Genomic DNA, 461,373 nt, shown 5'->3' with positions numbered 1-461,373 from the left:
GCTGTACCAAAGATGCCGATGGCAATGTAATTGAAATACAATGTACGTATGATCCGTTAACAAAATCTGGCATGGACACAGAAGAAAGCAAGCGTAAAGTAAAAGGCACTTTGCATTGGGTTTCTGCCAAACATGCTGTTAAAGCAGAGGTAAGGGCTTATGATAGGTTGTTTTTAGATGAAGCACCAGACAGCCATAAAGACAAAGATTTTATGGAGTTTATAAATCCGAATTCTTTAGAAGTAATTACTGCTTTTGTAGAACCTAGTTTACAAACAGCAACCATCGGAGAGCGTTTTCAGTTTCAAAGAATGGGTTATTTTAACGTAGATGATGATGCTACTAAAGCACATTTGGTTTTTAATAAAATTGTAGGATTAAGAGATAGTTGGAGCGCTAAAAAGTAATTATAATTTAGCGTCTAAATGCTAGACATTATAAAATTCAGTTTTCTATTATTTCTCGTTAACACTCGAAATGACAAATCCGAATAAAACACAAACCTGTGTCACTTCGACGTTAGGAGAAGTCGCATAACAGTAAGTAATAGAACTAACTTTATGTGATGTATCTAAAAGTTAGAAATGACAAACTGAATGAAATGTCAGCTCGAATGTAATCGAGAACCAAAAACAAACAATTATGAAAAAAATACTTTTACTTGCCGTTTTTACAATTGCTTTTGCTTGTAATACGAAAAAAGAAACAACCCAAGTTGCGGCAATTTCTTGCGGACAATGTAATTTTAATTTAGACTCTGAAAAAGGCTGTAGTTTGGCTGTTAAAATTAATGACAAAGCCTATTTTGTTGATGGTTTTTCTATTGATGATTTTGGGGATGCTCATGATGAAACTACCGGTTTTTGTAGCGTAATTAGAAACGGAGAAATTACAGGGTATATAGAAAACGAGCGTTTTATTGCGAGTCATCTAAAATTAGTTGACTGAATTCAATTTCTAATTTTAGAACGTCTTAAAAATCCGAAGTAAAATTCATTTACTTCGGATCTTTAAGTTAAATAGTTACTGCATTTTCAAAAACAGCATTGAAAATAGTAGTTTTCTTAATCTAAATGATATTTTGTATCTTCACTATTAAAACATAGTACTTAATGAAAACATTAGATAAAGTTTTAAAAGGCTTAATGTCTCGCTATCAAGAAAGGGTGCCAGACGTTCTAAAAATAACAACCGCTTTGGTAGAAAACAACATTATTTCTAAGCAAGAAGATATAGAAAATGATCACATTGCTTTTAGAACAATGGGCGTTGCTAATTTAGGGATTGCTTCTTTCGAAAAAATATTTCTACATTATGGCTATACCAAAGAAGATGCTTACTTTTTTAAAACAAAAAAGCTTAATGCACATTGGTACAAACCACCAAATGACAAATACCCTAGAATCTTTATAAGCGAATTACAGGTTACTAGCTTTTCTGAGGAGATTCAAAAAATAATAAAATCTTACACAGATGAAGTAACTTTAGATCCTGTAGACAGTCTAAATTTAGACAATGCAGACGAAGTAGATCGTTATTTACATGCTGCTTTGTGGCGCATACCAACTTTAGAAGACTATAGCAAATTAATGGAGGTTAGCGAATATGCTGCGTGGGTTATTTACAATAGGTATTATTTAAATCACTACACAATTACCGTAAATAGCTTGCCAAAAGGTTATAATACGTTAGCAGAATTTAATATGTTTTTAAACAATATTGATGTAAAATTAAGTGATGCTGGTGGTTACATTAAAACAAGTAGAGATGGTTTATTGTTGCAAAGTGCTACCATTTCTCAGTTATGTAATGCTGAATTTGCAGAGGGAATTACCAAAAAAATTGCAGGTAGTTATGTAGAATTTGCTGAAAGAAAAATTTTACCTGAATTCAGACATTTACCCGAAAATAAAATTGAAAGAAAACACAGAAGAGAGGGTTTTGAAACTGCAAACGCAGATAAAATTTTTGAAAGTACCTTTACAAGTCAAACAAATAAAAAAGGTTCTGATTAAAAATAGATTCAACACTTTATACACCAAGAAAAAAATCCGAAGTAAAAGAATTACTTCGGATTTTTTTGTGACTAATTTTTGTCACTCTATTATTACAAAACAAGAATAAATTTCTAATGCTTGATGATTTTTTTTGTGAAAGAAACGTTATCTGTTTGAACTTTTAAAAAGTAAATTCCTTTAGAAAGAACAGTAGTATTAATAAAATTTGGGATACTGTTTTCTGAAAACAACTTTTTACCATCAATAGAAAAAAGACTAATACTTTTAATTTCTATACTTGCATCCATTGAAACAAACAACTTATCGCCAACAGGGTTCGGAAAAATAGAAAGCATTTTTTCTAAAATAACATCTTCATTTGAGAGCGTATCATTTGTAACAAGAACAATTATTGTCATTTCTGAAACATTACCTGCTTGGTCTGTTGCTTTAAAAATTATTTGATTTTCTCCTAAATCTGCTTCAGTAAACAGTGTTTTAGAAAGAGATAAGCTACTCAAATTATAGGTATCAAAAGAGCCTGTATCTACTAAATCTATTGTTAAGTTTGCAACACCATCAGTATTTAAATTAAGTATAATAAAATCATTAACCGATAAAACGGGCGGTTCTGAATCTATAAAATAAGACTGTATTTTTTGATTTATCACCTTATTTTGTGCAAGATCTGTAATGTCTGTATCTGACGATAGTTCTATAAAAAAAATAGGTGTTTGTTGGCTATCAACTAAAGGCACAACATCTATTAGTACTCTTTCTGGCCCAATAAAAGTAACCATCTCTATCTTAAATTTTGAGGTATCTCTTCCTGTTAGTACAAAATCTGTGGCATCTACATTAATAACCTCTTCGCTAAAAACTATCTCAAAAAAAGAATGTATAGCATTTATTCCTGCATACACTTCTTTTAGAATTGGCTGTTTTTTATCAAAATAAAAAAACAAACTGTTAGACTGTAAATTTGTTTTATTGTTTGCATCTAATACACTTCCCCTTTTTAGTTGAAAAGAGAAGTCCCCTTCAACTAAAGGGATAACAGTTACGATATAATTTTGATTGTCAATCTTTTCTAAATCGATTACAATAGCATTGTCTACCTTAAAATCTTCTTCAGTAAAATCGGTAATGGGTTTAGAAAATGCTACAGACGCTTTTACAGGTAACGAAGAAATATGTTGCGCTCTGGTGGTATTTAAAGCTACTGAGGTGGTAAAATTTTCATCAATTACAAAAACATTTATACGGTATTCCTTTAAAACCGACTCACTCTCAGATAACACTGTGTAAGTTACAGGTTCAGAAAAATCTATCTCAGAAACTCCTGAAACTTGTCTCTCTTTTCTATAAAAAACTTTTTCGTTATTAGAAGTTGTAAAAGTTGGTGTTAGATTTGTAATACTTGTTCCTGGTGGTAAAATAAAATCAAAAGTAGTATCTGAATTCGTTATTAACTGTGGGGTAACTCCTTTAAAATTAAAGTCTACTATATTAATAAACTCATTTAAATAGGTGTTTGAAATGCCATAAGATTGAAAAAGACTCCCTTTTTGTGCATTTATTTGAAAATCAGTTGTATTTACAGCGTCTACAATAGTGCTTGTATTGCTATTATAAATCTTAAAAGTTAAGGTTTCATTGTTCGTATTGGCATATGCTGTAAGATATGCAACATATTTATCTGAAGCTGCAACATAGGTTAGGTTTGCAGTACCTCTAATCTGTCCGTCTACAAAAGCCGCTACTTTATCTGTTGTGTTATTTAAAACGATGCCATCTACATTTAAAAAAGCAGTAAAAGTCATGTTAAATTGAAAATCTGACGGATTTACAGACCAATTAGGATCTTGTGCTTTTAATGAATGTGCCCAAAAAAAGCAACAACAGATGTACAAAAGAAAATGTTGTTTTTTAATCATTATTGCTGATAATTGTATTGGTTCTTAAAATATTTCCTGCATAATCCATAACCATACCCAAATCCTGAATTTCTAAAAAAAATCTCCCAGTGAAAGATGGTGTACCAGAAAGTAAAACCTTATAACTTACATTTGAAATAGGCTCTATGTAGATCGTATTAAAAACACCAGGGTTAATTACTTCTGGAATAAAACCATCAACAGCTTCACTAAATGTAACCGTAAACTCTAACTGATTGGCATTGGTTAACTCTGCCAAAGGCGAAACTCTTTCTATAGAGGTGATGTAGGGTTGGTCTGTATCAAAAATAAGATAGAGTTGCGTTGCCGTTGGGTTGGGTTCATTGTCTAAAGATTGCAATGTGTTTTCTGGCAATGTTATAGAATACTCACCTTGCTCAATTGCTACAAGACTGATTTTATAAGTTAAATTATCTTGTTTTTCTATAGATTGAATGACCGCATTTTCTGTGTTAAAATGACTTTTATCTACTGCAGACACTCTTTTAGTTACTTGCAAAAGAACCTCTAACGGATTTTGATTTGAATAGACAGCTCGCTCTGATGTCAAAATCGCCTCAAAAGTTGTAGCAAAAGGCTGTTTTTGCACATTAACAACATAACTATTTAGGGTGGCTTCGTCTTCTGAAAGTACTTCGAAAACAATGGGTTCTAAATAGTTTTGTTTGGTTACATTTGGCAACTGTTTCTTTCTATCTACAAAAATATTGGCTCCGGTACTTATTGTAAAATTTGCTGCCAATTCTGAAAGAGCAGTTGTTGTGGGAACCATAATCTGTACAGTATCATTTTGAATTACATTACTAATTTCTGTAACGTCTTTTAAATCAAAAGAGCTAAGTAATGCCTGTGAACTTAATTTGGGTGCTGCCAAACTAATTGACTGAAAAACAGTGCCAAGATTAGTGTCAATTCCAAAAGGTATTGTTCTGTCTATGCCAACAATAACATCATTGGCACTATCATACACTTTAAAGGAAATTGTTTCATTGTTTTTGTTTGCAAATACAGTTAAATAGGCCACATATTTCTGCAAACTTTCTACATAGCTTACACTACCTACACCGCGTACCTCACCATCTATAAAGGCAGCAACCTTATCTTCTGCAGAAGATAAGGTAGTGCCATTAATAGTTAAAAACGTAGTAAGTGTCATGCTAAATTGATATTCAGCGGCAGTTACACTCCAACTAGGTGTTTGTGCGTAAAAAGAGATTCCGCAAAACCAAAACACAACTACGTATAGACCTCTTTTCATCAATTTACTTTTTTATCATTTTTTTCAGCATTGTTTTTCCGGTATTTGTTGTCAATCGAACCAAGTAAATACCACTCGCAAAATCTGAGGTAGTTACTACTGTTTTATTGATTCCTAATACCTTCTTTTTATACACTGAAATTCCGATAGTATTATAAATTTCAATACTAGAAAGCTTTTCATTTTCAGCAGAAACATCTATCGTAATTTGATTTGTAAACGGATTTGGATATATACTTGCTTCGTTAAAAACAGCAGTATCTACAGACAATCCTTTTAAAGATAACACATATGGTTCTGTAAAATTACCAACTACTTTATCGCCTAAAAATGGCAAAGCATCCACTAATTTCACTTTTTCAGAACCATCAGAAAGCTCAAAATACAAAGGTTCTGTCTGGTCTCCAAAAACAGTAATAAAACTATATTTTTTACCTGCTATTTCTTCAATTTCTGCAATACCTCTTAGTATATTGTTTGCGTCAAATACAGAAATATTTGTAAAATCTTGATCCGCAACTACCTCTGCAACTATACTCATGGTAGCACTGTAGTTTCTAAAATACTCCTGCTGTGGGCCTTGCGTGTTAGCCGACTGATTTGTGCTTACTTCTCTCCTTTGCGCTATGGTAGCATCTGGATATTTAAATACCTGTGTCTTTCCAGATTTTATCATGTATCCTTTACCAGACTCTAAATAGTCTAAAGACCCTCGCCAACCAGAATTTTGGTCGTAAATAGCAAAGTTGAATTGATCTTTAATTACATCTCCATCACTTGTATCATAAAAAGCCAAGGCTTCTTGCAAGCTAATGTTTCTATGTATTGGATAAGACAACCAATTCCAACCAGCAGCGATATCTACAGTATAGGTTTTAGGATCTACCTCTTCACCTACAACTCGCAAATTGTTCTCTTTTGCCAACTTTATTTTGTACATATTGTCTACAGACAACATTGTTAAATTACCATTCCATTGACCATCTTCATAATTTGCAAATGTTAATTGAGATTTAATAGCATCTTTTTCAGATAGATCTAAATTTGAAAGTGTAGTTGCTAACGAAGCAAATTTGGTGTCCTTTGCATAAAAAGAAAGCCAAGACCAACCTTTATTTAAGGTTATATTTTGCTCTGTTACACTAGAGTTTGAAAACACCTCTGGATTGCTACTGGTACCTAAAACAGTATTCTGCATAAAATCTATCATTGTCTCTGAACCAATAAACGCATTGATAATTTTCCCATTTACAGCATCCCATAACTTAAAGGTAACCTTATCGTTAAATGCATTCTCGTTATATATGGTTAAATATGCAAAATAAGAATCATAAAATGCATCGTATTCTAAATACGCTTCTCCTTTTGCTACATCGTTTACAAAAGCACCCACTTTTGTATAGGTGTCTCTAGAAAAATCGCCATCTATTTTTATTTTACCAATAATATTCATGCTGTAATCATAATCTCTTGGGTTTACAGACCAGTCTGGTGCATCTGTTAACACACGCAACTCAAAAGACAATCTATCATTATAACCAGAAGCTGTTTCTAAGAAAATATCTGCTGTATAACTACCCATCGCCAAGTTTTCATCTACCGTAAATGTTACTTGTTTGTTGGTATTTGCACTAACACTTCCACTAGTAAAAGAAGGCGTTATCCAAGTTGGCAAGCCACTTATAGTAAACGGCTGATTGCTGCCACCTATATTTACAATATCCATAGTAAACTGATATGGGTCACCAACATTTTTCTGTGCAACAATTTCTTTAGTCTGTGCTTCGGTAAACCAAGCTATTTCTTGTCTGTTTACCAAGGCTGTCCAGGTTACCGGAGACAATTGTTTGTTAAAAAATACATCCGTTAAACCTTCTACAGTAAAATTAAGAATCTCTCCTTCAAACAAACTCCACTCTTCGTCGGTTAAATCTGGCTGAATAATCATTTCATCGCCGTTAATAACTACGGTATTTGAAATATTTGTGAACTTTAGTGGTGGTTTTATAGCTGGAGAATCGTCTACATATAGCTGCGTAGTAACTTCTTTTATTACTGCATATGTACTACCTATCGTTAAATTTCTATCGGCATGATAATATCTAGGTCCATTGGTGGTATTCGTCTCTTCTTTATTAAAGTCTAAATACAATAACAACCCTGGAGTGGTTTTGTCTAACTCAAAATAACGATCTCTTGCAATTTGTGTTTGCGTTCTTGCTGTGTTCCAAAAACGAATTTCATCTAACTTTCCTGTAAAGTAATTAGAAGCAACATCTGGAATAGATTGCTGATTTAATTTTGCGCCTACTAGAATTTTACTTCCTGTAAAACCTCCTATTTTACTTGCACTTATTGCGTTTACTTGGTTCGCATTAACATAAGTAGTTAAAAAACCTCCTCTTTTTAAAGAGACTGCAATATGAGACCACGTATTTGCTGTTAATGGATCTATCGTTAAAGGATATACTGCTCCTTCAGTATGCAATTCTAATTGTCCATTAATGGTATACTCAAAAGACCATTTATTTCTAAAAGTGTTGGTCATTACACTATCAGAATCATCTCCTACACCATTAGAAAAAATAGTTCCAACTGAATTTAAGTCTGGTTTTATCCAAAAAGACAAAGAAATATCCTCTAGATGAGTAGGCTGAATAAAACCAACATTTTCTAAACTTAAATATCCGTTATCTTTAAATTCATAGCCATTTCCTTTTGGCTTAATATCCCAATTTAAATTAACCAATGCATTTCTTCTTTTGGCTTTGTCTAAACCAGTAACTCCGTTCCCTTCATCTAACTTCCAATAACCTTTTAAATTTAATTCTCTACCTGTTAACGTTAAATCTTTTGCTACCGTTGCTTTTGCAGGGGTAAACGTCTGAGACCACAAACGAATGTCGTGAATGTTACCCGATACACCTTGATCGCCAATAAAAATGGAAGCGCTGGTATTGATATCTAGTTTTTCTGACAAAACTTTTTCTACTAAAATTTCTCCATTTTCGAAAATAAATAATTTTGGCGTGTTCGAGTTTTCATATACAAAAGAATAGAAATTGTACTGGGTACTGTTTATTTTTTTGTTATTTGTTTGTGTGGCTACCGTTTGTTCTCCTATAGAAAAAGTAACAAAATCGTTATCAACAGCTATCTGAATCCCGTCTTCTTGTTGCACCAAAATCCCTTTACTAGTGGCTACATTTTGGTGCCAAAATTGTAAAGTAAACGACTGATTGTTGATGCGTTGGTTTGGCAATTCTATTTGATTTCCAGTACCATCTAGCCTTACAGATACGCTATGGTCTATTTCTTGTTGGTTTTTTAAACCAGTTACAGAAATAGAAGAAGTTATACGTTTTAAAATGTCTTCATTAAATCGTAAAGTAATGTCTTCTCCAACATCTAAAATACCGTCTGTTGGATTTGGTGTACCAAATACTACAGGAGGGTTTAAATTAATGGTACCAGAAACTACTGCAGAAGTATTTATAATATTGTTTGTACAATAAGAAACCGCTCTAAACTCATAGTTACCATCTGGTATTTCATCATTTACAATATCCCAATTGTAAGTAATTTCAGCGTCTGATTCATTTATTAAAATTACATCACTGCTCTGAGAATTAGTATCGGTATTGTAAGATGCAAGTTTAATCCAATTAGAAGAACTTGCATTCCTGTATTGCAATTCTATCTTTTGAAACCCTGTAAAATCTGTACTAAAATCTGTAAAGGTTATTGGTAAAGAATTGGTAGTTTGCTCTAAAGTTCCAAACCCAGTATAAGCTTCATTTATGTTAAACACCCAATTTTCTTCTGGCGAAGCAATTGTAACATTAGAACATGACTTTTTAAACTTTGCAGAAATATCTAAAAAATTATCTCGTTTTTCATCTGCAATAGCACATGGACTATATAAGTACAAACGGATATTTTCATAGTCGTATATACTTGAACTAGACGTTTTAGATATTTCTACAGGAAACTCAATAGTTTCATTAAATGGTAAAAAAACGTTTACACCATTTGTTTCAAGATTTATTTCTGCTCCGTTTAATGAAGTAGGATCATAATCTAAAACAAATTCTAAGTCACTTTGCGTTTGGCTTGTATTTTTTAAAAGTATCGTAAACACTGCACTATCATCTTCAGGTACATTTGTTATTAATTGCTTTTCTACACTAAAATCAGCTTTGTAAACATCGTTAGTGGCAACAGAAAGTATTTCTCCTCCTTCTCCAATTTCGTTTGCATTGTACCCTTCTTCTTCATAAAAAAGAGATGTAGTTTCTCCTTCGTAAGGACAAGAAGTTGCCCCCCCTTTTGTAATAAAAACAGGCCCATTACCATCAAACATATTTAGGATATCTACACTTAAAAAATTGTTTCTGTTATCATCTTTTAATGTGTAAGATATAGTGGTACTATTATCTATTGTGTTTAAATTTATGTCTGATTCGTATGTTTTTTTCACAATCACCTTACGGTCACTACGACCAGCATTGTTAACAAAAATTCCATTATCTTTTACAGCTGTGTCAGTAAAATCTTTGGTATATTCAAATGATTTATCTACAATTGTAATTGTTTCTAAAGATGTGGTAAACTCTCCTAAACCTGCATCAAATGAACGATTAGAATCAAAATTTTCTGATACTAAATCTCTCAATACATCAATAGCTAATAAATCATCAACACTTAGTGTATCACTAGCAAATGAATTCTGTACATAATCAGTAATTTTTGACAATACCATTTCTCGGTATTGTTCGCTTTTATCTTTTGCTTCAAACTTTGTTTTTTCATTATCTTGAATAATTTTTTTCCAAAGTTCTGCCTGCTCTCTATAACTATCGGCAGTTACAAAAATTTTTGTTAGATCTGGATCAGGTTCTTCCACGTAGTTGTTTGCTAAGTTTTCCAATTCAGGTATCAACGTTTCCAAAATATATTTTTGAGAATATGTAAAAAATGTACCTGTAGGTTGTTCTCCTATTAACATATTTTCTCTGGTACTAATATATAAGGTTTTAGTTTCACCTTCAGTGTCTTTTGAATCTACCGTTATATATGGAATTTCAGAACCGTCATTATTTTTTAAAGGTGCATCTGTAATATGAACATTATTTATTGAACCAAAGAATAAATTTTTTGCATTTCCTATATACAAGTCACCATCAGCTCCTACAAAATTAGGATCATCACTTGTTGAAATGGTTTTTGTGAAAGTATATGAGTTTAAAAAAGTGTTTTTGTTAATTTGTTTTGTTTCTGAGACTATACCTTCATCCTCAGTTTTAACTGTTCTAACCTCTAAACCTATACTAAGAATAGGAGTACCAATACTGGTTGATGCTGTTGGTGCGGTTGAAGTAAAAGTAGCTTTTTCAACAGATTTAGACTTTAAATCTTCTGATTGACTTACAAAACTAATTGTTGTTCCTTCTTCTATAGAAGCAAAACTATTAGAGCCTGGTGGATCTCTTAAAATAATATCTGGTATTTCTGGAGCTGAAGTAACAAATGATGCTTCACCAGAACCTGATCCCCCTATTATAATACCTTCATCTTTAAAATCATTGCTGTTTAATATTCCTAAAGGATTTTGACCATCAATTACATATTGTACAGTCATGCTCTTTTTAAAGTCTTCTTCTCTAGATACATTGGCTTCTCCTGCTATAAAAGAATAGGTGTATTTTTTACCATTCTCTGATAAGCTTATGGTGCTATTATCTCTAAGCTCTAATTGATTGGTAATATTAAATTTCCCTTCCGTAAAAAACTCTTTGGTAACCACACCATTTCCGTCATCTTTATTTACATAATTTTGTGATACTTCAAACTCCATATTATACTCATTATTTTGATTATAAATAGGAACTTCTAGTGCACTTACATCATAATATTCTCCACCTACTTCTAGCTCCGTTTCGAACTCTTGCTTTAACAGCGTTAAGGTTACAGGAGAATCATATCGAAAACTTTTTTGATAATGGTAAGGTTCAGAAATTAGAATAGTACCATCTTTTGTTGTAAATTGTGTAACTTCTTCTTCTGGAACCTCTCTTAAATCTAACGTTTCTATTACATTTATAATTTCATTATCTAAATCGCGATTAGACGTTATTTTTAAGTCGCTAGGCTTAATAGAAAATTTATAAGGGATTAATGAGACTTTAAACTCTCCTGTTTTTTCGTTTGTTGTAAACTTAAAATCCAAATCGCTAGACTCGACAGCTCCTTTAAGAATTATAGATGCTACTCCTATATTGTTTACAGAAGAAATGGTCTCTTCATTTTGAGTTTCTAAGCCTTCAAAATTGGTATGTGTTTTTTTATCATTAAACCCAAAACCAATCGGTTTGTCAAACTCTCTTTTACCACCTACTACTCTTCCAACAAGAGTTACTCTGGTTTCGTCTACAAAATACCTGCGTTCTATTTGGTCTTCAAAAAACTCAAAAGTACCTGTTTCTGGAAAACGACCATTGTGGGTAAACACATGCCCGTCTTTTTTTACTTCAATTTTATGATTCCCAATAGGTACTTGTATGTTAAAGTTACCTTCGCTATCTGTTACAACAGGCTGATTATCTGCATCAAACACAATGCTTCCATCTATATATACATTAGCCTCAGACAACCCTATAACTGGGTATTTTTTAAATACACCCTCTTTATACATATCGCTTGAAGCGTCTTTACTACCCCCTTCATAATAGTACTCTCCCTTGTTATAAATTGCACCATCAGCATCTATATAAGAATTGTAACTATGGTCTCTTAAACCTGTTACAACTTCATCTGTAGTACTTTCAAAAACATTTCGCACATCATACAATGCCTTACCTCTAAAGGCAAAAGAAGAGATGTCTGTAAAATCTATTTTATTAACTACAGGCGCATCTTTTCCTAAAAATAAGGTTTGTGTTGCTGGGTTAAACTCATGTACTCCTAAAGAAGGTGTTATTTCAAAACTCTCTCCATTTCCTGAATAAGAGATAGAAGCAATGGTATAGTTTCCATTTTTATCGGTTACCCCAAAAATACCCAATTGGTCTCTTCTGGGCTTGGTAGTACTAAATGAAAAAGCACCTAAATTCTCACGAATTTTAACATGGTTTTCGTTAAATGTAAACCCTTTTTTAGACAAGTCGTATAAAAAATCACCATATCCCTCGTCTCCTCTTAAATAAATCTTAAGGTTGTTTTCTCCTCCACTTAAATAACGTCTATAATCTCTTCTAATATCTAATGCTGTTAATGCTTTGTCCCAAAAACGCACTTCATCTAAATACGTGGCTTTGTTACATTGTAAACACAAATCGAAAATTTGTACCTTTTCTGAAGTTTCTACAGTATAATCTGTAAATAAAGCATCGGTTAATGTAGGCTGACTAATACCTTCTGAAACCACAGCTCCCTCTAAACCAGCACTAGTTATAGGCCTACCATTTATATAAATGGTGGGTGTTTTATTGTTTTCTAAAGCTATAGAAAAATGAACAAAATCTTCTTCAGAAATACTTGCAATACTTTTATATACATCCTTCCCAAAAGGATCTATTGCTCCTGTAGGATAAGCATTGTTTAAGGTAAAGCCTGCAAATTTAGTATTGTTTTTTGTTAAGTGTACTTTTAGGGTGTTTTCTGAGGTAAGTGTAGCACCCACACTAAACGTATTTGTAGCTGTTGTTTGGTAGGTAAATACCGTAGACAGGGTATCTGAAACACTTAAATTTACCCAGCCTTGTAAGGTAGTATTTACAGCACTAAAATTGGTACGCATAATATCTGTACCTGCACTAGCTCCTTTAAAATACATACTTTTAGAGGTACTACTATCATTATTAGCACCTACGTTTTCTGCAAATAATGTTACGTCTTTAACGGGGTTGCCTCCTTTAAAACTTACATTACCGGTTACAATAGCAGTTGGGTTTCTAAACCCAATGCCTCGTGCAAAATTTAAAAATTCTTTTGCTTCACCATCTATGGCAATACCGTCTGCAAAAATTCGGTACTCATATAAGGTACTTGCTTCTATTTGTTGGTCTTCGTATTCAAAAACATCTTTAGCAAGGGTTGCTATAAGCTGTTCTGGAGTACTTGCCCCTAGTTCTTTTCTGTAAATTTTAATTGTATTAATAGCATCTTTATTCGCAGCTATTTCCCAACTAAGTTTAATCATATCTGCATAAAAACCCTTAGAAATAAATACCTGGTTTTCTACAAATGTATTCGACTTGTAGAGTATAGAATATGGAAATAAAATACTTGCGTTTGTACCTGAGTCTAAAACTCTATTAAAAAGTAAGGGACTACCTACCTGAAAATTTAATTTTAAATTTACAGTTGTATTGTCATCTTTTGTAATTTCTTCTTTTTGAGCGGTTCCTGCCCCAACAAAAAGCTGATTTTTACTTTGTTGGTTTTGTGCATAAAAGACAACCCCCCAAAGACTAAACAGACAGTATAGTATTTTTCTCATAATCTAAATTTTAAGAAGGGTTATAGTTTTATAATGTAGTTTACTACAGCTGTCCAAGGGCGGTTTTCTTTACCACCAACACCTTTGGTATTCCCTTTGATTGTGTGTTTATGATTACCATCAGTAGAAGTTGTATAACCACCACCATTAGGACTATTAGAATCAGGATAATAGTTAAGATATATATCGTTACTAGTTCCAAGTCGATAACCAAGAGCATATATTGATATCTTATGATTATGCTCACCAGCCTCATCTGTTTCTAAATCTAATTCATGCAAATGCGAAGCAATACCTTGCCCTTGGTAATCACCAATTGTACCTACTTCTATTTTTTCTTCCGGTATGTTTGCACCAACACCTTCTCCTTTTAAGAAACGCCCACGTAAATCTGGTAATGTATTTCCTATTACTAATTTTAAGGCATCGTACAAAACCCCTTCATTAGAAATATCTGTACCATCACATTTTACCCAACCTGCTGGTATGGCATCATCATTACCCATAAACGCCACTACAGTTCCAGGAGGTACACCATTTTGCGCTTTTTTTGCAAAATGTGCATACGGTACGTACTGTAATTTTTGGTCGTATACTACTATTTCTTGGCTATCAAAATTAACACGAACCTGTAACTTAAGGTCTGCCTGACTAAAATCTATATTTGTAAAAACTGTGTTGTCTTGTGCTCTACCATTACTAACTACATGAGAAAACAACCCATAGGTATCTGTTCTTATATTCTGTGTTTCTTTGTATAATATGTCACTATCAGAATTAACAATAAAGAAATAAAATGTAAGCTCAGTATTTGAAATAGCAGAGTTTGTATTATCTCTTGCAATACCTTGCACAGCAATACCTTGTGCAAAAGCAACAGTAGCAAACATACATAGAACGAATGTTGTATAAATTTTTCTCATGATTTTTAATTTTTAATTTGTTGTTGTAATTAAGTTGTTATTTATAAATTTTAATTTGTAGTTATTAGTCGCACCAAATACCAGCTGTATGAGTGCAACAGTTGTTGTAATTTGTTGAGTAAAAAAAGTTTTAGATAAAAATAATGGTGCTTTACTTACAGAAAAGTAAGTGTATAGCATACCAAGTAGTAACAAAACACATACGAAAAGCCCATAGCTAAAAAAGCTATAAGTATTTATTATTAAGAAGGCACAAAAAAGAATTGTTTTGTGAATTTTCATTTTTGGGGGAATTATCTTACACAAAACTATACGACGAAGTTTACAATTAAACTATAATTTGTACTTTTGTTGTGTCAAAATCGCATTTTGGAACAAAGTTTTTCTAAAAATTAGATAAAAACACACTTTTATGAACCCCCACAAATTAGTTTTTATATAAAAAAACCCCATATGATTTTTGATTTGTTGTATTTTATAAATATTATACTTTCTCTTTTGGTGGGTTTTTACTTATGTACAAAACTAAAACCGAAGCATTTTAAACTGCATATTTTATCGTTGGCGTTGTATTTAATAGTAAATGCTATTTGCTTTAGTTTTTATTTACTTATAAAGTATGAATTTATTCTAAAGATTCCTTACTTATACAAAACCGCAGCACCACTTACCTATTTAATTGCTCCAGCAGCCTATTTTCATGTTTGGTTTCTTGTACATAAAACAAGTAATTTAAAATGGTGGCACAGTTTGCACTTGGCACCTTTTGTAGTGTTTTTAGTAAGTTATATCCCTTTTTATTTTGATGATATTGCTACCAAAACAAGCTATGTAAAACGTATCATAGAAGATTTTAATTTAACCCATACAGACAATATTGGTTTAATACCAGAAGCATTTAATAGTTTGGGCAGAATTTTGCATCCTATCTTTTACCTTATATTACAATGGATATTATTAAAATCTAAAAACGCTAAATTGCTGAAAGAAAAGGAAAAAACCTTGTATACTTGGGCATACCATTTTGTAAGAATACAAACCTTTTTATTTGCTAGTTTGTTAGCAACCGTAGCAACCTCTTTTTTAATTTTTCCAGAATTAGAAGACACTATATTTAGTGATATTTCGCTATTGCTTACAGTAATTTTCTTTTTCGTGCTAAGTTTTTACCTTTTTTGGAATCAGAAAGTATTGCAAAAACTAAAATATTTTTTACCACAAGCAGATCTTTCCGAAGAAACCAAAGCGTTGTTTTCTATTGAAGATATTACAGAGATTGCCTACCAGAAAAAGTTATTTCTTGTCGAAAAAAGCAATTCAAACGACATTGCAGAGTACTTTGAAATTTCTAAAAGTGATCTTTCTAAGATTATCAACACAAAATACGCTAGTTTTAACGCTTGGATAAACCAACTTAAAATAGACCAAAGCATTGCATTGATTCAAAAAAACTTTTTGACAGATTTTTCTGTAGAAGCTTTGGCAAAAGAATGTGGTTTTAACTCTAGAAATACGTTTTACAGAGCATTTAAAACTGCAACAGGCACTACACCTAAAGAGTTTATTGCAAATTCTAAAAAAGTATAACTCGCTTTTTACTGCTGCCAATTTTAGCAATCAAACACAAAATTTAGCCAAATAAAAGAATCTACGGTGCAGGATTAGGAATTGCAGCATGAACTGCTTCTATCTCCTTTAATGTATCTTCAGACAAATTGATGTTTATAGAATTGATGTTTTCTTTTAACTGACTCATTTTTGTAGCACCAATAATATTGCTAGTAACAAATGGCAACTGATTGATAAATGCCAAGGACAACTCGGTTAAAGTGATGCCATTTTTTTGTGCAATTTTGTTGTATTTCTTTACCGCTTCTATAGAGCCATCGCCCATATAACGTGCAATAAAACGTGGAAATAAGTTTCCTCTAGAACCTTCTGGCGAGTTGCCATCTAAATATTTACCAGACAAAACACCTTGTGCTAAAGGAGAATAGGCTAACAAACCAATATCTTCTCTTAAAGAAACTTCACTCATGCCATATTCATAGGCTCTGTGAATCATTGAATATGAATTCTGAATTGTTACGGGTCTTGCAAAATTATTAGCTTCAGCAGCTTGCAAATATTTCATAGTTCCCCAAGGAGTTTCGTTAGACAAACCAATGGCTTTTATGGTACCTGCTTTTACATATGCATTTAACGTTTCTAAAATTTCAAAATGATTTTCCGCCTCTTTAGTTGCTGTTTTAAAAGGATACTCTCTTGTACCAAAACAATTTACACCTCTACTTGGCCAGTGAATTTGATACAAATCTAAATAATCGGTTTGCAATCTTTTTAAACTACCTTCTACCGCATTTTTAATGTTCTCTTTGGTAAAACCACCCGTTCTTATGTGTTTGGTGTAATCGCCACCGCCCGCAATTTTACTAGCTAAAACTACTTTTTCTCTATTGCCTGTTTTTGCAAACCAGTTGCCAATAATACGTTCTGTATCTGCGTAGGTTTCTGGGGTTGCCGGTACCGGATACAACTCTGCGGTATCCCAAAAATTAACTCCTTGTGCCAAGGCATAATCCATTTGTTCAAAAGCTTCTTCTTGGGTGTTTTGGTTTCCCCAAGTCATGGTTCCTAAGCAAATTTTAGAGACTTTAATTTCTGTAGTTGGTAAAGTAGTATATTTCATATTTTAATGGGTAACTGCGTAATTATTAAATTGTGTAATTGTCTAAAAACTTTCTGCTAAATTAAAAACTAAAAATCTATTTTAAGAATTTGAACTGAGTTTTAATATAAATTTCACTTTTATATGTATGAAGATGCTACAAATTAAAAAAACGTGTAGTTTAAAACTACACGTTTTTTTGACTTTTTTTAAATTATGGATGGTCTAAGAATTTAATTCTAAGAAACTTAGACAATAAAACAATTACACTTATTTTAAAATAGCATCTATACCTGGCAATGTTTTTCCTTCTAACATTTCTAGCATTGCGCCACCACCTGTAGATACATAACTAACTTTGTTTGCAAAACCAAATTGTTTTACTGCGGCAACAGAATCGCCACCACCAACTAAAGAAAAAGCACCATTTTTAGTTGCTTTATCTATAGAATGCCCCAAGGCAATCGTTCCGGCTGCAAAAGATTCCATTTCAAAAACACCCAAAGGTCCGTTCCATAAAATAGTTTTACATTGGTTTACAACCGCATCAAAGTTTTCTCTAGATTTTGGACCCGCATCAACTCCTTCCCAACCATCAGGAATGGCATTAATATCGCAAATTTGTGTATTGGCGTCATTTGAAAAATCATCCGCTGCAACTACATCAACAGGAATGTGAACTTGCACTCCTTTTGCTGCCGCTTGTTTTAAAATTTCTAAAGCCAATTCTTGCTTGTCATCTTCACAAATAGAATTTCCAATCTTACCTCCTTGTGCTTTGATAAACGTAAAACTCATACCACCACCTATAATTAAATGGTCTACTTTGTCTAAAATATTTTCGATAACCGTTATTTTAGACGATACTTTTGCGCCTCCTAAAATTGCCAATACTGGCTTTTCAGAGGTATTTAAAACCTTATCTATGCTTTCTATTTCTCTTGCTAATAAATTACCAAAACACTTGTTTTCTTCAAAAAACTGTGCAATAATAGTTGTTGATGCATGTGCTCTGTGAGCTGTACCAAAAGCATCGTTTACATAAATATCTCCAAATTTAGAAAGCTGTTCTGCAAACGCAACATCTCCTTTTGTTTCTTCTTTATAGTATCTTAAATTTTCTAACAATAAAATTTCACCCGGTTGTAAAGCCGCAACTGCTGCAGTTGCTTTGCTACCAATACAGTCTTCTACAAAGTGAACTTTACATCCCATAATATCTGTTACAGATTTTACAATATGTTTTAAAGAAAATGCTTCTTGAAAACCGTCTGGGCGACCTAAATGTGACATTAAAACACAACTACCTCCTTGCTCTAAAATGTCTATTATGGTAGCTTTTGCTGCTTGAATTCTTGTAATATCTGTTACTTCAAACGCATCGTTTAAAGGCACATTAAAATCTACACGAATAATTGCTTTTTTATTTTCGAAATTAAAATCTTTTAGTGTTTTCATTTTTGGTCTATCTATTTTTAACAAAAATACCGAAATCTTTAGGTTTTAAAAAACACAAGCTCTAAAAGTTAAGTTAACGTTTGCGTAGACATAAAATTTAAAAAACACATCATAAAAGTACCTCTCTAATTTTGATGCCATTTCTTAATGAATTTCTGACAAACAAATTTTATATTTGCTCATGCTTTTCAACCAAATTATAGGTCAAGAACACATAAAAAGCCATTTGCAGGTTTCTGCAGAAAATGGCAGAATACCGCATGCACAACTTTTTGTTGGCAAAGAAGGTTCTGGCACTTTACCTATGGCAATAGCATATGCACAGTTTTTATTGTGTAATTTTTCTGATAATGCTGATGCCTGCAACCTAAAGTGTAATAATTTGCAGCATCCAGATTTGCATTTTGCTTTTCCGGTTACTACAAATGACAGCGTTAAAAAACACGCAGTAAGTAATCTTTTTTTAGAAGATTTTAGAACCTTTATAGCCAAACAACCTTATGGCAATTTGTTTAATTGGTTGCAACATATTGGCGTAGAAAACAAACAAGGAATTATAGGTGTTGATGAGGCAGAAGCGATTGTAAAAAAATTAAGACTTAAAAGTTACGAAGGTGGTTTTAAGGTGATGATTATTTGGATGGCAGAAAAAATGAATATTGCTGCTGCCAACAAACTATTAAAGTTACTAGAAGAGCCGCCAGAAAAAACGGTTTTTATCTTGGTAACTGAAGATGAAGAGCAGATAATTAACACCATTAAATCTCGATGTCAGGCATTGCATTTTCCTGCTTTGTCAGAAAGTGACATTGCAGAAGCACTGCTTAAAAATGAAAGTTGTAGTAAAAATGAAGCTGCTAAAATTGCACATCAAGCAGAAGGAAACTTTAATAAAGCGGTTCATTTATTAAACAATGATTCTTCGGATATCGTTTTTGAGCAATGGTTTATTACCTGGATAAGAACTGCCTTTAAAGCCAAAGGAAACGCAGCTGTTGTTCAAGAGTTAATTTCTTGGTCAGACACAATTGCAAAAACAGGCCGCGAAACTCAAAAAAGATTTTTAGCTTATTGTTTGCAATTTTTTAGACAAGCATTGTTGCTAAATTACAAAAGCGAAAACTTAGTTTTTATAGAGAGTAAAACCGGCTTCGATATTTCTAAATTTGCCCCATTTGTGCATGGCGAAAATATTTTAGAGATCGAAAAAGAGTTAAACGATGCGATGTATCATATTGAAAGAAATGGAAATGCTAAGATTATTTTATTAGATCTCTCAATGAAATTAACACGTTTATTACACAAAAAAGAACAACCAGTCTAAAATAGAATTTCTCTGTTAATCAACTATTTTAAATTGATCTCTATCCTCTAAAAATTTAAATTTAGCTCTACAGTTCAATAAATTTTCTTTTGATAAAGTGGCTTCTAAAAAGCCTACTTCTTCTTTTAAACTAGCAACCTCTAATCCTAATGGATCTAAAACTTGAGACTGACCAGAATAATTATGTTGATTGCCGTCTTGCCCTACTCGATTAACACCAATTACATAAGACATATTTTCGATAGCTCTCGCTTTAAGAAGTGTTTGCCATGCATCTATTCTAACTGCTGGCCAATTAGCAACATAAATTAATACATCATAATTTTCTGTATTTCTAGACCAAACAGGAAAACGAAGATCATAACAAATTAACGGGCAAATTTTAAATCCCTTGTAATTAATAATTTGTTTAGTTTTACCAGCAGTATAATACTTATCTTCTGTTGCTAAAGAAAAAGAATGTCTTTTATCGTAGATAATAGGCGCACTATTGGGTGCTATAAATACAAAACGATTGTAAAATTTATCATGCTCTTCAATTACCAAACTACCACAAATTGCAAGCTGCTTTTTAGTTGCCAATTTCTGCACCCATGCAACAGTAATTCCGTTCATTTTTTCAGCTACATTTTTAGGCTGAAGTGTAAACCCAGAGGTAAACATTTCGGGTAAAATAACCAAAGAAGTCTTTTCGGGCAACTTGTTTATTTCGTCTTCAAAATAGCTTCTGTTTTTTTCTGCGTTTTCCCAAATCAAGTTTGCTTGAATGGCAACAATATTTAATTCATTTTGCATATTTACTTCTAAAAATTAAAAAAATGACACCTCAAAAATAGGATAAAATTTGTAATTTGGTTTTAGCAAAAAAACAGTTATTTTAAATGAATAACCAGTAGTTATGTAAGCTGCTAAAAACACAAAATTACCTATGCAATCTTTTATTTCAGAAACATTAGACACCATTATAAAAAACACTACTTCTTATAATAATGTGTTAATTGTATTACCCTCGCAAAGAGCAACTGTTTTTGTTAAACAGGTTTTTAAAGAAAAAATTGATGCCGGTTTTTTGCCAGAAATTATAAATATAGAGCAATTTATCAATCGTGTTTCTGGGATTGAAAAAGCAGATAGTATTCAATTACTTTTCCATTTTTACACCGTATATAAAAAAATAGAAACTACACCGGTTTCTTTTGATGTATTTGCTTCTTGGGCGTTTACAGTATTGCAAGATTTTAATGAAATAGATCAACATTTAATAGATGCAAAAGATATTTTTAACTATTTAAGAGATATTCAAAGGTTAAAAAAATGGTCTGTAAAAGGGAATTTTACAGAAACAGAATTAATAAAAGATCATTACTCGTTTTTAGAAAAATTAACTGTTTATTATGCCGAATTTTATGCACTACTGTCAGAAAAGAAAATAGGCTACCAAGGGCTTATTTATAGAGAAGCTTGTAATGAAATTGAAAAGTATTTAGATAGAAACAACCATAGAGAAATTATTTTCATAGGATTTAACGCTCTTAACAAAGCCGAAGAGTTTTTGTTTCAAAAGGTGTTAGAAAAAGAAAAATCTTCTATTTATTGGGACATAGATTCCGCCTTTTTTAATGAAAAACATCAAGCAGGAAAATTTATTAGAAAATACAAAGAGAACTGGAAATACTATGAAAAAAATGAGCTAAAAACGATTGGTGATACTTTCTCTAAAGAAAAAAATATCGAAGTAATTGGAGCATCAAAAAACACAACACAAGTAAAATATGCAGGAGAAATACTAGAAAAAATTGTCGATTTTAAAAATACTGCACTAGTGTTAGCAGATGAAACATTATTGCCAATTACCTTAAATTCTTTGCCTAAAAATATAGAAGCTATTAATATTACAATGGGGTATCCGTTAAAAGATATTCCGACAACAAACTTAATTCTAGCCATCTTTCAGCTTTTTGTTTCTCAAAATAAATTACAAAAAACAGCCATAAATAAATTTTATTATAAAGACGTTTTACGGTTTTTAAAACACCAATCTATTCGCAAGTTTTTGCCAGAAATAAATAGTTTTTCTGATAGTATTGCCAAACAAAACAACACGTTTATTAGTCAAAATCAGATAGAAGAATTAGTAAAAACCTTGCCTAATAAAAATGCAAAAGTGATTGCTAATATATTTTCTCCTTATCAATCTGTAAAAGAATTTATTACTAGAATACTAGACTTAATAGACCTTTTAAAAGAAGAGGTTAGCGAGTTAGAGAAAGAATATTTATTTAGATATTACACAGCTTTTACCCAACTAAAATCTTTAGAAGAAACCTATCATTATTTTGCAGACTTAAAAACACTTACGCTGTTTTTTAAGCAATTAATCGGGTCTGAAAGTCTTTCTTTTCAGGGAGAACCTCTAAAAGGATTGCAATTAATGGGCATGTTAGAAACTCGGGTTTTAGATTTCGAAAATATAATTTTACTATCTACCAATGAAGGTGTTTTACCTGCTAATAGCCAACAAAACTCTTTCATCCCTTTTGATGTAAAAATTGAATTCGGCTTACCAACATTTAGAGAAAAGGATGCTATTTTTTCGTACCACTTTTTTAGACTACTTCAGCGTGCAAAAAATATTTTTATCATTTATAATACAGAGCATGATGTTTTTGGTAGTGGCGAAAAAAGTCGTTTTGTAACGCAGTTAGAAATGATGCAGAAAACAATTACACACAAAACAATAACACCAAAAGTAACGGCACAAAAAATAGCGCTAAAAGAAATTAAAAAAGAGGCTAGTGTCTTAGAAAAACTAAAAGAATTGGCTGCAAAAGGCATTTCTCCGTCTGCATTAACCAATTATCTATACAACCCAATCTCTTTTTACAAACAAAAAGTTTTAAAACTTAAAGAGTTCGATGATGTAGAAGAAACCGTAGCTTATAACACCCTTGGTACTGTTGTTCACGAAACTTTAGATGAATTATACACACCTTTTATCGGGAGCCTTATAACTACCGATACCATTATTGGCATGCAAAAAAATGCCAAAGAGATCGTAACCAAACATTTTAAAAAAGAATTTAAAAATGGTGATATTTCTACAGGTAGAAATCGCTTAATCTATGAAGTTGCCAACCGATTTGTTACTAATTTTTTAATTCAAGAAAAAGAATTGGTAAAAAACAACGAATTAAAAATAATTGCTACTGAAGAAAATTTAGCTGCTCAAATAACCATAGATGGCATAGATTTTCCTATTAAAATACATGGCCAAGTAGATCGTGTAGATCAATTAAACGGTGTTTTAAGAATAATAGATTACAAAACAGGCATGGTTAAAAGTGCCGAATTAAAAATTAAAGATTTTACCGAATTAAGGGCTAAAGAGCAACACAAAGCAATACAAGTTTTACTTTACGCTTACCTATACACAAAAAGTAAAAAACAGGATTTTAACCAACCAATAGAAGCCGGTATTTATTCTTTTAAAAACCTAAATAATAAATTTTTATCGGTTAGTTTTGGTGCTACCGCAAAAACATCAGAAACCATCATAACAGAAAATCATTTAGATGAATTTATGATACAAATTAAAGAGTATATTAAAGAAATATACGCTCTTAATAAAGACTTTTTAGAGCCAGCAGAATTAAAATACTAACTATTTACCTTTTAAGATTAACAAAGGTATTGAAGCATAAAATTCATGTTTTAAAATAGTATTCTTTTCCCATAATTTTTTAAAGAACCCTCTTTTACGTCTGAATACGCATAACATATCTGGGTTATTTAATTTAAAATGTTCTAATACTCCCTGAAAAGTAGTTGCATTTTCTGTGGTTGTAAATGTCGTTTGTAAGGCAGATAAACCACTGTCTAAAACCAAATCTTTTTCTGTAAAATCTGCAGTTTTTACTAACAAACCATTTACTTGAGAATTAAATGTAGACACCATAAACTTTAACGGACTTAAGGCTGTTTTACTCTTTACTACCCCAGATTTATAAGCTAATAAAATAGAATTAATAGAAGAAAAAACATAATTTTCTGGCACCGTTAAAATTGGCAAATTCGTCTTTTTTACAAGGCTACCAGCGGTACTACCTAAAAACACTTCCTCTTTCATAGAGTTGCTTTTAGCGCCAACAATAATCAAATCGATGCCAATTTCGGTATCAATAGCCTCAACACTTTCTACGACAGAGCCTTTCGATGAAATTAATTTTATATCTACATTTTTTCTTTGCACAGCACCAACCATCGTTCTTAAATATAAATTTGTTTCACGCTCAATAATAGCGGTAACATTTTTCATAACGCCGGCTTTAGAAGTTGCTTTAAATGCTCTAAAAACTAAAATATTTGCATTTATTTCGGCTGCAAAATCAATCGCATATTGCAAAGTTTGTTGCGCTGTCTCTGTAGATCCGATTGGTACTAAAATATTTTTCATAGTTGTAAAATTTAATATTGCTAAGTTACATATTTTTTTTGTGCGTTACCACAAGGGTCAGGCTTTCCGTTTCAAGTCCTCGTTCCTGCGTCACTGTGGGCTTTTTTCTACAATCCTTAACGCAAATCTTAGTACCTTTACAGACTAGTAATGACAAAAGAACTCCGTTTTAAAAACATTAATAAGTTAGCAATTCCGGCTTTAATAGCAGGTATTGCAGAACCCTTATTATCTATCACAGATACTGCAATAATAGGCAATATTTCTACAAATGCAACAGAAAGTTTAGCCGCAGTGGGTATTGTTGGTGCTTTTATATCGATGTTAATTTGGGTATTTGGGCAGGTAAGAAGTGCCATTTCTTCAATAATTTCTCAGTATGTTGGCGCTAATCAACTAGAAAAAGTAAAAACATTACCCGCACAAGCCATTGCTATTATTATTTTAGGCAGCTTATTTGTTGTGGGCATTTCTTATCCTTTTGCAAAAGAAATATTTGAATTTTATAATGCCTCAGACACTGTTTTAGAATACTGTATAGACTATTTTAAAATTCGCATTTTTGGATTTCCTTTTTCGTTATTTGTATTTGCAATTTTTGGGGTTTTTAGAGGTTTACAAAACACCTATTACCCAATGATAATTGCCTTAACGGGTGCGGTATTAAATATTATTCTTGATATTGTTTTTGTCTATGGTATCGAAAATTATTTGCCTGCAATGAATATTAAAGGGGCTGCTTATGCAAGTGTTATTGCACAAGTAATAATGGCGATAATGGCGCTTATACTCTTACTTAAAAAAACAACAATCTCTTTAAACATCAGTTTTAAAATCCACAAAGAAATTCCGAGATTACTAAACATGATTGGCAATCTATTTATAAGAACTCTTGCCTTAAATACCGCTTTGTATTTTGCTACGTCATACGCTACTGGCTATGGTAAAGAGTATATTGCAGCTTACACAATTGGTATTAATATTTGGCTACTTGGTGCTTTTATGATCGATGGCTACTCGAGTGTTGGTAATATTTTATCGGGTAAATTTTTAGGTGCAAAAGACTACAAATCACTCATAAAATTAAGTGCAATTTTATTTAAATACGGATTGGCTGTAGGAACAATAATGGCTTTAATAGGGTTTCTTTTTTATAATTCTATCGGGCTACTATTTACCAAAGACATTGCTGTTTTAAAACATTTTTACGCGGTCTTTTGGATTGTCTTAATAAGCCAACCCATTAGTGCAATTACCTTTATTTTTGATGGTATGTTTAAAGGTATGGGCGAAATGAAATACCTAAGAAACCTATTGTTATTAGCCACTTCTTTTGTTTTTTTACCAACGCTTTTTATTTTCGATTACTACAACTTTAAACTCACCGCTATCTGGATCGCTTTTACCGTTTGGATACTTGCCAGAGGCTTACCACTTGTAATTAAATTTCGAAACAAATTTTTACCCCTTGCAAAAGTATAATCAACAGAAAGAATTGGTTTAAAAATCTTATTTTTACTAAAATTATAAATTTTATGACTACAACAAGAGAACAAGGTAGTTTATATACACACATAGAAAACAACATTGCAACCATAGAATTTGGTCATCCGGCAAGTAATAGTTTTCCTAGTCAATTACTACAAAGACTAGAAAAAGAGCTTTTATTGGTTGGCAAAAACAACAACGTACATGTAATTGTTTTAAAATCTGAAGGTGAAAAAGCCTTCTGTGCTGGTGCTTCTTTTGATGAATTGGTTGCTATTGATAATTTAGTAGACGGAAAAGCCTTTTTTTTAGGGTTTGCAAACGTACTAAATGCCATGAGAACCTGTGGTAAATTAATTATAGGCAGCGTACAAGGCAAAGCAGTTGGCGGTGGTGTTGGTTTAATTGCTGGTTGCGATTATGCATTGGCTACAGAGCATGCCGCTGTTAAACTATCTGAGTTTACAATTGGTATTGGCCCTTTTGTAATAGAGCCAGCAGTTAGTAGAAAAATTAGTATTGCAGCAACATCAGAATTAACTTTAGACGCCACTAATTGGAAAAATGCCTACTGGGCAAAAGAAAAAGGGCTGTATGCAAAAGTATTTGAAACTCAAAAAGAGCTAGAAAAAGAAGTTGAATTACTATCAGAAAAACTAGCTTCTTACAATATTAATGCACTCACTGAAATGAAAAAAGCATTGTGGATTGGTACAGAAAACTGGGACACATTGTTGGCTGAAAGAGCAGAAGTTTCTGGCAACCTTGTACTGTCTGACTTTACAAAACAAGCCTTATCAAAATTTAAAAAATAATCCGCTAAATTCACTTTAAAATGAAAATTATTTCAACAAATATTGGCGAACGAAAAGAAATTTTGTGGAAAGGAAAAAAAGACACAACGGGCATCTTTAAATTTTCTGTTTCAGAACCTATCTTTTTAGATTCTGAAGGAGTTAGAGGAGACGCTATTTGCGATAAAAAACATCATGGTGGCATATTACAAGCTATTTACGGTTACTCTTTAAAACATTACGAATACTTTAAAAAAATGCACCCAAACACCAAATTTGAAATGGGAATGTTTGGAGAAAATTTAACAATTGATGATTTAGACGAAACTAAAATACACCAAGGAGACACTTTTAAAGTAGGAAATGCAATACTAGAAGCAACAGTGCAACGAAACCCTTGCTATAAGCTTGGTGTACGTTTTAATGATATTAAAATTGTAAAACAATTCTGGAACACCACCTTTTGTGGCATCTATTTTAAGGTGATAAAAACAGGTTTTGTAAAAACAGGTGATACCTTAGAGCAACTAAAAAGCTGTACAGAAAACCCTACCATTGCAGACTTATATATTACTGAAAGAAATGCTAAACAAGTATAAAAAAATCCTTTAGTTAAACTAAAGGATTTTTTTTGCTATTTATGCTGGTAAAAGCCACTTAAACTTAAAGTCTGTCGTTGGCACCACAATTCTTTCTGTTATTCGATACATTCTATCTGGCAACTTCATTAACCAATCTCTTGCTTTTTCTGCCTCAGGGCTAAGGTTTGTAATTTTATCAATTTCCCACATGGCATTTAGTTTCTTTACAATATCTACATAATCGAAACCTGTATATACACCTATTCTTTGTGCTACTGCAGAAAAATCCTCAAAAGCAGAGCCTTTAGCACCAAAAGATTCTCTTAAATGCAAGGCAGGCATTACAATTTTATATTTCATCATATGCTGAAAAGCCAGCATCATTTCACTAGGATCAATTTTAAAAATCTCTTTTACAAAATGAGCATATGCTTGGTGATGACGCATTTCATCTCCTGCAATAATTTTAGACATTTTAGCCAATGCTTTGTGCCCTTTTTTACGTGCAATTTTAGCTACATTGTTATGAGAGATATACGTAGCTAATTCTTGAAAACTAGTATATACAAAGTTCTTGTATGGATCTGTAGAGGTACCTATATCGAACCCATCGGCTATTAAATGTTGGGTAGATATTTCTACCTCACGCATATTTACTCTACCAGACAAGTACAAGTATTTGTTTAAAACATCGCCATGTCTGTTTTCTTCTGCGGTCCAGGTTCTTACCCATTTTGCCCAACTATTGTCTGGGTCTTGAGATACACCGTCTAAATCTAACAACCAAGATTCGTAGGTTGGTAAAGCCTCTTCGGTGATAGTATCGCCTACTAAAACCACCCAAAAATCGTCATGTAATTCTTTAGACAATTCTCTAATTTCTTCTACTTCTGTAATAAAAGAGTCTTTTTGCGAATTGGGTAAAAAATCTGTTGGCTGCCAAATTTTTTCTGTGGGTATTAAATAGGTATCCATAAAGTGTTGCATCCTTTTTTCTAGGGTTTGCATTACTTCTATTCTTATATTTTTTATTACTGACATAATTTTATAATATATGTTCTTTAATTACTGTTTCTGTTTTTTCTAACAATTCATCAAAAGGCAATGAGTCTATTTTTATTGGCTCGTGAACTGTAATTGTAATTGGGCTACCCAAACCTAATGGAAATTTACCGTATTTAAAAACTTTCCAAGAATTATTGATTGTTAATGGCACAATATATCCGTGTTTGTTATATTTTGTAATTACCTTTAAACCGTTGGTGGCAAATTTTTTAGGAGCACCATTTCTGCTTCTAGTACCTTCTGGAAAAATAATTGCCCCCCATTTTTTTTCTTTAATTCTTCTAGAAAAATCTACTAAAGCGGCAATGGCTTGTTTAGGATCTTTTCTGTTGATAAGCGCTGCACCACCATGTCTTAGGTTAAAAGATACACTTGGTATGCCTTTGCCCAATTCTATTTTAGAAACAAATTTAGGATAATACTTTCTAAAAAACCAAGCAATTGGCGGTATATCAAACGTAGATTGATGGTTAGACACAAATACAACAGAAGTATTTTCTGGTATTTGATGCTTATTAATTACACGAATTGTAATGCCTAATATTAGCATCGATTTTACCAAGAAAAAGTTTAAAAGACTCACTACTTTACCTTGTACTTCTTGTCCGAATAAATGCAATGTAACCCATTGTAATGGATGAAATAAGACTAAAAAGAAAAAGAATACAAATATAAATACTGGTGATAGTAGGTAACTTACTATTTTCATTGAATGTTGTTATAAAAATTACACTTACAAATGTTTGTTCTTAAAACCAGTTACTCCAAGGTATTCTAGAAAGAATTAATAGCAATGCTAAACCATAAAAAACAGCAAAAGTTTTAAACTTATCTGTATCTGTTGTTTTCTTTTTATGTTTAGACCAACCTATCGTTATTAATACAATAGCAAGTATCATTACTGTTGGATGTTCTACTGCTAAAAGCCTAGCCGTACTTTCTTTCATAACCGCACTTGCATCTGCTTTTAAAGCTTTATACCAAGGCGACATAAAATACCAAGCCAACCCAATTAACAATTGAATGTGAGAAACTATCAAGGTAAACAAACCAAGTCTTAAATCTTTGTCTGTAAATTTCTTTTTTTGAGCAAGACTAATTATAGCATTTGCAACGGTAAAAATTAAAATGACAAGTACTAAGTATGCCCAGTATGAGTGAATGTTTTTCATTTTTAAATTATTTTGTTTCTGTTGTAAAGTTAATCATTTTAAATAAAAAACCACCTCTAATGAGGTGGTTTTAGATATTTAGTAAAGTAAATACTACTTATTGCTTTACATATTCTGATCCTTCTTTAATAACTGCTAAAGACCAAATGCCTGCTGCACCATTATAGATGTTATAAGTAACAATATATTTTTGTCCTTCAGCATCGTTAGGGAAATTGTTTAGTAAAATTGTATTTATTTTTTCTAAACGTACAGACTCTTCTTGTTCTGCTTTACCATCTCTAACATCAAAGTTACCATAGTTACCGTTACCAACTAATGTATAATCTGCACTAGTTAATGTGTATTTAATAGTGTTATCTGGTACCCAAGTTGTTCCATCATGACCAAACTTAATAGTTTCGTTTATTACTGTTGGAATAGCATTCCAAACTGAACCATCATAAACATAGTTGACATTTTCAGTACTTAAAGAACCACTATATAAATCGAATTGTACCGCAACAAAATCGCTTTCTGCAGCAAATTGATATAATGTCTTTAAATAAATTCCAATTTTATAAATTGCTTCATCTTCATTACTGAAATTAGGATAGCTTTGCCCCATTAAGTTGTACTCAGCTTGCGTGAAAGTAATTGGTGCATCCCAAGTTCCAGTATAAGTAAATCTTGTAGTTTTAGAAATTACTGTAGCTTCAACTAAAACATAACCTGAACCATCAAATTCTAAAAGCATGTTTAAAGTAGTATTTGTACCATTATAAATAGCATAAGTTACAAAGTATTGATCTCCTGTTGCAGTAGATGGGAAGTTGTTTAATAAAATAGTTTCTATTTTAGTTCTTCTTGCTTCTACTGTTTCTTCGTCTTTACCTTCTCTTACATCAAAATTATTATATTGCCCATTACCAACAGATGCGAAATCTGCCTCAGTTAAGGTATAACCATTTATTAAAACATATTCGTTAGAAGCGTTTAATTGAACAAGCATATCTCTAGTAGATGCAGATCCATCATAAACCGCATATGTTACTAAATATTGTTGCCCTACAGCTGTATCAGGAAAATTATTAAGTAAAATAGTTTCAATTTTAGCTCTTCTAGACTCTATAGTTTCTTCGTCTCTTCCAGATCTAATATCAAAGTTATCATACTGTCCGTTACCAACTAAATCAAAATCAGTGTCTGTTAATGTATATTCAATTTGAGGAGCTAATGTGTTGTATGTTAAATCTACAACACTTCCATTAGGTTCAGAAGAAAATTTAGAGCCTAAAAAAGAATTAAAATCGCCACTTGTGTTTAAACTAGTTAAATTTAAAGCTGCATAATCATCATCAGTTAATGTATATGATTCAAAATTAATTGGACTATATAATTTAAAAGTAACCGTTGCTAAAGAACCTAATCCCCATGCTTGGTACTTACTAGATAAAAAACCTGGTATCATAGATTTAGCATCATCTAGATTACTAAAGTTTCCATAGCTTAAATCTAAAGATTCATAATCTTCATCTGTTAATGTATAAACAGCTTCTCCAGAAATTACGCTTTCTTTAGCGTCTAATTCTGCATAAATATCTTCCATTGGGTTACAAGATGTAAACAACAAAGAAAGAATTGCGAAAGAATAAAATATTTTTTTCATTTTTAAAATTTTTTAAAATTTAATTTTTAAGTCTAAACTAAAAGTTCTACCGAAACCAAACCAAACTAATGGGTCTGCGGCATCTAAAGCATCTGCTATGTATTCTGTGTCTAATAAGTTATTTACACGAACAGTAACAGTAGTATCAAAATCACCTAAGTTAAAACCATGACGTAAACTTGCGTCTACAGTACTATAATTAGGTACTTTATATGGATTCCCTTTTCTTACAGCTGGTGTAGATGGGTCGAAATCTGCTCTATCTAAAATGTTAATTTGAGAATATAGGTCTGCAAAATAGTTATAATCTACTGTAATTGAAGATCTGTCCCAGAATTTATATAGCATCCCTAAAGCTGCTGTTGTTTGTGCAGCATCAGATACTTTTAAACCATCTACTAATAAATCTAAGGTACCTCTTTGAACTTGATTTTCATCAAAAATAGCAACGTCTATTAAATCGTTATCATTTGTCCAATCTCCTAAAGATAACATCCCTGAAAAGTTTAATTTATCTGAAGCTTTATAAGTAAAGTCGAATTCAACACCTTGGTGTAAAGCATTTACACCTAATAAGTTTGCTGTAAAATCTTCTGAACCTGTAATCGTTGGGTCTGCATTAATTCTTCTAGAGAAACTTCTGTCATCCCACTGTGTTCTGTATAGGTTAATGTTAGCTGCAAATTTTTCGCCTCTAATGCCATATCCTAACTCCATACTAAAAATCTTTTCGTTTTCAGCGTCAGCATTAACAGTTGTATTGTTAAATCCTTGAAATACTGCATCAAAAATAGCTGGTCTTTCAAAGTAACCAATATTAGCAAATACATTTTGTACATCGTCTAATCTATAGTTAGCACCCCCTTTAATACTGTAACCGTTTAAGTTTACTTTATCTGTAGTTGCTAAATCTCTACCAGCTTCTGTACTTAAATCATACTGAAAGTAATCTACTCTTTGGTAAGAAGTTCTTTGTACTGAAGTAGAAATAAAAGCATCAAAATTTTCTGTCCCATATTCTACTTGACCAAAGAAACCTAACCAACCAACGTTACCGTCGTTGTGGTACCCCATTTTATCACCTACTTGTAATGCATTACTTGTTCTGTTAATGTTGTTACCAACACCTCTACTATTTACATCTAAGTAATAATCACCACCTAATAAATCTGTAACTTCTCTGTAATGTCTACCTACATAAGTTCTCCAGTCTACACCAGCAATTAAGTTTAAGTTATCTGATAATTCTGTTTTAAATGTAGATAAAACACCATACCATTCGTGGTCGTTTCTTGAAGCTCTTAAAATTGCTTCAGAACCTAAAGCTCCGTTTGCTCTGTTAATAGCAACAATATTATCTAAATCTACTGGCTGATCTGCACCACCAATTCTTTGGTTAAATAAGTCTGTGTTAGACCCTGCAGTACCACCACCACCACCTGAACCGTAAGAAGCGTATACAGCAGTTGATAAAGAAGTTACATCATTAATAGTCCAATAATGGTTTAAAGATGATTGTGATTTATGATAAAAGTTATCCTCTATATGAGTTACTTGTCCATTTTTGTAACCCCAATCTGGGTTAAAACGAATACCTGACTGTGCTTTTCTAATAGTTTCTACAGTACTTCTGTTTTGTCTTTGACCATGTCTTTGTGGTGCTCCAAAAGTTGTAAAAGATAATTTATGGTTATCGTTAAGTTCTTTTGTTAAATTAACAAAGTAGTTGTAACCATTAAACTGTGTTCCGTCTACATAACCTTCTCCAGATATTTTTGCAAAAGATACTGTTGCAGCCATTCCGTTATCCATTAAACCAGTAGATAATGTAAATCCGTATTTTTGAAAACCATCGTTACCAGTAGAAGCAATAATATTACCACCTTTTTGGATGTCTGAAGTTTTAGATAAAATATTAATGGTACCACCAATAGAAGGTACAGCAACTTTAGATGCTCCTAAACCTCTTTGAACTTGCATAGCAGAAGTTACATCAGATAAACCAGCCCAGTTAGACCAGTACACTCTTCCGTTTTCCATATCATTAACTGGTACTCCGTTAATCATAACCGCAACGTTTTCTGAGTTAAAACCACGCATATTGATACGTCCGTCTCCAAAACCACCACCAGACTTGGTAGCATATACACCAGGTGTAGATTTTAAGATTTCTGGAAATTCTTGTGATCCTAATTTTCTTTCAATGTCTGCTGCTTTAATTGTAGAAACAGCTACAGGTGTTTTTCTGTCAATTGCAAAAGAAGTTGCAGTTACTACAATCTCGTCTAAAGTTGCATCTTCGGTTAACTGAATAGCACCTAAAGTTGCTTTTGAAGAAGAAAAAGAAACTTCTTTCGATTTAAAACCGATAAAAGAAACTACAATTTTACCAGCATTGTCTGCTGACGTTAATGCAAATTTTCCATCAAAATCTGTTGATGTTCCGTTTGTTGTTCCTTTAACAACAACACTTGCTCCTGGTAATGGTTGGTTTGTTTCATCGACAACCGTACCTGTAATTTTAGTTTGTCCTAAAACTGTAGCCGATACAAAAAGTACTGCTACAAATAATAAGTTTTTAAAATTTTTCATTGTTTAAATTTAGTTTATGAATGTTTTGCAAAATTCCCTTTTTTGGTTGTTTCTAATGTTAACTTAATGTTAAGTTTTAACAAAATATTAAGTTTTTAGACCTCTTAAAATTAATAATAAACTACTGAAATAGAGTATTTTAAATAAAAAAAAGCCTGTTAAAAAAAACAGGCTTTTGTAAAAAAATAGTTATTGTATGTTTACGATGTTACTGCCTCTATTAATTTTTCAATAATTTATTTGCCAATTCTTTTCCTAATTCTACCCCAAATTGGTCATAACTATAAATATTCCATAAAATTCCTTGTGCAAAAATTTTATGCTCATAAAGTGCTATCAACTTCCCTAAAGAACGGGGTGTTAATTTATCGAAAAGCAAGGCATTGCTTGGTCTGTTTCCTTCAAAAACTTTAAATGGTAAAAGAGTTTCTATTTTAGCTTCATCACCAGAAAATTTCAACTCTAAATGCACCTCTTCTTTTGTTTTACCAAAAGCCAAAGCATCCATTTGAGCAGAATAGTTGGCCATTAATTTTTTATGATGGTCTGTTAAACCGTATAAAGATTCTTTGTAGCCAATAAAATCTGCAGGTATCAATTTTGTACCTTGGTGTACTAATTGCATAAAAGCATGCTGCATGTTTGTACCTGTACTACCCCAAACAATTGTACCTGTTTGATAGTCTACTTTATTACCATTTCTATCCACACTTTTTCCGTTACTTTCCATAATTGCTTGCTGCAAATAATCTGGTAACTTTGATAGATACTGCGTAAATGGTAAAACAGCTTCTGTTTCTGCGCCGTAAAAATTATTATACCAAACGCTAATTAATGCTAAAATTACGGGTATGTTGTTCTCAAAATCTTCATTCTTAAAATGCAAATCCATTTCCTCTGCACCATCTAATAACGCTCTATAATTGTCATATCCGATAGATAAACTTATAGACAAACCTACTGCAGACCATAAAGAAAAACGACCCCCAACCCAGTTCCACATTGTAAACACATTGTTTTTATCGATCCCAAAATCTACCACAGCTTTTAAGTTGGTAGAAACTGCAACAAAGTGTTTTGGAATATCGAAAATAGTAGCCGATTTTAAAAACCAATTCTTAATGGTTTCTGCATTTGTAATGGTTTCTTGAGTGGTAAATGTTTTAGAAACAATGACAAATAAAGTTGTCTCTGGATTTAAATTTTTAATAACTTCAGACACATGATCTCCATCTATATTAGATACAAAATGAGTGTTTAAATGATTTTTATAGTATTTTAAAGCTGTTACCACCATATCTGGCCCAAGATCAGAACCACCAATACCAATATTAACAACATCGGTAATTGTTTTGCCAGTGTATCCCTTCCATTTTCCAGAAATCACTTTGTTAGAAAAACTTTTCATTTTTCTAAGTGATGTTTGTACTTGAGGTTTTACATTTTTACCATTTACCAAAACTGGTTCTTCAGAAGTACTTCTTAAAGCAGTATGTAACACCTCTCTACCTTCTGTAGCATTAATAACGGCACCAGAAAACTGCTTATGAATAGCATCTTTTAAATCTATTTCATTCGCCAAGTCTAATAACAAACCTAGTGTTTCTTTAGAAATTCTATTTTTAGAAAAATCTACAAATAAATCTTCAAACTGAATCGAAAAATCTTCTTTTCGATTGGCTTCTTTGTCTAGGTTTTTAATATTTAAATCCTTAGCCTCATTAAAATGTTTTGTTAATGCTCCCCAAGCATTTGTTGTTGTCGGATTTATATTTTTTAATGCCATTTGATTACTTTTAATCTGTGTTTTTAATTATTTCCTGATCTAAAACCGGTAAAGTTTCATTTTCTAATTCGTACTTTAAAGGAGCTATAAATGCTAAGTAAGCTGGTTTTATACTTTTCTTTAAAGGTTCTGCTTCTGGTAATTTCGTTTTCGGACTTAAAGGATCTACTTCTCGTCCATTTTTCCAAAAGCGATAACAAACATGATTTCCAGAACTACTGCCTGTATTACCTACATAGCCAATAACATCTCCTTGTTTTACAAAATCGCCAACTTTTACCTTTCTTTTGCTCATGTGCAAATATTTTGTAGTATATATTGCATTATGTCTTACAGCTACATAATTCCCGTTTCCTCTTTTTCTTGTAGATTCGGTAACAGTTCCATTTGCGGTAGCCATAATTGGTGTTCCATTTCTTGCAGCAAAATCGGTACCTCTGTGAGCTTTTACACGGTAACCATAGTGTGCAATTCTTCTTTTTAAATTATATCTTGATGATATTCTGTACTGAAATTTTATGGGTGATTTTAAAAACTGACTACGCAACATATTTCCGTTTTCGTCATAATATTCAGGAATCCCACTAATGCTATCTGCAACAAAACGAAAAGCATATAAATTAGTGCCATTATGATTAAATACTGCCGATTTTACATCGCCATAACCCGCAAAAACAGTATCGTTTATAAACTTTTCTTCGTACATAAACTTAAAAGAATCTCCTTTTTGAAGTTTGTAGAAATCAAGTGTCCATGCGTAAATATCGGCAATTGTATAGGTTAGATTAGGTGATAAATGCAAACTATCCATAGAAACAGAAAGGCTCGAATTAATAACCCCTTTCACAGACTTTAAAACTGTCTTTATTTTCTTCTGAAAAGGTTTTGCAACTATTACAGAATCTTTAAAGTCGATAATTGTAGCGTTAATTTTATCGTGTTTATATATAAAAACCTGTGCTTTTTCGGTAGAGTCTTTACTTGCTAAAATAGTGTAAGGCTTACCAGCTCTAACACGCCTAACATCAAAAACTTCTTTTATTGAAGATGCAATTTTATTTATTTTAGGATAATAAACATGATGCCTATCTAAAATAACACCAAAACTTTCTCCTTTTCTGATAGTATCTTGTATTACTTTATAATCATCAATTTTATAACCAAATCTAAGTTCTGGTTGTATAATTTTAACTTCTTGGGTGGTTGCTACTTCTTCTTTTTTACAAGAATAAAAGCTGACAAATAAAAGTAAAAGGAGGAAACTATTTTTCAAAAGAAAGGGTTGTTAATTATTACGGTCAAAAGTACAAATAAAAAACACTTTTTTTTACATGAATCTGTTGTAAGTTCGAAAAGGGTTTCGCTACAGGTAAAGAATAGCTTTATTTTTATTAGAAAAAAGAGCTTGTAAGAAATCGATAAGTTATTTTATTTAGCCTTTAAAAGGGCTAACCAGTCCTCTGTACGCCTCTAACTCTGCTCTTAATGAGCCTACAGATAAATCAGCTTTAATTTTTACAGGTATTTTATTTGCATCATCTGTAATCCAAAGAGTTACACTTTCTTGTGCTTTAAAAACCCTACCAGATTGAACCAAAGGTCTAAAAATCAGGGTTTTTACTTTACCAAACTTTGTTTTAAGAGTTTCTTTTCCTAAAAAACGAAGTTTAAAAGGATAAACCTGAGAATCCATAAACATATCAATGGCTATTTCTTCTCCTTTTTGCATATTTTTTACGTTCTTATTCCTTAAATAATAAAAAGAAGAAAGCATGTCTTGTACATTCGAAAAAGCTATTGAAGTATCTTTTTGCTTTGTAAAATCTTGCACATATGCCTTGTTAGACTTGTAATTAAAAGTGGTAATTCTATATTTTTTATAACCACCCTCATCAATTTTTCTTTTAAATAAATAAGGCTTTATAAACTCTTTATCAAAATAAGACTCATACGTGTCATCTACCTCAAAAAACCATTTAATCATTCCAGAAGTATAACCTGTGCCTTTGGTGTAATAGACTTTTTTTCCGTTTAACTCTTTTTCTGAAACTTCTAGAATTGCTGTTCCCGCTCTAAGAAAACCAGAATAACTCATTTTATACTTTAAAAATTCACCAGCTTTAAATGCTTGCACTTTTTCTTGTCCGAAAACAGAAATAGCGCTTGCTAAAAATAGAATTATTAAAATATACTTTTTCATCAGAAACCAAACTTATAAAAAAGTATTGACAAATACTGTTCCAGAAAAGAAATAATTCTCATTCTGAAGATATTAAAGTAGAATTTGTAGATTCCTTGGCGCTTTGCAATGATGTTTAGAAAGTTATTTTTTATTGTAAAAAATTAGAAACAAGAAACTAGAATCTAGAGACAAAGTAAAGCCTTATAATCTATAGAACCCTGTTACTTCGACGAAGGAGAAGTCTCATTACAGTGAGTAATCAACAACCAACTTTATGAGATTTCTCTCAAAAGTTCGAAATGACAATTAAATCGTTAAAGAAAAAAACTAAAAAGTTCCCCAATTCTTTAACTCCTCTTCAGACCATAAATACGGATAAAAAATTCTTCTTTGGTATTTTGGATGCATGTATTTACGCCAATTGCTTCCACCGGTTGCTTTTAAGTCTGAATCACTACCTCCTATATATTTAGCCGCTGCATTATAATGAGCTAATACCCATTTTACGTTTACGGTATAATCGTAATGACGCATAGCTTTTATTAAGTCTTTATTTTGCTGCACTTCTTTTGGCAACTGTTTAAACTTTAAAGACAAGTTGATGTCATTATAATCTTCCATAAAATCGATAAACTCTCCCAAATATTTTTTCTCAAAGAGGTTTAACAATGTCGATTTTTGCCCAGTCGTGTAATTTTTACCTGCTGCTTGCCAATACAAATGGTCGTAGGCATTTTTAAATGAAGAATTTCTGTCAATTTTATCTCTATAACGCACATCAATCAAATTAATTAATTCTGTAGAAGCAAACTCAATTTTTCGGTATTGTGCACTCTGAAAGCCACTTGCAGGCGTTAGTGTATTTCTAAATTTTAAATATTGTTCTTTTTCCATACCGTCTGCCATTACATTAAAAGAACTGCAAAGCATGTCAAAATACCTACTAATTCTATCTAAATGCATGGCAAATTTATCTGCCGAAATTTCAATCGATTTGGCCACCTGATCTATTTCCCACAACACCATTTTAAACAACAATTCATTCACCTGATGATACATAATAAATACCATTTCATCTGGCTGTGTGGTTCTTGGTATTTGCAAACCTAAAAGAGCATCTGTTTGAATATAATCCCAATATGTAATTGGTGTGCTATGCAACAAACCCTCTAACATAGCATCTACAGGAACGCCTAATTTATCGTATTTCTTCTCTATTGCTTTTAATATTTCTTCTCTATTCATTATTGCTGATTGTTAAACAAATATAAAATAGTTTTATAGAAAAGACCTCACAGGTTTTAAAAACCTGTGAGGTCTAGAAATATTTATACTGTAAACTTCTACTTAAAAACTGTTTAGCAATTACAACGTTCCTCTTTTTTCTTGTTCTCTTTCTATAGATTCAAACAAGGCTTTAAAATTTCCTGCGCCAAAACCTTTAGCTCCCATTCTTTGAATGATTTCAAAAAACAACGTAGGTCTATCTTCTACTGGTTTGGTAAAAATTTGCAACAAATAACCTTCTTCATCAGCATCAATCATAATACCTAAACTTTTTAGTTTTTCGATATCTTCATTTAATTCGTGGCTAAATTCTTCTAATCTTCCAGGTACAGCTCTATAATATTCCTCTGGTGGCGTCGATAAAAACTCTACGCCATTGGCTCTTAATTGAGATACTGTTTTTAAAATATCGTCTGTTGCAACTGCAATATGTTGCACTCCTGCACCTTCATAAAAATCTAAATATTCTTCTATCTGAGAACGTTTTGCTGCTTTTGCAGGCTCGTTAATTGGGAATTTTATTCGTCCGTTTCCATTAGACATTACCTTACTCATTAAAGCAGAATATTCGGTATGAATTTGCTTGTCATCAAACGATAAAAAGTTTTCGAACCCCATGACATCTTCGTACCATTTTACCCAAACATCCATCTGATTCCAACCCACATTACCCACCATATGATCTATATATTTTAGGCCTGCTGCTGGCGGATTGTAATCTGATTCCCATTTTTGAAAGCCTGGTAAAAAGGCTCCGTTGTAGTTTTTACGCTCTACAAATAAGTGTACTGTTTCGCCATAAGTATAAATTCCTGCTCTTACCACTTCGCCATGTTCGTCTTTTTCAACGGTTGGCTCCATGTAAGATTTTGCGCCTCTCGAGGTGGTTTCTTCATACGCTTTTCTGGCATCTTCTACCCAAAGTGCAACCACTTTTACACCATCGCCATGTTTTACAATATGATCATTAATTGGCGATTTACTATTTAGCGGCGTTGTTAGCATCAACTTTATTTTATCTTGTGTTAATACATAACTTACCGAGTCTTTTGCACCGGTTTCTAAGCCACGATATGCATGTGATTGAAACCCAAAAGCTGTTTTGTAAAAATGTGCTGCCTGTTTTGCATTACCTACGTAAAATTCTACGTAATCTGTTCCTAAAAGCGGTAAGAAATCTTGTGCGCCTTCAAATATTTTTTCTAAACCGTAGTTTACTGATTTTATTTCTTTTTTACTCATATTTTGTTATTTTGAAGATAGAAAATAGAGACAAGAAAAAAGATTTTTAGAGTTTATTTTAAAAGCCCATTATCATCTTTTAGAATTCTTGAATCTTTAACTCAATCTTTGTTCGTTGTATTTTTAATTTAGACCTCTCAGGTTTTAAAAACCTATGAGGCCTTTTAGTTTGTAAATTATAACTTCCATTTAATGTTGACCCTTATTTTCAAACAAGTTTAGCCCTGATTGAAACGGCATCCTTTTTAATTATCAGTTCGAGTGAATTTGCTTTTTTAGCAAATTTGTATCGAGAACTCAATTAAAAAGATATAGTGGAAAGCAGGAAATAGCTTCTAATAATTATTCTTTTTACCACATCATTTTTACGTCTGTGTGTTCTACTCCTTTGAAGGATTTATAGGTGGAAGCCAACTTTTATAATAGTCTTCATCGGCTATTTTTATGGCTTCTTCTGTAACCTGTAACGGTTTAAAAGTGTCTACCATAACCGCCAACTCTTCTGTTACGGTTTCTCCTATACTGCGCTCTGTTGCACCTGGGTGTGGCCCGTGTGGAATTCCTGCTGGATGCAAAGAAATATGCCCTGCTTCAATATCGTTTCTGCTCATAAAATCGCCATCTACATAGTATAAAACCTCGTCGGAATCGATATTGCTATGGTTGTAAGGTGCCGGAATTGAGTTTGGATGATAATCATACAAACGTGGCACAAAACTACAGATTACAAAGGCATTGGTTTCAAAGGTTTGATGAACTGGTGGCGGCTGATGTATGCGCCCTGTAATAGGCTCAAAATCGTGAATAGAAAATGCATACGGAAAATTATATCCGTCGTAACCCACTACATCAAAAGGGTGAGAAGCGTAGGTCATTTCTATAATTTCGCCTTGCTTTTTTACTTTGATTAAAAAATCGCCCAACTCATTATACGTTTCTAATTCTTGAGGACGTCTTAAATCTCGTTCACAAAAGGGCGAATGTTCTAACAATTGTCCAAACCAATTTCTATAACGTTTTGGTGTGTAAACTGGCGAATAACTCTCTACTATAAAAAGACGATTATTCTCATCATCGAAATCTAATTTGTAAATAATACCACGCGGAATTACCAAATAATCTCCATATTTAAAGTCGATATTTCCTAAATGTGTTCTTAATTTTCCGGTTCCTTTATGAATAAAAATAACTTCGTCTGCGTCTGTATTTTTATAAAAATAGTCTTGTGTAGCTTGTTTTGGTGCTGCTAAAATAATGTTACAATCAGCATTGGTAAGCACAATTTTTCTACTTTCTAAATAATCGTTTTCTGGTGGTACTTGAAAACCACGAAAGCGATACGACTGAATATTGTTTGCCTTGGCTATTTTTGGTTTTACAGAATACTGCTTGCCAATTTTTTTAACCATGGTAGGCCTATGTTCATGATAAGAATTGGTAGACATGCCATCGAAACCAATGGTACCAAAGAGTTGTTCGTAATATAAACTTCCGTCTTTTTTACGAAATTGGGTGTGTCTTTTAGGTGGAATTTTTCCTAATTTGTGATAGAAAGGCATATTTTGTTATTAAATGATTAAAAAATTAAATGATTGAAAATTCATTTAACTTGTGTCATTCTGGGTTGCGCTTTATCAAAAATTTTAAGTGAATTAATAAATCTGTAAACATACTAGAACGTTTTAAGATTGTTCTCTACAAATATACAGAAAACTAAAGGATAATTATCTCTTTAAAAAAAAGACCCTTCTGAATTTAAACAGAAGGGTTTGTAAAATATGTTAAAAGTAACAATGATATTGATTACTCAATCTTTTTAATTACTGCTTTTGGCGCTTCTTTTCTGGTACCATCAAAACCATCTACACCACCAACAGTGGTATATTTCATTACATACTTTTTATCTGGAAAAATACGTTTGTAAGCGCTTTGGCACATTAACGTTGCTTCGTGAAAACCACAAAGAATTAACTTTAATTTACCAGGATAAGTGTTTACATCGCCAATGGCATAAATACCCGGAATGTTGGTTTGATAATCTAACGCATTATTTACCTTAATCGCATTTTTTTCTATTTCTAATCCCCAATTTGCAATAGGACCTAGTTTAGGAGACAAGCCAAAAAGCGGAATAAAGTGATCGGTTTCTATGGTAAAAGGCGCCTCTCCGTTTTGCACAACCGAAACACCTGTTACTTTTTCTGTACCAACAATTCCTTTTACTTCTGCTGGTGTAATAAGCTTTAACTTACCTGCATCTTTTAATTCTTGTACTTTATCTACCGAATCTAAAGCGCCTCTAAATTCGTTTCTTCTATGAATTAAGGTTACAGATGCTGCAACGTCTGTTAAAAATATAGACCAATCTAAAGCAGAGTCTCCGCCACCAGAAATTACTACTTTTTTATTTCTGTAAAATTCTGGATCACGAATAATATACTCTACCCCTTTGTCTTCAAAATCTACAATATTAGGAATTGGTGGTTTTCTAGGTTCGAAAGAGCCTAAACCACCCGCAATTGCAACTACTTTTGCATGGTGTTTTGTGCCTTTATTAGTTGTTACAATAAAAGTTTCGTCTTCTTGTTTTTCTATGGTATCTGCGCGTTCACCTAAAGTAAATCCTGGCTCAAATTGTTTAATTTGCTCTAATAATTTATCGGTTAAATCGCCCGCAAGAATTTCTGGATATGCAGGAATATCATAAATTGGTTTCTTCGGATAAATCTCAGAACATTGTCCGCCTGGTTGCGGTAATGCATCAATTAAATGGCAGCGTAATTTTAACAATCCTGCTTCGAAAACAGTAAATAAACCTGTGGGTCCGGCCCCAATAATAAGTATGTCTGTTTTTATCATTTTGATAAAAATTTTAGATTTTGATGAGTGCGTTAAGGATTGAAACGACATCCTTTTTTGTATTTCTCAAAAAAGATATAGTGCAAAGCCTGACCAAGCTTTTTTGCTTGGGAACGCCCAAAAATATATTTTTTATAGTTTTTAAAACCTGATTTTTATCAGTTTAAGCAACATTTATAACTTCTACAATGTGTGGCGCATACTTTTTTATGGTAGCCTCTACACCATTTTTTAAAGTCATTTGATTGACAGAACAACCCGTACAAGCACCTTCTAATTGTACTTTTACAATGGTGTCTTCTATGGATAAAAGTTTGATGTTTCCGCCATCGTTCATTAAAAAAGGACGAATTTCTTCTAATGCTTTTTCTACATTATTTAATGTTTCTTGTGCTGTCATATGCTTTATTTTTTCACGGAGCTACAACCACTCATTGTTGTAATTCTAACAACTTCTGTTGGTGGTAAGTTTTCGTTTCTTTTTATTAATTGCGCCACCATTTCTTTGGTAATCTCGTTAAAAGATTTCTCTAAAACAGTGCCGTTTTGTAAGGCTACAGGATGCCCAACATCTCCGGCTTCACGAATACTTTGTACCAAAGGAATTTCGCCTAAAAACTGAGTATTGATATCTGCTGCCAAGTTTTTTGCACCATCTTGACCAAAAATATAATATTTGTTATCTGGCAACTCTGCTGGTGTAAAGTAAGCCATATTTTCGATGATTCCTAAAACGGGTACTTTAATACTGTCTTGTTGAAACATAGCAACTCCTTTTTTTGCATCTGCCAAGGCAATATTTTGTGGTGTAGAAACCACTACCGCACCATTAATTGGTAAAGCTTGTACAATAGATAAGTGCACATCTCCTGTTCCTGGAGGTAAATCGATTAACAAGAAATCGAGCTCGCCCCAAGCTGCATCAAAAATTAATTGATTTAATGCTTTAGAAGCCATGGGACCTCTCCAAATTACTGCCTGGTCTGGATTTGTAAAAAACCCTAAAGACAATAATTTTACTCCGTAATTTTCTACAGGCTTCATTTTAGATCGCCCATCTACATTTACAGAAAGTGGTTTTTCTTTTTCGACATCGAACATGATGTGCTGTGATGGACCATAAATATCTGCGTCTAAAACACCTACAGAAAAGCCCATTTTTGCTAATGAAATTGCCGTATTTGCTGTTATGGTAGATTTACCAACACCACCTTTACCTGATGCAATGGCAATGATGTTTTTAATGTTTGGTATTTCTTTTCCTCGAATTAAATTCGGGTTTTCTTTAACAGCAGGCTTTTCTACTTTTACATTTATTTTTACCTGAATATCCTCTTTTACATTCGCCTTGATAGCATCAGAAATGGCTGTCTCTATCTTCTTTTTTGCCTGTAAAGTTGGGTTGCTTATCGTTACATCTACAATAACCTCGTCGCCGAAAGTTACTACGTTTGTTACATTTTTATTTTCTACCAAACTTTTACCTTCTCCTGGAGCAGTAATTGTTTCTAATGCTTTGTAAATATCTTGTTTTGTAAAACTCACGTCTTATTTTTATTTAATCTTGATTGCAAAGATACGGCTAAGTGTTCAGAAAATAAAGCGAGTAGATGACGATTTTCTATACTTTGATAAATGTAAATTATAGTATTTGCTGTATTTATTTAGACAGCTCTTCACTCGGGTTCCAGAATATTTTATCAAAATTCTGAATTTGGTTTTCAACAACAACAATCCCCTCGTTTTCTAACAACTGTTGCATTAAGTTAGTGCCATCAAAATGATGTTTTCCTGTTAACAATCCTTTTCTGTTAACTACTCTATGTGCAGGTACTTCTTCTTGTTGATTGTGAGAGTTGTTCATTGCCCAACCCACCATTCTTGCCGAACGTGCAGCACCTAAAAAAGTGGCAATTGCGCCGTAACTAGTTACCCTACCTAAAGGAATTAAACGGGCTACTTGGTATACTTTTTCAAAAAAATTGTCGGATTCTTTCACTTTCACGAAGTTAAGATACTATTTATTGTACAAAACTTTTTGGATGCTGAAATAAATTTAGAATGACTATCGCTAATACTTTAGTCGAAACTTAATATAAGTAATTGCTTTATCGACTTCTAAATATTGTTTTTCGTAAAAGGTTTGGGTTGCTGTTACCTCTTCTGGTGCACCTTCATTTTTATAAACTGTGTGGTTGGCATATAAAACCTCGTGCCCTTCTCCATGCAACAACCCTAAGGTATAACCATGCATAAACTCTGAGTCTGTTTTAAGATTTACAATGCCTTCTTGGTTTAAAATATGATGGTATTTTTTAAGAAAGTTCGCATTAGTCATTCGATGCTTTGTACGCTGAAATTTTATCTGCGGATCTGGAAAAGTAATCCAGATTTCTGAAACTTCATTTTCTGCAAAAATAAAATCTACTAGTTCAATTTGCGTTCTTACAAAGGCAACATTTGGTAAATTTTCTTCGATAGCCGTTTTAGCGCCTCTCCAGAAACGAGCGCCTTTTATATCGATACCAATAAAATTTTTATCGGGATTTTTTTGAGCAAGTGCAATGGTATACTCTCCTTTACCACAACCTAACTCTACTACAATAGGGTTGCTATTACCAAAAAAAGAATGCCATGCGCCTTTGTGAGAAAAGTTGGTAATTACTTCTTCTCGAGTAGGCTGAATGACATTTTTAAATGTTTCGTTTTCTTTAAAACGCTTCAGTTTATTTTTGCTTCCCAAAGTATCTTTTTATGCTTTATCTTCTTTCCCTTCGTTCTTAAACTTAACAGATTGACCCATCCAATAAGCAAAAAGCACTAATAAAACAGCTAAAAACATCCAGTTTATTGCGTTTGAAGACCACCAATTGAAATCGCCTTTTCTTAACCAATCAAAAGGAATGAATAATAAATCTGTAAATAAACTACCAATCCATCTAAAAATATTGCTTGCTATCATAACTTAATTATCTTTACACTGCAAAAATAACAAAAGAAACAATGCTAGCCAATTTTTTAGAGAAATCTAAGCCAATCAATTTTACAATCTACTTCGGATTGTTTTTTTGCTGTTTTTTAATCGTTATTTTTTCTAGTCTTTTCGACCATCAAACCTCTTGGCCTAATGTGTTTAAGAGTGTTTTTTTATTCTTTTTGTTTGTAGCTATTTTTTTCTTTTATCATTTTGTTGTCTCAAAAAACAAGCTAACTTTAGATAATTCGTTTGGTTTTTTTCTATTTACTTTGGCCTTAATATTATTTTTGCCAAATTTAATAGCTGTTAAAACACTTTTTTTACTGCTAACTCATTTATTTTTTTTAAGAAAAATATACAGTTTAAAATCTTCTAAAAAGGTTATTAAAAAACTTTTTGATAGTGGTTTTTGGCTTGGTATGTTGTGTTTAATAGCCCCTAATTCTATTCTTTTTGTAGCACTGCTTTATACTGCTATTTTATTACATCAAAAAATAACGTTTCATACCTTAATTACCCCCGTTATTGGTTTTATTTCTCCACTAATTATTTATGGTACTTACTTGTTTTGGCAACAAGAAAGTTTTAGTTATACTTTTTTTGAAACCGTTAATTTCGAAGGTTTTAACAACATGTATTTTTACAGTAAAGGATATCATTTATGGTTAACAACAACTATTTTACTGCTAACTTTTGGATGCCTTATTATTAAAACTCCTAAAGCACTATCTGTAAACAACTCTTTTAAAATGAGCTGGTTGCTACTAATTGTAAATTTAGTTGTCGCAATACTATTTGCTTTAACGGAAGTTGAAAAAAATGGTTCGGAAATAGTATTTTTAACCATCCCTGCAACAATCATTATTGCAAATGGTTTAGAAGTTTTTAAGAATAGAATTATTAAAAATATTTTATTTAGCCTTTTATTGGTGGGAACTTTTATAACTTTCTTCTGGCTATAACTTAGTGCCAAAAGCCAAATCACCAGCATCACCAATACCCGGTATAATATATCCTTTTTTATCTAGTGTATCATCTATGGCTGCTACCCACAAATGAGTGTTTTCTGGAAAATGATTTTTTATAAATTCGATTCCTTCTTTGGCCGCTATAACAGCAACTATATGAATCTCTTTCGGAATTCCTTGTTCTTTGATGGCATTATATACTGCCACTAAACTTTGACCCGTTGCCAGCATAGGATCTGCCAAAAGCATTGTTTTGTTTTCTATGGATGGTGTTGCAAAATACTCTACAATAATTTCAAAATCATCAGCTGCTTTTAAGGGTTTTCTGTAAGCAGAAATAAAAGCATTTTCTGCAGCATCAAAATAATTTAACAACCCTTGGTGTAATGGTAAACCCGCTCTTAAAATAGAGCATAAAACCACCTCGTTTTGTAGTAATTGCATTTTTTTTACACCCAAAGGTGTCGTTACCTCTTGGTATTTATACAACAAATCTTTACTAAGTTCGTACCCAATTACCTCTCCAATTCTTTCTATATTTCTTCTAAAACGTAAAGAATCTTTTTGAATTTTTGGGTCTCTAATCTCAGCGATAAAAGTATTTAAAACTGAAGGTTGCTGAGTAAGATTATGTATTTTCATCTTCTTTAAGTTATTACAACAAATGTAGTGTAATTGGATAAAAATTGTATATTGGCACTACAAAAAAAATCGAATTATTAACAAAAACAATTAAAAAATGGGGATTTTTTCATTCATTAAAAACGCTGGTGCATCTGTATTCGGCATCGGTAAAACAACAGAAGAAGAAAATGCAGAGAAATCTGGTCAATTAAGAGACGCTATTGCATCTCATCAACTAGAAGTAGCAGATTTATCTATAGAAGTAGATGATGATGCTGTAAAAATTTGGGGAGAAGCAACAGATTTAGCAACAAAAGAAAAAGTAGTTCTTGTTGCTGGTAACACAAACGGTGTTGCATCTGTAGAAGACAATATGTCTGTAAAAGAAGTTGCTGTAGTAGAAGAGGCTTTAATGGCTCAATTTCATACAGTTGCTAAAGGAGACACTTTAGGTAAAATAGCAAAAGAATACTATGGTAACGCAATGAAGTACCCAGTAATTTTTGAGGCAAACAAACCAATGTTGTCTCATCCTGATAAAATTTATCCTGGTCAAGTATTAAGAATACCACCATTGGTAGACTAATTAAAAAACAATCAACCAAATTTAAAAAGGGTTTCAATGTATTTTGAAGCCCTTTTTTTACATCTTATTTTAAAATTTATGTGCAACTTTGCACTACAAATACTAATTAAAAAATAGCATGAACAAAAGAATAGTAGCCTTAATAGCTGTTTGCATTGCAACACTAATTTATGGTGTAAACTATACCATAGCAAAAGAGGTAATGCCTATGTATTTAAAACCGTATGCGTTTATTTTGGTAAGAGTAATCGGTGCTACTGTTATTTTTTGGACAATTGGCTTATTCATCAAAGCTAAAAAAATAGAAAAGCAAGATTACAAGAAAATATTTTTAGCCTCTGTTTTTGGTATTGCAATAAATATGTTGGCTTTTTTTAAAGGGCTTAGCTTAACAACGCCAATTAGCGCCTCTGTAATGATGGTTACTTCGCCAATTATGGTGCTTGTGTTTTCTAGTATTTTAATTAAAAAATCTATTGGTAAATTAAGAATTTTAGGAATTTTTATTGGTCTTATTGGGGCTATTTTACTAATTACTTATGGCAAATCTATTACAGAAAACGCCACCAATACTGGCTTTGGAAACTTTTTGGTATTTATTAATGCCGCTTCTTATGGCCTGTATTTAGTACTGGCTAAAAGTTTAATTGCAAAATACCACCCAATTGTATTTGTAAAATGGCTATATCTCTTTGGTCTTATCTTTGTGGTGCCTTTTGGATATCAAGAAATAAGTGAAGTTGTTTGGCAAGAAATACCCAATACTATTTATTGGAACATTGGCTTTGTTGTAATTTTTACTTCTTGTGTAACGTATCTTTTTAATCTGTATGGTTTATCTAAACTAAAACCAACAACTGTAAGTGTTTTTATTTATTTACAACCCGTAATTGCCACGGTATTTGCGCTTATTGTTGGTAGCGATTCTTTAAGTTTGATAAAAATTGGAGCAACACTACTTATCTTTTGTGGCGTTTATTTGGTTACAAAACAACCTAAAAAACAAACACAAACAACCTAAAAAACCTGTTTTATTCAAAATAACAACTATTTAAAGGGGTAATGGCAGGCTTTCTTTGATTTGAAACTTACATTTAATCAATAAAAACTATCTTTGCAATTCATCTAAAAATGTTTCTTTTATGATTCAATCTATGACAGGTTACGGCAAAGCGGTATTACAATTACCGACTAAAAAAGTAACGATTGAAATAAAATCTTTAAATAGTAAAAATCTAGATTTAAATGTTCGTATTCCTTCTTACTACAAAGAAAAGGAACTAGCCGTTCGAAAAAAACTAGCTAAAGCTTTGGTTCGGGGTAAGGTAGATTTTTCAATTTTTGTAGAAATGACTGCAGATGAAACCTCTACAAGCATTAACAAAGGGGTTGTTAACGAATACATGCAACAACTAAGAAACGTTGTTCAAACCGGCGCTTCTAGTGATGTAGAACTGTTAAAAATGGCAATAAAAATGCCAGATGCGTTAAAAACCGCTCGCGAAGAATTAGATGAAAACGAATGGTTGCTTATTGATAAAAACATCGATACTGCCATTGTAGAAATTGTACAATACAGAAAAGATGAAGCCGCTTCTCTTGAGGTTGATTTTAAAGAAAGAGTTGCTAACATTAGTCGTTACTTAGAAGAAGTAAAAGCCCTAGACGGCGATAGAATTGAAAACGTAAAAACACGTTTAAAGAAAGCTATTGACGATTTAAAAGTAGATACAGACAACAATAGATTTGAGCAAGAATTGATCTATTATCTAGAAAAACTAGATATTAATGAAGAAAAAGTTCGCTTGGCAAATCATTTAGATTATTTTCTAAAAACACTTGCCTCTGAAGACTCTAATGGTAAAAAACTAGGATTTATTATTCAAGAAATTGGCCGTGAGATAAACACAACTGGTTCTAAAGCAAATTTTGCACCGATGCAAAAAGCCGTTATTCAAATGAAAAACGAATTAGAACAAATTAAAGAACAAATATTAAATGTGCTTTAAAATACTTTAAAGCAAGCTGAACTTTTTCAGTTTCTAAATAAAATTAGTTATTAATAAGATGCTGAAAAAGGTTCAGCATAACAAAATTAATTATGAAAGATAATTTTGTAGGTAAATTATTTGTTTTTTCTGCTCCTTCTGGCTCCGGAAAAACAACCATCGTTCGTCATTTATTAAATCAAGAAAAATTTAACTTAGCATTCTCTATTTCTGCTACTTCTAGAGCACCAAGAGGTTTTGAAAAAGAGGGTGAAGATTATTATTTTATTGATTTAAAAGAATTTAAGAATAAAATTAAAGGTGATGAATTTTTAGAGTGGGAAGAAGTTTATAGAGACAATTTTTATGGCACCCTAAAAAGTGAAATAGAACGTATTTGGGCACTAAAAAAACATGTTATTTTTGATATTGATGTGGTAGGCGGACTAAGAATAAAAAAGAAATACCCAGACAAAACACTCTCTGTTTTTGTAAAGCCACCAAGTGTAGATGAGCTAAAAATTAGACTAAAAAAACGTTCTACAGAAAGCGAAGACAAAATAAACATGCGCATAGCAAAAGCTTCGGTAGAATTAGCAACAGCGCCTCAATTTGATAAAATTATTAAAAATTACATTTTAGAAGACGCCTTAAAAGAAGCCGAAGAATTGGTGGGGAATTTTTTAGAATTAAAACAGTAAATAGCATAGAGAGAAAAGAAAATAGATGATAGGGTTTGATAAAAATCTCTTTTCTAGGCTCTTTTTTCTAATATCTTAAAAAATGAGTAAAATCGGATTGTATTTTGGCACTTTCAACCCAATTCATATAGGGCATTTAATTATTGCCAATCATATGGTAGAAAATTCTGATTTAGATGAAATTTGGATGGTAGTAACACCGCACAATCCATTTAAAAAGAAAAGTACTTTGTTAGACAATCATCATCGGTTAGAGATGGTTTTTAAAGCTACAGAAAACTACTTAAAAATTAAACCATCAGACGCAGAATTTAAACTACCACAACCTAATTATACTGTGCATACTTTGGCGCATCTTACAGATCGGTATCCAACTAAAGAATTTTGTCTAATTATGGGAGAAGACAATCTAAAAAGCCTGCATAAATGGAAAAACTACGAAACTATTTTAGAACACCACCACATTTACGTGTACCCTAGAATTTCTGAAGGTAAGGTTGCAACTCAGTTTGATGAACACCTAAAAATTCATAAAATAGCAGCGCCAATTATAGAAATTTCATCTACAATGATTAGAAATGGTATCAAAAACAAAAAAAACATAGAACCACTTTTACCAAATCAGGTTTCGAAATATATTGATGAAATGAATTTTTATAAAAAATAAGTGCACTTAAAAATCGTTGTATCTTTGTTAATAATCAAATAATTTTTTGTGAGTAAAAAAGAGAAAAAAAAGGGAAAACTAAAACAAAAACTAACCGACAAATATCGATTAGTTGTTTTAAATGAAGATACTTTTGAAGAACGTTTTTCTTTAAAACTATCTCGATTAAACGTGTTTGTCTTTGGCGGTATCTTTTCTATTTTGCTAATAACAGCAACCATTTTATTAATTGCTTTTACCCCAATTAGAGATTATATACCTGGGCACTCATCTACTGCCTTAAAAATAAAAACTGCAAAACTTAATTTTACAACCGATTCTTTAAAATTAAAAATTGCCTATCTAGAAAACTATACAAAAGCACTATTACCAGTCTTAACTGGCGAAATTAGTGCAGAAGCAATAGACTCTTTAGCGCCAGAACAAAGGCAACAAAATATAGACGAAAACTTATTAAATGCTTCAAAAGAAGATTCTATTTTTAGAGAAAAAGTAGAAAGCGAAACACTTTTTTCTTTACAAAAAAAGCAACCAACTAATGTTAGTATCGTCTTTTTTGCTCCTTTAAACGGAACCATTACTCAAAATTTTGAATCAAACTCTAAACATTTTGCAGTAGATATTGCTGCTAAAAAAGGAGACCCTGTAAAAGCTACCGCAGACGGAACTGTAATTTTTTCTGGATGGACCACAGAAACCGGTTATGTAATAATTATAAAACATGCTAAAGAATACCTTTCTGTTTATAAACACAACGGAAATCTTTTAAAAGAACAAGGTGATTTTGTAAAATCTGGCGAGGTAATTGCCACCGTAGGTTCTACCGGAGAATTAACCACCGGAGAGCACTTACATTTCGAGCTCTGGAACGGCGGTTATGCTGTAAATCCTTTAAATTTTATAGACTTTAAATAATGAGTATCAAATCTTTTTTTGCAATTCCGTTTGCCAAAATAGCCACAAAAAAAGTGCTAAAATGGGCAAATAATCCACATAAAACCCAAGATAAAGTTTTTAAAAATTTAATTGCTAAAGGGTGTAAAACTACTTTTGGTAAAGACCATAACTTTGATAGCATTACCAATTATGGCGACTTTAAAAAAAATGTTCCTATTACAGATTATGAAGGCTTAAAACCCTACGTAGACAAAATGGTTGCTGGCGAAAGCAATGTTTTATGGCCTGGCAAACCTTTGTATTACGCAAAAACATCTGGCACAACCTCTGGCGCAAAATACATACCCATTACCAAAGAATCGATGCCAACGCATATTACCGCAGCAAAAAATGCATTGCTTTTTTACATTGTTGAAAAAAATGATGCCAGCTTTGTAAACGGTAAAATGATTTTTTTACAAGGAAGCCCTGTTTTAGAGGACAAAAATGGCGTTAAATTAGGTCGATTAAGTGGTATTGCGGCTCATTATGTACCTAACTATTTACTAAAAAATCGTTTACCAACCTGGAAAACCAATTGTATTGAAGATTGGGATACCAAGGTAAATGCTATTGTAAAAGAAACCGTACATGAAAACATGTCTGTAATTAGTGGCATCCCTTCTTGGGTGCAAATGTATTTCGAAAAGCTAATTGAAAAAACAGGTAAAAGTATTTCTGAGTTGTTCCCGAATTTTAATTTCTTTATTTATGGTGGCGTTAATTTTGATCCATATAAAAATAAATTCGAGAGTTTAATTGGTAAAAAAATAGATTATATAGAGTTGTATCCTGCATCCGAAGGCTTTATTGCTTATCAAGATTCGCAAACCGAAAAAGGAATGCTGTTACAATTAGATTCGGGTATTTTTTACGAATTTATACCTGCCAAAGAGTTTTTTGATGAAAAGCCGACAAGAATTTCATTGAAAGAGGTAAAAGTGGGTGTTAATTATGTAATTATCTTAAATACAACGGCTGGTTTATGGGGTTATAATATTGGCGATACTGTAATGTTTACCAACACAAAACCTTACAGAATTAAAGTAACTGGCAGAATTAAGCATTTTATCTCTGCCTTTGGCGAACACGTAATTGGTAAAGAGGTAGAAAAAGCGTTAAATGATGCCATAAAAGGCACACCAATCAATATTAGCGAATTTACTGTGGCGCCTCAAGTAAATCCAGAAAACGGATTGCCTTATCATGAGTGGTTTATCGAATTTGAAAATGAACCTGATGATATCGATGAGTTTGCCGCTAAAATAGATGCTTCTATGCAAGCACAAAATATTTATTATTTCGATTTAATTGAAGGAAAAGTATTAAAACCGCTGGTTATCTCTAAAGTAAAAAAAGGAGGTTTTCATGCGTATATGAAATCGATTGGTAAGTTTGGCGGTCAAAACAAAATTCCGCAATTGTCTGATAACAGAAAAATTGCAACAGTTTTACAAGAATTTTTAATTGAAAAATAACAAAACACTATGGGAGGAGATTATTTATTTATAGGATTGGCAATAGCATTGGTTATTGTGTACTTTTACAACAAATTTAGAAACAGACGTTAATGAGCACGATAAGAATTACCAAAAAATTTACTTTCGAAACCGGTCATGCATTATATGGCTATGATGGCAAATGCAAAAATGTACACGGCCACTCTTACCAACTATTTGTTACCGTTTCTGGACAGCCAATAAGCGATCAAAAAAATGTAAAATTTGGAATGGTTATAGACTTTGGCGATCTAAAAAAAATTGTAAACGAAGAGATTGTTAATGTTTTTGACCATGCCACCGTATTTAACAAAAACACACCACATGTAGAACTGGCAAAAGAATTATTAGACAGAGGCCATGAAGTTTTACTAGTAGATTACCAACCAACAAGCGAAATGATGGTAATTGATTTTGCAGAGAAAATTAAAAAAAGATTGCCAAAAAACATTGCGCTACATTCCTTAAAATTACAAGAAACTGCTACCAGTTATGCAGAATGGTTTGCTAGCGAAAATAACTAAAATACTATTTTATTAAAAACGTAACGTTTATTTTTATCTCTCTCATACGTTTGTCTAACTGACTGGTTCTAGTTGTAAATATATTGTCTTTAGGGATTTTAAGGGCATCAGAAAGTTCAAATTTTAAGTCTTTTAAAACGCGTTCTCTTCGTTTGTTTATGGTAATATAGTTGTCTTCTTTAAGATCTTCAGACAAAACATCACTTAACTCTTGCAACGGAAAAAAGGTGTTTTCATGCGATATAAAAACTTTTAAAACCGCAGCATTTAAAGGCGATAACTTTAAAGGACTCTTTTTATACCCTACAAAAAGATTGTTTTTATGGTAATATGTTAATTGGTTTTTAGTTTCTTTAACTCTTTTTATCCATTTTATAGTTAAAAATACCAACAAACAAACTAGGCTTAATATACCTAAGTATTTTAATATTTGCGTACCTGTTTCGTCTACATATAATGGGGTTTCGCTCAATAAATTGCCTCTAAAATCTGAATACAATTCACTATTCGCTATGTTTTTATTATTGCTAAAATAAACATAGCTCACTTTATCTGAAGTAGGATGAAAGATGAGTGCCTTAATATTTTTAAAGTTTCTAATTTCAAAGGTTTTTACTGTATTCTTAAAAAGATCAATTTCATAGATTTTAGAAGTAACGTATACAATTGTCTGCTGCCTGGTAAATTGCTGACCAGTAATTTGTGTAGAAGTAAATACAGGTAACTTTGTATTGTATTTTTTTTCTTTAAACCAGGTAAAAGTATTCAAATCTAAGCGCCAAACATAAGGATCTTCAATAGTCTTTTTTTTATTTAATGCATAATTTTCATAAACACCATCTAAAATATATAAGTCCGAACCTTTTTTCACAGAAAAAGACTGATACCTGGGAACAAGTTTAGCAGTATTTTTATAATATTTTAACAACCATTCATTCCCTACAAAATCGTAATAAGTAAGTATATTTTTGTGCGTAAACAAACCATATCCACCCCATAAATAAATGTTTTTATTGTGTACAAAGGGCACGGCTCCATATTGGTTCTGGTGTCTAAAAGATTTGTCAATACGTTTAAACTTTTTATTTGCGTAAGAGATTACTACGCCACAGCCGCTGTCTACCAAATAATTGATACTATCTAATTGAAGTTGATAGTTACCATAATCAATTACCGAAAAATCATTAGGGAATTGTGTTTTAAAATGGTTGTTAAAATCAAACCCAGAAACTGCCATAGAATCATTATAAACCAATACCGGTTCTTTGGTAACTGCATCTTCGAACAGTAAATAGTCATTATTTATGTTAAAATTAGTTTGAGAATGACCAATAAAACAACAAAAAAGCAATATATAAAAAAAGAATGCTTTAGGGGATGTAAAATTCCTCATAATATTTATTAAAAGTCTAATTTATAGCTTTTTAAAATTTTATAACGCTGTAAAAATACACTTTTTTTTTAAGGATAAAAAATATGCGAAATTATGATGTCGTATAATTTTTTGAGAAAATAATAGATTTAAATCTAAATTTGAAAATATTTTAAAATGTATTTCAATGAAAAAATTTGTTTTACTGCTTTTTTTAGAACTTTTTTTGAGTCCTTTTTTTTATGGTCAAATTTTAACCATTAATTCAGGAGCTTCTATTTCTGTTGCTTCTGGTAGCGCTATTACTTTAGACGGATTAGAAATAGCACCTTCTGAGGCTTATGAAATTCTTGGCAACAACAATGTTTATAGATCTGTTACTGCTGTTAGTAACAACAGCAACACCTCTGTGTCTAGGGTTTATAATACGCTAAACTTACTTACTAATTTTAAAGGTACGTTAACCTTTTCTTATTTAGAAGACGAGCTGAATGATATTACTGAAAGTGATCTGGTTTTACAGTTAAAAGGAGAAGATGATCGTTGGGTTTCTTATGCTGCAAATGTAAATGAAACACAAAATACAGTAAGCTACACTTTTAACGAAGCCGTCTCATTTAAATCTGTAACCGCGGGTGCCGCAGACGCTTCACTTAGTATAGAAGACGCAAACACAATAAACCACAATTTTGTAGTATATCCGAATCCTACAGCCAATAAAATATTTATAAAAGCAGATAATTTGCTACAAGCAGAATTATTTGATATAAACGGAAGAAAAGTAGGTAGTACTAAAAATAATCAATTAAACATGAGCCATTTAAGTATAGGTTCATATATTTTAAGAATAAAAACAGAAAAAAAAGCAGTAAAATCTATTAAAATTATCAAGTTATGAAACGTATTTTATTAATATTATTTTTCTTTTCTTTTGTAATTTCAGTTACAAAAGCACAAGAAATACCCTCTAACATTCCTACAGATGGTTTGGTTGCTTATTATCCTTTTAATGGTAATGCCAATGATGAAAGTGGTAATGGAAACAATGGAACTGTTAATGGCAATGTTATTCTTTCAGAGAATAGGAATGGAAATTTAATTTCTGCTTATGATTGGCCAAACAGTAATTCTGGCTTTTCTTCTTCGGCATATATTTCTCTACCTAATTTATCATCTGCTTTTACAAATGGTTTATTTTCAATTTCATTATGGGTGATGAAATACCCAAACCCTACTAATGCAGACCCGAGGATCTTGGGTATTGGTGAGAGTGGACTAATTTTCGATAGGAGTACAAGCAGTATTAAAGTCTATTTAGGATTAGGTTTAGATGTTAAATCTAATCCAGTTGGGGAAAATCAGTGGGCTCACATCGTGTATACGAATAATGGAGAATCTGGTCAATCATTTTTTTATTTGAATGGAAATTTAATCCATCAGAGAACCACAACTCCTAAGTTAGCTATTGTTTCCAATACCAGTAAACCTTGGGAATTAGGTAGGAAATCTACTTCAGCTTTTAATGGTTTTGGTGGTAAACTTGACGACATTGGCATCTGGAACCGAGTATTATCAGAGCAAGAAATCCAGAATCTTTACAATTCGTCATCTACGAATGGTGGTGATATTTTACTAAATGGCACCGTAAGTGCAGAAAATAATCAAATAAAAAATGTTGCAGACCCTACTGATGCTCAAGATGCGGTTACTTTATCTCTTTTGCTAAGTAAAATAGAAGGGTTACAAGATCAAATTGATGCTCTACAAACTCAATCAAACTCTGGAACTTTAACTGATCAAGACGGAAATAGTTATCCATACTTAACTATTAAAGATCAAACTTGGACGGTTAAAAATGCTGAAATAGCTACCTATAGAGATGGCACTCCTATACCACAAGTTACAGACGATACAGAATGGTCTAATCTTACCACAGGTGCTTGGTGTTATTATGACAATGATCCAACCAAAGAGAAATTATACAATTGGTATGCAGTAATGGGGATTCACGATAATGATGAAAATACTCCAAATAAAGAATTTGCACCAGAAGGTTGGCATGTGCCAAGTGATACGGAATGGACAACTTTAGAAGATTATCTAATTGGCAATGGTTATAATTATGATGGTACAACTACTGGTAACAAAATAGCCAAAGCAATGGCGTCTGTAACTGGTTGGAATAACTCAACTACTGAAGGAGCTGTTGGTAATAATCAAAACACTAATAATAGTAGCGGTTTTAATGGTTTACCAATCGGCTACTGTAATAACAATGGTTTGTTCGGAGGTAAAAGTATTGATGCTTACTTTTGGAGTTCTTCTGAGTTCAATTCAGATACAGCGTGGTACAGTCTTCTATTCAATAATAATAGTAATCATATAATAGATCACTACTTTTCTAAAAAATCAGGATTCTCAGTCCGTTTTGTTAGAAATTAACTTTAAAAATTTCAAATGAAAATTATTCTACTATAAAATCAGTAATCAAAAACTAATTCTTACCTGTAGAATAAACAATTTAAACAATAAAAAATCCAGAAACTAAAAAGTTTCTATACAAATTTAGGGGAAAGTTGATCATTGAAAAAGAAAAAATAACGAGCCTTCTATTCATTTAGAGGGCTTTCCCTTTTTATAAAATGAGTGTCTTATTAAAATAAAAAAAGCCACTTATTTATGGCATTCATAATTAAAACTTATCTTTGAAAAAAAAACATATGAAACTATTAAACCCCTTTATTATTTTACTTGTTTCGGTTATAATAACAAGTTGTAGCAGTAGTAATAACAATGATGCTCCGTATGTATTAACTACAGAAAACATTGCGGGTACCTATGAGGTAACTAATTTTAATATTGATACAAAGGTAACCTCTGCAACAGAAGTAGCAGGTGTTTTGGTTCCTTTTCCGGTAGCTACCTCTACTAGTAACGGAGATACTTTTCAAATAGATTTTACACTAAATACAGACGGTACCTTTACAGCTATTGGGCAATACAGAGTTATTACTGTGGTTACCCCTGCTGTTGGTAGTGCCATTACAGATACTACTATTTTATTGATAGATGAAGCTGGTACTTACCAAGTAGATGCAGATACCTATACTTTACAAATTTCGGCTTCTAATGATGGTTTTTTACAAGGTAATTTTACCATTGTAACTTTTAATGAAGACACTGTTATTTTAAAACAAGAGACAGAAGAAGTAATTGATACTGTTACTACCGAAATTGAAACAAATATTAGCTTTGTAAGAAACTAGAGTTGCTCTTGTTACTTTCCGTTAAAAGTGTTCATGGTATTGTTTAGGCCATCGGTGCCAAAAGTAGTTACTACTTTTGCTGCAATTGGTAAACGCTCTATTAATTGGCTGGTTTCTTCTTTAAGCCATTTGCCTAAAACAAAATCTGCTTGTCGTCCTCTAGAATAATTACCACCAACACCAAAACGAAAACGTGCATATTGTTGGGTGTTTAATTTTTCTTGAATGTCTTTTAAACCGTTGTGCCCACCAGCAGATCCTTTTGCTTTTACTCGAATAGAACCAAAATCGATATGTACATCATCGGTAACCACTAGAAGGTTTTCTAAAGCAATGTTTTCTTGTTGTAACCAATATTTTACCGCTTTGCCACTTAAGTTCATGTAAGTACTTGGTTTTAATAAAATAAACGTTTTGCCTTTGTGTCTAAAGGTAGCAATGTCTCCCAATTTTTGAGTTTCAAAACTAGCTTGGTGCTCTTCGGCAAGTGCTTCTAAAATTTGAAAGCCAATATTATGACGTGTATTCTTGTAATCATCGCCAATATTACCCAAACCCACTATTAAAAATTTTTTCATCAATACGTTTTTAGCGTCTCTTTTAGGTGTTATTTTATTTAAAAAAGAGCGTTTTTTAAATCTTCTTCAAAAATAAGAAGAATTAACCAATTACAATTAGCTGTGGTGATACATATAGTTTTGGCATAAAAAAAAGCGTTACAAAACTGTAACGCTTTTTTAATACTATAATAAAATTTATTCTGCAGCAGTTTCTGTTGCAGCTTCTGCAGTTTCTTCTTCTGTTTCTTCTTCTTCGTCTGCTGTTGCGTTACGAGAAGTTCTAACTTGAACAACTACGGTGTTATCTGGGTGCATAAAAGTATAGTCGTCATTAAAAAGAGACGTAACTAATAATTTATTTCCTATTCTTAATTTAGAAATGTCTGCATTAACAAAATCTGGTAGGTTAGCAGGTAATGCTTTTACTTTTAATTTACGGTTTGTAAAACGTAAAGAACCACCGTTTAATACCCCTGGAGAAGTACCAACTAATTTTACAGGTATTTTCATAGTAATTTCTTTATCATCAAATAATTGATAAAAATCTACATGAATAATTTTGTCTGTAACTGGGTGAAACTGAATGTCTTGTAAAATTGCAGGTATTTTTTTTCCATCAACCTCAATACTTGCAGTATAGACGTTTGGAGTGAATACCAAATTTTTAAACGCTTTTTCTTCTGCTGAAAAGTGTATTGGGTTTTCTCCTCCGTATATAACGCAAGGAACCATACCAGCATTACGTAAGGCTTTGGTAGCTACCTTGCCCACGCTTTCTCTTTTTGATCCTTTAATTGTAATTGATTTCATTACTTTTTGTTTAAATTTTGTCCGTTTTTTATGTTGGACAGTTTACATTAAAAATTTTCCACTAATTGAAGTATTGTCTTGCACTTTGTGCATAACATCTGCAAATAATGGCGCGCAAGATACAACTTTTATTTTAGATGTCTCCTTTTTTAACGGAATTGTGTCTGATACAATTAATTCTGTTAACCCAGAGTTTTCTATCTTATCGTATGCGCCACCAGAAAGTATTGGGTGTGTACAGATTGCTCTTACACTTAACGCACCTCTTTCCATCATTAAATCAGCGGCATGTGCTAGCGTACCACCAGTATCTATCATATCATCAACCAAAATAACATTTTTGCCTTTTACATCGCCAATAAGTTCCATATGAGAGATTACATTGGCTTTTTTACGTTGTTTGTAGCAAATTACTACATCAGAATGTAAATGTTTAGAGTAGGCATAAGCTCTTTTAGAACCACCCATATCTGGCGATGCAATGGTTAAGTTTTCTAATTGTAAGCTTTTTATATAAGGCATAAAAATAGTAGACGCAAATAAATGATCTACTGGTTTTTCGAAAAATCCTTGTATTTGATCTGCATGCAAATCCATTGTCATAATTCTGGTAGCCCCTGCAGATTCTAATAATTTTGCTACTAATTTTGCGCCAATTGCAACTCTTGGTTGGTCTTTTCTGTCTTGTCTTGCCCAACCAAAATAAGGCATTACTGCTGTTATATGTCTTGCAGAAGCTCTTTTTGCCGCATCACACATCAATAACATTTCCATTAAATTATCTGCGTTCGGAAACGTAGAACCAATAATAAACACACGTCTTCCTCGGACAGATTCTTCGAAAGCTGGCTGAAACTCGCCATCACTAAAGTAAGTTGTTTTTACTTTTCCTAATGTTGTGTTGTATTCTTTGGCTATGTTTTCTGCTAAAACAGTGCTTTGTCTGCAAGCAAAAAGTTTTGGTGTTAATTGATTTGTAGGCATTTAGTTGTAATTTTTGTTGTGTTGTTGTTTGATGACAAAAGTAGAAATTATTTATTGACTTTGATATTTATTTATAGACTTTAAAATAAAATATTTTAATACATTTGCAACCTACTAAAAAAGTTCAAGAATCAAGAATCAAGAATCAAGAATCAAGAATCAAGAATCAAGAACTGAGAATTGAGATGTAGATATTGCTCGAGTGCCTGCCTGTCGGCAGACAGGGCGGAATTGGTAGACCTGTCTTCCGACAGGCAGGCGCGCTAATACAAGTATATATGTTTTATGTTTATGCCATTTCTAGTAAAGACAAAAATTATATATATGTTGGTTTAACTTCAAATCTAAAAGAAAGATTGAAGAGACATAATGGGTTAAGAGAAAGAACTACAAAGTTTTATGCTCCTTTTAAATTATTATACTCTGAACAAGTAAAAACCAGGATTGAAGCAAGAGTGAGAGAAAAATATTGGAAATCTGGTGTAGGAAAAGAAAAATTACGTTCTTTGCGAGACACTATGTAAATTGCTCGAGTGGCGGAATTGGTAGACGCGCTGGATTCAAAATCCAGTTTTTTCGGAAGTGTGGGTTCGATTCCCACCTCGAGTACTGTAAACCCTTTAAAACCGTTGTTTTTAAAGGGTTTTTTAATTTTTGGGTGGAGAATTAGTCATATCTTATTTATCAATTCGGTTTTAAGCCAGTTAAAGGCTTCTTCTTGATTGTATTCTACCCCTGTTCTTAATAGAGCTTCCATATCTCCTGTGAAGTCTGGATCTTGCTCTTTTTCTTCAATATTTAATAAAAATTCTTTTTGACTTGGTGGTCTGTTTCCTGTAGAAAAAATTGTGTATTCTTTAAAGCATTGTATAATTTGGTCTATGTCTAATTCCATATTTAACCTAGAATAATCTAAATCGAATAAATCTCTTCCTTTACTGCGTTGGTATAAGGCACGTAACTTTGTACCTAATAATTCGTTAATACTATAGGTTTTAATTATAGATTTCCCAGAAAACCATTCGCTTTCTACTTCGAAAGGAAAATCTACCCAATCCAAAACATTAAAATGCTCTTTACAATTAATTTCTAATTTTAAACGCAACCTAATAGCTTCATATTCTGATGTAAAACGATAAGTTGCTTTTGCTCCGTGTCCTTTTACTTGCGTTCTTCTTGGCTCTTCAAAAAAGGTAACAACCTCTTTAATGCGTTCCATTATTGGCTTTATAGGGCCTGGTTTAATTTGAACCAAATCGATATCCTCGGAATATCTTGGAGCTGGGTTTAAATACAACTTATGTAAAGCTGTACCACCTCTAAAAGCTAAGTTTTCACGTAAAAAATCATCAGAAAATATTTCCACCAATGCTCTACTAATTACAAGGTCTTGTTCTACTTGATAAAACTGTTTCCAAGGTGCCTGTTCTTGCCATTTTGCTATGTAAGGCTTCGGAATCATAAATCGCTTTCTAGTTTAATATTTATATCTACTTTCCAATAATTATCTACCGCACCTGCTTTCTGTTTTGATTTTGGGCTTAATAATACCGGAAAGTATTTCGATTTTTTTAAGTGTTGCATTATTGGTTCTAAAATAAATTCCTCTACTCCCAAATCTTCTAATAAAAACCCAAATCTTTGTAAAGTACTTTTATATGGATACCAACTCAATAATTCTTTGATGTCATTTTTAGTGATTTCTTCGGATAACTCTTCCAAAATGGCTAACATTCTATTAATTCCGCCTAACTTATTATGATGATGAATTAAATCGACTGCTGTTAGTGCAGGACTTGAAATTTTAAAAATTCCTGCATCCGATTTTTTTTCTATAATGTTTTTTGATGGCCATTTTGAAGTTGTGAAAAAATAGATATCGTTCCCTTTTTTTGTAATATCTAGCAAGGTTGGTTTTATAGTTACTATATATTCTCTTTGTATTTGCTGATGGCTAGCTCCGTGAAATTTTGCAGCAGAATATAAACCTACATAATAGGGTCTATCTATAAACTTAAATAGTTTATTTACATATAACTCAAGTGGCAACTTTCCAAATTTTGTATACCTTGGAGGAATAATTAAATAAAACCCTTTTCGTAAAGAAATTATCTCTCCCTTTTTAACAAGATAAGATAAGTCTGTAGTTAGTTGTGATTTCTCTTTTTTACTAACAGAGTGCAGTTCTTCTTTTGAAAATGAATATTCTTCAAATGAAAGACGCTCTTTTATGAAATCTGATAAAAACAAATTATAGTAATTTTCCGATAAATTTAGTGAATTTTACTAATAATCTCGCATTTATACTATTTAGTTTTTGATTTTATTTTTATGAAGTTGATTTTAAACCTATTACAATAGATATAAAAATAACTTTTACTGAATTACTTTAAGTATTAACGAGGGAAATTTTTAAAAGTCATTTTTCTTTTTTGAGGTATAGCTGTAAAATTTATATATAGCCCAATCACTCTGGATCTCTTATCTATTTTTTAAAACTCATCTATCTTAAATAATAGTTAATCTTAAAATTTTCAATTTAATACTATCACCTGTAAAATCTTGTGGTATTTTCCATAATTACATTGCCAAAAACATCTTCATAACCTAAGGAAAAATTTCTTTGTATTATAAATCTTTTACAAACCTTAAAAAAATGTATTAAATAGTGAGGAAATAGGTCTATTTAGCGTAAAGTAAACCCTTTAAAAACAGAGTTTTTAAAGGGTTTTTATTATTCTTTTGTCTTACATCAACATAAAAAAATTGCAGACAAAGCACTATAAACAGCAACTCTTTATCTTAAGAGCCATTTAATATATTTTACTTTTTTATTAAGCTTAATTCTTACAAGATAAAAACCAGCGGTAAGATTCTGACTAGGTATTACTACAATACTTCTATTTTCATTACGTGTTTTTATAGGAATTGGTCTGCCTAAAGCAGAAAACAAACTAATCTCCGACGATAAATGTATCGTCTTTAAGAAAAACTTTTCAACACCAATTTCAGCAGGGTTTGGATATAAAATAGCGTCGTTAATTGTTAAAATTACTGGTTTGATAATTTCTATTAAAAACCTATTTTCTACTAATGGAACAACTCCGTTTTCTTTACCATCTTCAACAGTAAAGAAAAAGCTATCTGTAGTTGTTTCAGATTCATCATGAATATATTTTAACCTATCGGCATTGATATCCGCTTGCGTAAATGTGTCATTCAAAAAGAGCTCAACATAGTTTAATTGTAGCTTTCCGTTTATTGGCAACTTGGTAATGGTGTAGATTAATTCTGAATCAGTCGCATCTACATCAGTTGTTTGTAACTCACTACTCGTAATGGTTACAGACACAAATTCGTTCACAGTAATGCCTGTATTTGTGATGATTACTGGCGCTTGATTTACAGGTGTAACCACAATGCTAAAGGTTTGATTTGTAATCGCTGTAACACCATCTTCTTTGCCATCTTCTACACTAAATTCGAAAGCATCTGCAATGGTTTGCGATCCATTATGAAGATAGGTTACAAGATCCGAATCAATATCCGCTTGCGTAAATGTTCCGTTTAAACTAATCGCTGTTCCGCTTAATTGCAGCGTTCCGTTTATTGGCAACTTGGTGATTGTATAGGTTAACTCAGCCGCAGCATCATCTATATCTGTCGTTTGTAAGTTTGATGTAGTAATTGTTGCGCTTGTACCTTCATCTAATATGATACCTGTGTTTGTAATAATTACTGGCGCCTGATTTACAGGTGTAACTGTAATGCTAAACGTTTGATTTGTAATCGCAGTAACACCATCTTCTTTGCCGTCTTCTACACTAAATTCGAAAGCATCTGCAATGGTTTGAGACCCATTATGAAGATAGGTTACAAAATCTGAATCAATATCCGCTTGCGTAAATGTTCCGTTTAAACTAATCGCTGTTCCGCTTAATTGCAGCGTTCCGTTTGTTGGCAACTTGGTAATCGTATAGGTTAATTCAGTCGCAACATCATCTATATCTGTCGTTTGTAAGTTTGATGTAGTAATTGTTTCGCTTGCACCTTCATCTAATGTGATTCCTGTGTTTGTAATAATTACTGGCGCCTGATTTACAGGTGTAACTACAATGCTAAAGGTTTGATTTGTAATCGCAGTAACACCATCTTCTTTACCATCTTCTACACTAAATTCAAAAGCATCTGTAATTGTTTGCGATCCATTATGAAGATACGTTATAAAGTCAGAGTTAATATCCGCTTGCGTAAATGTTCCGTTTAAACTAATCGCTGTTCCGCTTAATTGCAGCGTTCCGTTTGTTGGCAACTTGGTAATCGTATAGGTTAATTCAGTCGCAACATCATCTATATCTGTCGTTTGTAAATTTGATGTAGTAATTGTTGCGCTTGCACCTTCATCTAATATGATACCTGTGTTTGTAATAATTACTGGCGCCTGATTTACAGGTGTAACTGTAATGCTAAACGTTTGATTTGTAATCGCAGTAACACCATCTTCTTTGCCGTCTTCTACACTAAATTCGAAAGCATCTGCAATGGTTTGAGACCCATTATGAAGATAGGTTACAAAATCTGAATCAATATCCGCTTGCGTAAATGTTCCGTTTAAACTAATCGCTGTTCCGCTTAATTGCAGCGTTCCGTTTGTTGGCAACTTGGTAATCGTATAGGTTAATTCAGTCGCAACATCATCTATATCTGTCGTTTGTAAGTTTGATGTAGTAATTGTTTCGCTTGCACCTTCATCTAATGTGATTCCTGTGTTTGTAATAATTACTGGCGCCTGATTTACAGGTGTAACTACAATGCTAAAGGTTTGATTTGTAATCGCTATAACACCATCTTCTTTGCCATCTTCTATACTAAATTCGAAAGTATCTGCAATGGTTTGCGATCCATTATGAAGATAGGTTACAAGATCCGAATCAATATCCGCTTGCGTAAATGTAGCATTCAAAATAATGTCAACACCATTTAATTGCAGCGTTCCGTTTGTTGGCAACTTGGTAATCGTATAGGTTAATTCTGCCGCAGCATCATCTATATCTGTCGTTTCTAAATTTGATGTAGTAATTGTTGCACTTGTACCTTCATCTAATATGATACCTGAATTTGTGATAATTACTGGCGCCTGATTTACAGGTGTAATTGCTAGATTAAAGGTTTGATTTGTAATCGCTGTAACACCATCTTCTTTACCATCTTCTACACTAAAATCGAAAGTATCTGTAATTGTTTGCGATCCATTATGAAGATACGTTACAAGATCTGAATCAATATCCGCTTGCGTAAATGTAGCATTCAAAACAATATCAACACCATTTAATTGCAGCGTTCCGTTTGTTGGCAACTTGGTAATCGTATAGGTTAATTCTGCCGCAGCATCATCTATATCTGTCGTTTCTAAATTTGATGTAGTAATTGTTGCACTTGCACCTTCATCTAATGTGATGCCTGTATTTGTAATAATTACTGGCGCCTGATTAACTGTTATAATATTGAAATTAGTAGTTAAAACTCCTGTATAACCTCCGATACCAGTAATGGTAATGGTTGCAATTCCTGGATTGATATTATTGCTATAACTAAACGTAAAATCTACTCCTTCAACTAAAACGGTATTTTCTTCTTTTACAGTTGGCGTTGGTTTTTGCTCTTGACCTGTAAAAACTAAATCTGGAATGGCTGCGATAGTGATATTTACATCATTTAAATTTTTAGTTCCTAAAGAAAAGAATACATTTTCTGTAAATACCAAGTTGTAATTTGATGCGATAAATGGCGAATTATCATTTAAAGCAAGAGTTCCTTGTAGTATTTTATAACTTCCAATACCGTTTCCAGCTTCTCTAGAAAGTGCTCCTGTAAAACTAGGTTCTTCTCCATTAACCTGCCCATTGTATGCATACGTAAATACAGGATCTGATGAACCAAACTCTTTTTGTTGACCAGAAGTTGGTGTTACCGTAATGGTTCTTTTTGTAACTTCACCATCAGTTCCAGAAATTGTTGCTGCAGCTCCTCCTGATATAAAATAATTATCTGCATCTACGCCTGCAAGCGTTAATCCGGTAATCGTATAATTTTGAGTTCCTACATTTTTATCAGCGTAGTTTCCTGTGTAAACAACAGCTACCAAATCGTTTGTAATCGGTGTAGATAAATTCACCTGTGTATTCAACATCAAAGAACTACCATCATACACTTTTTCTTTTCCGCTGGTAAGCGAAGTAGTCAACTCTTTTGGTGTTACTTCTAAATTTCCTTGCAATAAAATATCATCACTAAAATTAGGACTCGATTGCGAAATATTTGCTGCTTTTACAAGGTAGTTTCCTACTTTTAATTTACCTGAAGTACTGTTTTCTGGGGCATCAACTTCAATTGTAAATTCTGCAGTTCCGGCAGAACCATCTGTTACCGTAATAGTTTCATTATTTATTTGAGCAGAACTTGTTAAATCTACAAGTACAGCACCTGTTGAAGATAAATATTTTGCTGAAGATATTACAAATGATGGTGTTTCTCCGTATGTAACATCCGTTGGCGTTAATGACACTAATAATTTGTCTGCTGGTATAATTGTGTAATCTCCTACAACATAAGAAAGTTCATAATTTTGTGCCGTAATTCCTGTCGCATTTAACACTCCAATATACTCTCCAGATGAATTTTCAGTCGAATTACTTCGAGAGATCGAAAGGTTTGTTAAATCTAAAACTGTTGCGTCTTCACCAAACTGAAAACCAGTAAATCGAACTCCCTGATAAGTTGTTATATCAGAAAAAGTAACAAACTTACTATCATTATTTACAGTAACTTCTAATGGTGCTTTGGTAATTTCAAAAGATACATCTGTAGTAAATGAAATTGTATAATTATCACTTTTAAAAACTCCGTTATCTTTTAAAACTAAGGCTCCTTTTGTAATTAAATAAGTGGCAACATCTTCTCCTTGAACCCTAGTTAATGTGTTTTCAAAACTAGGAGTTTCTCCTGTTATCGCTCCGCTAAATGTATAGGTAAGCTCAGGATCTGATGCTCCATAGGTTTTTTGTAAACCAGCTGAAGGTGAAACAATAATCGTTTCTTGTGTAACCTCTAGCGTACCATCTACATAAGTAATTTCATAATTAGAAGTTACCTCTGCGTTTGATGCATCTTCTATAATCGCACCGCTTGGCTTGTTATATCCAATACCTACATTTTTCTGAGAACCATTTACAGCAACAGTATTTAATGTATGACCTGTAACTAAACTACCTGATGTAATACTAAAATCTGATTTTGTTAATGCAATACCGTCATAAGTTTTATCATCGCTACCTGCTGTTATAGTTAATGGTTTTGCAGTGATATTTGCCGTTAAACTCGGTTGCGTTAAACTGTAGTTGTCTTTATCAGCACCAGCTAAAGTATAACCCGTTGTAGTAATAGTTTTTCCAGTTGCTACATTCGCATCTGCAAATGCAAAACTTGGTGAACCAGCCAAAGTAACAGTATCATCTGTTTCTGTTCCTGATAACTCTGCTGTTCCGGTAACTGATGCGGTTGTGTTTCCGTCATAGATTTTATTTTCACCTGTAATTCCTGTAACCGTTAATGGTTTTACTGTAATATCTGCCGTTAAACTTGGTTGTGTTAAGCTGTAGTTGTCTTTGTCAGCACCAGCTAACGAATAACCCGTTGTAGTGATGGTTTTTCCTGTTTCTACATTCGCATCTGCAAACGTAAAGCTTGGTAAACCAGCTAAAGTAACAACATCATCTGTTTCTATTCCTGATAACTCTGCCGTTCCTGTTGTAGTAGCAGTTGGTGTTCCGTCGTAGATTTTATTATCACCTGTAATTCCTGTTATAGTTAATGGTTTTGCGGTAATATCTGCTAATAAAATAGGTTGCGTTAAACTGTAGTTGTCTTTATCAGCACCAGCTAAAGTATAACCCGTTGTAGTAATGGTTTTTCCTGTTCCTACATTCGCATCTGCAAATGCAAAGCTTGGTGTACCCGCTAAAGTAACAACATCATCTGTTACTATTCCAGATAACTCAGCTGTTCCGGTAACTGATGCGGTTGTTGTTCCGTCGTAGATTTTATTATCACCTGTAATTCCTGTTATAGTTAATGGTTTTGCGGTAATATCTGCTGATAAAATAGGTTGCGTTAAACTATAGTTGTCTTTATCGTCACCTGATAGCATATAACCTGTTGTTGTAATAGCAATATAGGTCCCAACACCTGACTGTGCAAACACATAACTTGCAGTGCCTGATAAAGTAACATCGTCACTTCCTACAACGCCTGTTAAAGAAGCAGTACCTGACGCGGTTGCTGATGTGTTTCCGTCGTAGATTTTATTTTCCCCAATAATTTCGGTAACCGTTAATGGTTTTGCAGTGATATTTGCTGATAAAATAGGTTGCGTTAAACTGTAGTTATCTTTATCAGCACCAGCTAAAGTATAACCCGTTGTAGTGATGGTTTTATCTAAACCTACATTCGCATCGGCAAATGCAAAACTTGGTGTACCCGCTAAAGTAACAACATCATCTGTTTCTATTCCTGATAACTCTGCCGTTCCTGTAACTGATGCGGTTGTGTTTCCGTCGTAGATTTTGTTAGCTCCTGTAATTCCTATAACCGTTAATCCTTTTGCTGTAATATTTGCCGTTAAACTCGGTTGCGTTAAGCTGTAATTGTCTTTGTCGTCACCTATTAACGAATAACCCGTTGAAGCAATCGTTTTGCCTGTTCCTACATTCGCATCTTCAAAAGTAAAACTTGGTGTACCCGCTAAACTAACAGCATCATCTGTTACTACACCTGATAACTCTGCTGTTCCTGTTATAGTAGCGGCTGTGGTTGCATCGTATTCTTTATTATCACCTGTAATTCCGCTAACTGTTAATTCTTTGGCAGTAATATCTGCTAACAAACTTGGCTGTGTTAAGCTGTAGTTGTCTTTGTCGTCACCAGCTAAAGTATAACCAGTTGTAGTGATTGTTTTTCCTGTTCCTACATTCGCATCTGCAAACGTAAAAATTGGTGTGCCTGTTAAAGTAACAACATCAGCTGTTTCTACACCTGATAACTCAGCTGTTCCTGTTATAGTAGCAGCTGTGGTTGCATCGTATTCTTTGTTAACTCCTGTAATTCCGCTAACCGTTAATGGTTTTGCAGTAATATCTGCTAATAAACTCGGCTGTGTTAAGCTGTAATTGTCTTTATCAGCACCTGTTAACGAATAACCTGTAGTAGTGATGGTTTTATCTGAACCTACATTCGCATCTGCAAACGTAAAAATTGGTGAACCAGCCAAAGTAACAGTATCATCTGTTACTAATCCTGATAATTCCGCTGTTCCTGTAACTGATGCTGATGTGTTTCCGTCGTAGATTTTATTTTCCCCTGTAATGCCGGTAACTGTTAATTCTTTGGCTGTAATATCTGCTGATAAAATAGGTTGCGTTAAACTATAGTTGTCTTTGTCGTCACCAGCTAAAGTATAACCCGTTGTAGCAATCGTTGTATCTGTTCCTACATTCGCATCTGCAAACGTAAAAATTGGTGTGCCTGTTAAAGTAACAACATCATCTGTTTCTATTCCTGATAACTCTGCCGTTCCTGTAACTGATGCGGTTGTGTTTCCGTCGTAGATTTTGTTAGCTCCTGTAATTCCTGTAACCGTTAATCCTTTTGCTGTAATATTTGCCGTTAAACTCGGTTGCGTTAAGCTGTAGTTGTCTTTATCAGCACCTGTTAATGAATAACCAGTTGTTGTGATGCTTTTTCCAGTTCCTACATTCGCATCTGCAAACGTAAAACTTGGTGTTCCTGTTAAAGTAACAGCATCATCTGTTACTAAACCTGATAACTCTGCCGTTCCTGTAACTGATGCAGTTGTGTTTCCGTCGTAGATTTTATTTTCACCTGTAATTCCTGTAACCGTTAATGGTTTTGCAGTAATATTTGCGGTTAAAATAGGTTGTGTTAAGCTGTAGTTGTCTTTATCGTCACCTGTTAACGAATAACCTGTAGTAGTGATGGTTTTTCCCGTTCCTACATTCGCATCTGCAAAAGTAAAACTAGGACTACCTCCTAATGATACGTCATCAGACAACAAAACTCCATTTAATGATGCAGTTCCCATTGCAGCAGCAGCTGTGGTTGCATCATATTCTTTATTAGATCCTGTTAAACCACTTATCGTTACTTCTTTTGAGGTAATAACCCCTGTATTTATTGTAAAATTAGCAGGTGCTACATACCCATCTTTATCATCACCAGACAAAGTATACACAACTGTAATTGTTTTTGCGGTTCCAACATTTTCTGAATCGTAATTTGCGGTTGCTGTTACTGTTACTGCATCACCAGTTAATTTACCTGAAACAGTTCCTTTCACTACAGCTACATCTGTTGTACCATTGTATCCTTTACTCAACGTAATTGTAGGGTCTGAAATGGTTAAATTAATAATTGTCGATTTTCTATAAATTGCGTATTTCCCTGATGCTGAAAGGTTAGGAGAAATTGTAGTAAGATTTGAGTTAGCATCAAATGGAAGTCTCGTATTTACTTCACCGCCAACAAAGGTATCAACTCCTGTACTTTCAGTAGATAAACCTGAATACAATAAGGTTCTTGCTCCGGAAGCTATTGTAATAGCTCCATTATCTGTTATTTTTATATTTCCATCGCCTTCTGTATTTAACAAAGCATCCTTGTCTGCAAATAATTTTATAGCATCGCCATTCGTTTTTGTAGAAATAACAGGTTCTTTTACTAAAAGGTCCCCAGATAAAGTAGCTATTTCAATACTACCACTTGTTGTGATTCCATCAGTAGAACTTACACTTCCTATTTCTAAAGCGTTTTTATCAGTATAACTGATAGTATCAACATTGTTTGCAGCTATAGTTGCTATATCATTTAATGCATTATCTAAGGTAACCGCTCCATCTAGTAAGGCCAGATTATCGGCTACCAAATATCCGTCTGTACCGTCTGTAATATTTCCAGAACCGTCTAAAGTGATGGTGCTGTTTGTGGCTTGTAGTTTTTTGTTAATTGTTAAATCACCACCGTAAAATGCAATAGGTCCGTTAATTTCTAAGTCTTCATCGACTTCTATAATATTCAGAGTATTGCTAGCTTTTCCAATATTTAAACCACTTAGAGTTTGGTTGTTCTCATTAAAGTCTATCCAACTAGTTTTTACACTACTAATTTTAAACTCATCTGAATTAGACTGCCAATTAAAGATACCTGTTGAGCTAATTTTAGGGTTGTTCGTTGCCCAAAGATAGTCATCATAATTAAAAGAAATATTACTACTACTAGTTGTAATAGAGCTACCTGCTTTAGATCCAAAATAGGGGTGAACATCAAAGTATAATCCACCATTGCTTTCTGTGCCGTTTAACTGTCCACCATTCAGGCTTATAGGACCAGAACTAGACAGCATTCTTAATTCAGATCTAAATGCAGCCTCCCACTTGTTGCCAGAGCCATTGTATTGGGTTCCTGTGTTTATAGAAATTCCTCCGCCATTTGGAGCTAATAAATAGAGAGGAGAATTGGTTTGTACCCCAATTCCATAATTGCTGTTCTGATTACTTGCGGTTGCTTGTCCGTTTAAAGTGATAGCCTCTGTACTATTGCTGTTACTGCTAATAGTGAGAGGCTTATTTGAATTTAAAGCCACTTGAATACCAGCTGTGTATATAGTATTAGTGGTGTTTTGTGTAATACCGTCTATGAGAATGTTCCCATTGCCACTATTGATATTACCATTGGTTGTAAAACTATAAAAGCCAATACCAGAAGCTCCAAACCCAGTTGTAGACATAGCTGACAGTGAAGATTTTCCTTTTATACTAATATTCCCACCCCCAGAGTTTAAATTTACAATTTTGTCTATTCTAAAGCCCTCATTGTACGCATCATTTGTACCAACCTTTCCTGTAGCATATCCACTTCCTTCTGAATTGCTACCGCCCAAAGTAATATCTCCTCCATTAGAATTAATATTAAGACCATTTCTGAATTGTATGTAGCCATTATTTATGGAGTCATTGTCAGTACTGTCATCTACATTTGATGCTAATAATATATTACCTCCTTCAGAATTAAGATTAAAAGCAGAACCAACTCCAAGGATATGGCCTTTGGCTAATATTTTTATGGCAGCATTTGTCAATGTACTACTTAATGAATTTGATAGTTTAATATCTCCCCCATAAGCAGTAATTGGCCCAGCAATAGTTGTAATGTTTCTAAAGGTAATGTTTGCTGAATTAGTCGTTTTACCTATAGTTAATCCACTTAAATTAGTTGATAAAAAAGTTATTGAAGATAGGTCAAAAGGACTAGTAAAGCTAGCTTCTTGATATGACTTTATAATAACATTTCCTTGAGCTACACCAGTAGTTGTATTACCTATTGGTGTTGCAAAAATGGCAGAGCCATCAAAATTAAGAGTTAATGTTTTAGTAGGCTTTACGTCAATATAGTTCTGATAGGTGGCAAAGGCAAATTTACCAATAGAATTAAAGGTAATATTACCATCAACAAACATTCTAGGATTTCCACCAGTTCTTAAAACATTACCTGAGTAATTACTGGCAGTATTTTTAGCTGTTATAATTAAGTCATTATCAATGTCAATAACGTGGCTCACATTGGACCCATTATATACATTACTAGAACCCAATCTTACTCCATAATTAGCAGCATTAGAAGCTTCACCGTTTAGTGTTAAATCATGGGCAAAAAACTGTGCGTTAGAAACGTAAATCCCATCAAAGTTTCCGGAAGTTTTACCTTTTACAGAAATATTCCCAGCAGTACCTCCTGTTTTTCTGGTATCTAAAACGGTAGTATAAGTACTTCCAGAGCCTAATATAATACCATCCTTAGAAGTTGCTCCATTAGCAAAACCAGTTGGAATAGTAGTTCCTAAACCACCTCCCATAATAATATCTCCTCCATTTGTAGCAAGTGTTTGTCCAGAACTAGATAAATCAATATATCCTAATCCATCATTGTCACTATCTACCCAAAAGATAATATCACCACCATCTGTTGTAATTGACTTAGAAACGGCTTGTGTGATATTTCCTTTTGCTTTTAAGGTCAAATTATTTGCTGTAGTAGAATTAACATCGTCCTCCACACTTATATTACCCGCTTCAATAGTTAAATCTCCTGTAGCCAAATATCCTTCTACAACTGACGAATTTATATTTATTGGGGAAGAGATGGTCGTAATTACGCCACTGCTGTAGCTCCAAGTACTATTTATACTATCACCTCCCGAGGCTACAATAGTAAGATCTCCAGCTCCAGTCTGAAAACGGTAAACAGCATAAGCATTATTATCAGATAACACAGGAGTAATTGCAGAGTTTTCATCAAAACCAAATCTAGTATTAGTTGCACCTCCCACTAAAGTTGTCAAGCCTGTACTAGCTGTTTCTGTACCACTGTAAAGTTTAGCTCTTGCAGTTGCAGGGAATGTTAAAGTTGGAGTCCCGGTAACAATAATATTTCCTCCAGATGCTGAGTTCGCTGCAGAAGATTTGTCAGCATTCAGAATAATGGCATCATCAGAAGTAGAGGATGTATTTAGATTTTGTGATAGGGTTATATTTCCAGTATCAGTTTCCACTAAAATGTTACCGCTAGAGAAAATACCACTTTGCGAACCAACCGTGCCTATTTCTAATGCATTGCTATCTAGGTAACTTATGCTGCCAACAGGAACACTACTGCTACCTGCTGAAAGTGTAGTTATGTTATTTAAATTATTCTGTAGTGTAAATGAACCAGCTCCATTTAAACTCAGATTGCTTGCTGTAAGCGCTGCCGTTTGTGTTGCGACTGCTGTGGTTGTTAAATTTATATTATCATTCGTAGCAGTTAGTGCGGCATTTACCGCAATTGTTCCCCCATAAGCAGTAATTGGCCCTGCAATAGTTGTGTTACCATCAAATGTAATATTTGCTGTGTTAGTTGGTTTACCAAATGTAAAACCACTAACTGATGTTGAAATTATAGTTCCTGAAGTAGGAAAACTGACCGCTTGTGAAAAGCTATCTGAATATGGTTCTACAACTAAAGCACCTGTTGTATTTAGATTTAGGGTACTCAAATTCCAGTTATCTGAAATTAAAGTAATAGCTCCGGTTGTAGCTGGATTACTGGCACTACCAATATTGGTTGTGTTTAAAAAATAAAATCCATTACTTGAATCGGTATTTGGAATTGCTGTTAGCGTAATGTCTCCAGCAGTTGTAATTGTATTTGTACCTGATGACACTAAAATACCGTTTCTACCTGTATATCCGTTTCCTCCCGTACCTCCATTACCAGATTTTCCGATTAAGTTGATGTCGCCAGAAGTTGATTTTATAGTATTGCTACTCCAGATATTAATTCCGTCTGTATGATTCCCGTTATTTGAGGCATTTGAACCACCAACACCATCAAGAGTTATAGAACCTGTTGTGGTAGTTATTTGAGTTCCTAATACGATATCAATTCCTAAACTCATACTTGAGCCATTTACTATTGCATTTTCACCGCCTTTACCTTTTAGTAAAATATTACCAGAACCTGTGTTTAAATTTAATTTAGCTGTTCTAATTCCTCTATTTTGGTATATAGAAGCTAAAGAAGCTGAGTTTCCAATTGCGTAATCGTCTCCAACTGTAATCGCCGTTGCTCCATCAGAAGGCACCCAATTAGAAGTTCCAGAACCACCACCAGCCCAAAATCCACCACCAGAAGTAGAAATGTTTGATGCGCTTGATCCACTAGAACCTAAATAAACACCACCACCATTAGTACCATCAGTATCAGACCATAGCACCACATTACCACCGTTGGTTGTAATTGATGTAGCATCTGGAAGGCTTATTACGTTAGAGGCTTTTAGTAAAATGTCTTTATTTGTTGCTGTACTACTTAAATTTGAGTTTACTAAAATACTTCCCCCGTAAGCATTAATTGGCCCTGCAATAGTTGTGTTTGATCCAAAAGTAATGTCAGCTGTGTTGCTTGGTTTACCAATAGTTAAACCACTTAAATTAGTTGATAAATGAAATTTACTTGAATTAAAAGGGCTTGAAAAAGAAGATCCAGCAGATTCTAGTGTTAGACTGCCCGTTGTGTTGAATTTAGTCGTTGAAGAAAAATTAAAAACATCACTAATTACATTAACATTTGATGATGAACTTGCTATGTTAGGATCGGCAATTTTACTTCCAATAATTGTATAAGGTTTAGATCCACCTGTGGTGATTCCCTTGCTACCTGCATCAATTTTGATTGTTCCGCCTGTGGCTAAAATATCAATATCCGACAAGAAAATTCCATAGCTGGAAGCTGTTGTTATTCCTTTTATAGATATATCCCCACCACCAGTAGCAAGAAGTTGTTTGTTTACATCATAATTAAATACGAGTCCCAAGCTATTGTTAGACCAGGCATCAAGAGTAATTGCATTTCCAGAGGTTTTTGCAGATCGAATAGTTACTCCTGCTGATGTACCGCTAGAGATGTTAAAACCATATTGATCTTCGGATTTAGCGTAAATAGAAACAGAACCAGTGCCACCATCTATAGATACTCCAGAGGACAACATAACACCATTATAATATGTTGATGAGTTATTATCTGAAGATGCATAACCTCTCATTAAGATTTCTCCACCATTAGAGTTTATTGTATTGGTATTAGAATTATTAGATCCAATAACTACACCATGTTCACCTCCAGTTCCATTAGCATAACCGGTAATTAGGTCGGTTCCACCAGAAAGTGTAATGTCTCCACCATTAGAATTTAAATCACTTTGATCTCCAATTTTAATATAACCTCCGTTTGAAGAATCTCTATCGGCCCAAAGCGAAATGTTTCCTCCATTTGTTGTGATGTCTTTTGAAGTTAATGTTGTAATATTTCCGCTTACCTTTAGTAAAATATCAGCATCGCTAGCTCCAGATGTATTAAGCTCTCCGTTAACTGCAATATCATCTCCATAAGCAGTAATTGGCCCTGCAATGGTTGTGTTTTTTCCAAAAGTAACATTTGCTGTGTTAGTTGGTTTTCCAATGGTTAACTCACTAATGGTATTTGATAAATTTGTTGTAGAAGATGGAAATGTAATTGCATTAGAAAAAGTATTTGCAATAGATTGCACTGTTAAACTACCCGTAGTTTCAATATTAGAGGTGTAGATTAAAGATAAATTATCAGCATTTAATACAATATCTCCTGTGGTAGCAGTAGTTCCATCAGTACCTATATAGATAGGAATATTTATCCCTGTTTGTATACCAAAACTATTACTTAGGTTACTTTTTCTTCCAGTTAATGTAATATCTCCCGAAGTTGAATGAATTTTAGAAGAAAAAGTACCTCCACCATCAAAATTAATTCCTGCATCTAGTCTGGCAGTTGCAGCACTTCCGCCTCCTGCTGTTCCGTCAAGTAAAATATTTCCAGAGGCTGTATAGATGCTGTTTTGATTAAAAAAATTAATTCCTGCTCCGTGATTATCTGGTGCTTTGTTAGGACCTCCAATACCATAAATAGATATGTCTCCAGACATATTTGTCTTTATTTCTGTATTTACAACAATATCAATACCAAGATTGTAATCATTTACTTCTGTAATGTATCCTTTTCCTCTAAGAATTATATCTCCTCCAGACGCAGAGCCACCTGCATTAAGAATTGAATTATTTACATAAACACCTCTATACCATCCGTTTCCTGTTTGAGAAGTCCCAGTAGCAAAGCCGCTACCATCAGTACCTCCTCCTAAGGTGATGTTTCCTCCGTTTGTAATGATGTCAGCTTCAACTAAAGCAATCCTTCCAGCATTATTATCGTTACTATTTGCACTCAATAAAACGGAAGCTCCACTAGTTAATAAATTACTATTTAGTCCTAAAATATTGTTTTGTGCAATTAAGTTGATTCCAGCACCTGACATACTGGTGCTTGTAATGTTTGAATTTACATTAACATTTCCACCATAAACCGAAACTGGTCCTGCAATGTTGATTGTAGAAAAAATGTTAACATCTGCTGTGTTAGAGATGGTTCCTATGGTGAAACTAGAAAGAGATGATGATAAATTCCAAGCTGTAAAATCATAATTTGAGTTTGGTTCTATAAATAGTTTTCCAGTTCCGTTGATTGTTTTAGAACTCTGTGTGGCAGCATTATTTTTAAGAATTAAAGAACCGCTTTCAATAGTGCTGTTTCCTGTATAGGTATTACTGCCGCTTAGGGTTGCGGTTCCTGTTCCAGATTTTAAGAGAGAGAGATTTCCAGAAATTATTCCACTTAGGTTATTATTGCTGCTATCGCTCTGAATAGTAATACTGCTAATCCCCGAAATATTTTTTGACCCACTAATATTTCCAGAAGTAGTTTCTAGTTTTAAGATTTTATTGTCTGTGAAATTTTGAGTAGAGAATCTAGTTTCATTAACATCATTAATTTCTGCAGACTCATCATTGTCATCAGAATTTAATGAGTGGCGTAACACTAATGCCCCGCTTCTTTCTGCAGTAAAAGTAATGTCTGCATAAGCGTCGTCCCAACTTGCTTGTCCAAGGTTAGTATCATCACTTGATGTATAATATTGCAGTCCATAATTAGCTTCTGAGACTGAGATTCCATTAGAGAAATTTCTTGTGGCCGCAAAATACGTAGTACTTCCTACTTTTAAGATAAAGTATTCACTGTCCCAAGAGTCCCAAAACCACAACCTCATAGAGTATTCTCTTCCGGCAACTATATTAACCCCGGTATCTCTGTCAGAAAGTCTTGTATTTCCATGATATCTTCCAGACCATGACATTAAATTTGTTGGCTCTGCAATGAGGTGTTTGCTTGCTGTACGCGTTACAGAGCCAGAACCTAAGTTTAGGGAACCGTTATTAGTTTTAAGCGTCATGGTTCCTCCGCTCCCAAGAAGATTAATATTGGTGGCGTTAAAGTTAAGAGACCCTCCTGCTGTATTTAAAACTTGATTACCAGTTTTTTGAAAATATATGTTACTGGCATTTACATTTATATTCCCACCCTCAGTACTTATATCGCCGTCTACGAAAATAGTATCGCCATCTGCTCTTAAGTTAATATTTAGAGGACCTCCATTAGTGGTAATATTATTAAGATAAATATCATTATGAGCCGTTAAAGTTAAGGTTCTTGCGTTGGTTCCGGTGTATGTAAAATTGCTTAGGAAAACAATATTCCCGCTGGCTTGTTGGACCCCTCCTGCATGAGAAGAACTAAACTCAGCAGAAGCTCCACTGCCACTACTAGCGCTAGTTGATATTTCAATATTGGTGGTCTCTAAAGCGGTGTTTAAAGAGGAGAGCTCTGCGCTATTTAAAAAATAACTGTAAGGATCTATGAGCCAGTCTCCCACGGCACCATTATGGGCTGTAGTGTTTATTGTAATGCCTTTCTTGTCTAGTGAGGCTCCCGAGGTTTCAATTTTTCCTCCACGGCCATGATTGCTACCCCCTTTAGAAATTATAGTACCCTGTGCTTTTGTTGTAGCATTTGGGTTTTTAATATTGGTCCATAGAACCACAGTACCGCCGTCTCCATTATTTACAGCACTGCTATTGATTAACGCGCCACTTTCCATTGTCACAGAAGTTGCTTGATAGAGTGTTTTTTTATTTTTTAAGAGCCTATTTTCAAAGCTTGCGCCTCCCTGCCAATCTCCTCCCACAAGAATATTCCCGCCACCTAGCGCCCCTTTTGCCAATAGGGTAGATGTGCTAGAAAGTTCAATTTCTTTGGCTTCAATAAAAATGTTTCCCGCTTTCTCTTTGTTAGAAGATACATTAATACTGCTGTTTAAATAGATTTTCCCTGAGGCTTCATTAGCATTTACGGCCCTTAGATAAACAGTTCCTTCATTGATTTCTACTGCTGCTAAGACATGGATGGCTTTTGAGGCTGTAAGTTGTAATTGGCGCTTGGTTCTTCCTTTTATAGGGGCTTTTATGAGAATAGAACCACCATCTCCTAAAACTAAAACAGATAAATTACTGTAGCCTAATTGACGCTCAATTACGGAGGGGTGAACATTTGCGTCTCCAGTTACGGAAAAAACCTTGTTAGAAATACTCCAGTTTTTGCCTGAAGTGCCTGTTTAACCATTTGCTGAAATTGTTAACGTTTGTGAAAAAGAAGAAATTGTTACAAGAAGCAACAATAGTGTAGCTTTTATTTTCATAGTTGGGGGAATTGATGCAATCTAATTTAACCTAAATGCTTTACTCTTAAAATTCTATGCAAATATAAGGTGTTTTTCACCTAAATAAAAAAGCATTAAATAGCTTTATTTTTGGGTTATTAAAATTAATGAAGTAATTTAGTAAATATTCATTTTAATTAAAAAAACATGAAATCTATTTTTATTGCAATTTTAAGCCTTTCCCTTTTGTATAGCTGTACTGATAAAAAAAAGGAAACAACAACAAACAAACCTGCACAAAAAAAGGTGATAAAAACAACAAAACCTGTAAAAGAACCAGTAGTTATTGTTGATAAAAATGGTGTTGCCAACATAAACCTAACCACCAGCGATGCCATGAAGTTTAATACTAAAAAAATTGTTGTTAAAGCTGGGCAAAAAATAAAACTAACGCTTAGTCATAAGGGTAAGCTAGACAAAAGAGTAATGGGGCATAATTTTGTTCTTTTAAAAAAAGGCACCAAACTATCTTCTTTTGCTTCTAAAGCTGCGGCTGCTAAAAATAACGACTACATACCAGAAGATGATTCTGAAGTTATTGCGCATACAAAAATGATTGGCGGACAAGAAAAAACAACCATTGAATTTGAAGCTCCGGCAACTGGCGAATATGATTTTATTTGTAGTTTTCCGGCACATTTTGCCATGATGAAAGGCAAGTTTATTGTAGAGTAAGTTGCATAATTTACCTCAAAAAAAACCTTCTTATGTATCGTATAAGAAGGTTTTTTTAGTTAAAATAGATTGCTTTATCTATAAAGAATAGGCTTTACCGCCTGTTAATTCTTGCAAATCTCCGCAGTAATAAGCTGTCGGAATTGGGTCGTAAACAAGTACGTTTTCTCCTATTTCTTCGGATGTTTTATAACCGTTTATCGTCATCCATTTTAATTGATTCAAAAACTCTGAATTTGTCATTGTTTTTGCTGTTAAATTTGCTTCTCGCTCTGCATCTACCTCTCCTTTTACAAGCAGGTGTTTGTCTAGTAAAGAGATGTATTGTTCGGTAGTAACCTTATCTATATTAGTAGTTTCGTCTTTCTTTAAAAGATGAATTATTTTACCAAAGGCTTCGCGTGTTAACTTTTGATCTTCGGTACTTAAAACTTCGGCGATGTATTTATCTATAAACTGAGGCACTTTAACCTCAGATGCCGCAGGTGTTGTTGCTGTTTTTGGTAAAATAACATCTACTAAATTTGTAAGCACTACTTTTTCTTCTGAATTTAAATAAGCTGGCACCCAAGTTTCTACATTACTAGTACAACTTTGCAACATACTTAATATGCTTGGTGCTACCAAAGTAAAACCAGCGGCTAATCCTATATTTTTTATTGCTTCTCTACGTTTCATATGTTCAATATTATGCGTTCTTTTTTAGTTCATTTGCCGCATGGTTTGCAGCTCTTGCTGTAAATGCCATGTAGGTTAATGATGGATTCTGACAACCAGAAGAGGTCATAAAAGCACCATCGGTTACATACACATTTTTACAAGCATGTACTTGGTTGTATTCATTTAACACAGACGTTTTAGGGTCTTTACCCATTCTTGCTGTTCCCATTTCATGAATTCCTAATCCCATTGCTTTACCGCCATTGTCATAACCTCTTACATTTTTATACCCTGCAGCCTCAAGCATTTTCTTTGCTTGCTCTTGCATGTCTTTTCGCATTTCAAACTCATTCTCGCCAAAATCTGCATCAAAAGTAATGGTTGGTAAACCCCATTCGTCTTTCTTAGATTCATCCATATACATTCTGTTTTTATGGTCTGGCAAAGTTTCACCAAAGGCTAATAAATTAACATTCCAATCGCCTGGTTTTAAAATAGCTTCTGCTAGTTTTGGTCCGTATTTTAATTCTGCAACCATTTCAGATGTATCACCTCTGCTAGCACCGCCTTGATAACCATACCCTCTTTTAAAGTTTTTTACATCAGTATTACCTCCTAAATTTCTAAATCTTGGTATGTAAATTCCGTTTGGTCTTCTACCTTTTACGTATTTATCATCAAAACCAGGTACCTCTGCTGTGGCTCCAACATGAAAATGATGATCCATAATATTGTGCCCCAACTCGCCACTATCATTTCCTAAACCATTCGGAAAACGGTCTGATTTTGATTGTAATAAAATTGATGCAGAAGCAATTGCAGAGGCACATAAGAAAATTACTTTTGCATTAAAAACATGGCTTTCTTTTGTTTCGGCATCAATAACGCGAACGCCTGTTGCTTGCTTTGTAACGGCATCATAAATTACTTCGTGTACTATAGAATTTGGTCTTAAAGTCATGTTACCAGTTGCATCTGCTGCAGGCAAAGTAGAAGAATTACTACTAAAATAAGCGCCAAACGGACACCCACGCATACATCTATTTCTGTATTGGCAAGTACTTCTGCCCATGCCTTCTTTTGTGCCTTCGGTAATATGTGCAGTTCTTCCGATGGTTAACAATCGGTTGTCATCAAAATTTTCGGCTATTTTACCTTGTAAGTGTTCTTCTACACAATTAAGATTCATTGGCTTTAACAATTTTTGATCTGGCAATTGTTTTAGCCCTAAATTTTGACCACTTACCCCAATATACTCCTCTACTTTATCGTACCAAGGAGCAATATCTTTATAACGAACTGGCCAATCTACAGCAATTCCTTCTTTTTTATTTGCTTCAAAATCAATATCACTTAATCGATAACTTTGTCTACCCCACATTAAAGATCGACCACCAACATGATACCCTCTTATCCAATCGAACCGTTTGTCTTCATTATAAGGATGTTTTACATCATCTACAAAAAAATGTTGATGCGCTTCATTTGTCGTATATCCTGTTCGGTGTTGTTTTGGTTTTCTTGCAATGGTTTCTTGACTTGCTTTTCCTCCATTTGGCAAATCCCATGGGTCTAAATGAGCCGTAGAATAATCTTCTACATGCTTTACCATTCTACCTCTTTCTAAAACAAGTGTTTTTAGGCCATTTTCGCAAAGCTCTTTGGCAGCCCAACCACCAGAAATTCCTGTACCAACTACAATAGCATCATACGTGTTTTCAATATTTTTTGGTGTTTCCATATATGTATAATTGTATTAAAAATTGTCTTTAAAACGTTTAAAGTAAGTAAAGTAATTTAAACAATGTTCTCAAATAGCTGTAAAAATGAGAAATCTTTTACGAAACCGGTTTCGGTAAATGTTTTTAGTATTTCAATAAAAATATGGCAAAACATCACATAAAAAATGATACATTTATTTAAATTTTAATATAAAAATAATGAATTCTACAATGCCTAAAAAAATCGCCTTTTATGTAATTATTTTTCTTTTTAGCGCTATTTCTTGTAAGAATAAGCCTGCACAAAACGAAGAAATAACAACAGCAAAAAATCCGTTTTTTAAACTCTCTCTGGCGCAATGGTCTTTACATAAAACCTTTAATGATGAGGGAGAAGATCCTTTTAAATTTGCTAAAATGGCCAAACAAATGGGGTTTGAAGGAGTAGAATACGTAAACCATATTTATGCAAATCAAATAGAAACTTTGGGGTTTGATGCCGTTATCGATTCTTTAAAAGTAGAAAGTGAAAAACACAGCATTAAAAATGTGTTAATTATGGTTGATGGCGAAGGGGATTTGGCAGACCCAGACGAAGCTGTAAGAAATAAGGCTGTTGAAAATCATAAAAAATGGATTGATGCTGCTAAAAAACTTGGTTGTCATGCAATTCGTGTAAATACCTTTGGCACCAATGATGCCGATATTTGGAAAACCAGTGTTGTAGATGGTCTAAAAAAGTTATCTGCTTACGCCGCTACAAAAAATATAAATGTTTTATGTGAAAATCATGGTTGGTTGTCTTCGGATGTAGAGAAGTTAATGGCAGCAATTAAAGAAGTTAATATGCCAAACTGTGGCACTTTACCCGATTTTGGAAACTGGTGTATAAAACGAAAAGATGGCGCAAAATGGGGAGAATGTGAAGAAGAATACCCTGACAAATACAAAGGGATTGCCTTAATGATGCCTGCTGCAAAAGCTGTAAGTGCTAAGGCTTACGATTTTGATGAGAACGGAGAAGAAACTACCTTAGATTTTTCTAGAATTATGAAAACTGTAAAAAATGCTGGGTATACTGGCTATATCGGCGTAGAATATGAAGGCAAAAGATTATCTGAAAAAGAAGGGATTATAGCTATTAAAGAGTTGCTTTTAAAAAATGCTGAATAAATAGCGATCAAACAAAAAATATAAAAAGATGAAAAAATCAATTCAAATTCAATTGTCATTTATGATGTTTCTCGAGTTCTTTATTTGGGGAGGCTGGTTTGTAACACTAGGATCATTTATGGGGAATAATTTAGGTGCCAACGGCGCAGAAACCGGCATGGCTTACGCTACTCAATCTTGGGGTGCTATTATTGCGCCTTTTATAATTGGTTTAATTGCGGATCGGTTTTTTAATGCTGAAAAAATATTAGGTGTTTTACATCTTTTTGGCGCTATTTTAATGTATCAAATGTCTCAATCGAACGATTTTGCAACATTTTACCCGTATGTTTTAGGTTATATGATTGCTTACATGCCAACACTAGCGTTGGTAAATTCTGTTTCATTTAACCAAATGAACAACCCTGCAAAACAATTTCCTATGGTACGTGTTTGGGGAACAGTTGGTTGGATTTTAGCTGGACTATTAATTAGCTTTGCTTTTAAATGGGATGCCATAGAAAACATAAACGCAGGCATGTTATCGAACACTTTTACCATGGTTGCTATTGCATCATTTGTTTTGGGTGTTTTTAGTTTTACACTTCCTAAAACACCACCAAGTGTTTCTAAAAAAGAAAAAATTAAACTAAAAGATATTTTAGGGCTAGACGCCTTAAAACTATTAAAAGACCGCAACTTCTTAGTATTCTTTATTTCTTCAGTACTAATCTGTATTCCATTGGCCTTTTATTACCAAAATTTAAGTCCGTTTTTAACAGAATACAAGGTAGAAAACTCTACCGCTTGGGCTTCTTTAGGTCAAATTTCTGAAGTTGGTTTTATGTTATTACTTCCGTTCTTCTTTAAAAAATTTGGCTTTAAAAAAACCATTCTTTTTGGTATGTTTGCTTGGGCTGTTCGATACTCATTATTTGCATTTGGCAATACCGGCGATTTATTTTTTATGCTAATTACAGGTATTGCATTGCACGGTATTTGTTATGATTTCTTTTTTGTGTCTGGACAAATTTATACCGACTCTAAAGCTGGCGAAAAAGTAAAAAGTGCTGCACAAGGCTTAATAACACTAGCTACCTACGGTATTGGCATGTTAGTTGGTTTTTGGGTAGCCGGTAAAATAGTTGATAAAAACGTGCTTTTAGACGGCACTCATAATTGGACAGATGTTTGGTTATTTCCTGCCTATTTTGCCATTGGTGTGTTGCTGTTTTTTGCAATTGCATTTAAAAAAGAAACTGTAGAATATAAAGACGCTTAAAAAATGAATTTAAAATTAAGATTGGGTATTTTAGGTGGTGGTGGTAATTCTTTAATAGGAGTCTTACATCGTATTGCTGCTAATATGCATGATAAATACACCATTACTGGCGGAGTATTTGGTACAGATTGGCAAAAAAATATTGATTTTGCAAATAAAATAGGTGTTCATAATAATCGTGTTTATAAAGACTTTGACGCTTTTATTGAAAGAGAATTAAAATTACCTACCACAGAAAGAATACAGGTTGTTGCCATTTTAACTCCTAATTTTTTGCACTTTCCTATGGCAAAAAAACTAATAGAAAATGGTTTTCATGTCATTTGCGAAAAACCAATGACAACTACTTTTAGCGAAGCTAAAATTTTACATAAACTTGTAAAAGATGTAAAAACAATTTTTGCCGTAACCTACACTTACACTGGTTACCCAATGGTAAGACAAATGCGTGAAATGATCTTAAATGGCACAATTGGTAAGGTACAAAAAGTAGATGCACAGTATTACCAAGGGTGGATAAACCCAATCATACATGATAAAAGCAAAAGAAGTACTACTTGGCGCTTAAACCCAGATAAATCTGGAATTAGTTGTTGCATTGGCGACATTGGTACCCATGCTTTTGACATGCTAGAATATGTATCTGGTTTAAAAATTGAAGCAATTCTTGCCGACTTAAACTACCTATACAAAGATAATAAGATGGATATTGATGGCACTGTTTTATTACGATGTACTAACAACGTAAAAGGGGTTATTTGCGCAAGTCAAATTGCAACAGGTGAAGAAAATAGTTTTGTGGTAAAGGTTTATGGCGATAAAGCAGGTTTAAAATGGGAACAAGAAAACCCAAATTACTTATACCTAATGAAAGAAGGAGAACCTTTACAAGTATTAAAACCAGGACATAACTACAATACAGAGCTTTCTTTAAATGGCACTAAACTGCCGCCTGGGCATCCGGAAGGTATTTTTGATGCGATGGGTAATATTTATAATGGCGTTGCAAAAGCAATCAATAAAGAACCTTATAATAAGGGAGAGTTTCCGACAATAATAGACGGAATTAGAGGAATGAATTTTATAGAAAAAACGGTGTCTTCTCATGAAAAAGGAAATGTTTGGGTACCAATTGAAACTCAAGAATAATGATAAAAGGACCTGCTGTATTTTTAGCACAATTTATAGATAAAAAAGCCCCGTTTAACACCTTAGATGGCTTGTGTAAATGGGCATCAGAACTAGGGTACAAAGGCATTCAAATACCTACATTAGACAAGTCGATAATTGATCTAGACATTGCAGCAGAAAGCCAAACTTATTGTGATGAACTAAAAGGTAAAATAAACGCCTACGGATTAGAAATCACAGAATTATCTACACACATACAAGGGCAGTTGGTCGCTGTTCACCCAGCACATGACATCATGTTTGATGTTTTTGTGCCTAAAGAATTAAAAGGCAAACCCAAAGAAAGAACTTTATGGGCGGTAGATCAAATGAAAAAAGCTGCTATTGTTAGCAATCGCCTAGGTTTAAAAGTACATGCTACTTTTTCTGGATCGTTGCTTTGGCCTGTTATGCATCCTTGGCCACAACAACCCAAAGGACTGGTTGAAACGGGTTTTAAAGAACTAGCAAATAGATGGTTGCCAATTTTAAATACCTTTGATGAAAATGGTGTAGATGTTTGTTATGAGGTTCATCCTGTAGAAGATATTCATGATGGCGATACTTTTGAGCGTTTTTTAGCGGCTACCGGTAATCACAAACGTGTAAATATTTTATACGACCCATCTCATTTTGTTTTACAGCAATTAGATTACATCAAATACATAGAACATTATCACCAGTTTATTAAGGCTTTTCATGTAAAGGATGCAGAATTTAATCCTACCGGAAAAAAAGGTGCTTTTGGTGGATATAATGATTGGAAAAACAGAGCAGGACGCTATCGTTCTCCGGGAGATGGACAAGTAGATTTTAAGACAGTTTTTTCTAAACTAACAGAATTTAATTGTGATGTTTGGGCTGTTTTAGAATGGGAATGCGTTGTTAAAAGTCCGGAACAAGGTGCTAAAGAAGGGGTGGCATTTATTAATAATCACATTATAGAAACAACCACTAAAAGGTTTGATGATTTTGCTGGTGGAAATGAAATAAACGAAAAAGAATTGAAAAGAATTTTAGGAATTTAACTTATGAAAAAATACGCACTCACTGCTTTAACAGCTCTTGTAATTGTTGCTTGTCAGCAAAAAAACACGCCAATAACAACTGTAGAAACAGCACCTACAAAACCAGAACAAACCGAAATTTGGGAACCTAAACCACCTGTTGTTTCTGTAGATATGGAAAACAAAATACCTTCGGATGCAATTGTTTTATTTGATGGTACAAACACCCAACAATGGATTTCATCGAAAGACAGTACTGCTGTAAAATGGGTTGTAAATACAGATAAAAGTATGACGGTAAAAGACAAAACTGGCGACATACAAACCAAACAAAATTTTGGTTCTGTACAACTGCATATCGAATGGAAATCATCAGAAGAAATTAGAGCTAATGGTCAAAATAGAAGTAACAGCGGTGTTTTTTTACAAAACAGGTATGAGGTACAAGTGTTAGATAACAATAATAATGACACCTATGTAAATGGGCAAGTTGGCTCAATTTACAAGCAAGCAATTCCGCTAGTAAACGCAGCATCTAAAACGGGCGAATGGAATAGCTATGACATTATTTATCATCAACCAATTTTTGATGCCAAAGGAGAATTAACAAAAAAGGGAACAATCACTGTTTTACACAATGGTGTTTTAATTCAAGACCATGTAACTATAAAAGGTACTACAGAATATATTGGTTGGCCTAAAAATAATGCCCATGGTAAAGGCCCAATAAAGCTACAAGACCACCAAGACAATAGTGGTGTTAGTTATCGAAATATATGGGTAAGAGAGTTGTAAACCTGTTACTGTTTTTTGTTAAATAATTTATTTTGTAGATTCTCTAGAAATTACTTTTGTGTCTATAACAACTGTTTTATAAGGCTCTTTTACGTTGTTTTTATTGTTTATTATTTCTGAATAAAGTAAATCGAATGCTACTTTTCCCATTTGCTGTCCAGGCTGATCGATGGTAGATAAATGTGGCGTTGTAATCTGTGTTAAAAGCCAATTACTAAAACCGATAATAGAAATTTGCTCTGGTACTTGAACATTATTTTCTTTAAAAGTTTCTAAAACACCAATGGCTAATAAATCTGTTACCGCAAAAACGGCATCAACCTCTTTATGGTTTTCAAAAATTGTTAAAGCAGCCTTTTTGCCAGACTCTAAAGAAACATCCTCTGTTTCAATGTCTAAAAGTTTATCATACTCAATATCGTTTAATAAAAGAGCTTTTTTGTAGCCTTTATACCTGTCTATTGTTGTTTGCGATTTTAATTTATTCCTTACAATTGCAATTTTTTTACAACCTATATCAATTAAATGTTGGGTTGCCATTTGTGCTGCTTTTATATCATCAATCACCACTTTATTGCAATCTATAAGTTTCGAAATTTTGTCATACAAAACCAGCGGAACATTATTGCTTAAAAGACTTTTAACATGTTTAAAATTGTTGGTATTATCTGCAAAAGAAAGCAACACCCCATCTACATTTTTTTGCAGCAAAGCATCTAATTGTTTTACCTCATATTCATAATCGTCATTAGATTGCACTACAACAACAGCATAACCGCATTTAGAAGCGGCATTGATAACGCCTAAAATAATGTTAGAAAAAAAATAATGTACAATTTCTGGTACAATTAACCCAATTATTTTAGACTCTTGGCTACGTAAATTTTGTGCAAAAGAATTGGGTGTATAATCTAGCTCTTTGGCTAAATTTAAAACCATGGCTTTAGTTTTCGGGCTAACATCGGCATAATTATTTAAAGCCTTAGATGCGGTCGATTTCGAAATCCCTAAAATTTCTGATATTTTATTTAGTGTAGTTTTAGACATGATTAACACAAAACTAACCTTTTAGATTGTAAAAAAAGAGAAATAAGCAATAATTTACGAAACCGGTTTCGGTAATAAAAAAGCCTTTTTTTAGGGTTAAAAAAAAGGAACTAGAGAATAAAATGATTATTATTGTCTTAATTAAAAGTTAAATTATCTTTAATCTGATAATAAAAGGTGGTTTAAATTTCCAAATTAATAAAACTAATTAATAACAATTATGAGAAGTAAATTTTTTAAAATTTTGCTGGTTTCATGTATCTTTCTTTTAGGAGGTGCAGCATACGCCCAATCGGTAACGGGTGTAGTTTCTGATGCAAATGGTGTATTGCCAGGTGTAAGTATTAACATTAAAGGAACAGATTCAGGTGTAGAAACCGACTTTGACGGAAAGTATGCTATTAAAGCAACCCAAGGAAATGTTTTGGTGTTTAGCTATTTAGGATACAAAACAATTGAAAAAACAGTAGGTTCTGCTACTGTTATTAATGTAACTTTAACAGAAGATGCTACATCTTTAGATGAGATTGTAGTAATTGGTTACGGTACAACTACTGTAAAAGATGCAACAGGTTCTGTTACTTCTGTAACTGCAGAAGACTTTAACGGAGGTGTAATTTCATCACCAGAACAATTAATACAAGGTAAAACTGCCGGTGTACAAATTACACAATCTAGTGGTGCGCCAGGTGCAGGTATTGCTATTCGTATTAGAGGTACTTCTTCTGTTCGTTCTAACAACAATCCTTTATTTGTTGTAGATGGTGTGCCATTATCTGATGGTGGTACTGCTGGTGGAGCAGATATTGGTGGTGGTACTAGTTCGGCTAGTAACCCATTAAGTTTCTTAAACCCAAATGATATTGAAAGCATGAGTGTTTTAAAAGACGCTTCTGCAACTGCTATCTATGGTTCTAGAGGTGCAAATGGTGTGGTTATTATTACTACTAAAACCGGTAAACAAGGTGGCGGTGGTGTTTTCGAATTTAATTCTAACTTAAGCATGTCTTCTGTTGCTAAAGAATTCGATTTACTTGATGGACCAGAATACTTAAGTGCCATTGCTCAATACGGTGGTAATGCATCTGCTTTAGATTTTGGTGCTAACACAAATTGGCAAGATGTGGTTTTTAGAGACGTAGTTTCTACAGACAATACGCTTTCTTATTCTAATAACTACGGAAAAGGGTATGTTAGAGCTTCTATTGGTCATGTAGATCAACAAGGTGTTGTAGAAAACTCTTCTCAAGAAAAAATTACAGGTCGTATAAATGCGTCACATAAGTTTTTTGATGATAAATTAAAGGTAGATTTAAATGCTACTTTGTCTCAAATAAATGACGAGTCGCCATACATTACTAACTCTGCTGGTTCTCAGGGAGATTTATTAGGAGCAACTTATTTTGCAAACCCAACATGGCCTAATGATATTAACTTTACAAGTGGTGATGGTAAATTAAACCCAAGACAACTTTTAGAGTATTACGAAGATTTAAATGAAACAAACAGAGCTTTATTAAACGGTTCTTTAGAGTATGCGATATTAAGCAACTTAAAAGCGAAAGTGAACTTTGGTTACGATAAATCTTCTGGAACAAGAACACAAGTAATATCTCCAGACATTGATGGCTTTAACAACGGTGCTTCTGGTAATGGTAGAGCAGCTTTACAAGATGTAGAGGTACAAAATAATTTAATGGACTTTACTTTAAACTATACCAAAGAATTTGAAAATTCTAATTTAGAGGTATTAGCTGGTTACTCTTTTCAAAGTTTTAAAAACTCTGGAAGAACTGTATTAGGTTTTGGTTTAAACTCTAGTAACTTAGGGCAAATGGCTTCTAATTTAGAGAATGCTGCGAACCAAATAGAAGGTACTATAAACCAACCTTACCAACAGTATGGGTATAGCTCGGCTGGTTTGTTTATCAACCAAGTATTACCAACTATTAATAGTAACATTTCATTAACTGCACCAACAGGTGTGGGTGTAAATTCTGTAACAGGTAATACCTACAATAATACAGATGAGTTGCAATCATTTTTTGGTCGTTTAAACTATAAGTTACACGATAAGTACTTATTTACGTTTACTTTAAGAGCAGATGGTTCTACACGTTTTGGACCAAACAACCAATATGGATATTTCCCTTCTGGTGCATTTGCATGGCAATTACACAAAGAAGATTTTATCCCAGAATCTTTTTCTACACTTAAAATGCGTTTAGGATATGGTATTACAGGTAACCAGGATGGTTTAGGATATGGTAACTTTTTACCAAGACAGCGTTTTAGCGACCCAAGTATTGGTAATGGTGGCGAGGTAAACCCTGCAGGTTTTAGCCAAGTTTCATTTGCAAACCCAGATTTAAAATGGGAAGAAACTGCACAATTCGGTATTGGTTTTGACTATGGATTTTTTAACGATCGTTTAAACGGTTCGGTAGATTTATATCACAAAACAACCTCAGATTTATTATTACAACAAGAATCTGCACAACCAGCGGTTCAGCCATTCGTTTTTTCTAACTTAGATGCAAAAGTGATTAACAAAGGAATCGAATTTGCTGTAAATTACGACATCATTCAAAAAGATGAAATGAACTGGAACTTTGGTTTTAACGTTTCATACAACGAAAATGAAGTACAAGATTTTGATGGTTTAATTCAAACAGGAGAAATTAGTGGTAACGGTTTAACAGGAGCATTTGCTCAGTTATTAGCAGAAGGTCATCCTTTATTTTCTTACTACTTAAGAGAGTTTGGTGGGTTTGATGCTGACGGAGTTTCTATCTATCCAAACGGAGATCAACAAGAATTTGTAGGTAAAAGTGCATTACCAGATGTAACGGTAGGTATTACTACCAGCTTTAACTACAAAAACTGGGACTTTAATGCATTCTTAACAGGGCAATACGGACAATACATCTACAACAATACTGCCAATGCATTTTTTACAGCAGGTATTATTAATGGTGGACAAAACGTAACAAAAGATGTATTAACAAACGGAGAATCTTCTGCAAACGCACCAGATGTATCTACCCGTTTTTTAGAAAAAGGAGATTTCTTAAGATTACAAAATGCCTCAGTTGGGTATAGAGTTAACCTTAAAGAAGGATCTTTATTTAAGAGCTTACGTTTCTCTGTAACAGGACAAAATTTATTTGTAATTACTCCTTATTCTGGATTAGACCCAGAAGTAGATACACCTAAATCTTTGAATAACATTCCTTCAGCAGGAATCGATTATACTAGTTTTCCAAGAGCGAGAACGTTTACATTTGGATTAAACGCAACTTTTTAAAAAATAGAACAATGAAAAACACGATAAAATGGATAACATTATCAGTACTAACTATTTCAATTAGTTGTACCGATTTAGAAATAGAGCAGACAGATTCTTTTTTTAATGAAAACTTGTCTGGTGAATTTGATGGCGTAGATCCTACTGCTTCGTTAGACGGTTTATATGCCGATTTAAGAGGACAGATACAAGGACAAGAGGGTTTATATGCCTTAAACGAAGTAAGTTCAGATGAATTATTAGTACCTACACGTGGAACCGATTGGGGAGATAATGGGGTATGGCGTAATTTACATGACCATAACTGGAATCCTTTACATAGAGATGTAAAGGGAACTTGGAATAGCTTAAACCAAAATGTTTACAGAGCTTCTTTAATTATAGACTCTAGAAGTGGTGGCTCTGCGCAAGAAGTTGCAGAAGCTAAATTTTTAAGAGCTTTTAGTACTTTTTGGTTAGTAGATTTATACGGTCAAGCACCTTTTAGAACTCCAGATGAAGGGCCAGAGGTAAATCCTTCAGTAAAATCAAGAGCAGAAGCTTTAGCATTTGCTGTACAAGATTTAACAGAAGCATTGCCAAACTTACCTTCTGTTGGGCCAAGCGCAACTTTAAACAAGGCTACAAAAGCTTCAGCAAATCACTTATTAGCAAAATTACACTTAAACAAACATATTTATTTAGGAACTACTGCAGATGCTGCAGACATGACTAAAGTTGTAGAGTTTGTAGATGCTATTAAAGCAGATGGTTTTGCATTGGCAAGTGGATATTTTGATATCTTTAAAAATGATGTAGACTCAGAAACTATTTTATTTACAACTTCTGAAGTAGGGCCAAGAATTTGGAATACCCTACACTACAAACAAAACTCGCCAGATAACAACGGTGGTGGATGGAATGGTTTTACAACCTTATCTGAGTTTTATGATACTTTTGAAGGAGATGCTAATATTAACGTACCAGGTTCTGGACAAGAAGAGCGTAGAGGTTTTGTACCTACAGATGGTTCTAACTTAGGTATAGGATATGGTTTTTTAATTGGTCAGCAATATGATCAAGATGGAGTTGCAATGACAGACCGTGTTGGTAATCTGTTAAACTTTAAAAAAGAATTACCTGGACTTTTAGGTAACGACGAAACTACAGGAATTAGAATGATTAAATATCACCCAGAAAATGGTGGTTTTACAGGTCATCAAATAGTATTTAGATATGCAGATGCTCATTTAATGAAAGCAGAAGCAATTATGCGTGGTGGTACAGGTAGCGAAACGGCATTAGCTTTAGTAAATGAATTAAGAGCAATGAGAAATGCGAACGGTAACACGGCTCCTTTAACGGCTTTATCTGAACAAGATATGTTAGATGAAAGAGGACGTGAATTGTATGGAGAATTCTGGAGAAGAAATGACCAAATTCGTTTTGGTAAATTTAGCCAAGCTTGGGAATACAAAACAAATACAGATACTTACAGAGTATTGTTTCCAATACCAGCAACAGCTATTATTTCAAATCCTAACTTAGTACAAAACGAAGGATATTAATATTTTATCTATTTACTTATAGTTCAATTAAAGAGGGTATGCTAAATACCCTCTTTAATTATTTTAAACAGAAAAATTACAACATCAAAAAAGTGCTATTTTAATTGTAATTTTCGTTATAACTTCAAAAAGAATACCTTAAAAAATAAGTGCTATTTAATTATATTTACCCAACAATATATATTTAAAATAGCCACCTTTTTAAAAAACACGTATGCAGTTTCAATTTAAAAATATTATAGTATTCATTTCACTTTGTACATTCTTTTACGCCTGTAAAAATGAACAAACAAAACAAACTGCAACACCAGAAATAACACTGTTTACACTTTTAAAAGCAGAAGACACTGGAATAGATTTTGTCAATAAAATCAAAAATCAAAAAAATTTTAACATCTTTAAATACCGAAACTTTTACAATGGTGGCGGTGTTGCTATAGGCGATATAAATAATGATGGCCTAGCAGATGTATACTTAACAGGCAACATGGTTGCTAACAAATTATACCTAAATAAAGGTAATTTAAAGTTTGAAGACATTTCTAAAAGTGCCGGTATAGAGGGCAACAAACCTTGGTCTACCGGAGTGGTTATGGTAGACATAAACCAAGACGGATTGCTAGATATTTATGTTAGTAACGCCGGTAACATGAAAGGGAATAACCATGATAACGACCTTTTTATTAATAATGGAAATCTAACTTTTACAGAAAAAGCAGCAGAATATAACTTAGCAAAAACAGGCTTTTCTACACACGCTTCTTTTTTCGACTATGATAAAGACGGCGATTTAGACGCTTATATTTTAAACAATAGTAACATACCCGTTAGTAGCCTAGGCTATGCAGAGCAAAGAGATAAAAGGGCGCAAGATTGGGAAAACGTACCTGCTATTTTTAGAGGTGTCGGAGACATGTTGCTAAGAAATGACAATGGTAAATTTGTAGATGTAAGCGAAAAAGCGGGCATTTATGGTAGTTTAATTGGTTTTGGACTGGGTGTTATGGTAACTGATATTAATGGCGATTTATATCCGGATATCTACGTTTCTAACGATTTTTACGAAAGAGACTACTTATATATTAACAACCAAGATGGCACTTTTACTGAAGACATAAAAAATTGGATCTCTCATTTAAGTTTATCTGCAATGGGAGTAGATATTGCAGACATTAATAATGATGGTAATGCAGATATTTTTATTACCGATATGTTGCCAGAAGCAGATGAAAGGGTAAAATCTGTCATGGAGTTTGAAGGCTACAATGTTTTTAAACTAAAACAGAGTAAAGATTTTTCGCAACAATACATTCAAAATACACTGCAACTTAATAATGGTAACAACAGTTTTTCTGAAGTTGCCTATTATAGTGGTGTTGCCAAAACAGATTGGAGCTGGGCTGGCTTACTTTTTGACATGGATAATGATGGCTATCGAGATATTTTTATAACAAACGGTATCAACCATGATTTAACAGACTTAGATTTTGTAGATTTTTTTGCCAATGAAATTATACAAAACATGGCATTAACCGGTAGAAAACAAGCTATAGATTCTATTATAAACAAAATGCCTGTAAAGCCTCAGCCTAACTTTGCATATCAAAATAACAAAGACATTACCTTTAAAAATGCCAACAAAAAATGGGGGTTTGAAACACCAAGCCTTTCTAACGGTGTTGCCTACGGAGATTTAGATAACGATGGTGATTTAGACCTTATTATTAACAACGTTAACATGCAACCTTTTGTTTATGAAAACAATACAGACTCTTTAGCAAGTTATAATTACCTTAAAATTAAGCTAGATGGATTACAGAAAAATAAATTTGGTATTGGTGCATCAATAAAATTATACTACGATAATAAAATTTATGTGCAAGAACAAATGCCTTCTAGAGGGTTTCAATCTTCTATGGACTATGTAATGACAATTGGTCTTGGTAAAGCCGAAAAAATTGATTCTTTACGTGTTATTTGGCCCGATAGTAAAACACAAAAATTAACTGAAATTAGTGTAAATAAAACGGTAACATTAAAACAAAAAGAAGCCACTGAAATTCAAAAAATAGAAAGAAAAGGCACAACGAAAACACTTCTTACAGAAATTCAGAAAAATAAATTTACAAAACATACCGAAAATAGTTATGCAGACTTTGATTATGAAGGGTTGGTTCCTAAAATGTTATCGCAAGAAGGACCTGCATTGGCTGTTGGTGATGTAAATAACGACGGCAATGAAGATTTTTATGTTGGAGGTGCAAAAGGGCAAGCTGGTGTTTTATACCTGAATTTAGGCAATGGAAAAATTATAAAATCGAAACAAGAAGCCTTTTTAAATGATATTCTTTTAGAAGATACAGCTGCTTCTTTATTTGATGCAAATGGCAACGGCTTTTTAGATTTAATGATTGGATCTGGTGGTAATGAAGTTGACCAAGAAGGTTCTTACGCTGCCAGAATATACTTTAACGATGGAAAAGGGAACTTTAAAAAAGGATTGCAAAAAATACCAGCAATCAGAAAAAACATCAGTGTATTGGCTACCAATGATTTTGATAACGATGGTGATATTGATGTATTTGTAGGCGCCAGATCTTTGGTAGGAACGTATGGTGTAAATCCAACACATCAATTCTTAGAGAATAATGGCGATGGTACTTTTGATGATACCTCAGAAAAGGTAGCTTATGAATTAAAAGATGCAGGTATGATTACCAATGCAATTTGGGTAGATATCGATAACGATGCCAAAAAAGATTTAATAACAGTCTCGGAATGGGATACTCCAAAAATATATAAAAATAACGGTCGCAGACTTATCAAACAAAAAACAAGCCTAGATAATTTTTCTGGAATGTGGAATGTTGTTGAAGCCGCAGATTTAGATAATGATGGTGATATAGATTTTATTTTTGGAAATCAAGGAAGCAATACTATGCATAAAACATCTGAAGAAAATCCTTTAAAGATGTGGGTGAACGACTTTGATAACAATGGTACTATAGAGCAAATAATGACCAAACAAAAAGACGGAATTGATTATCCTATTCACATGAAAAAAGAATTGACAGGGCAATTGGTTTCACTTAAAAAACAAAATTTAAAAGCTTCTGAATACGCTAAAAAAGGGATTGATGAACTGTTTGATAAAGAAATATTTGACAAATCTATTGTTAAAAAAACAACGATTTCTGAAACTATAATTGCGGTAAACAACGGTAATAATAATTATACAATTAAAAAACTACCTGCCAACGTACAGTTCTCTTGTATTTGTAGCATCGTTTGTAAAGACATTAATAGCGATGGGCATTTAGATCTAATTATGGCAGGAAATAATTATGAATATAAACCTCAGTTTTCTCGATTAGATGCCAATTACGGCTCTGTTTTACTAGGTGATGGCAAACTAGGTTTTGAGCTGCAAAACTATACTAAAAGTGGCTTTTTTAATAAAAACGAGGTAAAACACCTAAAAGTTATTAAAGATAAAAACGGCAAAAGCTATTTAGTGGCTGCCATTAATAACGAGTTTCCTAAAATATATGCAATCAATGAATAAATATACCTGCCCTTTTCTTGTATGTATCTTTTTGATTATTGGCTGTAATAAGAAAGCAGAGTTGTTGTTTAAAAATCCGCCCTCAACAAAAACAGGTCTTACTTTTAAAAACACAATAACAGAAACAAACGCCCTAAATATTTTAGATTATTTATACCTATATAATGGCGGTGGTGTAGCTTTAGGAGATATTAATAATGACGGATTGGTAGACATTTTTTTATCGGGCAATCAAGTAAAAAATAAATTATACCTAAATAAAGGCAATTTAACCTTTGTAGATATTTCTGAAAAAGCAAACATAAAAGGCAATAGTAGTTGGAACACTGGTGCGGTTATGGGCGATGTAAATGGAGACGGATTGTTAGATATTTATGTATGCGCAGTGGTAGGCATTAATGGTTTTTATGGATATAATGAGCTGTATATTAATAATGGTGATGCTACTTTTACAGAAAAAGCTCAAGAATATAAACTAGATTTCGATTCGTACAGTTCGTCTGCGGCTTTTATTGATTATGACTTAGATGGAGATTTAGACATCTATCTTTTAAACCACGCTATTCATACCCAAGAATCTTTTGGAAAAGCCAATTTAAGAAACAAAAGAAACTATCAAACTGGCGATAAACTTCTTAGAAATGATGGCAAAACGTTTACAGATGTTAGTGAAAGTGCTGGTATTTTTGGCGGAATTAATGGATATGGTTTAGGCATATCGGTTGCAGATTTTAACAAAGATGGATATCCAGATATGTATGTTGGCAACGATTTTCATGAAGATGATTACTATTACATAAACAATAAAAACGGCACTTTTTCTGAACAATTAAAAGAGCATTTTAGCCATACTTCTCGTTTTTCTATGGGCAACGATGTAAGTGATATTAACCAAGATGGGTTGCCAGATCTTATTTCTTTAGACATGCTGCCAGAAGATGAAGTTGTTTTAAAAACCTCTCAGGGTGATGATAATTTTCAGATTCAGAAAATGAAAACACAAAAATTTGGTTATCATTATCAATATACCAGAAACATGTTATTTGTAAATCAGCAAGATGCTGGTTATTTAGAAACGGCTCTTTTAAGCGGTGTGGCAGCAACAGACTGGAGCTGGAGTAGTTTGTTTGCAGATTTTAATCAAGACGGCAAACAAGATTTATTTATTTCGAACGGAATAACAAAAAGACCCAATGACCTCGATTTTATCAACTTTGCTTCTAGCGAACAGATTCAGAAAAAAATAGACAAAACAAAACTTGTAGATCAAGAAGCTTTAGAGATGATGCCTTCTGGTAAAATGCAAAATTATATTTTTAAAGGGGCCGAAAATTTAAGCTTCGAAAACAAATCGAACGATTGGCTTACGGATAAAAAAACAGTCTCTGGCGCTACTGCTATGGCAGATTTAGATAATGATGGCGATTTAGATTTGGTGGTAAATAATAGCAATGAAGAGGTAGGTTTGTACATCAATCAAACCAATAAAAAAGCAAGTTACCTTAAACTAAAGTTTAACCACACTGCACCCAATACTTTTGGTATTGGCACAAAAGTATATGCTTATAATAACGGAAAATTTCAGTTTAAAGAATTGTATACCGTTAGGGGTTTTCAGGCATCTTCAGAACCTATAATTCATTTTGGTTTTGGATTAGAAACTGCAATAGATTCGGTAAAAATTATTTGGCCTAATAAAACAACTCAAACCTTAAAAAAGGTAGTTTTAAACCAGCAACTTACTATTAAACCAGAAAACACAAAACCATTTAACGAAGCTTCTTTAAAAGGAACATCAAAAAAAATATTTACTGCTGTAAAAGGGCAATTGGGCATTAATTTTACACATGAAGAAGATAATTACACCGATTTTAATAGACAAAAATTAATTCCGTACCAAGTGTCAGACCAAGGTCCGGCTATTGCTGTTGGCGATTTGAATAATGACGGAAAAGAAGATTTATTCTTTGGCGGATCTAAATTTAAAAAATCAAAAGTATTTTTTCAGACAGATAGTTTGTATGTAGAAAAAAAGATCGAAGTTTTGGCTAAGGAAGCAAAAAAAGAAGACGTTGTTGCTTTAATTGCAGACTTTAACAACAATGCTAAAAACGACTTATTAATTGGCACTGGTGGGGCAGATTTTTATAATAAAAGCACCCCTTTATTAGATACTTATTTTACACAAGATAGTACTGGTTTTACAAAACAAGAACTCCCAGAATACTTTGAAAATGCAGCGGTCTTAAAAGCGTTTGACTATGATAATGATGGTGATTTAGATATTTTTGCAGGTAATAATGCTGTTTCAAATGATTTTGGCGCCACACCAAACTCGTATCTTTTACAAAACAATAATGGTGTTTTTTCAATTTTAGAAAATCAACCTTTTCAAAATATTGGAATGATAACAGATGCCGTTTGGGAAGATTATAACGGCGATGGTTTTACCGATTTAATTCTTGTTGGCGAGTGGATGGCTCCTAAATTCTTTAAAAATACTAAGGGTACTTTTACAGAAGAAAATAAAGTGGCTTCTAATCTTAAAGGATTATGGCAACAAATAATGCCATTTGATATTGATAATGATGGTGATACCGACTATTTATTGGGTAACTGGGGGTTAAACTCTAAATTTAAAGCAAGTGAATCTTTTCCGTTACGAATGTATTATGCAGATTTTGATGATAACGGAAGCACAGAAACCATTGTTTGTAATGCTAAAAATGGCCAATACTACCCTATTGTTAGTTTTGATGAAATGGCCGGTCAGATTATTAGTTTGAAAAAGAAATTTACCTCTTATAAAAGTTTTGCTGGTAAAACAATAGAAGAAATTTTTGATAAAAAGACCCTTAAAAAAGCACGCATTTTAGAAGTACACAATTTAGCATCTGGGTATTTAAAAAACGATAACAATACGTTTGTTTTTATCCCTTTTAAAAATGAACTACAAATATCGCCAATTACCACTTTATTAAAACATGATTTTGATGGCGACAGCAAGCAAGAAATACTTGCTGCTGGTAATTATTTTGGTGTTAGTCCTTATCATGGTCGGTTCGATTCTTTTCCTGGAGCAATAATTTACAATGAAAAAAGCACAGAATTAGGCAATAAAATTGGCTTAGATTTTCATCAAAAAGCAGTAAAAAAATTAACAATAATTACCTTAAATGGCACTCAATACTTACTAGCAACTATAAATAATGATGCCGCCCAGGTTTATAAAATTAAAAAATGATTAAAAAACAATATTTAGTAGTATCAATACTCTTTATCTTTTTATTTACATCGTGTAAAGAGACGTCTGCACCTATAAAAATTACACCAGATCATTTACACACAACTATAGACAAAGTGGTAGAAATAATGATTCATGATATTTTTTCTCCACCGGTAGCTAGTCGTGTTTTTGCGTATCCGGCAATTGCTGCTTATGAAATTATAGCACAAAATGATACAAGCTACGTGTCTTTAAAAAAACAAATAAAACATTTTAAAGGCATTCCGAAAGCAAATTCCGAAGACCAAATTAACTATCCGCTTGCGGCAATAATTGCGCATATAAATATTAGTAAAAAACTTATTTTTTCTGAAGAGAAACTAACAAAATACAGAGATAGTTTATATACCGTTTGGCAGGCTAAAAATGAAAAAGAGTTTAACCATTCTAAAGCCTATGGTTTGCAAGTTGCCGCTGCCGTAACCAAATGGATGAATGCTGATAATTATGCACAAACGCGAACAATGCCAAAATTTAGAGTAGATGCAAATGATGAAAGCAGGTGGCAACCAACACCACCTTCTTATATGGATGGTTTAGAACCAAACTGGAACAAAATTAGAACGTTTGTATTAGATTCTGCAGCACAATTTAAACCAGTACCTCCTCCGAAATTTTCAATGAATAAAAATAGTGCCTTTTATAAAGAAGTAAAAGAGGTGTATGACATTAGTAATGAAATTTCTAAAAAAGGGGATACTTCTGAAGAAATAGCCATCGCACAATTTTGGGACTGCAATCCGTATGTATCTGTAAACAGAGGGCATTTAATGTTTGCTGTAAAAAAAATAACACCCGGTGCTCATTGGATTGGTATTACTAAAATTGCTGCTAAAAAAGACAGTGCCAATTTTAATAGAACAATTTACGCCTATACAAAAACAGCAATTGCAATGGCAGATGCCTTTATTAGTTGTTGGGATGAGAAGTACAGAAGTAATTTAGTACGTCCAGAAACGGTTATAAAAGCTTATTTTAATAGTGAATGGAAACCGATCTTACAAACACCTCCTTTTCCAGAATATACCAGCGGACATTCTGTTGTATCTGGAGCAGCTGCAACCATATTGACTGAAATATTTGGAGATAATTTTAGTTTTGATGACAATACAGAAGTTGCCTACGGCTTACCTATACGCTCTTTTACCTCTTTTAATGCAGCAGCAGATGAAGCTACAATAAGCAGGATGTATGGAGGTATTCATTACAGATCTGCAGTAGAAATTGGTGTTGGGCAAGGTAGAAAAATTGGTGGTTTGGTAAAAAAACAGTTGGTATTAAAAAAATAGTTACGTGAAAAAAGTAGTTCTTTTTATCGGATTTATAATTGCAGGATTTGTTTTTTGGTCTCTGTGCATAAAACCTTATGATTACTTGGTAAGTTTTAATGTAAAAACGACTCCGGGCACCATCAATCAGTCTTTAAAATTATGGAACTCTGGCTTAAAGGATGCAACAATAGAATTCGAAAAAGAAGCGAATACTTTTAAACATCAGCGCACTTTTAACGATAGTTTACATACTTACAAATGGCAATCAAACCCAATAAATGACTCTATTACCAATGTTAAAATATTTATAACAGACCCAAAAAATGGGTTTAAAAATAGAATCTTAAATCCGTTTTTTAATACAGACTTCGAAAGAAGAACTAAAAAAACAGTGCTGCTTTTTATAGACCATATTAACAAGCATCTTAAAGAAATAAAAATTACCCTTAAAGGAGAAAGCGAAACAAAATCTGTATACTGTGCGTATGTTCCATTAAAAAGTTTGCAAGTAGAAAAAGCAAAAAACATGATGCAATATTACTCGCTTATCAATGGGTTTTTAGCAAAAAACAATGTTGTTTTTAACGGCACTCCGTTTTTACAAGTAACAAACTGGAATCAGCAAACAGACAGTATTTCGTATCATTTTTGCTTTCCTATTACTAAAAAAGATTCGCTACCTGAACATCAAAAAATAAAATACAAACAGTATACAAGTGTAAAAGCATTAAAAGCTGTTTATAATGGTAATTACATTACCTCAGACAGAGCTTGGTATGCCCTTGATGCGTATGCAAAAACAAATAATATAAAAATAAATAAGACTCCTTTAGAAGTTTTTTATAGCAACCCAAATTTTGGTGGTGATGAGCTTCAATGGAAAGCTGAAATATTTATGCCGATTAAAGAATAGGCAATTTTAAAACAAGAATAAGAGAAATTTAAAAAGTATAATGACTAATCAATCATTACAAAAAAGAAATTGGTGGAAAGAAGGGATTGTATATCAAATCTATCCACGAAGCTTTAAAGACACTACCGGCAATGGTATCGGAGATATACGTGGTATAATTAACAAACTAGATTATATTAAAAGTTTAGGTGTTACCATGATTTGGTTAAATCCTATTTATGAATCTCCGAATGATGATAATGGTTACGATATTAGTAACTACAGAGCAATTATGCCAGAATTCGGAACCATGGCAGATTTTGATGAACTTTTAGAAGGTTTACACAAAAGAAAAATAAAATGTGTAATGGATGTTGTTGTAAACCATAGTAGTGATGAGCACGAATGGTTTAAGCAATCTAGAAGCTCTAGAGATAATAAATATAGAGACTATTATCATTGGTGGCCAGCAGAAAAAGGAAAGCCAAACTATCGATGGAGTTTCTTTGATGAAAAAAGTGAAGCTTGGAAGTATGACAAACAAACAGATGCTTATTACCTACACTATTTTTCTCAAAAACAACCCGATTTAAATTGGGAAAACCCAAAGGTTAGGCAAGAGGTATATGAAATTATGAAATTTTGGGCTAACAAAGGCGTTGATGGTTTTCGATTAGATGCTTTTCAATTTGTTAGTAAAGACACTACTTTTCCTGAATTTCCAAAAGGATATGATGATACTGTGGTAAGTGTTATAAAATATCACGGTATGGGGCCAAACATACACAAGTACTTAAAAGAAATGAACAAAGAAGTACTTAGTAAGTATGATGTTTTTGCAGTTTCTGAAGGTGTAGGTAGCTCTTTAGAAGATGCTCATAATATTGTAGATGAAGACAGAGAAGAGTTGCAAATGGCTTATCATTTTGAGAGCACAGATCTTGTAAACTCTCTAGATAAATGTACCCTTGCAGAAATTAAAGAATGCTTTACAAAATGGGATACTTCTTTTGATACTGAAGGATGGTTGGCAATTTATTTAGCTAACCACGACCAATCACGCATGGTTAATAGATTTGGTAGTGATAAACCTGCCTTTAAAGATGCTTCTGCAAAGCTTTTAAACACCTTTATATTAAGCATGAAAGGAACGCCGTATGTGTATTATGGTGATGAATTAGGGATGACTAACAATGGTTTTGAAAAAATAGAAGAATACCAAGATATTGCAGCTATTAACGGATACAAAAGTGCGAAAGCAAAAGGAGAAGATTTAGACGTATACTTAAAAACCATGACTCTTTTATCAAGAGATAATGGTAGAACACCTATGCAATGGGATGCTTCAGAAAACTCAGGATTTTCATCAGAAAAACCATGGTTACCAGTAAATAAAAACCATAAAACCGTTAATGTTGCTACCCAAGAAAAAGAAGAAAACTCTGTGTTAAACCATTTTAAAAAAATGGTTGCATTAAGAAAACAACATCTTACTTTGGTTTATGGTAAATATACCTTGCTCGAAAAAGAACATGCAACTATTTATGCCTACACGCGTGTTTTAGAAGATGTAAAAATGCTTGTCTTATTAAATTTTTCTGAAAAAGAAAGCAGCATTCAAACACCTGAAATAAAAAATATCGACTCGCTATTGATTAACAATTACCATAACATTGTTCTTAAAGATCAAAAAATAACACTAGCACCCTATCAGGCTGTTATCTATTCATTAAAAAAATAAACTATATTTATTATGAAAAAACTATTTTTTAACTTCATTTCAACACTTTTTTTAGCGTCACTTTTGGTTGCTTGTAATGCATCAAAAGGAAAACTAACAGTAGAATCGCCCGATAACAATATTGAAGTAAAATTTGCTGTTTCTAAAGTAGGAGCGCCATTTTATACTGTTCAATTTAAAAACAACACAGTAATTGACACGTCTTTTATTAGTTTTGATTTTAAAGAACTACCATCTTTAAAAGAAGGTTTTAAAGTAATAAATACTACAAGAAATACAGTAAACGAAACATGGCAAATGCCTTGGGGAGAGCAAATAGATGTAGAAAACAACTACAACGAACTTGTGGTGTATTTAGAAGAAGAAACACCTTTAAAAAGACAATTAAACATTCGTTTTAAAATATACAATGATGGGGTTGGTTTTCGATATGAATTTCCAAAGCAAGAAAACATAAAAGAGGTATTAATTACAGATGAAAATACCGAATTTAACTTAACCGAAGATCATACTGTTTGGTGGATTCCTGGTGATTGGGATATTTATGAACACTTATACAGCGAAACAAAATTTTCTGAAATTGATGCTTTATCAAAAGCAAATCACGAAAATTTAGCAGCAACTTATATCCCAGAAAATGCAGTTAATACCCCTGTTACCATGAAAACAAGTACCGGTTTACACCTTAGCTTTCATGAAGCAGATTTAACAAATTATGCTGGTATGACGCTAAAAGTAGACCCATCAACATTAAAAATGACTAGCGAACTGGTAGGATCTGAAAGGATGAAAGGGAAAGCAAAAATAACAGTACCATTTAACACTCCTTGGCGTACCATACAAATTGCAGAAAGTGCTGGTGACTTGATAGAATCTAAAATGATTTTAAATTTAAATGACCCTAATGAGTTAGGTGATGTAGACTATTTTACACCGATGAAATACGTTGGTATTTGGTGGGAAATGCACATTGGAAAATCTACCTGGGACATGGAAGGAAGCCAAGATATGAATACTTGGACACAAGGAAAATCTAGAACATCGCGTCATGGAGCAACTACCGAAAACGCAAAAAAATATATTGATTTTGCCGCAGAAAACGGCATTAAAGGGTTGCTTGTTGAAGGCTGGAATACCGGTTGGGACAAATGGTTAGCAGAAGCAGATGCGAGAGAAGGGTTGTTTGATTTTATGACGCCGTATGCAGATTATAACTTTGAGGAAGTAAAAAATTATGCCAAAGAAAAAGGCATTGAAATAATTATGCATCATGAAACCTCTGCAGCGCCTTTAACCTACGAAAAACAAATGGATGAGGCTTATAATTTTATGAAACAAAACGGTATAAATTCTGTAAAAACAGGATATGTAGGCGAGATAATTCCGAAAGGAGAATACCATCACGGACAATGGATGGTAAACCACTACCATAAAGTTTTAGTAGAAGCAGCTAAAAAGAAAATAGCCATAAATGCGCACGAGCCAATTAAAGCAACCGGTAAAAGAAGAACCTACCCAAATGCAATTGCAAGAGAAGGTTTAAGAGGGCAAGAATTTAATGCATGGGCAACAGACGGTGGTAATCCACCAAATCATATTGCAACCGTTGCTTTTACAAGAATGTTATCTGGGCCAATCGATTTTACACCAGGTGTATTTAATATTAAGTTTGATGACTATAAAAAAGGAAATCAAGTAAATACAACATTAGCACATCAATTGGCATTGTATGTTGTTATTTATAGCCCTTTACAAATGGCCTGTGATTTACCAGAACATTATCTGTTAGATGGCAAAGTACATCCTGCCTTTCAGTTTATTACTGACGTAGGTGTAGATTGGCAACAATCAAAAGTATTAGAAGGTGAAATTGGCGATTTTGTGGTGATTGCACGTCAAGAAAAAGAAACAAATAATTGGTTTGTGGGAGGTGTAACAAATGAAGAGGCTAGAAACTTAACAATTAATTTTGATTTTCTAGAAGAAGGAAAAACGTATACTGCTAAAATGTATAAAGATGCAGAAGATGCGCACTGGGATAACAATCCGCAAGCCTATACCATCGAAAGTAAAACAATAACAGCAGCAAGTAATATCGACTTAAAAATGGCTGCTGGTGGCGGATTTGCTATCAGTATTGTAGAAAATAACTAAACGCTAATTTATTAACAACTCTAAAAACCAACATTCATGATCAAAATAAAAAAACCTCGTTTATCTTTTTGGCAAATTTTTAATATGAATGTTGGCTTTTTAGGCATTCAATATAGTTTTGGCTTACAACAAACCGCTATAAACCCTATTTTTTTATACTTAGGTGCATCAGAAGACATGCTACCAATTCTAAATATTGCTGGGCCTGTTACTGGGTTAATTGTACAACCAATTATTGGCGCCATGTCAGACAAAACTTGGTCTAACCGTTGGGGAAGAAGAAAACCCTACTTTTTAATTGGTGCTATCTTAGGTAGTTTGTGTTTATTTGCGTTCCCTACCAGTCCTGTTTTATGGTTTGCTGTAGGCTTGTTATGGATTTTAGATGTTGGTAACAACATGGCAATGGAACCTTACAGAGCCTTTGTAGGAGATAAATTACCAGAAAACCAATTAAGCCTTGGTTTTCAAATGCAAAGCTTGTTTGTAGGTGCTGGTATTTTATTAGCAAACGGTTCTATTGTACTATTTCAACATTTATTTGGCGCAGAAGCAGCCGAAACTTCTGGAGTAATACCGCAATGGCTATACTACTCTTTTTTTATTGGTGCTTTTTTATCTTTAGTTACCATTTTATGGTCTGTTTTTAAAACACCCGAAATTGCCCCAACTGAAGAAGAATTGTTAGAAATTAACGAAATTAAAAAATTACCAATTACCCAAAAATTTACCAAGCCTTTTTTAGAAATTGTAGAAGCAATTAAAAAAATGCCTTCATTTATGTGGAAAATTGGCGGAGTCTACTTATTTCAATGGTATGCACTTTTTATCTATTGGCAATTTACAACTCCTTTGTTTAAAAAAACAATGGGTTTTAGCACCTCTGAAGCAGCCTCTCAAGCGGCAAAAATGAGTTTAACATACAATATTGTAACCATGGTTGTTGCATTGGCTTTAGTGCCATTAACACTTAGATTTGGTGGTAAAAAAATATACGCATTGAGTCTAGTAGCCACTGCAATCGCTTTATTTTGTATCCCTTTTATAACCGATCCTTTATTGGTGTTAATACCAATGGTTTTGTTTGGTATTGGTTGGGCAGCAATGATGGGCATCCCTTATACAATGGTGTCTAAAGTAGTACCTCAAAACAAAAGAGGTGTTTATATGGGTATTTTAAATATGATGATTGTAATACCTATGTTTATACAAACCATCACTTTTGGATCAATATATAAATACCTATTAGCAGACAATGCAATTAATGCCATGCTTTTTGCTGGAGTGTTTTTTGCAATTGCAGCAATACTAGCAATGCGATTAAATGAAAATAAAGAATAAAACCATGAAAAACAGCGGTATTAAATTTTCGTTATTTCTTAATTATTTTGTTTTTGCTTTTCTATTAAACAGTGTTGGCACTGTAATACTGCAAGTACAGCGTACTTTTAGTGTTACACAATCAGTAGCAAGTGTTTTAGAAGGTTTTAAAGACATTCCTATTGCAATAACATCATTTGTTTTGGCTTCATTTTTACCTAAAATCGGACTTAAAAAATCGATGCTTTTAGGTTTATTAATCGTTACCTTATTTTGCTTTTTAACTCCGTTTTCGAATGATTTCTGGTTTTTTAAACTATTGTTTGCCGCAATAGGGGTTTCGTTTGCATTAATAAAAGTAGCTGTTTTTGCAACAATAGGTTTAATTACTGCTGATGAAAAAGAGCATGGTAGCTTTATGGGAGTTTTAGAAGCTATTTTTATGGCCGGCGTATTAATAGGCAACTTATTATTTAGCTTATTTATTGATGACAATAACCCTAAGTCTACCTTGTGGCTAAATATGTATTGGCTAATGGGAGCCTTAAGTTTTATTGCTTTTTTTGTGTTGTTATTTTCTCCGTTAGATGAAGAAAAAGCAACCATTGAAAAAAGATCTTTTAAAGAAGATTTTAAAGAAATGCTTCTAATTACTTTTAAACCCTTAACACTTATTTTTATAGCTAGTATTTTCTTATATGTTTTAATAGAGCAAAGTTTTCAGAGTTGGTTTCCTACCTTTTATCAAGATATTTTAAAAGCACCCGCAAGCATGGCAATTCAGGCAGGTGCAGTATTAGCCGGCGCCATTATGGTTGGCCGTTTGTTAGGGGGTCTTATCTTAAGAAAAGTAAAATGGATTTACCTATTAAGCGCCTGTTTATCTATTGTGGCTATAATTGTTTTGGTTGCATTGCCACTAACTAAAAACAGTAGTTTAAACTCAGAAATATCGTGGTTAAACGCGCCGTTTGTTGTGTATTTAATGCCACTTATGGGATTGTTTTTAGCGCCAATTTATCCAACATTAAATTCAACAATTTTATCTGCATTGCCTAAGCACATGCATAGTTCTATGTCTGGATTAATTGTAGTATTTTCTGCCTTAGGCGGTACAACAGGCTCTATTATTACTGGTTATGTTTTTGAAACCTATGATGGCACAAGAGCTTTTTACTTTTCGTTAATACCCATTGCTGCTATTTTTACAACCATATGGCTTTTAAATAGCCTTACAAAAAAGCAAAAAGTAGCGTTATGATTTTTAAGTTGAACATAAAAGAAACCTTAAAAAATCTTTTAAAACAAGAAGATACAGATGGTGATAAAAAAATAACCATTGAAGACAAAGGGCCTAAAAAATTTAGCATAACCACCTCTTCAAATAAAGAATACATCGTTTCTGGTACTTATCATTTGTCTAACTTACTACAGGAATTGGTTATTGCCAAGTTTGCTGGTAAAAAAGAAGCTGTCATTCCGTTACATTATATTGAAGAATTACCAACCGATCGTATTTCTAGAATGATAAAAGAATATTATTGGTCTGGTTTAACACGTACGATGGATGCTACTGGTATTAAAAACTTAATTTCAGACACAAAAAACGAGCAACTAACACTTACTAAACTTCCTGTTTACATACCCCAAAATGATGCACTTGCATACTCGTATTACAAAGAGTTAGAAAATAAGTTTCCTATTGAAGTATGTAAATTGCCCGAAAATATATCGGCAGCCTATGTAAAATCTATAAATAACAAACCTGGTATTTTATCATTAAAGCTTACAAAAACACAAGATAAAACAAAGGGCGTACCTTTTGTTGTGCCTGGAGGACGGTTTAATGAAATGTATGGTTGGGATAGTTATTTTGAATCGATTGGCTTAATTATAGACGGTAAAGTTGCCTTAGCAAAGGCAATGGCAGATAATTTTCAATACCAAATAACTCATTATGGTAAAATATTAAATGCCAACCGATCTTATTATTTAACAAGAACACAACCCCCTTTTTATTCAAGTTTAATTCGCGAGGTTTTCGAGATTACCAAAGATATCGATTGGTTAAAATCGCACCTTAAAACCGCCATAAAAGAATATGAAACCGTTTGGATGGTAAAAGGAGAAAGGTTGGTTAAAAACGGTTTAAATAGATACTTAGCAGCAGGTATTGGTGTGCCTCCAGAATGTGAAGCAGGTCATTTTGATGCAATCATTTTGCCTTTTTCATCAGCGTTAAAAATAGCTGTTAATGACTATATTGAACAGTATCAATCCGGAAAAATAAAGAACAAAATACTAGACGAATATTTTATCAACGACCGATCTGTAAGAGAATCTGGGCACGATACTTCTTACCGAATAGATGGCAATTGTACTCATTTAAACTTGGTAGAATTAAATGCTCTTTTGTATAAATACGAAACTGATTTTGCTGCAATAATTGAAACAGAATTTAAAGGTAGTTTTAAGGTTAATAATCAAAATTACACCTCTAATTATTGGATACAAAAGGCCTCTGAAAGAAAAAAACTTGTAAACACCTTTCTGTGGAACGAAAAAGAAGGCATGTACTTCGATTATAACATAGTCACTAAAGAAAAATCTACTTTTATTGCCGCAACTACTTTTATGCCATTATGGTCTAAAATGGCTTCTAAAGAACAAGCAGAAAAGCTAGTAAAAACAGCCATACCTCTTCTAAAAATGGAAGGCGGAATAGCAGGTAGCACAAAAGATAGCAGTGGAAAAATATCAAAAGAAAGACCGCAAAGACAGTGGGATTTTCCTTTTGGATGGGCACCACATCAAATGCTAATTTGGAAAGGGCTACTTGCTTACAATTACCACAAAGAAGCGCAAGAACTTATATACAGATGGTTGTTTATGATTACTAAAAACGCGGTCGATTATAATGGTACCATTCCCGAAAAATATGATGTAGTAGCTTGTACGCATAAAGTTTTTGCCGAATATGGCAATGTTGGTACAGATTTCGAATACATAACGCAAGAAGGTTTTGGTTGGATGAATGCCTCTTATCAATATGGTTTATCTTTAATAAATAAAGAAAATCGGAGCTATTTAGACAAATTGATACCTCCTTCTAAATTATTTTAAATGCAGTTTTTAAGGCGCATCTTTATTATTTTAATTTGTTTCTTATTTTCTTGTGAAGAAAAGACTCTCATAAACCAACCCTTAACTTCTGGGTATCATATAGAAAATAACACTCTTTATTATCAAGAAAATCCACTTCAAGTAATTGGGGCAAATACCCTTCATAGCTTTGGTATTGGTAGTAGCGATTTAAAAAGTTGGCAGTTAGAAATTGCAAGAGAATTTATTGGCAATGTAAAAGAAAATCCCATTATTGGCGCACCTATTTTAGATAGTAATAATAAATATTTACACGCATTACAAAGTATTGTAGATGATAATAGAGCCAACAATTTAATTACAATTTTATGTCCATTTGGTTGGATTGGCACACAAGAAACCTTGTTTACAGGTAAAAAACCTAAAAACACTTTTTGGTGGAACGATTATAAAGAAACCTTAGAAGTTTGGGCACTTCATTTTAAAGACCAAAATGATGTTTGGTTAGAGGTCTGGAATGAACCATATACTTTTGATAGAAGCGATGGATATACAGACGCAACTTGGCAAAACGACATGAACATTTTGTACGATATTATTAGAAACACTGGTAATAAAAACATTGTTGTAATACCCTGTGCAGAACAAGGTCAAGATGAAACTGTATTGCTTAATGTAGGGAGCAATTTTCTGCAAAATAAAAGCAATGTTCTTTTTGATGTTCATGCCTATGAAAAGTGGTTATTAGACACCGATACAAGCATAAAAACCCGTTTACAAAATTTAAAGAAGGCTAATTTACCGGTATTTTTTGGAGAAGTAGCTCCTGTAAACGCTGGTGTTTTAATGAATCCAACTGTTTTTTTAAACGCAAGTTTTCAAGAGGGATTTTCTATCTGTGCTTGGCTTTGGAAATATGACGAAACAGACCAAGATGCCTTATTAACAGCATCAGGATTAGAAAACAATAATAACAATAATAATTGGGGACAGCTTTTTAAAAGTATTGCTACTCAAGAAAGAAAAACATCAAAATAATGCATTCACTTAAAATAATATTATCTAAATACAGCTACTTTTCTGTTGCTTGGGTATTTGCATCTATCAATTTTATTATGGGTACATGGGTGTTATACATCCCATATGTAAAAGAAAAATTAGGTTTAGATGATGCGCAAATTGGTTTTGCACTATTCTGTTTTGCGTTGGGTATTTTAGTGTTTTTACCGCTTATACCGTACCTTTCTAAAAAAGTAGGATTAGGCTATTATACTTTAATTGCGCTCGTGCTTTTTGCGGGTTCTTTTTTGTTTCCGTTGCTAGCAAACACTTATCTATTATTGTGTTTATCTCTTTTTATATCAGGTGTTTTTGTAGGCTCTACAGATGTTGCTATGAATGCTTTGGTATCTGAAATCGAAAAAAGGGACAATCAAAACTTTATGTCGGCAGCTCATGGTTTTTTTAGTTTGGGTGGTGCAATAGGAGCTTTTTTAGGAACTTTTTTACTCAGTTACTTTACCGCACCCGTTTATCATATGCTATGTGTGGTTCTTTTTGTGATAATAACCAACATTCTTTTAGCAAAACATTACTATAAAACTACCGAAAAAACAGTCTCTAAAAAAGAAAACACCTATCATTTTAATGCATTAAAACCTCTTTTTATAATTGCTTTTATTGCATTTGTAATTATGAGTAGCGAAGGCGCCATAGAACATTGGAGTGCTTTATACCTTAAAGAACAAGTGGGTGTTACTTTAGAAAAAAACCTTGGCCTTGGTTTTATTGCTTTTTCTATAATGATGACTATTGGTCGTTTTTTTGGAGACCGGATTAGTGAAAAAATTGGCTCATTAAAAATTATTTTTTATGGCTGTTTAATTTCTAGTATTGGCTATCTATGCATACTTACCAATCTATTTTATAGTACCATTGTAGGCTTCGGAATTGTAGGTTTAGGGCTTTCTGTAATTATCCCAGAATTATTTAGAATTGCAGGTAAAACAACAGGGGTAAAATCGTCTGTAGGCATTTCTTTTGTTTCAGGCGTTGGTTTTGTTGGCTTTTTACTAGGCCCAGTTATATTAGGATATATCTCTTATAACTCGAGTTTAAAAGTTAGTTTTTTATTTTTACTCTCTTTAACGATCATTGTTTTTTGTCTTTTATTGCTAAAAATAGTTAATGTTCGAAACCGGTTTCGTTCTTGATTTAGCTATATTTAAACTTAATTTTTTCCATCGGTAAAATGCTTTAACTACCTTTTACTCGTTCTTTATAAGAACTGCTAACTAAAATTTAAAAAAATGAAAAAACTACACCTTTTTTTACTATTACTATCTTTTACATATCTGCAATCACAAAATTTTTCTGATTCGCCTTGGCATATTGAAGCAGATAAGATAGATGCTAATAATTATTACGGTATTACGGTAGCCAATGGTATGGTAGGTATGGTATCTTCTGCAGAGCCATTAAAAGTAGATGAAGTTATTTTAAATGGTGTTTATGATTATTACCAAAGAGGCAGGGTTAGTAATATTTTAAAAACCTTTAGTCATATGAATATGCATTTAGAGGTTGATGGTGTAAGAATTGATAAAAAAACAATAGAGAAATATAAGCAAACGCTAGACATGAAAAAAGCAACGCTAATTACTACCTTTAATGTTGGTAATAAGCTTTCTGTTGTTCATAAAAATATGTCTTTAAGAAATTTGCCTTTTAGCGCTATGAGTATTGTAGAAATTACCGCTAAAAAAGATGTGGAAATTACTCCTATTAATTATATTACTGCACCAAATCACCTTAAAGACGTTCGTAATTTATACTCAGAAATCGATAGGCCGCATGTTTTAATTCCGCTAATGACATCTTTGGCATTTAGCCCTGGTGATAAAAAAGTGGCAACTTCAACTTCATTTATTTTTCCAGAAAAACATGGAAAGGAACCTCATATAATTCATGAAGATTGGGATTATAATATGCATCTAATGAAATTTAGAAGAAAATTAAAGGCCGGTGAAACATATCGATTTGCTTTGGTAGGTAGCACCATGTCTTCTGTGCATAATAACGACCCATTAAACGAAGTAGAACGGTTAACTATTTTTGCAAAACTAGAAGGAATTGAACGATTAGAAAAAGCACATAACAGTGCTTGGAATACCTTGTGGGAGAGTGATATTGAAATAACAGGAGACCTAAAATCTCAAAGAGCAGTAAGATCTGCACTATACCACTTATATTCTTTTGCCAGAAAAGGCACAGCATATTCACTTTCGCCAATGGGATTGTCTGGGTTAGGCTATAACGGTCACGTGTTTTGGGATACTGAATTATGGATGTATCCTCCGCTTTTAGTATTACAACCAGACATTGCAAAATCTTTATTAGAATATCGTTTCGAGCGTTTAGCAGCTGCTAAAGCAAATGCTTTTGCACATGGTTATGATGGAGTTATGTTTCCTTGGGAATCTGCAGAAGATGGATCAGAAGATACACCTGTTTGGGCATTAACCGGCCCTTTTCAGCAACACATAACAGCTACTGTTGGCTGGGCTTTCTGGAAATATTTTGAAGTAACACAAGACACCGATTGGTTAGAAACACGCGGATATCCTGTGTTAAAAGAAGTTGCAGATTTTTGGGCAAGTAGAGTTGAAAGAAATGGCGAAAATGCTTACGATATAAAAAATGTAATTGGCGCCAATGAATGGGAAGAAAACATAGACAACAATGCTTTTACCAACGGTATGGTTAAAACAGTTTTAGAATACGCTTCTTTAGCCGCAGAAAAATTAAATAAAAAACCAAATGCAGATTGGAGGCATGTAGCAAAAAACATTCCTATTCTTACATTCGAAGATGGTACAACAAAAGAAAACAGTACCTACAACGGTGTAACTATAAAACAAACCGATGTAAACTTATTGGCTTTTCCATTAAAAATTGTTACTAAAAAAGAACATATTTTAAAAGACTTACAATATTACGAACCTAAATTGGCAAAAGACGGCCCAGCAATGGGAAGTGCTATTTTATCTGTATTATACTCTCGAATAGGAAATACCTCGAAAGCTTTTGAGTTATTTGAAAAAAGTTATTACCCGAATGAACTACCTCCTTTTGGGGTATTGGCAGAAACTGCAGGCGGTACAAATCCTTATTTTGCAACAGGTGCAGGCGGAATGTTACAATCTGTTTTATTTGGTTTTGGAGGTTTAGAAATAACCCCAAACGGTATCTCAGAATTAAAGTCGACACTACCAAGAAAATGGAGTTCATTAACTTTAAAGGGTGTTGGGTTGAATCAAAAAACAATACAAAAAAAATAATGTCGAAAATAGCTTGTTTTGGTGAAGTGCTTTGGGATGTTTTTCCTACGCATAAAAAAATTGGTGGCGCACCATTAAATGTAGCACTTAGGCTTCATTCTTTTACCAATAATGTTGCCATAATTAGTAGTGTTGGTAATGATGATGAAGGCTTAGAAATTATCAATTATATAAAAGAACAGGGATTATCGGTAGATTTTATTCAAAAAAATACCGACTACAATACTAGTAATGTAAAGGTGCTTTTAGACGATAAAGGTGCTGCTAGCTACACCATAAAACAACCTTGTGCTTGGGATTATATTGAGAATAATAATGCCATTAAAGAAGTGGTTACTAATTCTGATGCTTTTATTTTTGGAAGCTTAGTAGCAAGAAATAACACCTCTAAAGAAACACTTGTCAACTTATTAAGTAGTGCTAATTTTACTGTTTTTGATGTTAATTTAAGACCGCCACATTACCAATTAAATGTGTTAACCGAGTTTATGCAAAAAGCATCATTTATAAAGTTTAATGATGATGAACTTTTTGAAATTAACCAATCTTTAGGATACAAAAATCAAAGTTTAAAAGAAAACATACAATACATAGCCAAACACACAAATACCAATAAAATTTGTGTTACAAGAGGCGCAAATGGTGCCATTCTTTTTTATGAAAATCAATTTTATGAAAACAATGGCTATGCAATTAAAGTAGCAGACACTGTTGGCTCTGGAGACTCTTTTTTAGCAACATTAATACATCATTTATTAAAAAAAACCAACCCACAAATAGCAATCAACACAGCTTGTGCTGTAGGTGCTTTAGTAGCAAAAAACCAAGGAGCAAACCCTAAAATATCATCAGAAGACATTAAAAAAATAATGACTCTTTAAATACCAATGTTATTGTTTAATAGCAGAAATCAACTCTTTTAAAAATAGGTTTTCGTTAAAATTCTTAAGACCAAAGCGCACAATAACCATGTCTTGGTCGGGTAAAATATAAATTCGTTGCCCTTGATATCCGTCTGCAAAATACATGTTTTTAGGCACGTCTTTAAACTGATTTTCTGTATTTAACCAAAATTGTGCTCCATAAGTTCCGTTAGATGTTGGTGTGGGTGTAGTTACATAGTTTACCCATTGCTTATCAAAAATTTGAGTGCCATTCCAAGAGCCATTGTGCAAGTACAACAAACCAAACTTTGCCCAATCTCTAGCAGTTGCCCAAGCATAAGAAGAGGCAACGTAATTACCACTTAAATCTGCCTCTAAAACCATAGAGTGCATGCCTATTTTATCTATGAGTTGGGCATACCAAAAATCTAAATAAGATTGGTGTGTTTTAAATTGTTTTCTTACAATACCAGACAATAAATTTGAGGTGCCAGAAGAATAATTAAACGATTCGTTTGGCTTACCAATTAAAGGCTTTAACTCTTGTGCCTTGGTCATGTCTCTGTCTAAAAAAAGCATTTTAGTAACGTCAGATATTTTATCATAATTTTCATCCCATTCTAGGCCAGAATTCATTTGTAATAAATTATTAATCGTAATATTTTTTCGGTCATCATTTTGCCAAGACAAAATTGGTGCTTTATCGCTTACTTTTAATTTATTCTGATGCTCTAAAACCCCGAAAACAGTACTTAAAAGACTCTTGGTCATAGACCATCCTAAAATTTTAGACTCTTTGGTAAAACCTTCGTCATATTTTTCTGCAATAATATGGTCTTTGTAAAGCACCAAAACTGCCCTTGATTTATCAACCCCAAAAATAGAAGCAACTGTTTTATTTAATTTTTGATAATCTATATTGTTAAAAACGGAATCTTTGTTTGGTAAGTTTCCGTAAGGGTACGCAACAGAGGTGTAATTTTTAGCTCTATTAGGGCTTAAGTAGCTTGCAGATACATCTGCGTCGTCTGTAATTAAAACGGTTCCTAAACCTGCTCTTTTTACCGCCTTTCTGGTTAACAATCCAAAAGCAGATGAAGTAGCTGTGTTTGATTTTAGATCTACTTTATTTGACGCTAAATTAATCGGAGAAAAGTTATTATCTGTTGTGTCTGTAAAAGAAAGTGTTCTATTGGCTACAAAAACAGATGAAGCTGTGTTTTTTGCCGCGTAACCTGCCAAAAGATCTAGTTTCGAATAATTATAAACTACCGTTATTAAAATAAAAAAGAGTAGTAAAAGTAGAAATCGTTTAAAAATTTTCATTTGATATGTGATTTAATGATGTAAAAATAAGAAAATCATATTCAGTTTATGAAAACTTTAAAATTACATCTATTATCTTTGTAACTAAATGTGATTAGTATGATTAATGTTGATAAAATTCGAGCAGATTTTCCTATTCTAAAAAGACAAGTAAACGGCAAGCCTTTAGTGTATTTTGATAATGCCGCTACCTCTCAAACCCCACAAGTTGTAATTGATAGTATTGTAGATTATTACAGCAATTACAATGCTAATATTCACAGAGGTGTACATACCTTAAGTCAAGAGGCAACAGATAAATACGAAGAAGCACGTTTAAAAATTCAACATCATTTTAACGCAGCACATGCTTATGAAATAATATTAACTGCTGGTACCACACATAGTATTAATATGGTGGCAGCAGGATTTGCAACTCTTTTAAATAAGGGTGATGAAATAATTGTGTCTGCTTTAGAACATCATTCTAACATAGTGCCTTGGCAAATGTTGTGTGAAAAAACAGGGGCTATTTTAAAGGTAATACCAATGTTGATAGATGGTTCTTTAGACATGAAAGTATATGACGAATTGGTTAACGAAAAAACAAAACTTGTCTTTTGCAACCATGTTTCAAATGCTTTAGGTACTGTAAATCCAATAGAAGAAATTATAGAAAAAGCACACCAATTTAACGCAGCTGTTTTAATTGATGGCGCGCAAGCTACACCGCATATAAAACCAGATGTTCAAGCTTTAGATGTAGATTTTTATGTAGCCTCTGCCCATAAATTATGTGGACCAACCGGTGTTGGTTTGTTATATGGTAAACAAGAGTGGTTAGAAAAACTACCACCTTACCAAGGTGGGGGAGAAATGATTGCTACGGTTTCTTTTGAAAAAACAACCTATGCAGGTTTACCTCATAAATTTGAAGCTGGTACACCAAACATTTGTGGAGGTATTGCTTTTGGTGCGGCCTTAGATTATATGAACTCTGTAGGGTTTAACAACATTGCCAAATACGAAGAAGAACTTTTAAATTACGGAACCCAAGAGTTGCTAAAAATAGCAGGTTTAAAAATATACGGAACAACGGCTAAAAAGACAGCGGTTATTTCTTTTAATGTAAATGAAATTCACCCGTATGATATTGGTGCTATTTTAGATAAATTAGGTATTGCAGTAAGAACGGGGCATCATTGTGCACAACCAATCATGGATTTTTATAAAATACCTGGTACCGTTAGAGCTTCTTTTTCTTTTTACAATACAAAAGAAGAAATAGATGTATTGGTAGCTGGTTTAAAAAGAGCTGTACAAATGCTTTCTTAAAGCTCTTTACTATCATAAAACAAAAAAGGTTGAGAATTAAATTCTCAACCTTTTTTATTTACTAAAATGTATTCTCTTATTGTAAAGTAGGAGAATAATTTGTAGGATAGTCTTGTGCTTTAGCCAATCCATTTGTAGCTGTTGTAAAATTAGAACCGTAAGTATTATCAATAGCTTTTAAAAAGCTGTTTGCCATTAACGCATAACCTCTACCTGTTAAATGTACACCATCTAAACTTACTAATCCACCAAAAACTAAACTAGTATCCATAGGTTGGTTGTCAAATGAAATCCCAGTAGTTGAAGCTTCTATTAAAACAGCATTTAAGTCTACTAATGCTAACCCTTTAGCAGAAGCAATAGCAGAAATAGATGCATTATAAGCAGTTGTAGCATTTTTAATTTCCATTTGTTCTTCAGGTAACAAAACATAAGTATCTCCTAATGGAGTTTGTGAACCAACCCCTGTTGGAAGTAAACTAGATGCAGGCAACAAAATTAAATCTTCTGGCGTTGCTTGTCTCATACTTATTAAGCTTGGGTTTATTGCTGTTAAATCAGTTAAGTTTTCATCCATTATAACAATTGCATTTTGACCCACAGAAAAATTTATTGTTCTTTTAGCAATTTCCGCATCGGCCATTTCTTGTGTCATCGGTGTATTTGCTACTAAAAAAGCAAAACCTTGTTTTATCCCTTCGTTATAAGCTGCATAACCTGTATTTAAAGCAGTTACATTTGGCTCTCCTAATGGAACTGCGTTATATGTTACAGTTGTAAAATAAGATAAACTTGTAATATCAGGTAAATTACCTATCGCTCCCTTTGCTCCATTAGCGGTTAACCCATTTACTAATGTATTTAAAGCAAAATCAAAAGTAGCTATGTCTGTAATTACATCAGAACCATCACCTCCGGAAGTTGCATAACCTAACACATCATTACCACCAACTTCAGATAAAGTAAAAAAGGTTGGGTTTTGTTCTTCTGCCAATTCTAAAATAGATTTATTAGGCGAAGTGCCTGTCATTCTAACCGCATAAGGGTTTGCTGCTGCAGGAAAATTAGCCAAACTACCATAACCTGGTGCTATTAAATGAAAGCTTTTTGCCCCAGGTACCCCTAGGTTATTAAAAGGGCCTGTAGGATTATTTAAAGCAAAATCTGTAGTAGACATTGCCGAAGGGTTTAAGTTTTTTAATGGTACTGGTCCTGCACCTCCAAAAACCAATCTCTCTGAAAAAAGACGCTCATTAGTTACAGGGCTAATCACTGAACTTCCTGCAACAATTAAGCCACCAAAATTGTCATTCATTAAAGGTTGCTTAAATTCTGTACCAAACTTTTCTGCTAAGATGTTTGGAAACGAATTTTCTTGCCCAGCAATAAACAAACCATTATCTGTAAAACCTGCTGTAAATGAAGCACCAACAGCAATGTATTTAGAGAAATCTATGTCGTTTTTATTTAAGGCTACTTCTGGCATTGTAGCTCCTTCAATTACATCTAATTCGTTGTTTACATCACAAGATGCAAAACCAACAGATATAAGAAGTGCTGCTATATATTTATAATTTTTCATGAAATATGTTATTATTTATTAGTTATTGATTGTCCAAGATAAGTAATATTGAGAACCTATTGCACCCACACCAGGTGCGCTTAAATACTCTTGACCAGTTAAGTTAGCGCCTCCTAATTTAAAGATAGATTTCATGCTTGGAATAGCATAGTTAATCTGTGCATCTAAGACAGTTCTTGCATTAATAGTACCATCTATAAAAGTAGATTCCCATCTAAACTCATTTTGCCATCTAGCATTAACATTAAAACCAAAGTTTTTAAATAAGTCTGTTTTTCCAAACTGTAATTTAAATTTGTGCTCTGGTGTGTTAAAACCTGCTTCAAAATCTGGGTTAGCAGCTTGGTCAAATTCAAATCTAGATAATGTATAGTTTACACCAACATCAAAACCATTTAAAATTTTTGTGTTTAAACCGATACTTGCCCCATATGAACTAATATCTGCTTTAGAGTTACTATATAATTGAAAAATTTTAACACCTCCTGTTGCATTGTATGGTACAATAACATTTGTATTGGCAATAAAATCTTCATATTGGTTATAATAAACACTTAAGTCGATTGTAAGTCTGTTTGAGTTATATGTATTTACCAAACCTCTATATCCTAATTCAAAAGCAGTTACTTTTTCTGGTTTTACAAAATCTACATCAGCACTCTGCGCACCACCACTAGATACTGTTCTTGCATTTTGATATACATCTCTTCCTGTAATAGTGTATGAGGTACCATTGTCTGTAAAAGTTGTACTAAATCTGTCTAGGTTATCTTCTACACCACCTAATAAAATAGCATTCCCTACGTCTAAACCAATGTACTGGTCTTGTGTTGTTGGGTTTCTAAAACCTGTTTGAAAAGAGGCTCTAAAATTTTGATTTTTATTTTCTCCTCCTGCATAGGCAAAAGAAACTCTTGGAGAAAAATTACCTTCAAAGTTTTGAGCTTTGTCATAACGTATAGAAGCTGTAACTTTTAAACGATCTTCTTCTAAAAAGCTTTTTTGAGCTTGTGTGTAAACACCATATTCATCATAATCAATTGGTCCGTTTACATCTGTAAAAATATTACCAAAAGAGTTTAAAGAATATCTTCTGTAAGAACCCCCTACTTGAATTTCTGCGAAGTCTATAATGTCTTGAAAATTATAATTAGCATCTGCATGATACAATTTTGTTTCGTCTCTAAACTTTGCTCCTGTTATTAAATCTGGATCTGCAGTAATTCTATCAAAAGCCTCTTGAAAACCTGCTGTTCCAGGTATTAAACGGTTCCTATCTGCAAAAGCTCTTGCGGCTTCATGAGAACTAGCAGTAACACCAGGCACTCCACCCAAATATGCCCCTGCATATTCTGAAAACCAATTTTGGTCAGAACTCCAAGCTCTATTTATGTTTAAAGCTGCAAATAAAGTGTTGTAAGAATCTCCAGCATCTTCACTTGTTACATATCCTCTTACAAAGAAGTTTTTTCCTCTTACTTCTAGTTTGTGTTGTTGCATTAAGAAGTTTTTAATGGCATATTTTTGTCCTCCTAAATATTGAGTGTCACCAGTACCTACTTTAGAATTCAAAATAAGCTCTAAACGATCATCTCCGTATGGACGATAATTTAAAGAACCACCAAATTTTATACTTTTAACTCCATAATCCATCAAGTCTCTTTCGTTGTAACCTGTTCTAGAAACACGTCCTATTGCTCCACCAAAGTCATTAGAAGCGACATCTCCGTATACATTAACTCCGTTGTAATTTGGGTCAGATCTATCTCCCGGAATATATTCGTCTCCGTTTGTGTTTCTATAATCTGTTGCATACCAATCTGTACCTTCTAAGATAGATAACGTTGCTTTAGCTGCTAATTTATTTGAAAAAGCATAAGCCATTCTTAAATTAAAATCAGTAAACTCATTGTTACCACCAGCATCTTGACTTGTAACACCTCCTTTTAAAGAAACACTAATTCCTTGATCATCAAATGGGTTTTTACTGGTCATAAACATAATACCGTTAAAGGCATTTGCACCATATAAAGCAGAAGATGCACCAGGTAATAATTCTACTGTTTTTACGTCTAATTCAGACATTCCTAAAAGGTTTCCTAAAGCAAAGTTTAAAGCCGGAGAAGAATTGTCCATACCGTCTACCAGTTGCATAAAACGGGTATTCGAAAATGTTGCAAAACCACGTGTATTTACCGATTTAAATGTTAAACTATTTGTATTTACATCTACACCTTTTAAGTTTTCTAAGCCATCATAAAAAGAAGGCGCCGAAGTATTTTTAATTGCTCTAGAGTCCATTCTTTCTACAGTAACAGGAGACTCCATAATACGTTCTGGAGTTCTAGAAGCAGAAACCACAATTTCATCTAAAGATGTTGCGTTTTCTGTTAAGTTTACCGTTACTTCTTGGTTGTTTTTTGTAATTTCAACCTCTGCAGATTTAAACCCAAGTACAGATACTTCTATTGTAAAAGGGGGGTTATCTGATACATTTAAAATAAAATTACCATCAAAATCTGATGTTGTTCCTACCGCTTTTCTAGCAACTTTAATATTTGCTCCAGGAAGTGTTTCTCCCGTTTTAGCATCTTTAACTGTACCAGTTACAGTAGTTTGAGCCACCATTGCAAGACTGCTAAAAGCGATACATGCAATAAGTAAAATCTTTTTTATCATAATTATAATTATTTGTTAACTTTTATGCAAAGTACAATATTTTTTGAATATTGTATTAATTGCACCTAAATTTTCTCTTTTTGATATTTTAAAAGACTATTAAAATATTAAACAACAAACCTGGTGGTTTATTTAAAGCATTAGATATTGTACCTTTGCAGTCTATAAACAATATTCTTTTTTGAAGACAATTAACAATATTTATAATTTTTCTGGCACAGAAAAAACATACATAACAATCGGTACTTTTGATGGGGTTCATTTTGGGCATCAAAAAATTATTGAAAAACTTGTTTTAGAAGCTAAAATGGCTGGTAAAAAATCGATTTTACTTACCTTTTTTCCGCACCCAAGAATGGTATTGCAAAAAGATAGTAAAATTGCGCTGATAAATACCATAAAAGAACGTGAAACCCTTTTAGCAAAAACAGGATTGGATTATCTAATAATTCACCCTTTTAGCAAAGAGTTTTCTATGATGACTGCCTTAGATTTTATTGAAAATTTATTGGTTAACAAGTTAAATGTTTCAAAATTAATTATTGGTTACGATCATCATTTTGGAAAAAATAGAGAAGGCAACATAAAACAACTTACCGGTTACAGTAAGCAATATAATTTTAATGTTGAAGAAATACCTGCGCAAGATATTGATGAAGTTTCTGTTAGCTCTACCAAAATTAGAGCCGCATTGGCAAGCGGAAACCTAAAAACAGCTAACAATTATTTAGGATATTCGTTTATGATTTCTGGCACTGTTGTAAATGGCAAGCAATTGGGCGGAAAAATTGGTTTTCCTACTGCAAATATTGATGTTAAAGAATCGTATAAATTAATTCCTAAAACGGGAGTTTATGTGGTACAATCACTTATTGGGAATCAGGTTGTTTTTGGAATGATGAATATCGGAAACAGACCTACTGTAGATGGAGATTACCAAACCATTGAGGTACATTTCTTTGATTTTGATAAAAACCTATACCACACACAATTAACTATCGAGTTGATTTATTTTTTACGTGATGAGCATAAATTTGACTCTGTAACCTCTTTAATTGTTCAGCTAAAAAAAGATGAAGAAACTGCGAGAGCTTATCTGCTTGCAAATTTTTAAATCGACTACGCTCGAGGTCACAACTTCCATTCCAACTGTCATTTCGACGATAGGAGAAATCACATAAAGAAACTCCTATTAAAAATCACTGTTATGAGACTTCTCTCTATCGTTCGAAGTGACAACTGTTGTAAGTAAAAAACAAACATTCTGTATTGTCATTTCGAGTGGCAACGAGAAATCTCATAAAGCTGATTTTTTTTGGTCTTGTGTCTATAAGTCTAACATCTAACCTCTTTTCAACTTTTCACTGTTATGAGACTTCTCTCTGAGTTCGAAGTGACAAAGGATTGTATTTTATTCTGTTCTGTCATTTCGAGTGTTAACGAGAAATCTCATAAAGCTAATTTTTTTAGTCTTGTGTCTATAAGTCTAACTTCTAGTTTCTTTTAACCTTTCACTGTTATGTGACTTCTCCTATCGTCGAAGTGACAGGGTTTAAATTGTGTCTTAGCTCTATAATCTATTCTGTTGCTTCTATAGTCTAAACACCAATAAAATTACTTTCTCATTTTTACAAACAAATCCCAAAGAACAACGCCTGTAGTTACAGAAATATTTAAAGAATGTTTGGTGCCTAATTGCGGAATTTCAAGACAAACATCAGCAGCATTTACAACCTCTTGCTGCACTCCTTTTACTTCATTTCCCAATACAATGGCATACTTTTCATCTTTTTTTGGAGAAAAAGTATCTAACTTTGTTGAATTTTCTGCTTGCTCTACAGCTAAAACGTTAATTTTTAAAGCTTTTAACTTATTAACAACAGAAAGAGTGTCTTCAGTATACTCCCAAGCAACAGATTCTGTAGCACCTAGGGCAGTTTTATGAATGTCTTTATTTGGTGGCGTAGCGGTAATGCCACAGAGGTAAATTTTTTCTATTAAAAAAGCATCGCTAGTTCTAAAAACAGAGCCAATATTGTTTAAACTCCTAATATTATCTAACACAACAATAATAGGCGTTTTATCTATTGCTTTAAATTCATCAACCGAAATTCTACCTAACTCGTTATTTTTTAATTTTCTCATTGCTTTCTTAAATAGGGTACAATTTTACCTTTTTAGTTGCTAACATCAAATTAAAAAACAGTGAAATGTAAGAAAATCAGAATTTAAACGACTTCTTTAAAAAATCTGCTACCAATGAAAAAACAAATGTATGTAGTATTCATATTACTAATAACGGTAAGTTCTTGTAAAATTAAAGATGATATTATTAACGATTATGTGACTCCAGAAATTAGAGTTAATACCTCAAAAATACCGTCTAACAATCAGCTTACCATCTCTGAAGAACACCAGTTTGAAGTCCGTTTTTTTAATGATATTGGTATACATGTTACGCAAGCACCAATTACCTGGACTAGCTCTAACAATAATATTATCTCTATCAATAAAGACGGTTTGGCAAAGGCAGTTGCCGCAGGTGAAGCTTCTATTAGCGCTAGTGTGGCTAACGACAATCCTAGTACTGCAAACGAAATAATTACTACTGAAATTGCTACAATAAATGTTGTCAATCATCCCGAATCGCTATCAATTACAAATTTAAAAAACACTTTAGGCAAAGGAGAAACTGTCTTTTTTTTAACCAACTACGTCAATATCTTTGGTGAAGTAGACACAACAACACCACTTGTCTGGGAAAGCACAAATACAACCGTAATAAGCGTTGATCAGAATGGAAAAGTGACTGGTTTAGCAGTAGGAACTTCAGAAATAACTGTAAAAACACAAAACAATAGCATAACTTTTACTTTTCAACTAGAAGTAAAAGAAGCCATCTCAAAAATATTTATAAACAACCTTACTAATAGTCCCATAAAAATTGGAAATAACTATCAATATACTGCTTCTTACTTTGACGAAAACGGGAACTTAAACACTACAAATGAACTAATTTGGACGGTTGACAACCCATCAATTGCCACCATAGACAACAATGGGTTGTTAACTGCTGTTAATGTTGGCAACACAACGTTGACTGTTTCTACTATTGAAAATCAAGAAACATTAAGTTTTGAAGCTGAAATAACGACCGAAAACAACAATTTTTCTATTAAGAATCCGGTTTCTACATTAGGCCTCGGCAACATGCATCAATTTGAAATAGATTTCTTAGGAACCTCTGCTGTTTCCTGGTTTAGTTCAGATGCAAACATTGCTTCTATTGATGAATTTACAGGTCTTTTAACGGCACAAAGTAACGGATCTGTTCGTGTTACAGCACAAACACTTGAAGGCGGTATTATGTTAACCTCATCAACGGAAATTTCAATAAATACACCTCAAAAAACTGGAACTTTAGAAACACTTAGCTACAGCGTGCGTGGTAACGTTACCTTAACTTCTAACAAATTAACAATTGTAGACTTTAACAGCACCGCTCCTGATAGTCATATTTATTTAACCAATGTGCCTAACGGACCTGCAAATGACAGTAGAGATTTACACGTATCTAAAAACGGTAAAATTACCAGCAGCAGTCTTGTTTCTTTAGAGCTTGATGATATTGATATCAACAAATATAAGTATGTAGTAATTACTTGTAGAAGTTTTGGAAACTTTGTAATGGGAAGGGCAGAATTAAATTAAAAAGAATAAAAATGATCAAAAAAAGCACCCTATTTACAATTTGTTTTTTACTAAGTGGTAGTTTGGCTGCACAATGGACGCAAGGCAAAGGCAATGCATACGTTAAGCTTTCGGGCTGGTATTTAAAGTCAGATTCTCACTTTACCAATACCGGTGAAATTGCTGCATTGCCAACAAGAGTTTTCCTAAACACATCGCTGTACGCAGAATACGGACTATCAAAAAAAATAGACCTTGTTACCTACTTTCCTTTTTTTGCAAGAAGCCTGCAAAACAATCAAGTATCTGGAACTAGAGGAACCATATTAGAAGGTGGCGAAGGAGCATCTTTAAAAAGTTTGGGAGACCTAGATATCGGAGTAAAATATGGCATCTATACAAGCAACAATTGGGCAGTTTCAACATCGTTAACATTTGGTATTCCAACGGGTAAAACAGACGGCGGTCATGAAACTGCAGTTTTGCAAAATGGCGATGGAGAATTTAATCAACAAATTAAGGCTGCTATTGGACATTCTTTTCAATTAAAAAAAATGCCAGGATATGCTAAGTCATACGTAGCCTATAACCACAGAACACAAGGTTTTTCTGATGAAGTATCTGTTGGCGCAGAAGTGGGCCTTTATGTGTTAAAACCTCTTCTGCTTACCAGCAAACTAAACCTTTTAAGATCTACCAAAAACGGTACGCTATCAGAATCTACAAACACTACCAGTTTGTTTGCAAATAATATTGAATATACCAATGTTGGGGTACAGATAGCTTATTTTATATCTAAAAACATTGGTGTTTCTTATGAATATACCGCTTTACTAAACGGTAAAATTATTGCAGCAGCGCCAAATCATTCTGTAGGGGTATTTGTTAAACTACATTAGCTCTAATTGTTTTGCTTAAATTTTTGCTTCAAACAAACAACTTTCTTTACTTTAGCATCGTAAACTAATTAGATTCTAAAGTAGTGGCAAAATCAAAAGCTAAAAAAGTAACTCCTTTAATGAAACAATACAATGCTATTAAGGTGAAATACCCTGATGCAATGTTGCTTTTTAGAGTAGGAGATTTTTATGAAACTTTTGGTGAAGACGCTGTAAAAGCAGCCGGTGTTTTAGGCATTACTCTTACAAAACGTGGTGCTGGCAGCGATTCTGAAACGGCTTTGGCGGGTTTTCCGCACCATTCTTTAAATACCTATTTGCCAAAGTTGGTAAAAGCAGGGATGCGTGTTGCTATTTGCGATCAATTAGAAGATCCTAAAATGACTAAAACCATCGTGAAACGTGGAGTTACAGAATTAGTTACTCCTGGAGTTTCTCTAAACGATGAAGTTTTACAAACCAAAACGAACAACTTTTTAGCAGCTGTTCATTTTGATAAAAAACAACTCGGAATTTCATTTCTTGATGTTTCTACTGGCGAATATTTAGTAGCACAAGGAACATCAGAATACATTGATAAATTGTTGCAAAACTTTAATCCGAGTGAAGTTTTAGTCCAAAAACAACACAAACAACAATTTTTAGAACTGTTTGAAAACCGTTATTATACTTTTTATCTAGATGATTGGGTTTTTCAACCAGAATATGCAAACGAAACGTTGCAAAATCATTTTGAAGTAAAAAACTTGAAAGGGTTTGGTGTTGACGCTTTAAATTACGGAATTATTGCCGCTGGTGCAGTATTGTATTATCTTTCGGAAACGCAACACAATCAACTAAAACACATCCAAAAAATTAGTAGAATTGCAGAAGACAATTATGTTTGGATGGATCGTTTTACGGTTCGTAATCTAGAACTCTACAATCCAAATTCTTCAAATGCAGTAACCTTATTAAATGTTATTGACAAAACCATTTCGCCAATGGGCGGACGATTGTTAAAACGATGGTTGGCATTGCCTTTAAAGAATATTGATGAAATTAAAAATCGCCATGAATTGGTAAAGTTTTTTATAGATTCTGATGATTTTTCTCAAACAACTACGTATCAATTAAAACAAATATCAGATTTAGAAAGATTAATTTCTAAGGTGGCAACAGGCAAAGCATCGCCCAAAGAAATGGTAATTTTAAAGGATTCTTTAAAAGCTATTTTACCGATTAAAGAAGCCTCAGAAAAAAGTAAAAACAAAGCCGTTAAAGACCTTGGAAATCAACTACATTCTTGCAAAACTTTAATTGAAAAAATAACTGAAACTTTATTTGATGATGCTCCTGTAAACATCAACAAAGGAAATGCAATTGCTACAGGTGTGCATCAAGAATTAGACGATTTACGTGCCATTTCTACTTCTGGGAAAACGTATTTAGACAACATGCTAAAACGCGAAACCGAAGCCACAGGAATTAGCAGTTTAAAAATAGCTTTTAACAATGTTTTTGGGTATTATATTGAGGTAAGAAACACACACAAAGACAAGGTTCCAGAAGAATGGATTCGAAAACAAACCTTGGTTTCTGCAGAACGCTATATTACAGAAGAACTTAAAGAATACGAAACCAAAATTTTAGGTGCCGAAGAAAAAATTGCCAAATTAGAGCAAGAAATTTTTTCTAAATTATTACAATATGTCATTCAATTTGTACAAATTGTGCAAGAAAATGCTCAAATAATTGCAAAAATAGACTGTTTACACTCTTTTTCTGTTTTAGCAATGGAAAACAATTATGTGCGCCCTGTTATAGATGAAAGCACCGATTTAGAAATTAAAAACGGTCGTCATCCTGTAATAGAAAAACAATTGCCAATAGATCAAACATACATTGCAAACGATGTTGTTTTAAACAGAAATCAGCAACAAATTATAATGATAACCGGCCCAAATATGTCTGGTAAATCGGCTATTTTAAGACAAACAGCGCTCATTGTTTTATTGGCTCAAATGGGAAGTTATGTGCCTGCTCAAAATGCAAAAATTGGTCTTATAGACAAGATTTTTACAAGAGTTGGGGCAAGTGATAATATTTCTATGGGCGAATCTACATTTATGGTAGAAATGAACGAAACAGCTTCTATCTTAAACAACGTTTCTGAGCGTAGTTTAATTTTATTAGATGAAATTGGTAGAGGAACTTCTACATATGACGGAATTTCGATTGCTTGGGCAATTTCTGAGTTTCTGCACGAACACCCAACCAAAGCAAAAACATTGTTTGCTACGCATTATCATGAATTGAATGAAATGACCACCACTTTTGAGCGCATTAAAAACTTTAATGTGTCTGTAAAAGAACTAGAAGACACCATTATTTTCTTGCGTAAATTAGTTGCCGGAGGCTCTAACCACAGTTTTGGTATACATGTTGCAAAATTAGCAGGAATGCCAAATTCGGTAATTCATAAGGCAAATAAAATTTTAACTCAGTTAGAAAAAAACAACAAGAATACAGAGGTTAAAGAGGTTTTAAAACAAGACCAACACGAAGAAATGCAACTCAGTTTTTTTCAATTAGATGACCCTCTTTTAGAAAATATTAGAGAAGAAATTTTGGCAACAAATATTGATACCCTAACCCCTATTGAAGCCTTGATGAAGTTGAATGAAATTAAACGAATGTTGTTAAAAAAATAGCATTTAAAAAGCGTAGCGCACTAACATCCTTTCTTTTTAAGTCTTCAAAATATATTTACAAAAAGGATAGAAATCAATATTATAAAAAGTAATTTATTAAAATATCTCTGTATCTTTGTAGTATGAATACTGTATTCCTTTTTATCAGCGGCCCAGAAATTATGGTGATTATGTTAATTGTAGTCATGTTGTTTGGTGCCGATAAAATTCCTGAAATTGCAAGAGGTTTAGGTAAAGGAATCCGTCAGGTAAAAGACGCGACGAACGATATTAAAAGAGAAATACAAGATAGCTCTGAAAAAATTGATGTTCAAAAAGCCGTTTCTAAGGATGTTTCTAAAGAAATTAATGACGTAAAAGACGTTATTGATGAAGTTACTGGTCCCATCAAAAGAAGCATGTAATATTGTTACTTTACTCTACTAATAGTAAGTCCGTCTCTAATTGGCAATAACACTGTTTCTATCCTAAAATCTTCATTTAACAATTTATTATACTCTAAAAGTACTTTTGTATCTGTGTCTTTTGGGTCTAATTCTTCTACAACTTTACCACTCCAAAGTACATTGTCTGATAAAATAATTCCGCCAGAATTCATTTTATCAATAATTAAATGAAAATAATTAATATAGTTTGATTTGTCTGCATCAATAAAAACCAAGTCGAATTTTTCTTCTATGGTAGGTATAATTTCAATGGCATTACCAACATATTGCTTAATTTGTTTTCTGTAACCAGATTTCTTAAAGTATTTATTTTGAAGGGTTTCTAACTCTTCATTTTTATCTATGGTAGTAATTGTACCGTTAGATGGCAATCCTTCTGCCATACACAATGCAGAATAACCTGTATAAGTACCAATTTCTAAGATTCTTTTAGGTGAAATTAGTTTGGTAATCATTGATAAAACCCTTCCTTGAAAAGCACCACTTAACATTCTTGGGTTTAACACCTTCTGCCAAGTTTCTTTAGTTAATTCTTGTAAAATATTTGGCTCATTTTGAGAGTGATTTACTACGTAAGTATCAATTTTTTCTGGTAAAAAGTGCATGCTTTATAATTGTGTACAAACAAAATTATATAAAAATGTTTGTGAATAGTTATTGTTCAAAAATACAAAAAACGGAATCTATATTTCTATAAATTCCGTTTCAATCTAACAAAAAATCAAAAAATGTGATTTTCAGAAAATCACGAAAAGTTCTTTATATATCGGTCTGTTTTAACTTCTTTTTTAAAATTTCTTTTTCTTCGTTTTGCAAAGTAAACGATTTTCCTTTACAATCTTTAGCTTGATGTTTTAAAATTTTAGACAATGTATTGTTCTGTTTGGTGTACAAAAAACAAACTTTACACTTTATAAAATGAATGTTAAGCGTTAGTTTTTCATAAAATGTAGCTTCTCCGTACTGGTTTTTATCACAGATAGTTGTAGCTTCATCACAAGTAATTTTTAAATTTTTAAACATCTTTTAACTATTAAACCAATTATCCTCCATACATTTTCTTAATTGAGTTCTTGCTCTATGAATTAAGACCCACATATTAGACGCAGAAATTTCTAATTCATTACAAACTTCCTCTGTATCAAAATCTTGTATCGTTTTCATGGTAAAAACCAATCTGTATTTTTCTGGCAATGCCGCTATACAAGAAGCTAATTGTTGTTTTAGTTCTTTATTTTCTATGGATTTTTCTGCTTCATTTTCCCAAGTTTGTGGTACTCTTTCTTCAATCCAATCTCCTTCATTGTCTCCGTCGCTGTAAAAATTCATTCGAACTTCAGCTTGGCCTTTTTTAGAGTTTATTTTTCTGTAATAGTCTATAATTTTTCTCTTTAAGATAGACACCAACCAAGTTCTTTCTGAAGATTTTCCTTCAAAATTCTTAGCCGATTTTAATCCAGCAAAAAATGTGTCTTGTACAATATCTTTTGCTAAATCGCTGTCATTTACACGTACAATTGTATAATTATACAGGTAATCTGCATAATTATCAATCCATTTATCGGTATCTAACACTACTTTAGTTTCCATTATTCTATCAAAAGAAACAAAGATACATCAATTTTACACTTTTTAATAATCGCTAAACTTAGTTTGTTTAAATAATGATAGTCAATAAAATTATTAAGCATTCAAAAAAAGGCTATTGTAAAACAACTCTTATTATCAAGAACTTATTTTAACTGCTTTTTCTTACATTTACAACGATTTTAAAATTAAAATAAATGTCTGTAGCAAAAAAAGAATACAAAAGAGTTACTGTAAAATCTTTGGTAGAAATGAAGGCCAACAAAGAAAAGATTTCGATGTTAACCGCATACGATTTTACCATGGCAAAAATATTAGACAGTGCTGGTATTGATGTTTTATTGGTGGGCGATTCTGCATCGAATGTTATGGCTGGTCATGAGACGACTTTACCAATTACATTAGATCAGATGATTTACCACGCAAGCTCTGTTGTTAGAGCTATAGACCGTTGTTTGGTTGTAGTTGATTTACCTTTTGGAAGCTACCAATCTGACCCAAAAGAAGCCTTGCGATCTGCAATTAGAATTATGAAAGAATCTGGCGGTCATTCTATAAAATTAGAAGGTGGTAAAGAAGTAAAAGAGTCTATAAAACGAATTTTAAATGCCGGAATTCCGGTAATGGGTCATTTGGGTTTAACACCGCAATCTATCTATAAATTTGGTACATATACCGTTAGAGCAAAAGAAGAAGAGGAAGCAGAAAAATTAATGGAAGATGCTTTAATGTTAGAAAGAATTGGTTGTTTTGCGTTGGTTTTAGAAAAAGTACCTGCAAAATTAGCACAAAGAGTTGCAGAAGCAATTAGCATTCCTGTAATTGGTATTGGCGCAGGAAACGGTGTTGATGGCCAAGTGCTTGTAACGCATGATATGATTGGTATGACACACGAGTTTCACCCTCGTTTTTTAAGAAGGTATTTAGACTTATACAAAGAAATGACCGGTGCTTTTGAAAATTATATTTCAGATGTAAAGTCTGGCGATTTCCCTAATGAAAAAGAGCAATATTAAATCGTGTTTTTAAGACAAAATTGATAAATTAAGTAATTTATATTTACGTAACTATATTAATATCAGTGTTTTAATTTTTTTTTAAGTTTACTTTTACTGTAAAAAGCAAACCGTTTAGAGATCAACCAATTAGCAATGAAAATTCTACACTTAGACAGCAACCACCCGCTTTTAATTAGTCAGTTAAAAGAATTAGGTTTTACTAATGATGAAGACTATACCTCTTCAAAAGAAGAAATTGAAGCGAAAATTCATTTATATGACGGAATTATTATTAGAAGTCGTTTTGCAATTGACAAACAATTCTTAGACAAAGGCAAACAATTAAAGTTTATTGGACGAGTAGGTGCAGGGCTAGAAAATATTGATTGCGCTTATGCAGAAAGTAAAAATATTGCTTTAATTGCCGCTCCGGAAGGAAACAGAAACGCTGTTGGGGAACATTCTTTAGGCATGCTTTTATCACTGTTTAACAAACTAAACAAAGCAGACAAAGAGGTTAGAAACGGAAAATGGCTTCGCGAAGAAAACCGCGGAATTGAACTAGACGGAAAAACAGTCGGTTTGATTGGCTACGGAAATATGGGTAAATCTTTCGCTAAAAAATTACGTGGTTTTGATGTTGAAGTGCTTTGTTATGACATAAAAGAAGGTGTTTCTGATGAAAATTGTAAACAAGTTTCATTAAAAGAACTGCAAGAAAAAAGTGATGTTTTAAGTTTGCATACCCCAGAGACAGCACTTACAATAAACATGGTAAATAGCACTTTTATCAATGATTTTAAAAAGAATTTTTGGTTGATAAATACGGCACGCGGCAAATCTGTGGTTACTAAAGATTTGGTTTCAGCACTAAAAATTGGTAAAATTTTAGGTGCTGGTTTGGATGTTTTAGAATACGAAAAAGCCTCTTTTGAAAACTTATTTAAATCTGATAAAACAGACATACAAAAGAACATGCCAGAGGCGTTTGAATATTTAATCAGTTCAGAAAAGGTTTTATTAACACCTCATGTTGCTGGTTGGACGCTTGAGAGTAAAGAAAAATTAGCACAAACCATTGTAGATAAAATTAAAAATACATTTTATTCTTAACCTTTATTTAAGCACATTTTATGAAACTATTTTCTAATTACCCAGCAGAATTATTAACGTTGCTCTTTTTAATTGTCACTTTTTTACAATCTGGTATAGACAAAATTTTAGACTGGAAAGGAAATGTCTCTTTTATAAAGGAACATTTTAAAAACTCTCCTCTAAAAAATAGCGTTCCGTTTTTATTGGTAATTATTTTAGTTGTAGAAATGCTAGCAAGTATTTTAATGATTGTAGGAGTTTATCAATTATACACATCAGAAGTAAAAGAAATGGCAATTTTAGGAATTGAGCTTTCTGCGGTAACTTTAATCTTTTTATTAATAGGGCAACGTTTAGCAAAAGATTATGCAGGTGCGATGTCTTTAACGGTCTATTTTATTGTTACAATACTTGGGCTGTATTTATTAAATAACTAAAATCTATTAAAATTTAAAAAAGCTATAAGTTTAACTTATTAAAAAAGCTCTTAAAACAGACGTTTTAAGAGCTTTTTAGGTTTTGCTAATACAATTCGGTGTTTTTATTTTTTCTTTAAATAAAACAGCTTTTAAAATTGAAATTACTTGTTTTTAAGCACATAAATTAGCGAAGAATACTCAGAAGATTGTCTTGCTTTTAAGTTGGATAAAAATCCTATCCAAAAAGAGTTAAAAACATTCATTTTCCCTTTTTTATATTTTTCACTTAAAAGAGAAACATAATAAGCATCAAATTTCATTGGAAGGGTATTTACAACCGTCATAGAAACCTTTGAAAATAATTTATGAATACTATTTTGAGAGAAATGCCAAAGGTGTCTTGGCACATCAAAAGCAGCCCAAAATTCTTTATAATAAGTTGCATCGTAACTTTTAAAATTAGGCACCGCAATTACCAGTGTTCCGTTTTCTTTTAACAAGCTTTTTAATTTATAAATGTACTCTTCTAAATTTTCTACGTGTTCTAAAACATGCCACAAAGTAATTACATCAAATTTGTTTTCTGTAAAAAAATCAATCTTTTCTTGCAAAAAAACATTTTTTTCTTTGGCAATATTTCTTGCTTCTAAATTAGGTTCTACACCAAACACCTTCCAATTATTTTGGAGACAAGTCGCTAAAAAATCTCCGGTTCCGGCACCAATATCTAATAATGTATTTTGTTCTGAATTGAAAGAATTTATTAGTTGTAGTTTTTTTTGAAGTGTGTAATTTCTTACTTTTTGATATACTTTATCTAACAACGTTTTCTTTGCATCTGTGTGAGATATATACGCTTCGCTTTTGTAATATTTTTCTAAATTTTCAGGAATTGGTGTTGTAACCAACATCTCAAATTCTTGGTTTTTCATCACCTTGTAAGACTCTCCAGAAACCGTAAAATCTTTACAATTTAAAAAAGGCTTTAAGTTGCTATAAAGCTCATTTTTACTATTCATAAATTTATTATTTTTTAGATTGTTCCACGAGGAACATCTTTTTTTAAAGAACCAAATTAACGATAAAAAGTAAATAAATGTTCTGAGATTTATCTACCCATATACACCAACAAAACAGAAATATCACTTGGTGAAACTCCGCTTATTCTACTTGCTTGTGAAATAGAAGTTGGCTGAATTTTACTTAGTTTTTCTCTCGCTTCAAATGACAAAGACTTCACTTTATCATAATTAAATGTAGACGGTATTGTAACGTTTTCTAATCGGTTTAACTTGTCTGCATTGTTCTTTTCTTTTTCGATATATCCAGCATATTTTAAATGAATAACAGCTTGCTCTATCATTTCTTTATCGATAGAATTATCTGTAAGAAAAGCATTTAATTTAGCTATGTTTTTAAAATCAGAAAAGTCTAATTGTGGTCTTGCAGCAATCTTATAGAGTTTCATAGACTGCGTAATTAAAGACAAATTTTTAGCCTCTAAAATAGGATTTATTTCTTCTTGCTTAACACTGGTTTTTTGTAAAAAGTCAATTAACAAATCTGCTTTTTCTTGTTTTTCTATTACTCTATCTAAACGCTCTTTTGATGCCAAACCTAATTTATAAGCCAACGGAGTTAACCTTAAATCTGCATTATCTTGTCTTAAAAGAGTTCTATATTCTGCTCTAGAAGTAAACATTCTGTAAGGCTCTTCTGTACCTTTTGTAATTAAATCATCTATTAATACACCAATGTAAGCTTCGTTTCTTTTTAAGATAAACGGTTCTTTTTCTTGCACTTTTAACGCAGCGTTTACACCCGCCATTAAACCTTGTGCAGCAGCTTCTTCATAACCTGTTGTTCCGTTAATCTGACCAGCAAAAAACAAATTCTTTATCAGCTTTGTTTCTAAAGAATGCGTTAATTGTGTTGGCGGAAAATAATCATATTCAATAGCGTACCCATAACGTAAAAACTTAACGTTTTCAAAACCATCAATTGCACGAATTGCTTTGTCTTGAATATCTTCTGGTAAAGAAGTAGAAAAACCATTTACATACATTTCTACGGTTGTCCAACCTTCTGGCTCAACAAAAACTTGATGTCTTTCTTTGGTTGCAAAACGATCTATTTTATCTTCAACAGAAGGGCAATATCTTGGCCCAGTAGATTTTATTCTACCATTAAACATCGGAGAACGATCAAAGCCCTCGCGCAACAAATCATGCACTTTTTTATTGGTATATGTTAACCAACAAGAGCGTTGTTTTTGTAATGTTGTTGTAAGTGGTAAATAAGAAAATTTTTCTGTGATTTCATCACCTGGCTGTTCAATCATTTTAGAATAATCTAAAGACCTTCCATCTACCCTTGGCGGTGTTCCGGTTTTCATTCTACCAGATTCAAAACCTTTTTCTACCAATGCTTCGGTAATTCCTTTTGAAGCACTTTCTCCTGCTCTACCTCCACCAAAACTTTTATCACCAATATGAATCAATCCATTTAAAAAAGTACCTGCTGTAATGATCACAGTTTTAGATTTTATTTCTAATCCCAATGCTGTTTTTACACCAACAATTGAATCTCCTTCAAACAATAAATCAATTACAGAATCTTGATAAAAATCTACATTTTTAGTTTCTTCTAATAACGTTCTCCAACACTCTGCAAACTGCATTCTATCAGACTGTGCTCTTGGACTCCACATTGCAGGACCCTTAGACTTGTTTAACATCTTAAACTGAATAGCAGTTTTATCTGTTACAATTGCACTATAACCACCTAAGGCGTCAATTTCTCTTACAATCTGCCCTTTAGCGATACCACCCATTGCTGGGTTACAACTCATCTGGGCGATGTTTTGTAAATTCATGGTAATTAATAAGGTGTGCGCACCCATGTTTGCACTTGCAGCAGCAGCTTCACTACCAGCGTGACCACCACCAACTACTATTACATCGTATGTTGTAGAAAATAAACTCATATGTTATTGTTTCACGTGAAACATAATATTTAATTAATTGATTATTAGATATTTAACAACTTTAAAGCATTGTTTTCTGCTTCTGTCATAAGAGATTTATCAGACGGTAATTTATCTTTAAAACCTAAAAAATGTAAAACACCATGTATCATTACACGATGTAACTCATTGTTAAAGCTAGTCTTAAAATCGATTGCATTTTCTTTAATTCGATCTATAGAGATAAAAATATCGCCAGCGATTAAAGATCCCAATGTATTATCAAAACTAATAACATCAGTCAAGGTATCATGTTGTAGAAATTCAACGTTTAATTTATGAAGATACACATCATCACAAAAAATAAAATTGATCTCCCCTAACTTAAAACCTTTGTCTAAAATAGTTGAAGAAATCCATGATTGAAGTTTCTCTTCATAAGATAAACTAAAGGTTGTTTCATAATTAAAAATAATCATAAAAAAAATTTCTACAAAGGTAATCAAAGAGAATGTAAAAACATCGAAACTAAAAAAAACAGTCGCAAAAAAGGAAGAACCAAAAAATGATATAAAATAATTTTAAAATAGTGAAGTAAAAATATCTCTTATAAAAACTATATTTGCAGCATTAAACAGAAAAAAATGGAATCTAACATTCGTGTACGTTTTGCACCTAGCCCAACAGGACCACTTCATATTGGTGGAGTAAGAACAGCATTGTATAATTATTTATTTGCAAAAAAACACAACGGTACTTTTGTGTTGCGTATTGAAGATACAGATCAAAATAGATATGTAGCAAACGCAGAAAAATATATTATTGATGCGTTAGAATGGTGTAATATTCCTTTTGATGAAGGACCAGGAAAAAATGAAAAATTTGGACCTTACAGACAATCTGAACGCAAAGAAATATATAAAGAATATGCAGACAAACTTATTGAAACAGGTTGGGCGTATTATGCTTTTGATACTTCTGAACAATTAGATGCACACAGAAAAGGACATGAGGCTGAAGGAAAAACTTTTATTTACAATTGGCATAATAGAGAGAAAGGGAGTTTGGTTAATTCTTTAGTTTTAAGTAAAGAAGAAGTAGAAAATAAGTTAAAATCTGGTGAGCATTATGTAATTCGTTTTAAGAGTCCGAAAGACGAAACTCTAAACATGACAGATGAGATTAGAGGTAATATAAACATAGACACAAATACTCTAGATGATAAGATACTTTTTAAGGCAGATGGAATGCCAACCTATCATTTAGCAAATATTGTTGATGATCATTTGATGAAAATAAGTCATGTAATAAGAGGTGAAGAATGGTTGCCATCGATGGCGCTACATATTTTATTGTACAAAGCATTTGAATGGGAAGCACCAAAATTTGCGCATTTACCGCTGTTACTTAAACCAGTTGGAAAAGGAAAATTAAGCAAAAGAGATGGAGATAAATTAGGTTTCCCTGTGTTTCCGTTACAATATATAAATGAAGAATCTAAAGAAACATCAAGAGGGTATAAAGAAGATGGATATTTTGCGGATGCTTTTATAAATATGCTTGCTTTTTTAGGTTGGAATCCTGGTACAGAACAAGAAATATTTTCATTAGAAGAATTGATTGAACAATTTGAATTGAAAAGAGTAAGTAAGTCTGGAGCAAAATTTAATGTAGATAAAACAAATTGGTTTCAGCAACAATACATGCAAACCAAAAGCGATAAAGAAATAACAGCATTATTTTTACCTATTTTAAAAGAAAAAGGAATTGCAGTAGAACATCAAGAAGAAAAAATACAGAAGATAGTTGCATTAGTTAAAGAAAGAGCTGTATTTGTGGCAGATTTATGGGATTTAACAGAATACTTTTTTAACAATCCGATTGAATATGATGCAAAAGCAATTAAAAAAAATTGGAAAGAAGGTACTACAGAACTAATGAATAAATTAGTAACAGTATTAAAATCTATAGAAAATTATACCTCAGAAAATACTGAAAAAGAAATTAAAGAGTGGATAACAAATAATGAAATTGGTTTTGGTAAAATAATGCAACCACTAAGAATTAGCTTAGTTGGTAAATTAGCAGGGCCACATTTATTTGATATTATAGAAATAATTGGAAAAGAAAATACAATCGCTAGAATAGAAAATGCCATTCAAAAAAATGAAAATTAATACTAAAATTGTATATTTACTTTCTAACATTTAAAAAAAAAATATGCTACCTATTCTTCCTATTGTATTAATTATAACACTTATTGTTGTTTTTGCTTCATTTTTTATGGTGAAACAACAAACTGCAGCAATTATTGAACGTTTTGGTAAATTTCATAGTATCAGACATTCGGGTTTAAAAGTTAAAATACCGTTTGTAGATAAAATTGCCGGAAAATTAAGTTTAAAAATTCAGCAATTAGATGTAATTATAGAAACTAAAACGTTAGATGATGTTTTTGTAAAATTAAAAGTTTCGGTACAATATAAAGTAATCAAAGAAAAAGTATATGATGCTTTTTACAAATTAGATTATCCGCATGAACAAATAACATCGTATGTTTTTGATGTTGTAAGAGCAGAAGTTCCAAAAATGAAATTAGATGATGTTTTTGTGAAAAAGAATGATATTGCTATTGCAGTTAAAACAGAGTTAAACGATGCAATGCTAGATTATGGTTTTGATATTATTAGAACTTTAGTAACAGATATAGATCCTGATGCACAAGTTAAAATTGCCATGAATAGAATTAATGCTGCGGACAGAGAAAAAACAGCTGCACAATATGAAGGAGATGCACAACGAATTTTAATTGTAGAAAAGGCAAAGGCAGAAGCAGAAAGTAAAAGACTACAAGGGCAAGGTATTGCAGATCAAAGAAGAGAAATTGCTAGAGGTTTAGAAGAATCTGTAGATGTATTAAACAGAGTAGGTATTAATAGCCAAGAAGCCTCTGCTTTAATTGTTGTAACACAACATTATGATACTTTACAGTCTATTGGTAGCGAAACAAATAGCAACTTAATATTGTTACCAAATTCGCCACAAGCAGGTAGCACAATGTTAAATGATATGGTAGCAAGTTTTACTGCAAGCAACCAAATTGGGGAAGCTATGAAAAACACCAAAAAGAAATCATAAATTTAAATTGTTTTAATTTACTTTTTATATAATTGCGTAAAAATTAAAAAAACATGTCTAAAAAAAAATATCTAAATAGCTCTATTATATATAAGCTATTAATAGCTATTTTATCTAGTGTATACTTGTATACATTTTTATATACTTTTAAGCCTTTTTACTTAATATATTTAGATGACAATTATCTAATACCTTATATATTAGTAATAAGTATTATAACGTTTTTAGCAATATCGATTGTAGTATTTACGTTGCCAATCACAATCTCTTTTTTTACTAAAAGGAAAAGGTCTATTTACGAGCAAATACTTGTAATATTAGTGTCATTATTAATAATTAGCATCTTTATTTGGGGGTTTAACTATTATTATTTAGTTGATATTATACCGATACCAGCGTTTGAAACCATCGTTTTATATGCACTTTACTTAAGTTTTATTCCGATTCTATTTTACATTATTATTGATGAAAAGGTTTCTAGAGATGATAGAAATACAATTTCTAAAAAAATAATGGATACCAGTAAGAAAGAAAAAATTACCTTAGAAAAGGATGAACTAATTACTATTGTTAGTGATAATCGAAAAAGTGAGCTTTCTTTTCATATTAAAGATCTAATTTATATAAGTTCTGAAGGAAATTATGCAAGTTTCTTTTTAATTCACAAGCAAACAGAAGTAGAAGAAAAAATACTACGTATTTCGTTAACAGAAATTATGAATGAGATTCAAAATTATAAGACAATTAATAGGTGTCATAAATCTTACATAATAAACTCATTAAATATGCATACTATTTCTGGTAATGAAAGAGGATATTTTTTAAAATCAGACTTTATTAACAAACAAATACCTGTTTCTAGAAGTTTTGATATTGAAAAACTGCGATATTTAATAAATTAAGCTTCCTGTTTAAAATCCTATTGATAATATAGTTCCTATTTATCCCAAAAACAGCAATTTCAGTCCCATAGAGCACAAAAAAACAAAACAAGTATTTATTTGTTATATGTTTGTATCTCTAATAAATTAAATTTTGGGGGATTTTTAATTTATGTAAAAAAAAAGCTCAATCTGTTTTATACAAATTGGGCTTTTATTATTTTTAAAAAGAAAAAAATAAATTACTTTTCTTTATTATTCTCTTCTGGTTCTTCTTTAGAAGCGTTTTTAAACTCTTTAATACCACTTCCTAACCCTTTCATTAATTCTGGTATTTTTCTACCACCAAATAGTAAAAGAATAACCACAACAATCATAATAATTTGTGGACCACCAATCATGCCGAAAAAGATTGCTAAATTGCTCATTTTTAATTATATTTTAGTAGAACAAATATACAAAAAGGAATCTAAAAAATACCTTTAATAAATTAATTACTATTTTGAATAATACCACCTATTACTTTCTTTGTGGTAATATTTTCTGGTTTTCCTTTGTAAAAAATAGAACCTCCAAAACTTACTTTAGCATTTAAAGTACCGCCAGATAAAATTTCTGCTTTTGCACCAGTACCCGCTTTAACATTAGAAATTGCAGTACTTTTTAAATTAAAGCCATGGTAAATACCATATAAATCTGTACGAACATCTTGGTATTCTGTAACACCTGTAAGTTTAATAATACCACCAGAAGTAGCAACTACGTTTAAATTAGTACTTTTAATAGTTAAGTTGATAAAAGCCCTTTCTTGTGCATTAACCGTAATTTGATTTTGATTAAAATCTTTACCTGTTATAGTAGCTCCTTCATTAGCATCTAAAATGTCAATATTTTTATTGTAATATAGGTTAATTAAAACATCACCATCTGCATAGTTATCTGAAGGTTTTACAGAAAATGGAAGTGATAGTTTTAAAATATTATTTACATTCTTAATTTTAACTAAATCAGCTTTTTTACCAGAAATTTCTAACTTTTGATCAGAAGATTTTATCAATACTACTTCAATACCGTTAAAAACTTTTAAGGTAGAAAAATCACCAATATTTTTAGTGATAGATTCTTGACTAACAGTAATATTACAGATACATAAAAGAGAAATAAAAAATAGTTTTTTCATCGTTTTTAATTTTTAAATCAAATATAATACAATAAGCATACCAACATAATGGTTTACAATTCATTTTAGTATAAAAAAATTAATTTTCTATTAAATTAAAATCTAAATGTTTACGTTCTAAATCTGTATTTTTAACTTTAACTTGTACAAGATCTCCTAATTGATACATTGCTTTTGTAGACTGACCAATAATTGCATATTGTTTTTCATCAAAAACATAATAATCACTTTTTATATCTCTAATTCTCACCATTCCCTCACATTTATTTGAGGATATTTCTACATAAATTCCCCATTCTGTTACACCAGTTATTACACCATCAAAAGTTTCATCTTTATGATCTTGCATGTATTTAATTTGCATGTATTTGATAGAAGATCTTTCTGCTTTTGAAGCCAATTCTTCTCTATTAGAAGAATGTTTACATTTTTCTTCATATAAAGCTGGTTTTGGAGTCTCTCCGCCATCTAAATAGTGTTGTAGTAAACGATGTGTCATAACATCAGGATAACGTCTAATAGGCGATGTAAAATGACTATAGTAATTAAAAGCCAAACCATAATGCCCGATATTTTGAGTTGTATAAACGGCTTTAGACATGGTTCTAATGGTTAAAGTTTCTATCATATTAGATTCTGCTTTACCATGTACATCTTTTAGTAATTTATTTAATGATGAAGTTGTACTCTCTTTTGTGTCGGTGTTAATTTGATATCCAAATTTACGAATTAGGTTTTCTAAAGAAGCTAACTTTTCATCATTAGGCTCATCATGAACTCTATAAATAAAAGTTTTATTAGTTGCTTTTCCTTTAGAGAAACCAATAAATTCTGCAACTTTTCTATTCGCTAAAAGCATGAACTCTTCAATCAATTTATTTGCATCTTTAGATTCTTTAAAAAAGACACCAACTGGGTTAGCTTGTTCATCTAAATCGAACTTCACTTCTACTCTATCAAAAGAAATAGCACCCGATTGCATTCTTTTTTTACGAAGTATTTTAGCTAATTCATCTAATTTTAAAGTAGCTTCTACAACTTCTTTAGCAACAGTATATTCTTTACCAGTAATAGAAATATCTATTGGCATTTGATACGGTTGTATGTCATCAGAAAATTGTACGTTTTCTATAATGCTTTGTGCTTCTTCGTAAGCAAAACGTTGGTCTGAATAAGTTACTGTTCTACCAAACCATTCGTTGATAATTTGTGCTTTTTGGTTGATTTCAAACACAGCTGAAAATGTTAACTTTTCTTCGTGTGGTCTTAAAGAACAAACTCCGTTTGATAGCATTTCTGGCAACATTGGTACTACTCTATCTACCAAATAAACAGACGTTGCTCTTTTGTAAGCTTCATCATCTAAATTTGTTTTAGGTTGTAAATAGTGAGATACATCTGCTATGTGAATACCAACTTCGAAATTGCCGTTTTCTAATACTTTAAAAGAAAGGGCATCATCAAAATCTTTGGCGTCTTTTGGGTCGATAGTAAAAGTTAAATCGCCTCTCATATCTCTACGTTTGACAATTTCTTTTGAGGTAATTTCTAAAGGTAAATCTTGCGCTTCTTTTTCTATTTCTGGTTCAAATTCATACGGTAAATCATACTCTAATAAAATAGAATGCATTTCGGTATTGTGATCTCCAGGTTTTCCTAAAACAGTGGTAATAGTACCAAACGGATTTTTAGAATTTTTAGGCCAATCTCTTATAGAAGCTTGAACTTTATCACCATCTTCTGCACCATTTAATTTATTTTCTGAAATAAATATATCTGCATACATTTTCTGATTATCAGCAATTACAAATCCAAAGTTTTTATTCTTACTTTTTTGTAAAACACCAACAAACTCTGTTTTAGAGCGTTCTAAAACTTCTACAACCTCTGCCTCTAACTTTTTACCACTTCTTTTCTTATAAACAAATGCTTTAACAGTATCATTATGTAAGCCTTTTCCTAAATTGTTATTAGGTATAAAAATATCATCTTCATAATCATCAGATATAAAATAACCATTTCCGTTAGAAGTAACGTCTAAAGTACCAATAGTATATTTTTTATCTATGTTAATTGTAAATTTACCTCTTTCTACTTCTGTAATTTTTTTCTCTGCAGCTAAACCAACTAATTTTTTAATAATTTGATTTTTACCATCAGTGTCTGCCACTTTTAATAAAGAGGCAATTTGTTTGTAATTGTAAGACTTTGTGTTGTCTTCATTTAAAATTTTAAAAATATTACGGGTTAAATCTTTAATAACTTTCCCTTTCTTTTTAAATATATTTTTCTTCTTTTTTGTCATTTAAATTTTATATTATTGATAGTAACTGTGTGTTTTTAACACTATTACTAGAGTTTGCAAATTACAATTAATTATCCGCTTTTAATATTAAAAAACAGTTACCAATCTATTTTGTAATTTGGCTTTTAATTTATGATTTCTACTAATAAAATACATGCTAACTCGTGGTTTATAATTGCAAACCCTACCTCTGGAAATCAGAATTTTTCTAAAAAGTGGAAAGAAATTCAGCTAAACTTAAAAAAACAGCATATTGACTATACTTCTGTTTTTACACAATATGCTAAACACGAAATTGAACTGGTGCAAAATGCAATTCAAAAAGGATTTAGAAATATTATTTCTGTTGGTGGAGACGGAACACTACACCATGTAGTTAACGGTATTATGTTGCAAAGATATGTAAAAACTTCTAATATAACTATTGGCGTAATTCCTTTAGGGACTGGTAATGATTGGATAAAACATTACAACATACCAAATTCTATTAAAAAATCAATACATATCATCTTTCAAAAGAAAAGAGTTTTACAAGATATTGGTCTTATAAAAACCTTAAATAATACCCCTACCTATTTTAATAATGTCGCAGGTATTGGTTTTGATGCATATGTTGTTAGTACTTTAAAAAAACTTAAAAAGCTAGGTAAATTATCGTACACAATAGCAGGAATTTATGGAAGTATTTTTTACAAAAAACCAATACTTAAAATTATTATTGATGATAAAGAGATTACCGAAAAAAGCTTGCTAACTATTTTTGGTATTTGTAAATATTCTGGTGGTGGAATGCAATTTACAGAGCAGGTAGATGCTGCAGACGGATTACTAGATATAACTGTTGCTAAAAATTTAAACTTTTTTGATGTTGTTAAAAGCATACATAAATTATACAACGGATCTATTATGCATCATAAAAAAGTAGAAACTTATAAAACTAAAGAAATAACGATAGTACCAAAAACTTTAAAACCTTTTGTACAAGCAGACGGAGAATTGATTGGTACAGGCCCAATTAAAGTTTCAATTATACAAAGAGCAATTCAGTTTTGCATTCCTTAATTTTTTTGACTTATAAACATTCTATATTATAATCATTTTCTTTTATAAAAATTTTAAAAAACTATAATGTTTATAATAGTATGTGAATAGCTACTATAAAAAAAGCACTTTATATTTTTTAATATCAGTTATTAAAAATTACTTACATTTTATAAGATATATAACTTGTTTAAAATCAAGTTTAAGTAACAGTTATTAACAAAAGTTATTCACAGGTATTCACTTATTTTTATGAATAACAAAATAAAATAAAATGTAAACTAACCCCTTTTAATTTGTTTATAAACTATTATTAAAAATCAATAAAAAAACTTGCACAACTAAAAGGTATTCTTGTATTGTAATAATTTTTAAATACACCAAAAAAACTTATTAATTTCTTACTACATTTTCTTAACATTCGTTAAAAAAGATAAAATATTAGTTTTTAATTAGTTATTAAAATTATCTAAAATTTCATTATTTTAAACTGTTCATAACCCTTAGTTTCTGTATTTTTGTTACTCAATACAATAAAAATCAATTTATTATGACAATTGCAATAGGTAATGACCATGCAGGAACGGTTTACAAGTTCGAAATTATAAAATATTTAGAAGAAAAAGGGTTTACCGTATTAAATTTTGGAACCGATACAGATGCTTCTATGGATTATCCAGATGCAATTCATCCAACAGCAACAGCAGTAGAAACCAAAAAAGCGACATTCGGAATTATTCTTTGCGGTTCTGGTAACGGTGCACAAATGACTGCAAACAAACATCAAGGTATTCGTGCAGCTTTGTGTTGGAATAATGAGTTGGTTGCTTTAACAAGACAACATAATAACGCAAATATTTTAACCATTCCGGCTCGTTTTGTGTCTTTACAACAAGCTATCGGTTTTGTAGATATTTTTCTAACTACAGAATTTGAAGGAGGAAGACATCAAAATAGAGTTGATAAAATTTCTTGTGCCGGATAATAACCATGAATTTTATAACAAAATCTTTTTCTGAGTTAACAACCACAGAGTTGTATCAAATTTTACAGTTACGATCTGAAGTTTTTGTAGTAGAACAAGATTGCGTGTATCAGGACATCGATTTTAAAGATCAGAAAGCATTGCATGTTTTAGGGGTTAAAAACGATACAATAATTGGGTATACACGTATTTTTAAACCAGGAGATTATTTTACCAATGCAAGTATTGGTCGGGTTGTAGTTGCTACAGAATTTAGAAAACATGGTTTTGGACACAGTTTAATGAAAGCTTCTATAAAGGCTATAAATAGTCATTTTAAGGTAGAAGAAATTACCATTTCTGCGCAATTATATTTGAAAGACTTTTACGAATCTCATGGGTTTTTTCAAGTTGGTGAAGGGTATTTAGAAGACGGTATTCCGCACATTCGAATGGATCGATTAAAAATTTAACTTCTCCTATTATTTAATTGACAAAGGGTTGTGTTTTATTCTGTTCTGTCATTTCGAGTGTTAACGAGAAATCTCATAAAGCTGCTTTTTCTAGAGTCTAGTCTCTAACATCTAGTCTCTAACATCTAGTCTCTAGATTCTAACATCTAACCTCTTTTTATCTTCTCACTACTATGAGACTTCTCCTATGGTCGAAGTGACAAGGGTTGTTTTTTATGCTGTTCTGTCATTTCGAGTGCTAACGAGAAATCCTATAAAGTTGGTTTTTCTATAGTCTAGTCTCTAATATCTATCCTCTTTTAATTTCTCACTATTATGAGACTTCTCCTATCGTTCGAAGTGACAAAGGGTTGTTTTTCAGTCGGTTATGTCATTTCGAGTGCCAACGAGAAATCTCATAAAGCTGGTTTAGTTTTAGTCTTATTTTTAGAATCTAATCTCTAGTCTCTAACATCTATTCTCTTTTAATTTTCTCACTGTTATGAGAATTCTCCTATCGTTCGAAGTGACAAGGGTTGTGTTTTATTTTGTTTTGTGATTTCTAGTGCTAACGAGAAATCTCATAAAGCTGCTTTTTTTGCAGTCTAGTCTCTAGTTTCTAACATCTAACCTCTTTTTAGCCTCTCACTGTTATGAGACTTCTCCTATCGTCGAAGTGACAAAGGATGTATTTCAGTCAGTTTTGTCATTTCGAGTGTGAACGAGAAATCTCATAAAGCTGGTTTTTCTATAGTCTAGTCTCTAAACTCTAACCTCTATTCTCTTTTAATTTCTCACTGCTATGAGACTTCTCTCTATCGTTCGAAGTGACAAGGGTTGTTTTTCAGTCAGTTTTGTCATTTCGAGTGCTAACGAGAAATCCCATAAAGCTGCTTTTTTTGCAGTCTAGTCTCTAGTTTCTAACATCTATTCTCTTTTAATTTCTCACTGTTCTGAGACTTCTCCTATCGTTCGAAGTGAAAAGGGTTGTGTTTTATTCTGTTCTGTCATTTCGAGTGCTAACGAGAAATCTCATAAAGCTGCTTTTTTTAGAGTCTAGTCTCTAACATCTATTCTCTAGCCTCTTTTTAGTTTCTCACTGCTATGAGACTTCTCCTATAATCGAAGTGACAAAGGGTTGTTTTTCAGTCAGTTTTGTCATTTCGAGTGTGAACGAGAAATCTCATAAAGCTGGTTTTTCTGCAGTCTAATCTCTAGTTTCTAACCTCTATCCTCTTTTCATCTTCTCACTGTTATGAGACTTCTCCTATCGTCGAAGTGACAAGTTGTAATTTTATTTAGCCTCTAACCTCTAATATCTAGTCTCTAACATCTAACCTCTTTTTCTCCTTCTTTTTCAAACTAATTTATCAACTTCTAGCACACCTCCAACTTCTAGATTACCCAATTCAATAGCTCCAATTCTAACACGAACCAAACGCAATGTAGGTAATCCAACAGCAGCCGTCATTTTACGAACCTGTCTAAACTTACCCTCTTTAATTATTATAGATAACCAACTCGTTGGGCCATGTCTTTCGTCTCGTATTTTTTGGCTTCGTAACGGAAAATTAGGATCTTTTATCATCGCTGCTTTTCCTGGTTTTGTTGTGTATTTTTTGCCATTAAAACCAATCTCTACCCCTGTTTTTAGTTGTTCGATTGCGTCATTAGTAACAACTCCATCAACTTGCACATAGTATTCTTTTTCGTATTTATGAGATCTAATTTCAGCAGAAACCTTACCATCTGTGGTTAGTAAAAGCAACCCTTCAGAAGGAACGTCTAAACGACCAATTGCCATGGTTTTTTCAGGAAAGTCATACAAATCACCTAATAATTTTTTCTTTCTTTTAGCCGGATTTACAAACTGAGAAATAACACCCCAAGGTTTGTGAATGATAAAATGACGATGTTTTATAATCAAAATTAAACCACTTTTATTTCAAAGGAAAACGTCTCGGTACCACTAGAAATAGACATATTATCTTCCGAAAATTTTTGATCTGTATAAGAGGTGTATTGCGAAATAGGTTCTATACAAAGCATATTGTCTACTGTTGTCCATAGCATAAAATTATTAAAATTTGTAGTGCTAATTTCTAAAGCATTTCTATCTATATTTTCCAATCTAATATTAGACGTATTTAAAACAGGAAACGCATTATGCCCTGCTTTGTAAATAGCTGCAAGCGTTATTTTTTCTCCGTTTGCAACAAGGGTTTCTTTACCGGTATTAGAAAGTAAAAAAGCAGGATGATACCCCAACATAAAAGGCATGCCTACTGCAGAAGTAATTTTAAAATTGATAGTTAAAATTCTGTCTTTTAATGTAAAGTGTTTTTCGAAGCTAAAATCATACGGCCAAAAAACAAACTCTTCAGAAGATTTTTCTGGAAATTTAGCGTTTTGTAACGGAGTGTTTTTAGCATATGTTTTAGAAAAAATGGCTGTATTTTTATCCGAAGAAAGCAGCACATACTCCATTTCACGTAACAAACCATGCTGATCTAAAATTGCGGTTCCTTGTTTAGTAGTTAACTGAAAATTATTTTTAGAAAGTGGGCCAATTACAGGAAACATTTCGTCATCTGTTTTTCTCCAGCCTTTACTTCCTTTTTGATGCATGTATTCTGTACCGTCTACAATAAATGAAATTAATTCACCTTTTTCTATTTGTACAGAACTCTTTTTATCTTTCAGAGAAATTATCTTTGTCATTTTTTAAATTATAAAAAACAATACTACAAAAATCGACATTAATTTTTAGGAAAATCGACAGACTTTTTTGTAACTTGCTCTACTTTATAAAACAAAATATTAGCAAGGTTTATGGCAGCAGCAGACAAAGAAAAAACAGCAAAATTAAAAGCATTACAACTTACATTAGATAAATTAGACAAAACCTATGGTAAGGGTTCTGTAATGAAATTAGGAGACGTAGTTACCGAAGAAGTAGATGCAATTTCATCGGGTTCTTTAGGGTTAGATTTAGCCTTAGGTGTTGGCGGATATCCAAGAGGTAGGGTCATCGAAATTTACGGGCCAGAATCTTCAGGTAAAACAACATTAACATTACACGCTATTGCAGAGGCGCAAAAATCTGGTGGTATTGCTGCTTTTATTGACGCAGAGCATGCTTTCGATAAATTTTACGCACAAAATTTAGGGGTAGATATCGACAACTTAATTATATCACAACCAGACCACGGAGAACAAGCTTTAGAAATAGCAGAAAACTTAATTCGTTCTGGTGCTATAGATATTGTAGTGGTAGATTCTGTAGCTGCATTAACACCAAAATCTGAAATAGAAGGCGAAATGGGTGACTCTAAAATGGGTTTACACGCCCGTTTAATGTCGCAAGCATTGCGTAAATTAACAGGTACCATTTCTAAAACAAACTGTACGGTAATATTTATCAACCAATTAAGAGAAAAAATTGGGGTAATGTTTGGTAATCCAGAAACCACAACTGGTGGTAACGCTTTAAAGTTTTATGCTTCTGTAAGATTAGACATCAGAAGAAGAACACAAATTAAAGATGGCGATAAAGTAATTGGAAACAGTACCAAAGTAAAAGTGGTAAAAAATAAAGTTGCACCACCGTTTCAAATTGCAGAATTTGATATTATGTACGGACAAGGAATCTCTAAAGTTGGTGAAATTTTAGACATTGGTGTAGAGTTGGGTATTGTAAAGAAAAGTGGTTCTTGGTTTAGCTACGGAGAAACAAAATTAGGCCAAGGTAGAGATGCTGTAAAAGGCTTAATTAAAGACAACCCAGAATTGGCAGAAGAGCTAGAAACAAAAATTAAAGAAGCAATAGATAGCCAAGAGTAAACGATAAGTAACTATTAACGAATAATATATCTTAAAAATTTAAAGAACTATATATTAAAAAAAATAGAAAATAAAAAGTAAATATTAAATAGTTTTTATAAATTTGCAAACAATTTTAGTGTAAGTCATAAAAAAAATTAAGGATACAGTTATTTTTAATCCACTTTTTTTTGTGACTTACACTTTTAACATGTGTCTAACCTTTTTAGGTGTATAGACCTAAAAGTCTAAGCTCCCCCAAAAATTAAAATTATTAACTAAATAAAACTTACTAATGGGGTTTTTTAATTCAAAATTTCAAAAGCTATCTCAAAACAATTACATACAAATTGTTTGTGTTACTTTAACAATTATTTTCTTGTCTTCTTTTGGTGTTAAAAGTGCAACTCTGTTAGAGTTTGTTACCAAAGAAGAAGTTGCTTTTAATAACTTAAGCAAAGACAATACTACAAGCTTAACGGCGGTTACCAAAAACAAACCGACTACCAAAAACCTTGCAAATAAAAACAATGCTACTACAGTTGTTTGTGGTGGTAAGCTACCATCAGATGACTACGATTGTGATGGCATTGCTAATAATGTAGATTTAGATGATGATAATGATGGAATTTTAGATACTGACGAGTGTGTCTCTTTTTCTCATCCTTCAGGAAATAATTCATATTCTTGGATGCAAAGAACAGGTGGCGATGCAACAGGTATTAAAAGTAGCGGACAACTTACTAATTTTAATTGGTCATATTCACCAGGTGGTGTTACTTCAACCGGAACCGTATCTATTGTAAGAACAGGTGCCGGAAGCCATACTGTTTCATCACAAAATTACTCTGCAACCATAAGTGGTGCTGGTTTTACGGCATCAACTTTTACAAATTCTACTACTTTAACTGGTTATGGTAATGTTGGTGGTATTTATCATTTTGCTAGTGATGGTGCAAAACCAAATGATCAGACAGGAGGTCAAAACTCTACTACAATTTACGATTTTAAATATGCTGCTGGTACAGCAGCACCTCAAAACACAAAACTTTTATTATTTGACCCTGGCGCTACCTCAAGTGGTGTTACAGGGCCATTTACCTATGTTTTTAACCCTACCTTAAACGGGCAGCCAGTAGACATGTCTTCTTGGGCAGTAACTATTGAAGATCCTTATACACCATCTGGTTCACCAACGGGTGCTATGTTGCCATCTGGACTTACTTGGAATGCTAATTTAGGTTTAGTAAGACTAGCTAGTTTTCCTATATATGGTACTAATTTTCCTGATGCAGTTGTTATCATAAATACAGGGACAACTATTTTTGATGAATTAAATATCGTTGCAGTAGGTTTAAATAATGATACTTTGGCAATTGGTGTTGGTGCTGATTCACCTGCTGGTACTTTAGCTACTACATTATCTTGTGATACAGATAACGATGGAGTGCCAAATCATTTAGATTTAGATTCTGATGGCGATGGTTGCCCAGATGCAATAGAAGGAGACGGTACTTTTTTATTGTCTAATTTAGTAACAGATAACAGCTTAGATGCAGGTAATACTACCGTTAGTTTTACAGGTGTTTCCGGGGTGTCTGGCGTTCAACAAAACTTAGGTACAACAGTAGATACTTCTTCTAGTAGTGCTACCTATGGGGTGCCAGTTGTAAGCCCAAATGCATCAGCGGTAAAGCAAGCGATTGGCACGAGTTTAAATAAAACCGAAAACAATTGTTTAGATACTGATAGCGATGGTGTGCAAGATTCTATCGATTTAGATGATGACAACGATGGTATTTTAGATGCAGACGAATTATGTGACGAGATATATGACTGTTTAGATAATAATTTTATTGGAGGCGATAGATCTTCAATCGTATCAAATCCATCAACAACTATCCCACTTCAATCAGGCGCTATTGCAAACCTTTTTGATGGTTCAACGGCATCTGCAAATAGAGCAATTTTTACTAATAATTCAAACATTACTAATAAGGTAGTGTATTCTTTTGACTTGTCTTGTAGTATATTATTAACAAGAATTAGACATGATCATGTGGGTGGCACGCCTACTTCTACTTTTTTAACATCAAACTCTCAGGTTGTTTTACAGGGCTGGGACGCAGCAACAAATGCTTGGGTAAATATTTCAGACATTCATACAGCAACAGGAGCAACTATAAATCCATCTGGAGGTGGTGAATTTATAATAGTTACATCTTTACTTTTAACAAATAAATACAGATTATACGGTCTTTCAGGAAGAGTTACAAATACTGCCATAGAAGAAATTTACCTAGATTATTCAACGGATTACAATCTTTATGCAAGTTATTCTACTTGCGACACCGACAATGATGGCATTCTAAACCATTTAGATTTAGATTCTGATGGCGATGGTTGTGCAGATGCTTTAGAAGGAGATGGTTCTTTTTTACTATCAGATTTGGTAAGCTCTACTATAAGTGGTGGTAATACTTCAAACGGAGGTGCTTTTACAGGTCTTGCAGGAGCATCACCAGTAAATCAAAACTTAGGAAACACAGTAGATACTACCTCTGGTAGCGCAACTCTTGGGGTGCCAATTGTTAGCACAGCAACTGCTGCAGTTGCACAAGGTGTGGGTATTAGTGCAGATAAAGACATAGAAAGTTGTACAGATACCGATGGCGATGGTATTACAGATTATAATGATTTAGATGATGACAATGATGGTATTTTAGATACCGATGAGTCTAATAACTTAGCAACTCCTATTGGTGTTTGTGGTGATTTTGATGAATTTTCTGAGCAAGGTTGGTCTACTTTAACCCCAACATCAGGAACGAATTGTTTAGAATGGAGCGCTATACAACCTCCAAGTGTTTCAACTACTTTTGAAATTGTAGCAGGCACAGATGGTTTTGGAGGTAGTAGTACTTATCAAATGGATGTGCTTAGCCCGCAAGGAGGTAATTATGTAGGTATTGCAAGTAATGGAAGTGGTTCAGAAACCTTTGGGGTTCAAACTACAAATTTAGAAGTAGGAGCAACCTATCAAGTTGAATTTTATTGGGCAAACTCTGGAAGGCATTCTACTGAAAGAGATAATGCATTTCCTCAAGTGTATCTACCAGATGGAACATATTTAGATGGTAACAATGGCGTAGCCGTAGCCTATAATAATAATGTATGGTATCATGAAGTACTAACTTTTACTGCAAACCAAGCTTCAGGACCCCTTGGGTTTAGAATTGCTGGAACAGGTGCAAAAGGTTTATCTTTTGATGGTATAAGTGTTTCTAAAGTTGGTAATTCTGTTTTAGATACTGACAACGACGGCATTCCTAACCATTTAGATTTAGATTCTGATGGCGATGGTTGTCCAGATGCCTTAGAAGGAGACGGTGCTTTTTTACTATCAGATTTGGTTACAGATACCAATATAGATGGTGGTAATACTTCAAACGGAGGTGCTTTTACAGGTATTTCAGGGGTGTCTGGTGTACAAACAAATTTAGGTACAACTGTAGATACTGTTTTCGGTAGTGCTACATATGGAGTGCCAATTGTTGGCACAGCAACTGCTGCAGTTGCCCAAGGTGTGGGTATTAGTGCAGATAAAGACATAGAAAGTTGTACAGATACCGATGGCGATGGTGTTACAGATTATAATGATTTAGATGATGACAATGATGGTATTTTAGACACAGACGAATGTTCTGCGTCTCCTGATTTAAGTAATGATATACTAGCAGCGCTAGGAGGTACAGGTATCACTTATGATTCAGCAGATTGGGCGAATGCCAAAGCAATAGCAGAAGCATCAAATAGTTCTATTCTTGAAGATTTTGAATCATTTTCTGGTTCAACAAATCTAGAAACGACACCACTGGCTTTTGGTACAATGAGTATCGCTTCTGCAAATCCGTATATAAATTCCGTTCTTGCTTCTTCATATTTTGGTACTACACCAGTATCAGGTACTAAAGTAGCCGGTATTAGAGTCGAAAATTCAGATCCTTCAGTTGTTGTAACACTTAATTTAAAACACAACACAAACGGATTTGCTATTCGTATTGGTGATGTTCATGATGCCAATTCAGCAACCAGCTTTTTAATAGAGTTTGGTAACGAAACTATATGGGAGACCTTAAATACTTTTGTTGGAGCTAATGCTTCTGGTAATGTTACCAATACCGTAGATAGTCAAACCTTTTCTGCAGGTAATGGCGTAAATAATTTTATAGGATATTACAACCCTTCTGTTAGTTTTAATCAAGTTAGAATTACACAATCAGGAGGTGGAGCTGATAACTTTACTTTAGATGATATTTCTTTTTTTACAACGAATCCTACTTGCGACACCGACAACGACGGTATTCCAAATCAATTAGATTTAGATTCTGATGGCGATGGATGCCCAGATGCTTTAGAAGGAGACGGTGCTTTTTTAGTATCTAATTTGGTAACAGACACCAATATAGACGCTGGTAATACTTCAAACGGAGGTGCTTTTACAGGACTTGCAGGAGCATCACCAGTAAATCAAAACTTAGGAAACACAGTAGATACTACCTCTGGTAGCGCAACTCTTGGTGTGCCAATTGTTGGCACAGCAACTGCTGCAGTAGCACAAGGTATAGGTATTAGTGCAGATAAAACAATTGAAAGCTGTACAGATACGGATGGTGATGATATTCCAGATTACCTAGACATCGATGATGACAACGATGGTATTTTGGATGTGCTTGAGTGCACGGGTGCTGCAAGATCATTCTACTGTGGTGGTTTCGAAAGTAATTCAGAACAAACATGGGCTGTGCTTACAGACGCTACATGTGGTACAACTTATATTAAGCACGAAAACTCGTCTACCCAAACTTTTGAGTTGGTGGTAGGGAATTACTTCAGTACTTTTAATGGTATAAATTCAATGTACTACACTACTCAACCTAGCCCTGCAGGGGGTAATTATGTAGGTATTGCCACAACTGAAGCTTTTGCAATTAAAACAGAACCATTTATTGTAGGAGCAACTTATAGAGTAAAATACTATTGGGCTAATACTGGTCGTCACTCTACCGAAAGAGCAAATTCATATGCCTATGTTATATTACCCGATGGTAGCTTAGTGAATGGAAACAATGGAGTTCAAGTACCTTTTTCTTCATCCAATACAGTTTGGTATGAAGAAGAATTCGAATTTGTTGCCACAGCTGCTTATACAGGTAGACTTGGTTTTAGTTTGTCTTCTGCAGGTTTTGGAGGTGTTGCTATTGATGCAGTAGAACTCGAATTAGTATTTAGTTCATGTGATGTAGATACAGATAACGATGGCATACCAAATAGTCTTGATTTAGACAGTGATGGAGACGGTTGTCCGGATGCAGTAGAGGCAGGTATTTCTCAAACTTTATTAACTACAGGTACTGTAGAAAACGGTTCTGCAGGTGCTGTAACTAGTTCATCAAGTGTAAATAATGCTTTGGTAAGTGGCGACACAGATGCAAATAATAATGGATTATTAGACAGTGTTGAAAACGGAACTACAGGTGAAATAAACTATACTTCAACCTATACAGATTATGCCATAGCAAGTGCATTAAACGTTTGTGCAGATACAGACGGTGATGGTGTAGGTGATTTAGTTGATTTAGATGATGACAATGACGGTATTTTAGATGAAGACGAAACAGACCCGTCGATATCTTGTAATACAGATTGTACTTGGTTTCCTACAAATAGAGGCAGAGACAATATGCTTGCAATAACAGCAAATGGTACACCTACTTCTTTAACCACAAAGTATGGTTTTGATATAGGTTATCCTACCCCTGCAAACTCTATCATAGCTTCTTCTGGCGATGTTAGACTTGGCGAAGGGCTTACAGGAGGTTTATTAGGTAATTCGTCTTTTACTTTTATAACAGTTGATGATTCTCATTTAGATCCTTTTAGAGACAACCATTATTTTGAGTTAGACTTTACAACAAAAAACTTTACAGGAACCTATGCATTACAGGAAATTGCAGGAGGAACAGCCAAAGTGCCTTTTTCAGTATTAATTTCAGAGAACGCTTTTGAAACTTCGTATACTACACTAGGGTGTGAAATGTCTATTTCTGGCAATACACTTTTTAATGTTACTGCCATTCCTTTATTACCAAATAAAACATATACCATCAGAATTTATTTCCACGGTCAGAATACCTCTTCGAGTACCGACTTTGGAGACGATTTTTTCTTTTCAGGGCAAAGAAATTACAGTCAAAGTACTGGGTATAGTTGTACACCAACACCTGTTTCTCTTGGAGATAGAGACACCGACAATGATGGTATTCCAAACCGTTTAGATTTAGATTCTGACGGCGATGGTTGTGCAGATGCTTTAGAAGGAGACGGTGCCTTTTTAGTATCTAATTTAGTAACAGATACCAATATAGACGGTGGTAATACTTCAAACGGAGGTGCTTTTACAGGTCTTTCTGGGGTATCTGGCGTACAAACAAATTTAGGCAAAACAGTAGATACCGACCCAACAAGCGCAACGTATGGTGTGCCAATTGTAAGCCCGGCAACTACAGCCATAACACAAGGTGTTGGTATTTCAACCAATAAAGACATAGAAATTTGTACAGATACTGATGGCGATGGAGTTTTAGATTACCTAGATTTAGATGATGATAATGATGGTATTTTAGATGCAAGTGAGTGTAAAGTTGTCAATTATACACCAGCATTTGTTTCTACCAATGCAGTTTATAATTCATCTAATAACCCAAATAGTACTGTAAATGGTATTATAAATAGATTAAATGGTGCAGGTTCAGACGGTATTAGTTATAATTCTTCTTCTGTAACACAGCCTACATTTGTTTATACAATTACTTTACCAAATGTACGTTTAGGCACTTTTGAGTTATATGCTACTGTGGGTTCTAATAACGCCGAACAGTTAAAAGCTTATGCGTTAACTATAAAAGATGCCTCTAATGCCATTGTATTTAGTGGTAGTGCAGCTTCAGCATCTAATTTTAGTAATGAAACTCCTTTAACTGTTGCAATAAATGAAAATTTTGCTGCGGGTACTTATACGATAGAATTTCAAGATAAAGATACTGCCTACAGTAATAGAGAGTTTAGTGAAATTAGGTTTGTTAATAATTTAGTTTGTGATATAGATACAGATAATGATGGAATACCTAACCTTTTAGACTTAGATTCTGACGGTGATGGTTGCCCAGACGCTATAGAAGGAGACGGTGCTTTTTCTCAAACAGATTTAGTAACCTCTACTATGGATGGAGGAAACACTTCAAACGGAGGTGCTTTTACAGGAGTTACAGGAGTATCACCAGTGCAAGAAAACCTAGGAACAGATGTTGATGAGACTCCTGGTAGTGCTACGTATGGTGTGCCAATTGTAAGCCCAGCAACTACCGCAATAACACAAGGTGTTGGTATTAGTGCAAATAAAAACATAGAAATTTGTACAGATACCGATGGCGATGGTGTTGCAGACTACTATGATATAGATGATGATAATGATGGTATTTTAGATGTTATTGAATGTAATATGCCAACTTCATATGAACTATTGCCACAAGATTTTAGCTTTGCATCAAATGTTACTAACGGAAGCCAAAATGGAACGGAAGATATAAGTTCTAAATGGAATTTACCATCAGGAAGTATAATTGTTACTGTTACGGGACATAATACAAATGTATATGGAAATTCAGTAGTTGGAACTGGGCGTAGTACTAATTACAAATTCTCGGGCACAGTACCAGTGACTATTCAAATAACTCATGGAGATACTATAAGATCAAATGATAAAGATGGTTTTATAGATATAAATTCGGTAGGTTTTACTTTTACAGGAACCCTTAACAACCCAAATTTAACTCAAAATATTACAGGCAATTCTTATAGTATATTAAATAGTTTTTCTTCAGCTATAACTAATGGGTCTCCTTTACAATGGGAATCAAACGATTATGTATCAGATATAACTATTTTTTCAACTTCAAATACAATAGATGCTGTATATAATATACAAGTAAGACCTCAGGATTTTATTAATTGTAGAGATACCGACAACGACGGTATTCCAAACTATTTAGATTTAGACTCTGACGGTGATGGTTGCCCAGATGCAGTAGAAGCGGGTATTCCAACGGCATTAACCGCTGGAAGTGTTACCAACGGAAATGGTACAGATGCCACAGCAAATACCACAAGCACTGTTTCAGAAGCAGTAATAGATGTTACTGCAGACCCAGTTGGGGCTAATGGTTTTGCCAATAGTTTAGAGAGTGGTGCTACAGATTCTGGTACAGTTGCCAATGCATATACCACTACAAACTATACTACTTATGGTACAGACAGTACTAAGAATGGTTGTGGTATTCCAATGATAACGCAGGTATATCAGAGTACAGGGCAACGTTGGATAGAAATTACCAACATCAACAGCAACATTATAGTACCTAATGCTGCTACTCTTGGTTTGTATAAAGATTTAACAGGCAATCAAGACGATGTAGCACCTACAGCATTTTTAACAAATAACACAGAAGTACCAGGCGGTAAAACTATTTTAGTAGCTTCTAGCAATGTTGCTAACAAAGCAATTACAGCTATAGAGATTGTAAATTCTTCGGTTACAGATTTTAATGGTGAAAATGACCAGCTTATTATATCAAGAGGCAATGGAGTTAAATCATACAACGGACGTGTAGATATCATTAAAGACATTGAAGACAAGACTAGTTATGTTCGTATAGACGAAGTGTTAACAGGCAATGCTACTTATACCAGTTCAGAATGGGTTGCCTATGTAGACGATGCCATAACAACCTATACCAATGTAATTGATGCAGCTATAGAAAGACATGTACATGCTCCGTTAATTTCAGAGATATCATCTGCCAACGATCAGGCAAATATAAAGCCAGGTCTGCATAGAGTTTTATTAACCGAAAAAACAGCGAGTGGTTGGTCTAACGGGTTTCCAGACAGATCAAGACATGTGCGTGTAGGAATAGATTACAATCATACTTCAACAGCATTAAATGCTAGAAAGTTAACGGTTCACAATGGTAGTATTCTTAGCATTACCAACCAAGCATTGGTGGTTTCAGATGCTATTGATATTAGCACTGCATCAGATCAGATTCGTTTGGTTAGTTCAGACGATAATAACCAAGCTCAGTTGATACAAACCCATGAAGGAGTTGGTAATATTACCGGAGCCGGAAGATTGTTGGTAGACCAAAACTCAGAAACCGCAAGTGTGTATCGATTTAACTACTTTAGTTCACCAGTAAACAGTATTGGAGCAACTACTTTTACAGTAGCAGATGTTTTAAAAGACGGAACCACGGAATTAGATGCAAGCAGTACCGTAGGCACTCAAGTAGCCAAAGAGATTGATTTTGTAGCTGGTTATGACGGTGAGGATACTGATCCTATTAAAATAGCTAATTATTGGCTTTTTACGCAAGCTGCAGGAGGCAATTGGTCTCAAAAAGGAAGCACAGGAGTGATTGCGCAGACCGATGGTTTTATTATGAAAGGAACCGGAGTTGCCCAAAACTATACCTTTAGTGGAAGTCCGAAAGACGGAACATTAAGCACAAGTATTGGCGCCGAAGAGTTTTATTTAGTAGGAAACCCTTATGCATCATCTTTAAGTGTACAAAAGTTTTTACAAGACAATTTAACTACTTTAACAGCAACGGCTTATTTCTGGCAACATGCAGGCGAAGATGTCGCTTTTGGTACCCAAGGACATAATTATGCAGGGTATATTGGTGGGTATGCTACACGTAACCTTTCAATGGGCTTAGCCGCAGATAATAGAGGTGTTGGTAATGCTGCTTTTGATGTTAACCTAGAAGCAGAAGATGCTACTTTTACAGGAAGTTCTCAGACAATTAATGGAGCTACTGTGGTAGAACTAAATACTACAAACAGTAGTGTTGAGTTTGCAAACCTACCATATGGTGTAGATGTTTTAACCTTACAATACCAATCTGCTAACAACAAGATGATTAAAGTACATGTAAATGGGGTGTTTAAGCAAGATATAGAATTAACAGCAAGCACTGCACAGCCATTTGGTTTGTATAATATCAACCTTTGTTTAGAGGCGGGTAGTACTGTTACACTTATTTCTAATGACAGCAATACTGCTTACATCGATCTTTTAAGATTATATGATGCAGACGGAGACATTAGTTGTTCGCCAAGTTTAGGAACAGGAGTTACTTATAAAGTACCTGGCCCATTTGTACCTATCGGACAAGGCTTCTTTATTGAAGGAGATGCTGGTGGTGCTGTTGAGTTTAACAACAGTCAAAGATCTTTAGTTACAGAAGGCACTACAGCCTCAGTATTCTTTAGAGGACAAGCCAAAACAACAACAGCGAATACAAACACAGAAAATAGCACCTTACCACTTATTAAGTTGGGGATGGATTATCTGAATGCAAACAATACCACGTTGCATCGTCAGCTAGGAGTATCATTCAAAGCCACCAATACATTTGCATTTGACAAAGGGTACGATTCAGAGATTTTTGACATCAACCCAACAGATGTGTATTGGAAGTTTGACAACAACAATAGCAAATACGTGATTGCAGGTGTACAAGGTATTAGCGACGATTTAGAAATACCTTTAGAGATAGTGATTGCTAAAGACCAAAGTACAGTTGTATTTGGTATCGATGAGATACAGCAAATAAGCAATGATGTGTACATACTAGACAAGTTAACAGGGCATACACATCAAATTACCCACAACAGTGCGGCAATTGTTTTAGATGCTGGGGTGTATAGCGATCGTTTTGCAGTAACTTTTAAAGCACAAGCAGCTTTAAGTACCACACAAACAGAGGCAGTAAACAATAGTTTACAAGTATATTACAATACCATAGATGCCATAGAATTGGTAAACAAAGACAATCTAAGCATCCAAAAGGTAAGCTTATACTCTTTAGTTGGCCAAGAAGTTAAAAAATGGAAGGTTACAGAGAATAACACGCAAACAAACAGCAGTTATAAAGTAAGCAACCTTGCTAGTGGCATTTACTTTGTAAAAGTATACACGAAAGACAAACAAACAATCTCTAAAAAGCTACTAATAGATTAGCGAACAACTTAGTGATTAAGAAAAAGAGAACCCCACAAACAAAATGTTTGTGGGGTTTGTTTTTTAAAGTATTTTAGAGGCAACTTAAAAGAATACTTTTTTGATAAAAATTACAGAACAACTTTTTTTAAAAGCAATTAAAAGTACACATACAAAAACGCTTTATACTTTAATGCAAGAGGTGTACGCACTTTCTTACAGTAGCTTTTGGAAAGACAAAGGGCAATGGTATATAGACTCGCAATATGCAAAAGAAGTTGTTTTAAAAGAACTGTTAGAAACCAATGCAGACTACTATTTTATTGTTTTTAACAATGAGGTTGTAGGTGTTTTTAGGTTTGTTTGGGATCAAAAATTGAAAGAAAATTCAGAAGAAAAACAAGTAAAGTTGCATCGGGTTTATATTCATCCGAAAGCACAACACAACGGACTTGGAAAAACGCTTTTAACTTGGTTAGAAGAAAAGGCACAAACACAAGGTTATACACTTATTTGGTTAGACGCAATGAACGAGCAACCACAAGCCTTTCAGTTTTATAAAAAACAAGGGTATAAGCACTATTCTCACACGTTTTTAACCTATGATTTATTACACGATAAGGTTCGAAAAATGAGTCAGTTGTATAAGAAAATTTAAACTCCTGTACTGCCAAAACCACCAGCTCCACGGGCTGTTTCATCTAAAACAGTTACTTCTTGCCAAGTTACACGCTCGTGTTTGGCAATAATTAATTGAGCAACTCTTTCACCATCTTGTATTACAAAATCTGAGTTTGATAGATTTACTAAAATAACCCCAATTTCACCTCTATAATCTGCATCAACTGTTCCCGGAGAATTTAAAACAGTAATTCCGTTTTTAGCAGCCAAACCACTTCTTGGTCTTACCTGAGCCTCAAAACCAACCGGCAATGAAATAAACAAGCCTGTTTTAACAATAGTTCTTTCTAAAGGTTTTAACGTAATAGGTGTTGTAATATTAGCACGCAAATCCATTCCGGCAGCACCTGCAGTTTCGTAACTAGGCGTTGCATGTTTCGATTTGTTAATTATTTGTACATTCATAACACATAAAAAGATTGGGTTACAAATATAATAAATCAAAGAAGCATTCTTGTTAACTTAATACTTTTATTACTTTTGATGACAAAATAGAACAACAGATGAATCAAAATAAAAAAATAGCGGTTTTAGGAGGTGGAAGTTGGGCAACTGCAATTGTTAAAATGTTGTCTGAAAACCTAGAAATAGTTGGTTGGTATATGCGAAATACACAAGCAATTGAGCATATTAAAGAAAATGACCACAACCCAAATTATTTACAATCTGCAGATGTATATGCGCGTCAGTTAGATTTAACCAACGATATAAATTACATTGTTAAAAATTACGAGGTATTAATTTTTGCAATTCCCTCTGCATTTTTAACAAGCGAATTACAAAAATTAACCGCATCTTTAGAAGGCAAAATTATTTTTTCTGCCATTAAAGGGATTGTACCAGAAACAGGTTTAATTATTGGCGAACATTTTAATAGAGAATTTAACATTCCGCTAGAAAACATCGGAGTTATCACTGGGCCTTGCCATGCAGAAGAAGTTGCTATGGAACGCCTGTCTTACCTAACAATAGCCTGTATTAACGAAGAAACTGCCAAGTTTATAGAACAAGCGTTGCAAAGTTGGTATATAAAAACAAAAATTTCTGACGATATTATTGGTACCGAATATGCAGCCATGCTAAAAAATATTTATGCAGTTGCCGCAGGTATTGCACATGGATTAGGCTACGGAGACAATTTTCAGGCCGTTTTAATGAGCAATGCCATTAGAGAGATGAAACGTTTTATAAAAAAAGTGCATAAAATGAAACGCAATATTAACAACTCTGCGTATTTAGGAGATTTATTGGTAACCGGCTATTCGGTATTTAGTAGAAATAGACAATTCGGTAACATGGTAGGTAAAGGATATACGGTAAAATCTGCGCAAATGGAAATGAGTATGATTGCCGAAGGCTATTATGCCACAAAGAGTGCCTATAAAATGAAAACAGAAAACGGAGCCAGAACCCCTATTATAGATACTGTTTACAATGTTTTGTATGCAGGTAAAAATCCAAAAAAAGAATTTAAAAATTTGACAGATAGCTTAGATTAATTGTTTAATTTTGAACATTGATGTAATTTATTAAACATTTAAAATGAAAACGATACAAGAAGTTGTAGAAAGTACCATTAGAAAAACGCCTTTTATAGAAGAAGCATTAAACGAAAAGTTGATCAACGTTTCTTCGTTAGCAAGAATTATTTTACCAGAAGTATCAAGCGCTTTAAAAAAAGAAGTAAAAGTAGGGGCTGTTATGATGGCTATTAACAGGCTTTCGCCAGCAAGTGAATTGCGTATTCGTAAAAACATTAAAAAGCTAGCCTTAGATTTAGGAGACGTAATTGTACGATCTGATTTATGCGACTTTACTTTTAAAAACACCCCTTCTTTATTAAAAGAAATTGCAAAAATTTTAACAAAATCATCAGAAAGTTCTGATTATTTTTTAACCGTTTCTCAAGGTATTTTTGAAACAAATATTGTAACAAGTAAAAATTTACGTCCTTTTGTAAAAGATATTTTCGATCAAGAGACGCTTACACATAGTATGTTAGATTTGGCTTCTATTACCATAAAATTGCCAAAAGAAAACCTAGAACAATCTGGGGTATATTATTTTATTTTAAAACAATTGGCTTGGGCAGCCATTTCTTTACAAGAAATTATTTCTACCACAAATGAAATGACCATTGTTGTAAAAGAAGAAGATATTAACCAAACGTTTGCCATTTTAATGGACATGAAATTAAAATAAACAATGGCAAAACAAGACCCATATGCTGCATTAAGAATTAAAGAGTTCAATATTTTTCTGTTTGTTCGTTTTTTGCTTGTTTTTGGCTGGTCTATGCAGTTTATTGTTATTGAGTGGCAGGTGTATTCAATTACAAAAGATCCGCTTTCATTAGGGATAATTGGTTTAATGGAAATTATACCCGCTTTTTCTATGGCATTATTTGCTGGGCATATTGTAGATCAAAAAGAAAAAAGAAACTTGCTCGCTGTTTGTACTGCTGCTTTTTCAATCATAAGTTTAGGGTTGTTTGTGTTAACTACAGACAGTGTGCTGTTAAATTGGTCTACCAACACCATTTTATATGCTATTTATGCGTTGGTTTTTTTTGGTGGCTTTTTACGTTCTTTCTTCGGACCTACAATTTTTTCTTTAGTAGCGCTACTTGTGCCAAAAAGTATTTATCAAAACGCAGCAACATGGAGCACAAGTACCTGGAAAACAGCAGCGGTTTCTGGGGCACTTTTTGGAGGTCTTTTTATCGGTTGGTTTGGTGTTGATAAAACCCTTTGCCTTGTTTTTGCCTTGGTTTTATGTTCTTTTATCGTTTTATTTAAAATTAAAAAGAAACCTATTTTAAACACTAAAAAAGGCGAACCAATGAAGCAAAGTTTAGCCGCGGGCATTACATTTGTTTTTAATAACAAAATAATATTAGGGGTATTAACTTTAGATATGATTGCCGTTTTATTTGGTGGTACAACCGCTATTTTATCGGTTTTTGCGCAGGACGTTTTAAAAGTAGGCCCCGAAGGCTTTGGTATTTTAAATGCATCTATTTCTATGGGCAGTATAGTAACAATGTTGATAACCACTTACATACCAATTCATAAAAACACCGGAAAAAAAATGTTAATTTCTGTCTTTATTTTTGGGTTAAGCATTATTGCTTTTGGGCTGTCTAGTATTTTTTGGGTTAGTATTTTGGCGCTGTTTATAAGTGGTGCTGCAGATGGTATTTCTATGGTAATTAGGCAAACCATTTTACAACTTAAAACACCAGATGATATGAGAGGTAGGGTTGCATCTGTAAACTCTATGTTTGTAGGTTCTTCTAACGAGTTAGGTGCTTTTGAAAGCGGTTTGGCTGCAAAATTTATGGGTCCAATTATAGCCGTTGTTTTTGGTGGTACTATGACTTTAATTACTGTTGCTGTTACAAGTGTTGTAAACCCTACTTTAACAAAATTAGAGTTAACAGAAGAAACAACAACCCCCGAAATAGAAGGGTAGGTTTGTTTTTACTTCCTACCAAAGTCTGCAGGAATTTCTCCCCAAGCTTTGGTTTCCCATTTTAGAATAGGGTTTTTATAGGTGTTTTCTTTCAGCCATTTTTCGGCTCTTTTTATCAGCTCTAATAAGTCTTTGTTTGCAGCATCAAAATGCATATTGGTTTTGCATTGCTTCTTTTTTACCCAACTCATGGCAATTTTAGAATCAGAATAAATAGGAATGTGTTCTTTGTTTTTACTTTTTAACAAAGCAATGCCGTGTACCAAAGCTAAAAATTCGCCAATGTTATTGGTTCCTTTATCAAACGGGCCTTTTAAAAAAATTTGTTGTTTGTTGTGGGTAAAAACACCTCTATACTCCATTTTACCTGGGTTTCCAGAACAAGCGGCATCAACAGAAATACTTTCTAAATTGGGTTTCCCTATTTTTTCTTTTTCTGCGGATGATAATTTTTTCTTTTTAGTATCTTTTCCTTTATAGTCGTTGTAGTTTCCTTTCGAGGCTATTTCAGCTTCGTCTAAATTGGCAAAAGACTTGTATTGCGCCCCATCAAAACCCTCTATTTGTGCCTTGCAAACTTTCCAAGACGTGAAAACGCCTTTTTTACGTCCGTTCCAAACTACATAAAACTTTTTTTTACTCATTAATATTTAAAATTACATCTTCTATAACCCTCGGAAAGTAGCGTTGTTCTAATACATGTATTTTTTCTGCAATAGTATTGGCAGTATCAGACATTAAAACAGGTGTTTTAGACTGAAAAATAATAGCGCCCTCGTCATAATGTTCATTTACATAGTGAATTGTGATGCCAGTTTCTGTTTCTTTATTTTCTTTAACAGCTTTATGAACATGCATACCATACATTCCTTTACCTCCATATTTAGGCAATAATGCAGGGTGAATATTTAAAATTTTATTCGGAAAAGCAGCAATTATTTGTGGCGGAATTCGCCATAAAAAACCAGCCAAAATAACATAATCGGCTGCTTCTTTTAAGATATTTAAGATGTTTTCTGAAGCTAAAAAGTCGGCTTTTGTAAAATGTAAACAACTTACATTTAATGCTTTACATCTATCAAAAACTTTGGCATGCTCATTGTTACACAACACTTTAGTAACCTTAGCGGTTTTAGTTTGATTGAAAAACTTAATAATGTTGGCGGCATTAGTGCCAGAGCCAGATGCAAAAATAACAATACGTTTCATAACTACATTTCTAAGGTACAAAAAAAAGGATAATTATTAACAATTAGATTATTTTAGGTGAAGATTAAATTATTTTATTTACTTTTAATAATCATTTTTAGGGCAAAAATTAGTTTTAATAACTAAGATTTGTATTTTTGCCCCGATTTAAATTTTAAAAAAACAGAAAATTATGTCAGACATTGCATCAAGAGTAAAAGCTATTATCGTAGACAAATTAGGAGTAGACGATAACGAAGTAACAACAGAAGCTAGCTTCACAAACGATTTAGGAGCAGATTCTTTGGATACTGTTGAGTTAATTATGGAGTTCGAAAAAGAATTCGATATTCAAATTCCAGATGATCAAGCCGAAAACATCGGTACAGTTGGTCAAGCAGTAAGCTATATTGAAGAAGCTAAAAAGTAATTTTATATGCAGTTAAAACGAGTTGTAGTCACTGGACTTGGCGCATTAACGCCGATTGGTAATAATATTGAAGAATATTGGAGCGCATTAGTTAACGGAGTTAGCGGTGCAGCACCCATTACACGTTTTGATGCTGCCAAGTTCAAAACTCGTTTTGCATGTGAATTAAAAAATTTCGAGGTAACCGACTTTATCAATAGAAAAGAAGCTCGAAAAATGGATCCGTTTACGCAATATGCAATGGTTGCTTCAGATGAAGCAATTGCAGATGCAAAAATAGATCTAGAAGAAATTGACAGATTACGCGTAGGTGTAATTTGGGGAGCAGGAATTGGTGGTTTAGAAACGTTTCAAAACGAAGCTATTAATTTTGGTGCCGGAGACGGTACACCAAGGTTCAACCCTTTCTTTATTCCAAAAATGATTGCAGATATTGCTCCAGGAAACATTTCTATAAAAAATGGATTTATGGGGCCAAATTATACTACGGTTTCTGCATGTGCATCTTCTGCAAACGCAATGATAGATGCTTTAAATTATATTCGATTAGGTACTTGTGATGTAATTGTAACTGGTGGTTCTGAAGCTGCAGTTGTAATTTCTGGTGTGGGTGGTTTTAATGCCATGCATGCTTTGTCTACAAGAAACGAAAGTCCAGAAACGGCTTCTAGACCTTTTGATGCAGAACGAGATGGTTTTGTGTTAGGAGAAGGAGCAGGCGCTATTGTTTTAGAAGAATATGAACACGCCAAAGCAAGAGGCGCAAAAATTTATGCAGAGGTAATAGGAGGCGGTATGTCTTCTGATGCTCATCATATGACAGCACCACATCCGGAAGGAATTGGAGTCATGGCAGTGATGAAAAACTGCTTAGAAAACTCGGGAATTAAACCCGAAGATGTAGATCATATAAATACTCACGGTACATCGACACCTTTAGGAGACGTGGCAGAGTTAAAAGCTATTTCTGCTGTTTTTGGAGACCATGCCAAGAACATCAACATCAATTCTACAAAATCGATGACAGGGCATCTTTTAGGTGCGGCAGGGGCTATAGAGTCTATTGCAGCTATTTTAGCAATGAAACATGGTATTGTGCCACCAACCATCAACCATCAAAATGTTGATGAAAACATCAATCCAGATTTAAACTTAACGCTTAATGTTGCTCAAAAGAGAGATATTAAAGTAGCGATGAGTAATACTTTTGGTTTTGGAGGTCATAATGCATGTGTTGCTTTTAAAAAAATAGATGAATAATAGATGAGTTTTATTCGTAAAATTATAAAACCTCTTAACCAAGAGGATGCGCAATTGTATTACGAATTAAAAAAACTTCTTAAATTTTCTCCGAAAAAAATAAATCAATACAAAAAAGCATTTACGCACAGATCTGTGCAAATGCAAGACAACAAAGGAATTCCTATTAATTACGAACGCTTAGAATTTTTAGGCGATTCTGTTTTAGGAGCCGTTATTGCCGCTTATTTGTATCGAAAAGTTCCTACGGGTAGCGAAGGGTATCTTACCCAAATGCGCTCTAAAATTGTAAGTAGAGAGCATTTAAACGAATTGGGTAGAGATTTAAATTTAATTCGTTTTGTAAAAAGCAATGTAGATCAAGCCAATGTGGGCGCTAACATTCACGGTAATATTTTTGAAGCACTTATAGGCGCTATTTTTTTAGATAGAGGCTATGCAGCTTGTCAGAAATTTATTTACAAGAAGGTTATCAATCCCTATGTAGACATCGAAAAGCTAGAAGGTAAAATTACAAGTTACAAAGGCTTAATTATAGAGTGGTGTCAGAAACAAAAGAAAAAATATACTTTTGATTCTTACGAAGATTCTGGCAACGAAAATATTAAACATTTTAGTGTTAAAATTAGTATTGACGGTCAGCAAGTTGCAAAAGGCAGAGCCACTTCTAAGAAAAAAGCAGAAGAGCAAGCGTCTAAAAGAGTATATTATGCTTTTCAGAAAGAGATTACTTTAGGACAACTCTAAAAAAGAGGGTTTTAATTTAAAACTGATACACGATAACGTTTTCGTTAAATTAACATTAATACTCATAAACTAATTTGTAAATTAGCATTCTCATAAAAACTTTTATTAGTTATAATTTATGCAGGTACACGCTTTAGAAATGGATGATTTTTATGAAGAAGAATACTCTTTAATAGGAATCCATTCTACTTTAGAAGATTACAGACTTGCCTACTTATTAAATAAAACCATTAAAACCAGGTTTTATAAAGCAAAAGAAGATTTAGAATTTATAAAACAAGAAAAGAAAATTTCTTTTTCTATTTATAATTATGAAAATATAGATTATGATTTTGATTGGTTTTTGATTGCTAATAGTTGTCGAAAAGAAAATCAGCAAGTTACTAATGAGTTGTTATTAACCTCTGAAACAAAAACATATTTGATTCCAGAGTATAAAAAAGTAGATTTTTTTATAAAAATAACAGGCGATATAAATGCGACATTTGTAGCAAACATTGTACAAAAAACAAAAAGTATTGAGCAGGTTATTACCGCGTATTCAATCGATAAAAATTCACTAAAGTCTAAAGACTTTTTAATATTTTAAACATGAACGATTTTAACAAAACTAAAATAGTTGCCACCCTAGGGCCTGCAACAAATAGTAAAGAAACTTTAACAGAATTAGCCAGAGAAGGCGTTAATGTTTTTAGAATCAACTTTTCTCATGCAGATTATGACAACGTTAAAAAAACCGTAAAAACCATTAGAGATATTAATGAAGAAAACGGATATAACGTTGCTATTTTAGCAGATTTACAAGGCCCAAAATTACGTGTAGGCGTTATGGAAGAAGGTGTTGTCTTAAACGACGGAGACCTATTTACCTTTACTACAGAAAAATGTGTAGGAAACCATAAAAAAGCTTTTATGACGTATCAGCGTTTTCCTAAAGACGTAAAAGTTGGCGAAAACATTATGGTAGACGATGGTAAATTACTATTCGAAGTAGTATCTACAGACAAAGACAAAGAAGTTGTTGTAAAAACAATTGTTGGTGGCCCGTTAAAATCTAAAAAAGGAGTTAACCTACCCAACACCGCAATTTCTTTACCTGCTTTAACAGAAAAAGACAAAGAAGATGCCGTTTTTGCATTAAGCTTAAACATCGATTGGATGGCGCTTTCTTTTGTAAGAACACCAGAAGACTTAAGAATGTTAAGAGATTTAATAGCGCAACATTCAGAGTACAGAGTTCCTGTAATTGCTAAAATAGAAAAGCCAGAAGCAGTAGAAAATATCGATGCCTTAATACCATATTGTGATGGTTTAATGGTAGCTCGTGGAGATTTAGGAGTAGAAATACCAATGCAAGATGTACCTTTAATTCAGAAAAAACTGGTTAGACGTGCAAAATTAGCAAGAATACCTGTAATTATTGCCACTCAAATGATGGAAACAATGATTGACAACTCTGTACCAACTAGGGCAGAGGTAAATGACGTTGCAAACTCTATTATGGATGGCGCAGATGCAGTAATGTTATCTGGTGAAACCTCTGTAGGGAAACACCCTGTTAGAGTTATTCAAAAAATGTCTGAAATTATCAAGGCGGTAGAAAACTCTAAAATGATTAAAGTGCCACACCAAGCACCACATATTAGAACCAACAGATTTATTACAAAATCTATATGCCACCATGCAGCATTAATGGCAAACGACATCGATGCTACAGCAATTGCAACCCTAACCAATAGTGGTTATACAGCATTTCAAATTTCTGCTTGGAGACCACAATCTAAAATACTAGCATTCTCATCAGAAAGAAGAATTTTAGGCAAACTAAACCTACTTTGGGGTGTTAAAGCATTTTATTACGACAAACAATTAAGTACCGATGATACCGTGGTAGATATCAATAAAATTACCAAAGAAAAAGGATATGTACAGCAAGGAGATTTAATGATTAACCTAACATCAATGCCAGTAGAGGCAAAGGGAATGGTAAATACCTTGCGAGTTTCTGAAATAGAATAATCGGTTTTAAAAACCTTTATATAAAGCATTCTGAGTAATCAGGATGCTTTTTTTTTGAAGCTATTTCCTGCTTTCACTACTCGCTTTGCGCAAAAAAGCGCAAGAGCTTAAACAAACCGTTCAATCAGGGCTATACCTATTTGCCAACTTACAAACCTTGCCAAAGATCAAATAATGTAATTGCTATTTATTTTACAAGGCTAGTTTTTTTGTAATCATAATAGCATCATTAGTTACAAAAGGCATCGGCATCATTTCTGTTGTTCTTGGAGCAATATTAAACAGCTTGTGGTCTAATAGATCATAAGAAATTTCATTTAAAACAACGTTAAATTCATAGTCTTTTAAAACACTAAAAGACAGCGTTACTTCTGTATCTTGGTTTGCTAAATGATATACTAAAAAAGAGCCATTGTTTACAGCGTATTTTTTACCCTCATTTACCAACACATCATTTACTTTAAATTGCTCTAATTCTATTGCTTTTTTAGTAGAAAATTCTAACTTATTTATTTTTCTATCAGAAGATATATTGATTTCTAAAAAACGTCTATTGCCCATAACAGTGTCTAAAACAATGGCTACTTCTACGGAATTAATATTTCTAAAATTCGTTTTTTTAGCATAGGTAAAACGAGTGTTGTATTTACTTTTTGTTTTGGCATTTAAAAGACTTTCTTGAGGCTCATTTTCCTTAAAAAATTGTTTAGTATAACTATCTAGCGTGGTATTATAGGTGCCAAAAAAAGCAGTTTTTGTATCAGAATTTTCAACATAAACAATACTATTTGGTTTTCTATTATCTTCAGAAAAACCACTGTTGTAGGTTGCTAATCCAAAGAAAATAATCGCAAACAGGCCAACTGTTTTTTGCATCCAAAAAGTTTTCTTTTGATGAAAAGTAAGTGCCATTAAGCCAAAAATTAACGCTATTAAAATGCCACTCACAAAAAGAATACCCAATCCTAAACCAACCGGAAACATTTTAATTAAGGGCGCAAAAATGTAAAGTGTAGGTATAGAGATAATGGTAAATAATATTCTTTTAGCGCGTTCTTTTAAATTCATAAAAACAGCAATTGCCATTATTGTTAAAGCGGCAAAAACAGGAATAATAAAAAAGCCAGCTCCTTTTAAATAGTTCATAATCAAATAATTTAATACCAACCATATAAAGATGGGTCCAACTAGTAGATCTGTCGTTTTTTCATGCTTATATAAAAGTTTATAAACCTTAAAAACACTCCATAGATTTAAGAAAACAAAAGCAATAATGTATTGGTATCCATTATAGGTAAAACCGTGTAAGATGTCTTTATAAGCCGGATGAACAAGTAAGATAAGTTTCCATAAAACAAAAGAACCAACACCACACGTAAGCATGGCTAAAAGAAAGACAAATAAGCCTTTTAAAATCCCTTTTAAAGAAAGCTTGTCTTTTAAAAACCCAAAGAAAAGGAGCAATATAAAAAGTGCTACAGCAAAAATAAACATTATTAAAACCCAAGAAAAAGGATAGGTTAACAGTTTAATAAACGGGAAATTTACATAGACAAAATCTTCTTCAGAATTTAAATTAGATAAATCTGAGTTAGCAAAATAGTTTACCGTTGTTGTAAAATAATCGGCCTGGTGCACTAGTGTTTCTCTGTCTAAACGCTGGTAAGAATCTTGTGCTGTATGATAATCAAAATGATCGCCAATAAAGGCAAAATTAAATCCGTTAATATTAGCATCTTCTCTAAAAACAGTTAAATCGGTATCGTTGGGTAATTTTTTATAAATGCTATACATTAAAGAATTTGCAGCAGGATAGTTTGGTTTTGCAGCCATAAACTCAGACAGTAACTTGCTGTTTTTACTATTTGTTTCCATTAACATATAACTTGGGCCACCACTTCCTCTTGCTTCAAAGTTTAAAACTAACCCTATTTCTTTTGCCCAATCATGTTCGTTTACAAATGCTTGTGCACCCAATAACCCTAATTCTTCGGCATCAGAAATTAAAATGATAAGATCGTTTTTAGGTTGTTGATTTTTGTGTAAAAAAGCTCTTATACCTTCTAAAATAGTAACTACGCCAGAGCCAGCATCACTTGCGCCTAAAGAGCTGTGTGGGTTAGAGTCATAGTGGGTTAATAATAAAAGTGCTTTTCCGTTTTCACTTCCTTTTATTCTTGCTAAAATATTTTCTGCTGTAGTACCAGCAACCCATTTTTTATTGATTGCGGTTTGGGTTTGAATATGGGTTTCTAAACCCATTTTTTCTAGCTCGCTAACAATATAATTTTGTACAGTTTTATGATTTTTAGAACCACTATAATGTACTTCTTTACTAATATTTTTTAAGTGATGTAATGCGTTTTCTATCGAAAATTCTGTCTCTGATGTTGTTTTTTTGGAATTAAAACTAGGTTTTAAATCAGAAAAACTCCAAAAAATAACACTAATAATAATTATTACAGAAGTAAAAGAAGAAAAGGTTTTCATACATAAAATTTTATTGTATAAATGTATGAAATAAAAAATAACACCTTGATTTTGACTCTACCATAAAAAAGTGTAACTTTAACTCTAACTAAAACAGCTAATTATGGGTATAAAAAGTTTTCAAGGCAAAAGAGATTCGAGTCAAGTTAAAGAAGATTCTCAAATATTAGTGGCAGATTATATGACTCAAAAACTAATCACATTTAAAGAAAATGACACTTTAGATCATGTAATTAATCAATTGATAACGTATAAAATTTCTGGTGGCCCTGTTGTAAATGACAACAATGAGTTAATCGGTATTATTTCTGAAACAGACTGTATCAAACACATTTCTGAAAGTAAGTATTACAACATGCCTTCTGATGTAAATAATACGGTAGGTAAGTACATGGTTACCGATGTAGATACTATTGATAAAAACATGAATATTTTTGATGCTGCGTTTAAATTTATAAGCTCTCACCGAAGAAGATTTCCGGTAGTAGAAAACGGTAAATTAATAGGACAGTTAAGTCAGAAAGATGTTTTAAAAGCAACGATTAAAGTACAAGGAAATACCTGGAAATAGTTTTTATTTTTCTTTTCTGATTAATAAAAAAGTATCATTTTCTAGGGCTAAATACCCTTCATTGTAAATATAAAAATAGGTATTGCCTGTTTTTGTTTTGTAAATAGAAGTAAAAAATTGAAAGTCGAATCCTTTGTCGTATAATTTTGTTCTTGTCACTTTTGTTTTGCCAGAAACGTTTAATTCAGATAAAATTTTGTAATTTTTTCGAAGCCTATTATTGATGTTTCTAATAAGGTTTTTACTGTCTTTATTCACATTATTATTGTAAGAATTTCTACAATAATCTGAGCAAAACTTCTTATCTACTCTACCTTTAACAGGTTCTTTACACTCTAAACAACGTTTTTGTTCCATGATGTAAAGATATGAAAATTATTCGTTTACAAACGACTACAAGTAATTACAACCGAAAGTAATTGTTTTGTAACCGAATAACACTAGATAGGTTTTGCAACTTTGCACCGTCGAAACGAATTGACAAACTAAAAACTTATCTTATGAATACGTTAAGAAACAAAGTACAATTAATTGGTAGATTGGGGCAAGACCCAGAAGTAATTACTTTTAAAGATGGTAACAAAATGGCAAAATTTTCTATGGCTACAGATGATAGTTACAAAGACAAAGAAGGTAATAAAGTAGAGCGTGCGTATTGGCACAATATTGTTGTAAAAGGAGGTTTGGTTACTGTGGTAGAAAACTATCTAAAAAAAGGGCTTGAAATTGCGCTAGAAGGCAAACTAACCAACAGGTCTTATGACACAAAAGAAGGAGAGAAAAGATATTTTACAGAGATATTGGCAAACGAACTTTTAATGTTAGGAAATAAACAATAGTGTTTTAAGAAGCAATTTTAAACAGTTAGTTAAATAAAAAACCACGCAATTTGCGTGGTTTAAATTTTAGATAAAAATTGGTTTTTTTTATAAGTCGAAACCTATTTTAACACCCAATTTTTCAGCTATTATTTTTGTGATACGTTGTTTAACTTCTGGTATTTTTACACTTTCTAAAACAGTATTTGCAAAAGCAAACATTAACAAAGCTTTTCCTTCTTTTTTAGGGATACCACGTTGTTGCATATAAAACAAAGCATCTTCATCTAATTGCCCAATAGTACAACCATGAGAACACTTTACATCATCAGCAAAAATTTCTAATTGTGGCTTTGCGTTTACCGTAGCACGATCGCTTAACAAAACATTGTTATTTTGCTGGTAAGCATTTGTTTTTTGTGCCTCTTTTTCTACAATTACTTTACCGTTAAAAACTGCCGTAGAACGATCATTATAAATTCCTTTATAATCTTGGTGAGATTCGCAGTTTGGTGTAATATGATGCACCAATGTATGATGATCTATGTGCTGCTTGCCTTCACTAATTGTAATTCCTTTTAAAATAGAATCTATATACTCTCCTTTCTGAAAGAAGTTTAAATTATTTCTGGTAATATTTCCTCCAAAAGAAAAAGTATGCACAGAAACAACACTTTTAGATTGCTGCTCTGCATAGGTGTTGTCTACTAAAGAAGCCGTAACCTTATCATCTTGAATTTTATAATAGTCTACCGTGGCAGCGGTATCTGCAAATATCTCGGTAACCGAATTTGTTAACACAGCATTGTCTGTTAAACTTTGGTGACGCTCTATAATTTGTACATGCGCATTTTCGCCAACAACAACTAAATTTCTAGGCTGTACCATAGTTGCAGTTTGTGCACCTGTAGTAAAGTTAATAATTTGAATTGGTTTTTTAACTTCCGTATTTTTCGGAATGTTTATATAAGCACCTTCCGTTGCAAACGCAGTATTTAAAGATGTTAAGTTGTCTTGTTTTGCAATTTTGTTAAAATACTTCTCTATAACAGGTTTGTATTTCTGGCTTGTTAATGCAGAAGACATTAAGCAAACATCATACTGGTCGTGTGTAGTTTGCGATAAGAATGAGCTGTATTTACCATTGATAAAAATTACTTTATAGGTATCTATTTCATGAATAAAGTACTTTTTTACATCTGCCAATTCGATGGCTTCTACCTCATCAGGAAATAAACTATAATCTTGCTTTAAAACCGAGTTTAATGAGGTGTATTTCCAAGCTTCTAATTTTTTAGAAGGAAAACCAACTTTTTCGAAATTTTGAAATGCTTTAGATCTAATTTCGTGTACATCAGAATTTACATCTACGTTGTCTTCAAAAGCGATATATGATGATAATAATTTGTCTTGTAATTCCATTTTCTTTTAGTTTTAAAGTTGAAAGTTTTTAAAGTTTTTAAAGTTTTGTTTTTACAATACTTTAATACTTCTCCAACTTTTAAACTTTTTTACTTTTAAACTTTTTAATTATACCAACTCTTGCTTAATCCAATCGTATCCTTTTGCTTCTAACTCTAAAGCCAAAGAAGCATCGCCTGTTTTTACAATTTTACCATCGTGTAAAACATGTACAAAATCTGGCACTATATAATCTAACAAACGTTGGTAATGGGTAATTACAATTACTGCGTTGTCTTTAGATTTTAATTTGTTAACTCCGTTTGCAACAATTCTTAAAGCATCAATATCCAATCCAGAATCTGTTTCATCTAAAATGGCTAATTTTGGTTCTAGCATTGCCATTTGAAAGATTTCGTTACGCTTTTTTTCTCCTCCAGAAAAGCCTTCATTTAAAGAACGAGATAAAAATTTACGATCTATTTCTAACAATTCAGATTTTTCACGAATCATTTTTAACATGTCTTTAGCAGGCATGTCTTCTAAACCTTTTGCTTTACGAGTTTCGTTAATAGCCGTTTTTATAAAGTTTGTTACAGAAACTCCAGGAATTTCTACCGGATATTGAAATGATAAAAACACCCCATTGTGTGCTCTTTCTTCAGGAGCTAATTCGCTAATATCTTCGTTATTTAGTTCGATAGAACCACCTGTAACTTCATATTCTTCTTTACCAGCAATAACGTTTGCTAAGGTGCTTTTACCGGCACCATTTGGCCCCATAATTGCGTGTACTTCACCCGCTTTTACCTCTATATTCAATCCTTTTAAGATTGCTTTTCCGTTAATTTCTGCTTTTAAGTTTTCTATTTTTAACATGATAATTTTGTGTAATCGTGTAAATGTTTATTTGTGTACTTGTATTTCTAATCTATATTATCTAAACGCTTCAACATTTAAATAATCAAACGGTTAAAATTCTATGAATTTTAACCTACTGATCCTTCTAAAGAAATTTCTAATAATTTTTGTGCTTCCACAGCAAATTCCATTGGTAATTTATTTAAAACCTCTTTGCTAAATCCGTTTACAATTAATGCAATTGCTTTTTCGGTATCTATACCACGTTGGTTGCAATAAAACAATTGGTCTTCACCAATTTTACTGGTGGTTGCTTCGTGTTCTATTTGTGCCGATTTGTTTTTGGTTTCGATATACGGAAATGTATGCGCGCCGCATTCATTCCCCATTAAAAGAGAATCACATTGCGAAAAATTACGTGCATTTTCTGCTCGGCTGTTTATTTGTACCAAACCTCTGTATGAGTTTTGAGATTTACCAGCAGAAATACCTTTTGAAATAATAGTTGACCTTGTGTTTTTACCCAAGTGTATCATTTTTGTTCCTGTATCTGCTTGCTGATGGTTGTTGGTTACTGCAATCGAGTAAAATTCACCCACAGAATTGTTTCCTTTCAATACACAAGAAGGATATTTCCAGGTTACTGCAGAACCTGTTTCTACCTGAGTCCAAGAAATTTTTGCGTTGTTTTCGCACAAACCTCTTTTGGTTACAAAATTATAGACACCACCTTTTCCTTCTTTGTTACCAGGATACCAGTTTTGTACTGTAGAATATTTAATTTCAGCATCATCCATTGCAATTAATTCTACAACGGCAGCGTGTAATTGATTTTCATCTCTACTTGGTGCAGTACAGCCCTCTAAGTAAGAAACATAACTTCCTTTGTCTGCAACTACTAAAGTTCTTTCAAATTGTCCTGTTCCGCCTTCATTAATTCTGAAGTAGGTAGACAATTCCATTGGACATTTTACTCCTTTCGGAATGTAACAGAAAGATCCATCAGAAAATACTGCCGAGTTTAAAGCCGCATAAAAGTTATCTGTTGTTGGCACAACTGTTCCTAAATATTTACGCACTAACTCTGGATGCTCTTGTATTGCTTCGGAAATTGGCATAAAAATAATACCCTTTTCACCTAATGTTTTTTTGAAAGTAGTTGCTACAGAAACAGAGTCCATAACAATATCTACTGCTACATTGGCTAACTTTTTTTGTTCGTCTAAAGAAATACCCAAACGCTTAAAAGTGTCTAATAATTCTGGATCTACTTCGTCTAAAGAGTTTAGTTTCGGTTTCTTTTTAGGTGCAGAATAGTAGGCAATATCTTGAAATTTTGGTTTTTCGTAATGTACATTAGCCCATTCTGGCTCTTCCATTTTTTCCCAAATTCTAAAAGCTTCTAAACGCCAATCTGTCATCCATTGTGGTTCGTTTTTCTTTTTAGAAATGGCTCTAACAACATCTTCATTTAATCCAACAGGAAATGTATCACTTTCTATATCAGTATAAAACCCGTATTTGTATTCTTGAGTTTTTAATTCTTCTTCTAATTGTTCTTCAGTATATTTACTCATAAAACTAGTTTATAATGTTAAAAAGTTGAAGGTTTATAAAGTTGAATGTAGGTATTTTAACAGCCCACTAATCAATTTTGAAACTTCATTAACTTTTAACTTTAGTTCTTCAAACTTCTTGTTACTTAAATATTTTATATCAAAAGCCAAATACAATTGAGAACGAACCTCGCCTGCAGATGCTTTTGCAATGTACAAAAATCGTATAAATTCTTTTTGTGTTTGTCTCTCAAATCCTTCAGCAATATTTGATGAAATTGATACCGAGGCTCTTCTTATTTGGTCTTTTAAACCATAATCTTTAGAAAACAAATCATTAGAATTTGTTACATTATAAATAGCAGCATTTAATTCTCTAGCTTTTTGCCATGAAAGGATTTCTTCAAAAGAGTTAAACTTTGCCATTTAATTACTTTTATTTTCACTTTTCTAACTTTAAACTTTTTTTACTTTTACAAACTAAAACTTTCTCCACAACCGCAAGTTCTATTTGCGTTTGGATTGTTAAAAACAAAACCTTTTCCGTTTAAACCACCCGAATACTCTAAAGTAGTGCCAACTAAGTATAAAAAACTTTTTTTATCAACGATTAGTCTAACATCGTTTTCTTCAAAAATTTTATCGTCTTCACTTTTTTTATTATCAAAAGTTAAATCATAAGATAGGCCAGAACAGCCACCACTTTTTACCCCAACTCTTACATAATCTGTTGTTGCATTAAAGCCGTCGTCGGTCATTAACTCGATTACTTTTTTCTTTGCAGTATCTGAAACTTTTATCATAATTTTAAATAGATTAAATCTAAATAGACTGCAAATATACAATATAAGTATAAAAAAAAGAACATATTTGATTGCGAAACCTAATAAAACAATTGGTTTTATCGATTGCTTTTAAAAGAGGATGTTTTTAGCGGGTTCGATACAAAAAGCCGCTATTGTTTATTTTGCTCTAACGCTAAAACTTTTAAAATCATTTTATCGTCTTGATGGAGTGTTTTATAAAAGCCAACATCTCCAAAAAGTACATTAGCAATACTAGTCTTTAAGTATTTTTGTAAGCCACCATTGGTTTTAGCGTTTCTTTTTTCTGATGTATTAAGCGTCTTAAGAAAACTATTTAATATTTTTTTGTTTGTATCAAAATCAGCGATATAACTATCTATGGTCCATTTTTCTAATTCTTTTCTGTGCGTATCTACATAATTAAAAGCAAAATCATTAATTGCATTAAAGTAAAAGTTAGGCAAGTAAGCGCTAGTATCAATAGGAACAAATACGTCAGGAATAATTCCACCACCACCGTATACTATTTTTCCTTTAGGTGTTCTAAATTGTAAAGAATCTGCCACTTTTATACTGTCTTTGTTTAGCAATTCTCCGTTGGAAATTCTATTTTCAAATTCCTTATAATAATCAGAATTTCCATTTTTGTCGTATGGTTTCTGAATAGAGCGGCCTGTTGGTGTAAAATATCGAGCGGTTGTTAAACGAACTGCAGAACCATCGCCTAGAGCCATTTCTATTTGAACGAGTCCTTTACCAAAAGACCTTCGTCCTACAATAGTTCCTTTATCGTTGTCTTGTAAAGCACCAGCAACAATTTCTGATGCAGAAGCCGAATTTTCATCAATTAAAACATACAAACCTCCTTTTTCGAAGCTTCCTTTAGAGGTAGCATAAGATTTGTCTATGTTGTCTTTATTGTTTTTAGTGTAAACAATTAACTTGTCTTCCTCTAAAAATTCGTCAATAATACTATTTGCAACATCTATAAAACCACCGCCATTACCTCTTAAATCAATAATTAAATTGGTCATGCCTTTAGCAATAAGGTCTTTTAAAGCTGTTTTAAAAGCGCTGTAAGTGTTTCTGGCAAAACGGTCTAGTTTAATATAGCCTAAAGAGTCGTTAATCATATAAGATAAGTCGACGCTTTTTATGGTAACGTTTCCTCTAGTTACCTCAACAGTAAAAAGAGAATCTTTGCTTTTACGATATATTTGAAGCGCTACTTTTGTACCAGGTTTTCCTTTAAGGAATTTTGGCACATTACCACTTATTAAGTTTTTGTTGTATAAAGTATCATTATTAGCCATTAAAATTCGGTCACCAGCTTTAATACCTGCCTTAATACTTGGGCCTCCTTTTATGGGTTGTATTACAGTTATAGAATCTTTTATCATTCTAAACTGCACACCAATTCCAACAAACTTCCCTTGCATACTTTCTTGAACCGCTTGTAAGTTTTCTTTAGGAATGTATACCGAATGTGGGTCTAGTTTGCCTAAAATTTGGGTAATAGCACCATCTAATATACGTTTTGTATTTACAGTGTCTACATATTCGTTTTCTATAAAATGAATTAGTTTTTTTAGCTTTTTTTCTTGAGAAGATTCTTGCTGTAAAGAAAACAAATTAGCCTTGCCATTATTGATAAAAAAACCTAAAAATAACCCAAAGATTACGGCAAAAGATAAGTAGATCGGAAGGTTGTTTTTATGAATCATAAGGTAAATGCATAATTTCTACACCTGCTTTTTCTAAAAAATTAATTCCAGTAGTATCTCTATAAGAATTTGCATATACAACACGTTTTATACCTGCTTGATGTATTAATTTACTACACTGGTTACAAGGCGATAATGTAATATATAAAGTAGCATTATTTGCAGATTGGGTAGATGCAGCAACTTTTAAAATGGCATTTGCTTCGGCGTGTAAAACCTCCCATTTTGTAAGGCCATCTTCATCTTCACAGCAGTTGTCAAATCCAGAAGGTGTTCCGTTAAACCCATCAGAAATAATCATTCTGTCTTTTACAATTAAAGCGCCTACTTGCTTGCGTTTACAATGAGATAACTTGCCCCATTCTTTAGCCATTTTTAAATAGGCTTTATCGTATTTTAATTGTTTTTTTTCTGTCATTAGAACTAAAATAATATTATTTACACCAACAGTTTAAATCAAAAAAATAGCTAGCATTACAAATTTACAAAGATTTTTTTTGGCGTTCCCTTTTAGGTCGGGCTTTTTGTGTCAATCTTTTTTAGGCCAAAGAGTATAATTTATTATTTATGACTTTTAAAATTAATTAACTTTAAGGTAGCCTAAAAAAGGATTTCTACGTCAATCCCTAACGCAGGTAGTTTTCTTATAATAGCATAGTTTAGTTTGTATTACCAAAAGACTCTTTCTAGAATCATTTTAATAGCAAACCCCATTACTATTGAAGACCAAACTAACACCCAATCTCTTTTGGTAACTTTAAAAAAGTTAATTACAATGGTATTTATAAGCAAGATGGCAACCACAATAACAATTTGCGCAACTTCTATTCCAATTGCAAACTCTAGCAATGGTAAAGCTTTGTATTGTTCATTACCGATCATCATTTTAAAATAACTAGAGAAACCCAACCCATGAATAAAACCAAAGAATACAGCAAACATTAAGTTTAAATTTCCTTTTGAATTGTTCTTGTTTTTAGAGGTTAGTATGTTTACAAGCCCTGTGATTAAAATAGTAACAGGAATTAAAAATTCTACTAAATCGCCATTTACAGAAATAACTTTATAAGCAGACAACGCAAGGGTAATAGAGTGCCCAATTGTAAACAAAGTAACCAGCCACAAGGCTTTTTTCCATTGATTGAAGTTAAAGACTAAAGCTAAAACAATTAAAAATAAGATATGATCGTAAGCGGTAAAGTCTAACACATGGTTTAGACCCATTTTGTAGTAAAGTGTAAATTCGTTCATCTTTAAGAAAATAAAGGAGTCAAAGATATAAAAACCAAAATAGCTTTTTTTATTTTAAGCTAATACTTGTTAAATATACGCTTTTATTTAAAAAAAGCGCTATTTGTTTAAAAAATAAAAACCCTACAATTTGTAGGGTTTTTTGTTATAATGGTTATTAAAGACCTATTTAATAATTAGTTTTTTACTGTAACTATATTCTTGGTTGTTAATTTTTAAAACATAAATACCACTACTAAGGTTTTGTGTATTTATTGTATATGGTTTTTGTAAATCTATATTTTTATGATATACTTTTTTACCACTAATATCAAAAATAGTAATTACAGAGTTATTAAGATTGTTTTTTAAAGAGATTGTAATTGAAGAACTTGCTGGGTTTGGGTATACGTTAACAGTATCTAAAAATGGATTTTTATCAACACTTAACGCACAGCTTACTTCTGAAGTTGGTGGCATGTCAAAAGCTTCTACTTGATCGGTAAAAGAATTGTCAGATCCAGAGCTGGCACTGTAACCTAAACCTCTTCTTGCAAAAACTTGCCAAATTAAGCATTTATTTGCTCCGCCGTTTAGTGTTTCATCAGCTGCAATAATAGCGTCTCTAGCACCTACAAATCCAGAACCACAAGGAGTTAATTTTAGCCCCTCTATAACTAGTTCCATTGTTTTATTGTTTCCGCCGGTGCCACTATACATATCAGCATCAAAACCATATTCATCAATCATTTTCCATTGTAAATCCCATAACATGGTTGCCCATATAGAACCAACACCATGAACAGATACACCACCGTCTGCCAGTGCTTGGTCTTTTACGTCATCTAGAGTAAATGTGTTTACAGACATATCTGTTGTGTAAGGAAACCTTCTAATACCATTTCCTGTTATTTCTTGCTCTTGAGCAAAGGTACCTACACCTCTTAAAGTTGTTTCTGTGTCGGTAGATTTCATGGTAATTGCGATTCCAAAATAATCAGACCAACCTTCACCTAATTGTTCTGCATTAGACATACAGTTTACGTTTGCACCACCACCAATAAGTCTGTTAGAGATACCGTGTCCGTATTCGTGAGCTACAATTCCATTATCAAAACTACCATCAATTCCATAGTTTATTAAAGTAGTATTAATTGTTTCAGTTTCCATAGCTGTAATTATAGCCTCTCCTAATTCTTGAGTTACCGATACAGCAGGAATATTGATTGTAGTTGTTAAACCACCCATAGAAATTAGACCAGGCTCGTTGTTTACCATAATAACCCCAATTGCACCTAAGCCTTGTGCTAATTGAATTTTATCTGTAAAATTACAATTACCTCTTCTAATTACAGCAATATTACCGGCCAATCCTGGAGATAAACCTAAAGCACAACCTTCTGATGGATTTGCAGAACCGTCATTCATTAATGCTAAGTTACCAGTAACTGGGTTGTCTTCTAATGGGGCACCTGTTGGGTTTCCGTCGGGCTCACCATCATCAGTAAAGTTAGCATCTATTGCAGAGTGTTTGCCCGCTAAACTACCAGAGTTAATAGTTATTAATTTACCTGAATCCCAAATAAACATTTGCATTCTTGGGTTTTGACCGTCTGCAGGTGTTGCAAAATTTGCGTTATTTCTACCACTTGCATCTTGGCCATCAGCAATTACATGATCTCCTTCATCACCACCATTATTATAATTATTTGTTTGAAAATTTCCAGCTGCTTCATCAAAACCATATTGATACCAAATATCGTGCATTACATTACTCATGTAAAAAAGGTTTGTTAAAGAAGCATCTCTATAAGTGTCTGGAGTTTTATCTACAAAATCTACAGGAAAATTAAAATTTAAGCTTGCGCCACCATCAGGCGAGTAACCAGAGGTGCCGTTACTACCATCATCATCTAATTGAACATATACATTATTACCTCTAGTAATTGTATGCTCGGCTCCGGCAACACCATCTGTATCATGCCATCCAAAAGGAGAAGCAGTTGCGTTTTCTGGAGCAGATAAAGAACTTCTATCACCATGACTAGGACTTTCTACAGGTAAAGCAAATACATTATAGGTTTTGCTTTCTAATATTTCTTTTGCACTTTTTTGTGGAATTGCAGTGTTGTTAGAGGTTTTACTATTAGATTTTTTATGATTGTGAAGACCCGTTTTAAGATCAAAATTACAGTTTACACCCCAATCGTTTTTTTCTAGTATTTTTCCTGAAACAGCATCTACTCTTACGTTCCACCAATGAATACCGTCTAATTGATTCACATTTAATTTCCAAGCCAGTTTTAAAGAACCGTCTTTTAAAGTTTGGTAAACCAACTCTACAGGAATCTTTTCTTGAGAAATTCCGCTATTAGAGAAAATAAATTTGTGTGTATTTTTTTCTTCTAAAAGTTCTATATTGCTTGGGTTACCAAGTTTTAGTTGATTTGAAGTTTGCTCGATTGCTTTTTTAGCACTTAAAACAGGTGTTGTTGTATTTGCTTTAGCAGCAATGTTTTTTACAAAAGAAGCAGCACCAAAAACCACTTTACCTTCTTTGATACTTATGTTAGATACACCATTAAACACCGGAATACCTTTGTATAGTTGTTGAATGTATACGTGGGTTACACCAGATTGTTTAGAGTAAACTTCATTGGTTACTTTCCATTCTAAAACATCTGAAGAAGTTAAGTTAAATTTCCCGATATTTTCTGATAAATAGTTGTTTATAATATCTTTATTTTGCTGACCAAAAGAAAGAATAGAGGTAAGAGTAAAAGCAATTAAAAAGAAAAAATTCTTAGGCTTTAAGAGTAATTTTGTAATCATATAGTTGTATTTTAATAAAAGTGAGTACACAAATCTAATTAATAAAATTCGGTATTAAATAATATTTCCTGTTAATTTTTTATGTACGCGAATTGCATAACTGTCTGACATTCTAGAAACATAACTACATATTTGCATTATTCTGTCGTACAAATTACTTGTTTCTGTTTGATATTCTTCTGGTAGCAAATTTAGTACCAAGGTATCAAAATTAGAAGAATTTCCGTTGTATTTGTTGTTTAAAGCACTTACAAAAACATGTAAAAGGTCTGCTATAATTCGGTAGCCAGCAACCTCTTTTTCTACAACTTCTTTGCTTTTATAAATTTTATCGATACTTATTTTAATAATGTCATTAATTTGCGCTTCGTAATGGCATTTTTCTAACAAAGACTTATCAAAACTACCGTTTAGCAGTGCTTCTTCGTTTGCTAAGAAAATATCTACCGCTTCATTTATTAAAACACCAATTGCCAATGCGCGTAAGTAACTAATTCTGTCTGTTCTGTGTTTTAGTGAGTGGTATTTTTTACTATCAATAGTATCTTTTACCAACTTAATCATGTATTCTAAAGCAAATTCTTCTTCTATCAACCCAAGATTTATTCCATCTTCAAAATCGATAATTGTATAACAGATATCATCTGCAGCTTCTACTAAATAAGCTAGTGGGTGTCTGTAAAAAGAAATATTGGTGTCTGATTTTTGTTTCATTCCTAAGGTAGATACCACATCTAAAAAAGCTGTTTTTTCAGATTGAAAAAAACCATATTTCTTGTCAGCTATATGAGCTGTTGGTTTTTTTGGCAAACTTTCTTTTGGATATTTTAAAAACGCACCCAAAGTTGCATAACTAAGTCGTAACCCTCCTAAAATACCTTCTCTAGATTCTGTAAGAATTTTAAATCCGTTTGCATTTCCTTCAAAATCGATAAGATCTTGGTATTGTTTTTCAGATAGTTGCTCTTTATATTTAATGCCTTTACCGGTTTTAAAATATTCGCCAATGGCTTTTTCTCCAGAATGCCCAAAAGGCGGATTACCAATATCGTGCATTACAGAGGCAGCAGCTACAATAGCGCCAAAGTCGTTAAAAGTATACCCCAAATCTACTAATTCTGGGTGTCTTTCTAGCAGCACTTTACCAACTCTTCTACCCAATGTTCTACCCACCACAGAAACCTCTAAACTATGCGTTAAACGTGTATGAACAAAGTCTGTTTCTGATAAAGGAATAACCTGGGTTTTATCTTGCAAGCTTCTAAATGCCGATGAAAATATGATTCTATCAAAATCTACATCAAAGCCTAAACGTGTTTCGTCTTGCGAAGCCCTTAGTCTTTTTTCGGTATCGCCAAATCGTTTTAAAGAGAGCAGTTGTTGCCAGTTCATAAATTTATCTGTTTAGTAAATGGGGGTTTGTTAAAATAAAAATTATAGGGTAAGTAGGTTTATTTTTCTACGTTTAAAACTTCAAGAATTACACGTTCTAACTCTGCTTTTGGCAAGGCACCATTTGCCATTTGTGGCGCCCCTTCTGAAGGGCAAAACAACATAGAAGGTATGCTTCTAATTGCAAAAGCTGCAGCAAGTTCTTGTTCTGCTTCCGTATCAATTTTATAAATATCTATTTTACCTGCATACTCTTCAGATAATTGTTCTAAAACGGGTGCTAAAGATTTACAAGGCCCACACCAATCTGCATAAAAATCTATAATTGCGGGTTTTTCACCTTCAAATTTCCACTCTTTATTATCTTCAAAATTAAATACTTTTTTTAAAAAGCTTTCTTTTGTTAAGTTTTCTGTCATATCTCTGTTCTTTTCTATTTTGTAAAAATAGTCGTTTTTATGTATTGTGAATTACAAAACAGCGATAATCTGAAACAAAAACCCTAAAAATATTTTTATTATTAGTAAATTTGAGACCATTCGAAAACAGCACGATCTTATGAAAAAAACAATTCTTTTAACTTTATTAGCAAGTACAATTTTTATTTCTTGTGATGATAATAGCAAACAAAAACACCTTAAATTGAAATACCCAGTTACCACAAAAAAACCAGTAATAGACACCTTATTTGGTACTCAAGTAGTAGACAATTATCGTTGGTTAGAAGATGATAGAAGTAAAGAAACAGAAGCTTGGGTTAAGGCAGAGAATAAAGCTACGTTCAGTTATTTAGATCAAATTCCTTACAGAGCCCAATTAAAAAATAGGTTGGCATCTTTATGGAATTATGAGAAAGTAGGAACCCCGTTTACAGAAGGCAATGCTACTTATTTTTATAAAAATGATGGCTTGCAAAACCAATATGTTGTGTATCGAAAAATAGAAAATAACGAACCGACTGTTTTTTTAGACCCAAACAAATTTTCTGAAGATGGTACTACGTCTTTAAGTTCTTTAAGCTTTTCTAAAGACGGTAAAACAGTTGCTTATGCTATTTCTGAAGGAGGTTCTGACTGGCGTAAAGTAATTGTAATGGATGTTGCATCAAAAAAAATAAAAGAAGACACTTTGGTTGATGTTAAGTTTTCAGGAATTTCTTGGTACAAAAACGAAGGGTTTTATTACTCTAGTTATGATAAACCCAAAGGAAGTGAGTTGTCTGCAAAAACAGACCAACACAAACTATACTATCATCAATTAGGTACTTCTCAACAACAAGACGTTGTTATCTATGGAGAAAAATCATCAGAAAAACACCGATATGTAGGCGGTTCTGTAACCGAAGACAATCGTTATTTAATAATTTCTGCTTCTACTTCTACCTCGGGTAATAAGTTGTTTATAAAAGATTTATCAAACAAAAACGCACCGTTAAAAACAATTATTAATAATTTTGATAGCGATACTTATGTAGTAAAAAATAAAGGTCAAAAATTATACTTAGTAACCAATTTAAAGGCACCTAATAAAAAAGTTGTAACCGTAGATGCAGCAAATCCAACGCCAGAAAACTGGCAAGATTTTATATCAGAAACTACAAACGTACTAAGTTTAAGTTCGGGCGCTGGCTATTTCTTTGCAGAATATATGGTAGATGCTGTTTCTAAAGTGTTACAGTACAATTATGATGGCAAATTAGTAAGAGAAGTTGCATTACCTGGAGTAGGTTCGGCAGGTGGTTTTAATGGAAAAGAAGACGCTAAAGAGCTCTATTTTTCATTTACAAATTACAGCACACCAAACTCTTCTTATGTATTAAATCCTAAAGAAGGTACTTATACATCTTATTGGAAACCAGATGTAGATTTTAACTCTGAAGCTTATACTAGTAAACAAGTTTTTTATACATCAAAAGATGGCACAAAAGTACCCATGATTATTACACATAAAAAAGGAGTCGTTTTAAACGGTAAAAATCCTACTATTTTATACGGTTACGGTGGATTTAATGTAAGTTTAACTCCTTCATTTAGTATTGCAAACGCAGTTTGGATGGAGCAAGGAGGCATTTATGCAGTCCCTAATTTAAGAGGAGGTGGCGAATACGGTAAAAAATGGCATGATGCTGGTACACAGCTAAAAAAACAAAATGTTTTTGACGATTTTATTGCCGCAGCAGAATACCTAATTTCAGAAAAATATACTTCCTCAAATTTTCTTGCCATTCGTGGTGGTTCTAACGGAGGTTTGTTAGTTGGTGCAACTCTAACACAAAGACCAGATTTAATGAAAGTTGCGTTACCAGCAGTAGGTGTTTTAGACATGTTGCGTTATCATACTTTTACTGCTGGCGCAGGATGGGCTTATGATTATGGTACTGCAGAACAAAGCAAAGAAATGTTTGAGTATTTAAAGGGTTATTCGCCAGTACACAACGTAAAACAAGGCGTAAAATACCCAGCAACATTAGTAACAACTGGCGATCATGATGATAGGGTTGTACCTGCACATAGTTTTAAATTTGCGGCAGAATTGCAAGAAAAGCAGTCTGGTAATAATCCAACGTTAATAAGAATAGAAACCAATGCAGGGCATGGTGCAGGAACACCGGTGGCAAAAACCATAGAGCAGTATGCAGATATTTTTGGCTTTACCTTATTTAATATGGGTTTTAATAAATTACCAAATCCGCCAAAAGCAACTATAAAGTTATAATCTATTTTAGATTTTTTTCTAGATAAAAAGAGCGTAATTATAAATTGTGCTCTTTTTGTTTACTTTAATTAATAATATAAAACTACTATTTTAAAAATAGAATTATCAAAAGTAAAGACCTCTTAACACAAAAACCTTGTGTATTTTTTCTTTGAGCGTTACCACAAGGGTCGCGCTTTCCACACTCGCTTCCCGAAGAAAATTCGGGAGAGCTCAAACAAATGCTACAATCGCTAACGCAGCATACTTGCGAGCTTTTAGCAAGTAAAAATGAAATAGAAAGCTTATTTTTGTAGCATGCTAAAAGTAACGAACATTTCTTTTTCTTACACGACTAACAAACCTGTTTTAGACGGGTTTAATTTTTCTGTAAATAAAGGAGAACATCTTTGTGTTATGGGAGAAAGTGGTTGTGGAAAATCGACTCTTTTAAAAGCAATATACGGGTTATTAGATCTAGATGCGGGTGCTGTATTTTGGAATAACACTCAAATTTTTGGCCCAGAAAAGCACCTAGTTCCTGGGTTCGAAAATTTTAAATATGTAGCGCAAGATTTCGATTTAATGCCTTATACATCTGTAGCAGAAAACATTCAGAAATTTTTATCACGTTTTTACCCTCAAGAAAGTAAAAAAAGAACCGAAGAACTTTTAGAGGTTATACAAATGACAGCTTTTGCAAATACAAAGGTGGTGCATTTAAGTGGAGGTCAAAAACAACGAGTAGCCATCGCAAGAGCCTTGGCAAAAGAACCTCAATTACTATTATTAGATGAACCTTTTGGGCAAATAGATAACTTTAAAAAAAACGGGTTAAGAAGAAATTTATTTCAATACTTAAAAGAAAAAAACATTGCTTGCATTGTTGCTACTCATGATAAAAATGATGCGCTTTCTTTTGCAGACAAGCTCATCATTATTAAAAACAATAAGGTATTAGAAAATAGTACACCAAAAGAAATTTACACTAATCCTAAAGAAAAATATAGTGCAGCTTTATTTGATGATGTAAACGAAATTACCATCAATAATAAGTTGGTTTTATTGTATCCGCATCAACTAAAAATTCTCGAAAACACTGCACAAGAAATTACTACCAATTATCTAAAAGCGATTGTTACAAACAACTATTTTAAAGGTTCTTATTGGTTAATAGAAGTGCTTTTAAACAATCAAAAAGTGTTTTTAAATCATCCGACTGATATTGCTTTAAACACCGAGATTTTTATTAAAATTCAGTAAGTTTTTTAGTCTATTTTAAAACTACCTGTTGCGTTCTCAATTTTAATCGTATAATTTCCTTTTGGCAGGTAATATTTATTGTTGTTAGCTTGTTTAATAAGCGTGTCTTTATTTTCTTTTTGGTAATTTTTTAATCCTTTTTTAGAAAAAGAAACATCATATAAAATACTATTAAATCCCTTGTCTATAGACACATTAAAAGAACTTACTGTAATCTGATTCGTTAAAATACTAATTGTTACTTCTATGGTTTGGTTTGAATATAACGGAATTGTTATTCCTGGTGTGTTTACTGCAGACCATTTGCTCCAAGAACGACCCCAATAGCTACTTTTTTTAATGGAATCTACGTTAAAGATTGTCAATGTATTTTGCTTGTTATTGCCGTTTGCAAATTCTTGAAGAGCAGCAATATTTGCTGTATATAAGCTTCTACCATGAGTGGCAATAATTAAATGTTTTGCAGTTGGCTGAATCACTAAATCGTGTACCGCAACGTTGGGTAAATTGTTGCTAAAAGCTTCCCAATTAGTCCCTTTATTAAAAGAAACATACACCCCATTGTCTGTACCTAAATATAATAGATTTTCATTGTCTGGGTCTTCTTTTATTACGTTTATTGCAGAAACAGGAAGGTTGCTACTAATATTTTGCCATGTTTGCCCATAATCATCAGAGCGATACACATAGGGTGTAAAATCATCAAAACGATATCCGTTTAATGTTACATAAACTCGTTTTTTTTTAAATTTAGAAGCAATTACTCTAGATGCCCATAAGTTTTGAGGTAAGTTTTTAGAAATTGTTGTCCAGGTAGCTCCACTATTTTTTGTTACGTTTACCAATCCATCATCAGAACCAACGTAAATCAACCCAAACTGCAATGCACTTTCAGAAATTGAAGTTAAAGTTCCGTAGGCAACATTTCCTTTTTTGCCGCCGTTTGTTAAATCGTTAGAAATGGTTTCCCAGGTATCTCCTTTATCTAAAGAACGGTGTAATTTGTTACTACCTAAATACAAAATATCTTGGTTATGTAAAGATAAATGAATAGGTGTTTGCCAGTTAAAACGATACGGTGTTTCTCCTAAAGTATGTTTAGGTTGTATGTATTTTTGCCTTTCAGAAGCTCTATCAATACGGTAATAATTTCCAAATTGATAGCCAGTATAAACAATATTTGGGTTTCTATTGTCTACTTGTACCTGCATACCGTCTCCGCCCATAATAGACTTGTAGGGGTTTTCTCCAGTTTGTTTCCAACGTTTATCCATTTTAGCATTGTGGTTAGCAACCCAAACCCCATTGTCTTGCAACCCGCCATAAACTTTGTAATTTTTTTGATTGTCTGCATATACAGAGTAAAACTGACCCACGGCTGGGTCGTTAAGTTTTATCCAATTTTCGCCATCGTCATAAGACAAGTTTAAACCCCCGTCGTTTCCGTTTAAAATATGTCCGCTTTTCTTTGGATTTACCCATAGCGCTTGATGATCTGAGTGCACATTTTCTTTGCTTATAGAAGTAAAGTTTTTACCTCCGTCTTTCGATTTTATAATGGGTACTCCTAAAACATAAATTTTATTTTCATCTTGTGTATCTACTCTAATTTCGCCAAAATAATAACCATAAGAGCTGTATACGCCATCTAAGTAATCTTGATGTGTTTTCTGCCAATTTTTACCTCCGTTTGTTGTTTTAAAAACTTCTGCACCAATAACTTGTGTGTCGAATAACATCGAGTTAGCATCTTCTAGGTAACTTGCTAAATCTGTTGGTTTTACTGTGCCAACACGTACCATTTGCTTTACATTTTCTGCTCGATATTTTTCTTGAAAACCGTTGTTTTTTAAAAATGAGTTTAATTTTTTATCAGATAAATTTAAAAAATCATTTGTAGAAATTGATTTAAAATCATCTTTAGTTAAGGCATCAGAAAGAACTTTATCGATTTTTTTAGGTCTTCTAAATTGACTATCATGCAACGCGTAAACTGTATTTTCATTAAAAACAGCCAACCCTATTCTACCAACTCCGCTACCAATAGGAAAACCACTTTTATCAGAAATTTTTGCCCAAGAAGTTCCTGCATCAGTACTTTTGTAAATTGCAGAATTGTTTCCGTCACCATCAAAATTCCAAGCTTTACGTTCTCTTTCCCAAGAAGCAGCATACATTATATTAAAATTTTCTGGAGCAACAGCTACATCAATAACTCCTGTGTCGTTATTTATGAATAAAGATTTTGTCCAAGTTTTTCCTCCATCGGTAGTTTTAAAAACACCTCTTTCTGCGTTTGAAGAATATAAGTGTCCTATAACTCCAACAACCACATCATCTCCGTTATTTGGGTTTATTAGTATTCTACTTACATGATGAGAGTCAAACAAACCAACATTTACCCAAGTTTTTCCTTTGTCTGTAGATTTTAACATTCCGATTCCTGCATACGAAGAACGTGATGAGTTTTTTTCACCTGTTCCTACCCAAATGGTTCCTGTGTTCCAATCGACAGCAATATCGCCTACATTTTGTGTTGCAGAATTGTCTAAAACTGGTGTAAACGTAGTTCCGTTATTATTGGTGTACCACAATCCGCCAGAGGCATAACCTACATAAAATTCTGTTGGGTTTTCTGGGTTTACAGCAACGTCTGCCACACGACCACTCATAACCGTTGGGCCAATATTTTTAAACGGAATATTTTTTACAATAGAAGCACGTTGCATCTTTAGTTTTTGTGCTAATGATTGTTGAATTACTTCTGAAGAGGTAGGTGTTTGTGCTATAAAAGTTACAGAAACAAGCAATAGTAATAAAGAAGATATAGTTTTCACGAGTAAAAGTTTTTATTAGAAATGATGAAGTTACTATTTGTATTTTCGATATCAAAAATAATTAACATAAAAAGGACTTTAAGAAACAAAAGGCTTCAATTTAAAACAATGTATCTTTGCGGCAGAAACAACTACATAAAGTTAGTTTCATAAATAATTTTTATGACATTTTCAGATTTAGGTTTATCAGCAGCATTAGTAAAAGCAGTTGAAGAAAAAGGATACACAAAACCATCTCCAATACAAGAAAAAGCAATTCCACATATTTTAGAAGGAAAAGATATTTTAGCATCGGCACAAACAGGTACCGGTAAAACGGCGGGTTTTACTTTGCCAGTTTTACAGCATTTAGCAGCTACAAAACACCCAAAATACAGGCCTTTACGCGCATTGGTTTTAACACCAACAAGAGAGTTAGCGGCCCAGATTTACGACAATATTAGAGAGTATAGTAAGTATGTAAATATAAAATCGGCTGTTGTTTTTGGTGGTGTAAATGCCAAGCCACAAATAGCAACATTAAAAAACGGAGTTGATATTTTAGTAGCAACCCCAGGTAGATTATTAGATTTGCATGACAGAAAAGCGCTTTCTTTTAAGCGCATAGATGTCTTGGTTTTAGATGAAGCAGACAGAATGTTAGACATGGGTTTTGTTAGAGATATTAACAAACTAATTAGTTTTATGCCGGTAAAAAGGCAAAATTTACTTTTTTCTGCCACTTTTTCTAACGATATCAAAAAATTAGCCTCGGGTATTTTAAATAATCCGGTATCTGTAGAAACTGCTCCGCAAAATTCTACCGCTAAAAAAGTAACCCATAAAGTATTTAAGGTTGATAAAGGTCAGAAAACAGCTTTTACAATTAAGTTGATAAAAGATAATAATTGGACGCAAGTTTTAATCTTTACAAGAACAAAACACGGGGCCAATAAGTTAACAGAAAAGTTAATAAAAGCCGGTATTACCGCTGCTGCAATACATGGTAATAAGAGCCAAGGAGCCAGAACAAAAGCCTTAAAAAACTTTAAAGACAATTCTATTAAAATTTTAGTAGCAACAGATATTGCTGCGCGTGGTTTAGATATTCCGTTACTACCTTATGTAGTAAATTTCGAATTGCCAAATGTACCTGAAGATTATGTACATAGAATTGGTAGAACAGGTAGAGCGGGCGCGGCTGGTGAAGCTATTTCTTTAGTTTGTAGTGAAGAGGTAGAATACCAGAATGAAATAGAAAAGTTATTAAAAGAGAAATTAAAATCTACAATTGTAGAGGGTTTTGAACCAACAGATACTGCGCCACCAAAAAGAGCTGCTACCCAGAGTAAAGGTTCTTTTAATAAAAAGAGTAAAGCACGTTCTGGAAACGGAAATAAACCAAAGAAGAAACCTCATTATAAAGGGAACAAACCTGCTGGATCTACTTCTGGTAGAGGAAGAACAGGTGCGCCTAAAAAGAATCGTTAGTGGATAAATTTTGTTTCTGCGAAGTAGTGTTATTTCGACTTTTTAGGAGAAATCTCATAAAGTTAGTTTTTCTAGACTCTAGTTTCTAACATCTAGTCTCTTTGTAGTTTCTCACTGTTATGAGACTTCTCCTATCGTCGAAGTGACAAGGTTTGTGTTTTATTTGGTTCTGTCATTTCGAGAGTTAACGAGAAATCTTATAAAGCTATTTTTTTAGAGTCTTGTGTGTAGGATCTAACATCTAGTCTCTTTATAGTTTCTCATTGTTATGAGACTTCTCCTGTCGTCGAAGTGACAACTGTTGTGAGTAAAAAAGAATAATTTTGATCTGTCATTTCGAGTGTTAACGAGAAATCTCATAACGTTAGTTTTTCTGGACTCTAGCTTCTAACATCTAATCTCTTTTTAGTTCTTCACTGTTATGAGACTTCTCTCTATCGTTCGAAGTGACAAGGTTTGAGTTATATTCTGTTCTGTCATTTCGAGTGTTAACGGGAAATCTCACAAAATTAGTTTTTTTAGAGTCTTGTGTCTAGTTTCTGGCATCTAGTCTCTTTATAGTTTCTCATTGATATGAGACTTCTCCTATCGTCGAAGTGACAAGGATTGTGTTTAAAGATAAGTATGCAGTATAGTTATTTTCATCCAGATTTGTCATTTCGAGTGTTAACGAGAAATCTCATAAAGTTGGTTTTTTTAAAGTCTAGTTTCTTGTCTTTAACATCTATTTTTTTGCCTCTCACTGCTATGAGACTTCTCCTGTCGTCGAAGTGACAACTGTTGCGAGTAAAAACCGTTCTTTAGTGTCATTTCGAGTGTTAACGAGAAATCTCATAAAGTTAGTTTTTCTGGACTCTAGCTTCTAACATCTAATCTCTTTTTAGTTCTTCACTGTTATGAGACTTCTCTCTATCGTTCGAAGTAATAATTGTTGGATTTTAGTTATTGTAATTTAAAAGTAACATTACTTTGCTAAAACACCTCGTTTTTTTAGAGAAGAAATCATGCGTAACGCACCTTCTTTAACAGTGTTTTCTTTAAAAATAAAGGTTTTTTCAAACAGTGAGTTATTTTCAAAAAAAGTAACCTGAAAACGGTTGTTTAACTTGAATAATTCTGGCTGAATGTACTCTATTTTAGCAAAAGAGTTTGCAGGTAATTTTTCTATTTTTTTACGAAGTAAAGAAGTGGTTTTTTTATCTGAAAAACCTTGAGAAACAATCACAACCATTTCTATATCAACATCTTTATTATTGATAAGATACACATTCCAATCATCTGTTTTGTACAAATCATTGTATTCGTAAACAATTGCCATTTCTATATCTGTAACCTCTGGTATTGTAATATCTTTCTTCAAAATTTAAACTTCTTTTTTTCAAGAATGATAAGTTCTTGGTTGTCTTTATTTAAAAGAATAAGTTTCTTTTTAGTTACTTTATAAGTCTTACTTTGTTGCAGAAGTTTCATAAAAACATCTGATATTTTTACGTCCGGACAAAGCATTTTTGTTTCTCCAAAAAAACCAAAATCAAGTGTATGATTAGCACTAGTTTTAAGTGTGCTAAAAAAATTATTACACCCATTATTACCACTTATTCTATTTTTATCAATCTGTACAAAGGGTTTTTTAGTTAGCGTATTTAATTCGTTTACATCAATATCCGTAATAAATGAAACACCCCATTTTCCTTGAATTTCTTTATCAACTTTACCCTCTAACTTCTCTAAAGATGCTGTTTCTTTTACTGTTTTTAAAACTTTAACCAACCTAATTTCTATATTAGATGCATCTGCAGGCACTAAATGAGCCGGCAATTTAGTTTCAGAAACAATCATTTTTGTAAGCTGTCCTGGCACAAATTCAAACCCTTTAATTCCATCAAACAAGTTCGTCCATTTTGTAGGATCAATAAATTCTCCTTCTTGTATTTGTAAACACTTTTGCAACACCATGCCTTGGCAATCTACTTTTGAGTTATTTACCCAAATTACTTTTTGATTTTCTTTAAGGCTAGCGCAAGATACTGTCATAAATATTGATAATAAGCTAATAATGATTTTCATAAATATTTTTTTATTAAATACTAGCAACAAGTAAGCCAAATTAAAAATGAGACTGTTATTTAATCAAGCAAAGACACTTGAAAAGTTTTTATATTACAGACTTAAACTGCTCTAAAAAACGTTTATCGTTTTCGTAAAACATTCTAATATCTGGTATTTGATATAGCAACATGGCGATACGTTCTATTCCCATACCAAAGGCATACCCAGAATATTTTGTTGGATCTATGTTTGCGTTTTTCAACACATTTGGGTCTACCATACCACAACCCATAATTTCTAACCAACCAGTTCCTTTGGTAATTCTATAATCGGTTTCGGTTTCTAATCCCCAATAAATATCTACCTCTGCACTTGGTTCTGTAAACGGAAAATACGAAGGTCGTAAGCGTATTTTAGATTTGCCAAACATTTCTTTTGTAAAATATAAAAGTGTTTGTTTTAGGTCTGCAAAAGAAACATCTGTGTCTATATACAATCCTTCTACTTGATGAAAAATACAATGTGCGCGCGCAGAAATATCTTCGTTTCTAAAAACACGTCCCGGAGAAATTGTGCGGATTGGCGGTTCGTTATCTTCCATATAACGCACCTGCACAGAAGAGGTGTGTGTTCTTAATAAAATATCTGGATTTTGCTCTATAAAAAACGTGTCTTGCATGTCTCTTGCCGGATGATATTCTGGCAAATTTAAGGCTGTAAAATTATGCCAGTCATCTTCTATTTCTGGCCCTTCAGAAACGGTAAAACCAATACGATTAAACACTTCTATAATTTGATTTCTAACTAATGAAATTGGGTGTCTAGAACCTAAGTTGATTGGAGTCGCTGGTCGGGTTAAATCGCCATAAAAAGACTTATTATTACTCGTAGTTGATAAAGTATCGTTTAAAAAAGCAACTTTTTCTTCTGCTTCTTTTTTTAAGGTATTTAAAGCCTGACCAAAATCTTTTCGAAGCGCTGCATCTACATTTTTAAACTCAGCAAACAAATCTTTTAACAAACCTTTGCTTCCCAAAAATTTAATTCTAAACGTTTCTACTTCTTCCTTGGAGGTTGCTTTAAAAGCCTTTACATCTCCTATTAATTCTTTTACTTTATCTAACATTATCGGGTAAAATTAAGGTGCAAATTTAGTGTTTTTTATAGAGTTTTATCAACCTAAAGTATAGAAAACAACAACAGCTATCGAAATCGATTGAAATAAGAGTCTCTTGCATAGAAATAAAAATAAATTTTTTAATTGCGAATTCAGAAATTAACTATATTTGTTATACTAAATTAGTATTAAATTCATAAAAAAAGATGGCTAAAAATACAGAGTTAAAAATTAATGAGTTTATGGAAATGGTTAAATCAAGAAATAACCACGAACCAGAATTCTTACAAGCAGTGCAAGAAGTTGCAGAAACTGTAATACCATATATTATAAATCATGACATTTATCACGGTAAAAACATTCTATTAAGAATGGTAGAGCCAGAGCGTTTAATTTCTTTTAGAATTTCTTGGGTAGATGATGATGGAGAAATTCAAGTAAACAGAGGTTATAGAATTCAAATGAACTCTGCAATTGGCCCATATAAAGGCGGTTTACGTTTTCATCCAACAGTAAACGCAAGTATTTTAAAGTTTTTAGCTTTTGAGCAGGTGTTTAAAAACTCTTTAACAACCTTACCAATGGGTGGTGGTAAAGGGGGTTCTGATTTTGATCCAAAAGGAAAATCTGACAACGAAATTATGCGTTTTTGCCATGCTTTTATGAGCGAATTATTTAGACACATTGGCCCTAATACAGATGTACCTGCAGGAGATATTGGTGTAGGTGGTCGTGAGATTGGCTATATGTTTGGTATGTATAAAAAATTAAACAACGAATTTACAGGTGTTTTAACCGGTAAAGGTGCTTCTTGGGGTGGTTCTTTAATTAGACCAGAAGCAACAGGTTATGGTAATGTGTATTTTGCACAAAACATGTTAAAAAGAAAAGGAGATTCTTTTAATGGTAAAAAAGTAGTTATTTCTGGCTCTGGTAACGTAGCGCAATATGCTGCAGAAAAAGCGATAGAGCTTGGTGCTACTATTTTAACATTATCTGATTCTGCAGGATATGTTTATGATGAACAAGGTATTGATACCGAAAAGTTGAAACATATTATGTACATCAAAAACGAAAAAAGAGGAAGAATTAGCGAATATGTAGAGAAATATCCTAATGCAAAATTTGTTGCAGGTAAAAGACCTTGGTCTGTAAAATGCGATATTGCTTTGCCTTGTGCTACGCAAAACGAATTGAACGGTAATGAAGCTAAAGAACTTGTAAAGAATGGCTGTATTTGTGTTTCTGAAGGGGCTAACATGCCTTCTACTCCAGAAGCAATTCATGAATTTCAAAAAGGAAAAATACTTTTTGCACCAGGAAAAGCATCTAATGCTGGTGGTGTTGCTACTTCTGGTTTAGAAATGAGTCAGAACTCTTTACGTTTAAGCTGGACAAGAACCGAAGTAGACGAAAAATTAAAAGTAATTATGGAGGATATTCATGATTCTTGTGTACAATACGGAGAAAGAGAGGACGGCTCAATAGATTATATTTCTGGGGCAAATATTGCAGGTTTTGTAAAAGTTGCAGACGCAATGTTAGCGCAAGGAGTTGTTTAAATATAAAACGACTTAAAATAAACGCATCAATTTTTATTGATGCGTTTTTTTGTACCTTTATTTTGTTAAACAATAACCGTTTTCTTTTTCTAAATGATATTTTATTCTCTTTTTTTCTTCGGATTAATTTTCTCTTTCGTTGGCTCTATAACACCAAGTATGTTAAACATGACAGCGCTAAAAATAAGTTTAGAAAATGGTAAAACAGCCACTAAAAACTACGCTATAGGTGTCGCAATAATAGTTGCAATTCAGGCATTTATTGGCGTGTATTTAACAAAAACGCTTGCAGAAAACCCAACTGTTTTAGAATCGTTAGAAAAAGCAGGAATTGTAATTTTTATACTTCTTTCTATTTATTTTTATAAAACTTCTAAAAATGAAAAAAATGAAACTAAAAAGATACATTATAAAACACCGCCTTTTGTAACCGGTATTACCTTGTCTTCTTTAAACATGTTTTCTATACCGTTTTATAGCGGAACTGTCTTTTTTTTAGATGCTTTTCAGCTTTTTACATACAACATAACTGCTGTTTTATTATTTGTTTTAGGGGCATTTTTAGGAACCGTTTACATTTTAATTCTATATGGAAAGTACGCTAAATTTATTCAGAAAAAAACTGGTAAAATGACTAAAAACATTCATTTAATACTGGCTATTTTAACAGGTTTTATGGCATTATTTACATTGATAAAAATCATACTTCAATAAAATGAAAATTATTAAAAATTCTATTATACAAGGTAAACACAACAAGCCAATTGTTATAGATGTTTTTTACAAAGAAACACATCAACCTAAAAAAGTAGTTGTTTTTTGCCATGGATACAAGGGCTTTAAAGATTGGGGTGCTTGGAATTTAATGGCAGAGGCGTTTGCAAATGCAGGATTTTTCTTTATAAAATTCAATTTTTCTCACAATGGCGGAACTGCAGAAAATCCAATAGATTTTCCAGATTTAGAAGCTTTTGGCAACAATAATTATAGTAAAGAGTTAGACGATTTAGAAAGTGTTTTAGATTGGATTTCATCCGAAGAAAAATATAAAATTGAAGCAGATATAAATGCTATTTCTTTAGTTGGTCATAGCAGAGGAGGTGGTATTGTTCTTTTAAAAGCGAATGAAGATGCTCGAGTAAAAAAAGTGGTAACGCTAGCTGCTGTTAGTAATTTTGCAACCAGATCTACAACGATTGGCGATTTAGAAGAATGGCGTAAAAATGGTGTAAAATATGTTGTAAATGGGAGAACAAAGCAGAAAATGCCACATTATTACCAATTTTATTTAGATTTTAAAGAAAATGAAGACCGCCTAAATATTGAAAATGCAGTCAAAAAATTAGAAATACCGCAATTCATAATCCATGGAGATAATGACACCTCTATTTCTTTGGATGAGGGAAAAATAATACATTCATGGAATGTTAAAAGCAAATTTAAAATTATAAAACATGCAGATCATGTTTTTAATGTATCGCATCCTTGGAAAGAAAAAAGACTCTCTAAAGAACTTACAGAAGTAACTCAAGTTGCAATCGAATTTTTAAAAGAGTAAAAGTGGAGTATATCGGATTCGAACCGATGACTTCTACGCTGCCAGCGTAGCGCTCTAGCCAACTGAGCTAATACCCCGTTAAAAAAATAAATGTACCTATTTTTTAATAAAACCAGCTGCTATTTTTGTAATTTTAAACAATGGAATTACAACCTCCTTTTCGCAAAATAATACATGTAGATATGGATGCTTTTTATGCCTCTGTAGCAGCATTAGACAATCCAGAGTTAAGAGGTAAAGCGATTGCTGTTGGCGGAGAAGGAAGAAGAGGTGTTATTGCTGCAGCTAGTTATGAAGCGCGTAAATACGGTGTTAAATCTGCTATGAGCGGTATGTTGGCAAAACAAAAATGCCCGCATTTAATTTTTGTGAATTCAGATTTTACACGTTACAAAGAAATCTCTACTCAAGTAAGAGAAATTTTCTATGAATACACAGATTTGGTAGAGCCTCTTTCTTTAGATGAAGCATATTTAGATGTAACAGTAAATAAAAAAGGGAATCCGTCTGCGAATGATATTGCCAGAGAAATTCGTGAAAAAATTTATAAAAAAACAGGTTTAAGAGCCTCTGCAGGTATTTCTATCAACAAATTTATTGCAAAAGTAGCATCAGATATAAACAAACCTAATGGTCAAAAAACGGTACATCCATCAGAAGTAATTTCGTTTTTAGAATCACTACCTGTCAATAAATTTTACGGAGTTGGTAAAGTTACGGCTGCAAAAATGTTTAATTTGGGTATTTTTATTGGAAATGATTTAAAGAAAAAATCTTTAGAAGAGTTGATAAAATTCTTCGGAAAATCTGGTAAACACTATTATAACATTGTTAGAGGCATTCATTTAAGTGAGGTAAAACCCAACAGAATAAGAAAATCTTTAGCAGCAGAAAGAACGTTTAGTGAAAACATCTCTTCAGAAATTTTTATGATTGAAAAGTTAGAAAAAATTGCAGAAGAATTAGAGAGAAGAATGCTAAAAAATAACACAAAAGGAAAAACAATTACTTTAAAGATAAAATATTCTGACTTTACCCAACAAACAAGAAGTAAAACAAAAACAGATTTTATGCAAACTAAGAAAGAATTTTTTCCTGTTGTAAAAGAGCTGTTGTATCAAGAAAAGTTAAAAAATTCAGTTCGTTTATTAGGTTTATCTTTCGGAAATTTAAACACAGAAAAAACAGCACCAGTTTGGGTACAATTACAATTTGAATTTTAAAGTAATCGGAGTAAACAGCTCAAAAAGTAAATAGTTAGCAAATGAATACAAATAGTTCAGATTTTGATATTGTTATAATTGGTGGTGGTTTGGCAGGACTCTGCAATGCTATTCATTTATCAAAATTTGATAAAAAAGTGCTGTTAATAGAGAAAAACAGCTACCCAAAACACAAGGTGTGTGGCGAGTATATTTCTAATGAAGTGCTACCTTATTTGAAGTATTTAGAAGTAAATCCATTTAATTTTGGTGCCGTAAAAATTGATGAGTTTCAACTATCAACTACAAAAAATAAAATCATTTCAGCAAAATTACCTTTGGGCGGTTTTGGTATTTCTCGTTATCAATTAGATTTTATTTTATCAGAAAAAGCTAAAGAAAACGGCGTTAGTATATTGCAAGATTCCGTTTTAGATGTACAATTTACAAATGACGTTTTTACAATTGAAAGCAAAGAAAACGGTGTTTTCAACTCAAAAGTTTGTATAGGTGCTTTTGGCAAACGCAGTGTATTAGATGTAAAAATGAATCGTAATTTTATTCAGAAAAAATCACCTTATCTGGGTGTAAAAATTCATGTAAAAGGAAACTTTAAAGAAAATCAAGTTGCGCTTCACAATTTTAAAGGTGGATATTGTGGCGTTTCTAAAGTAGAAAACAACACAATTAATTTGTGCTACATAACAGCCTTTTCTTCTTTCAAAAAGTATAAAAATATTGACGATTTTCAAGAGAATGTTCTTTTTAAAAATCACTTTCTAAAAGAAATTTTTAAAAACACTAAACCAGTTTTTGAAACTCCATTAACAATCAGTCAAATTTCTTTTGAAACAAAAAAACCAGTAGAAAATCATCTAATGATGTGTGGTGATGCAGCAGGAATGATTCACCCTTTGTGTGGAAACGGAATGAGTATGGCAATTCAATCTGCACAAATGGCTTCTAAATTGATTCTAAATTATTTGAATGCTAAAAATGTTACAAGAAAAACTCTAGAAAATGAATATATTAGACAATGGAATAAAAAGTTTCGTTTTCGTTTAAAAGTAGGTCATTTTATTGCTTTTTTGTTCAGAAAAGATAAAATTGCTTCTATTTTACTTGAAATTTTAAAGAAACTACCTTTTCTATTACCAATAATTATAAAATTTACACACGGAAAAACCATGAAAATATAATGCCCTTTTTAGTAGACACTTCCAAGAGATCTGATAAAGAAGAATTGATGGACGATTTTTCTATTGGCGGCGATTATTTGCGTGATGTTTTAGACAAATTAGAAAACATAAATCGTTGGTTGGGTGGAAATATAGTAACAGTAAATTCTTTAAAAAAAGTATTAAAAAATCATCCAAAAGAGCAAGAACTTGTAATTGCAGATATTGGTTGCGGTCATGGAGATATTTTACGCGATGTTGCTAAATTTGGAAGAAAGCACGGGTATAAATTTAAATTAATTGGTGTCGATGCAAATTCAACAGCCATTGAATATGCAAATGAACTCTCTAAAAATTACCAGGAATTGTCTTTTGTAGTAGAAGATATTTTTTCTGAAGATTTTAAAAATCGACAATTCGATATCGTTTTAGCGACCTTGTTTTTTCATCATTTTAAACAAAAACCATTGGTTTCTTTTTTAAACGATACTTTAAAACATACTAAAAAAGCAATTATTGTAAACGATATACACCGGCATAAATTGGCTTATTATTTATTTAAATTACTATCGGTTTTTATAAGCAATAAAATGATAATTCATGATGGATTAATTTCTGTATTAAGAGGTTTTAAAAGAAAAGATTTAACAACAATGTCGCAAAAAATAAATGTAACGCCTCAGATTTCATGGAAATGGGCTTTTCGTTGGCGATGGATTATACAACGTTAGAAAGTTGTGTTGTAAATAGATAAATAAAAATATGAGTGTAAAAATAACAGCTGTTGCAAAGCAACTTCCAAAATATTATAGAGAAACAAAAGATATCATCCCTTTTGTAAAGGTTTGGATGCAAGGACAAGAAGAGCGTTTTCAAAGAAAAGTAATAAAACTTTTTGAAGGTGCGGGAGTAGACAAAAGATATTCTATTATGGACCCTGAAGAGGTTTTTACCGCAACTACTTTTGAAGAAAAAAATAATATCTATGCTAGAGAAGTTATACAATTGGCAGAGAAATCACTTCAAAAATCTTTAGAAAAGGCAAATTTAAATCCAACAGATATCGATTTTATCATTACGGTTAGTTGTACCGGAATTATGATTCCCTCTGTAGATGCTTATTTAATTAATTCTTTAGGAATGAAACAAGATATTGTGCGTTTGCCAGTTACAGAAATGGGTTGTGCTGCTGGTGTATCAGGAATAATTTATGCTAAGAATTTCTTAAAAGCAAATCCAAATAAAAGAGCGGCAGTAGTTGCTGTAGAAGCTCCAACCGCAACATTTCAACTAGAAGATTTTTCGATGACAAACATTGTTAGTGCAGCTATTTTTGGTGATGGCGCTTCTTCAGTAATTTTGTCTTCTTATGAAGATGATCAAGGCCCAAAAATTATAAATGAAGCAATGTATCACTTTTATGACGCTACAAAAATGATGGGTTTTAACCTAGTGAATTCTGGTTTACAAATGATTTTAGATAAAGAAGTTCCACAAAAAATTGCAGATCATTTTCCTGAGATTATTCACCCTTTTTTAGAACAAAATGCTTTAAAAATTTCTGATATAGATCATTTAATTTTTCATCCAGGAGGAAAAAAAATAGTGCAGACTGTAGAAGATTTATTTGGCGTTTTAGGAAAAAACATCAATGGTACAAAAGAAGTTTTACGCTTGTACGGCAATATGTCTAGTGCAACCGTTTTATACGTTTTAGAACGTTTTATGGACAGAAACCCAGCGAAAGGAGAAAGAGGTTTGATGTTAAGTTTTGGGCCAGGGTTTTCTGCACAACGTATTTTGTTAGAATGGTAACTAATTTTAGACCTCACAGGTTTTTAAAACCTGTGAGGTCTATTTAAAGAATAGATTAATATGAAATACGAGGTTTTAGTAAAAGATTCTTTTTATCATATTTATAATTGTGGAAACAATAAAGAAAATATTTTTATTGAAGTACAAAATTATTCATATTTCCTAAAATTAGTAAAAAAGCACCTTCTAAAACTTCTGACATGATAGCATATTGTTTATTAAAAAATCATTTTCATTTTTTAATAAAAACAAAAGAAAATATAGCCTCTAGAGATATTTCTCAATCCTTTTCAAACTTATTTAATGCATATTCAAAAAGTATCAATAAAAAATATGGAAGAAGTGGAAGTTTATTTAAAGATCGATTTTCGAGAATAAAATTAGAAAATGAAAACTATTTAAAAAACTTAATTCTTTATATTCATTTAAACCCAACTCACCATCAATTTGTTGACGATTTTAGAACTTATAAATATTCGTCTTATAATTCAATCTTATCAAATAAACCTTCAGATTTATTAAGAGAAGACGTAATAAACCTTTTTGAAGACACACAAAATTTTATTGATTCTCACAGAATTAAAGAAGTAAACATTACACAAACAATAACTCTAGAACAATAAGAAAACTAAGACCTCACAGGTTTTTAAAACCTGTGAGGTCTGTTAAAATGAAAAAAATGAATCAAACAGAAATCATAAATAAATTACCTTATTCAACCCCTTTTTTGTTTGTTGACGAACTAACAGATATTTCAGAAAATGGCGTTTCAGGGAATTATACGTTTAAGGTAACCGAGTATTTCTACAAAGGTCATTTTAAGGAAAACCCAATAACTCCTGGAGTGATTTTAACAGAAACAATGGCTCAAATCGGTTTGGTTTGCTTGGGTATTTTTTTATTGAAAGATATAATATCTTCCGAAAAAACAACCCCTCAAATTGCATTAACATCAAATAATATTGATTTTTTTTTACCTGTTTTACCTGGTGAAAAAGTAACCGTAATTTCAGAAAAGGAATTTTTTAGATTTAACAAATTAAAATGTACCGTTAAAATGATAAATTCTAAAAATGAGCTTGTTTGTAGAGGTACAATTTCTGGAATGATTAGATAAAATAAGAATGAAAAATAGAGTCGTAATTACAGGTTTAGGAGTTGTAGCACCAAACGGAGTTGGCATACAAGAATTTACAAATGCTATAAAATCTGGTACATCTGGAATTACGTTTCATCAGCAGTTAAAAGACAAAGGTTTCTCTTGTTGTATTGGCGGAATTCCAGAAGTATCCGAAGAAAAAATAAATGAATACTTAACACCATTACAATTGCGTGGTTTTAATAGCACGAGTATTTTATATGGCTGCATGGCAGGTATTGATGCCTGGAAAGATGCAGGTTTTAGTGTAAATGAAAATTCAACACTAGACTACGATTCGGGGTTAATTTTTGGAGTAGGAACTTCAGGAATCGAAAAATTTAGAGAAGCAATTTATAAAATAGACGCTCAAAACGTAAGACGATTAGGTAGTACTTCTGTAGTGCAAACAATGGCGAGTGGTATTTCTGCATATTTAGGTGGAATTTTAGGTTTCGGAAACCAAGTAACTACAAACTCATCTGCCTGTACCACAGGAACCGAGGCCATTTTAATGGGTTTTGATCGAATAAAAAACGGAAAAGCAAAAATAATGTTAGTAGGTGGCGCTAGCGATAGTAGTTTGTATACTTGGGGTGGTTTTGATGCAATGCGAGTGATGACTTATAAACATAATGAAACACCAGAAAAAGGCTCAAGACCCATGAGTTTATCTGCTTCTGGTTTTGTTCCCGGAAGTGGCGCAGGCGCTCTAGTATTAGAATCTTTAGAAAGTGCACTAGAGCGAAAAGCAACTATTTATGCAGAAGTTTTAGGAGGAAATATAAACTCTGGCGGACAAAGAAATGGCGGTACTTTAACGGCCCCTAATGCAGAAGCTGTACAGAAATGCATTACAGACGCAGTGTTAGATGCTGGTGTTACCACAGACGCTATTGATGTAATTAATGGGCATTTAACAGCAACTTCTAAAGACGCTTTAGAAATCGAAAACTGGGCAAAAGCACTGCAAAGAAAAGGAAATAATTTTCCGTTTATAAACTCGTTAAAGTCTCATATTGGTCATTGTTTGGCTGCTTCTGGAGCTATAGAATCTGTTGCTTCTGTACTACAAATTAAAGAACAATTTGTGTTTCCGAATATCAACTGTGAAGATGTGCATCCAGAAATTTTAGGATTTATTTCTTCGGATAAAATCCCAACAAAACTCATAGAAAAAGAGGTAGCTGTTTTAGCAAAAGCAAGTTTTGGCTTTGGAGATGTAAATGCATGTGTTATCTTTAAAAAATATTCAGACAAACATAAAACGCAATGACAAAACAAGAAATTATACAAAAACTAACAAGCATTGTTAAACCTTATATTCAAAATGAAGAAGGTTTTAAAAATATTTCTGAGAATACAGATTTTATCAATGATTTAGAGATAAACTCTGCAAATTTGGTGGATATTATTTTAGATGTTGAAGATGAATTTAAAATACACATAGACAATGATTCTATGGAAAAAATGATGTCTGTAAAAGAAACCGTCGCAATTATTCAAGCTAAAATGAATGCCTAAAATTGGGAATGATATTGTTGATTTAGAACTTGCTAAGAGTCAAAGTAATTGGAAGAGAGCTGGTTTTTTAGAAAAACAATTTACAGAAAAAGAAATACAAGAAATAAGCACCTCAAAAAATCCTTTTTTAAAGGTGTGGCAATTTTGGAGCATGAAAGAAGCTGCATACAAATGCTACACACAAAAAGAAGAAAAGCGTTTCTTTGCACCTCAAAAATTTGAATGTACTTTAAAAGAGAACCATTTTGGAAATGTAATTTTTGAAGATTATAAGTTTTATACAAAGACAACAATTACCTCATTTTATATACATACAGTTGCTGAAAATTTTTTTATTAAAAACTCTAATAAAATTAGAAAATTTTCTGGAATTGGATCTCCAAATTTAATTGATAATAACATCAAATTAAAAATAGCCGAAAAGACAGGAATTTCTTTTTTAGATATAGAAAAAAAGAAAACCAAAATTGGTGCGCCACTTTTTAATCATCAAGAAAAAGTATTAACAAAATCTTGCTCAATTTCGCATCATGGAAATTACGGTGCTTTTGCATTTACCTTATAATAATGAACTTAAAAGAACAACTTTTTAAAGCCTGTAAAGCTTTTGTAAACAAGCGTTTACAAACGGTAGAAGAAATTATATCTTCTAACCAAAAAGCACTGCAATCAGAAACTAAAAGTTCTGCTGGTGATAAACACGAAACCGGACGCGCAATGTTGCAATTAGAAATGGAAAAAGCAGGGCAACAACTTTTAGGAATACAGCAAATGAAAGAAATTTTAGCAAAAATAGAAGTATCAAAAACTTCTAAGGTTGCACATCTCGGGAGTATTGTGTACACACAAAAAACAACTTATTTTTTAAGTGTTTCTGTGGGTAAAATAATACATAATAATACTTCTTTTTTTGCTATTTCTTTACAATCGCCAATTGGTTTATCATTACTCGGAAAGCAAGAAAACGATTCCTTCTTTTTTAATGGAGAACAACTAAAAATTATAAAAATTTTATAACCTTAAATGTTAATTATTTAAAATTAGTCTAAATACCAAACAATTAAGGTTTAAATTATTGCTTTGAAAACGTTTTCGACGTATTTTTGTTCAATAAACTTAATATAAATATACAATGGGCGGATTTTTTAAATCTTCAATTGGAAGAAAAGTGTCTATGGCACTTTCGGCATTTTTTTTAATGTTCTTCCTTCTTCAGCATTTAGCAATAAATATTTTATCGGTTTTTAATCCCGATCTTTTTAACGAGGTTTCTCATTTTATGGGTACCAATCCAGTAGTGCAATTTGCGTTGCAACCGGTTTTAATTTTTGCGGTAGTATTCCATTTTGTGATGGGCTTTGTCTTAGAGTTGAGAAACAAAAAAGCAAACGGGGCAAAATATGCTAAAAATAACGGTGCTGCTAATTCTACTTGGTTTAGTAGAAACATGATTTTAAGCGGAATTACCATTTTGGCGTTTATTCTATTGCATTTTATCGATTTTTGGTTTCCAGAAATCAATACCAAATTTATACAAGGAGATTGGTCTGGTGTTATGGAAGGTGTAGAAGGTTATAGATATCATGAAGAATTGGTGCATAAATTTTTGCATCCTGCAAGAGTTGCAGCTTATGTGGTTGCGTTTGTGTTTTTAGGGTTGCATTTAGCACACGGTTTTACATCAGCGTTTCAATCTGTGGGTGCAGCATCACTTCGTAAAAAATTAGAAAAAGTAGGAATAGCCTACTCAATTATAGTGCCTCTAGGATTTATCTTTATTGCATTATATCATCATTTAAATCACTAATCTTAGAAATATGGCTTTAGATTCAAAAGTACCTCAAGGTCCACTTAAAGACAAATGGACAGATTATAAAAATCATATCAACTTGGTAAATCCTGCCAACAAACGTCACATAGATGTAATTGTTGTAGGTACAGGTTTAGCAGGTGGTTCTGCTTCTGCAACGTTAGCAGAATTAGGCTACAATGTAAAAGCATTTGCATATCAAGATTCTCCAAGAAGAGCGCATTCTATTGCAGCACAAGGAGGTATCAATGCAGCAAAAAATTATCAAGGAGATGGAGATTCAACCTACAGATTATTTTATGATACTGTAAAAGGTGGAGATTATCGTTCTCGTGAAGCTAACGTTTATCGTTTGGCTGAGGTTTCTGCAAATATCATCGATCAATGTGTGGCACAAGGTGTTCCTTTTGCACGTGATTATGGTGGTTTGTTAGACAACCGTTCTTTTGGTGGAGTTTTAGTTTCTAGAACTTTTTACGCAAAAGGGCAAACCGGACAGCAATTATTATTAGGTGCTTATTCTGCGATGAACCGTCAGATTGCACGTGGTAAAATAGAAATGTTTAACAGACATGAAATGTTAGACGTTGTTATTGTTGATGGAAAAGCAAGAGGAATTATTGCACGTAACTTAGTTACCGGAGAAATTGAGCGTCATTCTGCACACGCAGTAGTTATCGCCTCTGGCGGATATGGAAATGTTTATTTCTTATCTACAAACGCAATGGGATCTAACGTAACTGCAGGTTGGAAAGTACACAAGAAAGGAGCTTATTTTGCAAACCCTTGTTATACGCAAATTCACCCAACATGTATTCCTCGTTCAGGAGATTATCAGTCTAAATTAACCTTAATGTCTGAATCTTTAAGAAATGACGGACGTATTTGGGTGCCAAAACATTTAAAAGATGTTGAAGCAATAAAGGCAGGTACTTTAAAACCTACGCAATTAACAGAAGAAGATAGAGATTACTATTTAGAAAGAAGATATCCTGCTTTTGGTAACTTAGTGCCAAGAGATGTAGCTTCTAGAGCAGCTAAAGAGCGTTGCGACGCTGGTTATGGTGTAAATGCAACAGGTGAAGCTGTGTATTTAGATTTTGCGGCTTCTTTTGTAAGATACGGTAAAGAGCAAGCTAAAATTCATGGAATTACAAATCCTTCTGAAGCGAAAATAAAAGAATTAGGACAAGAAATTGTAAGAGCAAAATACGGTAACTTATTTCAGATGTACGAGAAGATCGTAGATGAAAATCCGTATGAAACGCCAATGATGATTTATCCTGCAGTACACTATACAATGGGTGGTGTTTGGGTAGATTATAACTTAATGACTACCATACCTGGTTGTTATGCTATCGGAGAAGCAAACTTCTCTGACCACGGAGCAAACAGATTGGGTGCTTCTGCATTAATGCAAGGTTTGGCAGATGGATATTTTGTATTACCATACACTATTGGAGATTATTTAGCAGATGATATTAGAACAGGAAAAATACCAACTGATACTCCAGAATTTGAAGCTGCTGAAAAAGAAGTTAAAGAAAGAATTGACTTTTTTATCAATAATAAAGGAACCCATTCTGTAGATTATTACCACAAAAAATTAGGTAAAATTATGTGGGAAGAGTGTGGTATGTCTAGAAATGCAGCTGGTTTAAAACAAGCTATAGAAGATATTTCTGCCTTAAGAAAAGATTTCTGGCAAAATGTTATTGTTCCTGGAACAGATACAGAATATAACGAGCAATTAGCAAAAGCGGGTAGAGTAGCAGATTTCTTAGAATTAGGAGAATTGTTTGCAAAAGACGCTTTGGTAAGAGAAGAATCTGCTGGAGGACATTTTAGAGAAGAGCACCAAACAGAAGACGGAGAAGCAAAAAGAATGAAAGAATTTCAATTTGTATCTGCTTGGGAATATAAAGGAGAGCCAAAAGATGCTGTATTGCATAAAGAAGCTTTAGAGTATGAGAATATAGAAGTTAAAGAAAGAAGTTATAAATAATATAGTTTATGGTTGATGGTTGTTAGTTTATGGAAACAACAACTAACAACAAACAACTAAAAACCAAAAACTAAAGAATATGAATCTTACATTAAAAATTTGGAGACAGAAAGACGCTAATTCAAAAGGTCAAATGACTGATTATCAAATATCAGACGTTTCAGATCACATGTCTTTCTTGGAAATGATGGATGTTTTAAACGAGCAAATCATTAATAAAGGTGAAGAGCCTGTTGCTTTTGACCACGATTGTAGAGAAGGTATTTGTGGTATGTGTTCTATGTATATTAATGGTGAAGCACATGGCCCAGATAGAGGTGTAACTACTTGTCAGTTACACATGCGTATGTTTAAAGATGGAGATACAATTACTATAGAGCCTTGGAAAGCAGCTGCTTTTCCGGTGATAAAAGATTTGGTAGTAGATCGTTCTGCGTTTGATAGAATTCAACATGCAGGAGGGTATATTTCTGTAAATACTTCTGGTAATACACAAGATGCAAACTCAATTCCGATTGCAAAACAAGCGGCAGATACAGCAATGGATGCTGCTACTTGTATTGGTTGTGGTGCTTGTGTAGCAACTTGTAAAAACAGTTCTGCAATGTTATTTGTGGGTGCAAAAGTATCTCAGTATGCTTTGTTACCTCAAGGACAAGTAGAAGCTGCAGACCGTGTAAAAAACATGGTAGCGCAAATGGATTTAGAAGGTTTTGGTAACTGTACAAATACAGGTGCTTGTGAGGTAGAATGTCCTAAAGGAATATCATTAGACAACATTGCAAGAATGAACAGAGAGTTAATGAAAGCCTCTATCTAATAGAATGCTTAAAACAGCTTTTTAATAGAGTTGTTTTTAAGAATACAACACCCCAAATGATATAAGTTTTGGGGTGTCTTTTTATTTAAAAGAAACCCAATACACTATTTAAACTATAATTAGCTATTTTTGTTTAAGTTTAAAAAGAAATCTGTTTGTTAAATTATTATACATACCCACATGAAACAGCCCAACAATGGGTAACTTTTGTACACGGTGCCGGAGGTAGTAGCTCTATATGGTATAAACAAATTAGAGATTTTAAAAAACATTTTAATGTTTTAATTTTAGACTTACGAGGGCACGGAAACAGCAAACCAAGCTTAAAAGACACTTTTAAGATAAAATATACTTTCGATTCTATAACCGCAGATATTGTTGAGGTAATAGATCATCTTAAAATTAAAAAAACACACTTTATCGGTATCTCTTTAGGAACTATTTTAATTAGAAACCTAGCAGAAAAAAGGCCCGAATTGGTACAAAGCATGATTATGGGTGGTGCCATTATAAAAATGAACTTTCGCTCTCAAATTTTAATGAAAGTGGGCAATATTTTTAAGTCTGTTGTACCTTATATGTTGCTATACAAATTGTTTGCATTTATTATAATGCCAAATAAAAACCATAAAAAATCGAGATTACTTTTTGTAAACGAAGCTAAAAAACTATACCAAAAAGAATTTATTAGATGGTTTAAATTAACGTCTGAAATTAACCCGCTATTACGTTTTTTTAGAACCAAAGACATTAAAATACCAACTTTATATGTTATGGGTTCAGAAGATCATTTGTTTTTACCTTCTATAAAAAATATTGTTGCAAAACACGTAAGCTCATCTCTTTTAATTATTGATAAATGTGGCCATGTTGTTAATGTAGAACAACCAGAAACATTTAACAGCCAAACAATTAAATTTATTACATCTTTATAATTTTCTCTTAATTATTAAGAATAAATCACCTATTTAATGAATTTATATAAAGTATATTTGCTTTTTAAAAGTTTTTTATATGAATCAGATAATTACATTTGGCGAAGTTTTAATGAGAATTTCACCAAGGGGAAACAAAAAATTTATTCAGTCTAATAATGTAGAATTTTATTTTGGAGGCACCGAAGTAAACGTTGGTATTTCTATAGCCAATTTTGGGGGTAATGTAAAACATATTAGCTGTATTTCTAATGATTTTATTGGAAATACCGCAATGTCTTATTTAAATAAGTTTGATTTAGATACCTCTGCTATTGTTCGCTCAAATAGACCTTTAGGCGTATATTTTTTAGAAGTTGGCGCTGTAATGAGGCCAAGTTCTATTTCCTACAACCGATCTCATTCTTCTTTTTCTGAAATTTTACCAAGCATGGTAAATTGGGAAAAATCTTTAGAAAACGGCCAATGGTTTCATTGGACAGGCATAACACCTGCATTGTGTAAAGGTGCAAAAGAAACACTTTTAGCAGGGTTAAAATTAGCAAGAGAAAAAGGACTTCAAGTATCAGCAGATCCTACTTACAGAAGTGGTTTGTGGAAGTACGGAGAAAATCCAAAAGAAGTTTTATCAGAATTAATTAATTATTCTACCATATTTATTGGGGGTGTAAATGAAATTAACGAACTACTAGACACCAACTACTCATTCTCTAATGAAGATTTTATAAAAGCATCTAAGCATTTAATGGAAAAGTACCCTTCTATAGAAAAAGTATTCGATAAAATTAGAACCGCAATCAATTCTTCATGGCATAAAATAAGAGCTAGAATGTTTAATGGCATAGAATTTAAGGAAACAGAAGACTTAGACATTACGCATATTATAGACAGAATTGGTACTGGAGATGCTTTTGCAGCCGGAATTATACATGGATTACAAAAATTTGATGATTATAAAGCAATGGAGTTTGGTGCAGCTGCTTGTGCAATAAAACACACTTATTTAGGTGATGTAAACTACGCTACCGAAGAAGAGGTAATTTCTATTTTAGATGGCAATACCTCGGGAAGATTACAGAGATAATAACAGGTATTTTAAACCGTGCTTATAACAAAACAAATTAAAAACCATAAAAAAAGCGAGTTATTCAACTCGCTTTTTTATCTATTTATTAAAATTATCTTTGCATTAAAGCTTCAATTTCATCTGCTTCAATAGGGATATTCCCCATTAAGTTAAAAGCCTCTCCTTGTTCTTTAATTATAACATCATCTTCTAAACGAATACCAAAACCTTCATCTGGTATATAAATACCTGGCTCTACAGTAAACACATTATTTGCTTGCATTGGTTCGTGTAAAAGTCCATAATCATGGGTGTCTAAACCAATATGGTGACTTGTGCCGTGCATGAAATATTTTTTATATGCTGGCCAATTTTTATCTTCATTTTGAACATCTGCTTTATCAAGTAAGCCTAATTTTAACAATTCCGAAGTCATAATATCCCCAACTTCTACATGATATTCTTTCCATAAAGTACCCGGAACTAATAATTTTGTAGCTTCCTTTTTAACATAATTTACCGCGTTGTAAACAGCTTTTTGTCTTTCAGTAAATTTACCCGAAACAGGGATTGTTCTAGACAAATCACTTTTATAATTTGCATACTCTGCAGCAATATCAAATAAAATTAAATCGCCCGCTTTACATTGCTTATTATTCTCTATATAATGCAATACATTTGCGTTGTTACCAGAAGCAATAATAGGTGTATATGCAAAACCTTTAGACCTGTTTTTTACAAATTCGTGCAACAATTCTGCTTCAATTTCATACTCCCAAACACCCGGTTTTACAAAATTTAAAATTCTTCGGAATCCTTTCTCTGTAATATTACAAGCGTGCTGCATTAAATTTAACTCTACAGTATCTTTTACCGAACGTAAACGCTGTAAAATAGGATTACTTTTAGCAACAGAATGCGCCGGATATTTTGCTAACAACCATTTTGTAAAACGGTCTTCGCGGGTTTGTGTTTCTACACTAGCTCTATAATGCTCGTTTGTGTTTATATAAAAAGTATCACAATATGTAGACAATTCAAAAAGCACTTTTTCTAAGTCTTGCAACCATAAAACTGTCTGTATACCACTTGTTTTAAAGGCAGCCTCTTTGGTTAGTTTTTCTCCTTCCCAAACCGCAATATGATCATTTGTTTCTCTAACAAATAAGATTTCTCTATAATTTTCATTTGGGCAATCTGGATACAGAAATAACACACTTTCTTCTTGATCTACACCGCTTAAATAAAAAATATCTCGGTGCTGCTCAAAAGGCATAGTACTATCTGCACTTATCGGATAAATATCGTTAGAATTAAAAACAGCCAAGCTATTTGATTGCATTGCAGCAGCAAAATTAGCACGGTTTTTTATAAATAAATTAGCATCTATTTTATCGTATTTCATAAAAATGTGTTTTATTAATAAAACAAAGGTAATCTTTTTACAAACTATTTTTGGGCGTTCGAGCGGGCTTTCCATTATATCTTTTTTCAAAAAAGAAAAAAGGATGCCATTTCAATCCCTAACGCGGGTTGGTGTTATTAATATTTTAATCTTGTCACTACGACGATAGAGAGAAGTCTCAAATCAGGTAGAAGTTAAAAGAGACTAGATGTTAGACTTATTGAAACAAGACTAATAAAACACAACTTTTGTCACTTCGACGAAAGGAGAAGTCTCATAACAGTGAAAAGTTGAAAAGAGGCTAGATGTTAGACTTATAGACACAAAACCGAATAAAACACAACCCTTGTCACTTTGAACGGTAGAGAGAAGTCTCATAACAGTGAGAAGTAATTTCTATCATTAAAAATTGACCAATCTATTTTTTATCACCCAAAAAAACCAATCAATAAATATAAAGCAACAGTTATAACTCCGCCAATTAAAGCATAGGGAAGTTGTGTTTTTACATGATCTATATGATCGCTTGCCGATGCCATCGAAGATATAATTGAAGTGTCTGAAATAGGAGAACAGTGGTCACCAAAAATTCCGCCACCTAAAGTTGCTGCAACAATTAACGTAATATCTGCTGCGTGAATATTTGCCATCGGAATAGAAATTGCAAGCATAATGGCAAAAGTACCCCAAGATGTTCCTGTAGAAAAGGCAATAAAAGAACTGATTATAAAAACAACAGCAGGCAATAATTCTGGCGATAACCATTCTTTAGACGCATTTGCAATATAAATACCAGTTTCTAACTCTTTACAGGCGTCGCCAATTGCAAAAGCAAGTAACATTAATAAGGCAAGTGGCATTAATTCACTTATGCCTTTTAGCGTTAAATCAATTGCTTCTTTTGGTTTCATAATTCCTTGAATAAAATACAGAATCATAGCGACTAAAAGCGCCGTTATAACAGCGTACAAAACAGATGAAGAACCAGAGCCTTCGCCAATTGCTTGCTGCATATGATTTAAAGTAGAGGTAGGATTTTTTACATTATTCCAACCGGTATATATTAAGTTTATAGGCATCATTAGTACCATTACCAATAATGGAATTACCATATTATATGCCTTTGCTTTTATGCCTTCTTTTGGCGGATATGAAGTTACAGAATCAGAAACCATTGGCTTTGAATTTTCATTCATTAGCTTCCCAGTTTCTTGAGTCCTTTTTTCTGCTTTAGCCATTAATCCAATATCTTTTTTACTTAGAATAACAATAAAAAGAATTAGTATGGCTAGCAAAGGGTAAAAATTGTATTTAATAGAACTCATCATTACCAAAAAAGGCTTGTCAATCTCTTGAGTTAACAATAACCCCATGATAAATGCACCCCAAGCATTAAACGGAATTAATATAGAAGAAGGTGCAGAGCTTGCATCTGCTATATATGCTAGTTTTTCTCTTGGTATTTTTAACGTATCAAAAATAGGTCTGTATAAAGTGCCAACTGTTAGAGAGCTAATACTAGTTTCTACAAATAGTAATATTCCTGTAAATGCGGCTAATACTTGCACCATAAATCTACTATAGCCGGTTTTTTTATGTTCTAATTTTGCTAACTTTTTATTGATTAAGTTGATAAAACCTTCAACACCTCTAGAGAATTGAATAAAAATTAAGAGCGCTCCAACCAAAGCACTAAACATAATTGTTCTAGTATTTCCTTCTGATTTAAATACATTTACCAGACCTTCTATCATTGCCAATGTGCCATCCAAAGGATTCCAACCTTTTATAATTAACCAAGAAAACCAAATACCAAAAAGCAAAGCAATGTATACTTGTTTAGTTCTTAGTGCCAAAATAATGGCTATAATTGGAGGTACTACAGATAAGAAACCGTATTCCATAAATATATTTTTTTATAAAGGTAGTAATTACTAATTCAGAAGTAAAATTTAACCCTATTTTTTGTGTTTTCGTAAAATTGTATAGTTAAAATTTCATATTTTGCAAAGAAGTAATTTTATAAATAAATGTAGACTATGATTAATTTTTCTTACCTAAATAGAAAACAAAACATTTCATCTTTACAAGAGACAGAGTTCGATTTGCTAATAATTGGTGGCGGTATAACAGGTGCAGGTATTGCTCTTGATGCGGCTTCTAGAGGAATGAAGGTAGCTTTAATAGAAAAAGACGACTTTGCTTCTGGTACCTCAAGTAAATCAACAAAATTAATTCATGGAGGGTTACGTTATTTAAAACAATTCGACTTTTGGTTGGTAAAAGAAGTAGGTACAGAGCGTGCAATTGTACATGATTTAGCACCGCATTTAGTAGTGCCAGAAAAAATGATTTTACCTTTAATAGAAGGCGGAACTTATGGTTCTTGGCTTACGTCAATTGGTTTAAAAGTGTATGATATTTTAGCATCTGTAGAAGGGGAAGACAAACGAAAGATGTTAAATAAAAAAGAAGCTTTAAAACAAGAACCACTGTTGCCAAATAAAATTTTAAATGGCGCAGGGTATTATGCCGAATATAGAACCGATGATGCTAGATTGACAATGGAAGTGTTAAAAACGGCTTTAAATTATAAGGCAACAATTTTAAATTATACTGCGGCAACTTCATTTATTTATAAAGAGAACCGAGTAGTTGGTGCAGAGGTTAAAGATATGTTTACAGATAAAAGTTTTTCTATTAAAGCAAAATATGTTGTAAATGCAACAGGTCCATGGGTAGATGAATTAAGGCAAACAAACCAATCTAAAACAGGTAAAAGATTACACTTAACAAAAGGGGTTCATTTAGTGGTGCCTCATGATAAATTACCTGTTAAGCAATCTGTTTATTTTGATGTGCCAGATGGTAGAATGATGTTTGCAATACCACGTGGTAAAGTTACTTATTTCGGAACTACAGACACCAATTATCAAGAAGATAAAAACAATGTAGCCACAAGTTTGGTAGATGCTACTTATTTAATTTCTACAGTTAACAATATGTTTCCAGAAATTAATATAACTTTAAATGATGTAGAGTCTTCTTGGGCTGGTTTACGTCCGTTAATACATGAAGAGGGTAAATCTGCATCAGAATTATCTAGAAAAGACGAGTTATTTGTTTCAGAAACAGAATTAATCTCAATTGCTGGCGGCAAACTTACAGGCTATCGAAAAATGGCAGAACGTATTGTAGACTTAGTTGCAAAAAAGTACAAACGTAGATTTGATAAAGATTTTAAAGAAATTAAGACTAAGAAGATTGTTCTTTCTGGTAGTGCATTTAAAAACTACAAAGAGGTTAAAAGTTATATAGATGCTATTTACAATAGAATAGCAGAGGTTGGTTTTACACAAAAAGATGCAGAATATTTAGTGTACAATTATGGGCAACAAACAGATGTAATTTTAAAGAAATTTGATACTCTATTAGATGAAAATCAACAACAAAGGTTAATAAAAGCAGAAGTTTGGTTTACTATAAACTACGAAATGGCTTGCACACCAACCGACTTTTTTATGAGAAGAACAGGAAGATTGTTTTTTGATATGCCTAGCGTAAAAGAGTATAAAAGTATAGTGCTACAAGAGTTTAAAAATACGTTTCTTTGGGATGATAAAACTGCGGATATACATTTAAGTACTTTAGATAAAAATTTAAAAGAGGCAGTTACTTTCGAGTAATACCTCTTTTAATGTGTTAAAAAATTAATCTAGTACAATTTCTTTGGTCTCAGAAATAAAAGTACCATCGTTCGAATAACCTTCAATAAATATTTTCACACTGTTATATTGTATGTTTTCTATATTAAATTGTATGTTATTTTTATTATCAATTTTATTGATAGGTAACCAATCGATTACACCATAAGATCTATAAAAAGAACTATTGTAGTTTTGATATTTAGGGGTGTAATATATTTTTTCTTTGCTAAAAGTAACCGGAAACTGAAACTCTTGTGTGCTCTTAGTATCATTTTTAACAACGGTTAAACTTGGGTCTGTAAAAATTTTAACAACTCCTGCACCTCCTCGGATGCCTTCTCCGAATCCATTTCTATTTACTTCTATGTAATCAATAATAGACATATCAAAATTAGATAAAATACTAAAGTCAAAAAGCTGCATTCCATCTAAATAAATTACCGGGGTATCTCCGGCATTAATAGAGATGGCACCTCTAGCTTTAATACTAAAGTTACCGGCCAAATCATCAAAAGCATTAAACCCCCTGGCGTTTAAAAAAGTAGCTAAGTTTGCCCCTTCTTTTCTGTCGGCATCGCTTAAAATTACAGCTCTACCAAAAGACTTACTTTTTATTTTCTCAATTCTTCTTTCCTCTAAATTCGCTTTTATAATTACCTCATCTATTTCTTGTACTTCATTTATAGAGTTGGTTATAAGTGTTTCATTATTCATGGTGTTTTCTTCCACGACAATGTTTTGCGTATCTTTAAATAAGGTATATTCTTTATTTAATTCTGGTATATTGTTTGGGTAAAATTGTGGATACAATCTAGCGGGTACTAATTTTCCTTTATTTTCTATTTTAGATATTCTAATGCTCTCCTCTGAATTTGGAAAAAGATCTGTTGCCAAAAATTCGTTTTCATTTTTATTTAAAACATAATAATTTGGCTTTCTACTGTTACCACTATAAATTACATATTTACTACCTAACGGATTGTTTATTGTAGCTTTTAAGGTAATTCCTTTTTCAAAAAAGTGATTTAAATTAGCCGAACTATTAAATATATGATACCAAGAATAGCTGCTCCAACCTTGTGTTAATAGTAAATTGTCTAGATAATATTTTGTAGCGTTGCTATTGTCCTTAAAGTAAAATTGCGGATTTTCGATAGCGCCTTTTATATAAGGTTGTAGATAGGTTTGAGAAAGAATATTTTGTTGTTGAGTATAACTTTTTGTTTTTAAAGGCAATACAGAAATGCTAAAATTGTTTAAGGCTGTAGTATCTACATTTTTATAGGTAAATGAGATTGCCAAAGAATCTGATCTCTTTTTTACTTTAATTGCACTGGCCTTTGCAATCTTAATACCTTCATGGTTAAAAACCATTCTTTCTGCAATTGGGTTATTATTTTCATCAAAAAGAGTAAAAATATTAATACCAGGAGTTAAATTTTCATTTTTAAAGATTTTGGTAACTGTTTTTTCAGTAAAGTCAAAAGGAAATGAAGTAACACTAGTTCCGTTATGAAGTGTTACTTTATAGCTATCATTTTGTAAGTTTTTAAATGTAAAATTATTTGTTTTTATTGAAATTATGACATCGCCTCTTTTCTGAATAGCAGATAGAATAATACCATTTTGTGCTATTTTATCTAATTTATAAATACTAGTTTCGTCATTACATGTAATTTTAGCAGTGTAGCTTTTGTTTTTTTCTGGAACAATAGAAAACCTACCTATACCAAGTTCATTAACTTTAAAAGAGGTAATTACTTCGTTTTTTTCATCAATAATATCACCAGTAACATTTGGTACACCGTAGCCAAGTTTGTTTTTTAAAATAACTCCAACTGTGTTTCTAATGTTATAAAGTAAGTGACCGCTTTCTGGTAAAAATTGAGCATCTATTTGGTTAGAAATACTTTCATTCTCTATACTTTTTGTTTTATTTGGGTCTATTACATTAAAAGAGGAAGCAAAAAAGTTTTGTTCATTAAAATTTTTCATCCAATTTGTGTAGGCCAAAAAAGTATATTCTCCAGAATAAAATAAAGAGTCTATTTTAAAAAGGTTGTTTGCAACTCCATTTTTTACTTCTAACAATTGTTCTTTTACTGTTGTGTTATTTTTATCTTTAATTACGCAGTAAAGATTTTTTGTCGCTAAAGACAGTTTCTTATCATTTTTACTAAAAAGATATGCAGTAAAGCCGATATCTTCATTTACGATATAAGTAGATTTATTTAAGTGAACGTATGCAATTTCTCTAGGCTTTTGTGTAAATTGATAGAAAGCCGTATCAATATTTTTTTCTTTATATAACTCTTGTGCAGAGCTATAGAATTGAGAGATTAATAATATTAATACAATAGGTCTGAAATACTTTTTTTCTTTTAGCTGCATATTATTTTTTTAATTATAAATTAACAAAAACTATGCCAATTCACTATTAAAAAGATGCTTGTTTTATAAATAATTTACATTACTTGTCTTTTTTAAAAATACAATTCTTGAGCAAGTCTAAACGTATTTGCATGTGCATTTACAATCGTTTTTATGTCTGGTGAATATCCGCCACCCATAGAGCACATAACCGGAATTTTATTTTTGAAGCACGTTTGTAAAACAAACCGATCTCTTTCTTTACAACCATTTATGGTTAGCGAAATTTTGCCTAGTTTATCTGTTTCTAAAACATCTACACCACATAAATAATAAATAAAATCTGGTTTTTCTTGCTGGATGAGTTTTGGTAAAGTTTCTTTTAAAATTGATAAATACTCTAAGTCTTTTGCATCGTTCTCTATGGCAATATCTAAGTCAGATATTTCTTTTTTAAAAGGATAGTTACTTTTACCGTGCATAGAAAATGTAAAAACGGTAGCATCATTTTTAAAAATTTCTGCAGTTCCGTTGCCTTGATGTACATCTAAATCTATCATTAAAACCTTATTTACAAGGCCTTTGTTTTGAAGATATTTTGCACCAATGGCTTGGTCGTTTAACATACAAAAAGCTTCGCCTCTATTAGAAAACGCATGGTGTGTACCACCAGCAATATTCATTGCAATTCCGTTTTTTAAAGCAAATTCTGATGCTTTGATAGTGCCGTCTGCAATAATCATTTCTCTTTTAATTAGAGTTTCTGATAACGGAAAACCAATTTTACGCGCTGCTTTTTGAGAAAGCGTACCATTTACTAAATCAGAAAAATAATCAGAATCATGTACTGTTAAAAAATGGCTTTTATCTGCTATTTCTGGTGTAAAGAAATTGTCTTCTTTACAAGTTCCTTCGTATAGTAATTGTTGAGGCAAAAGGTCATATTTTTCCATAGGAAAACGATGTCCTTCTTTTAATTCATGTTTGTAAATTGGGTGATATGCTATTTTTAGCATTAACTAACTTGTTGTCCGTTTTTTACCGCTTTTTCAGGCTCCATAAAAGCCAATTTACCATCGGGTGTATCGGTCATTAAAATCATTCCTTGGCTTTCTACACCACGTATTTTTCTGGGTGCTAAATTTACCAAAACAGATACTTGTTGACCTATAATATCTTCAGGAGAAAAACTCTCTGCAATACCAGAAACAATGGTTCTTGTATCGATACCAACATCAACTTTTAATTTTAACAACTTTTTAGTTTTCGCTACTTTTTCAGCCTCTAAAATAGTACCAATTCTAATGTCTAATTTGGTAAAATCGTCAAACTCTATCGTTTCTTTTTGTGGCTCTATAACTTTGTTTTCTTGTTCGTTGGCAATTTTTGTTGCTTCCAATTTTTCTATTTGAGTCGCTATTGTTTGGTCTTCAATTTTAGAAAACAACAACGCTGCTTTATTTATTTGATGATTTGCAGGAATTAAAATGTCTTTTTCACTAACTTCTTTCCAAGTTAAAGAATTTTTTAAAACATCACTATTCATATTTAAAATACCCTTTAGTTTGCTAGCAGTAAAAGGAATAAATGGCTCAGATAAAACCGCTAATGCAGCTGAAATTTGTAGCGCAACGTACATAATTGTTTGCACTCGATCTGCATCTGTTTTTATTACTTTCCAGGGTTCTTCATCTGCTAAATACTTGTTTCCTAGTCTTGCCAAATTCATTAATTCTTGGCTTGCTTCTCTAAAACGATATCTTTGTATAGATTTTCCAATCGTGTTCGGAAATTCTTTTAAAGCAGCTAAAACATCTTCATCTACTTCTGTAAAATCGTTAGGTGTAGGTATAATTCCTGTGTAATATTTGTTGGTTAAAACTACAACTCTGTTTATAAAGTTGCCAAAAATAGCCACCAATTCGTTGTTGTTTTTTGCCTGAAAATCTTTCCAAGTAAAATCGTTGTCTTTACTTTCTGGTGCATTTGCAGTTAATGTATAACGCAAAATATCTTGCTGATCAGGAAATTCTTCTAAATATTCGTGCAACCAAACAGCCCAATTTTTAGAAGTTGATAATTTATTGCCTTCTAAATTTAAAAACTCGTTAGCAGGTACATTGTCTGGTAAAATATAATCACCATGCGCTTTTAACATACTCGGGAAAATAATACAGTGAAAAACAATATTGTCTTTCCCAATAAAATGCACCAATTTTGTATCGTCTTTTTTCCAGTAATCTTCCCAGTTTTTACCTTCTCTTTCTGCCCATTCTTTGGTTGATGAAATGTAGCCAATTGGCGCATCAAACCAAACATACAACACTTTTCCGTCTGCATCTTTTAAGGGTACAGGTATGCCCCAATCTAAATCTCTAGTTACGGCTCTAGGTCTTAATCCGTCATCAATCCAACTTTTTACCTGACCATATACATTTGGTTTCCAGTCTTTTTTATGACCCTCTAAAATCCATTCTCTTAAAAATGTTTCATGTTTGTCTAAAGGTAAAAACCAGTGTTTTGTTTCTTTAATGGTAGGAGTATTTCCGGTAATAGAAGATTTTGGATTGATTAAATCTGTTGCGTTATGAGAGGTACCACAACTTTCGCATTGGTCTCCGTAACTTTCTTCGAATCCACATTTCGGACAAGTTCCTACCACAAACCTATCTGCAAGAAATTGATCTGCTTCTGCATCGTATAATTGTGCAGAAACCTCTTCTACAAACTCACCATCATTGTACATTTTTGTAAAGAATTCTGAAGCAGTTTCGTGATGTACTTGCGCAGAAGTTCTAGAATAATTATCAAAAGAGATCCCAAAATCTTCGAAAGATTTTTTAATAATTGTGTGGTATTTATCAATAATAACTTGCGGAGAAACACCTTCTTTCTTTGCCCTCATTGGTATGGCTGCACCATGTTCATCAGAACCAGAAATATAGGCAACATCTTTGCCTGTTAAACGCAAATAACGCGCATAAATATCTGCCGGAACGTACACACCTGCTAAATGCCCAATATGTATAGGGCCATTTGTGTAGGGTAAAGCTGCTGTAATTGTATATCTTTTTGGAGCACTCATAGTGTTTCTCTTAATTTTAGGTACAAAAAATGTAGCGCAAAAGTACAAAAAAGAGCCTTTTAAAAGCCATGGTTTTTTACTACATTTACAATAAGTCTATTTTTAGACAGCTATTGATAAGAAAAAGACCTGCTTTAAAGAAACTTCTATTGGTTTTACGGTAGGTTTGGGTTGGTACAAAATATATAGAAATGAAAAATAGAATAAGTACACTTTTACTTTTATTGAGTTTTTTAATAACAAATGCTCAAGAAAAATTAACCGCGCCTCCATATCTAAAAAAAGGAGATACAATTGCGATTGTTGCACCTGCAGGAATTTTAAAAGGTAGAGCTGCAACCATAGAAAAAGCTAAAAAATTATTAGAAAGTTGGGGTTTAAAAGTTGTTTTAGGTAAAAATTTATTCAACCAAAATAATCATTTTTCTGGTACTGATGCAGAGCGTTGTCAAGATTTTCAAGATGCATTAGATGCTAAAAATATCAAAGCTATTTGGGCTGCAAGAGGCGGATATGGCTCTGTAAGAATACTTGATAAGTTAGATTTTTCAAAATTTAAAAAAAATCCAAAATGGGTAATTGGTTATTCTGATATTACCGCTTTTCACAACCATATTCATCATTTAGGTTTCGAAACCTTGCATGCAATGATGGCTACCAGCTTAGAAGAAAAACCAGCCGAAACTACCAATACCATTGCAAGTTTTAAGAAAGCACTTTTTGGAGAAACATTAAGTTACGCCTTTACAGATAAAGAAGTCAATAGAAAAGGCCAGTTAAACATTAACGAATTAAAAGGACAATTAATAGGAGGTAATTTAGCCATATTAGCGTCTATGTTAGGTTCTGAAAGTCAATTAAATACTGATAATAAAATTCTTTTTATTGAAGAAGTTGGCGAATACAAATACTCGATAGATAGAATGTTGCAAAGCTTAAAACGTGCAGGTTATTTTACCAAAGTTAAGGCTGTTATTATTGGAGACCTGTCTTTAATTAAAAAGAATTCTACTAATTGGGGTAGTTCTGTAGAGCAATTAATTTTAGAAGCCATTCCTAAAGATATACCCGTTTTATTCAACTTTCCGGCAGGTCACGAACCCGACAATAGAGCTTTAATTTTTGGTAGAGAAGTATCTTTAGAGGTTGATATGGAAGATTGTTTGCTAGATTTTTCTAAAAATTAAGAATGGCACAACACAATGAACTTGGTAAAGAAGGCGAAAAAATTGCGGTTGATTTTTTAATAAAAAAAGGCTATAAAATTTTAGAAACCAACTATCGTTATTTAAAAGCCGAAATAGATATTATTGCTCAAAAAGGTCAAATTTTAGCTGCTATAGAAGTAAAAACACGGTCTTCAGATTATTTTCAAGACCCGCAAGACGCTGTTAATGCTAAAAAAATAAAGCTAATGGTTTCTGCAATGGATTATTATGTAGTTCAAAGAGATGTAGACGCAGAGGTGCGGTTTGATATTGTTGCTATTTTACATCAAAAAAACAATATAGAGATTACACATTTAAAAGATGCTTTTTTATATTTTTAAGTGTTTATTTTTCTGAAACTCCTTCTATAAATAGTTTTAAATCTTCTAACTCCGCTGGTTTTGCAATAATTTTTTTGTCTTTATCTAGAACAAAATAGGTTGGTGTAGCCATGATGTTGTAAGTTCTAGCAATCTTATTTTCCCACTTGTTCAAGCCTAGTACATGGTGCCAATTAGATAAATTAACAATCTTGTTTTTCCAGCCAAAATCGTTTTTTTCTAAAGAAACGGCTATAACTTTTACGTCTTTTTTATCATTTAAATAGGTGTGTACTTCAGGAATTTCTTTTAAACAATGTGAGCAAGTTGTACTCCAAAAAACCAACACATAGTTTTTGGCTTCTTCTAAAGATAGTAATTGTAGTGTTTTTCCATTTTCTACCCAACTAAAATCAGGAGCAATTCTTCCAATTTCAGAGGCAAACAAACTCTTTTTTTCAGAAGCAAATGTTGTGTTTTGATGTATTTCTGGTAGTTTATCATAGTATTCTTCAAATAAAAAATCTATAATTTCTAAGTTTTTAGTTGTTTCAAATTGCGCAATTAAAAACTCAATTACCTCACTTTTAAAGGCATCATCATCAATTTTAGAAAACACTGTTTGTATAGATTTTTTATAAATTTTTTGCTGAACTTCAGGGTTCTCAGAATAGTTGATGTAGAATACAAAATCTGTAATTCTGTTGATTAAAAAAGCTGAGCTTTTTAGCGCTTGATTTGAAAAATCCATATGATCAAAAAAAGTACTTGAAATGGTTGTCATATACTCTTTTGCACTTGTTTTAATTTCATCCGAATTAGTTCTTAAAGTCGCTTTTATAAAAGGTTGCACATACATGCCTTGCGTTTCAGTAATGTATTTTGATTGAATTTGTAGAATACGAGACAGTAGGCTAACGTAATTAGAACTTAGATTTATATTTGGTTGTTGTAATGCAGTAATTTGTAGAGAATCTAATTTTTGTTGTGCGGGCAAAATTTCATTAAGGTACTCTCTGTAAACAATATTTTCTTCAGACTCAGAGAAAATAGCAGTTTGTTCTGGATATTCTGGATGAAACGCCACACTTACATTTTCATTATTAAAAATAAAATCTAAAAAACCAGTACCATCCGTTTTATAACTAATTCTATAGGTGCCTTTTTTTGTGTCTTGTAATAAATCGAATTTAAAAGTACTTATTTCTTGTTTTTCACCATCAATTAAAACACTATCTTTTTTAAGCGTTGTATTTTGTATAAACTTTTGTCTTGCACCTTCTATTTTATACAAAATAACCCAGTCTGTTTCTAAAGAGCTTGTTAGTGTTCCGTTTACAGAAAATTGCGCCTGTGTAAAAGAGCTAATGAATAGTAATAAAATAAGTATTTGTTTCATTTTTACGATAGGTTTTTTATTTCTTGTAAATCCTTTATTCTAACAACAATACCAAAAATACTATTTCTGAAACAAATTCGGTATCTTGTAACAAAAAAACAAACATGTATTTTTCTAATAAGGTTGTATGGGTAACAGGCGCTTCTTCTGGCATAGGAAAAGCTTTGGCCTTAGAATTAAATAAAAAAGGCGCAAAACTAATTTTGTCTTCTAGAAAAGAAGAAGCTTTAGAAGCGGTAAGAAGTCTATGCATTGATAAAGAGCAAGTAAAAATAGTAGCTTTAGATTTAGAAAATTATAGCGATTTACACTTAAAAGCCAAAGAAGCTATTGCTTGTTTTGGTAGTATTGATATTTTAATAAACAATGGTGGTATTAGTCAGCGTTCTTTGGCCAATAACACCTCGATAGCGGTAGATAAGCAGTTAATGGATATTAATTATTTAGGCACTGTTGCGTTAACCAAAGCTATTTTACCACATTTTATAGCTAAAAACAAAGGAGTTTTTGCTGTTACTACAAGCATTGTGGGTAAAATTGGCACCCCTTTGCGTTCTAGCTATGCTGCTAGTAAGCATGCGTTGCATGGTTTTTTTGATAGTTTACGGGCAGAAAATCATCACAATAATATTTCTGTAACATTGCTTTGTCCTGGTTTTGTACAGACCAATATTTCTAAGAATGCCTTAACAGGTAACGGACAAGCTTTAGGTAAAATGGATGCTGCTACAGAAAACGGAATGTCTGCAGAAAAGTGTGCCATACAAATGCTAAAGGCGATTAAAAACAACCGAAAAGAAGTATATATTGCTGGTTCAAAAGAAAAATTAGGCGTCTATGTAAAACGTTTTTTGCCGAACTTATTTGCTGTTTTAGTAAGAAAAATGAGTGTTACTTAGCCTAAATAAACTTTAGATTTTCAAAGTAATTTACAATCGCTTCTTTCATTAAAACAGTTTGTTCTCCTGGTTTCAGGTTTGGCAATTCTGTAAGTGTTTTATAGTGTGGCCAACCGTCTTCATCAAAATAATCAAACTCATAATACCCATATGGTTCTAGTAATTTACAAATTGCAATGTGCATTAGGTTTACCTTTTCGTCTTTTTTAAAAGACCGATGTCCTTGTCCTAATTCTTGAACGCCCACCAAGTAAATAACAGCATCAATATTTAAAGTATCACCTTCGGCAAATTGCTTGGTTAGCTTTTCTATTAATAAATTCCATTTTTCTTTTAAACTAACTATTTCTGGCATTTTGTGTTTTATTTAGTCCCTCAAAGATACAACCGACATTTTTAAATTGTAAAAAAAATTATGTAGGTTTGAAAAAATTATTTTTTATGAATGTTTTTGATATTATTATCGCTGCATTATTACTTTTTGGCTTTGTAAGAGGTTTAATGAAAGGGTTATTTGTAGAGGTTGCCTCTTTAGCGGCATTAGTTGCTGGTGTATACGGCGCTATTCATTTCTCTTATTTTATATCAGATTATTTAAGTGAAGCCGTTTCTTGGCAGGCAGAATATGTTTCTTTAGTTTCTTTTGCAATCACTTTTGTGGTAATTATCATCGCAATTTCTTTACTAGGTAAATTACTAACTAAAATTGCAGATTTTGCATCATTAGGTATAATCAATAAAATTGTAGGTGGCGTCTTCGGAGCCTTAAAAATAGGTTTAATTTTAAGTGTTGTCTTTATTTTCTTCGGAAAAATGAATGACACCATCCCTTTTGTTAAAAAAGAAACATTAAACACCTCTATTTTATACAAACCCGTTAAAAAAATTGCCCCAACTATTTTTCCTTCAATTATTAAAGAACATATAGAATCTTCAGAAGAGTAATTTTGTTACCCTTTGCTGTCTAGTGTTTTTAACCAACCATAATCGTTTTTAATAACATTTTCTTTTTCTGTTTTCACATAATTTAAAAAGGCAATTGCTACAGGAGATAGTTTTTTGTTTTTTAAATAAATTAGTTTCCAATCAGATTTTAATGGAAGTCCCTTTGCAGGAATTATTTTAATTTCCTTTTGATGCAATTCATTCTTAATACTTAAAAGAGAGACAATAGACGCTCCAATACCAGCAACTACCGCTTGTTTAATAGCTTCATTAGAAGTAAGTTCTAATTTAATTTTTGGTAAAATTTTCTCTTTTTTAAAAAATTGTTGCATGGTATGTCTTGTTCCCGAACCTTCTTCTCTAAAAATTAATGGGGTCGATTTTAAAATAGATTCTCCTTTTCTTTTTGTCAGTTCGCTATTTTTAGAAGCCACCAAAACAAGTTTATTTTCCATAATAGGCAGTTCTAACAAATCTAAATGTTTCGGTGTTACAGTAACTAAAGAAAAATCAACCAAATTTTGCTCTAAATCTTTCACCACTTTTGCTTTGTTAGAAACGTCTAAAACCAACTCTACCTTAGGGTGTTTTTTTAGAAAACCATTTAAAAAATAAGGAATTACATAATTTCCTGTAGATACCACAGAGAGGCTTAATTTACCAGACAATAATCCTTTAAAAGCAGCTGTCTTATACTTTATTTCATCTGTTTTTTTTAGTATTTCGGTAGCCTTCTCGTAAATTTCTCTTCCAAATTCTGTAACATAAAATTGTTTTCCTATAATTTCTGATAAAGGAATTTCGAACTGGTTCTGAAAATTTTTTAATTGAATAGAAGCCGCTGGCTGAGTCATATTTAACATATTCGCAGCTTTTGTAATGCTATTTTTTTCTACAATTGTTGTAAATATTTTTAATTGATGTAAAGTAAAATTCATAAATTATTGTTATGTATAACATAACAAATTTAAATAAAAATATATGATTTATAGGTGTTAGTTTTGCCCAAAAAACAAAAACAAATGAATGTAGATGTCTTAATTAGCAACTTAACAAACCCAGTTCTATTATTTTTTATTTTGGGTATTTTTGCAACTATTGTAAAAAGCGATTTAAAAATACCTGCTTCTTCCTCAAAATTTATTTCACTTTATTTACTATTTGCCATCGGTTTTAAAGGAGGTCAAGAGCTTTCTCATAGTACTTTTGATACCGAAATAGTGTATTCAATTATTTTTGCAATTATCCTTTCTACTATTGTCCCTGTGTATTCTTTCTTTTTGTTAAAGAAAAAAGTGGGTACTCCAAATGCAGGCGCAATTGCTGCAGCTTATGGCTCTGTAAGTGCAGTAACTTTTGTAACCGCAGTTGCATTTTTAGAAAATCAGGGTATAAGCTATGGCGGTCATATGGTGGCTATTATGGCTATTATGGAATCGCCAGCCATTATTGTAGGAGTTGTTTTAATTGTTCTTTTTGATAAAACTCGCAAAGAAAATAAATCGATTCCTAAGTTAGTAGCTCATTCTTTTACCGGTGGTAGCGTATTAATGCTTATTGGTAGTTTGGTAATTGGTTTGGTTGCCGATGCAAGTCAGGCAAGAGGTATAGAGCCTTTTACAACAGATATTTTTAAAGGGTTTTTATCTTTATTTTTACTAGAAATGGGAATGCTAACTGCCAGTAGAATTAAAGGCTTTAAAAAGCACGGTATTTTCTTATTTGTTTTTGGTATTGTAATACCACTACTAAATGGAGTAGTTGTAGCGTATTTTAGTCAATACATCACCTCTAGTGAAGGCAATAGATTGTTGTTTGCAATTTTAGCTGCAGGCGCTTCTTATATTGCGGTTCCTGCTACTATGAAACTAGCAGAACCTAGAGCAGACGCAGGTATTTACGTGCCCATGGCTTTAGGTATTACCTTTCCTTTTAATATTACTATTGGTATGCCCATTTATTATGCAGTAATTCAAATGTTTTAAGGGCTATTATTTTTTATAAAGCCATCAGAAGATTAATTTTTCTGATGGCTTTTTTATGTATTTAATCTAAATCTAATGTAAAAATATCATCTAAATGAGCGGCACTATCCATAGATACTTTTAAATCTTTAATAATACCATCATTTAAACCATACACCCAACCATGTATTTCTAGGCCAGATTCACTTTTCCAGGCGCTTTGAATGATCGATGTTTTTGCCAAATCGTATACTTGTGCAATTACGTTTAACTCTACCAATCTATCAAACCTCTTTTGATCGTCTGGTATTTTTTTAAGTTCGGTATAATTATCTTTGTATACTTCTTTAATATTTCTGATCCATTTATTAATCAACCCTAAAGATTTATTCTGCATTGCAGCTTGTACACCACCACAACCATAATGACCGCAAACAATAACGTGTTTTACTTTTAAATGATTTACAGCATAATCTAGTACACTTAACATATTCATGTCTGTGTGTACTACCATATTTGCAATATTTCTATGCACAAATATTTCTCCTGGTAAGGTGCCCGTTATTTGGTTTGCAGGCACTCTACTATCTGCACAACCAATCCATAAAACAGGCGGTTTTTGACCTTTAGATAGTTCTTCAAAATATTTTGGATCTGTGTCTAATTTCTTTTGTACCCAATCTTTATTATTGTCTAATAGTTGGTGATAATAAGTGTTTTTCATAATTTTTTGATTTTGTTAGTTTGTATCTTTTATATTTTTTTGAATCCATTTAGCACATTCGTCAAAGGATTTAAAAATATGATTTTTAGGTATAAAATCTGGAATAATATCAATACGTTCCATCATATACCTAGGTTGTTGTAGTAAGTTTACAAACAATACTTCTACATTTTTTGTTTTTAAATCTTGCAACATGTCTTCCATAGCATAAAGCCCCGATTGATCCATATATTGCATTCTACCTAGACGCATAATTACTGTTTTAGCAGTATCAGGTATTTGTTCGGATAACGCTTGAAAATCACTTGTAGAACCAAAAAACAAAGGTCCTTTAATGTGTTTGATAAAAACCTCTTCCTTTAAATTCTTCGGAAATCCTTTTTCATCAGGCCAAGCCTCTTCATCCAACGCTTTAACATCAGATCTTTCAGCTGTTAAATCGCCTATTTTCTTCATAAACATTAAAGAAGCAATTACAAGTCCGATTCCTACGGCATAAACTAAATTCCAAAAGGTAGATAATAATAAAACAATTATCATTATTAGTACTTCAGAACTTAACTTTAGTGGTCCTAATTTAATGTCTTTTGGCAAACTAGGAATCGCTTTTAGACCTTTATAATCCATTACCCCAATACCTACAGTAATTAAGATACCTGCCAAAACTGCTGCAGGTATTTTAGATGCTACAGGGCCTAAACCTAACATAATTACAAGTAACATTAAACCAGCAATCATACCAGAAAGCTTTGTTTTACCACCGGCGTTTATATTTACTACGGTTCTAATAGTTGCTCCTGCTCCTGGTATACCACCAAATAAGGCCGCTATCGTATTACCAATACCTTGCCCAACTAATTCTTTATTAGGCTTGTGTTTGGTTTTAGTCATGTTGTCTGCAACCACACTGGTTAATAGCGAGTCAATAGCGCCTAAAAGCGCTAGCGTTAAAGCGGTAAAAATATAGGGTGTTAGACTGGATAGAGAAAAACCTGTAAAAATTTCCCATTTAATTTGTGGTATTCCACTAGGAATTTCTTGTATTGTTCGGTAATCCAATCCAAAGAAAACAGCAATGCCAGATACTACAATTAATGCAACCAGTGTACTTGGTACTTTAGTTGTAATTCTTTTAAAACCATATATAATAACAATGGTGCCAAGTGCTAACAATAACTCTAGTAAGTTAATGTTTTTTAGTGCTTTCGGAATGGCTTTAATTGCACCCAAAGCACCAGAGGTCTCTTTTGCGGCTAAAGTTTGCGATTCTTTTAAGATATCATCCGAAGAAATTTGCGAAGCTCTACTGATTGTTTCTTTAAAATTTTCTAAGACTAAAATACCTTCGCCAGCTTCTTCTTTTAAAATGTTTTCTAAAATAACCTCTTCTGCTTGAGCTTTAAATGTTGATACAAATTCAGTATCTTCTTTTGGATAATATCCTACAGAAGGAAGTACTTGTGTTAAAAGAATTATAAGTCCGATTGCAGTCATAAAACCAGAAACAACAGGGTAGGGAATGTAACGGATGTATTTACCCAAACCAATAATTCCCAAACCAATTTGAAACAAACCAGCCAATACAAATACAGTTAAAATTGCGGGCAAGGCTTTGGTAACATCGCCATCATTAGCAGCAATAATACCGGCAATAACAACCATACTTACGGCAGTCATAGGGGCAGTTGGCCCAGATATTTGAGTGTTTGTGCCTCCAAAAAGGGCTGCAAAAAAACTGATAAAAATAGCGCCATATAAACCTGCTGTAGGGCCAAGGCCAGAAGAGACACCGAATGCGAGTGCTAAAGGTAGGGCAACAATACCTGCTGTAATACCTCCAAAAGCATCTCCTTTAATGTTAGAAAATATTTTTTTCATAATTATTATTTTACCTACGTGTTATAAAGGTAGGTTTCGTTAAAATTAAATGGGTTGATTTTTTTAGAGAATGTTATACTAATTCGGGAGGAGGAAAACTTTTTTCTAAAAAAATAGGGGTATATTCTTTACTATAAAAAGGAATGTTAGCGTGCTCTTTTAAAGAATTAAAAATAGAGAACGCACTTTTTTGTTGGTCAATTTCTAAATCAAAGACTTTAGAAATTTCTGTCTTACTATTTTCCTCTTCGCTTATGTTAAAAAGAATAGACATATCAACGTTTTTCTCTACCACAGAAATTATTGCAGGACTCACAATAAAAAGTGTAAAAATGAATATTAATATGATAGTTATTCTTCTTGTAATCAAATTTTTATATTTCTTTTATTTCGTCAGCAATGATCCAGCCAACTTTTCCATCAGCCAATTTAATCTTTTTCCAATTATCAATTGCATCTAAAACAAAAACTTTTGCGCCCTCGTGTAATGTAAATACTTCTTCTGCATTTAATGTGGGTGCATTTCTAACTTCTGTTTTTGTGCTAAAAACAATAGCTTCTATGTTGTTTTTACTAAAACCATATTGGTTATAGGTGATAGATACTGTTGTTAAAAGTAACAATAAACTTAGAATACTAAATGTAAAATAGCCTCTTTTTTTTGCTGGAGAGCTTGCAAAATAAAATAGTAAAAATAAAAGACTGGTAAAAAATGAAACAACTACAACAACAATTGCCCATTGGTTATAGCTTAGTTTTTGTAAGTAGTTTATGTTTATTTTTTGAAAAATGGTCTTTGGCAAGGCTTCAATATTATCTAAGGCCAAGCGCTTAGCAAACACTAAGTTGTTTTTTATATCTTCTTGTAAAGGGTTTAGCTTTAATCCTTTTTCATAGTAATAGATTGCGGGTCCTACTTTGTTTATTTTATAGTAGGCGTTTCCTAAATTATAAAAAAGTTCAGAAGAAACTAATTCTTTAGAGGCAATGTTTTTATAAGCTTCTATTGCATTTTTATAGTCGCCATTTTTATAATAATTGTTAGCGCTTACAAATAAGCTATCTACCTCTTGTGCGCTTATAGAGGTGATAATGAATAGCATTAAAAAAACAAATTTTTTCATATCTTAAAACTGTTTGTCTAATTTAATAATTACTTGTTTGGCTTTTTCTAGCTCTTCTTTCATTTGAGTTGCAGTAAATGGTGTGTATCTTGCAAAATCTGAACTTTTTAACACATCAATTAATTGATTGATTGTTGTAGCTTCTACCTGCTTATCCATTAATATTTCTGTAATGTTTTCTTTACTAATTTCTGCAGTTTCAACACCTAGTTTTGCTTTTAAATAATTATGTAAGGCACGTTCTAAAGCTTCATAAAAAGCCTCTTTTTTACCTAAGTGTTTGCTAGCCTCTTGTAAATATTTTTTAGCCAACCTTTCTGCTTTTCTTTGTTTGTTGCCTGCAAAATCTTTGTTTCTTTTTTCATTATTCTTGCTGATAAAAATTACAATAGGTATTGCAAATAATGGTAGTAATAATAACAAGTAATAGCTGTTAGATTTAAAGAAATCGGTGGTTGCAATTTTGTTAAAAGAAGTTTTTGTAGCAATATACCTAAAGTTTTTACCAGTAGCTATAACGTTTTGTTTTTGTACTTCATTTTCTACTATAGCAGGTTGTAGCTCTTTTCCTTGTAAAACATCAACATAAAAATCGTTACTAGTTATGGTATGGTATTTTTTTTCTTTCGGATTAAAATAAGAGAAAGAGAGGTTTGGTATTTTATATTTTCCTTTGTATTGCGGTACTATTGTATACACATCAGAGATTGAACCAGAAATACCGCCAGCGTTTATGTTTACACTTTCTTTTCTTTCGGGTTGGTATTTTTCTAATTCTACAGGAGTAGTAACTTCTGGTAATTCAAATAATTTTAGGTTTCCTTTACCAGAAACAGCAACCTTTAATTGAGCACTTTCATTGGCTTTTAAAATGTCATTCTTTAAGGCAACATCAAAATTAAAATCACCAACAGCACCAGAAAAGTTTGCAGGCTTTCCATTTAAAGGAAGACTTTTTGGGCGAATTACTTTTTTAGTGGATGCAAATTCTCTTCTAATATTTCTAGTAATTACATTTCCAAAAAAATCTGCTCTACCAGTTGGCACACCAATAACAATATCCATTTTCATTGGGTCTATTGTTAATTTACCTGTTTTAGTAGGTATTAACAATGCTTTTTGCAATACAATATATCGATAATCTTCGCCATTGTATTTACCCATTTTAACAGGATAACTATTAACTTTTATTTCTTGATTCCAAAAACCATTGTATTTAGGTGCTTCGGTAACACCAGTATCGTAAACACTTATGTTTTCGCTAACATACAATCGATATTCAACATAAATACCTTCACCAACATAAGGTGCCGATTTAGATATTTCTGCTACTAAATGAATGTTTTGTTGCGCAACATAGTTTGGGTTGTTTGGGTCTTTAGGCACCGCTACAGCGTCTAAAACAATCACTTTTATAGGCTCAGACATTATTGTTTTACCGCCAATTAAAATACTGGCAGGCTTAATGGTAAGTTCTCCTTTTATTTTAGGTTCTAGAATGTATGTGTAAGATTGAGAAAAACTTGCTTTTCCATTAATCCAAGACTGACTAACAGACTGGCTAGGACCACCAACAATTTTAAAGTTAGTAAACTTCGGAGCAGTAAAATTATCGCCACCTTGTTTGTTTATAGAAAACTCGATGCGTAAACGCTGGTTTAAACCCAACTTATTTTTACTCACTTTTGCTACTAAAGAGACATCTTGTGCATTGGTAAAAATGCAGGTTAACAATAAGAATATAAATACTATTTTACCTTTCATCTATCTAAAAATATACTTCTTTTATAAAAACTGATTGGTTGCAAAACTACCAATCTTTTTCTTGTTTTGTTTTTTTACCCTTTGCTTTTTTAGCATTCATTTTTTTCTGAGTTTTTTTCTCCTCGTTGTTTAAACTCTCTAAAAGTTGCTTTACCTGTTGAGGTGTCATTTTTCCTTGCTGAGGCTTTGGTTTTTGTTGTTCTTTATTTTCGTTCTTTTTAGGGTCTTGTTTTTTATCTTTATCTCCTTCACCATCCTTTTTCTTTTCGTCTTTCTTGTCTTTATCCTTTTTACCGTCTTTGTTATCGTCTTTATTTTTTTTATCGTCCTTATCTTTGTCTTTCTTGTCGTCCTTATTATCCTTCTTGTCTTTATTATCTTTGTTGTCTTGTTTTTCTTTTTCTAAAAGCTGTTGCGCAACTGCTAAATTATATCGGGTTTCATCATCATTAGGGTTGTTTCTTAAGGCATTTTTATATGCATCTACAGCAGGTTGATATTGCTTTTGCTCCATCATGGCATTGCCAATATTATGGAATGCTTCTGCTTTTGTAAATTTATTTTTAGCCGTTTCTGCTGTTAGTTCGTATTGCGGTATAGCCTCTTTGAAGTTCTTATTTTCATATAAGGCATTTCCTAAATTATAACTCGCTTTTTTATATTTTGCATTTTGTGTTAACGCTTTTTGATAAGCAACAGAAGCATCGGTATAATTTTTTTGTTTGTACAATTCGTTTCCTTGTCGCAACAACTTTCTAGCTTTACGTTGCTGAGAAATAGAGTCTTTTTGTGCAAAGATTATTGTTGATGAAAAAAACATCAAGAAAACAATAGAAAGATTGAATAAGTGTTTCATGTTAATTTTTATTTTTTTCTTCATTAAACAAATCTACTTTTTTCAACCACTTTGTTTTCTTTTCAAAAAAGAAAACATCAATAATTAAAAAAAGCAAACCAGCTGCTAAAAACCATTGAAATTGGTCTTTGTAATCTGAAAATTGTTTTGTTTCAAATTCATTTTTTTCGGCATTTGCAATCACATCTGCAATTTGCTTTACTGGGTTTTCGGTGATATTACCGTCTATATAACTACCCTCTGCAGCATTCGCAATGCCTTGTAAAACCTTTGGTTTTCTTTGAGTAATAACAGTTTCTCCTTTGTTGTCTTTTTTATAGCCAATCATAGAACCATTTACTCTTAAAGGTATTGGTCCGCCACTTTCTGTTCCCACACCAATTGTATATATTTTAACCCCTTCGTTTGCTAAATTTTGTGCTACTTGTTTTGTTTCTTCTTGATGATCTTCTCCATCAGAAATAATAATTAAAAAACGGTTGGTTTGATCATCATTATTATAATAGGTTTTTGCCAATTCTAATGCCCCATTAATATCGGTACCTTGGCTAGAAACCATATCTGGATTTGCATTTTGCAGAAACATATTTGCTGCCGCATGATCTGTAGTTATAGGAAGTAACGGATAAGAATTACCTGCATAAATAATTATTCCAACTCTATCAGAGCCTAGTTTGTCAATGGTTTTTGTAATTATTTGCTTTGCTTTTTCTAGTCTGTTGGGCGCAATATCTTCTGCTAACATACTTTTAGAAACATCTAGGGCAAATACAATATCTACCCCTTGTCTTTTTACTGTTTTTAGTTTTGTACCCATTTTTGGGTTTACTAAAGAAACAATTAAAAAGAACATTCCTAAGAGTAAAACAATTAGCTTTAATGTTGACTTAAAAGTAGAGGTGTTGGGCGCTAATTTTTCTAATAAACTAGCGTCTGCAAATTTTCTTTGCGCACTTTTTTTCCACCATAAAACCAATAAGAAAATAACAATCATTATCGGAATGATAATTAGTAAATAAAAATAAGTTGGTGCTTCTATTTTGTACATTTTAAATAGGTGTAACTGTCTAACTGTCTAACTGTTTAATTGTTTAATTGTGCTTTTCGCAAAGCATTTAGCATGTTAGATATTTTATAAATTTAGTTTCTTAATTTTTGATATTCTTCTTCAGAAATAAATTCTAACTCTTTTGATAATATTAGATGATTTAATACTTCCATTGTTGTGCTAAAAGCAATTGTTGTAAAATGGGCCTTGTCTTTATTTGTAATTCTAGATGTGCCTTCAGCTAAATTAGCAGCAATCGAGTTTGTAGCTCTTTTAATCTGACTTGTTAACCCAAATTTTTCTTCTGACGGAAAAGAAGAGGTTACTTTATAGATCTCTTTAGAAAGATGTATTGCCTCTTTCCAAACTTCTAATTTCTCAAATGAAAATAAGTACATTTTTTAACAATTACACGATTCAACAATTACACTTCTTTTTAAATAAATGATTTAAAAATTGTGTTTTTTAAAATAAATTCTAAGATTAAAAACCCGAGTCCTAAAAAGACGAAAAGTCTATATTTTTCTTGATAATTGTAATATTTAAATTCTTCAATCTTTGTTTTTTCTAGCGTATCTATTTCATCATAAATTTCTTTTAAAGAAACATTATCGGTTGCTCTAAAATATTTTCCTTCTGTTTCTGTAGCAATTTCTTTTAAAAGCGCTTCGTCTATTTCAACTTGTTGTTTTCTAAACTGTAAATTGCCAGTTCTTGGGTCTCTACTCCAAGGAAAATCTGCCATTCCGTTTGTACCAATACCAATTGTATAGGTTTTAATTTTTAACTCTTTGGCTAGCTCTGTTGCTGTTCTTGGGTCTATATTACCAGAGTTATTAACGCCGTCTGTTAGTAGAATTATAATTTTACTTTTTGCAGTACTTTCTTTAAGTCTATTTACGGCAGAACCCAAGCCCATCCCTATTGCAGTGCCGCCTTCTAATTGCCCCCATTTTAGTTCAGAAATGGTTCGTTTTATAATGCTTTTATCACTTGTAATTGGTGTTTGCGTAAAACTTTCTCCGGCATAAACTACAATCCCTATTCTGTCGTTGGGTCTTCTGTCTACAAAATCTATGGCTACTTTTTTAAGCGCTTCTAATCTATTTGGTTTTAAATCTCTTGCCAACATACTAGCAGACACATCGATAGCCATTACAATATCAATCCCTTTATTGGTCTTGGTTTTTTTGCTTACAGACACATTTCTTGGTCTTGCTAATGCAACAATTATTGCAGACAAGACCAATAGTCTTAATAGGTATAAAACAGGTTTTAATTTTGGTAAAACAGACGATGTTTTAAAACCTTTTGTAGTTGGCATTGTTAATATTGCGGCATTGCTTTTTTGCGTTAAAAAATACCAAGTTGCAATGATTGGTATTGCAATTAATAGCCATAAAAACTCAGGATTGTTAAATTCTAAATTACTCCAATTCATCATTATTTTCTTCTATAATTGGTTTCGGCTTTAAGTTGCTTATTATTTCTTGAGCATCTTTTCTGTCTTCTTCTATTTCAATTGCTAAAGGTTTCGATTTTGCAAATTTCACTAAATCTGCTTCTTGTAACAATTCCTTTAATTTTTTTATTGTTTCTTCGGATGTTAAAATAGTTTCTGCATCTTTAAAATCTTTAAGCATGTCTAAAACCTGATCGGTAGTTTTTTCTAACGCAGGTACTTTTAGTTCTCGCTCAATATAACCTCTAACAATTTCTGTTAATTCGCTATAATATTGTTTTATTTTATTGTTTTGCCACAATAATTTTTTGTCTAAAATTTCTAATTTAGAAAGTGCTTCTTCGAACGGAGGCAATAACGGTTCTGTAAAAATTTCTTTTTCTTCGTTCTTTTTTCTAATTACAAACCAGTAAATACCAAATGCAATTAGCAGCAAGGCAAGTAAACCAAGATAAACATACAGTTTATAATCATCAAAAACATAAGGTTCGCTTTTAATGGCTTTTATTGGAAATTTTTTAATTTTAGTAGTGTCAATGGCTATTGTAGCCACATTTACCAATAAAGAGTCTGTTAAAAATGCCTGGTTTTTTACAAATATTTGTTGCTGAGGGATGTAAAATGCACCACTATCAAAACCTGTTAAAGTATATTTTTTTATTAAGGTGTTTTTAACGGTATCTACTTTTGTAGAGTCTACTATTTCTAGTCCTTTTAGCGCTATTTTAGGAATAATAACATTCTGAATGTCGTTTACAGAGATTTTTAACTGAAACTGTTCGCCAATTCTAATATTCGTAGTGTCTATAGCTGCGTTTACCATCGGTTTTTGAGCAAAACTTAGCGTAGCAATAAATAAGAATATATATAATAGTTGTTTTTTCATTTTAATAGATTTCGATGCAAATTTGTTCATTTTTCTCAAAGTTACTCGACCTAATTTTTAGAGGTTAACGCCCTTTTTGTTTAAAATACCCTAAAAGTTTTTTAACGTAATTTTCATCAACTCTTGTGTTAATTGCGCCAGCACCTCCTCTTTTAAAGATATTTGTATAATAGTCATTTAAACGCAAAGCATTTGCTTTGTAACTATTTCTTACCGATTTAGAGGCTGTGTTTACCAATTGTACCTTGCCAGTTTCGGCATCTAATAAAGGAATCATCCCTAAATTCGGAATTTCTTCATCATACTTATCAAACACTCGAATACCTGTTAAATCGTGCTTTTTTGCTGCTATTTTAAGTGTTTTTTCATAATCATCATTCATAAAGTCAGACAGCATAAAAACAATGGCTCTTTTTTTTAGCACACTAGATAAAAACTTTAAAGCTGCAGCAATATTTGTTTGCTTGCTTTTTGGTTTAAATTCTATCAACTCTCTAATAATTCTTAAAACATGACTTTTCCCTTTTTTAGGCGGAATGTATAGTTCTACATCATCAGAAAATAAAATTAAACCAACTTTATCATTGTTTTGTGTTGCAGAAAAGGCTAATGTAGCAGCAATTTCTGTAACAGTATCTTTTTTAAACTGAGTTGATGTACCAAATAATTCTGAGCCAGATACATCTACCAATAACATCATGGTTAGTTCTCGCTCTTCTTCAAAAACTTTAATATAGGGTTCGTTGTAACGCGCGGTAACATTCCAATCGATGGCTCTAACATCATCGCCAAATTGGTATTGTCTTACTTCAGAAAAAGTCATACCACGTCCTTTAAATGACGAGTGGTATTCGCCACCAAAAATATCATTAGACAAACGTTTTGTCTTAATTTCTATTTTACGAACCTTTTTTAGTATTTCCTTTGTATCCAATGAGTAATTGTTTAGTTGTTTAAAAGTGTAATTGTAGTTTGCGTGTAATTGTAAACACTTAAAAAATTACACGATTACAAATTTTAAGGCACTTCAATCTCATTAATTATAGCATTAATAATGTCTACAGAAGTTACATTTTCTGCTTCTGCTTCATAAGTAATTCCTATTCTATGGCGCAATACATCAAAAACAACGGCTCTAACATCTTCTGGTATTACGTAGCCTCTTCTTTTAATAAATGCATAACATTTAGCAGCTTTTGCAAGGTTGATGCTTCCACGTGGCGAGGCACCAAAACCAATTAAATCTTTTAATTGTGGTAAGTTGTATTTTTCTGGATAACGAGTTGCAAAAATAATATCTAAAATATATTTTTCAATTTTTTCATCCATATAAACCTCATTAGCAACCTCTCTTGCTCTTAAAATTTCTGCCACAGAAACCACAGGATTTACTTTTGTGAAACTACCAGATAAATTTTGACGCATTACTATTTGCTCGTCTTGTAGTTTTGGGTAATCGATAACTACTTTTAACATAAAACGGTCTACTTGTGCTTCTGGTAAAGGATAGGTACCTTCTTGTTCTACAGGGTTTTGGGTAGCCATTACTAAAAATGGTTCTTCTAAATTAAAGGTAGTGTCTCCTATTGTAATTTGACGTTCTTGCATGGCTTCTAACAACGCAGATTGCACTTTGGCAGGCGCTCTGTTAATTTCATCAGCAAGTACAAAATTTGCAAAAATAGGTCCTTTTTTTATTTCAAAATTATTCTGCTTCATGTTGTAAATCATGGTTCCAACAACATCTGCAGGCAACAAGTCTGGTGTAAACTGAACTCTACTAAAGCTTGCTTGTACGGCTTTAGATAAAGTATTTATGGCTAGTGTTTTTGCTAAACCAGGCACACCTTCTAGTAAAATGTGGCCATTTCCTATTAAACCAATTAACAAACTTTCTATCATTTGTTTTTGTCCCACAATTACTTTGTTCATCTCTAAAGTAAGAATGTCTATAAAGGCACTTTCTCTTTCTATTTTTTCATTAATAGCTCTTACATCTACGTCCATTTTATAAAGGTATTAGGTGTTATTTTTTCTTGTGAAAAACAAATCTACAATTTTAACTTTTTGATATTTGTTAAAAGTTGGTTAAAGATAAACCCTTTTCTCTTTTTTAGATAATTTTATGATAATTAGGATAGTTCAATAAAAAACTTAATATTTGTGTATAACTAAAAACTAAAATAAAATGATTGAAAAAAACATTAAAAATTTGTTAAAAATTTGTTTTTTGTTTTTGTTGCCCCTCACAATGACTGCACAAACAATAAAAGGTAAGGTAACCGATACCTCGGGAGAAGCACTACCTTACATGAATGTAGTAGAAAAAGGAACCACAAACGGAACCACTACTAACGATGCTGGAGCATTTTCTATTACTGTAAAAAGCTTACCAGCTAAATTGGTAATCTCATCAATGGGCTTTGCTACAAAGGTTGTTACAGTAACAGATACTTCTTACTTAACAATAAGCGTAAACGAAGACAATGCCTTAGAAGAGGTAGTTGTAATTGGATCTAGAAATCCAAATAGATCTGCAATAGATAGCCCTGTGCCAATCGATGTAGTAGATATTAAAGAGTTGGCTTCTTCATCGCCACAAGTAAATTTAAATCAGATTTTAAATTTCGTAGCACCTTCATTTACCTCTAATACACAAACTATTTCAGATGGTACCGATCACGTAGATCCTGCTTCTTTAAGAGGTTTAGGGCCAGATCAGGTATTGGTGTTAATTAACGGAAAAAGAAGACACACTTCTTCTTTGGTAAACGTAAACGGTACTTTTGGTAGAGGATCTGTAGGTACAGATTTAAACGCAATACCAGCTTCTGCAATTAAAAGATTAGAAGTTTTAAGAGACGGTGCAGCTGCACAATACGGTTCTGATGCAATTGCAGGTGTAATTAATATTGTATTAAATGAAAGTGTTAATGAACTTTCTTTAAATGTTACAACTGGTGCAAACTTTAGTAAAAATGCAAACTCACAAACAGGTGGTGTAGATGGTCAAACAACCAACATTAGCGCTAGTTATGGTTTGCCAATAGGTAAGAATGGTGGTTTAATTAACTTTTCTGGAGATTTTGATGTTCGTGAAGACTACAACAGAATGAAAGAATGGGAAGGTAGTATTTTTAACACATTTAATACTATTGAAAGATTTGCAGCTGCAGATGGTTATAGTTTAGCTAATTTATTAGATGATGATGTTTCTGATGTTATACAATATGCAAATGCAGCAGGTATTAACTTAAATGGTGCAACAACAAAGCCTGCATTACAAGGTATTTTATCTGCAGACAATACAACATCAGAATTAGCAGCAAGAGGTTTAGATAGAACCGATTTTAACATGAGAGTTGGTCAATCTAGAGTTAGAGGTGGTCGTTTCTTTGCGAACTTTAAATTGCCTTTAGATGATAATGGTACAGAATTGTACTCTTTTGCAGGTATGAGTTCTAGAAATGGTAATTCTGCAGGTTTTTACAGATTGCCAAATCAGAGTAGAACATTTACACCAGCTTACATTGATGGTTTTTTACCAGAAATTAACTCAACTATTTCAGATCAATCTTTAGCAGTGGGTATTAAAGGTAAAATTGGTGAGTGGAATGTAGATTTTTCTAACACGTACGGTAAAAATGCGTTCGATTTTACTATCGGAAATACGTACAATGCGTCTCAAGGAACAGCATCGCCAACAGTTTTTGATGCAGGTGGATTTTCATTCTCTCAAAACACTACTAATTTAGATTTGTCTCAATTTTATGAAGACACATTTGAAGGTTTAGGAGTTGCTTTCGGAGCAGAACACAGAGTAGAAAATTATCAAATAATTTCTGGAGAAGAAGCTTCTTATACACAATATAAAGCAGACGGAACACCATTTACAGGGGTTACAGGTACAAGTCCTTTAAAAGACTTTTTTGGAAACTCTAGACCAGGTGGTTCTCAGGTATTTCCTGGTTTCGGACCAAAAAATGAGTTAGACAGAGCGCGTAGTAGTGTTGCTGCATATGTAGATTTAGATGCAAAGTTTTCTGAAGTATTTTCTACTACTTTTGCAACACGTTTCGAAAACTATTCTGATTTCGGATCTACGTTAAACTTTAAATTAGCGTCTATCTATAAAGCATCAGATAACTTTAGATTAAGAGCTTCTTTTAACACAGGTTTTAGAGCTCCTTCTTTACACCAGTTAAATTACAACTCTACATCAACTATTTTTCAAGATGGTATTCCTGTAGAAGTTGGTACGTTTGCAAATGATAGTAAAGCAGCTAAGTTATTAGGTATTCCTGAATTAAAAGAAGAAACTTCTAATAGTTTTAGTGCAGGTTTTACAGCAAAGTTACCAGAGTCTAACCTTACTTTTACAGTAGATGGTTACATTGTAAACATTGATGATAGAGTAGTGTATACCGGTCAGTTTAAAGGGCCAGGTACAGGAACTCAATTAGATAATTTATTAGTACAAGCAAATGCAACAGCAGCTTCTTTCTTTGCCAATGCAATAGACACTCAGTCTAAAGGTATAGATGTTGTAATTTCTCACAAAGCTACTTTAGGTGCAAATACAAGATTAAAGTCTGATTTATCAGGTACTTTTTCTCAAACAAAACAAGTAGGTGATATTAAATCTTCTCAAGTTTTAAGAGATGCTGGCTTAGAGGGTACTTATTTTCCAGAAGACAGTAGAATCTTTTTAGAAGAGGCAGTGCCAAGAACAAAAGTAAACTTAACCAATAGTTTAACTTCTGGTAAGTTTAATGTTTTTCTAAGAAACGTATACTTTGGTGAGGTTTCTGAAGCAACAAACACTTTAGCAAATCAGCAAGATTTTGCTTCTAAAATTGTTACCGATTTATCTTTAGGATATAAAGCTACTGAAGACTTAACTTTAACAGTAGGTGCTAATAACTTATTAGATGTATATCCAGACAGAGCTATTGAAGCAAACCGTAGTGGTGGTCGTTTCGATTGGTCTAGAAGATCTCAACAATTTGGTATTGGTGGTCGTTTCTTATTTGCAAGAGTAAGTTTCAACTTAAAATAATTAAATTTAATTACCTAAAAAGAGCGGCAATATTGCCGCTCTTTTTTTATGCTTTATAATTAAGTTTATTTTATTTAGATTCTAGTAATTGAAAAGAATCTTTAAAGGAACCATAGGTAAAATACTGAATCCAATCACCAAGATTTATGTACTTGCTATTTTCTTGCAGTTGTATTTCTAACGGAAGATGTCTGTGGCCAAAAACAAAATAATCGTAGTGTTTGGTTTCTAATTTTCGCTTGCAATATAAAACCAACCATTCTTTTTCTTCTCCTAAAAATTTAGCATCCTCATCACCAGAAATTAGTTTATTTTTAACCGATAAATATTGTCCTAGTCTTAAACCTAAATCTGGGTGTAGCCATCTAAACATCCATTTAAACAACGGAAAAGTAAATACTTTTTTCATGCGTTTATAGCCTTTGTCTCCTGGTCCTAAACCATCACCATGACCAATTAAAAACTTTTTATTGTTGATTAAAAACTCTTGCGGTTCATGATATACCGGAATGTTTAATTCTTTTTCAAAATAATCGTGCATCCATAAATCATGGTTTCCTACAAAAAAATAAATAGGAATACCACGGTCTTTTAGTTCGGCTAATTTTCCTAAAACTCTTACAAAACCTTTAGGAACTACAGTTTTATATTCGAACCAAAAATCGAACAAGTCTCCTAGTAAAAAAATAGCTTCAGAATCTTCTTTAATACCATCTAACCAAGCAACAAATTTTTGTTCTCTAGGAAAGCTAAGTGCTGCAGTAGGTGCGCCTAAATGTTGGTCTGATGCAAAATAGACTTTTTTCTGATGGCTGGTTGTTATCGAAATCAAAGAAATAATTATTTGTGATGGTAAAAATAGAAAAACTTATTTATAAATAGATCAAAGCAGATAAAAAGGCTAAAAATTTAGCAACTATTCTTTGATTACTTTTTTGTTGAAAATTCCTTTATCGGTAATAATACTTATAAAATAAACCCCGTTACTTAAATTACTAATGCTTATTTCTGTTTTATTCGTTTCAAGTATTTTTTTACCAAAGGCATTGTATAAAATTAGATTTTGAAACAAGTTAGAAGCATTCGTTTTAAGCGTTAGTATATTTTTTACAGGGTTTGGTACTACTTCAAAAGTATATTTGGTATATATATTACGTTCTGTATTTAAGGTGCTTGTGTTGTTTTTAGTAATCAAATGACTATCAGGATCAACCTCTACATTGCTTACTTGAAAAGAAACGTTTTCTACAAAAGTTTGTGCATTGCCGGTATTGTTTAATAGAACATCTGCAGTTTCGCCGTTTGTACCATATATTCTAATTGGCACGTTGGCTTCAAAAAACGAAACAGAAGCATCACTCTGATGCTGTTGCAAACTAATAGAAATAGTATTTGTAGTAGGTTGGTACCATTCTAAGTTATACGTTGGGTAGCCTTGTTGGTATACCCAATCATCAAAAAAAGCGGTTAAATTTAAATTACTTGCAGCTTCTAAATGCGCAATTAAGTCGGGTGTTTTTGCATATCCGTATGCTAAATTTGCATCAGACAGATAGTTTTTAAGTGCTAAAAAAAAGTTGGTATCACCTAATTTTTTACGCACCATATGTAGTACCATCGCACCTTTGTTGTAAGATAATCGACTACTAAAAATTCTATTTACACTAGTGGTATCAATATCAGAAAGATACACAGCACCATTAGTTGCAGAGGTTACTGTATTTTTAGCATTGTTTCGCCAAGTTTTAAACGCTGCCTCACCATCTAAATGTTCTACTGTAAGGCCAGTTAAATAGGTAGCAAAACCTTCGTTTAACCAAATATCTTTCCAACTGCCACAGGTAACCTTATTGCCAAACCATTGGTGTGCTAATTCGTGCGCAATTAGATTTCTACTAAAATTACCCATAAAAGAAACCGTTGTATGCTCCATACCACCACCCCAACCAAATTGGGCATGACCATATTTTTCATTTTCAAAAGGGTAAGCCCCAAATAAGTTGATAAAATGATTCATAATATCTACAGTAACACCTGTACTATTTTGAGCAGCACTTAAACTTTCTGGGTATACATAATTTACCACCGGAAAAGGGTTGCCATTGTTTGCAACTGTATGAGAATAGGTTTCGTAATTGGTAACCGCAATTGCAATTAAATATGCAGGTATTGGGTATTGGTGCTTATAATGAGTGGTTTTTCTACCGGGCGGAGTTAAGCTAGTACCTTGTTCTAGACCATTAGAAACAGCCGTGTATTGTTCTGGCGCTGTAATATACACATCAATAACATCAATTTTATCATTTAAATCTTGCTTACAAGGCCACCAACCTAGTGCGCCATAAGGCTCAGAAAGTGTCCATAAAACAGGTGTTTGAGCATTTCCGTGCGTGGTTACTTCAAAAGAACCAAAACCATTGCTAGTTGGGTTACCACTATACGTTATTTCTACAGTGGTTGCTGCACCTAAATTGAGGGTATTTTCTAGGTTGATAATTAATTCGTCATTTGTATTTTGACTGTAAGTTACGGTATTATTATTTTGAGTAACCGAGCTAACTACCATATTATCATCTAAATCAAAGGTAACGGTATTCATATCTTCTAAGGCGGTAAAAGTAGTACTAACCTTACCAGCAATACTAGCTGCAGAAGGGTTTACGGTAAACTCTAACTTATGATAAGTAACATCATAATTACCTGTATTTGCATTTGCCTTAAAGTGTAATTTTGCATGAGCAGATTTAGCTTCGGCCTCAGATATTTTCTGTAATTCTTGAGCTTTTATACCAATTGAACATACAAAAAGACTTATAATAAGTAAAATAAAACGTGTCATATTTAAAAAGATATTCATCAAAAATACTAAAATAATTAAAGATTGATGTTAAACTAGTTCTGTGGTTTTTTAGAATGTACCTATCTTTGCAAGATGTTAGAAGATAAAAACACACAAAAAACATCGTTAGCCGAGCTTGGTGAGTTTGGTTTGATCAATCATATTACAAAATATTTTAAAGTAGAAAATGCATCGACCGTAAAAGCAATTGGCGATGATGCAGCTGTTTTAGATGCTTCAGAAAAACAAACTTTAGTAACAACAGATTTATTAGTAGAAGGTGTGCATTTCGATTTAAGTTACATGCCTCTTAAACATTTGGGCTACAAGGCTGTGATGGTTAACTTGTCTGATGTGTATGCGATGAATGGTGTTGCAGAACAAATAACAGTATCGATTGCGGTTTCTAATCGTTTTCCTTTAGAAGCCATAGAAGAATTGTATGCGGGTATTCAGCTTGCTTGCGATACTTATAAAGTAGATTTAATAGGCGGAGATACCACTTCTTCTACCAAAGGTATTTTAATTTCTGTAACGGCAATTGGTAAGGCAGAAAAAGAAGATGTTGTGTATAGAAATGGCGCTAAAGAAACAGATTTAATTGTTGTTTCTGGAGATTTAGGAGCTGCTTATTTAGGATTGCAAGTACTAGAAAGAGAAAAGCAAGTATTTAAAGTAGACCCAAATAATCAACCAGATTTAGACAATTATACCTATTTAATTGAGCGACAATTAAAGCCAGAAGCAAGAAAAGATATTGCGCCTTTGTTAAAGGCAATGGAAGTAAAACCAACAGCAATGATTGATATTTCTGACGGACTTTCTTCAGAACTTTTTCATATTTGTACACAAAGTAACGTTGGATGTAAAATTTATGAAGACAAATTACCACTAGATCCACAAGTAATTTCTGCCTGCGAAGAGTTTGAGTTAGATTCTACCATGGTAGCTTTAAGTGGTGGCGAAGATTACGAGCTTTTATTTACAGTACCAATAGCAGATTTTGATAAAATAAAAGGGAATCCAAACTTTTCTATTATTGGGCACATTACTCCCGAAAATCAAGGGTTAAATTTAGTAACCAGAGCTAGTCAAGAAATTGAATTAAAAGCGCAAGGCTGGAATGCTTTAAAAACCGATTAATTACAATTGATTTATATATAGAAAAAGGCAAAAAATTAATTTTTTGCCTTTTTTGTTTTTATTCTTTTAGATTGTTTTTTAATTCTTCCCAAGATTTAGTACTTATAATAGTTTTGTAATCTGCATCTTTTTGTTTGCTATACTCAACAACATATTTTGCTCTTTCTTTAGACTCTGGATGACTGCTAACCCAAGTAAGATATTCGGGTATTGTAGGGTTTATTTCAGATAATTTGTACAAGAAATCTGCAAAAGGAGCAGGGTTTACTTTTGCATTTAATAAATAATCTACCGCTTTCATATCTGCTTCTTTTTCTAATTCCCTACTAAAAGCAGCCGAAGATAAAAGTTTGGCAGTTTCTTTAATTACTTCTAGGTTTCCGTTTCCTGTAGTAATCGAAATCAGTAAAGAAATACCTGTTTCTCTAATCAGCTTTCTCATTACATGTTTTAACTCTATGTGTGCAATTTCATGACAAATTACGCCGGCCAATTCTTCTTGAGAATCTGCATTAAGCACCAAGCCACTGTAAATTATTAAATGTCCGTTTGGCAGTGCAAAAGCATTAATTTCATCTTTTAAAAGTATGTGAACCTTTATTTTTTTTCGATCAATTTTATTAGCATTACAAAGATGATTAACAATCGAATCTATTGTTTTTGTTGTCTGGATGTTTGTGTTTTCTTTTTCAGAGTTTTTAAAAAATTTCCAAAAAAGATTGCCTAGCTTTTGTTCTGTTTTATCAATATTTTTTTCGACATCAAAAATTTTCACCCAGTTTACTTGAGCTAAAGAAAACCACAGTGCAAAAAACAGTATTACGGCTAATGATATTTGAATTATAACTTTTTTCATATTCTTTTTTTACAGATAAGATTTGTTAATGTTCCGTAAAGCCACCATTCTACATGAATACCTTTTCTAGTATTTACAGCAATGTAAATGGTTGTTATAAATTCGATAAGGTTAAAAACAATAGCAACAATAATGTAGGCAATGTAGTTGTTTGTAATCGTTTGATCTTCAAAAAAGATTGATACTGTCCACCAAAAAGCATAGCTATTCATTACAAGTAAAGATAATTGAGAAAGCAATGCTTGCGTACAATGCCACCGAACAAAATAAGAAGATTTTCGGTTGCCTAAGTAAAATATAAAGGTGGCAATTAGATTTACGATTGGTAAGGGTAGCCCAACAATAATTGCTAGTAAAGACATTAAATAACTATTAGAAGCAGCTTCTAGTTCATGCTCTCCTGGTAAGTATGTAAATTTTTTTATGTGAATCATAATCCTTTATTAATATTCCAAATCCAGTTTAAAATTACCAATACTATTAAAACAAACGCTATTTTCGGTTTTTTAATAGTGGTAAGTATTTTTATGTAAAATTGTAAAAATGTATTTGTTTTTTTAAAGAGGTCTTTAAGAATCCAAAACGGAGAAATAAGCAGGACTATAAAAATTAAATACCCTAGGGGATTGCTATATAAAGCATCTAAAAAATGACCCTGAATTATTGATGTTACAGAGCGAGTTGTGCCACAGGATGGGCAAGGTATGTTTGTAATTTGTTTAAGAAAACAAACCCGAAAAGGGTTGTTTGAAAAATTATTTTTGGTTACTTGTAGTAAAATCCAAACATACCCTACAACAGAGGCTATTATAACACGTACATAAAGCCTATTCCTGTTAAGTGACATTTTTATAAAAAACGTTGAATTTTTTCTATATTTTTTTCACGGGTTGCTTTCTGAATTAAAAACCAATCTACAATGGTCCATATACCAAAACCACCACATGTTATAAGTTTACCAATTCCCATTGCTGTATCTCCAATCATAAATCTATCGATACCAAAAGCACCTGCAAGTAAAGAAACAATAAGTATTGTGGTAGGATCTTTAAATTGGGTAGTCGACAGTATAGACCATTTTGATTCATCAACTTGTAACATTCTATTTCTTATTACGTTTATTTGATGACTTTCAAAAAATTTTCCGTTAGTCATGATAAATAGGTCTACTTTTTGTGCGTCCATTTTCTTTTTTTTAATTTTATATTATCCTACTCGTATGGCTTTTCGGTTGCGCCTTATTATTATTAATAGTTTTAGTTTTTAATCTTATCAATAATTTTCTTTAAAGAATCGTAAAAAACTGGTTAAAACTAGTTATTTAAATTGAATAATATAAATAAAAAGTTAAAAAAAGAAGTTAGGGAGTCTTCTTTATTTATTGATCAGTTGCCCTTCAATTTAATATTTTACAGTACCATTAAGTTACAACCTCTAATATCCGAAGCATCAAAACGACCAATAATTTCAAAAGTTTTATCTGTATGAATTTTACCGAGATCTTGTGTTGCAATAAATGAGCAAGAATTATAGTTTGCCAGATCAATTACATTAATACCACCAGTTTTACCAACTGCTTGTATAGACAATGCGTCTTCGGTATCTCTGATTAAAATCTTCATCCAAGGTGGTGTTTTAAAAATACCATTCCCGTTAGAATAGGCCTGACTTAACAATTCTGTCATGCCATATTCTGAGTGTATTTTTTGAACCCCAAAACCATTTTGTAGCACAAGGTGTAACTCTTCTCTTATAAGTTCTTTTCTTCTACCCTTCATGCCACCAGTTTCCATAACAATCGTATTTTTTAGTTGAAACTGATGTTGCTCTATTAAATCTAATAAGGCAAATGAAACGCCAATTAAAAGTATTTTTTGGCCTTTTTTATCTAAAGTTATTAATTTTTTAGCCAACTCATCAATATTATCAAGATAAAACCCACTTTCTATATTGTTAGTTTTTTTTATTAAATCATCTACCATAAAAACTAATGAAGATCCTTTTCTTTCTAAATAATTAGGCAGTAAAGCTAGCACTACATAATCTTCTATATGGTTATAAAAATGGCTAAAACCTTTTAAATAACTTTCTTTGTAAAGGTTAATATCGGTAACAAAGTGTTTGCTAGTTGTACTTCCGGTAGTGCCAGAACTGGTAAAAGTTTCTTGAATTTTGTCTGTAGATGACAAAATTTTCTTGTTCTTAAAAAATCCGATAGGTAAAAAAGGTATTTCTTCTATTTTATTTATTTCTGATGGATGGATGTACAACAAATCGCAAAAAGAACGGTATACTTTATTATTTTTAAACTGATGTTTAAAGGTTTGTAAAGCTATTTTTGTAAACGCTTCTTCAGATTTTATGTTAAAAATATTTTCTTGCATTGTTCCCGCAAAAATAATGTAAAATCTTATTCCTTATATATTTTTAAGATTAATTCTCCAGCGTCATTCATCGAAGCTCTGTACATACCAGCAGTGTTAAATTCAAAAGCCATATTTCCGTTTTTATCTAAAGCCACAACTCCGCCAGTTCCACCAAGTTTTGTGAGTTTATTTTGTATGACATCTTTGGTGGCATTTTTTAAACTTTTTTGTTGATACTCCATTTGTGCAGAAATATCATAGGCAACTTGGCTTCTAATAAAGTACTCGCCCCAACCGGTAGAAGAAACTCCGCAGGTTTTATTATTTGCATAGGTACCAGACCCAATTATTGGTGCGTCTCCAATTCTACCCCAACGTTTGTTTGTCATTCCGCCAGTAGAGGTTCCTGCAGCAATATTCCCATTTTTGTCTAGGGCAACACAGCCAACGGTTCCGAATTTTGCATTTTTAATATCAGCATCATAAAAGGCTGCTTTTTTGTCATCATGATCTAATTCTGTCTTATTTCTATTTTTAATTCTTTGTAAAGATTGAAAACGTTTTTCTGTATAAAAATAATTAGGAGCCACTATTTCCAATCCTTTTTCTTTTGCAAAAGTTGATGCACCTTCTCCAGATAACATTACATGATCTGAGTCTGTCATTATTTTTATAGCCAATTCAATTGGGCTTTTTACATTTTTAACACCTGCAACGGCACCCGCATTTAATGTTTTTCCATCCATAAATGAGGCGTCTAGTTCATTGGTTTCTTCGTGAGTAAAAACAGCACCTTTACCGGCATTAAATAATGGAGATTCTTCCATTACTTGAATAGTTTTTAGCACAGCTTCTTGGCTTGTTCCTCCGTTTTTAAGAATTGAGTGCCCTGTTTTAATAGCTTCTGTTAGTTTTGCTTTGTATGCTGCTTCTTTTTCATCAGACATGTTTTTCTTTAAAATTGTACCAGCACCACCATGAATAATAATGGCAAAATCGTTCACTTTTTCTTGTCTTTTTTCTGGGTTATCTGTTTTTAATGAATCGAGCTTACATCCGAAAGAAATTATTAAAAGAGAGGTAATAAAAAGTAATTTTTTCATAAGTATTTTGTTTAAATTTAAACAATAATTATTGTTTTTGTTAAATTTATAAGTATCTAAAATTATTTGTAAATTCGTACCTCGAATGTAATCAACTAATACGAAACAGCAAAATGACAGATTTTGGAATACAAGGAGTTTTAGACCAATTAGGTTTAACAGCTATAAATAATGGAACTTCAACAGGTGTAAACAACTTTTCTAACGGAGAAATTATAGCATCTTACTCTCCAGTAGATGGAAAATTAATAGGAAAAGTAAAAGCAACTACGAAAGAAGATTACGAACAAGTAATACAAACTGCCAGTAAAGCGTTTTTATCATTCAGAAATATGCCAGCTCCACAACGTGGAGAAATTGTACGTCAGTTTGGTAATAAATTAAGAGACTTAAAAGAACCTCTTGGCAAATTGGTTTCTTACGAAATGGGAAAATCTTTACAAGAAGGGTACGGAGAGGTTCAAGAAATGATTGATATCTGTGATTTTGCTGTTGGATTGTCTAGACAATTAAACGGACAAACAATTCCGTCTGAAAGGCCAGGTCATGTAATGCGAGAGCAATGGCACCCAATAGGTATTGTGGGTATTATTTCTGCTTTTAATTTTCCGGTTGCAGTTTGGGCATGGAACACTGCTTTGGCTTGGATTTGTGGTGATGTTTGTGTCTGGAAAGGCTCAGAAAAAGCACCTTTATGTGTTGTAGCTTGCCAAAATATTATAGCACAAGTTTTAAAAGATAACCATTTACCAGAAGGAATTTCTTGCATTATAAACGGCGATTATAAGGTTGGCGAATTAATGACAACTGACACTCGTATTCCGTTAGTTTCTGCAACAGGATCTACAAGAATGGGAAGAATTGTTGGAGCAACTGTAGCACAACGTTTCGGAAAATCTTTATTAGAATTAGGAGGAAACAACGCCATTATAATTACACCAACTGCAGACCTAAAAGTGGTAGTTCCTGGTGCTGTTTTTGGTGCTGTTGGTACTTGCGGACAACGTTGTACTTCTACCAGAAGATTAATTATTCACGAATCTGTGTATGATAAAGTTCGAGATGCAATTGTTGGTGCGTATGGGCAATTAACTATTGGAAATCCGTTAGATGAAAAAAATCATATTGGGCCATTAATTGATAAAGATGCTGTTAATACCTATTTAGCTGCTATTGAAAAAGCAACAACTGAAGGCGGAACCGTTTTAGTTGATGGTGGTGTTTTAGAAGGAAAAGGATATGAATCTGGCTGCTATGTTAAACCAGCAATTATAGAAGCAGAAAATCATTTTGAAATAGTACAACACGAAACTTTTGCACCTATTTTATATCTAATGAAATATAGTGGAGAAGTAGAAAATGCTATTGAAAAACAAAACGGTGTTGCTCAAGGATTGTCATCAGCAATTATGACAAACGAACTAAAAGAAGCGGAAAAATTCTTGTCTTATGCAGGTTCAGATTGCGGTATTGCCAATGTAAATATTGGCACTTCTGGCGCAGAAATTGGTGGTGCTTTTGGTGGTGAAAAAGAAACTGGTGGCGGACGCGAATCTGGCTCTGATGCCTGGAAAGTGTATATGAGGAGGCAAACAAATACCATTAATTATTCAGATGAACTACCTTTAGCACAAGGCATTAAGTTCGATTTGTAGTTTTTTTTAAAAACTCTATAATTTAATATAACCGTGTCACTTCGACGATAGGAGAAGTCTCATAACCGTGAAAAGCTAAAAAGAAACAAGATTTTAGACTTATAGAAACAAGACTAAAAAAATCAGCTTTGTGAGATTTCTCGTTAACACTCGAAATGACAATACAGAATATAACATAACCCTTTGTCACTTCGAACGACAGAGAGAAGTCTCATAACCTTGAAAAGTTAAAAAGAGATTAGATGTTAGACTTATAGAAACAAGACTAAAAAGAACTAACTTTATGAGATTTCTCGTTAACACTCGAAATGACAGAACAGAATAAAATACAATCCTTTGTTACTTCGACGAAAGGAGAAGTCTCATTGCAGTGAGAAGCTAAAAATAGACTAGATGTTAGACTTATAGAAACAAGACTAAAAAACTAGCTTTATGAGATTTCTCATTAACACTCGAAATGACAGAACAGAAAAAAACACAATCCTTTGTCACTTCGACGAAAGGAGAAGTCTCATAACAGTGAGAAAAGTTAAAAAGAAACTAGATGTTAGACTTATAGACATAAGACTAAAAAAACTAACTTTATAAGATTTCTCGTTAGCACTCGAAATGACAATACAGAATAAAACACAATCCTTTGTCACTTCGACAAAGGAGAAGTCTCATAACAGTGATTTTTAATAGGAGTTTCTTTATGAGATTTCTCGTTACCACTCGAAATGACAGAACGGAATGTTTGTTTTAGCCCAGATTGAAACGGCATCCTTTTTACTTCGTTCGAGTGAATTTGCTTTTTTGCAAATTTACAAAGAGAACTCAGTAAAAAGATATAGTGGAAAGCTGGAAATAGCTTCAAAAAAAAATTAAAAACCTAAAACTAGTTTTGCAATAGAAAAATAGATTAAAATACCTAAAATATCGTTACTGGTAGTTATAAAAGGGCCTGTTGCCAAGGCAGGATCTACACCTCTTCTGGCTAAAATAATAGGAATAAATGTGCCAATTATAGCAGCAATTACAATTACAGAAACCAAAGACATTGCTACAGTAATTCCTAACTTTAAAGGGAATCCTAAAAATAACATTCCAGCAGACATTAAAAGTGCAGCTAGCACAAACCCATTTAACAATCCTTGTAAAATTTCTTTTAAAAGTCTTCTAAAAAGAGAGCCTTTTAAACTATCGTTAGCCAAACCTTGTACAATTATAGCAGAAGATTGTACACCCACATTACCAGCCATTGCGGCAATTAGTGGGGTAAAGAAAAAGAGTTCTGGGAAATTTTTCATGGCACCATCAAAACTACCTAATACAGATACCGAAATAAAGCCACCAAAAAGGGCTAAAATTAACCAAGGCAAACGTGCTTTTGTAAGTTCCCAAATGGTATCATTTGCTTCTACATCTTGAGAAAAACCAGCTGCCATTTGGTAATCTTTGTCGGCCTCATCTCTAATAACATCTACAATATCATCAATTGTAATTCTACCTACTAAAACGTTGTTATTATCTACTACAGGAATGGCTTCTAAATCGTATTTTGCCATTATTTTTGCAACTTCTTCATCATCTTCTGTTACTGTTACAGAATCTACAGTGTCTTTAGAAATATCGGCAATTTTTTGATCAGATTTTGCAATTATCAAGTCTTTTAAAGACAATCTACCTACTAGTTTATCTTCTTTATCTACTACATAAATAGAGTGCACACGGGTTACTTCTTTTGCTTGTCCGCGTATTCTGCGCATGCAACCAGCAACGGTCCAAGTTTCATATACCTTTACCAATTCTTTTGCCATTAAAGCCCCTGCAGTATTTGCATCGTAAGATAAAAGCTCTTTAATATCTGCGGCTAAAACATCATCTTGTAAGGCATTAATTACTCTTTTTTGACGTTCTTCAGAAAGTTCTCCAATAATATCTGCGGCATCATCAGAATCCATTTCACCAATTTCGTTGGCAATTTCTTTTGCAGATAAATTTTCTAGAATTTTTTCACGAATATCTTCGTCTAACTCAGTAAGTATTTCAGAGGTTTTTTCGCTGTCTAGCAGTTTTATAATGTAGATAGCTTCATCAAAATCTAACTCATCTAAAACCTCTGCAATATCTGCAAAGTGAACTTCGTGAAACAATGCTGTAATTGCCTTTGCATTGTCTGCAACAATAAGTTCTGTAAGGTGGTCTAAAAAAGTATCAGTAATTTCAAATGCCATCTGCTATTAATTTTTGCGTAAGAGAAATAAATTCTGAAACGGATAATTGTTCTGGTCGTTTCGCAAATATAGGGTCTTCTTTTAAGGTTTCCGAAATTTGAAAAGACTTTAAGCTAGAACGCAACATTTTTCTTCGTTGGTTAAACGCTGTTTTTACCACTCTAAAAAATATTTTTTCATCTACAGGTAGCGTATAATCTTTCTTTCGGATACATCTGATAACGCCAGAATCTACCTTTGGCGGCGGATTAAAAACAGTTGGCGGAACTGTAAATAGGTATTCTACATCAAAAAAAGCTTGGGTTAAAACAGATAAAATACCGTATACTTTAGAGCCTTCTTTTTCTGCAATTCTTTTGGCTACTTCTTTTTGAAACATGCCAGAAAATTCTGCAACAAATTCTCTGTTTTCAATGGCTTTAAATACAATTTGGGTAGAAATATTGTACGGAAAATTACCAATAATAGCTACCTGTTTGTGGTTGCAAATTTCAGGTAGGTTTTGTTTTAAAAAATCGCCTTCAATAATTTTAAAATTATCTTTACTGGTATCTAATTTTAATTGTTCTACCGGAAAAACATCTTGTAAATACGCAACCGATTCTCTATCGAGCTCTAAAACAGTAGTTTTTACGTTTTTTTGTAAGAGGTATTTTGTTAAAACACCCATTCCTGGGCCAATTTCTATAACATCTTTATACCCTGTTTCTGTTAAAGCATCTGCAATATTTTTTGCAATACTTTCATCAGTTAAAAAATGCTGACCTAAATGTTTTTTTGCTTTTACAGACACCCTTTTATATTTTAAGCTTTAAAAGCAAAAGTACAGTTTAATTTCGGCATAATTTTTGGTTTCTATTATAGATTTAAAAATGACTCTATGACAAGAAAAGTATTTGTTCTTTTTTTATTTTTTATTACTAGTACAGTTACCTTATCTCAAACAGGAAAGCTAGCAAAAGGAAAACAAAGCCTAAAAGAGAATAGAAGTGTAAAACCAACTTTTTCATCCTCGACAACTAAAGCTACTTCTTCTAAAAGATCTCAGAGAGAATACAATGAAGATTTAGGCTTTGGCTTTTTACTTAAAGAGCTTTTTGTAAAGCTTTTTGCATATACTGCTTATGGTTTAGTTGTTGAGTCTCCTTTTGAAAAAGAAAGTAAAATGCACGATGCAGAATTATCGAACTACCCATATAAACAAGCCTATTTTGGTAATTACATATATACAGACTCTATTAATTACAACATTACTCGGCTTGATGTTTACACTAGCTATGTTAAAGAAAACAATAACCTATCTGGTGTAAATTTAGGAGTCGATTTTAGGTTTTTAAAACGCTTAAGTTTGGGGGTTCATTTTACAGAGTTAAAAGAAAAAACGATAACTGGCAAAGAGTCTTTTTCATCCTTTTCATCGCTCTTAAAATATCATAGAATACGAACTCAAAAAATTGACGCTTGGTTTGGGCTTGGTTTTTTACATGTAGGGAATAATGTAAACAACAGTGGTTTTGCTTTTGGTTTAGGTGCAGATTGGTTTGTAACAAAACCAGTTAGCATTCGCGTTTCTCATAAATGGGCTAATATAAATAAACGTGAAGTAAACAACCTAAAATTGTTATTAAAGTACCATATAAACAGGTATCATATTGCATCTGGCTATGAACACTTTAAAATAGGCCCTTCTAAAATAAATACTTTTTCTGTAGGTATAGGTGCTAGTTTTTAATTTTTTGTTACTGTAGGGTAGTATTCTTTTATTAATTTTAACTCTGTTCTAAAAGTTAGCATTTTATCGCTAAACTTTTTAAGCCCTTCTCTTTCTAAGCTTTCTTTATGCAATTTATAGTAATCGTCTAAATCTTCTCTCGAGTTAACACTATATTGTATCGAATAGGTTTTACCACCCATTTCTTCTTCAACAAGAACTTCTGTTAGTTTTGCTGCTGTAAATTTACTAGTATTTAAAACGTTGATAATATGTGTTTCTATCCAAGCAAGCCATTCTTTATGAACGCTATTATCGATGTTTATGGTTACGTTATAGATGTACATTTTTTAATTATATGTTATTTTTAAAATTCAAAATTAATTTTTTGGCACAAAAATTGACTATTGTAAAACGAATCAACTAAATTAAATATTATGATTACGCTTTACAATCAATATAAAACAGCCAAAATAAAGGCAGTAGCGTTTATGAAAGCCGGACAAATAACTTCTTATTTGAGAGCGCTTAACGAAGCAAATAAGTATAAGAAACTATTAATTAGTGTTGCTTCTAATTAATAATATCAAAACCACAATAAGGCACCAATACCTCTGGTATTTTAATTCCTTTTTCTGTTTGATAGTTTTCTAATATACCCGCTAAAACCCTTGGTAAAGCTAAAGAACTTCCGTTTAGCGTATGTGCTAGTTCACTTTTACCATCTTTGTTTTTAAAACGAAGCTTTAATCTATTTGCCTGAAAAGTTTCAAAGTTAGAAGCAGAGCTAATTTCTAGCCATCTATCCTGACCCGTAGAAAACAGTTCAAAATCAAAAGTTAAAGCAGCCGTAAAACCAGTATCTCCGCCACATAAGCGTAAAATTCTATACGGTAATTTTAGCTCATTTAAAATCTCTTTAATATGTGCAACCATGCCGTCTAAAGCTTGGTAAGATTTTTCAGGATGCTCAACACAAACAATTTCTACTTTATCAAATTGATGCAATCTATTTAGTCCTCTAACATGCGCACCATAACTACCTGCTTCTCTTCTAAAACAAGGCGTATAACCAGTTCTTTTTATCGGAAAATCTGTTTCTTGTAATAAATTACCACGAAACATATTTGTAATTGGCACTTCTGCCGTTGGTATTAAATACAAATCATCTTCTGCACAATGGTACATTTGACCCTCTTTGTCTGGCAATTGACCCGTTGCTGTTGCAGAGGCAGCGTTTACTAAATGCGGTACTTGCACTTCAGTATAGCCAGCCTTGGTATTTTTGTCTAAAAAGTAATTGATTAAAGCACGTTGCAATCTTGCTCCTTTACCTTTATAAACAGGAAAACCTGCACCTGTAATTTTCGTTCCTAATTCAAAATCGATAATATCATATTTCTTAGCCAATTCCCAATGAGGTAGTGGGCTATCTCCTAAATCCGGAATTTCACCTTCCTTAAAAATCTCTTCATTATCTTTTTCAGATGTTCCTGCTTTTACAGACGCATGCGGTATGTTTGGTATTGTGTATAGCAACGTTTGCAACGCTTCTGTAATTTTATTTAAGGCATCGGTTTGTTCTTTAGAAAGTTCTTTTAACTGCCCTGTTTTTTCTTTCAAAAGAGTTGCTTTTTGAACCTCTCCAGATTTAAAAAAACCACCAATTTCTTTCGATATTTTATTAGATTCTGCCAGTGTGTTGTCTAAAGCAACTTGGGCAAGTCTTCTGTTTTCGTCGGCAGTTAAAACCTCTTCAATAATTTTTGCAGCATTTGCAAAATTACGTTTTTCTAGGCCTGCTATAACAGTTTCTTTGTGATCTCTAATAAATTGTACTTGTAACATTTGCGTTGTAATTTAGAAATGCAAATATATAATTTTAGCGTTGTTTCTATGCGAAATAACAAATTAAAAGTACACAAGGTAATATTAGTTTTTTTATTTTTTTGGCGTTACCACAAGGGTCGCGCTTTACACTATATCTTTTTAATTTTTAGCGAAAAGATACAATGGAAAGCCTGTTAAAACGCCCAAAAAATAATTTTATGAAGAATGATATTGTCTGTTAAACGTCGTCAAAATCAATTTTTATTGAAGAGGTTGTTGGGTATGCTTGGCATGCTAAAACCAAACCTTCTTCTATTTCACCATCAGTTAAAATAGAATTTTTTACCATTACTGCTTTTCCTTCGGTTACTTTGCATAAGCAAGAGCTACAAACACCGCCTTGGCAAGAGTAGGGCGCATCTAAATTATTGCGTAAACTTGCTGCAAGAATATCGTCTGTTTGTTGCATGGTAAAGGTGGTTTCTTCATCATCTAACAAAACAGTAACTTCTGTAAAACCTTCTTTAATTTCAGAGACAGCGGCTTCGTTTAAAGTTGTTGTAAAAAGTTCAAAATAAATGTTTTCAGCTGTAAAGTTTCGTTCTTTTAAAGTTTCAGAAACTTCGTTAATCATTGCTTCTGGTCCACAGATGTAAGCGCTATCAAAGTTGATATCTGCATATTTATTTAAGAAAAAATTTGTGTGTCCTTTGTCTATTCTGCCAAACAAAGTGTCTTCTTGTTGTTCTCTACTACAAATATAATGCAGATTAAAATTGTCTGGATTAGCCTCTTTAAGAGCGTCTAATTGTTCTTTAAAAATAGTATCTGCAAAAGTTTTGTTACCGTAAATAAGTGTAAATGTAGCAGTAGGTTCTGATGCTAAAACATCTTTTACCATCGATAAAATAGGGGTAATACCAGAACCCGCAGCAAAAGCAATGTAATTTTTCTTTGGTTTTGGTTGTAGTATAAATTTTCCTTCAGGTTCAGAAACTTCTATAAAATTTTCTGCTTTTAATTCTGTAGTTGCATAGTTAGAAAAAATACCATTTTCTACAGCTTTAATGGCTACTTTTAAAAACGAATCTGTTGGCGATGAGCAAATTGAGTAAGCCCTTCTTACTTTTTTACCATTGATGGTTTTTTTTAGAGTTACGTATTGCCCTGCATGAAATGCAAATTTAGATTTTAAATTTCCGGGTATTTTAAATACCAAAGAAACCGCATTTGCGGTTTCTTTAATTACTTCTTGTATGTTTATTTTATGAAACGTTGCCATTAACTGTATGTATTATACCAAATTATTTGCAATTAAATATTCGGCTATTTGAACTGTGTTGGTTGCAGCACCTTTTCTTAAGTTGTCTGCAACGATCCACAAATTTAAGGTATTTTCTTGAGATTCATCTCTTCGAATACGTCCAACAAAAACTTCGTCTCTATTGTGTGCATTAATTGGCATTGGGTAGACGTTGTTTGCCAAATCATCTTGTACAATTACACCCGGAAAATCGTTTAATAACTGACGTACTTCTGTCAAGTCAAAATCGTTTTCAAACTGAACGTTAACAGCTTCAGAGTGCCCGCCAGCAGTAGGTATACGAACTGCGGTTGCTGTAACAGAAAAAGAATCGTCACGTAAAATTTTCTTAGGCTCTTTTACCAATTTCATTTCTTCTTTTGTGTAGCCGTTCTCTAAAAAAATATCACAATGAGGCAAAGCATTTCTACCAATTTTATGCGGATAGGCCATTTCGCCATCAATACCAGCTTCTTCGTTGTCTAATTGTTGTACCGCTTTTACGCCCGTACCAGACACAGATTGATAGGTAGAAACTACCAAACGTTTCATTTTGTATTTGTCATGCAAAGGCGATAAAGCCATAACCAATTGTATGGTAGAGCAATTCGGATTTGCAATAATTTTATCATCAGAAGTTAAAACATCACCATTAATTTCTGGGACTACCAATTTTTTTGTCGGATCCATTCTCCAAGCAGAAGAATTGTCTATAACTGTAGTGCCAACTTCGGCAAATTTTGGTGCCCATTCTAAAGAAGTATCGCCACCGGCAGAAAAAAGTGCAATATCTGGTTGCATTTTTACAGCATCAGCCAAGGTAACAATTGTGTATTGCTTGCCTTTGTAGGTTAGTTTTTTCCCAGCAGAACGCTCAGAGGCTACCGGAATAAATTCGGTGATCGGTAAATTTCTTTCTTCTAAAACTTGTAACATTACGGTACCAACCATTCCGGTTGCGCCAACTACAGCTATTTTCATCTTTTTTGTTTTTTTATAGTACAAAGATGCTAACAAAATTAATTTCCACCATTTTTTTGATAAAAAAATACCAATATATTTCGGTTTGTTTAAAATTAAACAAATTGATTTAATTTTTCTTTTTTCGAAGCTGTTTCCAGCTATCACTACTCGCTTCCCGATAAAAAATCGGGAGAGCTCAAACAAACCGTTCTATCTGGGCTAAGCATTTTTGCAAACATTATTTTTTTAGTAAGCAGCTTTTTTATGAATTAAAGAAGGCTAAAAGTCCTAATAATAGCTGCTTTTTCATAAAAAATTGTAAGTTTGTACTTTATTAACAAATCCTGATTTAGTTCAGCTTAAAAAATTAGTATAGCATGCAACTGTACAATAAATTAAGCGCCATAGAACGCGCTGCATTAATAGACAAGGCCGGTAAAGACCGCCTTACCATTTCTTTTTATCAATATCACAAGATAAAAAACCCACAACTTTTAAGAGATAAATTATTTATAGAATGGAACGCGTTAGATGTTCTAGGTAGAATTTATGTTTCTTTTGAAGGTATTAATGCGCAACTATCGGTTCCGTCAGAAAATTTTTATGCTTTAAAAGACCAATTAGATAGCATTGTTTTTTTAAAAGACATTCGTTTAAATGTTGCTGTAGAGCAAGATAACAAGTCGTTTTTAAAATTAAAAGTAAAAGTGCGAGACAAAATTGTGGCAGACGGTTTAAACGATGCCACTTTTGATGTTACCAATAAAGGAACTCATTTAAATGCGAAAGAATTTAATGAAATGTTGGCAAATCCAGATACAGTTTGTGTAGATATGCGCAACCATTACGAAAGTGAAATTGGTCATTTTGAAGGTGCTGTAACGCCAGATGTAGATACATTTAGAGACTCTTTAGATATTATAGAAGAAGATTTAAAAGACAATAAAGAAGATAAAAATTTACTAATGTATTGTACTGGTGGTATCCGTTGCGAAAAAGCTTCTGCTTACTACAAACACAAAGGTTTTAAAAATGTTTTTCAGTTAGAAGGCGGTATTATAGAATACACACGTCAGGTAAATGAAGAAGGAATCGAGAATAAATTTATTGGTAAAAATTTTGTGTTTGACCATAGAAGGGCAGAAAAAATTACAGAAGATGTAATTGCCAATTGCCACCAATGTGGCAAGCCTTCAGATACACATACCAATTGCGCCAATGAAGGTTGTCATTTGCTTTTTATACAATGTGATGCTTGTGCAGAAAAAATGGAAAATACCTGTTCTACAGATTGTCAAGAAATAATTAAACTTTCTTATGAAGAACAAAAAGAGCGCAGAAAAGGCAAGCACGCTAGTAATAAAATATTTAAAAAGGGTAGAAGCGAAGTGCTGAAGTTTAAGAAATAATTCAGTAATTCTGATATCTGTAAAGTTAAAAATAACTTTTAAAAACCTCTATCGGAGGTTTTTTTTATGTGAAAATTTAACTTTCAATTTTCAATCCATTTTCATATATTTACTGATTAAGCAACAAAGATCATTTTTGTTGCAAACAATTGAGTATCAATTTTTAAAAAAAACTTTAGGTTTAGTTTTTAGTGTGTTTTTAAAAAACAACTAACAATTAACAACTAAAGACTAGATATATATGGCATGTGGTAGTTGTGGTACAACAGAAAATGGCGTACCAAAAGGTTGTAAGAGTAATGGTAATTGCGGGTCAGGAACTTGCGGAAGCGGTAGTAATAAACTAGCCGTTTTCGATTGGTTGTCTAATATGACTCTGCCTTCTGGACAAGAGCGTTTTAATATTTTTGAAGTCCGTTTTAAAAACGGACGGAAACATTTTTACAAAAATGTAGATAATTTACCCATAACTATGGGCGATATTGTTGCAGTAGAAGGAAATCCTGGACATGATATTGGTACGGTTTCTTTAGCGGGCGAGTTGGTAAAAGTGCAAATGAAAAAGCACAAAATAACCAAAGACCACGAAGATGTAAAGAAAATTTATAGAAAAGCAAGTCAGAGAGATATTGATGTTTGGCAACAAGTTAGAGCCAAAGAAGAAGAGACCCAGCGAAGAGGTAGAGAGATTTTAGGTCGTTTAGGTTTGCAGATGAAACTGTCTGATGTAGAATATCAGGGCGATGGTAATAAAGCAACTTTTTATTATACTGCAGAATCTCGAGTAGATTTTAGACAATTAATTAGAGATTTGGCAAGTGCTTTTTCTATTCGTGTAGAAATGAAACAAGTAGGGGCAAGACAAGAAGCCGCTCGTTTAGGAGGTGTTGGTTCTTGTGGTAGAGAGCTATGTTGTTCTACTTGGTTAACAGATTTTAGAAAAGTAAGCACTTCTGCAGCGCGTTATCAACAATTATCATTAAACCCTTTAAAGTTAGCGGGGCAATGCGGAAAATTAAAATGTTGTTTAAATTTTGAATTAGATACCTATTTAGATGCTTTAAAATCTTTTCCGAAGCAAGATGTTGTGTTAAAAACAGAAAAAGGAGAGGCTGTTTTTGTAAAGATGGATATTTTTAAAAATCATTTATGGTATACCTATAAAGAAGAGCGTTTTAAATGGTTTCGATTAACATTAGAACAGGTTTTAGAAATTATTGAGCTGAATAAAAATAATGAAAAATCTATTTCGTTAGAAGAGTATGAAGCAGATGTAGAAATTCCTGTAAAAGTAGATTTTGAAGATGCTGTTGGTCAAGATAGTTTAACACGTTTTGATACTCCGAAACAAAGTAAGCGCAATAGAAATAATAGAAACAGAAATAAGAAAAAGCCGCAAGCTGTAGCTGCAAACAATGCGAACAAGCCTAAGCCAAATTCTAATCAAAAAAGAAAACCGGTACCTAGAAAATCATCTAATCCAAATAAAAAAACAAATACAAGTCAGCCAAAATCATCTCAACAAAAACAGCGTCCGAACACTAAAAGACCTGAAGGAGAAGTAAAAAAAGCACAAAAACCAAGAAAGCCCAACAAAAATAACAATAGGCAAAAAAATGAGAATGCACCTGAAAAGAAATAATTTTTCAATTGTTTTAGTTGCTTTTTTACTGTTTTTTTCTTGCAATGAAAAAGCCAGTTTTAATGAGTATAAATCAATAGCATCTAAAGGCTGGAAAGCGGGTGAAAAAGTAGTTTTTAGTTTTGAGGTAAAAGATACCATTTCATCAAACAACTTGTTTATAAACATTAGAAATAATGATGCTTACAAGTATCGAAATTTGTATTTAATTACAGAGATGATTTTTCCTAATAAAACAATTGTTGTTGATACTTTACAGTATGAAATGGCAGATAAACAAGGTCTTTTTTTAGGGAATGGTTTTACAGAAATAAAAGAGAATAAATTATATTATAAAGAAAATAAAAGGTTTCCGTTAACGGGTAATTATCTTTTAAAAATTAGACATGCAATGCGTAAAAACGGAGAAATTTCCTCCATTCCGTTTTTAGAAGGCGTTTTAGACGTGGGTTTAAGTATCGAAAAATAGATTAAAAAAATGGTGAAAAAGAAAACGACAAATTTTAAAAAGCAAGTAAAATGGTTTTGGGGGGTAGTACTAGGTGCTTTTTTTATGTTAATAATGATATTTTTATTTGCTTCTTGGGGGCTTTTAGGTCCTTTACCAACCTTTGAAGAGTTAGAAAATCCAGAAAATAATTTAGCAACAGAAATCATTTCATCAGACGGTAAAACGCTAGGTAAATATGCTGCTGAAAATAGAACACCTATTAAATTTAAAGATTTACCAGACAACATAGTTAACGCTTTAGTTGCTACAGAAGATGAGCGTTTTTACGAGCATTCTGGCATCGATTTTAGAGGAACCGCGAGAGCTGTTTTAAAACCAGGAAGTGGTGGTGCAAGTACCATAACACAGCAATTGGCAAGAATGTTGTTTACAGGTAAAAAGTCTAGAAATAAAATTAAGAGAGTTTTTCAGAAAGTAAAAGAATGGGTGGTAGCCACCAAGCTAGAAAGGCAATATACTAAGCAAGAAATTATTGCGATGTATTTAAATAAATACGATTTTTTAAACCAAGCAGTGGGCATACGTTCTGCAGCACGTATTTATTTTGGGAAAGAACCACAAGAATTAGCGGTTCAAGAATCTGCAATGTTAGTAGGTATGCTAAAAAATTCATCTTACTACAATCCTTTAAGAAGAGAAGAATTAGTAACAAATAGAAGAAATGTTGTTTTAAAACAAATGCATAGAAATGCATTTATTTCTTTGCAAGAAAAAGACTCTTTACAACAACTAGATTTAGGTTTAAACATTCATAAAGAAGGCCATAGTGATGGTTCTGCAACTTATTTTAGGTCTCATTTGCAAAAAGTTATGCGCAAATGGGTGCAAAATAATTTAAAACCAAACGGAGAAGAATATAATATTTTTAGAGATGGATTAAAAATTTACGTAACCATAGACTCTAGAATGCAACAATATGCAGAAGAAGCTGTAAATGAACACATGTCTAATTTACAATCTTATTTTTTTGCAGAACAAAAAAGAAATAGAACAGCACCTTTTTACGATTTAGATAAGGCAGAAATTAACAGAACTTTAAACAGAGCTAAAGTAAATTCTGATCGATATAAACGATTAAAAATTGCAGGTAAATCAACCAAAGAAATTGACGCTATCTTTAAAAAGAAAACAAAAATGAGTGTGTTTTCTTACAAAGGTGATATAGATACTATTATGTCTCCAAACGATTCTATTCGTTATTACAAATACTTTTTACGTTCTGGTTTGTTATCGATAGAACCGCAAACAGGGCATATAAAAGCTTGGGTTGGCGGTGTAAATAACAAACACTTTAAATACGATGCAGTTGCCCAACAAAAAAGACAAGTTGGTTCTACATTTAAGCCATTTGTGTATGCAACGGCTATTAATCAATTAAAATTATCTCCATGCAACGAGTTTCCGAATGTGTTGTACACCATTCCAAAAGGGAAATATGGAATTCCAGAAGAATGGACTCCAGAGAATTCAGATAAAAAATATGGAGGCATGTTAACATTAAAAGATGGTTTGGCAGGTTCTGTAAATACCATGTCTGCTAGATTAATAGATATGGTTTCGCCAGAAAACGTTGCTCGTTTAGCAACTTCTGCAGGAATTTCTAGCGATATTAAAGCAAATCCATCTATTGCTTTAGGAGCCGTAGATTTATCTTTAATAGAAATGGTGAGCGCATATGCTACTTTTGCAAACAAAGGGTTGCGAGTTGCCCCAATGATTTTAACAAGAATAGAAGATAAGAATGGTACCGTTTTACAAGAGTTTACCCCAGAAACAAAAGAAGTATTAAGTGAAGAGTCTTCTTATGTTGTGTTAGATTTGTTAAAAGGTGTTACAGAGTCTGGGTCTGGTGTTCGATTAAGATTACCATGGAAAAAGGCAGGGTATATTACCGGTCATCCTTATAAATTTACAAACCCTATTGCAGGTAAAACGGGTACAACACAAAATCAATCAGATGGTTGGTTTATGGGAATTGTACCTAATTTAGCAACAGGTGTTTGGACAGGTGGAGAAGACAGAGCAACACACTTTGCAGGAATAGCTAAAGGACAAGGCGCAACCATGTCTTTGCCTTCTTGGGCATTATACATGCAAAAATGTTATGCAGACGAAACGCTAAATATTAGTGCAGAAGATTTTGAGAAACCTTCTAATTTGTCAATAAATATAAATTGTGAAGAGGCATCAGAAGAACAAAAAGAAACCGTTGAAGAAGACACCGATTTTTAGTATAAGCCTGTTTAAAAATCTCTAAAATTTCTATACAATGATTAACAAAAAAGTAGAAAACGTAGTAGAAGCCTTGCAAGGCGTTCAAAGTAAAATGACTTTTATGCTGGGTGGTTTTGGTTTGTGTGGCATTCCAGAAAATGCAATAGCAGAATTGGTAAACCTAAATGTTAGAGAGGTTACGTGTATTTCTAACAATGCGGGTGTAGATGATTTTGGTTTGGGATTGTTATTGCAAAACAAACAAATTAAAAAAATGATTTCTTCTTATGTTGGAGAAAATGACGAGTTTGAGCGTCAGATGTTGTCTGGTGAGTTAGAGGTAGAATTAACACCACAAGGTACATTGGCAGAGAAATGTAGAGCTGCACAAGCTGGTTTTCCTGCATTTTACACACCTGCAGGCTACGGTACAGAAGTTGCAGAAGGAAAAGAAACAAGAGAATTTAACGGTAAAATGTATGTTTTAGAACCTGCTTTTAAAGCCGATTTTGCTTTTGTAAAAGCATGGAAAGGAGATACCGCAGGCAATTTAATATTTAAAGGAACGGCACGTAATTTTAATCCGAATATGTGTGGTGCAGCAACAATTACTGTAGCAGAGGTAGAAGAATTAGTGCCCGCAGGTACTTTAGATCCGAATCAAATACATGTACCTGGTATTTTTGTACAGCGCATCTTTCAAGGGAAAAATTACGAGAAAAGAATTGAACAACGAACAGTAACTTCTAAAGCGTAAAAATGGCACTATCAAAACAACAAATTGCACAAAGAATTGCAAAAGAGCTACAAGATAAGTGGTATGTTAATTTAGGTATTGGCATTCCTACCTTAGTTGCTAATTATATACCTGAAGGGATAGAAGTAGAATTTCAGTCTGAAAACGGATTGCTTGGTATGGGACCATTTCCTTTAGAAGGTACAGAAGATGCCGACCTAATAAATGCCGGTAAACAAACCGTTACCGTGCTAGATGGTGGTTCTATTTTTGATTCTGCAACAAGTTTTGCAATGATTCGTGGGCAACATGTTCAATTAACTGTTTTAGGCGCTATGGAAGTTGCCCAAAATGGAGATATTGCCAACTGGAAAATACCTGGTAAAATGGTAAAAGGAATGGGTGGCGCTATGGATTTGGTTGCTTCTGCAGAAAACATTATTGTAGCTATGATGCATACAAATAATGCTGGTGAATCTAAAATTTTAAAACAATGCTCTTTGCCTTTAACAGGTGTGGGTTGTGTAACCAAAGTAGTTACTAATTTAGCCGTTTTAGAGGTTAAAAATAATGCTTTTCATTTATTAGAAAGAGCACCAGGAGTTTCTATAGAAGAAATTAAAAACGCAACCGAAGGTACTTTAATTGTAGACGGAGAAGTTAATGAAATGAAATTTTAAAGTATAAATGTTAGTTCTGGCGCAGTCTAGAACGAAAAAAGTCTTTCATATGAATCTATTTAAAAAAACATATTGGTTAATTTACCCAATCCTAATTGTGTTGTTTATGTTTATTTTCGATCATTTCTACAAAACAAATAGTTTTCTCTTAAAAGGAGGAATTTGTGCTGTTTTAGCCTTTATACTATCACCAAGAAAAAAAATAATACACACCCAAACAGGAGCAGTAAAACAAATAACGTGGCTTTTTTTAAAGAAACCGATCGTTATAGATTAACAATTAATACAAGAGTATTTCTTTTTGATAAGAAGTAAAGAAGAATAAATGAAAATAATATCATACAACGTAAACGGAATTAGAGCCGCATTAAAAAAAGGGTTTTTAGATTGGTTGCAAGCTGCAAAACCAGATGTAATTTGCATACAAGAAACCAAAGCACATAAAGATCAGTTAGATGTGTCAGTTTTTGAAAACGCAGGATATCCTTATCATTATTGGTTTTCTGCGCAAAAAAAAGGCTATTCTTCTGTTGCTATTTTTTGTAAAGAAAAACCCAATCAAGTTGCGTATGGTACAGGTATTGAAACCATGGATTTTGAAGGCAGAAACTTGCGTGTAGATTTTGACAACGTTTCTGTTATGAGCATGTATTTACCTTCTGGCACAAACCTAGATCGACTTAATTTTAAATTAAATTATATGGATGAATTGCAAGATTACATCGATAATTTAAAGAAAGAAATTCCGAATTTAGTTATTTGTGGCGACTATAATATTTGCCATGAAGAAATAGACATTCACAACCCAAAAATGAAAGGCGTTTCTGGTTTTTTACCAGAAGAAAGAACTTGGATTGGTAACTTTATACAAAGCGGATTTATAGATAGTTTTAGATATCTTAATCCAGTTAAACAAGAGTATTCTTGGTGGAGTTATAGAGCAAATGCAAGAGCAAACAACAAAGGCTGGCGTTTAGATTATGCCATGGTTTCAGAACCGTTAAAAGAAACTATTTCTAGAGCTTATATTTTACCAGAAGCAAAACATTCTGACCATTGCCCAATTGTTGTAGAATTAGATGTGTAAAGAAATGAAAAAATTTAGCATCTTTTTGCTGTGTACTGCGTCGCTATTTTCGCAGACTAAAAAAGACACTCTTTTTCAGGCAGAGAAAGATACTTTGGCAGTCTCTAAAATAGACAGTTTACAGGTTGCAAAAGATACCATAAACACAGCTTTTTTTTCTGATAAAGATTTGCAAACTATTGATAGTTTGTTAGTGCTAGAAAAATTTAATTCTTCGCTAATAGATACGTTAGAATATGTTTTAAATGATATAGATATTGTAGGCAAAACAAACACTACGTTAACCACGGCACTGTTAAAATCTCGTTTGGCTGATTTAAACGAGAAAACACCTTTTAATTTAGCCTATAATCCGTCTTTAGAAAATGTAATAAACAGTTATTTGTTACACAGAAAAAGATATTACCCTGCTTTAATGGCAAAGGCAAAGTACTATTTTCCAATGTTTGAGCAGTATTTAGATGCCTATGATATTCCTCTAGAAATGAAATATCTGGCCATTGTAGAATCTGCATTAAGGCCCAAGGCGAAGTCTGGTGTTGGCGCTACAGGGTTGTGGCAATTCATGTACGCTACAGGCAAACAGTTTGGTTTAAAAGTAAGTTCTTATGTAGATGAGCGCCAAGATCCTGTAAAAGCAACCGTTGCAGCATGCAAATATTTAAGTCAGTTATTTACCATTTTTGGCGATTGGGATTTGGCTTTAGCAGCCTACAATTCTGGTCCTGGGAATGTTAGAAAAGCCATTAAACGCTCTGGAGGTTATAAAAATTATTGGAATATAAGACCTTTTTTACCAAGAGAAACCGCTAGTTATGTTCCTGCTTTTTATGCAACGATGTATATTTTTGAATATGCCAATGCACACAATTTGTATACAGAGGTTCCGGCATATTTTCATTTTGAAACAGATACCATCCAAATTAAAAGAACAGTTAGTTTTGATCAAATTTCAGAGAAAATTGATGTGGATGCTGAGGTTGTAAAAACACTAAATCCGTCTTATAAGTTAGAGATTATTCCGTTTGTTAAAGATCGAAATTATGCGGTAAGACTTCCAACGAATAAAATTGTCACTTTTTTAGATCAAGAAACAGCAATATACGCGTTAGCAGATGAAGACGCTGCAAAAAGAGAAAAGCCATTGCCAAAATACTTTGAAATGGATAAACGCATACGATACAAAGTAAAAAGTGGCGATTATTTGGGTAAAATTGCTCAGAAATTTGGGGTAAGAATTCGAGATTTAAAACAGTGGAATCGATTGAAAAATAATCAATTAAAAATTGGGCAAAGGCTATCAATTTATCCTAAAAAAATATAAATTCAAATAGTTGCCTATTAAGGCATACTATTTGATGTTAAATAACAAAGAAATAAACTATTTAAAGACATGAAAATACATCAGTTATTCTTATTCGTTAGCCTTATACTACTAAATTCTTGCACCGGAAACGATAAAGTAGTTTTAAGAAACTCGGTAGGTAAAGTAAATAAGGTAATGGTAGTTGCCGAATCGAGTGATTGGAACGGAGATATTGGTAAAGAAATAAGAAATTCTTTTGGCAAATTAGTGGTAGGATTGCCACAACCAGAACCCACATTAAAAGTGTCTCAAATTGCCCCAAATGGTTTTGGAACCATGATGAAGGTTAGTAGAAATATTTTAATTATCGGTCAAGCAACTGAAGAAAGTTTTTATATTAAAAGAAACGTCTTTGCACAGCCACAAACAGTTGTTTATGTGTATGCAAAAGATGCTGCTGCAGTTCTTAATTTATTTAAAAAGCATGAACAAGAAATTATAAATACTTTTTTAGATTCTGATGTGCAATTGCTACAACGAATGTTTGAAAAAGAAAAGTTAGATGACAGTCAATTTAAGACTCTACAAAACTTAGGAATATCATTCACAATTAATAATAAGTTTAATTTGGTAGAAGATACCGGAGAGTTTTTGTGGTTGCGCCAGCACTTAAGTAGCGGAATTGCAAAAACAGGCACCAACAATATTTTGGTATATGCTGTTCCGTTGATAAACGCAGAGACTGTAGCAGATAGTATTGTATCTGTTAGAAATGCTATTGGTAAAAAATACATACCAGGTTCTAACCCAGAAACAATGCACATGATTACAGAAGAGGCTTATACTCCTTTTACGTTTGATGCAACGATCAATGGAAAAAAAGCCTATGAAACAAGAGGTAAATGGGAGGTTAAGAATGATTTTATGGCCGGACCTTTTGTAAATTATACAATTGTAGATAAAGCGAATAATAGATTGCTTGTTTTTGAAGGTTTTACATACGCGCCATCAGTAAATAAAAGAGCTTTTTTGTTTGAGTTAGAGGCTATTGGTAAATCGATACAAATAAAATAGTTAATTTTTTTAGTTGCTATTAACTACCCGAAAAGAGCTTCTTTTCGGGTTTTTTATTTAACCGATTAATAATCAGAAAGATATTTGCTATATTTGAGAGTCAACCAAAAACTTTTATCATTATGGAAATGAATTTTTATGTGCTATTTATAGCAGCTTTAGTACCAATGTTTATAGGTGCTATTTGGTACGGACCTTTATTTGGCAATGCTTGGATGCAACAAATGGGTTTTACCAAAGAATCTTTAGCAGGTACAAACATGATTAAAACACTGCTTATTTGCTATATACTTAGTGTTTTAGTTGCGATGGCCTTAATGCAGATGGTAATTCATCAAATGGGCGTGTATTCTACATTAGCAGGAGAGCCAGGTTTTAACGAACAAACAGGTGATGCTTATCTCTATTTTCAAGACTTTTTAGCAACCTATAAAGATCGTTTTAGAACCTTTAAACATGGTGCTTTGCATGGTGTTTTAAATGGTTTGTTTTTTGCAACTTCAATCTTAGGAATTCAAGCAGTTTTTGAAAAAAAATCATTTAAATATGTAGCTATAAACGCTGGATATTGGATTGTTACTTTAGCTGTTATGGGAGGTATTATTAGCAAATGGCTATAAATATAAAAAGATTTAGAAATAGAAAACCTCGCAAATTGCGAGGTTTTTTGTGTTTTAAAAAGTAAGTTAATACCCTATTTTTTCTCGTACTCTTTTTATTACAGCATTGGCAGTATCAGTTGCTTTTTTTGCACCAATATTTAGAGCTGCATCAATTTCATGTTTGTTGTTCATAAAATGATGGTATCGTTCTCTTACGGTTGCAAATTTTTCTAAAATAAGCTCGTATAATGCTTGTTTTGCATGGCCATAGCCATAGTTGCCACCTTCATAATTCTCTCTCATTTTTGCAATTTCTGTTTCGGAAGCAAGTAGTTTGTATAAGCCAAAAATTGCATCCGTATCTGGGTTTTTAGGATCTTCTAATGCCAAGCTATCTGTTTTAATGCCCATTATTTGCTTTCGTAACTGTTTGTCCGAAAGAAAAATATTAATAGTATTATTTCTAGACTTACTCATTTTTTCTCCATCAGTACCAGGAACTAATTTTGTGTTTTCTTGAACTTTAGCTTTAGGTACAACTAATGTTTCTCCTACAATATTGTTAAATCTACCAGCAACATCTCTAGTCATTTCTAAGTGTTGTAGTTGGTCTTTACCAACAGGAATCACTTCTGCATCATACAATAAAATGTCTGCAGCCATTAACATTGGGTAGGTAAATAAACCTGTGTTTACATCTGCTAATCGGTCAGATTTATCTTTAAAACTATGTGCTAATGTTAGTCTTTGATACGGAAAATAACAACTTAAATACCAAGTTAATTCTGCAGTTACAGGCACACTACTTTGTTTATAGAAAACTGTTTTTTGGATGTCTAAACCACAGGCAAGCCAGGTTGCGGCTGTGCTGTAGGTGTTTTCTCTTAACTCTTTGCCGTCTTTAATCTGAGTTAAAGAATGCATATCTGCGATAAATAAAAAGGCTTCATTTTTTGGGTCGTTTGCCATTTCTATGGCAGGTAAAATAGCCCCTAATAAGTTTCCTAAATGTGGTGTTCCAGTACTTTGTACACCTGTTAAAATTCTAGACATTAATAGTTTTGTTTAAAATCGATCTATAAAAACAGCAAAATACGCGAACGCTTTGCGGATGTAAAAATAAGGTTTTGTTTAAGAAAATCAATCAAACAAAAGAATATTAGTATTTTTGTAAGACTCATTTTTGATAGAATTTATACCTAAAATCATTTTTTAACGTTTAGTTTTTATTGTGAAGTACTTTAAAATTCCATTTCTTTTAATTTGGCGCCTTTGGTTTTACATCTTAATGTTTACAACCATTGTTATTATGTGTCCGTTTTTATTGGTTTTTACTTTAAAGGAATCTTATTATCCGTTGCTATGGAAACTGGTTCGTATTTGGTCTAAAGTATTAATTTACGGAATGGGGTTTCGGTTAAAGATTGATTTAAATCAGAAAATTGAACCGAATAAAAGCTATATGTTTTGTCCGAATCATGCTTCATTGATGGATCCATTTGTTTTGATTGTTTTAAGTAAAAATCCGATTGTTTTTGTGGGTAAAAAAGAGTTAGAACAAATACCTATTTTCGGTTATTTTTACAGAAGAACTGTAATAATGGTAGATAGAAGTAATCCAGAAAGTAGAAAGCGAGTTTTTGAAATGGCTAAAAAAAGGTTGCAGAATGGTTTAAGTATGGCTATTTTTCCTGAAGGGTTAGTACCTGAAGAAACAGTTGTATTAGCACCTTTTAAAAAAGGAGCGTTTAGTTTGGCAATAGAATTTAAGATGCCTATTGTGCCGCAAGTTTATTTTGATTGTAAGCGTTTATTTTCTTGGGATTTTTTAAAAGGAGGTATCGGTACTTTTAGAGTAAAACAGCATCCATTTATTGAAACAAGTAATCTAACATTAGAAGACGTCGATTTTTTAAAAGAAAAAACGTTCGAAATTATTTATTCTGATTTGGTAGGAGATAAAAAATATATGAATGACACAAACCGATTAACGTGAGCGAAAAACTAAATTATAAGTATTCAGAAACAGAAGAAAGGCTAAATGTTATTACCCATGCAATGGGGCTTTTAGCAGCCGTAATTGCGTTTCCTTTTTTAATCTTAAAAGCTGTTTTGTATCCTAATTTGTCAAGCATAATTAGCTTTATTATTTATGGGGTTAGTTTAATTGTTTTGTATGCTGCGTCTACTTTTTATCATGCAGCAAAAGATCCTAAAAAGAGAAGAAAATTAAATATTGTAGATCATGCAGCAATATATGTCTTAATTGCGGGTAGTTATTCTCCTTTTTGTTTAGTTGCTTTAAAACCAATGTTGGGTTGGTATATGTTTTTAGCAGTTTGGATTTTTGCTTTTGTAGGGGTTGTTCTTAAACTTTTTTTTACGGGTAAATATGATAAAATATCTACAGCAATGTATCTATTAATGGGTTGGCAGGTGCTCTTTTTTGTAAAACCTTTAAGCACTGCTCTGTCTAGTTACAGTTTAAATTTGTTAATAGCAGGAGGTGTTTTTTACTCGGTAGGAGCTATTTTATATTCTATCAAAAGAATACCATTTAACCATGCTATTTTTCATGTATTTGTTTTGTTGGGCAGTATTAGCCATTTTTTATCAATTTATGCTTTGTAAGATTTGGGTTACCAATTTTTAAAAGGATTTTTGCTAATGTTAGAATTGTAATACTTTACGTTGCCGGTTACCTCATCTGCTAACCAATCTGGTTTTATAAATTTTTCGGTTTCATTTTTCAGTTCTATTTCAGCAATAATTAAACCTTTGTTATCGCCAGCAAACACATCTACTTCAAAAGTATGTGGTTCGGCTTTTACTAAATATCTAGTTTTTTCTACAATACTTGGTTCGCAGAGTAATAACAATGCTTCTGCTTCTTGCATTTGTATCTCTTTTTCCCACTCAAACCTTGTGGTACCTGCATTGTTAGATTTTCCTTTTATGGTTATAAAAGCAGTTTTATCAGAAATTCTAATTCTTACGGTTCTATTTTTATCAGTATTTAAATACCCTTGTTTTAGGTATTTTTTTGAATAGCTTTCCGATTTAAAATCATCGTTTTTAACCAAAAATTTTCTCTCAATTTCTACACTCATAAAATATTTTCATTTTTGCACTAATGTAAGGTCTTTTGTCGTTAATGTAACAATAAATAAATATCTTTGAGAGATTAAAAATTAACAATGAAAAAGCTTTTATCAATATATATATTATTTTTCTCATTATTGTTTTCTGCTCAAACAGATTATAGCGCCTCATGGGAAGACTTTTACTCATATAATAATGTTAAAAACTTTATAAAAGTAGATAACCTTATATATGCCTTAGCAGATAACGCTGTTTTTAGCTATGATATTCTTAGCCAAGAAATACAGAAAATTTCTTCGGTACAAGGTCTTTCTGGAGAAACTACGTCTTCTATTTATTATAACAGTCGTTTTAAAAGATTGGTTATTGGCTACCAAAACGGATTGGTAGAGGTTGTTGATGAAGATGGGACTATTACAATTTCATCTGATATTATTAATTTTAATCAATCCGGAGAAAAAAGCATCAATCATATTTCTGAATATAACAATCAACTCTATCTTTCTACACCTTTTGGGATTGTTGTTTACGATATTGAAAATTTAGAATTTGGTGACACCTATTTTATTGGCAATAACTCAAGTTCTTTAAGGGTAAATAAAACCGTAATCCTTAATGATCTATTATATGCTGCAACAGACGAAGGTCTTTTTAGTGCCAATTTAACAAGTGCTTTTTTAATTGATTTTAATACTTGGAATGTGCAGTTTTCTGGTGCTAATTTTAATCAAATTTCATTATTTAACAACGAATTATATCTAACAGAAGGAAGTAAATTATTCAAATTAAATGGTGGTGTTTTAGAAGAAATAAATAGTTTTTCTGCTACTATTTTAGCATTAAAAGCATCGAATACTAATTTAACAGTTGCGCTTTCTAATGTCGCAATTGTATTTGACACCCAATTAAATGAAGTGCAAGAATTTACTAACAATTCAGATTTTAACTTTACATTAAACACCGCTTTTTTTGAGAATAACACAGTCTTTTTAGCAACAAAAGAATTTGGGTTATTAAATTCTGATTCTTCTAATTTTACTGATTTTACAGAAATTCATCCAGATGGACCTTTGTTTAATGATATTTTCTCAATTACATCTGGTACTAATAATTTATGGGTTGTTTATGGAGGTTATAGTGCTTCTTATGTGCCTTTAGGAAACAGGAAAGGATTTAGTAACTATAAAGGTGAAGAGTGGATTAACACTAAGTTTTCTCAAGATTTACCGATTTTAGATTTAGTAGATGTTACTATAGACCCAAAAAATGAAGACATTGCATTTATAAGCTCTTATGCTCAAACAAGTAATGGAAATGTTTTTTCTGGAGGTGGCCTTTTAGAATTAGAAAACAACGAAATATCTAATTTTTATCATTCACAAAATAGTGATTTAGAAGATCGATTCCCTAATAGTCCTAACTTAATTACAACAAGAGTTAGTGGTTCTAGTTTTGATAGTCAAGGAAACTTATGGATGGCAGATGCTTTGGCTACAAAGAAACTAAAAAAATTATCTCCAACAGGCAATTGGTCTAGTTATGATATTAGTACTTTACAATTAAATACTAATGGGAAGGGAACAAATGTTGTTATTGTAGATAGAAATAATACTGTTTGGATAGGAACTAGAAGAAATGGGGTTTATATTTATAATGAAAATGGTAATAGGAAAAAATCATTTATAGCAATCTTTAACAAGGGTAATTTACCAGATGTAAATGTTAGAGCGCTTGCTATTGATGCGAGTAATCGAATTTGGATTGGAACCCTATCTGGGTTGGTTATGTATAATAATGCCTCCGGTGTTTTTGATGATAATACCCCAAATGCAAATCCTATTGTTATTAATGGAGACGAGAATGGTTTTGGAGAACGACTTTTAGGCGATCAATCTGTAAATTCTATTGCAATAGATGGTGCACAAAATAAATGGTTTGGTACCGATAACGGTGGTGTTGTATACACCAATCCAGATGGTAAAAACACCTTGGCTACTTTTAGTACTAAAAATTCACCATTACCTTCAAATAAGATAAATAAAATTGCGGTAGATAAAAGTTCGGGTAAAGTTTATTTTGCCACCAACAAAGGCATGGTTGCATACAATAGTAATGTAGCCCCTTTTGGAGAGGTGTTAAAAGACGTTTATGCCTACCCAAATCCGGCTTTAAAAAACCACGAAACCATTACAATAGATGGTAGAAATGGTACTCATTTACCAAAAGGAACTAATGTAAAAATTTTAGATGTTGCAGGTAATTTAGTTTTTGAAACTAATGTGGTAGAAGGGCAAGAATTACAAGGTGGTAAGGTAGTTTGGAACAAGAAAAACTTAGCAGGTACAAGTGTGGCTTCTGGCGTGTATATTGTTTTATTATCTAATTCTGATGCTTCAGAAACAGCCATCACAAAAATAGCAATTGTTAATTAATGACTGTTATAACAACAAAGGCAATTGTATTAAGTGCCATTAAATATAGCGATTCTAGTTTAATTGTAAAATGTTATACGTATCAAGAGGGCTTAAAATCATATTTAGTAAGAGGCGTTTTAAAAGCTAAAAAAGGCGGGTTAAAAGCAGCCTATTTTCAACCGTTAACGCAATTAAATATTGTTGCAAAACACAGTGCTAAAGGAGCCTTAAATACTATAAAAGAAGTGCAAGTTGCACAACCATACAACACAATTTATAAAGATATTGTAAAACAGTCTGTTGTGTTATTTTTATCCGAAGTGTTGTCTTATGCAATTAAAGAAGAAGAAAAAAACAAAGCCTTATTCGAGTATCTAGAAAATGGTCTTATTTGGTTAGATTTGCATGATAAAATAGCCAATTTTCACTTGTTATTTTTGTTTAATATTACTCGTTTTTTAGGGTTTTATCCAGATGTTTCCGAAAAAGATAGTTTAGGGTTTGATTTATTAGAAGGAAACTTTACAAATACCGGTTTGCATTCAAATATTATTACTGGCAACGATTTTTATCAATTTAAAAAGCTAATAGGCATACATTTTGATAGCATAGATAAAGTTTCTTTTGGCAAGCAAGAGAGGCAGGTTGTATTAAAAATAATAATTCGATATTTTGAGTTACATTTGGATGGTTTTAGAGAACCAAAATCATTACAAATTTTAGAAACAGTTTTTAGTTAATGAAGTATTTACTTTTTTCTTTCGTTGTTTTTGTAAGTAGTTTTTCTTTTGCGCAAAAAGTAAAAGTAGTAGATGCGCAAACAGGTAAAATTATTAAAAACGTTACTGTTTATGACACATCATTAAAAATTAGTCTATCTTCTGATAAGCTTGGTTTTGTTGATGTTTCTTCTTTTGATAAAAATGAAACAATTCTTTTTTCTCATATTTCGTATGCACTTTTAAAGGTCAAAAAATCGAAGTTAGCAGCCACAGATTTTAATGTTTATTTAAAAAAACATTCAGAACAATTAGATGAAGTTGTACTGTCTGTATTTAAAAAAGCAGAAAAAACAAATAGAATTGCAGAACAAATAGCTGTTTTATCATCAAAAGACATCGAAAAGGTTTCTGCCCAAACATCGGCAGATTTGTTAGCAACAATCCCTGGTATTAAAGTTCAAAAATCTCAATTTGGTGGTGGTAGTCCTGTAATTAGAGGAATGGAGTCTAATAGAGTATTATTAGTGGTAGATGGGGTGCGAATGAACAATGCTATTTATAGAAAAGGACACCTGCAAAATGCCATAACGGTAGCGCCAAATATGTTAGATAAGACAGAGGTTGTTTTTGGCCCGTCTTCTGTGGTATATGGCTCTGATGCGTTAGGTGGTGTAATACATTACTACACAAAAACACCAAAGTTATCAAATGAAAACGAGGTAAAAAGTCAGTTTTTTAGTCGTTTTTCAACTGTTAATCAAGAGAAAACAACAACAGTTTCTGCAGAATTAAGATTTAAAAATTGGGCTTCTTTTACAAGCATCACACACAGTGATTTTGGCGATTTACAAAGTGGGACTAATCGAAGACATGGTTTTAAAGATTGGGGCAAAGTATTTTATTTTTCAGAAAACAGTAACGGTAATTATAATGAAAACCCTACCAGTAATTCTAACCCATCATTATTAAGAAATTCTGGGTATCATCAAACAGATCTATTACAAAAATTCTTTATTCCGTTATCAAATAAAACAGATTTAAAAGTTAATATTCAGTATTCCTCATCATCTAACATACCACGGTTTGATAGGCTTACAGAGTTAAGTGATGGCAGTTTAAAATTTGCAGAATGGTATTATGGCCCTCAAAAAAGGTTGTTATTATCTACACAGTTAATTATCAATCCAGAGAAAAAATGGTTAGAAAGTGGTACAATTACAACAGCGTATCAAAATATTAAAGAACAAAGAGTTCAACGTAAATTTGGTAGTTTAGATCGTTCTTACAGAGATGAAATGGTTAATGTTTTTAGTGTAAACGGAGATTTTTCAATTTCTTTAACTGATGATAAAAAAAGAGCCCTTTCTTATGGTTTTGAGTTTACTTACAATGATGTAAAATCTGAATCTACAGGAAAAACATTACAAGTAACCGATAACAAAGTAATTGGTATGGCAAGTAATTTTAAGGTACAATCTCGTTATCCAGATGGTGGTAGCAATTATTTAAGCTCTGCTGCTTATGTAGATTATAGACAAGACATTACTAGTAAATCTACCTTAAATTCTGGAATTAGATTTACACACACTCATTTAGAAGCAAATTGGATAGATGACACCTTTATTACCTTAGAAAACAATAACGTAAAAACAGACAATGCTGCTGTTACTGCAACTGTAGGTTATGTGTTTAGGCCCAATAAAAATTGGCAGTTAAACAGTGTGTTGTCTTCTGGTTTTAGATCGCCAAATATAGATGATGTTGGTCGTGTTAGAGAGAAGGCAGGCAATGTAACTGTGCCAAATATAGATGTAAATCCAGAGTTTGCTTACAATGCAGAAATAGGCATACAAAAGTATTTTAACAATCAAAAATTTAGATTAGGCGCTACTGTTTTTTACACCTTATTAGATAATTATATTATTAGAGATGTTTTTACGATTAATGGTAATAATCAAGTTTTGTTTGATGGAGAGCTTGGTAATGTAGTTGCCAATCAAAATAAAGGCAATGCATTTATTACAGGTTATACGGCTAATTATTTAGGTAAAATTTCGAGTACAATTAATACAACTGGTTTTGTAACTTTTACCAAAGGACGAACTTATGACACCAATGAGCCGATGTCATCAATACCACCTCTTTTTGGGCAATTTGAAGTAAATTATCAAAAAAATAACATTGAAATTGGCGCAGATTTTAGGTTTAATAGTAAAAAAGATATTGAAGATTTTAATTTTAGAGAAGGGATAGATAACCACGAGTTAACCCCTATTGTTAATGAAAATGCAATTTCTGATATTGATAAATTTTATGGTTCACCGGCTTGGTTTACGCTTGGTTTTAGCGGAAAATATGTGGTAAACCAATATTTTTCTGTACAAGCAAGATTAAGTAATTTGTTTGATGAACATTACATAGAATTTGCATCAGGTATTTCTGCTCCTGGTAGAAATTTATCGGTTTCCTTTGTGGCTAATTTTTAATTCAATCTAGGAAATAAGTAAATTCTTAAATATTTCCTCTAATTACATGATAATTTAGTAAAACAATTTCAACAGATGTATCTTTTAGAATTTCCCTAATCAGAAAGTGATTAAAATGTAAAGGTTTTACTATGGCCCAAATATATTTTTTATGATTGGGAAACTCTTTTTTTACAATGTGATAATCTTTAAAACTTGTAGATATGGCAACATTAGGATATTTATTTATTACATTTTTAATATCAAGTAAGCTTTTTGATAAATCTAAACTATTCTTTTTATTCAAGTTAGATGGTAAGTAAAAGCTTGTTTTAAAACCAACCTTTTCAAATTGTAGAAGTAGATTCGCGTTTTTCGATTCAATTAAAATTTTGTTTAAAGGATATTCTTTAGATTTAAATATTAATAATAATTTCTTTAGTATTTGATCAACATTTTTTTTATTAATATTTTTTATATCTAGCCAAATAAAAGGAAGACTATTATTTTCTATTGCATTAATATAGTCTACAAAATTTAGGCCTTTGGATTCATCAGGTGGATGATTAACATCGAATATGTTTTTTTCAAAATTATATACTAAATCTAGTTCAATACCATCAAAATAATTTAAAGAAGAATTTAATTTTTCAATAGAATTTACTCTATGTGCCCATATTTTATGATAAAAATTAATTCCTTCAACTTTATACGGACTATAATAATAAGCAATAAACAAAATAGTAAGCAATAAAATTTTGAATTTATTTCTAAAGATTATATTTTTTTGCATATCAAATTTAATTTCTTTTTTTCACCTTAAAATCTAACGAAAAATAGATCTTTATATTAATAAATATTTTAATAATACAATATAACAAATATACATAATCATTTTTATCTCAAAATAATCATATTTGAGCTTTAAATAACAGTAAAATTCTAGATATGAAAACCTTATATTTGTAAATAAACCTATTTTTTTAATGTTAAAGTTGTATTACTAATTCTTTAATTCATTTTAAAAATAATAAAGCACCTATCTTAAATGGAAAAATTAAAGTTTTGGCTACCAGAAATTAAATTTCATTTAGGGCTACATATTTTAATTGCAGTTTTTATTACAATTGCTTCTTACGTGCATTTTCCTTTTGGCAGTTTAAAAGGGAATTTAGTGTATGTTGCTCATTTTTTATTATTGCATTTTTCTTTATTTGGTTTTATATATGTTTTTAGCCTTTTTCAAAAGTTATTTAAAATTGTATTTCCAATTTTATTTATACTAGTTTCTTCTTTTTCTTTTTGGGTATATACACAAGATCTTACCATTGCAGAAGGTATGATTCAAGCAATTGTAGAAACAAATACAGATATTGCTATTGATGTGATTAGTTATCAATTTGTGCTCTTTTTACTATTTTCTACTGTTAGTATTCTAGTGTTTTTTAAACGCTTTAAAAATAATAGGATTAGTAGTGTTAAATCGCCGCTTTTTATACTTTCAATTATTGGTGTTTTAAGTTTTTTTGTTGTAGAAAACTACAAGTTTGATGCCTTTAAAAATAGACTTCCATACAATGTGTATTTTGCAGGTGTTAAGTATTTAAAGAAGCCAAAAATTACATTAAAAGAAGTAAAAGAAAACGTTTTTACAAAAGAAGAAGATTTACATATTGTATTAGTGGTAGGAGAATCTGTAAGAGCAGATCATTTATCTTTAAATGGATATTACAGAAATACAACTCCATTATTATCTAAAGTAAAAAATGTAATTAGTTTTAAAAAAGTATACACTCCTTTTACTTTTACTGCTCAAAGTGTGCCTCAAATTTTAACTGATAAATCTGTAGATGATCAACAAAAGCAGCAAGTTGCTACAAGTATATATACAGTGCTAAACAAGGCTTCTTTTAAAACAGAATGGATAGGCAACCAATCTATTGAAAGCAGTTATAAAGATGTAATTTATTCTAATAAAACGAATCTTATTATTGATAAACTACATTCTTTTCAAAGTTTTAAAAAAGAAAAAGATCTAGCATTGTTAGATTATTTTTCAGTTGATAATGCTCTTGCTAATAACAGAATAACTACGCTTCACATGATTGGGAGTCACTGGTATTACAATAGCAGAATTACACCAGAATTTCAACATTTTAAACCGATTATTACCAGTAAGTATATCGGGTCTTTAACTAAAGAAGAGTTAATTAATTCTTATGATAACACTATTTTGTACTTAGATAATTTTTTAAATCAACTGATTTTAAATCTTAAAAAATCATCAAAAAAAACAATACTAATTTACCTTTCAGATCATGGAGAAACCTTGGGAGAAGATGGAAGGTGGTTACATGCACAAGAGCATAAAGCAACAAAAAACCCTGCAATGTTAGTTTGGTTTTCTAATCATTTTCAAAAAAATTACCCGTTAAAAATTCAAAAATTGAAATTGAAAAGACAAGATTCTATAACTACAGATTTTTTATTTCATAGCGTTTTAGATATTGGTAACGTAGAAAATTATAAGTACTTAAAAGCGCAAAGTATTTTTAATTAATTTTTACTTTTTCTTTTACCCTCATCTGTAAAATTAATAGAGAGTGCTTTTTCTGTTTTTACAACACTAACCACTAAAGACAAAATTACCAATGCCATAGGTTGCCATGTTAAAACAATTTTAAAAAAGGTAACAAAGGCAAGAACAGCAATAAAAGAGAACCCTGTATAAATTAATAAACTTTTATTAAATGTTGAGTTTGCAAAATCCCATATTTGTTGATTTAGCATAGCTTTGGGGGTTTTATATCCATAGATACTATTTATTTTTTTTGGCGGGAATTTCCAAAAAAGCACACTTATCAGAAAGAATAAACCGTTTGTTGTAAATACGTATATTAAAGAGTCGGTCATGGTTTTTTTTTATTTAGTTTATTTTTTAATCGGACGTAAAAGACCTTCCTGCGCAAAAGAAGCCACTAATTTACCGTCTCTGGTAAAGATATTTCCTTTAGATAGACCTCTTGCGCCATAAGCGTTTGGCGATTCTGCAGAAAATAATAACCAATCATCAAAATTAAAATCTCTAAAAAACCACATAGAATGATCTAAACTTGCTGTTTGTGTGTTTGCAAAACTAAATTTACTACCATTTGGATTGAATGCTGCATTTAATACATTGTAGTCAGAAATGTACGCTAAAATTTCATGCTTGGTTCTTTGAGTAAATTTTTGATGATTTTCTCCTTTCAATCGAAACCAAACTTGTTCGTTAGCAGGTAAGTCTTTTGGATCTAAAGGGTTTGGTACTCTAACAGGTTTAAATTCAATGGGTCTTTTAACACTTAAAAAAGTTTTTGTTGTTTTTGGTAAAAAATCACCAAACTGAGTTAGCATATCATCCCAAGAAAGTAGTTCTTCTGGCTGTGTTATGTCTTTTTTTATAACTGTTTGATGCTCAAAACCATCTTCTTTAATATGAAAAGAGGCTGCTAAAATAAAAATTGTTTTATCGTTTTGGCTGGCGGTAACTCTTCTGGTAGAAAAACTGCCACCATCTCTCATTTCTGTAACGTTATAGTGTATAGGAATAGATAAGTTGCCAGCTTCTAAAAAATACGAATGTAAAGAGTGTAAAATTTTATTTTCTGGAATAGTTCTATAAGCCGCATTTATTGCCTGAGCAACCACTTGACCCCCAAAAACATTCGGACTTCCAATGGTATAACTGTGTCCACTAAAATTATTGTTTCCTAGGTTTTCTAGGTTTAAAAGGGCAATTAAATCTTTGCTATTTTGCATTTAGTGTTATTTTTTAAATGGAAATTTTTGTTGAAACGGAGTCGGTTGAATTCGCTGCAAGAATAATTTTAAAATTTTATTTTTAATACTTTTTTTATGACGAAGATACATGGTTAAATTTTGAGGAACAGCCCCTACAGAACTTTTAATTTCGCTTGCAGTTCTTCCAAAATTAATCATGTTTAATTTTTTATCGATACCAATTTCTATATAATGATAAAGCATTTTTTGATAAATAGCATAGGTTCTGTTTAAAGAATAGTCGATGCCAACAAAATGTGCATCTAAAGAGCTATTATTGATAATACCAGACATAAAACCAACAAGTTTTTCATCTAAATAAAAAGCTTTTAACAAATATGCTTCATTAAATTCTTCTTTTAAAGCTTGATAGGTTTCTAAATTAAAATCACTTAAATTAAAACTAGAATTGATAGTTACAGATTTGTAGAGCAATTTCATTTTAGGTAGCAAACTTTCGATATTTTGTAAGGTAATATCTTCAATTTTTAATTCTTCACTTTGTTTAAATGCTTTTTTTGCTTTTACTCTAAACTTGGTTTTCATTGCAGCTAAGTAATCGCTAAAATTTTGCCAATTAGGGTCTATGCTTAAAACCATATTAGGTTCTACAGAAAAGGGATGGTATTTGTAGTCTTTTAACTCGTCGGTAATAATTAAAGATTCATTTAAAAAGTCTTTCATTAAGAAAGCATCAATATTTAAATTCTTATTAGCGTTTGTAAATGCTAAAATTGCCTTAGCAATTTCTTTAATTACTACTTTTTTATTCAAGCCTTTTTTAATGAAAACTCCGTGTTCACCACTCACAAAAGTATTGCCAGAAATTAGTAGTTGTAAAGGTTTGTTTTCTTTTAAAAGATGAAATTTTTTGCCTAATTTTTTAAGTATTTCAAAATCATTTTTAATAACATTAATATTAAAATTTATTATTTGAATTGTAGAAAAGGCTTTTGCTTTACCCGTTTCATCCAATAAAACTAGATAAGAGAATAAAATATTTGGATGATTTTTTTGGTAGGCATTTAAAAAAGCAGGATCAAAGTAACGATTGTTAGTACATTCTAATTGAGCCCATATATGTAATGGGATTTCATCAATTTTAGAAAAAAATACAGCGTTATTTTGTTCCTTATTACAACTCAATATTAAGGTATTAATTATTAATTGTTAATTTTTTTACTAGTATGCTTTTACGGAATGCAAAGTTCTATTTTCTAAGTTAATTATTTGCCTTTTTAACATTTTTTTTAAAAAAGCACAAATTATAACGTTTCTTTAACAAAGATGTTGGGTGGTTTATGTTTGTGCTTTCTCTTAAAAAGTATCTTTGCATATAATGTCGTTTATTTTATTATTACAAATCAATTAATTATGAGAAAAATAATTTTAGCACTATTAGGTGTTTTATCAATAGTTGCTGCAGTTTATTTTGGAAATATTTTAGTAGAAAAAAATCAATTATCTAGACCCCAATTTAAGAAACAAATAAAAACGGTGTTTGTAAAAGAGGTTTTAAATAAAGAAATCCCTATCGTTTTATCTGCAAGTGGTAATTTAATTGCAAAAAATAAAATAGCACTTTTTTCTGAAGTACAAGGTGTCTTAAAAACTTCTAAAAAAGCATTTAAAGAAGGGACAAGCTACGTTAAAAACGAAACTTTACTTAGCTTAAATAGCGATGAGTATTATGCAACTTTACAATCTCAGAAAAGTAATTTATACAATTTAATTACGGCTATTATGCCAGATATTCGTTTAGATTACCCTAACGAGTTTAGCAAATGGCAAGCTTATTTAAAGAGTTTTAATATCAATAAAAATGTACCAAAATTACCAGCTTTTAATTCAGATAAAGAGAAATATTTTATTTCGGGTCGTGGAATTTTAACAAACTATTACGCTGTAAAAAATTTAGAGGTTCGGTATTCTAAATATACCATTTCTGCTCCGTTTTCTGGTATTTTAACAGAGGTTTTGGTAAGTCCAGGAACTTTGGTAAGAGTAGGGCAAAAATTAGCAGAATTTATAGACCCAAGTATTTATGAAATGGAAGTTTCTGTAAATGCAGAATTTGCTGACTTATTAAAAGTAGGGAACGCTGTGTCATTATCAAATTTGCAAAAATCAAAAACCTATTCTGGTACCGTTGCGCGTATAAATGGTAAAGTAGATCAAGTATCTCAAACGATTAAAGCTTATATAGATGTTGCGCATAAAGATTTAAAAGAAGGCATGTTTTTAGAAGCGAACTTAATTGCAAAATCTGAAAAAGAATCGATAGAAATTTCTAGAAGGTTATTGATAGACAACAGTGCTGTTTATACCGTTAAAAACGATACTATTTTATCACTTGTAAAAGTAAACCCTGTTTATTTAGGGGCAGAGAATGTTGTTATTAAAGGGTTAAAAAATAACACAAAAATTTTAACACAAACGTTGCCAGGGGCTTTTGATGGTATGATTGTGAAAATAAATGAAAAGAAATAGCTACTGAACTAAATTCAGCATAAATGAAAAAAATAATTACTTATTTTATAAAATACCCAGTTGCTGTTAATGTAATGATTGTTGCATTTATAGCATTTGGTTTGGTAGGAGCTTTAAGCATGAAGTCTTCTTTTTTCCCTCTAGTAGATTCAGAATTAATAAGAATTTCTTTAGTTTATCCGGGAGCATCTCCTGCAGAAATGGAAGAAGGAGTAGTTTTAAAAATTGAAGATAACTTAAAAGGAATTGTTGGAGTAGAAAGAGTTACTTCGGTATCTAAAGAAAATTCTGCAAGTGTAAATATCGAGGTAGAAAAAGGCAAAGACATCGATGTGGTGCTTTCTGATGTTAAAAACGCAGTCGATAGAGTTCCTTCATTTCCATCTGGTATGGAGCCAGCCGTAATTGCAAAAGTAGAAAGTGTAAGACCTACGATTAGTTTTACGGTAAGTGGTAATAATATTTCTTTAACTTCTTTAAAACAATATGCTAGAAGTGTTGAAAACGATTTAAGAAGCATCGACGGTATATCTCAAGTAGAAATTTCTGGTTTTCCAGAAGAAGAAATAGAAATTGCGGTTAGAGAAAACGATTTACGAGCGTATAATATTTCATTTACAGAGGTGGCAAATGCCGTTAGTAGCTCTAATATTTTAATTACAGGTGGTAATATAAAAACGATAGAAGAAGATTATTTAATAAGAGCTAGCAATCGCTCTTATTACGGTGTAGAATTGCAAAATGTAATTGTAAAAACAACTGCTTCTGGGGCAATTATAAGATTAAAAGACATTGCTGAAGTTAAAGACATTTGGTCAGAAAACCCAGATAGGCTTTATTATAATGGTAATTTAGCAATTAATGTTACAGTGAGTAATACCAATAATGAAGATTTAATTTCATCTGCAGATAAAATTAAAGAATACATTGTTGAATACAATCAAAAACAACAAAATGTTCAGTTAAACATTTCTAGTGATGCCTCAATAACCTTAAATGGAAGAACAAAATTATTAATAGAAAATGGTGTTGTAGGTATTTTATTAGTGCTGTTTTTCTTGGCATTATTTTTAAACTTACGATTGGCAATTTGGGTAGCTTTTGGGTTGCCAGTTGCTTTCTTTGGGATGTTTATTTTTGCCGCACAATTTGATGTTACCATTAATGTATTGTCTCTTTTTGGGATGATTATTGTTATTGGTATTTTGGTTGATGATGGTATTGTAATCGGAGAAAATATTTACCATCATTATTACGATTTAGGAAAATCAAAAATTAATGCTGCCATAGACGGAACTATGGAGGTAATTCCGCCAATTGTATCGGCAATATTAACAACCATAATCGCTTTTTCTACCTTCTTTTTTGTCGATGGTAGAATTGGTAATTTTTTTAGTGAAGTATCTACCATAGTATTGCTAACATTAAGTGTTTCATTGGTAGAAGCACTTGTTATTTTACCAGCACATATTGCGCATTCGAAAGCTTTAGAAAGAAAAAAATTAGAAAACGGAGAAGAAATAACACCAAAAGGGATTGATGGTTTTTTTAAGAAAATAAATAAAAAAGCAGATCATTTTTTAGGGAAATTTAGAGACACCTACTACCTTCCATTTTTAAAATTCTCTCTTAATAATAAAATTTTTGTTTTCTGTGTATTTGTTGCAACGCTTTTAATAAGTGTTTCGGCCTTAAGAGGTGGTGTTATAAAAAGTTCTTTTTTCCCAAGAATTGCAAGTGATAGAGTTCAGATAACCCTAAACATGCCGCAAGGTACTAATGAGAAAATAACAGATTCTATCATTTCATCTATCGAAGAGAAAGTTTGGATAACCAACACCGAATATTCTAAAAAACAGTCGGGTAATATTTCAATAGTAGAAAATGTAATTAAAAGAGTGGGCCCAGGTAGCGCAAATGCAACCTTAACTGTAAACCTTTTACCAGGGGAAGCAAGAGATTTTTCATCACCAGAAATTACCAATACTATTCAGCAGAAAGTGGGTAAAATTTACGGAGTAGAAAGTTTAATTTTTGGCTCAGGTGGTAATTTTGGTGGAAGCCCAGTAGCAGTGTCTTTATTAGGTAATAATATTTCAGAATTAAAGGCTGTAAAACAAGAGTTAAAGCAGGTTTTAGAGAACAACCCTTTATTAAAAGATGTTGCAGATAATGACCCAGCTGGTATAAAAGAAGTTCGTATAAAACTTAAAGATAATGCATATTTACTGGGGTTAAATTTACAGTCAATAATGACTCAAGTAAGGGCAGGTTTCTTCGGTTTTCAGGCACAACGTTTTCAACGAGGGCAAGATGAAATTAAAGTTTGGGTACGTTATACAAAACAAGATCGATCTTCTATTAAAGATTTAGATGATATGCGTATTGTTGCACCCAACGGAAGTAGAATTCCTTTTTCTGAAATTGCAACTTATACCATCGAAAGAGGTGATATTGCCATTAATCACTTAGACGGTAAAAGAGAGATTCAAATAACCGCAGATTTAAAAGATTTAACCGCCAGTGAAACAGATATTTTAGACAATATTAAAACGGTTATTATGCCAGAAATCCTGTCTAAATATCCAACGGTAAAACCAATTTATGAGGGTCAAAATAGAGAAGCAAAAAAAACGACAGACTCTATAAATTTAGTTGGGCCAATTATTTTACTATTAATCTATATTGTTATCGCATTTACATTCCGTTCGTATAGCCAACCAATTTTACTAATTATTATGATACCATTTAGCATGATTGGGGTTATTTGGGGACATTATTTTCATAATTTTTCAATTGGTATTTTATCCTTTTTAGGGATTATCGCTTTGATAGGAATTATGGTAAATGACGGTTTGGTTTTAATAGGGAAATTTAATAGTTATTTAAAAGAAGGTTTAAAGTTCGATGATGCATTGGTAAAAGCAGGGCAATCTCGTTTTAGAGCGATATTTTTAACCTCGTTAACAACCATTGCAGGTTTGGCACCTTTAATTTTTGAGAAAAGTAGGCAAGCACAATTTTTAATACCCATGGCAATTTCTATAGCCTACGGTATTGCAATTGCAACTGTGCTAACACTTGTAATGTTGCCGATGATGTTGTCTGTATCTAATGCCATAAAGGTTAAAATTAAGTGGTTAAAAACAGGGAATGAAATTAGTAAAGAAGAAGTAGAAAGAGCTATTATAGAATCTAAATATGATGAAGATGACCTATCATAAAAAAACAATTGTATTCGTTTTATTAAGTTTTTCTTTGGGAATATTTTCTCAAGAAATACTTACAAAACAGCAAGCATTAGCAATTGCTTTAGAAAATAATTTTGGCGTAAAAATTGCCAATAACAATTTAGAAGTTGCTAAAAATAATACCAGTATTTTTAATTCTGGTTACCTTCCATCAGCCAGTATTACTTCTGGTGCAGATTATAGAACAAACAACCAAAAAATTGTTTTTACAGACCCAAATACAGGTGCAGATTCTGAAAGAGTAGGTAACGGAGTAATTACAAAAAACTATAATGCTGCTTTGGGCGTAAATTATACTATTTTTGATGGCTTAGGTAGAAAGTACAATTATAAGCAGTTGAAAGAAACCTATAATTTGTCTGAATTACAAGCAAGAGAAACTATAGAAAACACCTATTTACAATTATTTACAACCTATTTTCAGATAGCTAGATTGTCAGAAAATAAAGATAATTTACAACAGGCTTTACTCATTTCTAAAGAGCGTTTAAAACGCGCTACTTATCAATATGAATACGGGCAATCTACCAAATTAGAATTGTTAAATGCCTCTGTAGACGTTAATAATGATAGTATTGCTGTAATTGCCGCCAATCAGCAATTAAGCACTGCTAAACGTGGTTTAAATGTTATTTTAGGGGTCGATAGATCGGTAAATTATGTAGTAGATACGCAAGTATATTTTGATGAAATTTTGATATTCTCTGATTTAGAAGAAAAAACATTTGCCAATAATACTGCGCTACTTCAAAATGAAAAAAACATTGCTATTAGCGAGTTTAACATCAAAATAAGCAAAGCAAATTATTTGCCAGCTTTAAACTTTAATGCTTCGTATGCGCTTAATAGAACAGAAAATGAAAATTTGGTAAATCCGTTTGGTGCACGTTTAATTACTTCGGATGGTTTAAATGCCGGAGTTGCACTTTCTTGGAATCTTTTTGATGGCGGAAACACAAAAACAAGAGTTGCCAATGCTAAAATTGCATTAGATACTCAAGAAATTTTGTTGGCACAACAAAAAGTTACCATTCAGAATACACTTAAAAATACTTGGGAAAATTACAACAATCAACTTTTTATATTAAAAGCACAAGAAACCAATGTGTTAACTACGCAAAACAATTTTGATAGAACACAAGAACGTTATAAACTTGGGCAGGTAACTTCTATAGAATTTAGGCAAGCACAAGTAAATTTAATTAATGCCAAAACAGCGTTTAATAACGCAAAGTATGATGCTAAATTAATTGAACTTCAGTTGTTGCAGTTAAGTGGCGATATTTTAAATGTAAAATTTTAAAAACCTGATTTTTATCATAATTTAACACTGTAAAACTTCTTAATTTTATACATTAATTATATAAAGTATGAAATTTTTAAATTTTCCTTTAGTTTCTTGGGTCAACGGAACAGTAATGATAGGTGTTTTTGTATTGGTTGTAATCGGTTTGGTAGCAGCTGTTCTCTTATTAATGAATTCAGATACAAAGACAACTAAGAAGTAGCTTTTTACACCAAATTTAAAGCAGTATTCGTTTTTCTTTTGTGTGATTATTTATCGTATATTTTCATTATTTTTACATTGTAAATTTTAAGTGAATGTATACAGAACTCTCCCATAATTTTGCCTATTTATTTGAAGATGCTTTATTGAAAGAAATAGAGACTATTGGCGTTTTTAAACAATTTAAGGCAGAAGATACTATTATAGAATTAGGCGATTTTATTAAATCGATGCCATTGCTACTCTCTGGGGCTATTAAAATTCTTAGAGAAGATGAAAATGGCGAAGAATTGGTTTTGTATTACTTAGAAAAAGGAGATACTTGTGCCATGACACTTTCTTGTTGTATGGGGCAAACAAAAAGTAAAATTAGAGCGGTAGCAGAAACAGATGTTTCACTCATTCTTTTGCCGAAAGAAAAAATGACCGAATGGTTAAGTAGCTATAAAAGTTGGCAAGCATTTATTTTAGAAAGTTACCATAACAGAGTAGAAGAGCTTTTAGAAGCGGTAGATACCATTGCCTTTTTAAAGATGGAAGACCGTATTTTTAAGTACTTAAAAGACAAAGCAATGGTGAATGGTAACGATGAGTTAGCTACAACACACAAGCAAATTGCAGAAGATTTACACACCTCTAGAGTTGTAATTTCTAGGTTGCTAAAGAAGTTAGAAAATGAACAAAAAATTCAGCTTTTTAGAAACAGTATTAAAGTATTAGCATTGTAACAAAGGTTACTGAACTCTATATAAGTAATTTTTATTTTTGTAGAAAAAAGATGAAATTATTTCTAGCATTTGCACTCTCAGTTTTTTTATTTAGTTGTCAAGACACAAAAAGACCTTCTTACGCTAAAAAAGAAGTGTCGTCTAAAATTACAACTCAACAACACCCAGGTAAAAAGTTAATGATTGCAAATTGTTATGTATGCCATAGCCCTTCTGCGAGTCATGAGAATCGAATTGCACCACCTATGGTTGCTGTAAAAAAGCATTATTTAGATGCAAATACTTCCAAAGAGCAATTTACAGCATCATTACAAAACTGGATAGAAAATCCAACCAAAGAAAATGCCAAAATGTATGGTGCTGTTAAGCGTTTTGGATTGATGCCAAAGCAAGCTTTTCCAAAAGAAACAATCACACAAATAGCAGCCTATATGTTTGATAACGACATAGAAAAACCAGAATGGTTTGATGCCCATGAAAAAGAAGAACATACAAAAAAACGTAATTAGATATTTAAAATTATGGCAAAATTTTTAGAAATTATAAATAAAGACAAACCTGTTTTAGTAGATTTTTTTGCAGAGTGGTGTGGTCCTTGTAAAACCATGTCGCCCATTTTAAAACAAGTAAAAGATGCGCTAAAAGACCAGGTTGTAATTGTAAAAATAGATGTTGATAAAAATCAATCGATAGCGGCAAAGTATCAAGTTAGAGGTGTACCTACTTTAATTTTATATAAAAATGGCACCGAAGTCTGGAGGCAGTCTGGGGTCGTGCAAAAGGAAGGCCTTATAAACATTATAAATACACATTAGTATGAATTTTAATGCATCTTTTTGGGAAAATAAATACCAACAAAAAAAAACAGGTTGGGATTTGGGAGAAGTTTCGCCACCGTTAAAAGCTTATTTTGATCAGTTAGAAAATAAAGAACTTACCATTTTAATTCCGGGAGCCGGAAACTCTTACGAGGCCGAGTATCTTTTTAACAAAGGTTTTAAGAATGTTTTTGTTGTAGATCTGGCAACAAGTGCTTTAGAAAATATTAAAAAAAGAGTGCCTAATTTTCCTGACGCACAATTAATTCATGGAGATTTTTTTGAGCTAAAAGGTTCGTTCGATTTAATTATTGAACAAACTTTTTTCTGTGCTTTAGATCCAGTATTAAGACCAAACTATGCAGAAAAAATGCAAACGCTTTTAGCACCAAAAGGGCAACTAGTTGGGTTGCTTTTTGATGCAGTTTTAAACGAAGATCATCCACCTTTTGGTGGCAATCAAAAAGAGTATTTAACGTATTTTACTCCTTTTTTTAAAAGCATACAAATGCAACCTTGTTACAACTCTTACCCAAACAGACAAGGTATGGAGCTGTTTGTGAAACTGTCAATATAAATAAGAATAAACCAACAAAAAAGTAACATTATGGATGTTGAAATATTAGCAAGAATTCAATTTGCCTTTACGATTGCCTTTCATTATATATACCCTCCTTTAAGTATTGGTATCGGTTTAATAATGGTAATAACTGAAGGTTTGTATCTAAAAACAGGCAATAAACACTACGAAGTTTTAACTCGATTTTGGTTAAAAATATTTGCCATTACTTTTGGTATTGGAGTTGCAACAGGAATTATAATGGAGTTTGAATTTGGTACCAATTGGGCCGTTTACTCTAGATATGTTGGTGATATTTTTGGTAGTGCTTTAGCAGCAGAAGGCTTGTTTGCTTTCGGGTTAGAAAGTACGTTTTTAGGCGTTTTACTTTTTGGTTGGAATAGAGTTTCACCCAAGGTTCATTTTATTTCTACGATAGGTGTTTTCTTAGGCTCTATGTTTTCTGCTGTTTGGATAGTGGTAGCTAATAGTTGGCAACAAACACCAGCAGGTTATCATATTGTTGGCGAAGGGTTTAATGCAAGAGCCGAAGTTACAGATTTTTGGCAAATGGTGTTTAATCCATCAAGTGTAGACAGAATTATACATGTTTGGCAAGGAGCCTTTTTAGCAGGAGCTTTTTTAGTTTTAAGCGTTCATGCTTATTATCTTTTAAAAGGTAGGTATGTAGCTATTTCTAAAAAAGGTTTTAAAATTGCGCTATTAGTTGCAACAATTGTTTCGTTTTCTCAATTATTATCTGGGCATAGTTCTGCAGATGGTGTTGCTAAAAATCAACCAGCTAAATTAGCGGCATTAGAGGGGCATTATGACAAATCTGCGCCGGCCGATTTATATCTCTTCGGATGGGTAGATAATGAAACTCAAAAAGTAACAGGTTTAGGAATACCAGGAGGATTGTCTTTTTTAGTTCATCAAGATTTTAAAGCCCCAATTACAGGTTTAAATGCGTTTCCTAAAGATGAACAGCCAAGTCAAGTAAATGCTGTATTTCAATTTTATCATATTATGATTTCTATAGGAATGTTCTTAATTGCATTAACATTGTATGCATCTTATTTATGGTGGCGAGGTAAGCTTTTTGATAAAAGATGGTTGCTTCAAATTTTTGCTTTTTCTGTAATATTGCCACAAATTGCCAATCAAGTAGGCTGGTTTGCTGCAGAAATGGGTAGACAACCATGGATTGTGTATGGGCATCTAAAAACTAGCGAAGGTTTTTCTCAAGAGGTTTCTGCAAATCAGATTCTTTTTTCTTTAATTCTGTTTATGGTAGTTTACAGTTTTCTATTGCTTTTATTCTTATATTCTATGAATAAGAAGATAAAATCAGGACCTTATAATGAAGCTATTAACCCTTTAGAAATCAATTAAAATGCAAGAATTAGAAACTTTTTTGGGTATAGATTATCCAACGCTTTGGTATTTAGTAGTAGGATTATTATTTTCTGGTTATGCAATTTTAGAGGGTTTTGATTATGGTGCAGGAGCTTGGCATTTGTTTTTTAAGAAAGACTTAAGCAGAAGGATTGCTATTAATGCAATTGGGCCTTTATGGGACGCAAACCAAGTTTGGTTGGTTATTGGAGGTGGTGCTTTGTTTGCTGGTTTTCCTGTAATGTATGCAACCATGTTATCTGCAATGTACATCCCTTTTATGTTGTTTTTAATGTTATTGGTTTTAAGATCTAGTGCTATCAAATTTAGAAGCTCAGAAAAAATGCTTTGGTGGCGTAAAACGTGGGATATTATTTATTTTATATCCAATACATTAATCGCTTTTTTACTAGGGGTTGTTTTGGGTAATGTATTAGAAGGGTTTGAGTTGCATGAAAATTTCTCTTACAAAGGCGGTGTTTTCTTTTCATTTTTAAGTCCGTATGCAATTATGGTAGGATTTACCACTTTGTCTATCTTTATGACACAAGGTGCTATTTTCTTATTACTTAAAACAGAGGGCAGGTTATATACTAGACTTACTTTTTTACTAAAAAAAGGAATGATTTTTTTTCTAATTAGTTTTTCAATAACCTCATTGTATACTTTAATATTTGTGCCTGGTGTTACAGATAAATTTAAAGAAACACCCATATTTTTTATTTTACCCTTGCTTTCTTTCTTGTCAGTAGCCAATATACCAAGGTTAATCTCTAAGAAAAAGTATGGTTTTGCAATGATATTTTCTTCATTAACAATGGCTTTTTTATTAATGCTAGTTGCGTTTCAGTTGTATCCTGTATTACTGCCTTCTACTGTAGATTCGTCTTTTAGTGTTACTATATATAACGCAGCATCTTCTCAAAAATCATTGGGTATTATGCTTACAATTGTGGCTATTGGTGCTCCTTTATTGGCTGGGTATTTTGTTTTCTTATATAAAACATTTCATGGTAAAGTTAAATTAGATGATACTAGTTATTAAATAAATTAAAAAGTAATCAAATTCATTTGGGTTTGATTATTTTCTGTACATTTGTCAACCATATGGTTAAACCGTAAAGTTAATTATGAAGAATAAAAAAAATGATACTACAGAAAGTTTAATTTTAGAAGCGGCTAAGTCCATTTTTCAAACAAAAGGAATGGATGGTGCTCGTATGCAGGAAATTGCAGATAAAGCCGGCATTAATAAGGCAATGCTTCATTATTATTATCGGAATAAACAATTGCTTTTTGAAGCTGTTTTTAAAAATGCATTTTCATTATTAGCTCCTCAATTAAACACTATTTTAAATGACGACTCTTCTATTGAAGAAAAGATCAGAAACTTTTCATCCAATTATATTACGTTTATAACAGAGCATCCGTATTTACCAAATTTTGTAATTCAAGAATTAAATAAAAATCCTGCGTTTATTTTAAAAATGAAGGAAAATAAAGCGTTTCCTAATATTGAAAAATTTAAAAAACAAGTTGATTTTGAAGTGCAAAATGGATCTATAAAACAAATTGATGCAACGCAGTTATTTATAAATATTTTGTCTTTAAATGTATTTCCTTTTATAGCGAAACCTTTAATTATGGGTTTAATTGAAGTAGATGACGTTGCTTTTAAAGCAATTATAGAAGAACGTAAAACAGCCGTTGCAAATTTTATCATTAATTCTATAAAATTATAAGATGAAAAAAATAACATTTATTTTAATAATCATATTTAGTGTTTCATTGTCTTCACAAGAAAAAATCACTTTAAATGATTGTTATTATTTACTAAAAACTAATTACCCTTTGGTAAAAAAACAGCAATTATTAGTTAATCAAAATGAAATTGATAAAGCAATAATATCTAATACAAAGCTGCCACAGTTCAGTATAGATGCACAAATAACCTATCAATCTGATGTTATTCAATTTCCTCTGGCAATGGCAGGTATTACACCTTTAAATAATGACCAATATCGTGCAACATTTTCTATAAATCAGTTGATTTTTAATGGAGGTTTAACTGCTGCGAATTTAAAGATAAAAGAAGCCCAGTTAAAAACGAATCAAAAACAACTTGATGCTTCTATTTATCAATTAAAAAGTCAAATTAATCAACTGTATTTTTCTGTTTTATTAAAAAATGAGCGTTTTAAATTGTTGATGGCAAAAAAAAATCAATTAGAAACAAAGTTAAAAGAAGTTAAATCAGGTATAAAAAATGGGGTTTTATTACCTGCTTCAGATAATGTGTTGGAAGCTGAATTATTAAAAATTGAACAACAATTTATAGAAGTAGAAAGTAGTAAGTTTTCTTTAATTGAAACCTTATCAAGTCTTATTGGGCAACCTTTAAATAGTTCAGTACAATTTGAAATTCCATTAATTGAAACCCAATTTCAAAACAAAATAAACAGACCAGAATTAGAGTTGTTTCAATTAAAAAAGGAAGAAATTAAGAATCAAGAAGCACGAGTTTCTAAATTTAATTCACCAAAATTAAATGGTTTTTTAACCGGTGGTTATGGGAATCCTGGGTTAAATATGTTAGACAATTCTTTTCAAACTTTTTATACAATTGGTGTAAAATTTCATTGGGGTGTTTTTGATTGGAATATAAATAAAAAACAACAAAGAACAATAGCGATGCAAAAGGATTTCATTGAAAATGAAACTGAAATTTTTAAGCTAAATACCAATATTGAACTAAGCAAGCAGCAAAAAGAAATTGAAAAAATAGTAGCAATTATAAATTCAGATAAAAAAATTATAACCCTTCGTACAAAAGTGTTAAAAACGTTAGATGCACAACTTAAAAACGGTGTCATAACATCTTCTGAGTATGTTACAGAATTCACCAAATTATTTGAAGCAGAAAATACGTTGTTACAACATAAAATTCAAGCTCAATTAGCTAAAGCAAATTACAACACAATAAAAGGAGAATAAATATTAAAAAATGAAAAACTATAAATACATATTAGGATTAAGTATCATTAGCTTGTTTTCTTGTGAAAACGAAAACGGAAGAGCAGATGGCTATGGGAATTTTGAAGCTACTGAAATAACAATTTCGGCAGAAAGTAGTGGTAAATTAGTTCAGTTTTCAGTTAGTGAAGGCGATCAATTAAAAAAAGATCAATTTGTAGGTTTTATAGATACTATACAATTGGCTTTAAAACGTGAACAATTAATAGTTTCAAAATCGTTAATAAGTTCTAAATCTAAAGGTGTTTTATCTCAAATATCAGTATTAAAATCGAGGCAAAAAACTGCAGAAATTAATAAAAAAAGAATAGAAAATTTAATTAGAGACAACGCAGCTACACAGAAACAGTTAGATGATATTTCTGGAGTAATAGATGTGCTTGTTAATCAAGTTAAAAGTGTAGAATTACAAAATTTACCTGTTGTAAACGAGTTAAAAAGTATTGATGTTCAATTAAAACAGGTTGAAGATAAAATACAAAAAAGTAAAATAATAAATCCATTAAATGGAACTGTTTTGACCAAATATATAGAGCCAAATGAAATTGCTGCTTTTGGAAAACCACTCTATAAAATTGCAGATTTAAGTACAATGCAATTGCGTGTTTTTATAAGCGAAACCTACTTACCGGAAATTAAAATTGGAAAAAAAGTTACCATTAAAATTGATGCACATGAAGAAATGAAATCTTTTGATGGTATTATTAGTTGGGTTTCTAAAGAAGCAGAATTTACCCCTAAAATTATTCAAACAAAAGAAGAAAGAGTAGCTTTAGTTTATGCTGTCAAAGTTAATGTTATAAATGATGGAAGCTTAAAAATTGGAATGCCAGCAGAAATGTGGTTAATAAAATAAAAACGATGAAACCTATAATTTTTACATTAATACTATTTGCATTAGTTAGTTGCAAAGAAAGTAAAAAACAAGAAAACATAGATACAGAAAACCTGTATGCCAATACTTGGGTAAAAGAAATTAAACTAGATACAGATGCCAAGTGGCAAGCCAATTCAGAAACGAATGAAGGCGTGCAGAAAATGAAAAATAGTATTAAAGAACAAAAAACGAATACCCTATCTGAATATCATCAATTAGCACAAAAACTTAATAATGATAAGAATTATGTGATTAAAAACTGCACAATGAAAGGTGATTCTCATGATAATTTACATATTTGGCTCTTACCATTATTGGCAAAAATAAATATATTATCTGAAGTGAAAACAATAAAAGAAGCATTAAAAATAAAAGAAAGTATTAAGGATCATATTAATAAATATGAAGATTATTTTGAATAATGAGTATATCAATTGTTAACGTATCAAAATCTTACAATAAAGTAAATGCTTTAAAAAATATTTCTTTTGATGTAAAACCTGGTGAACTTTTTGGATTAATAGGACCTGATGGAGCAGGAAAAACAACATTGTTTAGAATTTTAACAACACTTTTAGTAGCCAATGAAGGTGTTGTAAAAGTTGCAGGTTTTGATGTTGTTACAGATTATAAAAATATTAGAAAATGTGTAGGGTATATGCCTGGTAAATTTTCTTTATACCAAGATTTAACAGTTGAAGAAAATTTGATGTTTTTTGCCACTATTTTTGGAACAACAATTGAAGAGAATTATGATTTAATAAAAGAAATCTATATTCAAATAGCGCCATTTAAAGATAGAAGGGCAGGAAAGTTATCTGGTGGTATGAAACAAAAGTTAGCTTTGTGCTGTGCATTAATTCACAAACCCAAAGTGTTGTTTTTAGATGAGCCCACTACTGGTGTTGACCCTGTTTCTAGAAAAGAATTTTGGGAAATGCTAAAACGTTTGCAAGATAAAAATATAACTATTTTAGTTTCTACGCCTTATATGGATGAAGCTGCTCTGTGTGATAGAATTGCATTAATTCAAGATGGGAATATCTTAGAAGTTGATACGCCAAAGGCAATTGTAAAACATTATACAAAACAAATTTATAATGTAAGTGCTAACAATATGTATCAACTTATAAATTACTTAAAGGAATATCCTTTTAGCCATAGTGTGTATCCTTTTGGCGAGTTTGTACATTACACTGATACTAGAACAAATTTTAATTCTAATGAATTGAAAACCTATTTAAGGTCTAAAGATTTATCTAATTTAAAAATTGACAAAACAATAGCTACTATTGAAGATACTTTTATGGAATTAGCAAAATGATGAACAATACCAAAGTTATACAAGTAGAAGGATTAACCAAATTGTTTGGAGATTTTGTTGCCGTTAATAAAATTTCTTTTGAAGTTGAAAAAGGTGAGATATTTGGTTTTTTAGGAGCAAATGGTGCAGGTAAAACTACTGCAATAAAAATGTTGATAGGTATTTCTAAACCAAATGAAGGCAAAGCATTAGTTGCAGGTTTTGATGTTTTTACACAAGCAGAAGAAATTAAAAATAATATTGGTTATATGAGTCAGAAATTTGCTTTATACGACGATTTAACTGTAAAAGAAAACATTACTTTTTTTGGAGGAATTTATGGTTTGTCAAAAAAAATAATCAAAGAAAAAACGACTTCTTTAATTGAAGATTTAGAGTTGCAAAAAGTGACTAATTCTTTGGTAGGTTCTTTGCCTTTGGGCTGGAAACAAAAATTATCTTTTTCTGTAGCACTAATTCACAATCCGAAAATTGTTTTTTTAGATGAACCAACAGGTGGTGTTGATCCGATTACAAGACGTCAGTTTTGGGAACTTATCTATAAAGCAGCAAGCAAAGGAACAACCGTTTTTGTAACCACGCATTATATGGATGAAGCAGAATATTGTGATCGGGTTTCTATTATGGTTAATGGAAAAATTGAAGCATTAAACACGCCAAAAAAATTAAAAGAACACTTTAATGTTGAAAATATGAATGATGTGTTTTTAAAATTGGCAAGAGGATGAAACGTTTTATAGGCTTTGTAAAAAAAGAATTTTACCATATTTTTAGAGATAAACGTTCTTTGTTTATCCTCTTTGGTATGCCAATTGCTCAAATTTTATTGTTTGGTTTTGCAATTACAAACGAAATTAATAATGTGGAAATTGCAATTTTAGACCAATCTAAAGAAGTAACAACACAAGAAATTATACATAAAATATCGGCATCTAAATATTTTAATATCAATCAACTTATAGAGAAAGAATCAGATATTGAAAGAATATTTAAAAAAGGAAAAGTAAAAGCAGTATTGAATTTTGAAAAAAATTTTAGTAAAAATTTAATCACAAAAAAAAATGCTAAAATACAGGTAATTACAGATGCAACAGACCCAAATACTGCAAATACAATTAGTAACTATATAAATGCAATTCTTCAAAACTATTTAAAAGAAGAAACTACAAGTAGTTTAAAGGCTTATAAAATTGAACCAAAAACACGGATGGTTTACAACCCAGAACTAAAAAGTGTATATATGTTTGTGCCAGGTGTTATGACTATCATTTTAATGTTAGTTTCTGCAATGATGACTTCTATTTCTATCACGAAAGAAAAGGAGATAGGAACTATGGAAATTTTATTAGTATCGCCATTAAAACCCAATCAAGTAATTGTAGGAAAAGTATTTCCTTATATTTTTTTATCAATTATAAATGCAATAGTTATTATAGTTTTAAGCATTTTTATATTTAAAATGCCTGTTTATGGTAGTTTCTTTTTACTAGCAATAGAAAGCGTATTATTTATTATAACAGCATTAGCATTAGGTATTTTAATATCAACTATTTCTGCAACACAACAAACCGCAATGATGATTTCTTTAATGGGTTTAATGTTGCCTGTAATATTACTTTCGGGTTTTATATTTCCAATAACAAGTATGCCTTTGCCGTTACAGGTAATCAGTAATATTATACCAGCAAAATGGTTTATCATAATTATTAAAGCAGTTATGCTAAAAGGTGTTGGTTTGCAATTTGTTTGGAAAGAAACTCTAATTTTAATTGGAATGGCAGTTCTTTTTATTGGAGTAAGTGTAAAGAAATATAAAATTAGATTAGAGTAAAATAGCTTCCTGAAGTTAGATTTTTAAAAAAAATATGAAAATAATACTGTATATAATTCAAAAAGAATTTAAGCAAATCTTTAGAAATAAAGGGATGTTGCCAATTATTTTTGTATTACCATTAATTCAATTGATAATTTTATCAAACGCAGCTACTTTTGATGTTAAAAATATAAAATTTGGATATATTGATAAAGATCACTCAACAACATCAAGAGCTTTGATAGAAAAATTTAAGGGTTCAACTTATTTTAATTTAATAACTGATTTTCCTTCACAAACATTAGCAAATCAAGCTGTATTAAAAGGTGAAATAGATGTTGTTTTAGAAGTTCCGTCTTATTTTGAAAGAGATTTTTTAAAAGAAAAAAATGCATCTTTAGGACTTACTATAAATGCAATTGATGGGGCGGCAGCTGGTTTAGAAAACGTATATATTACACAAATTATCAATAGTTTTAATATGAATCTAAAAGTTGATGTTACTCACTTTAGCGACAGGCAGCATTCATCTACCCAAATTACTACAATTCCCTTGTTTTGGTATAATAAAAGTTTGAATTATAAAACGTATATGGTGCCTGGTATTTTGGTGTTATTAGTTACTATGATTACACTTTTTCTCTCTGGAATGAACATTGTTAGAGAAAAAGAAATAGGTACTTTAGAACAAATTAATGTTACACCTATCAAAAAAAGTCAATTTATTATCGGTAAATTATTCCCTTTTTGGGTAATAGGTTTAGGTATTTTGACCGTTGGTTTATTAATATCAAAAATAATTTTTAATGTTCCAATGGTAGGTAGTTTGTTGTTAATGTATTTTTATACAACTATCTATATTTTAGTGGTTTTGGGTATTGGTTTGTTTATTTCTAACTTTACAGATACACAACAACAAGCTATGTTTATTGCGTGGTTTTTTATGGTGATTTTTATTTTGATGAGTGGTTTGTTTACTCCTATTGAAAGTATGCCAAAATGGGCTCAAACAATTACAGACTTTAACCCGATAAAATATTTTGTAGAGGTTATGCGTATGGTTATGTTAAAGGGTTCTGGTTTTATAGATATACTACCTCAATTAATAAAAACGCTATTATTTGCAATTGTTATGAATGGTTTAGCAGTTTGGAGTTATAAGAAAACAACTTAAATTTCTTATGTAACAAAAGTAGCTGTGTAGTATTTTAGATAAATTTAATTTTATTGAAAATTAAAATAAATGTCAAAAATACTCATTTTAGGTGCTGGAATTTCAGGACATGTTGCAGCATCACATTTAAGACGAAAACTATCTAAAGAACACGAAGTTGTTGTAGTTTCTCCGAATAGCAATTACCAATGGATACCTTCAAACATTTGGGTTGGAATTGGTAGAATGAAATCTAAAGAAATTTTATTTCCATTAGCACCTTTGTATAAAAAGAAAGGAATTGGATACAAACAAGCCAAGGCTATTTCATTTTTTCCGGAAGGTGATAAAAATCAACCCAAACCTTATGTTTTGTCAGAATATGTTGCTGGAGATAAAAAAGGGCAACAAGAGAAAATTACCTACGATTATCTTATAAATGCAACCGGTCCAAAATTAAATTTTGAGGCAACAGAAGGTTTAATTCCTGGAGAAAACAGAACGTATTCTGTTTGCACCTACAGTCATGCAGATCATGCTTGGCATGGATTAAAAGCATTGATTGATGAGATGAAAACTGGTAAAAAAGTAAAAATTCTTATTGGTACAGGTCATGGCTCTTCTACTTGTCAGGGTGCAGCATTTGAGTATATTTTAAATGTCGAACAAGAATTACGTCGTCATAAAGTAAGAGAGATGGCAGAGATTACTTGGATTTCAAACGAACATAAATTAGGAGATTTTGGAATGGACGGAATGCTATTAAGTTATGGTAGCATGACGCTAAAGTCTTACGAAATGGTAGAAATGATTTTTGAAGACAGGGGCATTAAGTGGATTTTAGGAGCCGGTGTAAATAAAATTGAAGACGGGATTGCTCATTATGAGAACTTAGAGGGTAGCTATAAAACAGAGACCTATGATTTTGCTATGCTGATTCCAGCATTTTCTGGACACGGTTTTAAAGCTTTTGATAAAAATGAAAATGATATTACAGAAAAACTCTTTAAAGGGTTTATGATAGTAGATGCCGATTATACACCAAAACCTTATGAAGAATGGTCTGTAAAAGATTGGCCAGAAACCTATCAAAATCCAACCTATCAAAATATTTTTGCGCCAGGTATTGCCTTTGCGCCTCCGCATGCAATTTCTAAACCTAGAAAAAGTAAAAACGGAACTGTTATTTCTCCTGCACCTCCCAGAACAGGTATGCCTTCTGGTATTACAGCTAAATTGGTTGCAGACAATATTATAGATACAATAAAAAGTGGTAAAGAGTCTTTAAGTCATAAAGGTAGTTTGGGCAATATGGGTGCAGCTTGTATAGCTTCTGCTGGTTACGGGCTTACACAAGGAAGCGGTGTTAGTATTACCACATATCCTATTGTGCCAGATTATGAAAAATACCCAAATACACAAGGGAGAAAATTAGGAAAAACTTTTGGTGAAATAGGTTTAGCAGGGCATTGGCTAAAGTTAGCATTGCATTATGCTTTTATCTACAAAGCTAAAATGCGTCCGTTTTGGTGGTTAATTCCAGAATAATATAAACGGTTAAAATGTTTAAATAACTTATAAAAATTAGTAGAATGACACAAAGAATATCAAAATACCAGCGCTTTAAAATGATGAACCCAATTATTCAGTTTTTTAAGTTTATCTATTTAAGTCTTAAAATTATGTTTGTGGTTGCAAGCGGGCATGGTGGAACACGCGTAGAAAAGAAATAACAAGTTTTATTTAGTTTTAGTTGTTGAAAATTGGGCATTAATTTTTTAATGCCCAATTTTTGTTTAAAAACTGTACTGAAAAAAAGCGGTTAAATTTCTACCAGGTTCTGTAATTGGTGTGTTCTCAAAACCAGCTTGGTTGTTAAAGCTGAAGTTTAAATGATTGCGGTATGTTTTATCAAAAACATTGATAGCAGCAACACCAAGACTTGCATTTTTAAAAGGTGTAAATCCAAAACGAACATCTAATGTTTGATACCCTTCTGTTCTTGTTTCACCAAAACTAGGTGCAATTTCATCTTGGCTACTGGTAATATTGTATTGTAAATTTGCCCAATAATTTGGTTTTTTAAGACCAAAAATAACACGTGCATTTAAAGGAGGTGTTAAAGGCAAAGATTCATTTAAATCTTTATTTTTAGCATATACATATGCCATTTCAGAGGTTACAAAATAATTTTCTAAAAAATTAGCCTCAAAAGAAGCCTCGAAACCTGTCTTGTATGCACTGTCTAAATTTCTAAATACCTTCGGATTTACAGGTTGTGCTGTGGGCATAAATTTTCTAGTTTTAGAAGGATCTACAATACCAACAATAAAGTTTTCTAAATCAGAATAGAATACAGAACCTGCAAACTTAATATTGTTGCTAGTGTTTTTTGCTTTAAAGCCAATTTCAAACTGGTTATTAACTTCTGCCTTTAGATCTGGGTTTCCTATATATTCATAAGGATCTTGGTTTATTGTAAAATGATTGATAAAACGTTCTATCATATTTGCAGATCTAACTCCACGCCCAAAAGCAGCCTCTAAAGTTATAGTATTAGAAATAATTTTTTTGAGAGAAATAGTACCGCTAATATTATTTTCTGTTCGTTGTCTTAAATTATAAAGAGCAGCAAAATCTGCTTCTGGATCGTTAATATCAGAAACCACTCTATCATATCGAATACCTGCAGTAATTAAATGATTTTCTTTAAACAACCACTTTGCTTCTGTAAAAACACCGAAATCATTTACATAAGAATCTTGCCAAACCTTGTCATTAAATTCTTTTGGAGTTGGCAAGGTATTGCCGTTCATAATTTTTACAACACGATTTCTGTCTCCGTCTCTATGAACCAACATAGCATCTACACCACTAAAAATATCAATATTTTTAGACGGTTGCCAATTTAGTTCTATTTTTCCTCCTTTTGTAGTTGCTTCAACAGCAGATGAGGCTTCCATCATCATAAAAGTAGGTCTTTTAGTATTGGTCATTAAATGGTCTACAAAACTATAATATCCTTTTGCAGAGATGCTTTTAAAAACCCCTTTTAAATCAGATTTTTTATAGTCTATTGATGCAATACTACTATTGTCATATTCAGTGTCCATTGGCAAACCGGCATGTAAAACATCTCTACCAAAAGATTGCCTCCATTGAATTTGTATACGCTCTGCATCTGTAAAGTTATACCCCATTTTTAAGCCATAATCTGTACTTAAAAAAGAAGCGGGTATTTCTATATTGCTTCCATCTTGGTAGTTTCCAAAATTGCGATATCCAAAATTACCTACTACATCATACTTTTCTTTAATATATTGTAACTGTAACATGTTTACGGTGGCGTTTCCGTTGGTTTCAAATCCAGATGATATTTTACCATGAAACCCATTTTCTAAGTAATTTGGTTTTTTTGATACCATATTAATAACACCTCCAAAAGTTGCGCCATATCGAACTGTGTAAGGCCCTTTAATAATTTCTATTTTCGAAATTTCTTCAGGAATGATATGAGTTGTAATTGGGTCCATTCTATTTGGGCATGCATGCATCGCTTTTGTACCACCATCATATTGTATATTTAACTGTTCATATTGGCTACCTCTAAACGAAGGGTCAATTGCGTAATTACCTCTTTTAATTACAGAAAATCCGTTGATACTATTAAATAAATCGGCAACATTTTTAGGTTGTACAACGTTTTTATCATATTTATTTGACACAATAGTATGTATCGGGTCTGTTTTTAGTTTTCCGGTAACGATTACTTGGTCTAACTGAATTCTTTTAAGGGTATCTTTTTTTAAATCCTTTTTTTCTTGTGAAAAAGAAACACCACTTATTAATGCGCACAAGAGCGCGCTAAAAATTATTTTCATTTTTAATTATTTAGTTTTTATATAAGATGTTATACCCTTATATTTTGATAAGGAGTATTTATTTTTTTATAAAAACTAGACTTCTGGTGGACGAAAATTAGTGCTTATTGCTAAGTATTTGTAGTGATTTTTAGCATTAAAAAAGGTTTTGCTGTAGGTATAATCAACTTTTGCAATACTACTAACATTAGATTGTTTGTAAAGCAAAACATCTTTAAAATCAATTATTTGAGTTGGTGCTTTTTCTGAGTTTTTACTGCTTTCTGTAACTTTTTTTAAATGACATTTACCGTTACATTGTAATTCTGGTTGGTCTTTGTTTTCACACAACTCTTCAATAAAACCAATAGGATCAACAGTATAATACAGATATGTAAAAGAAACTCTTAGCATATTATATAAGACAAGGCTGCTTAAAAAAATAGCGTAAAAAAGGGTTTTATTTTTAGTTAGAAAAACCAAGTAAATAATTTTTTATTTCGATGCTTTTACGAAACAAATATAGTTATAAAAATTAAAATTTAGGTGTAACTAATGTTACTTAAAGAAGTGTTTAAACACTTTAATTTTGTGGTAGTAAAAACAATACAAATGAAAAATATACTTAAAAGTATTCCAATAATTTTATTAGTGTTATCTAATTCTTTAGCAGCACAAGAAATTATTTCTATTGGCAAGGCAGAAGTTATATCAAACCTAAAGAAAAATAATTTAGGTTTAAAAATTTCGTTACAAGAGTTTTATGCTGCAAAAGCAGATTACAAACAAACCAACGCAGTTTTTTTACCAAATATTACAGCTAGCCATACAGGTATTTCTACCACAAATCCATTAATGGCTTTTGGTTCAAAATTAAATCAGGGTATTTTAACTCAGAATGATTTTAATCCGGCTTTGTTAAACAATCCTACACAGACTCAGAATTTTGCAACTAAGATTGAAATTCAGCAACCATTAATCAATTTAGATGGTTTTTATCAAAGAAAAGCAGCCAAATCTAAAATGGAAGCCATGTCTTTAAAGACAGAAAGAACCACAGATTACATGGCACTAGAAGTATTGCAAGCCTATATGCAATTGCAGTTGGCATATAAAGCAATAGATGTGTTAGAAAAAGCATTAGAAACTGCTGAGGTGCATCAGAAAATTGCAACCAATAACTTACAGCAAGGTTTTATGTTAAAAGCAGATGTTTTAAGTGTAGATATAAGAGTTACAGAAGTTAAAAATCAGTTACAAGTTGCAAAAAGTAACATGCAAAACGCTTCTAATTATTTGTCTTTTTTGATGAATACAAAAGAAGATGTTGTATACAAACCGTCTGAAGAATTAACGATTGTTTCTTTTGATAAAGAACCGATACTTATTTCTGAAAACAGAGCAGATATAAAGGCAATGCAATTGGCTAAAAAAGGATATGAAGCTTTAAATAAAGCAGATAAAATGGCTTTTTTACCTCGTTTAAATGCCTTTGGAAGTTATGAAATGTATGATAATAAGTTGTTGCAAGGAGCCGCAAGCGGATACTTAATTGGCGCACAATTAAGTTGGGATATTTTTAAAGGATCGCAACGTTTTGGAAAAGCACAAAAAAGCAAAGCAGCTCTAGAAAAGTCGAAGTTGTCTTACAATCAATATGTTGCTAAAAGCAATTTAGAGTTTCAGAAAGCAAAAAGACAATTAGCAGATGCAAAAAACAGCTTAGAATTAAACAAATTAGCCTTGCAGCAATCTGAAGAATCTTTAAGAATTAGAAAAAATAGATTTAAAGAAGGTTTAGAAAAAACGGCCGATTTATTAGTGTCAGAAACACAGTTTGCACAAAAAGAATTGGCGTATTATCAAACAATTTATCAATATAATTTTACCCAAGCTTATTTAGACTTTTTAACCAAAGAGTAAGAAGAGAAATAAGAAAATAGAGACCAAAAATTAAAATTTAGACTTAAACAAACACCAACAATGAAAAAATATTTATACACCTTAATCGTAACATCTGCATCTTTGTTTATAACAAGTTGTGGTAGCGAAGACAAAAAAGCCATTGCAAATACAACACCAGCAATCTCTGTAAATGTTGCTAATGTTACAGAGCAACAAAACAGTTCTTATTTGTCTGTAAGCGGAAAAATACAAGCCGTTAATAGTACCTCTCTTAGTACCAGAATGATGGGTTCTGTAGATAAAGTACATGTTGCTATTGGTGATAAAGTTAAAAAAGGACAATTGCTTGTATCTATTAACAATGCAGATTTAGAAGCTAAAAAAGCACAAGTAAACGCAAGAATTACTCAAGCAACAGTTGCTTTTAAGAACGCAGAAAAAAACTACAAGCGTTTTCAGAATCTTTTTAAAACAAGCAGTGTTAGTCAGAAAGAAATGGATGACATGACGGTGAATTACCAAATGGCAAAAGCAGCTCTTGAAGCAGCCAATCAGCAAAAAAATGAAGTAAACGCACAATTTGTATATAGCAATATTACCGCACCATTTAGTGGAATTATTACAAGTAAAAACATAGAAAATGGCGATATGGCTTCTCCTGGTATGCCATTAATTAGCATAGAAAATCCGACAGATTTTGAAGTTGTGGCCATGGTTCCAGAAACAGAAATAGCACAAATTAAAAACGGAGCACAAGTACGTGTTTTGGTAAAATCTATAAACGCTACAGTTGCCGGGAAAGTAGTAGAAGTAAGTACTTCTGCAAAATATACAGGTGGGCAATATTTGGTAAAAATTGAATTGGCAAAAAAACCTGCCAATATGTTATCTGGAATGTTTGCAACGGTTCAGTTTCCGGTGCATAAAAAATTAAAAGAAAGCATGGTTTTAGTACCAGAAACTGCTATTGTAACAAACGGTCAATTAGCAGGTATTTATACAGTAAGTGAAAGCAAAACAGCCATTTTAAGATGGTTGCGATTGGGTAGAACATACGGAGATCAAGTAGAGGTATTATCGGGTCTTTCTTTAGGAGAATCTTACATTCTTTCTGCCAAAGGAAAATTGTTTAATGGTGCTAAAATTACAATTCAATAACTAACAAGTTGCGTTAAGGATAGTAGTGAAAATCCTTTTTTTAATGCTGAACTCGATTCAGTATCTCTTTCAAAAATGCATTTAGCTTAAATAGAAAGAGGCTGAAATTAATTTAGCACAAGAAAAAAGATTGTAACGAATAGCCTGTTAAAACGCCCAAAATAGATAATAAAATGAAAGAAGGTATCGCAGGGAAAATAGCAAAAGTCTTTATGCAATCTAAACTTACAGTGTTGTTAATGCTGGTGTTTATGGTTGTTGGAGTGTATAGTTCGTTTTTAATTCCGCGTGAAGAAGAACCACAGATTGATGTGCCAATGGCAGATATTTTTGTGGGATATCCAGGCGCAAGTCCTACAGAAGTAGAATCTAGAGTTGTAAAGCCTTTAGAAAAATTGATTTCTAACATAAAAGGGGTAGAGTATGTGTATGCCACTTCTATGAAAGAAAAAGCCATGGTTATTGTGCAGTTTTATGTGGGCGAAGATATTGAAAGATCGTTTGTAAAATTATACAATGAAATTAACAAACACATGGATCAAATGCCTAAAGGTGTTACGTTTCCGTTAGTTAAAACTCGTGCGATTGATGATGTACCAATGCTTGGACTAACACTTTGGAGCGAGAGTTATGATGATTATCAATTGAGCTTGCTTGCAGGTGAATTAGAAAATGAAATTAAGAAAATAAATGATGTTTCTATTACTCATAAAATTGGAGGTAGAAGCAGAGAGTTGCGCGTTGTTTTAGACAAAGATAAAATGGCAGAAAGTGGTGTAGACTTCTTGTCTGTTTCTAAAATGATTCAAGCAAATAACACGCAGTTAAGTTCGGGTAGTTTTGATAAAAATGACAACGAACTTTTGGTAACTACAGGTAGGTTTTTAGAAACTGTAGAAGATGTAGAAAACTTGGTGATTGGTGTGCAACAAAACAGGCCGATTTATCTAAAGCAGATTGCACGTATTTTAGATGGTCCAGAAATTCCTAAAAACTATGTGAGTTTAGGGTTTGGTAACGCAAGTGAAAAAAACCAAACGTATCAATCAGAATATCCGGCAGTTACTATTTCTGTAGCCAAAAGAAAAGGCGCAGATGCCATGAAAATTTCAGAAAAAGTACTTGATAAAGTAGCCAATTTGCGTAGCACATTAATTCCTGATGCGGTACATGTAGAGGTTACTAGAAATTACGGAGAAACAGCATCTCATAAAGTGTCAGAATTGTTGTTACACCTTATTGGGTCTATCATTGCTGTAACTTTAGTAGTAATGTTGGCCATGGGTTGGCGTGGTGGTTTAGTAGTGTTTTTATCGGTGCCAATTACTTTTGCATTAACGCTATTAAGCTATTATATGTTAGATTATACATTGAATAGAATTACCTTATTTGCGTTGGTGTTTGTAACCGGAATTGTGGTTGATGATTCTATTATTATTGCAGAAAACATGCACCGTCATTTTAAAATGAAGCGACTGCCATTTAAACAAGCAGCTTTGTATGCAATTAACGAAGTAGGAAACCCAACAATTTTAGCAACCTTTACGGTAATTGCTTCTGTGTTACCAATGGCTTTTGTATCTGGTTTAATGGGTCCTTATATGGCGCCAATGCCAATAGGGGCATCAATAGCAATGATTTTATCTTTATTTGTGGCACTTACAATAACACCTTATTTAGGATACATTTTCTTAAGAGAAAAAGACAAGAAAGGACAGCCTGAAAAGACAGAAAAACCTTTAGAAGATACTTTTATTTATAGAGCTTACAACAAGTTAGAAAGACCTTTGTTAGAAAACAGTAAAAAACGTTGGTTGTTTTTAGGCGGAACATTTGCAGTATTAATTGCAACAATGGGCTTGTTTTTAACAAATTCTGTTGCCGTAAAAATGTTGCCTTTTGATAATAAAAATGAGTTTCAGGTGGTTATTGATATGCCAGAAGGCACTACTTTAGAAAGAACTGCTGTTGTAACTCAAGAGATAGCACAATACTTATCTACAAGGCCAGAGGTGGTTAATTATCAAAATTATATAGGTACTTCTGCACCAATAACTTTTAATGGTTTGGTGCGTCATTACGATTTGCGTGGTGGAAGCAATATGGCAGATATTCAGGTAAACTTAATTGATAAAGGTAAAAGAACAGCACAAAGTCATGACATTGCAAAGTTGTTTAGACCAGAAATTCAAAAAATAGCGGCAAAATACAATGCGAATGTAAAATTGGTAGAAGTTCCGCCAGGACCTCCTGTTTTATCTACGATTGTTGCTGAGGTGTACGGACCCGATTATAACGAGCAAATAAAAATTGCAAACGAAGTTCAGCAAATTCTAAGAAATACAGACGATGTTGTAGATGTAGATTGGATGGTAGAAGCGGCTCAAAAAGAGTATCAATTTAACATCAACAAAGAAAAAGCGATGTTGTATGGCGTTGCACCACAGCAAATTGCTTATACAATGAACATGGCACTTTCTAACAGCTCAATTACAACGTTGTACGATGAAGCTGCCATAGATCAAATTGGGTTGGTGCTGTCTTTAGATGAGAAAGAAAAATCTACCATACAAGATCTTACTCAGTTAAAAATAACCTCAAAATTAGGCACTATGGTTCCTATTGCAGATTTGGTTGATATTAAAGAAACTGAAAGTGCAAAAAGCATCTATAGAAAAAACCAAAAGCGTGTTGTATATGTGATGGCAGACATGGCTGGTCAATTAGAGAGCCCTGCATATGCAATTTTAGGAATGGAAAAAAAGTTACAACAAATTAAACTTCCAGAAGGGTATAAATTGAATGAAATGTATTTGGGGCAACCAGATTATGAAGATGATTATACCGTTAAATGGGACGGAGAATGGCAAATAACTTTAGAGGTTTTTAGAGATTTAGGAATTGCCTTTTTAGGAGCTATTATTTTGATTTATATCTTAATTGTAGGATGGTTTCAAAACTTTAAAGCACCTGTTGTAATGATGGTTGCCATTCCTTTATCATTGATAGGAATTATTTTAGGACACTGGATGATGGGTGCCTTTTTTACAGCAACTTCTTTTATTGGAATGATTGCTTTGGCAGGAATAATGGTTCGGAATTCGGTTTTACTAATCGATTTCATCAACTTAAGAACCGCAGAAGGTGTGCCGTTAAAACAAGCAGCAATAGAAGCAGGTGCAGTTAGAACAACTCCTATTTTATTAACTGCAGGAACCGTTGTAATTGGTGCATTTGTTATTTTGTTTGATCCGATTTTTCAAGGATTGGCAATTTCATTAATGGGCGGAACTATTGTTTCTACCGTATTAACATTAATTGTTGTTCCGTTGGTATATTATATGATTGAAAAGAAAAACTATAAATAAACGCATATGAAATTAATAATTGTAACAGCTGTAGCAGCATTTCATAAAGAAGTAATTGCGCTTTTTAAGAAAGCAAACATCGAAAACTTTAGTGAGTCTGGTATTGATGGGCATAAAAATAGTGCCTCTGTATTGGTAGCTTCTAATTGGTTTTCTGGAGAAAAAGCTAGTAATGAATCTTCGCTGTTTTTTTCATTTACATCCGAAGAAAATAGTGAGAACTTGTTTGTGCTTCTCAAAGAGTTTAATGCTAATTTAGAAACAAACAATCCTATAAAAGCGGTTGTTGTTCCGATAGAAAAATTTATATAAACATAAAAAAATTAAGAAAATGTTAAACAAATATTTTAGAGTTATAGTAGGTGTAATGGTGTTGTTAAGTGTTGTTTTAACAACCTATGTGCATCAAAACTGGTTGTGGTTTACGGTTTTTATTGGCGTAAATTTAATTCAGTCTGCATTTACCAAATGGTGCTTGTTAGAAACCATTCTTATAAAATTAGGAGTAAAGAAATAAATTCCCCCTTTTTGTGAAAAAAGAGGTTGTCTTCTTGTTAGAAGCAACCTCTTTTTATTTTTATAAGTAGTTATTTAAACGCATTGAAACCAGTAATGTCTAAACCGGTTATCAATAAATGAATGTCATGTGTACCTTCATACGTAATTACACTCTCTAAATTCATCATGTGGCGCATAATAGAATATTCGCCAGAAATACCCATTCCGCCCAAGATCTGTCTTGCTTCTCTGGCAATTTTAAGTGCCATTTCTACATTGTTTCGTTTTGCCATAGAAATTTGTGCAGAAGTTGCTTTGCCTTCATTTTTTAAGGTTCCCAAACGCCATGCTAAAAGTTGAGCTTTGGTAATTTCGGTAATCATTTCTGCTAATTTCTTTTGTTGTAATTGAAACTGCCCAATAGGTTTGTTAAACTGAATTCTTTCTTTACAGTATCTTAAAGCCGTATCGTAACAATCCGTAGCAGCGCCAATTGCACCCCAAGCGATTCCGTAACGTGCAGAATCTAAACAACCTAAAGGTGCACCCAAACCAGATTTGTTTGGTAATAAATTTTCTTTAGGTACTTTAACATTGTCAAAAATTAACTCTCCGGTTGATGACGCTCTTAAAGACCATTTGTTGTGTGTTTCTGGCGTAGAAAAACCTTCCATGCCACGCTCAACAAGCAAACCGTGAATTCTACCAGATTCGTCTTTAGCCCAAACCACTGCAACATCACAAAAAGGTGCGTTAGAAATCCACATTTTTGCACCGTTAAGAAGGTAATAATCACCCTTGTCTTTAAAATTGGTAGTCATTCCGGCCGGATTAGAACCATGATTGGGTTCTGTCAATCCAAAACTTCCCATCCATTCACCTGTAGCCAATTTTGGCAAGTATTTTTTACGTTGCGCTTCGTTTCCGTAGGTAAAAATAGGATACATAACCAATGAAGATTGCACAGAGGCTGTAGAGCGAACCCCAGAATCTCCACGTTCTATTTCTTGCATAATTAATCCGTAAGAAATCTGATCTAAACCTGCGCCACCATATACTTCTGGAATGTATGCCCCAAAAGCACCAATGCTTGCCAAACCGTTTATAATTTGTTTTGGAAATTCTGCTTTTTGAGCATATGCTTCTATAATTGGAGATACCTCTCGTTTTACCCAATCTCTTGCTGAATCACGAATTAATTTGTGTTCTTCCGATAATAAATCGCCTATATTGTAGTAATCAGGTGCTTGAAATACATCAGGTTTCATATTTTACGTTTAATTTTTAACAAATAAGTTTTTAACTTGTAGCTAAAAATACATATCTTTTTTAAAGTTAGCGATTAGAAATTGTTAAAAAGTTGTTGTTTTCCATTAAGTTTGTATTAATGAGAAATACGTTAGGTAAACAAGAGCGTTTAAAAAGTAAAAAATTAATAGAAAAACTCTATGCTGAAGGAAATTCTGTAAAAAGTTTCCCTTTAAGAATGGTCTATTTACAAACTGCGCATACTTCAGATTTTCCTGCACAAGTTGGCGTTTCTGTACCTAAAAGACTATTTAAATTGGCTGTTCATAGAAACAGAATTAAACGTTTAATGAGAGAGTGTTACCGTTTGCAGAAAGAAATTGTGTACGATAACTTAGACAAACCTTATGTTTTTATGATTTCTTACATGGGAAGAGAAGAATTAAGTTACGAAGAAGTGCATTATAAAATGCAAAAGTTACTTACTTTATTTGTAAATCAGGTTACAAAACCTGAAAGTACCAAAGTATAAAGTACTATTTTTTACAATAGTTTTTTTTGAGAATAAAAACCCTTTTTTTAAAAGAAGTCACTTGCTTATTAAGTAGTTATAATCTGTTAAATAATTTTATCTTTGAAATTTAAAAGAAAGCATGTTAAAAACAAAAAAAATAGATAGAACAAGAGCACAAGAATCTACAAATGCAATAGAAAAACTATACATTTCTATGCGTCATTTATTTAGTAGAGGTTTTTACAAACCAATGGGTATATCTGGTGAAACACTTTTAAAGTCGTTACTTTCATTAAGACCAGAAATATATGGCTCTATTGCAGAAGAAAGAACCGAGTTAAATGGTTTAACCTACGTAATTGAAAGATTACCAGAAGGTATAGAAGAATGTCAGTTTATTAATTTAACGGCAGACGAAGGGTATCGAGAGTCTCATTTTAAGGCAATTATTCCGCCAAAAAGAAGAAGAAATTGCTACAGGATAGACAAAGATCAAATGAATATTGAAATTACAAGAGGACGATCTGAAATTTATGATATTCTAACCCACTTAACTTTTTTATTTATTGAGTCGCATAAAATTCAAAAAAAAATTACTACCAATGAAGGAGCAGGTTTTATTAGAGAATGGTTGTATTTAGAAGAAATTGTAATTCATAATAAACAAATTACATCAAAAGAAAGAGAAGTAGCAATTGCACATTTATGTAATATTTTAGGGAGAACTTTTGACGAGGTATTTACCATACACACTACTTTTAAAACTTCACAAAATGAAGATCGTTTTTTTCATTTGATTTATTGGTTAGGTAAATTAGCCATAAATGAAGTTGTAGAGAACAAGAAGCGTAAAGTTACTTTTAGCACTGTTTTAATTGAAGAAATTGGGCATCATATTTATGGTGATATCTGGGCAACTAACATAAAAGAAACCTTAAAAGACCACCAACTTTTAAATAGACCCATTCATATTATCAGTGCAAATATGCACAGCGTTTTAAATTCTATTTATGCTAAAGGCGCGTTACCAAAAGAGGCAAAAACATACAAAGGATTTGAATTATTTGAACTGTTAAGTAATTCAGATAGCAGTACGTTACAAAAAAAGGTAAAAGAATATGCCTCTAAAAACGGATTAATCTATATCAAAGATACCTCTGGAACTAATATAAATGTTCAAATAATAGATACTGATAAAATAAACTTCGAGGTTTCATCGTTTGAAAAAGAAAATAGTAAAGAAGAACGTCCGGTAATTATTGTAATGGATTATGCTTTTGGTGAACAGGCCTACGAAACTATGGATGAATTATTGAAACCATATACGTGTGAGAAGAACATCAAAACACATTTAGATGTAAAATCGATTTCTATTATGGGTAAAGCTGGTATTTTAGAAGGTGGTAAAGGAGATATTATGATACCGAATGCACATATATTTGAAGGAACAGCAGATAATTATCCGTTTAAAAATGAATTAACAAAAGAAGATTTAGAAGGGTTTGGGGTGCGTTCTTTTGATGGTTCGATGGTTTCTGTTTTAGGAACATCATTACAGAATAAAGATTTATTAGCCTTTTTTCATGATTCTACCTGGAATGTTATCGGATTAGAAATGGAAGGTGCTCATTATCAAAAAGCCATACAATCTGCTTCTAAAATTAGAGGTAATATTTCTGAAGATGTTAAAGTAAGATATGCTTATTACGCATCAGATAATCCACTAGAAACCGGTGCAACACTTGCGTCTGGTGGTTTAGGAATGACAGGTGTTACACCAACGTATGCTATTACGCAAAAAATATTAGAACAAATTTTTTAACACAAGAAATTAGAATGTCAACAACTAACAAAAACGAAGAAGAAGTAGATTTAGGGTCTTTATTTGTAATTATAGGAAAAGGTTTTAAAAACTTTTTCAATTTTATTGGAAGTATTTTTAAAGGGATTTTTCATTTTATAATTACTATTTTAATTTTTTTAAAAGCCAATATTATAAAAATTGGTATTGCCACAATTATTGGTGCTATAGTTGGTGTTTTTATTGAAGTGAAATCACCCACAACATACGAGTCAGAATTATTGTTAGAACCAAATTTTAAGAGTACAAGACAGTTGTATAACAATATTAATTACTACAATAACCTTGTAAAGCAAAAAGATACAATAGGACTAGCGAATACTTTTAATATAGATAAGCAAGATGCAGCAAGTTTAAAAAAGTTTGAGATAAGTCCGGTTATAAATGACAACGATATTATTAATTCTTATGATCAATTTATTGAAGAAGTAGATACTTTAACTGTTAAAAGTTACTCTTTTCAAGATTTTAAAACTTCTTTTTCTATATATGATTATAATGCTCATAAAGTAAGAGTTGTCTCTGAAAAGAATGATATTTTTAATAAGTTAGATGCTGTTATTATTTCTTCTATTGTAAAAAATACTTACTTCAATAAATTAAAGTCTTTAGCTAACGAAAATCTAAATAGAACAGATTCTTTGTTTAGACAAAATTTAACTCAGATAGATTCTTTAAGAAAGGTATATGTAGAGGTTATGCTTCAAGAGGCTAGAAAACCAGAATCAAATGGCACTAATATTGATTTAGGAGGCGTTAAAAAAACAACTAAAGAGTTAGAGTTGTTTGAAACGAATATAGAAATAAATGAAGAATTAGTTGATGTAAATAAAGAAAAAGGGACAGAATATGAGGTGATAAATGTTTTGTCAAATTTTCAGCCAATAGGCACAAAACTTGAGGGAGTTAGTAATAATTACGCCTTTTTATTAGGGGGGTTAGGAGCCGTTTTTATGATTTTAATATTGGTATTAGCTCAATTAAATGCTTTTCTAATTTCTTATAAAAAATAAGGATGCAAACAATTCTAATTACAGGTGGATTGGGTTTTATTGGAGCCAATTTCATTCCTTATTTTTTACAGAATAATAAGGAGTATAAAGTGGTTAATTTAGATCTACTTACTTATGCTGGTGATATTGAAAACCTTAAAGAATTAGAGAATAATGATCGTTATATTTTTGTAAAAGGAGATATTTGTGATAGAAATCTGGTTGAAAAACTCTTTCAGACCTATGATTTTTCTAATGTTATTCATTTTGCAGCAGAATCTCATGTAGACAATTCTATTAAAAATCCAGATGCATTTGTAAAAACAAATGTCTTTGGCACTTTCACTTTATTAGATGTTGCAAGAAATCACTGGATGCATTCACCAAATTCATACAAAGAAGATTTTAAAGAGTCTAGATTTCATCATATATCAACAGATGAAGTATATGGTACTTTAGGCGACGAGGGTTTATTTACAGAAGAAACACCGTATGCGCCTAACAGTCCTTATAGCGCATCTAAAGCTTCTTCAGATTTTATGGTAAGAAGCTATTTTCATACCTACGGCATGAATGTGGTTACTACAAATTGTTCTAACAATTATGGTCCTAAGCAACATGATGAAAAGTTAATTCCGACTATTATAAGAAAAGTGATTTCCGGAGAAAATATTCCCATTTATGGTGATGGAAAAAATATTAGAGACTGGTTGTATGTTTTAGATCATTGTAAAGGCATAGATTTGGTTTTTAAAAAAGGAATATCGGGTGAAACTTATAATGTTGGCGGGAAAAATGAACGAAATAATTTATATATAGCAAACACTATTTGTGAAATATTAGATAAAATTTATCCTAAAGAAAACTCTTACAAAGCGCAAATAAGTTTTGTAAAAGACAGACCTGGTCACGATTTTAGATACGCTATTGACGCATCAAAATTAGAAAATGAACTAGGTTGGAAAGCGGATGAAAATTTTGAATCTGGAATTTTAAAAACCATTCAATGGTATATAAAAAAATATACATAATATGAAAGGAATTGTTTTAGCAGGAGGTTCAGGAACACGTTTACACCCATTAACATTGGCCGTTAGCAAACAGTTAATGCCAGTGTATGATAAACCAATGATATATTATCCGGTTTCTACGTTAATTTCTGCTGGAATTAGAGATATTTTAATAATTTCTACACCTCAAGATTTACCTTTATTTCAAAAATTATTAGGAGACGGAAAACAGATTGGTTGTAATTTTAAGTATGAAGTTCAAGAACATCCAAACGGTCTTGCAGAAGCATTTATTATTGGCGAAAAGTTTATAGGTACAGATAAAGTTGCCTTAATTTTAGGAGATAATATTTTTTATGGTTCGGGTTTGGCAAATTTACTAAAAGCAAACAACAATCCAGATGGTGGTATTGTATATGCTTACCATGTTAATGATCCAGAGCGATATGGTGTGGTAGCGTTTGACGAATCTAATAACGTATTGTCAATAGAAGAAAAACCTGAAAAGCCTAAATCTAATTATGCGGTTCCAGGGATTTATTTTTATGATAATGAAGTAGTAGAAATTGCAAAAAACATACAACCTAGCAACAGAGGAGAATTAGAAATTACAGAAGTTAATAATGTATATCTAAAAAAAGGAAAATTGTCTGTAGAAATTTTAGATAGAGGAACTGCTTGGTTAGATACGGGTACTTTTGATTCTTTAATGCAGGCTGGGCAGTTTGTACAAGTTATAGAAGAAAGACAAGGCTTAAAGGTAGGTTCTATAGAAGAAGCAGCTTTTAGAGCAGGCTTTATTTCTAAAGAACAATTGTTAGAAATTACAAAATCACTTTTAAAAAGTGGGTATGCCAATAATTTACAAAAATTATAAATGAAGGTAACAGAAACACATTTAAAAGGTTGTTTTATTATAGAGCCAACTATTTTTGGTGATCAAAGAGGTAATTTTTTTGAAGTATTTAATCAAATAATATTTGAAGCTAAAACAGGTTTATCTCTTCATTTTGTTCAAGACAATCAATCAATATCTCAAAGAGGTGTTTTAAGAGGCTTGCACTTGCAAAAAGGTGAATATGCACAAGCAAAGTTAGTAAGAGTTATTCAAGGTAAAGTATTAGATGTTGTTGTAGATGTTAGAGTAAACTCACCAACATATGGGCAACATTTTTCTATAGAATTATCGGGAGAAAATAACAAACAGTTATTTGTGCCGAGAGGTTTTTTACATGGTTTTGCTACGCTTGAAGATGCTACTATTTTTTCATACAAATGTGATAATTACTACAATAAAGAGTCGGAATCTGGAGTTATATACAATGATAAAGACTTAAATGTAGATTGGCAACTGAATGAAGATGAGGTTTTGTTGTCTGAGAAGGATGAGAAATTACCTTTATTTAGTAATCTAAATGATTTATTTTAATTTCACATCTATTTCAATTGAATTCAAATAAAAGAACATCAAGATTAAAATTAAGTGTTTCATTTAACTTAATTTTAAAAATCATAAACATAGCTTTAGGTTTATTATTGGTGCCAGTTTTATTAAATATTTTAGGGAAAGAAAAATATGGTGTTTGGGTAACAATTTTCACTTTTATAGGTTGGCTAAATATATTTGATTTAGGTTTAGGAGAAGGTTTAAAATTAAAGTTAACAGAAGCTTTTTCTTTAAAGAAAACTAAAAAAATAAAAAGATTAATAGCATCTACTTATTTTTTTACATTTATATCTACAATTTGTCTTTTACTAATTTTTCTTGTAATCAATAACTTTTTAGACTGGGGCTCAATTCTAGATACACACATTTATTCAGAAGAAGTTAATATTTCTATTAACCTTTTAGTGTATTTAATTTTATTGATTTTTGTAGTAAAATTAATTGGAACTATTTATGCTGCTTTTCAATTACCATTTGTAGATAATATTGTAAAAACATTAGGTCAGTTAATGTTTTTAACTGGTTTATTATTTTTTACATTTACTTCACTAAAATTAAACTTAGTATGGATTACTGCTTTATCTCTGGTGCCAACCTTTATAGTGTATTTATTTTTAACATTGTATTTTTTTAAATTTAAAGCTTCCTTTTTATTACCAAAACTTAAAAATATTTGTAAGACAACTTTAAAAGAGGTTGTAAAACCTGGATTTAGTTTTTTTATAATTCAGTTAGGTTGTATAATATTATATTCATCTGATAATATAATTATTTTAAAATTGTTTTCCGCAAACGAGGTAACAGATTACAGCGTGTACTATAAATATTATAGTTTTCCGTTTATATTTTATGGATTATTTATTTCATCTCACTGGAACGCTTTTATAGATGCAATAGCTAAAAAAGACTTTATTTGGATAAAAAAGAAGATTTTACTATTTAAAAAATTACTTTTTATATTGGCAATAACATACTTTCTTATTTACCTTTTAGAAAAACATTTTCTTTGGTTCTGGGTTGGTAAACAAAATATAAACTTAGATTTTAATATGAGTATAAGTATGATAATCTATTTTTTAATATCTTCTTATACAACAATGTATATGTATGTAATTAACGCCTATGGAAAACTATATATTCAACTTTTAGTATATGGTATAATAATTTTAATAAATATTCCGGTATCTATTTATTTAGCAAGTAATTTTAATATTGGACCTGCTGGTGTTATTTTGGCATCCTCTTTATGTTTATTAATTTTAGCAGTAACAATACCAATTCAATATAAAAAAATAATGACCAACAAAATTTCTGGAATATGGAACAAGTAAAAATATTTTAAAGTATTGATAATGAGTCAAAAAAAAACCTGTATTTTACTAACAGCAACAATAGCCCCTTCAAACGTTCCGTTTTTAAAAAGGATGGATAAAGACCAAAGAGAAGAAGATTATATAGATGCTATTAAATATTACTTACAATTTAAATTACCAATTATTTTTTGTGAAAATAGCAATACAAATTCTAAAGTTATCTTAGAATTATTACAGAATTCAGGAGTTAAATTTGAATATTTTACTTTTAAAAGTGAAAAAAGTATTGAAGGAAAAGGAAAAGGAGAAGCAGAAATACTATCATTTGCTTTTTTAAATTCTAAAATTATAAAAGAAAGTAGCCACACTATAAAAATAACAGGTAGATATCAAGTTAAAAATTTTTTAAATCAAATTAAAAACCTAAAAAAAGATACGGTATATGCAAATGTTACACGAAATTTGACATATTCAGACTCAAGGTTTTTTATTTTACACAATTTTTTTTATTCAAATTATCTTTTAGTAAACTTTAGTAAAATAGATGAAAAAAATAATATTTTTATGGAGCATGTTTTACTGTCATCTGTTTTAAAATATATAGCAGATTTAAATCATTGGAGTTTATTGAACCAAAAAACGATTTATGAAGGAGTTTATGGAACGGATAATGTTAAGTATAAGAATACTCTATTTAGAATATTTGGAAAACAAATTTTACATAAATTTAAAATACACTTTTTTAAATCAAACTTGTAAACCGATTCTGAAAAATGATTAGCAAAATTATTAAATATCAAATTATAGTTTTTTGATTTTATGACAAAAGAAATAAAGAATGTAACAATTATTACGGTTTGTTATAACAGTGAGAAAACTATTAGAGAGACAATAGAATCTGTTTTAAATCAAACTCATATAGATTTTGAATATATATTAATTGATGGTGATTCAACGGATAAAACAGTGACTATAATTAAGTCTTTTGAGAAAAAGTTTAAAGAAAAAAATATTAGATTTAAATGGATATCCGAAAAAGATTCAGGAATTTACGATGCATTTAATAAAGGTATAAAATTAGCAAATTCAAATTGGATTTCCTTTTTGGGTTCAGATGATCTGTACCTAGAGAATGCTATTGAAATATACTCTGAAGAAATTAATAAATTAGCAAAAAAGGTAGACTTTATTCATTCTAATGTAGAAGTTGAGGGAGTTCGAACTATACAAGGGAAATGGCTTTGGAAAACATTTAAAAGAAATATGAGTATTGCTCATGTAGGCTCATTTCATAATTTAAATTATTTTAAAAAATATTCGGATTTTGATACTTCCTATAAAATAGCGGGAGATTATGAGTTATTATTGAGAGCAAAAGAGAACTTAAAAACCCATTGGATAAATAAAAAAACAGTGTTAATGTCTGCTGGAGGTATAAGTAATAATCAAATTAAAAAAGTGTATGCAGAGACTACTAGAGCAAAAAAACAAACTGGTCAAGTAAATTTTTTTCTGTATAATTTTGATTATATAAAATGGATGTTTAAATATTATATTAAAATAACTCTAAATGCGTTTACTAGATAAGTATGTAATTTACAGTAGTATTTTTGCTTTATTTACCGAAGCATTTTTTTTTCATTTTATAATAGATATTAAACTCTATTACGCAATTCTTATATCAAATTTTTTCATTTTATCTTATTACAGAAAAATAACAATCCATAAAAATTTACTTTTTATTTTAGGTTTTTTTCTTCTTCATGGAGTTGTAAATTACTTTTTTTTGTTTAATCCCATAAAATTTCTTGTAGCACAACTTGTTGGGATTTCTATCAGTAGTGTTTTTTATTATAATCTAGTTAAACATTATAAAGTTAAAATACTTTTTAATACCTATTTAAGTTTTTCTTTTTTTATAGCTGTAATTGCAATTCCAATGTTTTTTTTAAAAATTAATAATTTTTCAGATTATAGACTTAATGGAATTTTATCAGAACCGGCACATTATGCTGTAATAATGCTACCTGCTGTTTATTATTTTTTTAAGAAAAGAATGTATTTAAAGTTGTTTATAGTGTTATTTACAATTGTCCTTAGCAAATCTTCTATTGGTTATGTTGGTTTGGTTTTAATATTAATTATCCCTTTACTAAAAGAAAAGTATTTTATTAAGTATTCTTGGATAGTTATAGTTACACTTTTAGGAATCATTTTTTTTATAACTAAAGAATGGAATTCTAAAATTGATGAGAATAAAGGGAATCAATTGGTTAGAAGGTTAAAAGAGACCGGTAAGTCTTTAAACGCAATACATACTGGTGGTTTTGAAAAATACACTAACTTAAGTTCATATGCTTTTTTAAGCAATGGTTTTATTACACAAAAATCTTTTTTAAATTATCCTTTAGGTGCTGGATTAGGAGGATACCAATATATGTACGACATGTATTATCCCTTATTAAATCCACCAGCATATTTAAAACAATTAAAATTAGCTAAAATTAATAGGACAGATGCTAATTCCTTATTTCTTAGGATGGTGACGGAGTTAGGTATTTTTGCTTTCTTTTTTTTAATTTACTTTAGTTATAGAAGTATAAAATTATTTAAGAAAGATAATAAAACATATCAACAGAGCACTTTTTTTTATTTGATCTTAAAACTAATTAGAGAAGGGCATTATTTTCCACCAGAATTTTATTTTTTTTTAATAATTTTTTTAAATCAAGAAGATGAACATATTACACATAGTTGAGGATTTTTCTCTAAAAAGTGGTGGTTTACGAACTGTTATTAATAATTTGAATCATCAAATTATTAATAAAGGACACAAATCTTATATTCTATCTTCAGAGAAAGAAGAAGGTGATGATATTTATTTAATAAAAGCAAAAGGGAAATGGCTTTATTCTAAAAAATGGATTCATAAAATTAAAGATATCGTTGAGCGCCATAAAATAACTATTATTCATATTCATGGAGTATGGTTATACCCTCAGTATATTGGAGCAAAATACGGAATTGAAAACAAAATACCAGTGGTACTAAGTCCTCATGGTATGTATCAGCCTTGGTTGTGGAGAAAAGGAACTTTGAAAAAGAAAATATATTTTTACTTCTTAGTTAAAAAGTGGTTTTCAAAAGCACGCGTAATTCATTCGATTACACCAGATGAAACAAAAAATTTAAAATACTTTTTTAAAAGTAACTACATTAAAGAAATTCCTAATTTAATATCTTTAAAAACAAACGTTTCATTTTCTCCAATTAATGAAAAGTATTTTTTATATCTAGGTAGATTAAATAAAACAAAAGGGATAGATTTATTGATTAAATCTTTTTCTCAAATAGAAAATGATAATTTTATTTTAAAAATTGCTGGAAATTTTAATGATTATAAAGAAGAATTGCAGCAAATAGTATATTCTTTAGGATTAAAAAATAAAGTTGAATTTTTAGGACAAGTAAAAGGAGATTTAAAAGTTAATTTAATTAAGAATGCATGGGTAATGGTTAGTCCTTCATTTTCAGATGTAATTGGCATGGTTAATTTAGAAGCTGCATCTCTAAAGACACCAATGATAACAACCCACAATACTGGATTAAAAAAAGATTGGGATAGCAATGGAGGTAAACTAATAAATCCTAATATAGATGAGCTTACAATAGCTTTAAAAGAAGTGTTAAATTGGTCATTAGAAGAGAGAAATAAAAATGGAGAACAGTTGTTTGACTTTGTGAAAAATAATTACACCTGGGAATCACGAATAAGAGACTGGGAATTGCTTTATAAAAATTTAAATAATGAGAAATAATATTTTAAATAAATTAATAAAGTTATCTTTTCTCTCATTAGCAATATTACCACTTTTAAAAGAAAATATAAATTCCATTTTAATTATACTTTGTAGTGTTTTAATTATAATTTATCAAATTAAAAAACCTCAAAAAATAAATTTCACGAAACAAACTTTAATTTTAAGCTTGCCTTTTTGGATGTATTTATTTTATGAAGTTGCAACATTAAACGTTAACTTAAATTTCCTTTTAAAACAACTTCCTTTTTTAGTTTTTCCTATTTTGTTTCTCTATAAACCTCCTTTTATTGATAAAGGTATAAGAGACAAATCAATAAATGTATTTCAGGGAAGTGTTTTTTTGCAGTCTTTATTTTACATTACCTATTTTCTCTATTTTAATTCTTTTAGAAATATTTTTAAAGTAAGAAATAACATTCCATTTTTTAGAGAGTTTGTCTCTGAAAATTATTTTTTTGAGATTCACCCTACGTATTTTAGTTCTTTTTTACTTATAAGTTTAACGATATCGCTTTTTAATTTAATTAAGAACAAGAATGCATTTAAAGTATTAAATACATTAAATATATTATTTACAATTTTTTTTATTTTTTTATTTTCATCAAAAATTATTATGTTAATAGTTATACTTACCATTATTTTATTTCTATTAATTTCAATAAAAAATAAAGGAATTAAGTTTGCAAAATACAGTTTTCTTGGGTTTTTAATATTATTTTCGTTGTTAATAAGCCCTTTTAAAAATGTTGTAGGAAAACGTTTAAGTGAAATAAAGACAGAATATAATAAACCTATTGTAGGAGATTATTATAATTCTATTAATACAAGAGTTGCAATATTAAAATGCGCTATGATATTACAAAAAGAAATGCCTTTTTTAGGTTATGGAGGTGTTTTACAAGATAAATTAAATGATTGTTACAGTATAACTAACGATAGTGATTTTTATAAAAAACATATATTCAATACCCATAATTATTATTTAAATTTATTACTTTACGGTGGGTGGTTGTTCTTAATTTGTTTTCTATTGTATTTATTTTACATAGTAAAAAAAATAAAACACTCAAAAATTGCAATTTTTATATTTTTTCAATTTTTAATAATCAATCTTACAGAAAATTATTTTTCTAGGCACTACGGTATTGTTTTATTTACCTATTTAATTTCAATGTTTATTTTTATAAGAGAAGAAAAAATTAATAATGTTTCGTAAAAAAAATATACTTTTAATTTCCCCATTTTTCTATCCAGAACCTATTTCTACAGGAAAGTTTAATACTGAATTAGTGATTGCTTTAGCAGAATTAGGACACAAGGTTACCGTTTTATGTTTTCATCCTTTTTACCCAGATTGGAAAACAGAAAAAAGTAATGCTTTTTTAAAGAATGTTTCAATAATTAGAGGAGGTAACCATATAAAATATACTAAAAAACAATTTTTAAGAAGAATTATTTTAGAAGTAAGTTTCGCTTTCTTTATTCTTAGGAAAATTAAAAAACATCAAAAAGGCAAAGATATTGTTTTGCCTGTTTTTCCGCCAAGTTTTGCATTTTATGCAATTTTATTTTTTTTAAATAAAAAAATAAAAAAGGTAGGAATGGTTCATGATCTTCAAGAAATTTATTCTGTTAATAAAAAAGGCATTTTTAATAAGTTGATTCGTTTTCTTATACATAAAATAGAAAAAAAATGTTACCATAAATGTGATACATTAATTTTTCTCTCTAATGAAATGAAAGATGAAGCTAAAAGACTTTATGACCTACAAGAAGAAAAATTGAAAGTACAGTATCCGTTTATAAATCTTACTGATAAAGTATCTAATACATTAGGGCATGTTTTCGATGAAGAAAAAATAAATATTGTCTATTCCGGTGCTTTAGGAGAAAAGCAAAATCCAATAGAGTTGTATCGTTTTTTTAACTATGCAGCAACAAAGATTGAGAATGTTCAATTTTACTTTTTCTCTCAGGGAGTTTTCTACGAAGAACTAAAGAGAAATAACGCTAATAAGCTTATAAAGTTTTACAATTTAGTAGAAAAAGATCAAATAGAAGAATTATATCAGAGAAGCGATATCCAATTAATTCCACAAGCACAAAATACATCCAAAGGTTCATTACCTTCTAAATTACCTAATTTGTTAATTTCTGGATGTAAGGTTCTTGTAATTACAGATAAAAATAGTGAACTAGAGCATTTATTTAAAGAAAACAATCTTAATTTAGTTGTTACAAGTTGGTCTGAAGACAAACTTTTAAATTCCTTAAAAATATTAATAGCATCGAATAACAACACTACACATCAGCAAAAAGTTGCAAAAAAACTATTCACAATAGAAGATATGATAGGCAAAGTGTTATCTTAAATTAATATATTTGAATTCTAATAGAATCCAATTGAAAAAAAGATATTCATACTTACTAAAGCCTATTCAGATACTATTAGATATTTTTATTATTTCTAGTGTTATTTTTGCGATACGAGATAAAGAATATTTAAATGCTTTCTTTTTATTTTTCGTATTGTTCTTTTGGTTAATTACTAGCTATTACGTTGGTTTTTATAAAGTACACAGACATTACCATGCTTTAAAAATAGTAACGCTTACAGCAAAACAATATTTTATGTTTTCATTGGGCTACTTTGCTTACTTCACAATTTTTAGAGAAGGGTATGTTGTAAATAATCAATTTGTAATACTAAGCTCTATTTTATTAATTATTGGTATTGTAAAATTTATTTCATTTTATTTATTGAAAAAATACCGTTCGTTTGGTAATAATTTTAGAACAACAGTTGTAGCAGGTTTAGATCAATCTTCTAAGAATATGATTAAGCTTTTTAAAAGTAAAACTAATTTAGGCTATAAATATTTAGGTTTTTTTTCTGACAAAAAATACAAATCTTCAGATTATTTAGGAGATCTCTCTCAGATATATAGCTTTGCAGGACAAAATATAGTAGATGAAATTTATTGTTCTTTATCTACTTTATCAGATAAAAATATAAAAGATTTAAAGAAATTTACAGCCGACAAAAACATCTCTTTAAAGTTAATTCCCGATGCTACAGAATTGTACTCTAAAAATCAAAGTGTAGAGTTTTACAATGATAGTTTATTGGTGTTAAACGTAAAAAAGTTACCTTTTGAGTTTAAAGAAAATTTACTTATTAAAAGAGTGTTTGACATTCTTTTTGCGCTATTTGTTTGTGTCTTTATACTTTCTTGGATTGTACCAATTTTATGGGTTTTAGTGAAAATTGAATCAAAAGGACCATTAATTTTTAAACAGTTTAGAGAAGGTGTTAACGGTGAAGAATTTCTTTGTTATAAATTTAGATCAATGAGATTAAATACTCAATCAAATTATGTTCACGCTACAAGAAATGATAAAAGAGTCACTAGAATAGGAGCCTTTCTTAGAAAATCAAGTATAGATGAACTGCCTCAGTTTATAAATGTATTATTAGGAGATATGAGTGTCGTTGGACCAAGACCACATTTAGAAAGTCTATCTTTAGAATATCAGAAAGATGTAGATGATTATTTAAAAAGACATGTTGTTAAACCTGGCATTACAGGCCTAGCACAAATATCTGGTTACAGAGGAGAAATAAAAAAGAAATCTGATATTAAAAATAGAGTGCGTTTAGATATTTTTTACATAGAAAATTGGTCATTTTTTTTAGATGTAAAAATTATTATTCAAACCATACTAGATGTGTTTAAAGGAGATGAAAAAGCCTATTAAATGAATAATACAGTTAAAGTTACTGCCACAATTGTTTTGTATAGAGAAGACTATGCACCCCTTAAAAAAACAATTGATTCATTTTTAAATACACCTATCTCAAAAAAACTCTTTTTAATTGATAATTCTCCAAACCAAGATTTAAAAAATTCATTTATTCACTCTGAAATAGAATATATTTTTGTGGGTAATAATATTGGTTTTGGGAAGGCTCATAATCTTGTTTTAAATAAAATTAATTCTCACTATCATTTAATTTTAAATCCAGATGTTAGTTTTAATGCCAATGTAATACCGGCCTTAATACAAAAATTTAATTCCTCTTTAGACATTGCTTTTATAACGCCTAAAGTTACGTATCAAAATAAGCAATTACAATATGTTTCTAGAAAACACCCAACTTTCTTAGATTTATTAAATAGAAAAGTTAAGTTTTCTAAAAATCAAATTAAAAAAAATGAATATCAAGATAAAGATTTAGAAAAAGAGTTCTTTCCAGATTTTATTCAGGGTTGTTTTATGTTTTTTAAAACCAAAGAATTTAAACAATTACAGGGTTTTGATGAGCGTTACTTTCTTTACATGGAAGATGCAGATATTTGTAGAAAAGTAGAAAAATCAGGAAAAAAAATCTTGTATTACCCAACAGAAACAGTCATTCACCAACATCAACAAGGCTCTTCAAAAAGCATTAAATTATTTTTTACACATGCAGCTTCAGCAATAAAATATTTTTTAAAGTGGGGTTTTTAGTATGGTAACTAATTATAAAATATATTTGCAAACACAACAAAACAACACAAATGAACATTCTTATTTTAGGTTCTGGAGGTAGAGAACACGCTTTTGCATTAAAATTATCTGAAAGTAAAAAAGTAACTCAGCTTTTTGTAGCACCTGGTAATGCTGGTACAGACAAAATTGCTACCAATATAGATTTAGACCCAACAGACTTTACAGCTGTAAAAAACACAGTTTTAACAAACAACATACAAATGGTGGTTGTGGGGCCAGAAGCACCTTTGGTAAATGGGGTTCACGATTTCTTTTTAGCAGATAATGAGTTGAAAGACATTCCAGTAATCGGGCCTAAAAAAGACGGAGCTTTGTTAGAAGGGTCTAAAGATTTTTCGAAACAATTTATGCAAAAACACGGTGTGCCAACTGCACGTTACCAATCTTTTACCAAAGATAACTTACAAGACGGTTTTGCTTTTTTAGAAACTTTACAACCTCCCTTTGTTCTAAAAGCAGATGGTTTGGCTGCAGGAAAAGGAGTCTTAATTTTAGATTCTTTGCAAGAAGCAAAAGCAGAATTAGAAGAAATGGTTACTAATAAAAAGTTCGGAGAAGCGTCTACAACCGTTGTAATCGAAGAATTTTTAAAGGGAATAGAATTGTCTGTTTTTGTGTTAACAGATGGTAAAAACTACAAAATTTTACCTTCTGCTAAAGATTACAAAAGAATTGGCGAAGGAGATAAAGGTTTAAATACAGGCGGAATGGGTGCCATTTCTCCGGTACCTTTTGCAGACCAAGCTTTCTTAGATAAAGTAGAAGAATTGGTTGTAAAACCTACTATTAAAGGTTTGCAAAAAGACGGAATTGATTATAGAGGTTTTATCTTTATTGGTTTAATGAATGATAACGGAAATCCGTCTGTTGTAGAGTACAATGTTAGAATGGGAGACCCAGAAACAGAGGTGGTTTTGCCAAGAATAGAAAGTGATTTATTCGATTTGTTTGAGGGTGTTGCACATCAAAATTTAGATACAAAATCATTTTCAGTAACCCCAAAAACGGCAACTACTGTCATGTTGGTTTCGGGCGGATATCCGGAGGCATACGCTAAAAATAAAGAAATTAACGGGCTAGAAAATATTACGCAATCTACTGTGTATCATGCAGGTACAATTCTTAAAGATAACAAGGTTTTGTCTATCGGAGGTAGAGTAATGGCGGTAACTTCTTTTGGAGATACTATTGAAGAAGCACTAAAAAAATCGTACAATTCTATCGATAAAATTTCTTTCGATAAAATGAATTACAGAAAAGATATCGGTTTCGATTTAGTTTAATATTTTTATTTGGGCGTTTTAACAGGCTTTCCATTTTATCTTTTTTTTACAAAAAAAAGGATGTCATTTCAATCCTTAACGCACTTGCTTGCAAGCAAATTGAGTGTCTTAATATTTAATTTATTATGTATAAACTTGGTAGCTAATAATCAACCTGAAAAATGACAACTACCTCCAAAAAAATAATTATCGCACCTTTAAATTGGGGGCTTGGTCATGCTACAAGATGCATCCCGATTATCAATGCATTAATTTCAGAGAAATTTACACCAATAATAGCTTCAGACGGTAATGCGTTAGAATTTTTAAAACAAGAATTTCCAACGCTAGAAACTATTTTATTACCTTCTTATAATATTACATATGGTAAAAACTTAAAACTAAGTTTGCTGTTACAATTGCCAAAAATTATAAAAGCAGTTCAGCAAGAACACGCAGTTATCAAACACTTTCTAGCAGCTAATAAAGACGTAGTTGGTCTTATTTCAGATAATAGATTTGGCGTTAGAAATAATACAATACCTTCTGTTTATATAACGCATCAATTAAATGTTTTAAGCGGATTCACCTCTATGTTAACCAGTAAAATTCATCAGATCATTATTAAAAAATTCGATGAATGTTGGGTGCCAGATCAATTAAATTCAGAATTTTCTGGAAAATTATCCATATCTAATCAACCATTAAATCAAAAATTTATAGGAGTTTTAAGTAGATTTACAAAACAAGAATTACCAGAAGTTATTGATGTTTTGGTTATTATTTCTGGACCAGAACCCAGTAGAACAAATTTTGAGAAAAAATTAATTTCAGAGTTTAAAAACGATACAAGAAACATAGTTTTTGTGTTGGGTATAGTAGAAAAACATCAGAAAAAATGGAAAGAAAACAATTGTACGTTTTACAATTATGTGTTATCAGCAGAGCTAGAAAGTTTTATCAATTCAAGTAAAGTAGTGGTGTGTAGATCGGGTTATACCTCAATAATGGATTTGGCAGTTCTAGAAAAAAAAGTATTTTTTATACCAACAAAAAACCAAGAAGAGCAAGAATATTTGGCGACTTACCTATACAAAAATAAGACAGCTCCATTTAGTAATCTTATAGATTTTACCGCAGAAAAGCTAGATCAAATAGCAGCATACAAAGGCCTAAGCGCACAATCACATACTTTAGATAGCGTTTTATTTGGCCTTTTTCATGGTAAATGAAAATTCTGAACCTTCATTAAAAACACTTTTTAAAAGAACATTTTGGTTGTGTGCCTCTACAATATGTTTTACAATAGATAAACCAAGTCCAGAGCCACCTTGCTCTCTAGACCTACTTTGGTCTACTCTATAAAACCGTTCGAACAAACGAGGTAAATGTTGTTGTTTTATTCCTTCTCCGTTATCAATAACACGAATTATAAATTTATTTTCGTTGTAGTTGTCTACAGATACAATTGTAGTTCCGTTTGGTTTGCCATATTTTATAGAGTTTACAACCAAATTTATAAGCACCTGTTCTATCTTTTCAATATCTCCTTTTACAAAAAATGGAAACTCATGTACTCTATCAAATTTTAGCGTAATGTTTCTTTTTTTTGCCTTCATTTCTAGCAAATCAAATACATTTTGCACGATTTCTAAAATATTAAACACCTCTTTATTTAGTTTTAAGCCATCGGTTTCTAATTTGGCAATCATGTCTAAATCTTTGGTTACGGCAACTAACCTTTCAACCCCTTTGTTTGCTCTGTCTAGGTATTTTAGTCTAATGTTTTTATCATCTACAGCACCTTCTAAAAGAGTTAAAATATAGCCTTGTACTGTAAATAAAGGTGTTTTTAATTCATGAGCAAGATTTCCTAAAAAATCTCTTCTAAAAGAATCTCTTTCGGTTAAACTTTTAATTTCTAATCGTTTACCTTCTACAAACTTTTGCATTCTTTTAGAAAGTTTGTCAATATCTGTGGTAACAGAATCTTTTTTTAGATCCTCTACATTTAAGATAGAAACTTCTTCGTATATTTTTTTTAATCTTCTGTAAATAAAGTGTTCTGCCCTGTATTGTATGATAAAAAAGGAAATTAAAAAAAGTACAATAATAGAAATTATTACAGTGCTAACTCCTAAGTGTTCAATAATAAAAAAGTATGCAATTGTTGCTATTAAAACAGATAATAGTGTTAGGTAGATTGCAGACCAAAGTGCGTAAGAATATGTTTTTTTTAACTTCATAAAGGGCTTTGTTACTTGTCTGTTTCTTCAATTATAAACTTGTAACCTACACCTTTTACTGTTTTAAAATGATGATCTCCAATTTTTTCTCGTAACTTTCGTATGTGTACATCTATAGTTCTGCCGCCTACAACTACTTCATTTCCCCAAACAGTATCTAAAATTACTTCTCTTTTAAAAACTTTACCAGGTTTAGAAGTTAGTAAAGAAAAAAGTTCGAATTCTTTTCTAGGTAAAGAAATTTTAACACCTGCTTTGTACACTACATATTCTTCTCTGTCAATTACTATATCTCCAATTTTAAAGGCTTCTTCATGCTGTTCTTCAGATTTTAACCTTCTTAAAAGCGATTTTATTTTGCTTACTAATACTTTCGGTTTTATAGGCTTTGTAATATAATCATCTGCACCGGCTTCAAAACCTGCAACTTGCGAATAATCTTCGCCTCTTGCCGTTAAAAATGAAATAATTACATTTTCTAGAGTGCTTATTTTTCTAATCTTTTCACAGGCTTCAATACCGTCCATTTCAGGCATCATGATGTCTAACAGAATTAAATGGGGAGTATTTTTTTTAGCAGATTTAATAGCTTCTTGTCCGTTATTGGCAGTAAAAACTTGGTATCCTTCGTTTTTAAGATTGTAGCCAATAATTTCTAAGATGTCTGGTTCATCATCTACTAATAAAATTTTAATATCGCTTTTATTCATAATGTAATCTACAAAGTTTAATTCAAAAATAATGATTATTCTATAACAAACACTTCACTTAACAATCATTTAATTTTTAGACACAGTTACTTAACGTTTAGTTAACTATAAGCTTATGTTGTATTTTTAATTATTGATTACTAGTTAATTAATACTAAAACCTAAAAATAAAACCTTATGTTAAGACGAATTTTAAATCAAATGCTATGAAAAAAAATTACGTTATTACATTATTGGTGCTATTTTGTTTTGGTATTTCGTCTTCTGGACAAGAGATGCTTTTAAACGGAGATTTTGAGAATTGGGATGATGATAACTCTCCGACAAGTTGGACAAAGGTAGAAAATACCTCAAAGGAAGCAACAGAAAAACATGGAGGCTCTTTTTCTGCAAAACATGTTGGTGGTACAAAAGATTTGGGCCAAACGATTAGTGGTATTATTGCTGGTGATAGTTACACCATAACAGTTTGGTATAAAGTTGCTGTTGAAGCAGATGGTTCAGATATTCGTATTTGGTCTTATTGGAAAGATAGTTCAAATGGTAGTATTTCAGACGATGCCACAGATGATTTGATTAGAGGACCAAATAATAGTTATTTTGACAATAACGGTGGTGCTTGGACAAAGTACGAAGTTACAGTAATAGCGCCTACAAATGCTGTAGGGTTTTATTTTGAGTTAAGAACCTATAGTGGAGCAACTGTTTATTGGGATGATTTATCTTTTGTAAAAAATACAACTGCTTCTGTTGATACTAGAAATAATATCATAGGTTTTAAATCTTACCCTAACCCGGTAACAAAGAATCAATTAACAATTTCAAGTAATTCTACTACTAAAAAAGAAGTTGTTATTTATAATTTATTAGGAAAAAAAGTTTTAAAAACTAGTTTTTACGGAGAAAAAGCTACCATAGATGTATCCTCAATACACAGTGGTATTTACATGTTAAGAGTACTAGAAGACGGCAAACAGGCTTCTAAAAAATTAGTTGTAAAATAAGTTTACTCTTTTTAATTTTAATATAAAGCTCCAAAATTTTGGAGCTTTTTTTGTATCTTTAAAATAAAAAAATAAAGCCTTGAAAATCATACCAACCTTAGGAGAAATAAAATCCAAAGCAATATTGTCTTTAAAAAGATTTCCATTAGTACTAACTTGGGTAATTATTGGAACTATTTTTACAATAGCTATTATCGAAAAAAAATTATTCAATATTCTTATCTATCAAAAGTTAATAATGACTTTTACATTAGGTGTTAGTTGGCTAATTAGCTCCCGTTTTTTTGAAGAACAATTTAAAAAAGACAGAAAATGGATTTCCATTATTATCATTTTACTGTTATTACTTTTTAATTACAGTTTAATAGAACAGAACATTACAAATTTAGCCCATAGCTCTAAAATTAGATTTTGGCTTTACATTGTTATTGGTCATATTTTTGTTATTGTAGCTCCATTTATTTTTCGTTGGCACAAGAATAGTTTTTTTAATTATGTAAAAAATATTGCCATTGCTATATTTAGAAGTGGTTTTTTTACAATTATAATTTACGCAGGTATTGCTCTAGCTCTTTTGGCAGTAGAAAATTTGTTTGATTATAGGATAAAAAGCGAACGCTATTTACAATTGTTTGTATTTTGTTTAGGGATTATAAATACTTGGATTTACTTATCAGACTTCCCTAAAAATATTTATACAGACACAAAAGTAAATTTCTCAAAGCCTTTAGAGGTACTCGTAAAATCTATTTTAATTCCTCTAATTATTCTTTATTTAGTTATTTTATATGCATATTCTTTAAAAATTATTGTGCAATGGAATCTTCCAAGAGGCTGGGTTTCTTATCTAGTAATTGCACTTTCATTTATTGGTTTTATTGTTCAAACATTAATTAATCCTGTTCAGAAAACCATAAAATCAAGGTTAATAAATAATTTTTCTCCATGGTTTTATTATTTTTTGTTGCCTTTAATAGTGCTTTTGTTTATCGGTATTTTTAGAAGAATTTCTGAATATGGTTTTACTGAAAAAAGATATTTAGTGCTTTGCCTCTCTTTATGGATTTTAGCGACAACCCTATATATGTTAATTAGTAAACGCAAGGAAATTCGTTTTTTACCGTTGGGTTTAATTTCTTTGTTTTTGATAATTTCTGTCGGATTTTGGGGAATGTTTTCTGTGTCTAATAAAAGTCAATTAAATCGTTTTAAAACCTCTTTTGATATTATTAAAGAAAAAGAATTTAAAGTAGCACTTCACGAAAAAAATCAATTTAGAGATATTACGAAGTATTTATATACAAGAAATCACTTAGAAAAAGTAGCGCCAATTATAGGTTTTAATCCTATAACTGCTTTTAAAAAGGACAAATCGTCTTGGGGCATGTCTCAAAAAATCATAGATACTTTTCAAATTGAAGTTCAAAATAATGACGATAAATTACCATTATCAAAGTATAAGAGTTATAATTTTAATTTTGATGGAAAAACTATCGATGTAAAAGGGTATGATTCTCTTAAAAGATTGTTTTTTAATAAGAGAAACAAAGAAAATGATAAAATAGGAAATTACAATTTCTCAATTGATGATATAAGTACTGTTCTAAATATTTTTAAAGATGAGAAAATTGAGGTTTATTCTATCGATTTAGAAAGTTTTATAAATGATTTATCAAAAAACAATAACAATCAAAAAGAGTTAAATGAAATGACTCTTATTAGAGAGTTCGAAGGCATAAATGTAAAAATTATCTTTACCAACTTAAGATTTCAGTTAAAAAAAGATAGTTTCTATGAGAAACCTAAAATTCTTGGTACAACCTTTTATGTTTTAGCAAAAGAAAAAAAGTAATGAACCTTAAAATAAAGTTTAAAAATATTCTCTTTTTAGATATAGAAACTGTTCCAGAATTTGAAAACTGGTCGGGTTTATCACACGATAAACAAGAACTTTTTGCTAATAAAACAAACTATCAGCGCAAAGAGGCTATTACACCAGAAGATTTTTATGAACGTGCTGGTATTTGGGCAGAGTTTGGAAAAATAGTATGCATTTCTGTAGGGTATTTTGTAGAAACTCAGTTTAGAGTAACTTCTTTTTATGGTGATGATGAAAAGAAACTATTAGTAGATTTTAAACTTATTTTAGAAAAACATTTTTCAAAACCTGCTCATGTTCTTTGTGCGCATAATGGTAAAGAATTCGACTTCCCTTTTATTGCAAGAAGAATGATTTTACAAGGTGTGCAACTACCAGATAAGTTAAATTTATTTGGCAAAAAACCTTGGGAAGTTCCCCATTTAGATACTTTAGAGCTTTGGAAATTTGGAGATTACAAGCATTATACTTCCTTAAAATTACTTACGTCAATCTTAGGCATTCCTTCTCCTAAAGATGATATAGATGGTAGCGAGGTTGCAAAAGTCTATTACCAAGAAAAAAACATCAAAAGAATAGTTTCTTATTGTGAAAAAGATACTATTGCAGTAGCACAAGTTTTATTAAAATTTAATAACCAAGAGCTACTACAAGAGCAAGATATAATTAGTGTGTAAAGAGCTTTTACTAAGTTAATGACTAATCTTCTGCTTTCATAGAAAGCGTTAGCCAACGTTCTTCTTTTTGTTCTATTTCTGCAATTATAGATTGTAATTCTTCAGATTTTTTTGGAATATCTTCAGTACTAATCTCTACATTTAAAAATTGCTTTTCTATAGCTGCTTGCCTTTTTTGAAGTCTTTCTATCTCTGCTTCTAAAGCCCCAAATTCTCTTTTTTCATTGAAGGATAAGCTTGCTTTTTTTTCTTTTTTGACTTCTTTTTTTACGGGTACTTCAATAACTTTCTTTTCATCTACAGGTGTTTCTGCAGAAGCATCATAAGCTCTAAAGTCTGAGTAGTTTCCAGGAAAGTTTTCTACAACACCGTCTCCTCTAAACACAAATAAAGAATCTACAATTTTATCCATAAAATAACGGTCATGAGATACTACCATTAAGTTTCCTGGGAAGTCTAATAAAAACTCTTCTAAAACATTTAGAGTTACAACATCTAGATCGTTTGTAGGTTCATCTAAAATTAAGAAATTAGGATTTTGAATTAAAACAGCACATAAATACAAGCGTTTTTGTTCGCCACCAGAGAGTTTTTCTACAAAATCATATTGCTTCTTCTTGTCAAATAAAAAACGTTCTAATAATTGCGAAGCAGATATTTTTCTACCTTTAGACAGCGGAATAAATTCTCCAAACTCTTTTACAACTTCAATTACTTTCTGACCTTCTTTTACTTGTATTCCGGCTTGTGTGTAGTAACCAAATTTTACAGTTTCGCCCACTACAACTTTACCGCCATCTAAATCGCTTTTTTCTGTTAATATATTTAAAAAAGAAGATTTTCCTGTTCCGTTTTTACCAATAATACCAATGCGTTCTCCGCGTTTAAAAACATAATCAAAGCCCTCTAAAATCTTTTTATCTCCAAAAGATTTTTGCAGTTTATGAAGTTCAACAATTTTACTTCCCAAACGCTCCATATTAATTTCTAATTGAACTTTATGGTCTTTTCTTCTTTGGTGTGCTTTTTCTTTAATTGCGTAAAAATCGTCTGTTCTAGATTTCGATTTTGTAGTTCTTGCTTTGGGTTGTTTGCGCATCCAATCTAATTCTTTTTTAAATAGACTTTTGGCCTTACTTAAATTGGTTGCTTCTAGCGCTAAACGCTCTTCTTTATTTTGAAGATAGTATGAGTAATTTCCTTTGTATTTATATATTTTACCTTCGTCTAACTCTAAAATTTCGTTACAAACACGTTCTAAAAAATAACGATCGTGGGTAACCATAAAAAGAGTTATTTTTTCTTTGGCAAAGAAAGCTTCTAACCATTCTATCATTTCTAAATCTAAATGATTGGTAGGTTCATCTAAAATTAAAAGATCTGGTTTGTTAATTAAAACGATGGCAAGCGAAAGTCTTTTTCTTTGTCCACCAGATAGTTTTCCGATTTTTAAAGACAAATCTTCTAATTTTAATTTAGATAAAATTTGCTTGTATTGTGTTTCAAAATCCCAGGCATTGTATTGCTCCATTTGCTCAAAAGCTTTTTGGTAAGCATCTACATCGTCTAGGTTTTTAAGTGCTTTTTCATACCTATTTACAATAGAAAGAATTGGGTTGTCTGTCGCAAAAATGGTTTCTTCAATGGTTAAATTGATGTCTAAATTGTCTTTTTGCGCCAAATATGCTATAGAAATTCCTTTTCTACTAACAATTTGCCCTGTATCTGGCACATCTAATCCAGCAATAATATTTAAGATAGAAGTTTTTCCGCTTCCGTTTTTAGCAACAAAAGCTACTTTTTGGTCTTTGTTAATTCCAAAAGAAATGTCTTCAAATAAAATGCGTTCTCCGTATGCTTTAGAGATATTTTCTACTGATAAGTAATTCACTTTTTATATTTTTTACAAAGAAACAAAAAACCCTCTCGTTAACTTCTTTTTTTAAATGATTTAATTTTTTTAGACCCATATTTGGGGCATTATTTTCTCAAAATTTTTAGAGACTTCATTTTTTTAAAAATATTTTTATTAATGGTATATTGCACCTTTAATTAATGATAAAGAAAACATGAAGATAATAGTCCCTATGGCAGGTATTGGGTCTCGTTTAAGACCACATACTTTAACAGTGCCAAAACCTTTAACCGTAATTGCAGGCAAACCAATTGTACAGAGATTGGTAGAAGATATTGCCTCTGTAATCGATGAGAAAATAGAAGAAATTGCTTTTATAATTGGCCCAGCTAAAAAAGGGTTTCCTGCTAATACAGAACAAAGTCTTTTAAAAATTGCAAAAGAGTTAGGTGCAAAAGGGTCTGTTTATGTGCAAGAAGAAGCTTTAGGAACAGCGCATGCACTTTATTGCGCTAAAGATTCTTTAAGTGGCCCTTGTGTGGTTGCTTATGCAGATACTTTGTTTAAGGCAGATTTTAAGTTAGATGTAAATGCAGATGGCGCAATTTGGGTAAAGCAAGTAGCCGATCCTAGTGCATTTGGAGTAGTAAAGTTAGAAGAGGGTATTATTACAGATTTTGTTGAAAAGCCCAAAGATTTTGTCTCTGATTTGGCAATTATCGGAATTTATTATTTTAAAGATGGCGATCGTGTTAGAAACGAGATTCAATATTTAATAGACAACGATTTAAAAGAAAATAACGAGTATCAACTTACAAATGTTTTAGAAACGTTAAAACAAGACGGCGCAAAATTTATACCAGGAACTGTAAGTACCTGGATGGATTGTGGTAAAAAAGACCCAACCGTAGATACCAACAAACAAGTGTTAGCCTTTGAACATAAAGCTGGTAACAATTTAGTTGCTAGCAACGTGGTTTTAGAGAATTCTGAAATTATACAACCTTGTTACATTGGTGAAAATGTGTTTTTAAAAAACGCTAAAATTGGGCCTTATGTTTCTATCGGTGCTAATAGTAGTGTTGAAAATACTACAATTACAAACTCTCTAATACAAACAAACGTTGTAATTACTAATGCAAATTTAGACAACGCAATGATTGGTAACTATGCAACATATAATGGTAATTTTACCTCTGTAAGTATTGGTGATTACACAGAATTAATTTAGATGAGGTTTATAAAGTATTTTATTGCTTTTCTATTTGTTTTTACAGCCTGTAAAACAAAAAAAACAATGATTAATAACACAATCATTGCCAAAGATTACTCTTCAAAGAAAGTTGCTAAAAAACATGTTTCAGCAAATTTTTCGAAAAAATCTTTAGAAGCAAAGTATAGAGCAGATTTTGATAATGGTAAATTAAAGCAAAATATTTCTGTCAATTTAAAAATGATAAAAGACAATGTTATTTTATTAAAGGGCACAAAGTTTATTACCGTTTTTAAGTTGAAAATTACTCCTGAAGGTGTTGGTTTTTACTCGCCAATAAATAAAACGTATTTTCAAGGAGATTTTTCGATGCTAAAAGAAATACTAGGAGTAGATATTGATTTTTTTCAGCTTCAAAATTTATTTTTAGGCCAATCTTTGTTAGATGTAACCAATGAAAAACAAGAAGTTTTTATTGAAAACAATGCGTATGTATTATCACCTAAAGTACAAGATAGTTTGTTTGACATTTTCTTTTTTATCAATCCGGGTCATTTTAAGTTAGAAAAACAAACAGTTTTAAGTGCTAATAAAAAAGAAAGGTTAGATGTTTTTTACCCTTCTTATAGTTTGTTTAAAGATGTTGTTTTTCCTTCTAAAATAAATGTTTCAGCTAAAAATAAAGGCACTGTTAGTCAGTTAAATTTTACATTAAAAGCAGTAGAATTCAATACCGATTTTGATACTCGGTTTGTAATACCTAACGGATATAAGAAAATTAAATTATAGTGAGCACTAAACCAATTTACATATCAATTATAGTTTTTTTCTTAAGTATTTTGTCTGTTTTTAGTCAAACTAGAAAACAGTTAGAAGCTCAAAGGAAAAAGTTAAATAAAGAAATTGTACAGGTAAATAATTTACTTTTTTCGGTTAAGAAGAAAGAAAAAAATGCATTAGATGCTTTAAAAGATATTGATAAAAAAATAGCTGTGAGAGCTCGTTTAATATCAATAATAAATGCAGAGGCATTACTTTTGTCAAAAGAAATTACTGCCAATCAATCATCGGTAAAAAAGTTAGAGGCTAAGTTAAAAGCTTTAAAGGCAGATTATGCAGAGATGATTTTTAAATCTTACAAAAGTAAATCTCAGCAAAGTAGAATGATGTTTTTATTATCATCTCAAAACTTTTACCAAGCGTATAAAAGATTAGAGTATATGAAACAATATACTTCTTTTAGGCAAAAACAAGGCGAAGAAATACTTGTTAAAACCAATGAGGTTAAGGCAATTAATGATTCTTTGTTAGTGCAAAAACGCTTAAAAGATACTTTAGTTTTATCAGAAAAAAATCAGAAAGAAGAGATTGAGGCAGATAAAAAAGAGTACGAGCAATTAATAACTACAATAAAGAAAAAGGAGAGTTCTTATAAAAAGGAACTTCAAAATAAAATTAAAGAAGAGGCTAGCGTAACAAAAAAAATAGACAAAATTATTCGAGATGAAATTGCAAGAGCAAATAGAATTGCGAAAGAAAAGTTAAAGTCAGGAAGTAAAAAAGTAGTTAAAAATGAATTTATTTTAAGTCCAGAAGCAAAAGCTTTAGCTGCAAATTTCGAGTTAAATAAAGGCAAATTACCATGGCCAGTAGATCAAGGAATTGTGGTTCGAAAATTTGGACAACAAAAGCATCCTACTTTTCCAGGAATTACAATTAACGGAACAGGCTTGCATATAGTTACCAAACAAGGTAATAATGCATTGGCTATTTTTAACGGTTCGGTTTTAAACGTTTTAGTTACCGCACAGGGTAAAAAAAATGTATTAATACAACACGGTAATTATATATCTTCATATAATAATTTGCAAAGTAGTTCATTAAAAAAAGGAGATTTTGTGACTACGGGTCAAAAAATAGGGCAAATTTTTACAGACAAAGTATCTAATAAAACCAAACTTATTTTTGTGTTGTTTAAAAATACAACACGTTTAAACCCTGCAGATTGGATTTTAAAAAGATAGTTCTTTTAGAGACTTTGATATTTAATATTTTTTTGAAGAATAATCGAATTAGGTATTGTAATTAATTCTTTTTCGGGTGTTTTAAGTGTGATAAAAAAAGCGCTAATATCTTTGATTTCTCCTGTTACATTATTGTCTTTTTCTAAGATAGTTATAGTGTCTCCTATTTTAACAGGGTAGTTTATAAATAAAATTACACCCGCGGTTATGTTAGATAAGATAGACCATTGAGCAAAAAATGCAATACCTACAATTGTTAAAAATGAAGAAATATAAACTAAAAGTTGTTGCTCATCTACTCCCCAAATTAAAGATATAAATATAGTTGCCGAACCATAAATTATGATTGATATTATTTTTGTAATCACTAAAATTCGGGCTTTTTGAAAACCAAATTTAAGTTGAATTTTTTTCAACGATTTAGTGACCATTAATCTGATTAACATTGTAATTGCAAGAATTGCAATTGTATAAATGATTTTATAGTTTAAAAAATCCATTTTTATGTATTTAGTTAAAGAGTGCTTTTAATTCTGTTGCCTCATTAGGTAATAATTTTCCTGCTAAAACGAGGCTTAACTGTTTACGTCTTAAGGCACCGTTAAAACGAGTTATTTCTAGTTTAGACTCTGGTTTTATTTGAGGCACTTCTACAGGTTTACCATCTTGGTCAACAGCAACAAAAGTATAAATACCTTCATTTACCTTTGTTCTAGACATCGATTTTCTATCTTCTACCCATACATCAACATATATTTCCATAGAAGATTTAAAGGCTCTAGAGACTTTTGCTTCTACAGTAACAACGCTACCAACAGGCACTGCTTTGCTAAATGCAACATGATTTACAGAAGCTGTTACAACAATTTTTCTAGAGTGTCTTCTGGCAGCAATACTGCATGCTCTATCCATTCTAGCTAATAATTCTCCTCCAAAAAGGTTGTCTAAGTAATTTGTTTCACCAGGTAAAACTAGGTCTGTAAGTACGGTTAAAGACTCTTTTGGTGTTTTGGCTTCCATATTAAAATTTTTTGCAAAGATAACAATCAGTAGATTAAAATTTACCAATTTAAATAGAGAAAGAAAAAGAAGTAGTTTTACTTGTCTTTAATTAAAAGCCAAGCATCTTTAGAAACTGTTTTTTGTATTCTATAAAGAAAATTTGTAGCTTCATTTCTATCAGAAAAACTGTGAAAACTAACTTGGGTAAGTCCCCAATTGTTAATGCCAATTATTTTAGCATTATATCCTTTAGAAATTAATTGACTTACCTTTTTTTCTGCGTTTTCTTTTATTTGAAATGCTCCAGCAATAACATGGTATTTTTCTTCAGTTTTTTTAGCAACATTTAAAGAAATTGTAGGTAAAGGATTAGAAATAACAAATGTTGCAGATTGAATCTTTTTTTGAATTTCTTGTTCTTGTAACGCTAAAGCTTCTGTTTGCTTGTTTACTTGATAGCCATTGTAACCAGCATAGCTTAACGTTAATAAGATAGCAGCTGTAGCAGCAACTTTTATAAAAGTTGGTAAGCTCTTTTTAGTTTCGTTGTTGCTTTTTACTGTATTAAGAGGTATAATTTTTTTGTTAGTCCTAATTATTTCAGGTGATGTAACAGCAGATAAACCAAATGAACTAGTTAAAAAATTAACCTTTAAATTAGGTTCAAAAATTATCTTATTGGTTGCAGATAGCTTTAATTTCCCTAAATTATCTATTGTAACTTCTTTTGATTGCAATTCGTTTTGCCATTTTATTACTGATAAAGAAATAGCTGTTGTTGCTTTTTCAAAAGAAATATTTTCTGTTGCAGCAATATAGTTTGCCAATAAACCATCATTGTGTTTTAGCAAACTATTAAAACTAATTTGCTTTGTAGGTGCAGTAAAACTAAAGGTTTCGTTGTCTATTTTAGACCCAATTCTATTGGTTACAAAACCTCCAAAATCTGGCACAATTACACAATCGTGTCTGTAAAGTAAATCGGTTATATATTTTGCTAAAATCATGATAACAAATATATATTTTTTAGGGTTTGATAAAAGAAAGTTCTGTAAAAATTATCAACATATTTTTTATATATTGTTAATCAAATTGTTAGCTATTGGACACAGAAAAGTTGCTTGCTATTTTACGTTTACAAAAATGCAAAGGCATTGGAGATATCTTGGCAAAGAAACTCATTGTTAATGTGGGAGATATACGTCAAATTTTTACCGAAAAACAATCTAATTTATTAAAAATTAATGGAATTGGCAGCCATGTTTTAAACACCTTATTAGATCCTCTAAATATTACTTTAGCAGAAAAAGAATATAAATATATAACAGAAAATAATATTTCTTATTCTTATTTTTTAGATGAAAATTATCCTAAAAACTTACAGCAATGTCTTGATAGCTCTATTTTATTATTTAAAGACGGAAATTTAGACTTTTCTAATCAGAAAACAATTTCTATTGTAGGTACTCGTAATATTAGTTCTTATGGCCGCACGTTTTGCAATCAGTTGGTAAAAGATTTAGCTATTTACAACCCTATTATTGTTAGCGGTTTTGCTTACGGTGTAGATATTTGTGCACATAAAGCAGCCATAGATAATAACTTACAAACAATCGCTGTTTTGGCACATGGATTCAATCAAATATATCCTAAAGTTCACAAAAAATATATTCATAAAGTAAATGAAAATGGAGGTTTTTTAACTGAATTTTGGCATGATGAAGCGCCTTTAAGAGAAAACTTTTTAAAGCGAAACAGAATAGTAGCAGGTATTTCTAAGGCCACAATTGTTATAGAATCTGCGGCAAAAGGCGGTTCTTTGGTTACTGCAGATATTGCAGACTCTTACCATAGAGATGTTTTTGCGGTGCCTGGCAGAACTACCGATATTTATAGCAAAGGCTGTAATAATTTAATAAAGTATAATAAAGCTCATATTTTAAACTCTGCCGAAGATATTGTAAAAATGTTAAATTGGGATCTTACAGAAAAACCAAAACAAATTCAGCAGCAACTTTTTATAGATTTAAACAGTAATGAACAAAAGATTTTTGATCTATTACATCAAAAAGGAGCGCAATTATTAGATGTTATTTCATTCGAATGCCATATACCAATCTATCAATTATCTGGCTTGCTTTTACAAATGGAATTAAAAGGGATTACAAAACCCTTACCCGGTAAAATGTTTGAATTGGTCTAATTAATTATCCTTATTTTTGAGGTAAAATCAACCTATATCATGGCGGTAGAAAAAAAATTAATGTCTAAAAAAAAACCAGCATTTCCTGTAAATGAAATGCTAAATGCGTATCTAAAAAATTATAAACGGACTATAAAAATTTCTATCTATTATGAAGACTTGTTACGTTTTCAGGGTTCTGTTGTGGTCTATGATAAAAATGACGAAGACACACTTTGGGTAAGAACTTATTATTCTGATTCTGATAGAGAAGAAATAGATACAAGTTTAAAAAAAGTATATGCTAGGTTGCATTCCGATGGAAATGATGATAGCATTCCCTTTTTAAATGTTGATGCAATAGACTATTGTACTTTCGGAAATTCTAAACCCTTTAGGATAAAAATACGTAACATATTAAATGATAACTTTACTTACTTTTATGTAAAAAAAGCAGATGCTTCTCGAATTTACGGGCTAGAATTAGAGCATATTTTATCTCCTCATAGCATTAATTTTTTGGTTCATAAAGATACTCTGATAGAAGAGCATATTGCTGGCATACCAGGAGATGATTTTATTAGAGATTTTTTACCAAAATGTACCGAGTTAGAAAAGTCGCAAATAGCCAAAGAGTTTGTAAAATTTAAAGAGCGTTGCTTGGTTAGATTACTTGGCGATATGCGTTCTTATAATTATGTGATTACACCAACACACGATTTTGATCAAATTATTTATAAAATTAGAGCCATAGATTTCGATCAACAATCTTTTGAAGGAAATTTAAAAGTTTACAACCTTCAGTTTATGAAAGAAAACTTTAAAATGATAGAAATGGTGGGTAAAAAATTACAAAACGATTCTATAAGACAATACAAAATAGAAGAGCGTTCTTACATGGCCAAAAGAATGATTACCACACCAAGAAGAACACTTCGTTTAATTAAATGCATGAAAGCAGATACCATTTCTTCCCCAGAAAATATTGCACAGTTAAAAGATCATTTAATACAATATGTTGGAGATATAAAGTTTAAAGATTGTAATAATATGGGTGAAATTCTAGAAACTATTCTTGCCTTTGTGAAGCGTAACTACTTAGATATTAGCAATAAAGAATTATTTTAATTACTTATTACTTTGTATGCTTTCTATAATTACGGTTGCTAAAATTAAGCCGCCACCAATATAGGTGTTTATACTAGGCACTTCTTTTACAAAAATAAAGGCTATAATAATACCAAATATTGGTTGTATACTGCCAATGATGCTTGCGGTTGATACCGAAAAATGTTTTAATGAGTTTACCATCATCGTGTGGCCAATTGCAGTTGTTAAAAGCGCTACTAAAAGTAGTAGTGGTAATTGACTTTCTAGATTAGAAAAATCACTAAAAAATAAAACAGGAATTAATAGAATACTAACAATTATCATCTGATGAAGCATTAGTGCACTTCCGTTATACTTTTTTACGTGTTTTTTTAAAATAAGATTTCTTAAAGCGTAACAAAATGCAGAACAAATACCGAATAAAATTCCTTTTAAATAACTATTTTCTAAAGACAGGTTAGGGACTAACACATACACGCCAATTAAAACTAAAATTGCTAAAAATAGATGGGTTTTATTAGTTTTTACGTTAAAGAAAAGTGGTTCTAACAAAGCTGTAATTACAGGAAAAGTAAACATAGACAGCATGCCAATTGCTACGTTAGAAAGTTTAAGGGCATAGAAGTAAGTAACCCAGTGTGCTGCCATAAAAAAACCACTTATTAAAAAATGAGTATAGTCTTTTTTTGAGATAATTTTTATATTTATTTTTTTTATCACACAAAAAAGAAGCATAATGACAGCTGCAATAGTTGCTCTGCAAAAAATAATAACTTCTGGCGATAACGCAATATATTTACCCAACACACCAGATGTGCTAATAAAAAGAGTTGCAAGTAATAGTAATGATACGTTTTTTAGATGTTTGTTTTCTTCCATTCTAATGTTTCTATCAAACGTAAAATATCTTTTTTAATATAATCTACAGCGGGTAAAACTGAATCGTAATTTGGTTTTACATAAAAATAGAGAGACCCTTTTATAAAATTATGTGTGCTATCTGTTAGATGGAACTGAATTTGAGATGCAGCATTACCAGTAATTTGATACAAACTACCGTAAACTTTATTTTTACGATTATTAAAATCTTTAGGAATAATTTGATCGGCTTTAATAGCGTGTTTAAAGACTAATTTTTCTGCTTCGGTTAAAAGTTCTTTTAAATTATTCTTTACCGGTCTGTATGTAATATCTATTGACGCTTTTAATGAAGGGTATTTTATTTTTAACCAGTTGTTGCTTTCATTAATTAGTTTAGTATTGTTTAGTACATCAAAAGTATAGGGTCTTTTTAGGCTTAGTTTTTCGTACGCTTTTTCTGGATAGTTTAGACTTAGATAGGCTTTTGGTTTTGGCAATACATCTTTATTACAACTAATAATATTAAAAAAGAGGAACAACAAAATAAGTTTACGCATTTCTGGTTGCTTTAATTTGTTTAATTCTTTTTTTGTCTAAAGACTCTATTGTAAAAGTGTAGTTTTTAAAGTTTATTTTTTCTCCTTTTTTCGGAAATTTTCTAGATATTTCTAAAATAAAGCCAGCAAGTGTCTCGCTTTCTCCTTTTTCTTCCTCGAAAATATCTTCATCTTCATCATCTAAAATTTTACAAAAATCTTTGATAGAGGTTTTACCTTCAAAAATATAATTATTATCGTCTATTTTAGAGTAAGAAACATCATCATCATCAAACTCATCATTTATATCTCCAACAATTTCTTCAATAACATCTTCTAAGGTTACAAGACCACTTGTGCCTCCGTATTCATCGACTACTATTGCCAAGTGGTTTTTCTTTTCTCTAAAATCACTTAATAAATCGTCTAATTTTTTGTTTTCTGGCACAAAAAAAGGTTCTCTTATTAGTTTTTGCCAGTTAAAGGTTGCTTTGTTTAAATGAGCTAATAAATCTTTAGCGTAAAGTACACCGGTTATGTTGTCTATATTGTCTTTGTAAACTGGGTTTCTAGAAAAACCGTTTTTAAGAATTTTTTCTAAAACATTTTCATATGTTTCTTCATCAGAAATGGCACAAATATCTATTCTCGGTTTCATAATTTGTACGGTTTCTGTGTTGCCGAAATTTACAATACCTTCTAGTATTTTTTGCTCGTCTTTTGTAGTTGCTCCTTCTGATGTTAGCTCTAATGCTTGCGATAGTGTTTCGACAGAAAAGTTAGAGTTTTTACTCCCTAGTTTTTTTTCGAACCATTTAGTAAGTGTTATTAAAGGTAGGGTAAATGGTGTTAAAAGAAAATTGATTATGTGTATTAGTTTCGCCATTTTTTTAGAAAACAAAAGTGCGTTTCTAGAGGCGTAAACTTTTGGTAAAACTTCTCCAAACAAAAGAATTAAAAACGTTACTAATACTACTTCTAGTAAAAATCGAATAGGAACCGTAAACAGGTACAGATTTAATTGATAATTAAAATCGCCAAAAATAGTTTGTGCTATGGTGGTAAAAAGTAAGACAATTAAAATATTAATAAAATTATTAGTAATTAAAATTGTGGCCAGTAATTTTCTGGGTTTTTCCAATAAATTTACAACGATATTTTGTTCTTTTCCGTTGTTAGAAAGTTCGTTTAAATCTGTTTGAGAAAGAGAAAAAAAAGCAACTTCTGTACCAGATACTAAAGCAGAACTTATTAGTAATACTATTAGTGCTATACCATTAATTGTGTCTAGTAAATTGATAAGGGTAACAAATAAAAACTCGGGATCTGTGTCCAATTGTTGTAATTTAAATTAATTAAAATGGTAAATCGTTATTTATTTCAGAACTATTATTATTCTCAAGTCTAGTTTTAACTTGTTCTTCTGGTAAGTTTTGGTTTTCTGTAGTAGAATTCTTTTTGGTGCTAAGCATGGTCATTTCATTTACATGAATTTCGGTAGCATATCTTTTAATACCATCTTGTTCCCATTGGCGATTTTTTAGCTTACCTTCAATATACACCTTATCACCTTTTGTTAAGTATTTCTCACAAATTTGTGCCAATTTGTTTCTTACAACAATATTATGCCAATCTGTTGTGGTTACTTTTTCTCCTGTAGTTTTATTGGTGTAACTCTCGCTAGTAGCAATCGGAAACCGACCAACACTATTTTTATCATCAAAATAATGCATTTTAACAGTGTCTCCTAAATTACCAATTAAAATTACTTTATTTATTGTGCCTGCTGCCATATACTATATTATGAGTATCAAATGTACTAAAAATATCAATTACTTTTTTGTAGATATTCTTCTAAAAAATTGGCAATTAAAACAGGAACCGGAAATTCTTTAATTTTTTTCCAAGAAGTAGTAGCGAATTGATGTTTTTCAGTTTTTACAACCCAAAACTGAGTATTTATGTGTTGATGAGATAATTTATGTACTATTACTTTTTTATTAAATAATGAAATTGTGGTTTCGTTTATAAACAGTTTTTTAAACTCTTCGGTATTTATAAGTTCCTTTTGATCAATGTTAGAATTGGTTTCTATAAAAGGAAATTGATACAGTCCTTGCCAAATTCCTTTTGAAGTTCTTTCTTCGATAAAAGTTGTATTGTTTTCGGTTTTGATAACTAAATAATTAAAAAAGCGTTTTCTTACTTTAATTTTCTTTTCTTTTACAGGTAGCTCTTTTATTATTTTCTTTTCGAGTGCAACACAGCTATCAGATAGAGGGCAGGTGTCGCATAACGGATTTTGTGGTTTGCATAGAAGAGCACCAAAATCCATAATTGCTTGATTAAAATTACCGGGCTGAGAGGGGTCTATCAAAGATTGTGCTAGGGTTTTAAATTCTTTGATTCCTGCAGATGAGTTAATAGGTGTATGAATGCCAAAATATCTAGAGAGTACTCTATAGACATTGCCATCTACTACAGCTGTAGGTTCGTTAAAACAAATAGAAGCAATTGCAGAAGCAGTGTAATCGCCAATTCCTTTTAGTTTTATAATTTCTGAATAGGTTTTCGGAAACTCGCCATTTAACTCATTTGCAATGTGTTTTGCAGAAAAATGTAAGTTTCTTGCTCTTGAGTAATATCCTAGGCCTTGCCACATTTTTAAAACGGTACTTTCGTCTGCTTTAGCAAGGTCGAAAACAGTAGAAAATGTCTCTGTAAATTTAAGATAATATGCCAAACCTTGGGCAACTCTTGTTTGCTGTAGCATAATTTCTGAGAGCCAAATAAAGTATGGATTTTTAGTTTTACGCCATGGTAAATCTCTGTCGTTTTGTAAGTACCAGTATATTAATGTGTTAGAAAACTTCATCTTTAAAAAATCAATTTGCAATATTACATTATATTATTCATATATTTTTAGGTATTATTATTTTTGGAATTGATTAATTATCATATATTTGCATCCGCATTTTTGGAATTAAATTAATTAAAATATAGTAAAAATAGAGACATGACGAAAGCAGATATCGTATCAAAAATTTCAGATAAATCAGGAATCGAAAAAACAGATGTATTAGCAACTGTAGAAGCATTCATGACTGAAGTTAAAGATGCATTAGAAAATGGCGATAACGTTTATTTAAGAGGTTTTGGTAGTTTTATCATCAAAACTAGAGCAGAGAAAACAGGTAGAAATATTTCTAAGAATACAACTATAAAAATTCCAGCTCACAATATTCCAGCTTTTAAACCGGCTAAAACTTTTACAGAAGGTGTAAAAAGTAAAGTAGCAGTTAAGTAACACAATATTAACCTAAACCTAAAAGGTTTAAAAAAATCAGAACATTATGCCAAGTGGTAAAAAAAGAAAGAGAGCAAAGATCTCTACACACAAGAGAAAAAAAAGAGCTAGAGCAAATAGACACAAGAAAAAGTAAGCATCCGCTTACTTTTTCGTTTATATTTTAGCGAAAAAAAAGAAGTTCATTGACATAGAGGTTAAACTAACCTCGCACGGTATTATTAATACCTGACAATAATTAACCCATCTACACAGGTATGTGTAGAGCTAAAAACAGTTCAGCATGAAAACAGAATTAATAATTCGGTCTAATTCATCTGATATTGATTTTGCCTTATTAAGAGATGGTAAACTTATTGAATTAAATAATGAAACTAGTGATAACAAGTTTTCTGTAGGCGATATTTTTTTAGCCAAAATAGGAAAGGTTTTAACTGGTTTAAATGCAGCCTTTGTAAATGTAGGTTACCCGAAAGACGGGTTTTTACATTATCATGACTTAGGTGCGCAGGTAAATTCATTAAATACATTCATTAAGAAAGTAAGCACAGGTAAGTATAAAGAATTCACTTTAAAGAATTTCCGAAAGGAAGAAGACATTCACAAAGACGGTAGTATTAACAGTGTACTAAAAACAGGACAAAACCTATTAGTACAGATAGTAAAAGAACCAATTTCTACAAAAGGACCAAGATTAAGTTCTGAGTTGTCCATAGCAGGTAGATTTTTAGTTTTAGTTCCTTTTTCTAACCGAGTTTCTGTTTCACAAAAAATAGAAGATCCAAAAGAAAAAGAACGTTTAAAAAGATTAGCAAAAAGCATAAAACCAAAAGGTTTTGGCGTTATTTTAAGAACTGTTGCCGAAGGTAAAAAGGTAGCAGAATTAGATAAAGATTTGCAAAACTCGTTAGCGCGTTGGATTACAACATGTAAAAGAATACCTAACACAAATACACCAACAAAAATTTTAAGCGAATTAAACAGAGCATCTTCTATTTTAAGAGATGTTATGAATGAGTCGTTTACTAGTATTGTTACCAATGATGAAACGTTACACGTTGAAATTAAAGAGTATTTACAAGAAATTTATCCTGAAAAGGAAAAAATTGTAAAACTACACAAGTCTGAAACTCCAATTTTTGAAAAATATGGAATAGAAAGACAAATTAAAACATCATTTGGTAAAACAGTTTCTATGAGTAAGGGTGCCTATTTAGTTATAGAGCACACTGAAGCTTTACATGTAATAGATGTAAATAGTGGAAACCGTTCTAACAAAGCAGGCTCTCAAGAAGATACCGCATTAGAAGTAAATCTAATATCAGCTACAGAAATAGCACGCCAATTACAATTGCGTGATATGGGAGGAATTATAGTTGTAGATTTTATTGATATGCACAAAGTTGAAAACAGAAATAAATTGTTTCAACACTTAAAAGAGCAAATGGCTTTTGATAGAACAAAGCATAAAATATTACCTCCAAGTAAATTTGGTTTGGTACAAATTACAAGACAAAGGGTAAGACCAGAGTTAAGTATAAAAACTACCGAAGCCAACCCAAACAAAAATGGAGAAGTAGAAGCACCTATTGTTTTATTAGATAAACTAGAGGCAGATTTAGAGAAGTTTATGTCTAACTCTAAAAATAAAAAAGTACAATTACATGTACATCCTTTTATTGCCGCTTATCTAACAAAAGGAGTAAATTCTATACGTTTTAAATGGTATTTAAAACACAAAAAGTGGATTACAATTATACCTCGTGATGCTTACACATATTTATATTTTAAATTTAAATCTCTTAGAGATTAATATTTAAAAATAAAGGCAATAATTTTTTATCAAAAAAAACCCGCAACATAAATTTGTTGCGGGTTTTTGTATATACAATAGATTTATTTATAAAGAATGGTAATAGTTTAAAAATGTAATTAAATCTGAGCTTTCTTTTAGGTTTAAATTGTTGCTCTTAATATATTTTTTAAGTTCTTTATTATTTGTTTTTAGTGCCTTAAGTATGTTTTTTTCTTTTAATCTTACTTCTATGTATTTCCCTTCTTTATTAAGAATGTAATATTTTTTTTGCGTAACATATTTTTTGTTAAGGTCTGCTTTGTTATAGCCGTTGTTAGCAATGTATGGTTCTTTTAATGTTTTACTATACTTAATTATAAAGTAATTTTCATTTGTAAACATTGGTACTACATAAAATTTTTGCTTGGTTTTATCTAAAAATTTTTCACTAGATATTCTTACAAAATTAGTATTGTTTATTACAAAACCTGTTACAGACTTGTCTCTTAGTATAAATCCTTTTCCTTCTTTATATTCATTGCCAATAATAGGTTCTCCAGAAACCATATCGAACTGTATTCTAGCTTGTGTGTTAATAATACTATCATTAATAATAATTTTTCCAGTACCCCATTCATCTAAAAAATATTGGTGACCTTCTATACCATCAACAGAATATTTTAAATCATTTTGTACACGTGCTGTTTGCTCTAAATTTGCTAGTTTAATTACAGGGTTCTGCGCTACACAAAAAGCGCTAGTAAATAGTACTGACCAAATTACATTTTTAATTTTTATCATCATTTTTTAATTTAATTGTTCTTTAATAAGATACAAATATACCGGATAATGGTCTGAGTAACCCCCAGTATAACTACCGTTTAAAAAACTTCTAAACGGGTAGCCTTTGTATTTTCCTTTTTGATTTGTTAAAAAGCGTTTGTTAAAAATCATCGCTTTAAACATTTTGTAGCTAATATAGTCCTTTTTTTTACTACTTAAAAGAGGAGATGATACGTATATCATATCAAATAAATTAAGTTTATCTCTATAAACTAGTGTGTTAAAGCCTCTTCTGTATAAGTCTTCGTAAGGGTTATAAAGGTCATTTTCTTGCACCCTTCTTTTTCTACTTTTAGTTTTTAAAACCTTTTTAAAGCTATTATTTATTGGGTCGTCATTAAAATCACCCATCGATAGTATTTTGCCATTTGGGTCATTTTCTCTAATCTGTTCAATAATTTTTATATTTTGATGCGCAGCTTTCTCTCTTAAAGGATTACTTTTTTGTTGTCCACCACTTCTAGAAGGCCAATGATTTACGATAATATGAATTAATTCATCATCTAAAAAACCAGAGACTAATAATTGATCTCTAGTATAAACAGGGAAGTTATTTTTGTAAATCTTAGGATTAAAAACTTCATGATGTATAGGTTTAAAATATTTCTTTTGATACAATAAAGCAACATCAATGCCCCTTTTGTCTGGAGAATCATAATGAATAATACCGTAATTGTATTTCGCTAAATAATCAGACGTTATTAAATCTTCTAATACATTATTATTTTCTACTTCTGCAACGCCAATAATTGCAGGAGCGGTTTTTGTTTTTTCAATTCCTATTTGAGCAATTGTACTTGCTAATTTTTCTATTTTTTCATTATAAATAGCTGTTTTATTAGATTTTAACGCCATTATAGGGCTTGCTTCATCATTTTTAGTAACATCATTAATGGTGTCAAATAAGTTTTCTAAATTATAAAAAGCAATCGTTCTAATTTGATATTTCTTTTTTTTATTCTGAGCAGAAACGCCAGTTATCACTAGCATTAGTAAAAATAACAACGATGTTTTTTTAAGCATAATATACTTTTTTTGATGATCAAATATAGGGTTTTGTACTATTTAAAATCCTTAATAAGGAGTGTTTTAGAGTGTTTTTTATTTTAAAATGACTAACTTCAACAAAAAAAGCTTTGAAAAATATGTGTAAAAATAGCAACATTTTGTTTCTATTTTTGTGGCTATTTCTATTTTTAGAAACTACTGCACAAAATAGTATTCAAGCAACGGTATTAGATTATAATTCTAAAAATCCATTGCAGAATGCTCTTGTTTATGTGTTAAATAGTCAAATTAAAATTCAAACAAATAGTAACGGTATTTTTAAAATAAACAATCTTAAAAAGGGCCCTTTTATATTAGAAATTAAGTTACTTGGTTACCAAATTCAAAAGATTCCTATTACTATAAATAACTCTTCTATAGATTTGGGAATCATATTTTTAACTAAAATATTTATAGAACAACCCGATCTTAGTATAATTAGCATTACCGATGATGAATTAAATAATGATGCGAATAGTGCCGATAATATTTCGGGCCTTTTACAAGCGACCAAAGATGTTTTTTTAAGAGCTGCTGCTTTTCAATTTAGTGCTTCTTTTTTTAGGTTAAAAGGCTTGGGTTCTGAGCATGGAAAGGTTTTAATGAACGGAATAGAATTAAATAAAGTTCTTGACGGACGAGCACAATGGAGTAACTGGGGTGGTTTAAATGATGTGTTAAGAGAGCAAGAGTTTAGCAATGGTTTAGCCATTTCTAATGTTGCTTTTGGCGGTGTTTTAGGAAGCACAAATTTTAACACCAGAGCTTCTAAACAAAGACCTGGATCAAGAATATCTTACTCTTCTTCTAATAGAAGTTACCAGCATCGAGTAATGGCAACTCATACAATGCCAGTTACCCGCAAAGGTTGGTCTTTTACTTTTTCTGGAAGTAGAAGGTTGGGTAATGAGGGTTTTAATGATGCGACTTCATACAATGCTACTTCATTTTTTACAGCTATTGAAAAGAAAATAAGTAAAAATCATCAGATTAATTTTACAGGAATATTTGCCCAAAATAGAAGAGGCAAATCATCACCAAACACCCAAGAGGTAGTCGATTTAAAAGGGATTAAATACAACGAGTATTGGGGGCGTTTAAATGGGCGTAAATTAAATAGTCGACTAAAAGATGTTGAAGAACCTATTATAATGCTAAATCATTTTTGGACTATATCAGATAAAAATAAATTACAAACCAATGTTTCATATCAATTTGGTAGCATTGGTAATAGTCGGTTAGATTTTAATGGCGGTGCAAATCCGAGTCCTACTTACTATCAAAAATTACCAAGTTATTTTTTGGCAAACAGTAACTTTTTTGGTGCATATAGTGTTCAAAAACAATTTTTAGAAAAAGGACAGTTAGATTGGGGTGCTATTTTTGATGCAAACATTACCAACTCTAGCTCTAACATAAACAGTGCTTTTGTGTTGTATGAAGATAGAAATGATGATAGGCAATTGACATTAAATACAATTTATAATTCGCAAATAGATAAACATATTTCGGTAACAGGTAAATTAGAATACAAAAGATTAAAGTCTCATAATTATGCCAAAACACTTAACTTATTAGGTGGTAGTGGCTATTTAGACATTAATAATTTTGCCGATACAGCTGCAAAAAGACAAAACGATCTACAAAACCCAAATAGAGTTGTTGGTATTGGAGAAAAATTTAAATATAATTTTAATTTAAATGCAGCTATTATAAATGCTTTTGCTCAGATTCAATTTACCTATTACAAAGTAGATTTTTACACAGCTATAAATCTCTTAAAAACAGACTATCAAAGAGAGGGTTTTTATAAAAACGGTCGATTTGAAGACAATTCTTTAGGCAATTCTAACCCATTAAATTTTTTAGATTATCAGTTAAAAACAGGAGGCACTTATAAAATTAATGGTCATCATTTAATAGAGGCTCATTTAGGGTATTTTACACAAGCACCAACAATTAGAAATTCTTTTTCTAATGTAAGAGAAAATAACAATGTAGTTGCTAATTTAATGTCAGAAAAAATAATATCTGCAGATGTAAGCTATATCAAAAGAGGGAATATACTTACAACCAAATTAACAGGTTATTACACTTATATAAAAGATGCAACAGAAATTTCTTTTTATTTCGGAGACGGAATAGGAGGTGATAATACGGCATTTGTTCAAGAAATTTTATCGGGTATAGAAAAGCAACATGTTGGTTTAGAGCTGGGTGTAGAGGCTCAAATAACGCCTGCTTTTAAACTAAACGGTGCAGCGTCAATTGGTAGTTTTACGTATGCAAATAATCCAAACTTATATTTAAATTCAGATATTACAAATGAAGGTATTTTTGATGAAAATGGGCGTTCTAAAGATGATGTATCTAATTTAAAAAATTATAAAATAGCTGCCGGACCTCATAATGCCATTTCTGTTGGTTTTGAGTATAGAGACCCTAACTATTGGTGGTTTGGAGCCTCTTTAAATTTTTTTAGCAATACTTATATAGACGTTGCTCCTTTAACAAGATCTAGCAATTTTTATAAAGATATAGATGGTTTAACTTTTCCAGATTATAATTTAGAGACTGCAAAAACTCTGTTACAACAAGAAAAATTCAATAATTACAACGTTTTAAACATTGTTGGAGGAAAATCTTGGAAAGTAAATAAATACTATATAAGTTTTTTCGGTACCGTAAATAATTTGTTAAATACTATCTATAAATCTGGTGGTTTCGAGCAAGGTAGAAATGCAAATTATTATCAATTAAAAGCAGATAAAGAAAAAGACAATCCCATTTTTGGGAATAAATATTGGTATGGTAGAGGTACTACTTATTTTGTAAATGTAAACCTTAGTTTTTAAAATAAATTGATATGAAAACACTTAAAATATCTTTTCTGGCATTACTATTTAGTAGTTTTTTTATGAGTTGTGTGATAGATAATAAATTTACCGTACCAGAAAACTTATGAGTTGAAGAAAATGAAAATTTAAACTTTCTTCTAGATAGCATCGATAATCAAATTGTGGAATTAAAATCGATTAAAGATTTAAAATTAATATATAATTCTGGTAGTGTTCCTGTAAAAATTGTTTCTGATATAGTGGTAAAAGGCTTTGTTGTTTCTTCGGATGAATCTGGGAATTATTTTAAAGAATTTTATATGCAAGATGCTCCAGAAAACCCAACTTCAGGTATAAAAATTGCAATAAACTTAACCAATAGCTACAATAAGTTTAATTATGGTAGAGAGGTATATATTCGTTTAAAAGGTCTTTATATTGGCGAGTTAAATTCTGGAGATGGATTGATAGCTATTGGCGGAAATGTTAGTTTAACTAATAGTAATGAAATACAAAGTGTTTCATCTAACCAGATAGAGTCGCACTTTTTTAGAGCTACTACTACAGCAGAAATTATTCCTAAACAAGTCTCTCTAGCGGGGCTAAATGCCTCGGATATTGGCACCTTTATTCGTGTTAACAATCTTGTTTTTCCTTCTGATTTGGCAGGTAAAGCCTATGTAGATACTTCAGAAGATTTTGATACACATCGAAAAATACAATCTTGTCAAACAGTAGGTTTTGCAAGTCTATTGTTAGAAACAAGTTCGTTTGCAAATTTTGCCAATGAAGCTTTACCGGTTGGTGGTGGTTTTATTGATGCAGTGGTTTCTAAAGATTATGATGGTCATTTTTTAGTATTGATTTTAAATTCTACCAAAGATATTATGATGCAGCAAGAAAGATGTACCACGCTTTCTGAAGCAGATTTTCCGATGGTTTTGTTAGAAGAGAATTTCGAGAATACAACAGGAGAAATACGCATTACCGATTGGGTAAATTACAGGCAAGAAGGCACAAAGTCTTGGAGGTCTTACACAGATACTTATTCGCAAAGTAAGGCTGCAAGAATAGGTTCTAGCAGTTCAAATGATGCGGAAACAATTACATGGTTAATTACAAAAGGGGTCGATTTAGACAACACCTCACAAGAATTTTTATCCTTTAAAACCTCTAATAGTTTTGCAAACGGCAGTACTTTAGAGGTGTTTATTTCTACTGATTGGAATGAAGATCTTGCAAATATTAATCTAGCAACCTGGACGCTTTTACCAGCCAATATTGTTGCAGACGGCGAGGGTTTTAAAAATTGGATACACTCTACATATATTGATGTATCAATGTTTTCGGGAAAAGCCTTTTTTGCTTTTAAATATACCGGTTCTGGCAATACTTATTTTGATGGCACTTATGAATTAGATGACATTAAAATCAATGCTAGATAAGATAAAATCCTTAATTCATTATAGGGTTTTACCTTATGTATGTCTTATAAATACCATCTATTTTTGTAACAAATACAAACGTTATGAATTTAAATATAGTAGAAAATAGCCCGATAGCAATCAATAATTTTGGAATAAATGTAGAGTTAAAAGAATTAAACAATCATGGGGTTGTAAATTTTGAGGTAAAAAATGGAGAAACTTCTCTTTGGGATGGAAAAAAAGTAACAATACCTGTACATGGTGTTTACAAGATATCTTGGGGTTTTTATCAAGAGTCAATAACCACTTTTTATAAAGATTTAGAAACCAAGTTGGCTTTAATTATTAATAATAAGCCTTATGATGATAAGGCAGTAATTTCGCATAAAACTCCCTGTTATCATGCAGTAAAATCTTCTCATGTAACGGCTTCTTTGTTGTTAAGAGAGAATGAAACAATCTGTTTGTACCCAGAAATTATAAATGCAGAAAAGCCAATCATGAAAAATGTTTATTTAAAGGTAGAAAGACTGTATCGATAAGAAACTTTTTATTTATTGGTGTAAATAGCTGCTTTTAGTACCTTTACATGAATGGAAAAAATAGAACATATTGGTATTGCAGTTAAAGATTTAGAGCGGTCTAATCAATTATTTGCAGCGCTTTTTGGTGCGCCACATTATAAAATTGAAGAAGTAGCATCCGAAGGGGTTAAAACTTCTTTTTTTAAAACAGGACCTAATAAAATTGAATTGCTACAAGCAACCCGTTCTTCAAGTACAATTGCTAAGTTTATAGAAAAAAAAGGGGAAGGAATTCATCATATTGCATTTGCAGTTAAAGATCTAAAAGCAGAAATTTTAAGACTTAAAGAGCAAGGTTTTGTTTTTGTTAATGAAACACCTAAAAAAGGTGCGGATAATAAATTAGTGGTTTTTTTACATCCAAAAGCAAGTAACGGAGTCTTAATTGAGTTGTGCCAAGAAATAGATTCGTTAAAATAGTGTAACTCTTACAATCAACTGATTACTAATTATTATATTGCAGCCTTAAAAATATACAAATAATATGTCTTCTAAATTTGATTCTTATCAAAAAAGACGCCTGCAGTCTTCTTATTTTTCGGTAGTAATAAGTATTGCTTTGGTACTTTTTATGGTAGGTATTTTAGGGTTAATTTTACTAAAATCTACGTTAGTTGCCAATCGAGTAAAAGAAAAAGTTGCTATTACTTTATTTTTAAAAGACGATGTTTCTACTAAAGATAGAAATAATTTTAAAGACGCTCTTCAAAAAGAGGTTTTTACAAAAAGAATTATTTACACAAGTAAAGAACGCGCAGCAAAAATTTATAGTAAAGAAATAGGGGAAGATTTTTTATCTTTTTTAGGTAAAAACCCATTAAAAAACGGAATTGATATTTATTTAAAAGCCGCTTTTGTTACTCCAGAGAAAATGCAAGAATTAGAAACTCGTTTTTTAAAGAATGCATTAATTGCAGATGTTTCTTATGATAAACCATTAATAAATCTATTAACTAAAAATATTAAAAGAGTTAGTTTTTGGTTTTTAATTGTGTGTGGTTTTTTTGGTTTAGTAGCTATTATCTTAATCAATAGTTCAATAAGATTATCTATCTATTCTAAAAGATTTAATATTAAAACCATGCAAATGGTTGGTGCCACAAAAGGGTTTATTAGAAAGCCTTTTATTTGGCAAAGTATTAAATTGGGCGCAATTGGTGCGTTTTTAGCACTAATAGGCTTGGCAGTTGTGGTGTATTATATAGACAAACGAGCGCCAAGTTTAGCATTGTTAAAAGACTACATAACATTGGGTTATTTAGCAGCAAGTGTAATTATTGTTTCTTTTATCATTACTTGGATTAGTACTTTTTTTGCCACCCAACGTTTCCTAAATTTAAAAACAGACGAATTATATTACTAATATTATGGAGAATCAAAATATAGAAAAACCCACATTTTTGTTTGGTAAAAAGAATTATGTAATAATGGTTATCGGACTTGTGTTTATTACCCTTGGCTTTATTTTTATGGCAGGCGGAGGTAGTGAAAATCCTGATGTTTTTAACGAAGAAATTTATAATTGGCAACGAATTCGTTTGGCGCCAACGTTGGTTATTATTGGTTTGGCGATTGAGATTTATGCAATTTTAGTAAATCCTAAAAAGTAATAATGGATATTTTAGAAGCAATTATTTTAGGTGTAATACAAGGTTTTACAGAGTTTTTGCCTGTTTCTTCTAGTGGTCATTTAGAATTGGCGAAGGCAATTTTAGGAGACACCTCTGTGCCAGAAGAAAGCTTAACTTTTACAGTAGTTTTACATTTTGCAACAGCGCTAAGTACCTTAGTGATTTTTAGAAAAGAAGTAGCAGAAATTTTTAAAGGGTTGTTTCAGTTTAAATGGAATGAAGAATTAAAATTTTCTTTAAAAATTATTATTTCTATGCTACCAGCTGTAATTGTAGGGTTGCTTTTTGAAGAACAACTAGCTTCTTTTTTTGATGGTAAAATACTATTAGTTGGTGTTATGTTACTATTAACAGCTCTCTTACTCTTGCTAGCAGATAAGGCAAAGAAAACCGAAAAAAAAGTTTCGTTTTCAAATTCATTACTTATCGGAATTTCACAAGCAATTGCAATGTTGCCTGGTATTTCTAGGTCTGGCGCTACAATATCTACCTCGGTTTTATTAGGAGTTGATAGAACAAAAGCAGCTCGTTTTTCTTTTCTGATGGTTGTTCCTTTGATTTTTGGAAAAATTGGGAAAGATGTTTTAGGCGGCGATATTAACTTTCATTCATCAGAAACAACCCCAATATTAGTGGGCTTTTTGGCTGCTTTTTTTGCAGGTCTTATTGCTTGTAAGTGGATGATTGCGTTGGTTAAAAAAAGCAAATTATCGTACTTCTCAATTTACTGTGCAATTGTAGGTGTAATTGCAATTGTATCTACATTCTTAAACTAATTAAAGTATAAATTTTTCTAACTAAGATGACTGCAGAAGACTATAAAAACGGACAGGTTTTACTAATCGATAAGCCTCTAAATTGGACTTCTTTTCAGGTAGTAAATAAACTTCGTTGGGAAATTAGACAACAATTCAATATTAAAAAAATAAAGGTTGGTCATGCAGGTACGCTAGATCCTTTGGCTACAGGTTTACTTGTTATTTGCACTGGTAAACAAACCAAAGAAATACATATTTATCAAGGACAGGTAAAACAGTATACAGGTACTTTTGTGTTGGGCGCCACAACACCTAGTTACGATTTAGAAACAGAAATAGATAAAACTTTTCCAACAACACACATCACAGAAGCGCTTTTACACGCAACTACCAATGAGTTTGTAGGTGATATTCAGCAAAAACCACCAATTTTTTCGGCGATTAAAAAAGATGGAAAACGCTTGTATGAGATAGCAAGAAAAGGTGAAACTGTAGAAATACAGCCAAGACAAGTGTCTGTTTTAGAGTTCGAAATTACCAGTGTAAATTTACCAGAAGTAACTTTTAGAATTGTATGTAGCAAGGGTACTTACATTCGTTCTTTAGCCCATGATTTTGGGGTTGCTTTAAACTCTGGCGCGCATTTATCTTCTTTAAGAAGAACTAAAATTGGCGATTTTAATGTTGATAAAGCTTTAACCGTCGAGAAATTTATCGAAACTTTAAAATCAGAAGCAAATTAATACGTTCTTATACTTTAATTGTTAGCATTGGTTTTAGGGCATTTTTAGATAGTTTTTTAATAACACTGCCTGTAAATAAATGTGCCAAACCACTTCTTCCGTGAGTACTTAGTGCAATTAAATCTGCGTTTATCTCTTTAGAGAAATTTAAGATACCCTTCTCTACAGAAACATCACTATAAATATTTATTTTATGCTTTTTGATGTTAAAATCAGTAATAAAATTTTCAATTTTTTCTTTAGTTTCTGCGGTGCCTAAAAAATTTGCAGGAGTGTTTATTTTTAACAGATGAATGGTGCCTTTAAATAGATCTGCAAAATGAAGTACTCTATCAAATACCTCTTTGTTTTCTTCTTTAAAGTTAGAGGCAAAAACAATGTTTTTTAATCTAAATTTTTTGATGTCTTTTTTGATTACAAGCACAGGTGTTTTAGAGTTTCTAACCACTTTCTCTGTATTAGAGCCAATCAAAATTTCTTCTAACTCAGAGTGTCCTTTAGATCCCATAATTATTAAATCTGCCTCAATTTTAGCAGCATACTTTAAGATGCCCTCAAAAGGTGTGTTTAGTTTTATAAAATATTCTACCTGTATTTCTTTATCAAAATAGGTGTCTTTAAATAGAAGCACTTTTTCTCTAACCTTTCTAAGATATAACATGCTTTCTGGAATGCTAAACCTACTGCTAGAGCCCATGTCTACAACTCCTTTAGGTAATTCAATTAAATGAATAAGATAAATTGTGGCTTTTGTTTTTTTAGCAATTTGTGCAGCAACTTTAGCGGCATATTCAGCTGTTTTTGAAAAATCAATTGGGACTAAAATTTTTTGCATAATGTTAAAATTTTAAAGGTGAATAAGAGCTTACCTAAAGTTACAAAAAATAATTGAATTAAACTTAGTTTGGTAAATCATAAACAATTCGTATATTTGCAACGTAAAAAATCACAGTAAAAGAAAATGAAGGGGACTTAAAGTCCCCTCTTTTTATATTTTATTTTAAGATTTAAGATGGATCAAGCCAAAGTAAAAGACATAGTAAATGAGGCGTTAGCACAGAATAATTCGTTGTATTTGATTGATTTAAATATTACCGAAAACAATAAAATTCTGGTTACAATAGATGGTGATAACGGCGTTCCTTTAAGTGAGTGTATTAGGGTAAACAGAGCTGTAGATGATAGTTTTGATAGAGAAGAAGAAGATTTTTCTTTAGAGGTTTCTACTCCTGATATTTCACATCCGTTAAAAGTAAAAAGACAGTATATTAAAAACATAAACAGGATACTAAAAGTTAAAACTTCTGAAGAAGAATTAGAAGGTACTTTAGTTACTGCAGATGAAGATAAAATTGTTTTAAATTGGAAAGCAAGAGAGCCAAAACCAATAGGTAAAGGTAAAGTTACTGTTCAAAAAGAAGCAATAATAGCGTACAAAGATATTAAAGAAGCAAAAGTGAAGATTGTATTTTAAGTAAAAAATGTAATGGAGAATATAGCATTAATTGATTCGTTTTCAGAATTTAAAGATAATAAAAGTATAGACAGAGTAACATTGATGTCTATTTTAGAAGAGGTTTTTAGAGCTGCCTTAAAACGTAAATTTGGGTCTGATGATAATTTTGATATCATTATAAACCCTGATAAAGGAGATTTAGAAATTTGGAGAAATAGAGTTGTTGTTGCAGATGGTTTTTCTGAAGATGATAATGAAGAAATTGAGTTGGCAGAAGCTAGATTAATTGAACCAGATTTTGAAATTGGAGAAGATGTTTCGGAAGAAGTAAAATTAATTGATTTAGGAAGAAGAGCAATTTTAGCCTTACGTCAAAATTTAATTTCTAAAATTTACGAGCATGATAGTACCAATATCTTTAAACAGTTTAAAGAGTTAGAAGGCGATTTATATAGTGCAGAAGTGCATCACATTCGTCATAACGCAATTATATTGTTAGATGATGATGGTAACGAAATTGTATTGCCAAAAAGCGAGCAAATTCGTTCAGACTTCTTTCGAAAAGGAGATTCTGTTAGAGGGGTTATTAAATCGGTAGAATTAAGAGGTAATAAACCTGCTATAATCTTGTCTAGAACATCTCCATTGTTCTTAAATAAATTATTCGAACAAGAAATACCTGAGGTTTTCGACGGTTTAATTACCGTAGAAGGAGTGGCAAGAATACCAGGAGAAAAAGCAAAAGTTGCTGTAGATTCTTATGATGATAGAATAGACCCAGTTGGCGCCTGTGTAGGTGTTAAAGGATCTAGAATACATGGTATTGTTAGAGAATTGGGTAACGAAAACATAGATGTTATAAATTACACTAAAAACGAACAATTATTTATTTCTAGAGCATTAAGTCCTGCAAAAGTGACTTCGATGGAAATAGAGATGTTTGAAGAAGAAAAAAATGGCAAAAAAGGACGTGTAAGCGTTTTATTAAAGCCAGAAGAAGTTTCTAAAGCAATTGGTAGAGGTGGTGTAAACATACGTTTAGCAAGTGAATTAACAGGCTACGAGATAGATGTTAAAAGAGAAGGCTTAGAAGAAGAAGATGTAGAATTAACCGAATTTATCGATGAAATTGAAGATTGGGTTATTACAGAATTCAAAAAAATTGGTTTAGATACTGCTAGAAGTGTACTAGAAACTAGTGTAGAAGAATTGGTTAAAAGAACCGATCTAGAAGAAGAAACCATTATGGATGTTCAACGAGTTTTAAAAGAAGAATTCGAAGACTAAATAAAGTAAAGTAGTAAAGTAAAAGAATATTTTTACAAGTTTAAAGTTAAAAAAAATATATGTCTGTAGGCAAAACAATGAGGCTTAATAAGGTTTTAAGAGAATTAAATATTTCTCTTGATAGAGCAGTCGAATTTTTAGCGGATAAAGGTCACGAAATAGAAGCAAGACCTACCACTAAAATATCTGGCGAAGTCTATCAAGTTTTACTCGATGGCTTTGAAACAGATGCTAACAAAAAAGCAGCATCTAAAGAAGTTGGAGAGGAAAAACGTAAAGAGAAAGAAGCTATTCGTTTAGAGCTTGAAGCTAAGTTAGAAAAGAAAAAAGAAGACGAAGCTAAGAAAGAAGAGGTTTTAAAAGCCAAAGCAGACAAATTAGAGTTTAAAACAGTTGGTAAAATTGATATTGATACCCTTGGTAAAAAGCCAGCTGCTAAAGAACCTAAAGTTGAAGAGCCAACTAAAGAAGAGGCAGTAACAGCGAAAGTTGAAACTACTACCGAAAAAGTTGTAAAAGCAGAAGAGCCAGTTGCAGAAAAAGCAGCTACTGAAAAAGTTGTAAAAGACACAGAAGAAGTAGCAAAGCCTTCAGCAAAAAAAGTGGTTTCTGAAATAGAAAAAGAAGTTTCTAAAGGAGGTGAAAAGCCAAAAGCGAAAGCAGAAGCGGTAAAATCAGAAGAAACCGAAGAAGAGGTAACTGCAGATAATGCAGAAGCAATTAAAACTCAGTATAAAAAACTAGACGGACCTAATTTTACAGGTAAAAAAATTGACTTAAAACAATTTGAAAGACCTAAAAAGAAGAAACCAGAAGTTAAAAAAGATGCAAATGCAGACGCTAAAAAGAAGCGTAAGCGTATTGTAACAAAAGCAGGAGCTCCGGGTTCTGCAACAGCAAGACCTTCTAGACCAGGACAAGGCGGTACAAGAACACCGTATAGAGGTGGTAGAGGTGCAGCAAGACCAGCAGCAGTTAAGAAAGAAGAACCTACTGAAGCAGAAATTCAAAAGCAAGTAAGAGAAACTTTAGAAAAGCTACAAGGAAAATCTTCTAAAGGAAAAGGTGCAAAATACCGTAGAAATAAAAGAGAAGCACACAGAGAGCATTCTGATGCTGAATTAGAAGCACAAGCTTTAGATAATAAAATATTAAAAGTTACTGAATTTGTAACAGTAAGTGAAGTTGCTACAATGATGGATGTACCTGTAACTAATATTATCTCATCATGTATGATGTTGGGTATGATGGTTACAATGAACCAACGTTTAGATGCAGAAACACTTGTAATTGTTGCAGAAGAATTTAATCATAAAGTAGAATTTATTGGTGCTGAGGTAGAAGAATCTATTGAAGAAGTAATCGATAAACCAGAAGATTTAGAAATGCGTGCACCTATTATTACTGTAATGGGACATGTAGATCATGGTAAAACATCTTTATTAGATTACATTAGAAAAGCAAATATTGTAGACGGAGAAAGTGGTGGAATTACACAGCATATTGGAGCTTATTCTGTAAATGTTGGTGATCAAAAAATAGCCTTCTTAGATACACCAGGTCACGAGGCCTTTACAGCAATGCGTGCTCGTGGTGCACAAGTTACCGATTTAGTTATTATTGTTGCAGCAGCTGATGATGATGTAATGCCTCAAACAAAAGAAGCAATTTCTCATGCACAGGCAGCAGGTGTACCAATTATATTTGCAATTAACAAAATTGATAAGCCAAACGCAAACCCAGATAATGTAAAAACACAACTTTCTTCAATGAATTTATTAATTGAAGAATGGGGTGGTAACATACAGTCTCAAGATATTTCTGCCAAAACAGGTGCAGGAATTCCTGAGTTATTAGAAAAAGTTTTATTAGAAGCCGAAATTTTAGAATTGAAAGCAAACCCTAATAAAAATGCAGTTGGTACTGTAGTAGAAGCTTTACTAGACAAAGGTAGAGGATACGTTTCTACAATAATGGTACAAGCAGGAACTTTAAAAATTGGAGATTACTTGTTAGCAGGTAAACACAGTGGTAAAGTTAGAGCAATGTTTGATGATAAAGGGAATAACTTAAAGCAAGCAGGACCCTCTACACCAGTATCTATTTTAGGTTTAGATGGAGCGCCACAAGCAGGTGATAAGTTTAACGTATTTGAAGATGAACGTGAAGCAAAACAAATTGCATCAAAAAGATCTCAATTACAAAGAGAGCAATCTGTTAGAACTCAGAAAACATTAACGTTAGATGAAATTGGTCGTAGAATTGCGTTAGGTGACTTTAAAGAATTAAACATTATCTTAAAAGGAGATGTAGATGGTTCTGTAGAAGCATTAACAGATTCTTTCCAGAAATTATCTACCGAAGAAATTCAAGTAAATATTTTACATAAAGGTGTAGGTGCCATTACAGAAAGTGATGTGTTATTAGCAACTGCTTCAGACGCTATTATTGTTGGTTTTAACGTTCGTCCACAAGGAAACGCAAGAGCCGTAGCAGATAGAGAAGAGGTAGATATTAGAACATATTCTATTATTTATGCAGCCATAAACGATCTTAAAGATGCTATGGAAGGCATGCTTTCTCCTGAAATGAAAGAAGAAGTTTCTGGTAATGTAGAAATTAGAGAAATTTATAAAATCTCTAAAGTAGGTAACATTGCAGGTTGTATGGTAATGTCTGGTAAAATTCAAAGAGATTCACAAATTAGAATTATTAGAGACGGAATTGTTGTTCATGATGGAACTCTAACAGCTTTAAAACGTTTTAAAGATGACGTTAAAGAGGTAACTAAAGGGTTTGATTGTGGTGTTCAAATTAAAAACTACAATGATATTGCTCAAGGAGATATTATTGAAGCTTATAAAGAAGTTGCCGTTAAGAAAAAATTGAAATAATAAATTTTCAATATTAGATTAAAAAAGTCGAGATTTTAAATTTAAAATCTCGACTTTTTTAGTTCAGGATAGATTCCTTTTATTACTTGTGTTGTCCTATTTCTGATGAAGCGCGTATCGAGGAAACTGAATTTTTTTAAAGAAAGTATCCTACATATATTTTAACTTTTAGATAGAGTTGCAAGTTCAATCAGGCTTTTAAATACATTTGAAAGCCTGATTTTATTTAAAAGAAAATCTCCTTTTTGCTTACAAAGAATAAACGTAAATTTGTACACTAAATAAGAACCAACAGATGCAATACAATCATCAAGAAATAGAAAAGAATTGGCAAAAATTTTGGGCAGATAACCAAACTTTTAAAGCTATTAATGAAAGTGAGAAACCTAAATATTATGTATTAGATATGTTTCCTTATCCTAGTGGTGCAGGCTTACATGTTGGGCATCCGTTAGGGTATATTGCATCAGATATTTATGCGCGTTACAAACGTCACAAAGGTTTTAATGTATTGCATCCGCAAGGGTACGATTCTTTTGGTTTGCCAGCAGAGCAATATGCGATACAAACTGGGCAACATCCAGCAAAAACCACTGAAGAAAATATAAAAACATATAGAAGACAATTAGACCAAATTGGTTTTTCTTTTGATTGGAGTAGAGAAGTAAGAACTTCAAATCCTGAATATTACAAATGGACGCAGTGGATTTTTATTCAGCTTTTTAATTCTTGGTACAACAAAGATACAGACAAAGCAGAAGACATTTCTACCTTAGAAAAAATCTTTAAAAAAGAAGGAAATACAACTGTAAATGCAGTGTGTGATGAAGATGTTACATCATTTTCTTCGGATGAATGGAAAGCGTTTTCAAAAGCAGCACAAGAAGAAATTTTATTACAATATCGTTTAACATATTTGTCGGATACAGAGGTAAACTGGTGCCCTGCACTAGGTACTGTTTTAGCAAATGATGAAATTGTAAACGGAGTATCAGAGCGTGGAAGTCATCCTGTTGTCAGAAAAAAGATGACACAATGGTCTATGCGAATTTCTGCATATGCACAACGTTTGTTAGATGGTTTAGAAACCATCGATTGGCCACAGCCTTTAAAAGATTCGCAAACCAATTGGATTGGGAAATCTGTTGGAGCAATGGTTTCTTTTCAAGTTGATGTAAAATCTAAAGATTTAACTTCAGAAGTTAAATTAACATACAAAGAATTAGATGCTTTAAAAGAATTACGTGCTAATTTATCAAAGGCTGAAACAACACTTTGGAATGAAATAAAGAATAAAAAAGGAGCATCTAAATTTAGAAAAAAATACACGATAGGGTCATTTTTGGTAGATTATGTGTGTTTGGCCAAAAACTTAATTGTTGAATTTTCTGGTAAAGAAGATGAAGCAGAAAGAACAGTATTTTTTAATAAAGAAGGCTTTAATGTAATTCGTTTTTCAAACGAAGAAGTACTTCAAAATGTTGTAAAAGTTGTATCTGAAATTAATTTTGCAATTCAGTTTCCTAAAGTTCAAAAGACAGAAAGTAAAAAGAATGTCACTTCGAGCGCAGTCGAGAAATCTGATAAAATAGATGTGTTTACAACACGTCCAGACACTATTTTTGGGGTTTCTTTTCTAACATTAGCTCCAGAACACGAGCTGGTTTCTAAGATTACAACCGATACTCAAAAAGCTGCTGTTGAAGCGTATATTTCTGCAACTGCAAAACGTTCTGAACGTGATAGAATGGCAGATGTAAAAACCATTTCAGGTGCATTTACGGGTGCCTATGCAGTTCATCCTTTTACAGGAAAACAAATTCCGATTTGGATTGGAGATTACGTATTGGCAAATTACGGAACTGGTGCAGTAATGGCGGTTCCTTGTGGAGACCAACGCGATTATGATTTTGCAAAACATTTTGATATTGCCATTCCGAATATTTTTGAAGGTGTTGATATTTCTGAAGCAGCACATTCAGACAAAGATGGAACAGTAATTGCAAATTCAGATTTTTTATCCGGATTAAAATATAAGAAAGCCTTAAAGTTAGCCATTTTCGAATTAGAGAAAAAAGGCGCTGGTTATGGCAAAGTAAATTACCGTTTGCGAGATGCTGTTTTTAGTAGACAACGTTATTGGGGAGAACCTTTTCCGGTATATTATAAAGACGGAATGCCGCAAATGATTGCTGCAGAGCACTTGCCAATTGTATTGCCAGAAGTAGAAAAATACTTGCCAACTGAAGACGGAAAACCACCTTTAGGGAACGCAACAGAATGGGCTTGGGATTCTCGTGCAAAGAAAGTGGTAAGCAATGATAAGTTGAAAAACAAAACGGTATATCCGTTAGAATTAAATACAATGCCAGGCTGGGCAGGTAGTTCGTATTACTTTAACCGTTATATGGATCCGCACAACGAAAACGAAATAGCATCGAAAGAAAACCTAGAGTATTGGCAAAATATAGACTTGTACATTGGTGGTTCTGAACATGCAACGGGTCATTTATTGTATGCACGTTTTTGGCAAAAATTCTTGTTCGATAAAGGAATTGTTCCTGTAGATGAGTTTGCAAAAAAACTGATTAACCAAGGAATGATTTTAGGAACAAGTGCTTTTGTATACAGAGCTTCGGTATTTGTTAAAAATGGCTGCTCAATAGAGGCTTCTAATGACGATGTTATTGAAAAAATACCAACTGTTTTTGTTTCTAAAAATTTATTTTCAACTGATGATGAATTTGAAGCAGTTGTAAAAAACTACTTGTTAGACAATAAATTATTAGACCCTAATTTTGCAGATTTAGTGTTAATTGCTAAAACGGCACTTCATGCAGATGTTTCTTTGGTAAATGCTTCTGATGAATTAGATGTAGAGGGTTTTAAAAATCACCCTATAAATACCGATTGTAAAGACGCTCATTTTATTTTAGATGCAGGAAAATATGAAGTTTCTAGAGAGGTAGAAAAAATGTCGAAGTCGAAATACAATGTTGTAAATCCTGATGATATTGTTGCAGAATATGGTGCAGATGCATTGCGTTTGTTCGAAATGTTTTTAGGACCTTTAGAGCAAACAAAACCTTGGAAAACCTCTGGTATTTCTGGAGTTTCATCATTTTTAAAGAAATTTTGGAAACTCTTTTTTAATGGAGATAATTTTGAAGTTACAGAAACAGCACCTACCAAAGACGAGTTAAAAACGTTACATAAAACGATTAAGAAAGTAGAAGAAGACATAGAGAATTTCTCTTTCAATACTTCGGTTTCTACCTTTATGATTGCTGTAAATGAGTTAACGGCATTAAAATGTAACAAACGTGCTATTTTAGAGCCATTATTGGTTTTATTATCACCTTATGCACCTCATATTACAGAAGAATTGTGGAGTAAGTTAGGTAATAAAGAAAGTATTTCTACAGCAGATTTTCCTATTTTTGAGGCAAAACATTTGATAGAAAGTGCTAAAAACTACCCAATTTCTTTTAATGGTAAAATGCGTTTTACATTAGAACTTCCATTAGATTTATCGAAAGAAGAAATAGAAAAAGCAGTATTAGAAAACGAGAAAACACAAGAGCAATTACAAGGAAGAACACCTAAGAAAATAATTATTGTACCTGGTAAAATAGTGAACATAGTTGGCTAATTTTAGGAGTTAGTACTCTTTTAAAAAGGATTGTTATTGTTAGATTTTATAGTAAAATTTATAAAAGTTAAAACGGAATTAAAAGCCATTATACAATTTGTAATGGCTTTTTTAATTAACTATCTTTAACCTTAATGAAAGTAACCAAAAGTCAGTTTTTTAAACGTCAAATTACCTTGCCAGAAATAGGTGAAATTGGTCAGCAAAGACTTCAAAACGCAGCTGTTTTAGTGGTTGGTTGTGGTGGTTTAGGAAGCACTATTGCTGTCTCTTTAGCATCAAGCGGAATTGGAGAAATCAAACTAGTAGATTTTGATACCGTTGCTGTTTCTAATTTACACAGACAGTTTTTTTATACTTTAGACGATGTAGACAAACCAAAAGCAGCTGTCTTAGCAGCTTTCATAAAAAAAAGAGCTCCTTTTACAGAAGTAAACTTTACAAATACACCAGTTACTAAAGAGAATGTTTTAGCGTTACTTTCTAAGTATGATATTGTGGTAGATGCAACAGATTCTTTACCTACAAAATACCTTTTAAATGACGCCTGTGTAATTAATAAAAAGCCATTGGTATATGGTTCTTTGTATAAGTTTGATGGGTATGTAGCCACCTTTAATGTTTTAGAACAAAATGGGAGTTACACTGCCAATTTAAGAGATGCTTTTCCAGAAATGGCAACCGAAATACCGAATTGCGAAACCACAGGAACCTTAAATTCTATTGTAGGCATTATAGCGATGCAACAAGTAAATGAGGTGCTAAAATTGATTACTAAGGTAGGAAAACCTATTACAAATGAACTGTTAATATACAATTCGTTGCAAAACACCCAATTTAAAATGAAATTGAAGCCAACAGTTTTAAGAGAAAAAATAGCAAAAATATTTAAATTACAAACGTATTTTGATATTGCATGCTCTTCTCAAAAGCCTAATTTACAAATATCACCAGCAACATTAAAAGAGCTTTTGCTAAATGAGGAGACCTCTAAAAATGTTGAGTTAATTGCGGTTTTACCTAACTTAAAGTTACCTTTTACTGTTCAACAAACAATACCTATTCAAGAATTTAGTGCAGCTTCAATAGAAGTAAATTTTAATAAAACATATATTATGGTTTGCCAAAGAGGCTTTAACAGCTATAAAGCAACAGAAATATTAAAAGATAAACACCCTAATTTAAAAGTTTTAAACTTAACAGGTGGTATCTCTGGTTATAACAATTAAGAACTATTATGAAAGCACCTGTAGATTTTTATAAAACTCAGAAAGATAACTTATTAATAGAAGCCCTACATTTAAAGAAAAAGTCTTTACAGTTAAGTTTGTTTCGATTGGCTGTTTTTTTAGGGACTTCTTTTTTAGCATATTTAACTTTTGGAAATTATACAGAGGTACTTATTATTACAGTTTTAGGAGCTACTTTGTTTGCTTTTTTAGTTGTAAAGCAAACGAGCTTAAAACGAAAAAGAGCTGTTGTTAAAGCTAAAATTAAGATTAATAACACAGAAATAGATGTTTTAAATAGAAAATTTCAGCATTTAGATAGTGGTAAAGAATTTGTAAATCCAACTCATTTTTATAGCAATGATATTGATTTATTTGGTATCGGTTCTTTTTTTCAATACATAAATAGAACTGTAACATTAGAGGGTAAAAAAGCACTAGCAACTACATTTACAGAAAATAAAATAGAAAATATTACCAACAAACAAAACGCGATTAAAGAACTGTCTTTAAAGGTTATATGGAGGCAGCATTTTTCTGCTTTAGCAAGTTTAGTTACTGTTAAAACTACGTCTAAATCTATTGTAAGTTGGTTTCAGAATTATACAAGTGTGTTGCCAAAATTTTTGGCTAAAATTCAACTTTTATTTTCGGTGTTTTCTATTGTTTTAGTTGGTTTAGTCGCATTTGGCTTTGTTTCTTTTACCTATCTGTTATTATGGTTTTTTTGTGGCCTTTTTATTACTGGTAAGTTTCTAAGTAAAACAAGTAATTTATATGCAGAAACAGATAAAGTAAGAGAAACTGTAAAACAGTATTATGTTTTATTAAATGAAATTGAAAATGAAAATTTTAGCGCTAGCTTATTAAAAGAAAAGCAACAAATTATTACAACAGAAACCAAAAAGGCCTCTATTATTTTTAAAGAGTTTTCTAGATGTTTAGACGCTTTTGATCAACGGAATAATTTGGTAATTGCTGTGGTTGGTAATGGGTTGTTTTTAACAGATATATTTAATGCTTTAAGAGTAGAAAAGTGGATTGCTAACTATAAACATACCGTAGATAAGTGGTTTTCTGTCATTGCTTTTTTTGATGCTCAGAACTCATTAGCCAACTTTCATTTTAACCATACAAAATTTGTTTTTCCAGAAATTACTTCTGATAAAGAAGTTTTAAAAGCATGCAAATTAGGACATCCGTTGTTGGATGCAAGTAAAAGAATAGACAATGATTTTACCATAGAAAAAGAACAGTTTTTTATTATTACAGGCGCTAATATGGCAGGTAAAAGCACCTTTTTAAGAACTATTTCACTTTCTATTGTAATGGCAAATTGTGGTTTGCCTGTTTGTGCACAAAGTTTTAAATACAAACCTATTAGGTTAATTACAAGTATGAGAACTACAGATTCTTTAACCGAAGACGAGTCTTATTTTTACTCAGAATTAAAGCGTTTAAAGTTTATTGTAGACGAAATTAAAACTACAGATTACTTTATTATTTTAGATGAAATTTTAAAAGGAACCAATAGTGTAGACAAGGCAATGGGTTCTAAAAAGTTTGTAGAAAAGTTAACAAAATCTATGTCTACAGGTATTATAGCAACCCACGATGTTAGTTTATGTGAGTTAGAAAACGACTTTAAAAATATTCAGAATTTCTTTTTTGATGCCGATATAAGTAACAATGAATTGCATTTTGATTACACCCTAAAAAATGGGATTTGTAAAAATATGAATGCTTCTTTCTTGTTGCAAAAGATGGAAATTATTTAGAAGTAGCTTTTTAAAAATTTATTTTATAATCCGCACAATTAAAATTAGTTGTGCAATAATTTTAGCCCTGATTGAAACGACATCCTTTTTGCTTTTTTGCAAAAAGATACAGTGGAAAGCAGGAAATAGCTTCTAAAAATAATTTTATACTTTTTGTAAAACATTTAAGGCCGTTTTTACGCTATCAATTCGAATAAAGGTTATTAATAAACGTAAGCCTTTTTTAGATTCTTTTTCTTTCATAACGCAGCTTTTACTATTTTGCTGCACATATTTTAGCATTCTTGTAAAAGCTTCTGTGTGGTAAAAATCACTTTGCTGGTTTGCTACAAAATACCCCATCATTCTTTTCTGCTTTAAAATAATTTTTTCTAAGCCTAATTCTTTAGCCAGCCATTTTATTCTAACAGAGTTTAGTAAATCTTCTACTTGTAAAGGTATTTCGCCAAATCGATCTATAATTTCGGTTTCAAAATTTTGCAATTCACTTTCGTCTTTTAAATCGCCCAATTTAGTGTATAAAGCAAGTCTTTCTGTGATTGAATTGATATAATCATCCGGAAAAAGTATTTCGAAATCGGTATCTAAAGTTACTTCCTTTACAAATTCTTTTGGTTTAGAATTGTCTATAGGATACAACTCTTTAAATTCATTTTCTTTTAACTCTTCTATGGCTTCTTGTAGTATTTTTTGATAGGTATCAAAACCAATATCGTTTATAAAACCACTTTGTTCTCCACCTAATAAATCTCCGGCACCTCTAATTTCTAAATCTTTCATAGCAATATTAATTCCGCTACCTAAATCAGAAAAAAGCACCAATGCTTCTATTCTTTTTCGTGCATCATCTGTCATCATATGGTAGGCTGGTGTAATAAAATAACAGAATGCTTTTTTATTAGATCGGCCAACTCTACCCCTCATTTGATGTAAATCTGACAAGCCAAAATTATTGGCATTATTAATAAATATGGTGTTTGCGTTCGGTACATCTAAACCACTTTCTATAATGGTGGTAGAAACCAGTACATCAAAATCTCCGTCCATAAAACCGAGCATTAATGCTTCTAATTTTTTGCCTTCCATTTGTCCATGACCGATTCCTATTTTTGCTGAAGGAACCAATCTTTGAAGCAAACCGGCAACTTCTTTTATGTTTTCTATTCTATTATGGATAAAGAAAACCTGACCGCCTCTAGAAACTTCGTAAGAAATGGCATCTCTAATGGTTTCTTCAGAAAAGCGAATTACATTACTTTCTATTGGATGTCTGTTTGGTGGTGGTGTTTTTATAACAGATAAATCTCTAGCAGCCATTAAGCTAAATTGTAAGGTTCTAGGTATTGGTGTGGCTGTTAGTGTTAATGTATCTACATTTTCTTTTAAGGTTTTTAGCTTGTCTTTTACGGCAACTCCAAATTTTTGTTCTTCATCAATAATTAACAAGCCCAAGTCTTTAAATTGCAAGCGTTTATTGGTTAGTTGATGTGTGCCAATGATAATATCTACAGAGCCATTATTTACCCCTTCTATGGCGGCAGTTTTTTGCTTTGCAGTTCTAAATCTATTTAAATAATCTATCTTAATAGGAAACTCTTTTAAGCGTTCTGTAAAAGTTTTGTAGTGCTGAAATGCTAGAATAGTTGTTGGCACTAAAATAGCCACTTGTTTGCCATTATCTACTGCTTTAAATGCGGCTCTAACGGCAACTTCTGTCTTGCCAAAACCAACATCACCACAAACCAACCTGTCCATGGGTTGCTCTTTTTCCATGTCTAATTTTACGTCTTGTGTTGCCGTAAATTGATCTGGTGTGTCTTCATACAAAAAACTTCCTTCTAGCTCATGTTGTATGTGCGTATCTGGCCCAAAAGCAACTCCTTTTTGTAGTTTTCTTTTTGCGTATAACTGAATTAAGTTAAAGGCAATATGCTTTACCCTTGCTTTGGTTTTTTGTTTTACTTTTTTCCAAGCACCAGAGCCTAACTTATATATTTTAGGGGCTTTACCGTCTTTGCCATTAAATTTAGAAACTTTGTGTAACGAGTGGATACTTACATATAAAATGTCTCTTTCTCCGTAAACTAATTTAATTGCCTCTTGTTTTCTACCTTGAACATCAATTTTTTGCAAGCCGCCAAACTTTCCAATTCCATGATCCATGTGGGTTACATAATCACCAATTTCTAGTTTGTTTAATTCTTGTAAGGTAATGGCTTGTTTTTTTGCGTACCCGTTTTTTAATCGAAATTTATGATATCGTTCAAAAATTTCATGATCTGTGTAACAAACCAATTTGTTATCAACATCTACAAATCCTTTGTATAGTGGAAAAACTACTGTTTCGTAATGAACCTCATTAGGAGCATCATCAAAAATATCATGAAAACGTTTTGCCTGTTGTTCGTTTGCACAAAAAATATAATTGGTAAATTTTGCTTTGTGGTATTCTTCTAAATTGTCAATTAATAAGTTGAACTGCTTATTAAAAGAAGGTTGCAAATTTGTTTGAAATTGAATGGTATTGGCAGTGGTGTTTTGAGTGCCAAAATCGACTAAAGTAAATTTTTGTAATTGCTCTTTAATATAAAGACCATTACAAAATAATTCTAATGGTTTTGCGTGGTTTATTTCTTTTGATAATTTTAGAAACGCTTCTTCTGATTTTGAGAAAAAGGTATCTAAATTGCCCACTAATAAATCGATGTTTTTGGTAAAAACAACTGTTTTTGAAGAAATATATTTTAAAAAACTTTCTCTATTTTCTTGTAGTGTTTTGTTTTCTACGTTGGGCATTATAGAAACTTTTTGAAGTTTCTCTTTAGAGAGTTGAGTAGCAACATCAAAAGAACGAATACTGTCTATTTCATCACCAAAAAATTCAATTCGATAAGGTTCATCATTCGAAAAAGAAAACACATCAATAATACCACCTCTAACAGAGAAATCGCCTGGTTCTATTACAAAATCTACCCGTTTAAATTTGTATTCGAACAATACTTCATTTACAAAATCTAACGATAAATTTTCGCCAACAGCTATTTTTAAAGTGCTTTTGTCGAGTTCTTTTTTAGTAACTACTTTTTCGAATAAAGCTGTTGGGTAAGTAACAATAACAGCAGGTTTTTTACGAGAATTTATTCTATTTAATACCTCAGACCGTAACAAAACATTGGCATTGTCTGTTTCTTCTATTTGATAAGGTCTTCTGTAAGAACCAGGATAAAATAGTACGTTTTTATCGCCAAGTAATTGTTCTAAATCATTTAAATAATAAGCAGCTTCTTCTTTATCATTAAAAATTAAAAGAAAGGGTTTGTCTGCTTTTTTAAAACTTTCGGATATCACAAAAGACAACGACGAACCCACCAAATTAGCTATTTTAAAATGGTTTTTTTCTTGTTGAAGTTCTTTGTTTATCTGCAAAACACTTGCAGAGTTCTGGTATTGATTTACAATATGCTGCTTGCTCAACGAATTATTATTTTATGCAAATGTAATATCTTAAAAAGTAAAAAACCACCGATAGCTTGGTTTTCTTAAAGAGTTTGGTTGTATTTTATATAGTTAGTTAATAGCTTTTTTATTGTTTTTTGATCTAGATAACCTACTTTTTGTATATCGATTTCAAAGTTTGTGTTTAAAATGGTTGTTGTTGGGTACGAAACTCTACCTTTTACAGAGGCTAACTCATTGGCTAGTTCGTGTATGCCAGTGTTTGTACCTGTAGGTTTATAATTAAATGTAGATGTTAAAAAAGTGATGTTTTTTTTACTTTCGGCATTTAAATTTATAAAGTAAAAATGGTCATTTAAATACTGAACTATTTCTTTGTTTTTAAACGAACGTTGTTTCATAGAAAAGCAAAATTTACACCAATCTGTATATACAAACACTACTATTGGTTTTGGGTTTTCTTTTTGAAGTTTTTCCACTTCAGCAAACGTTACCGTTTTTAAAACAACTTGTTTTGTTTGTGATTTAGCAGTTATACATCCGAATACAATAAAAAAGAAAAATAGTTTCTTCATGGTTTAAAAAAGGGTGTAACGCAAACCTAAAAACATACGAATTCCTTGGTTAGATGCATACATATAACTTGGGTCAAAGGCTAATTCTGGATTAGAAACAGTATCTACACCAACATCAAAAGGGTTGTTAGCGCTGTTAATACTATTTGCTGGTGGTGTAAAGTTTAGTAGATTTTTTACGCCACCATACAATTCCCAACTATTGTTAATTTTTTTTGTTAATTGAATATTTTGAATACTAAACCATGGCGATTTTGGGTCTCGTGTATCATTTTCTCCCAACAAAGGCAATCGCATTGGTCCATATAAATTTCCTGTATAATCCATGCTAAAACTATCATTAAATTTATAAGAAATAGACCAAACACCACTAAAACTTTCGGTTAATATTTGCCTGGTTTTTACACTGTTTTCTGTTGCAGAAACATCCATAAAAGTAACTCCCGCATTTACGGATAAACCATTGGTAAATAAAATATCTGTGTTTAATGAAACGCCTTGTGATACAGAATAGCCATCTAAATTTGCATAAATTATTTTATTTGGATCGGTTTCGTAATCTGGTAAAATTTGATTGGTAAAGTAGGTGTAAAAAGCACTTGCATCTATGGTAATAAAAGCTTTATCTGTATTAATTTTTTTCACATAATTAATGTTACCATTCCAAGAAGTTTCAGGTTCTAATTCGCCATTAAATTCTACTTCCCTTGCGCCAGTTAATGCAGCATGATCTTCGGTAAAAACATTAGCAACTCTAAAGCCATTGCCTATACTTAATCTTATAATATCTGTATTGTCATCGGAGTTCCATTTGTAATTTAAACGGGGTGTAAGAATATGTCCATGCAAACTATTATAATCCCATCTTGCGCCAAGTAATAATTTATTTTGAGAATTTAGAGCAATTTCATCCTGTGCAAAAATCCCTGGTAAGTGTGTAATTGCAGGCTTATTTTCAACTCCGTTTTCGTCGAGAGTCGCAAAAGAATTATCGTCGTAATAGTTGTAGCGATATGCCAAACCTAATAGTAAATCATGTTTTTTACCAATATTTTTATTAAAAACAAACTGTCCGAAGCCAATTAATTGTTTAGCGTCATAAGAATCGGTTCCATAAAAAGAATCTTGATAATGGCCATTTGCACTAAATTGAAAGTCGATATTATCTACTCCAGGTAACTCATAAGTTCCAAAAGTTTCCCATCTATTTGTATAAATACTTTCACTGTATTTTATATTACTTCCTCGATATTTTCGCTCCCAATCCATTTCTCCTCCCCAACGATCTTCATATACATAACGCCCAGCAATGGTAAAAACTTTATTATCTTTTCTTTTAATATTTAATTTGTTAAAAATTGAAATTCTGTTTTGTAATGTTAAATCCGTAAAGTTGTCATTATTATTATCAATTCTGTTTTGAAAATTAAAGTAGCTGACACCTAAAAGTCCGTCAATTTTTTCTGATGCTTTATAGCGTACGCCAATATCTGTATTTACTTCTCCCCAAGAGCTTGTTAAAATATCTGTGGATACAGCAGCCGCATTTGTTGGTTTTTTAGTGATGATATTTATAATTCCGCCCACAGCTTCTGATCCATATAAAGTAGATGCTGGGCCTTTTACAATTTCTACTCTTTCTATTAATGCTTGAGGAATGCCCGACAAACCGTAAACGGTAGAAAGGCCACTTACAATTGGCATGCCATCAATTAAAATAAAAGTATAAGGACCCTCTAAACCATTAATATGAATATCGCCAGTATTACAAACGTTACAATTTATTTGAGGTTTAACTCCATTTATGTTTTGTAGAGATTCAAAAATAGAGGGCGTCGGATTTTTCTTAAAAAAGGTTTCACTATACACTTCAACAGGAACAGGACTGTTTGATTTTGTAACGGGTTTTAACGTTCCAGAAATCACAATTTCATCCAAGGCAAGACTTTCTTTTAACTCAAAATTTTTAATTTTTTTTTCATTGTTAGCAAACGTAATTTTTTCAACTTTGGTTTGATGTCCAACACTACTAATAATTATTATGTAGGTTCCATTAGGTATTTTTTTGATTTCATACATCCCATTTTCATTAGATGACATACCTAATTTTGTGTTTTTCACATACACATTAGCAAAGGGTAAAACGTTACCGTTAGATATTATTTTTCCAGACAAACTATTATTTTGTGCTAAAGCTGTTATAATTCCTAAAAAAAATACGACACTAAATGTTGTAATATTTTTCATATTGGTATTTTATTATTGGTTATTTTTGGTAAATTTAAATAAATTTTTAGACTTGTCTAAAAATTTATTTATATAAATAAAAAAGTATATATTTGTAATACTAAAAAAGTAACAATGTTTACACTTTCTGAAGAAAATTATTTAAAAGCTATTTATCATTTAGAGGTAGATGGTGCTAAAGGTATTACAACCAATGCAATTGCAAAAAAATTAGCAACTAAAGCTTCTTCGGTGTCAGATATGATTAAAAAGTTATCTGAGAAAGAAGTGCTTATTTATAAAAAATATCAGGGAGTAAAACTTACAGAATTTGGAGTGAAAACTGCTGCGAACATTGTTAGAAAACATCGTTTATGGGAAGTTTTTTTGGTAGATAAATTAAATTTTTCTTGGGATGAAGTTCATGAAGTAGCCGAGCAATTAGAACATATAAAATCGCCAAAATTAATCAATCAATTAGATGTTTTTTTAGGGTATCCAACACATGATCCTCACGGAGATCCGATTCCTGATAAAGAAGGAAATTTAAAAACCATAGAAAAGAGTTTGCTTTCAACATTATTAAAAAACGAAAGTGGAATTTGTGTTGGTGTAGATGATTCTTCATCAGAATTTTTAAAATTTTTAGATAAAAAGGGCATCAGCTTAGGAAAAAAAATCACCATTTTAGATAAAGAGGCGTTTGATAATTCGCTTTCTATTTTAATTGATGACAAAAAACTATCTGTATCAAACAAAATAGCTAATAACTTATACATTAAAAAAGCCCATAATGGGTAATAATTAAACCAACTAGACTTTAAAATTATGAGTATTTTCGATCAATTGGTAGAGTATGCCAAACAAAACCCAATATGGGCAGCATTATTTGCTTCTCTTTTTACTTGGGGTTTAACTGCAGCTGGTGCAGGTTTGGTTTTCTTTTTTAAGAAAGCAAACAGAGCTGTTTTAGACGGTATGTTAGGCTTTACAGGCGGTGTAATGGTTGCCGCAAGTTTTTGGAGTTTGTTAGCGCCAGCAATAGATAATAGCCCAGGAGAAGGTTTTGTAAAAGTAATTCCTGCAGCTATTGGTTTTGGTCTGGGAGCTTTGTCTCTTTTTGGATTGGATAAAATTCTGCCTCATTTACATATTAATTTTAAAGAGAACGAAGCAGAAGGGGTAAAAACAGAATGGCATAAAACAACCTTATTAGTATTGGCAATTACTTTACACAATATACCCGAAGGGTTAGCAGTTGGTGTCTTATTTGGGGCGGCATCTACTTTAGTTGGGGTTGAGCAAACAGAAATGATTATTGCAGCAATTTCATTGGCAATTGGTATCGGAATTCAGAATTTTCCAGAAGGTTTTGCGGTAGCAATGCCATTAAGAAGGCAAGGAGTAAGTAGGTTTAAAAGTTTTTGGTATGGTCAATTATCTGCAATTGTAGAACCAGTTGCCGCAGTTTTAGGTGCTTTAGCAGTTTCCTTTTTTACACCTATTTTACCTTATGCATTAGCATTTGCTGCAGGAGCAATGATTTTTGTAGTAGTAGAAGAGGTAATACCAGAAACTCAAAGAGATAAGTACACAGACATTGCCACACTTGGTTTTATAGGTGGTTTTATTGTAATGATGTCTTTAGATGTAGGTTTAGGCTAGTTTAAAGAACTACTTAGCGTTTGTTAAAACATGCTTCATTGCTTTTGCTTTTAATAAGCATTCTTGATATTCTTTTTCGATATTTGATTGTGCTGTAATAGCGCCACCAACCGAAATTGAAACATATTTGTTTGCAGAATTGTATAGTATACTTCTGATAATAACATTAAAATCAAAGTCGTTTTCTGGGGTAAAATAACCAATAGCGCCAGAATACAAACCTCGTTTGGTTGTTTCTAAGGTTTCAATTATTTGCATAGCAGATACTTTTGGTGCACCTGTCATACTGCCCATCGGAAAAGTACTCTGAATAATATCTATCGGGTTTGTTGTCTCTTTAACTTCAGAAACCACTGTTGATATTAACTGATGTACTTGTTTAAACGAGTATACTTTGCATAGTTCTTCTACTTGCACACTGCCAATATTAGCTGTTTTAGATAAATCATTTCTTACCAAGTCGACAATCATAACATTTTCTGCGCGCTCTTTTTCATCTCTCATTAAATTTGTAGCAATTTGTTGATCATCAATACTACTTACAAGTCTTTTAGCGGTTCCTTTTATTGGCTGAGAAATTATTTTTAGGCCTTCTTTTTTTAAATATCTTTCTGGTGATGCACACAATGCAAACTGATTGTCTAATTTTAAAAAGGCGGCAAAAGGTGGTTGAGAAATTTGGTTTAAATGCTTGTAAACTTCAATAGGATTTATCGTAGTGTTTTCTGCATAAAATTCTTGGCAAAAATTGGCTTCATAAATATCGCCTCTGTAAATATGCTCTTTTACTTTGGCAACTTTTGCGTGATATTCTTCTTTTTGAGTTCGAAGTTTTATCTTAATGTTTTCTGAATTATTTTTAGCATCATCTGTTTTTAATTCTGATTTTTGATACTCTAAAATAGTGTTGAAATCATTGTCTATTTCATCATCAACCATTTTTAAATACAGAAATTCTACTTTATTTTCTTTAATAAAAATTAGCTTTTTAGGCTGAAAAAAATACAAATCTGCAAAGTCTAAATAATCTAAATTATTTGACGTTAGTTGCTCTACATCATTTTTAACATCATAAGTAATGTACCCAAAAATATAATCTTTGGTAATTGTTTGGTATTCTTTTAGCTTTTGAAACGCGTTGTAGTAATCTGTTTTTATTGAAGTAAAATCATCTGCAGCAAGAGCGCAATTAAATGATGAATATTTTTGTTGGTAGTTGTTAGAGTCTAACCAAATAATCGTTTCGAATTGCTGAGACCAAGACAATAAATTGTTTTTAAAGTCAGCAATATTATCAATAGAAAAAGTACGTGTTGTTCTTTGCATATCTTACTTCAAAAATACAATACTTATTGTATAGATTGCTTTATTTTTAATCAAGATTCGTTATTTATTTTTACAAATAAAAACCTCACAGAATTTTTTCTATGAGGTTTAAAAATTACTATTTTAAATAGTATTATGCATTTAAAGGTTTGCCATCCCATGCAGCTTTAGCAGCTTCTTTAACAGCTTCTGAATAGGTTGGATGACCATGACAAATTCTTGCTAAATCTTCTGCAGAGGCTCTATATTCCATGGCAACAGCAGCTTCCATAATTAAATCGGCAACACGTGCACCTACCATATGAACTCCTAAAATTTCATCGGTATTTTTATCTGCTAATACTTTCACAAAACCATCTGTATCTCCACTAGCTCTAGATCTACCTAAAGCTCTCATAGAGAATTTACCGGCTTTATAATCTATTTTAGCCTCCTTTAGTTCTTCTTCTGTTTTACCAACAGCAGCAACTTCTGGCCAAGTATAAACTATACCCGGAATTAAATTGTAGTTAATATGTGGCTTTTCGCCTGCTAAATATTCTGCAACAACAACTCCTTCTTCTTCTGCTTTGTGAGCTAGCATTGCACCTTTTACAACATCACCAATAGCATAAATATTAGAAATATTTGTCTGTAAGTGTTCGTTAGTAGTTACTTGCCCACGTTCATTTACTTCTACACCAATTTTTTCTAAACCTAAGCCAGCTGTGTACGCTTTTCTACCAACAGCAACTAAACAGTAATCTCCTTTAAACTCAATTAACTCCTCTTTTTTGTTGGTTGCTTTTACAGTAATTTCATTACCATTTCTTTCTACTGATTTTACACAGTGGTTTGTGGCAAATTTAATTCCTTGTTTTTTTAATACTTTTTGAAGTTCTTTAGAAACGTCTGCATCCATGCTAGGTGTAATCTTATTAGCATATTCTACAACAGTAACATCTGCTCCTAATCTTTTGTAAACAGACCCAAGTTCTAAGCCAATAACACCACCACCAATAACAATTAAATGTTTGGGTACTTCAGGTAATTTTAAAGCTTCTGTAGAGGTAATTACACGCTCTTTATCTAAAGAAATAAAAGGCAAATTTGCAGGTTTAGAACCTGTTGCAATTATAGTGTTGGTACCTTCAATTATTTCTGATGAACCATCGTTTTTTGTTATTTTTACATGAGTGGTATCTTCAAAAGACCCCAAACCTTCAAAAACATCAATATTGTTTTTGTCCATTAAGTACTTAATTCCGCCAGTAGTAGTTTCTACTACTTTCGCCTTTCTATCAATCATTTTGCTAAAATCGAACGTTGGATTTTCAACAGAAATACCATGCTCTTCAAAGTGAGTAACGGCATCATAAAAATGATGAGAAGAGTCTAATAAAGCTTTAGAAGGAATGCAGCCAACGTTTAAGCAAGTGCCTCCTAGTGTTGAGTATTTTTCAATAATTGCTACCTTTTTTCCTAATTGAGAGGCTCTAACTGCGGCAATATATCCACCAGGACCAGAACCAATAACGATGATGTCGTATTTCATTGTACTTAATTTTTGAAATACAAAAATACATATATTTTTAGAGAATTATAAGAGAATTAACTAGATTTACATTCTTTAATACTTAAAATATCATCAAATGAAAATAGCCAAAAAGATCGGTTGGGTTTTAGGAGTTGTATTTATAATTGCTCAATTTTTTAGCCCTGTTAAAAATGAAGGAGAAATAACGTCTACAATTGCTTTTATAGCCGAAACAAATCCGTCAGAAGAAGTGCTTAAAGTTTTAAAAGAAAGTTGTTTCGATTGTCATTCTAATAAAACAAATTATCCTTGGTATAATAATATTACACCGGTTAATTTTTGGTTAGAGAGCCATGTTAAAGATGGTAAAAAACACTTAAACTTTTCTACTTGGGACAGCTATTCGTTAAAGAGAAAAGAGCATAAAATGGATGAATTACATGAAGAGGTTGAAGAAGGAGAAATGCCTTTAAAATCTTATACACTTACTCATTCTGATGCAAATTTAACACCTGCACAAATAACTGCTGTAGTTGATTGGGCAAAAAAAACACAAGCAGATTACAAACAACAAATGAACGCTACAATAGTTGAGTAAGTTGCATGTTTTAATAGTTGGTTATGTTTGGGTTGCACCTAACTCTTCTGCTGCTGGTAGTAGAATGTTGCAGTTAATTAACCTATTTTTAAAACAAGATTACAACGTAACTTTTGCATGTGCTGCTAATAAGCCAGAGAATGCTTTTAACCTAACATCTATAGGTGTAAAAGAAACTGTTATTGCTTTAAATGACAGTTCTTTTGATGTATTTATAAAAGAGTTGCAACCTACCATAGTTATGTTTGATCGTTTTATGATTGAAGAACAATTTGGTTGGCGAGTTGCAGAAAATTGTCCATCAGCACTTCGTGTTTTAGACACTGAAGACTTACATTTTTTAAGAAAATTTAGACAGCAACAGTTAAAGAAAAAAGAAGCGTTTAACAAACAGGAGTTGTTAGGATTTAAGGATGCTAAAAGAGAAATTGCCGCTATTTTAAGATGTGATACAACTCTTATTATCTCAACTTTTGAAATGAATCTTTTAAAAGAGGTTTTTAAAATTGATGATAAAATTCTTTGTTATTTACCTTTTCTGTTAGATAAAATTGACACTGCTCATCAAAACAAATGGTTGTCGTTTAAAGAAAGAGCTCACTTTGTTTTTATTGGTAATTTTTTTCATCAACCAAACGTAGATGCAGTTTTAACTTTAAAAAAAGAAATTTGGCCTCTTATTAAAACAAGATTACCAGAAGCAGAAATGCATGTTTATGGCGCTTATGCTACCCAACAAATAAATGAATTACATCATAAAAAAGAAGGATTTTTAATAAAAGGATTTGCAGAAGATGCAGCAGAGGTAGTTGAAAAAGCAAAAGCTGTTCTAGCTCCTTTGCGTTTTGGAGCAGGAATAAAAGGAAAATTGACAGAAGCAATGTTGTGCGGTACACCTAGTGTAACCTCATCAATTGGTGCAGAAGGAATGTCTGGTGCTTTGCCTTGGAATGGTTTTGTTGAAGATAATTTTAAACAATTTTCTGAACGCGCTATTCAATTGTATTCTGATGAACAAACTTGGCAACTGTCTCAAGAAAATGGAGTTAAAATAATTGATCAGATTTATGACAAAGAAAAAATACAACCTCTTTTTATTCATAAAATTAATGAGACAATTAGGGATTTAAAAACACATAGATTGCATAATTTTATGGGTAGCTTATTGCAACATCACACTTTACAAGCAACAAAATATATGAGTAAATGGATAGAGGTTAAAAATTCTTAGCCATTTATGTTATTTGTTTGGGCTGTAGTCTAATGGCAGCGAATTGGCAAACTTTTCGAAAGACCAATAACCCTCATAAATCACATCTAACGGATTTACTAAAATTCCTTTTTCACTCAATTGACTCGGTAGTGTAGAGGGTATTATATAAGAATGTTGAAAGTTAGCATCTTTTCTTTTGCTAAAAGGAGTTCTTAAAAGATACCCTTTTTCTTCTTTTTCTCTATTATATACAACGCTTAAATTATCTTTAAAATCTAAGTAAATACTGTTATTTTTTAGACTGATAATAGAATCGTGTGTACTATTTTGTTGGTAGGCAAAGTCTTTAAACTTGGGTAATTTTGCTTTTTTTAAGATTGCATAAGCAGTATCAATTTCTTTTGATGAAATTTTTAAAACCTTTTCTGTTTGGTTGTTTTTTCTATGACTTCTTATCAAACTTCTTGCTGCTCGTATGTCTTTTTCAGAGGGTCTATTTTTATTAAAAACTCTTTTAAAAAGCGCTACATTAAATCCTTCTTCTTTTAGCTGATGATTTATAGCTGCTTTGTAAAAATGAAAAGGAGAGCCATTGTAGGTTAGTAGTCTGTTCTCTTGCCAGCGTTTTTCTGTTCTTTTATTTCCTTTTAATTTTCTGTATTGTGTATATCCAAGATAAGATACATAGTTGCCTTCTCTTATAAAACTAACAAGGTCGTAAATTATTAAATATCCCAAGCCTTTGTGTTCAATTTTAAGCGGTTCTCTGGCTGTTGCCGTCAATATATTTTTAGAGGCATCATAATTAAAATGCAGTACTTTTGGGTTTAAAATTTTACATGTTTTAGAAAGAGTCGTCAACCCTATAAACTCTCTTTTAAAAGTTTCTAGATTATGTTTCCAATATTGATTGTACTTCGTTTTTTGAATGACAATTTCATCTAACATATTTTCTTCTTCTTCAAGAATAAAAAGAAGTTTCTGTTTGTGGTTTTTTGCTTCTAACGTATAAGTGGTGGTGGTATAACCTAAAAAAGAGACAATTAACTGCTGTTTCTTTTCTGTAACAATTAATGAGAATTTTCCTTCTGCATTGGTTGTTGTTCCTATCATTGTATTGTTAAAATACACCGCTGCACCTTCTAACGGAACATTACTTGTTGTTTTTACAGTTCCAAAAACACGTACTTGGGCAAAAAAACTGCAATGAATTATAAGAAAAATAATGAGTAATAATTTATTTTTCATACGTTTAATTTTAAATTCAAAAGTTCGTTTTAATACCTCGTTTTTTACTATTAGAGTAACCCCGCGCGTTTTAATAATGCATCTGGTTTTGGCTCTTGTCCTCTAAAACGCTTGTACAATTCCATAGGTTTTTGCGTTCCGCCTTTAGACAATACATTTTCTTTAAATTTTGTGGCAACTTCTTTGTTAAAAATTCCTTTTTCTAAGAAATATTCAAAAGCATCTGCATCTAAAACTTCTGCCCATTTATAAGAATAATATCCAGCAGAATAGCCTCCCTGAAAAATGTGAGAAAAAGCTGTACTCATACAGTTTTCTGCTACATCTGGGTATAGTTTAGTTTCAGCAAAAGCCTTGTTTTCAAATTCTTTTACAGATTTTATTTCTGATGGATCTTGCCCGTGCCATTGCATGTCTAACAAGCCAAAACTTAGTTGACGTAGCGTTTGCATGCCTTCATGAAAACTAGCAGATTCTTTAATTTTTTCAACATATTCCATCGGAATAACTTCGCCAGTTTCATAATGTTTTGCAAACAATTCTAATGCTTCTTTTTCGTAACACCAATTCTCTAAAACCTGACTTGGTAATTCTACAAAATCCCAAGAAACAGAAGTGCCAGACAAACTGTTGTAAGTTGTGTTGGCTAACATTCCGTGTAGCGCATGCCCAAACTCATGAAACAAGGTGGTAACCTCGTTAAAGGTTAGTAAAGATGGTTTTGTTTCGGTTGGTTTTGTAAAATTACATACAATAGAAACATGTGGTCTCTCGTTGGTTCCGTCTTTTATTTGTTGTGGTTTGTAGCTGGTCATCCAAGCACCATTTCTTTTTCCTTTCCTTGGATGAAAATCAGCATAAAAAACAGCAATAAACTTGCCATTTGTATCGGTAACGTTGTATGTTTTTACATCTTCGTGGTATTTTTCAATTGTAGCAATTTCTTCAAATTGTAAATCGTATAATTTTGTTGCGATGGTAAAAACACCCTGAATAACATTTTCTAACTTAAAATAAGGTTTTAGAATTTCTTGATCTAAGTTAAAACGTTCTTTCTTTAGCTTTTCTGCGTAATACGCACCGTCCCATTTTTGCAATTGATCAATATTGTCTAGCTTTTTTGCATATGCTTCTAGTTCGTTAAACTCTTTTATAGCAGCAGGTTTAGCCTTTGCTAATAGATCATTTGAAAACGAAATTACTTTTTCTGGAGTTTCTGCCATGCGTTCTTCTAACACAAAATGAGCATGTGTTTTATAACCCAGTAAATTGGCTCTTTGATGACGTAGATTCACAATCTCTAAAACAACTTGCTCGTTGTTAAACTTTGTGTCTTGAAATGCTTTTTTTCCAGCAGCAATTGCCATTTTTTTACGCAACTCTCTGTTGTCTGCATAGGTTAAAAACGGAATGTAGCTTGGGTAATCTAATGTAAAAATATACCCTTCTTTATTTTTTTCTTTTGCAACTTGTTTTGCTGCTTCTTTAGCAGAATCTGGCAAACCAGCAACATCACTTTCATTGGTTAAATGCATTTCAAAAGCATTGGTTTCTGCCAATACATTTTCGCCAAATTGTAACGAAAGTTTAGAAAGTTCTGTGTCTATTTTACGTAATTTTAATTTGTCTTCTTCATTTAAATTGGCACCGTTTCTAGCAAAACCCTTGTACTGCTTTTCTAGCAACATGCTTTCTTCTAAAGATAATGTTAGCGTTTCTCTTAGATTATAAACAGCCTTTACTCTTTTAAATAAGGCTTCGTTTAAAATCATATCATTCTTAAATTCACTTAACCAAGGCGAAACTTCTTGTGCAATTTTTTGCATTTCTTCATTGGTTTCAGCAGCATTTAAGTTGAAGAAAATACTATTGATACGTCCCATTTTTTCACCAGTAAAATCTAAAGCAACTGTGGTGTTTTTAAAAGTTGGAGTTTCTGGATTTGAAATGATTGCAGTAATTTCTTCTTTGGCAATTTCAATTGCTTTTAGAATCGCAGGTTTGTAATCTGCATTCTTAATTTTAGAAAAAGGTGCTGTATTAAAATCTTGTAAAAGTGGATTCATATTTTTTATTGTTTTCAGATCGAGCGCAGTCGAAATCTAAAGAGTTTCTCTCGACTGCGCTCGAGAAGGCAAAAATTATTTTCTTACGCGTTCAGAAGCTTGTTCAACTTTTAATTTTAAGCCTTCTTTGTATGTAATAATTTTGTCTAAAACACACTTGTCTGAAGCACCAATAATTTGGGCTGCTAAAATTCCTGCATTTTTAGCGCCATCAAGTGCAACAGTAGCCACTGGAACCCCGCCTGGCATTTGTAAAATAGAAAGAACAGAATCCCAGCCATCAATAGAATTTCTACTTTTTACAGGAACTCCAATAATTGGTAACGGACTCATAGAAGCCACCATTCCTGGTAAATGAGCAGCACCACCAGCGCCAGCGATAATCACTTTTACGCCGCGTTTGTGAGCATTTTTAGAATAGTCAACTAATTTTTCTGGTGTTCTGTGTGCAGAAACAATGTCTACTTCAATTTGAATGTCAAAACTTTCTAAAATATCAATTGCTTCTTGCATGATTGGAAGATCTGAATCGCTTCCCATTATTATTCCTACCATAATTTTGTATTTGTTCTAAATTTGTTTCAGAATCTGTTTATTGGTTGTTAGAAGCCGAATCTAGTTCAGCTTTAAAGAAATTACGCAGTAATCACTCTAATTGTTTCTTTTACTTTTTGTGCAATTATTCTTGCAACTTCTATGTCTTTATTTACAATAGTTACATGTCCCATTTTACGAAAAGGACGTGTTTCTTTTTTACCATAAATGTGAGGCGTTACTCCATCAATTTTTAAAATTTCTTCAATATTTTCATAGATTACATCGCCAGAAAAACCTTCTTCACCAACTAAGTTTACCATAATACCTGCAACAGTACTTTCTGTGCTACCTAAAGGAATATTTAAAATACTTCTTAAATGTTGTTCAAACTGATTGGTATAGCTAGCTTCTATAGAATAATGTCCAGAATTATGTGGCCTTGGCGCTACTTCATTTACTAGTATTTTATCATCTTCTGTTAAAAACATTTCTACAGCTAATAACCCAATAAAATCTAAATCATTTACAACTTTTAGTGCAAGTTCTCTTGCTTGTTTTGCAATTTTAGCATCTATTCTTGCAGGGCAAATAACATACTCTACTTGGTTGGCTTCCGGATGAAATTCCATCTCTACAACAGGATAGGTTTTTGTTTGTCCGTTTGTATTTCTGGCAACAATTACAGCCAACTCGTTTTTAAAAGGGATTAATTTTTCTGCAATACATTCTACATTTGGCAAACTTTGCAAATCTTCACTATTTCTAACAATTTTTACGCCGTTACCATCGTAGCCAAATCTTGCCGCTTTCCAAACAAAAGGAAAGCTAATAATGTTGTTTTCTAAAGAATGAATTAACTCTTCTAAATACCCATAATGAGAAAATGGAGCTGTTGGTATTTGATGTTCGATATAAAAATTTTTCTGGCTTGCTTTACTCTGTATAATGCGTAAATCTTTTGGCTTAGGGTAAATGGTAAGTCCTTCACTTTCTAATTTGTCTAAAGCATCTAAATTTACATTTTCTATTTCTATGGTAAGTACATCTACTGTTTTACCAAAGTTGTAAACGGCTTCAAAATCTAATAAATCACCAACAACAAAAGTGTTGCAAATAGCAGCACAAGGAGCATTTTTATTATTATCTAAGACAGCCGTATAGATGTCTAATTTTTGAGTTTCTGTTAACAGCATTCTCCCAAGTTGACCACCGCCAAGAATACCAAGTTTAAAATTTGAAGAAAAATAGTTTTTCACGTTAAATAAGTTGTGTTTAGGCAAAAATAAGCAACTTAAATTTTGTATGCTATTAAAAATTAGTGATTTGAAGTGAAGTGCCTCTTTTTGTAACATTATACTCTATTGCTGGGCATACAAAACCCTCTGTTTGTGGTGCGCCACCAATACCTCTACCAACTCCATATTCGCTATCATCACAAGTACATTTTAATACAATACCTCTTTCAAAAACCATGGGTGTATTGCAATCCGCTGCCGGACAAAGCTTGTCATAAGCAACAAAATCATCTCCGTTAACATTCATTAATAAAATACCTTTAGATCCGCCAGAAAGTGAAACATATCCACCCGGCACCAAAACATTTATTAATTGAGGATTGTTTAAGTCTGTAGTAATATTTAAAGGGAGCGATTGTATGCAGTTATTCAAATTTTCATTGTTGGTGCAACCCATAATTGTAAATAACCCACAAATAATTAGTATTCTTTTCATTTTCATACACTTCGTTATTTAAACAACGATTGCAATTTACAAATATTTTGTACATTTGTTAATATCTCATTACTTAATACGTAATGAGATTTTTTAAATGAATTAAGTATCAAAATTTAAACAAAACACTATTTTTTTTGAGGCACATTGTTATCAGAAAAAACAATTATAAAAAATATAATGAGCGATATATCATATTATTCACCAGAAGGGCTAAAGAAATTAAAAGACGAACTGGTTCAGTTAGAGCAAGTAGAGCGCCCAAGAGTTACGCAAGAAATAGCAGATGCTAGAGATAAAGGAGATTTAAGTGAAAATGCAGAGTATCATGCTGCAAAAGAAGAACAATCTCATTTAGAATTTAAGATTGCCAAGCTTAAAAATGTAGTTGCAAACGCAAGAATTATAGACGAATCTCAACTAGATACCTCTAAAATATTAATACACTCTATTGTTAAAATTAAAAATATTAGCAATGGTATGGAGTTTTCTTACACTTTAGTTGCCGATTCTGAAACAGATGTAAGAAACGGTAAATTATCGGTAAATTCTCCGATAGGGAAAGGCTTATTAGGTAAAAAAGTAGGTGAAATTGCAGAAATTCAAGTTCCTAACGGTATTATGAAATTTGAAGTTGTAAATATCTCTAGAGATTAATTTTTTTAGAAGCTATTTCCAGCTTTCACTACTCGCTTTGCGCAAAAAGGCGCAAGAGCTTAAACAGGCCGTTCTATCTGGGCTAAACGTGTTTGCAGATAACTATCAATTTTACACACTTTAAAAGATATTAAATTACAACTAAACCATTAATAATGAGTGTATTTACAAAAATTATAGAAGGTGAAATTCCGTGTTATAAAGTTGCAGAAGATCAACATCATATTGCTTTTTTAGATATCAATCCTAATGCAAAAGGGCATACACTTGTAGTGCCAAAGAAGGAAGTTAATAAAGTTTTCGATTTAGAAAAAGAGGCATATCACAATTTAATGGATTTTTCTTACAGGGTTGCTAAAGCATTAGAAAAATCGGTTGCTTGTAAACGAGTTGGGTTAAGTGTAATTGGTTTAGAAGTACCTCATGTTCATGTTCATTTAGTACCTTTAAACAACATGAAAGATATTCAGTTTACAGATAAAGTTGCTTTAACAAAAGACGAGTTTATAGCCTTGGCAGCTAGAATTTCTTCTGAGTTTAAATAATTTTTATCAGTGATATATAGCTGTTTTTAATCAGTTTGTTCTGCGCTTTTTTTAATTTTATAATTATTTTCAATATTATCAATATAGATAGTATAATCTTTAAAGAAACCAATTCCAATTCTAGGCTGACTTTGTTCGTTAATTTTAGTTTGAATATTTTTAAATTCTATATCCCCGATTTTTATCATAGGTAAAATTCCTACTTTTTCTTTAATAATTTGCCTTCCACCAATTGTATATCTCTCTCTTTCATTGGCTTCAAATGTATATTGTTGTAAAAGTTGTTTTGCTAGTTTAGATTCTTTTGGTAAACTAAATTCAGATGAAGAACCAAAATCAATTACAACTTTATATTCAATCCCATTTATAGAAATATATGTATAGGGTGAACCTCCTTTTCTTTTTATTTTGATTGTCTGAAAACTATCATCTGCTAAATTTTTGCTTGAAATTTTAAGTTTCTTATTCGGATAGTCGATTAACCAATTAGCTTTTTCAATAATGGGTTGGCCAATTAATCCTCCAAAATTTGAAATTTTTTCCTTTAACCCAACCATATCTGTATTGATTGCAACTGTATTAGTAAATTCAATATCTCCAATTTTAAACATTTTCACAATCTCACTACCTGCTTCTATACTGCGTTTAGATGCGCCACTAACGTTTACCAAAGAACCAATTAGAGTATCTCTTTGGATAATTGAATATTGTGCGCCAGTATCAAAATAAAAGTTTTTGGATTTACCCTCTATTTCTGCAGGAAATATAATAACAGTTTTAAGCGTGGTAAATGCTGTTTCGTAATTAAAGTTTTTAGGGTTTACTGTCCCTTTTTTTTGGTAATTTGTTACCGAACAACTAAATAATATCAGTAAAAATAATAATGGGTTTAATTTTCTCATACGTTGTTTTAAAATAATCAATATATTAACTTATTTCAAAAATGGTAAGGGTATTCTAACTGGTTCTTAGGGTTTATTACCATTATTTTAGTATCGTTTTTATATTTTATTTAAAAGAATTTCAAAAGTAGTTCCTTTATTTATTTCAGATTTTTTAACTGCTATTTTTCCTTTATGATAGTTAGAGATGATGCGTTTAGAAAGCGACAATCCTAAACCCCAACCACGTTTTTTGGTTGTATAACCCGGTTTAAAAATTTGCTTGTATTGCTTCTTTAAAATTCCTTTTCCAGAATCAGAAATTGTTATTATTACATTTTTAGAACCGGTAGTAATTTCTACCGTCAAAGTTCCTTTACCTAACATTGCATCAATGGCATTTTTAATAATATTCTCTATTACCCAACCAAATAATTCACCATTAATGTTCGCATAAATTTCATCTTCTTTGGCATTAAAAAAGAATGATATTTGTTTAGAGCTTTTAGAAGCTATGTAATCGAATACTTGTTTTGTGGTGGTTACAATATTTTCCTTTTTTAGCGTAGGTACAGATCCTATTTTAGAAAACCGGTTGGCAATTGCATTTAATCTGTGTACATCTTTTTCTATTTCTGTAACATAAGAAGCGTTTACCTTTTCTGTTTTTAAAATAGCAATCCAACCCAAAAGAGACGATAAAGGTGTACCAATCTGATGTGCAGTTTCTTTTGCCATGCCTGTCCAAAGTTTATTTGTTTCGGCAATTTTATTTGCATTAAAAAACAGGTAAATTACAGTTAAAAAAAGTAGTAAAATTAATATTAAAGCAATCGGGTAGTAGGTTAGTTTGTTTAGTAAGTTAGAGTTTCTGTAATAAATAAACTGCTTATTTTTTCCTTTATAACTAACCTCTATCGGTTCGTTTTCTGCTTTCATTAATGTTAATAGCCCTTCTAAGTAAGCAGGTTTTTTAGCCTCTACAGTATCAATATTTTGATAATATTCAATAGTTCCTTTTTCATTTACAAGAATCATCGGAATATTATTGTTGTTTTCAATAATCTTTAGTGGTAAATCTACATTTGCATTTAAATCTGTATTACTCGCAATTTCTTTTTGAGCCGCGGCTAAGATTTCCATCTTAATGCGTTCTTCATTTTTAAATTTCTGAAAAAAAGTATAGGTATTCCATAAGATTAATGAAACAATAATAATGGATGTGAAAAGGGCAATTGCTCTAAATAAGAGGTTGTTTTTAAAAAAGTTCATCAAAACAAATATAAGATTTCTACTATATAACTCATCTAAAGATTAGATAGTATCTTTACATAATTAAATAAAAGAAAAATTACATGCTTACTTTAGATCCAAAAGAGCTTTCTGTTCAGCAATTTCATGGTTATTTGTTAGGTGCTATTGCACCAAGACCAATAGCTTTTGCAAGTACAATTGACAAAGATGGAAATCCAAATTTATCTCCGTTTAGTTTTTTTAATGTATTTGGTGCCAATCCGCCAGTATTAATTTTTTCGCCAGCAAGAAGAGTAAGAGACAATACCACAAAACATACTTTACAGAATGCGATTGCTACAAAAGAAGTAGTAATTAACGTTGTTAATTATGCCATTGTACAACAAATGTCTTTAAGTTCTTCAGAATATGCAAAAGGGGTAAATGAGTTTGACAAAGCTGGTTTTACAATGTTACCATCAGATAAAGTGGCGCCATTTAGAGTAGCAGAATCTCCTGTGCAATTCGAGTGTAAAGTAACCGATATTATTGCTACAGGCAACCAAGCAGGAGCAGGAAATTTAATTGTTTGCGAAGTTGTTAAAATGCATGTTTCTGAAGCTGTTTTAGATGATAAAGGAAACATAGATCAGCATAAAATAGATTTGGTAGCACGTGCAGGCGGCAGTTATTATACCAGAGCAAAAGATGGTTTTTTTGAAATACCAAAACCGCTTTCAAGTATTGGTATTGGAGTAGATAATATTCCTGTGGCAATTAGAAATAGTAGTGTTTTAACAGGTAATAATTTAGGAATGTTAGGTAATATTGCACAGTTACCAACTGAAGAAAGTGTTAATAACTTTGCAAAAGAACATGCAGAATTTATTGGGCTAGAAACCACAAAAAAACATACATTTGCCCAAGAGTATTTAAGTAAAAATGATGTAGAAAGTGCTTGGAAAGTGCTTTTAATTAAATAGTTAAGATTTTATTATGGAAGTTATAGGGAAAATTAAATTAATTGGAGACGTACAAACATTTGGAGCAAATGGTTTTCAAAAAAGAGAATTGGTAGTTACAACAGATGATCAATATCCGCAAATGATAATGATAGAATTTGTACAAGATAAATGTGATTTACTTAACAATTACGCTATTGGTCAAGACGTAAAAGTTGCAATTAATTTAAGAGGTAGAGAGTGGATAAACCCACAAGGAGAAGCTAAATACTTTAATTCTATACAAGGTTGGAGAATCGAAAACTTATCTCAAGGAAATACTTCAAGTTCAAACTTACCTCCTGTAGATCAGTTTCAGCCAGCATCAAATGTAACTGATGCAGAGCCAGATGATTTACCATTCTAAAAAACAAATACAAGATTTTTAGAAGTAAAAATCAATAGAAATAAAAAAGAGTTCAATTTTAAAATTGAACTCTTTTTTATTTTATAATCTAAGTATCTAAAGCTTTTTTTCTCCTTTTTTAGGCATTGGTCCTCGTAGATGAATTACCAATCCGTTTAAGAAATTACGTAAAATTTGATCTCCACATTCTACATACTTGTCATGGTCTTCTTTTCTAAATAAAGCACCTAGTTCTGCCTTACTTACTTTAAAGTCTACCAAAGCGCAAATGTCTATAATATCGGTATCGCGTAATTTATGTGCTACACGTAATTTTTTTAAAATATCGTTGTTTGTTAATCCCATGCTACAAATGTACTTATTTTAACGCAATTTTTATATCAACAAAAAAGAAAACACATTCTAAAAGGGTTAGTCTACTACTTGAAAAATAGCCCACGCATACGCAGCAAATCTTGCAAAACGAAATAAACCAAAAAAGACAACATTTCTAAACGGATACTTAATCATACCAGCGGCCAAGCATGCAATAGAAAAGGGTAATGGTAACAATGCGCCTACTAAAATTAAAAAACCACCCCATTTTCTGGTGTTTTTTAAGTTGTCGGCCATTTTAACTTCTAAGTATTCTTTAATTACTTTAATTTTTAAAGCAGTTTTACCAATAAAATAAGTTAGTAAACCTCCTATATAAGAAAGGGTCGCTAAGATTGTTAAGTTTAAAATTGGGCTGTCAGTTTTTTTAGTCCAAGCAATAAAAATTTCTGGAGGAACGAGACCCAATAGAGTTTCCGAAATAAAAAAAGTAGTTAATACCCCAATTCGAGAAAAAGTTTCGGTAATAGTTTCTAAACCAGTATTTATGTCATATACATACTTGTTAAAAAGAAATAGTGCTATTACTGCAATAAGAATAGGTAAAAAAGCTTTTTTAACACTTTCCCAGACAAATAAATAAAAGCCAGTTCTGCCATAATAATTATGGAGTCTTTTACCTATAAAAGCGGTTCTTTTTTTTCTTTTTTTCTCTTTTTTTTCCAAGAAGCAATATTTTTAATTGAAAGTACAAAAATAAGAACAATTTTTAGATAAATACCTTTTAGATTCTACATTAACTATATTTTATAAAACCGTAAATTTGTTTGAATAAGCAGCGTAAATTATGATTTGGTTAACAAATGAAATTACTTTTCCTAACTATCAATCTGTAAATGAAGATGGTGTTATTGCGTTAGGCGGTAATTTATCCGAAGAAAGATTGATACACGCATACGAAAACGGTATTTTTCCATGGTATTCAGAGGGCGAACCCATAGTTTGGTATTGTCCGCATAAAAGAATGGTTTTGTTTAAAGACGAAATTAAAATTTCTAAATCGATGCGAAAAATTATAAAATCAGCAGATTTTATAATTACAGAAAATAAAGCCTTCGAAGAAGTAATTTATAATTGTAAAAATATAAGCAGGGCAGATGGTTTTGGTACTTGGATTACAGATAACATGGAGCAAGCTTATATAAATCTTCATAAAAAGGGAATCGCAAAATCTATTGAGGTTTGGTTTAATGATGAGCTTGTTGGAGGCTTGTATGGGTTAGAAATTAACAATATTTTTTGTGGCGAAAGTATGTTTAGCAAAGTATCAAACACCTCTAAATTAGCCTTTATTCATTTGGCAAAAAATAAAAATTATCGGCTAATAGACTGTCAGATGTATAATGATCATTTAGCATCTTTGGGGGCAAGAGAAATTGAACGATCTGTGTTTTTAGAAATTTTAAAACAATAAGTTTCTTTAAAAAGGAGCCTCTATTTTAAACTCCATTTTTTGCTTTGTTGTAGGATGATAAAACTCGATAAATTCGGCATGTAAATGCAATCTTTTTTCTTTCGTTCCATACAGATCGTCACCAACAATTGGCGTATTTAAACCATTCTTATGAGCTGCATGAACTCTTAATTGATGCGTTCGGCCAGTTATTGGATAAAAATAAACTTTTGTTTTACCATTTTTTACATCAATAATTTCCCAGTTTGTTTCTGCATTTTTGCCATGTTTAAAATCTACCAATTGCCTTGGTCTGTCTTCTAAATCTACTCGAAGAGGTAATTTAATTGTGCCGTTTGTATCAGATAATTCTCCGTTTAATAAAGCAACATATCGTTTTTTTACAGTTCTACTTATAAATTGTTGCTGCAGTATTTTATTAGCTTCTTTGGTTTTAGACAATACTAAAATGCCCGAAGTAGACATGTCTAATCGATGTACAATTATTGGCCCAGTTGCTTTTGGATATTTCTCTTTAATTCTTGTATAAACAGAATCTTTAATCTCTTTACCGGGTACCGATAAAAACTCGGTTGGTTTATCGATTACAAGAATATCACTGTCTTCATAAATTATTTTTAATTTAGAATGTTCTCCTAAGTTTTTAATTAATAAGTTACTGTCCATTTCAATGCCTTTAAGCATATGACTTAAAATAGGTTTACACCTACTTTGGCAAGCCGGATAATAGTTTTTATGCTTTCTAATTGCAGCGTTAGGCGATACACCCCACCAAAACTCTGCCATACAAATCGGAGTTAAATTATTTAAAAAAGCATGTTGTAATAACTTTGGAGCAGCACATTCACCAGCACCAGCTGGAGGTTTAATTTCTGGTTTATTAAAAATTTCTAATAATTTTTTTGATTCTTTTTTCTGATTTAAAAAAACGTATTTATCAAAAAGAGTCTGTTGTAAATTAGTTGAAATAGCTACTCTTTGTTTTTTTAATTGATCAATTTCTGTCTCAAAAATATTTAATTCAGCCTTTTTATTTTCAATTTTAGTTTCACAGTATTCTAAAAGTTCTTTATAGTAAAACTGGTCATTAAAACTTTCTTGACTAAGCTGTTGTTTTAAATTGATAAGCGCTACTTCTTGTAAAGTAGTATCACCAATTTTTTTTCTTGCCTTTCTATCTTTTTTTCGGAGTTTTAGCTTTTCTTTCTCTAAGGTTAAATTGTCTGTTATATTTTTGATTGCTTTAGTTACTATTTTTTTAGTAACTATGTATTCTTTGCTTTTTTTTATGGCAGACAATTTCTTGTTAATTGCATCTATTTCTTGTTCTCCTTTTGTGAAAAAACTTCCTTCAGTTCGCATGTTAAAAACCGGAGGCACAAACTTTTTTGGCAAGTTGTTTTCTGCTAATTTACCAGAAAAAGCAGTTATATAACCGAGTTCTCCATTACTTTTTTTTACCACTAAAATGCCAAACATTTTACCTACAGCTAGCGATGTATCATCACTATTTAAACCGAAATTATGAGTAAAATCTTTTTGATGTTCTAAGTATTCTTGCAGTTCAGATGCAGCAATTTTAGCTATAGGATGTGGTTTGTAATAGAACGGAAACGTAAACTTTTTGGGAAGTTTAATTTTAGAAATGTCACTTTTAAAGGGTTGAAAATAATTCAATTTTAAAATAGATAAAATTATACGCTAAAAGTAGCACGTTGTAACCTGTCGTTCATAGATTTACCTAACCCGTAATTGGGTAATTTTTCGGCAATAATAACTTCAAGATTTTGATGATCTAAGGCATGCATGGCATCGTATAAATTTGCGGCCGCTTCTTCTAGCAATCCTTTGTTTGATAATACAATTTCTGTAACAGCATCATTAGATAAACTGTCTTTAAAAACAAGAATACCAATTTTTTTACCTTTGTTTTTTTCTACTTCTGCAGCAACATCTGTAACTAAAATAGTTTTAGTGGTAGGTGCATAATGTCTGGCTAACATTCCAGGTGCATCGGGGCTGTTTTCTTCTTTATTTTTGATGCTAATTTTACCCACAACCGCTTCAATATCTTCAACTGCTAAAGCACCCAATCTATAGATAATTGGGTTGTCATTTTCAAAACCGATAATAGTAGATTCTATTCCGTTTTTACAATTTCCGCCATCTAAAACCATTTTAATATGCTCTTTAAAATAATTTTCTACGTGCAATGGTTTTGTAGGACTAATGCTACCAAAAGGGTTAGCACTAGGTGCAGCCAAAGGGAATGGTAATTTTTCTAATAATTCTAAAGTTACAACATGATTGGGTACACGAACAGCAACGGTATCTTTAGAGGCGGTAATTAAATCAGGAATTTTAGAGCTCTTTTTTAAGACCAATGTCATCGATCCTGGCCAAAAAGCTTCTGCCAATAGCATTGCTTTTTCTGGTATTTCTGCAACAATATCTTTCAAAGCATTTACCGAAGCAACATGAACAATTAATGGGTTAAAAAAGGGTCTTTTTTTGGTAGCAAATATCTTATGAATAGCTTTTTCGCTAAATATATTTCCTGCTAAACCATAAACAGTTTCTGTAGGTATAGCTACTAACTCATCATTAGTTAACAGCGTAATTGCTTTTTGTATGTCTTTAGAAATGATACTCATAATTAGTGTACAAAATTACACATAAATTTTATGTTATTTTTTTAAATCTTAGATAGCACTTGCAAATGGAGAAAATAATAAGTCTATTGGGTTGTCTAAATCGTATAAATATTGGTACCCTTTGGTTTCTTTTTTGCAAAAAGGTTCTAAAAGCGCCACCATTTTTTTATACCCTTCTAGGGTTAGCATACAAAAAAAAGTATGATTGTCTTTGGTTAAAATTCCTTCATCAGATTTAAACAAACCAAAAATTAAATTACAGTTGATGGCTGTAATAAACTCTACTTGAGATACATCTAATTTTTGCTGTTTATTAATAATATTTTCAACTAATAAATCTCGAAATAATATTGCTTCTGCTTTGTTAAAATTGAACAAACGAAGAATGTTTTGCTCATGTCCGTCAATATTTTCTATGTAATCTATTTCCATTTTAGTTCAAAACCATTTTGGCGCTAACTTATTAATCTGTAGTGTTCTATTTAATGTGCTTCTAGCCAGTTTTCTCCAACACCTATCTCTACATCTAACGGAACACTCATTTTAAAAGCATTTTCCATTTCATGTTTTATAATAGGTTTTACAAGTTCTAATTCTTCTTTTGGCACATCAAAAACCAATTCATCATGCACTTGTAATAACATTTTAGTTTTTAAGTTTTCTTTCTCAAAACGATTGTAAATATGAATCATTGCTATTTTAATAATATCTGCGGCAGAACCTTGTATTGGTGCATTTACAGCGTTTCTTTCTGCACCACTTCTTACCATTGCATTTCTAGAATTAATATCTTTTAAGTACCTACGTCTATTTAAAACAGTTGCAACATAGCCGTGTTCTCTTGCAAAATCTACTTGGTTTGCCATGTATGCTTTTAACTTCGGATAGGTCTCGTAATACGTATCTATCAATTCTTTTGCCTCGCTTCTAGATAAATCTGTTTGGTTGCTTAAACCAAATGCAGAAACACCATAAACAATTCCGAAATTTACTGTTTTTGCATTGCTACGTTGTTCTCTTGTAACTTCTTCTAGCGGAACATTAAATACTTTGGCAGCGGTAGAAGCATGAATATCTTCTCCGTTTTTAAAAGCATTTATCATGGTTTGTTCTTCACTTAAAGCAGCTATTATTCGCAATTCAATTTGACTATAATCTGCCGCCAACAAAACATGATTTTCATCTCTTGGGATAAATGATTTTCGGACCTCTTTACCGCGTTCTGTTCTTATAGGGATGTTCTGTAAATTTGGATTGTTAGAACTTAAACGCCCAGTAGCAGCAACAGCTTGCATGTATTGGGTGTGTACCCTGTTTGTTTTAGGGTTAATTTCATTTGGCAACGCATCTACATAAGTGCTTTGTAGTTTTTTGTATTGACGATATTCTTGAATATTTCTTATAATTTCATGGTCTTTCGCTAAGAAAGACAAAATATCTTCACCTGTTTTATACTGACCCGTTTTTGTCTTTTTAGGTTTTTTAACGAGTTCCATTTTTTCAAATAAAACAATTCCTAATTGTTTTGGTGACGCAATATTAAACTCTTCTCCGGCTGCATCGTAAATGCTTTTTTCTAATCGATCAATATCTTCTGTTAATGCAACAGAAAGTGTTTTTAGAAAATGGGTGTTTAGGTTAATTCCTTCAATTTCCATAGCCGTTAACACAGATACTAATGGCAATTCTATCTCATTAAATAGTTTTGTAACGTTACCAGCTGCTAATTCTGCAGTAAATAATTGTTTTAGTTGAAAGGTAATATCCGCATCTTCTACCGCATATTCCGTTTGCTCTTCAATAGGCACAGCCCTCATCGAAAGTTGGTTTTTTCCCTTTTTACCAATCAGTTCTGTGATAGATACTGGCTGATAATTTAAGTAGGTTTCTGCCAACACATCCATATTATGTCGCATATCTGGGTTAATCAAATAATGCGCAATCATGGTATCAAACAGCTTGCCTTTAACCGGCATGTTGTAGTTTGATAATACCTTGATATCGTATTTTAAATTATGCCCAATTTTTTCAATTTCTTCGGATGTAAAAAAGGGACGAAACTCTTCTAAAATTGCAGCTGTTTCTTCTTGGTCTTCAGGTAAAGACACATAATAGCCTTTACCAGCTTCAAAAGAAAAAGCAATTCCTATTAATTGAACTTCAAGAGCTTTTAATCCAGTAGTTTCGGTATCAAAACAAACAGAACTTTGTTGTAGTAATTTTTTTAGTAATAATTTTCTAGAAAGTGACGAGTCGATATGCTGGTAAAAATGTTCGGTATTTTTGATGGTTTTATATCCCGATGCTATTTCGGTTTCAGATACATTTCCAGATCCCGGAGCCGCAAACAAATCAAATTGACCTTCTTGAGTTGTTTTTTTAGTTGGTGTTTTCTCAACTTTATTAGTATCAGCATCAGAATTGTTTTCTGCCGAATTTACTTTTTCTGTATTTTCTTTCGCAAAAGTTCTTGTAAAATTGGTTAGTAGGTTTCTAAACTCCAGTTCATTAAAAAGTTCGGTAACTTTTTCTATATCGGGTTGGTCTAATTCAAAATCCTTTGCATTAAACGTTACCGGAACATCTAGCATAATAGTTGCTAATTTTTTAGAAAGTAAACCCAACTCTTTTGCAGCCTCTACTTTCTCTTTCATTTTTCCTTTTAGCTCATGGGTGTTTGCCAGTAGGTTTTCCATAGAACCATAAGTTGCTAAAAACTTTTTTGCTGTTTTTTCTCCAACACCAGGCAATCCAGGAATATTATCAGCAGAATCGCCCATCATCCCTAAAAAATCGATAACTTGTTCTGGTGTTTCAACACCAAATTTTTCTTGTACTTCAGGTACTCCCCAAATATCATATCCGCCGCCAAAACGAGGTTTGTACATAAAAATATTTTCAGAAACTAGTTGTGCAAAATCTTTGTCTGGGGTAACCATAAAAGTTTTATACCCTTCTTTTTCTGCTTGTTTAGATAAAGTCCCCATTACATCATCTGCCTCAAAACCTTCTTTTACCATAATAGGGATGTGCATGGCTTTTAATATTTCTTGTATGTAAGGCACTGCAATTTTTATTGCTTCGGGGGTTTCGTCTCTATTAGCCTTATAAGCTTCAAACATTTCTACACGATCTACACTACCACCTTTATCAAAACAAACAGCTAAATGATCGGGTCTTTCACGCTTAATAACGTCTAAAAGAGAATTCATAAATCCCATAATAGCAGAGGTGTCTAGGCCTTTACTATTAATTCTAGGGTTCTTGATAAAGGCATAATAGCCTCTAAAAATTAGTGCAAAGGCATCTACTAAGAAAACTCTCTTTTGGTCTAACATTTTGTCTTTGTTTTAAAAAGATAAAACTACAAAAAACTAGCAGAAATTAGCCTTTGTAAGGCGCAGATTTTAAATCCTTTTTAAAAGGTGCTTTTAATTGATATAAAAGATCGTTTGTCTTTTCAGACTCTAAAATATCTACACCATAAACAATGTTTTTAGTGTCTTGGTAGATAAAGGTGCCAAAGAGTCGATCCCAAATAGAAAAAATATTGCCAAAATTAGTATCTGTCCATGGCATAACATGATGATGGTGAAACTTGTGCATGTTTGGCGATACAAAAAGGTAACTAATTGTTTTATCTAATTGATTTGGTAATTTAATATCTGCATGAGAGAAATAAGTAAAAATAACGGTTAGCATTCGATACATAAGGTAGTAGGCAACAGGCAAACCTGCAATTACAATACCAAGTAATGCAAAGGTTTCTCTAAAGATAAAATCGATGGGATGATGCCTTGTGCCAGAGGTTACGTCTACATGCGTGTCGCTATGATGAACGGTATGAAAGCGCCATAAAACAGGGGTTTTATGAAGTATATAATGCACTAGATATTGAGAGGTAAAATCGAGAATAAGAATGGCAATAATTGCTTCTGCCCAAATAGGTAGCTCAATTTGATTTAGCAAACCGAAGTTTGTTTCATCCAACCATATAAACACACCTACTGTAATAAGGCCAAAAATTAAATTGATAAGTAGCGTAGATAAAAGTAAAATAAAATTTGTTTTGGCGTGTTTCCATTTATTATACTGATGTTTTTTTAAGGGATAAATGCCTTCTAAAACCCAAAAAAGAGATAAACAACAAACTAACCAAACAAATTTTTGAAGAGTACTAAGGTTTTCAAAAAAAGTAACAATCGTTTCCATAATGGTTGGGTTTTATCAAAAAAAGTTTTTATAAATCTATTAAAAAAAAATAACTTTTTTAATTTAAACTTAAAAGCTGTTAATTTTTTAGAAACTACTTGCTAAAAATCATACATAAAAAACAAGTAATTGTTAAACTATTCTAAAATAGAATAATACTATTTTTAAAAGCCATAAATTTGCAAAAACATTTTCTATGCCTCGTTGGATTTTTCCACTTTTAATTCTTTCTGCTTTAATTATTATCGTCGAAATTTATGCTTTTCAAGCCTTTAAAACGGTCATTAAAAATAAGATACTCTTGTATGCTTTTTTGTTGATTAGTGTTGCCGTTTATATCAACTTTTTTGTAACCATTTTTTCTTATTCTAGAAGTGATGGGCAAACACCACAATTTCAGATGGCAATGGGGTTAATGCTAACAATATCGATTCCAAAATTGGTGATAATTTTTGTGCTTTTTGGTGAGGATTTTTATCGTGGAATTGTAAAGTTGATTTCTAAAATATCATCAAATAATACCCAGGCAATGCCAAGCAGGCGTAAATTTATTTCACAAATAGCTTTAGGGCTTGCTGCTATTCCTTTTGCCTCATTTATTTATGGTATTATTCAGGGTAAATACAATTATAAGGTAATTAAATATCAGCTTAAATTTAAAGATTTACCTGCTGCTTTTGATGGTTTTACCATTACACAAATATCAGACATTCATTCTGGTAGTTTTACCAATAAAGAAAAAATACAATATGGTGTTGATTTAATTAATCAACAAAAATCTGATCTTTTACTTTTTACAGGAGATATTGTAAATAATCAAGCCAGTGAAATGGATGACTGGATTTCTGTTTTTGATAAATTAGAGGCCAAAGAAGGAAAGTATGCGGTTCTTGGTAATCATGATTATGGCGATTATATGGATTGGAAAAATCCGCAAGATAAAATTGATAATTTTCAAAAAGTAAAAGAAATTCATCAAAAAATAGGGTTCGAATTATTATTAGATGAACATCGATACCTAGAAAAAGGAGGTGAAAAAATTGCGCTTTTAGGAGTGGAAAATTGGGGCAAAGGCTTTAATCAATCTGGCGATTTACAAAAAGCGTCTGCTGGTGTTAAGAAAGAAGATTTTAAAATATTAATGTCGCACGACCCAAGTCATTGGGAACATAAAGTAAAGAAAGATCCATTAAATTATCAGTTAACTTTAAGTGGGCATACACATGGTTTGCAAATGGGTATCGAGCTGCCGGGCTGGTTTAAATGGAGTCCGTCTCAGTTTGCATACAAACAATGGGCAGGTTTGTACAAAGAATTTGGCAGGTATATTAACGTAAATAGGGGGTTTGGATATCATTTTTTTCCTGGTAGAGTTGGTATCTGGCCAGAAATTACAGTGATAGAGTTAAAAAAAGAATAAATTTTTATTGATTTAATTTTTTTTATTTACATTTGTTTACTAACTAACTCAAAATAAAATGGTTCCCCCCACCGAAATACTTTATAAGATGACGAAATTTGGGGAGCTTATTGATGCAGAAAAGCCAGTTTTAATCGACTTTTACACAGATTGGAACGATGTAGAGAATACCGTACTTACTCTAAGAGACGTTGCTGCTGCATTAGGCGATAAAGCCAAGGTTATTAAAATAGATATCCAAAAAAATGAACTTCTTGCAAGTGCATTAAGGGTAAAAGGAAATCCCACTTTTATGATTTATAAAAATGGAGAGATGAAATGGCGCCAAACAGGTTTTCAAGATGCAAATACCTTAATAGGTATTATGCAAGATTTTGTATAGATAAACAGTTACTTTATTAACCAATTACGTTGTTTGGGTTGTAACCTAAATATGTGCCTTCTTTCTCTTGAAAGAGAATGCCATAGTTTTCTAATTCTTTTAAAATAGGTTCGTAAACCTCTTTGTTTATAGGTAGTTGTACGCCAGGTGTTGTTATTTCTCCTTTTACTATTTTTAACGCAGCAATTGCAACGGGTAACCCCACTGTTTTAGCCATAGCGGTATAAGTCTGGTTTTCTCCTAAAACAATTAAACTACTTTCTATTTGTTGTTTTTTGCCATCAATTTCAAAACCAAAAAGATGTTGCATTACAATCATGTCTTTATCTGTTTCTTTTAAAGACCAAGAGTCTTCTAATATTTTTTGAAGTATTTGAGCAGGAGTAGCATTTTTTAACCCTATTTTTTTCTTCGGGTTAAAAAGATCTAGCTCAATTAATTTTTCCCACATAATATCATCTTGATCTATTTTAAGGTAAGACCGTAATTTTAATTCTACAGAATCAGAAGGAGAATAGGCTAAAAATAAATTCACAAAGTCTCTGTAACTCATGTTTTCAGAATCTTCAATAGTGTAAGAATCGTCTGTCATGCCTAATTGCACAAAAATATTCCAAGCTCTAGAGAAGCCCACTCTTCTTATGGTTCCTCTGTACATGGTTGGTATTTCATCTAAACCATAAATACTTCTATATTTTAAAGAATCTCTATTGGCATAAGCCTCAAAGTTTCCACTCCCATGAATCTTTAAAAATTCGGTTCTTCTAAATAATTTATGATAGGGTATGTATTTATAAGTCCCTTCTTGAATAAACATTGCTGCGCCACCTTGGCCTGCTAAAACAACATTTCTAGGATTCCATGTAAATTTATAATTCCATAAATTAGAGTCGCTTTCTGGGGCAACCAAACCACCACAAAATGATTCAAATAACAACATTTTGGCATTTTTTGCTCTTATTTTATCTAACATTTGCATGGCGCTCATATGATCTAAACCAGGGTCTAAACCAATTTCATTCATAAAAACGAGTCCATTTTTTTTAGCAGCACTGTCTAATTCTTTCATTTCTTTAGAAATATAAGAAGCAGTTACCATGTGTTTTTTATTTAATATACAGTCTTTGGCAACATCAATATGTAGTTTTGCAGGCAGCATAGAGATAACAATATCAGCCTTTTTTATTTCTTTTTCACGTTGATTTTTGTCAAAAACATCTAAAACAATTGCACTACCATTCTTGTGATTATCTAATAATTTTAAAGCATTTTCTGTAGAAATATCTCCAATTGTAATTTGTAGATTTTCTTCATCAGATTTATCTAAAAGGTATTTTATTAAAGCAGCACTCGATTTACCTGCGCCTATTATTAGTATGTTTTTCATAGATAAAAAGTGTAATTTTGTTTCTTTACGAAGATACATTAATTGTTTAAAATTAAACAAAAAGCTTTAAATATGTTTAAAAATTTAGTTATTGCTTCTTTTTTAGGGCTTGTTGCCATTATTTTAGGTGCTTTTGGGGCACATGCATTAAAAGAAATTTTAAGCGCGTCAGAATTACAAAGTTTTAATACAGCTGTACGATATCAAATCTATCATGTGTTAGTACTCTTTTTTGTAAACACCTATAGTGGTTTTTCATTACAGCAAAAAAACACAGTTAGTTATCTATTATTTATAGGAATCTTGTTTTTTTCGGGATCTATTTATGCAATTCAGTTGACACCGATAACAGCAAAATCGATTTGGTTTGTAACACCATTAGGGGGATCATTTTTTATTTTTGCATGGTTAACTTTACTTATATTTTTTTTAAAGAAAGCACTGCATAAGTAGTTTCTATTTCGAAATATTTCTTAATTTTGAGGCTCATTTAAAAATTTATATTGATATGGTAGATACAAATACGAAATCGATTTCGTTAAATAGTCTAGGAATCAAAAATGCAACAATTAAATATCAGTTAACTTCAGACAAACTGTTTGATGAAACTATTAAAAAGAAACAAGGAGAGGTTTCTTCTTTAGGTGCTATCGCTGTAAACACTGGTGAGTTTACAGGGCGTTCACCCAAAGATCGCTTTATTGTAAAAGACGCAATAACCAAAGACGAGGTTTGGTGGAGTGATATTAATCTTCCTTTTGATACAGATAAGTTTGATGCTCTATATGCTAAAGTAACAGCGTATCTTTCTAATAAAGAAATATTTGTGAGAGATTCGTATGCATGTGCAGATGAAAATTACAAGTTAAATATTAGGGTTGTCAACGAGTTTCCTTGGAGTAATATGTTTGCCTATAACATGTTTTTAAGACCAACAGAAGCCGAACTTAAAGATTTTGAACCAGAATGGACGGTTGTAAATGCACCCGGTTTTATGGCAGACCCAAAAGTAGACGGAACAAGACAACACAATTTTGCTATTTTAAATTTCACAAAGAAAATTGCACTAATTGGAGGAACAGGATATACAGGCGAAATTAAAAAAGGAATTTTTTCTGCATTAAATTTTATTCTTCCTGTATTCAAAAATACCCTGCCAATGCATTGCTCTGCAAACGTTGGTAAAAATGGGGATACAGCTATTTTCTTTGGACTGTCTGGAACCGGTAAAACAACCCTTTCTACAGATCCGGAAAGAAGTTTAATTGGTGATGATGAACATGGTTGGACTGCAGAAAACACCGTTTTTAATTTTGAAGGTGGTTGTTATGCAAAAGTGATTAACTTATCAAAAGAACAAGAACCAGAGATTTTTGGAGCCATTAAAAAAGGCGCAATCCTAGAGAATGTGGTTATGGATACAAATGGGGTTGTCGATTTTACAGATACTTCAATCACGCAAAATACCAGAGTTAGTTATCCAATAGATCACATAGAAAATATCAAACAACCTTCCATTGGTAAAAATCCAAAGAATATTTTCTTTTTAACTGCGGATGCTTTCGGAGTATTGCCTCCAATTTCTAAATTAACACCTAACCAAGCAGCTTATCATTTTATTTCTGGATATACTGCAAAAGTTGCAGGAACCGAAGCGGGTATTAAAGAACCAACACCTAGTTTTTCTGCCTGTTTTGGTGCACCTTTTATGCCTTTACATCCTACAAAATATGCAGAGATGCTTAGTAAGAAAATGAAAGATGCAAATGTTAATGTTTGGTTGATTAATACAGGTTGGTCTGGTGGACAATATGGCGTTGGAAGAAGAATGCCATTAAAATATACAAGAGCAATGATTGCTGCTGTTTTAAATGGCGATTTAGGCAGTTATAGATACGAAGATTACCATATTCATTCTGTTTTTGGAGTAGCACAGCCAAGAACATGTCCTGGAGTGCCAACCGAATTATTAAGTCCGAGAGCTACTTGGAATAATGATGAAGCATATTATAAAACAGCATTTAAATTATCAAACGCATTTAGAAATAATTTTACTCAATTCGAAGAAGTTGCTAGCGAAGATATTCGCAGAGGTGGGCCTCAACGATATGCGTTTTAAGTTACTATTTAAAATTACATATAATTTCATAAAAAAAAGCATCCTAGAGTTTAGGATGCTTTTTTAGTGTATTTGAAAAAGAATTTATTCTTATTATTTTACAACTACATTTACTTCTTCAGTTTTAGTTGTTTTATCAACATTTACAGACACGATTGTTCCGGCTTCATTAGCCTTCTTTTCAATTTCTGCAATTGTTCCCTCAATTTTTTGAACCTCTGTAACAGTTTTACCATTTTCTGTTTTAGAAGTAGTTATGGTTGCTGTGGCTAAATCATCAGAAGATTTTTTTATCTGAACTTTTACCTCTTTTTTGATTGCTTCACTATGTGTATTTGTATCAGAATGACCTCCTAAAATTGGTGCAATTACCAAACCGATTAAACAGGTTAACTTAATTAAAATGTTCATTGACGGTCCAGAAGTATCTTTAAAAGGATCTCCAACAGTATCTCCGGTTACAGCAGCTTTATGAGCTTCAGAACCTTTGTAAGTCATTTCTCCATTGATTTCTACACCAGCTTCAAAAGATTTTTTAGCATTGTCCCAAGCACCACCAGCATTGTTCTGGAAAATAGCCCACAAAACACCAGATACTGTTACACCTGCCATATAGCCACCTAACATTTCTGCAATTGCTAATTTATCCATACCGAAAGCCAAAGGTAAAAATGCAATAACTAAAGGAAAACCAATGGTTAGCAAACCAGGTAACATCATTTCTTTTAAGGATGCTTGTGTAGATATTGCCACACATTTATCGTATTCTGGTTTTCCAGTACCTTCCATAATACCAGGAATTACTTTAAATTGTCTTCTTACTTCTTGTACCATTTCCATAGCAGCTTTACCAACAGCATTCATCGCCAACGCAGAAAATACAACAGGCACCATTCCACCTACAAATAGCATGGCTAAAACAGGTGCTTTAAAAATATTGATACCATCTATGCCTGTAAAGGTTACATAAGCAGCAAATAAAGCCAGAGATGTTAATGCCGCAGAGGCAATAGCAAATCCTTTACCAGTAGCTGCAGTTGTGTTACCAACAGAATCTAAAATGTCTGTTCGTTCTCTTACAATTGGTTCTTGTTCGCTCATTTCTGCAATTCCACCTGCGTTGTCAGAGATAGGTCCAAATGCATCAATTGCTAATTGCATAGCTGTGGTTGCCATCATTGCAGATGCAGCTAAAGCCACACCATAGAAACCTGCAAAAGCGTACGATGCCCATATAGCACCAGCAAATAAGATTACTGAAGGGAATGTAGAAATCATACCAGTTGCCAAACCAGCAATGATGTTTGTTCCTGCTCCTGTTGATGATTGTTGTACTATTTTTAAGATAGGCGATTTCCCTAATCCTGTATAATATTCTGTAACAGATGATATTACTGCGCCAACTACCAAACCTACAAGTGTAGCATAAAAAACACGCATTGAAGAAATTTCTTGCAAACCTTCGCCAAAGAATTCCATTTGCATTGTTTCTGGCAACATCCAAGTTACCAATCCAAAACAAGAAAGACCAACTAAGACAATAGACGTCCAGTTTCCTTTATTTAAAGCGCTCATTACTTGGTCTTCTTTGGCATCATTATTTTTAATTTTCACTAATAATGTACCAATTATAGATATAATAATACCTGCACCCGCAATTGCCATTGGCAATAAAATTGGGCCAATTCCGCCAAAGGCATCAGAAATACTTCCGCCCATATCTTTAATTACGTAGTTTCCTAAAACCATGGCAGCCAAAACAGTTGCAACATAAGAACCGAATAAATCTGCTCCCATTCCTGCAACATCACCTACATTATCACCCACATTATCTGCAATTGTAGCAGGGTTTCTTGGGTCGTCTTCAGGAATACCAGCTTCTACTTTACCAACTAAATCTGCCCCAACATCTGCAGCTTTTGTGTAGATTCCTCCACCAACTCTAGCAAATAATGCAATAGATTCTGCACCTAAAGAGAAACCCGCTAGGGTTTCTAAGACTATTGTCATGTCCATGGTGTTTGTCCAAACGCCACCCATAAAAAAGTGAAAGAATGCAATAAAAAATGCGGTTAAACCTAAAACAGCTAAACCAGCTACACCTAAGCCCATTACAGTACCACCACCAAAAGAAATTTTTAATGCATTTGGTAAGCTAGTTTTTGCAGCTTGTGTAGTTCTAACGTTTGTTTTAGTTGCTATTTTCATGCCAATATTTCCTGCGAAAGCAGAAAAAACGGCTCCAAAAATAAATGCGACTACAATTAAAATATGTGTGGTAGGTACTATAAATGAAACAGCCGCTAATGCAATACTTACAACGACTACAAAAATGGCAAGTAACCGATATTCTGCGCTTAAGAAAGCCAAAGCTCCTTCGTAAATGTAATCAGAAATTTCTTTCATTTTACCATCACCAGCATCTTGCTTCATTACCCAAGATTGTTTAACCCACATGTAGATTAAACCTAAAACAGCCATTACAATTGGCATCCAAATCATCATTGATTCCATATATTATTTTTAATTTGATTAGTTTAAAACGGAGGTAAAAGTACTAAAATCAAATTAATAAAAAAACCACCTTTATTTAAAAGATGGTTTATTTATTTGCTGTTTTATTGAGTATTTGATAATTTATATCGTAAAAGTCCTCTTTTTCTTATGTTCGCTATTGTCGTAACGAGTTACACATTCATGGTAAATTTTTATCGCATCTTCTGCATTACCCCAGCCACCAGTATCTACTTTTTTCTTTTCTAAATCTTTGTATACTTGAAAAAAGTGTTCGATTTCTTTTAATCTGTGTGGATTTAAATCTGCAATATCCATTTTTCCACTCCAAATAGGATCAGAAACAGGAACACATATAATTTTTTCATCTGGTCCTTTTTCGTCTGTCATGTAAAAAACACCAATAGGTCTTACTTCCATAACCACCATTGGGTAGGTTGGTTGGTGTCCTAAAACTAAAACATCTAACGGATCTGAATCTAAGGCAAGTGTTTCTGGTATAAACCCATAATCACCTGGATACATCATAGATGAAAATAACATTCTATCAAAACGAATTTTGTGCAAAGCAAAATCGTATTCGTATTTATTTCTACTTCCTTTTGGTATTTCAATCAATACATCAAAAGTTAATTTTCCTTTTTTATCTTCGCTCATAATTTTCTTTTCTTACTAAGGGTTAAAATAATAGTCTACAAAAGTAATAAATCTATTAAAATTTCTTCTAGTTTTAAGCTTGTATTTACGTAATTGTTTTCGAAGTGATTTAAAATTCATTATTTACTAAAAAAATCCTTTTTTCAATAAAGAAAAAAGGATTTTAATTTTGTGCTTTTAAGAAGTTGTTACTTAACGTACAATACTTCTTTCACTGCTTTTATAACATCGTTTGCATTAGGTATCCAAGCTTCAAATAAAACTGGTGAATACGGTGCAGGTGTATCTGCTGTAGTAATTCTTTTGATTGGCGCATCTAAATAATCGAAAGCCTCATCTTGTATTCTATAGGTAATTTCTGATGAAACACTAGCAAAAGGCCATGCTTCTTCTAAAATTACCAATCTGTTTGTTTTTTTAACTGAAGTTATAATGGCAGCATGATCCATAGGACGTACTGTTCTTAAATCGATAATTTCTACAGAAATATTTTCTTTAGCTAACTCATCTGCAGCTTTGTATGCTTCTTTAATAATTTTTCCGAAAGAAACTATAGTTACATCTGTTCCTTCTCTTTTAATATCTGCAACACCGATAGGTATAATGTATTCTCCTTCCGGAATTTCCATTTTATCACCATACATTTGCTCAGATTCCATAAAAATTACAGGATCATCATCTCTAATAGCTGCTTTTAATAAACCTTTTGCATCGTATGGGTTAGAAGGTACAATTACCTTTAATCCAGGTGTGTTTGCAAACCAGTTTTCAAATGCTTGTGAGTGTGTTGCACCTAATTGACCTGCAGAAGCTGTTGGGCCTCTAAATACTATAGGACAATTGAATTGGCCACCTGACATTTGTCTAATTTTTGCGGCATTGTTTATTATTTGATCAATACCAACTAAAGAAAAGTTAAAAGTCATATACTCTACAATAGGTCTATTGCCGTTCATTGCAGATCCTACTGCAACACCTGCAAAACCTAACTCTGCAATAGGAGTGTCTATAACACGTTTGGCACCAAACTCATCTAACATACCTTTAGATGCTTTGTAAGCACCATTGTATTCTGCAACTTCTTCGCCCATTAAGTAAATGCTTTCATCTCTGCGCATTTCTTCACTCATAGCCTCGCAAATTGCTTCTCTGAATTGAACTGTTTTCATTTAGTATATATTGTAATTAGTAATTTTCAAATGCAAAAGTAAGCAATTAAAAATCATTTTTTTAATCACTTTTACACAAAAACGAGTTTTATTTTGTTTAAATATCTCAATCCTTTTTCTAAAAGTGTTAAATAAATTAAAAAATACTATGCATGCATAGTATTTTTTAAAAAAAAAGCGTAAATTCGTAGCACAATAAAAGTAAAAAAAAGAATTTTATGAAAATATTAGTTTGTATAAGTCACGTACCAGATACTACCTCTAAAATTAATTTTACAGAGAACGATACAAAATTTGATACAAATGGCGTGCAGTTTGTAATAAACCCTTACGATGAGTTTTGTTTAACTAGAGCAATGTGGTTTAAAGAAAAGCAAGGAGCAACGATTACAGTTATAAATGTAGGAGGAGCAGAAACAGAACCAACATTAAGAAAGGCTTTGGCGATTGGTGCAGATGAAGCAGTTCGTGTAAATGCCAATCCAACAGATGGTTTACAAGTTGCCAAAGAGCTTGCAGCATTTGTAAAAAATGGAGCATTCGATATGATATTAGCAGGTAAAGAGTCTGCAGATTATAATGGGCAAATGGTACCAGGTATGCTAGCAGCGTTAACAGATTTTAATTTTATTAATGGTTGTGTTGGTGTAGAGCTAGATGGCGAAAAGGTAACTGCAATTAGAGAAATTGATGGTGGTAATGAAACATTATCTTCTAGCCTACCAATTGTAATTGGTGGACAAAAAGGTATTGTAGAAGAAAAAGATTTAAGAATACCAAACATGCGTGGTATTATGATGGCACGTAAAAAATCTTTACAAGTTATAGAGCCAAGTGAATCAGAACTGTCAACGGGTATTAATTCTTTTGAAAAACCAGCACCAAAAGGAGCTGTAAAGTTAATAGACGCAGATAATGTAGATGAGCTAATTAGCTTATTGCATAATGAAGCAAAGGTAATTTAATCGCAGGTTATATTATTCTGAACTCGTTTCAGAATCTTTACAAAAGGTTATCAAAATATATAATAAGTTCCTGAGTCTAGCTTAGGAAAAATTTAAAAAATAAAAATATGTCTGTTTTAGTTTTTGCCGATTCATCGGAAGGAAAATTTAAAAAAACTGCTTTAGAAGTAGTTTCATACGGTAAAAAAGTTGCCGAACAATTAGGTACAAATGTTGTTGCGTTAACTGTTAATGTTAGCGATGCTTCTGAGTTATATACTTACGGTGCAGAGAAAGTAGTTGCAGTATCTAACCCAAGTTTAAGTACTTTTAATGCCAAACAATATGCAAATTTAGTTACCAATGTGGCAACTGCAGAAAATGCAACAGTTGTTGTTGTAGATTCTAGTATCGATGGTTTGTATTTAGCGCCTTTAGTAGCAGTTAATTTAAATGCAGGGTATGTTTCTAATACGGTAGATGTACCTTCTAGTGTATCGCCATTTACAGTAAAAAGAAAAGCATTTTCTAACAAAGCGTTTTCAAATACAACTATTAACACAGAAAACAAGGTAATCGGAGTTGCAAAAAATTCTTACGGTATTCATGAGAATCCTGTTTCTGGAACCACCGAAAATTTTGAGGCAGCACTTATCGAAACCACTGTTACATCAGAAAAAATAGAAAGAGTTACAGGTAAAGTAACCATTGCAGATGCAGAAGTAGTTGTTTCTGCAGGTAGAGGGTTAAAAGGTCCAGAAAACTGGGGCATGATTGAAGAGTTGGCAGATGTGTTAAATGCCGCTACAGCTTGTTCTAAACCAGTTTCCGATTTAGGTTGGCGACCACACGGAGAGCATGTTGGGCAAACAGGTAAGCCAGTAGCTTCTAATTTATATATTGCAATTGGTATTTCTGGTGCCATACAGCATTTGGCAGGCATCAATGCCTCTAAAGTAAAAGTGGTTATAAATACCGATCCAGAGGCGCCGTTTTTTAAAGCGGCAGACTATGGTATTGTAGGTGATGCTTTTGATGTAGTGCCTAAATTAATAGAAAAACTAAAAGCTTTTAAAGCTTCTTAATTTTTGGGCGTGCCCAAATTATTTGAGTAAGCAAAAGTTTATAAAACCTATCAAAATAATTTGTTTTGATAGGTTTTTATTTTAAATCAACATCCAATTCAAATAATTTCGTCTGGCTTTCCGCACTCGCTTCCCGATAAAAAATCGGGAGAGCTCAAACAGTTGCTTCAATCCTTCACGCAAGTAGTTAAAATTTTTATTGAATATATTTTAGAGAAATATCAGTTTTTAAGCTATTATTTTTCCTAAATTGTGCCCTTTTAAAAGCAGTACAATTAAAATAAAAAAAGAGAGCGATTTCTTTTTTAGTTTTAGGTAAAAAAACTCATGAGTTTCATTCAATTAAATATCAAAGGCATTTCTTACAGCCAAACTCAAACTGGTGCTTATGCATTGGTTTTAAGTGAGGTAGATGGTACGCGTACATTGCCAATCATTATTGGCGCTTTCGAGGCACAATCTATAGCAATTGCTTTAGAGACAGAAATTAGACCGCCAAGACCATTAACCCACGATTTATTTAAAACCTTTTCTGATCGATTTTCTATTGCAGTAAAAGAAGTTATTATTCATAAATTAATAGATGGAGTATTTTTTTCTAGCCTAATTTGTTTAAAAGATGGGGTAGAAGAGGTTATTGATGCAAGAACATCAGATGCAATTGCAATAGCGGTTCGTTTTAATGCACCTATCTACACGTATGAGAATATTTTAGAAAAAGCGGGAGTGTTTTTAAAAATTGAAGAAGAATTAGGGATTACCTCTATTTCAGAAACAGAAAAAGAGGACATAGATTTAGATGCTTTAGTAGCTGCAAAAGAGTCTAACTATTCATCATTGTCTTTAGAAGAACTAAATCAAAAATTAACGAATGCTGTTACTGACGAAAATTACGAATTGGCGGCCAAACTTAGAGACGAAATAAGTAAACGCTCTTAATAATAGATCATCATGATTATGAAAAAAATAGGTACCGTCGTTTTTTGTTTAATGTCAATGTCACTGTTTTCTCAAGATGCAGAAATGGCAACCATAGTCACCAAAATTTTACCGAGTAATGGTTTCTCTATCGGAAGTTTATGGCGTGGTGTGTTGGGTATGTTTTCATTAATTTTAATTGCTTTTATATTTAGTGCCAATAAAAAAGCAATCGATTGGAAAAAAGTAGGTATTGGTCTTGCTTTGCAATTGTTAATTGCTGTAGGTGTTTTAAAAGTGCCATTTATACAAACGGTGTTCGAGTTAGTTGGAGGTGTTTTTATAGAAATTTTAGCATATACAAAGGCTGGTAGTGAGTTTCTTTTTGCAGGTATTGTTGGCGATATGAACAAGTTTGGTTACATTTTTGCCTTTCAAGTATTGCCTACTATTATCTTCTTTTCTGCACTAACTTCTTTGTTGTTTTATTTAGGAATTATTCAAAAAGTAGTTAAAGTATTAGCCATCGGATTGTCTAAATTTTTAGGAATTTCTGGTATGGAAAGTCTTTCGGTTGCAGGTAATATCTTTTTAGGTCAAACAGAAGCTCCGCTTTTAATAAAGGCTTATTTAGAAAAAATGAATCGTTCAGAAATGCTATTGGTAATGATTGGCGGTATGGCAACTGTTGCAGGGGCCGTATTGGCTGCTTATATAGGTTTTTTAGGTGGTGGAGATAAAGTTTTAGAGCTTGTTTTTGCAAAGCATTTATTAGCAGCATCTGTAATGGCTGCACCAGGTGCAATTGTTATTTCAAAAATACTGTATCCGCAAACAGAAAAAGTAAATACAGACGTTACTGTTTCTCAAGAAAAAATAGGTTCTAATATTTTAGATGCCATTGCTAATGGTACTTCAGAAGGTTTACGATTGGCGGTTAATGTGGGTGCAATGTTGTTGGTTTTTGTTGCTATAATAGCCATGTTAAATGGTATTTTAGGTTGGGTAGGAGATATTACTACTCTAAACACCATTATTGCACAAAATACGGCATATCAAGCATTGTCTTTAGAGTTTATTTTAGGCTCTATTTTTGCACCTTTAATGTGGTTAATTGGAGTGCCAACTCAAGATATTTCTATGATGGGGCAGTTGTTAGGTATTAAATTAGCTGCTAGCGAGTTTGTTGGTTATATACAATTAGCAGAATTAAAAAATATAGCAAATGCTACCCATTTAAATTTTAATAAATCGATTATAATGGCAACCTATATGTTGTGTGGTTTTGCAAACTTTGCTTCTATTGGTATACAAATAGGTGGTATTGGTTCTTTAGCTCCTGGGCAACGTAAAGTATTGTCAGAATTTGGTATAAAAGCATTAATAGGTGGTACTATAGCCTCTTTAATGTCGGCAACAATTGCAGGAATGATTATTGGCTAAAAAAGGTTTCTTACAATCGTTAATAACTTTAAAATATTATTTAAAAAGCTTCAACAAATTAGTTGAAGCTTTTTTTATTTTTACAACTGTTCATTTTAAGTAATGTTCAATATAAATTAAATGCAAAGATTACTATGAAACAATACCACGATTTAGTAAAACATGTTTTAGAAAACGGGAACGAAAAAGGAGATAGAACAGGTACGGGCACAAAAAGTGTTTTTGGGTACCAAATGCGTTTTGATTTAAGTGAAGGTTTTCCGATGGTAACCACTAAAAAATTGCATTTAAAATCTATAATATATGAACTACTTTGGTTTATAAATGGAGATACAAATATTAAATATCTACAAGATAACGGAGTTAAAATATGGGATTCTTGGGCTGATGAAAACGGAGATTTAGGGCCTGTTTATGGACATCAATGGAGAAATTGGAATAGTGATGAAGTAGACCAATTAAAAGAAGTTATTGCAACTTTAAAAAACAATCCAAACTCTAGAAGAATGTTGGTTTCTGCATGGAATCCTTCGGTATTGCCAGATACTTCTGTTTCTTTCTCAGAAAATGTAGCAAATGGTAAAGCTGCCTTGCCGCCATGTCATGCTTTTTTTCAATTTTATGTAGCAGACGGAAAATTATCTTGCCAATTATATCAAAGAAGTGCTGATATTTTTTTAGGAGTGCCTTTTAACATTGCTTCTTATGCATTGTTTACAATGATGATTGCGCAAGTTTGTGGGTATCAACCAGGAGAATTTATACATACTTTTGGTGATGCACATATTTATAACAATCACGTTGAACAGTTAGAGTTGCAAATGTCTAGAGAAATTAGACCCTTGCCTAAAATGAAGTTAAATAGTGCTATAAAAAGTATTTTCGATTTTTCTTTTGATGATTTTGAGTTGACAGACTACGATCCGCACCCACATATTAAAGGAAAAGTAGCCGTCTAAGAACCTTTATCTAATTCAATAAAAGAGACTACCAAAAACGCTAAAATATCTTTACACTAAAAATAGTTTTAAATGATGATTACAATTATTGCCGCCATTGCAACAAATAATGCTTTAGGGAAAGACAATGACTTAATTTGGCATTTACCAGCAGATTTAAAAAGATTTAAAAAAGTAACCACTGGGCATCACATTTTAATGGGTAGAAATACCTTCGAATCTATAGGGAAACCTTTGCCAAATAGAACAACAATTATTATAACCAGAAATAAAAATTATTTTAAAGACGGTTGTTTGGTTGCCAATAGTATAGAAGAAGCTATAAAACTAGTAGAAAACGACGCAAATATATTTATTATTGGTGGCGCACAAATATATAAAGAGGCTATAGAAAAAGATTTGGTAGATCAATTAGATATTACTCAGGTTCATCAAGAATTTGAAGCAGATGTCTTTTTTCCTCAGATAGATCTTAGTGTTTGGAAAGAAGTAAGAAGAGAGAATTTTACTGCCGATGATAAAAATAAGTACGATTATAGTTTTATAAGCTATCAAAAGAAAACTATCTAATTCGATTATTAAAACCACCGTTTAAACTCATTTTATATTTCTGTTGAGCAAACATAAAATAGTTAAATAGCAGGTAATTTACCTCGTAGCCATAATCAATAGTATTGGTATATTCGATTGTGTTTTCGTAAATATTTGGGTTAAATTGTAACGGATTTTGAGCTCTTATATTCCAGGTAGTTACAAACATATAATTTCTACTTTCTAGGTATTGTTGCGAATAATACTTTCTGGGTTGCGCTACAGAATTTAAATACAAGTTAAAACCGTTGTCTATAATTATTACTTCGTATGATAAGCTGTCATTAGCAATAACTACAGGTTTTTCTTTATTTATTTTTGATGAACCACAGGCAATTAAAATCAGAAATATAAAAATTAAGAATATAAAGTTTTGAATTTTTTTCATAGTTAAGACATTAATTATTGTAAAGTTGCAAAAAAAATATGAAACGTGAATGATATAAGTATTTTTAACAGTAATTTCAACTTAAAAAAATGAAGCACAGATGCGATTGGGTTACAGATAGTAAATTATATCAAGAATATCATGATGTTGAATGGTGTACACCTGTTTATGATGATGAAACCCTTTTCGAGTTTTTAGTTTTAGAAACCTTTCAGGCAGGGTTAAGTTGGATTACAATTTTAAATAAAAGAGAAAATTTTAGAAAAGCATTTAATAATTTTGACTATCATAAAATAGCCAAATACAAACAAACTAAATACGATTCTCTTTTACAAGATTCAGGAATTATTAGAAATAGGCTAAAAATAAAAAGCGCTATAACAAACGCACAATTATTTATTAAGACACAACAAGAGTTTGGCTCTTTTTCTAACTTTATATGGTCTTATGTAAATAATAAACCAATAATTAATCAATTTACAGACCGAACAGAAGTGCCTGCAACAACAAAACTATCAGACCAAATTTCTAAAGACCTTAAGAAAAGGGGTTTTAAATTTGTAGGTTCTACAGTGGTTTATGCATATATGCAAGCTATTGGCATGGTAAACGACCACACAAAATATTGTTTTAAGTATTTAGATTTAGAAAAATAAAATGGCACAGAAAGTTAAAGATCCGGGTTTTGGTTATGCAACCAAACACAATGCAAAAGGTATTATTAGTGATACCGGTACAAGCAATGTTTTACATATCAATAAAAAAAGAAGTATTGGTGATTTGTACTCTTATTTTACCGAAATTTCATGGCCTCATTTTTTTCTTTTAATTCTAATTTCTTATGTCTTTTTAAATGTGTTTTTTGGCATGTTATATGTGGCAATTGGTATCGAAGAAATTACGAAATCAAAAGGTGTCTTTTTAGACGATTTTTTAAACGGATTCTTTTTTAGTACACAAACATTAACAACGGTTGGTTATGGTGGCATAGCACCCAATGGTTTGTTGGCTAATTTTATTGCCGCTTTTGAGGCAATGATTGGTTTGTTAAGTTTTTCTTTTATAACTGGTTTGTTATACGGTCGATTTTCGAAACCAAAAGCCAATTTAAAATTTAGCGACAACCTAATTCTTAGGCCTTTTAAAAAAGACAGAGCACTTATGTTTCGCTTAATGAATAGTAGAAAAACTGTAATGATAGAACCCGAAATTACAGTAACATTATCGATAACAGAAAAAGATGAAAATCAAGAATTAAAACGTAACTTTTACACATTAAATCTAGAGCGTAATAAAATTATGTATTTACCTACAATCTGGACGGTTGTTCATGAAATAGATGATAAAAGCCCGTTGTATAAATACACCAATAAAGAAATAGAAAACTTAGATGCCTTTATGTACATTTTAGTTAATTATCACGAAGAGTCTTTTGCACAAAAGGTATATCAAATTTATTCTTATGACTTTAACAAACTTGTTTTAGATGTAAAATATGTGCCTTCTGCGAGTATAAATAACGAAGGATACACGGTTTTAGATCATCAGAAATTAAGCGCTGTAGAAAAAATGGCAGCTAATTAATTGCCAAATAAAAAGCGAATTGCTACAAAAATAGCGATGGTAAGAATACAGTAAATAACTACTTTTTTACCAGCACCTTTGTAATATCTGTTATGGTTTTTTATGTCTTTTCGATAGCTGTAGATCATTAAAGTTATAAAAGAAACTATAAAAAAAATCATAAAAGCAATACGACCAGGAGTAAAATAAGCAGCTAAAAACATCATTTTAATTTAATTTAAATCGATCAATACCACACAATAAAATTTGTGTTTTGTAAAAAAGTTTTAATATCTTGTCTACAGAAAATTAATCACTTTAATTTTTACAAAATTACAAATTTATTCAACAAGTTAACTGTTTTAGAGTAACTTCTATTAAAATAAAATACTTAGATTAATTTGTTTTAACACATTATATATTAAATAAGATGAAAGATAAATTAGCAGCAGTAACAGCATTTCATACCGCTTTTAAATTAAACATGAATCAAAAACCAATTGCAAAAATTGGTAATGATAGAACAACACTTCGATTTAATTTAATGAAAGAAGAAAACGAAGAATATTTGGAGGCTGCAGAAAATAATGATTTGGTAGAAATTGCAGATGCCTTGGGCGATATGTTATATATTTTATGTGGTACAATTATAGAGCATGGTTTACAAGACAAAATAACCGATGTTTTTAATGAGATACAACACAGTAATATGAGTAAATTAGGGGAAGATGGTAAACCTATTTACAGAGAAGACGGTAAAGTATTAAAAGGGCCAAATTATTTTAAACCTAATATTGCAGCTATTTTAGACCATTAATTTATACAGGTATCTATTGTACCAACTATCTTCAAGAGGAATTTCCCAATTATTTTCGAAATCTACTTTGGTGGTTATTAAGTTATCAAAAATGATGCTTTTAGCAGTTAGAGCTCTGTTTTTTAATAATTTTTTAAACTCTTTTAAGTCTTTATATTGTACAAACTCACCTTGCTTAAAACAAGCATTCATTTTATCTAAAAGCTCAATTTTATATTCTTCTTGTAGGTTTAAAATAAAAGAGACAGAGGCATCGATATCTGCACTTGTAAGATTTGAAGCTTCATCATCTGCAAACAGAACAATAAATCTATTGTATAAAAACTGGTAAGAAGCTTTAAAGTTTTCATCTTCAGGTTTCCAGTTCTCTATAAATAATTTAATTTTTTCTTCAACTTCTGCAATTTCATTCGGATAAAATTTTCTGCTCGATGGGTACACCCATACTTTAGCATCATCAGTAATTTTAGAGTATTCTGTTAACATTGTGTGTTATTTATTTGGCAAAGATACAGAAAAGAAAAATCGGAAATTAAATTATTAATTTCCGATTTTAAATTTGTGAAATATCACTTAAAAAGTAATATTTATTGTTGTTTTTCAACCATTTCTATAAAGTCTTCTTGTACGTTTTGCCCTTTATTTTTGTTGTACCATACTTGTAAATCTTGCTTAAAATCTGCGTCTAAGCTACCTTTGGCCTTTTTGTAGTCTGCAACCATTTGGGTAGCAGTGCTTGGTCTAGGTCCCCAAGTATTTAACACTTCATTTTTGCTGTCTAATGCAATTAATTTAGGAATCGCCATTCCGCCATTAGTTAAAAATAAATTCATTAATTCTTGATGATCGTCTCTTAAAACAATTTTAAGGTCGATTAGATCGTTTATTTCTGCTAACTTATTAATTACAGGCAAATTTTGAGCTGCATCGCCACACCATCCTTCTGTAATTACCAACCATGTTTGTGGTTGCTTCAATTCTTTAATTTTTGCAATAGTTTTGTCAGATAATTTAATGGTTTTGTCTAACCTTTTCATCCGCTTATCATTTAACAAACTATAGTTAGTCAAGTCATCAGATTGTACATGACCTGTAGATTTATTTTCACTTAATAATTCTATTACTTTTTCTCTATATGAAGTATATGTGAGGGTATTTTGTAAACTCTTTTCAATAATATCTTTCATCTTTTATTGTTTTAATGCTAAGGTAGACGTAAAAAACAAAATACCTTACATTAAAGGTTTTTTTCTGTTTTGATATTAGTAATAATATCTTTTGTCATAGAAGATAAATCAAATTGATGGTTCCAGTTCCAATCTCTTCTGGCTTCAGAATCATCTATAGTAGCTGGCCAGCTATCTGCAATTTCTTGTCTAAAGTCGGTTTTATATGTTATTTTAAAATCAGCAATTTGTTGCTGTATTTCTTGGGCAATTTCTTGAGGTGTAAAGCTCATGGCCGCTAAATTATAACCAGTTCTATTTTTTATAGCATTGGTGTTGGCTTGCATTAATTGTATGGTTGCATTTACAGCATCATTCATATACATCATTGGTAGTCTGGTGTTTTTAGACAAGTAGCATTCATAAGCACCTTTTTCAATGGCGTTAAAATAAATATCAACGGCATAGTCTGTAGTGCCGCCACCTGGTTTTGTTTTCCAAGAAATAACACCAGGGTAGCGAAGGCTTCTAACATCAACACCATATTTTTCATGATAATATTTACACCAATATTCGCCCGAAACTTTACTAATTCCGTAAACCGTACTAGGTTGCATTATGGTGTTTTGTGGTGTATTTGTTTTAGGAGTATTAGGGCCAAAAACAGCAATAGAACTTGGCCAATAAACTTGTTTTATGTGTTTATCTTTTGCCAAGTTTAAAACTGCAAGTAAAGAATTCATGTTTAAACTCCATGCTTTTTCTGGGTATTTTTCTGCTGTTGCAGAGAGCATTGCTGCTAATAAATATACCTGAGTAACATTGTATTTTTTAATTATTTTTAAAATAGTTGCTTGGTCTGTAGCGTCAATAACTTCAAAAGGACCGTTGGGTAAACTACTTTCTGTATCTTTTCTAATATCTGAAGCAATAACACTGTTATTGCCATATATATTGCGAAGTTTTAGTGTAAGTTCTACACCAATTTGACCGCCAGCGCCCAAAACCAAAATGATTTCGCTCATATTTTATGTAATTATGATTTTAATAAAAACAAAAGTACTTAATTTTGGTATTCGTAAATAACTTTAATATAAATATTTATTCAATAAAAATTAATAAAATAAGTGCCTGTTTATTACAATTTTATTAAAATGATAATTACTGCTTTTAAAAGTGTATTTTTACTCTTTTAATATTTATTAATTGTGAAACCTTTTATTTACCTTTTCTTTAGCATTATTCTCTTTTCTTGCAGTTCAAAAAAAGATGAAACTTTAAATGTTAGTCAACAAAAAAATGCTTTAAGTATAACCTATCAGCAACAGCCTGTTGAAGCTGTAAAACCAAAGTTTAATAAACAAATAGAAGACTGGAAAGCTTTAAATACATTAAATGTTTTTATCAAAAGGTTCGAAAACGTATCTCCTAATGAAGCATTAATTAATGCTTTAGAGCTAAAAGGCCTTGTAAAAGAATTAAAAGATAGTATTTCGCCAAAAACATTTAATTTACCCTCATTTAAAGCTCGTGTAAATGTTTTTTATAATGAAGCATTGCGTTTGGCAGATTTAACAGATATACCTGCAATTTCTTCATCGGAAGTAAATATGCAAGTATCCAAAACTCTTGAAGCTTTTTCTGCTGTAAATAGTAAAATAAACAACTTACTTACCAAAAAAGAGTTCGAAGATATGATGACGATTCCGATAGATTATATTGGCATCGACTCTACGCAGATAGATAGTATTTCTAAAAAATCTATTCTTAGCAATAAGAAAGAAGCCATGCTTAAAAAGAAGCAATTAAAACTGCCCGTTCCTAAAAGAAATTTAAAAGATAAAAAATGATACATAGAGTAATTTTTTTACTGTTTTTAGTCACTTTTTTAGGGTGTAATAAAACAGTAGAAAAACCGAAAGTTAATCAGCAAGAATTAGAGGCAAGTATTAGTTTTTTATTAGACAATTGGCATCAAGCAGCTTCTGAAGCAAACTATCAAGAGTATTTTAATAAAATGGATAGCCTTGCGGTTTTTATAGGAACAGATGCCACAGAAAATTGGTCTAAAAATGAGTTTTCTAAATTTAGTAAACCTTATTTTGATAACGGAAAAGCATGGAGTTTTAAAGCAATTGATAGAAATATTTATACAAACGAAAATCAAGATTTTGTTTGGTTCGATGAGCTTTTAACCACTTGGATGGGAACTTGCAGAGGTTCTGGAGTGCTTCAAAAAAAGAACGGTTCTTGGCTTATTAAACACTATGTTTTATCGGTTGCAATCCCAAATGAAGATGTACAAAACATTATAAAACTAAAGCAAAAGAACGATTCTATTTTCATAGCAAAGTTGCCTCAATAATATAAGTAGCTATTTCCTGCTTTCGCTACTCGCTTCACGCCCAAAAGCGTGAGAGCTTAAACAAACCGCTCTATCAGGGCTAACCTATTTTGCAAGCTATTATGCTAGTCTACAACATCATTTACTGTTTTGTAAATTAATGCTGCTTCAAAACCTTTTCTCATTAAAAACTCGATTAGCTTTTTCTTTCTTTTAAAAATATTAGGTTCAGAAATTACGTTATTTCTGTTTTCAGTAATTCTATAAATGGTTTCAATATACTCAGTTTCGTCAATTTCTTTTAAAGCTGTTTTAATATTGTAGGCCGAAATTTCTTTAAATTTTAGTTCTCTAACAATGCGTTGTTTTCCCCAACTCTTAATTCTGAATTTTCCTCTAGCAAAACTTTTAGCAAAACGCTCTTCGTTTAAAAAGTTATCTTTTAGTAAATCTAAAAGAATCATTTCTTGTGCCTCTGGTATCAATTGGTATTCATGCATTTTTTGTACCACTTCTTTATGGCATCTATCTTGGTAAACACAATAATGTTCTAGCTTTCGTTTAATTTCATCTACCGTAAAAGATTTCTTCTTTTTTTCAAACATGGTTTCAAACTTACAAAAAAATCCTACAAAGATTTTATACTTTGTAGGATTCCATTTTAATACAATTTAATCTTTAAGACGTTTTTAATTGTCCTTTAATTCTCATTTTAAACTTAGTAATTAAAAAGAATAAAATTGGCACTACAATTAATGTTAAAAAGGTAGCAATCAATAATCCATAAATTACTGTTTTAGCCAATGGTCCCCAAAAAACAACATTGTCTCCACCCATATAAATATTTGCATCAAATTCGCTAAACAAGGTAAAGAAGTTGATGTTTAAACCAATTGCCAATGGTATTAAACCTAAAATAGTAGTAATGGCAGTTAATAAAACAGGTCTTAAACGTGCTTTACCCGCTTTTACAACAGTTTCGTACAAGCTATCTAAAGGCAAGTAGTTTTCTTCTGCAACACCATCTTGTAGCTTTCTTCGTTTAATTAATAATTCTGCATAATCTAATAAAACAACACCATTATTAACAACAATACCAGCAAGCGATATAATACCAACCATTGTCATCATAATAACAAAAGGAGCGCCAGAAATTACCAAACCACCAAAAACACCTATAAAGCTTAAAAAGATTGCCAACATTATAATTCCGGGCTTAGAAACCGAGTTAAACTGAAAAATTAAGATGAAAAATATCAACATTAAACCAGTAAAAAATGCGCCAACTAAGAATGTCATTTGCTTGTTTTGCTCTTCAATTTGACCAGTATAGTCAATTTTTATTCCTTTAGGAAGGTTTTTAAAATTCTTCATAGAATTCTGAATTTTAGCAACCACTGCACCTGCATCTGTTTCGCCTGGTGATAAAGCAGAATATACGGTAACGACTCTTTTAACGTTTTTATGCTTGATAGCGCTAAAGCCAGAACTATTTTTTTGAGAAGCTACTGCAGCTACCGGAATTTCTTTGGTTTTACCAGTCGCTTGATCTTTAAAAGTAATTTTTTGATTAAAAACGGCACTTTTATTATAACGATCATTTTTATTAAAGCGAACGTAAATATCGTAATCTTCTCCGTTTTCTTTAAAAATACCTGCTTTGTTTCCAAAAATAGAAGCACGCAATTGTTGTCCAACTTGTCCGGTACTAACACCAAGTTCTCCTGCTTTTTTACGATCAACAATCACTTGCATACCTGGCTTCGATTTGTTAACATCAATTTTTAACTCATCTACACCTGCTATACTTTGCGTGTTTAAATAGTCGCGCATTCTTTCTGCAGTAAAAATTAATTCTTCGTAATCTTCTCCGTTTAATTCAATGTTAATTGGTGCGCCAGCAGGTGGCCCATTTGCATCTTTTTCTACAGAAATTAATACTCCAGGATAAATACCCACTAAGGCAGCTTGTACTTTTTGGCGCAGTATTTCACTGTCTTCACCTTTTCTATATTTATACTCACGCATAGAAGCAGTAATTTTTCCTTTGTGAGGCATTTCTGCAGAAGAACCACCATCTGTTTGTGGGTTTCCGGCACCTTCACCTACTTGAGAAACGGTACTCTCTATCATAAAGTTATAATCGCCATCTTTGTATTGATCTTGATTTAATACCCCAAAGACTTTCTGTTCAATTTTTTTGGTAATTGTGTTTGTTTTTTCAATATCTGTTCCTTCAGGATATTCGATATACACAACAATTTGATTGGGTTTGTTGTCTGGGAAAAATTCAATTTTTGTTCTTTGTGATGCTACAGAAGCGCCAAAACCCATAAAAGCTATAATTAATAACACAAAAGTGATGCTAATTAAAATATAAGGTGCCCAACCAGAAAGTGCTTTTTTCAATTGTCTTTCGTACCAGTTTTCTAACGTAACTAAAGTGTTTTTTTGAAAGTAGTTTGCAGCTTTTCTTAAAACCAATCGATATGCCCAAAGCATAATTGCCGTAAAAATAATTAAGGTACCTAAAGCATTGTACTCGCCTCCTAAAAAGAAAATAAACAGACCAACAATTGCCATGATACTGGTTAGTTTTATAATGCTTTTTAAAGGCATGTCTTTGTCTTCAGTATTCATAAATTGTGATACTAAAACTGAATTAAAGAAAATGGCAACAAATAGAGAAGATCCTAAAACAATAGATAATGTAATTGGTAAAATAACCATAAACTGTCCCATAATACCTGGCCAAAGACCTAAAGGTATAAATGCAGCTACCGTTGTTGCGGTAGATATAATAATAGGAAAAGCAATTTCTCCAATTCCTTTTTTAGCAGCTTCAATTCTAGACAAGCCTTCTTCATCCATCAAACGATAAACGTTTTCTACCACTACAATTCCGTTGTCTACCAACATACCTAGTCCCATAATAAGACCAAAAAGCACCATAGTATTTAACGTATATCCTAAAGCTCCTAAAATCATTAAAGACATAAACATAGACATTGGTATTGCAAACCCAACAAATATTGCGTTTTTAAAACCAAGGAAAAACATTAGAACAATAACCACTAGTATTACTCCAAAAATAATATTGTTTACCAAGTCGTCTACTTGACCGATTGTTTTTGGAGATTGATCATTGGCAATGGTTACTTGTAAATCTTTTGGAAAATATTCATTTTTAGCATTTGCTACAATTACACCTATTTTATCGGCAGCAGCAACCATGTTTTCTCCAGATCTTTTTTTAACATCTAGCATTACAACCGCATGGCCATCTTCTCTTGCATAGGTAGTTTTATCTTTGTCTTTAAAGTATATTTCTGCAACATCTTTTAAATAAATAGGGTTGCCATTTTCTGCTTTTATTACAAAGTCTCCTAAATCGTTTGGTTTTTCAATTTCACCAATTATTCTAATAGTTCTTCTTTGTTGGCTGGTAATAAAATTACCGGCAGACATGGTAATATTACCATTGTTTATTGCGTTAGAAATATCGTTAAAACTAACTTTAGCAGCCATCATTTTAAAGATATCTACAGCAACTTCTACTTCTTTATCTTGTGCACCTCGAATATCTACTTTTTTAATCTCTGTTAAGTCTTCAATTTCATCTTGCAAGAACTCGCCATACTCTTTTAATTTAGAAACAGGGTAATTACCAGATATATTGATGTTTAAGATAGGCACTTCTTCAGACATGCTTAGCTCAAAAACATTTGGCGTAACCTTAGCACCATTAAAAGTTGGCCAATCTTCGCCTGCAGTTTCTTGGTCTATTTCGTCTTTTACTTTTTGTTTTGCTTTGTCTACCGTAATGCTTTCATCAAACTCTACAGTAACAATAGAGTAGTCTTCTTGAGAGGTAGAGGTTATTTTAACAACATTACTTACCGACTTTAGTTTGTCTTCTAAAGGGTTTGTAATTAGCTTTTCTATATCTTCGGCAGTGTTTCCTGGGTAAACAGAGCTAATGTAAATTTTGGTTTCATTTATTTCAGGAAAATTTTCTCTTGGCATTGTAAAGTAGGCCGAAATTCCTAAATAAAAGAACAAAAACATCAATACATATATGGTTGTTTTGTTATTTATTGCCCAAGAAGATAATTTAAATTCTTTGTCTACTTGTTTATTTTTGTCGTCCATTTTTCTGCTATTTATTAATCACTTTTACAATTTGCCCGTTGTTTACACTTCTTGCACCTTCCATAATAATTTCTGCATCAGGCGTTAGGTTTTTTACAATTTCAATTAAATCGCCTTGTGTTTTACCTGTTTCGATAATCAATCTTTCTGCGGTAGCTTCGTTTGCTTCATTTTTATTTTTAACGATGTAGATAAATTGATCACCCGCTGCATTTTCAGAAATAATACTTTGAGGTATTAAAATTGCATTTGTATTAGTATAATCGTTTAACTTTAATTTAGCAGTTAAGTTTGGTTTAACGGTTCCGTTTAGGTTTGGTACTGCTATCTCTATTTTAAAAGATCTATTGTTTGGGTTGATAAAATTACCAACTTGTCTTACTTTAGATTTAACAGTTTCTCCTAAAACAGGAAAATACACTTCTACTTCTTTATTTTTTGTAATACTTGCAATGTATGTTTCTGGTACTTCAGCTTCAATATACATTTTAGATAAATTGATAACTCTAAACACTTCAGATCCCATTCCTGGTGCAATAACAGTACCTTTTTCTTTAAAAACAGCATCTATAACCCCTGTAAATGGAGCTCTAATAGTAGCTTTTGCTAACTGACTTTTTAATTGTGCTACAGCGCTTTTTTGAGTTTGATAAGTTGTTTTTGCTTGTAAAAACTGTATTTCTGAACCAATTTTTTGCTCCCACAATCTTTTTTGACGCTCAAAAGTTGTTTTTGCTAATTGCGCATTTGCGTTAAGTTGAGCAAGTTGTTGTGTTAGTCCGCCATCATCAATAGTAGCTAAAACTTGTCCTTTTACAACTTTTTGTCCTTCTTTAACAAGCACATTTTTTAAGATACCTGGCATTTCTGGGTACACTAATAGATTTTGTTTTGTTTGTACATCACCTTGTAATTCTACAAAATGGGTAAACACGTTCTGTGTTACTTTAAAAGTAGTAATTAACGGAATGTTTTTATCGGTATTTAAATCATCTAACCGATCATTTAATTTCTTTAAATCTGCAGAAATTTCTTGTTGTTTTGCATCCAAAGTTGCTTTTGTAGCTTTTATCAAGGCTACATCATTTGTTGTAATAAGTGTGTCTATAGAAACTTGTTCTTTTTTATTACAAGCATTTATTATTAAGGCTGTTAATAGTAATAAATATATGTTTTTCATAACGGTTTAATTATTTAATTGAGGTGTTTAATGCGTTTTCTAAAGCTGCTTTATTAGCGATTACGCCAAGCATAGATTGTATGTAATTTTGTTGTTGTGTGTATAGTTGATTTTGTGCTTGAAGTAAATCAAAACTAGAAGATATACCTTCAAAGAACTTTATACGTTGCTTTTTTTCTATTCTTTTTGCAAGGGTTACATTTTTTTTAGCGGTAAGGTACTTTTCTATGCTAAACTGGTATTCGCTTTTCGCTTTTTCTGCAAGTAAAGACAGTCTTTGTTTTGTTTCTTCTAGTCTTAGGTCTGCAGATTCTAAAGCAATTTTAGCCTGCGCTGTTTTAGTTTTTCTACCGAAACTACTAAAGATTGGTACGTTTAAGCTTACCCCGAACAATGATGAATCAAACCAGTTTTGGTTATTTTCAAAAAAAGAAAATGTATCTGAAAATGCTTGAGAACCATAGTTTACAAAAGCAGAGATGCTAGGTAATGCTTTACTTTTTTCTAATTTTAGCATTAATCTTTTAGATTCTCTTTCATTTTCTGAAATTTTAAAATCAATATGATTTTCTACGTCTAAATTTTCAGAAATAAGCTCTAAGCTAATATTGTTATCTATTAAAGAGTCTAAAGAATCTGTGAGTATAAGTGTTGTTTTAATATTGGTACCCAAAGAAAGATTAAGCATTTGGTATGCTATTTCTTTCATTCTTTTTATGTTGTTTAGCTCATTTTTAACGGTACTTAATGTAATTTCTAATTGTTCTACATCTTCTTCTTCATTTAATCCGTTTTCAAATATCTTTTTAGCATCATTAAAGTTTTTCTGAAGAATTTTAATGTTTTCTTCTAAAATTGTAATACTTTTTTCTGTAACAAGTACATTACCGTAAGCGTTAATTACTGCTTCTTTAGTAAGTATTTCAGTTTTTTGCTTTGCCTGTTCAGAAATTTTTAAATATGTTTTTGATGCCTGTAAGCCTACCAAATATGAGCCATCAAAAAGCAACTGACTTAATGTTACAGATGCGTTTATATTTTGTTTTGTTCCAAAGACAACAGGTATAAAGCCTTCTGGAGCAACAGCAGGTTTGTTGGCTTGTAAATTAAAATACTCTTCAACGGTGTTTATGGTAGAAGATGTATTGTCAAAAGCCGCTGCAGGCAATAAAGATACTGGTTGTTTTAAAAAGTTTTGATATTCTACTTTTCCATTTATTTGAGGCAAACCAGTAGCAGTAGTTTCCCACACTTTTTTGTTTGCAGCTTCTATATCGTTTCTGGCCACTTTTGTATTGTAGCTATTTTCTAGTGCATAGTTTATGGCTTCTTCTAGAGATAGTTGCATACTATTTTCTTGTGCAATTATAGGCTGAAGAAAAATAAGTAGCAAGATTGCCAATAGTGTTTTTTTCATTTTTTTTATTTCTGTTTTAATTGTTTATTTAACTCTTTAACTCCTTGTTCTGTAGAGATACCTCTTAAATGATACTCTAAGTAATTTAGCATTAAGTCATTCATAGAAAAATTTGATAACGGAAATACTTCTTGGTCTTTAATACCTATCATTCCGTAAAAATAAATTCTTGCTATAAACTCTACATCTATATTATCTCTAAACAACCCTAAATGGACGCCTGTTTTTAAATTTTCTTTAATAGTTTCTTGTAGTATCTGAAACTGTTTTGTTTTTAACGAGCCGTATATTTTAGGGTAATATTTTTGAAGTTGATATTGTGGCGAAGATTTTTCATCTTTTAAATGCTGCATTACCATTCTCTTTATAGAAAATATTTCTTCTATTGGGTTTAGTTTTTTTTGACAGATAACATCAATGCCTTCGCAAATAATATCAAACATATGGTCTGTAACTGCTTTTACAAGCTCTGTTTTGTTTTTAAAAAATTTATAAATGGTTTTTTTAGAAACACCCAGATTGCTAGCTATCTCGTCCATAGTTACACTTTTAAACCCTAGGTTTAAAAACAAATTTTTAGAAGAATCTAAAATTTTATCTTTCATTATATACGATATAGTTTTTATTTTGTGAGTGCAAAGATACAGAAGGAAACTTTAAACACAAAAAAAGTTTCCAAAGTTTTAGTGTTTTTTTTTACATTTCTATTTTATGTAGCATTTGTTTGCATTATTTTTACAAAAATTTACAGATTTGGACATTTTACATTATCAAAAAGAATTTCTAAGCTATTTAGAATCAAAAAAATGGATTCAAGAGCCTAAAAACTTATACGAACCTATAGATTACATTTTACAATTAGGAGGTAAAAGAATTAGGCCTGTTTTAACTTTAATGGCTGCAGATATATTTTCTAATACATATAAAAGTGCCTTACCAGCTGCCTTAGCCGTAGAAGTTTTTCATAATTTTACTTTAGTTCATGATGATATTATGGATGATGCTCCTTTAAGAAGGGGTAAAGCTACCGTTCATGAAAAATGGGACATTAATACCGGAATTTTATCTGGTGATGCCATGTTGATTTTAGCATATCAGTACTTTGAAAATTACGAACCAATTGTTTTTCAGAAACTTGCAAAATTATTTAGCAAAACGGCTTTAGAAGTTTGTGATGGGCAACAATTAGATGTAGATTTTGAAACTAGAAATGATGTTACAATCGAAGAATACATTAATATGATTCGCTTAAAAACATCTGTTTTAGTTGCAGCAGCCCTAAAAATGGGTGCAATTGTTGCAGAAACTACAGAAGAAAATGCAAATTTAATATATGATTTTGGGCTAAATTTAGGGTTGGCTTTTCAATTACAAGATGATTACTTAGATACTTTTGGTGATCCTGATACTTTTGGAAAACAAGTTGGTGGAGATATAATTGAAAACAAAAAAACATACCTGTATTTAAAAGCTTTAGAAGTTTCAGAAGAGTCTGAAAAGCAAAAGTTAGCCTATTTTTACAAGCAAAAATTAAAAGACAACTCGACAAAAATTATAGAAGTAACTAGAATTTTCGAGTTATGTGAAATTCCTGATCTAGTGAAAGATCAAATTTCTTTATATACAAATAAAGCATTTGACACACTTTCGAAGATGAACATTAGTGAAGAAAATAAAGAGAGTTTACAAAGTTTTGGACTCTGGTTAATGAATAGAAGCGTGTAATTTTTTTATTTTTTTGTTTTATAATTCAAAATAAATAGTACATTTGCAGCCAAATTAAACGGTCCCATAGCTCAGCTGGTTAGAGCATCTGACTCATAATCAGAGGGTCCTTGGTTCGAGCCCAAGTGGGACCACCGAAGCCTTACAGAAATGTAGGGCTTTTTTTGTGGGTTTTAATGAATATTCTTGTAATAAACGCCTAGTATCTTTTTTTAAATGAGCTAATTATGGGCTTAATTAAATTAATTTTATGCCTACTTTTGTACCAGTCTAGATAAAAGTGTTGTTGTGAATAAACACTTTTATTGAAGGTTTTAAAATTATTTGAAAAAGAAGAGCTGAATACCGTTTGTGAGCATAAAGTAAGCAAGCGGTTTTTAGTTATATAAATTTTAGTTACTTATAAAGTTGTTAATCTTGCAACATACTTTCCAATAACATCAAACTCGAGGTTAACAGTATCATTTATTTTAAGAGATTTAAAAGAAGTGTTTTCTAATGTGTAAGGTATTATAGCTACGCTAAATTCATTTTTTTTAGAATTAACAACAGTTAAACTAACACCATTGACAGTGATAGAACCTTTTTCTATGGTAACATTGTTTTTATCAGAAAAATAAGAAAAAGTAAAAACAGTACTTCCGTTTTGGTTTTCTATATGAGTACAAGTTCCGGTTTCATCTACATGACCTTGCACAATATGGCCATCTAAACGATCTCCTAACTTCATGCCTCTTTCTAAATTTACAAAGCTACCTTCGGTTAAAAGACCAATATTAGTTTTGTTTAAAGTTTCTTTAATAGCAGTAACTCGATAGGTATCATTATGAATAGCAACCACAGTAAGGCAAACTCCATTATGGGCAACACTTTGGTCTATTTTAAGTTCATTTGTAAAATTACTTTTAACAGTTAAGTGAACATTGTCTTGTTCTTTAGTAATGTTTGTAATTGTGCCAAGTGTTTCTATGATTCCGGTAAACATATCTGTAAATTTTAGTTACTTTTGTAGTATTCAAAAATAAGAATAATAGAAGAGTTACTATGAATAAATCTGATAAAATTATAGTTGGTATTTCGATAGGAGATATAAATGGAATAGGCTTAGAGGTAATACTAAAAACTTTTGAAGATAAAAGAATGTTAGATTTTTGTACTCCGGTTTTATTTGGAAGCACAAAAGTTGTGGCAGCTCATAAAAAAGCAGTAAATTTAGAAACCCCTGTTCATGGCATTGCTGCTATCAATCAAGTAAAAGAAGGCAAAGTAAATGTCTTAAATATTTGGAAAGAAGAAGTTGCGTTAACTTTAGGAAACCCTACTAAAGAGGGCGGCGAATATGCTGCTAAATCTTTAGAAATGGCAGTTGCCAATTTAAAAGAGAATAAAATAGATGTTTTAGTAACAGCACCTATCAATAAAGAAACTATACAATCAGATACTTTTAATTATCCTGGTCATACAGAGTTTTTAGAAGATAGATTAGAAGGTAAAAGTTTGATGATTTTAATGACAGATGCTTTAAAAATAGGTTTAATTACTGGGCATATATCAATAGCCAAAGTAGCTGCAACAATAACACCAGAACTAATTAAAGAAAAAGTTGCAACAATGCACACCTCTTTAGTAGAGGATTTCGGAATTAATAAACCAAAAATTGCAGTACTTGGCTTAAATCCGCATTGCGGAGACAAAGGTGTAATAGGTGAAGAAGATGATGCGGTAATATTACCGACTATTAATGAAATAAAAGAAACGGGTAAGTTGGTTTTTGGGCCATATGCTGCTGATGGTTTCTTCGGATCGGAAACTTACAAGCAATTTGATGGTGTTTTAGCCACTTATCATGATCAAGGTTTAGCACCTTTTAAAGCATTGTCTTTTGGCAATGGAGTAAATTTTACGGCAGGCTTAAGTGGAATTCGAACATCACCAGATCATGGAACCGGTTTTGATATTGCAGGTAAAAACCTTGCCAATGCTACCTCTTTTAAAGAAGCATTGTTTACGGCCATTAAACTTTTTAACACCAGAAAAGAGTATAAAGAGCTCTCTAAAAATCCACTTTTAATAAAGTAAAAAACTTTTAATAGAAAACAGTGTGAAATAATATTTTTTTATATCTTTGCACGCTCAATTGATGTTTGAAAATGAAAGACTTAAAAGAATACAACATACAGTTTGTTGGACTAAAAGAAGGGAATCATTTATTTGAGTATACAGTTGATAACAAGTTCTTTGAAGCATTTAATTTTGACGAATATGAAAGTTCGTCTATTGAAATTGCATTAAATTTTTTAAAAAAACCAACATTATTCGAGTTGTCTTTTACGGCTAACGGTCATGTAGAAGTACCTTGTGACATTAGTGGTGAGTTGTACAACCAACCTATAAAAGCAGAAATGCAATTGGTGGTTAATTTTGGACCAGAATTTAATGATGATAATGAAGATATTTTAATATTATCTCATGATGCTTACGAATTTAGTGTTGCTCAATATATTTACGAGCTGATTGTTTTATCGGTTCCTAATAAAAGAATTCATCCAAAAGTTTTAGATGGTACCATGAATTCTGAGACATTAAATAGACTAAAAGAATTACAAATAAAAGAAGTAAAAACTGTTGAAGAAACAGACCCAAGGTGGGATAAATTAAAGAATTTAATAACAGAAAAAAAGACATAAAATGGCACATCCTAAAAGAAAGATATCTAAAACTAGAAGAGACAAAAGGAGAACACATTACAAAGCAGCTTCTCAGCAAATAGCAACAGATCCTACTACAGGAGAAGCACATTTATACCACAGAGCTCACTGGCACGAAGGAAAACTATACTATAGAGGACAAATAGTATTAGAATCTGCAGCCGCAGAAGCATAGTATAAAAAAATATTTTTTGTAAAAAACCCTCGCAATCGAGGGTTTTTTTACGTTTTTGAACTAAAAATTGTCTTTTTTGATGATTTTTACTTTAAAAAGTGAAATAAATTTCACTACTTTTGATTTTCCTAACCACTCGGAAACAACTAAAATTATGACAAAAATTACTGCAGCAATTACAGCTGTTGGGAAATATGTTCCTGAATATGTTTTAACAAATAAAGAGTTAGAAACTTTTGTTGATACTAATGATGAATGGATAACAAGCAGGACAGGTATTAAAGAAAGAAGAATTTTAAAAGGAGAAGGATTAGGTACTTCTTATATGGCAATTAAAGCTGCAGAAGAACTAATTAAAAAATCAAATATAAATCCAACAGAAATAGATCTTGTAATTGTAGGTACAGCAACACCCGATTTACCGGTTGCCTCTACTGCAGCATACGTAGCCTCAGAAATTGGTGCAGTAAATGCATTTGGGTACGATTTACAAGCCGCTTGTTCTAGCTTTCTTTACGGAATGTCTACCGCAGCAAGTTATATAGAGTCTGGTAGGTATAAAAAGGTTTTATTAATAGGAGCCGATAAAATGTCTTCTATTATAGATTATACAGACAGAGCTACCTGTATAATTTTTGGTGACGGAGCAGGAGCTGCATTGTTTGAACCAAATTTAGATGGTTTTGGATTGCAAGACGAGTATTTAAGAAGTGATGGTGTTGGTAGAGATTTTCTAAGAATTGAAGCTGGTGGCTCTTTAATGCCAACAACTCAGAAAACGTTAGACGAAAATAGACATTTTGTATATCAAGAAGGAAAAACAGTTTTTAAATATGCTGTTTCTAATATGGCAGATGTAGCAGAAAAAATGCTTACAAGAAATAATCTGACAGAAAAAGATATACAATGGCTAGTAGCGCATCAAGCTAATAAAAGAATTATAGAAGCTACTGCAAAAAGAGTAGGTGTTTCTGAAGAAAAAGTAATGATGAATATTGCAAAATATGGAAACACAACTTCTGCAACATTACCCCTCTTGTTAGCAGATTATGAAAGCCAATTAAAAAAAGGAGATAATTTAATTTTTGCCGCATTTGGTGGTGGTTTCACATGGGGAGCTGCATACGTTAAATGGGCATACGATACTAAAAAATAAAACAACTAAACAATAAGAAAAATGGATATTAAAGAAATTCAAAATCTTATAAAATTTGTAGCAAAATCTGGCGCAAGCGAGGTAAAGTTAGAAATGGAAGATGTGAAAATTACAATTAGAACAGGTTCAGAAAAAACAGAAACTACAATTTTACAAGCAGCGCCAATGGCAGGTATGCAGCCCGTAGCAGCACCTGTAGCAGCGCAACCCGCAGTAACAGAAGTAGCAGCTGTTGCTAACGATGTAGATGCAAAATACATTACTATTAAGTCTCCAATAATTGGTACTTTTTATAGAAAACCAGCACCAGACAAGCCTAATTTTGCCGAAGTAGGCACAGAGGTAAGTGTTGGAGATACTGTTTGTGTAATAGAAGCAATGAAATTATTTAATGAAATAGAATCTGAAATTTCAGGTAAAATCGTTAAAGTTTTAGTTGATGATTCTTCTCCGGTAGAATTTGATCAGCCTTTATTTTTAGTAGACCCATCTTAAAAAAAGTTGTTAGTTTTTAGTAGTTGTTTTTATAAAGCTAACTGCTACAATAACTTTTAAACTTTTAATTTAAAAAATATGTTTAAAAAAATATTAATTGCCAATAGAGGTGAGATAGCTCTACGAGTTATTAGAACCTGTAAAGAAATGGGCATAAAGACAGTTGCGGTATACTCTACTGCAGATGCTGAAAGCTTGCACGTTCGATTTGCAGATGAAGCCGTTTGTATTGGTCCTGCACCAAGTTCAGAGTCGTACTTAAAAATGTCTAATATTATTGCAGCTGCAGAAATTACAAATGCAGATGCCATACATCCTGGATATGGTTTTTTATCAGAAAATGCTAAATTTTCTAGATTGTGTGAAGAACATCACATAAAATTTATCGGAGCAACTGGTGATATGATTGACCAGATGGGAGATAAAGCAAATGCAAAATCTACCATGATTGCTGCAGGTGTACCTTGTGTACCAGGTAGTGAAGGGGTAATTAAAGATTTTAAAGATTGCCAAAAAGTAGCCTTAGCCACAGGATATCCTGTAATGTTAAAAGCTTCTGCCGGTGGTGGAGGTAAGGGTATGAGAGCTGTTTGGAGTGCCGATGATTTAAAAGAAGCTTGGGATTCTGCAAGACAAGAATCAAAAGCTGCATTTGGAAATGATGATATGTATATGGAAAAGCTTATTGAAGAGCCGAGACATATCGAAATTCAAATTGTTGGAGACTCTTTCGGAAAAGCATGTCATTTATCAGAAAGAGATTGTTCTGTTCAACGCCGTCATCAAAAGTTAACAGAAGAAACTCCTTCTCCTTTTATGACTGATGAGTTAAGAGAAAAAATGGGAAATGCTGCTGTTAAAGCTTCAGAATTTATTAAGTATGAAGGTGCTGGTACTGTAGAGTTTTTAGTTGATAAACACCGTAATTTTTTCTTTATGGAAATGAATACGCGTATTCAAGTAGAACACCCTATTACCGAAGAAGTTGTTAATTATGATTTAATTAGAGAGCAAATTTTAGTAGCTGCAGGGATTCCTATCTCAGGAAAAAATTACTTTCCTCAAATGCATTCTATCGAGTGTAGAATTAATGCAGAAGACCCACATAATAATTTTAGACCTGCACCAGGTAAAATTACCACATTTCACTCACCAGGAGGTCATGGAGTTCGTGTAGATACACACGTATACGCTGGTTATATGATACCACCAAATTACGATTCTATGATTGCAAAATTAATTACCACTGCTCAAACTAGAGAAGAGGCAATTAATAAAATGAAACGTGCTTTAGATGAATTTGTAATAGAAGGTATTAAAACAACCATTCCTTTTCATAGACAGTTAATGGATCATCCAGATTATGTTTCTGGAAACTATACTACAAAGTTTATGGAAGACTTTAAGATGAGCTAATTATATTAGTTGATATTATATTAAAAGAGAGAATACATTGTGTATTCTCTTTTTTTTGTAAAAAAGATAGCTAAATAGTTAGCTAAACTCATAAAACAAACCGTCTATCGAGTTTTTTAAGCTCACAATCTAATAATCTATAAAAAGTTGTTGTATTAGTTAGACCTTTATAGCCTTAACCTTAACTTTAATATTATGAACCCTTTTTCTATCTTGCTTGTAGATGATGATGAAATAGAAAGAATTAAATTTAAGAAAGTTTGCAATGATATTAATATTACCTGTACTATAGAAGAAGCAAATAATGGCAAAAAAGCCATGGCTATTTTAAAAGAGCATAAAAATTTTAGTATTATTGTTTTAGATTTACAAATGCCAGAGATGAATGGGTTAGAGTTGTTAGAACAGCTTAAAAAAAATGAAGCTCTTTATGGTATTCCAATTATTATCATGTCTAATTCAGAGGATACTAGTGAATTAAGAAAATGTTATCAACTGGGCATTGCTGGTTATTTTACAAAACCCGCTAAATATTCTGATTATGCAAAAAAAGTAAAATCGTTATTAAAATATTGGACACAAAATGAGTTTATTAACTAACTAGTAATTAGGTTAAAGAATAAAAAATTAGACAAATGGAAACACCAAACTTAAATTATATCAAAGAAATTTCTGGTGGAGACTTAGATTTTGAAGCGAGTATTTTAGAAGTTCTAAAGAAAGAATTTCCTATAGATTGTTTAATTTTTGAAGAAAATTTTAATAAAAAAAGCTACGAAGAGGCCTCAAATAATGTTCATAAAATAAAACATAAAATAAGTATGTTAGGCTTAAATGAAGGGCTGCAATTAGCTTCTAAGTTTGAAAACGATTTAAAAAAGTGTGAGGTAAAACTGTACGAGAAATTTGTTGAAATTTTAAAAAAAATTCACGTATATTTAGGGTAATTTATAACTCCCTTAATACGTATGAATACAATTGTAATAGATGATGATGCAGCTGCACTATTAATTATAAAAAAATTATGCGACAGTTATGACCAAGTAGCTGTAAATAAAGAATTTACATCAGCGATTGAGGCTGTTAAATATTTGAATACAAACAGTGTAGATTTAGTGTTTTTAGACATACATATGCCAACCTTTTCTGGGTTTGATTTTATAGAAACACTTAAAACACCTCCTAAAATTATTTTAACAACTTCTGATAAAGATTTTGCTTTGCAAGCTTTTGAGTATGATTGTGTTGTTGATTATCTGTTAAAGCCAATAACTAAAGAGAGGTTTCATAAAGCCATACTAAAGTTAGATAATGCGAAAAAAGACGAAAAATTAAACACAATTGTTTCTTCTAAAGGTGATGCTGACTTTATTTATGTTAGTGTAGAAAGAAGGTTGATAAAGATTAATATAAAAGATATTTCTTATGTAGAAGCAAAAGGAGATTATATTAGTATTAAGACCAAGGTGAAAAATTATATTGTTCATTCTACTTTAAAGAAAATTGAAGACAAGTTGCCTTCGAATTTATTTTTAAGAATTCACAGGTCTTTTATAATTAACATAACAGAAATAGTAGATATAGAAGACAATAGCGTTTTAATAGAAAAAAGTGTAATTCCGATTAGTAGATCTAATAAAGGAGAATTGATGACTCGCTTAAATTTACTTTAGTATTTAACGATTTTTTTAGAAAATTTGTAGTACTAATTTAAAAATGTTTGGCAATTTCAATTTAAACTAAATTTAAAAAATAGCTAAATACTTTCCTTTTTTTGCTAATTAAGCAATCAATTGTCCTTTTCAGTTAAGGTATTCATAGTTAATTTTACTATTTTTGGAATTCATTCCAAAATTATTCAGAGATGATAAAAAAATACGTATTTATATTTATTTGTTTTTCGGTATTTTCCGCATTTAGTCAGCAAAAAATATGGACACCTAATTCTTTAGAAAGAACTACTTTTTTAGAAGATGAACTATATTTTAGGAAATCTGTACCAACAAACTTTAAACAGTACTCACTAAATATTAATGACTTAAAAAAAATATTAGATAAAAAAACTACTAATACAGATCAAATAATACACCTACCTACAGCAAATGGTACTTTAGAAAAATTTGTTGTAAAGGAAGCTAGTGTTCTGGCTAAAGGTTTATCGAAGAAGTTTCCTATGATAAAATCATACGTTGGTCAAGGAGTAGAAAGCCCTGATATGACTGCTAGATTTAGTATTGGAACAGACGGTTTACATGTAGCGATTCTATCTTCAAAAAATCAAACTTTTTATATCGATCCTTTAACAAAAAGCAATCAAAACTATATTGCTTATAAAAAATCTGATTTAGACAATAGTAATGAGTTTGAGTGCTTTTTGGATGAAGACAATAATAGTTCTTTAACAGCTAGTTATAACATACCTCAAATGAGAAATTCTGATGATGGTAAATTAAGAACCTTTCGTTTGGCTTTGGTGTGTAGTGGAGAGTATGCAGAATTTCATTTAAACAATCAAGGAGTAGAAATATTATCTGATCTAGCAGTTAGGCAAGCTGCTGTTTTATCTGCGATGAATACCTCTATGACAAGAATAAATGCCGTTTATGAAAGAGATTTAGGGGTAAGAATGGTTATTGTTGATGATAATGATAAAGTTCTTTTTTTCCGTGCTTCTTTAGATGGTATAACAGATGGTGATGCAGATGAAATGATTGATGAGGTACAAACCATATGCGATGCTGAAATTGGTGATGCAAATTATGATATAGGACATATTTTTAGTACAGGTGGCTCTGGCTTAGCCGGTTTAGGAGTTGTGTGTAGAACTGGTGTTAAAGCAAAAGGTGTAACAGGTATTGCTTCTCCAATAGGAGATCCGTATGATATAGATTATGTAGCCCATGAAATGGGACATCAATTTGGGGCAACACATACTCAAAATAATAGTTGTAATAGAACAGCTTCAACAGCAGTAGAGCCTGGTAGTGCTTCTACAATTATGGGATATGCCGGTATATGTGCGCCTAATGTACAAACCAATAGTGATGATCATTTTCATGCTGTTAGTATTGCGCAAATGTGGGATATTATAGAAACAACTGCAAATTGTGCAGTTTTAACCGATACGAATAATAATGCACCTACTGCAGATGCAGGTTTAGATTACTCAATACCACTATCTACTCCTTTCGTATTAAGAGGTATAGCAACTGATGCAGATCAATCAAATGTATTAACTTATAATTGGGAACAGTTAGATGTAGAAATTGCTACAATGCCACCTTTAGAAACAAATACTGCAGGACCAACTTTTAGATCGTTGCCATCTTCTACTTCACCAAATAGATACATGCCTGCTTTGTCAACTATAGTTAGCGGAGCTACTTCTACAGAATGGGAAGTTTTACCAGCCAGAAACAGAGACATGAATTTTTCATTTTTTGTTAGGGATAATAATCCAGGTGGTGGAAGCACTGCAAGAGATGATGTAAAAGTAACCTCTGTATTTGGTAATAAATTTTCTGTAACTTCTCAAAATACAGCAGTAATTTGGGACAAAGAAACTACACAAACTGTAACATGGGACGTTTCTGCTTCTGATGTAGCGCCTGTTAATTGCCAAATAGTAAACATAAGATTGTCTATCGATGGAGGTGTAACATTTCCTATCTTATTAGCCACCAATACTGCAAATGATGGTACTGAAGATATCATTGTGCCAGATAACGGAACTACCCAAGCAAGAATTATGGTAGAAGCAGCAGACAACATTTTTTACAATGTAAATAGTACCGATTTTACAATTAACGGAGCAACAACTTCTGTTGGTGATTTTTCTTTTGATGGATTTAATTTATATCCAAACCCTTCTAAAGGAATTTTCACTCTTAATTTTGAAGTCTTAAATACAGATAAGGTAAGCATACAATTATTTGATGTAAGAGGTAGATTAATCAAACAAAAAAAATACTACAATACCAATGCTGTTTTTAACAAACAAATTGATTTTTCTAACACTCAAACAGGGTTGTATTTAATTAGAGTTTCTAATGGAAATAAGCAAACAACCAAGAGGTTACTAATAAATTAATGATGGTATAAGAGCATAAAAACCGATTGATTTTTTCAATCGGTTTTTTTATGAACTAAATTTAAAAGAATTTCGTTTTATATTCTAATAAAACTACATTTGTAAGATGTCTATAAAAGTTTCTTCAATATCAAAAAACTACAAAGCTCAAAAAGCTTTAGATACTGTTTCTTTTTCTGCAGAAAAAGGCCAAATTATTGGTTTTTTAGGGCCAAATGGAGCTGGAAAATCTACCATGATGAAGATTTTAACAGGTTATATAACACCAGATTCTGGAGAGGTTTTAATTGATGATATCAACGTTTTAAAGCAACCTCTGTTAGCACAACAAAGAATAGGTTATTTACCTGAACATAACCCGCTTTACTCAGAGATGTATGTAAAAGAATATCTACAGTTTTGTGCTGCCATTTATAAGGTTGATAAGAAACAAATAACGGCTTGTATAGAAAAAGTGGGCTTGCTCCCTGAAGCACATAAGAAAATACATCAATTATCTAAAGGATATCAGCAACGAGTTGGTTTGGCTGCTGCTATTTTGCATGACCCTAAAGTATTAATTTTAGACGAGCCTACTACTGGTTTAGATCCGAATCAATTAGTAGAAATTAGAGCATTAATTAAAGTTTTAGGTAAAAATAAAACAGTTTTATTTTCTACCCATATAATGCAAGAGGTAGAAGCCATCTGCGATCGAGTGATTATTATTAAAAAAGGGAAACTACTAATAGATAAAAATATAGACACACTAAAAGAGAATAACTTACAAACGATAGAAGTTGCTTTCAATTTAGAAATTGAACAAAAATTACTTGAAAAATTACAATATTTTGCTTCTTGCGAAGAAGTATCTAAAAATACTTGGCATATTTCTTTTAACACTAGTGATGATATGCGAACAAAAGTATTTGATTTTGCTCAAGAAAATTCTTTAAAAATAGTTGCTTTAAAGACTTTAAATAAAAACTTAGAAACGTTGTTTAGAGAAATTACAATCTAAGACTACATAAGGTCTTTTTTTAATTTTTCGTTTAATTCTGCATAGTTAGAGTACAGCTCAAAACCTCCTTCTTTTATATAAGAAATTTCACCTGTTTCTTCTGATACTAATAAGCAAACAGCATCTGTTTTTTCAGAGACACCAATTGCTGCTCTGTGTCTCAATCCAAACCTAGAAGGTATATTGGTGCTATCAGAAATTGGTAATACAACTCTTGTAGCAACTATAAAATTATCTCTAATTATAATTGCGCCATCATGTAACGGGCTGTTTTTATAGAAGATACTTTCTAGTATAGCTTCGTTTACCGCTGCGTTCATAGTGTCACCAGTATTAATTAAAAAATCTAAGGTATTGGTGCGTTCAATTACCATTAGCACACCAGTTTTAGTTTTTGATAAACTTTTACAGGCTTGTATAAGCACCTCTGTTTCTATTTCTGAGTTTATTTCTGTCTGTAAAAATTTTAATTGTTTAAAAAAAGCACGGTTATTAGTAAAGTTTGTAGTACCAATCATCAATAAAAATTTACGAATCTCTTGTTGAAAAACAATAATTAAGGCAATAACACCACCAGATAATAAATAGCCTAAAATACTACTTAACATTTCCATTTTTAAGGCTTGGGTAATTTTCCAAATAAAAAAGATAAGACCAATACCTATTACAATATTTATGGCAACAGTTCCTTTTAGTAGTTTGTAGGTATAATATAACAATGTTGCAACCAGTAAGATATCTAAAACATCTAATAAAGTAAAGGCAATAAAATCTAACATGAAAATTAAATGATTTTAGGCTAAAATACTAATAAATTATTTGGAGTACAATAGCCGAAATTATCGTTGCTTTAGTTCCAAAATAGTATTTTTTACCTTGTTAGGTTATTTGAGCTACAATTTTAACCGCTTCTGTTGCTTCTTTAACATCATGAACTCTTAAAATGTTAGCGCCATTTAAAAGGGCTATCGTGTTAGCAACCGTAGTTGCATTTAAGGCTTCTTTTGCAGTAATATCTAGGGTTTTATACAGCATAGATTTTCTAGAAATACCTGCTAAAATTGGTGCATCTAAACTTTTAAAAAGATCTAAATTTTTTAGCATTTCAAAATTATGAACAGTTGTTTTTCCAAATCCAAAACCAACATCAATAATAATATCATTTAGCTTTAGTTGATGTAATTTATGAATTTGATTGGCAAAAAAAGTAATAACTTCTTTAGTTACGTCTTTGTAAGTAGGGTTTTTTTGCATGTTCTGCGGCGTACCTAACATGTGCATTAAAATATAGGGCACTTGTAAATTTGCAACCGTAGTAAACATGTTTTTGTCTAACTGTCCGCCAGAAATATCATTAATAATTGCAGCGCCAGCAGCTACTGTTTCTTTAGCAATTTTACTTCTAAAAGTATCTATAGAGATGTTTATTTCTGGAAAATTACGAACTAATAAGTGTATAACCGGTAGTATTCTTTGTAGCTCTGTTTCTTCTGTGATCTGAAGAGCTCCTGGTTTAGAAGAATAGGCTCCAACATCTATAAATGTTGCACCATCAGATAACATTTTTTCTGTTTGATTTAAAATGTCCTTTTCATTTTTATATTTTCCACCATCAAAAAAAGAATCTGGGGTAATATTTAAAATACCCATTACCTTCGGACTTGTTAAATCTATTAAAGTTCCTTTACAATTTATAGTCATTTTATTTGACAACTTTGTTTATGATTGGTTTAATTTTTTCAGCACTATAGTTGTTCATTTTTTCCATCAAAAGAGCAACACTATCAGCAACTATCAACATATCTCTATTGCTTTGTTTTAAATAACCTTCTGCAATCATTTTGTCTAATTGTAATAAAATGGCATCAAAAAAACCATTAATATTTAAAAGTCCAATTGGTTTTTGTTCTATGTATAATTGCCCTAAAGTAAGGGTTTCAAAAAGTTCATCTAATGTGCCAAAACCACCAGGAAGAGTAATGTAGCCATCTACTAATTTGCTCATAATAACCTTTCTTTCACTCATCTTTTTACAGATAATCATCTCTTCTACTTCTGTATGAACTACTTCTTCTTTTTCTAATAATTTAGGAATAACACCAATAACTTCTCCTTTTTTGGCTAAAATAGTATCGGCAATAGCACCCATCATCCCAATTTTTGCCCCACCGTAAACTAAGCCAATCTTGTGGTCTGCAAAATAATTACCTAAGGCAATTGCGGCCTCTTTGTATATTGGGTTAAAGCCTAGGCTAGATCCGCAGAAAACAACAATTCTGTTCATAGAAGCTTGGTTTTAAAATTCTTTTGTAAAAATAAAAGAAAAGCCATGGGATTTACTATTTTTGAACAAATACTTTTTAACAAGAGAAAATGCAAGATACCTTAAAACAATACGATGCTGTAATTGAAGAATGTAGTAGCTTATTCATAAAAAAAATGGCCGATTATGGTGCTGCTTGGCGAATTTTACGCCTACCATCTTTAACAGATCAAATTTTTATAAAAGCAACAAGAATTAGACAGTTGCAAGAAAACGATGTGCGTAAAGTAGATGAAGGTGAAAAACCTGAGTTTATAGGAATTATAAATTACGCTATAATGGCATTAATTCAGCTTGAAAAAGGAGTGGTAGATAACCCCGATTTAAGCACAGAACAAGCCGATCTGTTGTATAAAAAGCATATTAAAGTTACTAAAGATTTAATGTTAAATAAAAACCATGATTATGGTGAGGCTTGGCGAGATATGCGTGTTTCTAGTTTAACAGATTTGATATTACAAAAATTATTACGTGTAAAGCAAATTGAAGATAATAAAGGTAAAACGATAGTTTCTGAAGGGATTGATGCTAATTATCAAGACATGATTAATTATGCTATTTTTGCCATGATTCTTCTAGATAGCTAAATTGTACTTAGGTTAAAAATAGTAGAATTTTTTAAAAATAAGAGTAATTGTTATGAAAGCATTGGTTCAAATTTCAAGAATTATAGTAGGTATCTTATTTGTTTTTTCTGGTTTTGTAAAATTAGTAGACCCCATAGGATCTCAATATAAGTTTGAAGAATATTTTTCTGAAGGTGTTTTAAATTTAGAGTTTTTAATACCATACGCACTTCCATTTGCAATTTTATTAATTGTATCAGAAATATTACTTGGCGTAATGATTTTAATTGGCTACAAATCTAAATTTACAGTTTGGAGTCTTTTTACATTAACGCTTGTTTTCTTGTTTTTAACATGGTATTCTGCCTACTACAACAAAGTTACAGATTGTGGTTGCTTTGGTGATGCGATTAAATTGTCTACATGGGAAACTTTTTATAAAAATGTTATTCTTTTAGTATTGATTCTTCTTTTAATTTTTAAAGTAACTATCATAAAACCACTCTTTAAAGGTTCTATCCCTAAAATCATTACGTTTTTATCTTTAGGAGCTTTTTTATTTATAGTACAACATGTTTTAACTCATTTACCAATTATCGATTTTAGAGCCTATGCTGTTGGAAAAAATATTTCTGAAGGAATGTCTTTCCCTGATGACGGAAGCATACCGCCTGTTCACGATTTTATGCTAGAAGATGCTCAGCAAGATTTAGCACCCATCTTACTAGAAAAAGAAAAGGTAATGTTGGTTATTGTTAATGATGTTCATAAAATAGATAAAAATGGTATTCCTTTGATAAAAGAAGTTGCTGCAAAAGCCATTCGAAAAGGATATACTGTATATGGTGTTTCGGCTTCATTTACAGACGATTTAATACTTGTAAAAGAAAAATATAAGTTGCCTTTTGATTTTTTGTTTTGCGATCAAACCACTCTTAAAACTATTATAAGAGCAAACCCTGGAGTTGTAGTTTTAAACAAAGGAACCGTTGTGCAAAAGAAAAATTGGATAGATGTTAATGAGTTAGAACTATAACTACTTATTTCGATGTCGGTGTTTAATTATTTCTGATAAAGACAATCCTTTTTCACCTTGTAAAAACTTATTTTTAGGGCTTCCTATTTTTTGTGAACCGTAAATACCAGAATGGCCAGAAGAAAGATATGCAGTTGTACAAGCAATCGCTATAAAAACACCAGATTCGATGCCAAATAATTCAATACCCATTATAGTACAAGCAATAGGTGTGTTGGTTGCACCTGCAAAAACTGCAACAAAACCCATACCAGCTAACAAAGGCATTGGCATAGGGATAAACCAAACCAATATGTTACCAAGTGTGGCGCCGATATAAAAAAG

General features: G+C 31.9%; 390 protein-coding genes and 3 tRNA genes (2 of these 393 running past the window's edge). 226 read left to right on the top strand and 167 right to left on the bottom strand.

Features of this window, described 5'->3' with window-relative positions; translation table 11 throughout:
• The 3 genes from Q0678_RS05300 to Q0678_RS05290 all read left to right on the top strand — a co-directional run.
• Nucleotides 1-407 carry the final stretch of a glutamine--tRNA ligase/YqeY domain fusion protein gene (locus Q0678_RS05300; protein ID WP_299054931.1) on the top strand. Its footprint begins 1,282 nt before the window's first position, so 407 of the gene's 1,689 nt are visible here — the last part of the coding sequence; its start codon lies off the left edge, out of view; it ends in the stop codon at nucleotides 405-407.
• A gap of 235 nt (nucleotides 408-642) precedes the next feature.
• Nucleotides 643-948, top strand: a complete 306-nt coding sequence (locus tag Q0678_RS05295; RefSeq protein WP_299054929.1) for a DUF6370 family protein — start codon at nucleotides 643-645, stop codon at nucleotides 946-948.
• Between the two features lie 164 nt (nucleotides 949-1,112).
• Nucleotides 1,113-2,015, top strand: coding sequence for a DUF1338 domain-containing protein (locus Q0678_RS05290; protein ID WP_299054926.1), 903 nt, complete (start codon nucleotides 1,113-1,115; stop codon nucleotides 2,013-2,015).
• Nucleotides 2,016-2,128: 113 nt separating this feature from the next.
• Here Q0678_RS05290 and Q0678_RS05285 read toward each other — a convergent pair whose 3' ends face one another.
• From Q0678_RS05285 to Q0678_RS05270, 4 genes are read right to left on the bottom strand one after another with little or no spacing between them, the layout of a single operon-like run.
• On the bottom strand, nucleotides 2,129-3,934 hold the full coding sequence (locus Q0678_RS05285) for a T9SS type A sorting domain-containing protein (protein ID WP_299054924.1): 1,806 nt from the start codon (nucleotides 3,932-3,934) through the stop codon (nucleotides 2,129-2,131).
• Nucleotides 3,927-5,213: a hypothetical protein gene (locus Q0678_RS05280; protein WP_299054921.1), complete on the bottom strand. Its 1,287-nt coding sequence runs from the start codon at nucleotides 5,211-5,213 to the stop codon at nucleotides 3,927-3,929. Before Q0678_RS05280 ends, Q0678_RS05285 begins: the two co-directional genes overlap by 8 nt.
• Nucleotides 5,214-5,217: 4 nt before the next feature.
• Nucleotides 5,218-13,713, bottom strand: a complete 8,496-nt coding sequence (locus tag Q0678_RS05275; protein WP_299054917.1) for a LamG-like jellyroll fold domain-containing protein — start codon at nucleotides 13,711-13,713, stop codon at nucleotides 5,218-5,220.
• A 20-nt stretch (nucleotides 13,714-13,733) separates the two neighbouring features.
• On the bottom strand, nucleotides 13,734-14,636 hold the full coding sequence (locus Q0678_RS05270; RefSeq protein ID WP_299054915.1) for a tail fiber protein: 903 nt from the start codon (nucleotides 14,634-14,636) through the stop codon (nucleotides 13,734-13,736).
• Between the two features lie 453 nt (nucleotides 14,637-15,089).
• On the opposite strand from Q0678_RS05270, the gene Q0678_RS05265 reads away from it, so the two are divergent.
• Nucleotides 15,090-16,223 carry an AraC family transcriptional regulator gene (locus Q0678_RS05265; RefSeq protein WP_299054911.1) on the top strand — a complete coding sequence of 378 codons (1,134 nt, stop codon included), beginning with the start codon at nucleotides 15,090-15,092 and terminating at the stop codon, nucleotides 16,221-16,223.
• Between the two features lie 61 nt (nucleotides 16,224-16,284).
• On the opposite strand, the gene Q0678_RS05260 is transcribed toward Q0678_RS05265, so the two are convergent.
• Nucleotides 16,285-17,325, bottom strand: a complete 1,041-nt coding sequence (locus tag Q0678_RS05260) for an aldo/keto reductase (protein WP_299054907.1) — start codon at nucleotides 17,323-17,325, stop codon at nucleotides 16,285-16,287.
• Between the two features lie 249 nt (nucleotides 17,326-17,574).
• Nucleotides 17,575-18,762, bottom strand: coding sequence for a phosphoglycerate kinase (pgk, locus tag Q0678_RS05255; protein ID WP_299054904.1), 1,188 nt, complete (start codon nucleotides 18,760-18,762; stop codon nucleotides 17,575-17,577).
• 181 nt (nucleotides 18,763-18,943) lie between these two features.
• On the opposite strand from pgk, the gene Q0678_RS05250 reads away from it, so the two are divergent.
• The gene (locus Q0678_RS05250; protein ID WP_299054901.1) at nucleotides 18,944-20,086 is read left to right on the top strand and encodes a DNA polymerase III subunit delta'; all 1,143 of its coding nucleotides are present in this window, start codon (nucleotides 18,944-18,946) and stop codon (nucleotides 20,084-20,086) included.
• A 15-nt stretch (nucleotides 20,087-20,101) separates the two neighbouring features.
• Here the strand turns inward: Q0678_RS05250 and Q0678_RS05245 are convergent, their stop codons facing one another.
• Nucleotides 20,102-20,881: an amidohydrolase gene (locus Q0678_RS05245; RefSeq protein WP_299054899.1), complete on the bottom strand. Its 780-nt coding sequence runs from the start codon at nucleotides 20,879-20,881 to the stop codon at nucleotides 20,102-20,104.
• A gap of 133 nt (nucleotides 20,882-21,014) precedes the next feature.
• Here Q0678_RS05245 and Q0678_RS05240 point away from each other — a divergent pair, with 133 nt between their 5' ends.
• The gene (locus Q0678_RS05240; protein WP_299054896.1) at nucleotides 21,015-23,747 is read left to right on the top strand and encodes a PD-(D/E)XK nuclease family protein; all 2,733 of its coding nucleotides are present in this window, start codon (nucleotides 21,015-21,017) and stop codon (nucleotides 23,745-23,747) included.
• Here Q0678_RS05240 and Q0678_RS05235 read toward each other — a convergent pair whose 3' ends face one another.
• Nucleotides 23,748-24,539: a universal stress protein gene (locus tag Q0678_RS05235; RefSeq protein ID WP_299054894.1), complete on the bottom strand. Its 792-nt coding sequence runs from the start codon at nucleotides 24,537-24,539 to the stop codon at nucleotides 23,748-23,750.
• A gap of 150 nt (nucleotides 24,540-24,689) precedes the next feature.
• Between Q0678_RS05235 and Q0678_RS05230 the strand changes: the two genes are divergently transcribed.
• From Q0678_RS05230 to Q0678_RS05220, 3 genes are read left to right on the top strand one after another with little or no spacing between them, the layout of a single operon-like run.
• The gene (locus Q0678_RS05230; RefSeq protein ID WP_299054891.1) at nucleotides 24,690-26,021 is read left to right on the top strand and encodes an MATE family efflux transporter; all 1,332 of its coding nucleotides are present in this window, start codon (nucleotides 24,690-24,692) and stop codon (nucleotides 26,019-26,021) included.
• A gap of 53 nt (nucleotides 26,022-26,074) precedes the next feature.
• Entirely contained in the window at nucleotides 26,075-26,842 is a 768-nt protein-coding gene (locus Q0678_RS05225; protein ID WP_299054888.1) for an enoyl-CoA hydratase/isomerase family protein, read from the top strand.
• 20 nt (nucleotides 26,843-26,862) lie between these two features.
• Nucleotides 26,863-27,420 (top strand): MOSC domain-containing protein, encoded by a 558-nt coding sequence (locus Q0678_RS05220; RefSeq protein ID WP_299054885.1) that lies wholly within the window; start codon nucleotides 26,863-26,865, stop codon nucleotides 27,418-27,420.
• A 39-nt stretch (nucleotides 27,421-27,459) separates the two neighbouring features.
• Here Q0678_RS05220 and Q0678_RS05215 read toward each other — a convergent pair whose 3' ends face one another.
• The 17 genes from Q0678_RS05215 to Q0678_RS05135 form a co-directional block, all read right to left on the bottom strand.
• Nucleotides 27,460-28,443 (bottom strand): acyl-ACP desaturase, encoded by a 984-nt coding sequence (locus tag Q0678_RS05215; RefSeq protein WP_299054882.1) that lies wholly within the window; start codon nucleotides 28,441-28,443, stop codon nucleotides 27,460-27,462.
• Nucleotides 28,444-28,447: 4 nt separating this feature from the next.
• Nucleotides 28,448-29,176, bottom strand: coding sequence for a 1-acyl-sn-glycerol-3-phosphate acyltransferase (locus Q0678_RS05210; RefSeq protein WP_299054879.1), 729 nt, complete (start codon nucleotides 29,174-29,176; stop codon nucleotides 28,448-28,450).
• Between the two features lie 40 nt (nucleotides 29,177-29,216).
• The gene (locus Q0678_RS05205) at nucleotides 29,217-29,639 is read right to left on the bottom strand and encodes a hypothetical protein (RefSeq protein WP_299054876.1); all 423 of its coding nucleotides are present in this window, start codon (nucleotides 29,637-29,639) and stop codon (nucleotides 29,217-29,219) included.
• A 97-nt stretch (nucleotides 29,640-29,736) separates the two neighbouring features.
• Nucleotides 29,737-31,287, bottom strand: a complete 1,551-nt coding sequence (locus Q0678_RS05200) for a hypothetical protein (protein ID WP_299054873.1) — start codon at nucleotides 31,285-31,287, stop codon at nucleotides 29,737-29,739.
• Between the two features lie 12 nt (nucleotides 31,288-31,299).
• Nucleotides 31,300-33,879: a carboxypeptidase-like regulatory domain-containing protein gene (locus Q0678_RS05195; RefSeq protein WP_299054871.1), complete on the bottom strand. Its 2,580-nt coding sequence runs from the start codon at nucleotides 33,877-33,879 to the stop codon at nucleotides 31,300-31,302.
• A gap of 220 nt (nucleotides 33,880-34,099) precedes the next feature.
• Nucleotides 34,100-35,665, bottom strand: coding sequence for a glucose-6-phosphate isomerase (pgi, locus tag Q0678_RS05190; RefSeq protein WP_299054869.1), 1,566 nt, complete (start codon nucleotides 35,663-35,665; stop codon nucleotides 34,100-34,102).
• A 10-nt stretch (nucleotides 35,666-35,675) separates the two neighbouring features.
• Nucleotides 35,676-36,938: a peptidoglycan DD-metalloendopeptidase family protein gene (locus tag Q0678_RS05185; RefSeq protein WP_299054868.1), complete on the bottom strand. Its 1,263-nt coding sequence runs from the start codon at nucleotides 36,936-36,938 to the stop codon at nucleotides 35,676-35,678.
• A gap of 159 nt (nucleotides 36,939-37,097) precedes the next feature.
• Complete coding sequence (locus tag Q0678_RS05180) at nucleotides 37,098-37,865, bottom strand: DUF3108 domain-containing protein (protein WP_299054866.1); 768 nt, start codon at nucleotides 37,863-37,865, stop codon at nucleotides 37,098-37,100.
• Between the two features lie 309 nt (nucleotides 37,866-38,174).
• A complete protein-coding gene (locus Q0678_RS05175; protein ID WP_299054864.1) occupies nucleotides 38,175-39,092 on the bottom strand; it encodes a tryptophan 2,3-dioxygenase family protein in 918 nt (305 codons plus the stop codon).
• A gap of 120 nt (nucleotides 39,093-39,212) precedes the next feature.
• Entirely contained in the window at nucleotides 39,213-40,376 is a 1,164-nt protein-coding gene (gene hppD, locus Q0678_RS05170; RefSeq protein WP_299054862.1) for a 4-hydroxyphenylpyruvate dioxygenase, read from the bottom strand.
• A gap of 380 nt (nucleotides 40,377-40,756) precedes the next feature.
• Entirely contained in the window at nucleotides 40,757-41,935 is a 1,179-nt protein-coding gene (locus tag Q0678_RS05165; protein ID WP_299054860.1) for a homogentisate 1,2-dioxygenase, read from the bottom strand.
• Nucleotides 41,936-42,179: 244 nt separating this feature from the next.
• Nucleotides 42,180-43,235 (bottom strand): NAD(P)/FAD-dependent oxidoreductase, encoded by a 1,056-nt coding sequence (locus Q0678_RS05160; protein ID WP_299054858.1) that lies wholly within the window; start codon nucleotides 43,233-43,235, stop codon nucleotides 42,180-42,182.
• 163 nt (nucleotides 43,236-43,398) lie between these two features.
• Nucleotides 43,399-43,635, bottom strand: coding sequence for a NifU family protein (locus tag Q0678_RS05155; protein ID WP_299054855.1), 237 nt, complete (start codon nucleotides 43,633-43,635; stop codon nucleotides 43,399-43,401).
• Between the two features lie 5 nt (nucleotides 43,636-43,640).
• Entirely contained in the window at nucleotides 43,641-44,780 is a 1,140-nt protein-coding gene (locus Q0678_RS05150) for an Mrp/NBP35 family ATP-binding protein (protein WP_299054852.1), read from the bottom strand.
• Between the two features lie 115 nt (nucleotides 44,781-44,895).
• Nucleotides 44,896-45,234, bottom strand: a complete 339-nt coding sequence (locus tag Q0678_RS05145) for an MGMT family protein (RefSeq protein ID WP_299054850.1) — start codon at nucleotides 45,232-45,234, stop codon at nucleotides 44,896-44,898.
• A 72-nt stretch (nucleotides 45,235-45,306) separates the two neighbouring features.
• On the bottom strand, nucleotides 45,307-45,978 hold the full coding sequence (gene trmB, locus Q0678_RS05140) for a tRNA (guanosine(46)-N7)-methyltransferase TrmB (protein ID WP_299054848.1): 672 nt from the start codon (nucleotides 45,976-45,978) through the stop codon (nucleotides 45,307-45,309).
• Between the two features lie 9 nt (nucleotides 45,979-45,987).
• Nucleotides 45,988-46,197: a hypothetical protein gene (locus Q0678_RS05135; protein ID WP_299054845.1), complete on the bottom strand. Its 210-nt coding sequence runs from the start codon at nucleotides 46,195-46,197 to the stop codon at nucleotides 45,988-45,990.
• Between the two features lie 41 nt (nucleotides 46,198-46,238).
• On the opposite strand from Q0678_RS05135, the gene Q0678_RS05130 reads away from it, so the two are divergent.
• Nucleotides 46,239-47,174, top strand: coding sequence for a DUF6427 family protein (locus Q0678_RS05130; protein WP_299054843.1), 936 nt, complete (start codon nucleotides 46,239-46,241; stop codon nucleotides 47,172-47,174).
• Here Q0678_RS05130 and upp read toward each other — a convergent pair.
• The gene (upp, locus tag Q0678_RS05125) at nucleotides 47,169-47,822 is read right to left on the bottom strand and encodes a uracil phosphoribosyltransferase (RefSeq protein WP_299054840.1); all 654 of its coding nucleotides are present in this window, start codon (nucleotides 47,820-47,822) and stop codon (nucleotides 47,169-47,171) included. The genes Q0678_RS05130 and upp overlap by 6 nt on opposite strands.
• Nucleotides 47,823-47,919: 97 nt before the next feature.
• Here upp and lysM point away from each other — a divergent pair, with 97 nt between their 5' ends.
• From lysM to Q0678_RS05085, 8 genes are all read left to right on the top strand, one after another.
• Complete coding sequence (lysM, locus tag Q0678_RS05120) at nucleotides 47,920-48,390, top strand: peptidoglycan-binding protein LysM (protein ID WP_299054836.1); 471 nt, start codon at nucleotides 47,920-47,922, stop codon at nucleotides 48,388-48,390.
• Between the two features lie 118 nt (nucleotides 48,391-48,508).
• Nucleotides 48,509-49,411 carry a DMT family transporter gene (locus Q0678_RS05115; RefSeq protein ID WP_299054834.1) on the top strand — a complete coding sequence of 301 codons (903 nt, stop codon included), beginning with the start codon at nucleotides 48,509-48,511 and terminating at the stop codon, nucleotides 49,409-49,411.
• A gap of 133 nt (nucleotides 49,412-49,544) precedes the next feature.
• A complete protein-coding gene (locus Q0678_RS05110) occupies nucleotides 49,545-50,399 on the top strand; it encodes a DUF1732 domain-containing protein (protein WP_299054979.1) in 855 nt (284 codons plus the stop codon).
• Nucleotides 50,400-50,491: 92 nt separating this feature from the next.
• Nucleotides 50,492-51,079 (top strand): guanylate kinase, encoded by a 588-nt coding sequence (gene gmk, locus Q0678_RS05105; RefSeq protein ID WP_299054828.1) that lies wholly within the window; start codon nucleotides 50,492-50,494, stop codon nucleotides 51,077-51,079.
• A gap of 82 nt (nucleotides 51,080-51,161) precedes the next feature.
• Nucleotides 51,162-51,746, top strand: a complete 585-nt coding sequence (gene nadD, locus Q0678_RS05100) for a nicotinate (nicotinamide) nucleotide adenylyltransferase (RefSeq protein WP_299054825.1) — start codon at nucleotides 51,162-51,164, stop codon at nucleotides 51,744-51,746.
• A gap of 48 nt (nucleotides 51,747-51,794) precedes the next feature.
• The gene (locus Q0678_RS05095; RefSeq protein ID WP_299054823.1) at nucleotides 51,795-52,661 is read left to right on the top strand and encodes a M23 family metallopeptidase; all 867 of its coding nucleotides are present in this window, start codon (nucleotides 51,795-51,797) and stop codon (nucleotides 52,659-52,661) included.
• The gene (locus Q0678_RS05090) at nucleotides 52,661-54,160 is read left to right on the top strand and encodes a GH3 auxin-responsive promoter family protein (RefSeq protein ID WP_299054820.1); all 1,500 of its coding nucleotides are present in this window, start codon (nucleotides 52,661-52,663) and stop codon (nucleotides 54,158-54,160) included. The genes Q0678_RS05095 and Q0678_RS05090 overlap by 1 nt, the downstream gene beginning before the upstream one ends.
• Before the next feature lie 92 nt (nucleotides 54,161-54,252).
• Entirely contained in the window at nucleotides 54,253-54,705 is a 453-nt protein-coding gene (locus Q0678_RS05085; protein WP_299054817.1) for a 6-carboxytetrahydropterin synthase, read from the top strand.
• 4 nt (nucleotides 54,706-54,709) lie between these two features.
• Here Q0678_RS05085 and Q0678_RS05080 read toward each other — a convergent pair whose 3' ends face one another.
• Entirely contained in the window at nucleotides 54,710-56,098 is a 1,389-nt protein-coding gene (locus tag Q0678_RS05080) for a hypothetical protein (protein WP_299054813.1), read from the bottom strand.
• A gap of 166 nt (nucleotides 56,099-56,264) precedes the next feature.
• Here Q0678_RS05080 and Q0678_RS05075 point away from each other — a divergent pair, with 166 nt between their 5' ends.
• The 3 genes from Q0678_RS05075 (at nucleotide 56,265) to Q0678_RS05065 (ending at nucleotide 59,343) form a co-directional block, all read left to right on the top strand.
• Nucleotides 56,265-56,975, top strand: a complete 711-nt coding sequence (locus Q0678_RS05075; protein WP_299054810.1) for a T9SS type A sorting domain-containing protein — start codon at nucleotides 56,265-56,267, stop codon at nucleotides 56,973-56,975.
• Nucleotides 56,972-58,519 carry an FISUMP domain-containing protein gene (locus Q0678_RS05070; RefSeq protein ID WP_299054808.1) on the top strand — a complete coding sequence of 516 codons (1,548 nt, stop codon included), beginning with the start codon at nucleotides 56,972-56,974 and terminating at the stop codon, nucleotides 58,517-58,519. Before Q0678_RS05075 ends, Q0678_RS05070 begins: the two co-directional genes overlap by 4 nt.
• 278 nt (nucleotides 58,520-58,797) lie before the next feature.
• Nucleotides 58,798-59,343: a hypothetical protein gene (locus Q0678_RS05065; RefSeq protein WP_299054807.1), complete on the top strand. Its 546-nt coding sequence runs from the start codon at nucleotides 58,798-58,800 to the stop codon at nucleotides 59,341-59,343.
• Between the two features lie 11 nt (nucleotides 59,344-59,354).
• On the opposite strand, the gene pth is transcribed toward Q0678_RS05065, so the two are convergent.
• The 3 genes from pth to Q0678_RS05050 all read right to left on the bottom strand — a co-directional run bounded on the left by pth (nucleotide 59,355) and on the right by Q0678_RS05050 (nucleotide 61,697).
• The gene (pth, locus tag Q0678_RS05060; RefSeq protein ID WP_299054803.1) at nucleotides 59,355-59,921 is read right to left on the bottom strand and encodes an aminoacyl-tRNA hydrolase; all 567 of its coding nucleotides are present in this window, start codon (nucleotides 59,919-59,921) and stop codon (nucleotides 59,355-59,357) included.
• 177 nt (nucleotides 59,922-60,098) lie between these two features.
• Nucleotides 60,099-60,713, bottom strand: a complete 615-nt coding sequence (locus Q0678_RS05055; protein WP_299054800.1) for a 50S ribosomal protein L25/general stress protein Ctc — start codon at nucleotides 60,711-60,713, stop codon at nucleotides 60,099-60,101.
• Between the two features lie 42 nt (nucleotides 60,714-60,755).
• The gene (locus Q0678_RS05050; protein WP_299054798.1) at nucleotides 60,756-61,697 is read right to left on the bottom strand and encodes a ribose-phosphate pyrophosphokinase; all 942 of its coding nucleotides are present in this window, start codon (nucleotides 61,695-61,697) and stop codon (nucleotides 60,756-60,758) included.
• 194 nt (nucleotides 61,698-61,891) lie between these two features.
• Between Q0678_RS05050 and Q0678_RS05045 the strand changes: the two genes are divergently transcribed.
• Together Q0678_RS05045 and Q0678_RS05040 are read left to right on the top strand one after the other, a co-directional pair.
• Entirely contained in the window at nucleotides 61,892-62,221 is a 330-nt protein-coding gene (locus tag Q0678_RS05045) for a GIY-YIG nuclease family protein (protein WP_299054795.1), read from the top strand.
• A 3-nt stretch (nucleotides 62,222-62,224) separates the two neighbouring features.
• Nucleotides 62,225-62,306: transfer RNA gene (locus tag Q0678_RS05040), tRNA-Leu, on the top strand.
• A gap of 61 nt (nucleotides 62,307-62,367) precedes the next feature.
• Here Q0678_RS05040 and Q0678_RS05035 read toward each other — a convergent pair.
• The 3 genes from Q0678_RS05035 to Q0678_RS05025 all read right to left on the bottom strand — a co-directional run bounded on the left by Q0678_RS05035 (nucleotide 62,368) and on the right by Q0678_RS05025 (nucleotide 80,508).
• Nucleotides 62,368-63,159, bottom strand: coding sequence for a nucleotidyl transferase AbiEii/AbiGii toxin family protein (locus Q0678_RS05035; protein WP_299054792.1), 792 nt, complete (start codon nucleotides 63,157-63,159; stop codon nucleotides 62,368-62,370).
• Complete coding sequence (locus tag Q0678_RS05030; RefSeq protein ID WP_299054788.1) at nucleotides 63,156-63,947, bottom strand: type IV toxin-antitoxin system AbiEi family antitoxin; 792 nt, start codon at nucleotides 63,945-63,947, stop codon at nucleotides 63,156-63,158. Before Q0678_RS05030 ends, Q0678_RS05035 begins: the two co-directional genes overlap by 4 nt.
• Before the next feature lie 547 nt (nucleotides 63,948-64,494).
• The gene (locus Q0678_RS05025) at nucleotides 64,495-80,508 is read right to left on the bottom strand and encodes a YDG domain-containing protein (RefSeq protein ID WP_299054786.1); all 16,014 of its coding nucleotides are present in this window, start codon (nucleotides 80,506-80,508) and stop codon (nucleotides 64,495-64,497) included.
• Nucleotides 80,509-80,662: 154 nt separating this feature from the next.
• On the opposite strand from Q0678_RS05025, the gene Q0678_RS05020 reads away from it, so the two are divergent.
• Together Q0678_RS05020 and azu are read left to right on the top strand one after the other, a co-directional pair.
• Nucleotides 80,663-80,800, top strand: coding sequence for a hypothetical protein (locus Q0678_RS05020; protein ID WP_299054783.1), 138 nt, complete (start codon nucleotides 80,663-80,665; stop codon nucleotides 80,798-80,800).
• Between the two features lie 350 nt (nucleotides 80,801-81,150).
• Nucleotides 81,151-81,678, top strand: a complete 528-nt coding sequence (gene azu / locus Q0678_RS05015; protein WP_299054781.1) for an azurin — start codon at nucleotides 81,151-81,153, stop codon at nucleotides 81,676-81,678.
• A gap of 78 nt (nucleotides 81,679-81,756) precedes the next feature.
• Here the strand turns inward: azu and Q0678_RS05010 are convergent, their stop codons facing one another.
• Both Q0678_RS05010 and Q0678_RS05005 read right to left on the bottom strand, forming a co-directional pair.
• Nucleotides 81,757-82,356: a gluconate 2-dehydrogenase subunit 3 family protein gene (locus tag Q0678_RS05010; RefSeq protein WP_299054778.1), complete on the bottom strand. Its 600-nt coding sequence runs from the start codon at nucleotides 82,354-82,356 to the stop codon at nucleotides 81,757-81,759.
• 10 nt (nucleotides 82,357-82,366) lie between these two features.
• Nucleotides 82,367-84,079 carry a GMC family oxidoreductase gene (locus Q0678_RS05005; protein ID WP_299054776.1) on the bottom strand — a complete coding sequence of 571 codons (1,713 nt, stop codon included), beginning with the start codon at nucleotides 84,077-84,079 and terminating at the stop codon, nucleotides 82,367-82,369.
• A gap of 199 nt (nucleotides 84,080-84,278) precedes the next feature.
• Here Q0678_RS05005 and Q0678_RS05000 point away from each other — a divergent pair, with 199 nt between their 5' ends.
• From Q0678_RS05000 to Q0678_RS04980, 5 genes are read left to right on the top strand one after another with little or no spacing between them, the layout of a single operon-like run.
• Nucleotides 84,279-85,232, top strand: coding sequence for a sugar phosphate isomerase/epimerase (locus Q0678_RS05000; protein WP_299054774.1), 954 nt, complete (start codon nucleotides 84,279-84,281; stop codon nucleotides 85,230-85,232).
• Between the two features lie 28 nt (nucleotides 85,233-85,260).
• Nucleotides 85,261-86,493, top strand: coding sequence for a nucleoside permease (locus Q0678_RS04995; protein ID WP_299054772.1), 1,233 nt, complete (start codon nucleotides 85,261-85,263; stop codon nucleotides 86,491-86,493).
• 3 nt (nucleotides 86,494-86,496) lie between these two features.
• Nucleotides 86,497-87,642 (top strand): Gfo/Idh/MocA family oxidoreductase, encoded by a 1,146-nt coding sequence (locus tag Q0678_RS04990; RefSeq protein ID WP_299054770.1) that lies wholly within the window; start codon nucleotides 86,497-86,499, stop codon nucleotides 87,640-87,642.
• Nucleotides 87,642-88,691, top strand: a complete 1,050-nt coding sequence (locus tag Q0678_RS04985) for a sugar phosphate isomerase/epimerase (protein WP_299054767.1) — start codon at nucleotides 87,642-87,644, stop codon at nucleotides 88,689-88,691. The genes Q0678_RS04990 and Q0678_RS04985 overlap by 1 nt, the downstream gene beginning before the upstream one ends.
• Nucleotides 88,692-88,694: 3 nt before the next feature.
• Complete coding sequence (locus Q0678_RS04980) at nucleotides 88,695-89,465, top strand: DUF1080 domain-containing protein (protein WP_299054764.1); 771 nt, start codon at nucleotides 88,695-88,697, stop codon at nucleotides 89,463-89,465.
• A 27-nt stretch (nucleotides 89,466-89,492) separates the two neighbouring features.
• Here Q0678_RS04980 and Q0678_RS04975 read toward each other — a convergent pair whose 3' ends face one another.
• Entirely contained in the window at nucleotides 89,493-90,512 is a 1,020-nt protein-coding gene (locus Q0678_RS04975) for a LacI family DNA-binding transcriptional regulator (RefSeq protein ID WP_299054762.1), read from the bottom strand.
• 220 nt (nucleotides 90,513-90,732) lie between these two features.
• On the opposite strand from Q0678_RS04975, the gene Q0678_RS04970 reads away from it, so the two are divergent.
• From Q0678_RS04970 to Q0678_RS04900, 15 genes are all read left to right on the top strand, one after another.
• Entirely contained in the window at nucleotides 90,733-93,819 is a 3,087-nt protein-coding gene (locus tag Q0678_RS04970) for a SusC/RagA family TonB-linked outer membrane protein (RefSeq protein WP_299054760.1), read from the top strand.
• Nucleotides 93,820-93,830: 11 nt separating this feature from the next.
• Nucleotides 93,831-95,366, top strand: a complete 1,536-nt coding sequence (locus Q0678_RS04965) for a RagB/SusD family nutrient uptake outer membrane protein (RefSeq protein ID WP_299054758.1) — start codon at nucleotides 93,831-93,833, stop codon at nucleotides 95,364-95,366.
• 214 nt (nucleotides 95,367-95,580) lie between these two features.
• Entirely contained in the window at nucleotides 95,581-98,931 is a 3,351-nt protein-coding gene (locus Q0678_RS04960; RefSeq protein ID WP_299054755.1) for a VCBS repeat-containing protein, read from the top strand.
• The gene (locus tag Q0678_RS04955) at nucleotides 98,924-102,175 is read left to right on the top strand and encodes a VCBS repeat-containing protein (protein ID WP_299054752.1); all 3,252 of its coding nucleotides are present in this window, start codon (nucleotides 98,924-98,926) and stop codon (nucleotides 102,173-102,175) included. The genes Q0678_RS04960 and Q0678_RS04955 overlap by 8 nt, the downstream gene beginning before the upstream one ends.
• The gene (locus tag Q0678_RS04950; protein WP_299054750.1) at nucleotides 102,172-103,506 is read left to right on the top strand and encodes a vanadium-dependent haloperoxidase; all 1,335 of its coding nucleotides are present in this window, start codon (nucleotides 102,172-102,174) and stop codon (nucleotides 103,504-103,506) included. Before Q0678_RS04955 ends, Q0678_RS04950 begins: the two co-directional genes overlap by 4 nt.
• Before the next feature lie 4 nt (nucleotides 103,507-103,510).
• Nucleotides 103,511-104,401 carry a GyrI-like domain-containing protein gene (locus Q0678_RS04945; protein ID WP_299054748.1) on the top strand — a complete coding sequence of 297 codons (891 nt, stop codon included), beginning with the start codon at nucleotides 103,511-103,513 and terminating at the stop codon, nucleotides 104,399-104,401.
• 40 nt (nucleotides 104,402-104,441) lie between these two features.
• A complete protein-coding gene (locus Q0678_RS04940; protein ID WP_299054747.1) occupies nucleotides 104,442-106,121 on the top strand; it encodes an alpha-glucosidase in 1,680 nt (559 codons plus the stop codon).
• Between the two features lie 12 nt (nucleotides 106,122-106,133).
• Nucleotides 106,134-108,275: a glycoside hydrolase family 97 protein gene (locus Q0678_RS04935; protein ID WP_299054745.1), complete on the top strand. Its 2,142-nt coding sequence runs from the start codon at nucleotides 106,134-106,136 to the stop codon at nucleotides 108,273-108,275.
• Nucleotides 108,276-108,314: 39 nt separating this feature from the next.
• On the top strand, nucleotides 108,315-109,616 hold the full coding sequence (locus tag Q0678_RS04930; protein ID WP_299054977.1) for an MFS transporter: 1,302 nt from the start codon (nucleotides 108,315-108,317) through the stop codon (nucleotides 109,614-109,616).
• Nucleotides 109,600-110,856 carry a sugar MFS transporter gene (locus Q0678_RS04925; RefSeq protein WP_299054743.1) on the top strand — a complete coding sequence of 419 codons (1,257 nt, stop codon included), beginning with the start codon at nucleotides 109,600-109,602 and terminating at the stop codon, nucleotides 110,854-110,856. The genes Q0678_RS04930 and Q0678_RS04925 overlap by 17 nt, the downstream gene beginning before the upstream one ends.
• Nucleotides 110,853-112,718 carry an alpha,alpha-trehalase gene (locus Q0678_RS04920; RefSeq protein ID WP_299054740.1) on the top strand — a complete coding sequence of 622 codons (1,866 nt, stop codon included), beginning with the start codon at nucleotides 110,853-110,855 and terminating at the stop codon, nucleotides 112,716-112,718. The genes Q0678_RS04925 and Q0678_RS04920 overlap by 4 nt, the downstream gene beginning before the upstream one ends.
• Nucleotides 112,719-113,735: a cellulase family glycosylhydrolase gene (locus Q0678_RS04915; protein WP_299054737.1), complete on the top strand. Its 1,017-nt coding sequence runs from the start codon at nucleotides 112,719-112,721 to the stop codon at nucleotides 113,733-113,735. It begins immediately after the preceding gene.
• Entirely contained in the window at nucleotides 113,735-114,910 is a 1,176-nt protein-coding gene (locus tag Q0678_RS04910) for an MFS transporter (RefSeq protein ID WP_299054734.1), read from the top strand. The genes Q0678_RS04915 and Q0678_RS04910 overlap by 1 nt, the downstream gene beginning before the upstream one ends.
• Nucleotides 114,911-115,006: 96 nt before the next feature.
• The gene (locus tag Q0678_RS04905; RefSeq protein WP_299054732.1) at nucleotides 115,007-117,037 is read left to right on the top strand and encodes a glycoside hydrolase family 65 protein; all 2,031 of its coding nucleotides are present in this window, start codon (nucleotides 115,007-115,009) and stop codon (nucleotides 117,035-117,037) included.
• A complete protein-coding gene (locus tag Q0678_RS04900) occupies nucleotides 117,037-117,918 on the top strand; it encodes a carbohydrate kinase (RefSeq protein ID WP_299054730.1) in 882 nt (293 codons plus the stop codon). Before Q0678_RS04905 ends, Q0678_RS04900 begins: the two co-directional genes overlap by 1 nt.
• 9 nt (nucleotides 117,919-117,927) lie before the next feature.
• Here Q0678_RS04900 and Q0678_RS04895 read toward each other — a convergent pair whose 3' ends face one another.
• Entirely contained in the window at nucleotides 117,928-119,247 is a 1,320-nt protein-coding gene (locus Q0678_RS04895) for a serine hydrolase (RefSeq protein ID WP_299054728.1), read from the bottom strand.
• A 99-nt stretch (nucleotides 119,248-119,346) separates the two neighbouring features.
• Between Q0678_RS04895 and Q0678_RS04890 the strand changes: the two genes are divergently transcribed.
• A complete protein-coding gene (locus Q0678_RS04890) occupies nucleotides 119,347-120,561 on the top strand; it encodes an aminotransferase class V-fold PLP-dependent enzyme (protein ID WP_299054726.1) in 1,215 nt (404 codons plus the stop codon).
• 76 nt (nucleotides 120,562-120,637) lie between these two features.
• On the opposite strand, the gene Q0678_RS04885 is transcribed toward Q0678_RS04890, so the two are convergent.
• Both Q0678_RS04885 and Q0678_RS04880 read right to left on the bottom strand, forming a co-directional pair.
• On the bottom strand, nucleotides 120,638-122,143 hold the full coding sequence (locus Q0678_RS04885) for a G-D-S-L family lipolytic protein (RefSeq protein ID WP_299054724.1): 1,506 nt from the start codon (nucleotides 122,141-122,143) through the stop codon (nucleotides 120,638-120,640).
• Between the two features lie 18 nt (nucleotides 122,144-122,161).
• Nucleotides 122,162-124,822 carry a TonB-dependent receptor gene (locus Q0678_RS04880; RefSeq protein WP_299054722.1) on the bottom strand — a complete coding sequence of 887 codons (2,661 nt, stop codon included), beginning with the start codon at nucleotides 124,820-124,822 and terminating at the stop codon, nucleotides 122,162-122,164.
• A 181-nt stretch (nucleotides 124,823-125,003) separates the two neighbouring features.
• On the opposite strand from Q0678_RS04880, the gene Q0678_RS04875 reads away from it, so the two are divergent.
• Nucleotides 125,004-125,936 (top strand): bifunctional riboflavin kinase/FAD synthetase, encoded by a 933-nt coding sequence (locus Q0678_RS04875; RefSeq protein ID WP_299054720.1) that lies wholly within the window; start codon nucleotides 125,004-125,006, stop codon nucleotides 125,934-125,936.
• A 500-nt stretch (nucleotides 125,937-126,436) separates the two neighbouring features.
• Here Q0678_RS04875 and Q0678_RS04870 read toward each other — a convergent pair whose 3' ends face one another.
• Nucleotides 126,437-126,967, bottom strand: a complete 531-nt coding sequence (locus tag Q0678_RS04870; RefSeq protein ID WP_299054718.1) for an RNA methyltransferase — start codon at nucleotides 126,965-126,967, stop codon at nucleotides 126,437-126,439.
• A gap of 114 nt (nucleotides 126,968-127,081) precedes the next feature.
• Here Q0678_RS04870 and Q0678_RS04865 point away from each other — a divergent pair, with 114 nt between their 5' ends.
• The 4 genes from Q0678_RS04865 to Q0678_RS04850 all read left to right on the top strand — a co-directional run bounded on the left by Q0678_RS04865 (nucleotide 127,082) and on the right by Q0678_RS04850 (nucleotide 132,508).
• Complete coding sequence (locus tag Q0678_RS04865) at nucleotides 127,082-128,533, top strand: DM13 domain-containing protein (protein WP_299054715.1); 1,452 nt, start codon at nucleotides 127,082-127,084, stop codon at nucleotides 128,531-128,533.
• Between the two features lie 11 nt (nucleotides 128,534-128,544).
• Complete coding sequence (locus Q0678_RS04860; RefSeq protein WP_299054713.1) at nucleotides 128,545-129,411, top strand: hypothetical protein; 867 nt, start codon at nucleotides 128,545-128,547, stop codon at nucleotides 129,409-129,411.
• Between the two features lie 83 nt (nucleotides 129,412-129,494).
• Nucleotides 129,495-132,104: a DNA mismatch repair protein MutS gene (gene mutS / locus Q0678_RS04855; RefSeq protein WP_299054710.1), complete on the top strand. Its 2,610-nt coding sequence runs from the start codon at nucleotides 129,495-129,497 to the stop codon at nucleotides 132,102-132,104.
• A 122-nt stretch (nucleotides 132,105-132,226) separates the two neighbouring features.
• Nucleotides 132,227-132,508: a twin-arginine translocase TatA/TatE family subunit gene (locus Q0678_RS04850; RefSeq protein ID WP_299054707.1), complete on the top strand. Its 282-nt coding sequence runs from the start codon at nucleotides 132,227-132,229 to the stop codon at nucleotides 132,506-132,508.
• 5 nt (nucleotides 132,509-132,513) lie between these two features.
• On the opposite strand, the gene Q0678_RS04845 is transcribed toward Q0678_RS04850, so the two are convergent.
• The 3 genes from Q0678_RS04845 to Q0678_RS04835 form a co-directional block, all read right to left on the bottom strand.
• Nucleotides 132,514-133,155: an O-methyltransferase gene (locus Q0678_RS04845; RefSeq protein WP_299054705.1), complete on the bottom strand. Its 642-nt coding sequence runs from the start codon at nucleotides 133,153-133,155 to the stop codon at nucleotides 132,514-132,516.
• Between the two features lie 154 nt (nucleotides 133,156-133,309).
• Nucleotides 133,310-133,573 (bottom strand): hypothetical protein, encoded by a 264-nt coding sequence (locus tag Q0678_RS04840; protein WP_299054703.1) that lies wholly within the window; start codon nucleotides 133,571-133,573, stop codon nucleotides 133,310-133,312.
• Nucleotides 133,574-133,576: 3 nt separating this feature from the next.
• Complete coding sequence (locus Q0678_RS04835; protein ID WP_299054701.1) at nucleotides 133,577-134,140, bottom strand: sigma-70 family RNA polymerase sigma factor; 564 nt, start codon at nucleotides 134,138-134,140, stop codon at nucleotides 133,577-133,579.
• Nucleotides 134,141-134,334: 194 nt separating this feature from the next.
• Here Q0678_RS04835 and panB point away from each other — a divergent pair, with 194 nt between their 5' ends.
• The 3 genes from panB to Q0678_RS04820 all read left to right on the top strand — a co-directional run bounded on the left by panB (nucleotide 134,335) and on the right by Q0678_RS04820 (nucleotide 136,667).
• A complete protein-coding gene (gene panB, locus Q0678_RS04830; protein ID WP_299054698.1) occupies nucleotides 134,335-135,153 on the top strand; it encodes a 3-methyl-2-oxobutanoate hydroxymethyltransferase in 819 nt (272 codons plus the stop codon).
• A gap of 135 nt (nucleotides 135,154-135,288) precedes the next feature.
• Nucleotides 135,289-136,248, top strand: a complete 960-nt coding sequence (locus tag Q0678_RS04825) for a 2-hydroxyacid dehydrogenase (RefSeq protein ID WP_299054696.1) — start codon at nucleotides 135,289-135,291, stop codon at nucleotides 136,246-136,248.
• Nucleotides 136,249-136,268: 20 nt separating this feature from the next.
• Nucleotides 136,269-136,667, top strand: a complete 399-nt coding sequence (locus Q0678_RS04820; protein WP_299054693.1) for a DoxX family membrane protein — start codon at nucleotides 136,269-136,271, stop codon at nucleotides 136,665-136,667.
• A 143-nt stretch (nucleotides 136,668-136,810) separates the two neighbouring features.
• Here the strand turns inward: Q0678_RS04820 and Q0678_RS04815 are convergent, their stop codons facing one another.
• The 3 genes from Q0678_RS04815 to ybeY form a co-directional block, all read right to left on the bottom strand.
• The gene (locus tag Q0678_RS04815) at nucleotides 136,811-137,668 is read right to left on the bottom strand and encodes a class I SAM-dependent methyltransferase (protein ID WP_299054689.1); all 858 of its coding nucleotides are present in this window, start codon (nucleotides 137,666-137,668) and stop codon (nucleotides 136,811-136,813) included.
• 89 nt (nucleotides 137,669-137,757) lie between these two features.
• Entirely contained in the window at nucleotides 137,758-139,635 is a 1,878-nt protein-coding gene (gene mnmG, locus Q0678_RS04810; protein WP_299054687.1) for a tRNA uridine-5-carboxymethylaminomethyl(34) synthesis enzyme MnmG, read from the bottom strand.
• A gap of 44 nt (nucleotides 139,636-139,679) precedes the next feature.
• A complete protein-coding gene (gene ybeY / locus Q0678_RS04805) occupies nucleotides 139,680-140,093 on the bottom strand; it encodes an rRNA maturation RNase YbeY (protein ID WP_299054683.1) in 414 nt (137 codons plus the stop codon).
• Between the two features lie 165 nt (nucleotides 140,094-140,258).
• Here ybeY and gltX point away from each other — a divergent pair, with 165 nt between their 5' ends.
• From gltX to Q0678_RS04790, 3 genes are read left to right on the top strand one after another with little or no spacing between them, the layout of a single operon-like run.
• The gene (gltX, locus tag Q0678_RS04800) at nucleotides 140,259-141,791 is read left to right on the top strand and encodes a glutamate--tRNA ligase (RefSeq protein WP_299054681.1); all 1,533 of its coding nucleotides are present in this window, start codon (nucleotides 140,259-140,261) and stop codon (nucleotides 141,789-141,791) included.
• A gap of 43 nt (nucleotides 141,792-141,834) precedes the next feature.
• Nucleotides 141,835-142,752: an SPFH domain-containing protein gene (locus Q0678_RS04795; protein WP_299054678.1), complete on the top strand. Its 918-nt coding sequence runs from the start codon at nucleotides 141,835-141,837 to the stop codon at nucleotides 142,750-142,752.
• A 53-nt stretch (nucleotides 142,753-142,805) separates the two neighbouring features.
• The gene (locus Q0678_RS04790) at nucleotides 142,806-143,654 is read left to right on the top strand and encodes a LytTR family transcriptional regulator DNA-binding domain-containing protein (RefSeq protein WP_299054676.1); all 849 of its coding nucleotides are present in this window, start codon (nucleotides 142,806-142,808) and stop codon (nucleotides 143,652-143,654) included.
• 221 nt (nucleotides 143,655-143,875) lie between these two features.
• Here Q0678_RS04790 and Q0678_RS04785 read toward each other — a convergent pair whose 3' ends face one another.
• The 3 genes from Q0678_RS04785 to rnr all read right to left on the bottom strand — a co-directional run bounded on the left by Q0678_RS04785 (nucleotide 143,876) and on the right by rnr (nucleotide 147,118).
• On the bottom strand, nucleotides 143,876-144,061 hold the full coding sequence (locus Q0678_RS04785; protein WP_299054673.1) for a twin-arginine translocase TatA/TatE family subunit: 186 nt from the start codon (nucleotides 144,059-144,061) through the stop codon (nucleotides 143,876-143,878).
• A gap of 62 nt (nucleotides 144,062-144,123) precedes the next feature.
• Nucleotides 144,124-144,813 (bottom strand): head GIN domain-containing protein, encoded by a 690-nt coding sequence (locus Q0678_RS04780; protein WP_299054671.1) that lies wholly within the window; start codon nucleotides 144,811-144,813, stop codon nucleotides 144,124-144,126.
• 79 nt (nucleotides 144,814-144,892) lie between these two features.
• On the bottom strand, nucleotides 144,893-147,118 hold the full coding sequence (gene rnr, locus Q0678_RS04775; protein WP_299054669.1) for a ribonuclease R: 2,226 nt from the start codon (nucleotides 147,116-147,118) through the stop codon (nucleotides 144,893-144,895).
• 132 nt (nucleotides 147,119-147,250) lie between these two features.
• Here rnr and Q0678_RS04770 point away from each other — a divergent pair, with 132 nt between their 5' ends.
• The 3 genes from Q0678_RS04770 (at nucleotide 147,251) to Q0678_RS04760 (ending at nucleotide 149,596) form a co-directional block, all read left to right on the top strand.
• Nucleotides 147,251-148,180, top strand: coding sequence for a diacylglycerol kinase family protein (locus tag Q0678_RS04770; RefSeq protein ID WP_299054667.1), 930 nt, complete (start codon nucleotides 147,251-147,253; stop codon nucleotides 148,178-148,180).
• Nucleotides 148,181-148,709: 529 nt separating this feature from the next.
• Nucleotides 148,710-149,144, top strand: a complete 435-nt coding sequence (gene rpiB, locus Q0678_RS04765) for a ribose 5-phosphate isomerase B (protein WP_299054665.1) — start codon at nucleotides 148,710-148,712, stop codon at nucleotides 149,142-149,144.
• A 5-nt stretch (nucleotides 149,145-149,149) separates the two neighbouring features.
• On the top strand, nucleotides 149,150-149,596 hold the full coding sequence (locus Q0678_RS04760; protein ID WP_299054662.1) for a GNAT family N-acetyltransferase: 447 nt from the start codon (nucleotides 149,150-149,152) through the stop codon (nucleotides 149,594-149,596).
• Between the two features lie 1,336 nt (nucleotides 149,597-150,932).
• On the opposite strand, the gene Q0678_RS04755 is transcribed toward Q0678_RS04760, so the two are convergent.
• Nucleotides 150,933-151,499 (bottom strand): pseudouridine synthase, encoded by a 567-nt coding sequence (locus Q0678_RS04755; protein ID WP_299054974.1) that lies wholly within the window; start codon nucleotides 151,497-151,499, stop codon nucleotides 150,933-150,935.
• Nucleotides 151,500-151,504: 5 nt separating this feature from the next.
• Nucleotides 151,505-152,296: an aldose 1-epimerase gene (locus Q0678_RS04750; protein ID WP_299054658.1), complete on the bottom strand. Its 792-nt coding sequence runs from the start codon at nucleotides 152,294-152,296 to the stop codon at nucleotides 151,505-151,507.
• Nucleotides 152,297-152,407: 111 nt separating this feature from the next.
• On the opposite strand from Q0678_RS04750, the gene recA reads away from it, so the two are divergent.
• The 3 genes from recA (at nucleotide 152,408) to Q0678_RS04735 (ending at nucleotide 165,180) form a co-directional block, all read left to right on the top strand.
• Nucleotides 152,408-153,418 carry a recombinase RecA gene (gene recA, locus Q0678_RS04745; RefSeq protein WP_299054656.1) on the top strand — a complete coding sequence of 337 codons (1,011 nt, stop codon included), beginning with the start codon at nucleotides 152,408-152,410 and terminating at the stop codon, nucleotides 153,416-153,418.
• Nucleotides 153,419-153,692: 274 nt separating this feature from the next.
• Entirely contained in the window at nucleotides 153,693-164,543 is a 10,851-nt protein-coding gene (locus Q0678_RS04740) for a T9SS type A sorting domain-containing protein (RefSeq protein ID WP_299054654.1), read from the top strand.
• 100 nt (nucleotides 164,544-164,643) lie between these two features.
• Complete coding sequence (locus Q0678_RS04735; protein ID WP_299054652.1) at nucleotides 164,644-165,180, top strand: GNAT family N-acetyltransferase; 537 nt, start codon at nucleotides 164,644-164,646, stop codon at nucleotides 165,178-165,180.
• On the opposite strand, the gene dut is transcribed toward Q0678_RS04735, so the two are convergent.
• Nucleotides 165,177-165,608 (bottom strand): dUTP diphosphatase, encoded by a 432-nt coding sequence (gene dut, locus Q0678_RS04730; protein ID WP_299054649.1) that lies wholly within the window; start codon nucleotides 165,606-165,608, stop codon nucleotides 165,177-165,179. The two genes, Q0678_RS04735 and dut, sit on opposite strands and share 4 nt — an antisense overlap.
• A 98-nt stretch (nucleotides 165,609-165,706) precedes the next feature.
• Between dut and Q0678_RS04725 the strand changes: the two genes are divergently transcribed.
• Genes Q0678_RS04725 through Q0678_RS04715 form a run of 3 tightly spaced genes read left to right on the top strand, consistent with a single transcriptional unit; the run spans nucleotide 165,707 to nucleotide 168,677 of the window.
• Nucleotides 165,707-166,702 (top strand): NAD(P)H-dependent glycerol-3-phosphate dehydrogenase, encoded by a 996-nt coding sequence (locus Q0678_RS04725; protein ID WP_299054646.1) that lies wholly within the window; start codon nucleotides 165,707-165,709, stop codon nucleotides 166,700-166,702.
• A 43-nt stretch (nucleotides 166,703-166,745) separates the two neighbouring features.
• On the top strand, nucleotides 166,746-167,405 hold the full coding sequence (locus tag Q0678_RS04720) for a hypothetical protein (protein ID WP_299054643.1): 660 nt from the start codon (nucleotides 166,746-166,748) through the stop codon (nucleotides 167,403-167,405).
• 3 nt (nucleotides 167,406-167,408) lie between these two features.
• Nucleotides 167,409-168,677, top strand: coding sequence for an MFS transporter (locus Q0678_RS04715; protein WP_299054640.1), 1,269 nt, complete (start codon nucleotides 167,409-167,411; stop codon nucleotides 168,675-168,677).
• Between the two features lie 8 nt (nucleotides 168,678-168,685).
• Here Q0678_RS04715 and Q0678_RS04710 read toward each other — a convergent pair whose 3' ends face one another.
• Entirely contained in the window at nucleotides 168,686-169,321 is a 636-nt protein-coding gene (locus Q0678_RS04710) for a ribonuclease H family protein (protein WP_299054638.1), read from the bottom strand.
• On the bottom strand, nucleotides 169,314-169,886 hold the full coding sequence (locus tag Q0678_RS04705; protein ID WP_299054635.1) for a phosphoribosylglycinamide formyltransferase: 573 nt from the start codon (nucleotides 169,884-169,886) through the stop codon (nucleotides 169,314-169,316). The genes Q0678_RS04710 and Q0678_RS04705 overlap by 8 nt, the downstream gene beginning before the upstream one ends.
• Nucleotides 169,887-170,058: 172 nt before the next feature.
• On the opposite strand from Q0678_RS04705, the gene Q0678_RS04700 reads away from it, so the two are divergent.
• The 5 genes from Q0678_RS04700 (at nucleotide 170,059) to pyk (ending at nucleotide 174,321) form a co-directional block, all read left to right on the top strand.
• On the top strand, nucleotides 170,059-170,295 hold the full coding sequence (locus tag Q0678_RS04700; protein WP_004569249.1) for an acyl carrier protein: 237 nt from the start codon (nucleotides 170,059-170,061) through the stop codon (nucleotides 170,293-170,295).
• Between the two features lie 6 nt (nucleotides 170,296-170,301).
• Nucleotides 170,302-171,555 (top strand): beta-ketoacyl-ACP synthase II, encoded by a 1,254-nt coding sequence (gene fabF / locus Q0678_RS04695; protein WP_299054632.1) that lies wholly within the window; start codon nucleotides 170,302-170,304, stop codon nucleotides 171,553-171,555.
• Between the two features lie 3 nt (nucleotides 171,556-171,558).
• The gene (rnc, locus tag Q0678_RS04690) at nucleotides 171,559-172,302 is read left to right on the top strand and encodes a ribonuclease III (RefSeq protein ID WP_299054630.1); all 744 of its coding nucleotides are present in this window, start codon (nucleotides 171,559-171,561) and stop codon (nucleotides 172,300-172,302) included.
• 118 nt (nucleotides 172,303-172,420) lie between these two features.
• Nucleotides 172,421-172,891: an IPExxxVDY family protein gene (locus Q0678_RS04685; protein WP_299054628.1), complete on the top strand. Its 471-nt coding sequence runs from the start codon at nucleotides 172,421-172,423 to the stop codon at nucleotides 172,889-172,891.
• A 2-nt stretch (nucleotides 172,892-172,893) separates the two neighbouring features.
• The gene (gene pyk / locus Q0678_RS04680) at nucleotides 172,894-174,321 is read left to right on the top strand and encodes a pyruvate kinase (RefSeq protein ID WP_299054626.1); all 1,428 of its coding nucleotides are present in this window, start codon (nucleotides 172,894-172,896) and stop codon (nucleotides 174,319-174,321) included.
• A gap of 192 nt (nucleotides 174,322-174,513) precedes the next feature.
• Here pyk and Q0678_RS04675 read toward each other — a convergent pair whose 3' ends face one another.
• A complete protein-coding gene (locus Q0678_RS04675; RefSeq protein WP_299054623.1) occupies nucleotides 174,514-176,811 on the bottom strand; it encodes a M28 family peptidase in 2,298 nt (765 codons plus the stop codon).
• 103 nt (nucleotides 176,812-176,914) lie between these two features.
• Between Q0678_RS04675 and Q0678_RS04670 the strand changes: the two genes are divergently transcribed.
• Nucleotides 176,915-177,382 carry a CBS domain-containing protein gene (locus Q0678_RS04670; protein ID WP_299054621.1) on the top strand — a complete coding sequence of 156 codons (468 nt, stop codon included), beginning with the start codon at nucleotides 176,915-176,917 and terminating at the stop codon, nucleotides 177,380-177,382.
• Between the two features lie 3 nt (nucleotides 177,383-177,385).
• Here the strand turns inward: Q0678_RS04670 and Q0678_RS04665 are convergent, their stop codons facing one another.
• Nucleotides 177,386-177,739: a hypothetical protein gene (locus tag Q0678_RS04665; RefSeq protein ID WP_299054619.1), complete on the bottom strand. Its 354-nt coding sequence runs from the start codon at nucleotides 177,737-177,739 to the stop codon at nucleotides 177,386-177,388.
• Between the two features lie 143 nt (nucleotides 177,740-177,882).
• On the opposite strand from Q0678_RS04665, the gene Q0678_RS04660 reads away from it, so the two are divergent.
• Nucleotides 177,883-178,221 carry a single-stranded DNA-binding protein gene (locus Q0678_RS04660; protein ID WP_299054616.1) on the top strand — a complete coding sequence of 113 codons (339 nt, stop codon included), beginning with the start codon at nucleotides 177,883-177,885 and terminating at the stop codon, nucleotides 178,219-178,221.
• A gap of 87 nt (nucleotides 178,222-178,308) precedes the next feature.
• On the opposite strand, the gene sufD is transcribed toward Q0678_RS04660, so the two are convergent.
• The 11 genes from sufD to trxA (Q0678_RS04605) form a co-directional block, all read right to left on the bottom strand.
• Nucleotides 178,309-179,622, bottom strand: a complete 1,314-nt coding sequence (gene sufD, locus Q0678_RS04655) for a Fe-S cluster assembly protein SufD (protein ID WP_299054613.1) — start codon at nucleotides 179,620-179,622, stop codon at nucleotides 178,309-178,311.
• A gap of 108 nt (nucleotides 179,623-179,730) precedes the next feature.
• The gene (gene sufC, locus Q0678_RS04650; protein WP_299054610.1) at nucleotides 179,731-180,480 is read right to left on the bottom strand and encodes a Fe-S cluster assembly ATPase SufC; all 750 of its coding nucleotides are present in this window, start codon (nucleotides 180,478-180,480) and stop codon (nucleotides 179,731-179,733) included.
• A 110-nt stretch (nucleotides 180,481-180,590) separates the two neighbouring features.
• On the bottom strand, nucleotides 180,591-182,039 hold the full coding sequence (gene sufB / locus Q0678_RS04645) for a Fe-S cluster assembly protein SufB (protein ID WP_299054604.1): 1,449 nt from the start codon (nucleotides 182,037-182,039) through the stop codon (nucleotides 180,591-180,593).
• A gap of 33 nt (nucleotides 182,040-182,072) precedes the next feature.
• Complete coding sequence (locus Q0678_RS04640) at nucleotides 182,073-182,444, bottom strand: four helix bundle protein (protein ID WP_299054602.1); 372 nt, start codon at nucleotides 182,442-182,444, stop codon at nucleotides 182,073-182,075.
• 47 nt (nucleotides 182,445-182,491) lie between these two features.
• Nucleotides 182,492-182,821 carry an iron-sulfur cluster assembly accessory protein gene (locus Q0678_RS04635; protein WP_299054599.1) on the bottom strand — a complete coding sequence of 110 codons (330 nt, stop codon included), beginning with the start codon at nucleotides 182,819-182,821 and terminating at the stop codon, nucleotides 182,492-182,494.
• Nucleotides 182,822-182,973: 152 nt separating this feature from the next.
• Nucleotides 182,974-184,548 carry a S41 family peptidase gene (locus Q0678_RS04630; RefSeq protein WP_299054596.1) on the bottom strand — a complete coding sequence of 525 codons (1,575 nt, stop codon included), beginning with the start codon at nucleotides 184,546-184,548 and terminating at the stop codon, nucleotides 182,974-182,976.
• The gene (locus tag Q0678_RS04625) at nucleotides 184,538-184,966 is read right to left on the bottom strand and encodes a dCMP deaminase family protein (RefSeq protein ID WP_299054593.1); all 429 of its coding nucleotides are present in this window, start codon (nucleotides 184,964-184,966) and stop codon (nucleotides 184,538-184,540) included. Before Q0678_RS04625 ends, Q0678_RS04630 begins: the two co-directional genes overlap by 11 nt.
• A 251-nt stretch (nucleotides 184,967-185,217) precedes the next feature.
• Nucleotides 185,218-185,799: a HupE/UreJ family protein gene (locus Q0678_RS04620; RefSeq protein WP_299054589.1), complete on the bottom strand. Its 582-nt coding sequence runs from the start codon at nucleotides 185,797-185,799 to the stop codon at nucleotides 185,218-185,220.
• A 165-nt stretch (nucleotides 185,800-185,964) separates the two neighbouring features.
• A complete protein-coding gene (locus Q0678_RS04615) occupies nucleotides 185,965-188,610 on the bottom strand; it encodes a T9SS-dependent M36 family metallopeptidase (RefSeq protein ID WP_299054587.1) in 2,646 nt (881 codons plus the stop codon).
• A 54-nt stretch (nucleotides 188,611-188,664) separates the two neighbouring features.
• Nucleotides 188,665-190,002, bottom strand: a complete 1,338-nt coding sequence (locus tag Q0678_RS04610; protein WP_299054583.1) for a deoxyguanosinetriphosphate triphosphohydrolase — start codon at nucleotides 190,000-190,002, stop codon at nucleotides 188,665-188,667.
• 59 nt (nucleotides 190,003-190,061) lie between these two features.
• A complete protein-coding gene (trxA, locus tag Q0678_RS04605; protein WP_299054580.1) occupies nucleotides 190,062-190,421 on the bottom strand; it encodes a thioredoxin in 360 nt (119 codons plus the stop codon).
• A gap of 139 nt (nucleotides 190,422-190,560) precedes the next feature.
• Here trxA (Q0678_RS04605) and Q0678_RS04600 point away from each other — a divergent pair, with 139 nt between their 5' ends.
• Nucleotides 190,561-192,717 (top strand): prolyl oligopeptidase family serine peptidase, encoded by a 2,157-nt coding sequence (locus Q0678_RS04600; protein WP_299054578.1) that lies wholly within the window; start codon nucleotides 190,561-190,563, stop codon nucleotides 192,715-192,717.
• 297 nt (nucleotides 192,718-193,014) lie between these two features.
• Nucleotides 193,015-193,959: an ABC transporter ATP-binding protein gene (locus Q0678_RS04595; RefSeq protein WP_299054576.1), complete on the top strand. Its 945-nt coding sequence runs from the start codon at nucleotides 193,015-193,017 to the stop codon at nucleotides 193,957-193,959.
• Nucleotides 193,960-193,964: 5 nt separating this feature from the next.
• Here Q0678_RS04595 and Q0678_RS04590 read toward each other — a convergent pair whose 3' ends face one another.
• Nucleotides 193,965-196,787: a sialidase family protein gene (locus tag Q0678_RS04590; protein ID WP_299054972.1), complete on the bottom strand. Its 2,823-nt coding sequence runs from the start codon at nucleotides 196,785-196,787 to the stop codon at nucleotides 193,965-193,967.
• 171 nt (nucleotides 196,788-196,958) lie between these two features.
• On the opposite strand from Q0678_RS04590, the gene Q0678_RS04585 reads away from it, so the two are divergent.
• The gene (locus tag Q0678_RS04585; protein WP_299054573.1) at nucleotides 196,959-198,266 is read left to right on the top strand and encodes a DEAD/DEAH box helicase; all 1,308 of its coding nucleotides are present in this window, start codon (nucleotides 196,959-196,961) and stop codon (nucleotides 198,264-198,266) included.
• 964 nt (nucleotides 198,267-199,230) lie between these two features.
• On the opposite strand, the gene Q0678_RS04580 is transcribed toward Q0678_RS04585, so the two are convergent.
• From Q0678_RS04580 to pheS, 3 genes are all read right to left on the bottom strand, one after another.
• The gene (locus Q0678_RS04580) at nucleotides 199,231-199,626 is read right to left on the bottom strand and encodes a hypothetical protein (RefSeq protein WP_299054570.1); all 396 of its coding nucleotides are present in this window, start codon (nucleotides 199,624-199,626) and stop codon (nucleotides 199,231-199,233) included.
• Nucleotides 199,623-200,333 carry a DUF4377 domain-containing protein gene (locus tag Q0678_RS04575; protein ID WP_299054567.1) on the bottom strand — a complete coding sequence of 237 codons (711 nt, stop codon included), beginning with the start codon at nucleotides 200,331-200,333 and terminating at the stop codon, nucleotides 199,623-199,625. Before Q0678_RS04575 ends, Q0678_RS04580 begins: the two co-directional genes overlap by 4 nt.
• An 88-nt stretch (nucleotides 200,334-200,421) precedes the next feature.
• Complete coding sequence (pheS, locus tag Q0678_RS04570; protein ID WP_299054565.1) at nucleotides 200,422-201,441, bottom strand: phenylalanine--tRNA ligase subunit alpha; 1,020 nt, start codon at nucleotides 201,439-201,441, stop codon at nucleotides 200,422-200,424.
• A 197-nt stretch (nucleotides 201,442-201,638) separates the two neighbouring features.
• On the opposite strand from pheS, the gene gdhA reads away from it, so the two are divergent.
• The 3 genes from gdhA (at nucleotide 201,639) to Q0678_RS04555 (ending at nucleotide 204,552) form a co-directional block, all read left to right on the top strand.
• Entirely contained in the window at nucleotides 201,639-202,994 is a 1,356-nt protein-coding gene (gene gdhA, locus Q0678_RS04565) for an NADP-specific glutamate dehydrogenase (RefSeq protein ID WP_299054563.1), read from the top strand.
• Nucleotides 202,995-203,162: 168 nt separating this feature from the next.
• Entirely contained in the window at nucleotides 203,163-203,708 is a 546-nt protein-coding gene (locus Q0678_RS04560) for a glutamate dehydrogenase (protein ID WP_299054561.1), read from the top strand.
• A gap of 1 nt (nucleotide 203,709) precedes the next feature.
• On the top strand, nucleotides 203,710-204,552 hold the full coding sequence (locus Q0678_RS04555) for an alpha/beta fold hydrolase (protein WP_299054559.1): 843 nt from the start codon (nucleotides 203,710-203,712) through the stop codon (nucleotides 204,550-204,552).
• 3 nt (nucleotides 204,553-204,555) lie between these two features.
• On the opposite strand, the gene Q0678_RS04550 is transcribed toward Q0678_RS04555, so the two are convergent.
• Nucleotides 204,556-204,629: transfer RNA gene (locus Q0678_RS04550), tRNA-Ala, on the bottom strand.
• 63 nt (nucleotides 204,630-204,692) lie between these two features.
• Between Q0678_RS04550 and dinB the strand changes: the two genes are divergently transcribed.
• From dinB to Q0678_RS04475, 15 genes are all read left to right on the top strand, one after another.
• On the top strand, nucleotides 204,693-205,775 hold the full coding sequence (dinB, locus tag Q0678_RS04545; RefSeq protein ID WP_299054556.1) for a DNA polymerase IV: 1,083 nt from the start codon (nucleotides 204,693-204,695) through the stop codon (nucleotides 205,773-205,775).
• Between the two features lie 41 nt (nucleotides 205,776-205,816).
• Nucleotides 205,817-206,953 (top strand): NAD(P)/FAD-dependent oxidoreductase, encoded by a 1,137-nt coding sequence (locus Q0678_RS04540; RefSeq protein WP_299054554.1) that lies wholly within the window; start codon nucleotides 205,817-205,819, stop codon nucleotides 206,951-206,953.
• A complete protein-coding gene (locus tag Q0678_RS04535; protein WP_299054550.1) occupies nucleotides 206,953-207,663 on the top strand; it encodes a methyltransferase domain-containing protein in 711 nt (236 codons plus the stop codon). The genes Q0678_RS04540 and Q0678_RS04535 overlap by 1 nt, the downstream gene beginning before the upstream one ends.
• A gap of 31 nt (nucleotides 207,664-207,694) precedes the next feature.
• Entirely contained in the window at nucleotides 207,695-208,747 is a 1,053-nt protein-coding gene (locus Q0678_RS04530; protein ID WP_299054547.1) for a type III polyketide synthase, read from the top strand.
• 200 nt (nucleotides 208,748-208,947) lie between these two features.
• Complete coding sequence (locus tag Q0678_RS04525) at nucleotides 208,948-209,370, top strand: transposase (protein WP_299054545.1); 423 nt, start codon at nucleotides 208,948-208,950, stop codon at nucleotides 209,368-209,370.
• Between the two features lie 56 nt (nucleotides 209,371-209,426).
• A complete protein-coding gene (locus Q0678_RS04520; protein WP_299054542.1) occupies nucleotides 209,427-209,864 on the top strand; it encodes a hydroxymyristoyl-ACP dehydratase in 438 nt (145 codons plus the stop codon).
• A gap of 7 nt (nucleotides 209,865-209,871) precedes the next feature.
• Entirely contained in the window at nucleotides 209,872-211,161 is a 1,290-nt protein-coding gene (locus Q0678_RS04515; RefSeq protein ID WP_299054540.1) for a beta-ketoacyl synthase, read from the top strand.
• Nucleotides 211,158-211,409 (top strand): acyl carrier protein, encoded by a 252-nt coding sequence (locus tag Q0678_RS04510; protein ID WP_299054538.1) that lies wholly within the window; start codon nucleotides 211,158-211,160, stop codon nucleotides 211,407-211,409. The genes Q0678_RS04515 and Q0678_RS04510 overlap by 4 nt, the downstream gene beginning before the upstream one ends.
• Nucleotides 211,402-211,974, top strand: coding sequence for a 4'-phosphopantetheinyl transferase superfamily protein (locus Q0678_RS04505; protein ID WP_299054536.1), 573 nt, complete (start codon nucleotides 211,402-211,404; stop codon nucleotides 211,972-211,974). Before Q0678_RS04510 ends, Q0678_RS04505 begins: the two co-directional genes overlap by 8 nt.
• Nucleotides 211,975-211,976: 2 nt before the next feature.
• Nucleotides 211,977-212,426 carry a 3-oxoacyl-ACP synthase gene (locus Q0678_RS04500; RefSeq protein ID WP_299054533.1) on the top strand — a complete coding sequence of 150 codons (450 nt, stop codon included), beginning with the start codon at nucleotides 211,977-211,979 and terminating at the stop codon, nucleotides 212,424-212,426.
• A 115-nt stretch (nucleotides 212,427-212,541) separates the two neighbouring features.
• Nucleotides 212,542-213,216 (top strand): succinate dehydrogenase cytochrome b subunit, encoded by a 675-nt coding sequence (locus Q0678_RS04495; protein WP_299054531.1) that lies wholly within the window; start codon nucleotides 212,542-212,544, stop codon nucleotides 213,214-213,216.
• A gap of 10 nt (nucleotides 213,217-213,226) precedes the next feature.
• Nucleotides 213,227-215,224, top strand: a complete 1,998-nt coding sequence (locus Q0678_RS04490; RefSeq protein ID WP_299054528.1) for a fumarate reductase/succinate dehydrogenase flavoprotein subunit — start codon at nucleotides 213,227-213,229, stop codon at nucleotides 215,222-215,224.
• 79 nt (nucleotides 215,225-215,303) lie between these two features.
• On the top strand, nucleotides 215,304-216,044 hold the full coding sequence (locus Q0678_RS04485) for a succinate dehydrogenase/fumarate reductase iron-sulfur subunit (RefSeq protein WP_299054526.1): 741 nt from the start codon (nucleotides 215,304-215,306) through the stop codon (nucleotides 216,042-216,044).
• Between the two features lie 155 nt (nucleotides 216,045-216,199).
• Complete coding sequence (locus Q0678_RS04480; RefSeq protein ID WP_299054523.1) at nucleotides 216,200-216,979, top strand: alpha/beta hydrolase; 780 nt, start codon at nucleotides 216,200-216,202, stop codon at nucleotides 216,977-216,979.
• Between the two features lie 79 nt (nucleotides 216,980-217,058).
• Nucleotides 217,059-218,063, top strand: coding sequence for a sugar kinase (locus Q0678_RS04475; protein ID WP_299054520.1), 1,005 nt, complete (start codon nucleotides 217,059-217,061; stop codon nucleotides 218,061-218,063).
• Between the two features lie 94 nt (nucleotides 218,064-218,157).
• Here the strand turns inward: Q0678_RS04475 and Q0678_RS04470 are convergent, their stop codons facing one another.
• Both Q0678_RS04470 and Q0678_RS04465 read right to left on the bottom strand, forming a co-directional pair.
• Complete coding sequence (locus Q0678_RS04470) at nucleotides 218,158-219,450, bottom strand: aminopeptidase P family protein (RefSeq protein WP_299054517.1); 1,293 nt, start codon at nucleotides 219,448-219,450, stop codon at nucleotides 218,158-218,160.
• Nucleotides 219,451-219,878: 428 nt separating this feature from the next.
• Nucleotides 219,879-221,354 carry a Na+/H+ antiporter NhaC family protein gene (locus tag Q0678_RS04465; RefSeq protein ID WP_299054513.1) on the bottom strand — a complete coding sequence of 492 codons (1,476 nt, stop codon included), beginning with the start codon at nucleotides 221,352-221,354 and terminating at the stop codon, nucleotides 219,879-219,881.
• Nucleotides 221,355-221,489: 135 nt separating this feature from the next.
• Here Q0678_RS04465 and Q0678_RS04460 point away from each other — a divergent pair, with 135 nt between their 5' ends.
• Nucleotides 221,490-223,136 (top strand): glycerol-3-phosphate dehydrogenase/oxidase, encoded by a 1,647-nt coding sequence (locus Q0678_RS04460; RefSeq protein WP_299054510.1) that lies wholly within the window; start codon nucleotides 221,490-221,492, stop codon nucleotides 223,134-223,136.
• Between the two features lie 24 nt (nucleotides 223,137-223,160).
• On the opposite strand, the gene Q0678_RS04455 is transcribed toward Q0678_RS04460, so the two are convergent.
• The 3 genes from Q0678_RS04455 to metG all read right to left on the bottom strand — a co-directional run bounded on the left by Q0678_RS04455 (nucleotide 223,161) and on the right by metG (nucleotide 228,612).
• On the bottom strand, nucleotides 223,161-225,548 hold the full coding sequence (locus Q0678_RS04455; protein WP_299054507.1) for a hypothetical protein: 2,388 nt from the start codon (nucleotides 225,546-225,548) through the stop codon (nucleotides 223,161-223,163).
• A gap of 92 nt (nucleotides 225,549-225,640) precedes the next feature.
• Nucleotides 225,641-226,543 (bottom strand): histone deacetylase, encoded by a 903-nt coding sequence (locus Q0678_RS04450; protein ID WP_299054504.1) that lies wholly within the window; start codon nucleotides 226,541-226,543, stop codon nucleotides 225,641-225,643.
• Nucleotides 226,543-228,612 (bottom strand): methionine--tRNA ligase, encoded by a 2,070-nt coding sequence (gene metG / locus Q0678_RS04445; protein ID WP_299054501.1) that lies wholly within the window; start codon nucleotides 228,610-228,612, stop codon nucleotides 226,543-226,545. The genes Q0678_RS04450 and metG overlap by 1 nt, the downstream gene beginning before the upstream one ends.
• Nucleotides 228,613-228,803: 191 nt before the next feature.
• Here metG and Q0678_RS04440 point away from each other — a divergent pair, with 191 nt between their 5' ends.
• Both Q0678_RS04440 and Q0678_RS04435 read left to right on the top strand, forming a co-directional pair.
• Nucleotides 228,804-229,799: an LD-carboxypeptidase gene (locus tag Q0678_RS04440; RefSeq protein WP_299054498.1), complete on the top strand. Its 996-nt coding sequence runs from the start codon at nucleotides 228,804-228,806 to the stop codon at nucleotides 229,797-229,799.
• A 2-nt stretch (nucleotides 229,800-229,801) separates the two neighbouring features.
• Nucleotides 229,802-230,161 carry a YraN family protein gene (locus tag Q0678_RS04435; protein WP_299054495.1) on the top strand — a complete coding sequence of 120 codons (360 nt, stop codon included), beginning with the start codon at nucleotides 229,802-229,804 and terminating at the stop codon, nucleotides 230,159-230,161.
• Between the two features lie 4 nt (nucleotides 230,162-230,165).
• On the opposite strand, the gene Q0678_RS04430 is transcribed toward Q0678_RS04435, so the two are convergent.
• Nucleotides 230,166-231,539 (bottom strand): TlpA disulfide reductase family protein, encoded by a 1,374-nt coding sequence (locus tag Q0678_RS04430; protein ID WP_299054467.1) that lies wholly within the window; start codon nucleotides 231,537-231,539, stop codon nucleotides 230,166-230,168.
• A 104-nt stretch (nucleotides 231,540-231,643) separates the two neighbouring features.
• On the opposite strand from Q0678_RS04430, the gene Q0678_RS04425 reads away from it, so the two are divergent.
• Nucleotides 231,644-232,438: an SDR family oxidoreductase gene (locus tag Q0678_RS04425; protein WP_299054464.1), complete on the top strand. Its 795-nt coding sequence runs from the start codon at nucleotides 231,644-231,646 to the stop codon at nucleotides 232,436-232,438.
• A 1-nt stretch (nucleotide 232,439) separates the two neighbouring features.
• On the opposite strand, the gene Q0678_RS04420 is transcribed toward Q0678_RS04425, so the two are convergent.
• On the bottom strand, nucleotides 232,440-232,793 hold the full coding sequence (locus Q0678_RS04420; protein WP_299054461.1) for a hypothetical protein: 354 nt from the start codon (nucleotides 232,791-232,793) through the stop codon (nucleotides 232,440-232,442).
• 86 nt (nucleotides 232,794-232,879) lie between these two features.
• On the opposite strand from Q0678_RS04420, the gene Q0678_RS04415 reads away from it, so the two are divergent.
• The gene (locus tag Q0678_RS04415; protein ID WP_299054970.1) at nucleotides 232,880-233,383 is read left to right on the top strand and encodes a CvpA family protein; all 504 of its coding nucleotides are present in this window, start codon (nucleotides 232,880-232,882) and stop codon (nucleotides 233,381-233,383) included.
• Nucleotides 233,384-233,388: 5 nt separating this feature from the next.
• Here the strand turns inward: Q0678_RS04415 and Q0678_RS04410 are convergent, their stop codons facing one another.
• Nucleotides 233,389-234,321: a LysR family transcriptional regulator gene (locus tag Q0678_RS04410; protein ID WP_299054459.1), complete on the bottom strand. Its 933-nt coding sequence runs from the start codon at nucleotides 234,319-234,321 to the stop codon at nucleotides 233,389-233,391.
• Nucleotides 234,322-234,405: 84 nt separating this feature from the next.
• On the opposite strand from Q0678_RS04410, the gene Q0678_RS04405 reads away from it, so the two are divergent.
• Nucleotides 234,406-235,368 carry a sodium-dependent bicarbonate transport family permease gene (locus Q0678_RS04405; protein WP_299054457.1) on the top strand — a complete coding sequence of 321 codons (963 nt, stop codon included), beginning with the start codon at nucleotides 234,406-234,408 and terminating at the stop codon, nucleotides 235,366-235,368.
• A 61-nt stretch (nucleotides 235,369-235,429) separates the two neighbouring features.
• On the opposite strand, the gene can is transcribed toward Q0678_RS04405, so the two are convergent.
• The 12 genes from can to Q0678_RS04345 form a co-directional block, all read right to left on the bottom strand.
• Nucleotides 235,430-236,071 (bottom strand): carbonate dehydratase, encoded by a 642-nt coding sequence (gene can, locus Q0678_RS04400; protein WP_299054455.1) that lies wholly within the window; start codon nucleotides 236,069-236,071, stop codon nucleotides 235,430-235,432.
• 15 nt (nucleotides 236,072-236,086) lie between these two features.
• The gene (locus Q0678_RS04395; protein ID WP_299054453.1) at nucleotides 236,087-237,949 is read right to left on the bottom strand and encodes a SulP family inorganic anion transporter; all 1,863 of its coding nucleotides are present in this window, start codon (nucleotides 237,947-237,949) and stop codon (nucleotides 236,087-236,089) included.
• A 73-nt stretch (nucleotides 237,950-238,022) separates the two neighbouring features.
• Nucleotides 238,023-238,265, bottom strand: coding sequence for a hypothetical protein (locus tag Q0678_RS04390; protein ID WP_299054451.1), 243 nt, complete (start codon nucleotides 238,263-238,265; stop codon nucleotides 238,023-238,025).
• 58 nt (nucleotides 238,266-238,323) lie between these two features.
• A complete protein-coding gene (locus Q0678_RS04385; RefSeq protein ID WP_299054449.1) occupies nucleotides 238,324-239,073 on the bottom strand; it encodes a tetratricopeptide repeat protein in 750 nt (249 codons plus the stop codon).
• 3 nt (nucleotides 239,074-239,076) lie between these two features.
• Nucleotides 239,077-240,837, bottom strand: coding sequence for a BatD family protein (locus tag Q0678_RS04380; RefSeq protein ID WP_299054447.1), 1,761 nt, complete (start codon nucleotides 240,835-240,837; stop codon nucleotides 239,077-239,079).
• A 46-nt stretch (nucleotides 240,838-240,883) separates the two neighbouring features.
• A complete protein-coding gene (locus tag Q0678_RS04375; RefSeq protein WP_299054445.1) occupies nucleotides 240,884-241,693 on the bottom strand; it encodes a tetratricopeptide repeat protein in 810 nt (269 codons plus the stop codon).
• A gap of 1 nt (nucleotide 241,694) precedes the next feature.
• Nucleotides 241,695-242,741, bottom strand: coding sequence for a VWA domain-containing protein (locus tag Q0678_RS04370; RefSeq protein ID WP_299054443.1), 1,047 nt, complete (start codon nucleotides 242,739-242,741; stop codon nucleotides 241,695-241,697).
• A gap of 92 nt (nucleotides 242,742-242,833) precedes the next feature.
• Nucleotides 242,834-243,139, bottom strand: a complete 306-nt coding sequence (locus tag Q0678_RS04365; protein ID WP_299054442.1) for a four helix bundle protein — start codon at nucleotides 243,137-243,139, stop codon at nucleotides 242,834-242,836.
• Between the two features lie 38 nt (nucleotides 243,140-243,177).
• Nucleotides 243,178-244,182 carry a VWA domain-containing protein gene (locus Q0678_RS04360; protein ID WP_299054968.1) on the bottom strand — a complete coding sequence of 335 codons (1,005 nt, stop codon included), beginning with the start codon at nucleotides 244,180-244,182 and terminating at the stop codon, nucleotides 243,178-243,180.
• The gene (locus Q0678_RS04355; RefSeq protein ID WP_299054440.1) at nucleotides 244,169-245,089 is read right to left on the bottom strand and encodes a hypothetical protein; all 921 of its coding nucleotides are present in this window, start codon (nucleotides 245,087-245,089) and stop codon (nucleotides 244,169-244,171) included. Before Q0678_RS04355 ends, Q0678_RS04360 begins: the two co-directional genes overlap by 14 nt.
• Nucleotides 245,090-245,153: 64 nt before the next feature.
• The gene (locus tag Q0678_RS04350; RefSeq protein ID WP_299054439.1) at nucleotides 245,154-246,023 is read right to left on the bottom strand and encodes a DUF58 domain-containing protein; all 870 of its coding nucleotides are present in this window, start codon (nucleotides 246,021-246,023) and stop codon (nucleotides 245,154-245,156) included.
• 83 nt (nucleotides 246,024-246,106) lie between these two features.
• Nucleotides 246,107-247,096, bottom strand: a complete 990-nt coding sequence (locus Q0678_RS04345; RefSeq protein WP_299054438.1) for an AAA family ATPase — start codon at nucleotides 247,094-247,096, stop codon at nucleotides 246,107-246,109.
• A gap of 244 nt (nucleotides 247,097-247,340) precedes the next feature.
• On the opposite strand from Q0678_RS04345, the gene Q0678_RS04340 reads away from it, so the two are divergent.
• A complete protein-coding gene (locus Q0678_RS04340) occupies nucleotides 247,341-250,148 on the top strand; it encodes a TonB-dependent receptor (RefSeq protein ID WP_299054436.1) in 2,808 nt (935 codons plus the stop codon).
• 70 nt (nucleotides 250,149-250,218) lie between these two features.
• Here the strand turns inward: Q0678_RS04340 and Q0678_RS04335 are convergent, their stop codons facing one another.
• Nucleotides 250,219-250,980 carry a UDP-2,3-diacylglucosamine diphosphatase gene (locus tag Q0678_RS04335; RefSeq protein WP_299054435.1) on the bottom strand — a complete coding sequence of 254 codons (762 nt, stop codon included), beginning with the start codon at nucleotides 250,978-250,980 and terminating at the stop codon, nucleotides 250,219-250,221.
• An 84-nt stretch (nucleotides 250,981-251,064) separates the two neighbouring features.
• A complete protein-coding gene (locus Q0678_RS04330) occupies nucleotides 251,065-252,987 on the bottom strand; it encodes a M1 family aminopeptidase (protein WP_299054434.1) in 1,923 nt (640 codons plus the stop codon).
• Nucleotides 252,988-253,080: 93 nt separating this feature from the next.
• Here Q0678_RS04330 and thiL point away from each other — a divergent pair, with 93 nt between their 5' ends.
• Complete coding sequence (thiL, locus tag Q0678_RS04325; protein ID WP_299054433.1) at nucleotides 253,081-254,130, top strand: thiamine-phosphate kinase; 1,050 nt, start codon at nucleotides 253,081-253,083, stop codon at nucleotides 254,128-254,130.
• 58 nt (nucleotides 254,131-254,188) lie between these two features.
• Here thiL and Q0678_RS04320 read toward each other — a convergent pair whose 3' ends face one another.
• From Q0678_RS04320 to Q0678_RS04295, 6 genes are all read right to left on the bottom strand, one after another.
• Nucleotides 254,189-254,986 (bottom strand): M48 family metallopeptidase, encoded by a 798-nt coding sequence (locus Q0678_RS04320; protein WP_299054432.1) that lies wholly within the window; start codon nucleotides 254,984-254,986, stop codon nucleotides 254,189-254,191.
• Nucleotides 254,983-255,420, bottom strand: a complete 438-nt coding sequence (locus tag Q0678_RS04315; protein WP_299054431.1) for a DUF4870 domain-containing protein — start codon at nucleotides 255,418-255,420, stop codon at nucleotides 254,983-254,985. Before Q0678_RS04315 ends, Q0678_RS04320 begins: the two co-directional genes overlap by 4 nt.
• A complete protein-coding gene (locus Q0678_RS04310) occupies nucleotides 255,417-255,833 on the bottom strand; it encodes a DUF2752 domain-containing protein (RefSeq protein ID WP_299054430.1) in 417 nt (138 codons plus the stop codon). Before Q0678_RS04310 ends, Q0678_RS04315 begins: the two co-directional genes overlap by 4 nt.
• A gap of 2 nt (nucleotides 255,834-255,835) precedes the next feature.
• Nucleotides 255,836-256,171 (bottom strand): TM2 domain-containing protein, encoded by a 336-nt coding sequence (locus Q0678_RS04305; protein ID WP_299054428.1) that lies wholly within the window; start codon nucleotides 256,169-256,171, stop codon nucleotides 255,836-255,838.
• Nucleotides 256,172-256,395: 224 nt separating this feature from the next.
• Nucleotides 256,396-257,370, bottom strand: a complete 975-nt coding sequence (locus Q0678_RS04300; protein WP_299054426.1) for an acyl transferase — start codon at nucleotides 257,368-257,370, stop codon at nucleotides 256,396-256,398.
• A 26-nt stretch (nucleotides 257,371-257,396) separates the two neighbouring features.
• Nucleotides 257,397-258,455 carry an isoaspartyl peptidase/L-asparaginase family protein gene (locus Q0678_RS04295; protein WP_299054424.1) on the bottom strand — a complete coding sequence of 353 codons (1,059 nt, stop codon included), beginning with the start codon at nucleotides 258,453-258,455 and terminating at the stop codon, nucleotides 257,397-257,399.
• Nucleotides 258,456-258,568: 113 nt separating this feature from the next.
• Here Q0678_RS04295 and Q0678_RS04290 point away from each other — a divergent pair, with 113 nt between their 5' ends.
• Nucleotides 258,569-260,110 carry an aldehyde dehydrogenase family protein gene (locus Q0678_RS04290; RefSeq protein WP_299054423.1) on the top strand — a complete coding sequence of 514 codons (1,542 nt, stop codon included), beginning with the start codon at nucleotides 258,569-258,571 and terminating at the stop codon, nucleotides 260,108-260,110.
• A gap of 863 nt (nucleotides 260,111-260,973) precedes the next feature.
• Here the strand turns inward: Q0678_RS04290 and mgtE are convergent.
• Together mgtE and rsmA are read right to left on the bottom strand one after the other, a co-directional pair.
• Complete coding sequence (gene mgtE / locus Q0678_RS04285) at nucleotides 260,974-262,326, bottom strand: magnesium transporter (protein ID WP_299054422.1); 1,353 nt, start codon at nucleotides 262,324-262,326, stop codon at nucleotides 260,974-260,976.
• Complete coding sequence (rsmA, locus tag Q0678_RS04280; RefSeq protein ID WP_299054420.1) at nucleotides 262,316-263,119, bottom strand: 16S rRNA (adenine(1518)-N(6)/adenine(1519)-N(6))-dimethyltransferase RsmA; 804 nt, start codon at nucleotides 263,117-263,119, stop codon at nucleotides 262,316-262,318. Before rsmA ends, mgtE begins: the two co-directional genes overlap by 11 nt.
• Before the next feature lie 87 nt (nucleotides 263,120-263,206).
• Between rsmA and Q0678_RS04275 the strand changes: the two genes are divergently transcribed.
• On the top strand, nucleotides 263,207-264,058 hold the full coding sequence (locus Q0678_RS04275; RefSeq protein ID WP_299054419.1) for a hypothetical protein: 852 nt from the start codon (nucleotides 263,207-263,209) through the stop codon (nucleotides 264,056-264,058).
• Here the strand turns inward: Q0678_RS04275 and Q0678_RS04270 are convergent.
• Entirely contained in the window at nucleotides 264,055-264,384 is a 330-nt protein-coding gene (locus Q0678_RS04270; RefSeq protein WP_299054417.1) for a DUF4286 family protein, read from the bottom strand. The two genes, Q0678_RS04275 and Q0678_RS04270, sit on opposite strands and share 4 nt — an antisense overlap.
• A 90-nt stretch (nucleotides 264,385-264,474) precedes the next feature.
• Between Q0678_RS04270 and Q0678_RS04265 the strand changes: the two genes are divergently transcribed.
• Complete coding sequence (locus Q0678_RS04265) at nucleotides 264,475-264,618, top strand: hypothetical protein (RefSeq protein WP_299054415.1); 144 nt, start codon at nucleotides 264,475-264,477, stop codon at nucleotides 264,616-264,618.
• Here the strand turns inward: Q0678_RS04265 and serS are convergent.
• The 3 genes from serS to Q0678_RS04250 all read right to left on the bottom strand — a co-directional run bounded on the left by serS (nucleotide 264,611) and on the right by Q0678_RS04250 (nucleotide 268,151).
• Nucleotides 264,611-265,885 carry a serine--tRNA ligase gene (gene serS / locus Q0678_RS04260; protein ID WP_299054414.1) on the bottom strand — a complete coding sequence of 425 codons (1,275 nt, stop codon included), beginning with the start codon at nucleotides 265,883-265,885 and terminating at the stop codon, nucleotides 264,611-264,613. The two genes, Q0678_RS04265 and serS, sit on opposite strands and share 8 nt — an antisense overlap.
• 220 nt (nucleotides 265,886-266,105) lie before the next feature.
• A complete protein-coding gene (locus tag Q0678_RS04255; RefSeq protein WP_299054411.1) occupies nucleotides 266,106-267,149 on the bottom strand; it encodes a ferredoxin--NADP reductase in 1,044 nt (347 codons plus the stop codon).
• A 12-nt stretch (nucleotides 267,150-267,161) separates the two neighbouring features.
• Nucleotides 267,162-268,151 carry an aspartate-semialdehyde dehydrogenase gene (locus tag Q0678_RS04250; protein ID WP_299054409.1) on the bottom strand — a complete coding sequence of 330 codons (990 nt, stop codon included), beginning with the start codon at nucleotides 268,149-268,151 and terminating at the stop codon, nucleotides 267,162-267,164.
• A gap of 359 nt (nucleotides 268,152-268,510) precedes the next feature.
• Between Q0678_RS04250 and Q0678_RS04245 the strand changes: the two genes are divergently transcribed.
• The 10 genes from Q0678_RS04245 to Q0678_RS04200 all read left to right on the top strand — a co-directional run bounded on the left by Q0678_RS04245 (nucleotide 268,511) and on the right by Q0678_RS04200 (nucleotide 279,412).
• A complete protein-coding gene (locus tag Q0678_RS04245) occupies nucleotides 268,511-269,542 on the top strand; it encodes a rhodanese-related sulfurtransferase (RefSeq protein WP_299054408.1) in 1,032 nt (343 codons plus the stop codon).
• A gap of 241 nt (nucleotides 269,543-269,783) precedes the next feature.
• On the top strand, nucleotides 269,784-271,184 hold the full coding sequence (locus Q0678_RS04240) for a regulatory iron-sulfur-containing complex subunit RicT (RefSeq protein WP_299054406.1): 1,401 nt from the start codon (nucleotides 269,784-269,786) through the stop codon (nucleotides 271,182-271,184).
• Nucleotides 271,165-271,653 (top strand): gliding motility lipoprotein GldH, encoded by a 489-nt coding sequence (locus Q0678_RS04235; RefSeq protein ID WP_299054403.1) that lies wholly within the window; start codon nucleotides 271,165-271,167, stop codon nucleotides 271,651-271,653. Before Q0678_RS04240 ends, Q0678_RS04235 begins: the two co-directional genes overlap by 20 nt.
• Before the next feature lie 9 nt (nucleotides 271,654-271,662).
• Nucleotides 271,663-273,927, top strand: a complete 2,265-nt coding sequence (locus Q0678_RS04230; RefSeq protein ID WP_299054400.1) for a transglycosylase domain-containing protein — start codon at nucleotides 271,663-271,665, stop codon at nucleotides 273,925-273,927.
• 37 nt (nucleotides 273,928-273,964) lie between these two features.
• On the top strand, nucleotides 273,965-274,666 hold the full coding sequence (locus Q0678_RS04225; protein ID WP_299054397.1) for a CoA transferase subunit A: 702 nt from the start codon (nucleotides 273,965-273,967) through the stop codon (nucleotides 274,664-274,666).
• 2 nt (nucleotides 274,667-274,668) lie between these two features.
• Complete coding sequence (locus Q0678_RS04220) at nucleotides 274,669-275,325, top strand: 3-oxoacid CoA-transferase subunit B (RefSeq protein ID WP_299054394.1); 657 nt, start codon at nucleotides 274,669-274,671, stop codon at nucleotides 275,323-275,325.
• Nucleotides 275,326-275,650: 325 nt separating this feature from the next.
• Nucleotides 275,651-276,412, top strand: a complete 762-nt coding sequence (locus Q0678_RS04215) for an exodeoxyribonuclease III (protein ID WP_299054391.1) — start codon at nucleotides 275,651-275,653, stop codon at nucleotides 276,410-276,412.
• Nucleotides 276,413-276,416: 4 nt separating this feature from the next.
• A complete protein-coding gene (locus tag Q0678_RS04210) occupies nucleotides 276,417-277,736 on the top strand; it encodes a lytic transglycosylase domain-containing protein (RefSeq protein ID WP_299054387.1) in 1,320 nt (439 codons plus the stop codon).
• A gap of 69 nt (nucleotides 277,737-277,805) precedes the next feature.
• Nucleotides 277,806-278,792, top strand: coding sequence for a DUF4837 family protein (locus tag Q0678_RS04205; RefSeq protein WP_299054384.1), 987 nt, complete (start codon nucleotides 277,806-277,808; stop codon nucleotides 278,790-278,792).
• Nucleotides 278,793-278,914: 122 nt separating this feature from the next.
• Nucleotides 278,915-279,412: a DUF1761 domain-containing protein gene (locus tag Q0678_RS04200; protein ID WP_299054381.1), complete on the top strand. Its 498-nt coding sequence runs from the start codon at nucleotides 278,915-278,917 to the stop codon at nucleotides 279,410-279,412.
• 66 nt (nucleotides 279,413-279,478) lie between these two features.
• Here Q0678_RS04200 and trpS read toward each other — a convergent pair whose 3' ends face one another.
• The gene (gene trpS, locus Q0678_RS04195; RefSeq protein WP_299054379.1) at nucleotides 279,479-280,447 is read right to left on the bottom strand and encodes a tryptophan--tRNA ligase; all 969 of its coding nucleotides are present in this window, start codon (nucleotides 280,445-280,447) and stop codon (nucleotides 279,479-279,481) included.
• Between the two features lie 178 nt (nucleotides 280,448-280,625).
• Here trpS and Q0678_RS04190 point away from each other — a divergent pair, with 178 nt between their 5' ends.
• Both Q0678_RS04190 and Q0678_RS04185 read left to right on the top strand, forming a co-directional pair.
• Entirely contained in the window at nucleotides 280,626-281,390 is a 765-nt protein-coding gene (locus Q0678_RS04190) for a 1-acyl-sn-glycerol-3-phosphate acyltransferase (RefSeq protein WP_299054376.1), read from the top strand.
• The gene (locus tag Q0678_RS04185; RefSeq protein WP_299054373.1) at nucleotides 281,387-282,025 is read left to right on the top strand and encodes a hemolysin III family protein; all 639 of its coding nucleotides are present in this window, start codon (nucleotides 281,387-281,389) and stop codon (nucleotides 282,023-282,025) included. The genes Q0678_RS04190 and Q0678_RS04185 overlap by 4 nt, the downstream gene beginning before the upstream one ends.
• Before the next feature lie 8 nt (nucleotides 282,026-282,033).
• On the opposite strand, the gene Q0678_RS04180 is transcribed toward Q0678_RS04185, so the two are convergent.
• On the bottom strand, nucleotides 282,034-282,504 hold the full coding sequence (locus tag Q0678_RS04180) for a CYTH domain-containing protein (RefSeq protein ID WP_299054370.1): 471 nt from the start codon (nucleotides 282,502-282,504) through the stop codon (nucleotides 282,034-282,036).
• Between the two features lie 87 nt (nucleotides 282,505-282,591).
• Here Q0678_RS04180 and Q0678_RS04175 point away from each other — a divergent pair, with 87 nt between their 5' ends.
• The 3 genes from Q0678_RS04175 to Q0678_RS04165 are packed head-to-tail and all read left to right on the top strand — an operon-like array spanning nucleotide 282,592 to nucleotide 288,118.
• Nucleotides 282,592-284,928 (top strand): two-component regulator propeller domain-containing protein, encoded by a 2,337-nt coding sequence (locus Q0678_RS04175; protein WP_299054367.1) that lies wholly within the window; start codon nucleotides 282,592-282,594, stop codon nucleotides 284,926-284,928.
• On the top strand, nucleotides 284,928-285,650 hold the full coding sequence (gene recO / locus Q0678_RS04170; protein WP_299054364.1) for a DNA repair protein RecO: 723 nt from the start codon (nucleotides 284,928-284,930) through the stop codon (nucleotides 285,648-285,650). The genes Q0678_RS04175 and recO overlap by 1 nt, the downstream gene beginning before the upstream one ends.
• Nucleotides 285,650-288,118: a TonB-dependent receptor gene (locus Q0678_RS04165; protein ID WP_299054361.1), complete on the top strand. Its 2,469-nt coding sequence runs from the start codon at nucleotides 285,650-285,652 to the stop codon at nucleotides 288,116-288,118. Before recO ends, Q0678_RS04165 begins: the two co-directional genes overlap by 1 nt.
• 25 nt (nucleotides 288,119-288,143) lie before the next feature.
• Here Q0678_RS04165 and Q0678_RS04160 read toward each other — a convergent pair whose 3' ends face one another.
• A complete protein-coding gene (locus Q0678_RS04160) occupies nucleotides 288,144-288,890 on the bottom strand; it encodes a hypothetical protein (RefSeq protein ID WP_299054358.1) in 747 nt (248 codons plus the stop codon).
• A 255-nt stretch (nucleotides 288,891-289,145) separates the two neighbouring features.
• On the opposite strand from Q0678_RS04160, the gene Q0678_RS04155 reads away from it, so the two are divergent.
• Complete coding sequence (locus Q0678_RS04155; protein WP_299054355.1) at nucleotides 289,146-290,657, top strand: phosphoethanolamine transferase; 1,512 nt, start codon at nucleotides 289,146-289,148, stop codon at nucleotides 290,655-290,657.
• Here the strand turns inward: Q0678_RS04155 and Q0678_RS04150 are convergent.
• From Q0678_RS04150 to Q0678_RS04140, 3 genes are read right to left on the bottom strand one after another with little or no spacing between them, the layout of a single operon-like run.
• Nucleotides 290,654-291,010, bottom strand: coding sequence for an SdpI family protein (locus Q0678_RS04150; RefSeq protein WP_299054351.1), 357 nt, complete (start codon nucleotides 291,008-291,010; stop codon nucleotides 290,654-290,656). The genes Q0678_RS04155 and Q0678_RS04150 overlap by 4 nt on opposite strands.
• Nucleotides 291,011-291,028: 18 nt before the next feature.
• Nucleotides 291,029-291,898: an acyl-CoA thioesterase II gene (locus Q0678_RS04145; protein ID WP_299054348.1), complete on the bottom strand. Its 870-nt coding sequence runs from the start codon at nucleotides 291,896-291,898 to the stop codon at nucleotides 291,029-291,031.
• A gap of 6 nt (nucleotides 291,899-291,904) precedes the next feature.
• Nucleotides 291,905-293,065 (bottom strand): GNAT family N-acetyltransferase, encoded by a 1,161-nt coding sequence (locus tag Q0678_RS04140; protein WP_299054345.1) that lies wholly within the window; start codon nucleotides 293,063-293,065, stop codon nucleotides 291,905-291,907.
• Nucleotides 293,066-293,293: 228 nt separating this feature from the next.
• Here Q0678_RS04140 and Q0678_RS04135 point away from each other — a divergent pair, with 228 nt between their 5' ends.
• From Q0678_RS04135 to Q0678_RS04040, 20 genes are all read left to right on the top strand, one after another.
• Nucleotides 293,294-294,409, top strand: a complete 1,116-nt coding sequence (locus Q0678_RS04135) for an HlyD family efflux transporter periplasmic adaptor subunit (RefSeq protein ID WP_299054342.1) — start codon at nucleotides 293,294-293,296, stop codon at nucleotides 294,407-294,409.
• A 23-nt stretch (nucleotides 294,410-294,432) separates the two neighbouring features.
• Complete coding sequence (locus tag Q0678_RS04130; RefSeq protein WP_299054339.1) at nucleotides 294,433-297,633, top strand: efflux RND transporter permease subunit; 3,201 nt, start codon at nucleotides 294,433-294,435, stop codon at nucleotides 297,631-297,633.
• Nucleotides 297,620-298,963: a TolC family protein gene (locus tag Q0678_RS04125; protein ID WP_299054336.1), complete on the top strand. Its 1,344-nt coding sequence runs from the start codon at nucleotides 297,620-297,622 to the stop codon at nucleotides 298,961-298,963. Before Q0678_RS04130 ends, Q0678_RS04125 begins: the two co-directional genes overlap by 14 nt.
• Nucleotides 298,964-299,030: 67 nt before the next feature.
• On the top strand, nucleotides 299,031-299,168 hold the full coding sequence (locus Q0678_RS04120) for a hypothetical protein (protein WP_299054333.1): 138 nt from the start codon (nucleotides 299,031-299,033) through the stop codon (nucleotides 299,166-299,168).
• A 94-nt stretch (nucleotides 299,169-299,262) separates the two neighbouring features.
• The gene (locus Q0678_RS04115) at nucleotides 299,263-299,895 is read left to right on the top strand and encodes a Crp/Fnr family transcriptional regulator (protein ID WP_299054330.1); all 633 of its coding nucleotides are present in this window, start codon (nucleotides 299,263-299,265) and stop codon (nucleotides 299,893-299,895) included.
• 50 nt (nucleotides 299,896-299,945) lie between these two features.
• Entirely contained in the window at nucleotides 299,946-300,404 is a 459-nt protein-coding gene (locus Q0678_RS04110) for a c-type cytochrome (RefSeq protein ID WP_299054328.1), read from the top strand.
• Between the two features lie 12 nt (nucleotides 300,405-300,416).
• Nucleotides 300,417-300,710 (top strand): thioredoxin, encoded by a 294-nt coding sequence (trxA, locus tag Q0678_RS04105; protein WP_299054325.1) that lies wholly within the window; start codon nucleotides 300,417-300,419, stop codon nucleotides 300,708-300,710.
• Nucleotide 300,711: 1 nt separating this feature from the next.
• The gene (locus tag Q0678_RS04100) at nucleotides 300,712-301,290 is read left to right on the top strand and encodes a methyltransferase domain-containing protein (protein ID WP_299054322.1); all 579 of its coding nucleotides are present in this window, start codon (nucleotides 300,712-300,714) and stop codon (nucleotides 301,288-301,290) included.
• A gap of 30 nt (nucleotides 301,291-301,320) precedes the next feature.
• A complete protein-coding gene (locus Q0678_RS04095; protein WP_299054319.1) occupies nucleotides 301,321-302,667 on the top strand; it encodes a cytochrome ubiquinol oxidase subunit I in 1,347 nt (448 codons plus the stop codon).
• A 1-nt stretch (nucleotide 302,668) separates the two neighbouring features.
• Nucleotides 302,669-303,715 carry a cytochrome d ubiquinol oxidase subunit II gene (gene cydB / locus Q0678_RS04090; RefSeq protein ID WP_299054316.1) on the top strand — a complete coding sequence of 349 codons (1,047 nt, stop codon included), beginning with the start codon at nucleotides 302,669-302,671 and terminating at the stop codon, nucleotides 303,713-303,715.
• Between the two features lie 85 nt (nucleotides 303,716-303,800).
• A complete protein-coding gene (locus Q0678_RS04085) occupies nucleotides 303,801-304,412 on the top strand; it encodes a TetR/AcrR family transcriptional regulator (protein ID WP_299054313.1) in 612 nt (203 codons plus the stop codon).
• A 1-nt stretch (nucleotide 304,413) separates the two neighbouring features.
• The gene (locus tag Q0678_RS04080; protein ID WP_299054310.1) at nucleotides 304,414-305,664 is read left to right on the top strand and encodes a TolC family protein; all 1,251 of its coding nucleotides are present in this window, start codon (nucleotides 304,414-304,416) and stop codon (nucleotides 305,662-305,664) included.
• A gap of 10 nt (nucleotides 305,665-305,674) precedes the next feature.
• Nucleotides 305,675-306,559 (top strand): HlyD family efflux transporter periplasmic adaptor subunit, encoded by an 885-nt coding sequence (locus Q0678_RS04075; RefSeq protein ID WP_299054307.1) that lies wholly within the window; start codon nucleotides 305,675-305,677, stop codon nucleotides 306,557-306,559.
• Between the two features lie 5 nt (nucleotides 306,560-306,564).
• On the top strand, nucleotides 306,565-307,002 hold the full coding sequence (locus Q0678_RS04070) for a hypothetical protein (protein WP_299054304.1): 438 nt from the start codon (nucleotides 306,565-306,567) through the stop codon (nucleotides 307,000-307,002).
• Complete coding sequence (locus tag Q0678_RS04065) at nucleotides 307,002-307,904, top strand: ABC transporter ATP-binding protein (RefSeq protein ID WP_299054301.1); 903 nt, start codon at nucleotides 307,002-307,004, stop codon at nucleotides 307,902-307,904. Before Q0678_RS04070 ends, Q0678_RS04065 begins: the two co-directional genes overlap by 1 nt.
• Entirely contained in the window at nucleotides 307,904-308,632 is a 729-nt protein-coding gene (locus Q0678_RS04060) for an ABC transporter ATP-binding protein (protein WP_299054965.1), read from the top strand. Before Q0678_RS04065 ends, Q0678_RS04060 begins: the two co-directional genes overlap by 1 nt.
• Nucleotides 308,629-309,735 (top strand): ABC transporter permease, encoded by a 1,107-nt coding sequence (locus tag Q0678_RS04055; protein WP_299054299.1) that lies wholly within the window; start codon nucleotides 308,629-308,631, stop codon nucleotides 309,733-309,735. Before Q0678_RS04060 ends, Q0678_RS04055 begins: the two co-directional genes overlap by 4 nt.
• Nucleotides 309,736-309,769: 34 nt before the next feature.
• On the top strand, nucleotides 309,770-310,891 hold the full coding sequence (locus Q0678_RS04050; protein ID WP_299054296.1) for an ABC transporter permease: 1,122 nt from the start codon (nucleotides 309,770-309,772) through the stop codon (nucleotides 310,889-310,891).
• A gap of 69 nt (nucleotides 310,892-310,960) precedes the next feature.
• Complete coding sequence (locus tag Q0678_RS04045; RefSeq protein WP_299054293.1) at nucleotides 310,961-312,418, top strand: FAD/NAD(P)-binding oxidoreductase; 1,458 nt, start codon at nucleotides 310,961-310,963, stop codon at nucleotides 312,416-312,418.
• Nucleotides 312,419-312,462: 44 nt separating this feature from the next.
• Nucleotides 312,463-312,603, top strand: coding sequence for a hypothetical protein (locus Q0678_RS04040; protein WP_299054290.1), 141 nt, complete (start codon nucleotides 312,463-312,465; stop codon nucleotides 312,601-312,603).
• A gap of 63 nt (nucleotides 312,604-312,666) precedes the next feature.
• Here the strand turns inward: Q0678_RS04040 and Q0678_RS04035 are convergent, their stop codons facing one another.
• Entirely contained in the window at nucleotides 312,667-314,751 is a 2,085-nt protein-coding gene (locus Q0678_RS04035) for a TonB-dependent receptor (protein ID WP_299054284.1), read from the bottom strand.
• A 75-nt stretch (nucleotides 314,752-314,826) separates the two neighbouring features.
• Nucleotides 314,827-315,144, bottom strand: coding sequence for a hypothetical protein (locus Q0678_RS04030; protein ID WP_299054281.1), 318 nt, complete (start codon nucleotides 315,142-315,144; stop codon nucleotides 314,827-314,829).
• A gap of 198 nt (nucleotides 315,145-315,342) precedes the next feature.
• On the opposite strand from Q0678_RS04030, the gene Q0678_RS04025 reads away from it, so the two are divergent.
• The 5 genes from Q0678_RS04025 (at nucleotide 315,343) to Q0678_RS04005 (ending at nucleotide 321,678) form a co-directional block, all read left to right on the top strand.
• Complete coding sequence (locus tag Q0678_RS04025) at nucleotides 315,343-316,653, top strand: TolC family protein (protein ID WP_299054278.1); 1,311 nt, start codon at nucleotides 315,343-315,345, stop codon at nucleotides 316,651-316,653.
• Nucleotides 316,654-316,713: 60 nt separating this feature from the next.
• Complete coding sequence (locus Q0678_RS04020) at nucleotides 316,714-317,793, top strand: efflux RND transporter periplasmic adaptor subunit (protein WP_299054275.1); 1,080 nt, start codon at nucleotides 316,714-316,716, stop codon at nucleotides 317,791-317,793.
• Nucleotides 317,794-317,966: 173 nt separating this feature from the next.
• Complete coding sequence (locus Q0678_RS04015) at nucleotides 317,967-321,161, top strand: efflux RND transporter permease subunit (RefSeq protein ID WP_299054272.1); 3,195 nt, start codon at nucleotides 317,967-317,969, stop codon at nucleotides 321,159-321,161.
• Between the two features lie 6 nt (nucleotides 321,162-321,167).
• Nucleotides 321,168-321,473 carry a hypothetical protein gene (locus tag Q0678_RS04010; RefSeq protein ID WP_299054269.1) on the top strand — a complete coding sequence of 102 codons (306 nt, stop codon included), beginning with the start codon at nucleotides 321,168-321,170 and terminating at the stop codon, nucleotides 321,471-321,473.
• A gap of 19 nt (nucleotides 321,474-321,492) precedes the next feature.
• A complete protein-coding gene (locus Q0678_RS04005) occupies nucleotides 321,493-321,678 on the top strand; it encodes a DUF2892 domain-containing protein (RefSeq protein ID WP_299054266.1) in 186 nt (61 codons plus the stop codon).
• A 70-nt stretch (nucleotides 321,679-321,748) separates the two neighbouring features.
• Here Q0678_RS04005 and Q0678_RS04000 read toward each other — a convergent pair whose 3' ends face one another.
• Nucleotides 321,749-322,927 carry an acyl-CoA dehydrogenase family protein gene (locus tag Q0678_RS04000; protein WP_299054263.1) on the bottom strand — a complete coding sequence of 393 codons (1,179 nt, stop codon included), beginning with the start codon at nucleotides 322,925-322,927 and terminating at the stop codon, nucleotides 321,749-321,751.
• 119 nt (nucleotides 322,928-323,046) lie between these two features.
• On the opposite strand from Q0678_RS04000, the gene rnpA reads away from it, so the two are divergent.
• The 17 genes from rnpA (at nucleotide 323,047) to Q0678_RS03915 (ending at nucleotide 340,913) form a co-directional block, all read left to right on the top strand.
• Entirely contained in the window at nucleotides 323,047-323,439 is a 393-nt protein-coding gene (gene rnpA / locus Q0678_RS03995; protein WP_299054260.1) for a ribonuclease P protein component, read from the top strand.
• 121 nt (nucleotides 323,440-323,560) lie between these two features.
• Nucleotides 323,561-325,243, top strand: a complete 1,683-nt coding sequence (locus tag Q0678_RS03990; protein ID WP_299054257.1) for a hypothetical protein — start codon at nucleotides 323,561-323,563, stop codon at nucleotides 325,241-325,243.
• Nucleotides 325,244-325,257: 14 nt separating this feature from the next.
• Nucleotides 325,258-326,295 (top strand): hypothetical protein, encoded by a 1,038-nt coding sequence (locus Q0678_RS03985; RefSeq protein WP_299054254.1) that lies wholly within the window; start codon nucleotides 325,258-325,260, stop codon nucleotides 326,293-326,295.
• Between the two features lie 2 nt (nucleotides 326,296-326,297).
• The gene (gene rfbB / locus Q0678_RS03980; RefSeq protein WP_299054251.1) at nucleotides 326,298-327,305 is read left to right on the top strand and encodes a dTDP-glucose 4,6-dehydratase; all 1,008 of its coding nucleotides are present in this window, start codon (nucleotides 326,298-326,300) and stop codon (nucleotides 327,303-327,305) included.
• 1 nt (nucleotide 327,306) lies between these two features.
• Nucleotides 327,307-328,161, top strand: a complete 855-nt coding sequence (gene rfbA, locus Q0678_RS03975) for a glucose-1-phosphate thymidylyltransferase RfbA (protein ID WP_299054249.1) — start codon at nucleotides 327,307-327,309, stop codon at nucleotides 328,159-328,161.
• Nucleotides 328,162-328,713 carry a dTDP-4-dehydrorhamnose 3,5-epimerase gene (gene rfbC, locus Q0678_RS03970; RefSeq protein ID WP_299054246.1) on the top strand — a complete coding sequence of 184 codons (552 nt, stop codon included), beginning with the start codon at nucleotides 328,162-328,164 and terminating at the stop codon, nucleotides 328,711-328,713. It begins immediately after the preceding gene.
• Between the two features lie 17 nt (nucleotides 328,714-328,730).
• Complete coding sequence (locus Q0678_RS03965) at nucleotides 328,731-330,062, top strand: oligosaccharide flippase family protein (protein ID WP_299054243.1); 1,332 nt, start codon at nucleotides 328,731-328,733, stop codon at nucleotides 330,060-330,062.
• Nucleotides 330,063-330,083: 21 nt separating this feature from the next.
• The gene (locus tag Q0678_RS03960; RefSeq protein ID WP_299054240.1) at nucleotides 330,084-330,803 is read left to right on the top strand and encodes a hypothetical protein; all 720 of its coding nucleotides are present in this window, start codon (nucleotides 330,084-330,086) and stop codon (nucleotides 330,801-330,803) included.
• Between the two features lie 60 nt (nucleotides 330,804-330,863).
• On the top strand, nucleotides 330,864-331,631 hold the full coding sequence (locus Q0678_RS03955; RefSeq protein ID WP_299054237.1) for a glycosyltransferase family 2 protein: 768 nt from the start codon (nucleotides 330,864-330,866) through the stop codon (nucleotides 331,629-331,631).
• 352 nt (nucleotides 331,632-331,983) lie between these two features.
• Nucleotides 331,984-332,802, top strand: coding sequence for a hypothetical protein (locus Q0678_RS03950; RefSeq protein ID WP_299054234.1), 819 nt, complete (start codon nucleotides 331,984-331,986; stop codon nucleotides 332,800-332,802).
• Complete coding sequence (locus Q0678_RS03945; RefSeq protein WP_299054231.1) at nucleotides 332,780-333,862, top strand: glycosyltransferase; 1,083 nt, start codon at nucleotides 332,780-332,782, stop codon at nucleotides 333,860-333,862. The genes Q0678_RS03950 and Q0678_RS03945 overlap by 23 nt, the downstream gene beginning before the upstream one ends.
• Nucleotides 333,852-335,081 carry an O-antigen ligase family protein gene (locus Q0678_RS03940; RefSeq protein WP_367181491.1) on the top strand — a complete coding sequence of 410 codons (1,230 nt, stop codon included), beginning with the start codon at nucleotides 333,852-333,854 and terminating at the stop codon, nucleotides 335,079-335,081. Before Q0678_RS03945 ends, Q0678_RS03940 begins: the two co-directional genes overlap by 11 nt.
• A complete protein-coding gene (locus Q0678_RS03935; RefSeq protein ID WP_299054225.1) occupies nucleotides 335,071-336,237 on the top strand; it encodes a glycosyltransferase family 4 protein in 1,167 nt (388 codons plus the stop codon). The genes Q0678_RS03940 and Q0678_RS03935 overlap by 11 nt, the downstream gene beginning before the upstream one ends.
• A 31-nt stretch (nucleotides 336,238-336,268) precedes the next feature.
• The gene (locus Q0678_RS03930; protein WP_299054222.1) at nucleotides 336,269-337,624 is read left to right on the top strand and encodes an exopolysaccharide biosynthesis polyprenyl glycosylphosphotransferase; all 1,356 of its coding nucleotides are present in this window, start codon (nucleotides 336,269-336,271) and stop codon (nucleotides 337,622-337,624) included.
• On the top strand, nucleotides 337,625-338,377 hold the full coding sequence (locus tag Q0678_RS03925) for a glycosyltransferase family 2 protein (protein ID WP_299054218.1): 753 nt from the start codon (nucleotides 337,625-337,627) through the stop codon (nucleotides 338,375-338,377).
• 50 nt (nucleotides 338,378-338,427) lie between these two features.
• Nucleotides 338,428-339,702 carry a phosphoribosylamine--glycine ligase gene (gene purD / locus Q0678_RS03920; RefSeq protein WP_299054215.1) on the top strand — a complete coding sequence of 425 codons (1,275 nt, stop codon included), beginning with the start codon at nucleotides 338,428-338,430 and terminating at the stop codon, nucleotides 339,700-339,702.
• Nucleotides 339,703-339,863: 161 nt separating this feature from the next.
• Nucleotides 339,864-340,913: a glycosyltransferase gene (locus Q0678_RS03915; RefSeq protein ID WP_299054212.1), complete on the top strand. Its 1,050-nt coding sequence runs from the start codon at nucleotides 339,864-339,866 to the stop codon at nucleotides 340,911-340,913.
• On the opposite strand, the gene Q0678_RS03910 is transcribed toward Q0678_RS03915, so the two are convergent.
• Nucleotides 340,887-341,927, bottom strand: coding sequence for an ATP-binding protein (locus tag Q0678_RS03910; RefSeq protein ID WP_299054209.1), 1,041 nt, complete (start codon nucleotides 341,925-341,927; stop codon nucleotides 340,887-340,889). The two genes, Q0678_RS03915 and Q0678_RS03910, sit on opposite strands and share 27 nt — an antisense overlap.
• Nucleotides 341,928-341,938: 11 nt before the next feature.
• A complete protein-coding gene (locus tag Q0678_RS03905; protein ID WP_299054206.1) occupies nucleotides 341,939-342,637 on the bottom strand; it encodes a response regulator transcription factor in 699 nt (232 codons plus the stop codon).
• A gap of 206 nt (nucleotides 342,638-342,843) precedes the next feature.
• Between Q0678_RS03905 and Q0678_RS03900 the strand changes: the two genes are divergently transcribed.
• The 3 genes from Q0678_RS03900 to Q0678_RS03890 all read left to right on the top strand — a co-directional run bounded on the left by Q0678_RS03900 (nucleotide 342,844) and on the right by Q0678_RS03890 (nucleotide 346,197).
• Nucleotides 342,844-343,641, top strand: a complete 798-nt coding sequence (locus tag Q0678_RS03900; protein WP_299054203.1) for a T9SS type A sorting domain-containing protein — start codon at nucleotides 342,844-342,846, stop codon at nucleotides 343,639-343,641.
• A gap of 79 nt (nucleotides 343,642-343,720) precedes the next feature.
• Nucleotides 343,721-345,493 carry a DUF4153 domain-containing protein gene (locus Q0678_RS03895; protein ID WP_299054200.1) on the top strand — a complete coding sequence of 591 codons (1,773 nt, stop codon included), beginning with the start codon at nucleotides 343,721-343,723 and terminating at the stop codon, nucleotides 345,491-345,493.
• Entirely contained in the window at nucleotides 345,493-346,197 is a 705-nt protein-coding gene (locus tag Q0678_RS03890) for a 3'-5' exonuclease (protein WP_299054197.1), read from the top strand. The genes Q0678_RS03895 and Q0678_RS03890 overlap by 1 nt, the downstream gene beginning before the upstream one ends.
• A gap of 22 nt (nucleotides 346,198-346,219) precedes the next feature.
• On the opposite strand, the gene Q0678_RS03885 is transcribed toward Q0678_RS03890, so the two are convergent.
• Nucleotides 346,220-348,088, bottom strand: a complete 1,869-nt coding sequence (locus Q0678_RS03885; RefSeq protein WP_299054194.1) for an ABC-F family ATP-binding cassette domain-containing protein — start codon at nucleotides 348,086-348,088, stop codon at nucleotides 346,220-346,222.
• A gap of 178 nt (nucleotides 348,089-348,266) precedes the next feature.
• Between Q0678_RS03885 and Q0678_RS03880 the strand changes: the two genes are divergently transcribed.
• From Q0678_RS03880 to Q0678_RS03870, 3 genes are all read left to right on the top strand, one after another.
• Nucleotides 348,267-349,283: a sugar phosphate nucleotidyltransferase gene (locus tag Q0678_RS03880; RefSeq protein WP_299054191.1), complete on the top strand. Its 1,017-nt coding sequence runs from the start codon at nucleotides 348,267-348,269 to the stop codon at nucleotides 349,281-349,283.
• A 66-nt stretch (nucleotides 349,284-349,349) separates the two neighbouring features.
• Nucleotides 349,350-350,054 (top strand): DUF4292 domain-containing protein, encoded by a 705-nt coding sequence (locus Q0678_RS03875; RefSeq protein WP_299054188.1) that lies wholly within the window; start codon nucleotides 349,350-349,352, stop codon nucleotides 350,052-350,054.
• Nucleotides 350,054-351,289 carry a peptidoglycan DD-metalloendopeptidase family protein gene (locus Q0678_RS03870; RefSeq protein ID WP_299054185.1) on the top strand — a complete coding sequence of 412 codons (1,236 nt, stop codon included), beginning with the start codon at nucleotides 350,054-350,056 and terminating at the stop codon, nucleotides 351,287-351,289. Before Q0678_RS03875 ends, Q0678_RS03870 begins: the two co-directional genes overlap by 1 nt.
• A 5-nt stretch (nucleotides 351,290-351,294) precedes the next feature.
• Here Q0678_RS03870 and Q0678_RS03865 read toward each other — a convergent pair whose 3' ends face one another.
• The 3 genes from Q0678_RS03865 to Q0678_RS03855 all read right to left on the bottom strand — a co-directional run bounded on the left by Q0678_RS03865 (nucleotide 351,295) and on the right by Q0678_RS03855 (nucleotide 353,298).
• Nucleotides 351,295-351,789: a mechanosensitive ion channel domain-containing protein gene (locus Q0678_RS03865; protein ID WP_299054182.1), complete on the bottom strand. Its 495-nt coding sequence runs from the start codon at nucleotides 351,787-351,789 to the stop codon at nucleotides 351,295-351,297.
• 10 nt (nucleotides 351,790-351,799) lie between these two features.
• Nucleotides 351,800-352,309 carry an acyl-CoA thioesterase gene (locus Q0678_RS03860; protein ID WP_299054179.1) on the bottom strand — a complete coding sequence of 170 codons (510 nt, stop codon included), beginning with the start codon at nucleotides 352,307-352,309 and terminating at the stop codon, nucleotides 351,800-351,802.
• Nucleotides 352,310-352,386: 77 nt separating this feature from the next.
• Nucleotides 352,387-353,298: an SPOR domain-containing protein gene (locus Q0678_RS03855; protein ID WP_299054176.1), complete on the bottom strand. Its 912-nt coding sequence runs from the start codon at nucleotides 353,296-353,298 to the stop codon at nucleotides 352,387-352,389.
• A gap of 95 nt (nucleotides 353,299-353,393) precedes the next feature.
• Here Q0678_RS03855 and dprA point away from each other — a divergent pair, with 95 nt between their 5' ends.
• Entirely contained in the window at nucleotides 353,394-354,494 is a 1,101-nt protein-coding gene (dprA, locus tag Q0678_RS03850) for a DNA-processing protein DprA (RefSeq protein WP_299054173.1), read from the top strand.
• Between the two features lie 39 nt (nucleotides 354,495-354,533).
• Nucleotides 354,534-355,601 carry a hypothetical protein gene (locus Q0678_RS03845; RefSeq protein ID WP_299054170.1) on the top strand — a complete coding sequence of 356 codons (1,068 nt, stop codon included), beginning with the start codon at nucleotides 354,534-354,536 and terminating at the stop codon, nucleotides 355,599-355,601.
• On the opposite strand, the gene Q0678_RS03840 is transcribed toward Q0678_RS03845, so the two are convergent.
• The 5 genes from Q0678_RS03840 to mutY are packed head-to-tail and all read right to left on the bottom strand — an operon-like array spanning nucleotide 355,602 to nucleotide 359,855.
• Nucleotides 355,602-356,462 carry a DMT family transporter gene (locus Q0678_RS03840; RefSeq protein ID WP_299054167.1) on the bottom strand — a complete coding sequence of 287 codons (861 nt, stop codon included), beginning with the start codon at nucleotides 356,460-356,462 and terminating at the stop codon, nucleotides 355,602-355,604.
• Nucleotides 356,441-357,001: a gliding motility lipoprotein GldD gene (gldD, locus tag Q0678_RS03835; protein ID WP_299054164.1), complete on the bottom strand. Its 561-nt coding sequence runs from the start codon at nucleotides 356,999-357,001 to the stop codon at nucleotides 356,441-356,443. Before gldD ends, Q0678_RS03840 begins: the two co-directional genes overlap by 22 nt.
• Nucleotides 356,994-358,316, bottom strand: coding sequence for a gliding motility-associated protein GldE (gene gldE / locus Q0678_RS03830; RefSeq protein ID WP_299054161.1), 1,323 nt, complete (start codon nucleotides 358,314-358,316; stop codon nucleotides 356,994-356,996). The genes gldD and gldE overlap by 8 nt, the downstream gene beginning before the upstream one ends.
• Before the next feature lie 19 nt (nucleotides 358,317-358,335).
• Entirely contained in the window at nucleotides 358,336-358,773 is a 438-nt protein-coding gene (locus Q0678_RS03825; protein WP_299054158.1) for a single-stranded DNA-binding protein, read from the bottom strand.
• A 35-nt stretch (nucleotides 358,774-358,808) separates the two neighbouring features.
• On the bottom strand, nucleotides 358,809-359,855 hold the full coding sequence (mutY, locus tag Q0678_RS03820; protein WP_299054155.1) for an A/G-specific adenine glycosylase: 1,047 nt from the start codon (nucleotides 359,853-359,855) through the stop codon (nucleotides 358,809-358,811).
• A 141-nt stretch (nucleotides 359,856-359,996) separates the two neighbouring features.
• On the opposite strand from mutY, the gene Q0678_RS03815 reads away from it, so the two are divergent.
• Nucleotides 359,997-360,287: an HU family DNA-binding protein gene (locus tag Q0678_RS03815; protein WP_087521132.1), complete on the top strand. Its 291-nt coding sequence runs from the start codon at nucleotides 359,997-359,999 to the stop codon at nucleotides 360,285-360,287.
• Nucleotides 360,288-360,570: 283 nt separating this feature from the next.
• Complete coding sequence (locus Q0678_RS03810) at nucleotides 360,571-362,100, top strand: ribonuclease E/G (protein WP_299054150.1); 1,530 nt, start codon at nucleotides 360,571-360,573, stop codon at nucleotides 362,098-362,100.
• Nucleotides 362,101-362,187: 87 nt separating this feature from the next.
• Here the strand turns inward: Q0678_RS03810 and Q0678_RS03805 are convergent, their stop codons facing one another.
• Together Q0678_RS03805 and Q0678_RS03800 are read right to left on the bottom strand one after the other, a co-directional pair.
• A complete protein-coding gene (locus tag Q0678_RS03805) occupies nucleotides 362,188-362,886 on the bottom strand; it encodes a hypothetical protein (RefSeq protein WP_299054147.1) in 699 nt (232 codons plus the stop codon).
• 3 nt (nucleotides 362,887-362,889) lie between these two features.
• Entirely contained in the window at nucleotides 362,890-363,948 is a 1,059-nt protein-coding gene (locus Q0678_RS03800) for an endonuclease/exonuclease/phosphatase family protein (protein ID WP_299054144.1), read from the bottom strand.
• A gap of 143 nt (nucleotides 363,949-364,091) precedes the next feature.
• Here Q0678_RS03800 and Q0678_RS03795 point away from each other — a divergent pair, with 143 nt between their 5' ends.
• From Q0678_RS03795 to truB, 8 genes are all read left to right on the top strand, one after another.
• Nucleotides 364,092-366,827 (top strand): carboxypeptidase-like regulatory domain-containing protein, encoded by a 2,736-nt coding sequence (locus Q0678_RS03795; RefSeq protein ID WP_367181490.1) that lies wholly within the window; start codon nucleotides 364,092-364,094, stop codon nucleotides 366,825-366,827.
• 164 nt (nucleotides 366,828-366,991) lie between these two features.
• Entirely contained in the window at nucleotides 366,992-368,254 is a 1,263-nt protein-coding gene (locus Q0678_RS03790; protein WP_299054139.1) for a DUF5689 domain-containing protein, read from the top strand.
• 83 nt (nucleotides 368,255-368,337) lie between these two features.
• Nucleotides 368,338-368,778: a hypothetical protein gene (locus Q0678_RS03785; RefSeq protein WP_299054136.1), complete on the top strand. Its 441-nt coding sequence runs from the start codon at nucleotides 368,338-368,340 to the stop codon at nucleotides 368,776-368,778.
• 51 nt (nucleotides 368,779-368,829) lie between these two features.
• Nucleotides 368,830-369,240, top strand: coding sequence for a methylmalonyl-CoA epimerase (gene mce / locus Q0678_RS03780; RefSeq protein ID WP_299054133.1), 411 nt, complete (start codon nucleotides 368,830-368,832; stop codon nucleotides 369,238-369,240).
• A gap of 64 nt (nucleotides 369,241-369,304) precedes the next feature.
• The gene (locus tag Q0678_RS03775; RefSeq protein WP_299054131.1) at nucleotides 369,305-370,183 is read left to right on the top strand and encodes a permease-like cell division protein FtsX; all 879 of its coding nucleotides are present in this window, start codon (nucleotides 369,305-369,307) and stop codon (nucleotides 370,181-370,183) included.
• Between the two features lie 4 nt (nucleotides 370,184-370,187).
• Nucleotides 370,188-370,430, top strand: a complete 243-nt coding sequence (locus tag Q0678_RS03770; protein WP_299054128.1) for a DUF3098 domain-containing protein — start codon at nucleotides 370,188-370,190, stop codon at nucleotides 370,428-370,430.
• Between the two features lie 2 nt (nucleotides 370,431-370,432).
• Nucleotides 370,433-371,227: an undecaprenyl-diphosphate phosphatase gene (locus tag Q0678_RS03765; RefSeq protein WP_299054125.1), complete on the top strand. Its 795-nt coding sequence runs from the start codon at nucleotides 370,433-370,435 to the stop codon at nucleotides 371,225-371,227.
• Nucleotides 371,228-371,253: 26 nt separating this feature from the next.
• On the top strand, nucleotides 371,254-371,952 hold the full coding sequence (gene truB, locus Q0678_RS03760) for a tRNA pseudouridine(55) synthase TruB (protein WP_299054122.1): 699 nt from the start codon (nucleotides 371,254-371,256) through the stop codon (nucleotides 371,950-371,952).
• A gap of 7 nt (nucleotides 371,953-371,959) precedes the next feature.
• On the opposite strand, the gene Q0678_RS03755 is transcribed toward truB, so the two are convergent.
• Nucleotides 371,960-372,787 (bottom strand): universal stress protein, encoded by an 828-nt coding sequence (locus tag Q0678_RS03755; protein ID WP_299054119.1) that lies wholly within the window; start codon nucleotides 372,785-372,787, stop codon nucleotides 371,960-371,962.
• A gap of 177 nt (nucleotides 372,788-372,964) precedes the next feature.
• Here Q0678_RS03755 and rimP point away from each other — a divergent pair, with 177 nt between their 5' ends.
• From rimP to Q0678_RS03725, 6 genes are all read left to right on the top strand, one after another.
• Nucleotides 372,965-373,426 carry a ribosome assembly cofactor RimP gene (gene rimP / locus Q0678_RS03750; protein WP_299054116.1) on the top strand — a complete coding sequence of 154 codons (462 nt, stop codon included), beginning with the start codon at nucleotides 372,965-372,967 and terminating at the stop codon, nucleotides 373,424-373,426.
• A 12-nt stretch (nucleotides 373,427-373,438) separates the two neighbouring features.
• Complete coding sequence (nusA, locus tag Q0678_RS03745; protein WP_299054113.1) at nucleotides 373,439-374,695, top strand: transcription termination factor NusA; 1,257 nt, start codon at nucleotides 373,439-373,441, stop codon at nucleotides 374,693-374,695.
• A 59-nt stretch (nucleotides 374,696-374,754) separates the two neighbouring features.
• Nucleotides 374,755-377,589, top strand: a complete 2,835-nt coding sequence (gene infB, locus Q0678_RS03740; RefSeq protein ID WP_299054110.1) for a translation initiation factor IF-2 — start codon at nucleotides 374,755-374,757, stop codon at nucleotides 377,587-377,589.
• A gap of 295 nt (nucleotides 377,590-377,884) precedes the next feature.
• Nucleotides 377,885-381,241, top strand: a complete 3,357-nt coding sequence (locus Q0678_RS03735) for a class I tRNA ligase family protein (protein WP_299054107.1) — start codon at nucleotides 377,885-377,887, stop codon at nucleotides 381,239-381,241.
• Nucleotides 381,242-381,375: 134 nt separating this feature from the next.
• The gene (locus Q0678_RS03730; RefSeq protein ID WP_299054104.1) at nucleotides 381,376-382,470 is read left to right on the top strand and encodes a HesA/MoeB/ThiF family protein; all 1,095 of its coding nucleotides are present in this window, start codon (nucleotides 381,376-381,378) and stop codon (nucleotides 382,468-382,470) included.
• Nucleotides 382,471-382,478: 8 nt separating this feature from the next.
• On the top strand, nucleotides 382,479-384,248 hold the full coding sequence (locus Q0678_RS03725; protein ID WP_299054101.1) for a DNA mismatch repair protein MutS: 1,770 nt from the start codon (nucleotides 382,479-382,481) through the stop codon (nucleotides 384,246-384,248).
• A 144-nt stretch (nucleotides 384,249-384,392) separates the two neighbouring features.
• Here the strand turns inward: Q0678_RS03725 and mfd are convergent, their stop codons facing one another.
• The 3 genes from mfd to Q0678_RS03710 form a co-directional block, all read right to left on the bottom strand.
• Nucleotides 384,393-387,722 (bottom strand): transcription-repair coupling factor, encoded by a 3,330-nt coding sequence (gene mfd, locus Q0678_RS03720; RefSeq protein ID WP_299054098.1) that lies wholly within the window; start codon nucleotides 387,720-387,722, stop codon nucleotides 384,393-384,395.
• Between the two features lie 65 nt (nucleotides 387,723-387,787).
• On the bottom strand, nucleotides 387,788-388,279 hold the full coding sequence (locus Q0678_RS03715) for a thioredoxin family protein (RefSeq protein WP_299054095.1): 492 nt from the start codon (nucleotides 388,277-388,279) through the stop codon (nucleotides 387,788-387,790).
• A gap of 3 nt (nucleotides 388,280-388,282) precedes the next feature.
• Nucleotides 388,283-390,526, bottom strand: a complete 2,244-nt coding sequence (locus Q0678_RS03710) for a TonB-dependent receptor (protein ID WP_299054092.1) — start codon at nucleotides 390,524-390,526, stop codon at nucleotides 388,283-388,285.
• Nucleotides 390,527-390,640: 114 nt separating this feature from the next.
• Here Q0678_RS03710 and Q0678_RS03705 point away from each other — a divergent pair, with 114 nt between their 5' ends.
• Both Q0678_RS03705 and Q0678_RS03700 read left to right on the top strand, forming a co-directional pair.
• Entirely contained in the window at nucleotides 390,641-391,306 is a 666-nt protein-coding gene (locus Q0678_RS03705) for a metal-dependent transcriptional regulator (RefSeq protein ID WP_299054089.1), read from the top strand.
• Between the two features lie 27 nt (nucleotides 391,307-391,333).
• Nucleotides 391,334-392,170: a ZIP family metal transporter gene (locus Q0678_RS03700; RefSeq protein WP_299054086.1), complete on the top strand. Its 837-nt coding sequence runs from the start codon at nucleotides 391,334-391,336 to the stop codon at nucleotides 392,168-392,170.
• 9 nt (nucleotides 392,171-392,179) lie between these two features.
• Here Q0678_RS03700 and Q0678_RS03695 read toward each other — a convergent pair whose 3' ends face one another.
• Together Q0678_RS03695 and lpdA are read right to left on the bottom strand one after the other, a co-directional pair.
• Nucleotides 392,180-393,496: an anthranilate synthase component I family protein gene (locus Q0678_RS03695; protein ID WP_299054083.1), complete on the bottom strand. Its 1,317-nt coding sequence runs from the start codon at nucleotides 393,494-393,496 to the stop codon at nucleotides 392,180-392,182.
• A 133-nt stretch (nucleotides 393,497-393,629) separates the two neighbouring features.
• Nucleotides 393,630-395,030 (bottom strand): dihydrolipoyl dehydrogenase, encoded by a 1,401-nt coding sequence (gene lpdA, locus Q0678_RS03690; RefSeq protein WP_299054081.1) that lies wholly within the window; start codon nucleotides 395,028-395,030, stop codon nucleotides 393,630-393,632.
• Between the two features lie 97 nt (nucleotides 395,031-395,127).
• Here lpdA and Q0678_RS03685 point away from each other — a divergent pair, with 97 nt between their 5' ends.
• Nucleotides 395,128-395,610, top strand: coding sequence for a heme-binding domain-containing protein (locus Q0678_RS03685; protein WP_299054080.1), 483 nt, complete (start codon nucleotides 395,128-395,130; stop codon nucleotides 395,608-395,610).
• Complete coding sequence (locus Q0678_RS03680) at nucleotides 395,603-396,841, top strand: glycosyltransferase family 4 protein (protein WP_299054077.1); 1,239 nt, start codon at nucleotides 395,603-395,605, stop codon at nucleotides 396,839-396,841. The genes Q0678_RS03685 and Q0678_RS03680 overlap by 8 nt, the downstream gene beginning before the upstream one ends.
• A gap of 9 nt (nucleotides 396,842-396,850) precedes the next feature.
• Here the strand turns inward: Q0678_RS03680 and Q0678_RS03675 are convergent, their stop codons facing one another.
• The 5 genes from Q0678_RS03675 to Q0678_RS03655 form a co-directional block, all read right to left on the bottom strand.
• Nucleotides 396,851-398,071 carry a carboxypeptidase-like regulatory domain-containing protein gene (locus tag Q0678_RS03675; protein ID WP_299054074.1) on the bottom strand — a complete coding sequence of 407 codons (1,221 nt, stop codon included), beginning with the start codon at nucleotides 398,069-398,071 and terminating at the stop codon, nucleotides 396,851-396,853.
• Nucleotides 398,072-398,121: 50 nt separating this feature from the next.
• Nucleotides 398,122-400,137: a M3 family metallopeptidase gene (locus Q0678_RS03670; RefSeq protein ID WP_299054071.1), complete on the bottom strand. Its 2,016-nt coding sequence runs from the start codon at nucleotides 400,135-400,137 to the stop codon at nucleotides 398,122-398,124.
• 75 nt (nucleotides 400,138-400,212) lie between these two features.
• Nucleotides 400,213-400,692, bottom strand: a complete 480-nt coding sequence (gene purE, locus Q0678_RS03665) for a 5-(carboxyamino)imidazole ribonucleotide mutase (protein WP_299054068.1) — start codon at nucleotides 400,690-400,692, stop codon at nucleotides 400,213-400,215.
• A gap of 80 nt (nucleotides 400,693-400,772) precedes the next feature.
• Entirely contained in the window at nucleotides 400,773-401,930 is a 1,158-nt protein-coding gene (locus Q0678_RS03660) for a 5-(carboxyamino)imidazole ribonucleotide synthase (RefSeq protein ID WP_299054065.1), read from the bottom strand.
• A 52-nt stretch (nucleotides 401,931-401,982) separates the two neighbouring features.
• On the bottom strand, nucleotides 401,983-402,405 hold the full coding sequence (locus Q0678_RS03655) for a phosphoribosylaminoimidazole carboxylase (protein ID WP_299054062.1): 423 nt from the start codon (nucleotides 402,403-402,405) through the stop codon (nucleotides 401,983-401,985).
• Nucleotides 402,406-402,585: 180 nt separating this feature from the next.
• Between Q0678_RS03655 and greA the strand changes: the two genes are divergently transcribed.
• Both greA and Q0678_RS03645 read left to right on the top strand, forming a co-directional pair.
• A complete protein-coding gene (gene greA / locus Q0678_RS03650; RefSeq protein WP_299054059.1) occupies nucleotides 402,586-403,062 on the top strand; it encodes a transcription elongation factor GreA in 477 nt (158 codons plus the stop codon).
• Nucleotides 403,063-403,217: 155 nt separating this feature from the next.
• Nucleotides 403,218-403,607 (top strand): HIT family protein, encoded by a 390-nt coding sequence (locus Q0678_RS03645; RefSeq protein WP_299054056.1) that lies wholly within the window; start codon nucleotides 403,218-403,220, stop codon nucleotides 403,605-403,607.
• A 26-nt stretch (nucleotides 403,608-403,633) separates the two neighbouring features.
• On the opposite strand, the gene Q0678_RS03640 is transcribed toward Q0678_RS03645, so the two are convergent.
• Nucleotides 403,634-404,509, bottom strand: a complete 876-nt coding sequence (locus tag Q0678_RS03640; RefSeq protein ID WP_299054053.1) for a hypothetical protein — start codon at nucleotides 404,507-404,509, stop codon at nucleotides 403,634-403,636.
• 99 nt (nucleotides 404,510-404,608) lie between these two features.
• On the bottom strand, nucleotides 404,609-405,760 hold the full coding sequence (locus tag Q0678_RS03635) for a HAMP domain-containing sensor histidine kinase (RefSeq protein ID WP_299054050.1): 1,152 nt from the start codon (nucleotides 405,758-405,760) through the stop codon (nucleotides 404,609-404,611).
• 83 nt (nucleotides 405,761-405,843) lie between these two features.
• Between Q0678_RS03635 and Q0678_RS03630 the strand changes: the two genes are divergently transcribed.
• Together Q0678_RS03630 and Q0678_RS03625 are read left to right on the top strand one after the other, a co-directional pair.
• The gene (locus tag Q0678_RS03630) at nucleotides 405,844-406,704 is read left to right on the top strand and encodes a flavin reductase family protein (RefSeq protein ID WP_299054047.1); all 861 of its coding nucleotides are present in this window, start codon (nucleotides 405,844-405,846) and stop codon (nucleotides 406,702-406,704) included.
• Between the two features lie 13 nt (nucleotides 406,705-406,717).
• Nucleotides 406,718-407,089 carry a DUF3127 domain-containing protein gene (locus Q0678_RS03625; protein WP_299054044.1) on the top strand — a complete coding sequence of 124 codons (372 nt, stop codon included), beginning with the start codon at nucleotides 406,718-406,720 and terminating at the stop codon, nucleotides 407,087-407,089.
• A gap of 96 nt (nucleotides 407,090-407,185) precedes the next feature.
• On the opposite strand, the gene Q0678_RS03620 is transcribed toward Q0678_RS03625, so the two are convergent.
• Nucleotides 407,186-407,434: a DUF1456 family protein gene (locus tag Q0678_RS03620; RefSeq protein WP_299054041.1), complete on the bottom strand. Its 249-nt coding sequence runs from the start codon at nucleotides 407,432-407,434 to the stop codon at nucleotides 407,186-407,188.
• 66 nt (nucleotides 407,435-407,500) lie between these two features.
• Nucleotides 407,501-408,130 carry a VTT domain-containing protein gene (locus Q0678_RS03615; RefSeq protein WP_299054038.1) on the bottom strand — a complete coding sequence of 210 codons (630 nt, stop codon included), beginning with the start codon at nucleotides 408,128-408,130 and terminating at the stop codon, nucleotides 407,501-407,503.
• 121 nt (nucleotides 408,131-408,251) lie between these two features.
• On the opposite strand from Q0678_RS03615, the gene aat reads away from it, so the two are divergent.
• Nucleotides 408,252-408,878, top strand: a complete 627-nt coding sequence (aat, locus tag Q0678_RS03610) for a leucyl/phenylalanyl-tRNA--protein transferase (protein WP_299054035.1) — start codon at nucleotides 408,252-408,254, stop codon at nucleotides 408,876-408,878.
• Between the two features lie 6 nt (nucleotides 408,879-408,884).
• On the opposite strand, the gene Q0678_RS03605 is transcribed toward aat, so the two are convergent.
• Genes Q0678_RS03605 through Q0678_RS03585 form a run of 5 tightly spaced genes read right to left on the bottom strand, consistent with a single transcriptional unit; the run spans nucleotide 408,885 to nucleotide 415,744 of the window.
• Nucleotides 408,885-410,555 (bottom strand): RluA family pseudouridine synthase, encoded by a 1,671-nt coding sequence (locus Q0678_RS03605; protein WP_299054032.1) that lies wholly within the window; start codon nucleotides 410,553-410,555, stop codon nucleotides 408,885-408,887.
• 17 nt (nucleotides 410,556-410,572) lie between these two features.
• On the bottom strand, nucleotides 410,573-411,532 hold the full coding sequence (locus Q0678_RS03600) for an L-threonylcarbamoyladenylate synthase (RefSeq protein WP_299054030.1): 960 nt from the start codon (nucleotides 411,530-411,532) through the stop codon (nucleotides 410,573-410,575).
• Between the two features lie 48 nt (nucleotides 411,533-411,580).
• Nucleotides 411,581-411,964, bottom strand: coding sequence for a hypothetical protein (locus Q0678_RS03595; protein WP_299054027.1), 384 nt, complete (start codon nucleotides 411,962-411,964; stop codon nucleotides 411,581-411,583).
• Nucleotides 411,965-412,014: 50 nt separating this feature from the next.
• Nucleotides 412,015-414,870: a DNA polymerase I gene (gene polA, locus Q0678_RS03590; protein WP_299054024.1), complete on the bottom strand. Its 2,856-nt coding sequence runs from the start codon at nucleotides 414,868-414,870 to the stop codon at nucleotides 412,015-412,017.
• 46 nt (nucleotides 414,871-414,916) lie between these two features.
• Complete coding sequence (locus Q0678_RS03585) at nucleotides 414,917-415,744, bottom strand: sterol desaturase family protein (RefSeq protein WP_299054021.1); 828 nt, start codon at nucleotides 415,742-415,744, stop codon at nucleotides 414,917-414,919.
• 196 nt (nucleotides 415,745-415,940) lie between these two features.
• Between Q0678_RS03585 and Q0678_RS03580 the strand changes: the two genes are divergently transcribed.
• Together Q0678_RS03580 and Q0678_RS03575 are read left to right on the top strand one after the other, a co-directional pair.
• On the top strand, nucleotides 415,941-417,164 hold the full coding sequence (locus Q0678_RS03580) for a metallophosphoesterase (protein WP_299054018.1): 1,224 nt from the start codon (nucleotides 415,941-415,943) through the stop codon (nucleotides 417,162-417,164).
• Nucleotides 417,165-417,252: 88 nt separating this feature from the next.
• Entirely contained in the window at nucleotides 417,253-417,546 is a 294-nt protein-coding gene (locus Q0678_RS03575; protein ID WP_299054015.1) for a co-chaperone YbbN, read from the top strand.
• 16 nt (nucleotides 417,547-417,562) lie between these two features.
• On the opposite strand, the gene Q0678_RS03570 is transcribed toward Q0678_RS03575, so the two are convergent.
• Nucleotides 417,563-418,972: a saccharopine dehydrogenase family protein gene (locus Q0678_RS03570; RefSeq protein ID WP_299054962.1), complete on the bottom strand. Its 1,410-nt coding sequence runs from the start codon at nucleotides 418,970-418,972 to the stop codon at nucleotides 417,563-417,565.
• Between the two features lie 33 nt (nucleotides 418,973-419,005).
• Here Q0678_RS03570 and Q0678_RS03565 point away from each other — a divergent pair, with 33 nt between their 5' ends.
• Both Q0678_RS03565 and pckA read left to right on the top strand, forming a co-directional pair.
• On the top strand, nucleotides 419,006-419,386 hold the full coding sequence (locus Q0678_RS03565) for a DUF423 domain-containing protein (RefSeq protein WP_299054012.1): 381 nt from the start codon (nucleotides 419,006-419,008) through the stop codon (nucleotides 419,384-419,386).
• 55 nt (nucleotides 419,387-419,441) lie between these two features.
• On the top strand, nucleotides 419,442-421,052 hold the full coding sequence (pckA, locus tag Q0678_RS03560; protein ID WP_299054009.1) for a phosphoenolpyruvate carboxykinase (ATP): 1,611 nt from the start codon (nucleotides 419,442-419,444) through the stop codon (nucleotides 421,050-421,052).
• 93 nt (nucleotides 421,053-421,145) lie between these two features.
• On the opposite strand, the gene Q0678_RS03555 is transcribed toward pckA, so the two are convergent.
• The 3 genes from Q0678_RS03555 to Q0678_RS03545 all read right to left on the bottom strand — a co-directional run bounded on the left by Q0678_RS03555 (nucleotide 421,146) and on the right by Q0678_RS03545 (nucleotide 425,392).
• Nucleotides 421,146-423,566, bottom strand: coding sequence for a sodium-translocating pyrophosphatase (locus tag Q0678_RS03555; RefSeq protein WP_299054006.1), 2,421 nt, complete (start codon nucleotides 423,564-423,566; stop codon nucleotides 421,146-421,148).
• Between the two features lie 123 nt (nucleotides 423,567-423,689).
• Nucleotides 423,690-424,223: an inorganic diphosphatase gene (locus Q0678_RS03550; protein ID WP_299054003.1), complete on the bottom strand. Its 534-nt coding sequence runs from the start codon at nucleotides 424,221-424,223 to the stop codon at nucleotides 423,690-423,692.
• A 188-nt stretch (nucleotides 424,224-424,411) separates the two neighbouring features.
• Nucleotides 424,412-425,392, bottom strand: coding sequence for a pyruvate dehydrogenase complex E1 component subunit beta (locus Q0678_RS03545; protein WP_299054000.1), 981 nt, complete (start codon nucleotides 425,390-425,392; stop codon nucleotides 424,412-424,414).
• Nucleotides 425,393-425,610: 218 nt separating this feature from the next.
• On the opposite strand from Q0678_RS03545, the gene Q0678_RS03540 reads away from it, so the two are divergent.
• The 6 genes from Q0678_RS03540 to Q0678_RS03515 all read left to right on the top strand — a co-directional run bounded on the left by Q0678_RS03540 (nucleotide 425,611) and on the right by Q0678_RS03515 (nucleotide 431,311).
• The gene (locus Q0678_RS03540; protein ID WP_299053998.1) at nucleotides 425,611-426,357 is read left to right on the top strand and encodes an electron transfer flavoprotein subunit beta/FixA family protein; all 747 of its coding nucleotides are present in this window, start codon (nucleotides 425,611-425,613) and stop codon (nucleotides 426,355-426,357) included.
• 107 nt (nucleotides 426,358-426,464) lie between these two features.
• Nucleotides 426,465-427,421 carry an electron transfer flavoprotein subunit alpha/FixB family protein gene (locus Q0678_RS03535; RefSeq protein WP_299053995.1) on the top strand — a complete coding sequence of 319 codons (957 nt, stop codon included), beginning with the start codon at nucleotides 426,465-426,467 and terminating at the stop codon, nucleotides 427,419-427,421.
• A gap of 327 nt (nucleotides 427,422-427,748) precedes the next feature.
• On the top strand, nucleotides 427,749-428,360 hold the full coding sequence (locus tag Q0678_RS03530; protein WP_299053992.1) for a bifunctional nuclease family protein: 612 nt from the start codon (nucleotides 427,749-427,751) through the stop codon (nucleotides 428,358-428,360).
• A gap of 57 nt (nucleotides 428,361-428,417) precedes the next feature.
• Nucleotides 428,418-429,782 (top strand): nucleoside transporter C-terminal domain-containing protein, encoded by a 1,365-nt coding sequence (locus Q0678_RS03525; protein WP_299053987.1) that lies wholly within the window; start codon nucleotides 428,418-428,420, stop codon nucleotides 429,780-429,782.
• A gap of 134 nt (nucleotides 429,783-429,916) precedes the next feature.
• Nucleotides 429,917-430,741 carry a thymidylate synthase gene (locus tag Q0678_RS03520; protein ID WP_299053982.1) on the top strand — a complete coding sequence of 275 codons (825 nt, stop codon included), beginning with the start codon at nucleotides 429,917-429,919 and terminating at the stop codon, nucleotides 430,739-430,741.
• Between the two features lie 75 nt (nucleotides 430,742-430,816).
• The gene (locus tag Q0678_RS03515) at nucleotides 430,817-431,311 is read left to right on the top strand and encodes a dihydrofolate reductase (RefSeq protein ID WP_299054960.1); all 495 of its coding nucleotides are present in this window, start codon (nucleotides 430,817-430,819) and stop codon (nucleotides 431,309-431,311) included.
• On the opposite strand, the gene Q0678_RS03510 is transcribed toward Q0678_RS03515, so the two are convergent.
• On the bottom strand, nucleotides 431,304-431,720 hold the full coding sequence (locus Q0678_RS03510; protein WP_299053979.1) for a DUF6146 family protein: 417 nt from the start codon (nucleotides 431,718-431,720) through the stop codon (nucleotides 431,304-431,306). The two genes, Q0678_RS03515 and Q0678_RS03510, sit on opposite strands and share 8 nt — an antisense overlap.
• 89 nt (nucleotides 431,721-431,809) lie before the next feature.
• On the opposite strand from Q0678_RS03510, the gene Q0678_RS03505 reads away from it, so the two are divergent.
• Complete coding sequence (locus tag Q0678_RS03505) at nucleotides 431,810-432,376, top strand: DNA-3-methyladenine glycosylase I (protein WP_299053975.1); 567 nt, start codon at nucleotides 431,810-431,812, stop codon at nucleotides 432,374-432,376.
• 1 nt (nucleotide 432,377) lies between these two features.
• The gene (locus tag Q0678_RS03500; RefSeq protein ID WP_299053972.1) at nucleotides 432,378-433,304 is read left to right on the top strand and encodes an ion channel; all 927 of its coding nucleotides are present in this window, start codon (nucleotides 432,378-432,380) and stop codon (nucleotides 433,302-433,304) included.
• Here the strand turns inward: Q0678_RS03500 and Q0678_RS03495 are convergent.
• Nucleotides 433,301-433,510, bottom strand: coding sequence for a hypothetical protein (locus Q0678_RS03495; RefSeq protein ID WP_367181488.1), 210 nt, complete (start codon nucleotides 433,508-433,510; stop codon nucleotides 433,301-433,303). The two genes, Q0678_RS03500 and Q0678_RS03495, sit on opposite strands and share 4 nt — an antisense overlap.
• Nucleotides 433,511-433,713: 203 nt before the next feature.
• Between Q0678_RS03495 and Q0678_RS03490 the strand changes: the two genes are divergently transcribed.
• Entirely contained in the window at nucleotides 433,714-434,100 is a 387-nt protein-coding gene (locus tag Q0678_RS03490; RefSeq protein WP_299053969.1) for a nucleoside triphosphate pyrophosphohydrolase family protein, read from the top strand.
• Here Q0678_RS03490 and Q0678_RS03485 read toward each other — a convergent pair.
• The 3 genes from Q0678_RS03485 to Q0678_RS03475 form a co-directional block, all read right to left on the bottom strand.
• Complete coding sequence (locus Q0678_RS03485; RefSeq protein WP_299053966.1) at nucleotides 434,089-434,586, bottom strand: ABC transporter ATPase; 498 nt, start codon at nucleotides 434,584-434,586, stop codon at nucleotides 434,089-434,091. The two genes, Q0678_RS03490 and Q0678_RS03485, sit on opposite strands and share 12 nt — an antisense overlap.
• Before the next feature lie 101 nt (nucleotides 434,587-434,687).
• Complete coding sequence (locus Q0678_RS03480) at nucleotides 434,688-435,287, bottom strand: thioredoxin family protein (protein WP_299053963.1); 600 nt, start codon at nucleotides 435,285-435,287, stop codon at nucleotides 434,688-434,690.
• Nucleotides 435,288-435,337: 50 nt separating this feature from the next.
• Nucleotides 435,338-436,291: an NAD-dependent epimerase/dehydratase family protein gene (locus tag Q0678_RS03475; RefSeq protein WP_299053961.1), complete on the bottom strand. Its 954-nt coding sequence runs from the start codon at nucleotides 436,289-436,291 to the stop codon at nucleotides 435,338-435,340.
• 183 nt (nucleotides 436,292-436,474) lie between these two features.
• Between Q0678_RS03475 and Q0678_RS03470 the strand changes: the two genes are divergently transcribed.
• Together Q0678_RS03470 and Q0678_RS03465 are read left to right on the top strand one after the other, a co-directional pair.
• Complete coding sequence (locus Q0678_RS03470; protein WP_299053958.1) at nucleotides 436,475-437,116, top strand: hypothetical protein; 642 nt, start codon at nucleotides 436,475-436,477, stop codon at nucleotides 437,114-437,116.
• Nucleotides 437,113-437,631, top strand: coding sequence for a nuclear transport factor 2 family protein (locus Q0678_RS03465; protein ID WP_299053956.1), 519 nt, complete (start codon nucleotides 437,113-437,115; stop codon nucleotides 437,629-437,631). The genes Q0678_RS03470 and Q0678_RS03465 overlap by 4 nt, the downstream gene beginning before the upstream one ends.
• A 104-nt stretch (nucleotides 437,632-437,735) precedes the next feature.
• On the opposite strand, the gene Q0678_RS03460 is transcribed toward Q0678_RS03465, so the two are convergent.
• The 5 genes from Q0678_RS03460 to Q0678_RS03440 form a co-directional block, all read right to left on the bottom strand.
• On the bottom strand, nucleotides 437,736-438,215 hold the full coding sequence (locus Q0678_RS03460) for a regulatory protein RecX (RefSeq protein ID WP_299053953.1): 480 nt from the start codon (nucleotides 438,213-438,215) through the stop codon (nucleotides 437,736-437,738).
• Nucleotides 438,216-438,288: 73 nt separating this feature from the next.
• The gene (locus Q0678_RS03455; RefSeq protein ID WP_299053950.1) at nucleotides 438,289-441,762 is read right to left on the bottom strand and encodes an efflux RND transporter permease subunit; all 3,474 of its coding nucleotides are present in this window, start codon (nucleotides 441,760-441,762) and stop codon (nucleotides 438,289-438,291) included.
• A gap of 7 nt (nucleotides 441,763-441,769) precedes the next feature.
• A complete protein-coding gene (locus Q0678_RS03450) occupies nucleotides 441,770-442,942 on the bottom strand; it encodes an efflux RND transporter periplasmic adaptor subunit (RefSeq protein WP_299053948.1) in 1,173 nt (390 codons plus the stop codon).
• A 10-nt stretch (nucleotides 442,943-442,952) separates the two neighbouring features.
• Nucleotides 442,953-444,359, bottom strand: a complete 1,407-nt coding sequence (locus Q0678_RS03445; RefSeq protein WP_299053943.1) for a TolC family protein — start codon at nucleotides 444,357-444,359, stop codon at nucleotides 442,953-442,955.
• A gap of 5 nt (nucleotides 444,360-444,364) precedes the next feature.
• Nucleotides 444,365-444,964, bottom strand: coding sequence for a TetR/AcrR family transcriptional regulator (locus Q0678_RS03440; RefSeq protein ID WP_299053940.1), 600 nt, complete (start codon nucleotides 444,962-444,964; stop codon nucleotides 444,365-444,367).
• A gap of 148 nt (nucleotides 444,965-445,112) precedes the next feature.
• On the opposite strand from Q0678_RS03440, the gene Q0678_RS03435 reads away from it, so the two are divergent.
• Nucleotides 445,113-446,084 carry a polyprenyl synthetase family protein gene (locus Q0678_RS03435; RefSeq protein WP_299053937.1) on the top strand — a complete coding sequence of 324 codons (972 nt, stop codon included), beginning with the start codon at nucleotides 445,113-445,115 and terminating at the stop codon, nucleotides 446,082-446,084.
• A gap of 60 nt (nucleotides 446,085-446,144) precedes the next feature.
• A tRNA-Ile gene (locus tag Q0678_RS03430) sits at nucleotides 446,145-446,218 on the top strand.
• Between the two features lie 266 nt (nucleotides 446,219-446,484).
• On the opposite strand, the gene Q0678_RS03425 is transcribed toward Q0678_RS03430, so the two are convergent.
• A complete protein-coding gene (locus tag Q0678_RS03425; RefSeq protein WP_299053934.1) occupies nucleotides 446,485-447,069 on the bottom strand; it encodes a riboflavin synthase in 585 nt (194 codons plus the stop codon).
• A gap of 59 nt (nucleotides 447,070-447,128) precedes the next feature.
• On the opposite strand from Q0678_RS03425, the gene pdxA reads away from it, so the two are divergent.
• The 11 genes from pdxA (at nucleotide 447,129) to gldA (ending at nucleotide 457,124) form a co-directional block, all read left to right on the top strand.
• Nucleotides 447,129-448,163: a 4-hydroxythreonine-4-phosphate dehydrogenase PdxA gene (gene pdxA / locus Q0678_RS03420; protein ID WP_299053931.1), complete on the top strand. Its 1,035-nt coding sequence runs from the start codon at nucleotides 447,129-447,131 to the stop codon at nucleotides 448,161-448,163.
• A gap of 71 nt (nucleotides 448,164-448,234) precedes the next feature.
• Nucleotides 448,235-448,771 (top strand): DUF177 domain-containing protein, encoded by a 537-nt coding sequence (locus tag Q0678_RS03415; RefSeq protein WP_299053928.1) that lies wholly within the window; start codon nucleotides 448,235-448,237, stop codon nucleotides 448,769-448,771.
• A gap of 1 nt (nucleotide 448,772) precedes the next feature.
• Nucleotides 448,773-448,967, top strand: coding sequence for a 50S ribosomal protein L32 (gene rpmF / locus Q0678_RS03410; protein ID WP_299053926.1), 195 nt, complete (start codon nucleotides 448,773-448,775; stop codon nucleotides 448,965-448,967).
• Between the two features lie 154 nt (nucleotides 448,968-449,121).
• Nucleotides 449,122-450,123 (top strand): beta-ketoacyl-ACP synthase III, encoded by a 1,002-nt coding sequence (locus Q0678_RS03405; protein WP_299053923.1) that lies wholly within the window; start codon nucleotides 449,122-449,124, stop codon nucleotides 450,121-450,123.
• A 21-nt stretch (nucleotides 450,124-450,144) separates the two neighbouring features.
• Nucleotides 450,145-450,618 (top strand): acetyl-CoA carboxylase biotin carboxyl carrier protein, encoded by a 474-nt coding sequence (gene accB / locus Q0678_RS03400; protein ID WP_299053920.1) that lies wholly within the window; start codon nucleotides 450,145-450,147, stop codon nucleotides 450,616-450,618.
• Nucleotides 450,619-450,696: 78 nt separating this feature from the next.
• Nucleotides 450,697-452,034 carry an acetyl-CoA carboxylase biotin carboxylase subunit gene (gene accC, locus Q0678_RS03395; RefSeq protein WP_299053917.1) on the top strand — a complete coding sequence of 446 codons (1,338 nt, stop codon included), beginning with the start codon at nucleotides 450,697-450,699 and terminating at the stop codon, nucleotides 452,032-452,034.
• Nucleotides 452,035-452,229: 195 nt separating this feature from the next.
• Nucleotides 452,230-452,634, top strand: a complete 405-nt coding sequence (locus Q0678_RS03390; RefSeq protein ID WP_299053914.1) for a response regulator — start codon at nucleotides 452,230-452,232, stop codon at nucleotides 452,632-452,634.
• Nucleotides 452,635-452,669: 35 nt separating this feature from the next.
• Entirely contained in the window at nucleotides 452,670-452,981 is a 312-nt protein-coding gene (locus Q0678_RS03385) for an Hpt domain-containing protein (RefSeq protein WP_299053911.1), read from the top strand.
• Nucleotides 452,982-453,002: 21 nt separating this feature from the next.
• Nucleotides 453,003-453,707, top strand: coding sequence for a LytTR family DNA-binding domain-containing protein (locus tag Q0678_RS03380; protein WP_299053907.1), 705 nt, complete (start codon nucleotides 453,003-453,005; stop codon nucleotides 453,705-453,707).
• Nucleotides 453,708-453,898: 191 nt separating this feature from the next.
• Nucleotides 453,899-456,124 (top strand): reprolysin-like metallopeptidase, encoded by a 2,226-nt coding sequence (locus Q0678_RS03375; RefSeq protein ID WP_299053904.1) that lies wholly within the window; start codon nucleotides 453,899-453,901, stop codon nucleotides 456,122-456,124.
• A 106-nt stretch (nucleotides 456,125-456,230) separates the two neighbouring features.
• Nucleotides 456,231-457,124 (top strand): gliding motility-associated ABC transporter ATP-binding subunit GldA, encoded by an 894-nt coding sequence (gene gldA, locus Q0678_RS03370; RefSeq protein ID WP_299053901.1) that lies wholly within the window; start codon nucleotides 456,231-456,233, stop codon nucleotides 457,122-457,124.
• A 2-nt stretch (nucleotides 457,125-457,126) separates the two neighbouring features.
• Here the strand turns inward: gldA and cdaA are convergent, their stop codons facing one another.
• The 3 genes from cdaA to Q0678_RS03355 form a co-directional block, all read right to left on the bottom strand.
• Nucleotides 457,127-457,903: a diadenylate cyclase CdaA gene (cdaA, locus tag Q0678_RS03365; protein ID WP_299053899.1), complete on the bottom strand. Its 777-nt coding sequence runs from the start codon at nucleotides 457,901-457,903 to the stop codon at nucleotides 457,127-457,129.
• A 100-nt stretch (nucleotides 457,904-458,003) separates the two neighbouring features.
• Nucleotides 458,004-458,825 carry a dihydropteroate synthase gene (folP, locus tag Q0678_RS03360; protein ID WP_299053896.1) on the bottom strand — a complete coding sequence of 274 codons (822 nt, stop codon included), beginning with the start codon at nucleotides 458,823-458,825 and terminating at the stop codon, nucleotides 458,004-458,006.
• 1 nt (nucleotide 458,826) lies between these two features.
• A complete protein-coding gene (locus Q0678_RS03355; RefSeq protein WP_299053893.1) occupies nucleotides 458,827-459,408 on the bottom strand; it encodes a TIGR00730 family Rossman fold protein in 582 nt (193 codons plus the stop codon).
• 89 nt (nucleotides 459,409-459,497) lie between these two features.
• On the opposite strand from Q0678_RS03355, the gene Q0678_RS03350 reads away from it, so the two are divergent.
• Together Q0678_RS03350 and Q0678_RS03345 are read left to right on the top strand one after the other, a co-directional pair.
• Nucleotides 459,498-460,034: a DUF1599 domain-containing protein gene (locus tag Q0678_RS03350; protein ID WP_299053890.1), complete on the top strand. Its 537-nt coding sequence runs from the start codon at nucleotides 459,498-459,500 to the stop codon at nucleotides 460,032-460,034.
• A gap of 52 nt (nucleotides 460,035-460,086) precedes the next feature.
• Entirely contained in the window at nucleotides 460,087-461,049 is a 963-nt protein-coding gene (locus tag Q0678_RS03345; RefSeq protein WP_299053887.1) for a BT_3928 family protein, read from the top strand.
• Here the strand turns inward: Q0678_RS03345 and Q0678_RS03340 are convergent, their stop codons facing one another.
• Nucleotides 461,050-461,373, bottom strand: the end of a protein-coding gene (locus tag Q0678_RS03340) for a voltage-gated chloride channel family protein (protein WP_299053884.1). The gene runs 981 nt beyond the window's last position; the window shows 324 of its 1,305 coding nt (coding positions 982-1,305); the start codon falls outside the window, past its right edge; its stop codon occupies nucleotides 461,050-461,052.

The sequence above is a fragment of the uncultured Polaribacter sp. genome, from assembly GCF_947497125.1.
Classification (GTDB): Bacteria; Bacteroidota; Bacteroidia; order Flavobacteriales; family Flavobacteriaceae; genus Polaribacter.
Note: the sequence above shows the minus strand (reverse complement) of the source record. Positions and strands in the feature narration are given on the sequence as shown.

What these genes read in the sequence shown, in the direction of transcription:
- Q0678_RS05295 (WP_299054929.1), top strand. Translation starts at nt 643, where the DNA reads ATGAAAAAAATACTTTTACTTGCCGTTTTTACAATTGCTTTTGCTTGT.
- Q0678_RS05290 (WP_299054926.1), top strand. Translation starts at nt 1,113, where the DNA reads ATGAAAACATTAGATAAAGTTTTAAAAGGCTTAATGTCTCGCTATCAA.
- Q0678_RS05285 (WP_299054924.1), bottom strand. Translation starts at nt 3,934, where the DNA reads ATGATTAAAAAACAACATTTTCTTTTGTACATCTGTTGTTGCTTTTTT.
- Q0678_RS05280 (WP_299054921.1), bottom strand. Translation starts at nt 5,213, where the DNA reads ATGAAAAGAGGTCTATACGTAGTTGTGTTTTGGTTTTGCGGAATCTCT.
- Q0678_RS05275 (WP_299054917.1), bottom strand. Translation starts at nt 13,713, where the DNA reads ATGAGAAAAATACTATACTGTCTGTTTAGTCTTTGGGGGGTTGTCTTT.
- Q0678_RS05270 (WP_299054915.1), bottom strand. Translation starts at nt 14,636, where the DNA reads ATGAGAAAAATTTATACAACATTCGTTCTATGTATGTTTGCTACTGTT.
- Q0678_RS05265 (WP_299054911.1), top strand. Translation starts at nt 15,090, where the DNA reads ATGATTTTTGATTTGTTGTATTTTATAAATATTATACTTTCTCTTTTG.
- Q0678_RS05260 (WP_299054907.1), bottom strand. Translation starts at nt 17,325, where the DNA reads ATGAAATATACTACTTTACCAACTACAGAAATTAAAGTCTCTAAAATT.
- pgk (WP_299054904.1), bottom strand. Translation starts at nt 18,762, where the DNA reads ATGAAAACACTAAAAGATTTTAATTTCGAAAATAAAAAAGCAATTATT.
- Q0678_RS05250 (WP_299054901.1), top strand. Translation starts at nt 18,944, where the DNA reads ATGCTTTTCAACCAAATTATAGGTCAAGAACACATAAAAAGCCATTTG.
- Q0678_RS05245 (WP_299054899.1), bottom strand. Translation starts at nt 20,881, where the DNA reads ATGCAAAATGAATTAAATATTGTTGCCATTCAAGCAAACTTGATTTGG.
- Q0678_RS05240 (WP_299054896.1), top strand. Translation starts at nt 21,015, where the DNA reads ATGCAATCTTTTATTTCAGAAACATTAGACACCATTATAAAAAACACT.
- Q0678_RS05235 (WP_299054894.1), bottom strand. Translation starts at nt 24,539, where the DNA reads ATGAAAAATATTTTAGTACCAATCGGATCTACAGAGACAGCGCAACAA.
- Q0678_RS05230 (WP_299054891.1), top strand. Translation starts at nt 24,690, where the DNA reads ATGACAAAAGAACTCCGTTTTAAAAACATTAATAAGTTAGCAATTCCG.
- Q0678_RS05225 (WP_299054888.1), top strand. Translation starts at nt 26,075, where the DNA reads ATGACTACAACAAGAGAACAAGGTAGTTTATATACACACATAGAAAAC.
- Q0678_RS05220 (WP_299054885.1), top strand. Translation starts at nt 26,863, where the DNA reads ATGAAAATTATTTCAACAAATATTGGCGAACGAAAAGAAATTTTGTGG.
- Q0678_RS05215 (WP_299054882.1), bottom strand. Translation starts at nt 28,443, where the DNA reads ATGTCAGTAATAAAAAATATAAGAATAGAAGTAATGCAAACCCTAGAA.
- Q0678_RS05210 (WP_299054879.1), bottom strand. Translation starts at nt 29,176, where the DNA reads ATGAAAATAGTAAGTTACCTACTATCACCAGTATTTATATTTGTATTC.
- Q0678_RS05205 (WP_299054876.1), bottom strand. Translation starts at nt 29,639, where the DNA reads ATGAAAAACATTCACTCATACTGGGCATACTTAGTACTTGTCATTTTA.
- Q0678_RS05200 (WP_299054873.1), bottom strand. Translation starts at nt 31,287, where the DNA reads ATGAAAAAAATATTTTATTCTTTCGCAATTCTTTCTTTGTTGTTTACA.
- Q0678_RS05195 (WP_299054871.1), bottom strand. Translation starts at nt 33,879, where the DNA reads ATGAAAAATTTTAAAAACTTATTATTTGTAGCAGTACTTTTTGTATCG.
- pgi (WP_299054869.1), bottom strand. Translation starts at nt 35,665, where the DNA reads ATGGCATTAAAAAATATAAATCCGACAACAACAAATGCTTGGGGAGCA.
- Q0678_RS05180 (WP_299054866.1), bottom strand. Translation starts at nt 37,865, where the DNA reads ATGAAAAAGTATATTTTAATAATTCTATTTTTAGCAAGCGCTATTTCT.
- Q0678_RS05175 (WP_299054864.1), bottom strand. Translation starts at nt 39,092, where the DNA reads ATGAATAGAGAAGAAATATTAAAAGCAATAGAGAAGAAATACGATAAA.
- hppD (WP_299054862.1), bottom strand. Translation starts at nt 40,376, where the DNA reads ATGAGTAAAAAAGAAATAAAATCAGTAAACTACGGTTTAGAAAAAATA.
- Q0678_RS05165 (WP_299054860.1), bottom strand. Translation starts at nt 41,935, where the DNA reads ATGCCTTTCTATCACAAATTAGGAAAAATTCCACCTAAAAGACACACC.
- Q0678_RS05160 (WP_299054858.1), bottom strand. Translation starts at nt 43,235, where the DNA reads ATGATAAAAACAGACATACTTATTATTGGGGCCGGACCCACAGGTTTA.
- Q0678_RS05155 (WP_299054855.1), bottom strand. Translation starts at nt 43,635, where the DNA reads ATGACAGCACAAGAAACATTAAATAATGTAGAAAAAGCATTAGAAGAA.
- Q0678_RS05135 (WP_299054845.1), bottom strand. Translation starts at nt 46,197, where the DNA reads ATGATAGCAAGCAATATTTTTAGATGGATTGGTAGTTTATTTACAGAT.
- Q0678_RS05130 (WP_299054843.1), top strand. Translation starts at nt 46,239, where the DNA reads ATGCTAGCCAATTTTTTAGAGAAATCTAAGCCAATCAATTTTACAATC.
- upp (WP_299054840.1), bottom strand. Translation starts at nt 47,822, where the DNA reads ATGAAAATACATAATCTTACTCAGCAACCTTCAGTTTTAAATACTTTT.
- lysM (WP_299054836.1), top strand. Translation starts at nt 47,920, where the DNA reads ATGGGGATTTTTTCATTCATTAAAAACGCTGGTGCATCTGTATTCGGC.
- Q0678_RS05115 (WP_299054834.1), top strand. Translation starts at nt 48,509, where the DNA reads ATGAACAAAAGAATAGTAGCCTTAATAGCTGTTTGCATTGCAACACTA.
- Q0678_RS05110 (WP_299054979.1), top strand. Translation starts at nt 49,545, where the DNA reads ATGACAGGTTACGGCAAAGCGGTATTACAATTACCGACTAAAAAAGTA.
- gmk (WP_299054828.1), top strand. Translation starts at nt 50,492, where the DNA reads ATGAAAGATAATTTTGTAGGTAAATTATTTGTTTTTTCTGCTCCTTCT.
- nadD (WP_299054825.1), top strand. Translation starts at nt 51,162, where the DNA reads ATGAGTAAAATCGGATTGTATTTTGGCACTTTCAACCCAATTCATATA.
- Q0678_RS05090 (WP_299054820.1), top strand. Translation starts at nt 52,661, where the DNA reads ATGAGTATCAAATCTTTTTTTGCAATTCCGTTTGCCAAAATAGCCACA.
- Q0678_RS05085 (WP_299054817.1), top strand. Translation starts at nt 54,253, where the DNA reads ATGAGCACGATAAGAATTACCAAAAAATTTACTTTCGAAACCGGTCAT.
- Q0678_RS05080 (WP_299054813.1), bottom strand. Translation starts at nt 56,098, where the DNA reads ATGAGGAATTTTACATCCCCTAAAGCATTCTTTTTTTATATATTGCTT.
- Q0678_RS05075 (WP_299054810.1), top strand. Translation starts at nt 56,265, where the DNA reads ATGAAAAAATTTGTTTTACTGCTTTTTTTAGAACTTTTTTTGAGTCCT.
- Q0678_RS05070 (WP_299054808.1), top strand. Translation starts at nt 56,972, where the DNA reads ATGAAACGTATTTTATTAATATTATTTTTCTTTTCTTTTGTAATTTCA.
- Q0678_RS05065 (WP_299054807.1), top strand. Translation starts at nt 58,798, where the DNA reads ATGAAACTATTAAACCCCTTTATTATTTTACTTGTTTCGGTTATAATA.
- pth (WP_299054803.1), bottom strand. Translation starts at nt 59,921, where the DNA reads ATGAAAAAATTTTTAATAGTGGGTTTGGGTAATATTGGCGATGATTAC.
- Q0678_RS05055 (WP_299054800.1), bottom strand. Translation starts at nt 60,713, where the DNA reads ATGAAATCAATTACAATTAAAGGATCAAAAAGAGAAAGCGTGGGCAAG.
- Q0678_RS05050 (WP_299054798.1), bottom strand. Translation starts at nt 61,697, where the DNA reads ATGCCTACAAATCAATTAACACCAAAACTTTTTGCTTGCAGACAAAGC.
- Q0678_RS05035 (WP_299054792.1), bottom strand. Translation starts at nt 63,159, where the DNA reads ATGATTCCGAAGCCTTACATAGCAAAATGGCAAGAACAGGCACCTTGG.
- azu (WP_299054781.1), top strand. Translation starts at nt 81,151, where the DNA reads ATGAAATCTATTTTTATTGCAATTTTAAGCCTTTCCCTTTTGTATAGC.
- Q0678_RS05010 (WP_299054778.1), bottom strand. Translation starts at nt 82,356, where the DNA reads ATGAAACGTAGAGAAGCAATAAAAAATATAGGATTAGCCGCTGGTTTT.
- Q0678_RS05005 (WP_299054776.1), bottom strand. Translation starts at nt 84,079, where the DNA reads ATGGAAACACCAAAAAATATTGAAAACACGTATGATGCTATTGTAGTT.
- Q0678_RS05000 (WP_299054774.1), top strand. Translation starts at nt 84,279, where the DNA reads ATGAATTCTACAATGCCTAAAAAAATCGCCTTTTATGTAATTATTTTT.
- Q0678_RS04995 (WP_299054772.1), top strand. Translation starts at nt 85,261, where the DNA reads ATGAAAAAATCAATTCAAATTCAATTGTCATTTATGATGTTTCTCGAG.
- Q0678_RS04990 (WP_299054770.1), top strand. Translation starts at nt 86,497, where the DNA reads ATGAATTTAAAATTAAGATTGGGTATTTTAGGTGGTGGTGGTAATTCT.
- Q0678_RS04985 (WP_299054767.1), top strand. Translation starts at nt 87,642, where the DNA reads ATGATAAAAGGACCTGCTGTATTTTTAGCACAATTTATAGATAAAAAA.
- Q0678_RS04980 (WP_299054764.1), top strand. Translation starts at nt 88,695, where the DNA reads ATGAAAAAATACGCACTCACTGCTTTAACAGCTCTTGTAATTGTTGCT.
- Q0678_RS04975 (WP_299054762.1), bottom strand. Translation starts at nt 90,512, where the DNA reads ATGTCTAAAACTACACTAAATAAAATATCAGAAATTTTAGGGATTTCG.
- Q0678_RS04970 (WP_299054760.1), top strand. Translation starts at nt 90,733, where the DNA reads ATGAGAAGTAAATTTTTTAAAATTTTGCTGGTTTCATGTATCTTTCTT.
- Q0678_RS04965 (WP_299054758.1), top strand. Translation starts at nt 93,831, where the DNA reads ATGAAAAACACGATAAAATGGATAACATTATCAGTACTAACTATTTCA.
- Q0678_RS04960 (WP_299054755.1), top strand. Translation starts at nt 95,581, where the DNA reads ATGCAGTTTCAATTTAAAAATATTATAGTATTCATTTCACTTTGTACA.
- Q0678_RS04955 (WP_299054752.1), top strand. Translation starts at nt 98,924, where the DNA reads ATGAATAAATATACCTGCCCTTTTCTTGTATGTATCTTTTTGATTATT.
- Q0678_RS04950 (WP_299054750.1), top strand. Translation starts at nt 102,172, where the DNA reads ATGATTAAAAAACAATATTTAGTAGTATCAATACTCTTTATCTTTTTA.
- Q0678_RS04940 (WP_299054747.1), top strand. Translation starts at nt 104,442, where the DNA reads ATGACTAATCAATCATTACAAAAAAGAAATTGGTGGAAAGAAGGGATT.
- Q0678_RS04935 (WP_299054745.1), top strand. Translation starts at nt 106,134, where the DNA reads ATGAAAAAACTATTTTTTAACTTCATTTCAACACTTTTTTTAGCGTCA.
- Q0678_RS04925 (WP_299054743.1), top strand. Translation starts at nt 109,600, where the DNA reads ATGAAAATAAAGAATAAAACCATGAAAAACAGCGGTATTAAATTTTCG.
- Q0678_RS04920 (WP_299054740.1), top strand. Translation starts at nt 110,853, where the DNA reads ATGATTTTTAAGTTGAACATAAAAGAAACCTTAAAAAATCTTTTAAAA.
- Q0678_RS04915 (WP_299054737.1), top strand. Translation starts at nt 112,719, where the DNA reads ATGCAGTTTTTAAGGCGCATCTTTATTATTTTAATTTGTTTCTTATTT.
- Q0678_RS04910 (WP_299054734.1), top strand. Translation starts at nt 113,735, where the DNA reads ATGCATTCACTTAAAATAATATTATCTAAATACAGCTACTTTTCTGTT.
- Q0678_RS04905 (WP_299054732.1), top strand. Translation starts at nt 115,007, where the DNA reads ATGAAAAAACTACACCTTTTTTTACTATTACTATCTTTTACATATCTG.
- Q0678_RS04900 (WP_299054730.1), top strand. Translation starts at nt 117,037, where the DNA reads ATGTCGAAAATAGCTTGTTTTGGTGAAGTGCTTTGGGATGTTTTTCCT.
- Q0678_RS04895 (WP_299054728.1), bottom strand. Translation starts at nt 119,247, where the DNA reads ATGAAAATTTTTAAACGATTTCTACTTTTACTACTCTTTTTTATTTTA.
- Q0678_RS04890 (WP_299054726.1), top strand. Translation starts at nt 119,347, where the DNA reads ATGATTAATGTTGATAAAATTCGAGCAGATTTTCCTATTCTAAAAAGA.
- Q0678_RS04885 (WP_299054724.1), bottom strand. Translation starts at nt 122,143, where the DNA reads ATGAAAAATTATAAATATATAGCAGCACTTCTTATATCTGTTGGTTTT.
- Q0678_RS04880 (WP_299054722.1), bottom strand. Translation starts at nt 124,822, where the DNA reads ATGATAAAAAAGATTTTACTTATTGCATGTATCGCTTTTAGCAGTCTT.
- Q0678_RS04870 (WP_299054718.1), bottom strand. Translation starts at nt 126,967, where the DNA reads ATGAGAAAATTAAAAAATAACGAGTTAGGTAGAATTTCGGTTGATGAA.
- Q0678_RS04865 (WP_299054715.1), top strand. Translation starts at nt 127,082, where the DNA reads ATGAAAAAACAAATGTATGTAGTATTCATATTACTAATAACGGTAAGT.
- Q0678_RS04860 (WP_299054713.1), top strand. Translation starts at nt 128,545, where the DNA reads ATGATCAAAAAAAGCACCCTATTTACAATTTGTTTTTTACTAAGTGGT.
- Q0678_RS04850 (WP_299054707.1), top strand. Translation starts at nt 132,227, where the DNA reads ATGAATACTGTATTCCTTTTTATCAGCGGCCCAGAAATTATGGTGATT.
- Q0678_RS04845 (WP_299054705.1), bottom strand. Translation starts at nt 133,155, where the DNA reads ATGCACTTTTTACCAGAAAAAATTGATACTTACGTAGTAAATCACTCT.
- Q0678_RS04840 (WP_299054703.1), bottom strand. Translation starts at nt 133,573, where the DNA reads ATGTTTAAAAATTTAAAAATTACTTGTGATGAAGCTACAACTATCTGT.
- Q0678_RS04835 (WP_299054701.1), bottom strand. Translation starts at nt 134,140, where the DNA reads ATGGAAACTAAAGTAGTGTTAGATACCGATAAATGGATTGATAATTAT.
- panB (WP_299054698.1), top strand. Translation starts at nt 134,335, where the DNA reads ATGTCTGTAGCAAAAAAAGAATACAAAAGAGTTACTGTAAAATCTTTG.
- Q0678_RS04825 (WP_299054696.1), top strand. Translation starts at nt 135,289, where the DNA reads ATGAAAATTCTACACTTAGACAGCAACCACCCGCTTTTAATTAGTCAG.
- Q0678_RS04820 (WP_299054693.1), top strand. Translation starts at nt 136,269, where the DNA reads ATGAAACTATTTTCTAATTACCCAGCAGAATTATTAACGTTGCTCTTT.
- Q0678_RS04815 (WP_299054689.1), bottom strand. Translation starts at nt 137,668, where the DNA reads ATGAATAGTAAAAATGAGCTTTATAGCAACTTAAAGCCTTTTTTAAAT.
- mnmG (WP_299054687.1), bottom strand. Translation starts at nt 139,635, where the DNA reads ATGAGTTTATTTTCTACAACATACGATGTAATAGTAGTTGGTGGTGGT.
- ybeY (WP_299054683.1), bottom strand. Translation starts at nt 140,093, where the DNA reads ATGATTATTTTTAATTATGAAACAACCTTTAGTTTATCTTATGAAGAG.
- gltX (WP_299054681.1), top strand. Translation starts at nt 140,259, where the DNA reads ATGGAATCTAACATTCGTGTACGTTTTGCACCTAGCCCAACAGGACCA.
- Q0678_RS04795 (WP_299054678.1), top strand. Translation starts at nt 141,835, where the DNA reads ATGCTACCTATTCTTCCTATTGTATTAATTATAACACTTATTGTTGTT.
- Q0678_RS04790 (WP_299054676.1), top strand. Translation starts at nt 142,806, where the DNA reads ATGTCTAAAAAAAAATATCTAAATAGCTCTATTATATATAAGCTATTA.
- Q0678_RS04785 (WP_299054673.1), bottom strand. Translation starts at nt 144,061, where the DNA reads ATGAGCAATTTAGCAATCTTTTTCGGCATGATTGGTGGTCCACAAATT.
- Q0678_RS04780 (WP_299054671.1), bottom strand. Translation starts at nt 144,813, where the DNA reads ATGAAAAAACTATTTTTTATTTCTCTTTTATGTATCTGTAATATTACT.
- rnr (WP_299054669.1), bottom strand. Translation starts at nt 147,118, where the DNA reads ATGACAAAAAAGAAGAAAAATATATTTAAAAAGAAAGGGAAAGTTATT.
- Q0678_RS04770 (WP_299054667.1), top strand. Translation starts at nt 147,251, where the DNA reads ATGATTTCTACTAATAAAATACATGCTAACTCGTGGTTTATAATTGCA.
- rpiB (WP_299054665.1), top strand. Translation starts at nt 148,710, where the DNA reads ATGACAATTGCAATAGGTAATGACCATGCAGGAACGGTTTACAAGTTC.
- Q0678_RS04760 (WP_299054662.1), top strand. Translation starts at nt 149,150, where the DNA reads ATGAATTTTATAACAAAATCTTTTTCTGAGTTAACAACCACAGAGTTG.
- Q0678_RS04750 (WP_299054658.1), bottom strand. Translation starts at nt 152,296, where the DNA reads ATGACAAAGATAATTTCTCTGAAAGATAAAAAGAGTTCTGTACAAATA.
- recA (WP_299054656.1), top strand. Translation starts at nt 152,408, where the DNA reads ATGGCAGCAGCAGACAAAGAAAAAACAGCAAAATTAAAAGCATTACAA.
- Q0678_RS04740 (WP_299054654.1), top strand. Translation starts at nt 153,693, where the DNA reads ATGGGGTTTTTTAATTCAAAATTTCAAAAGCTATCTCAAAACAATTAC.
- dut (WP_299054649.1), bottom strand. Translation starts at nt 165,608, where the DNA reads ATGAATGTACAAATAATTAACAAATCGAAACATGCAACGCCTAGTTAC.
- Q0678_RS04725 (WP_299054646.1), top strand. Translation starts at nt 165,707, where the DNA reads ATGAATCAAAATAAAAAAATAGCGGTTTTAGGAGGTGGAAGTTGGGCA.
- Q0678_RS04720 (WP_299054643.1), top strand. Translation starts at nt 166,746, where the DNA reads ATGAAAACGATACAAGAAGTTGTAGAAAGTACCATTAGAAAAACGCCT.
- Q0678_RS04715 (WP_299054640.1), top strand. Translation starts at nt 167,409, where the DNA reads ATGGCAAAACAAGACCCATATGCTGCATTAAGAATTAAAGAGTTCAAT.
- Q0678_RS04710 (WP_299054638.1), bottom strand. Translation starts at nt 169,321, where the DNA reads ATGAGTAAAAAAAAGTTTTATGTAGTTTGGAACGGACGTAAAAAAGGC.
- Q0678_RS04705 (WP_299054635.1), bottom strand. Translation starts at nt 169,886, where the DNA reads ATGAAACGTATTGTTATTTTTGCATCTGGCTCTGGCACTAATGCCGCC.
- Q0678_RS04700 (WP_004569249.1), top strand. Translation starts at nt 170,059, where the DNA reads ATGTCAGACATTGCATCAAGAGTAAAAGCTATTATCGTAGACAAATTA.
- fabF (WP_299054632.1), top strand. Translation starts at nt 170,302, where the DNA reads ATGCAGTTAAAACGAGTTGTAGTCACTGGACTTGGCGCATTAACGCCG.
- rnc (WP_299054630.1), top strand. Translation starts at nt 171,559, where the DNA reads ATGAGTTTTATTCGTAAAATTATAAAACCTCTTAACCAAGAGGATGCG.
- Q0678_RS04685 (WP_299054628.1), top strand. Translation starts at nt 172,421, where the DNA reads ATGCAGGTACACGCTTTAGAAATGGATGATTTTTATGAAGAAGAATAC.
- pyk (WP_299054626.1), top strand. Translation starts at nt 172,894, where the DNA reads ATGAACGATTTTAACAAAACTAAAATAGTTGCCACCCTAGGGCCTGCA.
- Q0678_RS04675 (WP_299054623.1), bottom strand. Translation starts at nt 176,811, where the DNA reads ATGAAAACCTTTTCTTCTTTTACTTCTGTAATAATTATTATTAGTGTT.
- Q0678_RS04670 (WP_299054621.1), top strand. Translation starts at nt 176,915, where the DNA reads ATGGGTATAAAAAGTTTTCAAGGCAAAAGAGATTCGAGTCAAGTTAAA.
- Q0678_RS04665 (WP_299054619.1), bottom strand. Translation starts at nt 177,739, where the DNA reads ATGGAACAAAAACGTTGTTTAGAGTGTAAAGAACCTGTTAAAGGTAGA.
- Q0678_RS04660 (WP_299054616.1), top strand. Translation starts at nt 177,883, where the DNA reads ATGAATACGTTAAGAAACAAAGTACAATTAATTGGTAGATTGGGGCAA.
- sufD (WP_299054613.1), bottom strand. Translation starts at nt 179,622, where the DNA reads ATGGAATTACAAGACAAATTATTATCATCATATATCGCTTTTGAAGAC.
- sufC (WP_299054610.1), bottom strand. Translation starts at nt 180,480, where the DNA reads ATGTTAAAAATAGAAAACTTAAAAGCAGAAATTAACGGAAAAGCAATC.
- sufB (WP_299054604.1), bottom strand. Translation starts at nt 182,039, where the DNA reads ATGAGTAAATATACTGAAGAACAATTAGAAGAAGAATTAAAAACTCAA.
- Q0678_RS04640 (WP_299054602.1), bottom strand. Translation starts at nt 182,444, where the DNA reads ATGGCAAAGTTTAACTCTTTTGAAGAAATCCTTTCATGGCAAAAAGCT.
- Q0678_RS04635 (WP_299054599.1), bottom strand. Translation starts at nt 182,821, where the DNA reads ATGATAAAAGTTTCAGATACTGCAAAGAAAAAAGTAATCGAGTTAATG.
- Q0678_RS04630 (WP_299054596.1), bottom strand. Translation starts at nt 184,548, where the DNA reads ATGATTCATAAAAACAACCTTCCGATCTACTTATCTTTTGCCGTAATC.
- Q0678_RS04625 (WP_299054593.1), bottom strand. Translation starts at nt 184,966, where the DNA reads ATGACAGAAAAAAAACAATTAAAATACGATAAAGCCTATTTAAAAATG.
- Q0678_RS04620 (WP_299054589.1), bottom strand. Translation starts at nt 185,799, where the DNA reads ATGAACGAATTTACACTTTACTACAAAATGGGTCTAAACCATGTGTTA.
- Q0678_RS04615 (WP_299054587.1), bottom strand. Translation starts at nt 188,610, where the DNA reads ATGATTACAAAATTACTCTTAAAGCCTAAGAATTTTTTCTTTTTAATT.
- Q0678_RS04610 (WP_299054583.1), bottom strand. Translation starts at nt 190,002, where the DNA reads ATGAACTGGCAACAACTGCTCTCTTTAAAACGATTTGGCGATACCGAA.
- trxA (WP_299054580.1), bottom strand. Translation starts at nt 190,421, where the DNA reads ATGACAGAAAACTTAACAAAAGAAAGCTTTTTAAAAAAAGTATTTAAT.
- Q0678_RS04600 (WP_299054578.1), top strand. Translation starts at nt 190,561, where the DNA reads ATGAAAAAAACAATTCTTTTAACTTTATTAGCAAGTACAATTTTTATT.
- Q0678_RS04595 (WP_299054576.1), top strand. Translation starts at nt 193,015, where the DNA reads ATGCTAAAAGTAACGAACATTTCTTTTTCTTACACGACTAACAAACCT.
- Q0678_RS04585 (WP_299054573.1), top strand. Translation starts at nt 196,959, where the DNA reads ATGACATTTTCAGATTTAGGTTTATCAGCAGCATTAGTAAAAGCAGTT.
- Q0678_RS04575 (WP_299054567.1), bottom strand. Translation starts at nt 200,333, where the DNA reads ATGAAAATCATTATTAGCTTATTATCAATATTTATGACAGTATCTTGC.
- pheS (WP_299054565.1), bottom strand. Translation starts at nt 201,441, where the DNA reads ATGTTAGATAAAGTAAAAGAATTAATAGGAGATGTAAAGGCTTTTAAA.
- gdhA (WP_299054563.1), top strand. Translation starts at nt 201,639, where the DNA reads ATGGCTAAAAATACAGAGTTAAAAATTAATGAGTTTATGGAAATGGTT.
- Q0678_RS04560 (WP_299054561.1), top strand. Translation starts at nt 203,163, where the DNA reads ATGACAGCGCTAAAAATAAGTTTAGAAAATGGTAAAACAGCCACTAAA.
- Q0678_RS04555 (WP_299054559.1), top strand. Translation starts at nt 203,710, where the DNA reads ATGAAAATTATTAAAAATTCTATTATACAAGGTAAACACAACAAGCCA.
- dinB (WP_299054556.1), top strand. Translation starts at nt 204,693, where the DNA reads ATGGAATTACAACCTCCTTTTCGCAAAATAATACATGTAGATATGGAT.
- Q0678_RS04540 (WP_299054554.1), top strand. Translation starts at nt 205,817, where the DNA reads ATGAATACAAATAGTTCAGATTTTGATATTGTTATAATTGGTGGTGGT.
- Q0678_RS04535 (WP_299054550.1), top strand. Translation starts at nt 206,953, where the DNA reads ATGCCCTTTTTAGTAGACACTTCCAAGAGATCTGATAAAGAAGAATTG.
- Q0678_RS04530 (WP_299054547.1), top strand. Translation starts at nt 207,695, where the DNA reads ATGAGTGTAAAAATAACAGCTGTTGCAAAGCAACTTCCAAAATATTAT.
- Q0678_RS04525 (WP_299054545.1), top strand. Translation starts at nt 208,948, where the DNA reads ATGATAGCATATTGTTTATTAAAAAATCATTTTCATTTTTTAATAAAA.
- Q0678_RS04520 (WP_299054542.1), top strand. Translation starts at nt 209,427, where the DNA reads ATGAATCAAACAGAAATCATAAATAAATTACCTTATTCAACCCCTTTT.
- Q0678_RS04515 (WP_299054540.1), top strand. Translation starts at nt 209,872, where the DNA reads ATGAAAAATAGAGTCGTAATTACAGGTTTAGGAGTTGTAGCACCAAAC.
- Q0678_RS04510 (WP_299054538.1), top strand. Translation starts at nt 211,158, where the DNA reads ATGACAAAACAAGAAATTATACAAAAACTAACAAGCATTGTTAAACCT.
- Q0678_RS04505 (WP_299054536.1), top strand. Translation starts at nt 211,402, where the DNA reads ATGCCTAAAATTGGGAATGATATTGTTGATTTAGAACTTGCTAAGAGT.
- Q0678_RS04500 (WP_299054533.1), top strand. Translation starts at nt 211,977, where the DNA reads ATGAACTTAAAAGAACAACTTTTTAAAGCCTGTAAAGCTTTTGTAAAC.
- Q0678_RS04495 (WP_299054531.1), top strand. Translation starts at nt 212,542, where the DNA reads ATGGGCGGATTTTTTAAATCTTCAATTGGAAGAAAAGTGTCTATGGCA.
- Q0678_RS04490 (WP_299054528.1), top strand. Translation starts at nt 213,227, where the DNA reads ATGGCTTTAGATTCAAAAGTACCTCAAGGTCCACTTAAAGACAAATGG.
- Q0678_RS04485 (WP_299054526.1), top strand. Translation starts at nt 215,304, where the DNA reads ATGAATCTTACATTAAAAATTTGGAGACAGAAAGACGCTAATTCAAAA.
- Q0678_RS04475 (WP_299054520.1), top strand. Translation starts at nt 217,059, where the DNA reads ATGAATCAGATAATTACATTTGGCGAAGTTTTAATGAGAATTTCACCA.
- Q0678_RS04470 (WP_299054517.1), bottom strand. Translation starts at nt 219,450, where the DNA reads ATGAAATACGATAAAATAGATGCTAATTTATTTATAAAAAACCGTGCT.
- Q0678_RS04465 (WP_299054513.1), bottom strand. Translation starts at nt 221,354, where the DNA reads ATGGAATACGGTTTCTTATCTGTAGTACCTCCAATTATAGCCATTATT.
- Q0678_RS04460 (WP_299054510.1), top strand. Translation starts at nt 221,490, where the DNA reads ATGATTAATTTTTCTTACCTAAATAGAAAACAAAACATTTCATCTTTA.
- Q0678_RS04455 (WP_299054507.1), bottom strand. Translation starts at nt 225,548, where the DNA reads ATGCAGCTAAAAGAAAAAAAGTATTTCAGACCTATTGTATTAATATTA.
- Q0678_RS04450 (WP_299054504.1), bottom strand. Translation starts at nt 226,543, where the DNA reads ATGCTAAAAATAGCATATCACCCAATTTACAAACATGAATTAAAAGAA.
- metG (WP_299054501.1), bottom strand. Translation starts at nt 228,612, where the DNA reads ATGAGTGCTCCAAAAAGATATACAATTACAGCAGCTTTACCCTACACA.
- Q0678_RS04440 (WP_299054498.1), top strand. Translation starts at nt 228,804, where the DNA reads ATGAAAAATAGAATAAGTACACTTTTACTTTTATTGAGTTTTTTAATA.
- Q0678_RS04435 (WP_299054495.1), top strand. Translation starts at nt 229,802, where the DNA reads ATGGCACAACACAATGAACTTGGTAAAGAAGGCGAAAAAATTGCGGTT.
- Q0678_RS04430 (WP_299054467.1), bottom strand. Translation starts at nt 231,539, where the DNA reads ATGAAACAAATACTTATTTTATTACTATTCATTAGCTCTTTTACACAG.
- Q0678_RS04425 (WP_299054464.1), top strand. Translation starts at nt 231,644, where the DNA reads ATGTATTTTTCTAATAAGGTTGTATGGGTAACAGGCGCTTCTTCTGGC.
- Q0678_RS04420 (WP_299054461.1), bottom strand. Translation starts at nt 232,793, where the DNA reads ATGCCAGAAATAGTTAGTTTAAAAGAAAAATGGAATTTATTAATAGAA.
- Q0678_RS04415 (WP_299054970.1), top strand. Translation starts at nt 232,880, where the DNA reads ATGAATGTTTTTGATATTATTATCGCTGCATTATTACTTTTTGGCTTT.
- Q0678_RS04410 (WP_299054459.1), bottom strand. Translation starts at nt 234,321, where the DNA reads ATGAATTTTACTTTACATCAATTAAAAATATTTACAACAATTGTAGAA.
- Q0678_RS04405 (WP_299054457.1), top strand. Translation starts at nt 234,406, where the DNA reads ATGAATGTAGATGTCTTAATTAGCAACTTAACAAACCCAGTTCTATTA.
- can (WP_299054455.1), bottom strand. Translation starts at nt 236,071, where the DNA reads ATGAAAAACACTTATTATCACCAACTATTAGACAATAATAAAGATTGG.
- Q0678_RS04395 (WP_299054453.1), bottom strand. Translation starts at nt 237,949, where the DNA reads ATGAAAAAAATATTTTCTAACATTAAAGGAGATGCTTTTGGAGGTATT.
- Q0678_RS04385 (WP_299054449.1), bottom strand. Translation starts at nt 239,073, where the DNA reads ATGAAAAAATTTGTTTTTTTAATGCTATTCATTATCACCTCTATAAGC.
- Q0678_RS04380 (WP_299054447.1), bottom strand. Translation starts at nt 240,837, where the DNA reads ATGAAAGGTAAAATAGTATTTATATTCTTATTGTTAACCTGCATTTTT.
- Q0678_RS04375 (WP_299054445.1), bottom strand. Translation starts at nt 241,693, where the DNA reads ATGAAACACTTATTCAATCTTTCTATTGTTTTCTTGATGTTTTTTTCA.
- Q0678_RS04370 (WP_299054443.1), bottom strand. Translation starts at nt 242,741, where the DNA reads ATGTACAAAATAGAAGCACCAACTTATTTTTATTTACTAATTATCATT.
- Q0678_RS04365 (WP_299054442.1), bottom strand. Translation starts at nt 243,139, where the DNA reads ATGTACTTATTTTCATTTGAGAAATTAGAAGTTTGGAAAGAGGCAATA.
- Q0678_RS04360 (WP_299054968.1), bottom strand. Translation starts at nt 244,182, where the DNA reads ATGAATTGGAGTAATTTAGAATTTAACAATCCTGAGTTTTTATGGCTA.
- Q0678_RS04355 (WP_299054440.1), bottom strand. Translation starts at nt 245,089, where the DNA reads ATGAAAAAACAACTATTATATATATTCTTATTTATTGCTACGCTAAGT.
- Q0678_RS04345 (WP_299054438.1), bottom strand. Translation starts at nt 247,096, where the DNA reads ATGGACGTAGATGTAAGAGCTATTAATGAAAAAATAGAAAGAGAAAGT.
- Q0678_RS04340 (WP_299054436.1), top strand. Translation starts at nt 247,341, where the DNA reads ATGACTGCACAAACAATAAAAGGTAAGGTAACCGATACCTCGGGAGAA.
- Q0678_RS04330 (WP_299054434.1), bottom strand. Translation starts at nt 252,987, where the DNA reads ATGACACGTTTTATTTTACTTATTATAAGTCTTTTTGTATGTTCAATT.
- thiL (WP_299054433.1), top strand. Translation starts at nt 253,081, where the DNA reads ATGTTAGAAGATAAAAACACACAAAAAACATCGTTAGCCGAGCTTGGT.
- Q0678_RS04320 (WP_299054432.1), bottom strand. Translation starts at nt 254,986, where the DNA reads ATGAAAAAAGTTATAATTCAAATATCATTAGCCGTAATACTGTTTTTT.
- Q0678_RS04315 (WP_299054431.1), bottom strand. Translation starts at nt 255,420, where the DNA reads ATGATTCACATAAAAAAATTTACATACTTACCAGGAGAGCATGAACTA.
- Q0678_RS04310 (WP_299054430.1), bottom strand. Translation starts at nt 255,833, where the DNA reads ATGTCACTTAACAGGAATAGGCTTTATGTACGTGTTATAATAGCCTCT.
- Q0678_RS04305 (WP_299054428.1), bottom strand. Translation starts at nt 256,171, where the DNA reads ATGGACGCACAAAAAGTAGACCTATTTATCATGACTAACGGAAAATTT.
- Q0678_RS04300 (WP_299054426.1), bottom strand. Translation starts at nt 257,370, where the DNA reads ATGCAAGAAAATATTTTTAACATAAAATCTGAAGAAGCGTTTACAAAA.
- Q0678_RS04295 (WP_299054424.1), bottom strand. Translation starts at nt 258,455, where the DNA reads ATGAAAAAATTACTTTTTATTACCTCTCTTTTAATAATTTCTTTCGGA.
- Q0678_RS04290 (WP_299054423.1), top strand. Translation starts at nt 258,569, where the DNA reads ATGACAGATTTTGGAATACAAGGAGTTTTAGACCAATTAGGTTTAACA.
- mgtE (WP_299054422.1), bottom strand. Translation starts at nt 262,326, where the DNA reads ATGGCATTTGAAATTACTGATACTTTTTTAGACCACCTTACAGAACTT.
- Q0678_RS04275 (WP_299054419.1), top strand. Translation starts at nt 263,207, where the DNA reads ATGACAAGAAAAGTATTTGTTCTTTTTTTATTTTTTATTACTAGTACA.
- Q0678_RS04270 (WP_299054417.1), bottom strand. Translation starts at nt 264,384, where the DNA reads ATGTACATCTATAACGTAACCATAAACATCGATAATAGCGTTCATAAA.
- Q0678_RS04265 (WP_299054415.1), top strand. Translation starts at nt 264,475, where the DNA reads ATGATTACGCTTTACAATCAATATAAAACAGCCAAAATAAAGGCAGTA.
- serS (WP_299054414.1), bottom strand. Translation starts at nt 265,885, where the DNA reads ATGTTACAAGTACAATTTATTAGAGATCACAAAGAAACTGTTATAGCA.
- Q0678_RS04255 (WP_299054411.1), bottom strand. Translation starts at nt 267,149, where the DNA reads ATGGCAACGTTTCATAAAATAAACATACAAGAAGTAATTAAAGAAACC.
- Q0678_RS04250 (WP_299054409.1), bottom strand. Translation starts at nt 268,151, where the DNA reads ATGAAAATAGCTGTAGTTGGCGCAACCGGAATGGTTGGTACCGTAATG.
- Q0678_RS04245 (WP_299054408.1), top strand. Translation starts at nt 268,511, where the DNA reads ATGCAACTGTACAATAAATTAAGCGCCATAGAACGCGCTGCATTAATA.
- Q0678_RS04240 (WP_299054406.1), top strand. Translation starts at nt 269,784, where the DNA reads ATGGCATGTGGTAGTTGTGGTACAACAGAAAATGGCGTACCAAAAGGT.
- Q0678_RS04235 (WP_299054403.1), top strand. Translation starts at nt 271,165, where the DNA reads ATGCACCTGAAAAGAAATAATTTTTCAATTGTTTTAGTTGCTTTTTTA.
- Q0678_RS04230 (WP_299054400.1), top strand. Translation starts at nt 271,663, where the DNA reads ATGGTGAAAAAGAAAACGACAAATTTTAAAAAGCAAGTAAAATGGTTT.
- Q0678_RS04225 (WP_299054397.1), top strand. Translation starts at nt 273,965, where the DNA reads ATGATTAACAAAAAAGTAGAAAACGTAGTAGAAGCCTTGCAAGGCGTT.
- Q0678_RS04220 (WP_299054394.1), top strand. Translation starts at nt 274,669, where the DNA reads ATGGCACTATCAAAACAACAAATTGCACAAAGAATTGCAAAAGAGCTA.
- Q0678_RS04215 (WP_299054391.1), top strand. Translation starts at nt 275,651, where the DNA reads ATGAAAATAATATCATACAACGTAAACGGAATTAGAGCCGCATTAAAA.
- Q0678_RS04210 (WP_299054387.1), top strand. Translation starts at nt 276,417, where the DNA reads ATGAAAAAATTTAGCATCTTTTTGCTGTGTACTGCGTCGCTATTTTCG.
- Q0678_RS04205 (WP_299054384.1), top strand. Translation starts at nt 277,806, where the DNA reads ATGAAAATACATCAGTTATTCTTATTCGTTAGCCTTATACTACTAAAT.
- Q0678_RS04200 (WP_299054381.1), top strand. Translation starts at nt 278,915, where the DNA reads ATGGAAATGAATTTTTATGTGCTATTTATAGCAGCTTTAGTACCAATG.
- trpS (WP_299054379.1), bottom strand. Translation starts at nt 280,447, where the DNA reads ATGTCTAGAATTTTAACAGGTGTACAAAGTACTGGAACACCACATTTA.
- Q0678_RS04180 (WP_299054370.1), bottom strand. Translation starts at nt 282,504, where the DNA reads ATGAGTGTAGAAATTGAGAGAAAATTTTTGGTTAAAAACGATGATTTT.
- Q0678_RS04175 (WP_299054367.1), top strand. Translation starts at nt 282,592, where the DNA reads ATGAAAAAGCTTTTATCAATATATATATTATTTTTCTCATTATTGTTT.
- recO (WP_299054364.1), top strand. Translation starts at nt 284,928, where the DNA reads ATGACTGTTATAACAACAAAGGCAATTGTATTAAGTGCCATTAAATAT.
- Q0678_RS04165 (WP_299054361.1), top strand. Translation starts at nt 285,650, where the DNA reads ATGAAGTATTTACTTTTTTCTTTCGTTGTTTTTGTAAGTAGTTTTTCT.
- Q0678_RS04160 (WP_299054358.1), bottom strand. Translation starts at nt 288,890, where the DNA reads ATGCAAAAAAATATAATCTTTAGAAATAAATTCAAAATTTTATTGCTT.
- Q0678_RS04155 (WP_299054355.1), top strand. Translation starts at nt 289,146, where the DNA reads ATGGAAAAATTAAAGTTTTGGCTACCAGAAATTAAATTTCATTTAGGG.
- Q0678_RS04150 (WP_299054351.1), bottom strand. Translation starts at nt 291,010, where the DNA reads ATGACCGACTCTTTAATATACGTATTTACAACAAACGGTTTATTCTTT.
- Q0678_RS04145 (WP_299054348.1), bottom strand. Translation starts at nt 291,898, where the DNA reads ATGCAAAATAGCAAAGATTTAATTGCCCTTTTAAACCTAGAAAACCTA.
- Q0678_RS04135 (WP_299054342.1), top strand. Translation starts at nt 293,294, where the DNA reads ATGAGAAAAATAATTTTAGCACTATTAGGTGTTTTATCAATAGTTGCT.
- Q0678_RS04130 (WP_299054339.1), top strand. Translation starts at nt 294,433, where the DNA reads ATGAAAAAAATAATTACTTATTTTATAAAATACCCAGTTGCTGTTAAT.
- Q0678_RS04125 (WP_299054336.1), top strand. Translation starts at nt 297,620, where the DNA reads ATGACCTATCATAAAAAAACAATTGTATTCGTTTTATTAAGTTTTTCT.
- Q0678_RS04120 (WP_299054333.1), top strand. Translation starts at nt 299,031, where the DNA reads ATGAAATTTTTAAATTTTCCTTTAGTTTCTTGGGTCAACGGAACAGTA.
- Q0678_RS04115 (WP_299054330.1), top strand. Translation starts at nt 299,263, where the DNA reads ATGTATACAGAACTCTCCCATAATTTTGCCTATTTATTTGAAGATGCT.
- Q0678_RS04110 (WP_299054328.1), top strand. Translation starts at nt 299,946, where the DNA reads ATGAAATTATTTCTAGCATTTGCACTCTCAGTTTTTTTATTTAGTTGT.
- trxA (WP_299054325.1), top strand. Translation starts at nt 300,417, where the DNA reads ATGGCAAAATTTTTAGAAATTATAAATAAAGACAAACCTGTTTTAGTA.
- Q0678_RS04100 (WP_299054322.1), top strand. Translation starts at nt 300,712, where the DNA reads ATGAATTTTAATGCATCTTTTTGGGAAAATAAATACCAACAAAAAAAA.
- Q0678_RS04095 (WP_299054319.1), top strand. Translation starts at nt 301,321, where the DNA reads ATGGATGTTGAAATATTAGCAAGAATTCAATTTGCCTTTACGATTGCC.
- cydB (WP_299054316.1), top strand. Translation starts at nt 302,669, where the DNA reads ATGCAAGAATTAGAAACTTTTTTGGGTATAGATTATCCAACGCTTTGG.
- Q0678_RS04085 (WP_299054313.1), top strand. Translation starts at nt 303,801, where the DNA reads ATGAAGAATAAAAAAAATGATACTACAGAAAGTTTAATTTTAGAAGCG.
- Q0678_RS04080 (WP_299054310.1), top strand. Translation starts at nt 304,414, where the DNA reads ATGAAAAAAATAACATTTATTTTAATAATCATATTTAGTGTTTCATTG.
- Q0678_RS04075 (WP_299054307.1), top strand. Translation starts at nt 305,675, where the DNA reads ATGAAAAACTATAAATACATATTAGGATTAAGTATCATTAGCTTGTTT.
- Q0678_RS04070 (WP_299054304.1), top strand. Translation starts at nt 306,565, where the DNA reads ATGAAACCTATAATTTTTACATTAATACTATTTGCATTAGTTAGTTGC.
- Q0678_RS04065 (WP_299054301.1), top strand. Translation starts at nt 307,002, where the DNA reads ATGAGTATATCAATTGTTAACGTATCAAAATCTTACAATAAAGTAAAT.
- Q0678_RS04060 (WP_299054965.1), top strand. Translation starts at nt 307,904, where the DNA reads ATGAACAATACCAAAGTTATACAAGTAGAAGGATTAACCAAATTGTTT.
- Q0678_RS04055 (WP_299054299.1), top strand. Translation starts at nt 308,629, where the DNA reads ATGAAACGTTTTATAGGCTTTGTAAAAAAAGAATTTTACCATATTTTT.
- Q0678_RS04050 (WP_299054296.1), top strand. Translation starts at nt 309,770, where the DNA reads ATGAAAATAATACTGTATATAATTCAAAAAGAATTTAAGCAAATCTTT.
- Q0678_RS04045 (WP_299054293.1), top strand. Translation starts at nt 310,961, where the DNA reads ATGTCAAAAATACTCATTTTAGGTGCTGGAATTTCAGGACATGTTGCA.
- Q0678_RS04040 (WP_299054290.1), top strand. Translation starts at nt 312,463, where the DNA reads ATGACACAAAGAATATCAAAATACCAGCGCTTTAAAATGATGAACCCA.
- Q0678_RS04035 (WP_299054284.1), bottom strand. Translation starts at nt 314,751, where the DNA reads ATGAAAATAATTTTTAGCGCGCTCTTGTGCGCATTAATAAGTGGTGTT.
- Q0678_RS04030 (WP_299054281.1), bottom strand. Translation starts at nt 315,144, where the DNA reads ATGCTAAGAGTTTCTTTTACATATCTGTATTATACTGTTGATCCTATT.
- Q0678_RS04025 (WP_299054278.1), top strand. Translation starts at nt 315,343, where the DNA reads ATGAAAAATATACTTAAAAGTATTCCAATAATTTTATTAGTGTTATCT.
- Q0678_RS04020 (WP_299054275.1), top strand. Translation starts at nt 316,714, where the DNA reads ATGAAAAAATATTTATACACCTTAATCGTAACATCTGCATCTTTGTTT.
- Q0678_RS04015 (WP_299054272.1), top strand. Translation starts at nt 317,967, where the DNA reads ATGAAAGAAGGTATCGCAGGGAAAATAGCAAAAGTCTTTATGCAATCT.
- Q0678_RS04010 (WP_299054269.1), top strand. Translation starts at nt 321,168, where the DNA reads ATGAAATTAATAATTGTAACAGCTGTAGCAGCATTTCATAAAGAAGTA.
- Q0678_RS04005 (WP_299054266.1), top strand. Translation starts at nt 321,493, where the DNA reads ATGTTAAACAAATATTTTAGAGTTATAGTAGGTGTAATGGTGTTGTTA.
- Q0678_RS04000 (WP_299054263.1), bottom strand. Translation starts at nt 322,927, where the DNA reads ATGAAACCTGATGTATTTCAAGCACCTGATTACTACAATATAGGCGAT.
- rnpA (WP_299054260.1), top strand. Translation starts at nt 323,047, where the DNA reads ATGAGAAATACGTTAGGTAAACAAGAGCGTTTAAAAAGTAAAAAATTA.
- Q0678_RS03990 (WP_299054257.1), top strand. Translation starts at nt 323,561, where the DNA reads ATGTTAAAAACAAAAAAAATAGATAGAACAAGAGCACAAGAATCTACA.
- Q0678_RS03985 (WP_299054254.1), top strand. Translation starts at nt 325,258, where the DNA reads ATGTCAACAACTAACAAAAACGAAGAAGAAGTAGATTTAGGGTCTTTA.
- rfbB (WP_299054251.1), top strand. Translation starts at nt 326,298, where the DNA reads ATGCAAACAATTCTAATTACAGGTGGATTGGGTTTTATTGGAGCCAAT.
- rfbA (WP_299054249.1), top strand. Translation starts at nt 327,307, where the DNA reads ATGAAAGGAATTGTTTTAGCAGGAGGTTCAGGAACACGTTTACACCCA.
- rfbC (WP_299054246.1), top strand. Translation starts at nt 328,162, where the DNA reads ATGAAGGTAACAGAAACACATTTAAAAGGTTGTTTTATTATAGAGCCA.
- Q0678_RS03960 (WP_299054240.1), top strand. Translation starts at nt 330,084, where the DNA reads ATGAGTCAAAAAAAAACCTGTATTTTACTAACAGCAACAATAGCCCCT.
- Q0678_RS03955 (WP_299054237.1), top strand. Translation starts at nt 330,864, where the DNA reads ATGACAAAAGAAATAAAGAATGTAACAATTATTACGGTTTGTTATAAC.
- Q0678_RS03950 (WP_299054234.1), top strand. Translation starts at nt 331,984, where the DNA reads ATGTTTTTTTTAAAAATTAATAATTTTTCAGATTATAGACTTAATGGA.
- Q0678_RS03945 (WP_299054231.1), top strand. Translation starts at nt 332,780, where the DNA reads ATGAACATATTACACATAGTTGAGGATTTTTCTCTAAAAAGTGGTGGT.
- Q0678_RS03940 (WP_367181491.1), top strand. Translation starts at nt 333,852, where the DNA reads ATGAGAAATAATATTTTAAATAAATTAATAAAGTTATCTTTTCTCTCA.
- Q0678_RS03935 (WP_299054225.1), top strand. Translation starts at nt 335,071, where the DNA reads ATGTTTCGTAAAAAAAATATACTTTTAATTTCCCCATTTTTCTATCCA.
- Q0678_RS03925 (WP_299054218.1), top strand. Translation starts at nt 337,625, where the DNA reads ATGAATAATACAGTTAAAGTTACTGCCACAATTGTTTTGTATAGAGAA.
- purD (WP_299054215.1), top strand. Translation starts at nt 338,428, where the DNA reads ATGAACATTCTTATTTTAGGTTCTGGAGGTAGAGAACACGCTTTTGCA.
- Q0678_RS03915 (WP_299054212.1), top strand. Translation starts at nt 339,864, where the DNA reads ATGACAACTACCTCCAAAAAAATAATTATCGCACCTTTAAATTGGGGG.
- Q0678_RS03910 (WP_299054209.1), bottom strand. Translation starts at nt 341,927, where the DNA reads ATGAAGTTAAAAAAAACATATTCTTACGCACTTTGGTCTGCAATCTAC.
- Q0678_RS03905 (WP_299054206.1), bottom strand. Translation starts at nt 342,637, where the DNA reads ATGAATAAAAGCGATATTAAAATTTTATTAGTAGATGATGAACCAGAC.
- Q0678_RS03900 (WP_299054203.1), top strand. Translation starts at nt 342,844, where the DNA reads ATGAAAAAAAATTACGTTATTACATTATTGGTGCTATTTTGTTTTGGT.
- Q0678_RS03890 (WP_299054197.1), top strand. Translation starts at nt 345,493, where the DNA reads ATGAACCTTAAAATAAAGTTTAAAAATATTCTCTTTTTAGATATAGAA.
- Q0678_RS03880 (WP_299054191.1), top strand. Translation starts at nt 348,267, where the DNA reads ATGAAGATAATAGTCCCTATGGCAGGTATTGGGTCTCGTTTAAGACCA.
- Q0678_RS03875 (WP_299054188.1), top strand. Translation starts at nt 349,350, where the DNA reads ATGATTAATAACACAATCATTGCCAAAGATTACTCTTCAAAGAAAGTT.
- Q0678_RS03865 (WP_299054182.1), bottom strand. Translation starts at nt 351,789, where the DNA reads ATGGATTTTTTAAACTATAAAATCATTTATACAATTGCAATTCTTGCA.
- Q0678_RS03860 (WP_299054179.1), bottom strand. Translation starts at nt 352,309, where the DNA reads ATGGAAGCCAAAACACCAAAAGAGTCTTTAACCGTACTTACAGACCTA.
- Q0678_RS03855 (WP_299054176.1), bottom strand. Translation starts at nt 353,298, where the DNA reads ATGATTTTAGCAAAATATATAACCGATTTACTTTACAGACACGATTGT.
- Q0678_RS03845 (WP_299054170.1), top strand. Translation starts at nt 354,534, where the DNA reads ATGGCGGTAGAAAAAAAATTAATGTCTAAAAAAAAACCAGCATTTCCT.
- Q0678_RS03840 (WP_299054167.1), bottom strand. Translation starts at nt 356,462, where the DNA reads ATGGAAGAAAACAAACATCTAAAAAACGTATCATTACTATTACTTGCA.
- gldD (WP_299054164.1), bottom strand. Translation starts at nt 357,001, where the DNA reads ATGCGTAAACTTATTTTGTTGTTCCTCTTTTTTAATATTATTAGTTGT.
- Q0678_RS03825 (WP_299054158.1), bottom strand. Translation starts at nt 358,773, where the DNA reads ATGGCAGCAGGCACAATAAATAAAGTAATTTTAATTGGTAATTTAGGA.
- mutY (WP_299054155.1), bottom strand. Translation starts at nt 359,855, where the DNA reads ATGAAGTTTTCTAACACATTAATATACTGGTACTTACAAAACGACAGA.
- Q0678_RS03815 (WP_087521132.1), top strand. Translation starts at nt 359,997, where the DNA reads ATGACGAAAGCAGATATCGTATCAAAAATTTCAGATAAATCAGGAATC.
- Q0678_RS03810 (WP_299054150.1), top strand. Translation starts at nt 360,571, where the DNA reads ATGAAAACAGAATTAATAATTCGGTCTAATTCATCTGATATTGATTTT.
- Q0678_RS03805 (WP_299054147.1), bottom strand. Translation starts at nt 362,886, where the DNA reads ATGATGATAAAAATTAAAAATGTAATTTGGTCAGTACTATTTACTAGC.
- Q0678_RS03800 (WP_299054144.1), bottom strand. Translation starts at nt 363,948, where the DNA reads ATGCTTAAAAAAACATCGTTGTTATTTTTACTAATGCTAGTGATAACT.
- Q0678_RS03785 (WP_299054136.1), top strand. Translation starts at nt 368,338, where the DNA reads ATGAATTTAAATATAGTAGAAAATAGCCCGATAGCAATCAATAATTTT.
- mce (WP_299054133.1), top strand. Translation starts at nt 368,830, where the DNA reads ATGGAAAAAATAGAACATATTGGTATTGCAGTTAAAGATTTAGAGCGG.
- Q0678_RS03775 (WP_299054131.1), top strand. Translation starts at nt 369,305, where the DNA reads ATGTCTTCTAAATTTGATTCTTATCAAAAAAGACGCCTGCAGTCTTCT.
- Q0678_RS03770 (WP_299054128.1), top strand. Translation starts at nt 370,188, where the DNA reads ATGGAGAATCAAAATATAGAAAAACCCACATTTTTGTTTGGTAAAAAG.
- Q0678_RS03765 (WP_299054125.1), top strand. Translation starts at nt 370,433, where the DNA reads ATGGATATTTTAGAAGCAATTATTTTAGGTGTAATACAAGGTTTTACA.
- truB (WP_299054122.1), top strand. Translation starts at nt 371,254, where the DNA reads ATGACTGCAGAAGACTATAAAAACGGACAGGTTTTACTAATCGATAAG.
- Q0678_RS03755 (WP_299054119.1), bottom strand. Translation starts at nt 372,787, where the DNA reads ATGCAAAAAATTTTAGTCCCAATTGATTTTTCAAAAACAGCTGAATAT.
- rimP (WP_299054116.1), top strand. Translation starts at nt 372,965, where the DNA reads ATGGATCAAGCCAAAGTAAAAGACATAGTAAATGAGGCGTTAGCACAG.
- nusA (WP_299054113.1), top strand. Translation starts at nt 373,439, where the DNA reads ATGGAGAATATAGCATTAATTGATTCGTTTTCAGAATTTAAAGATAAT.
- infB (WP_299054110.1), top strand. Translation starts at nt 374,755, where the DNA reads ATGTCTGTAGGCAAAACAATGAGGCTTAATAAGGTTTTAAGAGAATTA.
- Q0678_RS03735 (WP_299054107.1), top strand. Translation starts at nt 377,885, where the DNA reads ATGCAATACAATCATCAAGAAATAGAAAAGAATTGGCAAAAATTTTGG.
- Q0678_RS03730 (WP_299054104.1), top strand. Translation starts at nt 381,376, where the DNA reads ATGAAAGTAACCAAAAGTCAGTTTTTTAAACGTCAAATTACCTTGCCA.
- Q0678_RS03725 (WP_299054101.1), top strand. Translation starts at nt 382,479, where the DNA reads ATGAAAGCACCTGTAGATTTTTATAAAACTCAGAAAGATAACTTATTA.
- Q0678_RS03715 (WP_299054095.1), bottom strand. Translation starts at nt 388,279, where the DNA reads ATGAAGAAACTATTTTTCTTTTTTATTGTATTCGGATGTATAACTGCT.
- Q0678_RS03710 (WP_299054092.1), bottom strand. Translation starts at nt 390,526, where the DNA reads ATGAAAAATATTACAACATTTAGTGTCGTATTTTTTTTAGGAATTATA.
- Q0678_RS03705 (WP_299054089.1), top strand. Translation starts at nt 390,641, where the DNA reads ATGTTTACACTTTCTGAAGAAAATTATTTAAAAGCTATTTATCATTTA.
- Q0678_RS03700 (WP_299054086.1), top strand. Translation starts at nt 391,334, where the DNA reads ATGAGTATTTTCGATCAATTGGTAGAGTATGCCAAACAAAACCCAATA.
- Q0678_RS03695 (WP_299054083.1), bottom strand. Translation starts at nt 393,496, where the DNA reads ATGCAAAGAACAACACGTACTTTTTCTATTGATAATATTGCTGACTTT.
- lpdA (WP_299054081.1), bottom strand. Translation starts at nt 395,030, where the DNA reads ATGAAATACGACATCATCGTTATTGGTTCTGGTCCTGGTGGATATATT.
- Q0678_RS03685 (WP_299054080.1), top strand. Translation starts at nt 395,128, where the DNA reads ATGAAAATAGCCAAAAAGATCGGTTGGGTTTTAGGAGTTGTATTTATA.
- Q0678_RS03675 (WP_299054074.1), bottom strand. Translation starts at nt 398,071, where the DNA reads ATGAAAAATAAATTATTACTCATTATTTTTCTTATAATTCATTGCAGT.
- Q0678_RS03670 (WP_299054071.1), bottom strand. Translation starts at nt 400,137, where the DNA reads ATGAATCCACTTTTACAAGATTTTAATACAGCACCTTTTTCTAAAATT.
- purE (WP_299054068.1), bottom strand. Translation starts at nt 400,692, where the DNA reads ATGGTAGGAATAATAATGGGAAGCGATTCAGATCTTCCAATCATGCAA.
- Q0678_RS03655 (WP_299054062.1), bottom strand. Translation starts at nt 402,405, where the DNA reads ATGAAAAGAATACTAATTATTTGTGGGTTATTTACAATTATGGGTTGC.
- greA (WP_299054059.1), top strand. Translation starts at nt 402,586, where the DNA reads ATGAGCGATATATCATATTATTCACCAGAAGGGCTAAAGAAATTAAAA.
- Q0678_RS03645 (WP_299054056.1), top strand. Translation starts at nt 403,218, where the DNA reads ATGAGTGTATTTACAAAAATTATAGAAGGTGAAATTCCGTGTTATAAA.
- Q0678_RS03640 (WP_299054053.1), bottom strand. Translation starts at nt 404,509, where the DNA reads ATGAGAAAATTAAACCCATTATTATTTTTACTGATATTATTTAGTTGT.
- Q0678_RS03635 (WP_299054050.1), bottom strand. Translation starts at nt 405,760, where the DNA reads ATGAACTTTTTTAAAAACAACCTCTTATTTAGAGCAATTGCCCTTTTC.
- Q0678_RS03630 (WP_299054047.1), top strand. Translation starts at nt 405,844, where the DNA reads ATGCTTACTTTAGATCCAAAAGAGCTTTCTGTTCAGCAATTTCATGGT.
- Q0678_RS03625 (WP_299054044.1), top strand. Translation starts at nt 406,718, where the DNA reads ATGGAAGTTATAGGGAAAATTAAATTAATTGGAGACGTACAAACATTT.
- Q0678_RS03620 (WP_299054041.1), bottom strand. Translation starts at nt 407,434, where the DNA reads ATGGGATTAACAAACAACGATATTTTAAAAAAATTACGTGTAGCACAT.
- aat (WP_299054035.1), top strand. Translation starts at nt 408,252, where the DNA reads ATGATTTGGTTAACAAATGAAATTACTTTTCCTAACTATCAATCTGTA.
- Q0678_RS03600 (WP_299054030.1), bottom strand. Translation starts at nt 411,532, where the DNA reads ATGAGTATCATTTCTAAAGACATACAAAAAGCAATTACGCTGTTAACT.
- Q0678_RS03595 (WP_299054027.1), bottom strand. Translation starts at nt 411,964, where the DNA reads ATGGAAATAGATTACATAGAAAATATTGACGGACATGAGCAAAACATT.
- polA (WP_299054024.1), bottom strand. Translation starts at nt 414,870, where the DNA reads ATGTTAGACCAAAAGAGAGTTTTCTTAGTAGATGCCTTTGCACTAATT.
- Q0678_RS03585 (WP_299054021.1), bottom strand. Translation starts at nt 415,744, where the DNA reads ATGGAAACGATTGTTACTTTTTTTGAAAACCTTAGTACTCTTCAAAAA.
- Q0678_RS03580 (WP_299054018.1), top strand. Translation starts at nt 415,941, where the DNA reads ATGCCTCGTTGGATTTTTCCACTTTTAATTCTTTCTGCTTTAATTATT.
- Q0678_RS03575 (WP_299054015.1), top strand. Translation starts at nt 417,253, where the DNA reads ATGACGAAATTTGGGGAGCTTATTGATGCAGAAAAGCCAGTTTTAATC.
- Q0678_RS03570 (WP_299054962.1), bottom strand. Translation starts at nt 418,972, where the DNA reads ATGTATCTTCGTAAAGAAACAAAATTACACTTTTTATCTATGAAAAAC.
- Q0678_RS03565 (WP_299054012.1), top strand. Translation starts at nt 419,006, where the DNA reads ATGTTTAAAAATTTAGTTATTGCTTCTTTTTTAGGGCTTGTTGCCATT.
- pckA (WP_299054009.1), top strand. Translation starts at nt 419,442, where the DNA reads ATGGTAGATACAAATACGAAATCGATTTCGTTAAATAGTCTAGGAATC.
- Q0678_RS03555 (WP_299054006.1), bottom strand. Translation starts at nt 423,566, where the DNA reads ATGGAATCAATGATGATTTGGATGCCAATTGTAATGGCTGTTTTAGGT.
- Q0678_RS03550 (WP_299054003.1), bottom strand. Translation starts at nt 424,223, where the DNA reads ATGAGCGAAGATAAAAAAGGAAAATTAACTTTTGATGTATTGATTGAA.
- Q0678_RS03545 (WP_299054000.1), bottom strand. Translation starts at nt 425,392, where the DNA reads ATGAAAACAGTTCAATTCAGAGAAGCAATTTGCGAGGCTATGAGTGAA.
- Q0678_RS03540 (WP_299053998.1), top strand. Translation starts at nt 425,611, where the DNA reads ATGAAAATATTAGTTTGTATAAGTCACGTACCAGATACTACCTCTAAA.
- Q0678_RS03535 (WP_299053995.1), top strand. Translation starts at nt 426,465, where the DNA reads ATGTCTGTTTTAGTTTTTGCCGATTCATCGGAAGGAAAATTTAAAAAA.
- Q0678_RS03530 (WP_299053992.1), top strand. Translation starts at nt 427,749, where the DNA reads ATGAGTTTCATTCAATTAAATATCAAAGGCATTTCTTACAGCCAAACT.
- Q0678_RS03525 (WP_299053987.1), top strand. Translation starts at nt 428,418, where the DNA reads ATGTCACTGTTTTCTCAAGATGCAGAAATGGCAACCATAGTCACCAAA.
- Q0678_RS03520 (WP_299053982.1), top strand. Translation starts at nt 429,917, where the DNA reads ATGAAACAATACCACGATTTAGTAAAACATGTTTTAGAAAACGGGAAC.
- Q0678_RS03515 (WP_299054960.1), top strand. Translation starts at nt 430,817, where the DNA reads ATGATTACAATTATTGCCGCCATTGCAACAAATAATGCTTTAGGGAAA.
- Q0678_RS03510 (WP_299053979.1), bottom strand. Translation starts at nt 431,720, where the DNA reads ATGAAAAAAATTCAAAACTTTATATTCTTAATTTTTATATTTCTGATT.
- Q0678_RS03505 (WP_299053975.1), top strand. Translation starts at nt 431,810, where the DNA reads ATGAAGCACAGATGCGATTGGGTTACAGATAGTAAATTATATCAAGAA.
- Q0678_RS03500 (WP_299053972.1), top strand. Translation starts at nt 432,378, where the DNA reads ATGGCACAGAAAGTTAAAGATCCGGGTTTTGGTTATGCAACCAAACAC.
- Q0678_RS03495 (WP_367181488.1), bottom strand. Translation starts at nt 433,510, where the DNA reads ATGATGTTTTTAGCTGCTTATTTTACTCCTGGTCGTATTGCTTTTATG.
- Q0678_RS03490 (WP_299053969.1), top strand. Translation starts at nt 433,714, where the DNA reads ATGAAAGATAAATTAGCAGCAGTAACAGCATTTCATACCGCTTTTAAA.
- Q0678_RS03485 (WP_299053966.1), bottom strand. Translation starts at nt 434,586, where the DNA reads ATGTTAACAGAATACTCTAAAATTACTGATGATGCTAAAGTATGGGTG.
- Q0678_RS03480 (WP_299053963.1), bottom strand. Translation starts at nt 435,287, where the DNA reads ATGAAAGATATTATTGAAAAGAGTTTACAAAATACCCTCACATATACT.
- Q0678_RS03475 (WP_299053961.1), bottom strand. Translation starts at nt 436,291, where the DNA reads ATGAGCGAAATCATTTTGGTTTTGGGCGCTGGCGGTCAAATTGGTGTA.
- Q0678_RS03465 (WP_299053956.1), top strand. Translation starts at nt 437,113, where the DNA reads ATGATACATAGAGTAATTTTTTTACTGTTTTTAGTCACTTTTTTAGGG.
- Q0678_RS03460 (WP_299053953.1), bottom strand. Translation starts at nt 438,215, where the DNA reads ATGTTTGAAAAAAAGAAGAAATCTTTTACGGTAGATGAAATTAAACGA.
- Q0678_RS03455 (WP_299053950.1), bottom strand. Translation starts at nt 441,762, where the DNA reads ATGGACGACAAAAATAAACAAGTAGACAAAGAATTTAAATTATCTTCT.
- Q0678_RS03450 (WP_299053948.1), bottom strand. Translation starts at nt 442,942, where the DNA reads ATGAAAAACATATATTTATTACTATTAACAGCCTTAATAATAAATGCT.
- Q0678_RS03445 (WP_299053943.1), bottom strand. Translation starts at nt 444,359, where the DNA reads ATGAAAAAAACACTATTGGCAATCTTGCTACTTATTTTTCTTCAGCCT.
- Q0678_RS03440 (WP_299053940.1), bottom strand. Translation starts at nt 444,964, where the DNA reads ATGAAAGATAAAATTTTAGATTCTTCTAAAAATTTGTTTTTAAACCTA.
- Q0678_RS03425 (WP_299053934.1), bottom strand. Translation starts at nt 447,069, where the DNA reads ATGTTTACCGGAATCATAGAAACACTTGGCACAATTACAAACATTACT.
- pdxA (WP_299053931.1), top strand. Translation starts at nt 447,129, where the DNA reads ATGAATAAATCTGATAAAATTATAGTTGGTATTTCGATAGGAGATATA.
- Q0678_RS03415 (WP_299053928.1), top strand. Translation starts at nt 448,235, where the DNA reads ATGAAAGACTTAAAAGAATACAACATACAGTTTGTTGGACTAAAAGAA.
- rpmF (WP_299053926.1), top strand. Translation starts at nt 448,773, where the DNA reads ATGGCACATCCTAAAAGAAAGATATCTAAAACTAGAAGAGACAAAAGG.
- Q0678_RS03405 (WP_299053923.1), top strand. Translation starts at nt 449,122, where the DNA reads ATGACAAAAATTACTGCAGCAATTACAGCTGTTGGGAAATATGTTCCT.
- accB (WP_299053920.1), top strand. Translation starts at nt 450,145, where the DNA reads ATGGATATTAAAGAAATTCAAAATCTTATAAAATTTGTAGCAAAATCT.
- accC (WP_299053917.1), top strand. Translation starts at nt 450,697, where the DNA reads ATGTTTAAAAAAATATTAATTGCCAATAGAGGTGAGATAGCTCTACGA.
- Q0678_RS03390 (WP_299053914.1), top strand. Translation starts at nt 452,230, where the DNA reads ATGAACCCTTTTTCTATCTTGCTTGTAGATGATGATGAAATAGAAAGA.
- Q0678_RS03385 (WP_299053911.1), top strand. Translation starts at nt 452,670, where the DNA reads ATGGAAACACCAAACTTAAATTATATCAAAGAAATTTCTGGTGGAGAC.
- Q0678_RS03380 (WP_299053907.1), top strand. Translation starts at nt 453,003, where the DNA reads ATGAATACAATTGTAATAGATGATGATGCAGCTGCACTATTAATTATA.
- Q0678_RS03375 (WP_299053904.1), top strand. Translation starts at nt 453,899, where the DNA reads ATGATAAAAAAATACGTATTTATATTTATTTGTTTTTCGGTATTTTCC.
- gldA (WP_299053901.1), top strand. Translation starts at nt 456,231, where the DNA reads ATGTCTATAAAAGTTTCTTCAATATCAAAAAACTACAAAGCTCAAAAA.
- cdaA (WP_299053899.1), bottom strand. Translation starts at nt 457,903, where the DNA reads ATGTTAGATTTTATTGCCTTTACTTTATTAGATGTTTTAGATATCTTA.
- folP (WP_299053896.1), bottom strand. Translation starts at nt 458,825, where the DNA reads ATGACTATAAATTGTAAAGGAACTTTAATAGATTTAACAAGTCCGAAG.
- Q0678_RS03355 (WP_299053893.1), bottom strand. Translation starts at nt 459,408, where the DNA reads ATGAACAGAATTGTTGTTTTCTGCGGATCTAGCCTAGGCTTTAACCCA.
- Q0678_RS03350 (WP_299053890.1), top strand. Translation starts at nt 459,498, where the DNA reads ATGCAAGATACCTTAAAACAATACGATGCTGTAATTGAAGAATGTAGT.
- Q0678_RS03345 (WP_299053887.1), top strand. Translation starts at nt 460,087, where the DNA reads ATGAAAGCATTGGTTCAAATTTCAAGAATTATAGTAGGTATCTTATTT.